This window comes from Rhodocaloribacter litoris (assembly GCF_011682235.2).
In the GTDB taxonomy this organism is placed as follows: Bacteria; Bacteroidota; Rhodothermia; order Rhodothermales; family ISCAR-4553; genus Rhodocaloribacter; species Rhodocaloribacter litoris.
The window spans coordinates 1,828,058-2,215,758 of record NZ_CP076718.1; the positions used below are offsets into that span (position 1 = coordinate 1,828,058).

Annotated in this window: 333 protein-coding genes, 2 tRNA genes, 11 pseudogenes and 2 riboswitches; of the genes and pseudogenes, 167 read left to right on the forward strand and 179 right to left on the reverse strand. The window is 68.0% G+C overall.

What is annotated here, in order from left to right:
* From GQ464_RS07530 to GQ464_RS07550, 5 genes are all read right to left on the reverse strand, one after another.
* Positions 1-1,570: efflux RND transporter permease subunit (locus GQ464_RS07530; RefSeq protein WP_228350703.1), on the reverse strand; the 1,570-nt coding region annotated here is incomplete at its 3' end.
* 496 nt (positions 1,571-2,066) lie between these two features.
* Positions 2,067-5,147, reverse strand: coding sequence for an efflux RND transporter permease subunit (locus GQ464_RS07535; protein WP_228350704.1), 3,081 nt, complete (start codon positions 5,145-5,147; stop codon positions 2,067-2,069).
* Positions 5,148-5,428: 281 nt separating this feature from the next.
* Complete coding sequence (locus GQ464_RS07540) at positions 5,429-6,835, reverse strand: IS4 family transposase (RefSeq protein WP_228350416.1); 1,407 nt, start codon at positions 6,833-6,835, stop codon at positions 5,429-5,431.
* Positions 6,836-7,079: 244 nt separating this feature from the next.
* Positions 7,080-8,360 carry an efflux RND transporter periplasmic adaptor subunit gene (locus GQ464_RS07545; protein WP_166981566.1) on the reverse strand — a complete coding sequence of 427 codons (1,281 nt, stop codon included), beginning with the start codon at positions 8,358-8,360 and terminating at the stop codon, positions 7,080-7,082.
* 96 nt (positions 8,361-8,456) lie between these two features.
* Positions 8,457-9,578 (reverse strand): 6-bladed beta-propeller, encoded by a 1,122-nt coding sequence (locus tag GQ464_RS07550; RefSeq protein ID WP_166981563.1) that lies wholly within the window; start codon positions 9,576-9,578, stop codon positions 8,457-8,459.
* 232 nt (positions 9,579-9,810) lie between these two features.
* Between GQ464_RS07550 and GQ464_RS07555 the strand changes: the two genes are divergently transcribed.
* Entirely contained in the window at positions 9,811-11,184 is a 1,374-nt protein-coding gene (locus GQ464_RS07555; protein ID WP_166981561.1) for a T9SS type A sorting domain-containing protein, read from the forward strand.
* Between the two features lie 224 nt (positions 11,185-11,408).
* On the opposite strand, the gene GQ464_RS07560 is transcribed toward GQ464_RS07555, so the two are convergent.
* The 3 genes from GQ464_RS07560 to GQ464_RS07570 all read right to left on the reverse strand — a co-directional run bounded on the left by GQ464_RS07560 (position 11,409) and on the right by GQ464_RS07570 (position 13,725).
* The gene (locus GQ464_RS07560; RefSeq protein WP_166981558.1) at positions 11,409-12,260 is read right to left on the reverse strand and encodes a DUF6615 family protein; all 852 of its coding nucleotides are present in this window, start codon (positions 12,258-12,260) and stop codon (positions 11,409-11,411) included.
* 11 nt (positions 12,261-12,271) lie between these two features.
* Positions 12,272-13,110, reverse strand: a protein-coding gene (locus GQ464_RS07565; protein ID WP_166981555.1) for an IS5 family transposase whose coding sequence is annotated in 2 segments (ribosomal slippage) — positions 12,272-12,810 and positions 12,810-13,110 — 840 coding nt in all. Because the reading frame shifts where the segments join, the coding sequence is not laid out codon by codon here.
* Positions 13,111-13,254: 144 nt separating this feature from the next.
* Entirely contained in the window at positions 13,255-13,725 is a 471-nt protein-coding gene (locus tag GQ464_RS07570; RefSeq protein WP_166981552.1) for a hypothetical protein, read from the reverse strand.
* A gap of 162 nt (positions 13,726-13,887) precedes the next feature.
* Here GQ464_RS07570 and GQ464_RS07575 point away from each other — a divergent pair.
* Positions 13,888-15,062, forward strand: a protein-coding gene (locus tag GQ464_RS07575) for an IS3 family transposase (protein ID WP_166982020.1) whose coding sequence is annotated in 2 segments (ribosomal slippage) — positions 13,888-14,137 and positions 14,137-15,062 — 1,176 coding nt in all. Because the reading frame shifts where the segments join, the coding sequence is not laid out codon by codon here.
* Here GQ464_RS07575 and GQ464_RS07580 read toward each other — a convergent pair.
* Positions 15,036-16,094 carry a serine/threonine protein kinase gene (locus GQ464_RS07580; RefSeq protein ID WP_166979903.1) on the reverse strand — a complete coding sequence of 353 codons (1,059 nt, stop codon included), beginning with the start codon at positions 16,092-16,094 and terminating at the stop codon, positions 15,036-15,038. The two genes, GQ464_RS07575 and GQ464_RS07580, sit on opposite strands and share 27 nt — an antisense overlap.
* 340 nt (positions 16,095-16,434) lie before the next feature.
* Between GQ464_RS07580 and GQ464_RS18710 the strand changes: the two genes are divergently transcribed.
* Positions 16,435-16,557, forward strand: a complete 123-nt coding sequence (locus tag GQ464_RS18710; RefSeq protein WP_262899689.1) for a hypothetical protein — start codon at positions 16,435-16,437, stop codon at positions 16,555-16,557.
* Positions 16,558-16,561: 4 nt separating this feature from the next.
* Here the strand turns inward: GQ464_RS18710 and GQ464_RS07585 are convergent, their stop codons facing one another.
* Positions 16,562-17,650, reverse strand: a complete 1,089-nt coding sequence (locus tag GQ464_RS07585) for a 6-bladed beta-propeller (protein ID WP_228350759.1) — start codon at positions 17,648-17,650, stop codon at positions 16,562-16,564.
* Between the two features lie 623 nt (positions 17,651-18,273).
* On the opposite strand from GQ464_RS07585, the gene metH reads away from it, so the two are divergent.
* Positions 18,274-21,990, forward strand: a complete 3,717-nt coding sequence (gene metH / locus GQ464_RS07590; RefSeq protein ID WP_166979907.1) for a methionine synthase — start codon at positions 18,274-18,276, stop codon at positions 21,988-21,990.
* Positions 21,991-22,088: 98 nt separating this feature from the next.
* On the opposite strand, the gene GQ464_RS07595 is transcribed toward metH, so the two are convergent.
* Positions 22,089-24,404 carry a carbohydrate binding family 9 domain-containing protein gene (locus GQ464_RS07595; protein ID WP_166979909.1) on the reverse strand — a complete coding sequence of 772 codons (2,316 nt, stop codon included), beginning with the start codon at positions 24,402-24,404 and terminating at the stop codon, positions 22,089-22,091.
* A gap of 384 nt (positions 24,405-24,788) precedes the next feature.
* Between GQ464_RS07595 and GQ464_RS07600 the strand changes: the two genes are divergently transcribed.
* Both GQ464_RS07600 and GQ464_RS07605 read left to right on the forward strand, forming a co-directional pair.
* The gene (locus tag GQ464_RS07600; RefSeq protein ID WP_166979911.1) at positions 24,789-25,787 is read left to right on the forward strand and encodes a DUF2157 domain-containing protein; all 999 of its coding nucleotides are present in this window, start codon (positions 24,789-24,791) and stop codon (positions 25,785-25,787) included.
* Entirely contained in the window at positions 25,784-27,370 is a 1,587-nt protein-coding gene (locus tag GQ464_RS07605) for a GDYXXLXY domain-containing protein (RefSeq protein WP_166979913.1), read from the forward strand. The genes GQ464_RS07600 and GQ464_RS07605 overlap by 4 nt, the downstream gene beginning before the upstream one ends.
* Before the next feature lie 25 nt (positions 27,371-27,395).
* On the opposite strand, the gene yihA is transcribed toward GQ464_RS07605, so the two are convergent.
* The 6 genes from yihA to GQ464_RS07635 all read right to left on the reverse strand — a co-directional run bounded on the left by yihA (position 27,396) and on the right by GQ464_RS07635 (position 31,770).
* Positions 27,396-27,983, reverse strand: a complete 588-nt coding sequence (gene yihA, locus GQ464_RS07610; RefSeq protein ID WP_166979915.1) for a ribosome biogenesis GTP-binding protein YihA/YsxC — start codon at positions 27,981-27,983, stop codon at positions 27,396-27,398.
* Positions 27,984-28,026: 43 nt separating this feature from the next.
* Positions 28,027-28,902: a succinate--CoA ligase subunit alpha gene (sucD, locus tag GQ464_RS07615; protein ID WP_166979917.1), complete on the reverse strand. Its 876-nt coding sequence runs from the start codon at positions 28,900-28,902 to the stop codon at positions 28,027-28,029.
* A gap of 94 nt (positions 28,903-28,996) precedes the next feature.
* Positions 28,997-30,550, reverse strand: a complete 1,554-nt coding sequence (locus GQ464_RS07620; RefSeq protein ID WP_166979919.1) for an amidase family protein — start codon at positions 30,548-30,550, stop codon at positions 28,997-28,999.
* Positions 30,551-30,590: 40 nt separating this feature from the next.
* Positions 30,591-30,854, reverse strand: a complete 264-nt coding sequence (tatA, locus tag GQ464_RS07625) for a twin-arginine translocase TatA/TatE family subunit (RefSeq protein ID WP_166979921.1) — start codon at positions 30,852-30,854, stop codon at positions 30,591-30,593.
* A 284-nt stretch (positions 30,855-31,138) separates the two neighbouring features.
* Complete coding sequence (locus tag GQ464_RS07630; RefSeq protein ID WP_166979923.1) at positions 31,139-31,546, reverse strand: type II toxin-antitoxin system death-on-curing family toxin; 408 nt, start codon at positions 31,544-31,546, stop codon at positions 31,139-31,141.
* Positions 31,543-31,770 (reverse strand): AbrB/MazE/SpoVT family DNA-binding domain-containing protein, encoded by a 228-nt coding sequence (locus GQ464_RS07635; RefSeq protein ID WP_166979925.1) that lies wholly within the window; start codon positions 31,768-31,770, stop codon positions 31,543-31,545. The genes GQ464_RS07630 and GQ464_RS07635 overlap by 4 nt, the downstream gene beginning before the upstream one ends.
* Positions 31,771-32,218: 448 nt before the next feature.
* Here GQ464_RS07635 and add point away from each other — a divergent pair, with 448 nt between their 5' ends.
* Together add and aroA are read left to right on the forward strand one after the other, a co-directional pair.
* Complete coding sequence (gene add / locus GQ464_RS07640) at positions 32,219-33,286, forward strand: adenosine deaminase (protein ID WP_166979927.1); 1,068 nt, start codon at positions 32,219-32,221, stop codon at positions 33,284-33,286.
* A gap of 122 nt (positions 33,287-33,408) precedes the next feature.
* Complete coding sequence (gene aroA / locus GQ464_RS07645; RefSeq protein WP_166979929.1) at positions 33,409-34,692, forward strand: 3-phosphoshikimate 1-carboxyvinyltransferase; 1,284 nt, start codon at positions 33,409-33,411, stop codon at positions 34,690-34,692.
* Between the two features lie 232 nt (positions 34,693-34,924).
* Here the strand turns inward: aroA and GQ464_RS07650 are convergent, their stop codons facing one another.
* On the reverse strand, positions 34,925-35,494 hold the full coding sequence (locus GQ464_RS07650) for a metallophosphoesterase family protein (protein WP_166979931.1): 570 nt from the start codon (positions 35,492-35,494) through the stop codon (positions 34,925-34,927).
* 139 nt (positions 35,495-35,633) lie between these two features.
* Between GQ464_RS07650 and recJ the strand changes: the two genes are divergently transcribed.
* Positions 35,634-37,391 (forward strand): single-stranded-DNA-specific exonuclease RecJ, encoded by a 1,758-nt coding sequence (recJ, locus tag GQ464_RS07655; RefSeq protein ID WP_166979933.1) that lies wholly within the window; start codon positions 35,634-35,636, stop codon positions 37,389-37,391.
* A gap of 38 nt (positions 37,392-37,429) precedes the next feature.
* On the opposite strand, the gene GQ464_RS07660 is transcribed toward recJ, so the two are convergent.
* Complete coding sequence (locus GQ464_RS07660; RefSeq protein ID WP_279308428.1) at positions 37,430-37,759, reverse strand: ArsR/SmtB family transcription factor; 330 nt, start codon at positions 37,757-37,759, stop codon at positions 37,430-37,432.
* Between the two features lie 294 nt (positions 37,760-38,053).
* Here GQ464_RS07660 and GQ464_RS07665 point away from each other — a divergent pair, with 294 nt between their 5' ends.
* The 6 genes from GQ464_RS07665 (at position 38,054) to GQ464_RS07690 (ending at position 43,954) form a co-directional block, all read left to right on the forward strand.
* Positions 38,054-38,614, forward strand: a complete 561-nt coding sequence (locus GQ464_RS07665; RefSeq protein WP_166979935.1) for a YeeE/YedE family protein — start codon at positions 38,054-38,056, stop codon at positions 38,612-38,614.
* A 13-nt stretch (positions 38,615-38,627) separates the two neighbouring features.
* Entirely contained in the window at positions 38,628-39,116 is a 489-nt protein-coding gene (locus tag GQ464_RS07670) for a DUF6691 family protein (RefSeq protein ID WP_166979937.1), read from the forward strand.
* Positions 39,117-39,158: 42 nt separating this feature from the next.
* Positions 39,159-40,613 carry an MBL fold metallo-hydrolase gene (locus GQ464_RS07675; protein ID WP_166979939.1) on the forward strand — a complete coding sequence of 485 codons (1,455 nt, stop codon included), beginning with the start codon at positions 39,159-39,161 and terminating at the stop codon, positions 40,611-40,613.
* A gap of 130 nt (positions 40,614-40,743) precedes the next feature.
* Positions 40,744-41,529 (forward strand): sulfite exporter TauE/SafE family protein, encoded by a 786-nt coding sequence (locus tag GQ464_RS07680; RefSeq protein ID WP_166979941.1) that lies wholly within the window; start codon positions 40,744-40,746, stop codon positions 41,527-41,529.
* 175 nt (positions 41,530-41,704) lie between these two features.
* Entirely contained in the window at positions 41,705-42,094 is a 390-nt protein-coding gene (locus tag GQ464_RS07685; protein WP_166979943.1) for a high-potential iron-sulfur protein, read from the forward strand.
* A 123-nt stretch (positions 42,095-42,217) separates the two neighbouring features.
* The gene (locus tag GQ464_RS07690) at positions 42,218-43,954 is read left to right on the forward strand and encodes a SulP family inorganic anion transporter (protein WP_166979945.1); all 1,737 of its coding nucleotides are present in this window, start codon (positions 42,218-42,220) and stop codon (positions 43,952-43,954) included.
* A 61-nt stretch (positions 43,955-44,015) separates the two neighbouring features.
* On the opposite strand, the gene rpmE is transcribed toward GQ464_RS07690, so the two are convergent.
* A complete protein-coding gene (gene rpmE / locus GQ464_RS07695; RefSeq protein WP_166979947.1) occupies positions 44,016-44,225 on the reverse strand; it encodes a 50S ribosomal protein L31 in 210 nt (69 codons plus the stop codon).
* A 354-nt stretch (positions 44,226-44,579) separates the two neighbouring features.
* On the reverse strand, positions 44,580-45,884 hold the full coding sequence (locus tag GQ464_RS07700) for a hypothetical protein (protein WP_166979949.1): 1,305 nt from the start codon (positions 45,882-45,884) through the stop codon (positions 44,580-44,582).
* 285 nt (positions 45,885-46,169) lie between these two features.
* Between GQ464_RS07700 and GQ464_RS07705 the strand changes: the two genes are divergently transcribed.
* Positions 46,170-46,829 carry an HAD-IA family hydrolase gene (locus GQ464_RS07705; protein WP_228350705.1) on the forward strand — a complete coding sequence of 220 codons (660 nt, stop codon included), beginning with the start codon at positions 46,170-46,172 and terminating at the stop codon, positions 46,827-46,829.
* Between the two features lie 170 nt (positions 46,830-46,999).
* Here GQ464_RS07705 and GQ464_RS07710 read toward each other — a convergent pair whose 3' ends face one another.
* Complete coding sequence (locus GQ464_RS07710; RefSeq protein WP_166979646.1) at positions 47,000-47,320, reverse strand: nucleotidyltransferase domain-containing protein; 321 nt, start codon at positions 47,318-47,320, stop codon at positions 47,000-47,002.
* Positions 47,321-47,538: 218 nt separating this feature from the next.
* On the opposite strand from GQ464_RS07710, the gene GQ464_RS07715 reads away from it, so the two are divergent.
* Both GQ464_RS07715 and GQ464_RS07720 read left to right on the forward strand, forming a co-directional pair.
* Complete coding sequence (locus GQ464_RS07715) at positions 47,539-48,210, forward strand: Dph6-related ATP pyrophosphatase (RefSeq protein ID WP_166979644.1); 672 nt, start codon at positions 47,539-47,541, stop codon at positions 48,208-48,210.
* A gap of 133 nt (positions 48,211-48,343) precedes the next feature.
* A complete protein-coding gene (locus GQ464_RS07720; protein WP_166979641.1) occupies positions 48,344-48,940 on the forward strand; it encodes a DJ-1/PfpI family protein in 597 nt (198 codons plus the stop codon).
* 82 nt (positions 48,941-49,022) lie between these two features.
* On the opposite strand, the gene GQ464_RS07725 is transcribed toward GQ464_RS07720, so the two are convergent.
* From GQ464_RS07725 to GQ464_RS07735, 3 genes are all read right to left on the reverse strand, one after another.
* Positions 49,023-51,044, reverse strand: coding sequence for a lytic transglycosylase (locus tag GQ464_RS07725; protein WP_228350706.1), 2,022 nt, complete (start codon positions 51,042-51,044; stop codon positions 49,023-49,025).
* Between the two features lie 452 nt (positions 51,045-51,496).
* Positions 51,497-53,050: an acyl-CoA carboxylase subunit beta gene (locus GQ464_RS07730; protein ID WP_166979637.1), complete on the reverse strand. Its 1,554-nt coding sequence runs from the start codon at positions 53,048-53,050 to the stop codon at positions 51,497-51,499.
* A gap of 103 nt (positions 53,051-53,153) precedes the next feature.
* Complete coding sequence (locus GQ464_RS07735) at positions 53,154-54,401, reverse strand: hypothetical protein (RefSeq protein ID WP_228350707.1); 1,248 nt, start codon at positions 54,399-54,401, stop codon at positions 53,154-53,156.
* 531 nt (positions 54,402-54,932) lie between these two features.
* Between GQ464_RS07735 and GQ464_RS07740 the strand changes: the two genes are divergently transcribed.
* The 12 genes from GQ464_RS07740 to GQ464_RS07795 all read left to right on the forward strand — a co-directional run bounded on the left by GQ464_RS07740 (position 54,933) and on the right by GQ464_RS07795 (position 68,472).
* Entirely contained in the window at positions 54,933-57,761 is a 2,829-nt protein-coding gene (locus GQ464_RS07740; protein WP_166979634.1) for an FAD-dependent oxidoreductase, read from the forward strand.
* A 92-nt stretch (positions 57,762-57,853) separates the two neighbouring features.
* A complete protein-coding gene (locus GQ464_RS07745) occupies positions 57,854-58,363 on the forward strand; it encodes a hypothetical protein (RefSeq protein ID WP_166979632.1) in 510 nt (169 codons plus the stop codon).
* Between the two features lie 23 nt (positions 58,364-58,386).
* Positions 58,387-59,070 carry a hypothetical protein gene (locus tag GQ464_RS07750; protein ID WP_166979630.1) on the forward strand — a complete coding sequence of 228 codons (684 nt, stop codon included), beginning with the start codon at positions 58,387-58,389 and terminating at the stop codon, positions 59,068-59,070.
* 32 nt (positions 59,071-59,102) lie between these two features.
* On the forward strand, positions 59,103-59,762 hold the full coding sequence (locus GQ464_RS07755; RefSeq protein ID WP_166979628.1) for a DUF4386 family protein: 660 nt from the start codon (positions 59,103-59,105) through the stop codon (positions 59,760-59,762).
* 42 nt (positions 59,763-59,804) lie between these two features.
* Positions 59,805-60,191, forward strand: a complete 387-nt coding sequence (locus GQ464_RS07760) for a DUF8058 family membrane protein (RefSeq protein ID WP_166979626.1) — start codon at positions 59,805-59,807, stop codon at positions 60,189-60,191.
* Complete coding sequence (locus GQ464_RS07765) at positions 60,188-60,583, forward strand: hypothetical protein (RefSeq protein ID WP_166979624.1); 396 nt, start codon at positions 60,188-60,190, stop codon at positions 60,581-60,583. Before GQ464_RS07760 ends, GQ464_RS07765 begins: the two co-directional genes overlap by 4 nt.
* 85 nt (positions 60,584-60,668) lie before the next feature.
* Entirely contained in the window at positions 60,669-61,097 is a 429-nt protein-coding gene (locus GQ464_RS07770) for a hypothetical protein (RefSeq protein ID WP_166979622.1), read from the forward strand.
* A gap of 19 nt (positions 61,098-61,116) precedes the next feature.
* Complete coding sequence (locus GQ464_RS07775) at positions 61,117-62,649, forward strand: metallophosphoesterase (RefSeq protein ID WP_166979620.1); 1,533 nt, start codon at positions 61,117-61,119, stop codon at positions 62,647-62,649.
* A 237-nt stretch (positions 62,650-62,886) separates the two neighbouring features.
* A complete protein-coding gene (locus GQ464_RS07780; RefSeq protein WP_166979618.1) occupies positions 62,887-64,482 on the forward strand; it encodes a DUF1800 domain-containing protein in 1,596 nt (531 codons plus the stop codon).
* Between the two features lie 17 nt (positions 64,483-64,499).
* Complete coding sequence (locus tag GQ464_RS07785) at positions 64,500-66,134, forward strand: DUF1501 domain-containing protein (protein WP_166979616.1); 1,635 nt, start codon at positions 64,500-64,502, stop codon at positions 66,132-66,134.
* 192 nt (positions 66,135-66,326) lie between these two features.
* Positions 66,327-67,397, forward strand: coding sequence for a WG repeat-containing protein (locus GQ464_RS07790; protein WP_166979614.1), 1,071 nt, complete (start codon positions 66,327-66,329; stop codon positions 67,395-67,397).
* A gap of 49 nt (positions 67,398-67,446) precedes the next feature.
* On the forward strand, positions 67,447-68,472 hold the full coding sequence (locus tag GQ464_RS07795) for a WG repeat-containing protein (protein ID WP_166979612.1): 1,026 nt from the start codon (positions 67,447-67,449) through the stop codon (positions 68,470-68,472).
* A gap of 168 nt (positions 68,473-68,640) precedes the next feature.
* Here GQ464_RS07795 and GQ464_RS07800 read toward each other — a convergent pair whose 3' ends face one another.
* Entirely contained in the window at positions 68,641-69,408 is a 768-nt protein-coding gene (locus GQ464_RS07800) for a TrmH family RNA methyltransferase (RefSeq protein ID WP_228350708.1), read from the reverse strand.
* Between the two features lie 178 nt (positions 69,409-69,586).
* On the opposite strand from GQ464_RS07800, the gene GQ464_RS07805 reads away from it, so the two are divergent.
* From GQ464_RS07805 to GQ464_RS07820, 4 genes are all read left to right on the forward strand, one after another.
* Entirely contained in the window at positions 69,587-70,432 is an 846-nt protein-coding gene (locus GQ464_RS07805) for a hypothetical protein (protein ID WP_166979610.1), read from the forward strand.
* A 105-nt stretch (positions 70,433-70,537) separates the two neighbouring features.
* Complete coding sequence (locus GQ464_RS07810; protein ID WP_166979608.1) at positions 70,538-71,257, forward strand: SDR family oxidoreductase; 720 nt, start codon at positions 70,538-70,540, stop codon at positions 71,255-71,257.
* 86 nt (positions 71,258-71,343) lie between these two features.
* Positions 71,344-72,462, forward strand: a complete 1,119-nt coding sequence (locus GQ464_RS07815) for a TRAP transporter substrate-binding protein (RefSeq protein WP_166979606.1) — start codon at positions 71,344-71,346, stop codon at positions 72,460-72,462.
* Position 72,463: 1 nt separating this feature from the next.
* Entirely contained in the window at positions 72,464-73,057 is a 594-nt protein-coding gene (locus GQ464_RS07820; protein WP_166979604.1) for an LOG family protein, read from the forward strand.
* Here the strand turns inward: GQ464_RS07820 and GQ464_RS07825 are convergent.
* Together GQ464_RS07825 and GQ464_RS07830 are read right to left on the reverse strand one after the other, a co-directional pair.
* Positions 73,038-74,348 (reverse strand): trans-sulfuration enzyme family protein, encoded by a 1,311-nt coding sequence (locus GQ464_RS07825; RefSeq protein WP_166979602.1) that lies wholly within the window; start codon positions 74,346-74,348, stop codon positions 73,038-73,040. The two genes, GQ464_RS07820 and GQ464_RS07825, sit on opposite strands and share 20 nt — an antisense overlap.
* Positions 74,349-74,403: 55 nt before the next feature.
* Entirely contained in the window at positions 74,404-74,880 is a 477-nt protein-coding gene (locus GQ464_RS07830) for an Lrp/AsnC family transcriptional regulator (RefSeq protein ID WP_166979600.1), read from the reverse strand.
* A 156-nt stretch (positions 74,881-75,036) separates the two neighbouring features.
* Between GQ464_RS07830 and GQ464_RS07835 the strand changes: the two genes are divergently transcribed.
* The 3 genes from GQ464_RS07835 to GQ464_RS07845 all read left to right on the forward strand — a co-directional run bounded on the left by GQ464_RS07835 (position 75,037) and on the right by GQ464_RS07845 (position 78,386).
* Positions 75,037-75,582, forward strand: coding sequence for a DinB family protein (locus tag GQ464_RS07835; protein WP_166979598.1), 546 nt, complete (start codon positions 75,037-75,039; stop codon positions 75,580-75,582).
* A gap of 10 nt (positions 75,583-75,592) precedes the next feature.
* Positions 75,593-76,231 (forward strand): alpha/beta hydrolase, encoded by a 639-nt coding sequence (locus tag GQ464_RS07840; RefSeq protein ID WP_166979596.1) that lies wholly within the window; start codon positions 75,593-75,595, stop codon positions 76,229-76,231.
* A 133-nt stretch (positions 76,232-76,364) separates the two neighbouring features.
* Entirely contained in the window at positions 76,365-78,386 is a 2,022-nt protein-coding gene (locus tag GQ464_RS07845; protein WP_166979594.1) for a TonB-dependent receptor, read from the forward strand.
* A gap of 309 nt (positions 78,387-78,695) precedes the next feature.
* Here the strand turns inward: GQ464_RS07845 and GQ464_RS07850 are convergent, their stop codons facing one another.
* Together GQ464_RS07850 and GQ464_RS07855 are read right to left on the reverse strand one after the other, a co-directional pair.
* Positions 78,696-80,015, reverse strand: coding sequence for a TRAP transporter large permease (locus GQ464_RS07850; protein ID WP_228350709.1), 1,320 nt, complete (start codon positions 80,013-80,015; stop codon positions 78,696-78,698).
* Positions 80,015-80,587, reverse strand: a complete 573-nt coding sequence (locus GQ464_RS07855; protein WP_166979589.1) for a TRAP transporter small permease subunit — start codon at positions 80,585-80,587, stop codon at positions 80,015-80,017. Before GQ464_RS07855 ends, GQ464_RS07850 begins: the two co-directional genes overlap by 1 nt.
* A 181-nt stretch (positions 80,588-80,768) precedes the next feature.
* Between GQ464_RS07855 and GQ464_RS07860 the strand changes: the two genes are divergently transcribed.
* Together GQ464_RS07860 and GQ464_RS07865 are read left to right on the forward strand one after the other, a co-directional pair.
* Positions 80,769-81,833: a DUF1028 domain-containing protein gene (locus GQ464_RS07860; RefSeq protein ID WP_166979587.1), complete on the forward strand. Its 1,065-nt coding sequence runs from the start codon at positions 80,769-80,771 to the stop codon at positions 81,831-81,833.
* A 102-nt stretch (positions 81,834-81,935) separates the two neighbouring features.
* Entirely contained in the window at positions 81,936-82,250 is a 315-nt protein-coding gene (locus tag GQ464_RS07865; protein ID WP_166979652.1) for a DUF493 domain-containing protein, read from the forward strand.
* A 54-nt stretch (positions 82,251-82,304) separates the two neighbouring features.
* Here GQ464_RS07865 and GQ464_RS07870 read toward each other — a convergent pair whose 3' ends face one another.
* Positions 82,305-83,063, reverse strand: coding sequence for a putative metalloprotease CJM1_0395 family protein (locus GQ464_RS07870; RefSeq protein WP_228350710.1), 759 nt, complete (start codon positions 83,061-83,063; stop codon positions 82,305-82,307).
* 317 nt (positions 83,064-83,380) lie between these two features.
* On the opposite strand from GQ464_RS07870, the gene GQ464_RS07875 reads away from it, so the two are divergent.
* Positions 83,381-85,399 carry a S9 family peptidase gene (locus GQ464_RS07875; RefSeq protein ID WP_228350711.1) on the forward strand — a complete coding sequence of 673 codons (2,019 nt, stop codon included), beginning with the start codon at positions 83,381-83,383 and terminating at the stop codon, positions 85,397-85,399.
* Between the two features lie 18 nt (positions 85,400-85,417).
* Here GQ464_RS07875 and GQ464_RS07880 read toward each other — a convergent pair whose 3' ends face one another.
* The 5 genes from GQ464_RS07880 to GQ464_RS07900 form a co-directional block, all read right to left on the reverse strand.
* Positions 85,418-86,968: an FG-GAP repeat protein gene (locus GQ464_RS07880; protein WP_166978726.1), complete on the reverse strand. Its 1,551-nt coding sequence runs from the start codon at positions 86,966-86,968 to the stop codon at positions 85,418-85,420.
* A 299-nt stretch (positions 86,969-87,267) separates the two neighbouring features.
* Positions 87,268-87,927, reverse strand: coding sequence for a potassium channel family protein (locus GQ464_RS07885; protein ID WP_166978725.1), 660 nt, complete (start codon positions 87,925-87,927; stop codon positions 87,268-87,270).
* A 14-nt stretch (positions 87,928-87,941) separates the two neighbouring features.
* Positions 87,942-89,387, reverse strand: a complete 1,446-nt coding sequence (locus tag GQ464_RS07890) for a TrkH family potassium uptake protein (protein WP_166978723.1) — start codon at positions 89,385-89,387, stop codon at positions 87,942-87,944.
* Positions 89,384-90,667, reverse strand: a complete 1,284-nt coding sequence (locus GQ464_RS07895; RefSeq protein WP_166978721.1) for a cysteine desulfurase-like protein — start codon at positions 90,665-90,667, stop codon at positions 89,384-89,386. Before GQ464_RS07895 ends, GQ464_RS07890 begins: the two co-directional genes overlap by 4 nt.
* A 117-nt stretch (positions 90,668-90,784) precedes the next feature.
* On the reverse strand, positions 90,785-91,354 hold the full coding sequence (locus GQ464_RS07900; RefSeq protein WP_166978719.1) for a hypothetical protein: 570 nt from the start codon (positions 91,352-91,354) through the stop codon (positions 90,785-90,787).
* A 226-nt stretch (positions 91,355-91,580) separates the two neighbouring features.
* Between GQ464_RS07900 and GQ464_RS07905 the strand changes: the two genes are divergently transcribed.
* Positions 91,581-92,834 (forward strand): metal-dependent hydrolase family protein, encoded by a 1,254-nt coding sequence (locus GQ464_RS07905; RefSeq protein ID WP_166978717.1) that lies wholly within the window; start codon positions 91,581-91,583, stop codon positions 92,832-92,834.
* Positions 92,835-92,842: 8 nt separating this feature from the next.
* Here the strand turns inward: GQ464_RS07905 and GQ464_RS07910 are convergent, their stop codons facing one another.
* Entirely contained in the window at positions 92,843-93,100 is a 258-nt protein-coding gene (locus GQ464_RS07910; RefSeq protein WP_166978715.1) for a hypothetical protein, read from the reverse strand.
* A gap of 303 nt (positions 93,101-93,403) precedes the next feature.
* On the opposite strand from GQ464_RS07910, the gene GQ464_RS07915 reads away from it, so the two are divergent.
* Together GQ464_RS07915 and GQ464_RS07920 are read left to right on the forward strand one after the other, a co-directional pair.
* A complete protein-coding gene (locus GQ464_RS07915) occupies positions 93,404-93,802 on the forward strand; it encodes a FlgD immunoglobulin-like domain containing protein (RefSeq protein WP_166978713.1) in 399 nt (132 codons plus the stop codon).
* A gap of 221 nt (positions 93,803-94,023) precedes the next feature.
* Positions 94,024-95,493, forward strand: coding sequence for a dihydrolipoyl dehydrogenase family protein (locus GQ464_RS07920; RefSeq protein ID WP_166978732.1), 1,470 nt, complete (start codon positions 94,024-94,026; stop codon positions 95,491-95,493).
* Between the two features lie 39 nt (positions 95,494-95,532).
* Here the strand turns inward: GQ464_RS07920 and GQ464_RS07925 are convergent, their stop codons facing one another.
* The gene (locus tag GQ464_RS07925) at positions 95,533-96,753 is read right to left on the reverse strand and encodes a carbohydrate porin (RefSeq protein WP_166978711.1); all 1,221 of its coding nucleotides are present in this window, start codon (positions 96,751-96,753) and stop codon (positions 95,533-95,535) included.
* A 244-nt stretch (positions 96,754-96,997) separates the two neighbouring features.
* Between GQ464_RS07925 and GQ464_RS07930 the strand changes: the two genes are divergently transcribed.
* From GQ464_RS07930 to GQ464_RS07950, 5 genes are all read left to right on the forward strand, one after another.
* Positions 96,998-97,456 (forward strand): Asp23/Gls24 family envelope stress response protein, encoded by a 459-nt coding sequence (locus GQ464_RS07930; RefSeq protein WP_166978709.1) that lies wholly within the window; start codon positions 96,998-97,000, stop codon positions 97,454-97,456.
* An 8-nt stretch (positions 97,457-97,464) separates the two neighbouring features.
* A complete protein-coding gene (locus tag GQ464_RS07935; protein WP_228350712.1) occupies positions 97,465-97,815 on the forward strand; it encodes a hypothetical protein in 351 nt (116 codons plus the stop codon).
* Positions 97,812-98,414 (forward strand): Asp23/Gls24 family envelope stress response protein, encoded by a 603-nt coding sequence (locus GQ464_RS07940; protein ID WP_166978705.1) that lies wholly within the window; start codon positions 97,812-97,814, stop codon positions 98,412-98,414. The genes GQ464_RS07935 and GQ464_RS07940 overlap by 4 nt, the downstream gene beginning before the upstream one ends.
* A gap of 46 nt (positions 98,415-98,460) precedes the next feature.
* Entirely contained in the window at positions 98,461-98,739 is a 279-nt protein-coding gene (locus GQ464_RS07945) for a hypothetical protein (RefSeq protein ID WP_166978703.1), read from the forward strand.
* 129 nt (positions 98,740-98,868) lie between these two features.
* A complete protein-coding gene (locus GQ464_RS07950) occupies positions 98,869-99,351 on the forward strand; it encodes an Asp23/Gls24 family envelope stress response protein (protein WP_166978701.1) in 483 nt (160 codons plus the stop codon).
* A gap of 85 nt (positions 99,352-99,436) precedes the next feature.
* Here the strand turns inward: GQ464_RS07950 and GQ464_RS07955 are convergent, their stop codons facing one another.
* Entirely contained in the window at positions 99,437-100,405 is a 969-nt protein-coding gene (locus GQ464_RS07955) for a response regulator transcription factor (RefSeq protein WP_228350713.1), read from the reverse strand.
* A 207-nt stretch (positions 100,406-100,612) separates the two neighbouring features.
* Here GQ464_RS07955 and GQ464_RS07960 point away from each other — a divergent pair, with 207 nt between their 5' ends.
* The 4 genes from GQ464_RS07960 (at position 100,613) to GQ464_RS07975 (ending at position 104,920) form a co-directional block, all read left to right on the forward strand.
* Positions 100,613-101,122, forward strand: a complete 510-nt coding sequence (locus GQ464_RS07960) for a hypothetical protein (RefSeq protein WP_166978699.1) — start codon at positions 100,613-100,615, stop codon at positions 101,120-101,122.
* 41 nt (positions 101,123-101,163) lie between these two features.
* Positions 101,164-103,494, forward strand: coding sequence for an outer membrane beta-barrel protein (locus GQ464_RS07965; RefSeq protein ID WP_166978697.1), 2,331 nt, complete (start codon positions 101,164-101,166; stop codon positions 103,492-103,494).
* An 84-nt stretch (positions 103,495-103,578) separates the two neighbouring features.
* Entirely contained in the window at positions 103,579-104,481 is a 903-nt protein-coding gene (locus GQ464_RS07970; RefSeq protein WP_228350714.1) for an OmpA family protein, read from the forward strand.
* A 145-nt stretch (positions 104,482-104,626) separates the two neighbouring features.
* A complete protein-coding gene (locus tag GQ464_RS07975; protein WP_166978694.1) occupies positions 104,627-104,920 on the forward strand; it encodes a DciA family protein in 294 nt (97 codons plus the stop codon).
* Positions 104,921-104,993: 73 nt separating this feature from the next.
* Here GQ464_RS07975 and fabF read toward each other — a convergent pair whose 3' ends face one another.
* The gene (fabF, locus tag GQ464_RS07980; RefSeq protein ID WP_166978692.1) at positions 104,994-106,253 is read right to left on the reverse strand and encodes a beta-ketoacyl-ACP synthase II; all 1,260 of its coding nucleotides are present in this window, start codon (positions 106,251-106,253) and stop codon (positions 104,994-104,996) included.
* A gap of 85 nt (positions 106,254-106,338) precedes the next feature.
* The gene (locus GQ464_RS07985; protein ID WP_166978689.1) at positions 106,339-106,578 is read right to left on the reverse strand and encodes an acyl carrier protein; all 240 of its coding nucleotides are present in this window, start codon (positions 106,576-106,578) and stop codon (positions 106,339-106,341) included.
* A gap of 363 nt (positions 106,579-106,941) precedes the next feature.
* Here GQ464_RS07985 and metK point away from each other — a divergent pair, with 363 nt between their 5' ends.
* The 5 genes from metK to GQ464_RS08010 all read left to right on the forward strand — a co-directional run bounded on the left by metK (position 106,942) and on the right by GQ464_RS08010 (position 116,783).
* Entirely contained in the window at positions 106,942-108,099 is a 1,158-nt protein-coding gene (gene metK / locus GQ464_RS07990) for a methionine adenosyltransferase (protein ID WP_166978687.1), read from the forward strand.
* 478 nt (positions 108,100-108,577) lie between these two features.
* Positions 108,578-110,032 (forward strand): T9SS type A sorting domain-containing protein, encoded by a 1,455-nt coding sequence (locus tag GQ464_RS07995; RefSeq protein ID WP_166978685.1) that lies wholly within the window; start codon positions 108,578-108,580, stop codon positions 110,030-110,032.
* Positions 110,033-110,220: 188 nt separating this feature from the next.
* Positions 110,221-114,447: a T9SS type A sorting domain-containing protein gene (locus GQ464_RS08000; RefSeq protein WP_166978683.1), complete on the forward strand. Its 4,227-nt coding sequence runs from the start codon at positions 110,221-110,223 to the stop codon at positions 114,445-114,447.
* A gap of 118 nt (positions 114,448-114,565) precedes the next feature.
* Positions 114,566-115,843 (forward strand): adenosylhomocysteinase, encoded by a 1,278-nt coding sequence (locus GQ464_RS08005; RefSeq protein WP_166978681.1) that lies wholly within the window; start codon positions 114,566-114,568, stop codon positions 115,841-115,843.
* Positions 115,844-116,072: 229 nt separating this feature from the next.
* A complete protein-coding gene (locus tag GQ464_RS08010) occupies positions 116,073-116,783 on the forward strand; it encodes a CAP domain-containing protein (RefSeq protein WP_166978679.1) in 711 nt (236 codons plus the stop codon).
* Positions 116,784-116,843: 60 nt separating this feature from the next.
* On the opposite strand, the gene fdxA is transcribed toward GQ464_RS08010, so the two are convergent.
* Positions 116,844-117,188 carry a ferredoxin FdxA gene (gene fdxA, locus GQ464_RS08015; protein WP_166978677.1) on the reverse strand — a complete coding sequence of 115 codons (345 nt, stop codon included), beginning with the start codon at positions 117,186-117,188 and terminating at the stop codon, positions 116,844-116,846.
* Positions 117,189-117,475: 287 nt separating this feature from the next.
* Here fdxA and GQ464_RS08020 point away from each other — a divergent pair, with 287 nt between their 5' ends.
* Entirely contained in the window at positions 117,476-118,177 is a 702-nt protein-coding gene (locus GQ464_RS08020) for a hypothetical protein (RefSeq protein ID WP_166978674.1), read from the forward strand.
* A gap of 143 nt (positions 118,178-118,320) precedes the next feature.
* On the forward strand, positions 118,321-118,716 hold the full coding sequence (locus GQ464_RS08025; protein ID WP_166978672.1) for a methylglyoxal synthase: 396 nt from the start codon (positions 118,321-118,323) through the stop codon (positions 118,714-118,716).
* Positions 118,717-118,725: 9 nt separating this feature from the next.
* Here the strand turns inward: GQ464_RS08025 and ruvB are convergent.
* The 3 pseudogenes from ruvB to GQ464_RS19185 form a co-directional block, all read right to left on the reverse strand.
* Positions 118,726-119,553: pseudogene (gene ruvB / locus GQ464_RS19175) on the reverse strand (Holliday junction branch migration DNA helicase RuvB); the annotation flags it as partial.
* Positions 119,554-119,556: 3 nt separating this feature from the next.
* Positions 119,557-121,074 (reverse strand): annotated as a pseudogene (locus GQ464_RS19180) (LAGLIDADG family homing endonuclease); the annotation flags it as partial.
* Positions 121,075-121,077: 3 nt separating this feature from the next.
* Positions 121,078-121,281: pseudogene (locus GQ464_RS19185) on the reverse strand (Holliday junction branch migration DNA helicase RuvB); the annotation flags it as partial.
* 243 nt (positions 121,282-121,524) lie between these two features.
* On the opposite strand from GQ464_RS19185, the gene GQ464_RS08035 reads away from it, so the two are divergent.
* The 5 genes from GQ464_RS08035 to GQ464_RS08055 all read left to right on the forward strand — a co-directional run bounded on the left by GQ464_RS08035 (position 121,525) and on the right by GQ464_RS08055 (position 127,543).
* On the forward strand, positions 121,525-122,118 hold the full coding sequence (locus GQ464_RS08035; protein ID WP_166978655.1) for a DUF3109 family protein: 594 nt from the start codon (positions 121,525-121,527) through the stop codon (positions 122,116-122,118).
* Between the two features lie 20 nt (positions 122,119-122,138).
* Positions 122,139-123,650, forward strand: coding sequence for an RNA polymerase factor sigma-54 (gene rpoN, locus GQ464_RS08040; RefSeq protein ID WP_166978651.1), 1,512 nt, complete (start codon positions 122,139-122,141; stop codon positions 123,648-123,650).
* A gap of 42 nt (positions 123,651-123,692) precedes the next feature.
* Positions 123,693-125,285 carry a sensor histidine kinase gene (locus GQ464_RS08045; RefSeq protein ID WP_166978649.1) on the forward strand — a complete coding sequence of 531 codons (1,593 nt, stop codon included), beginning with the start codon at positions 123,693-123,695 and terminating at the stop codon, positions 125,283-125,285.
* A 117-nt stretch (positions 125,286-125,402) separates the two neighbouring features.
* Positions 125,403-126,926 (forward strand): aminotransferase class V-fold PLP-dependent enzyme, encoded by a 1,524-nt coding sequence (locus GQ464_RS08050; protein ID WP_166978645.1) that lies wholly within the window; start codon positions 125,403-125,405, stop codon positions 126,924-126,926.
* Positions 126,927-127,285: 359 nt separating this feature from the next.
* A complete protein-coding gene (locus GQ464_RS08055) occupies positions 127,286-127,543 on the forward strand; it encodes a hypothetical protein (protein ID WP_228350715.1) in 258 nt (85 codons plus the stop codon).
* Between the two features lie 96 nt (positions 127,544-127,639).
* Here GQ464_RS08055 and GQ464_RS08060 read toward each other — a convergent pair whose 3' ends face one another.
* From GQ464_RS08060 to GQ464_RS08085, 6 genes are all read right to left on the reverse strand, one after another.
* Positions 127,640-129,046 carry an IS4 family transposase gene (locus GQ464_RS08060; RefSeq protein ID WP_228350716.1) on the reverse strand — a complete coding sequence of 469 codons (1,407 nt, stop codon included), beginning with the start codon at positions 129,044-129,046 and terminating at the stop codon, positions 127,640-127,642.
* Positions 129,047-129,735: 689 nt separating this feature from the next.
* Positions 129,736-130,638: a hypothetical protein gene (locus GQ464_RS08065; RefSeq protein WP_166981758.1), complete on the reverse strand. Its 903-nt coding sequence runs from the start codon at positions 130,636-130,638 to the stop codon at positions 129,736-129,738.
* Positions 130,639-130,649: 11 nt separating this feature from the next.
* The gene (locus GQ464_RS08070) at positions 130,650-132,659 is read right to left on the reverse strand and encodes a M1 family metallopeptidase (protein WP_166981761.1); all 2,010 of its coding nucleotides are present in this window, start codon (positions 132,657-132,659) and stop codon (positions 130,650-130,652) included.
* 190 nt (positions 132,660-132,849) lie between these two features.
* Positions 132,850-133,362: a TlpA family protein disulfide reductase gene (locus tag GQ464_RS08075; protein ID WP_166981764.1), complete on the reverse strand. Its 513-nt coding sequence runs from the start codon at positions 133,360-133,362 to the stop codon at positions 132,850-132,852.
* A gap of 370 nt (positions 133,363-133,732) precedes the next feature.
* Positions 133,733-133,876 carry a hypothetical protein gene (locus GQ464_RS08080; protein WP_166981767.1) on the reverse strand — a complete coding sequence of 48 codons (144 nt, stop codon included), beginning with the start codon at positions 133,874-133,876 and terminating at the stop codon, positions 133,733-133,735.
* Positions 133,877-133,887: 11 nt separating this feature from the next.
* The gene (locus tag GQ464_RS08085; RefSeq protein WP_228350717.1) at positions 133,888-135,018 is read right to left on the reverse strand and encodes a 6-bladed beta-propeller; all 1,131 of its coding nucleotides are present in this window, start codon (positions 135,016-135,018) and stop codon (positions 133,888-133,890) included.
* Between the two features lie 158 nt (positions 135,019-135,176).
* Here GQ464_RS08085 and GQ464_RS08090 point away from each other — a divergent pair.
* Positions 135,177-135,323, forward strand: a pseudogene (locus GQ464_RS08090) (transposase); the annotation flags it as partial.
* 1 nt (position 135,324) lies between these two features.
* Positions 135,325-135,447 (forward strand): annotated as a pseudogene (locus GQ464_RS08095) (IS630 family transposase); the annotation flags it as partial.
* Positions 135,448-135,555: 108 nt separating this feature from the next.
* Here GQ464_RS08095 and GQ464_RS08100 read toward each other — a convergent pair.
* Positions 135,556-136,236 carry a DsbA family protein gene (locus tag GQ464_RS08100; RefSeq protein ID WP_166981961.1) on the reverse strand — a complete coding sequence of 227 codons (681 nt, stop codon included), beginning with the start codon at positions 136,234-136,236 and terminating at the stop codon, positions 135,556-135,558.
* A gap of 8 nt (positions 136,237-136,244) precedes the next feature.
* Complete coding sequence (locus GQ464_RS08105; RefSeq protein ID WP_166981964.1) at positions 136,245-136,634, reverse strand: hypothetical protein; 390 nt, start codon at positions 136,632-136,634, stop codon at positions 136,245-136,247.
* 68 nt (positions 136,635-136,702) lie between these two features.
* On the opposite strand from GQ464_RS08105, the gene GQ464_RS08110 reads away from it, so the two are divergent.
* Positions 136,703-137,056 carry a helix-turn-helix domain-containing protein gene (locus GQ464_RS08110; RefSeq protein WP_166982032.1) on the forward strand — a complete coding sequence of 118 codons (354 nt, stop codon included), beginning with the start codon at positions 136,703-136,705 and terminating at the stop codon, positions 137,054-137,056.
* Between the two features lie 41 nt (positions 137,057-137,097).
* On the forward strand, positions 137,098-137,655 hold the full coding sequence (locus GQ464_RS08115; RefSeq protein WP_166982035.1) for a transposase: 558 nt from the start codon (positions 137,098-137,100) through the stop codon (positions 137,653-137,655).
* 6 nt (positions 137,656-137,661) lie between these two features.
* Here the strand turns inward: GQ464_RS08115 and GQ464_RS08120 are convergent, their stop codons facing one another.
* Positions 137,662-138,225 carry an NHL repeat-containing protein gene (locus GQ464_RS08120; protein WP_166981874.1) on the reverse strand — a complete coding sequence of 188 codons (564 nt, stop codon included), beginning with the start codon at positions 138,223-138,225 and terminating at the stop codon, positions 137,662-137,664.
* A 573-nt stretch (positions 138,226-138,798) separates the two neighbouring features.
* Positions 138,799-139,188 carry a helix-turn-helix transcriptional regulator gene (locus GQ464_RS08125; protein ID WP_166981877.1) on the reverse strand — a complete coding sequence of 130 codons (390 nt, stop codon included), beginning with the start codon at positions 139,186-139,188 and terminating at the stop codon, positions 138,799-138,801.
* Positions 139,189-139,356: 168 nt separating this feature from the next.
* Here GQ464_RS08125 and GQ464_RS19005 point away from each other — a divergent pair, with 168 nt between their 5' ends.
* Entirely contained in the window at positions 139,357-139,665 is a 309-nt protein-coding gene (locus GQ464_RS19005) for a beta/alpha barrel domain-containing protein (RefSeq protein WP_228350718.1), read from the forward strand.
* Here GQ464_RS19005 and GQ464_RS08135 read toward each other — a convergent pair.
* Positions 139,658-140,965: a M36 family metallopeptidase gene (locus GQ464_RS08135; RefSeq protein ID WP_166981880.1), complete on the reverse strand. Its 1,308-nt coding sequence runs from the start codon at positions 140,963-140,965 to the stop codon at positions 139,658-139,660. The genes GQ464_RS19005 and GQ464_RS08135 overlap by 8 nt on opposite strands.
* 265 nt (positions 140,966-141,230) lie before the next feature.
* Between GQ464_RS08135 and GQ464_RS08140 the strand changes: the two are divergent.
* Positions 141,231-141,941, forward strand: a pseudogene (locus tag GQ464_RS08140) (transposase).
* A gap of 91 nt (positions 141,942-142,032) precedes the next feature.
* Here GQ464_RS08140 and GQ464_RS08145 read toward each other — a convergent pair.
* Both GQ464_RS08145 and GQ464_RS08150 read right to left on the reverse strand, forming a co-directional pair.
* A complete protein-coding gene (locus GQ464_RS08145; protein WP_166981838.1) occupies positions 142,033-143,139 on the reverse strand; it encodes a TolB-like translocation protein in 1,107 nt (368 codons plus the stop codon).
* Positions 143,140-143,402: 263 nt separating this feature from the next.
* Positions 143,403-143,792: a helix-turn-helix transcriptional regulator gene (locus tag GQ464_RS08150; protein ID WP_166981841.1), complete on the reverse strand. Its 390-nt coding sequence runs from the start codon at positions 143,790-143,792 to the stop codon at positions 143,403-143,405.
* Between the two features lie 248 nt (positions 143,793-144,040).
* On the opposite strand from GQ464_RS08150, the gene GQ464_RS08155 reads away from it, so the two are divergent.
* Entirely contained in the window at positions 144,041-144,955 is a 915-nt protein-coding gene (locus GQ464_RS08155; RefSeq protein ID WP_166981844.1) for a hydroxymethylglutaryl-CoA lyase, read from the forward strand.
* A 4-nt stretch (positions 144,956-144,959) separates the two neighbouring features.
* Positions 144,960-145,808, forward strand: a complete 849-nt coding sequence (locus GQ464_RS08160; RefSeq protein ID WP_228350719.1) for an NAD-dependent epimerase/dehydratase family protein — start codon at positions 144,960-144,962, stop codon at positions 145,806-145,808.
* Between the two features lie 174 nt (positions 145,809-145,982).
* On the opposite strand, the gene gcvP is transcribed toward GQ464_RS08160, so the two are convergent.
* From gcvP to GQ464_RS08190, 6 genes are all read right to left on the reverse strand, one after another.
* On the reverse strand, positions 145,983-148,865 hold the full coding sequence (gene gcvP / locus GQ464_RS08165) for an aminomethyl-transferring glycine dehydrogenase (RefSeq protein ID WP_166980461.1): 2,883 nt from the start codon (positions 148,863-148,865) through the stop codon (positions 145,983-145,985).
* Positions 148,866-148,979: 114 nt separating this feature from the next.
* A complete protein-coding gene (rnc, locus tag GQ464_RS08170; protein WP_228350720.1) occupies positions 148,980-149,768 on the reverse strand; it encodes a ribonuclease III in 789 nt (262 codons plus the stop codon).
* A 50-nt stretch (positions 149,769-149,818) separates the two neighbouring features.
* A complete protein-coding gene (locus tag GQ464_RS08175) occupies positions 149,819-151,789 on the reverse strand; it encodes a tetratricopeptide repeat protein (RefSeq protein ID WP_166980459.1) in 1,971 nt (656 codons plus the stop codon).
* A 7-nt stretch (positions 151,790-151,796) separates the two neighbouring features.
* The gene (locus tag GQ464_RS08180; protein ID WP_166980457.1) at positions 151,797-153,155 is read right to left on the reverse strand and encodes an NAD(P)/FAD-dependent oxidoreductase; all 1,359 of its coding nucleotides are present in this window, start codon (positions 153,153-153,155) and stop codon (positions 151,797-151,799) included.
* A 99-nt stretch (positions 153,156-153,254) separates the two neighbouring features.
* Complete coding sequence (locus GQ464_RS08185) at positions 153,255-153,599, reverse strand: hypothetical protein (protein WP_166980455.1); 345 nt, start codon at positions 153,597-153,599, stop codon at positions 153,255-153,257.
* 104 nt (positions 153,600-153,703) lie between these two features.
* Entirely contained in the window at positions 153,704-154,912 is a 1,209-nt protein-coding gene (locus GQ464_RS08190) for an Nramp family divalent metal transporter (RefSeq protein WP_166980453.1), read from the reverse strand.
* Positions 154,913-155,129: 217 nt separating this feature from the next.
* Here GQ464_RS08190 and GQ464_RS08195 point away from each other — a divergent pair, with 217 nt between their 5' ends.
* The 5 genes from GQ464_RS08195 (at position 155,130) to GQ464_RS08215 (ending at position 158,475) form a co-directional block, all read left to right on the forward strand.
* Positions 155,130-156,053, forward strand: coding sequence for an alpha/beta fold hydrolase (locus GQ464_RS08195; protein WP_166980451.1), 924 nt, complete (start codon positions 155,130-155,132; stop codon positions 156,051-156,053).
* Between the two features lie 61 nt (positions 156,054-156,114).
* A complete protein-coding gene (locus GQ464_RS08200; RefSeq protein ID WP_166980449.1) occupies positions 156,115-156,264 on the forward strand; it encodes a glycine zipper domain-containing protein in 150 nt (49 codons plus the stop codon).
* A 12-nt stretch (positions 156,265-156,276) separates the two neighbouring features.
* A complete protein-coding gene (locus GQ464_RS08205) occupies positions 156,277-157,362 on the forward strand; it encodes a sensor histidine kinase (RefSeq protein ID WP_166980447.1) in 1,086 nt (361 codons plus the stop codon).
* Complete coding sequence (locus GQ464_RS08210; RefSeq protein ID WP_166980445.1) at positions 157,359-158,072, forward strand: LytR/AlgR family response regulator transcription factor; 714 nt, start codon at positions 157,359-157,361, stop codon at positions 158,070-158,072. The genes GQ464_RS08205 and GQ464_RS08210 overlap by 4 nt, the downstream gene beginning before the upstream one ends.
* Positions 158,073-158,172: 100 nt before the next feature.
* Complete coding sequence (locus GQ464_RS08215; RefSeq protein WP_166980443.1) at positions 158,173-158,475, forward strand: DNA-directed RNA polymerase subunit omega; 303 nt, start codon at positions 158,173-158,175, stop codon at positions 158,473-158,475.
* Positions 158,476-158,541: 66 nt separating this feature from the next.
* On the opposite strand, the gene GQ464_RS08220 is transcribed toward GQ464_RS08215, so the two are convergent.
* Together GQ464_RS08220 and GQ464_RS08225 are read right to left on the reverse strand one after the other, a co-directional pair.
* Positions 158,542-158,958: a hypothetical protein gene (locus GQ464_RS08220; RefSeq protein WP_166980441.1), complete on the reverse strand. Its 417-nt coding sequence runs from the start codon at positions 158,956-158,958 to the stop codon at positions 158,542-158,544.
* A gap of 52 nt (positions 158,959-159,010) precedes the next feature.
* Entirely contained in the window at positions 159,011-162,262 is a 3,252-nt protein-coding gene (locus tag GQ464_RS08225) for a T9SS type A sorting domain-containing protein (RefSeq protein WP_166980439.1), read from the reverse strand.
* Positions 162,263-162,430: 168 nt separating this feature from the next.
* Between GQ464_RS08225 and GQ464_RS08230 the strand changes: the two genes are divergently transcribed.
* Both GQ464_RS08230 and GQ464_RS08235 read left to right on the forward strand, forming a co-directional pair.
* Complete coding sequence (locus GQ464_RS08230) at positions 162,431-163,375, forward strand: L-lactate dehydrogenase (RefSeq protein WP_166980437.1); 945 nt, start codon at positions 162,431-162,433, stop codon at positions 163,373-163,375.
* 95 nt (positions 163,376-163,470) lie between these two features.
* Positions 163,471-165,999 carry a M14 family metallopeptidase gene (locus tag GQ464_RS08235; RefSeq protein WP_166980435.1) on the forward strand — a complete coding sequence of 843 codons (2,529 nt, stop codon included), beginning with the start codon at positions 163,471-163,473 and terminating at the stop codon, positions 165,997-165,999.
* Between the two features lie 30 nt (positions 166,000-166,029).
* Here the strand turns inward: GQ464_RS08235 and GQ464_RS08240 are convergent, their stop codons facing one another.
* The 4 genes and pseudogenes from GQ464_RS08240 to GQ464_RS08255 all read right to left on the reverse strand — a co-directional run bounded on the left by GQ464_RS08240 (position 166,030) and on the right by GQ464_RS08255 (position 169,450).
* Positions 166,030-166,359: a hypothetical protein gene (locus GQ464_RS08240; protein ID WP_166980433.1), complete on the reverse strand. Its 330-nt coding sequence runs from the start codon at positions 166,357-166,359 to the stop codon at positions 166,030-166,032.
* Positions 166,360-166,362: 3 nt separating this feature from the next.
* A complete protein-coding gene (locus GQ464_RS08245; protein ID WP_228350721.1) occupies positions 166,363-168,153 on the reverse strand; it encodes an ABC transporter ATP-binding protein in 1,791 nt (596 codons plus the stop codon).
* 80 nt (positions 168,154-168,233) lie between these two features.
* On the reverse strand, positions 168,234-169,235 hold the full coding sequence (locus tag GQ464_RS08250) for an MFS transporter (RefSeq protein ID WP_262899690.1): 1,002 nt from the start codon (positions 169,233-169,235) through the stop codon (positions 168,234-168,236).
* A 23-nt stretch (positions 169,236-169,258) separates the two neighbouring features.
* A pseudogene (locus GQ464_RS08255) lies at positions 169,259-169,450 on the reverse strand (hypothetical protein).
* Positions 169,451-169,657: 207 nt separating this feature from the next.
* On the opposite strand from GQ464_RS08255, the gene GQ464_RS08260 reads away from it, so the two are divergent.
* Together GQ464_RS08260 and GQ464_RS08265 are read left to right on the forward strand one after the other, a co-directional pair.
* Complete coding sequence (locus tag GQ464_RS08260) at positions 169,658-170,512, forward strand: UDP-2,3-diacylglucosamine diphosphatase (protein ID WP_166978868.1); 855 nt, start codon at positions 169,658-169,660, stop codon at positions 170,510-170,512.
* 31 nt (positions 170,513-170,543) lie between these two features.
* The gene (locus GQ464_RS08265) at positions 170,544-171,659 is read left to right on the forward strand and encodes a glycosyltransferase family protein (protein ID WP_166978871.1); all 1,116 of its coding nucleotides are present in this window, start codon (positions 170,544-170,546) and stop codon (positions 171,657-171,659) included.
* A gap of 23 nt (positions 171,660-171,682) precedes the next feature.
* Here the strand turns inward: GQ464_RS08265 and GQ464_RS08270 are convergent, their stop codons facing one another.
* The 8 genes from GQ464_RS08270 to queC form a co-directional block, all read right to left on the reverse strand.
* Entirely contained in the window at positions 171,683-172,921 is a 1,239-nt protein-coding gene (locus GQ464_RS08270; protein ID WP_228350722.1) for a sugar porter family MFS transporter, read from the reverse strand.
* The gene (locus GQ464_RS19010) at positions 172,906-173,070 is read right to left on the reverse strand and encodes a hypothetical protein (RefSeq protein ID WP_228350723.1); all 165 of its coding nucleotides are present in this window, start codon (positions 173,068-173,070) and stop codon (positions 172,906-172,908) included. Before GQ464_RS19010 ends, GQ464_RS08270 begins: the two co-directional genes overlap by 16 nt.
* A 39-nt stretch (positions 173,071-173,109) precedes the next feature.
* The gene (locus GQ464_RS18855; RefSeq protein ID WP_166978873.1) at positions 173,110-175,143 is read right to left on the reverse strand and encodes a glycoside hydrolase family 32 protein; all 2,034 of its coding nucleotides are present in this window, start codon (positions 175,141-175,143) and stop codon (positions 173,110-173,112) included.
* 109 nt (positions 175,144-175,252) lie between these two features.
* Positions 175,253-176,884 (reverse strand): SpoIIE family protein phosphatase, encoded by a 1,632-nt coding sequence (locus GQ464_RS08290; RefSeq protein ID WP_341481829.1) that lies wholly within the window; start codon positions 176,882-176,884, stop codon positions 175,253-175,255.
* Positions 176,776-178,956, reverse strand: coding sequence for a PAS domain S-box protein (locus GQ464_RS08295; RefSeq protein ID WP_228350724.1), 2,181 nt, complete (start codon positions 178,954-178,956; stop codon positions 176,776-176,778). Before GQ464_RS08295 ends, GQ464_RS08290 begins: the two co-directional genes overlap by 109 nt.
* A gap of 105 nt (positions 178,957-179,061) precedes the next feature.
* Positions 179,062-181,236, reverse strand: coding sequence for an amino acid permease (locus GQ464_RS08300; protein ID WP_262899691.1), 2,175 nt, complete (start codon positions 181,234-181,236; stop codon positions 179,062-179,064).
* A 336-nt stretch (positions 181,237-181,572) separates the two neighbouring features.
* Entirely contained in the window at positions 181,573-181,782 is a 210-nt protein-coding gene (locus tag GQ464_RS08305; protein ID WP_166978879.1) for a hypothetical protein, read from the reverse strand.
* A gap of 151 nt (positions 181,783-181,933) precedes the next feature.
* Entirely contained in the window at positions 181,934-182,617 is a 684-nt protein-coding gene (gene queC, locus GQ464_RS08310) for a 7-cyano-7-deazaguanine synthase QueC (protein ID WP_166978881.1), read from the reverse strand.
* A gap of 109 nt (positions 182,618-182,726) precedes the next feature.
* Between queC and queF the strand changes: the two genes are divergently transcribed.
* Positions 182,727-183,227, forward strand: a complete 501-nt coding sequence (queF, locus tag GQ464_RS08315; RefSeq protein WP_166978883.1) for a preQ(1) synthase — start codon at positions 182,727-182,729, stop codon at positions 183,225-183,227.
* Between the two features lie 33 nt (positions 183,228-183,260).
* On the opposite strand, the gene GQ464_RS08320 is transcribed toward queF, so the two are convergent.
* Both GQ464_RS08320 and GQ464_RS08325 read right to left on the reverse strand, forming a co-directional pair.
* Positions 183,261-184,550, reverse strand: a complete 1,290-nt coding sequence (locus GQ464_RS08320) for a serine hydrolase domain-containing protein (RefSeq protein ID WP_166978885.1) — start codon at positions 184,548-184,550, stop codon at positions 183,261-183,263.
* 70 nt (positions 184,551-184,620) lie between these two features.
* Positions 184,621-185,025: a hypothetical protein gene (locus tag GQ464_RS08325; protein WP_166978866.1), complete on the reverse strand. Its 405-nt coding sequence runs from the start codon at positions 185,023-185,025 to the stop codon at positions 184,621-184,623.
* 225 nt (positions 185,026-185,250) lie between these two features.
* Between GQ464_RS08325 and GQ464_RS08330 the strand changes: the two genes are divergently transcribed.
* From GQ464_RS08330 to GQ464_RS08365, 8 genes are all read left to right on the forward strand, one after another.
* Positions 185,251-187,848: a tetratricopeptide repeat protein gene (locus GQ464_RS08330; RefSeq protein WP_166978887.1), complete on the forward strand. Its 2,598-nt coding sequence runs from the start codon at positions 185,251-185,253 to the stop codon at positions 187,846-187,848.
* 54 nt (positions 187,849-187,902) lie between these two features.
* Positions 187,903-188,811: a DUF58 domain-containing protein gene (locus tag GQ464_RS08335; RefSeq protein WP_166978889.1), complete on the forward strand. Its 909-nt coding sequence runs from the start codon at positions 187,903-187,905 to the stop codon at positions 188,809-188,811.
* Between the two features lie 142 nt (positions 188,812-188,953).
* Positions 188,954-189,673, forward strand: coding sequence for a DUF4159 domain-containing protein (locus GQ464_RS08340; protein ID WP_166978890.1), 720 nt, complete (start codon positions 188,954-188,956; stop codon positions 189,671-189,673).
* Positions 189,674-189,714: 41 nt separating this feature from the next.
* Positions 189,715-190,773, forward strand: a complete 1,059-nt coding sequence (locus GQ464_RS08345) for an AAA family ATPase (RefSeq protein ID WP_228350725.1) — start codon at positions 189,715-189,717, stop codon at positions 190,771-190,773.
* A 77-nt stretch (positions 190,774-190,850) separates the two neighbouring features.
* Positions 190,851-192,920, forward strand: a complete 2,070-nt coding sequence (locus GQ464_RS08350; RefSeq protein ID WP_166978892.1) for a vWA domain-containing protein — start codon at positions 190,851-190,853, stop codon at positions 192,918-192,920.
* Between the two features lie 150 nt (positions 192,921-193,070).
* Entirely contained in the window at positions 193,071-196,391 is a 3,321-nt protein-coding gene (locus GQ464_RS08355) for a DUF4175 family protein (RefSeq protein ID WP_166978893.1), read from the forward strand.
* A 155-nt stretch (positions 196,392-196,546) separates the two neighbouring features.
* Positions 196,547-198,865: a glutamine amidotransferase gene (locus GQ464_RS08360; protein WP_166978894.1), complete on the forward strand. Its 2,319-nt coding sequence runs from the start codon at positions 196,547-196,549 to the stop codon at positions 198,863-198,865.
* A gap of 83 nt (positions 198,866-198,948) precedes the next feature.
* Positions 198,949-199,938, forward strand: a complete 990-nt coding sequence (locus GQ464_RS08365; RefSeq protein WP_166978895.1) for a hypothetical protein — start codon at positions 198,949-198,951, stop codon at positions 199,936-199,938.
* Between the two features lie 50 nt (positions 199,939-199,988).
* Here the strand turns inward: GQ464_RS08365 and GQ464_RS08370 are convergent, their stop codons facing one another.
* The 6 genes from GQ464_RS08370 to GQ464_RS08390 all read right to left on the reverse strand — a co-directional run bounded on the left by GQ464_RS08370 (position 199,989) and on the right by GQ464_RS08390 (position 204,684).
* Positions 199,989-200,918 carry a branched-chain amino acid transaminase gene (locus tag GQ464_RS08370; protein ID WP_166978896.1) on the reverse strand — a complete coding sequence of 310 codons (930 nt, stop codon included), beginning with the start codon at positions 200,916-200,918 and terminating at the stop codon, positions 199,989-199,991.
* A 109-nt stretch (positions 200,919-201,027) separates the two neighbouring features.
* Positions 201,028-201,771: a glycosyltransferase family 2 protein gene (locus GQ464_RS08375; RefSeq protein WP_272493458.1), complete on the reverse strand. Its 744-nt coding sequence runs from the start codon at positions 201,769-201,771 to the stop codon at positions 201,028-201,030.
* Between the two features lie 118 nt (positions 201,772-201,889).
* Positions 201,890-202,009: a WCX domain-containing protein gene (locus tag GQ464_RS19285; protein ID WP_480383400.1), complete on the reverse strand. Its 120-nt coding sequence runs from the start codon at positions 202,007-202,009 to the stop codon at positions 201,890-201,892.
* A complete protein-coding gene (locus GQ464_RS08380; protein ID WP_166978900.1) occupies positions 202,010-202,843 on the reverse strand; it encodes a helix-turn-helix transcriptional regulator in 834 nt (277 codons plus the stop codon).
* A gap of 58 nt (positions 202,844-202,901) precedes the next feature.
* A complete protein-coding gene (locus tag GQ464_RS08385; protein ID WP_166978902.1) occupies positions 202,902-203,732 on the reverse strand; it encodes an ion transporter in 831 nt (276 codons plus the stop codon).
* Positions 203,733-203,748: 16 nt separating this feature from the next.
* Positions 203,749-204,684, reverse strand: coding sequence for a universal stress protein (locus GQ464_RS08390; protein ID WP_166978904.1), 936 nt, complete (start codon positions 204,682-204,684; stop codon positions 203,749-203,751).
* Between the two features lie 190 nt (positions 204,685-204,874).
* On the opposite strand from GQ464_RS08390, the gene GQ464_RS08395 reads away from it, so the two are divergent.
* From GQ464_RS08395 to GQ464_RS08440, 10 genes and pseudogenes are all read left to right on the forward strand, one after another.
* On the forward strand, positions 204,875-206,152 hold the full coding sequence (locus tag GQ464_RS08395) for a citrate synthase (protein ID WP_166978906.1): 1,278 nt from the start codon (positions 204,875-204,877) through the stop codon (positions 206,150-206,152).
* A 6-nt stretch (positions 206,153-206,158) separates the two neighbouring features.
* Positions 206,159-207,661 (forward strand): PKD domain-containing protein, encoded by a 1,503-nt coding sequence (locus tag GQ464_RS08400; protein WP_166978908.1) that lies wholly within the window; start codon positions 206,159-206,161, stop codon positions 207,659-207,661.
* A gap of 445 nt (positions 207,662-208,106) precedes the next feature.
* Positions 208,107-210,038, forward strand: coding sequence for a putative nucleotidyltransferase substrate binding domain-containing protein (locus GQ464_RS08405; RefSeq protein ID WP_166978910.1), 1,932 nt, complete (start codon positions 208,107-208,109; stop codon positions 210,036-210,038).
* Between the two features lie 266 nt (positions 210,039-210,304).
* Complete coding sequence (gene hisG, locus GQ464_RS08410; RefSeq protein ID WP_166978912.1) at positions 210,305-211,165, forward strand: ATP phosphoribosyltransferase; 861 nt, start codon at positions 210,305-210,307, stop codon at positions 211,163-211,165.
* A gap of 111 nt (positions 211,166-211,276) precedes the next feature.
* A pseudogene (gene hisD, locus GQ464_RS08415) lies at positions 211,277-212,549 on the forward strand (histidinol dehydrogenase); the annotation flags it as partial.
* 21 nt (positions 212,550-212,570) lie between these two features.
* Positions 212,571-213,158 carry an imidazoleglycerol-phosphate dehydratase HisB gene (gene hisB / locus GQ464_RS19090; RefSeq protein ID WP_272493465.1) on the forward strand — a complete coding sequence of 196 codons (588 nt, stop codon included), beginning with the start codon at positions 212,571-212,573 and terminating at the stop codon, positions 213,156-213,158.
* Positions 213,159-213,322: 164 nt separating this feature from the next.
* Positions 213,323-213,910: an imidazole glycerol phosphate synthase subunit HisH gene (hisH, locus tag GQ464_RS08425; RefSeq protein ID WP_166981017.1), complete on the forward strand. Its 588-nt coding sequence runs from the start codon at positions 213,323-213,325 to the stop codon at positions 213,908-213,910.
* Positions 213,911-213,967: 57 nt separating this feature from the next.
* Positions 213,968-214,723 carry an imidazole glycerol phosphate synthase subunit HisF gene (gene hisF / locus GQ464_RS08430; RefSeq protein ID WP_166981019.1) on the forward strand — a complete coding sequence of 252 codons (756 nt, stop codon included), beginning with the start codon at positions 213,968-213,970 and terminating at the stop codon, positions 214,721-214,723.
* A gap of 129 nt (positions 214,724-214,852) precedes the next feature.
* Positions 214,853-215,491 carry a bifunctional phosphoribosyl-AMP cyclohydrolase/phosphoribosyl-ATP diphosphatase HisIE gene (gene hisIE / locus GQ464_RS08435; RefSeq protein ID WP_228350726.1) on the forward strand — a complete coding sequence of 213 codons (639 nt, stop codon included), beginning with the start codon at positions 214,853-214,855 and terminating at the stop codon, positions 215,489-215,491.
* A gap of 4 nt (positions 215,492-215,495) precedes the next feature.
* Complete coding sequence (locus tag GQ464_RS08440) at positions 215,496-215,717, forward strand: DUF2905 domain-containing protein (RefSeq protein ID WP_166981021.1); 222 nt, start codon at positions 215,496-215,498, stop codon at positions 215,715-215,717.
* 16 nt (positions 215,718-215,733) lie between these two features.
* On the opposite strand, the gene GQ464_RS08445 is transcribed toward GQ464_RS08440, so the two are convergent.
* The 4 genes from GQ464_RS08445 to GQ464_RS08460 all read right to left on the reverse strand — a co-directional run bounded on the left by GQ464_RS08445 (position 215,734) and on the right by GQ464_RS08460 (position 217,058).
* Positions 215,734-216,045 carry a hypothetical protein gene (locus tag GQ464_RS08445; protein ID WP_166981023.1) on the reverse strand — a complete coding sequence of 104 codons (312 nt, stop codon included), beginning with the start codon at positions 216,043-216,045 and terminating at the stop codon, positions 215,734-215,736.
* Positions 216,046-216,262: 217 nt separating this feature from the next.
* Entirely contained in the window at positions 216,263-216,472 is a 210-nt protein-coding gene (locus GQ464_RS08450) for a hypothetical protein (protein ID WP_166981025.1), read from the reverse strand.
* An 89-nt stretch (positions 216,473-216,561) separates the two neighbouring features.
* Positions 216,562-216,876 (reverse strand): type II toxin-antitoxin system RelE/ParE family toxin, encoded by a 315-nt coding sequence (locus GQ464_RS08455; protein ID WP_166981027.1) that lies wholly within the window; start codon positions 216,874-216,876, stop codon positions 216,562-216,564.
* Positions 216,864-217,058, reverse strand: coding sequence for a hypothetical protein (locus GQ464_RS08460; RefSeq protein WP_166981029.1), 195 nt, complete (start codon positions 217,056-217,058; stop codon positions 216,864-216,866). The genes GQ464_RS08455 and GQ464_RS08460 overlap by 13 nt, the downstream gene beginning before the upstream one ends.
* Before the next feature lie 50 nt (positions 217,059-217,108).
* Here GQ464_RS08460 and GQ464_RS08465 point away from each other — a divergent pair, with 50 nt between their 5' ends.
* Positions 217,109-217,222, forward strand: coding sequence for a DUF2905 family protein (locus GQ464_RS08465; protein WP_228350727.1), 114 nt, complete (start codon positions 217,109-217,111; stop codon positions 217,220-217,222).
* A gap of 16 nt (positions 217,223-217,238) precedes the next feature.
* Here the strand turns inward: GQ464_RS08465 and GQ464_RS08470 are convergent, their stop codons facing one another.
* From GQ464_RS08470 to GQ464_RS08495, 6 genes are all read right to left on the reverse strand, one after another.
* Complete coding sequence (locus GQ464_RS08470; RefSeq protein ID WP_166981033.1) at positions 217,239-217,550, reverse strand: hypothetical protein; 312 nt, start codon at positions 217,548-217,550, stop codon at positions 217,239-217,241.
* 88 nt (positions 217,551-217,638) lie between these two features.
* Entirely contained in the window at positions 217,639-218,175 is a 537-nt protein-coding gene (locus GQ464_RS08475) for a tetratricopeptide repeat protein (protein WP_228350764.1), read from the reverse strand.
* Positions 218,150-218,488 carry a tetratricopeptide repeat protein gene (locus tag GQ464_RS08480; protein ID WP_228350728.1) on the reverse strand — a complete coding sequence of 113 codons (339 nt, stop codon included), beginning with the start codon at positions 218,486-218,488 and terminating at the stop codon, positions 218,150-218,152. Before GQ464_RS08480 ends, GQ464_RS08475 begins: the two co-directional genes overlap by 26 nt.
* Positions 218,489-218,717: 229 nt before the next feature.
* Positions 218,718-219,842: an amidohydrolase family protein gene (locus tag GQ464_RS08485; RefSeq protein WP_166981037.1), complete on the reverse strand. Its 1,125-nt coding sequence runs from the start codon at positions 219,840-219,842 to the stop codon at positions 218,718-218,720.
* Between the two features lie 213 nt (positions 219,843-220,055).
* A complete protein-coding gene (locus GQ464_RS08490) occupies positions 220,056-221,660 on the reverse strand; it encodes a hypothetical protein (RefSeq protein WP_166981041.1) in 1,605 nt (534 codons plus the stop codon).
* Positions 221,661-221,760: 100 nt separating this feature from the next.
* Positions 221,761-222,576: an undecaprenyl-diphosphate phosphatase gene (locus GQ464_RS08495; protein WP_166981044.1), complete on the reverse strand. Its 816-nt coding sequence runs from the start codon at positions 222,574-222,576 to the stop codon at positions 221,761-221,763.
* Positions 222,577-222,732: 156 nt separating this feature from the next.
* On the opposite strand from GQ464_RS08495, the gene GQ464_RS08500 reads away from it, so the two are divergent.
* From GQ464_RS08500 to GQ464_RS08540, 9 genes are all read left to right on the forward strand, one after another.
* Positions 222,733-224,385, forward strand: coding sequence for a hypothetical protein (locus GQ464_RS08500; RefSeq protein ID WP_228350729.1), 1,653 nt, complete (start codon positions 222,733-222,735; stop codon positions 224,383-224,385).
* A 194-nt stretch (positions 224,386-224,579) separates the two neighbouring features.
* Positions 224,580-226,559, forward strand: a complete 1,980-nt coding sequence (locus GQ464_RS08505; protein ID WP_166981050.1) for a HAMP domain-containing methyl-accepting chemotaxis protein — start codon at positions 224,580-224,582, stop codon at positions 226,557-226,559.
* Positions 226,560-226,750: 191 nt separating this feature from the next.
* Positions 226,751-228,106 (forward strand): thymidine phosphorylase, encoded by a 1,356-nt coding sequence (locus tag GQ464_RS08510; protein ID WP_228350730.1) that lies wholly within the window; start codon positions 226,751-226,753, stop codon positions 228,104-228,106.
* A gap of 128 nt (positions 228,107-228,234) precedes the next feature.
* Complete coding sequence (locus GQ464_RS08515) at positions 228,235-229,002, forward strand: PspA/IM30 family protein (RefSeq protein WP_166978734.1); 768 nt, start codon at positions 228,235-228,237, stop codon at positions 229,000-229,002.
* 112 nt (positions 229,003-229,114) lie between these two features.
* Positions 229,115-229,654, forward strand: a complete 540-nt coding sequence (locus tag GQ464_RS08520) for a hypothetical protein (protein WP_166978736.1) — start codon at positions 229,115-229,117, stop codon at positions 229,652-229,654.
* Positions 229,655-229,728: 74 nt separating this feature from the next.
* Complete coding sequence (locus GQ464_RS08525; RefSeq protein WP_228350731.1) at positions 229,729-230,601, forward strand: hypothetical protein; 873 nt, start codon at positions 229,729-229,731, stop codon at positions 230,599-230,601.
* 93 nt (positions 230,602-230,694) lie between these two features.
* Positions 230,695-231,477: an enoyl-CoA hydratase/isomerase family protein gene (locus GQ464_RS08530; protein WP_166978738.1), complete on the forward strand. Its 783-nt coding sequence runs from the start codon at positions 230,695-230,697 to the stop codon at positions 231,475-231,477.
* A 171-nt stretch (positions 231,478-231,648) separates the two neighbouring features.
* Positions 231,649-232,923, forward strand: coding sequence for a hemolysin family protein (locus GQ464_RS08535; protein WP_166978740.1), 1,275 nt, complete (start codon positions 231,649-231,651; stop codon positions 232,921-232,923).
* Positions 232,924-233,309: 386 nt separating this feature from the next.
* Complete coding sequence (locus GQ464_RS08540; RefSeq protein ID WP_166978742.1) at positions 233,310-233,549, forward strand: TolB-like translocation protein; 240 nt, start codon at positions 233,310-233,312, stop codon at positions 233,547-233,549.
* 13 nt (positions 233,550-233,562) lie between these two features.
* On the opposite strand, the gene GQ464_RS08545 is transcribed toward GQ464_RS08540, so the two are convergent.
* Positions 233,563-234,654, reverse strand: coding sequence for an App1 family protein (locus tag GQ464_RS08545; RefSeq protein ID WP_166978744.1), 1,092 nt, complete (start codon positions 234,652-234,654; stop codon positions 233,563-233,565).
* A 548-nt stretch (positions 234,655-235,202) separates the two neighbouring features.
* On the opposite strand from GQ464_RS08545, the gene uvrA reads away from it, so the two are divergent.
* On the forward strand, positions 235,203-238,166 hold the full coding sequence (gene uvrA / locus GQ464_RS08550; RefSeq protein WP_166978746.1) for an excinuclease ABC subunit UvrA: 2,964 nt from the start codon (positions 235,203-235,205) through the stop codon (positions 238,164-238,166).
* 6 nt (positions 238,167-238,172) lie between these two features.
* On the opposite strand, the gene GQ464_RS08555 is transcribed toward uvrA, so the two are convergent.
* On the reverse strand, positions 238,173-238,433 hold the full coding sequence (locus GQ464_RS08555; RefSeq protein ID WP_166978748.1) for a DUF2442 domain-containing protein: 261 nt from the start codon (positions 238,431-238,433) through the stop codon (positions 238,173-238,175).
* Between the two features lie 221 nt (positions 238,434-238,654).
* On the opposite strand from GQ464_RS08555, the gene GQ464_RS08560 reads away from it, so the two are divergent.
* Entirely contained in the window at positions 238,655-239,215 is a 561-nt protein-coding gene (locus GQ464_RS08560; protein WP_166978750.1) for a Uma2 family endonuclease, read from the forward strand.
* Positions 239,216-239,254: 39 nt separating this feature from the next.
* On the opposite strand, the gene dtd is transcribed toward GQ464_RS08560, so the two are convergent.
* On the reverse strand, positions 239,255-239,710 hold the full coding sequence (gene dtd / locus GQ464_RS08565; protein ID WP_166978751.1) for a D-aminoacyl-tRNA deacylase: 456 nt from the start codon (positions 239,708-239,710) through the stop codon (positions 239,255-239,257).
* A gap of 21 nt (positions 239,711-239,731) precedes the next feature.
* Positions 239,732-240,331: an RdgB/HAM1 family non-canonical purine NTP pyrophosphatase gene (gene rdgB, locus GQ464_RS08570; RefSeq protein ID WP_166978753.1), complete on the reverse strand. Its 600-nt coding sequence runs from the start codon at positions 240,329-240,331 to the stop codon at positions 239,732-239,734.
* A 128-nt stretch (positions 240,332-240,459) separates the two neighbouring features.
* On the opposite strand from rdgB, the gene GQ464_RS08575 reads away from it, so the two are divergent.
* Positions 240,460-240,912, forward strand: a complete 453-nt coding sequence (locus GQ464_RS08575; RefSeq protein WP_166978755.1) for a hypothetical protein — start codon at positions 240,460-240,462, stop codon at positions 240,910-240,912.
* A gap of 146 nt (positions 240,913-241,058) precedes the next feature.
* Positions 241,059-241,250, forward strand: a complete 192-nt coding sequence (gene rpsU, locus GQ464_RS08580; protein ID WP_166978757.1) for a 30S ribosomal protein S21 — start codon at positions 241,059-241,061, stop codon at positions 241,248-241,250.
* A 66-nt stretch (positions 241,251-241,316) separates the two neighbouring features.
* Here rpsU and GQ464_RS08585 read toward each other — a convergent pair whose 3' ends face one another.
* Positions 241,317-242,471 (reverse strand): S1C family serine protease, encoded by a 1,155-nt coding sequence (locus GQ464_RS08585; protein ID WP_166978759.1) that lies wholly within the window; start codon positions 242,469-242,471, stop codon positions 241,317-241,319.
* Positions 242,472-242,525: 54 nt separating this feature from the next.
* Complete coding sequence (locus GQ464_RS08590) at positions 242,526-243,644, reverse strand: RNA-guided endonuclease InsQ/TnpB family protein (protein ID WP_166978761.1); 1,119 nt, start codon at positions 243,642-243,644, stop codon at positions 242,526-242,528.
* 312 nt (positions 243,645-243,956) lie between these two features.
* Between GQ464_RS08590 and GQ464_RS08595 the strand changes: the two genes are divergently transcribed.
* Positions 243,957-245,417, forward strand: a complete 1,461-nt coding sequence (locus tag GQ464_RS08595; protein ID WP_166978763.1) for a hypothetical protein — start codon at positions 243,957-243,959, stop codon at positions 245,415-245,417.
* A 128-nt stretch (positions 245,418-245,545) separates the two neighbouring features.
* Positions 245,546-246,853, forward strand: coding sequence for a dipeptidase (locus tag GQ464_RS08600; protein WP_166978765.1), 1,308 nt, complete (start codon positions 245,546-245,548; stop codon positions 246,851-246,853).
* A gap of 75 nt (positions 246,854-246,928) precedes the next feature.
* Here GQ464_RS08600 and GQ464_RS08605 read toward each other — a convergent pair whose 3' ends face one another.
* From GQ464_RS08605 to GQ464_RS08620, 4 genes are all read right to left on the reverse strand, one after another.
* Positions 246,929-247,534, reverse strand: coding sequence for an AAA family ATPase (locus GQ464_RS08605; RefSeq protein ID WP_166978767.1), 606 nt, complete (start codon positions 247,532-247,534; stop codon positions 246,929-246,931).
* Entirely contained in the window at positions 247,498-248,100 is a 603-nt protein-coding gene (gene pnuC, locus GQ464_RS08610) for a nicotinamide riboside transporter PnuC (protein WP_228350732.1), read from the reverse strand. Before pnuC ends, GQ464_RS08605 begins: the two co-directional genes overlap by 37 nt.
* 133 nt (positions 248,101-248,233) lie before the next feature.
* Complete coding sequence (typA, locus tag GQ464_RS08615) at positions 248,234-250,060, reverse strand: translational GTPase TypA (protein ID WP_166978771.1); 1,827 nt, start codon at positions 250,058-250,060, stop codon at positions 248,234-248,236.
* 163 nt (positions 250,061-250,223) lie between these two features.
* The gene (locus GQ464_RS08620; RefSeq protein WP_166978773.1) at positions 250,224-252,650 is read right to left on the reverse strand and encodes a S9 family peptidase; all 2,427 of its coding nucleotides are present in this window, start codon (positions 252,648-252,650) and stop codon (positions 250,224-250,226) included.
* Between the two features lie 212 nt (positions 252,651-252,862).
* Here GQ464_RS08620 and GQ464_RS08625 point away from each other — a divergent pair, with 212 nt between their 5' ends.
* On the forward strand, positions 252,863-254,110 hold the full coding sequence (locus tag GQ464_RS08625; RefSeq protein ID WP_262899692.1) for a CapA family protein: 1,248 nt from the start codon (positions 252,863-252,865) through the stop codon (positions 254,108-254,110).
* Between the two features lie 126 nt (positions 254,111-254,236).
* On the opposite strand, the gene GQ464_RS08630 is transcribed toward GQ464_RS08625, so the two are convergent.
* The 3 genes from GQ464_RS08630 to GQ464_RS08640 all read right to left on the reverse strand — a co-directional run bounded on the left by GQ464_RS08630 (position 254,237) and on the right by GQ464_RS08640 (position 259,514).
* Complete coding sequence (locus tag GQ464_RS08630) at positions 254,237-256,714, reverse strand: serine/threonine-protein kinase (RefSeq protein ID WP_166978775.1); 2,478 nt, start codon at positions 256,712-256,714, stop codon at positions 254,237-254,239.
* 4 nt (positions 256,715-256,718) lie between these two features.
* Positions 256,719-257,282 carry an ECF-type sigma factor gene (locus GQ464_RS08635; RefSeq protein ID WP_166978777.1) on the reverse strand — a complete coding sequence of 188 codons (564 nt, stop codon included), beginning with the start codon at positions 257,280-257,282 and terminating at the stop codon, positions 256,719-256,721.
* Positions 257,283-257,831: 549 nt separating this feature from the next.
* Positions 257,832-259,514, reverse strand: coding sequence for an AAA family ATPase (locus GQ464_RS08640; RefSeq protein ID WP_166978779.1), 1,683 nt, complete (start codon positions 259,512-259,514; stop codon positions 257,832-257,834).
* Positions 259,515-260,015: 501 nt separating this feature from the next.
* On the opposite strand from GQ464_RS08640, the pseudogene GQ464_RS19190 reads away from it, so the two are divergent.
* The 3 genes and pseudogenes from GQ464_RS19190 to GQ464_RS08650 all read left to right on the forward strand — a co-directional run.
* A pseudogene (locus GQ464_RS19190) lies at positions 260,016-261,509 on the forward strand (LAGLIDADG family homing endonuclease); the annotation flags it as partial.
* A 12-nt stretch (positions 261,510-261,521) separates the two neighbouring features.
* Positions 261,522-263,429 (forward strand): annotated as a pseudogene (uvrB, locus tag GQ464_RS19195) (excinuclease ABC subunit UvrB); the annotation flags it as partial.
* A 150-nt stretch (positions 263,430-263,579) separates the two neighbouring features.
* Positions 263,580-263,669 (forward strand) — tRNA-Ser (locus tag GQ464_RS08650).
* Positions 263,670-263,898: 229 nt separating this feature from the next.
* Here GQ464_RS08650 and GQ464_RS08655 read toward each other — a convergent pair.
* The 11 genes from GQ464_RS08655 to GQ464_RS08705 all read right to left on the reverse strand — a co-directional run bounded on the left by GQ464_RS08655 (position 263,899) and on the right by GQ464_RS08705 (position 270,655).
* Positions 263,899-264,135: a sigma factor-like helix-turn-helix DNA-binding protein gene (locus GQ464_RS08655; RefSeq protein WP_166978781.1), complete on the reverse strand. Its 237-nt coding sequence runs from the start codon at positions 264,133-264,135 to the stop codon at positions 263,899-263,901.
* A 56-nt stretch (positions 264,136-264,191) separates the two neighbouring features.
* Positions 264,192-264,452: a hypothetical protein gene (locus GQ464_RS08660; protein WP_166978783.1), complete on the reverse strand. Its 261-nt coding sequence runs from the start codon at positions 264,450-264,452 to the stop codon at positions 264,192-264,194.
* 57 nt (positions 264,453-264,509) lie between these two features.
* The gene (locus GQ464_RS08665; RefSeq protein WP_166978785.1) at positions 264,510-264,914 is read right to left on the reverse strand and encodes a hypothetical protein; all 405 of its coding nucleotides are present in this window, start codon (positions 264,912-264,914) and stop codon (positions 264,510-264,512) included.
* A 444-nt stretch (positions 264,915-265,358) separates the two neighbouring features.
* On the reverse strand, positions 265,359-265,634 hold the full coding sequence (locus tag GQ464_RS08670; protein WP_166978787.1) for a hypothetical protein: 276 nt from the start codon (positions 265,632-265,634) through the stop codon (positions 265,359-265,361).
* Between the two features lie 540 nt (positions 265,635-266,174).
* Complete coding sequence (locus tag GQ464_RS08675) at positions 266,175-266,480, reverse strand: hypothetical protein (RefSeq protein ID WP_166978789.1); 306 nt, start codon at positions 266,478-266,480, stop codon at positions 266,175-266,177.
* Between the two features lie 47 nt (positions 266,481-266,527).
* Positions 266,528-266,743 (reverse strand): hypothetical protein, encoded by a 216-nt coding sequence (locus GQ464_RS08680; protein ID WP_166978791.1) that lies wholly within the window; start codon positions 266,741-266,743, stop codon positions 266,528-266,530.
* Positions 266,736-267,272 (reverse strand): hypothetical protein, encoded by a 537-nt coding sequence (locus GQ464_RS08685; protein ID WP_166978793.1) that lies wholly within the window; start codon positions 267,270-267,272, stop codon positions 266,736-266,738. Before GQ464_RS08685 ends, GQ464_RS08680 begins: the two co-directional genes overlap by 8 nt.
* Before the next feature lie 134 nt (positions 267,273-267,406).
* Positions 267,407-269,641 carry a DUF3987 domain-containing protein gene (locus GQ464_RS08690; RefSeq protein ID WP_166978795.1) on the reverse strand — a complete coding sequence of 745 codons (2,235 nt, stop codon included), beginning with the start codon at positions 269,639-269,641 and terminating at the stop codon, positions 267,407-267,409.
* Positions 269,638-269,832 (reverse strand): hypothetical protein, encoded by a 195-nt coding sequence (locus GQ464_RS08695; RefSeq protein ID WP_166978797.1) that lies wholly within the window; start codon positions 269,830-269,832, stop codon positions 269,638-269,640. Before GQ464_RS08695 ends, GQ464_RS08690 begins: the two co-directional genes overlap by 4 nt.
* Positions 269,829-270,023: a helix-turn-helix domain-containing protein gene (locus GQ464_RS08700; protein WP_166978799.1), complete on the reverse strand. Its 195-nt coding sequence runs from the start codon at positions 270,021-270,023 to the stop codon at positions 269,829-269,831. The genes GQ464_RS08695 and GQ464_RS08700 overlap by 4 nt, the downstream gene beginning before the upstream one ends.
* Before the next feature lie 71 nt (positions 270,024-270,094).
* Positions 270,095-270,655 carry a hypothetical protein gene (locus GQ464_RS08705; RefSeq protein WP_166978801.1) on the reverse strand — a complete coding sequence of 187 codons (561 nt, stop codon included), beginning with the start codon at positions 270,653-270,655 and terminating at the stop codon, positions 270,095-270,097.
* 56 nt (positions 270,656-270,711) lie between these two features.
* On the opposite strand from GQ464_RS08705, the gene GQ464_RS08710 reads away from it, so the two are divergent.
* Positions 270,712-271,841 (forward strand): IS630 family transposase gene (locus GQ464_RS08710; RefSeq protein ID WP_228350172.1). Its coding sequence is split into 2 segments (ribosomal slippage): positions 270,712-271,144 and positions 271,144-271,841, totalling 1,131 coding nucleotides; the frame shifts between segments, so codons are not numbered across the junction.
* Between the two features lie 342 nt (positions 271,842-272,183).
* On the opposite strand, the gene GQ464_RS08715 is transcribed toward GQ464_RS08710, so the two are convergent.
* Positions 272,184-273,365 carry a tyrosine-type recombinase/integrase gene (locus GQ464_RS08715; RefSeq protein ID WP_166981581.1) on the reverse strand — a complete coding sequence of 394 codons (1,182 nt, stop codon included), beginning with the start codon at positions 273,363-273,365 and terminating at the stop codon, positions 272,184-272,186.
* Between the two features lie 732 nt (positions 273,366-274,097).
* Between GQ464_RS08715 and GQ464_RS08720 the strand changes: the two genes are divergently transcribed.
* Positions 274,098-275,264 (forward strand): hypothetical protein, encoded by a 1,167-nt coding sequence (locus GQ464_RS08720; protein WP_166981578.1) that lies wholly within the window; start codon positions 274,098-274,100, stop codon positions 275,262-275,264.
* Entirely contained in the window at positions 275,261-275,722 is a 462-nt protein-coding gene (locus GQ464_RS08725; protein ID WP_166981575.1) for a 6-pyruvoyl trahydropterin synthase family protein, read from the forward strand. The genes GQ464_RS08720 and GQ464_RS08725 overlap by 4 nt, the downstream gene beginning before the upstream one ends.
* Before the next feature lie 22 nt (positions 275,723-275,744).
* Here GQ464_RS08725 and GQ464_RS08730 read toward each other — a convergent pair whose 3' ends face one another.
* Together GQ464_RS08730 and GQ464_RS08735 are read right to left on the reverse strand one after the other, a co-directional pair.
* Positions 275,745-277,151 (reverse strand): Glu/Leu/Phe/Val family dehydrogenase, encoded by a 1,407-nt coding sequence (locus GQ464_RS08730; protein ID WP_166981572.1) that lies wholly within the window; start codon positions 277,149-277,151, stop codon positions 275,745-275,747.
* Between the two features lie 103 nt (positions 277,152-277,254).
* Positions 277,255-278,430: a threonine synthase gene (locus tag GQ464_RS08735; RefSeq protein ID WP_423816182.1), complete on the reverse strand. Its 1,176-nt coding sequence runs from the start codon at positions 278,428-278,430 to the stop codon at positions 277,255-277,257.
* 283 nt (positions 278,431-278,713) lie between these two features.
* On the opposite strand from GQ464_RS08735, the gene GQ464_RS08740 reads away from it, so the two are divergent.
* The 7 genes from GQ464_RS08740 to GQ464_RS08770 all read left to right on the forward strand — a co-directional run bounded on the left by GQ464_RS08740 (position 278,714) and on the right by GQ464_RS08770 (position 286,044).
* Positions 278,714-280,120 (forward strand): IS4 family transposase, encoded by a 1,407-nt coding sequence (locus GQ464_RS08740; RefSeq protein ID WP_228350416.1) that lies wholly within the window; start codon positions 278,714-278,716, stop codon positions 280,118-280,120.
* 160 nt (positions 280,121-280,280) lie between these two features.
* On the forward strand, positions 280,281-281,066 hold the full coding sequence (locus GQ464_RS08745; protein WP_166981829.1) for a transporter: 786 nt from the start codon (positions 280,281-280,283) through the stop codon (positions 281,064-281,066).
* Positions 281,067-281,084: 18 nt separating this feature from the next.
* A complete protein-coding gene (locus GQ464_RS08750) occupies positions 281,085-281,954 on the forward strand; it encodes a shikimate dehydrogenase (protein WP_279308430.1) in 870 nt (289 codons plus the stop codon).
* Positions 281,955-282,084: 130 nt separating this feature from the next.
* Complete coding sequence (locus GQ464_RS08755; protein ID WP_166981826.1) at positions 282,085-283,011, forward strand: HDOD domain-containing protein; 927 nt, start codon at positions 282,085-282,087, stop codon at positions 283,009-283,011.
* Between the two features lie 146 nt (positions 283,012-283,157).
* The gene (locus tag GQ464_RS08760) at positions 283,158-284,291 is read left to right on the forward strand and encodes an aromatic ring-hydroxylating oxygenase subunit alpha (RefSeq protein WP_166981823.1); all 1,134 of its coding nucleotides are present in this window, start codon (positions 283,158-283,160) and stop codon (positions 284,289-284,291) included.
* A complete protein-coding gene (gene pgeF, locus GQ464_RS08765; protein ID WP_228350734.1) occupies positions 284,288-285,034 on the forward strand; it encodes a peptidoglycan editing factor PgeF in 747 nt (248 codons plus the stop codon). Before GQ464_RS08760 ends, pgeF begins: the two co-directional genes overlap by 4 nt.
* 95 nt (positions 285,035-285,129) lie before the next feature.
* Positions 285,130-286,044 carry a transposase gene (locus GQ464_RS08770; protein WP_228350528.1) on the forward strand — a complete coding sequence of 305 codons (915 nt, stop codon included), beginning with the start codon at positions 285,130-285,132 and terminating at the stop codon, positions 286,042-286,044.
* Positions 286,045-286,053: 9 nt separating this feature from the next.
* Here the strand turns inward: GQ464_RS08770 and GQ464_RS08775 are convergent, their stop codons facing one another.
* Both GQ464_RS08775 and GQ464_RS08780 read right to left on the reverse strand, forming a co-directional pair.
* Positions 286,054-287,709, reverse strand: coding sequence for a T9SS type A sorting domain-containing protein (locus GQ464_RS08775; protein ID WP_228350735.1), 1,656 nt, complete (start codon positions 287,707-287,709; stop codon positions 286,054-286,056).
* Between the two features lie 229 nt (positions 287,710-287,938).
* Positions 287,939-288,403, reverse strand: coding sequence for a hypothetical protein (locus GQ464_RS08780; RefSeq protein WP_166981904.1), 465 nt, complete (start codon positions 288,401-288,403; stop codon positions 287,939-287,941).
* A 76-nt stretch (positions 288,404-288,479) separates the two neighbouring features.
* Here GQ464_RS08780 and GQ464_RS08785 point away from each other — a divergent pair, with 76 nt between their 5' ends.
* The gene (locus tag GQ464_RS08785; RefSeq protein WP_228350194.1) at positions 288,480-289,886 is read left to right on the forward strand and encodes an IS4 family transposase; all 1,407 of its coding nucleotides are present in this window, start codon (positions 288,480-288,482) and stop codon (positions 289,884-289,886) included.
* On the opposite strand, the gene GQ464_RS08790 is transcribed toward GQ464_RS08785, so the two are convergent.
* The 5 genes from GQ464_RS08790 to GQ464_RS08810 form a co-directional block, all read right to left on the reverse strand.
* Entirely contained in the window at positions 289,874-290,128 is a 255-nt protein-coding gene (locus GQ464_RS08790; RefSeq protein ID WP_228350736.1) for a hypothetical protein, read from the reverse strand. The two genes, GQ464_RS08785 and GQ464_RS08790, sit on opposite strands and share 13 nt — an antisense overlap.
* Positions 290,119-290,526 (reverse strand): nuclear transport factor 2 family protein, encoded by a 408-nt coding sequence (locus tag GQ464_RS08795; RefSeq protein ID WP_166976737.1) that lies wholly within the window; start codon positions 290,524-290,526, stop codon positions 290,119-290,121. The genes GQ464_RS08790 and GQ464_RS08795 overlap by 10 nt, the downstream gene beginning before the upstream one ends.
* A gap of 34 nt (positions 290,527-290,560) precedes the next feature.
* Positions 290,561-290,989 carry a DoxX family protein gene (locus tag GQ464_RS08800; protein WP_166976736.1) on the reverse strand — a complete coding sequence of 143 codons (429 nt, stop codon included), beginning with the start codon at positions 290,987-290,989 and terminating at the stop codon, positions 290,561-290,563.
* 74 nt (positions 290,990-291,063) lie between these two features.
* Positions 291,064-292,785, reverse strand: coding sequence for an NAD-dependent epimerase/dehydratase family protein (locus tag GQ464_RS19015; RefSeq protein WP_228350737.1), 1,722 nt, complete (start codon positions 292,783-292,785; stop codon positions 291,064-291,066).
* A 59-nt stretch (positions 292,786-292,844) separates the two neighbouring features.
* Positions 292,845-293,300 (reverse strand): MarR family winged helix-turn-helix transcriptional regulator, encoded by a 456-nt coding sequence (locus GQ464_RS08810; protein WP_166976735.1) that lies wholly within the window; start codon positions 293,298-293,300, stop codon positions 292,845-292,847.
* Positions 293,301-293,528: 228 nt separating this feature from the next.
* Between GQ464_RS08810 and GQ464_RS08815 the strand changes: the two genes are divergently transcribed.
* From GQ464_RS08815 to GQ464_RS08855, 9 genes are all read left to right on the forward strand, one after another.
* Entirely contained in the window at positions 293,529-295,013 is a 1,485-nt protein-coding gene (locus GQ464_RS08815; RefSeq protein ID WP_166976734.1) for a sigma-54-dependent transcriptional regulator, read from the forward strand.
* 63 nt (positions 295,014-295,076) lie between these two features.
* Positions 295,077-295,892, forward strand: coding sequence for an EcsC family protein (locus GQ464_RS08820; protein WP_166976733.1), 816 nt, complete (start codon positions 295,077-295,079; stop codon positions 295,890-295,892).
* 329 nt (positions 295,893-296,221) lie between these two features.
* Positions 296,222-297,526, forward strand: coding sequence for a ribosome biogenesis GTPase Der (gene der, locus GQ464_RS08825; RefSeq protein ID WP_166976732.1), 1,305 nt, complete (start codon positions 296,222-296,224; stop codon positions 297,524-297,526).
* A 274-nt stretch (positions 297,527-297,800) separates the two neighbouring features.
* Positions 297,801-298,454, forward strand: coding sequence for a NuoI/complex I 23 kDa subunit family protein (locus GQ464_RS08830; RefSeq protein ID WP_166976731.1), 654 nt, complete (start codon positions 297,801-297,803; stop codon positions 298,452-298,454).
* Positions 298,455-298,468: 14 nt separating this feature from the next.
* Positions 298,469-298,993 carry a DinB family protein gene (locus GQ464_RS08835; protein WP_166976730.1) on the forward strand — a complete coding sequence of 175 codons (525 nt, stop codon included), beginning with the start codon at positions 298,469-298,471 and terminating at the stop codon, positions 298,991-298,993.
* Between the two features lie 204 nt (positions 298,994-299,197).
* Positions 299,198-300,214, forward strand: a complete 1,017-nt coding sequence (holA, locus tag GQ464_RS08840) for a DNA polymerase III subunit delta (RefSeq protein WP_166976729.1) — start codon at positions 299,198-299,200, stop codon at positions 300,212-300,214.
* A 192-nt stretch (positions 300,215-300,406) separates the two neighbouring features.
* Positions 300,407-300,982, forward strand: coding sequence for an RNA polymerase sigma factor (locus tag GQ464_RS08845; RefSeq protein WP_166976743.1), 576 nt, complete (start codon positions 300,407-300,409; stop codon positions 300,980-300,982).
* A 147-nt stretch (positions 300,983-301,129) separates the two neighbouring features.
* Positions 301,130-301,798 carry an anti-sigma factor family protein gene (locus tag GQ464_RS08850; protein ID WP_166976728.1) on the forward strand — a complete coding sequence of 223 codons (669 nt, stop codon included), beginning with the start codon at positions 301,130-301,132 and terminating at the stop codon, positions 301,796-301,798.
* Between the two features lie 57 nt (positions 301,799-301,855).
* Positions 301,856-301,929: transfer RNA gene (locus tag GQ464_RS08855), tRNA-Val, on the forward strand.
* Between the two features lie 240 nt (positions 301,930-302,169).
* Here the strand turns inward: GQ464_RS08855 and GQ464_RS08860 are convergent.
* The 13 genes from GQ464_RS08860 to hrpB form a co-directional block, all read right to left on the reverse strand.
* Positions 302,170-302,406, reverse strand: a complete 237-nt coding sequence (locus GQ464_RS08860) for a helix-turn-helix domain-containing protein (protein WP_166976727.1) — start codon at positions 302,404-302,406, stop codon at positions 302,170-302,172.
* Between the two features lie 69 nt (positions 302,407-302,475).
* Positions 302,476-302,886, reverse strand: a complete 411-nt coding sequence (locus GQ464_RS08865) for a hypothetical protein (protein WP_166976726.1) — start codon at positions 302,884-302,886, stop codon at positions 302,476-302,478.
* Between the two features lie 306 nt (positions 302,887-303,192).
* Positions 303,193-303,438 carry a hypothetical protein gene (locus tag GQ464_RS08870; RefSeq protein WP_166976725.1) on the reverse strand — a complete coding sequence of 82 codons (246 nt, stop codon included), beginning with the start codon at positions 303,436-303,438 and terminating at the stop codon, positions 303,193-303,195.
* Positions 303,439-303,986: 548 nt separating this feature from the next.
* Complete coding sequence (locus GQ464_RS08875; protein ID WP_166976724.1) at positions 303,987-304,298, reverse strand: hypothetical protein; 312 nt, start codon at positions 304,296-304,298, stop codon at positions 303,987-303,989.
* A 129-nt stretch (positions 304,299-304,427) separates the two neighbouring features.
* Positions 304,428-304,976, reverse strand: a complete 549-nt coding sequence (locus GQ464_RS08880; RefSeq protein WP_166976723.1) for a hypothetical protein — start codon at positions 304,974-304,976, stop codon at positions 304,428-304,430.
* Positions 304,977-305,090: 114 nt separating this feature from the next.
* Entirely contained in the window at positions 305,091-307,061 is a 1,971-nt protein-coding gene (locus GQ464_RS08885) for an AAA family ATPase (protein WP_166976722.1), read from the reverse strand.
* Positions 307,058-307,234: a hypothetical protein gene (locus GQ464_RS08890; protein WP_166976721.1), complete on the reverse strand. Its 177-nt coding sequence runs from the start codon at positions 307,232-307,234 to the stop codon at positions 307,058-307,060. The genes GQ464_RS08885 and GQ464_RS08890 overlap by 4 nt, the downstream gene beginning before the upstream one ends.
* Positions 307,231-307,527: a helix-turn-helix domain-containing protein gene (locus GQ464_RS08895; RefSeq protein ID WP_166976720.1), complete on the reverse strand. Its 297-nt coding sequence runs from the start codon at positions 307,525-307,527 to the stop codon at positions 307,231-307,233. The genes GQ464_RS08890 and GQ464_RS08895 overlap by 4 nt, the downstream gene beginning before the upstream one ends.
* A gap of 103 nt (positions 307,528-307,630) precedes the next feature.
* A complete protein-coding gene (locus GQ464_RS08900; protein WP_166976719.1) occupies positions 307,631-308,650 on the reverse strand; it encodes a hypothetical protein in 1,020 nt (339 codons plus the stop codon).
* Positions 308,638-309,861 carry a site-specific integrase gene (locus tag GQ464_RS08905; RefSeq protein ID WP_166976718.1) on the reverse strand — a complete coding sequence of 408 codons (1,224 nt, stop codon included), beginning with the start codon at positions 309,859-309,861 and terminating at the stop codon, positions 308,638-308,640. The genes GQ464_RS08900 and GQ464_RS08905 overlap by 13 nt, the downstream gene beginning before the upstream one ends.
* A 365-nt stretch (positions 309,862-310,226) precedes the next feature.
* Complete coding sequence (locus GQ464_RS08910) at positions 310,227-310,424, reverse strand: dodecin family protein (protein WP_166976717.1); 198 nt, start codon at positions 310,422-310,424, stop codon at positions 310,227-310,229.
* Positions 310,425-310,443: 19 nt separating this feature from the next.
* Positions 310,444-310,851 carry a DUF4332 domain-containing protein gene (locus GQ464_RS08915; protein ID WP_166976716.1) on the reverse strand — a complete coding sequence of 136 codons (408 nt, stop codon included), beginning with the start codon at positions 310,849-310,851 and terminating at the stop codon, positions 310,444-310,446.
* Between the two features lie 219 nt (positions 310,852-311,070).
* Positions 311,071-313,584 carry an ATP-dependent helicase HrpB gene (gene hrpB / locus GQ464_RS08920; RefSeq protein WP_166976715.1) on the reverse strand — a complete coding sequence of 838 codons (2,514 nt, stop codon included), beginning with the start codon at positions 313,582-313,584 and terminating at the stop codon, positions 311,071-311,073.
* Positions 313,585-313,727: 143 nt separating this feature from the next.
* Here hrpB and GQ464_RS08925 point away from each other — a divergent pair, with 143 nt between their 5' ends.
* Positions 313,728-315,449 carry an amidohydrolase gene (locus GQ464_RS08925; protein WP_228350739.1) on the forward strand — a complete coding sequence of 574 codons (1,722 nt, stop codon included), beginning with the start codon at positions 313,728-313,730 and terminating at the stop codon, positions 315,447-315,449.
* A gap of 25 nt (positions 315,450-315,474) precedes the next feature.
* Here GQ464_RS08925 and GQ464_RS08930 read toward each other — a convergent pair whose 3' ends face one another.
* The 5 genes from GQ464_RS08930 to GQ464_RS08950 all read right to left on the reverse strand — a co-directional run bounded on the left by GQ464_RS08930 (position 315,475) and on the right by GQ464_RS08950 (position 319,764).
* Positions 315,475-316,326 (reverse strand): NAD-dependent protein deacetylase, encoded by an 852-nt coding sequence (locus GQ464_RS08930; protein ID WP_166976714.1) that lies wholly within the window; start codon positions 316,324-316,326, stop codon positions 315,475-315,477.
* A gap of 4 nt (positions 316,327-316,330) precedes the next feature.
* Complete coding sequence (locus GQ464_RS08935; RefSeq protein WP_166976713.1) at positions 316,331-317,083, reverse strand: queuosine precursor transporter; 753 nt, start codon at positions 317,081-317,083, stop codon at positions 316,331-316,333.
* Between the two features lie 29 nt (positions 317,084-317,112).
* A complete protein-coding gene (locus GQ464_RS08940) occupies positions 317,113-317,577 on the reverse strand; it encodes a MarR family winged helix-turn-helix transcriptional regulator (RefSeq protein WP_166976712.1) in 465 nt (154 codons plus the stop codon).
* A 283-nt stretch (positions 317,578-317,860) separates the two neighbouring features.
* Entirely contained in the window at positions 317,861-318,970 is a 1,110-nt protein-coding gene (locus tag GQ464_RS08945; protein ID WP_166976711.1) for a sensor histidine kinase, read from the reverse strand.
* An 83-nt stretch (positions 318,971-319,053) separates the two neighbouring features.
* A complete protein-coding gene (locus GQ464_RS08950; RefSeq protein WP_166976710.1) occupies positions 319,054-319,764 on the reverse strand; it encodes a response regulator transcription factor in 711 nt (236 codons plus the stop codon).
* Between the two features lie 257 nt (positions 319,765-320,021).
* On the opposite strand from GQ464_RS08950, the gene GQ464_RS08955 reads away from it, so the two are divergent.
* From GQ464_RS08955 to GQ464_RS08980, 6 genes are all read left to right on the forward strand, one after another.
* On the forward strand, positions 320,022-320,690 hold the full coding sequence (locus tag GQ464_RS08955) for a DUF4159 domain-containing protein (RefSeq protein ID WP_423816184.1): 669 nt from the start codon (positions 320,022-320,024) through the stop codon (positions 320,688-320,690).
* A 79-nt stretch (positions 320,691-320,769) separates the two neighbouring features.
* Complete coding sequence (glyA, locus tag GQ464_RS08960) at positions 320,770-322,077, forward strand: serine hydroxymethyltransferase (protein ID WP_166976708.1); 1,308 nt, start codon at positions 320,770-320,772, stop codon at positions 322,075-322,077.
* Between the two features lie 149 nt (positions 322,078-322,226).
* Positions 322,227-322,829, forward strand: coding sequence for an orotate phosphoribosyltransferase (locus GQ464_RS08965; RefSeq protein WP_166976707.1), 603 nt, complete (start codon positions 322,227-322,229; stop codon positions 322,827-322,829).
* Positions 322,830-322,861: 32 nt separating this feature from the next.
* On the forward strand, positions 322,862-323,734 hold the full coding sequence (tatC, locus tag GQ464_RS08970) for a twin-arginine translocase subunit TatC (RefSeq protein WP_166976706.1): 873 nt from the start codon (positions 322,862-322,864) through the stop codon (positions 323,732-323,734).
* Between the two features lie 19 nt (positions 323,735-323,753).
* Positions 323,754-325,487, forward strand: coding sequence for a S41 family peptidase (locus tag GQ464_RS08975; RefSeq protein WP_166976705.1), 1,734 nt, complete (start codon positions 323,754-323,756; stop codon positions 325,485-325,487).
* Complete coding sequence (locus GQ464_RS08980) at positions 325,484-326,317, forward strand: sulfite exporter TauE/SafE family protein (protein ID WP_166976704.1); 834 nt, start codon at positions 325,484-325,486, stop codon at positions 326,315-326,317. The genes GQ464_RS08975 and GQ464_RS08980 overlap by 4 nt, the downstream gene beginning before the upstream one ends.
* Positions 326,318-326,440: 123 nt before the next feature.
* Here GQ464_RS08980 and GQ464_RS08985 read toward each other — a convergent pair whose 3' ends face one another.
* The 6 genes from GQ464_RS08985 to GQ464_RS09010 all read right to left on the reverse strand — a co-directional run bounded on the left by GQ464_RS08985 (position 326,441) and on the right by GQ464_RS09010 (position 337,442).
* Positions 326,441-327,415, reverse strand: a complete 975-nt coding sequence (locus GQ464_RS08985) for a hypothetical protein (RefSeq protein WP_228350740.1) — start codon at positions 327,413-327,415, stop codon at positions 326,441-326,443.
* Between the two features lie 97 nt (positions 327,416-327,512).
* Positions 327,513-328,130 (reverse strand): MlaC/ttg2D family ABC transporter substrate-binding protein, encoded by a 618-nt coding sequence (locus GQ464_RS08990; protein ID WP_228350741.1) that lies wholly within the window; start codon positions 328,128-328,130, stop codon positions 327,513-327,515.
* A 70-nt stretch (positions 328,131-328,200) separates the two neighbouring features.
* On the reverse strand, positions 328,201-329,649 hold the full coding sequence (locus GQ464_RS08995; RefSeq protein WP_228350742.1) for a TolC family protein: 1,449 nt from the start codon (positions 329,647-329,649) through the stop codon (positions 328,201-328,203).
* 138 nt (positions 329,650-329,787) lie between these two features.
* A complete protein-coding gene (locus GQ464_RS09000) occupies positions 329,788-332,439 on the reverse strand; it encodes an AAA family ATPase (protein WP_166976703.1) in 2,652 nt (883 codons plus the stop codon).
* A gap of 22 nt (positions 332,440-332,461) precedes the next feature.
* Positions 332,462-335,317, reverse strand: coding sequence for a hypothetical protein (locus tag GQ464_RS09005; RefSeq protein ID WP_166976702.1), 2,856 nt, complete (start codon positions 335,315-335,317; stop codon positions 332,462-332,464).
* Positions 335,301-337,442 carry a hypothetical protein gene (locus GQ464_RS09010; protein ID WP_166976701.1) on the reverse strand — a complete coding sequence of 714 codons (2,142 nt, stop codon included), beginning with the start codon at positions 337,440-337,442 and terminating at the stop codon, positions 335,301-335,303. Before GQ464_RS09010 ends, GQ464_RS09005 begins: the two co-directional genes overlap by 17 nt.
* A 248-nt stretch (positions 337,443-337,690) precedes the next feature.
* Between GQ464_RS09010 and GQ464_RS09015 the strand changes: the two genes are divergently transcribed.
* From GQ464_RS09015 to GQ464_RS09040, 6 genes and pseudogenes are all read left to right on the forward strand, one after another.
* The gene (locus GQ464_RS09015) at positions 337,691-338,830 is read left to right on the forward strand and encodes a saccharopine dehydrogenase family protein (RefSeq protein WP_166976700.1); all 1,140 of its coding nucleotides are present in this window, start codon (positions 337,691-337,693) and stop codon (positions 338,828-338,830) included.
* Positions 338,831-338,967: 137 nt separating this feature from the next.
* Positions 338,968-339,504, forward strand: coding sequence for a DUF937 domain-containing protein (locus GQ464_RS09020; RefSeq protein ID WP_166976699.1), 537 nt, complete (start codon positions 338,968-338,970; stop codon positions 339,502-339,504).
* Between the two features lie 52 nt (positions 339,505-339,556).
* A complete protein-coding gene (gene lysM / locus GQ464_RS09025) occupies positions 339,557-339,979 on the forward strand; it encodes a peptidoglycan-binding protein LysM (protein WP_166976698.1) in 423 nt (140 codons plus the stop codon).
* A 24-nt stretch (positions 339,980-340,003) separates the two neighbouring features.
* Positions 340,004-341,317 (forward strand): annotated as a pseudogene (locus GQ464_RS09030) (aminotransferase class III-fold pyridoxal phosphate-dependent enzyme); the annotation flags it as partial.
* Between the two features lie 318 nt (positions 341,318-341,635).
* Entirely contained in the window at positions 341,636-342,679 is a 1,044-nt protein-coding gene (locus tag GQ464_RS09035) for an XRE family transcriptional regulator (protein WP_166976696.1), read from the forward strand.
* On the forward strand, positions 342,679-343,155 hold the full coding sequence (locus tag GQ464_RS09040; RefSeq protein WP_166976695.1) for a PIN domain-containing protein: 477 nt from the start codon (positions 342,679-342,681) through the stop codon (positions 343,153-343,155). The genes GQ464_RS09035 and GQ464_RS09040 overlap by 1 nt, the downstream gene beginning before the upstream one ends.
* 115 nt (positions 343,156-343,270) lie before the next feature.
* Here GQ464_RS09040 and GQ464_RS09045 read toward each other — a convergent pair whose 3' ends face one another.
* Positions 343,271-343,726: a hypothetical protein gene (locus tag GQ464_RS09045; RefSeq protein ID WP_166976694.1), complete on the reverse strand. Its 456-nt coding sequence runs from the start codon at positions 343,724-343,726 to the stop codon at positions 343,271-343,273.
* A 379-nt stretch (positions 343,727-344,105) separates the two neighbouring features.
* Between GQ464_RS09045 and GQ464_RS09050 the strand changes: the two genes are divergently transcribed.
* The 4 genes from GQ464_RS09050 to GQ464_RS09065 all read left to right on the forward strand — a co-directional run bounded on the left by GQ464_RS09050 (position 344,106) and on the right by GQ464_RS09065 (position 346,906).
* The gene (locus GQ464_RS09050) at positions 344,106-344,957 is read left to right on the forward strand and encodes a DUF2726 domain-containing protein (protein WP_166976693.1); all 852 of its coding nucleotides are present in this window, start codon (positions 344,106-344,108) and stop codon (positions 344,955-344,957) included.
* 74 nt (positions 344,958-345,031) lie between these two features.
* Complete coding sequence (locus GQ464_RS09055; protein ID WP_166976692.1) at positions 345,032-345,337, forward strand: DUF2752 domain-containing protein; 306 nt, start codon at positions 345,032-345,034, stop codon at positions 345,335-345,337.
* Positions 345,338-345,345: 8 nt separating this feature from the next.
* A complete protein-coding gene (locus GQ464_RS09060; RefSeq protein ID WP_166976691.1) occupies positions 345,346-345,726 on the forward strand; it encodes a TM2 domain-containing protein in 381 nt (126 codons plus the stop codon).
* A 52-nt stretch (positions 345,727-345,778) separates the two neighbouring features.
* Positions 345,779-346,906 (forward strand): PQQ-dependent sugar dehydrogenase, encoded by a 1,128-nt coding sequence (locus GQ464_RS09065; RefSeq protein WP_166976690.1) that lies wholly within the window; start codon positions 345,779-345,781, stop codon positions 346,904-346,906.
* Between the two features lie 243 nt (positions 346,907-347,149).
* Here the strand turns inward: GQ464_RS09065 and GQ464_RS09070 are convergent, their stop codons facing one another.
* A complete protein-coding gene (locus tag GQ464_RS09070; protein ID WP_166976689.1) occupies positions 347,150-348,163 on the reverse strand; it encodes an acetamidase/formamidase family protein in 1,014 nt (337 codons plus the stop codon).
* A 246-nt stretch (positions 348,164-348,409) separates the two neighbouring features.
* On the opposite strand from GQ464_RS09070, the gene GQ464_RS09075 reads away from it, so the two are divergent.
* The 5 genes from GQ464_RS09075 (at position 348,410) to GQ464_RS09095 (ending at position 357,086) form a co-directional block, all read left to right on the forward strand.
* Entirely contained in the window at positions 348,410-349,426 is a 1,017-nt protein-coding gene (locus GQ464_RS09075; RefSeq protein ID WP_166976688.1) for an NHL repeat-containing protein, read from the forward strand.
* Between the two features lie 495 nt (positions 349,427-349,921).
* Positions 349,922-350,156: riboswitch (cobalamin riboswitch) on the forward strand.
* A gap of 181 nt (positions 350,157-350,337) precedes the next feature.
* Positions 350,338-351,420, forward strand: a complete 1,083-nt coding sequence (locus GQ464_RS09080) for a ribonucleotide-diphosphate reductase subunit beta (RefSeq protein ID WP_166976687.1) — start codon at positions 350,338-350,340, stop codon at positions 351,418-351,420.
* A gap of 66 nt (positions 351,421-351,486) precedes the next feature.
* Positions 351,487-354,681, forward strand: a complete 3,195-nt coding sequence (locus GQ464_RS09085; RefSeq protein WP_166976686.1) for a ribonucleoside-diphosphate reductase subunit alpha — start codon at positions 351,487-351,489, stop codon at positions 354,679-354,681.
* Positions 354,682-355,000: 319 nt separating this feature from the next.
* Positions 355,001-355,408: an acyl-CoA thioesterase gene (locus tag GQ464_RS09090; RefSeq protein WP_166976739.1), complete on the forward strand. Its 408-nt coding sequence runs from the start codon at positions 355,001-355,003 to the stop codon at positions 355,406-355,408.
* A 124-nt stretch (positions 355,409-355,532) separates the two neighbouring features.
* Positions 355,533-357,086 (forward strand): MoxR family ATPase, encoded by a 1,554-nt coding sequence (locus GQ464_RS09095; RefSeq protein ID WP_166976685.1) that lies wholly within the window; start codon positions 355,533-355,535, stop codon positions 357,084-357,086.
* 107 nt (positions 357,087-357,193) lie between these two features.
* On the opposite strand, the gene infA is transcribed toward GQ464_RS09095, so the two are convergent.
* From infA to GQ464_RS09110, 3 genes are all read right to left on the reverse strand, one after another.
* Positions 357,194-357,415: a translation initiation factor IF-1 gene (infA, locus tag GQ464_RS09100; protein ID WP_166976684.1), complete on the reverse strand. Its 222-nt coding sequence runs from the start codon at positions 357,413-357,415 to the stop codon at positions 357,194-357,196.
* A 223-nt stretch (positions 357,416-357,638) separates the two neighbouring features.
* On the reverse strand, positions 357,639-357,992 hold the full coding sequence (locus GQ464_RS09105; RefSeq protein WP_166976683.1) for a DUF5615 family PIN-like protein: 354 nt from the start codon (positions 357,990-357,992) through the stop codon (positions 357,639-357,641).
* Positions 357,989-358,252, reverse strand: coding sequence for a DUF433 domain-containing protein (locus GQ464_RS09110; RefSeq protein WP_228350743.1), 264 nt, complete (start codon positions 358,250-358,252; stop codon positions 357,989-357,991). Before GQ464_RS09110 ends, GQ464_RS09105 begins: the two co-directional genes overlap by 4 nt.
* A gap of 178 nt (positions 358,253-358,430) precedes the next feature.
* Here GQ464_RS09110 and GQ464_RS09115 point away from each other — a divergent pair, with 178 nt between their 5' ends.
* On the forward strand, positions 358,431-359,057 hold the full coding sequence (locus GQ464_RS09115; protein WP_166976681.1) for a helix-turn-helix domain-containing protein: 627 nt from the start codon (positions 358,431-358,433) through the stop codon (positions 359,055-359,057).
* A 9-nt stretch (positions 359,058-359,066) separates the two neighbouring features.
* Positions 359,067-359,582 carry a GNAT family N-acetyltransferase gene (locus GQ464_RS09120; RefSeq protein ID WP_166976680.1) on the forward strand — a complete coding sequence of 172 codons (516 nt, stop codon included), beginning with the start codon at positions 359,067-359,069 and terminating at the stop codon, positions 359,580-359,582.
* Positions 359,583-359,592: 10 nt separating this feature from the next.
* Here the strand turns inward: GQ464_RS09120 and GQ464_RS09125 are convergent, their stop codons facing one another.
* Positions 359,593-359,829 (reverse strand): pneumococcal-type histidine triad protein, encoded by a 237-nt coding sequence (locus GQ464_RS09125; RefSeq protein WP_166976679.1) that lies wholly within the window; start codon positions 359,827-359,829, stop codon positions 359,593-359,595.
* 158 nt (positions 359,830-359,987) lie between these two features.
* On the opposite strand from GQ464_RS09125, the gene GQ464_RS09130 reads away from it, so the two are divergent.
* From GQ464_RS09130 to GQ464_RS09140, 3 genes are all read left to right on the forward strand, one after another.
* On the forward strand, positions 359,988-362,243 hold the full coding sequence (locus GQ464_RS09130) for a TonB-dependent receptor (RefSeq protein ID WP_166976678.1): 2,256 nt from the start codon (positions 359,988-359,990) through the stop codon (positions 362,241-362,243).
* Positions 362,240-363,097, forward strand: coding sequence for a DUF4249 family protein (locus tag GQ464_RS09135; protein ID WP_166976677.1), 858 nt, complete (start codon positions 362,240-362,242; stop codon positions 363,095-363,097). The genes GQ464_RS09130 and GQ464_RS09135 overlap by 4 nt, the downstream gene beginning before the upstream one ends.
* A 75-nt stretch (positions 363,098-363,172) precedes the next feature.
* Entirely contained in the window at positions 363,173-364,561 is a 1,389-nt protein-coding gene (locus tag GQ464_RS09140) for an AAA family ATPase (protein ID WP_166976676.1), read from the forward strand.
* A 6-nt stretch (positions 364,562-364,567) separates the two neighbouring features.
* On the opposite strand, the gene GQ464_RS09145 is transcribed toward GQ464_RS09140, so the two are convergent.
* From GQ464_RS09145 to GQ464_RS09235, 19 genes are all read right to left on the reverse strand, one after another.
* A complete protein-coding gene (locus GQ464_RS09145) occupies positions 364,568-364,864 on the reverse strand; it encodes a hypothetical protein (RefSeq protein ID WP_166976675.1) in 297 nt (98 codons plus the stop codon).
* Positions 364,865-364,984: 120 nt separating this feature from the next.
* The gene (locus GQ464_RS09150; protein WP_166976674.1) at positions 364,985-365,212 is read right to left on the reverse strand and encodes a (2Fe-2S)-binding protein; all 228 of its coding nucleotides are present in this window, start codon (positions 365,210-365,212) and stop codon (positions 364,985-364,987) included.
* The gene (locus GQ464_RS09155; RefSeq protein WP_166976673.1) at positions 365,212-366,591 is read right to left on the reverse strand and encodes a YncE family protein; all 1,380 of its coding nucleotides are present in this window, start codon (positions 366,589-366,591) and stop codon (positions 365,212-365,214) included. The genes GQ464_RS09150 and GQ464_RS09155 overlap by 1 nt, the downstream gene beginning before the upstream one ends.
* A 47-nt stretch (positions 366,592-366,638) precedes the next feature.
* The gene (locus GQ464_RS09160; protein WP_166976672.1) at positions 366,639-368,564 is read right to left on the reverse strand and encodes a TonB-dependent receptor plug domain-containing protein; all 1,926 of its coding nucleotides are present in this window, start codon (positions 368,562-368,564) and stop codon (positions 366,639-366,641) included.
* 120 nt (positions 368,565-368,684) lie between these two features.
* A riboswitch (cobalamin riboswitch) is annotated at positions 368,685-368,978 on the reverse strand.
* Between the two features lie 76 nt (positions 368,979-369,054).
* Complete coding sequence (locus GQ464_RS09165) at positions 369,055-370,155, reverse strand: peptidylprolyl isomerase (RefSeq protein WP_166976671.1); 1,101 nt, start codon at positions 370,153-370,155, stop codon at positions 369,055-369,057.
* A gap of 122 nt (positions 370,156-370,277) precedes the next feature.
* The gene (locus GQ464_RS09170; protein ID WP_166976670.1) at positions 370,278-371,675 is read right to left on the reverse strand and encodes an MBL fold metallo-hydrolase RNA specificity domain-containing protein; all 1,398 of its coding nucleotides are present in this window, start codon (positions 371,673-371,675) and stop codon (positions 370,278-370,280) included.
* 18 nt (positions 371,676-371,693) lie between these two features.
* Positions 371,694-372,656, reverse strand: a complete 963-nt coding sequence (locus GQ464_RS09175) for a serine hydrolase (RefSeq protein WP_166976669.1) — start codon at positions 372,654-372,656, stop codon at positions 371,694-371,696.
* A gap of 21 nt (positions 372,657-372,677) precedes the next feature.
* A complete protein-coding gene (locus tag GQ464_RS09180) occupies positions 372,678-373,130 on the reverse strand; it encodes a hypothetical protein (RefSeq protein ID WP_166976668.1) in 453 nt (150 codons plus the stop codon).
* 497 nt (positions 373,131-373,627) lie between these two features.
* On the reverse strand, positions 373,628-374,866 hold the full coding sequence (gene ftsZ / locus GQ464_RS09185; protein WP_166976667.1) for a cell division protein FtsZ: 1,239 nt from the start codon (positions 374,864-374,866) through the stop codon (positions 373,628-373,630).
* 110 nt (positions 374,867-374,976) lie between these two features.
* Positions 374,977-376,245, reverse strand: coding sequence for a cell division protein FtsA (ftsA, locus tag GQ464_RS09190; RefSeq protein ID WP_166976738.1), 1,269 nt, complete (start codon positions 376,243-376,245; stop codon positions 374,977-374,979).
* 72 nt (positions 376,246-376,317) lie between these two features.
* Positions 376,318-377,079 carry a cell division protein FtsQ/DivIB gene (locus tag GQ464_RS09195; RefSeq protein WP_166976666.1) on the reverse strand — a complete coding sequence of 254 codons (762 nt, stop codon included), beginning with the start codon at positions 377,077-377,079 and terminating at the stop codon, positions 376,318-376,320.
* Positions 377,080-377,127: 48 nt separating this feature from the next.
* A complete protein-coding gene (gene murC / locus GQ464_RS09200) occupies positions 377,128-378,492 on the reverse strand; it encodes a UDP-N-acetylmuramate--L-alanine ligase (protein WP_272493467.1) in 1,365 nt (454 codons plus the stop codon).
* A gap of 86 nt (positions 378,493-378,578) precedes the next feature.
* Positions 378,579-379,709 carry an undecaprenyldiphospho-muramoylpentapeptide beta-N-acetylglucosaminyltransferase gene (gene murG, locus GQ464_RS09205; RefSeq protein WP_166976664.1) on the reverse strand — a complete coding sequence of 377 codons (1,131 nt, stop codon included), beginning with the start codon at positions 379,707-379,709 and terminating at the stop codon, positions 378,579-378,581.
* A 100-nt stretch (positions 379,710-379,809) separates the two neighbouring features.
* Positions 379,810-380,937 (reverse strand): FtsW/RodA/SpoVE family cell cycle protein, encoded by a 1,128-nt coding sequence (locus GQ464_RS09210; protein ID WP_228350745.1) that lies wholly within the window; start codon positions 380,935-380,937, stop codon positions 379,810-379,812.
* 14 nt (positions 380,938-380,951) lie between these two features.
* Positions 380,952-382,316: a UDP-N-acetylmuramoyl-L-alanine--D-glutamate ligase gene (gene murD, locus GQ464_RS09215; RefSeq protein ID WP_166976662.1), complete on the reverse strand. Its 1,365-nt coding sequence runs from the start codon at positions 382,314-382,316 to the stop codon at positions 380,952-380,954.
* A 23-nt stretch (positions 382,317-382,339) separates the two neighbouring features.
* Positions 382,340-383,500, reverse strand: a complete 1,161-nt coding sequence (gene mraY, locus GQ464_RS09220; RefSeq protein ID WP_166976661.1) for a phospho-N-acetylmuramoyl-pentapeptide-transferase — start codon at positions 383,498-383,500, stop codon at positions 382,340-382,342.
* Between the two features lie 104 nt (positions 383,501-383,604).
* A complete protein-coding gene (locus GQ464_RS09225) occupies positions 383,605-385,116 on the reverse strand; it encodes a UDP-N-acetylmuramoyl-L-alanyl-D-glutamate--2,6-diaminopimelate ligase (protein WP_166976660.1) in 1,512 nt (503 codons plus the stop codon).
* Positions 385,117-385,153: 37 nt separating this feature from the next.
* Complete coding sequence (locus tag GQ464_RS09230) at positions 385,154-387,250, reverse strand: penicillin-binding protein (RefSeq protein WP_166976659.1); 2,097 nt, start codon at positions 387,248-387,250, stop codon at positions 385,154-385,156.
* 69 nt (positions 387,251-387,319) lie between these two features.
* Positions 387,320-387,701, reverse strand: a 382-nt coding sequence (locus GQ464_RS09235) for an FtsL-like putative cell division protein (RefSeq protein ID WP_228350746.1), incomplete at its 5' end; no start/stop codon positions are given.

Genomic DNA, 387,701 nt, shown 5'->3' on the forward strand with positions numbered 1-387,701 from the left:
GCCGGCGAGGGCGCGGCGGCGGCACCGGCAGGAACCGCCCGGCGACGGGCACGAGGAGCACCGAGGCCGCCAGCGAGGTGCCCAGCGTCAGGGCCACCAGCACGCCGAAGGGCAGGAAGAGGGCCTGCAGCTCGCCGCTCAGGTAGACCAGCGGCAGGGCCACCACCATCGTGGTGAGGGTGCCGCCGAGCAGAGGGAGCCAGACGGTGCGGAGCGCCTCGCGCGTGGCGGCGGCGTCGAGGGCCAGCCCGGCTAGCCCCTGCAGGCGCAGCCGCCGCCGTTGCACCAGCAGCTGCTCGACGACCACCACGCTGTTGTCCACCAGTAGCCCGGCCACCAGGGCCATGCCCGCCAGCGTGATCAGGTTGAGCGTCAGCCCGAGGGGGCGGAACAGCAGCAACGCTACGGCCACGGCAACCGCCACGCTGAACAGGACCACGGTGCAGGCCCGCACGCTCTGCAAGAGGGCCAGCAGCACGAGCACCAGCAGCGCCAGCCCCAGCCCGCCCCGCACCGCCAGGTCGCGCAGCTCCTTACGCACGTCTTCGCTGCGGTCCAGCACCACCAGCAGGCGCACGTCGCCGGGCAGGCGCGCCCGCAGGCGCTCGACCTCGCCGTGCACCGCCCCGGCGACGGTGAGCAGGTGGCTGCCGGGCTTGCGGTCGAGCGTGAGGGTGACCACGGGCTGGCCGTCCACCCGGCTGATGGAGCGTACGGGTGCGGGCCCCAGCGTCACCTCGGCCACGTCGGCCAGGCGCACCGGAGGGGCGTCGGGGGCCGCCTGCGCCAGCACCAGCTGCCGGATGGCCGCCACGTCGGTCAGCGGCGGCGTGAACAGGAGCAGCGCCCGGGTGCCGGTGTGGCGGCTGCCGTAGCTGTGGGCAGCCATCGCCCCCGCGAGGGTCCCGGCCACCTCGGCCGGAGCCAGGCCATAGGCTGCCAGCCGGGCGGGGTCCAGCACCACGCGCAACTCGCGCTGCCGCCCGCCCTCGACCCGCACCTCGGCCATCCCCGGCAGGCTCCGCAGGCGCGGCGCCACCTCCTCCTCGGCCAGCCGCCGCAGCGCCTCGGGCGCGAGCGACCCCACCAGCTGGAGCGTCATGAAGCCCTGCTGGTCGCGCAGCTGCTCCGGCACGGTGCGCGTCAACTGCGGGCGCACGCGGTCCGGCAGGACGGACCGCAGCCGGGCCAGCTCCTCGCGCACCTGCACCGTGTACGGCCCCGGCGCCGTCTCCCGGGCCAGCTGGAGGATGATGGTCGCCCGCCCCTCTTCGGACAGGCTCTCGACGTGGGCCGTGCCCGGCACCCGCTGCACCGCCCGCTCGATGGGGGCCGTCACGTACTGCTCCACCTGGCGGGGCGGCGCGCCGGGCCACACCGCCGTCACCCGCACTTCCGGCAGCTCTACGCGCGGCACCCACTCCACCGGCACCTTCCCTCCCACCCACAGGCCGGCCAGCAACAGGGCCGTCGCCCACGAGAGCACCGCCACGGGCCGGCCCAGCCAGCCCGCCCACCCGGCTCCGGGCCGGCGTCCCTCAGGTTGACCGGAAGAAGAAGGCGGTGTCATCGAAGGCTCTGGTTCGGGATGGTGCGGGAGACGGGGGACGTAGCCCTCTCATTCATTCATGCCTCCCCTCGAAGGCGCAATTCGGTTGCTGGCGACAAAGTGAGCCGTACATGCCACGTAGCCGCGGGCTTCAGCCCGGGCCAGCTGACGAGCAGCGGTGCGCACCCGTAAAGGGTGCGGCTACGTCGCTCTGCGCAACGACACGCCTCATTCATTCAGGTCTCCCCTCGAAGGCGCAATTCGGTTGCTGACGACAAGGTCGCCCTGGGTGAGAAAGAAAGAGAGTGCCCCGTACCGACCACGTAGCCGCGGGCTTCAGCCCAGGCCAGCCGGCGACCGGTGCGGCGCACCCATGAAGGGTGCGGCTACGTCGCTCTGCGCAATGACACGACACGCGAGCGTGCTGCCGTAAACAGCCCGGCCGCGTCCCCGTCCGTTGCGCCGGCCGGCCCGTCGACGCCGCCTGTCTGTCCCCTGATGAAAAACGCTTCATGGCCTACACCCTGCCTGTCCCGTGGTCTTTGCCTGCCACGAACGTGTAGAGCACCGGCACCACGACGAGCGTCAGGAGGGTGGCGCCGAGCAGCCCGCCGATGACGGCCAGCGCCAGCGGCTGCTGGAGCGCCCCGCCGGCGCCCAGGCCCAGCGCCAGCGGCAGCAGGCCCAGCACCGTGGTGAGGGTGGTCATGAGGATGGGGCGTACGCGGTCGCGCCCCGCCGCCTCGATGGCCGCGTGCAGCGCCATCCCCTCGGCCCGCCGCCGGTTGATGAAGTCCACCTTGATGATGGCGTCGTTGACCACAATGCCCACGAGCACCACCAGCCCGGTGAGGCTCATCAGGTTGACGGACTGCCCCGTCAGGGCGAGCGCCAGCGCCACGCCGGCGGCGGCCAGCGGCACGGCTGCCAGGATCACCAGGGGCTGCACGAGGCTCTCGAACTGGGCCGCCAGGATCAGGTAGACGAGGAAGAGGCTCAGCAGCAGGCTCCAGGCGGCAGCGCGAAGCCCCTCGCGGAAGGCGTCGGTGGCGCCGCCCACGGTGGCCCGCACGCCCGGCGGCAGGGTCCCGGCCACGGCGTCTTCGAGGGCCGCCCGGGCGGCCTGCAGGTCGGCGCCCGGCGCCACGTCGGCCAGCAGGCGCACCACCGGCGCCTGCTCTGCCCGGAGCAACGACGCCGGCAACGACACCGGCTCGGCTTCGACGAACAGGCCGAGCGGCATCAGGCCCTCGCCCGTGGGGATCTCCGTCTGCAGGAGGGCCTGGAGCGAGGTGGCCTCCGGCAGCCGCAGCCGGATGGGGATGTCTTCGCTGACCATCTGGAGCGCCGTCGCCTCGACGCCCCGGGCTGCCGCCGCCAGCAGCTCGGCCAGGCGGGAGGCCGGCAGGCCGAAGCGGGCCAGCTGGTCGCGGCGGAAGTGGAGGGCATAGGCGGGCACCTCACGGGCATAGGCACGCCGGACGTTCGCCAGCGCCGGGGCCTGCCGGAGGCGGGCCAGCACGGCGTCGGCGGCCTGCTCGGCCTCGTCGCGCCGGTCGGCGTGGAGGTCCAGCCACAGCTCCGCCTCGCCGGGGGCCAGCAGCGTCTCCAGCTGGGTGCGTTCCGGCCGCACCTCCACGGCCAGCGCCGGCGGCACGGGGGCCGCGGCCAGCGCCGCGCGCACCGCCTCCACCGGAACACCCTCCGCCGTCACCACCGTCAGGGTGCCCTCGTAGGGCGGGCGGGGGTCGAGGTCGAGGCGGGCCTCGTCGCGCTCGCCCAGGTCGGCCAGCACGTGGGCCACGCCGGGCGTCCGGCGGGCCGCCGCCTCGAGCGGGGCCACCCACTGGGCAAGCTGCGGCAGGTCCACCCCGGGCGGCGCGGCGACGTGCATCGTCAGGCGGCCCTGGTCCGAGCGGGGCACCACCTGGCGCGGCAGCCGCCAGGCGACGGCCGCGGCAACGACCAACAGCAGCGCGGCCAGCAGCACCACCCGCCCCCGCCGCCGCAGGCCCCACCGGAGCAGACGCTCGTAGGCCGCCAGCCAGCGCCCTCCGCCCGGCGGGCGCACTCGCCCCGGCCGCGCATCGCGCCCGGCCAGCACCGGCACCACCGCCAGCGCCACCACCAGCGACGCCAGCAGCGCGAAGACGACGGCCAGCGCCTGGTCCCGGAAGAGGCGGCCCGCCAGCCCCTCCACGAACGCCAGCGGCCCGAAGACGGCCAGCGTCGTCAGCGTGCTGGCGGTGATGGCGGCGGCCACCTCGGCCGTCCCCTCGCGGGCCGCCTCCAGCGCCGGCCGTCCCTGCTCCCGCAGCCGTGCGATGTTCTCCGTGACCACGATGGCGTTGTCCACCAGCATCCCCACGCCCAGGGCCAGCCCGCTCAGCGAGATCAGGTTGAACGAGAGGCCGGCCAGCTCGAAGCCCACCAGCGCCAGGGCCAGCGACAGGGGCACGGCCACCGCCACGGCCAGCAACACGCGGGGCCGCCGGAGGAACACCAGCAGCACGAGCAGGGCCAGCACCCCGCCCAGCAACACCGCCTGCCGCACCCCGGCGATGGCCTGCCGGATGAACCGGCTCTCGTCCACCACCACCTCCAGCCGGATGCCGGGCACCTCGGCTTCGAGGGAGGCCAGCGCCGCGCGCACCTCTTCGGCCGTCATCACCGTGTTGGCGTCGGCGGTACGCTCCACCACCAGCAGCAGCGCCTCGTCGCCCTGGAAGCGGACGAGGCCCCGCCGTTCGGCCACCCCGGGCCGCACCGTCGCCACGTCGGCCAGGCGGAGGGGGGTGAGGCCCGCACGCCCCACGATGGTCTGCATCACGTCCGCCTCGGTGGTGAAGGCGCCGCGCACTTCTACGGCGTAGCGGAACGGCCCGCGCCGGATCAGGCCCCCCGGCAACGTGACGTTGGCCGCCCGCAGGGCCTGCTCCACCTGCCCGACCGAGAGGCCGTAGCGGGCCAGCCGCTCGGCGTCGAGACGCACCTCCACCTCGGGGTCGAAGCCGCCGGTGACGCGCACGCGGGCCACGCCGCCGAGCTGTTCGAGCCGCCGGGCGACGACATCGCGGGCGAGCCGCTTGAGGGCCACCAGGTCCTGCCGGTCCTGGCGGGCCGGGTCGTCCACAGCCCGCACCGTGTCGGCCGGCGCGCGGCGGCGCAGGGCCAGGAGCATCACGGGGCGCTCGCTCGGGTCCAGGCGCAGCACCACGGGGCGCTCGGCCTCCTCGGGCAGCGCCTCGCCCAGCCGGTCGAGTTGCTCGCGCACGTTGAGCTGGGCCAGGTCCAGGTTGGTGTTCCACCCGAAGCGCAGCACCACCAGGCTGCCGCCGAGCAGGCTCCGCCCGGTGACCTCCTCCAGGCCTTCAACCCCGGCCACGGCGGCTTCCACCGGCTCGGTCACGGCCCGCTCCACCCGCTCCGGCGGCACGTCCGGGTAGGCCGTCCAGACCGCCAGCGCCGGGAAGCGCAGCTCCGGCAGCAGGGCCACCGGCAGCCGCACGTACGCGAGCACCGCCAGCCCCACCGCCAGCAGGCTCAACGCCGTCACGGCGACGGGACGATGCAGGCACCAGGTGATCAGGCCACGCATACCGGCGTTTGCACGTGTGGAGGTGTTGGGTTAGGGGTTACGCGGCTGGCGATGGAGTAACCCCGGCCATCCAGCCCTTCCCCTTGCGAAGGAAAGGTGTCGCGCAGCGACGGAGGGGTAGGATCTGGACGATGGAGGGGTAGAGGCGGAGTTGACCCCATCCCCCCTTCGGGGTACTTCCCCCTGCAGGGCTGCCGGGTGCGGCCAGGGGGAAGGGTCTGGCGTTGCGCAGTGCGTCGCACCAGATCCTCCCCATGCGAAGGCTTACCTTTACCCACAAATCAGGAGGGGTGAAAGACGAGCCAGGCGGAGGCGATATCGGTGAGACGTTGCCAGCCGCGCCAGAGCACAGTGACACCCGGAGGCCCATCGCTTTTGCGAGCCAGAAAGCCGCCCAGCCGGGCGATCCACAGGACCACCTGGCCCACCGTGGGCGGCCGGGCAGGCACCTGCTGCGTCTTGTGGTGGAAGGCATACAGAGCCCGCCACTCATGCTCGGCCAGCACCAGCGTGCAGGGCACATCAGGCGCATGACGGGCCACCAGGGTCATCCAGAAAAGACGCCAGGCTATGATGCTGAACAGGGCCAGATAGGGCATCAGACGCTCCACGCTGGCCAACTGGGCTTTTTCCACACGGCATCCCGATTTGAGCACCTTGTGATAGACCTCAATCTGCCAGCGCAGGCCGTACCACCGGATCCGCTCCACGGCGTCGGCAAAACGATGCACCGGCACCGTGCTCAAAAGAAGCCAGCACAAAGGCGGGTCCTCCGCGGGCGGGGCCTCCTCTTGCACCAGCACCGCATAGAGCGGCATATCGCCCATCTTTTTGCGCAGGTGCCGAGGGGCTTTCAAGCTCACAGGCGCAAAGCGCACCGTGACCGAGGCCTGGCGTTTCGGCTTCCCTTTGCGGGCGGGGACGAGCACCTGCAACTGCCCGCACGCCGCTTGCCGGCCCATCACCTCCCAGAGCCGCCCCACTTCGGGTGCACAGACGGAGCGGTTCTGGGCGGCTCGCACCAGCAGGTCGGTCTCCAGGGTGCGGGCCTGGTGAAAAAGCTCAAAAAGGTCGGACTCGCTGTCGCCGATGGTGATGAGCTGGGCCTCGGGGGGAACGACGGCCTGGGTCTGTTGCAGGGCCTGGAGCCACTTGGAACTTTCCTTCTCTTCGATGGGCAGCTTGCGTCGTTCGTCTGCGGTGCGCTGGTGCATCGTGGGGGGGCGCACCCAGATGGCCTGACCGGCCAATCCGAGCGGAAGGCCCTGCTCGGTCATGAGCAGGCTGGTGTGCATGACTATGCCGGACAGGTTCTGCTGCGCGGTGCCGATGGGTCCGAGCCCCTTTGTACTGGGATGATGGGTATAGTTCAGGTAGGTCGTATCCTGAATGGCAAAGAGCCGTTTGTGCCCCTGGGCCCGCTCCCGCGTACGGCGATAATGGGGCGCCCGGATCTTCTCGGCGGTCGTTTTGGCATTGTCGAAGAGCCGGTAGGCGGCCTTGGTGTCGGCCCAATCCGCACAGGCCTGATTGATCGACACCGAAGGCCTGGCCGCCAGTTTGGCGCCGGTGTCGAGCAGTCGCCGGTCCAGGCGCTTGTCGCCCAGCGCCATGTCGTGCAATTCATGCACAAGCCAGGTGGAGAGTTCATCGACCTCAGGGAGGTCTGGGATTGCTTCCGTATCCATCGGGGGGCTCCTCTTCAATGGCTTCGATGGGGTAAAAGGTTATTTGATCAGCATCCTTCTGCTAATCTCACGGCACTTGTGGGTAAAGGTAAGATGCGAAGGGGAGGTGTCGCGCAGCGACGGAGGGGTAGACCTGTCACAGCACGGGACTCAATCACGTAACCACCCATTTCGTCAAGATGATGACCGCGGGCCGTTGTTGATTGCATGCACGCTTCCCCGCTCCACGTCCACACCTCCACATTCACTCGCGAAAGGCCGGGTGGACGGCGGCCACCTCGACGGGCGCATCGTGCGCCAGGGCGTGATGCCCCGCCACCGCCACCGTATCCCCCGGCGCGACGCCTTCGACCAGCACCACGTAGTCGCCCGACTGCGGGCCGGGGGTCACGTACTGCCATTGTGCCCGCCCGCCCCGCACGACGAACACCAGGTCCCGCCCCTGCCGCACGAGCACGGCTTCGGCAGGCACCACCAGCCGGTCGGGAAGGCGCCGGGTTTCCAGGGCCACATAGGCGAAGAGCCCGCTGAGCAGGCGGCCGCCGGGGTTGGGCACGGCCACCGTCACCCGCCCCGCCCCCGTCTTCGTGTCGACGCGGGGGTTGATGGAATGGATGGTGCCGGTGACGACGGTGTCCGCCAGGGCGGGCAGGCGCACCTGCGCCGTGGCGCCGCGCCGCAGGTGGACGATGTCCGATTCCAGGGCGTCCACCTCCACCTTCATGCGCCGGTCGTCGAGCAGGGTGAGCAGGGCCTGGCCGGGGGCGACGTGCTGCCCCACCTCGGCCTGCAGGTCGGCCACGCGCCCGGCGAACGGCGCGGTGATGCGGGTCCGGCTCAGCTGGAGGCGGGCCTGCGCCACCCGCTGCTCGGCCTCGGCCAGGCCGGTCACGGCACGCTGCACGGCCTCGCGCATCGTCCCGCCCAGCAGCAGGGCCGCCTCATAGCGTCGCCGTGCGGCCTCCAGCTCGTCGTCCGAGAGGGCGCCCTCGGCGTGGGCGGCCTGTGCGGCCGTCCAGGCCCGGCGAGCCTCGGCCAGCCGCGTCGTGTCGACGGCGGGGACCCCGTCGCGGCTGAGCTGGACGGCGTACTCGCTCCGGGCCTTGAGCAGGGCCGCCTCGGCCTCCTCCAGCCGGAGGCGGGCCTCCCGGTCGTCCAGGCGAAGGAGTTCCTGGCCCGCCGTCACATAGTCCCCTTCCTCGACCTGCCGCGCCACCACCCGGCCGCTCGTCTCGGCGCTGAGCACCGCCTGCCGCCAGGGGGCCAGCCGGCCCGTGGCCTCGGCCCGCAACGGAAAGGTCACGGGCGAGACGACCACCGCCTCGACGGCCACGGGCGGCGCGGCGGCATGGGCGTCTTCGGGGCGCCCCGCCTCGTCCCCCTGCCCCGTCAACACCGGCCAGAAGGCGTACGCCAGCAGCCCGCCCACCGACAGCACCAGCAGCCCCGCGGCCACCTGCCAGCCCCGCACCCGCCGCCTCCGGGGCGCCTCCTCCCTCGACGCTACCGAAGAAACACGTTCCATGATGTGCCGCCTTTTTGAACCTTGCGAAATCCACCGGCACGGCTGGCCCACCCTTTCCCCCAGACACCCGGCCCCGGCGAAGGTTTCCCCACCGGCTCAGGCCGCCCCACGCAGTGCCTCGGGCAGCCGGTAGACGACGACCTGGGCCCGCGTGCGGTCGGCGCCCACGATGCGGTCCGCGCCGATGTCCTGGATCCAGACGTTCACGGGTAGCCGGACGGCGGCCCGCACCGCCCCCTCGGCGTTGAAGACGAGCCAGGGCACGGTTCCGGCGCCGTGCTCGGGCGTGAGCCGCACCCACACCGTACCGCCCGGCCCGAGCACGAAGGTGGAGAACGCCGGCTTGTACTCGGGCAGCGAAACACCGGTCGCGTTGAGCATGCGCACGAGGTCTTCGTCGCGCAGCAGCGAGTCCCGCTCGGCCCGGGAGACCGGTTGCGGCGGCAGGTCGTACGTGATGACGGTGCGGCGCGTGCCCGTGCGCCAGTCGATCCGTTCGAGCGCCAGCCGCTCCGTCCAGCCGTACCAGAGCGCACCGCCGGGCTCCGCCTGTATCCTTGCCCCCCGACCAAACGGCTTGGTCCGAACGTGGATACTGCCCCCCTCTCGGAGCACGATCCGCTCGATGTCCGGCGAGACCAGCAGCGTGTCCGGACGGCGCGTGCCGTCGTAGCCGATCAGGTGGACAAACGTTAGCGACTTACTCTGCTGATCGTCTCGTGGCGTGAAGACGTGCGCGTAACGAACCAGCAACCCCTCCGGAACGGCCCCCAGCAGATCACCGGGAACGGTCCGACCTTCTGCCTGTACGGTGATCGACCGCACGAAAGCACCCTCCGAATCGAAGACACTGATACGACGGAGCGCCCGGTCGTGCACATAGAGCGAGTCGTTCGGCCCCAGGGTCAGGCTGCTGATCATCTGGAACTCGCCCGGCCCTTCTCCCTTCTGCCCGATCTGCCCTGCCGGCCGGCCATCCGCCTCGAAGACGTGGATCGTGCCCGCGTCCCAGTCGGCCACGAGCAGCCGCCCCTGCCCGTCGAGGAGCGCGCCGGCGATATAGCCGAAGATCAGGTCATCCTCCTCCTCGCCCAGCCGGAAAAGCGGCTCCGGCACCAGCGTATCCGGCGGCGCCACATCCGGGGAACGGGTAGACGTTTCGGCGCGGCAGCCTGCCAGCAACAGCACCGACAACAGGGCGCTTCGTCCGATGGTCATCATGCCTCAAATCTCGAGGTGAGAACATGCCTTGCTCACCCAGTAGATAACGTTTCCTTTCTGGAAATTCGCACACATGAACTCTTTTTTTCGGCTTCGGATGAATGCCTCCAGCCGGACAGGTTCGTCGCTCGAAGCCGTGCCGGAACCGCTCAACTTCCTTTCCCGCCCGGCAACCTTCCGGCCCGTCCGTCGTCCTTTGCCCTTCCGACCGCCGCTAACCACTGCCTCGATGAAGCCCGTCCTCGTGCTAGCCCTGGCCGCCTGGGCCGTCCTGACGCCGGTCCTCACGGGCTCGCCGGACGTGCGTGCCCAGCCCGCGCCGGAGGGTCGTGCCGCCACCGCGCCCACCTGTATCTACCGGGCCGAACCCCGCGTGGCCGGCTATGCCCGCAAGGCCGCCCTGCCGGCAACCCGCCCACGCACGGCCACCTTCGACGTCCGCTTCATCGACGAAAACCCGTCCGATCCCTGGCCGGAGGAAGCCCGCGCCGCGCTGCTGTACGCGCTCGACCTCTGGGCCAGCTTCATCGTCTCCCCCGTCCCGATCACCATCGAGGCCACCTGGGCCGACCTGGGCAGTTGTACGGGAGGCGCCTTCACGCTGGCCCAGGCCGGGCCGACCACCCTCTGGCGCAACGTGCGGCAGGCGCCGTTCCCCGACACCTGGTACCCGGCCCCCCTGGCCGAGGCCCTGCACGGCGCGGACCTCAACAACGGCGAGCCCGACCTGGCCGCCGCCTTCAACCGGCGCTGCGGCCCCTCCGGGCAGAACCGCTGGCACTTCGACCCGAACCGTACACCGCTCCCGGACCGGCTCGACTTCGTCACCGTGGCGCTGCACGAGCTGGCCCACGGCCTCGGCTTCCTCGGCTCGGCCGCCGTGGACGACGGGCGCGACGGCAACGGAACCGAATGTGACGGCACCGGCGGCCACGGCTGCCTCGGCTTCGACGACGGCACCCCCGCCGTCTTCGACCGCTTCCCCGAGGACGGCTTCGGCACCCGCCTCGTGGCCCTCCCCAGCCCCTCGGCCACGCTCGGCGAGGCCCTCACCGGCCGGCGCGAAGGGCTGTTCTTCGGCGGCCCGCTGGCCGTCAGCGCCTACGGCGACCTCCCGCCGCCCCTCTACGCCCCCGCCCGCTTCGACGCCGGCAGCAGCTACGCCCACCTCGACGAGCAGACCTTCAACGACACGCCCGACGCCCTGATGACGCCCTCGCTTGCCCAGGCCGAGGTGCTGCACCATCCCGGCGAGGTCACGTGCGGCCTCATGGCCGACCTCGGCTGGACCGTCACGGCCGCCTGCAGCCCCCGGGCCGGCAAGCCGCCGCCGCCCGACCGCACCTTCACCCTCTCCGGCGTCTTCCCCAACCCGTTCACCGGCGCGGCCCGGCTGCTCCTCACCCCCGGCGACAGCGAACCCCTCACCGTCGACGTCTACGACGCACTGGGTCGCCACGTGGCCCGCCTGCACGAGGGCCCACTCACGCCGGGCCTGCCCCGCCTCTTCACCCTCGACGGCACCCGCCTGGCGGCCGGCGTCTACTTCATCCGCGTCTCCGGCCCGACGTTCACCGCCACCCGCACGGCCGTCCGCCGCTGAATCCGGCTCCGACCGTGCGCTTCACGAACCCATCATCGCGTGCAGGCGCGCCCGCGGCGCGTCAACCGGTAAGGGCACGAGTGCGCCTCCCTGCCCCTAGCGGCATGTAACAACTTGGCGTTCATCCAAGTAAATGAGGCCGCCAGAGTCACCGAGATAACCGAGTCTGATGCGCCACAGAATTCGATTGGGAAGCGCTGTGCCACATCAGCTGCAGCGCCTTATCAGGCAACAGCCTCTTGGCTTTCGCGGACGATGATGACTCCCCCGATGTCTTGATCGGGTGGCTCGGCAAGCTCACCCGAAAGAAGTTGTGAAACATGCATCGGCGGATCTTCCGCTAGGTCAAGGTTATTGTAGATCTCGCGAAGATCTGCGAGTTCATCAGAGTCGAGTTCTTCATCCTCAGATGCTTTCATGGAAATCTCGTTTCGCCGGATAACCTCGTGCCAGAAACTCCTCGCACGGCTCGGCAGATCGGTAACGCCGTAGCCTGAACAGCATACAAGACAATGCCAAGGGTAGAAGTGAGGCCTCACCGAACTCAAGTCAAGAACGTTGCCTTGGAGCCGAAGCTGGCGAACGTCAAAAGCTGACATTAGGCTGCAGCCAAAGAACTCCGGGGCAATACCAAAGGTCAGACAACAGAAAAGTTGAGAATGCAGATCCCCATTCCAATGTGAATAGAGACAGTAAAGGGGCACAAGCGGGACCTTACTGCGCAGAGCGTTCACGATAAGGCGGTCACTCTGGTACAACTTGCTCTTTGGGCTCTTGTAATGCAGATGCTCAAATTTGTTCGTGTTAAGATTTATGACCTTCGCCTGAACGCGAAACCCAAACCAGTGCCTGCTTGAGCCGGTAAGCCACCATTCCCAATCTGCGCCTGTTTTGCCCTCTTCCGGCTTTGAAAACGTCTGGGTTACGATTTGTAGGTGATGTCGCTTCTTCAATTCCAACACGTTGATATCGGTGATTGTCTCTTCCCCAGGTTGATACTGGACCAAACGAGCGGATGACAAGAGATTCCATGTCTTATATGCAAGGTAACGGAACGTATTGCAGACGGCATTCATAGGGTGTCACACTAGGCTGTGTCTGAAAAATGGAGTTTGAAGATACGCCGTATGCAGGCGAGTTTGACCATCGTCAGATAATGTCGCGCCAGCTTCTCATAGCGCGAAGCCAACCGACGGCACTCCTTCAAATGACCGATCAGGCGCTCGATGACGTTGCGGCGCCGGTAGCGCACCGGGCAGGCCGGCTCTGGCTCCGGCACCGCCTTGCTCCGACGCTTCGGAATCACCGGCTCAATGCCCTGCCCGCTCAAGTACGAGCGGATCGCCGCACGATCATAGCCGCGGTCGGCCACGAGCACCTTCGGTCGCGCCGGCACCGTGACCGCTTCGAAGGTCGGGGCGAACTGCGGGCTGTCGTGGCATTTTCCCGCACTCAGGTGCACCGACAACGGCGTGCCGCACCCGTCGCAAACCAGGTGCACCTTCGTCGTCAAACCGCCCCGACTGCGCCCGAGGGCCTGCTCGGCGGCGTTGGTCCTGGCATCAGTGCCCGCCTTTTTTTTCGCCCCGGCGGCGGCCCGTTGGGCGCGCACCGTGGTCGAATCAGCAACCAGGTTTCTAAGTCCAGCGTGCCGTCGTCGAGCAGTTGCAGTTGAAGCGACTCCAGGACGCGGTCAATCGTACCATCTCGGCTCCATCGCCGGTACCGGTCGTAGACGGTCTGCCAGGGGCCGAAGCGCTCGGGCAGATCGCGCCAGGCGGCGCCGGAGCCGAGCACCCAGAAGATGCTGTTTAGGATCGTGCGGTCATCGCGCCGGGGCCGTCGTCGGCGGGTGGTCTTCGCTTGTGAAAGAACGTCTTTGATCAGCGCGAACTGGTGATCGGAAAGCTCGTAGCGTCGGGCCATTGTCGTGCTTCTTGGTGCTGGCCCAAACTACGAAACCCTATTTTTCAGACAAAACCTAGCATTCTGCGGCTAACGCTCCGGTTCAGCGGCGGCCGGCAGCCCGTCCGCTGCAACCGGTTGTTATGCCGCGCTGTACGCGGCACGTCACGAGTGCCAACCTTCCTGTGACCAATACGCCGACCACCATGCACGAAGCGATCCATCCTGGCGCAACACCTCGATAGCTCGTTGGTCGAGTTCGATTCCTTTCTGCGACCAGTACTCACGGAGTGTGCTGAAAACAACTGAAACGAGTTTGTTCATCGGAACACGGTATGTTTCGAGTAGCGCTTGTTCACATATACTGGCTGCCACCGCTTCGCGAAGGTTCGTGAATGCTTCATGGGCAAACTCGAAGACGACCTCCTCCGTTGTGATGCCGAGTGCTTGGCCATCAACGCCGTACACTTCTTCGACCAAGCCCCTAATAGAACAACTGGCCATCAGCAAACGGTCGAGCGTCTCGCGAGCTAGGGCAACGACGCGGGCAGCATCAGGGGGATTACCGCGGCGGCGTAATAACCGCTGGAGCGTCCTCGCTACAATAAGCCATCTCGAAGCGGAACGATCGTCCATTTCTGTGGCAAGCTTTGCAAGCTGTTCTTCTAGTGTCGCTACGGACTCATCAAGCTGGTCCCCCCCCATTCGGGCCATCTCCGCGGCTGCCCACGAGCTATGGGATGGAGTTAACCCGGTTTGGTGGACTATCTTCCACTTACGAACAACGAAGAGGTCCCCATGCCACGAACACGTCCCGCGTATCCTACCGAGTTCCGCCAGCGACTCGTCGAACTGGCTCAGGCCGGTCGTAGCCCGCGTGAACTCGCTGAAGAATTTGAACCCTCCGAACAAACCATCCGCACCTGGATCAAACAAGCTGAGCGCGACGAGGGTACCCGCACCGACGGGCTCACCTCGAGAGAGCGCGAGGAGCTGCGCCAACTCCGCAAGGAGAACCGTCGTCTCCAGCAGGAGCGCGACATCCTGGCAAAGGCCGCGGCCTGGTTTGCTCAGGAGACGAACGTGATACCGAAGCGATCTTCACGTTCATAGACGCCCACCAGGCCGAATTCCCCATCCGCGTCATGTGTGCAGTCCTGGCGGTCTCCACCAGCGGCTACTACGCCTGGCGCAACCGAGTCCCTTCCCAGCGAGCCCGAGACGACGCGATGCTGACCGAGCAGATCCATGCCATCCACGCGTGGTCCCGCGGCACCTATGGCGCCCCCCGTATCCATGCCGAACTCAAGGATCAAGGCGTGCATGTGGGGTGCAAGCGTGTAGCTCGTTTGATGCGAGCAGCCGGCTTGCACGGCATTAGCCGCCGCAAAGGACCCACCACGACGCGGCGGAGGGAGGGAGCTAGACCCGCGCCGGATCTCGTCGAGCGGGATTTCACCGCGACCGAGCCGAACCAGTTGTGGGTGGCCGACATCACCTACGTGCCGACGGCGGCCGGCTTCCTGTACCTGGCTGTTGTGCTCGACGCGTTCAGTCGCCGTATCGTGGGCTGGTCGATGGCCAATCACTTGAGGACGGAGCTGGTGGTCGCCGCGTTGGAGATGGCGCTTGAGCAGCGGAAGCCGGAGGCGGTCATCCATCACTCCGACCAGGGGTCGCAGTACACCTCGATTGCCTTCGGGGTGCACTGTCGGGAAGCGGGTGTGGAGCCGTCAATGGGCTCGGTCGGTGACTGCTACGATAACGCCATGTGCGAGAGCTTCTTCGCTACGCTTGAATGCGAACTCATCGACCGTGAGGCCTTCGCGACGCGGGCCGAGGCGCGGATGGCGATCTTCGACTACATTGAAGGGTGGTACAACCCGCATCGGCGGCACTCGGCCCTGGAGTATCAGTCGCCGGTGAGCTACGAAAGAAGACACCAATCACAGGTCGCAGCCGAAAGCTGCTGACTGTCCACTAAAGCGGGGTAACTCCAGGGATGTAATTCCCCACTTACGGGCTTGGTCGTCTTGCACAGCTAGCTGCGACGCTAGGTTCAGGCCGTACTCTTGTTGGAGGATGTCACAGAGGGCTGACTGGAAGTTAGATGCAGAAGGCCTAGCTGACGGATCTGGAGCTAGCGCTCTATAAACGAGATCTCGCAGGCTCGCCGGTTGGAATTCGAGGTCCCTAGGTCCTGAGGTTGCCCATGTTTCCCACTTCCTAGCGCTCCACTTCTTTGCGAGGACTTCCGTAACATCACCCGCCGGATGTTTTCCAGACAAGAGCTCGCTAGCGATGACACCTACGGCGAAAATATCGCTCGCTTCCGGCACCACAGTATTGCGGAACCGCTCTGGGGCCAAATATGGGCGCCACGCGTGGTACGTCCCCCCACCCTGGGTCCAGATATCGGCCCAGCCCAGATCAGCGATGCGCGCTTGCCAGTAGTGAGCCTTGCTTGGAAAGCCTTTTCCATCAGGCAAAACGAAGCGCGCACGAAGATCGCTGAGCAGAATGTTATCTGGCTTCAGGTCGCCATGTCCCTGGAGGCCATGTTCGTAAAGCCACCGGAGACCGGAGCATATTTGTGCAAGGGCGATGAGGCGTTCCAGTAGCGACATCTTGATCTCACCCTTGACGCACGCCGAAAGGTTGCCCTCGCAAAACGGCATGCGTACCAGTGGCAGGACTTCGAACTCACCCGCGAGATCCCTAGGTGCGGGAGCGAACTCCAGTCCAAGAGCCGGCAAGACATGGTAGTGAAAGGGGATATTGAGCCAGAGCCTCATCTCGCGCTCAAACAGGTGCTTTAGGTCGCGGCCCCCAGGTTTCAGTTTCGCAGGGTTCAGAGTCTTGACGCAAACCCTCTGCGGAGAAACGTTGCTCTTCTTGGCTTCAAGGACGAACACGAGGCCATACGTCCCCTGCATGTGCCTCGTGGGTTCATAATAGTCTGGCCAACGCTTGCGGAGCCAGGACTCAAGGACCTCAACGATCATATGATACTCTCTCCGTTCCGGCGGCATAACATAGCATTATCCAACACGACGCATCTTATCCTACAATCTTTCTTTAAAAATTACAACGGGCTGCCTGCCTACAAGAACACTGCTGCCCCGTTTTTCTGGATCAGGGTGTCGGATAGCCGCCTCGTTCACGGCGCGTACTATCCAACAACACCGGTTGGCGGTGCGGCCGGTTCCAACCGCTTCGCGACTGCACAGATCAGATCTTCTGCTCCGCCCGGCCCCTTCCAGCCCCTCCCGACGCGAACCCTTCCCCGACTCGTTCGTTGTGTAAGGTTCCATCCGACCCGCCACACGAACCCCGGCCCCGGACATGCCCGCCTCGTTCGACACCCTCGCCGATCTCCTCCGCCGGCGCATCCTCGTGCTCGACGACGCCATGGGCACCATGATCCGGCCGCGTGCACTTCACGAACCCGCATTCGGCAGGCAGTAGCGCATCACGGCAGGCTCGGAGAACCAAGCAACACCGTCCCCACACCCGGCCTCCCGAGGCGACGCCACTTGTGAACATAGCCGTCACACGAGACGAAAAAGAGGGTGTCTGTGAGAAGCAAGGGCTTGCATGGCAAGTCATAGCGGATCGAATACTGGTACATACCATCCGCACTATCGTATACATCGATAAACACATCCATATTCGAATCATCCCATCTGGTGCATACGATGTATATATCTTCCGGCGAAACAGTCGCGATTACCTGAGATATTCTATTCCCTCCCTTCCTGTCTATGGTATAAGCATCCTCCTCAAACTTGACAACCGGAGGAAAGGGTGTTCCATCGATCGTTTCCACATAGAATCGCAACATTCCCTCAGGTGAGAAACTTGCAATTCTACCTCCATACAACCCCGCATATACAAAATAATCTCCATCCGGCGATGCATCGATGGTTCCTGCCAGTGCAATGGAACTAAAAAATTGATTTTCCACCAGTGTACCGAATTTTTGAACCTCGACAATTTCGTCGCCGTTCGCAGGGAGATCATAGAGTTTGAACAGCGTTGAATCGGGAAAGGAGAGCGAGGCCACGCGCCCTCGTCCAGTCATGGCAATCGCCCGGGGTTCGTCCTCGAAGAAATAGGTTTCGGATAGGGATCCATCGGCACGAAATCGTACCAGTTTTCTGTCCCCGGTATCAGCAACCCACACGGCTCCCAGAGAATCGACCATGAAATGAACAGGCTTGATAAATTCACCCGGCCCTCTTCCTTTTCCATTTCCATAACTCCGAATCAACTTCCCCTCAGCGGAAAATTCCTTGATTTTATGATCTCCGGCATCCAGAACAAATATACCTCCATCCGGATTTAGAGATAACGCCTGCGCATTGTAAACCTGATTCGTGTCGGCCACGATGCCGACATACTCATACAAATCCTTCAGCGTGCCGAGGATCTTCCTTTCTCGAACAGGCTGCTGTGACGGCTGCTGAACTTCAACCAGACCTCGGGCGGCATCTGAACAACCTGACAAGATGACCAGAGATAGCCAACACGCGATATAAAATGCACGAAGCGATACCATCACCCTATAAGCGATATTTGTTTCCACTTACTTATAATTAACCACATGTCCCTCCACAATAACCCTCATCACCATAACAAACTTCTCTCGTATCAGTCACCCTACAATTTATGATCCACCTACCTCCACAGACCACATTTCCAGAACCATCTATAATTGGTGGGCAATAGCGTGTATACGTCTCCCCACAAACACGCCCCAAAATTGCACCTAGACATCCACTACCACCCCCACCACCTCCACAGTCCGGCTCGCCCTCATTACAGGCAGCCCATACTGAATCCAAAAAGAGATTTTTGAATTCATATTCCACCGGGATTGGGCCTGATACAAGCAAACACAGAAACACAACCGTGCATACAACCCATTTGTGTTTCATGATGACGCACCTCCCGTTTTTCATTCACACCCGAACACGTGTCCCCGGCCGGCAGGGGTGTGGGCCGCGCAGCCAGTTGCACGGCAACTTTATTACACACACACATACACAGCTTGTCAAGAAACATATCCGTCTTCACCCCTTCTTAACAACACGGCACGCCCCCTCCCGGCGCGAACCCTTCCCCGACTTGTTCGTTGTGTAAGGTTCCATCCGACCCGCCACACGAACCCCGGCTCCGGACATGCCCGCCTCGTTCGACACCCTCGCCGATCTCCTTCGCCGGCGCATCCTCGTGCTCGACGGCGCCATGGGCACGATGATCCAGCGCCACTACCTCACCGAGGACGACTTCCGCGGCGCGCGCTTTGCCGACCACGGGCAGCCGCTGCGGGGCAACAACGACCTGCTCTCACTCACCCGACCCGACGTCATCCGCGACATCCACCGCGCCTACCTCGACGCCGGGGCCGACCTCATCGAGACGAACACGTTCAACGCCACCGCCATCTCGCAGGCCGACTACGGCACGGAGGCGCTGGCCTATGAACTGAACGTGGCCGCCGCCCGCCTGGCCCGCGAGGCCGCCGACGAATACACCCGCCGCACCCCCGAGAAGCCGCGCTTCGTGGCCGGCGCCATCGGGCCGCTCAACAAGGCTCTCTCCCTCTCGCCCGACGTCGAGAACCCCGGCTTCCGCGCCGTCACCTTCGACGAAGTCCGGGCCGCCTACGCCGAGCAGGTCGCCGGCCTCGTCGACGGCGGGGTGGACGTGCTCCTGGTCGAGACCGTCTTCGACACGCTCAACGCCAAAGCCGCCCTCTTCGCCATCCAGGAGCATTTCCGGCGCACGGGGCGCGTCCTGCCCGTGATGGTCTCCGGCACCATCGTCGACCAGAGCGGGCGGACGCTCTCGGGGCAGACGCCCGAGGCCTTCTGGATCTCCATCGCGCACGCGCCGAACCTGCTCTCGGTGGGGCTCAACTGCGCCCTCGGCTCGGCCCAGATGCGGCCCTTCCTCGAAGAACTCGCCGGCGTGGCGACGGTCTTCACCAGCCTCTACCCGAACGCCGGCCTGCCGAACGAATTCGGCGGCTACGACGAGACGCCGGACTTCATGGCCGCGCAGATCGACGCCTACGCCCGCGACGGCTTCCTCAACCTCGTCGGCGGCTGCTGCGGCACCACGCCCGAGCACATCCGCGCCCTGGCCGAGGTGGCCGCCCGGCACGCGCCGCGCCGCGTCCCCGAGCGTCCCCGCACCCTCCGCCTCGCCGGCCTCGAACCGCTCGTCTTCCGCCCCGGCCTCAACTTCGTCAACATCGGCGAGCGCACGAACGTCACCGGCTCGCGGCGCTTCGCCCGCCTCATCCGCGAGGAAAACTACGACGAGGCCGTCTCGGTGGCCCGCCAGCAGGTCGAGAACGGCGCGCAGATGATCGACGTGAACATGGACGAGGCCATGCTCGACGGCGCCGCCGCCATGACCCGCTTCCTCAACCTGATCGCCGCCGAGCCCGACATCGCCCGCGTGCCCGTGGTCCTCGACTCGTCGAAGTGGGAGGTCCTCGAAGCCGGGCTGAAGTGCGTGCAGGGCAAGGCCGTGGTCAACTCCATCAGCCTCAAGGAAGGCGAAGACGTGTTCCTCGAACAGGCCCGGAAGGCGCGGATGTACGGCGCCGCCGTCATCGTGATGGCTTTCGACGAACAGGGGCAGGCGGACACCTTCGCGCGCCGCATCGCCGTGTGCGAACGCGCCTACCGCCTCCTCACCGAACAGGCCGGCTTCCCGCCCGAGGACATCATCTTCGACCCCAACATCTTCGCCGTCGCCACCGGCATCCCGGAGCACAACCGGTACGCGCTCGACTTCCTCGAAGCCACCCGGTGGATCAAGGCGAACCTGCCGCACGCCCGCGTCTCCGGCGGCGTCTCGAACCTGTCGTTCTCGTTCCGCGGCAACGACCGCGTGCGCGAGGCCATGCACACGTGCTTCCTCTACCACGCCATCCAGGCGGGCATGGACATGGGCATCGTCAACGCCGGGCAGATCGCCGTGTACGAGGAGATCGAGCCCGAGCTGCGCGAGCGCATCGAGGACGTGCTCTTCGACCGGCGGCCCGACGCCACCGAGCGCCTGGTGGACTATGCCGAGCGGCTCAAAGAGAAGGGCGGGGCGACGGCCGAGCGCGACGAGGCCTGGCGGCAGGCGCCCGTCGAGGAGCGCCTCCGGCACGCGCTCGTCAAGGGCATCACCGACTACATCGAGGCGGACGTGGAGGAGGCACGGCAGGCGTACCCGTCGCCGCTCGACGTTATCGAGGGGCCGCTGATGGACGGGATGAACGTCGTCGGTGACCTCTTCGGGGCGGGCAAGATGTTCCTCCCGCAGGTGGTCAAGAGCGCCCGCGTGATGAAGAAGGCCGTGGCGTACCTGACCCCGTACATCGAGGCCGAGAAGGCCCGCCGGGCCGACGACCGCCCGCGCGCCAAAGTGCTCCTGGCCACCGTCAAGGGCGACGTGCACGACATCGGCAAGAACATCGTCGGCGTGGTGCTCGGGTGCAACAACTACGAGGTGATCGACCTGGGCGTGATGGTGCCGGCGGACCGCATCCTGGCCGAGGCCCGGCGGCACGGCGCCGACCTGATCGGGCTGAGCGGGCTCATCACGCCGTCGCTCGACGAGATGGTGCACGTGGCGAAAGAGATGACGCGCGAGGGCTTCACGGTGCCGCTGCTCATCGGCGGCGCGACGACCTCGAAGGTGCACACGGCCGTGAAGATCGCGCCGCACTATGCCGGGCCGGTCGTCCACGTGCTCGACGCCTCGCGGGCCGTCGCGGTGGTGAGCCGCCTCACCTCGGACGACGCCCGCGACGCCTTCGTGGCCGAGGTGGTCGCCGACTACGAGGCCGTGCGCCAGGCCCATGCCCGCCGCACCGACCGGACGGCCTACCTGTCGCTCTCCGAGGCCCGCGCCAACGCCTTCACCTCCGACTGGGAGGCCGTGCCCATCACCACGCCCCACCGCCTCGGCGTCACCGTCCTCCGCAACTTCCCCCTGGAAAAGCTCCGCCGGTACATCGACTGGACGCCCTTCTTCCAGGCCTGGGAGCTGCGCGGCAAGTACCCGGCCCTCCTCGAAGACCCCGAGAAAGGCCCGGTGGCCCGCAAGCTCTTCGAGGACGCCAACGCCCTGCTCGACGAGCTCATCGCCGGCGGGCTCCTGACGGCGCACGGCGTCTTCGGCCTCTTCCCCGCCCACGCCACCGGGGACGACATCGAGGTCTACACCGGCGAGGATCGCACCGAGGTGGCCGCCGTGCTCCACACGCTCCGCCAGCAGGCCGCCAAGACGCCGGGCCGTCCCAACCGCGCCCTGGCCGACTACGTGGCCCCGAAGGCGAGCGGCGTGCCCGATTACGTGGGCGCCTTCGCCGTCACCGCCGGCCACGGCGTCGACGCCCTGGTGGCCCGGTATGAGGCCGAGCACGACGACTACCGCGCCATCCTCATCAAGGCCCTGGCCGACCGGCTGGCCGAGGCCTTCGCCGAGCACCTGCACGAGCGCGTCCGCAAGGTGTACTGGGGCTACGCGCCGGACGAGGCCTTCACGAACGAGGACCTGATCGCCGAGCGCTACCGGGGCATCCGCCCCGCCCCCGGCTACCCCGCCCAGCCGGACCACACCGAGAAGCGCATCCTGTGGGACCTGCTCGACGCCGAGGCGAACACCGGCATCACCCTCACCGAAAGCCTGGCGATGCTGCCGGCCGCCTCCGTCTGCGGCCTCTACTTCGCCCATCCCGAGGCGGCCTACTTCAACGTCGGCCAGCTCGGCCGCGACCAGATCGAAGACTACGCCCGCCGCAAGGGGATGCCCGTCGAGGAGGTGGAACGCTGGCTGACCCCCCGCCTCAACTATACGCCCGAGCACGAACGAGAGACGGCCGGGTGAGGAGAAGGAGTCGCCGCCGGCCCGGGCTGAAGCCCGTGGCTACCGTACCTCCAGGGGAGCCGGGCCCCTTCACGGGCGCGCCCGGGCCGCCCGACGTCTCAAACCCGGAACAGGTACTGCAACTTGAAAAAGATCTGCCGCCCGGTCGGATAGTATCCGGCAAAAAACCCCCTCGCCTCCTCCCGGAAATCCCGGAAATCGTGCGTCGAACCCAGGTACAGGGCCGTGAACGGATTGACCTTGTACGTCAGGAGCGGATCCACCTCCAGCGTCCGGGCGAAGTCGTTGTACTGCGTGACCAGACGGAGGAAGAGGCGTCTGGTGAACTGGTAGCTGGTGCGGACCCGGAGGATATAGCCCGAAAACACCTCGTCGCCGGTATCCCTATCCGTCAGGCGGGCAAATGTGAAGTTGGGCTGTAGAGACAGCCGTGTGCCCGGTTTGACCGCTCCCCAGAGCTCCAGGTTGAGCACGCGCCCCATCGTCGGCTCCGCCAGGTTGCGGGCAATGGCCGTCCCCACACTCACGAAGCCTCCGAGACGCACCGGATCGCTGAAATTCGATTCGACGACGGCATCCATCCGGCGCAGGCCCCGGAAGTCCTTTCCGGCGAAGCGCTCGTTGCTGAAGACCAGCACCCGCACACGCGCATAGGTCTGCCCCTTCATCTGCGCCTGCACACCCAGCCGGAGAAACTCGTCTTTTCGCTGCTTCTCAAAGTTCCAGAAATAGCCGGCCAGCAGTTCCGGCGAGAGGCGTTGCAGAAAGCCCTTCTCCAGGTAGAACGTGTACCGGGTGAAGAACATGGCCTGGTGGATGTTGTTCTGCGTCACAAACCCGTTGGCGGCGCGGAAGGTGGGGCTCCGGCCCGTATACCAGAGATCGAAGTTCCAGTGGCGGGCATTCCGCCGGAAAGCCGTATAGGCGGCCCAGCCGTTGTAGGTCTCCCCGTCGAAGGCCGCCGTGCGGGTACCGTCGAACGTGCGTTCGCCGGCCTGCTCCGAGAGCCCGGCATCGGTGCCCTCGGCGGTGCGGCTGCCTACAAGCTGGGCCTGCAGGGAATAAACCCGTGAGAGGCGCAGGCTGGCATCCAGCGAGACCGTCGAGCCGGCCATACCGGTGCCCGTGAAGCGCCGGTCCGTCACCATCGCCCCGACGAACGAGCTCGACCCGAACGTATGCTTGACGCGCAGCAGGTTGCTCACGCTCTCGCCCGCCTGCACGAACCGGCTCTCCTCCTCGAACGGCAGGATGACGGGGCTGTCCTGGTCCACGCCCCCCACATACGAGAAGCTGGTCCGGTCGAAGCGTCCCGTCAGCTTGGCCACGGCGAACGGGTTGTTGATCGAGCGGGTATAGACCGTCTGGATTTCCTGCGCGAACAGTTCCGAACCTTCCTGAAAGAAAGGCCGGCGTTCGGGGAAGAAGAGCGCGAACGTCGTGTTCACATCCACCTGGGCGGCATCCGACTCGATCTGGCTGAAGTCCGGATTGACGGCCACGTCGGCGATAAGGTTGGAGGAGAACGCGTATTTGGCGCTGAAGGAGGGATCCACGGTGAGGCGTCCCTGGGCCAGGCCGTCGGCGGGACGCGCTTCGGAGGCGAGCGTGCCGGCCTGCGAACCGGTGATGGCCGGCAGCAGCTCGAGCCGGCCGGCCGGCGCGGCTCCTTCGATGCCTTCGATGCGGCCCAGCTGGCAGAGCCAGCACGGATCGTCCCGGTCGATGGCGGCCCACGAATACGTGTTGCGGCTCTCGCGCGGGCGGGTGATCCAGAAGTTGATGTTCCAGCTTTGCACGGGCCGGGCCGGGAAACGCAGGCTGCGGAACGGGATGGCCATCTCCACCTGATAGCCCGTCCCGGTAACCTGCCCGTCCGAGTGGAAGATGATGTCGAAGCCGTCGTCCTCGTCGCCTCCGTTGATGATGCGCGTGTCCCCCTGGATGCCGATGGGGTTCGAGGCAATGAAGTAGGCCCAGGCGTTCGTGCCGTAGGTGTCCAGGATGACCCCGACGTAATCGTCCTGCCAGATACGGTCGCGGTCGCTCATGTTCACCCGAACGGCCTTCGGGTCGTCCTGGATGAGAAAGGCGACGTAGAGGTTCTCGGCGTCGTAGGTCGTCCACACTTCGATGCCGATGGGGGGGCGGGTCTGGTCGCCGGGAAACGTCTCGGAGAAGTTGGTTGCCCGGACGGCCTCCTGCCAGCCCGCATCGTCGAGCACGCCGTCGATACGGATGGGCGCCGGGGCGGGGCGGGGCGCAAGCACCGGCCGCACGTTCGGCGTGAACGTGCCGGAATCAGCCAGCTGGTGCGGCACCGGCGACCGGGTGGTCTGTGCAAGAGACGGCAAGAAGGAAGCCACGGCCAGCACCAGGCAGGCCGCAAGGCGACGGTAGCACAGCGACGTCATCGCAAATGACCGAGAAGTGTGATGGAGACCGGAAACGAAGTGGATGGGGGATGAACCGAAGCGCGCCTTCGATGAGGGAGACCGCCCTTACGGGGAAACGATGCGCCGGTTACGGAGGTGTTAATTTTTTACCCCTGGCGTGCCGTGCCCCTTCCGCCTATATTGCGGCCCGGTGGGCTCGGAGGGACCTGCGTTGCACGCTGACATAGCGGTGGTCGATCACCTCGCGGGGACCGCACCGGATCTCGCATACGGCCCCTTCGAGCCATCCCGGTTCTCGAGCGGCCGTCCCGGCAACACGGGGCGGGCTTCAGAAAAACGTGGGGCCTCCCGCACGCCCCGACCCACCCCGAACAGCCCGTAGCTGCGGAAACGCTCCGGACGATGTCTTCCTCGCCTCTCGACCAACCTGCAACACGGGCGCACCTGGAGCACCTGGCCCGGACCGGGCACCTGTCCCCGGCGGCGCTGGAACGGGCCCTGCACCTGGCCGGGCACCGTCCCGATCCCGCAACATGGCGGCGGTTTGCCGACCGTATGCTGCTACTCCTTGGACTGGCCCTGCTTCTGGCGGGTATCATCTTCTTTTTCGCCTACAACTGGGCCGCCATGAGCCGCTTCGTGAAGTTTGCCCTGATCGAGGCAGCGCTCGCGGGTGCCGTGGGGGCGGCGTGGTTTCGGGGCGTGCACCGGCTCGGCGGGCAGGCCGCGCTCACCGGCGCCGTCGTGCTGGTGGGGGCTTTCCTTGCCGTCTTCGGGCAGGTCTACCCCACCGGTGCAGACGCCTACGAACTGTTTGGCCTCTGGAGCCTGCTCATATTGCCCTGGGTAACCATGAGCCGCTTTCCGGCCCTGTGGGTGCTGTGGCTCGCCCTGCTCGACGCGACGTGGCTGGCCTACCGGGCCCAGGTGACCGACCCGACCGGTGCCGCCTGGCCGGCAACGGTGCTGCCGCCGGCTGTCCTCCACCTGGCCGCGCTGGCGGCATGGGAGACGGGCGCGGCACGCGGGGTGGCCTGGCTACGGAAGCGATGGGCACCCGCCCTCCTGGCGGCCGTGGCCCTGGCGGCCCTTTCGGCCCCCGTCGTCGATGCGTTCTTCGCTGCGCGCGGCTTCGGTCTTCACCTCGGCGGGACACACGGCCTCGCGGTGGCACTCTACACCGCCGTTCTCGTCACCGGCCTGTGGTTCTACCGCAGCCGCCGCGACGTGCTCATGCTGGCGCTGTGGCTCCTGAGTGCCATCGTCGTCGTAACGGCCGGGCTCATCAAAACCATCGACGTCGAGGGGTGGGGCGCCCTGTTCATCGGGCTGCTCGTGGTCGCGCAGTCGGCGGCGGCGGCTGCGTGGCTGCGCACAGTGGCACGGGAGGGGGGCTCATGACGCCGCCCCGGCTCCGCGACGTGCTCGCACGGCTCCGGGCCGAGGGGCTGTACCGCGATGCCCCCGACCGCCCCCTGCCGGCGACCTTCGACGCCGAACCCGTCGACGACCCGTGGTACATACGGGCGCTCATCGCGGCCGGCGCATGGATCGCCGCGTTGCTCTTCATCCTCTTTCTCGTGGCCACGACAGCCCTGCGCAGTGAAGCGGCCACGCTCGGCACGGGTGCCGCCCTGCTGGCCGGCGCACTCGGGCTGCGCCATGCGGCACGGGGGTTGTTCCTCCACCAGCTCGCTTTCGCCCTGAGCCTGGCCGGGCAGGTGCTCCTCACCGGCGGGCTGGGCCGGATGCTGGACTGGGATGCCGCCGTCTGGGGCGCGGCCCTCGCCCTCGAGGTCCTCCTCATCGTCGCCTATCCGGATCCCCTGCACCGGTTCGTCTCCACCCTGCTGGCCGTGACGGCGGGCGCGGTGCTCCTCCACGCGCTCGAAGCCCTCCCCTTCGTTCACGTGCTCGTGCTCGGCGCAGCGGCGGGTGCTACGGGCCTGTGGGAGCGCGAAACGGCGCTCGTGCAAAGCCGGGCGGCCTCGCTCGTCCGGCCCGTCGCCTACGGGCTGGCGGGTGGCCTCCTCGGCCTGCTCACCCTCCCGGCGACCGGCGACGGGGCCTTCGCCGGCCTCCCCTGGTGGCCCTCGACGCTCGGCCTGGCGGTGGTGCTCGGGGTCCTCCTCTATCGCCTCCTGCACGAGACCGCCGCCTCCCTCGCCACCCGGGCGCGTCTCCTCACCGCCGTCGCCCTCCTGGTCCCGCTGACCTCCGACGCCCCCGGTCTCCCGGCCGCCCTCCTGGTACTCGTCCTCGGCTTCCGGCACGGCCGCCGCCTGCTCATGGGCCTCGCCCTGACGTTCCTGGCCCTCTTTCTCACCCTTTTCTATTACAACCTGAACCTCACGCTGCTGGCCAAATCCTTCCTCCTGATGGGCACCGGCCTCGCCCTCCTGGCCGTGCGCGCCTTCGGGTTGAAGGGCGCGGCCCGCCATCCGGAAGCTCCGAAGGAGGAGGCGGCGAACCGCCCGCCCCGCAGCCCCGCCGGTGCCAGTCGGATGGTGATCCTGGCGACCGGGCTGCTCGTGCTCGCCACGCTCAACCTGTTCGTGCTGCAGAAAGAGCGGCTTCGTACCACCGGCCGCACGCTGTTCGTCGAGCTGAGCGTACGCGATCCCCGTGCGCTGCTCCAGGGCGACTACATGGTGCTCCGCTATGCGCTTCCGGACACGCTCACGGCCCTGCTGGCCGGCACGGACCGCCGGAGCGGGCGGCTGGTGGTCCGCGTCGATGCGCGGGGCGTGGCCACCCCCCTGCGCCCGTACACACCGGGCGAGCCCCTGGCCCCGGACGAACACCTGCTCCGCTACCACCGTCGCGACGGCGCGCTCCTCCTCGGCCCCTCGGCCTTCTTCTTCCAGGAAGGCCACGCCGAACGCTACGCCGATGCCCGGTATGCCGAACTGCGCGTCGCCGGCGACGGCGAGGCCCTGCTCGTCGGCCTCCGCGACGCCGGCCTCCGGCCCCTCGGCCCCTGACTCCCCTCACCGGACGCTTCCGGTGCTATGCGACCAGGTCGTCGATCCACCGGAGCACCTCGTCCCGCCCGCGCCCGTCCTCGGCCGAGGTCAGGAGAACCGGCGCCTCACGCCCGGCCGCCTGCAACGCCCGCTGCACCGCCGCCACGGCCTTCTGGCGACCGTTGCCCGAAAGCTTGTCCGTCTTCGTCAGCAGGACGATGTAGGGGGCCTCGCTCTCCCGGGTGAGCAGCATCACCTCGCGGTCGAGGGCCGTGGGCGGGTGGCGGCTGTCGATGAGATGAAAAACCAGCCGCAGCGTCTCGCGCTCGGTCAGGTAGCGCCCGATGAGCCGCTGCCACCGCACGCGCTCGGTCCGCGCGACCTTCGCATAGCCGAAGCCGGGCAGGTCGACCAGGTAGAAGCGGTCGTCGACGCGGTAGAAGTTCAGCTCGCGCGTCTTGCCCGGCGTGCCGCTCGTGCGGGCCAGCGCCCGGCGCCCGGTGATCAGGTTGATGAGGGAGCTCTTGCCCACATTCGAGCGGCCGATGAAGGCCACCTCGGGCAGGCCGTCGTCGGGGAGGCCGGACCAGGCGGCCACGCCCCGGACGAACCGCACGTCACGCATCTTCATGGGTCTACCGCCCGTGGCGGGCTCGCGCCCCGGCGAACCGGGATCAGGCCGGCGCCAGGTGCTCCTTCACCGTCGCGCCGATGAGGGCGGGGTTCTTCACGACGACGGCCCCGGCGGCCTCGAGCGCGGCGAACTTGTCCTCGGCCGTTCCCTTGCCGCCCGAGATGATGGCGCCGGCGTGGCCCATGCGGCGCCCCGGCGGCGCGGTGCTCCCGGCGATGAAGGCAAAGACGGGCTTGGTCATGTGGGCGTTGATGTAGGCGGCGGCCTCCTCCTCGGCCGTCCCGCCGATCTCGCCGATGAGCACGACGGCCTCGGTCTGGTCGTCCGCCTGGAAGCGTTCGAGCACGTCGACGAAGCGGGTGCCGATGACGGGGTCGCCGCCGATGCCGACGGCCGTGCTCTGCCCGAAGCCCTGCCGGGTGAGCTGGTCGACGGCCTCGTAGGTAAGCGTCCCCGAGCGCGAGACGACGCCCACCGAGCCCGGCGTGAAGATCATCGCGGGCATGATGCCGACTTTGGCCTCACCCGGCGTGATGACGCCCGGGCAGTTCGGCCCGATGAGACTCGCCCCCTTCCGCTTCACGTAGTGATACACGGGGATCATGTCGCGGGCCGGGATGCCCTCGGTGATGCAGATGATGACCCCGATGCCGGCATCGGCGGCCTCCAGGATGGCGTCGGCGGCAAAGGCCGGGGGCACGAAGATGATGGACGTGTTCGCCCCCTCTTGCTCCACGGCCTCCGAGACCGTGTTGAAGACCGGCCGCCCCAGGTGCTTCTGCCCGCCCTTGCCCGGCGTGACGCCGGCCACCACCGGCGTGCCGTATTCGATCATCTGCTCGGCGTGGAAGGTACCCTCCTTCCCGGTGAAGCCCTGCACCACCAGGCGCGTGTGCTTGTCGACGAAGATGCTCATGTCGGAAGTATGGGTCGATGGTCCGGAGTGGAATTTGCCAAGTTAGGGGGTGCCGGGGAAAAGCAGAACCCGTTCCCTTGAAATTTTGGCCGAATCAGGCCGTCGTCGCCTGGTGTGCCACGGCCGCGCCGGCACGCAGCAGCCGTGCCTCCTCGAAGTGCGGGCCGAGCAGTTGCACCCCGACGGGAAAGCCCTCCGGATGCCGGCCGCCGGGCACCACGAGCCCGGGGATGCCGGCCAGGTTGGCCGTGACGGTGTAGACGTCGTTCAGGTACATCGAAAGGGGGTCGTCGAGCTTTTCGCCCAGGCGGAAGGGGGGTGTCGGCGTGGCGGGGGTCAGCAGCACGTCCACCGTCTCGAAGGCCCGCTCGAAATCACGGCGGATGAGGGTGCGCACGCGCTGCGCCCGGGCATAGTAGGCGTCGTAGTAGCCGGAGGAGAGGACGTAGGTGCCCAGCATGATCCGGCGCTTGACCTCGCTGCCGAAGCCCTCGGTGCGGGTCTGGGCGTAGAGCCGGTCGAGGAGCGACTCCTGGGCGTCGAGGCGAGCCCGGGCCTCGGCGGCGGCCGCGTCGTCGCCGGCCTCCTCGGCGGCCCGGAGCGCGGCCTCCAGCGCCTCCCGCTCGGCCTTCATCGCGCGGCGCACGGCCTGCTCGTCGGCGCGGTAGCCGTAACGTACCCCGTCGTACCGCGCCAGGTTGCTCGACGCCTCGGCCGTGGTCAGGATGTAATAGGTGGCGATGCCGTACGGGGTGTGGGGCAACGAGACGTCGCGCACGGTGGCGCCGGCGGTCTCCAGGCGCGCCACCTGCTGCTCGATGGCCGCGCGGATGCCCTCGTCCAGCCCCTCGCCGAAGTACTCTTTCGGGAGGCCGATGCGCAGGCCCGCCACGCCGCCGTCGAGGGCGGCGCGGTAGTCCGGCACGGGCACGGGGGCGCTGGTGGCGTCGTTGGGGTCCTGCCCGGCCATCACGGCCAGCACGGCGGCCAGATCGTCCACGTCCCGGGCGAAGGGGCCGATGCAGTCGAACGAGGAGGCATAGGCCACCAGGCCGTAGCGGCTGACGCGCCCGTAGGTGGGCTTGAGGCCCATCACCCCGCAGAAGGCCGCGGGCTGGCGGATGGAACCGCCGGTGTCCGAGCCCAGGGCCACGTGGCACATCCCCGCCGCCACGGCCGCCGCCGAGCCGCCCGACGACCCGCCGGGCACGTAGTCCGGATCGAGCGGGTTACGCACCGGGCCGAAGTGCGAGTTCTCGTTCGACGAGCCCATGGCGAACTCGTCGCAGTTCGTCTTGCCGATGAAGAGGACGCCGGCCGCACGCAGCCGCTCGATGACGGTGGCGTCGTAGAGCGAGGTGAAGTTTTCGAGCATGCGCGAGGCACACGTCACACGCTGCCCCCGGATGCAGATGACATCCTTGACGGCCACCACCATCCCGGCCAGCGGCAGGTCTTCGCCCCGGGCGCGGCGGGCGTCCAGCGCCCGGGCCTGCGCCCGCGCCCCCTCGGCGTCGACCGAGATGAAGACGTTCAGGCGGTCGTTCTCGGCCTCGATTTTTTCCAAAAAAGACGAGACCAGCGCCTCGCAACTGGTCTCGCCCCGTGCCAGCGCCTCGCGGGCGGCACCGTACGTGAGATACGTCATCCGTCGAACGTTGGACGTTGCACGTTATACGTTGCCCCTGTCAGGAAGCGGACGCCGTGCCGGACGAACCGGTCTCCTGCTTCGCCTCGGTGCGCGGCGTCGGCGTCTGTGCCGGCGGGCGCGGGGCCTGGATCTGCGGCGAATCCTCGACGGTCAGCTCGCGCTGGATGTCGCGCGTGGCGTCCTTGAACTCGCGGATCCCCTTACCCAGCCCCCGGGCGATCTCGGGAATGCGCTTCGCCCCGAAGATGAGCAGAATCGCCAGGAAAATGAGAATCAGTTCCGGCATGCCAATGCTACCCATGGCCATCACCTCGATGTCGTGTGGAAAAACGCGGCGGCACGGCCCCGGCGGGCGGCCGCCTCGACAGCGGCCCGGAAATCCGGCCGGCCGGCAAGATAACAGAGATTCCGGCCGCGGGGCGCGGAAATATAGCGAATTTCCGGGCCGTTTCCGTGCCCCTGCTTGGGTCTAATGCACGAGACGCGCCGGGGTTCTTCGACCCCGGAACAGGCCGCCCGCCGGATGAACTTTTCGTCATCTCCCCGCGGGCACCGGCTTTGGCCTTGCCCGCCCTGCCCGGGCCTTTACGCCATGCGTGTCGATGAGGCTTCGATCCAGGAGGCCAGTTCGTCTTCCTTGACACGTCCGGCAGCCAGACCTTCCATCATGCTCACCGTCGCCGCTTCGTCGGGAAGAAAACGATAGCCGTTCCGGAAGAGAAAGGCACGAATGGACAGGAGCGCCGTCCGCTTGTTGCCGTCCACGAAGGGGTGGTTGCGGGCAATCCCGGAAGCATAGGCGGCGGCCAGGGCGAACAGCGACACGGCCTCACCATAGGTCCAGCGATGCCGGGGCCGGGCCAGGGCACTGCGAAGCAACCCCTCGTCGCGCACCCCGGGTGCTCCACCGAAAAGCCGCACCGTCTCGGCATGGAGCATCCTGACCTGACCCGGCGTGAGCCACCGGGGCTCGTCCCGGCCGCCCTCGCTCATCGGGCCAGTTCGCGGAAAGCGTTCCGGTGAGAATGCATGAAGGCCCGTGCATCCTCCATCATCCCGGCGACGTCCGGATCACACGGGATCAGCAGGATGCCCTCGGGCGTGACGGATAGCTCGAACGCATCGCCCTCCTGCATCCTCATCGCCTCGGCGACCGACGCCGGGATGATGAACCCGAGGTCTTCCCCGAAACGGCGCACTTTCGTCTTTTCCGGCATATCGTTTCCGCGGATGATCTGCCATCATTCTGCCCGCGTTGTACCTGTTCCCGTTTGGCTTTGTTGCCATGAACGACCGGCCCCGTAACTGATGTTACGCAGTTAAGACCTGTGCGGTGGACGGCCTACCCCTCCGTCGCTTCGCGACACCTCCTTCGCAAGGGGAGAGGCTTTTCAGACCGCGTCGTGCCGAAACAAGCCCTTCCCCCTGGCCGCAGGCCGCACAGGGGGAAGTACCCCGAAGGGGGGATGGGGGTCGTTCTCTCCCGGTTCAGGGGGCCCGCTACGAAGCGAAAGGTGCGAAACGTGGAGGCCTGGTCGCCTGCAACGTAACATCAGTCCGTAACTGAAAACGCGCCGGATGAACTTTTCGTCATCTCCCCGCGGGCACCGGCTTCGGCCTTGCCCGCCCTGCCCGGACCTGCTATCTTTCCTCCGAAAAAAGTCTATGACCGCACCGCACCTCACGCGCGAAGACATCCTGGCCTGGCCCAAGGCCGAGCTGCACTGCCACCTCGACGGCTCGCTGCGCCTGAAGACGGTCCTGGACCTGGCGCGGCAACAGGGCAAGATGCACCTGCTCCCGGCCGATAGCGAGGAGGCGCTCGAGAAGATCCTCCGCCAGATCGACGACTCGCCCACGCTGGAGGCCTACCTGGCCTGGTTCCGGTACACCATTCCGCTGATGCAGACGCCGGAGGCGCTCCGCCGGGTGGCCTACGAGCTGGCCGAGGACAACGCCCGCGAGAACGTCCGCTACCTGGAGGTCCGCTACGGCCCCATCCTGCACACGGAGGAAGGGCTCACGCTCGACGAGGTCAACGACGCGGTGCTCGACGGGCTGAAGGCGGCCGAGCGCGACTTCGGCATCCGCACGGCGCTGATCGTCTGCGGCCTGCGCGACCGGTACGAGAGCGCGTCGCTGCAGCAGGCCGAGTTGGCCGTCCGCGCCCGCAAGAAAGGCGTCGTGGCCTTCGACCTGGCCGGCGGCGAGGCGGGCAACCCGCCCAAGCACCACCTCCATGCCTTCTACTACGCCCGCAACCACCTGCTCAACCTGACCTGCCACGCGGGCGAGTCGTGGGGGCCGGAGTCGATCCACCAGGCCCTCTTCTACTGCGGCGCCCATCGCATCGGCCACGGCATCACGCTCCATCGCGATCCCGAGCTGATGCAGTACGTCATCGACCACCAGGTCCCGCTCGAGATCTGCCCCACCAGCAACGTGCAGACCCACGTGGTCGACGGCTACGAGACGCACCCCATCCGCCTGTTCGTGGAACGGAGCGTCCCGGTGACGGTCAACACGGACAACCGCCTCTTCAGCCGCACCACGGTGACCGACGAGCTGTGGCGCGTTCACCGCTACTGCGGAATCCAGGCCGGGCAGCTCCGTGAGATCGCCCTCAACGGCTTCCGGTATGCCTTCCTCCACTGGGAAGAGAAGCAGGATCTCCTGCGCAGCGTCCTCGACGCCTTCCCGCTGCCGCCCTCGCCCGAAAGCCCCGTGTGGTGAGGGCGTTGTGCGTTGAACGTTGAGCGTTGTGCGTTGAACGCTGGGCGTTGCGCGTGAACGTTGGGCGTGCACGGCAAGCATCTTCCATCCTCAATTTGCAATCTTCCAACCCTCCCCCTTCCATGAACCAGACCGTCTATCCGGCCGCGTCGGTGCTGGGTGTGGTGGAGCTGCCGGCGGACAAGTCGGTGGCGCACCGCGCGGCGCTGCTGGCGGCCCTGGCCGACGGCACGTCGCAGATCGTCAACTACCCGGCCTCGGCCGATCCGCAGTCCACGCTGGCGTGCCTGCGCCGGCTCGGCGTGCGCATCGAGGAGGATGCGGAGGGGATCCTCCACGTGGAAGGCGTGGGGCTGGAAGGGCTGCGCCCGCCGGAGGGCCCGCTCGACTGCGGCAACTCGGGCACCACCATGCGGCTGCTGGCGGGTATCCTGGCCGGGCAGCCGTTCGAGTCCACCCTCACGGGCGACGCCTCCCTCAGCCGCCGCCCCATGGACCGCATCGCCGCCCCGCTCCGGCAGATGGGCGCCACGGTGGAGCTGACGGACGGCCACGCCCCCGTGCGCCTGCGCGGCGGGCGCCTCCGGGGCATCGAATACGTGCTACCCGTCCCCTCGGCGCAGGTCAAGTCGTGCGTGCTGCTGGCGGGCCTCTTCGCCGAAGGGACGACCACGGTGATCGAGACGCTCCCCTCCCGCGATCATACCGAGCGGATGCTGGGACTCGACGTGTTCGAGGACGGGACGGGCCGGCGGCATATCAGCATCCACGGTGGCCGGCGCATCGCCCCGCGCCTGTGGGCCGTCCCGCGCGACTTCTCGGCGGCTGCCTTCTTCCTCGTCGCCGGCAGCATCGCCTCGTCGGGCGAGCTGCGCCTGCCCGCCGTCGGGCTCAACCCCTCGCGCACCGCCTTCCTCGACGTCCTCCGCGCCATGGGGGCCGACGTCACGGTGGAAAACGAGCGCACACACGGCGGCGAGCCGCTGGGCGACCTGGTCGTCCGGCCCGCCCCGCTCCACGGCGTCACCGTAGGCGACCCGCTCATCCCCAACCTGATCGACGAGATCCCCGCGCTGGCCGTGGCCGCCGCCTGTGCCGAAGGCCGCACCGTCATCCGCGACGCCGCCGAGCTGCGGGTCAAGGAAACCGACCGGCTGGCGGCCCTGGCCACGAACCTCCGTGCCCTCGGTGCCGCCGTCGAGGAGCAGCCGGACGGCCTCGTCATCGAAGGCGGGCGGCCCCTCCGCGGCGCCACCGTCGAGAGCTTCGACGACCACCGCATCGCCATGGCGATGGGCGTGGCCGCCCTCCGCGCCACCGGCCCCGTCACCATCACCGGCGCCGCATGCGCCCGCGTCTCGTTCCCCGGCTTCTGGGACCTGCTCCGAAGCGTGACCGGGCGCTGACCGTCCGCCCACGGGTCGAAAAGTTCCTTTTTCCGGCCGGAAACGGCACTATTCCCGGGATCGCATTTTTTTTTGACGCACCATGACCCTTTTTGCCCCGGAAAAACGCTATATAGGAGTAGACACATCTCCTAACGCAGCTCCAGCGACGGCGGGAGGGCGGGCGCTCGGGTGGGGAGCGCACGCCCTCCCGCTTCGCCAACCGGCACGTCCGGTGCCCGCGGGCGGCCGTTCACACCACCCCTTGCGACACGGCCCGGCAGCTCGCCGCACCCGTTTCCACCGTCCACCGCTCGACGCTGCCGGTCTCCGTGTCGTATACGGCAAAGGTGGGGGGCACGGGCACGGGACGCCCCCGGTCGAACCGGACGCCCATGATCGGGCCCGGGTTCAGCAACAGCACCCGGCGGTCGCCGGCAACCTCCCGGCTCACCTCCCACACATGATTGTGCCCGAAGCACACGACGTCGAACCGGCCGGAGGCAGCCAGATCGCGGGCGACGTCGTCGAAGTGGTGCACGGCGAGGAGCCGGCCGCCGCGCTCCAGACGGGCGAACTCGCCGTGGAGCCGCACCCGCTCGCCGTAGGACTGGGCGATCCGGGTGATCCGGAAGGTGTCGGCGTCATTGTTGCCGAAGACCACGTGGATCTCGCCGGCAAACCCGTCGGCGAGGCGCTTCATGACAAAGGGGGAACACAGATCCCCGCAGCAGATCAACACCTCCACCTCTTCGAGCACCTCCAGGGCGGCGTCGAGGTGCCAGAGGTGGTCGTGCACGTCGGAGAGGACGGCGAGCCTCATGCGCTTCGGAAGGGATCGAGGGATTGAGGAGGACCTTCAAAAATACGGCGCCGCGATCCGGAAACAACCGGGCGTTTCTTTTGCGCGTATCGTGTATCTTCTACCCGTGAACGTTTCGTCTTTTCCCGAATGCAGGTTCATGAAATATCGATGGGCGCTGCGCCCGGTGGAGAACCCGGACGCCGTGGCGCGACTGCAACGTGAACTCAACAACCTGCCGGAAGCGCTCGCGCGGGCGCTCGTGCTGCGGGGCATCGAAACCTTCGAGGCGGCCCGGCACTTCTTTCGTCCCTCGCGTGAAGACCTGCACGATCCTTTTCTGATGCAGGACATGGAGGCTGCGGCCGACCGGGTGGCGACGGCCCTCACCCGCGGCGAGCGCATCCTGGTCTACGGCGACTACGACGTCGACGGCACCACCTCCACGGCCCTGCTGATGCATTTCCTCCGCAGCCGGGGGGCTTCCGCGCAGTTCTTCATTCCCAACCGCTTTCGGGACGGCTACGGCCTCGGCCCGGCCGGCATCGAGGCCGCCGCCGGCTTTGGCGCCTCGCTCATCATCGCGCTCGACTGCGGCGTCACGGCCGTCGAGGAGGCCGCCGCCATACGGGCCCGCGGCATGGACCTGATCATCTGCGACCACCACACAACGAAGGACAGGCTGCCCGAGGCCGTTGCCGTGCTCGACCCCAAGCGGCCGGACTGCCCCTATCCCTTCAAAGAGCTGTGTGGATGCGGCGTCACCTTCAAGCTGGTGCAGGCCGTGCTGGCCCGGCTCGGCGAGGCGCCCGAAGCCGCACTGGCCTACCTCGACCTCGTGGCCGTCGCCACGGCGAGCGACATCGTGCCGGTGGGCGGGGAGAACCGCATCCTGCTGAGCGAGGGACTGGCCCGCCTCCGCACCGCCCCGCGCCCCGGCCTGCACGCCCTGGCCGAAGCCGCCGGCCTCGACCTGCATACCTGCTCAACGAGCAAGATCGTCTTCGGCCTGGGGCCCCGCATCAACGCCGCCGGCCGTCTCAGCGACGCCGCCCTGGCCGTGGAGTTGCTGCTCTGCGAAGACCCGGCCCGCGCGCTCGAATACGCCCACCGGCTCGACGCCCTCAACCAGCAGCGGCGCAGCCTCGACGCCGAGACCGTACGCGAGGCCGCCCACATGGCCGAACGCCAGCTCAGCGCCCGCACCCGCCATACCCTCGTGCTGCACCATCCCGGATGGCACCTGGGCGTCATCGGCATCGTGGCCAGCCGCATCGTCGAGCGGTTCTACCGGCCCACCATCATGCTCAGCACCGTCGACGGCCTGGTCAAAGGCTCCGCCCGCTCGATCGAAGGCGTCAACGTCTTCGAAGCCCTCACCGCCTGCGCAGACCTCCTCGCAACGTACGGCGGGCACGACTATGCCGCCGGGCTCGCCCTGGAAGAGGCCAACCTGCCGGCCTTCCGCGAGCGTTTCGACGAGGCCGTCCGCGCCGTCGTCACCCCGGAGATGCTGCTGCCCACCCTCGCCCTCGACGCCCCCCTGAGCCTGGCCGACATCGACGCCCGCTTCTGGGCCGTCCTCAAGCAGTTCGCCCCCTTTGGACCGGGCAACGACACCCCCGTCTTCCACGCGCGCGACCTCGCCGTCGCCGGTCACCCACGGACCGTAGGCGCCGACAGCACCCATCTCAAGTTCGCCGTCCGGCAACGCACCGGCGGTGACGGGAGCCACCCCGTCATGCCCGTGATCGGCTTCAAACTGCACCGCCACCTGCCCACCGTCGAACGGAGCCTCCGCGAAGGCCTTCCCCTCGAACTGGCCTTCTCCATAGAGGAAAACCGGTGGAACGGCCGCACCACCCTTCAACTCCGCGCCCGGGACCTCCGCCTCGGCGAGCGACCGGCAACGGACTGACCCCGTTCCGGCGGCCGGCACACCCCGACCGGACGACCCTACCCTTCCCCGGCCGCCTCGAAGGCCTCCTGCCGGAGTTGCCCGCAGACGAGCGTGCACAGGGCCGAAAGGGTCGGGTCGGCAATGCTGTAATAGACGTTCAGCCCTTCCTTACGCCGGGTGAGCAGGCCCTCCTTCGCCATCAGGCCCAGGTGCTTGCTCACGTTGGCCTGTTTCTGCCCCGTCGCCTCCATCAGGGCCTGCACCGTCATCTCGCCGTGCTGCTGGAGCAGGTTCAACAGCTGGAGCCGCACCGGCTCGCCCAGCAGCTTGAACCGGCGAGCGGCCCGCTCCAGTAACGACTCCGGCACCATTGCTTTCCTCATCATTTTCCGGGATATAGGTAAGCAGAAGGATCTACCCCTGTTGCTTCGCACATAGAACAACCGGATAGTAATATTCTAAAATACCCACGAAGATCCCGAAAAGCCGCAATCGAATAACCCGGCCGTTCACCCCATCCTAAAAACGACATCAATCTATCATCAGAAACCTCCGCATGAAGTTTTGAACAAGAAAAATCCGGTGCTTTTCAGCCGGGAACCATATTACCAAACAGGAATTAACAGAACTTCGACAACACCCTGTCATTACAGGGAAATACAACCTGATGAGGCAGTGCCATGCTGGAAACACTCTCGCAACCCTGGCCCTGGTACGTGGCCGGCCCGCTGATCGGGCTGATCGTGCCGGCCCTGCTGCTGCTCGGCGGCAAGCAGTTCGGCATCTCGGCCAACCTGCGGCACCTCTGCGCCGCCACGCTGCCCGGCAAGCTCGACTTCTTCCGGTACGACTGGAAGCGGTCCGGGCTCTGGAACCTGACCTTCGCCGCCGGGATCGTGCTGGGCGGCTTTCTCGCCCACACGCTGCTCTACCACCCGGACCCCATCGCCATCTCGGAGGCGACGCGGGCGGACCTGGCCGCACTCGGCATCCGGGACTTCTCCGGGCTGGTGCCGTCGCAGGTCTTCAGCTGGTCCGGCCTGTTGACGGTGCCGGGCTTCATCCTGATCGTCGTCGGCGGCTTCCTGGTCGGCTTCGGTGCACGCTACGCCGGCGGGTGCACGTCGGGCCATGCCATCAGCGGGCTGGCCGACCTGCAGCTGCCCTCCCTGATCGCCGTCATCGGCTTCTTCATCGGCGGGCTCATCGCCACCCACCTGCTGCTGCCCCTCATCCTGTAAACCCGACCGAGCCATGAACTACACCGTCGAAGAAACCACCATCATCCCGGAAGGCGCGGCCGGTGAGGAGACGCCGAAGCGCCGCGTGGGGCTGCTCTGGTACCTGCTCCTCGGCGTCTACTTCGGGGTGGTGCTGACCAAGAGCGAAGTCATCTCGTGGTTCCGCATCCAGGAGATGTTCCGCTTCCAGAGCTTCCACATGTACGGCATCATCGGGGCCGCCGTCGTGGTGGCGGCGATCTCGGTGGCCCTGATCAAGAAGTACCGGATCCGGAGCCTCGAAGGCGAGGACATCTACATCCCGCCGAAAGAGCTGGGCAAGGGTTACCGGTACGGGATCGGCGGCATCCTCTTTGGCCTGGGCTGGGCCCTGACGGGCGCCTGCCCCGGGCCCCTCTTCGCGCTGGTGGGCAACGGCGTGCTGGTGATGACCGTGGCCATCCTCAGCGCCGTGCTGGGCACCTGGGCCTACGCCGCCCTGCGCCCCCGCCTGCCCCACTGACCTTTCGAAAAACGCAACCAATCGTCAACAAGAGGTCCGGCCATGTTATTCCGACAGATTTTCGACGAGAAGCTGGCTCAGTACGCCTACCTGATCGGCTGCCAGAAGACCGGGGAAGCCATCGTCATCGACCCCGAACGGGACATCGACCAGTACATCGCGCTGGCCGAGCAGGAGGGGCTCGAGATCGTGGCCGCCGCCGACACCCACATCCACGCGGACTACCTCTCGGGCCTGCGCGAGTTTGCCGAGCGCGGGGTGAAGGTCTACGCCTCGGACGAGGGCGACGCCGACTGGAAGTACGAGTGGCTCATCCACAGCGACAAATACGACTACCAGCTGCTCAGAGACGGCGACACGTTCCGCGTGGGCAACATCGAGCTGAAGGCCGTCCACACGCCGGGGCACACGCCCGAGCACCTGAGCTTCCTCGTCACCGACCTGGGCGGCGGGGCGGACGCGCCCATGGGCATCGTCACCGGCGACTTCGTGTTCGTGGGCGATCTGGGCCGCCCCGACCTGCTCGAGTCCGCCGCCGGCATCCAGGGGGCGATGGAGCCCTCGGCCCGCACGCTCTACCGCTCGGTGCAGCGCTTCCTGGAGCTGGACGACTACCTGCAGGTGTGGCCGGCCCACGGCGCCGGGAGCGCCTGCGGCAAGGCCCTGGGCGCCGTCCCCGAAACGACCGTCGGCTACGAGCGCCGCTTCAACGCCGCCATCCGCGCCGCGAAGGATGGTGAGCAGCCGTTCGTCGACTTCATCCTCGAAGGGCAGCCCGAACCCCCGATGTACTTCGCCCGGATGAAGCGCGACAACAAGCTCGGGCCGAAGGTGCTGGGCTCGCTCCCCAACCCGCGCCTGCTCACCCTGGGCGAGCTGCGGCGGCTGGCTGGTAACACCGACGTGGCCGTCCTCGACACGCGCATCGACCGCTCCGCCTTCATGAAGGGCCACCTCCCGGGCAGCCTCTACACGCCGTTCAACAAGACGTTCAACACCGTCGCCGGCTCGTACGTGGAGGAAGACATGCCGATCTACCTGATCATCGAAGAGGAGCATGTGGAGCAGGCCGTCCGCGACCTCGTCCGCATCGGGCTGGACCACATTGCCGGCTACGCGCCGCCGGCACTGCTGGCGACCTACGCCGAGCAGGGGGGCGAGCTGGCCTCCATCGAAGAGGTTTCCTTCGACGCCCTCGACGCGCTGAGGAAGCGGGACGACGTGGCGATCCTGGACGTGCGCGGACAGGCCGAGTTCCAGGCGGCGCACGTGCCCGACGCCTACAACATCGCGCACACGCGCCTGTGGGTGCGCCGCGATGAGGTGCCGGCGGGCAAGACGCTGGCCGTGCACTGCAAGACCGGCGGGCGCTCGGCCGTGGCCGCGGCGCTGCTGGCCCGCCTCGGGCACGACGTGATCTACGTCAACGGCAAGTTCGACGACTGGGCCGCCCGGCACGACGTTGCCGAGGGCGGCGAAATCCACGCCGTCGCCTGAGCCTTCCGGGGCGCCGGCGGGCCGGTCGGCCGGCGCTGTCCCCGTTTCCCTGAACCTCAATGCGGCGCGGGAGCCGCGGCCGGATCGCCACGCTGGCGGCCGGTGTGGGCTTTCCGTGTGCCTAGAAAATATGTGGATTGCCATCATCGGCGCCGTGCTGATCGGGTTGTCGCTGGGCCTGCTGGGCTCGGGCGGCAGCATCCTGACGGTGCCCGTCCTCATCTACCTCGTCGGCGAGCCGGACAAGGTCGCCATCGCCGAGAGCCTGGGCATCGTGGCGGCCATCGCGGCCGCGGGCGCCCTGCCCTACGCCCGGCAGCGTGCGGTCGACTGGCGTAGCGTCCTCTTCTTCGGCGTGCCGGGCATCGCCGGCACGTACGGTGGGGCGTGGCTCTCGCAGTACGTCTCCGGGGCCGTGCAGCTCGTCCTCTTCGCCGCGGTGATGCTGCTGGCCGCCGTGCTGATGTACCGGCACAGCCGGCCCACGGCGGCCCCGCCCCTGGCCGCGGCAGGCATCCAGGCCACGCACGCCGCCTGGAAGATCATGCTCGAAGGCATCGGTGTGGGCATCCTGACCGGCCTCGTCGGCGTCGGCGGCGGCTTCCTGATCGTCCCGGCGCTCGTGCTGCTGGGCGGGCTCGACATGCGTCGGGCCGTGGGGACCAGCCTGGTCATCATCGCCCTCAAGAGCGTGGCCGGCTACCTGAAATACCTGGACGTGCTGGCGGCTTCCGGCCTGTCGGTCAACTGGGAGGTCGTCGGCCTCTTCGCCGCCGTCGGCATCGCCGGCTCGTTCGCCGGCAACTGGCTCGGCACCCGTATCCCGCAGAACCGGCTCCAGCGCGGCTTCGCCGTCTTCCTCGTCGGGATGGGACTCTGGATCCTGTACCAGAACATCGGACAGCTGACCGGTTGAACGAAAAGTGCCCGGATCACGGCCCCGCCGGTACACGGCAGCGGGCCGCAAAATTGGCCGGTCCGGCCGTGCAGGGAGCAGAAAAAGTGCGCGGGGATAATTATACTTCCTCCGGGTGCCTTTCCCACGCAGGCACCCGGAAGCATGTTCTTCCCACCAAACACGCGGTACGACAATGTCTGAAAAATCCCTGAACCGGCGCGACTTTCTGCTGCGCCTCTCGGCGCTGGGCGCTCTCACGGCCGGCTCCGGCAGCCTGCTGGCGGCCTGTGGCGGCGGGCAGCAACAGCCCGGTGGCGAAACCGGAGCCGCCGAAACGCCCGCCACGGCCACAGCCGGCTGCAACGACCTCTCCGGCCTCTCGGAAGCAGACCGGGCGCAGAGCCAGCAGATGCGCCAGAGCCTGCAGTACGTGGACGAATCGCCCGTCGAAGGCAAGGTGTGCTCGAACTGCGCGCTCTGGATCGAGCCGGAGCCCGGCGCGGCCTGTGGCGGCTGTACCCTCATCAAGGGTCCCATCTCGCCGAACGGCTACTGTACCTCCTGGGCCCCCAGGCAGGCATGACCCGTATCCGGTGACGGGGGTGCCGGGTCCGCCGCGATCCGGTACCCCCGTTCCCCCGCTCCGCGACGGGCCGGGTTGTTCCGGGAAGCGCCGTTCCGACGGGATGCGCCCGGCCGAAGCGACATGTCGTCTCTGAACCTGAAGAAGTATCTCTTCTGCCTCACATGGCTTCCCGGATACGGGCGGGAGGACCTCCGGGGTGATCTGGTGGCCGGTTTGACGGTCGGGGTGATGCTGGTTCCACAGGGGATGGCCTACGCCCTGCTGGCCGGCCTGCCGCCGATCTACGGTCTCTATGCCTCTTTCGTCCCGCTGCTCATCTATCCGATCTTCGGCACGTCCCGGCACCTGGCCTTTGGTCCCATCGCCATCGACATGCTGATCGTGGCGGCGGGGCTGGGCCTGATCGTCGCGCCCGGCTCACCGCGCTACGTCGAGCTGGCGATCCTGCTGGCGGCGATGGTGGGCACCTTGCAGCTCCTGATGGGGATCGCCCGGCTGGGCTTCCTCGTGAACCTGCTTTCCCGGCCCGTCATCACCGGCTTCACCGCAGCGGCGGCCCTCATCATCGCCTGCAGCCAGCTCGGCAACCTGCTCGGGGTGTCCCTGCCGTCGTCCCAGCACCTCCACACGCTGCTCTGGGCTGCCCTCCGGCACCTGGCCGACTGGCATATGCCCACGCTGGGCCTGGGTGCCGGTGCCGTCCTGGTGATCGTCTTGCTCCAGCGGCGGCTGCCGGCCGTCCCCGGACCGCTCGTGGCCGTGGTCCTCGGCACGCTGCTCGCCTGGGGCCTCCGTCTCGACCGGAACGGCGTCGAGGTGGTCGGCGCCATCCCCACGGGCCTGCCCGGCTTTCAGGTCCCCTCCTTCGACCTGACCGCCGCCCGGCTGCTGCTGCCGACGGCCGTCACGCTGGCGCTGGTGCAATTCATGAACGTCGTCTCGCTGGGCAAGGTCTTCGCCGCGAAACACCGCTACACGATCCGGCCCAACCGGGAACTGGTCGCGCTCGGGCTGGCCAACCTGGGCGGGAGCTTCTTCCGGAGCCCGCCGGTCTCAGGCAGTTTCTCACGCACCGCCGTGGGGGCCCACGCCGGGACCCGGACGGCCCTGGCGAACGCCGTGGCCGCGCTCGTCATCGCCCTCACCCTCCTCTTCCTGACCCCGCTCTTCTTCTACCTCCCCATCCCCATCTTCGCCGCCATCATCATGGTGGCCGCCCTCGGCTTGATCGACGTGAACGAGCTGCGCTTTCTCTTCCGCGCCAAACGCATCGACGGCTACATCGCCGTGCTGACGTTCCTGGCCACCCTGTTCATCGGCATCCAGGAAGGCGTGCTCATCGGGGTGGGGGCCTCGGTGGCCGCCGTCATGTACCGCATCAGCCGCCCCAACGTGGCCGAACTCGGACACCTGCCCGGCACCCGCTCCTTCCGCGACCTCCAGCGGCATCCCGACGCCCGGCCCATCGCGGGCATCCTCCTCCTGCGCATCGACGCCTCCTTCTCCTTCGCCAACGCCGAATACCTGCGCGACCTGATCCTCGCACGCAGCGAGAAAGACGAACGCATCCGGGCCATCGTCCTCGACGCCAGCAGCGTCAACGACCTCGACCTGACCGCCGCGTCCGTGCTGCGCTCGGTGGCGGAAACCCTGCAGGCACGCGGCCTCGAACTCTACCTGGCCGGCGTCAAAGGCCCGGTGATGGACGTCATCACCCGCACCGGCCTGGACGTGCTCATCGGCCGGGATCACTTCTTCCTCAGCCCGCACCGGGCCGTGAAGCACCTGCTTACCCGGTGGGGCACCTCGGCCGGCTACCTCGAGGCAGTGCCGGGAGAACAGACCCCTTCCGAATAGACATGCAAAAAGGGCGACCCGCCGCAGCGCATCGCCCTCGCTGAAACCGTTTCGGAGCGCGTCACGACTTTTTGCCGTAGCGCCGCATGAACTTCTCGACGCGACCCGCCGTGTCCACGTACTGCCGGCGGCCGGTGTAGAACGGGTGGTTCGTCGAATCCACCTCGGAGACGTAGGTGTCCGTCTTCAACGTCGAGCGGGTCTGGAACGTGGTGCCGTCGGCCAGGCGCACGGTGATCAGCTTGTATTCGGGATGCAGGTCCTTTTTCATGGTCCCCTTCGGCGTTTATCGTCAGGCGTGGTTCTTCCGGAAAAAGTGTCGAAGCATAAGCTACGCCGTTGAAAACCTCAAGTTTCCCCCGCGTCGTTTCGCGGAGGTTTCACGCGCGCCCCCCGCGGCTCCCTTCACGGGTGCGCCCCAACCACCGACGGCACGCCCGGGCCGAAGCCCGCGGCTACAGGCTACAACCCGGTAGCCGCACCCTTCACGGGTGCGCCTCAACCATCGCCGGTACGCCCGGGCTAAAGCCCGCGGCTACAGGCTACAACCCGGTAGCCGCATCCTTCACGGGTGCGCCACTACCACCGCCGGCACGCCCGGGGTAAAGCCCGCGGCTCCCGCGCCTCACCCTTCGGGAGCGGTCAGATCCGAGGGCAGGCGGGGCGAAGACAGCAGCTCGGCGAAGACGGCCCACCGGCGGTCCGGGTCGCCGCCGGCGCGGGCCTCCACGTAGGCGCGGACGAGGTCCTGCCCCAGGTTGTAGTTGATGACGTAGCTCCGGTACGTGTCGATGAAGCGGACGCGCTGGCGGGCCCGCTCGGGGGTCATGAGGGCGTAGGTCGTCAGGAAGCGGGCGGCCGCGTCGGCGTCGATCTCGCCGTTGAGGTAGCGGCGGGCGGCCTCGTTGCCGGCGTAGCTGAGCCGGGCCACGCGTTCCTGCACGGCGGCATAGTCGGCGGCCCGGGACGGGTCGAGGCCGGCCAGCGGGTAGAGCACGTCGCGCTCGAAGGCCAGCCGCTCCTCACCCGGGAAGGCCACGTCGATGCCGTAGTTGGCGCTCCCCTCGGCGATGAGCGACTGCGGGCTGAAGAGTGGGTAGACGGAGAACTCCATCCACCCCCGCTCGCGGACGAGGTGCTGCTCGAGCAGGGCGTTGTAGACGTGGTGCCCCGGGTAGCCCTCGTGCGCCGCCAGGTCGATGGCGCGGTCGATGTAGATGGGCAGGTCGGTGTTGATCTGGATGAGGCTGTGGGCGTCGCCCTGGTACCAGTTGTACCCGCTCCAGGGCTTGTCCGTCACGTACTCGAGCACGAAGCGCTCCTGCGGGGGCAGGGCGATGTGGGCCTTCGTGCGGCGCCGCGCCTCGGCGATGGCCGTGGTGAAGACCGTGTCCAGCCGTTCGGGCGGGATGATGAAGGCCGCGCGGAAGCGGGCGTAGCGCTCGGTGAGCGGGCCGTCGCCGGGGAGGAGGCCGTCGAGCTCGTCGAGGATGGCCTGGAAGTGGCTTTCGGGGTAGGTGGGGGGCGCGGCGTCGTAGAGGGCCTTCGCCTCCTCGTCGAACGTGAACGTCCGGCCGCGCAGCATGTCCACGCGGGCGGCGACGGCCCGGAGCTGGGTGGTCAGGTAGCGGTGGCGCAGGCGGAGCATCTCGTCGGCCCCCTCCACGTCGACGGCCCCCAGGCGGGCCTGCAGGGCCTCGGCCTCGGCTGCCAGCGCGTCGAGCGGGCGGACGGCGGCCTCGGCCTCCTCGCGCCAGGCGGCGGGGCCATAGTACGCATCCACATAGGCGTCGTCGTGCTGCCCCACGGCCAGCACCAGCTTCACGTAGGCTTCGGCGATCTCGTTCATGGCGTCGTTCGGGTCGGCGGGCGGGCGGCAGGCGGGCACCATCAGGACCAGCAGGCACAGCCTGCAGAGGGCGCGGTACATCGGCTCGGGCGGTTGGTTTCGGAAAAAGGGAAGGTACGAGATGTTTCGGCTCCGGGGTAGGCCCGGCGGGTGCCATCCGCAAGAAGGCGGCCTGAGCAACTTCTCCCACGCCCGGCGGCGAGGACGTTGCATCCTCCCCACGTCCACACATCCATCCAACCACACATCCACCCAACCATACATCCACACATCCATACATCCACACATCCACCCAATCACCCCCCGGCACCTTTTCCCCGCCGCCGGGTACGAACGACGTCCGTCCCCCCCTGCCCGTTGTTGCCCATGCCCGCCTGGACCTGTGACGCCCTCCTGTTCGACCTCGACGGGGTGCTGGTGGATTCGCACGCGGTCATCGAGCGGCACTGGCGGCGGTGGGCCGCCCGGCACGGGGTCGATGAGGAGGCGCTCCTGCGCGACTTCCACGGCCGGCGCATGGTGGACCTCATCCGGCGGCACGCCCCCCACCTGAACGCCGAAGTCGAGGCGGCGCGGCTCGCCCGCGAGGAGGGGCTGGACACCGACGGCGTGCGGGCCTTCGCGGGCGCGGCGGAGCTGCTCCGCGCCCTCCCCGCAGGCGCCTGGGCCGTGGTCACCTCGGGCAACCGCCTCACGGCCACCACGCGCCTGCGCCACACGGGCCTGCCCTGGCCCCGGGTGCTGGTGACAGCGGACGACGTGCGGCGCGGCAAGCCCGACCCGGAGCCCTACCTCCGCGCCGCCGAAGCCCTCGGCGTGGCCCCCGGCCGCTGCCTCGTCCTCGAAGACGCCCCCGCCGGCATCGACGCCGCGAAGGCCGCCGGCATGACCGCGCTCGCCCTCACCACCACCCATCCGCCCGGCGCCTTTCCCCATGCCGACGCCGTGGCCCGCCGCCTGGCCGACCTCCGGGTGCACCCCGACGACGCCGGCCGCCTGCGCGTCACGCTCGATGCCCCCGTGTGAACGCCGGGATCACCCGCTTCCTCACCGGCCGAAACCATCGGGCAGGATGGAACCTCTTCGTGCCTCTGTGCCTTCGTGGCCCATAATCCTCCGTCCCCGATCCGTATGCCTCCGTCTGCCACGATAAACCGGCATCACGCCCTGACAAAGCGCCCTGTGATGCCGCTCCGTCATAGCTCAATGCCCTCTTGCCGGACGGCCTGCATCAGGGGGTGCCCCGGATCCTCAAAGGCAGCTACGTCGAACGGCTGGATCGAGACATCCTCGCCGTACCGGGTGAGCAGCCGCACCTGCAGGGGAGCCAACCGCTTGAGTTCACGCACCGGCTCCACCGCTCCGCGAAGCACGGCCAGCAGATCCACGTCGCTGGCGGGGTGAGCCTCGCCCCGGGCCTGCGAACCGTATAAAATGACATGAACCAGCCGATCCCCGTACAGGTCCACCAGCGCCTGACGGGCCTCTTCGAGGGCGGCACGAAGCGTCGGTCTCATGGCCACGCAAGAATGAATGGGGGCGGCTCTTTTCACGTCGTCCTCCGGCCCGTGTTTCTCCCCCAAACGGACGCGTCACGCTCGATGCCCTCGTGTGAACGCCAGAATCACTCGCTTCCTCACCGGCCGAAACCATCGGGCAGACCGGAACCTCTTCGTGCCTCTGTGCCTTCGTGGCCCATAATCCACCGTCCGCGATCCGTACGCCTCCGTCTGCCATGACCCCGAAGAACACCCTGTTGTGGTGGAGCAGCGGTAAGGACAGCGCGTGGGCGTTGCACGTGCTCCGCCGCCGGCCCGACGTGACCGTCTCCGGGCTCGTCACCACCGTGAACCGCGCCTTCGACCGCGTGGCGATGCACGGCGTCCGCCGCGAGCTCGTCGAGGCGCAGGCGCGCGCCGCCGGGCTGCCGCTCCACATCGTCCCGATCCCCCACCCCTGCACCAACGCCGACTACGAGGCCGCCGTCCGCGCCTTCGTCGAGCACATCCGTCCCCTCGGCGTCACCCACATGGCCTTCGGCGACCTGTTCCTCGAGGACGTGCGGGCCTACCGCGAAGCCCTCTTCGACGGCACCGGCCTGGACCTCCTCTTCCCCCTCTGGGGCGAGCCCACCGACCGCCTCGCCCGCACCATGGTGGACGCGGGCCTGCGGGCCGTGCTCACCTGCGTCGACCCCCGCGCCCTCGACCCCGCCTTCGCCGGCCGCCGGTACGACCACGCCCTCCTCGATGCCCTCCCCGCCACCGTGGACCCCTGCGGCGAGCGGGGCGAGTTCCACACCTTCGCCTGCGAAGGCCCCATGTTCGCCGCCCCGATTCCCGTCCGCACGGGAACCACCGTCACCCGCGAAGGATTCGTTTTTACGGATGTGGTGTGTGCCTCATAGTGCGTATTTCGTAGTGCGTATTTCGTAGTGCGTAGAACAGAATCTTTACGCACTACGCACTACGCATTACGCACTACGCACTACACACTCGTCACCCTTTCACGCTCACCCAAACCAACAGGGAGGTACTGCCATGGCCAAAAAGATTCTCATGCTCGTGGGCGACTTCGTAGAGGATTACGAAGTGATGGTGCCGTTCCAGGCGCTGCAGATGGTGGGCCACACGGTGCACGCGGTCTGCCCCGGGAAGAAGGCCGGTGAGACGGTGAAGACGGCCGTGCACGACTTCGAGGGCGACCAGACGTACACCGAGAAGCGGGGCCACAACTTCACGCTCAATGCCACCTTCGACGAGATCGACGAGCGGGCGTATGACGCGCTCGTGATCCCCGGCGGGCGGGCGCCCGAGTACATCCGCCTGAACGACCGGGTGCTGGAGATCGTCCGCCACTTCGACCGGGCGGGCAAGCCCATCGCGGCCATCTGCCACGGCGCGCAGGTGCTGGCCGCCGCCGGCGTGCTCCAGGGCAAGCGCTGCTCGGCCTACCCCGCCGTCGGCCCGGACGTGACGCGCGCCGGCGGCACCTACGCCGACATCCCCGTCGATCAGGCCGTGACCGACGGCCACCTGGTGACGGCTCCGGCCTGGCCCGCCCATCCCGCCTGGCTGGCGCAGTTCCTCAAGGTGCTCGGCACCCGGATCGAGCACGAAGAGGCCGTCGCCGCCTGAACGGCCCGGTCCTTTTCCCGCAAAAAGGAAAGCCTGCCTTCCGCGTGGGTGGCAGGCTTTCCTGTATTGGCAAGCGCTGCGTTCAGCGCTGCACGGTCAGTTCCTGGCCGGGATAGATGGTGCTGCCGCGCAGGTTGTTCCACTGCTTCAGGTCGCTGATGGAGACGCCGTAGCGGCGGGCGATCTCGTCGAGCGTGTCGCCGCGCTGGACGCGGTGGGTCACCGGGCCGGAGCCGCCGGGGTAGATGGTCAGGCGCTGGCCGGTGCGAATGCGGGTGCCGCGCAGGTCGTTCCATTGCTGGAGCTGGCGTATCGAGACGCCATACCGGGCGGCGATTTCGCTCAGGGTGTCGCCGCTGCGCACGCGGTAGGTGATCTTCTCCGGCCTGTCGGGCTCGGGCTCGTCCGCCGGCGGGTTGGCCGTGTAGATCGACAGCCGCTGGCCGACGCGGATGGTGTTGCCGCGCAGGTTGTTCCACCGCTTCAGGTCGGCCACCCAGACGTTGTACCGGTCCGCGATTTCGATGAGGGTGTCCCCCCGGCGCACGGTGTAGACGATGCGCGTCGGGCCAGCGGGTTTCTCCTCGACGCTTTTTTCGCGTGCGGGTGCAGGGGCCGGTGCGCTGGTCTTCACGATGGGCGTGGTCTGCACCGGCCGGGAGGTCGTTGCCCGGGCGAGGGTTCCGCTGGCGGTTGTGAGGGGGCGAAGCGCATACGTGCCGTAGTCGACCGTCACGACGTCCGCCTCGGCCAGTTCCGGCCGGGGCAGGTCGCTCTGGTACTGCGGCACCGGCACCACCAGGCGTTGCCCGATGTGGATGCGCGTGGTCTTCAGGCCATTGTCCGCCATGAGCTGGCGCACGCTCGTGCCATACTGGGCGGCGATCTTGCCGAGCGTGTCGCCGCGGCGGACCACGTATTCCCCGGCCGTCAGGAAGGCATCCTCCGGCAGGTTTTTGTAGCCTTCGGCGAAGCGCTCGTACGTGCCGAGGGGAAGGCGGAGGTAGTAGGGCTCGGTCGAGGGGGGCAGGCTGTTGCGGCGCAGTTCCGGGTTGAGGGCCCGCAGCAGGTTGACGTCGGTGCCGGCCAGCTCGGCCAGGGTACTCAGGCGGATGGCGCCCTGCACCGGCACGTAGTGATAGGCATAGCGCGGGCCCGGTTGTGCCGGTTTCAGCCCGAACGCATCCGGGTTGGAGGCCATGAGGGCCGTCGCGATGAACATCGGCACGTAGTTGCGCGTCTCGCGAGGCAGGTAGGGGTACATGTCCCAGAAGGTGGGTTTTCGCCCGGTCCGTTCCTCGGCCTGCCGCATGGCCCGTCTGATGCAGCGCGGGCTACAGTTGTAGGCGGCCAGCGCAATGTGCCAGTCGCCGTACTCCCGGTAGAGGTCGCGCAGGTGGCGGGCGGCGGCCCGGGTGGCCTTCTCCGGGTCCATCCGCTCATCCACCCAGGCATCGACGTGGAGGCCGTAGGCGCGCCCGGTGGCCGCGATGAACTGCCACATGCCCACGGCCTGCGCCCAGCTCCGCGCCCGCGGGTTGAGCCCGCTCTCGATCATCGCCAGGTATTTCAACTCGTCGGGCACGCCTTCTTCGGCCAGGATCTGTTCGATCATCGGGAAATACGTCTCGGCCCGGCTGAGCCACTGGTGGATGTGCCGGTCCGGCTCCCGGCGCAGGTAGGCGATGGAGGATTCGACGAGCCGGTTCATCGTCATCGGAATGACGGCCTCGATCGGGCGCAGGTTCGGGATGACAACGTCTTCCAGGAGCGGCTCGTCCAGCTCGTTGAGCAGGGCGAACACCTCGGCACGGAGCTCGAAGATGCTGCCGTAGGGCAGGGTCAGCGTGTCCGTGGGACCGTAGTACCGCTCATACTCGGCCACGAGCGTGCGGTAGAGCTCCTGAAAGCGCGGGCGTTCCAGAATGCCGGGATGCCGCAACAGCGCGGCCAGTTCGGTCATGGCCGTCGAGAGCAGCGACTCGGTCCGCTCGAGGTCGCCTTCGGCCTGGGCCCGCAGCAGATCCGACTGGTACCCGTAGATCCGTGCGAGCCGGTGCAAGATCTGGGCCTCGGACAGGGTGTCCGAAAGCGCGAAGAGCATCGGATGGGAGATGAAGGAAGAGGCGACGGGATCGGGGGGCAACACGCTGGCCCGCTGATCGGAGCCAGGGGCAACCTGAGACGTCGGCTGGCCCGATGCCGGCACAAACAGGGCACTGGACAAGCCTACCAGCAAGACGAGAAGCAGCAGTCGGCGCACAGGATCTCTCTCTCGGGTGAATGAACGGAAACGGACGACAATAGGTGCTGAGGTCAGTTAAAGCGATACCTTACCTGCACGGGGCTTTCGGGCTCCACGATAGTAACTTTGATCCTCATTTACAAGACCATGTCCCGGCCTTGCCTTCCGGTTCGGGGCCCGGACCGGTCCGAAGAGGGTATCGGGCCGGATCCGCACCGGTTAAGCAGGCCCCGCGAAAGTGTGGAAGATCCTGAAAAATTCGCAGTTCGCAGCTCCGGCCCGGCCGTCTTCCATCTTGCCCCGGCCGGCCGTCACAGCGGGATGTTGCCATGCTTCTTCCGGGGGTTGTGGACGACCTTGTTTCTGAGCATCCCCAGTCCCCGGATGAGCCGCTGCCGCGTCGTGCGCGGCTCGATCACGTCGTCGATGTAGCCGTATTCGGCCGCCACGTACGGGTTGGCAAACTTTTCCCGGTACTCCGCGATGAACCGCTCGGCGGCGGCGTCCGGGTCGTCGGCGGTTTCGATCTGCCGGCGATAGATGATCTCGACGGCCCCTTTGGGTCCCATCACGGCGATCTCGGCCGTGGGCCAGGCGAAGTTCAGGTCGCCGCGGATGTGCTTCGAGTTCATCACGTCGTAGGCCCCGCCGTAGGCTTTCCGCGTGATGACGGTGATCTTCGGGACGGTGGCCTCGCAGAAGGCGTAGAGCAGCTTGGCCCCGTGCCGGATGATGCCGCGCCACTCCTGGTCGGTGCCGGGCAGGAAGCCGGGCACGTCTTCGAAGACGATGAGCGGGATGTTGAACGCGTCGCAGAAGCGCACAAAGCGGGCGCCCTTGATGGAGGTGTTCAGGTCCAGCACGCCGGCCAGCACGGCCGGGTTGTTGGCCACGATGCCGACCGAGCGACCGCCCAGGTGGGCGAAGCCGACGATCAGGTTGGGGGCATAGTCGGCGTGGATCTCGAAGAAGCGGCCGTCGTCGACGATGCGGGTGATGACCTCGCGCATGTCGTACGGCTTGTTCGGGTTCTCCGGGACGATCGTGTCCAGCTCCGGGTCGGCGCGGCCGGCGGGGTCGCCGGTGGGCACGAACGGGGGCGTGTCCTCACAGTTCGAGGGGATGTAGTGCATGAGCTCCCGGATTTTCAGGAGGCAATCCACGTCGTTGGCGCAGGCCATGTGGGCCACGCCGCTCTTGGAGGCGTGCGTGTCCGCCCCGCCGAGTTCCTCGAACGTCACGTCTTCCTGCGTCACCGTCTTGACCACGTTGGGGCCGGTGACGAACATGTAGCTGGTGTTCTTGACCATGAAGACGAAATCCGTGATGGCGGGGCTGTAGACGGCCCCGCCCGCACACGGCCCCATGATGGCGGAGATCTGCGGGACGAGCCCCGAGGCGAGCGTGTTGAGCAGGAAGATGTCCGCATAGCCGCCGAGGGAGACGACGCCCTCCTGGATGCGGGCGCCGCCGGAGTCGTTCAGCCCGATGATCGGCGCGCCGTTCTCCATGGCCAGCTTCATGATCTTGACGATCTTGGAGGCGTGCGCCTGCCCGAGCGAGCCGCCGAAGACGGTGAAGTCCTGGCTGAAGACGTAGACGAGGCGGCCGTGGATGGTACCGTAGCCGGTGACGACCCCGTCGCCGTAGGGCCGGTTCTGGTCCAGGTCGAAGTCGCGGCACTGGTGGCGCACGAACATGCCCAGTTCCTGGAACGAGCCTTCGTCGAGGAGCACGTCGAGGCGCTCGCGGGCCGTGAGCTTGCCTTTTTCGTGCTGCCGGGCGATGCGTTTTTCGCCGCCGCCCTGGAGGGCCTCGGCCCGGCGACGTTCGAGGTCGGCGAGGAGCGGATTCGTCGGCTTCATGAAGGCATGCGGGATCGGTGCGAAGAACGGCGAACCGGGCCGCCGGAGCGGCTGCCGGGCGGGAGCAATCTAACGCCCGCGGCGGACAAACAGAAGGGCGGCCTCAATCGCGCTCACCGCCCCGGTAGCGGGCTTCCACGGCATTGGTGAAGGCGATGGCGGGGGGGCTGTAGATGTTGACCTGATGGGCCTTGAACACGTCCCGGGCGATGATCTGCGAGGCCTGCGTCCAGGTCGGCGCGGCATAGAGGCGCCGCAGCACCTGCTCGTACGCCTCTGCCGAGCCGGAGAAGAGATGGTTGATGAAACGTTCCCGTTCCAGGTGGGCGTCTTCGCCGAGGATGGCCTTCTCGATGGCCGTCAGGTCGGCTCCGCCGGCGTCGAGGTTGGTGCGAAAGCGCATCCACAGCGGGACGGCCTCCGGGTCGGGCGTCCCGGGGGGCGGGCCGGCGCCGGGGGCCGGCGTGCCTTCCGGGGCCGGCATGAACCTTTTCCACAGCGGCACGACCTCTTCGTCGCCCGGGGCCGGCTCCTTTGCCCCGGCCGTCCCGGCAGGTCCGGGAGCCGGGGGAGGCTCCGGCCCGGCCGCCTTCTGCTTCGCCTCCGACGCAATGAGGCGGTGCAGCGTCGCCTCGTCGACGTGCTCGACGCCCTCCCGGACCAGCGCCTCCAGCCGTGCGGCGATGGCGGCGGCGCCCTTCTCCTCGAAGAAGGGCTGTAACACTTCCACCGGCACCTCCAGCCCGTCCGGCGTCCGGCGGCCCGTCATGCGCAGGAGCGGCTCGAGCAGCGTCAGCCACTGGTCCGCGTTGTAATCCGAGGTCATCTGCTGGTCGACCCGGTGGAGCAGTTCGGCAAAGCGGGTGCGTGTGATGTCCACCGCCCCCTTGCGTTCGAAGTAAGCCTCCACGGCGGCGCGCAGGTAGGGGTAGGCGGCAAAATAGCCGAGGCGCCGGTAGACGATGTGAGCGGGCAGGGGCCCTTCTTCGTCATTGAAGACGAACGCAATGAGGGTGCCGGTCGGATGCACGAGGTAGGAGGTCACCCGGTGCACGGCCTGCCGCAGCGTGCGCTCCCACTCCGCCTGCGGGATCCGGGCGTGTTCCCGTAACGCTTCCGCCAGCCTGCCATAGGCCTCCTGCACGGCCGGATGGTCGTAATCGAACCAGGGCGACCGCACCGTGCGGAGCTGTTCCATCTCGAGTTCGAAACGCCGCTGTAACGTCTGCACCAGGAAATGGGCTACGAGCGTCGGCATCGGCGCACGTTCGAAATCCACCCGGGCATAGGCCCGTTCGGGCGGAAACGCACGGAGCAACTGCTGAAAGAGGGCTTCGGCAAAACGGTGCATCGACATACCCGGAGGATGGCGCGCGTCCCGGACGCGCTTGCGATTCGGGGTTGACGTCTTGAGCGACGGGAACGGCCACCGGACCCGCAACGGGGTCTTCGAGGCCGGCTGTGGAAGTATGTCAAAACGCGAAAGCCCGGCCTTGCGTTTCCCGGCACGGCCGTGTGCCCCGCCGGAACGTCCCCGACCGGCCACGAAAGTTTTCCCCGGAGCAGGTTTTACCTTTTGTTAAATTATTGATTACCTTGGCTGCGAATCGTGCCGACCGGTCAAGGCCTTCGGGTACTATTCGAGAAGGAAATCGTCGTTCCGCCGTTCTCTTGCGCCGTAGGCCCCGTTGCTTTTCCCGGGGTGCCGCCCGCCCGGCCTGCGTTTTTCGCGGCTCGTTTCTTTGTTCGCCGTCCGGCCCGTTGCCGGTCGAACGGGGGGTGAAACCGAAACTTTCACGACGCCGTGCCGCACGCCCGGCGTGCCCTGTGCCGCTTCGCACCGGTCCCGGGCCGGTGAGATCCATCGACGGGGGTCCTCTCCATGTCTTCCATCGCCCCAGAGAAGCTGCTGCGCGGCGTGCTCCGCCTGCTGGCCGTGGCCTATTTCGTGAGTGCCCTCGCCACGCTCGCCGGCCCGCTGATCGTACCGCTCCGGCCGTTTTTCGGCGCCTTGCCTTTCGTGGCGAACGCGGTGGCGCTGGACGTGTCGCTGATGGCGCTGTGTCTCTACGCCGCCGCCAACCTGCCGGTGCGGGCGGCGCTGGTCCGGCTCGTCGCCGGCGCACAGGGCCTGGCCGTGGTGGTGACCGCCGCGTTTCTCCTCCTGGCCGACCCGGCCAAGCGGGTGCTGTGGTTGCTGCTGATCGGCGCGCACGCGGGCGCGGGCCTGCTCGTGCTGGTGGCGTACCTGCGCTATCGCCGGAGCGCCCCGCCCGCACCGGCCGCTGCCCTACCGGGCAACCTGACCCTGGCCGAGCGTCGCATGCGGGGCCTGCTCATCGCCACCGGACTGCTGCTCGGGGTGGCCGCGGTCTACTACGCCGCCGGCCCGTTCCTGGGCTATGCCGAACGGTTCTTCCGGCGGCTGCCGTTCGTAGCCGCTTCGGCGGTGAAGGCCGGCACGCTGGCGGTGCTGTGTTTCCACATCGCCCGCGACCTGCGCCGGAACCTGTCCCTCACCGGCATTCTGATTGCCGCCTACATCGCCTCGGCCCTGGCCCTTCTCCTCTACGCCGCCTTCGCCGACACGGGCGGCACCCTGCCCTACGCCGGGTGGAGCTTCGAGGTGGAAGCCCTCGTGTGGGGCTCTTTCCTGCTGTCCACCGGCTTCGTGGTCCTCGTGTTCATCCTCTACCTGGCCGCCTACACGGCCCGCTACCGCCTCGCCTTCTTCCGCCCGATGGAATACCGCACGTTGCAGGCCCTGGCCGACGTGGTGGTGCACGGCGAAGACGAGGCCATCCCGCCCGAAGACGTGGCCCGCAACGTGGAGCGCTACATTCGCAACATCAACGCCCGGCGGCGGTGGGTGCACCGGATCGTCCTCTTCTCCCTCCACCTCCATCCCCTCCTCTACTTCAAACCTCCTTTTCCCGAACTCTCCTCCGAGGAACGCCTGCGCCACCTGAAGCGGCATTTCTACCGCGACGTGCTGTTCAAGGCCATGCCCGACGTCTACCGGCAGCTCGTGCAGGCCATGATCCGCGTGGCGAAGCAGCTCACCTACGTCGGCTACTACAACGACCCGCGGGTGCATCCGGGCATCGGCTACCGGCGCTTCTCCGAACGAGAACGGTACGGGACGCTGCCGATTCCGCCGAAGCGGGAACACCCGCTCGACGTGGACACGCCGGACCGGGTACGGAAGGACGTGCTCGAAACCGACGTGTGCATCGTCGGGAGCGGGGCCGCCGGCGCCGTGCTCGCCTACCGCCTGGCCGAACAGGGCCGCTCGGTGCTCGTCGTCGAGCGGGGCCGGTACGTCCAGCCGAAGGACTTCACCGAGGACGAGGTGGACATGATCGGCAAGCTGTACGCCGACGGCGTCTTCCAGCAGACGCGCGACTTCCGCTTCACGGTGCTGCAGGGAAGCTGCGTGGGCGGCACCACCGTGGTCAACAACGCCGTCTGCTTCGACCCGCCCGAGCACGTGGTCGACCACTGGAACGGCGCCTGGCAGGCCGGCCTCGACAAGAACGCCCTTTACGACGCCGCCCGCCTCGTCCGGGACTGGCTGCCCATCCGTCCCATGCGGGCGGACCGCGTCCGGCTCAACCCCTCCTTCCCCCTCTACCTCGACGGCCTTGCCAGATCGGGCCTGGGCTATGCGGCCGACGTCGTCGACGCCAACATCCTGGTGAGCGATCCGGAGGCGGGCGTCGCGGGATGCTTCGGTTGCGGCTACTGCAACATCGGTTGCGCCTTCGGCAAGAAGCTCTCGATGCTGGACACGGTGCTGCCCTGGGCCCAGCGCGACTTTCCCGGCCGGGTGCGGATTCTCTCCGAATGCGAGGTGGTTCGCCTGCGGGCACGCAGCGGCACGCCGAAGCAGGTCGTCGACCTGCGGGCCCGGTATCCGGACGGGCGGAAACTGACCATCCGGGCGAAAACGTACGTGCTGGCGGCCGGCGCGGTGGCCTCGCCGTTCCTGCTGCTGCGCAGCGGCATCGCCCGCGACCTGCCCGTCGGGCGTCACGCCAGCTTCAACATGGGCGCCCCCCTCACGGCCGAGTTCGACCGCACGCTCAACGCCTACGACGGCCTGCAGATCTCCCACTACGGCCTGCCGCCCGGCCTCCAGCAGGCCGGCTTTGTGTACGAGACGTGGTGGAATCCGGCCGTCTCGCAGGCGATCAACATGCCGGGGTGGTTCGAGGACCATTACGAGAACATGCGCCGCTACGGGCAGATGATGGCCGTGGGCGTGCTCGTCGGGACGAAGTCGAACGCGCGTGTGGTGCCGGCCCTCACCGGCGGCGCGGACATCTCCTACACGCCCGATCCCGAAGACATGCACCGGCTGGCCACAGGCCTCAAAAACCTCGGCCTGCTGCTCTTTGCCGCCGGCGCCCGGCGCGTGCTGGTCAACACCTGGCGCTACCACGCCTACACGGACGCGGACCGCTTCGCCCGCGAGATCCTGGACGTGGCCGGCGACGCCCGGATGATGACGCTCGGCACCGGGCACCCCCAGGGGGGCAACGCCCTCAGCGCCGACCCCCGGCGGGGCGTCGTCGGCCCGGACTTCCGCGTCCACGGCTTCGACAACCTGTATCTCTGCGACGCCAGCGTCTTCCCGACCAGCCTCACCGTCAATCCCCAGCTGACGGTGATGGCCCTGGCCCAGTATGCCGCCGGGCGCATCGGGTGAGCGGCCGGCGTCCGCCTGTTTCTTTGAACGGCGCACGGAGGCCGCAGCCGTGCCGGTCCGTGTGTGCCCCGGTACATCACTCCCCCTGTCCCATGCCCGACTACACCGTCACACCGCTGCGCGTCTTTGGCCTGCTCGTCTTCTATGCGGCGCTCTTCGTGGTCATCCGCCTGCACAAGCGGCGCATCGAGCCGGCCGAGCGCAAGACGTTCTTCGTCATCGGCGGCACGTGGGCCGTCTCGGTTTTCATCGCCAACTATCTGCTCTACCTGGCCGGGTTCATGAGCTTCCTGCCGTGGATCAACAACTTCATGCACACCTTTCTCTGGATCGGTCTCTGCCTGACGTTCCTTTACCTGGGCATCCGGGAGGACCACCCCATGGCGGTGCAGTTCATCGTGTTTGCCACGTTCAGCCTCATCGTGAAGTATGCCGAGCAGTTGCTCTTCGGCACGTGGGATCACGACCATTTCTTCCACCTTTTCCGGGGTAATTTCGCCTATGTGCTCGGCTGGTCGCTGGCCGACGGGCTCTATCCTCCGATCACGTTTTACGGCCTGCGGCTGCTCTCGCGGTTCGTGCCGGGTCTCATTGCATCTTGATCTCAACATTGATGCTTCACACGATGCCTTCTTCTCGCAACGCGGCGCTGGTACGGATCGGCGGGTGGTTCGCGCTGATCGTGGCGGCGATGCAGGTCGCCGGCAACGGGCTGCACCCGCCCATCCCGGCGGATACGGACGCGGCCCTCACCCTGATCGCCGGCACCGGGCGCTGGCCCGTCATCCACGTGATCATCACCGTGTCGTACTTCGCCTTCATCCCGTTCGTCCTCGGCGTGGCGGCTTCGTTCCCTGCGCCGGGCTGGCCGGTACGGATCGGCACGGTGTTCGTCATCGCCGGGGCGGCCATCGGGGCGGTGCAGATCCTCACCCACCTGACCCTGTTCCGCTTCGTCGCCGAGGTGTACGTGAGCGGGGAGGCGGCACTGCGCAGCGAGGCGGTCCTTCTCTATGAAACGTTCTGGCCCTACAGCACGGGTCTGGAGGTGGCGCACCTGGTGCTCATCTTCGTGGCCGTGGGGCTGTTCGGCGTGGCGATGCTGCGGACCCCGCGCTACCGGCGCTGGATCGCCCTCCTCGGCCTCTTCGCCGGCGGCGTGGCGACGGCAGGGGTGCTCGTGGGCAAGTTTGTCGTCCACGGGGCGACGGGCGGGCTGATCTTCGGCTTGAGCCTGCTGCCGCTGATCGTGTGGATCGTGGCCGTCGGCATCGTGCTGATCCGCGCGCGACCTGCGCCGGCCTTCTGAACCCGCTTTTCCTCATCCTTCCGGAACAAGCCATGGCAGACAGAACCCTGATCAAGATCGGCGGGTGGAGCGCGCTGGTGGTGGCGCTGATGCAGGTCGCCGGCAACGGGCTGCACCCGCCCATCCCGGGGGACACGCGGGCGGCACTCGAGCTCATCGCCCGCACCGACCTCTGGGGCGTCGTCCACCTGATCGTGACCGTCTCGTACTTCGTCTTCATCCCGTTCGTCCTCGGCGTGGCGGCTTCGTTCCCCGAGCGAGGCTGGCTGGTACGGATCGGCACGGTGTTCGTCATCGTCGGGGCAGCCATCGGGGCAGTGCAGATCCTCACCCACCCGACCGTCTTCAAACACCTGGCGGATACGTACGTGGTGGCCGACGCCGCGCTGCAGGAGCGGGTGGTCTTCCTCTACGACGCCTACTGGCCCTACAGCGTGATGCTGGAGGTGGCGCACCTGGTGCTCATCTTCGTGGCCGCCGTGCTGTTCGGCGTGGCGATGCTGCGGACCCCGCGCTACCGGCGCTGGATCGCCCTCCTCGGCCTCTTCGCCGGCGGCGTGGCGACGGCGGGCATCCTCGTCAGCAAGTTTGTCATCGTCTCACAGACGGGTGACCTGATCTTCGGCTTGAGCCTGCTGCCGTTGATCGTGTGGATCGTGGCCGTCGGCATCGTACTGATCCGCGCGAAATAGCGCCGGGTGTTCCTTCTCCCCTCACCTGCCTTCCTCAAAACGATGAGCAAACGACTACGCATCGCCGTCTACGTGCTGTGGGGCCTGCTGGGCCTGCTGGCGCTCGGCTGGATTTACGGTGTCGCCACGGGCTGGGACGAGATCGTCTCGCGGCCGGTGCGGCTGGCCTACATCATCTGCGACGCCGGGCTGGTCATTCCGCTGGGGGTGGTGGCAGGACTGGGGCTGCGCCGCGGCAGAACCTGGGCACCGGCCCTCTTCGCGCTGGCGCTGGGCGCCCTGCTGTTCGACGTGGCGCACGGCGTGTTCTACCTGATCTGGGACAACTATTTCGGCATCCCGCTGTGGCTCGGCTTCGTGCTGCTGGCCGTGCTCGCCGGGTATGTGGTCTTCGCGCTCAAGGCGCTGTGGACGGAGCCGGCCCCATGACGACGCCGGCCCGGACCCCACGCTGGCCGGACCGGGTGGCGCTGGCCCTCGCCGCCGTGACGATCCTCAGCGGCGCCGGGCAGATCGTCGCGGCCCGCCCGGTGCTGTCGATGCTGGCCGTGGAGCCCACCACGGCCACCGTCTACCTGTTCGTGACGGTGAGCCTGCTGACGCTCCTCTTCGGCGGAGCGCTGCTGCATGCCGTCCTCGCCCGGCGCCCACAGCCGGTGGCCGTCCTGTGGACGGGCCTGCAAAAGGTGTGCGGAGCCGCCCTCGGCGGCGCGGCCCTCACCCAGGGCCTGCTCGCCGGTGCGGCCTGGGCTGCCGTCGCCTTCGACGGCGTCGCCGGGCTGTTCGTCCTCTGGTACTGGACGCGCGTCCGGAAACGCTGACCGGTTCCGGCTCACAGGCACAGCGACCTGAAACCCGAAGCACGGAACGTGGAACCCATCCCGCCATTTTCCAACCTCTGCCCCCATGCTGACAGGCAATCGAACGGTTCTCAACGTCCTGCTCTACGGCTTCGTCGTGCTCGACCTGGTCTATGCGGTGACGTGTTTCTTCTTTCCGGAGGTGTGGTTCCAGACGCTTCACGGGGCGGACTACGTGGACCCGCAGGGACTGCTTCGCCGGACGGGTGCCCTCTGGGCGGCGTTTGCCCTCTTCCAGCTCGTGGCGGCCCTGCGCTGGTCGTCGGCGCCGTACTGGCTGGCCGTCGTGGCCGGGATGCGCCTGAGCGAGCTCTTCGCCGACTGGACGTACCTCTATTTCGCCGGCAGCGTCACCGGCCTCGGGCGGCTGGGCCTGCTCCTCTCGACGCCCTTCAACCTGCTCGTCTGCCTCTACCTGCTCGGCAGCTACCTGAAGCTCCGCCCACCGGCCGCCGGTACCCCGAACCCGCCCTGAAACGAACCCCTCCCGGGCCATGACCCTGCCCCTCTCCGATCCGAAAATCGCCGACCTCCTGCTGCACTGCGAGGCGCGCGGACCGGCGCCGGCCTATGACGAAGCCGGCACCGTGGCCCGCTCGCTCGAAGGCGGGGACCTCGTCGTCGTGAGCGACCTGCACCTGGCCGAGGGCCTCGAACACGACGGGCGCTACCCCGGCACGGAAAACTTCTTCGCCGACGATGCCTTCCACCGCTTCCTCGAAGACACCCGCACCCGCCTCCGGCACACCCCGGCGTGGCTCGTCCTCAACGGCGACGTGGTCGACTTCATGCGCATCACCGTCATCCCGCACACCGACGACGACTTCGGCCGGTGGGCAGAACGCCTCCGGCAGATCGGGCTCGACTACGACACGGACACGCTCCGCGCCGCCCTCATCAGGAAAGAGCGTACCTTCGGGCTTCGGACGAACGACTTCAAGTCCGTCTGGAAACTGGACCTGTCGCTGCGCGGGCACCCGCTGTTTCTGGCGGCCCTGGCCGAATGGATGCTGGCCGGGCACCGCCTCGTGATCGTGCGCGGCAACCACGACCTGGAGTGGTACTGGCTTGCCGTGCGCAACCTGCTGCGCCTGGCCCTGGCCGAACACCTCGCCGCGCGGACGGGCACCGACCTCGAAACCGTCCTGCGCACCACCGTCCTGCCACACCTCCACTTCATCCATGACCGGCTCCTCTTCGACCGCGAGATGCTCATCGAGCACGGGCACGTCTTCGACCGCTTCACCGCCGTCGTCGGCGGGCCCGTCATCGGCGACGGTACCGAGTTGAACATCCCCTTCGGCTCGTTCTTCAACCGCTACCTCATCAACCGCATCGAGCTGGACTACCCCTACATCGACAACGTGCGGCCGCGCGAGCAGCTGCTGCCGCTGCTCGTGCGCGAACGCTTCCCGCTGGCGCTGAAGCTGCTCTTCTTCCACATCCCGTTCGCCCTGCGCGTCATCCCGAAGAAGTACTACCGGTACGTCTTCGGGCGGGCGCTGGTGATGCTGCTGGCCGTCGGGGTGCCGCTCGGGCTGATGGGGTGGCACCTGTGGCAGGTGCTGTCTCCCGCCGCCGAGCCGGTGCAGGCCGCCCTGGCCACCGACAGCTTCATCCTCCGCCGGGTCACCGGGGCGTTGCAGACGCTGCTCTGGCCCATCCTCTCGTACTTCCTCGCACGCATCGTCGCCTACCTGCAACTCGAAGAACCGCCGAGCCTGAACGCGTTCGCCCGCGAGCGCTTCGATACGTTGCCGGACTGCCGCCTCATCACCTTCGGCCACACCCACAACCCGGACCAGTTCGAGCACGCGGGGCGATGGTTCTACAACACCGGTACATGGGTGCCCGTCATCGAACAGTCGAGCGCCGAGGTCCGCTTCGACCGCACCTTCACGTTCCTGCATCTCCAGCATGCACACGGCCGGCTCCAGCCCGGCCGGCTCCAGCGATGGGACGACGCCGCCGGCCGCCCCGCTCCCATGATCATCGTCAAAAAGAAGGGGGAGCACGAGGAGGGTTGACGCCCCGGAACCCGGCCCCGCGCCCCAGGGGAGCGGAAAAAAACCGGCACCTCGCTTTTAAGTTGGTCCCCTCCCTGAACCGATCCCTGTGACAGGGAGAAGCCCACGACGCAGGCCCACATCGTCAAGATAATGACATCTTTTCTTGACGAAATCGGCGGACATGGCAGCCGTGCCGGTTCGACCTTGGTGGGAGGGATTGGGCCGAAGGCACGAGGACCAACGCAGAGAGGAACGATGCACCGGCGAAGCTTTCTTCGCATCCCCGACCGGCCCGTCTCCGCCAACCCGCGCCGCAGGGCCGGCCTGGAGCCCTACGCCGGTCCCTGGACGCGTCGCCAGGCCCGTCACCTGGTCCGCCGAACCGGTTTCGGCGCCATCAAACGCGAGGTCGACGGCGTCCTGGCCGACGGTAATGCCGCCACCGCCGTGGACCGGCTCGTGGCTGCCGCCCAGGCCGATCCCCTGCCCGAAGCACCGGCCTGGTACGGCCGTTCGAACACCTCCGGCATCAGCGAGATCTATGAGCTCCAGCGGGCGTGGTTCGAGGCCATGCGCACGAAAGGGCTCATCGAAAAGATGACCCTGTTCTGGCACAACCACTTCGTCACCCAGTACACGGGCATCCGCTCCAAGACCTCCCTCTCGGCGGCCCATCTCGTCTACGACTACTACACCCTGCTGCGCCGGCATGCGCTGGGCAACTTCCGCACGCTCGTCCGGAAGATCGGGCTGAACCCGGCCATGCTCGTCTACCTGGACGGGTTCGTCAACGAGCGGGGCAAGGCCAACGAGAACTACGCCCGGGAGCTGCTGGAACTGTTCACCATGGGACAGACCGGCCCGGACGGGTCGCTCAACTACACCGAGACCGACATCAAGGAAATCGCGCGGGCGCTGACCGGCTGGGTCGTCACCGGCGACCGCAGGGCGTCCTTCGACCCGGCCCGGCACGACGGCGGCCTCAAGCAGGTCTGGGGCGAGACCGGCGCCTTCGACTATGACGACGTCGTTGACCTCCTCTTCGAGAAACGCGCCCGGCAGACGGCCCACTACGTCTGCCGCAAGCTCTACACCTACTTCGTGCAGGCGGTGCCGGACGAGGCCATCGTGGCCGGACTGGCGGAGACGTTCCTGGCACACGACTTCGAGATCGCCCCGGTAGTGAAGCAACTGCTCAAGAGCGCGCATTTCTACGAGGACGCCTTCATCGGGGCCCGCATCAAGAGCCCCGTCGAGTTCGTCATCGGCCTGTTGCGGGAAACCGAGGTGGTGCCCACGCAGGCCCTGCTCGAGAACGTCCGGGAGGTGCTGGCGCCGCTGTCGCTGGGCCAGGAGCTGTTCAACCCGCCCAACGTGGCGGGGTGGCCCGGGCTCAACCCGCCCGACGCCGGCGGCCTGCCGGGGCATTACGCCTGGCTCACCAACACCACCCTGCCCGAGCGATGGGCCTTCGCCGCCGACCTGATCTACGGCAACCTCGGGGCAGCCTACGACCCCGTCGAGCTGGCGATGAAGCTCTCGGATCCGTCCGATCCCTTCGCCCTGGCCGTGGACCTGGCCGAGACGATGATCCCCGTACCGCTGGAGCAGACCGGCATCCGCGAGGTGAGCGAGGACTTCGCCGGGATGGAGGCCCACCCGCTCCCACCGGAGGCGCAGCAGGCCCCGGCCTACGTCCTCAACCTGACCAAGCTGCTCCTGGACGGCCTGCCCCACTACGGCTGGCCCGTCCTCACCGATCCCGGGGCGCCGCAGGCCACCGACGCCCGGACGCTGCTACGGGCCTACCTGGCCTACCTCGTCCAGCTCCCTGCCTACCAGCTTACCTGACGGAACCCGTTTCGCCCATGCACGACGCCTGCTTCCATCACACCGACCGGCCGCGCCACGGTGCCTGCCTGGAGCACGGCCCGGCCCACCGGGAGGACCACGCCCGCTGGACCCGCCGGGACTTCCTCGTGCGGATGGGCCTGGCCTCCGCCGGGGTGGCCTTCTCGGTCGCCGGGCGGCCCGCCCACGCCTTCGGGCGCATGCCCCTGCTCGACCTCCTCCGCCGCCAGGAAACCGACCGCATCCTCGTGCTCATCCAGCTCAGCGGTGGCAACGACGGCCTCAACACCGTCATCCCCGTCAACAACGACGTCTATTACCAGCAGCGGCCCACCATCGCCATCCCGAAGAGCCAGGCCCTTCGCCTCGACGACGAGTCCGGCCTGCACCCGGCCATGCAGGCGCTGCAACCCCTGTGGGACGACGGGCGCATGGCCGTCGTGCACAACACCGGTTACGCGAACCAGACCCGCTCCCACTTCGAGGGCACCGTCAACTGGGCCACGGCCCGAGACCAGGGGGACAGCGAGAGCACCGGATGGCTCGGCCGTTACCTCACCGAGACCTTCTTCGAAGACGGGTTCACGCCGCTGGAATACCCGCTGGCGGTGCGCATCGGCGGGCCGGCCACCCTCTTCCAGAGCCCCTTCGGCGGGCTGAGCGTCACCTTCGGCGACGCCGCCCAGTTCCAGCGCTTCCTCGAACAGGGCGGCTTCTACGACACGGCCGGCGTGCCGGCCACGGCCTACGGCACCGCCCTGGCCTTCGTGCGCGACGTCACGAACGCCTCCTTCCGCTACGTGGCCGCCGTGCAGGACGCCGCCGCCGCCGGGTCCAACCTGGCCGGCTACCCCAACGCCGGCCTCGCCGCCAACCTGGCCGTGGTGGCACGCATGCTGCGCGGGGGCCTGCCCACGCCGCTCTACACCGTCTCCCTCGGCGGCTTCGACACCCACTCCGGGCAGGGAGGAACCACCGGCCCGCATGCCGCCCGCCTGGGCGACCTGGCCGGCGCCGTGGCCGCCTTCTTCGAAGACCTGGCCGCCGACGGACTCGACCGCCGCGTCGTCGTGATGACCTTCTCCGAGTTCGGGCGAACCCTGCGGGAGAACGGCTCCGGCGGCACCGACCACGGCGCCGGTGCCCCCATGCTCCTCTTCGGCCGAGGCCTCGACGGCGGCCTCTACGGCACCCCCTCCGACCTGCAGGACCTCTACGGGGGCGACCCCCGCTTCACCACCGACTACCGCGCCGTCTACGCCACCCTCCTCGAAGACTGGTTCGGCCTTCCCCCCGCCGAGGTCGATGCCGTGCTCGGTCGCTCCTTCGACCGCCTCGCCTTCGTTGGGGACAAGACCGCCGTCGCCACGCCTCCCCCCGAAGCGCCCGCCGGCTTCACGCTCGAACCGAACTATCCGAACCCGTTCAGGCAGACCACCGAGATCGCGTTCTCGCTACGCACCGCCGGCCCGGTCCGGCTCCAGGTATTCGACGCACAGGGCCGCCACCTCCGCACCCTGGCGGCGGACGTCCGGCCCGCCGGCCGCCACCGCCTCACGTTCGACGCCGCCGGTCTGGCCTCCGGCACCTACCTCTATCGCCTCGAAACGCCGGACGGCACCCGCACCCGCCGGATGACCCTGATTCGCTAAAGACGGAGTGATCATGCCATCCAGACAAAAATAGCTCGCCGCCGAAGGGGGGCCGGGGGTGTCGGTAAGCACATCTCTCAACAGGCCCGATGCGGCACCTACCGCGCCTCCCTTCGGCGGCGAGCCTTTTGTCGCCACACCTGCCAGATTGGACGGAAGCCTTATCTCGTTTCAGCTTATCGACCTGCAACCATGATTCGTACCCGTTTGCCGTTCCGGATGAAGTCGCAGATCCCGCACCGCAGGTCGGGGTGGCTGCCGGCCGGCTGGATGATGGTCCTGCTCGCAACCCTGGCAGCCGGCTGTGACCTTTTCGAAGGGGACGACACCACGGCCCCGGCCGACCGCCGTTACCCCGTCCGCCTGGACGAAGCCTGGGGCTATATCAGCGCCACCGGGCGCATGGCCATCGTGCCCCGGTATGAAGCGGCCATGCCCTTTGCGGAAGGGCTGGGCGCCGTGCAGCTTGGCGGCCTCTGGGGCTACGTCGATGCCGCCGGCACGCTGAAGATCCCCCCGGTCTACCGCGTGGCGACCCCCTTCGCCGAAGGCCTGGCCGCCGTGCGCGGCGACGCCGGCTACGGCTTCATCGACCGGAACGGAGACGTCGTGATCGACCCCCAGTTCGAACTCGCCCGCCCCTTCGCCGAAGGCCGCGCCGCCGTGCGCCTCGGCGGCCTCTGGGGCTACGTCGATGCCGCCGGCACCCTGGTGATCGAGCCCCGCTTCAGCGACGCCCGCCCCTTCGCCGAAGGCCTGGCCGCCGTCGAGAGCACCGACGGCTGGATCTACATCGACCGAGACGGAGGCATCGCCATCGACCCGCCCTTCACCATCGAGGCGGCCGGCGACTTTGCCGGCGGCCTGGCCCCCTTCGCCACGAGCGACGGCTGGGGCTACCTCGACCGCCGGGGCAACCCGGTGATCGCCCCCCGCTTCGAAGCCGCCGGCCCGTTCGCCGAGGGCCTGGCCCCGGTGGCCCAGAACGGGCGATACGGCTACATCGACCGCACCGGCCGGCTGGTTGTGCCACCCCAGTTCCGGGACGCCCGGCCGTTCGCCGAGGGCCTGGCTGCCGTGCGCCTGAACAACCGCTGGACGTTCCTGAGCAAAACCAGCCTCCGGATCGCCATGGAACGTCACTTCATGCTGGCCGAGCCTTTCCGCGACGGCCTGGCCCGCGTTTTCACCGGACGCGAAGACGACCCGGAGATCGGCTACATCGACCGGCAGGGCGCGTACGTCTGGTATCCCACACGCTGAGACCCGCCTCCCCCTCAAAAGCGAATATCCGAAACGCACCGTTCGAGGCATGAAACGACTGGTACCCTATGGCCTGGCTCTCCTCCTGCTCCCGGCCGCGGCCGGCTGCGACTTTCTCAACGGCAAGGACGAATCCCTGACCGACGGGCTGTTCCCCGTCCTGCTCGACGGGGAATGGGGCTACATCGACGCGACGGGACGCATGGTCATCGAGCCTACGTTCCGCCAGGCCGAACCGTTCGCCGAAGACGTGGCCCTGGTGCGCACCTACAGCGGCTTCGGCTTCATCGACCGCGGAGGCACCTTCGTGATCGAGCCGCGCTTCGAAGAGGCCCGCAGCTTCTCCGACGGGCGGGCCGCCGTGCGCATGGACGGCCGCTGGGGCTACATCGACCACCGCGGGGCCTTCGTCATCAACCCGCAGTTCACCGCCGCCCATCCGTTCGCCGAAGGCCGGGCCTTCGTCCGTACCCTCGACTACGACTGGGCCTACATCGACCGGGACGGGCAGGTCGTCCGTCACGAGACCACGCCCGACCTGGACGAGGTCGAGACGCCCGGCTTTTCCAACGGCCTGGCCCTCGTCCGCGACGACGGCGCCTACGGCTACATCGACCGGTCCGGGCGGCTCGTCATCCCGCTGCAGTATGCCGCCGCCCACCCCTTCTCCGACGGGCGGGCCGCCGTCAAGATCAGCGATCGCTGGGGCTACATCGACACGAAACAGGGCACGGCCATCAGCCCGCAGTTCATCAGCGCCGCCGGCTTCGCCGACGACCGGGCCCCGGTGCGCAAGGACGGCAACCAGTGGGGGTACATCGACGCCCGCGGCACCCTCGTCATCCCCGCCCAGTTCGACGAGGCCCGCCCCTTCTCGGAGGGCCGGGCCGCCGTCATGGTCGACGACCGGTGGGGCTTCATCGACCCGGCGGGTAACTTCATCGTCGAGCCCCGGTTCGACGAGGTGTGGCCCTTCCGGGGCGGTGCCGCCCGCGTCCGCCTCGACACCGGCGAGCGCCGGAAATACGGCTATATCGACCGCCAGGGTAACTACCTCTGGTATCCGACGGACTGACCGGTACCGGAGCGCGGTGGTCCGCGACGAAGGGGACGCGACGGGGGGAACGACCGCCGCGCTCGCCGGGCCGGTCACGCTGAAGGGCCTGCAGGCGGTAGAGCTTCATGGCGTGCGGGTAGTCTCGATTGACGCCCGTACGTGCGTCCCCGCCCGGGGCTCCCTTTTTCACGGCCCCGGGTTGCCGGCCAGGGCCTGCCGCAGCAGCGCGCGGGCGTGGCGCACGGAGCGGGCATAGAACCGGGCACGGAGGCGAGCCCGTTCTTCCGCCGTGAGGTCGCCATGGTAGCCCTGCCGCGCCAGGCGATCGCGGTAGGCGTGGTAGAGGCTGACAGCGGCCGCCACCGAGATGTTGAAGCTCTCGACGAAGCCCGGCGTGGGGATGATGCACCGGCGGTCCGCCAGCGCCAGCAGTTCTTCCGAGACGCCGTCGCGCTCGTTGCCGAAGACGAGCGCCGTCCGCTGCGTGAAGTCGAAGGCGTCGATGGGCAGGGCGGTGTCGTCCAGGTGGGTGGCCACGACGGCGTAACCGGCGGCCTTCAGGTAGGCGACGGCGTCGGCGGGCGTGCGCCAGGTGTGCACGTCCAGCCACTTGTCGGCCCCCTGCGTGGTGCGCTTCGACGTCTTGAACCGCTCCGGCCCGGTAATGATGTGGAACGCCTGGTAGCCGAGGGCCTCGGCGCTGCGCATGACGGCGCTCACGTTGCCCGTATCCACGAGGCCCTCCACGACCGGCACCACCGTGTAGGTGCGCCCGTCGAGGACGGCCTCGATGCGGGCGGCCCGTTCATCGGTCAGATAGGGCCGCAGGATCGCCACCACCGCCTCGGGGGCGAGGCGCCGCCCGTCGATCACCAGCGGGTCCGTCCGCGGCAGGCCCTTTGCCAGCAACGCGGCCATCTCACGGGCCGCCTCCTGCTCCTGTCGTGTTGCCATTCGATCACGTTTTGCCGCTCTGTCGTCGTCGCGTCCAGTATATGCCCGGGCCGCCCTTGACACAAACCCTGCCAGGCCCGATCATGCCTTCGGCGCCCACGGTATCCTTGTCGTTCAGTGCTCGTCTCCGCCTGCGGCGCCTGTCGCCATTTTTCTCGCACGTCAACCCCTATGTGCCATGTTTTCCTGCTTGCTTCATCGCCGCCTCCTCGCGCTGTTGTCCCTTTGCCTGTTCGCGGGTGCCGCCCGCGCCCAGTCCGCCGATGACATCCTCCGGCAGATGGTCGAAGCCTACGAGGCCCGTATGGCCGGCATCGACGACTACACGGTCGTCACCGAACAGTTCACCACCTACTACAAAAAAGTCGAGCGCGACGGCCGGCGCTCCTACGACGCCTACACCGAGTTCAACGTCGAAGGCCTGCCCGCGATGGGTGCGCTGAACGAGGACGATCCCATGATGAACGACCCGCGCGTGTTCCTGGCGAACATGGCAGGCTACGGCGAACACGTGGGGCAGGCGGCGATCGACGGGCGCCCCGTGCATCACCTGCGCTTCGAGGAGTTCCCGCCGGATGCCCTGCACGCCGACCCCGCCACCACCCCCAAACGCCTCGACCTGTACGTGGATGCCGAACATCTGGTGCCGGTGAAGATGCACATGTGGATGGAACACCGGCAGGACGGAGCCCCGCGCGAGGTGGAAGCCGAAATGCGCTTCGAGGACTACCGGGAAACGAAAGGCCTGCTCCACCCCTTCCGCACGACCATGCGCCTCTCGGGCCTGCAGGCCGACATCTCCGAGAAAGAGCTGGCCGAGGCCCGGAAGGGCATGGCGGAACTGGAAAAACAGCTGGCCGGGATGCCCGAAGCCCAGGCCGACAGGATGCGGAAGATGCTCGAACCCCAGCTGAAAAAGCTCGAGGAGATCCTCGAAAGCGGCACCCTGACGATGACGTTCGTCGTCCGGGAGTTGAAGGTGAACACCGGCGTGCCCGGGCAACACTTCCAAAAACGGAACTGAGCGCGAACCATTGTCCGTCTCGGCCATACAGAGAGGCGTCTTTCCGGGCCACCGGCTTTCCGGGAAGGCGCCTTATCGTTTCGTTCAACCCTGTGCCTGAACCCTATGAACCTTCAAGACAAAGTGGCTGTCGTCACCGGTGCCAGCAGCGGGCTGGGCCGGGTTTTCTCGCAGATGCTCGTCGAACGGGGCGCCCGCGTCTTCGGGCTGGCCCGCCGGCAGGAACGCCTGGAGGCCGTGCGCGAGGCCCTGGGCGAGCGGTTTCACCCCGTCGTGTGCGACGTGACCGACGAGGCGGCCGTCGCCCGGGCCTTCGAGACGATCCGGCGCGAGGGCGGCCGCCTGGACGTGCTCATCAACAACGCCGGCCTGGGCAAGTTCGGCCCCGTCGACCGGCTCTCGGTCGAGGACTGGGACGTGCAGGTGGCCACGAACCTGCGCGGCGTCTTCCTCTGCACCCGCGCCGCCGTGCCGGTGATGAAGCAGCAGAACGCCGAGACCGGCTTCGGCGGGCATATCGTCAACATCGCCTCGATCGCCGGGCTGATCGGCAACCCGAACATCAGCGCCTATAACGCCACCAAGTTCGGCCTGCGGGGCTTCTCGGAGGCCCTCATGAAGGAATTGCGCGACGACGGCATCAAGGTCTCGTGCGTCTACCCCGGCTCCATCGCGACGGAGTTTTTCCAGACCTCGGGCAGCAATCCCGCCCCCAACGCCATGACGGCCGAGGACGTGGGCCGCACCGTGATGCACCTGCTCGAGACGCCGGACAATTACCTCATCTCGGAGGTCGTCATGCGGCCGTTGCGACCGCGCGGCTGACCGGAAGGCGGCGTGTTGCACCTCCAGCCGGCAGCCTGTATACTGCCGCCCCGGTACCTGCCCTCCTCAGAAAAAACCCTACCAGGATGAAACGGCGTGACTTTGTCCTCAAGGCCGCCGCCGGTGCCGCCGCGACGGGCCTGCTGGCCGGATGCGGCAACCGGACCGCCGGAGAAGGCGGGACGGCGGCGGTGCAAACCCGGCCCCGCGTGACGTGGCGGCTCGTCTCCAGCTTCCCCCGTTCGCTCGACACCATCTTCGGCGCCGCCGAAGTGCTGGCCGAGCGCGTGCGCGCCCTCACCGAAGACCGCTTCCGTATCCGCGTCTACCCGGCCGGCGAGATCGTCCCGTTCGACCAGGTGCTCGAATCGGTGCAGAAGGGTACGGTTCAGATGGGCCATGCCGCCAGCTACTACTTTATCGGCAAGAACCCCGCGCTGGCCTTCGACTGCACCGTCCCCTTCGGCCTGACGGCCCGCCAGTACAATGCCTGGCTCTACCACGGCGACGGGCTCTCCCTCACGCGCGCCCTCTTCGCCGACTTCAACGTGCTCAACTTCCCCGGTGGCAACACGGGCGTGCAGATGGGGGGCTGGTTCCGCCGCGAGATCAACAGCCTGCGCGACCTGCGGGGCCTGAAGATGCGCATCCCCGGCCTGGGCGGGCGGGTCATGGACCGGCTCGGCGTCACGGTGCAGGTGCTCGCCGGCGGCGACATCTACCCGGCCCTCGAACGCGGTGCCATCGACGCCACGGAATGGGTCGGCCCCTACGACGACGAAAAGCTCGGCTTCCACGAGGTCGCCCGCTACTACTACTATCCGGGCTGGTGGGAGCCCGGCCCGGCCCTGACCTTCTACGTCAACCGGCAGGCCTGGGAAGGCCTGCCCGGGGACTACCGCCACGCCCTCGAAGCCGCCGCCGCCGAGGCCAACGTGAACATGCTCGCCAGCTACGACGCCAAGAACCCGCCGGCGCTGCGCCGCCTCCTCGAACAGGGCGTCCAGCTCCGCCGCTTCCCCGACGACGTCATGCAGGCCGCCTACCGGGAGGCGGTCGACCTGATGGAGGAGCAGGCCGCCGCGGATGCGACCTACCGCAAGGTGTACGAATCGTACAAGGCCTGGCGGGCCGACGCCTACCGGTGGTTCGACACCGCCGAGCAGGCCTATGCCGCGTTCGCCTTTCGCCAGCCCTTCACCTGATATGCTGCACCACGTCGGCGTCTACTGCGCTTCGAGCAACCGCATCGATGCCCGCTATGTTGCCGTGGCCGAGGAGATGGGCCGCCTGCTGGCTGAACGCGGGCTTGAACTCGTCTACGGAGGCGGGCAGGTGGGCCTGATGGGGGCCGTCGCCCGGGCCGCCCACGCGCACGGCGGGCGCGTCTACGGCGTCATCCCCGAAGCCCTCAAAACCCGCGAAGGCGTCGCCTACGACGTGGCCGACGAGCTCGTCGTCACCGGCACGATGCAGGAGCGCAAGCGCCTCATCTTCACCCGCGCCGACGGCTTCGTCGTGCTCCCCGGCGGCTTCGGCACCCTCGAAGAGCTGATGGAGGTCCTCACCCTCCGCCAGCTCGGCTACCACGACAAGCCCATCGCGCTCGTCAACACGGACGACTTCTTTCGCCCGCTCCTCGACCTGTTCGAACACCTCTACCGGACCGGGTTCGCCCGCCCCGAATACCGGGTGCTCTACCACGTCGCACCGGACCCTGCCGGCGCGCTGGACCACCTGGCCGCCTACCGCCCGGCGACCCGGGCACGCGGGATGCCGGTCAGGAGGCCGCCCCGGTAGCCACCTGCGCCGCTTCGAGGGCTGCCTCCAGGTCGCGCACCAGGTCGTCGACGGCTTCGAGGCCCACCGACAGGCGGATGCCGCTCGGGCGAATGCCCATGGCGATCTGCTCCTCGAGCGGGATCGGCGCGTGCGTCATGCTGGAGGGATGTTCGACGAGCGTCCGCACGTTGCCCAGGCTGACGGCCAGCGTGACGGTGTAGGCATGGCGCGCCAGGTGGTTGATGAACCGGATGCCGGCCTCCTGCTGCCGCTCCGGCGTGGCGCCCCTGAGTTCGAAGAACACCATACTGCCCGGCGCAAAGTTGCCCTCGTAGTCGATCATCTGACGACGGGCCACCGCATACCCCGCGAACGACGGCAGCCCCGGATAGCTCACCGACGCCACGGCCGGGTGGTTGGCCAGGAAACGGACGAGCTCGCGGGCCGTGGCCTGCTGCTGCCGCATCCGCACGGCCAGGCTGGGCAGGCCGTAGACCAGGATGCTCCATGCGGCCCGGGGCGAGAGCACCCCGCCGAAGTCCTTCCGGTAGAGCAGGAGGCGATCACGGAAGGTGCGCGGGCCGATGACCACGCCCCCCATGTCCGTGCCGTAGCCGCTGATGCCCTTCGTCAGGCTGTGCACCACGAAGTCGGCCCCGTGCTCGAGCGGGCGCTGGCAGAACGGCGTGGCGAAGGTGTTGTCCACCACCACATAGACCCGTTCCTCCGGGGCACGGGCCGCATTGGCCGCCGCCACTTCGGCCACCACCGCCGCGATGTCCACGATCTCCAGCGTCGGATTGGCCGGCGTCTCCAGGTAGACCACCCGTGTGGCGGGGCGCAGGTGCTCGCGAAGCGCTTCCGGTGTCGTCAAATCAACCGGTGTGTGGGTGATCCCGAAGCGCGGCAGCCAGTTGTTCAGCAGCGAATGGGTACATCCATAGAGCGTGTGATGCGCCACCAGATGCTCACCGGCCCGGAGCAGCACCCCCAGCACGGCCGAGATGGCCCCCATGCCCGAGGCAAACGTGACGGCCATTTCACCGCCCTCGGCCATGGCCAGGTTTTCCTCGAGCAGGTCCTTGTTCGGCTCGCGGAGGCGGTCATAGATGTAGATCGGCTGCCCGCTTTCCTCCTCGTGCCCGTAGGTGCGAAAGCCCTGTGCCCCCCGCACCTGCGAGTCCAGGCGGAATGTCGTCGAGGTGGAGATGGGCGGCACGACGTGGTGGCTGTACTCCCAGGCCGCCGAATGCATCCGCCCGTGAATCAGGCGGGTGGTGGGTTGATAGTCGTCGCCTTGCCGGGTCATGACCTACCTTCGATCAACATACAAAAAAGCCGTGTGTAGACACCGGGCCATCCCCTCAGTCCGGCATCTGAACCGGGATCTTCGTCGCGTGCTTGACGGTCGAGAGCACGAACGAGGTGTGAATCTTTCCGATGTTGGGGATGGACGCCAGCTTGTGCAGGAGAAAGTCTTCATACTGCTGGATGTTCGGGGCCACCACCTTGAGCAGATAGTCACTCTCCCCGCTGATGTGGTAGCATTCGAGGACCTCGGGCAGGGTCTGTACCTGCTCGCGGAACGCCTGCACGAAGTCGGCCCCGTGCGCGTTCAGGGTCACCTGCACGAAGGCGATGGTGCCCTGATTCACCTTGGACGGATCGACCAGGGCGACGTAGCCGCGGATGACGCCGCGCTGCCTGAGCTTCTTGACCCGGTCGAGGGTGGTGGCCGGCGCCAGCCCGACCCGCCGCGCCAGCTCCACGTTGGTAATGCCCCCGTCTTCCTGGAGGATGTCCAGGATCTGACGGTCGATGTGATCCAGGGATTCCAGCATGCCTGAGCCCGTAAAACGCCCGTGTACCCGCCGGGAAAATACTGCTACCGTACCTTTTTACAAAGCCGCACCGGCCTGCATGCGCCCGGCCGTGCCCCTTGCCTTTCCGGCGCCCGTGCAGCATCTTGCGGGGACCCTGAAACAGACGCCGTCATCATGCTCGAGATCGACGTACACGAAGAATATCGCCGCCTCGGCACACTGTACGAGGCGTTTGATGCCGTGCTCGCCTGGCCGGACGCGCAACTCTTCCTCCGCCGCGAGGACGTTTCGGCCTGGTCGGTGGCGCAGCACCTTTATCACATCCTGCTGGCCAACAGCCGCATGCTCAAGGCCATCGAGGCGATCGTGGCGGGGCATCCCTCGGTCCAGGCCGGCGAGCCCAACCGGGCCGGCTGGTATGTCCTGCGCCGGGAAGACATGATGCGGGGCCGCGGGCAGGCACCGGCGGACGTGCACCCGCCGGCGGCGCCCACCCGCACCGATCTGGCGACCACGCGAGACCGAAGCCGGCACAAATACGAGGCGGCGGCCGCCCTGCTGCCGGATCTTCCCGGGCGGCCCGGCGGCCTTCCGCACCCGTTTCTGGGCACGCTGAGCGCCGCGCAGTGGCTCCGGCTCGCGCGCATCCACTCCGCCCATCACCTGGCGATCATCCACGACGTGGCCCGCCTGCCCCTCCCGCACGAACCCGCCGGTTGAACGCCTGGCCATGGCCGCGACACACGTTCTCACCGTCCCCCGCACGGCACGGTACGTCACGCTGGGCCCGCCGCAGGCCGGCGACGTGTGGTTCGTCCTCCACGGCTACGGCCAGCTCGCCGCCGACTTCATCGCGGCCTTCGCGCCGGTCGACGACGGCACGCGGCTGATCGTGGCGCCCGAGGGCCTCTCCCGCTTCTACGTCCGCCGGAACCCCGACCGGGTGGGTGCCTCGTGGATGACCCGCGAGGACCGCACGCACGAGATTGCCGATTACGTGCGCTACCTGGACGCCGTCTACGACGCCGTCTTTGCCGGACGCCCGCCCGGTACCGTGCACCTGCTCGGCTTCTCTCAGGGTGCGGCCACCGCCTCGCGCTGGTTCACGATGGGCCGCGCCCGCCTCGACCGGCTCATCCTCTGGGCCGGCCCCGCCGCCCACGATCTCGACCTGCACACCCTCCGCGCCCGGCTCGGCGAGGCCCCCCTCCTGCTCGTCGTGGGAACCCGGGACGAATACGTTGACGCCGAACGCCTGGCCTCCGAGGAAAATCGCCTGCGCAGCCACAACATTCCCTATCGCCTCCTGACCTTCGACGGTCCCCACCGAATCGACCGGACCACCCTGCTCCGCCTGGCAAGCGGTTGAGGGCCGGGCATCATTCTTGCCCCTCGGTTTCGGTTCTGATCTTTGCGCCCCTGCCGGGCGCACCCGTCCCCGCCTGTACAGGCTTCTCTACAGCGATCGTACACTCCCCACAACACCCGCTCCCCTGCGTGTCATGAGAAAGACCGCTGCGCCCATGATGCTCCTGCTGCTGGTGGTGGTTCCGCTCCATGCCCAGGACCCGCCCGAGGCCGACTCGCTGCTGCTGCGGTACGATCTGCAGGAAATCGTGGTACAGGGCGAGACGCCGGTCGAAGAACGCATCACGACGGTCCAGCGCCTTACGGTGGCCGACCTGGCCCCGCTGGAAGCCCTCTCCACGGACCAGCTCACCCGCTACCTGCCCTCGGCGCACGTGCAGACGAACTCGCGCGGCGAGACGCTGCTCTTCCTGCGCAATGCCGGCGAACGGCAGACCGCCATCTTCCTCGACGGGGCCCTGCTGAACATCCCCTGGGACAACCGCCTCGACCTGGGCCTGATCCCCGCCGGCCTCATCAGCCGGATGACGGTGACCAAGGGGGCCCCGGCCATCGAATACGGCACGAACGTCATCGGCGGCGCGGTAAACCTGGTCTCGCCGTCCTTCGAATACGAGGGGCGCCTTACCGAACTCGGCCTCTCCTACGGCACGGCCGACGCCGCCCGCGCCCATCTGGTCCACCGGGGGCGTGCCGGCGCCTTCAGCTACACGGCGGCGGCCGGCCACGCACGCCGGGACGGCCTGCCGCTCCCGAACGGAACCCGCCTGGCCTACAACCAGCCCGGCACCGGCCTGCGTACCAACACCGACCGCCGGATCACCAATGCCTTTGCGCGGGGCCTGTACACGTTCGGGGACGGCACCCGGCTGAGCCTGTCGGTCCTCCACATCGACGCCGAACAGGGCGTGGCGCCCGAAGGCCATCTCCCCCCCGAAGACGCCCGCCTCTGGCGCTACCCCCTCTGGCGCTACACCGTCGGCATCCTCAGCGGCGAGGGCTACCTCACGCCGCAGACCCACTGGAAAGCCACTGCCTGGACCGGCGACTTCAGCCAGCACATCAATGCCTACGGCTCCCTCGCCTTCGACCGGCCCCGGGAACGCCAGGAGGACGACGACCTCACCTTCGGCACGCGCCTGGCACTGGCGCAGGCCCTCGGCCCCGGCACAGTCCGCCTGGCCATCAACGGCTTCGTCTCCACCCACCGGCAACGGGACCTCGTACTGGGAGACGACGGGCGCCCCCTTCCCGGCGAAACGTTTCCGCGCCTGACCTACCGGCAGGAAACCTTCAGCCTCGGCCTCGCCTACGAATGGCCCGTGACCGATCGCCTCCAGACCACCGCCAGCGCCGGCTACGACGTCATGCGCATGCCCCGCACGGGCGACAAGCCGGCCTGGGATCCGTTCTCCGACTACAGCTTCTCCGCCGGGGCCCGCTACGACTTCGAAGGCGGCTTCTTCGCCCGCGGCGCCGTCGGCCGCAAAACCCGCTTCCCGACGATGCGCGAGCTCTTCGGGGAAGCCCTCAACCGCTTCCTCCTCAACCCCGACCTCCGGCCCGAGTCGGCCCTGCTGGCCGAAGTGGGCCTGGGCCTCGAACGGCCCGGCCTGCGCCTCGAGGTGATCCCGTTCCTGAACCGCACCTCGGACACCATCGACCGCATCAACGTAACGGTGGACGGGGAGCGCAAACGGCAGCGCATCAACCTGCGGGGCAGCCGCGTGCTGGGCGTCGAAATGACGGCACAGGCCCGCCTCCACCGCTACGTGCAGGGCACCGCCTCGCTGACGCTCACGGACGTAAAGCGCCTGAAGGACAACCCCGGCGAGTCCGAACGCCTGGCCGAGAAGCCGGACGCCGTGGGCACCGCCCTGCTCCGCTATGCCGGCCCGCAGGGCCTCTCCCTGCAGCTCGACGCCACCTACACCGGCCGCGCCTACTCGCTCGACGAAGACAACACGTTCGTCCCCCTGCCCCGCGCCCTCAGCCTCAACGCCCGCATCGGCTACCGCCTCGACGACGTGGTGCCCGGCTTCACCGCGGAACTCTTCGCCCGGGGCGACAACCTGACCGATGAACTGGTCGTGACCCAGCTCGGCCTCCCGGGGGCCGGGCGCATGATGCAGGCCGGCATCGAGATGAGTTTCTGATACCGGTCCTGCGAAAGGGCCCTGCATACTTCTTGAACCCGACCGTAGCGTCCGTGAACCGTGCACCGGGATTTCGGGGAGCGGCCATGAGCCCCCGTCCTGAAGGGACCTGTAGCCGCACCCTTCACAGGTGCGCCCGGCCACCGGGCCCGGGCTGAAGCCTGCACCGGCGCGGCTGATCCTGGCCGTGCCATGCCATCGACAACCCGGCCCGAGCCGGCATCGCCTCAACAACACGGACCTTCGCCCTGGCCGGTCTGATCGAGCCCGTACGCCGGAAAGAACCGGGGGGGTTTTCGGCCGGGCGCATCAATCGAGCAGCCAGGTCACCAGTTCGGGAAAAAGGATGACGAGCAGCAGTCCCAGGGCCTGGATGAGGATGAACGGGATGGCTCCCCGGTAGATTTGCGCCGTGGTTACCTCGGGCGGTGCCACCCCGCGCAGGTAGAACAGGGCGAAACCGAAAGGAGGTGTGAGGAAGGACATCTGCAGGTTCATCCCGATCATCACCCCGAACCACACCAGATCGATCCCCAGCAACAGGGCCACCGGCGCCAGCAACGGGATGATGATGAAGGCGATCTCGAAGAAGTCGATGAAGAAGCCGAGCAGGAAGATCGCCAGGTTGGCCACCAGGAGCATGCCGGCGGCACCGCCCGGCAGGTTGGTCAGCAGGTCCTCGATCCAGAGGTCACCGCCGAGCCCCCGGAAGACGAGGGCGAAAGCCGTCGAACCGATGAGCAGGAACATGACCATGGCCGTGAGGCGGGTCGTTTCGGCCATGGTCTCGCGGAGGGCCTGCAGCGTCAGTCGCCGGCCTGCGAGCGCCAGCAGCAGGGCCCCCAGGGCGCCCAGGGCGCCGGCCTCCGTCGGCGTGGCGATGCCGGCAAAGATGGAGCCGAGCACGAGCAGGATGAGCACGAGCGGCGGCAACATCACCAGCAGCACCCGGCGCAGGAGCACCTTCGGGGGCAGGTTCCGCGCTTCGGGCGGCAGGGCCGGCGCCCGTTTCGGCCGGAAGACGGCCACCCCCACCGCATACAGCGCGTAGAGGCCCGCCAGCATCAGTCCCGGCACCAGGGCCCCCAGGAACAGATCCCCTACCGACACGCCGAGCTGGTCCGCCAGCACCACCAGCACCACACTCGGCGGGATGATCTGCCCCAGCGTTCCGGAAGCCGTGATGATACCCGTCGAAAGCTCCCGCGAATAGCCGTAGCGCAGCATCACCGGCAACGAGATCATGCCCATGGCCACCACCGACGCCCCGACGACCCCCGTGGCTGCCGCCAGGAGCGCCCCGACGAAGACCACGGCCAGCGCCAGCCCGCCCCGCAACGGCCCGAAGAGCTGCCCGATGGTCGTGAGCAAGTCCTCGGCCAGGCGCGACTTCTCCAGCATCGTGCCCATGAAAATGAAGAACGGCACCGCCAGCAACACATAGTTCGACATCACGCCGAACGTGCGGTCCGGCAGGGCCAGGAGCAGGTGCCAGTCGAGCAGCCCGGCCTCCACCCCGATGAAGGCAAACAGGAGCGCCGTGCCGCCGAGCGCAAACGCCACCGGGTAGCCCGAAAAGATGAGCACGAGCGCCCCGATGAACATGAGTGGGCCGAGCCAGTCTTCCATCACACGTGCCCTCCCCCGTGTATCTCCTCCGGACCGGCCTCCTCCTCCGGCAACGACGTCCCCCGCAGCACCGCCACCTGCCGGATCAGCATGGCCACCCCCTGCACCACGATCAGGACGAAAGCAACCGGGATGGCCGTCTTGATCGGGTAGCGTGGCAACCCGCCCGGATCCGGCGACATCTCACGCACCGCCCACGAGTTGACCACCGACGGCCACGACACCCACAGCATCAGCCCGCAGAAGGGCAAAAGGAAGAGCAGGGTCCCGACCAGGTTGATCCATGCCTTGCCCCTCGGCGAGAGGCGCCCGTAGAACACATCGACGCGGACGTGGGCGTCGTGCTTGAGCGTATAGGCCGCCCCCAGCAGGAAAACCAGGCTGAAAAGATACCATTGCAGCTCGATGTAGACGTTCGAGCTGAGCCCCAGCCCCGTGTAGCGGTCAAGGTAGCGCACGACGGCATTGTAGGCCCCGATGAGGACCATCACGAGCGTCAACCAGTAGAGCACCCGGCCCGTGCGCTCGCTGAACCGGTCGATGCCGCGCGCCAGGCGAAGCCAGAACGACATAGACAGAACATGCAGGATGGACGAGGGAGCGTGGATCGGGCGGGGCTGGAAGATAACGCCCGTCCCCGGAAGATGCCATTTCTGCCCGCCATGTGCGGTTGAGAGTTTCGGGCCGATTGCGTATCTCGTATTCCGCCTCCCCCCTGCGGAATAGGCAACCCGAAACCACCACCCGACCGCCATGAAACGAAGCCTCCTGCTGGCCGCGCTGGCCCTGTCACTCTCGGCCGCCTGCGTCGTGTACCGCATGACGCGCCCGGACCCGCTCGTGTCCACGTTCTCCATCGTCGCCTTCGACCCCGAGACGGGGGACCTGGGCGTGGCCGTGCAGTCCAAGTTTCCCAATGTGCGGCCCATCGTGCCCTGGGCGAAGGCGGGCGTCGGGGCCGTAGCCACGCAGAGCTTCGCCGAGCTGGACTACGGCATCAAGGGGCTGGAGTTGATGGAGAACGGTGCCACGGCCGAGGAGGCCCTGAGCATCCTCCTGCGGGGCGACGCGGACCGGCAGCAGCGGCAGGTCGGGATGGTCGACGCCCGCGGCAACGCGGCCATGTGGACCGGCACCGAGACGTTCGCCTGGGCGGGCGGGCGCGTCGGCCGGCAGGACGGCCCGCCGCTGGCCGGCGGCCCCGAGCAGGGCAACAATGGCACCGTCCTGACCGGCTACGGCTACACCGCACAGGGCAACATCCTCGTCTCGAAGGAAACCGTCGAGGCCATGGCCGAGACGTTCGAACGCACCGGGGGCAGCCTGGCCGACCGGCTCGTGGCCGCCCTCGTGGCCGGGGGGAAGGCGGGCGGCGACCAGCGCGGCGAGCAGAGCGCCGCCCTCCTCGTCGTCCGCCAGGGCGCCGGCTACGACGGCATGGACAACTTCATCGACATCTCCGTCTACGACCACCCCACCCCCATCGCCGAACTCGAACGGCTCTACCGGCTCAACAACCTGTACTTCACCGGATCGAAGCCCGAAAACATGATCCCCGTCACGGAGGAGATCGCCCGGGAACTCCAGCAAATCTGGCAGGCACGCGGCTTCTACGACGGCCCCCTCGACGGCATCGTGGACGAGGAATTCCAGCGGATCCTGGTCGACTACATGGGGTGGGAGAACTACGACCTGCGCATCCCGCCCGTGAGGAACGTGGACCTGGCCGCCGGCGACACGCTCAAGATCGACCGCGAGGTGCTCGAAGACATCCGCGCGGTGTTCCGCGAAGGCCGCTGGAAACCACGCCTCCGGTGAAACCCGCCGAACGGGAAACGGAGCCCCGGCGCTGCGCGTATGGTGTGTTCTGCGGGGTCGCCTGCCGCGGCCCGGCTCAGGCTAAAGGATGTGGAGTACGACATGCACCGGCGACCGAAAAGGAAACTCTCTCTTCTTCAATCCGAACCTGCACAGGGTGAAGCGTGGTGGGACCGCTTCCGCACCCTGCTCGACGAAGACAACGACTGGCCCAGCGAATACCTCTTCAAGTTCATCGTCCCGAAAGCCCGCCTCGAAGACGTGAAGGCCGTCTTCGGAGACCACCCCGTCGAGGTACGGGCCTCGACGCGGGGCAACTACATGAGCGTCACGGCCCGGATGACGGTTTCTTCGAGCGACGAGGTCGTCGCCATCTACGCAGCCGCCGGCAAGGTCGAAGGGATCATCTCACTCTGAAAACGCGCCGGCACAGCACCCGCTACAGGCGCGCCGGGGCCGGCCCGGCCCCGGTTATGCATAGCGATCGATGCGGCGAACCGGTCGGACCTCCAGGGTGGCTTCGCGGGCCATGGTACCGGCATACGCCCCCGCATAGCCTTGCGGCCCACCCACCTGCCCCTCGCTCCGGCTGCCGGTATCGGCATAGGGCACGGTGGCGACCGGGGTGAAAATGTGCGGGCCGTCCGGCGTTGCCTCCGGCACGGCGCCTTCTTCCTGCCGCATCCTGGCGCGCCGCTCCTCGCGTTGCCGGAGTTCCAGTTCCTGCCGCGCCTTCATCTCCATGCGGCCGGCTTCGTGCGCGATGCGCCGGTCGGCCGGCGACGGGTCCTTCGGAGCCAGCGCCGCACGGCGGATCACCTGGGCCTTGCGGATGGTTGCCTCCGGATCACCGGGCACGGGGCGCGTGTCGATCTTGACAGACCCACCGATGGCATAACGCTTGCCATCCGGGCCGACCTGGTAGGTATACCGGGGAGGTCCCTGGGCATAAGGGCCGGCCGCCAGCAGGTGGGCCTGCTCGTGCTGGCGGACCTCCGCATCCCGCTTCTTCAGACGCCGGAGTTGCTCCTCCTCGGCGGGTGTCAGCTCCTTTCCCGCCCCCACGGCCCCCACACGGCCGGCATGCGGCCGCTCCGTACCCTCCGGCTCTACCGGACCGGCCGCCGGATTCCGGTCCGCCGCCGCCTCATCCTGGCGCGCACGCGCGGGCATGCCATGCAGCGCGAGCACGGCCACCGAAGCCGCAGTCGATGTCGTCGACGTAATCATCTGGCCCGTTCAAACCCGTAGATCGACGTGAAGGCATGGCATACATAGCACAGGTCGGTATCGGCCAAAAAAGCACGTTCTTAAACGCTATGGCGGCTTCCGGCCGTCCGCCGGCCCCGCGTCCCCGTCCCGACTAGTACTACAGCCGCATCTTCGGCATCGACGTGCAGGATCATGCCCTCGGGCACCTCGCCCCAGTCCTCATTACGCGTGATCCGCTCGGAGGCAATGACCGAGGTTTCACACCACGTGGCCCGAAAAGGCCCGCTTTTCCTATATTGTCCCGTGTCCTTTCCCCCATCTCACCCGAGGTCACCATGAACACCCTCGCCCGTGCCCTCTCCCTCGTGCTCTGCCTCGTCCTGCTCGTCCCCGCCCGTGCCCAGGAGGCCCCCGAGGGCTGGACACCCGAGCTGAGCATGCGCTTCCGGTCGATCCCCGACGTGGCCCTCTCGCCCGACGGGCGGCTCGTGGCCTACGTGGTGCGCGAGGCCGTCATGGAAGGGGAACAGTCCGAGTACCGGAGTCACGTCTGGATTGTCTCGGCCGACGGCAGCCTGAACGTCCAGTACACGCGGGGCGACAAGTCGTGCACGGACCCGGCGTTCTCGCCGGACGGGCAGTACCTGGCCTTCACGTCCGACCGCTCGGGGAAAAACCAGGTGTGGGTGATGCGCGTCGACGGCGGCGAGGCCGAACAGGTGACCGACGCCGAGACGGGCGTGGCGGCCTACCGCTGGTCGCCCGACGGCACCCGGATCGCCTACACGGCCCGCGACCCGGAAACGGAGGAGGAGAAAACGGCGAAGAAGGAGAAACGCTACGTGGAAGTGGTGGACCGGGACTTCAAGTACAACCACCTCTACGTGATCCCGCTGGCGAAGGACGCCGACGGCGAGCGCCCGGCCCGCCGCCTGACCGCCGGAGCCTTTCACGTCACGTCCTTCGACTGGTCACCGGACGGCCGCACGCTCGTCTTCGCCCACCAGCCTGACCCCACGATCAACACCGGTTTTCTCGAACGGGACCTCTCCACGGTCCCGGCCGACAGCGGGGCGGTCACGCCGCTGGTGTCGTGGGCCGGCGTGGACGACACGCCCCGGTTCTCGCCGGACGGCGCCTGGGTCGCCTTCGTCTCGGACGGCGGCCGGCCCGAGCGCGTGGGGCTGGGCGACCTGTACGTGGTGCCCGCCGCCGGCGGGGAGCCGCGGCGCCTGGCCGACACGCCGGACCGCAACGCCACCCTCCTCGGCTGGTCCGCCGACGGCACCGAGCTCTTCGCCGCCGAGGCCGTCCGCACCACGCGCCAGGTGCTGGCCGTCCCCGTCGACGGCAGCCCCACGCGCCAGCTGACCACGTTCGACGGCGTCGTCGGCAGCGTCGCCTTCGACCGGGCCACCGCCTGGATGGCCTACACATTCGAGGACCTGGACACACCCGAAGAGGTGTACCTCGGCCCCGTCGGGGGTGTCGAGCGGACGCGCCTTACGTCGGTCAACGCCGACCTTCCGCGCCCCCCGATGGGCCGCACCGAGCTGCTCACATGGACCGCCCCCGACGGGCTGAAGATCGACGGGCTGCTGACCTACCCGGTCGGCTACGAGCCGGGGCGCGCCTACCCGCTCATCCTCCAGATCCACGGCGGCCCGGCCGGCGTCTTCTCGCAGCGCTTCACCGGGGCCCCCGGCATCTACATGACCCAGGTGTTCGCCCAGGCGGGCTACGCCGTGCTCCGCCCCAACCCGCGCGGGTCGACCGGCTACGGCCGGGACTTCCGCTACGCCAACGTCCGCGACTGGGGCTTCGGCGACTACGAGGACCTCATGGCCGGCGTCGACACGGTGCTCGCGATGGGCGTGGCCCACCCGGACAGCCTGGCCGTCATGGGCTGGAGCTACGGCGGCTACATGACCTCCTACGTCGTCACCCGCACCGACCGCTTCAAGGCCGCCTCGATGGGCGCGGGCCTGCCCAACCTCATCTCGATGGTCACCACCACGGACATCCCGGACTACCTGGCCGCCCACATGGGCGCCGAGTTCTGGGAGGATTACGCCACGTACGAGAAGCACTCGGCCATCTACCACATCGCCAACGTGACGACGCCCACCCAGGTGCTCCACGGCGCCGAGGACCGGCGCGTGCCCACCGCGCAGGGGCAGGAGTTCTACGTGGCCCTGAAGCGACGCGGCGTGCCGACGGAGTTCGTCCTCTACCCCCGCACGCCGCACGGCCCGCGCGAGCCGAAGCTGCTCATGGACGTCACGCCCCGCATCCTGGCCTGGTTCGACCGGCACCTCGGGCGCCACGACGCGGCGGAGGCGGGCACGCGATGAAGACGGGAGGATGGCCGCTCAGTGCAGGCGGACCATCCGCCGGGCCTGTACCGACGAACCCCCCTCAAGGCGGTAGACGTATACCCCACCGGGCACCGGCACGCCGGCCTCGCTGCGGCCGTCCCACGTCACGGCGTGCGTCCCTGCCGGATACCGGCCCGCCGCCGGCCGGGCCACGGCACGGCCCAGCACGTCGTAGACCGTCAGGCGCACCATCGCCGCCTCCGGCAACGTAAAGACGATGCGGGTTTGCAGGCGGAACGGGTTGGGATAGTTCTGCTCCAGCACATACGCCTCCGGCAGCGGCAGCGTCTCGCGTCCGACCGACGTCTCTCGCTCGAAGATATACGCCGAGCCGCCATCCTCCCTACCGCTGGCTTCTCGGTTCGCCCCGACGATGGCGCGGCCCCCGCTGATCGAAACCGAGACGCCGAACTGATCCTCCGGCTGCGTATCGCTGGCGATCAGCTTGGCCTCCTGGCTCCAGGTGCCCGTGGCGTCCCGCACGAACACATAGGCCGCACCGTGATCCATTCCGGCGAGGTCTTCCTGCCAGGCCCCGACGATGGCACGATCCCCGCTGACCGCAACCGAATAACCGAATTCAGCGTTGCTATCCACGTCTCCGGCCAGCAGGCGGGCCACCTCCACCCAGGCCCCCGTGCCGTCCCGCTCGAATACATACGCCGCACCGGCATTCTGGTCGAACTCCACATCTTGGTCTATGGCTCCGACGATGGCACGATCCCCGCTGATCGAAACGGAGAAGCCAAACTCGTCGTTCGCTTCCGTATCGCCGGCCGTCAGCTTCGCCACCTCCACCCAGGCCCCCGTGCCGTCCCGCTCGAATACATACGCCGCGCCGGCTCGTCTACCACCGGTACCTTCCCAGTTTGCCCCGACGATGGCACGATCCCCGCTGATCGAAACGGAGAAGCCAAAGTGGTCTTCCGCTTCTGCATCGCCGGCGGTCAACTTCGCCACCTCCACCCAGGCCCCCGTGCCGTCTCGCTCGTACACATACGCCGCGCCGGCTAAAGACCCACCGGTGTCTTCTCCAGGCGCCCCGACGATGACCCGGTCCCCGCTGATCGAAACCGAGACGCCAAACTCGTCGTGTGCTTCTGCATCGCCGGCGGTCAACTTCGCCACCTCCACCCAGGCCCCCGTGCCGTCCCGCTCGTACACATATGCCGCGCCGGCTTGTGCACCACCGGTGTCTTCTCCAGGCGCCCCGACGACGACCCGGTCCCCGCTGATCGAAACCGAGACGCCGAAATTGTCAAGCCCTTCCGCATCGCCGGCCGTCAGCTTCGCCACCTCCACCCAGGCCCCCGTGCCGTCTCGCTCGTACACGAACGCCGCACCGGCCGAGGGAGCGGCGGTGTCTTCTCCAGGCGCCCCGACGATGGCCCGGTCCCCGCTGATCGAAACCGAGACGCCGAAATCGTCGTTTTCTTCCGCCTCGGCGTTCATCAGCAGGGCCGCCTGATTCCAGGGCTGGGCCGTCAGGGGCCAGGCACACCATCCCAGCAACAGCATCAACAGACCGCATCGCACGTGCTTCATCAGAATACCTCCGTATCGGCTTGTGGTGCGTATTCGACGGAGACGACGACCACGCGCCCGGCACAGCTCCCGGGCCGCGGAAAAGCCCGGCGCGTGGCCGTCGTCCACGGGGAGACTTCGAGACGATGAACCGTCCCCTTTTCCCCTTTCACACCAAAAAGCCCACGGAGGGACCACCCCCCTTCAGATTTTTTTCCGTATCGTCGAAGGTGCGTAGCGAACCGGAAGGGCAGCCTTCTACCGGTTCTGCGAAATGGCTGCCCCGGACCGTAGCGTCGACCGGCGGGTCGATGCCACGCTCACTTCAGCCGGGCCGTCCGCTTCAGCGCCTCTTCCTTCCCGGCGATCACCAGCGTGTCGGAATCCTTGAGCACCGCGTCCGGATCCGGCGGAACGTTCATCGTGCCCGTGAGCACGTCGTGCACGCCGACGACCGTCACGCCATACTGCACGCGCAGGTCCAGTTCGCGCAGCGTCTTGCCCTCCCAGGCGTTCGGTACCACCATCTCCTGCAGGCCGAAGCCGCCGCCCAGATCGACGTACTTCAGCAGCGATTCGCTCTCCGAGAGGCGGGCGGCCAGGTTCAGCGCCGACTCGTGCTCGGGAAAGATGACCTCGGCCGCGCCCATGCGGCGCATCACCCGGGCGTGATCGAACGAGATGACCTTGACGTAGACCTCCTTCACGCCCACGTCACGCAGGGCCAGGGTCGAGAGGACGCTGGCCGTGATGTCGTCGCCCGTGCTGACGATGCCGACGTCGGCCGCGCCGGCCCCGGCGTGCTCCAGCACCTCCGTCTCGCGCCCGTCGCCGAAGGCGGCCCGTGAGACGTGCGGGGCGATCCGGTCCACCTTGTCCTGGTCGAGGTCCAGCGCGATCACCTCGTGCCTGCGCTCGTAGAGGGCCCGAGCCACACTCGCCCCGAAGTTGCCCAGCCCGACCACCACAAACCGTTTCATCGTGCGATCCTCCGTTAACCAATGATCACGTCTTCATGGGCATAGCGGAACGCCCGCAGGCGCCGGCGGCGGGCCAGCGCGGCTGCAAACGTCATGGGGCCGACGCGCCCGATGAACATCAGCAGGATGATGACCCCCTTGCCGAAGCCGGTCAGTTCGGGCGTGCCGCCCATCGTCAGCCCGACGGTGTTGAAGGCGCTGACGACCTCGAACATGTAGACGAGGAAGCGCCCGCTCACCTGCGCGTGTGCGGCCAGTTCGACGTGCGTGGTCACCATGACGAAGACGGCGGCCGTCATCACCCCGAAGACGAGCACGAACAGGCCGACGGCCCGGCGGATCGTTTCGTCGGGGACGGTCCGGCCCGCGAGGTGCACGCCGGAGGCCCCGCGCAGGTTGGCCAGCGCCAGCAGCCCGATCAGCGCGATGGTGGTCGTCTTGAAGCCGCCCGCCGTCGAGCCCGGCGAGCCGCCGACGGCCATCAGCAGGATGGTGAGGAAGTTGCCGCTGTCCGAGACGCCGGCATAATCGACCGTGTTGAAGCCGGCCGTGCGGGGCGTCACGCTCATGAACAGGCCGTTGACGATCCGCGCCCAGGGCGGCAGGTCGGCCAGGCTCACGCCCCATTCGAACACCGTGAAGAGCACCCACCCGGCGACGATGAGCACGGCCGTCGTGCCCAGCACCAGGCGGGTATGCACGGAGACGCGCCGGGGCATCACCCCGCGCCGCTTCTGGCGGTGGTGGTAGACCAGCTCTTCCATCACCAGGAAACCCAACCCGCCGAGGACGATGAGCGCCATAATCACCAGTAACACGAGCGGATGCTCGCGCTCCCCCACGAGCGAGTCGGAGAACGTGGAGAAGCCCGCATTGCAGAAGGCGCTGACGGCATGGAAGACGGCGGGCCAGGCGGCGCCCGTCCAGCCCCGGTCCGGCAGCCAGAGCAGGTACAGGAGCAGGGCGCCGGTGGCTTCGATGAGCAGCGTGTACACCACCACGATGCGCGTCAGCCGGGCCGGCCCCACGTCGATGCCCAGGCGGGGCGAGCCGGCCATGAGGGCCTCCTGCCGGAGCGAGGCCCGCTGCCCGAGTGAGAGGATGATGAGCGTGGCCAGCGTGATCATGCCGAGCCCGCCGAGCTGGATCAGCAGCAGGAGGAACGCCTGCCCCGCCGTGGTGAAGTACGTGGCCGTGTCCACCACGATCAGGCCCGTCACACAGACGGCGCTCGTGGCCGTGAACAGGGCATCGAGCCAGTCCAGCGGCGCTCCGGTGTACAGGCCGGGCAGGGTCTTGAGGCCGAGCGTGCCCAGCCCCACCAGCAGCAGGAACGAGTAGACGAAGAGCTCGGAGGGCGACCGCGCACGCCACCAGGCGTAAGCGGCGCGAACCGCTCCGCGTAGCCGGCGCCAGGGGGCGCGCCACCCCGCTCGTCCGGTGCCCGCCCCGTCCCTCATGGCCGCGCCCTGCCTTCACCCAGCGCCGCCACCGCTGCCACGAGCCGGTCGATCTCCTCGACCGTGTTGTAGTGGCACGGCCCCACGCGCACCAGGCCGCCGCGTGTGTGGAGGCCCAGGTGCCGGACGACCTCGCAGGCATAGTAGTCGCCATCCCACACGAAGATATTCGCCCCGGCGAGTCGCCGGGCCACGTCGCGGGGGTGATGGCCGTCGAGGGTGAACGAGACCGTGGGCACGCGCTCGCCGAAGCAGGCAGGGTCGGTGATGCCGTGGATGGTCAGGCCGGGGATGGCCTGCAGACCGGCGATGAGCCGCTCGCTGAGCGTGCGCTCGTAGGCGGCGATGGCCCGCATGGCAGCGTGGACGTGGCGGCGGCGCTCGGGGAAGTGCCGGTACGCATCGTGGTACTCGGCAGCCATCGTCGCGCCCACCCAGGCCAGGTACTCGACGGCGCCGAGCGTGCCGGCCATCCCCTCGTGCGAGAGCGTGCCCGTCTCGAACTTGAACGGCAGCGCGTCGGAGGCCGGCCGCACCTTGTAGGCGGGGAGCCGTTCGAGCAGCGCCTCCCGGCCCCACAGGATGCCCTGGTGCGGGCCGAAGAACTTGTAGGCCGAGCACACGAGGAAGTCGCACCCGAGGGCCTGCACGTCCGTCGGGCCGTGGGGCACGTACTGCACGGCATCGACGTAGACGAGGCCGCCGGCGGCGTGCACCTTCTCGCAGATGGCCCGCACGTCGTTGATGGTGCCCAGCGCATTGCTGGCATAGTTGACCGCCGCCAGCCGGGTGCGCTCGGAGAGCAGGCCGTCGAGCGCGTCGAGGTCGTACCGGTACGTGGTCGTGTCAAACGGGAGCCACTTCACCGTGAGGCCGAGGTCTTCGGCGAGCAGGAGCCAGGGGGCCACGTTGGCGTCGTGGTCCATCCGCGTCAGGATGAGTTCGTCGCCCGGCTTCAGCGTGCGCCCGAGCGAGCGGGAAAAAGCGAACGTGAGCGTGGTCATGTTCTGCCCGAAGACGACCTCCCGCCACGAGGCCGCGTTCAGCAGATCGGCCACGGCGCGATGGGCTTCTTCGAGGAGGGCGTCGGTGGCTTCGGAGGTGCGGAAGACGCCGCCGGCGTTGGCATTCATGTGCACGAGGTAGTCGTGCGTGCGGTCGAGCACGCGGCGGGGCACCTGCGTGCCGGCGGGGTTGTCCAGATAGACGCGCGGCTGCCCGTCGTCTTCGAGGGCAAGGGCGGGGAATTGCTCGCGGATGCGATCGGGGTCGAGCGGCATGGGGCGGCGGAAACGTGAAACGACGACGCCAAGCTACGGCGTTCCCGGGTCAAAGTCAGGCCTCGGCGGACGCGGCCGGCGGCATCCTCTCCCGGAGCACCGTGCGTCGTTCCTCCCTCATCCCTGCCCGTTGGACAGCCGCCGCCGCTCGTCGGCCCGGCGCAGGGCCTCGGCCAGAATCTCGGGCGGGAACCCGCTCAGGAGCCGGCTCAACATCGTCACGGCCTGCTCCTCATCGTTGAACGCCACCTCGCCCGTCTCCAGCGCTCGTCGCAGGACCGGGTCGTATTCGTCCACCAGGCGCACCAGCCCCGTCAGGCACCGCGCGAACTGGGCCAGCGTCAGCGGCGCATCTTCCAGCGGGAACTCCACGACGGGCCGCACCTCCCCGTCGCGGGCGTCATACTCGTACTGGATGAGCTTCGTGCGCCATTGCACCATGGCACAGGCCTGGAGGAACGGGCCGGCCTCATCGACCGGAACCGTGTAGGCCGCCGGGGCAAAGATCGATAGATAGCGCCCCTGTTCGGAGAGCTGGATGACCACCCGAAGGTGCGGGTTGCCTTCGTCGTCCCGGTAGTGTTCCAGTCCGCCAAAGGCGGCCAGCAGGGTGTTGTCATCTCCCCGGAAATACCTCAATCCGTAATGCTCGAGCATCTGTGCGATCTCATCGAGGGTCGTAGCCATAAATCGTGCATCGAGTCTGAAAAGGAAAAGCGGAGCGGGAAGACCGGGCATACCCACACCCCCGGCCTTCCTCTTTTCGAAAAGGTAGGGTTTGCTTTCCATCGAAACAACGCGAAAAGGCATCTTTCGCCGCGACGGGACGGAGGGTATCCTCGCCATGACTTTCACGGGTCCATTGCCTAATTTGGCACTATCTTACTGTTTTCCCGAACCATCTCCTCCACCCATGCGCCGCCTGTTTGCCCTCGTCCTCACCCTGTGCCTGGCCTGTCCGGCCCCGGCCCAGTACGTGCTCCGCCCCGAACGCGTCTTCGACGGCGAGGCGATGCACGCGGGCTGGGTGGTCGTCGTCGAGGGGGACCGCATCGCGGCGGCGGGACCGCCCGGTGCGGTGACCGTCCCGGCCGGCGCCGAGGTGCTCGACCTGCGCGGGATGACGCTCCTGCCCGGCCTCATCGAGGGGCACGCGCACCTGCTGTTGCACCCGTACGACGAGACGCCGTGGAATGACCAGGTGCTGCGCGAGTCGCGGGCCGAGCGGGTCGTCCGCGCCGTCAACCATGCCCGCGCCACGCTGATGGCGGGCTTCACCACCGTGCGCGACCTGGGGACCGAGGGCGCCGGCTATGCCGACGTGGGCCTCCGGACGGCCATCGAGAAAGGGCTGGCCCCCGGCCCCCGCCTGCTGGTGGCCGGGCGCGCGCTCGTCGCCACGGGCAGCTACGGGCCGAAGGGCTTCGCGCCCGAGTGGGACGTGCCGCCGGGGGCCGAGCCCGCCGACGGCCCCGACCTCGCCCGCGCCGTGCGCGACCAGATCGGCCATGGCATCGACGTGGTGAAGGTGTATGCAGACTACCGCTGGGGGCCGCAGGGCGAGGCCCGCCCCACCTTCTCGCTCGACGAGCTGCGCCTGATCGTGGAGACGGCCCGGAGCAGCGGGCGGCCCGTGGTGGCCCATGCGAGCACCCCCGAGGGGATGCGCCGCGCCACGCTGGCGGGCGTCGAGACCATCGAGCACGGCGACGGCGGCACGCCCGAGGTGTTCCGCCTGATGGCCGAGCACGGCGTGGCCCTCTGTCCCACCCTGGCCGCCGGCGACGCCATCCTCCAGTACGGCGGCTGGCACAAGGGCACCGACCCCGAGCCCGAGCGCATCCGCCGGAAACGCGCCTCCTTCCGCGCCGCCCTCGACGCCGGCGTGACGATCTGCGCCGGCAGCGACGCCGGCGTCTTCTCCCACGGCGACAACGCCCGCGAGCTCGAGATGATGGCCGCCTACGGCATGGCCCCCCTCGACGTGCTCCGCGCGGCCACCGCCGTCAACGCCCGCCTGTTCCACCTCGACGACCGCCTCGGCCGCATCCGCCCCGGCCTGCTGGCCGACCTCATCGCCGTCGAAGGCGATCCCAGCACCGGCCTCGCGGCCCTCCATGCCGTGCGCCTCGTCATGAAAGGCGGGGTCCTCTACCGGCGTCCCTGAACTACCGCTCAGAGCGGCTTGAAGAGCTTCACGTCTACGTAGGACACCGTTCCCCCGGACGGCAGATCCACCTGGGAAACCTCGATCTCGACCTTGAGCTTCTGGCTCTGCGCCCGAACGAGCAGTTGATTCAGTTCCTCGATCTTGTGCTTGATCTCCTTGGCCAGGAGAAAATCCTGGTCGCGCAGCAGTTGCTCGACCAGTTCGTCGACGGATTTGCTGAGGGGCAGGGTTTCCACGATGACGATCAGGCTGAATACAGGCAAGACGCGCCAAAGATAAGCATCGCGGCACGAAACGGCACGTCCCGGGCGCATCTTTTTCCTGCACCGGTGCCCCATGGCGGAGCGTTCGCTTTTCCATACAGCCCGTCTCCGCCCGCCATCCGGCCCGCCTGCGCATAAACACTCAAAATGAATGAACTTGTGCCCAAATCTTCACATCCCCTGCACGATGGCATACGTATTGATGCAGTGAACCTGTGAGAAGACCGCGAAACCGGCCGCCCCGCTGCAACACCTCTCCGGGCGGGCAGTACCATGGCCAGACGAACTCCGATCAGTCGACCTATGATGCGACGCGTTGCTACGATCCTGCTTGCCTTTCTCTTTGCGCTCCCGGGGCCGTCAGCCGCCCGCGCCGCCGGGGTGGCGGAGCGTCCCGAGCCCGTCGTGCGGACGGCACCACCGGAAACGTTCGTCCTCTACCAGAACTATCCGAACCCGTTCAACGGGGAAACCCTGATCCGCTACGAATTGCGACGGGCGGCTCGCGTCCGGCTCACCGTCTACGACATGCTCGGGCGCAAGGTGGCCGAACTGGTGCGTGCGGAACAGCCGCCCGGGTTCTACGAAGCCCGCTGGGACGGCAGCGCCGAAAGTGGCCACGCCGTGCCGAACGGGATGTACCTCTACCGCCTGCAGGTAGGCCAGGAAAGCGCCGTCCGCACGATGCTGCTCCTGCGCTGAGGCCCGTCAGCGGCCCGCCTTCGGGCTGAAACGAAACGCCGCTTCGCCCGACAAAGCCCGCTGACTTCGCCCGTATGCGGAAGATTCCGCACGGGGAAGCGTCACGCCGTCGACCGGGGTGACGCGCTTTTTTGTCATCAGGGTATCGTCGCGGGCATGATCGCCGGCGGCGTATATTCGACCTTCAAAAAATTTGCCGTCCGGTGAAGGGAGCCTGCGCGATGGCCTATGACTACGACCTGATCGTGATCGGCGGCGGGGCAGCCGGGCTGACGGCTTCCGGCCTCGGTGCCATCCTGGGCGCCCGCACGCTCATGATCGAGCGCGACCGCCTCGGCGGCGACTGCACCTGGTACGGCTGCGTGCCCAGCAAGACGCTCCTGAAGACGGCGCAGGTGGCCCACCACATCCGCTGTGCCGGACGCTACGGGCTCACCGGCCAGCCCCCGGAGATCGACTTCGCCCGCGTGATGACCCGCCTGCGGGCGATCCGGCAGGAGATCTACGAAGACGCCGACGCGCCGGAGCGCTACGAGCGCCTGGGAGTGGAGGTGCGCCGCGGCGCCGCCCGTTTTGTGGATGCGCATACCGTCGAGATCGCCGGTGAGGGCGGGCCGGATCGTGCCTCCGGACGCTACGTCGTCATCGCGGCGGGAGCCGGTGCCTTCGTGCCGCCCATTCCCGGCCTGGACGAGGTACCGTACCTGACGAACGAAACCCTCTTCGAACTCGACACCCTGCCCCGGCACCTGGTCGTCGTCGGCGGGGGCCCCATCGGCACCGAGATGGCCCAGGCCTTCCGTCGCCTCGGCAGCGAGGTGACCGTGATCGACCTGCTCCCGCGCCTCCTGTCCAACGACGACGAAGAGCTCGCCGGCCTGCTTTGCGAGGTGCTGGAGCAAGAAGGCGTCCGTTTCCTTCTGGGAGCCGAGGTGCAGCAGGTTCGGCACCGGGACCGCGCGTTCCTCGTCACCGTCGCGCAGCAGGGCAGCCGCCGGGAGATCCGCGCCGACGCGCTGCTCGTGGCCACCGGGCGCCGCCCCAACCTCGACGGCCTCGGCCTGGACGCGGCGGGCATCGCCTACACGAAAACGGGCATCACCGTGGACGACCGCTGCCGCACCAACCTGCCGCACGTCTACGCCGCCGGCGACGTGACGGGTCGCTATCAGTTCACCCACATGAGCGAGCACATGGCGAAGGTGGCCGTCACGAATGCCCTGCTCAAGTTCCCGATGAAGCTGGACGCGCGGCATGTGCCCCGGGTGACGTACACCGATCCGGAACTCGCGCACGTGGGCGCCACCGAGGCCCGGTTGAAGGACCAGGGCACCCGGTACGAGGTCTTCCGCTTCCCCTATCGCCGGATCGACCGGGCCATCACCGACCGGGAGACCACCGGATGGATCAAGGTGTTTGCAAAGAAGCGCGGCAAGATCCTCGGGGTGAGTATCCTGGGCGCCCGTGCCGGCGAGCTCATCGGCGAGTTCGCCCTGGCCATGCGCAACGGCATCAGCCTCCGCCGCATTGCCGATACGATCCATCCCTACCCCACGTACGGCCTTGGCGTGCGCCGCGCCGCCGACCAGTGGTACGTCCGCCGCCAGATGCCGGGGCTGCTGCGGCTCGTGCAGCGATTCTTCGGCTATCGCGGCACCGTGCACGCGTTCGAACCCGGCGAGATCGTTTAGGAAAAGCACCGGCGCCCCCCACGCCGGAAGCGCAAGCCCTCAAAGGGTGGCCATGAAGCGCAGGCCGAGGACGAGGGCGTTCCCCCGGGCCGGGTTCGTGTCCGGGTTGACGACGTACTGGAGGTCGGCCTGGAGAGCCAGGCGGGCCGAGAAGAGGGCCAGGTAGGTCAGTTCGAACGTCGTCTCGGCCCGTTCGACGGGTTGCCCGGCCTGCCGCTGGGCCCGGCGGTAGGGGGTGCCGTTGTACGCCGAGGCCAGGGCCAGCCCCAGGCGGTCGTCGTCGCGTCCCCGGAAGGGACCGGTGTAGACGATCCCGGCTCCCAGATAGGCTCCGAAGCGGTTGACCCGGGCATGGGCCGCGCCCAGCCGCACGAAGACGGCGAGCCCGCCCGTGCCGCCGGGTTCGCGATACGGCTGCCATTCGCCCAGCAGGTAGGCGCCCCGGCTCCGCGCCTGCTCCCCGGGCCGGCCCAGCACGTCGAACGCGGCCGTGTACATCCAGGCCCCGAGGCCCAGCCGGGCCCGGTACACCGGCTCGCCGAGCCGCGAGACCCGCCGTCGCGGAACGGGCGCCGTGCCTTCCCTCATCCCATCGAAGAACAGGCCTGTTTCGGCCGCCAGCAGAAGCCCGTCCTCCCGGCCGAAACGGATCCGGGTGCCGTGCGGCCGGGCCGGATCCCCGGGCACGCCGTCCAGCGCGACGGCCTGCACGTACAGGGCATCGACCGGCAACCACTTGACCCGTGCCCCCACCGACGTGTGCGGAAAGATGGAAGGCCCGTTCTTCCCGCTCTGCGAAAAGTCGGGCCCGATGCCGTGCGAGCTGTTGATGAACAGCGCGGCGGTGCGGATGAGGTCGAACTCCGTGTTCAGGTCGTAGAGCCCGAGCAGCACCGAGAGGCGACCGTCGTCGCGCAAGTGCTGAAGCCAGGCTTCGTAGAGCTGCCAGGCGGTCGGCGCCTCGATGTTGTTGACGCCCTGGGCGTCGCCGGCCAGCCGCGAAGGATGCCCTCCCTGGTTGCCCAGACCGTAGAGAAACAGGTGCGTCCGCGACCAGCCCAGCAGATGCTCCAGATCGAGGGCAAGGGTCACGTCGAAGTTGTCCAGGTATACCACGTCCCGGCGCAGCCCACCGGCCAGGTTACCGAAGACATCGCCCGTGTAGCTTGCCTCGACGTGAAAGGCCGGCGCGGGCTGGGCCGGGGCCGGATCGGCAAGGAGCAAAAGACAGGAAAACCCCAGGAATACCCTGTGCTTCATGGCTTCGGTTTTCATGCGGTCTCGTGGGTCCCCCTCGTTTCTGACCCGTTGCCCTCCAAGCTCACACCGGGGTGCGAGACAAGGTTTAAACACGCATTAAAATAACGCCTTGAACGGACCGGCGACAGCCCACCCGGAGGCGACAAACAATCGTGTTTTAATCCCGCTTTAATGCTTTCCGCACCCTTTTGCCCGATGTTGGGTCGTCGAAAGAGACCCGTAGCTGAAGAGCCGGTGACAACGTATGACGTTGACGACCCGCCTGCCCGAGGGGCGCTTGCGCATATCGGAGGCCGTGCTGGACAAGATGGTGATCGCCGAGGCGCAGCAGGTGCCGGGCGTGGTGGACGTGCACGGCTGGCTCCTGGGCGCCGCGCTGGGCAGCGTGGCAGGCAGTGTGGTGGGGTTCGTCGAAGGAGGACCGATCGGGGCCGTCGTCGGCGGCACGATGGGATCCGCCCTCGGCGCCACGGCCGGTCATCTGATCGAACAGCACCGGGACCAGCGTCGCCTCTTCGAGGTGGGGAAAGCCCGGCCGAGCATCCGGCTGCGCCTGACCGGCGCCTACGGGGCCGACCTGCGTGCCGTGGCCGCCTCGGTGCGCCAACGGGTACGCGAGACGGTGACCACCCTCACCGGGCTGGACGTGGCCCGGGTGGATGTGGAGTTCGTGGAGATCGCCCCGCCGGCCCGCTCCCTATGACGAGATCCGTGAAACCCGATCCCTGGCTGGCGGCCGCCCGGCACCTGGCCGAGGTGGCCCGGTCCCATCCCGGGGTGGCCGGCCTGGCCGAAAGCGGCCCGGTCGAGACGCGGGGACGCGGCGCCCCGGTGCGGGGCATAGCCCTGCGGGCCGGGGAAGAACGAGCCGTTGCCACCGTGGCCGTGACGCTCCACACCGGCGCCGTGACCGAAGCCGGAGGCCTCACCCCACTCGTGCGCTCCCTGCGGCACGCCCTCCTGGACGGCTGGCGCCGGCTCGACACCGGCCTGCCCCTGGACCTGCACGTGCAGGTACTCGACCTCGTTCCTCCCGGACCCGCCCCCGCTTCCTCATCATGAACCACGAAAACGCCCTCGAACTGCTCCGACGCCTGCTCGTGGCGCTGCTGGGCGGGCTGTGGCTCGCTGCCGGTGTGCTGGTGTTCCTCCATGCCATGGAGATGACCGGGCCGGTCGTATGGGTCCGGGGCGGCTTCACCCTCGTGCTGAACCTGGCCGAACAGCCTTTCGGGACGGTGCTCACGTGGGCAGCACTCGCCGTCTGGGCCATCCTCGCCGGCCTGCTGCTCCTGGCCCTGGCCCTGATGCGCGTCGCGGACGAAGGGCGCCGCATCGTGTTGCGCGGCACAGCGCCCAACGGCTTCTATGGCGGCGGCCAGCTCACCGTGGCCCAGCGAAGCCTCGAAGCCCTGGCCGCCTACACGGCCGAACGCGTCGACGGTGTGCGCGAGGCCCGCCCGCGGCTGCGCCTCCGTCGCAAGGGGTGGCACATCGCGTGCCGCGTCACGCTGGCCCCGGACGCCGCCCTGCCCGACGTGTCAACCCGGCTGAAGACGGCCCTGCACGACGCCATCGAGCACCACACCGGCCTGCCCGTCGCACGCGTCGACATCGATGCCCAGCTGCACGCCATCGACGCCCACCGGCGCGTGCGATGAGCCTGCCCGCCCGCATCCCTCCACCCCGTTCAACCCTCACGTGATTATGGGACCTGGCGATCCCTTTACCGCAACCCGGCCCGATCTCGATGCAGACGAACGCCCGGTGCCGGAAGCCAGCCGGGGACTCCCCCGCTTGCACCTGTTGATCGGCCTGGTGACGGGGCTGGTCTTCGGCGTGCTGGTGCTGCTCGGCCTCCTCCTCGAAGGGCTCTTCGTGCTCCTGTGCGGCCTCCTGGGTGCCGGCATCGCGTGGGTGCTGCACGGTACCCTCACCGGCCGGCTGGACTTCGGAGCCGCCTGGCGGGCCCTCCGCCGGCAATGACCTTTAAGCGGCTTTTAATCCCGCTTTTATGTTCGACCGACCCGAACCGCACGATTTTTCTTTCCCCGGGCCCCGGAAATGCTCCGGGGACCCCACACCCGACATCAGCAGCAACCCGGAGGACGATCCATGGCAACGGCAACGAAAAACAAGGAAACCGACGTGGCCCCGGCGAAAAAAACGTCCGTAAACGCCATCGAAGGGGCCTCCGTCACGCAGGACGAGTCCGGTCAGACGATCATCCGCAACCAGGTGGTCGCCAAGATCGCGAGCCTGGCCGTGCGCGAGATCGAAGGCGTCCACAGGCTCGTACCCTTCGGTGCCACGCAGTCCGTCGTCTCGCTGGCCAAGACGGTCACGGGGGGGACGATGCGGGACCTGGGCGTGCAGGTGGAAGTCGGCACGCGCGAGGCGGCCATCGACGTGCGCATCGTCGTCGACTACGGCGTCAGCATTCCGGCCATTGCCGAGGCCATCCGCCGCAACGTGGCCGAACGCGTCGAGGAAATGACGGGGCTGAAGGTGGTGGAGATCAACATCGACGTGGTGGACCTGTATTTCGGCGAGGAAGAAGAAGAGGTGGAAGAAGCCGCCGAGCCCCGCGTGCACTGAAGCCGTTTCGGGCGGGCATGGGGTGCCGTCGGCGGAACCCGGCACCCCGGTGTGGCGCCGTACCCGGCTCGTTCGGGTACGGCGTTCACGTCGCGTGCCGGCTCACCTGGAGCCGGTAGCCCCGGCCCCGCACCGTCTGGATGACGCCTTTGAGCCCCTGCTCGGCCAGCTTGCGCCGCACGAAGTGCATGTAGACGTCGACCATGTTCGTGCCGGTGTCGAAGTTGAGCCCCCAGACCGCATCCAGGATCTGATCGCGCGAGCAGACCTCCCCGGGATGCTGCATCAGATAGTGCAGCAGGTCGAACTCCTTGGGCGTCAGTTCCACCTCGCGCTCGTGGATGAAGAAACGGAAGCCGTCCACGTCGAGGCGCAGGGGACCGCACACGAGCACCGACGGGTTACCGGATTCGGGCGGCACCGGCGCCAGCGCGTCCTCGATCTCACGCGCCACGGCCCCGACGATCTCGCGGGCGTGCTCCGGCGGAGGCGGTTCGGGGGGTGAGGCGGGCTTCCGGTCGGGGGGAGAAGACGGCCTGCCGCCCGTGCGTCCGGACGCAGGCAGCAGCGTCTCCGGGGCGGTCGCGGCCTGCTCCTCGAGCCGCTGGAGCCGTTTTCTGATCCGCCGTGCCGTGGCCCGGCGCACGGACCGGATGAGCCGCCGGTAGGCCGCGGCACGGGCCTGGAGCAACGGCAGGTAGAGCGGAAAGGAGGCCACATCGTCGACGCCCGAGGCCAGCGCGGCGATCATCTCGTCCTGCCCGCCCCCGGCGCACAGGGCCAGCAACGGCACCGGCGCCGCCCGGCGGATGTGATGGCAGAGGGCCTGGAGCCGCGCCGCGCGCATCGCCTCCCAGTGTACCAGCACCACATCCACCTTGCGAAGCCCCGCCACCAGCTCGCGCCCGCGCTCCGAGAGCTGCTGCCGCTCGTCCAGCAAGGCGTCCGGCGCAAACACCCGCACCTCGTGCGGCGGCGGGCAGGCCAGGCGCACCGCCTGCTCCACCTGCGCCTCCTCCGTGACGAGACAGACCAGAAGGGGATGATCATACATGAAAGACTCGCTGGATCGCCGGGAATCCGGAAAGGGAAAGATTAAAGGAATCGATGCATTCCGACAAATCGCCCCGGACTTTAACGACAGTTTAATTTCCGTTTAAGGTTCACAGCGCAAAGAACGTCCAAATTACTTCCATCTCAGGTTTTCGAGCCCCTCCGGGGTCCTGAGGACGGTTCCGCCCACACCATGACACCGAAGATTATGAACGACCTACGTGCTCTCGGAAGCCGGTTGGCGCTTCCCGGCGTGTTGCTTTTGCTGTTGACCCTCTCGGCCTGCGACAGCAGCGACACCGTGGATTTCGACGCCGTTGCGGGCGAGTACGTTTTTACACGCTTCGAGTTCAACCCGGCCTCCAGCCTGCTCCAGCCGCTCGACGTGCTCGACACGCTGGTGACCTCCAACACACGGCTCCAGCTGTTCTCGAGCGGTCGTTTCACGCTCATGTACCAGTTCGTCGGCGGCCCGGCCGAGTTCATCGGCGGCGACTACACGGCCACCAGCGCCCGCGTCCGCCTCAAAGGCAACGCCGACGAGAAACGGTTCTACGAGGCGCTGCTGCTCAGCAACGAGTTCACGCTGAACCGTGAAGGCGACAACGTGCTCACGGCCGACATCGAACGGGAGGTCAACCTGGAGCAGTTCTCCCGCCGCTACGAAGGCCTCACGGCCGTCAAAGGTACGCTCTCGCTGCGACTGCAGCGGCAGTAGCCTCGCCGCCCCCTGCCCAAACCGCGATCGAGCATATGACCATGTCACGAACATACATCCCCCTGCTCCTCCTGGCCGGACTGTTTGGCCTGGAGACGGTCAGCCCGGTTGCCGTCCGGGCCCAGGTCTCCGGCATCAGCTACACGCTGACGCCTTCCATGGAACACATCGAGTTCGACAGGGAAACCGGCCTGGACAACGCGCAGCTCTTCGGCGGGCGCGTGGGGTTTGCCTTCGGTGAATACGTCGAGCTCAGCGGGCTCTACCTCTACACGCCGGACGGCCGCACACGCCTGAGCCGGCTTTCCGTGCTGCAGGACCGGGATCCCGGCCTGGACCTGGCGCTCCTGGCCCGGGACGTGACGCTGCGTCGTTACGGCGGCCAGTTGAAGTTTAACCTGGGCACCGGCCCGCTCCACCCCTACCTGGTCGGCGGAACCGGCATCTTCCGCTTCGAGCCGGACAACCTCGAACGGAGCGAAACCATCTACCTGAGCGGCGGGGCCGGGCTCCAGTATGCCCTCGACCGCCGCTATACCTTCCTGCTGCAGGTCGAGGCCCTGACGTACCGGCACAACACGGCAACCCTGCTCTCCGAGGCCGACCTCTCCGACCTGGGCCTCACGCGCGACGACTTTGCCCTCGAGCGCAAGACCAACATCGGGGTGCGCGCCGGCTTCCAGCTCTACCTCGGAGGCCGGCGACCCGGCGAGCTGACGGAACTGGACCGGGCCCTCGAACGGCAGTTCTCGGGCGGGTTGCGCAACCTGCGCCTGCAGATCGAACCCTTCTGGGGGCAGGTCGACTTCGACGCCAGCCTCGGCTTCCAGGAGCAGCAGCGCATGGCCGGCGTCTTTGCCGGGCTCGACTTCGGGCCCTACGTCGGCGTGCGCGGTTTCTACTGGCGCGGCGTGCAAGACGGCGAAATCGCCAGGTTCGTGGACCTGCAAGCCTACGGCGGCGAGATGAAACTGGCCTTTGCCACCTCAAGCCAGAGCCTGACACCCTACCTGACCCTCGGCGGCGGGGTGATGGATGTCTTCGGCGACTACCGGGGCAACGCCGTCGTCGTTCCCGAGGACCAGACCTTTGCCATGGCCGGCGTGGGGGCTTCCCTGCCGCTGGGTGAAACGATCCGCCTGCACGGCAGCGTCCGCTCGCTGCTGATGAGCACGCTCGATGCCGAAGAGGTCAGCGACCCCAACCAGATTCAGGCCAGCTTCATGTACAGTGCCGGCCTGAGCTTCAGCCTGGGGCGCAGGGGGCCGGGGGCGGGTGAACTGATCGGCGAAGAGCTCGGTCGTACCCGGCGTGAAGCCCTGACCGCACAGGAACGCCTGGCCGCCGAACTGGAAGCACGGGAGCAGGCCATCCGGCGCGCCGAGGCCCGCATCGACTCGCTGGCGATGCTGCTGGCCGAGGCCCAGCAGGGGAACGCGGCCGCCATGGAGCGGCTGCGGGCCGAGTTGCGCCGCGACTCGCTCCGGGCCGCCGGCCAACCGGCGACCGAACCCCGCCCGGCCACCGCCTCTCCCGCCCCCGCCACGGCCGCCCGCTCCGAAGGCCGGGAGTGGGTGACCCTGCCGGTCCCCACGGAAGGCGAGCTGTACGTGCGGTACGGGCGTCCCGGCGGGGTCAGCGTCGAATCCCTCACCGGCGATGCCCTCCTGATCGACCCGCTCACGGGCGCCGTCGTCTCGGGCATGACCCTCCCGGACAGCCTGCAGGCCCTGCCCGCCGGCTCCGGCCTGACGCCGGAACAGCTCCAGGTCCTCGTGCGGCAGGCCGTGCAGGCCGAGCTGGCCCGGACCGGCGTTGAGGGCGCGCCCGCCCCCCTGGACGCCGCCGCGATCGACCAGCTCGCCCGGCGCTTCGAAAACCGCCTGGCCGAGGTGGAGCAGCGCCTCCAACGCCGCATGGAAACGCTCGAAGCACGGCAGCAACAACCTCCGGTCGTCATCCCGGAAACGCAGGAAGTCACCGGCACGGAGTTGCACGCGATCTATCCCATGACCGGCTTCAACCTGAACAACCCCCAGCAGGTGCTGCTCGGCGTGCGCGTCGACTTCCGCCGGGGGACCACCGGCGCCCTCCGCTTCCTGCCCGAGCTGGTGTTCGGGTTCGGGGAGAACGACTCCCAGGCGATCAACTTCAACGTGGCCTATCCGCTGCGGCTCGATCTCTTCGGCACGTTCGAACCGTATGCGGGGGCCGGCCTCGGGTTCATCTCCGCAGACCGGTTCGAGGCCGCCCTCAACCTGCTCGTGGGCGTCGAGCGCCCCTTCAACTTCGGGACGCTCTTCGGAGAATACCTGACCGTGGACTTCTTCGACCAGAACCGCCTGCTCTTCGGCTACCGCTTCCGCTTCTGAGCCCGGTTTTTTCGCCGGCACGCGGGGGCGGCCTCCCCACCGGCCGTCCCCGCGCCGCCTGCGCTTCCCAACCCCCTGGCAGCCATGAGACACCCGCTGCGCCTTTTCCTGCTGATAGGCCTGACGCTGACCGCCGCCGGGAGCGTACCGGCCCATGCCCGGATACAGGCGCAGGGCACCGACACCACGACGGCGGGCCTCCCGGCCACGGCACGACAACCGGTGCAGATCCGGATCGCGCCGGAGGGCGGGGTGCGGATCCGCTCCCGAAACATTTCGCGCCCGCGCCTCCTGCTCGTGCGCACGCCGCGGACCGCCCCGGTCCGGGTAATCACCGTCCCGGTTCCGGCGGGCGAAGCGGGGCTGACGGCCCGGGACCTGCAGCAGCTGGAGAACCGGCTGCTCCGGCACCTCGACGCACGCCTGGCCCAGTGGATGGCGCTGCAGAACCGGGAAACCGCCGGCGTCTCGCCGCCTCCGGCGGGTGAAGCACCGCCGGTCTCCGGGGAAACCCCGCCCGGGCCGCCGGCCGTGCCCCGGCCCCCGGTCAGCCCGCCCCCGAGGCCGGAGACCCCGATCGACCCGGCCGCCTTGCCGCGGGCGCAGGTCACCGTCGAGCAAATCAGCCGGGCCCTGCTGGACGAGGGCCTCTTCCGGGCCCTCTCGATCCACTTCGAAGTAAACCAGAGCACCCTGCTGCCCGCCTCGCACCAGACGCTCGACGCCCTGGGCACGGTGCTCACCCGCCACCCCGGGTTGCGCCTGGAGATTGCCGGGCATACCGACAGCACCGGCCCCGACGACTACAACCTGCGCCTCTCACAGCAACGCGCCGAGGCCGTTCGAACCTACCTGATCGAACGCTTCGGTATCGCACCGGAACGCCTGCTCGCACGCGGCTACGGCGAAACCCGGCCGCTGGCCGACAACGACACCCCCACCGGCCGCACCCTCAACCGGCGGGTCGAATTCCGCGTCGTCGAATGAACCGGCCGGGTACGCCGCCCGGCCACGCACCCCAAACGGGCGACCGCCACCGGCCCCCGCCATACCGTGGCATGCTGGAAAATGCGGCCCGGATATCCTACCTTGGCCGGGTCCGCTGCATCCCTGAACCACCGTACCCGGTCCCATGGCTTTTCACGACGCGCCGCAGCGACTCGGCACCCTGCTTCAGGGACTGATCTCCGACCTGGGCATCCAGCGCCAGCTCGACGAGGCCCGCACCATCGAGGGATGGGCCGCCATCGCCGGACCGCAGATCAACGCCATGACCGAGAAAGCCTGGATCCGGGGAGACCGGCTCTTCGTGAAGCTGAGTTCGGCCGCCTGGCGACACGAGCTGCACCTGACCCGCGGTGCCTGGCGCGACCGCCTCAACGAGCACCTCGGCGCCCCCCTCGTCCGCGAAATCATCTTCCGCTGAAGACGCTCGCACCGCCACAAAAAAGCCCGGCCATCATGACCGGGCTTCGTTCGTTCCGGAAAAGCCGGAAAGGTCAATCCACGAACTTGCGCACGACCAGGCACGTGTTGTGCCCGCCAAAGCCGAACGCATTGCTGAGCGCCACGTTCACCGTCCGCTGCTGGGGCTCATTGAACGTGTAGTTCAGGTCGCAGTCCGCATCCGGGTGTTCGAAATTGATGGTGGGCGGAACCGTGTCGTGCACGGTGGCCAGGATGGCGGCAATGGCCTCGACGGCGCCGGCGGCCCCGAGCAGGTGGCCGGTCATGCTTTTCGTCGAGGAGACGTTCATCCGGTAGGCGTGCTCGCCGAAGACGGCCTTGATGGCTTTGGTCTCGGCCACGTCGCCCAGGGGGGTCGAGGTCCCGTGCATGTTCAGGTAGTCGACGTCCTCCGGGCGGATGCCGGCGTCGCGGAGGGCGGCCGTCATGGCCAGGCAGGCCCCCCGGCCCTCGGGATCCGGCGCAGTGATGTGGTGCGCGTCGGCGCTCATGCCGACGCCGATCACCTCGGCGTAGATCCGTGCCCCGCGGGCCCGGGCGTGTTCCAGGGCCTCGAGAACGAGCGCACCGGCCCCCTCACCCAGGACGAAGCCGTCGCGCGTGGCGTCGAAGGGGCGGCTGGCCCGGGCCGGGTCGTCGTTGCGCGTCGAGAGCGCCTTCATGGCGTTGAAGCCGCCGATGCCCAGCTCCGAGACGGCCGACTCGCTCCCGCCACACACGATCGCGTCGGCGTGGCCGTGCTGGATCAGCATCATCGCGTCGCCGATGTTGTTGTTGCCGGTGGCACAGGCCGACACGACGCAGTAGTTCGGCCCCCGGAAACCGTACTTGATCGAGATATGGCCCGATGCAATGTCCGGGATGAGCATCGGGATGAAAAACGGGGAAAGGAAGCGCGGCCCGTTCTGGATGTAGTTGGCCGTCTGTTCGTGGAAGACCTGGATGCCTCCGATGCCGCTGCCGAAGATCACCCCGATGCGGTCTTTCTGCTCGGACGTCAGCGTTCCGGCGTCGAGGCCGGCATCGGCGATGGCCTGGTCCGCCGCGACGATGGCGTACTGGCTGAACGGGTCGAGCCGGCGGGCCTCCCTGCGATCGAGGTAGTCGAGCGGGTCGAACCCCTTCAGCTCGCAGGCGAACTTCGTGGCAAAGGGTTCCGGGTCGAAATAGGTGATGGGCGCAGCCCCGCTCTCGCCCCGCATCATGGCGTCCCAGAACGCCTCGACGCTCAGGCCGATGGGCGTCAGGGCACCCATCCCGGTAACGACAACCCGGCGTTTTTCGTTGGGCATCGGCTCTTCGAGAGGTTGGGCATAAAAAACACAACCCGGCGGCGGCCGGCACGGGCCATGAGGCGGGCCACCGGCCGGGGTCGCTTCAGGCCGTCTTGGCTTTCAGGTACGCGATCGCGTCACCGACGGTGGCGATCTTCTCGGCCTCCTCGTCGGGGATGGTCAGGTCAAACTCCTTCTCGAACTCCATGATCAGCTCGACGGTATCGAGCGAGTCGGCGCCGAGGTCGTTCGTGAACGACGATTCCGGCTTGATCTCGTCCTCGTCCACGCCGAGCTTCTCCACGATGATGGCTTTGACTTTGGCTTCGATATCGTTCGCCATGATGCTGGCCTCCTTACGGTGGTACGTTGACAGCGGGCCGGGGAGGCGGGCCCATCCCCGGCGAGGCGGGGGGACAAGCCCCACACGCCCGGACCTAAAAGCATTCGAAATTAAGGCAGTCGCCGGGTAGAAGCAATTTGCGGCCGGTGCTTGATACAGACTTCGCAAACACCCGTCGCGGGCGGCAACGCGCTTCAACAGGCCCTGCGAAGGGACGTTCCCCCGCGCTTTTCCGGACACCGGCCGAGACGACCGGACTTCATGGAAAATGTACGGGTCTCTTTTGAATCCCTCAGGCACCGCCCGCGTTATTGTGTATCTTTCGGAATCACCCGGTCCTTTCTCGTCCAATTCGCTGCACTCATGGCTTACCTGTTCACGTCGGAGTCGGTGTCGGAAGGTCATCCCGACAAGGTTGCCGATCAGATCTCGGATGCGATCCTGGATGCCATGCTGGCCCAGGATCCCCACAGCCGCGTGGCCGTCGAGACGCTGGTGACGACGGGGCTGGTGATTCTCTCGGGCGAGGTGACGACGAAGGCCTACGTGGACGTGCAGGAGGTCGCCCGGCAGGTCATCCGCGACATCGGCTATACGGATCCGCTGCTCCGCTTCGACGCCGACTCGTGCGGCGTGCTCAGCAGCATCCACGAACAGAGCCCCGACATTGCCCGGGGGGTGGACGGCCGCCAGGATCAGGGCGCCGGCGACCAGGGGCTCATGTTCGGCTATGCCTGCCGCGAGACGCCCGAGCTGATGCCCATGCCCATCAGCTTCGCCCACGCCCTCGTGCGCGAGCTGGCCCACATTCGCAAGCATACCAGCCTGATGCCGTACCTGCGGCCGGACGCCAAGAGCCAGGTCACGATCGAATACGAAGACGACCGTAAAACCCCGCGCCGCGTGCACACGGTGGTCGTCTCCACCCAGCACAGCGACAACGTCACCCGCGACCGGATCGAGGAGGACATCCGCGAGATCCTGCTGCCGCGCGTCCTCCCGGGCGAACTCGTCGACGACAACCTCATCCTCCACGTCAACCCCACGGGCCGCTTCGTCATCGGCGGGCCGCACGGGGACACGGGGCTGACCGGCCGCAAGATCATCGTGGACACCTACGGCGGCAAGGGCGCCCACGGCGGGGGCGCCTTCAGCGGCAAGGACCCCTCGAAGGTGGACCGCAGCGGCGCCTACGCCGCCCGGCACGTGGCCAAGAACCTGGTCGCCGCCGGGCTGGCCGACGAGGTGGAAGTCCAGATCGCCTACGCCATCGGCGTCGCCGAGCCGGTCTCCATCGACGTGAACACCTTCGGCACCGGGCTGCTGCCGGATGCCCTGCTCGTGCGCATCGTGCGCGAAACGTTCGACCTGCGCCCCTCGGCGATCATCCAGCGCCTGAACCTGCTGCGCCCCCAGTACCGCACCACGGCCGTCTACGGCCACTTCGGACGCGCCGGGTTCTCCTGGGAGGCTCTCGACCACGTCGATCAACTCAAAGAAGCCGCTCGCACCCTGGCCTGAAAACCGGCACCTCGGGCACGCACAGGTGGGCCACCTCGAAACGGCGGGGTGGCCTTCTTTCGTTCAGGGAGGATGCCGGACTCTCCCGGCACCGCCGTCTCCTCGCGTCAACCGGACGGGGGCGTCTGAATCCGCAATACAAAATTCGCCTGACCCCTCGCCCGGCATTCCCGTGTGATTATCGTTGAAAGGGGAGCGCCGGCATGACGCGGCATCGTGAAGCCTCAAAAAGGCGGGATTGAAAGCCATGGACGCCGGTTGCAATTGGCCGAAGGCGATCCTAACTTCACGGCAAGAGAATGGTTAGGTTTAAAGTTTTTACGGTCGCACGCCAGCAGAAAGCAGATCGTGCTGCCGCGTCGGTTTCGGACCTCTCTCTGGATTACCTCATCGCCGCCCCGGCACCTGCCTTTCTCTTCGTTTCGTCCCTTCGCACATCGAAGGTCTTGCCCCAAACAACGTAGCAGGAGGAGCTGCCATGAAACACGTGTACAAGTTGATGATGGTCGCCGTACTGGGTGGTCTGTTCGTAGCGGCGACGGCCGCCGCGCAGGTACCGCAGGTTCGGATGGACGGCCCAGTGCTCAAGCTGAGCCGTCACCTGGCGGCGCACGCCCGGACGCAGGCCGTAGCCCCCTTCTTGCTCACCGCCTACACGGTCGAGGTCTACGAAGAGGGTACCTGGACCGAGTTCGAGAGCGGCGAGCGTATTTATGACAACCAGGGGCGCCTCGTCGAAGAACAGATCACGGGCCTGGATCTCTTTTCCTTCCCACCTGCACAGGCGCAGTGGCGGGTGAGCTACACTTACGACGGCAACGGCCTGCTCACCGAGGTGCTGGTAGAGAAGGAAGACCAGGGGAGCTTCATGCCCCTCACCCGCAGCATCTATGCCTACGACGGCACCACGCTGCGGAGCATCACGCGGGAGAGCCATGACGACGTTTCCGGGACGTTCGTCCCGTCGAGCCGCACCACCTACGTCGCCTACCAGGGTAACATCGCCGTGGAAACGGTCGAGGAGACCCACGACGGGTCGAACTGGGTCAACGACACCCGGGAGACGATCGTCGAGGAGGGCGGCAACGTGGTGTTTACGGAACAGACCTGGGGCGGCAGTGCGTGGGTCAACGACAGCCGAACCATCCTGGAGGATATCACGCTGGCCGATCTCGACGCCACGGTTCTCGACGCCGCGTTCCTTACGCAAGGGGAACTGGGTCAGGGGTTCTTTTTCTCAACGCTGGCGCTCCTGTATGCCCGCTTCGACCCCAATGTATGGTACCGCGGCCTCACCACGGGGCTCGAGCAGACCTGGGACGGCAGCGCGTGGGTGGACGACAGCCGCACCACGATCACGCGCGACGCGCAGGACCGGGTGGTGGAGTTGCTGGATGAAACGTGGGACGGCACGGCCTGGGTCAACGAGAGCAGGCTAACGTTCTCCTACGATGCCGCGGGGCGTGTGGCGACCTGGGATACGGAAACCTGGGATGGTACGGCCTGGGCCCTCGACCTGCACCAGACGCACACCTACGACAGCGACGACAACGTAACGATGATCCTGCAGGAGGTGCCGGGCGAGGGCGAGAGCGCGCTCGACCCCGCGACGCGCATCAGCTATACCTGGACCGATCTGGCCGTAAACACGGAGACCGGGCCGGAGCCGGTGGCTTTCGGCTTCTCACTGGACGGCCCGAACCCCTTCGCGGACCAGACGGCCCTGCGCTTCACGCTGGAGGCGCCGGCCCACGCCGACGTCCGGGTCTACGACCTGCTGGGCCGTGAGGTCACGGCGCTGGTGCAGGGACCGCTGCCGGCCGGCACCCACCGGGTCGCGGTGGACGGCACCGGCCTGCCCGCCGGGCTGTACCTGGTACGCCTGCAGATCGAGGGCCGCAGCGCCACGCGCCTGATCACCCGGCTTCGCTGATCCGGCCGTAACCCTTTCCATCCCGGCCAGCCCTGCCCCGTCGATGTGCGGGGCAGGGCTCGTCGTTTAACCCCCCGCCCGGCACCGTCCGTCACCAGAGGGCCCCCGGCGGAAACCCCGTTCGGCCGGGGGCGTGCTATGGCCGGTATTCCGGTCGAATGCGTTTTTCCTTCCGTCTCCGAGCCGCCGTGCGTCCCCTGTTTTCGGTACCTCCCGGGCCTGATCCGGTCCCCGGCCGTGCGTACGCGCGGCGCACCCCGCCCCGGTGGTGGGCCGTGGCCCTGGCCCTGGCGATGCTCTTCGGCCCTTTCGACGGGGCAACGGCCCGGCAGCGCCCGGACGCGGTGACGCTCCTCAGCCCGGCCGCCCGCGCCCGGCTCGTCCCGGACGACACGACGCTCGCCTTCCGCACGCGCCGCGTGCCCGGCGGCCGCATCGACACCGAGACCGGCATCTTCCGCGCCGTCTATCGCCTCGACGGCGTCCCGGCACCGGCCGCCTCGCCGGAAGCGGCGGCCCGGGCCTACCTGCGTCGAACCGCCGGCGCCCTGGGCCTCCGGCCCGACCTGGCCGACCTCGTCCTCGAGCAGATCACGGCCTCCGGCAACAGCCGGCACGTCGTCTTCCGCCAGACGCTCGGCGGGGTGCCCGTCTACGGCCGCCGCCTGAAAGTGAACCTCGACCGGGCCGGCCGCCCCGCGATGGTGCTCAACGCCTACGCCCCCCACCTGAAGGCGGTGCGCGACTTCGACCCCCGCCCCTCCCGCTCCGCCCCGTTCGCCGCCGCCCGCGCCCTCGACGAAGTGGCCGGCGGGCGAGGCCGCACCAGCACACCCGAACTGGTCGTCTTCCCCTCCGACCCGCCCCGCCTGGCCTGGCACCTGCTCGTCTGGCCCGAGACGGCCCCCGCCGAATGGAGCGTATTCATCGACGCCCATACCGGCACCCTGCTGTACCTCTTCGACCAGGCCGTGCGGGATCGCTTCGGCGGTCCGGCTCCCACACCCGTCCCCTCCTTCTCCCCGTACCGGACTGGCCCGCCGCCGCTTCCCGAACACACCGCCGTGCATACGGAAGCGGCTTTCCAGCCGGCCCGGCGCATCGACGGCTCCGGCTTCGTGTTCGACCCCGACCCCCTTTCGACCTCGGGACAGACCTACGCGCCCCCCTACGTGGACAACAACGACGCCGACAACGCAGCCCTCAGCGCCGAGCGCATCCTCGTCGACCTCCGCGACATCACCCAGGGCACCGACGGCCTCTTCCGCCTCCAGGGCCCCCACGTCCGCATCGAGGGCTCCGCAACGACCGGCTTCACCCCGCCGGCCGAGCTCGACCCGCACGCCTTCCGCTACACCCGCAGCCAGCCCGGCTTCGAGGCCGTGATGGCCTACTACCACATCGACAAAAGCCAGCGACACATCCAGCGCCTGGGCTTCTTCAACATCCAGAACGGCCCGATTCCCGTGCAACCCCGGGCCCGCACCGACGACAACTCCTTCTACTATCCGGTAGCCAACCGCATCGAGTTCGGCCTCGGCGGGGTGGACGATGCCGAGGACGCGTTCGTCATCTGGCACGAATACGGGCACGCCGTGCTCGAGGCCGCCGCCCCGGGCCTGCTGAACACGGCCGAGGGACAGGCCCTGCACGAGGGCTGGAGCGACTACTGGGCCGCCTCCTACGTGCGCAGCCTCATCGAACAGGGCCTGAGCAAACGACAGGACTGGGAACAGCTGTTCAAGTGGGACAGCGGCGACGGCGCACCCGAACTCTGGGGGGGACGCCGGCTCGATCATCCCGGCCACTACCCGGAGGATACCCCGTGCGCCCGGAGCGCCTCCTCCTGCGACATCTGGCAGGACGGAACGCTCTGGGCCACCACGCTCATGGAGATCTACGACGTCATCGGACGCGACGCCCTCGACGCGCTCAACCTCTATGCCTTCCGCTACCTGAGCGCACCCGTCACCATGGCCGACGCGGCCGAAGCCATCATCCAGGCCGACCTCGACCACTTCGGCGGCGCCCACTTCGGGGTGCTGCTCGACGTCTTCGGTGCCCGCGGCTTCGTGGATCCCGCCGCCTTCGGCCCCGTCGTCGCCCACGAGGCCCTGCCTTCCACCGAGCAACTCGGCGGCACGGTGCCGCTCGACGTCGAGGCGAGCAGCCACGCAAGCTCCGTCGACACGGTGTACGTCTACTTCGGCCACGACGCGGAGCCGGCCACGCGCCTCGTCCTGGCCCCGGCCGGCAACGACCGGTTCACCGGCGAGCTCCCCCTGCCGGAGACGGCCGCCACGGTGCGCTATTTCGTCGAGGCCGTGGACGCGCTCGGCCGCCGCACCCGCCTCCCCACGACGGCCCCGGCCGAGACGTTCCGCTTCACCGCGGGCCCCGACCACGAGCCGCCCTCGGTGACGCACACCCCCATCACGCAGGCCTCGCTGGCTACCTGGCCTGCCGAAGTCGTGGCCTCGGTCGAAGACAACCTGGGGGTGGATTCGGCCCGGGTCACGTTCACCCTGCTCGCGCCGGAGGGCGAGCCCGTGACGGAGGGTGCCTTCGGCCTCACCCGCACGAACGGGCTGTACCGGGGCGTCTTCCCGGTGCCGGTCCACATGGTCCAGCACGGCAGCCAGGTACGCTACCGGCTCCACGCCCGCGACCGCGCCGCCGCCGCCAACGAGACGGCCCTGCCCGGCACCGGCACGTTCGACTTTACCATCACCGCCCGGGGCGTACTCCGCGTTTTCGACTTCGAGGCCGGCCCGCAGGAGGTGACGGCCACCGGCGCGTGGGCCCACGGCCGGCCGGCCTTCGGGGTCCAGGTGGCTCACTCGGGGCAGTTCGTCTGGGCCACGACGCCCGGCGGGCCGTACCCCGACACCGCGGGCCGCTCTTCCCTGGAACTGCCGCCGCTCAACCTGAAAGGCCTCGACCAGGCCTACCTCGTCTTCTGGCACTGGTACGACCTGGAGCACAACGGCCTGGTCGAACCCGGCCACCGGCGGCACGGCCGCATCCTGTGGGACGGCGCCAACGTCAAGGTCTCCACCGACGGCGGCACGACGTGGACCGTCGTCGAACCCGAGGGGGGCTACAACGGCACCGTCTTCGACACCCCGGACAACCCCCTCCGCGGGCAGCCCGCCTTCGGCGGCTACAGCTTCGGCTGGCGCCAGGAGACGATCCCCCTCCCCGCCGCCGACGACGTGCGCATCCGCTTCGACCTGGGCACCGATACCGGCAACACCGACGTCGCCGTCCAGTTCGCCGGATGGTACCTGGACGACGTGCTCATCACCACCGACCGCCCGGTCGACGCGCAGCGCCCCACCCTCCCCCTGCCCCCTCCGCCCCTGGTCGTGCGCTCCGTGCAGGAAAGCCCGCTCTCGCTCTCGTTCCAGATCAACGACGACACCGGCGTGGCCGAGGCGATCGTCGTCTACGAAGTCACCACGGCCCTGGGCAGCCAGGCGGACAGCCTCCGTCTGGCCATGCGCCCCAATGCCCTCGACACGTACGAAGGCACGATCCCCCTCGGCCGGGCACCCCGCCCCGGCGACCTCGTCCGGTATCGCCTCCACGTGCGCGACTTTGCCGGCAACGAGACCCGGCTGCCCGCCGGCGACGACCGCTATCACATCGAATACCGGCTCGTCGAAAGCACCAGCCTGCTCGGCGCGGTGCGGGCCTCCGGCCTCTGGCAGGCCGCCGGGGCCACGTGGATCACCGGCAGCGGCTCCGAAACCCGCTCCAGCCTCGTCCTCGAACCCCTCGATCTGCCGGCCAACGCCGCCGACCTGACCTTCACCCTCGAACACCGGTACAGCCTCGGCAACGGCCTCGGCGGCAATGTCAAAATCTCCGCCGATGACGGCCACACGTGGCAGATCCTCACCCCCGAGGGAGGCTATGATGCCACGCTTCCGGCAGGCAGCGCCCACCCGATGCAGGGGGAAGCCGTCTTCACCGGCGCGAGCGAGGGCCCCCTCCGGTCCGTGTTCGACCTCGCCCGCTTCGCCGGGGCCCAGGTACGCCTGCGCATCGACTTCGGCGCCGGACGTTCGCTCCGCAGCGGCGAATTCTGGCAGGTGCAGGCCGCCACGTTCGGGCAGTCCACCCGGGAGAACGCGTTCGAGGTCCCGCGCACGCTCCGCCTGCTGGGCAACTTCCCCGATCCCTTTGCCACGACCACCACGATCAGCTATACGCTGCCCGAACGCCTGCCGGTCACGCTGGAAGTGTACGACGCACTCGGGCGGCGGGTGGCCCGGCTCGTGCAGGCCACCCAGGAGGCCGGTACGTACACGCTCACGTTCGACGCCGGCCACCTCGCCGCCGGGGTTTACCTGCTCCGTCTCCTGGCCGGCGACGCACAGCGGATCGAACGCATGGTCGTGGCCCGATGAGCCCGGCGGGCGAGGCGCGGCACGTTGAATTTTCGCCAAGGGGCAACCTTCGGCACCGGCTACCCGTTTTCAGCTTTCCTCACCGAAACAACCCATCCCAAGAAGATCACGAGCGAACATGGACTACAAGGAAGGGGCATACAAGGTTCGCGACCTGCGCCTGGCCGGGGCCGGCCGGAAACGCATCGAATGGGCCGAGAGCCGGATGCCCGTGTTGATGCGCCTGCGCGAGCAGTATGCGAAGGAACAGCCGTTCAAAGGCTACAAGATCGCCGGCTGCCTGCACGTCACGAAAGAGACGGCCGTGCTCGTCGAGACGTTCGCCGCCTGCGGGGCCGAGGTGGCCTGGAGCGGCTGCAACCCCCTCTCGACGAACGATGAGGTAGCCGCCGCGCTGGCTGAGGCCGGCATCGAGATCTATGCCTGGCACGGCCAGAACGTCGAAGAGTTCTACTGGAGCATCGAGCGCACCCTCGACCGGCCGCCGCACCTGACGCTCGACGACGGCGCCGACCTCATCTTCACCGTCCACCACCGGCATCCGCACCTGGCCGAGCACATCATCGGCGGCAGCGAGGAGACGACCACCGGCGTGCACCGCCTCCGGGCCATGGCCGAGGACGGCAAACTGCTCTACCCCGTCTACGCCGTCAACGACGCCGAGACGAAGTGGGACTTCGACAACGTCTACGGCACCGGCCAGTCCACGATCGACGGCATCCTCCGCGCCTCGTCGGTGCTGCTGGCGGGCAAAAACTTCGTCGTGGCCGGCTACGGGCACTGCGGGCGCGGCGTGGCGATGCGGGCCAAAGGGATGGGCGCCAACGTCATCGTCACCGAGGTCAAGCCCACGGCCGCGCTGAAAGCCACGCTCGACGGCATGCGCGTCATGACGATGGACGAGGCCGCCGCGATCGGCGACATCTTCGTCACGGCCACGGGCATGAAGGACGTCATCCGGGGCCGCCACTTCGTCAAGATGAAAGACGGCGCCATCGTCTGCAATACCGGCCACTACGACGTGGAACTCAACCTCAAGGAACTGGCCGGGCTCTCGACCGACACCCGCGTCGTCCGCCCCAACAACCGCGAATACACGCTGGAGAACGGCAAGCGGATCTATGTGCTGGCCGAGGGCCGGCTGGTCAACCTGGCCGCCGCCGAAGGGCACCCCTCGGAAGTGATGGACATGAGCTTCGCCAACCAGTTCATGGCCCATCTGCACCTCGTACGCAAACACGAGGCCGGCGAAACGCTCGCCCCGCAGGTAATCGACCTGCCCGAGGAACTCGACCAGGAGATCGCCCGCATCAAGCTCGAGACGATGGGCATCCGGATCGACACCCTCTCCGAAGAACAGCGCGCCTACGCCACCGACTATTCGGCCGGCACCTGACACCTACCTGCAACCAATCGACAACCCTTCCGGAACGAAGAAGGCCGCGCCGGGCCATACCGGTGCGGCCTTCTCTTTTCTTCCCCGGCAGATTTAACACGGATCGGCCGAACCCGTGATTTAATGATTTGTTAAAATTTACCTCTTGACCCGTCTGATCCGATATCCTTCATGAACGGGAAGGTGGGCCGGCGCCGGAGGCCACACAACAAGCAGGGAGGGCCGGACGATGCGTACACGTCAACTTTTCGGGGTTGTGCTGGCGATCCTGCTCGGTGGCTGTGCTACGTTGCAGGGGCCCCGGGTCATCCCCGCCGGTCACGAGACGGCGTCCTTCGCTCCGGAGGGGCCGGGCATGCCCGCGGATCTCGTACCCGGCAACCCGCTCGCCCTGTTGCTGGCCCCGCCGGCCTGGCCGCCCGAAGCCGTCGCGACGGCCCCGCCCTTCGACGCGGCGGCGCTGGAGCGGCGCATCCACGAGCGGGTGAACGAAGTGCGCGCCCGGCACGGGCTGGCGCGGCTGGACTGGTCGGCGTCGCTGCTGCCGGTGGCGCGGGCACACAGCGAGGACATGGCCCGCCGCGGCTACTTTGCCCACGTGAACCCGGAGGGAGAAGACGCCGGGGACCGGGCCCGGCGCGCCGGGGTGTCGCTCGTCCACACCGCCGCCTCGTATGCCACCCTGGGCATCGGGGAAAACCTCAGCCTGATGCACCGCTACGCCGAATACCGCATCTACGACGAAGGGACCCGCCGGCGCTACGTGTTCTCCTGGCGCAGCCCCGACGAGATCGCCCGGCAGGTGGTGGCAAGCTGGCTCCAGAGCCCCGGCCACCGGGCCAACCTGCTCAGCCCCATCTATGCCGCCGAGGCCATCGGCGTGTTCCGGGCCGAGAACGAAGCCCTCTTCATCACCCAGAACCTCCTCACGGCCCGCTAAAACAAGAGGCCGCACGGGCTGTCCACCGGTGCGGCCTCCTCACAACGTCGGACCGGGCGTTCACGTCTCCCACGTCAGGATGTCCTTTTCGGACTTCTCCGCCGTGGCCCAGTATTCGGCATCCGGAAGGGGATCCTTCTTCTCGGTGATGTTATAGCCCATCTCGCGCCACTGCTCGGCCAGATACCGGTTCCACTCCGCATAGTGCGCCCACTTCTCCGGCAACTCGTCGTCGGCGTAGATCGCCTCGACGGGACAGACGGGCACACAGGCGTTGCAATCGATACACTCGTCCGGGTGGATCGCCAGAAAGTTGGGGCCTTCGTAGAAGCAGTCGACCGGGCAGACTTCGACGCAGTCGGTATGCTTGCAGTTGATGCAGGGTTCGGCAACGACGTAAGGCATAAGCGTCTCCTTTCGATCAGCGTGTTGCGGCGGGCGCCGTGGACCGGAAAATAACGCATCCGTACGGGGGAAAACAACCCTGCCCTCCCCCGCCGCACGGCCGGCCATAATACACCGGAAGAACGCATCCCGAAGCGCAGGGTTGCCTTCTTTGCCGGACACGGTGGCGCTTCCACTGGACGCCGGGACCGCGCCGGGACCGTCGCCGGGCCGGACGGGATCGATGGCGCGGACTTTGTCCCACGAGAACCGAAGCGGCTCCCTTTCAACCTTCCTCCCGGTATCTCATGCCCGATCAGACACCATGTTTCGGCCGGGCCGGCCTGCCGGTGCTGGTGTTGCTGCTCACGCTGGCCGGTTGCCGGAGCACCGGCGACCTTCACCGGCACGACCTCACGGGCCGCACCGTGGCGGCCGTGGCCGCCGTGCCGCCGGCCACCCTCCAGAGCCTGGGCGACGCCGTCATCGTCGATCGCGACCGGCCGGCCGGCACCCTCGTCCGCGTCGGGGCGGCCCTGGCGAAGGAACGCGCGCTGCGACGGGCCGAGGCCCGGCTGGACAGCGCCCTCCGGCACGTCGATGTGGCGGACCGCCTGGCGCGGGAAACGCTGCTCCGCGGGGCCCGGCACCTCCGCTATCGCCCCACCAGCGCCCTCGAAACCGCCGACTTCGTGCTCGACCTCCACATCAGCCGCTACGGCCTCCAGGCCCGCTCGTGGGACGTGGCCGTGGATTTCATCCTGGAAGGCGAAATCAGGCTCCTCGAAACCCGCACCCGCCGAACGATCTGGCACAAGGAGATCCACCAGCACGAACCGGTCTCCGCTTCGATCCTCGGCTTCGACCCCGTGGCCGGAGACGTCTTCACAGCGGCGGTGCTCGCCGGCCTCTCCGTCGAGGAGATGACGCGGGCCCTCGAGCGACTCACCGACCACGCCGCCTACCGCCTGGCCGAAGCGCTGCGCCGCGATTACTATGACCGGCGATAACCCGGTAGCGCGAGAAGCGATTTCGTGCTGTGCGAAGCGTTTTTCTTCTTCGAACGTTAACCGACGCGGTGCCGGCGTTGTAGAACCCTTCCGTATACGGCGGGTAAGCCCCCTGATTTTTCTCAACCTACCCGTGCGAACCTATGCGTCGTACGCTCGCCCTCATCGCGCACGACGGCAAGAAGGCCGATATGGTGGCCTTTGCCATGCGTAACCGCAAACACCTGGCTCAGTTCGACCTCGTCGCCACGGGAACCACGGGCAAGATGCTCCAGGACGAGGTGGGCCTGCCGGTGGAGCGGGTGCTTTCCGGCCCGCTCGGCGGGGATGCGCAGATCGCGGCCCGTGTGGCCGTCGGAGAAGTGTTCGCCGTCTTTTTCTTCGTCGACCCGCTCGACAAGCACCCGCACGACCCGGACATTCAGATGCTGATGCGCGTCTGCAACGTGCACAACGTGCCGCTGGCCACCAACACGGCAACGGCACGCCTCATCCTGGCGAGCCATTCCCTGGTCGGCGACGCCACCTCGGCGACCTAGGCGGCTTGCTCACACGCCGGAGAAAAGGTCGCCCGTGCGGCGAGGCGGGGCGAGGCCGAAGTGCTCGTAGGCGCGGGGGGTTGCCACCCGGCCCAGGCGGGTCCGCTCCATGAATCCTTCCTGGATGAGGTACGGTTCATAGACCTCCTCGATGGTGCCGGCATCCTCGCCCACCGAGACCGACAGGTTCGCCAGGCCGGTGGGGCCGCCCCCGAACTTGTCGATGAGGGTCAGCAGGATGCGCTTGTCCATCTCGTCGAGGCCGGCTTCGTCCACGTTGAGCGCGTGCAGGGCCCGGTCGGCGATGGCGAAGGTGATGCGCCCGTCCCCTTCCACTTCGGCGAAGTCGCGGGTGCGGCGCAGCAGCCGGTTGGCGATGCGGGGCGTGCCCCGGCTGCGCCGGGCGATCTCGTAGGCGCCGTCGTCGGTGATGGCGACGCCGAGGATCCGTGCCGAGCGCAGCACGATCTCGCGGAGCAGGTCGGCGGTGTAATAGTCGTACCGGAAGTCGATGCCGAAGCGGGCCCGCAGCGGCGCCGTGAGCAGCCCCTTGCGCGTGGTCGCCCCGATGAGGGTGAACGGCGGCAGGCTGATCTTGATGCTGCGGGCGTTGGGGCCGCTGTCGATGAGGATGTCGATGCGGTAGTCCTCCATCGCCGAGTAGAGGTATTCCTCGACGACCGGGGGCAGGCGGTGGATCTCGTCGATGAAGAGCACGTCGCCCTCGTTCAGGTTCGTCAGCAGCCCGGCGATGCTGGCGGGCTTGTCGAGCACCGGCCCGCTGGTGGTCTTGATCGCCGCGCCCATCTCCTCGGCGATGATGTGGGCGAGCGTGGTGTTATGACAGAAGAACCCGTTGGCGACAAACGAATGCGTTCCCGGCACCACGAAGTCATAGGCATCCGCTTCCGAGGGCTCGACCTCGGCCACGCGATCCCAGCACAGCCGGGGGTTCATCAGGGCCACCAGCCGGTCGTATTCAGGCTCCTTCCGAACGTCGGGTGGCAGAAGCCCGAGCAGCTGCCCGATCCGCTGCCGGGTCATCGCCCGTTTTTCCCGTTTCACCCGCTCGAAAGCCCGGTGTACCGGCCGGGGCTGAGGACGGGATTTTTCAAGCAGGGAACGGAGCAGGGCGGGCGCGCCGGGCACGAGATCCGTCTTGCTCCACCCCCGGCGTGCCGGCATGCACGAAGCCCGGGCCTGCTTCTGGGGTAACCTGAACCCGACGGTGCGGTAAAAACGCACGGCGTCCTTGCCCCCGATGAACAGACTCCAGAAGGGCCTACCGGCCCGGTGTTTCCGGTGACGGTAGGCGATGATGCCCAGCCCCGCAAGCAGGATCTGCACCTGCTTCGACAGTTGTTCCGAGCGCGTGCCCAGTTCGATGCCGTCTTTTCGTGCGTGGCCGTCTGCATCGAAAAGACCCTGCAGGAAGCCGATCATCACTTCGGGCGGGCTGCTGAGCACGGCATGGGGGACGACCTTGTCCGCTGCGCTGGCGGCCCGGAGACCGAACGCCGCACAAACACGGCCCACGTTTTTGCTGAATCGCAGGGAAGCGGTGCGGTTCCGGTAGCGGTGTACGACCGGTTTACAACCGAAGTGCGTTTCGCTGATGCGCCGCAGCTCGGCCTGCAAAACGGGATCGTTGCAGGTGATGGTGAAGGCCGGGTAAGCCGCTCCTTTTTCGATATGCCCGTCCCCGATCACGACGCCCAGCAAATAGGCCAGGTCGGCGTCGAGCGTGATGCGTTGCTGCCAGCGAGGGGGTAGACCCCCCACCGGATCCTGTGGAGCGTGTCGGCCTGTCAGGCGTCGCCCATCCGCAAGCGGCAGGCCCAGCCGATGGGCCGCCTGCACGGGCGTCGGTGTGTTGTGGGCACCGCTGAGGGCGGCGTAGGCGTTGCGCAGTTCGATGCCGGTCGGGGAGCGGTGAAACCGGAGGCTCAGGTGCTCATGCAACCGCCGGATCGTGATATCCATGCGACGCCGCCGGTCCCGGGGCGCGTCCGGTAGCCAGGTCGCGTAGTGGAAACGACCCGGGACCTTCAGGCCACACCCGATGGCCACGAAGTCCTCCCGTGTGAGTTGGTCGAGGCGTTTCCATTGTGGTCCTTCTGAGGTGGCCACAAGAACGGGATGGTGCGGCGTTCCTTCCAGTTCGAAGCCGGCCCGGGTCCGGACCCGGAGGGTGGGCACCCGCCCGCTGTAGTAGACGAGGGTGGCCGGTTCCAGGCCATTCAGGCCGTACACGGTCGCATCAGCCGGACGATGATCGTCGGGTTCCATGTCGTCGGGCAGGAGCGACCGAAATTCGACCCATCCATCTTCTGTGAGGACAAGGCTGTCCGGGGTGATGCATTTACCTAACCCCGGCGGCCCCGAGAGCAGGACGTGGTCGAGCGTCTCGCCGCGCTGGAGCGCCGCCGTCATGAAAACCCGCAGGTTGTCCTTGATCTGCTGCTGGCCCACGAACTCGTCGAGGCGGGTGGGCCGGAGGGCTTTCTCGAGGTCCTCCTCGCCGCGAAACGGGCGGGGGGCGAGGGCATCCGAACGGGACGACATACGGTCTGGCATCTGAGCTTCAGGAAACCCCGGCACGGCCCGCGCCCCCGTTGCCGGAGGCGTCGCGCCGGGTAGTCGAGGGGACAAGATACGAACCGGCACTGACAGGCCCCTGTCAGCCCCGGTGAGGCCGGGGCAACGCTTTTGATACGCCCGTCGGAGCCGATAATTCCCCCGGAAATAACCGCCTTTTATCGCGAGCCGGTTGACAAACCGCGCCGGGTATTCTACGTTTGAGGCATCATGTTTGCTGTAGACCACATCCTCATTTCCGACGACCTGCTCGACGCGCCGTTCTCCTGCCTGCTCGGCGCGTGCCGGGGCGGGTGTTGCGTGCACGGCGAGTCCGGGGCCCCGCTCGAACCCGGGGAACGGGCTCTCCTCGAAGCCGCCCTGCCCCGGGTGCGCAAGTATCTTACGCCCGAAGCCCTGGCCGTCATCGAACGCGACGGCGTGTGGGAAGAGGTGGAACCGGGTGCCTACGCCACCACCTGCGTCGACGGCGCCGCCTGCGTCTTCGTCACCTACGACGGCCCCGTCGCCAAATGCGCCCTGCAGAAAGCCTACCTCGCCGGCCGCATCGACTTTCCCAAGCCGATCTCCTGCCACCTCTTCCCGGTACGGGTGCAGACCTACGGCGACATCGAGGTGCTCAACTACGAACAGGTGCCGCTCTGCGAAGCCGCCCGCAAACATGGCCGCCGTCACAACGTTCAACTGGTAGATTTCCTGCGCGAACCGCTCGTGCGCAAATATGGAATGGACTGGTATGAAAAATTCCGGCTGGCCTGGACGCAACGCCGCGACGCCCTCGCGCCGGCCTCGCGACCGGGCTAGCCGACGCCCGTGAGATCGTCATGCTCAACCTCCAGCAAAAACAGACGCTTCAGCAGAAGCTCTCTCCCCAGCAGATTCAATATATCAAGCTGCTGCAACTGCCCACGCTTGCGCTCGAACAGCGGATCAAGGCCGAACTGGAGGCCAACCCGCTGCTGGAAGAGGGAGAGGAAGACGAGGAACTCCAGGAGCTGGAAGACAACCTGGAGAGCGAGGAGCCCCAGGAGGCCGCAGACACCGCCGGCGAGGAGGAGACGGCGGAAGAACCCGAGATCGACAAGGAGGAAGAATACGACTGGGACGAATACCTCAACAGCGCAGACGACCTCTACGGCTACAAGGCCCGCGTCGACCAGCCGGACGAGGAGGACCGGCGCGAGTTGCCCATGCCCGCCCGCGTCAGCATGACCGAGCACCTCATGGACCAGCTCCTCTTTCTCGATCTGGACGAAACCGACACCCTCATCGCCGAACAGATCATCGGCTCCATCGACGAGGACGGGTACCTCCGCCGCCCCCTCGAATCCATCATCGACGACATTGCCTTCAACCACGGCGTCCTGCCCACGGAGGACGACGTCGAGCGCGTGCTCCGGCGCATCCAGCGGCTCGATCCCCCCGGCATCGCCGCACGCGACCTGCGCGAATGCCTCCTCGTGCAGCTCGAACTGATGGACGAAGACACCCCCGGCCGCGACGTCGCCCGCCGCATGCTGCAAGAGGCGTACAAAGCCTTCACCATGAAGCACTTCGACGCCATCATGAAGAAGCTCGGCGTCTCGGGCGAAGAGCTCAAGGAAGCCTACGACCTCATCCAGCGGCTCAACCCCAAACCCGGCGAAGGCGAGTTCACCCCCACGCAGAACTACATCACACCCGACTTCACCGTCCGCTACATCGACGGGGAATTCATCATCTCGCTCAACAGCGGCAACGCCCCGCAGCTGCGCATCTCCCGGCAATACCGCCAGATGCTCGAAAAGCTCTCCGCCGCCCAGAAAAAGGGGCACCGCGAAAACGGTATCGACGCCGAGACGAAAGCCTTCCTCAAAAGCAAACTCGAATCCGCCCGCTGGTTCATCAACTCCATCAACCAGCGGCGCCAGACGATGCTCAAGGTGATGCACGCCATCGTGCAACTGCAGGAAGACTTCTTCAAGTTCGGGGAAGGGTACCTCAAGCCGATGATCCTCAAGGACGTCGCCGAGTTGATCGACATGGACATCTCGACCGTCAGCCGCGTCGTCAACGGCAAATACGTGCAGTGCGACTTCGGGGTCTATGAACTCAAGTACTTCTTCTCCGAGGGCCTGACGACCGAGAGCGGCGAGGAGGTGTCGAACAAGGAGGTCAAGGCGATCATCGAGAGCATCATCGCCGGCGAAGACAAGAAGAAACCCCTTTCGGACCAGAAGATCGCCAAGATGCTGGAGAAGCGGGGCTTCAAGATTGCCCGCCGGACGGTGACGAAATACCGCGAGCAACTGGGCATTCCCGTGGCACGGCTTCGCAAAGAGATCGTGCTGCAGTAAGAAGGCGCCACGGGCATTCTTTTCACCGGCGTTGTCCGACGCATGACCTTTTCGCTTCCGGCACGAAGTGCTGCGGCGCTGGCGCTGGTCTACTTTCTGCTGGCGCTTCTGTCGATCACGCTGGCGACGCGTGCCGGGTATGTGGCGTTCATCTGGCCGCCCGTGGCCGTCCTGCTGGGGGTGTTGCTGCGGAGCACACCGGCCCGGTGGCCGCTGTTCCTGGGAGCCTGTTTCGTCGCCGACGTGGCCGCCAACCTGCTCCTGGGCGGGACCCTGCCCGCGACGCTGGGGCTGGCCGCGGGCAGCCTGGCGGAGGTGTTGCCGGGTGCCTGGCTGCTGCAGCGGCACTTCGGGCGGCCCTTCCGCCTGACGACCCTGCCCGCGGCGCTGGGCTTCCTGCTGGTGGCCTGCCTGACGCCCCTGCCGGGCGCCCTCCTCGGTGCGACGGTCCTCCACGCGGCCCTGGGAGCCCCCTGGCTGGAGGCCCTGCGCATCTGGTGGGCCTCGACGGCGCTGGCGATGATCATCGTGGCACCGGTCCTGCTGACCTGGACGCCCGCGGCCGGGGCCGTCTTCCGCCGGCGCCACGCCGCGCTCGAAGCGGCGGGCCTCGTCCTGCTCCTCCTGGCGACGACGACCTTCGTCTTCACTCGCCCCTTCACCCCCCTGCTGTTCCTGCTGCTGCCGCTGCTGATCTGGGGTGCGCTGCGCTTCGGACCGGCCGGCCACAGCCTGACCGCGCTGCTCCTCACCACCGCTGCGCTGGCATGGACGTATGCCGGTCACGGCCCCATCGCCGCGACCGGCGCCGCACCGGCCCTGCAGGCGCACCTCCTGCAACTTTTCCTCACCTCCATCGCCGCGCCGTCGCTCCTCGTCGCCGTGATCGTCACGGCCCTGCGCCGGAGCGCGGTGGAACGGGAACGGCTCATCCACACCCTGGAAAGCCAGAAAGCCGAGCTGGAGCGCTTCGCCTACACCATCTCGCACGAGCTGAAGACGCCGCTCGTCACGATCACCGGCTTTGCCGGGCTGATCCGCGACGACCTGGCCCGTGCCGACACCGTGCGGGCCGAAGACGACCTCTCGATCATCGAACAGGCCGCCCGGACGATGCAGCAGTCCCTCGATCACCTGCTCGAGCTGACCCGCCTGGGGCGACCCATAGGCGCCCCCCGGCGCGTCCGCCTGCGCGACCTCGTCGACGACGCCCTGGCGACCGTCGCCGCACGCATCGAACAGAAGGGCGCCACCATCCTCGTGGCCGACGACCTGCCCACCGTCCGGGGCGATCCCCAGCGCCTGCGCGAGGTGCTGACCATTCTGCTCGACAATGCCCTCAAGTTCACCAAACCCTCGGAAGCGCCCCGGATCGAGATCGGCGCCCGGCCGGCCAACCCGCACCCCGTTTGCTTCGTGAAAGACAACGGCACCGGCATCGAACCCGTCTATCACGAGCGGGTCTTCGATCTGTTCGAGCGGCTGGAGGCCACCCACGAGGGAGCCGGGGCGGGCCTGGCCCTGGCCCGGCGCATCGTCGAGGCCCACGGCGGCCGCATCTGGATCGAGTCGGCGGGACGGGGACGGGGCACGACGGTCTGCTTCAGCCTGCCCCTCGAATCTTCCGGGAAATAGGGGGAAGCGCGGCGCCGGCACGTTGGGATTGCCCGGCCGGCACCGTACCTTGACGCATGGAAGCGCTTCGGTCCGCTTCCGAAATGCCCGTCAAACCACGCTCCGGGAGGTGACCCGATGGACCTGCTGCACGCCCCGCGCCTGCAACCCTTCGGCCCGCGCTCGCAGCGGGAAGCCCTGCTCGAACGGCTCCGGCCCGAATTCTACGGGCTCGACACCGAGTACGAACTGGCCGACGGCCGGCGCGCCCGCCGCATCTACCTGGACAGCGCCGCCTCCAACCTGCGCCTGAAGGTCGCCGACGCCATCGTGCACCGGGCGCTGGCCCACTACGCCAACACGCACTCGCAGCTCCACTTCGGCGCCCGCATCATGACGGCGCTCTACCACCAGGCCCACCGGATCGTGCTCGACTTCGTGGGGGCCGACGACGCCTACACCGCCGTCTTCCACGGCAACGGGGTCACGGGCTGCATCAACCGGATGGCACGGGTGCTGGCGCACAAACGACCCGAGCGCGACGTGGTCATCACCACGCTGATGGAGCACCACGCCAACGACCTGCCCCACCGCAAGCACGCCGGGAAGGTGGTGCACGTGCCGCTCGAGCACGACCCCGACGGTGAGGCGGGGCGCGTCGACCTGGAAGCCCTGGCCGAAGCCATCGAGGCCCACGCCGACCGGCTCAACTACGTGGCCATCACCTGCGCCTCGAACGTGACGGGCATCATCAACCCGGTGCACGAGATCGCCCGCATGGCCCACGCGGCCGGGGCTCTGGTGCTCGTCGACGCCGCCCAGTCGGCCGCCCACCTGCCCCTCTCGGTGGTGGCCGAAGACCCCGCCGAAAACCTCGACGTGCTCGTGATGAGCGGGCACAAGATCTACGCGCCCGGCAGCCCCGGCGTCATCGTGGCCCGGAAAGACCTGTTCCTGGGGCTGGAGCCGGAGGAGATCGGCGGCGGCGTGGTCACCTTCGTCGACGCCAGGCGCTATACCATCACCGACCGGCTGCCCGACCGTGAGGAGACCGGCACGCCGAACATCCCCGGCGCGCTGGCGCTGGCCGCCACGCTCTACCTGATGGGCCGCATCGGTATGGATGTGATCGAGGCGGACGAACGGCAGCTGACGCAGTACGCTCTGGACCGCTTCGAAGCCATCCCGGGCCTGCACCTCTACGGCTCGCACCGGCTCGAAGTGGCCGACCGCATCGGCGTCATCACGTTCAACATCGAGGGGCTGCCCCACGGCTTCGTCACGGCCGTGCTGAACGACTACTTCGGCATCGCCGTGCGGAACGAGTGCTTCTGCGCCCAACCCTTCGTGCGCCAGCTCCTGGGCATCGCCGACGAGCACGGCGTGGCACCGGACGCCTGCATGACCCGCGTGCACGACGCCACCGAGAAGCCCGGCATGGTGCGTGTCTCCTTCGGCCTCTACAACACGCGCGCGGACGTGGACGCCGCCGCCGAGGCCCTCCGCCACATCGCCGGGCACGCCGAAGACTACGCCCCGCACTACGTCCCCGTCCCCGACGGCAGCGGCGACTTCCGGCACGTCTCCTTCCGCTTCCGCCCCCACGACGCCTTCGACCTCGAACGCGAGGTGGATGCCTGGCTCCGGGACAACCTCGTCTGACGGGCCCTCCACGGAGTGGACACGGCTGTCCCCTCGCCTGCACACCGCCCGCACCGGCCGCCCGCTCCCGGCACGGGGAAAGTTCTGCCACCGGCGGTGCCGGATGTGCACTTTTCTCGGCATGCCCGCCGTCTTGCCCTGCGCCCTCCACACGGGCCGCTCCATCTCCCGCAGAAACAGCGTGATACTTCACCCGCCTTTCCAGCCTGTTTCAGGGGTTTTTTCGAAGGAGGAAGACCCGTACCGCCGGCTGCCCGCTTTTTCATCCGGCGCAGCGGGCTCCCGGCGCCGGAGTTGGTCTGGATTTTGTGAAAGTACGACAAAGAAATGGTTGTCCCCAATGCCTGCCCCGGTTTCCCATGGAAACGATGTCCCCCCCGAATGCTGCCTCGTCATCGGCTCTTCCGCTGTTGCTGGCCCGCTACGTGCGCGGTCAGATCGCGGAACCGGCCTGGCACAACCTGATGCACGTCTTTGACGCCGAAGACCTCACCGTGCCGGAACGCCTGGCCCTGGCCAAATTCGTGAACGATTTGCTCGTGGAACAGGGCCGGATCTTCCAGATGCCTCGCCCCGAAGAGATCCGGGACCTGCTGGCGGAGACGCGGACGGGTTGAGCGGCCGAGCGCGGATTCTCCGTGCACCACCCCGCTCCCCGGCTGCCCGTCCACACATTGAGCCTCCCCCGTCTTTAGCTTACCTTTACCCACAAATCAGGAGGGGTGAAAGACGAGCCAGGCGGAGGCGATATCGGTGAGACGTTGCCAGCCGCGCCAGAGCACAGTGACACCCGGAGGCCCATCGCTTTTGCGAGCCAGAAAGCCGCCCAGCCGGGCGATCCACAGGACCACCTGGCCCACCGTGGGCGGCCGGGCAGGCACCTGCTGCGTCTTGTGGTGGAAGGCATACAGAGCCCGCCACTCATGCTCGGCCAGCACCAGCGTGCAGGGCGCATCAGGCGCATGACGGGCCACCAGGGTCATCCAGAAAAGACGCCAGGCTATGATGCTGAACAGGGCCAGATAGGGCATCAGACGCTCCACGCTGGCCAACTGGGCTTTTTCCACACGGCATCCCGATTTGAGCACCTTGTGATAGACCTCAATCTGCCAGCGCAGGCCGTACCACCGGATCCGCTCCACGGCGTCGGCAAAACGATGCACCGGCACCGTGCTCAAAAGAAGCCAGCACAAAGGCGGGTCCTCCGCGGGCGGGGCCTCCTCTTGCACCAGCACCGCATAGAGCGGCATATCGCCCATCTTTTTGCGCAGGTGCCGAGGGGCTTTCAAGCTCACAGGCGCAAAGCGCACCGTGACCGAGGCCTGGCGTTTCGGCTTCCCTTTGCGGGCGGGGACGAGCACCTGCAACTGCCCGCACGCCGCTTGCCGGCCCATCACCTCCCAGAGCCGCCCCACTTCGGGTGCACAGACGGAGCGGTTCTGGGCGGCTCGCACCAGCAGGTCGGTCTCCAGGGTGCGGGCCTGGTGAAAAAGCTCAAAAAGGTCGGACTCGCTGTCGCCGATGGTGATGAGCTGGGCCTCGGGGGGAACGACGGCCTGGGTCTGTTGCAGGGCCTGGAGCCACTTGGAACTTTCCTTCTCTTCGATGGGCAGCTTGCGTCGTTCGTCTGCGGTGCGCTGGTGCATCGTGGGGGGGCGCACCCAGATGGCCTGACCGGCCAATCCGAGCGGAAGGCCCTGCTCGGTCATGAGCAGGCTGGTGTGCATGACTATGCCGGACAGGTTCTGCTGCGCGGTGCCGATGGGTCCGAGCCCCTTTGTACTGGGATGATGGGTATAGTTCAGGTAGGTCGTATCCTGAATGGCAAAGAGCCGTTTGTGCCCCTGGGCCCGCTCCCGCGTACGGCGATAATGGGGCGCCCGGATCTTCTCGGCGGTCGTTTTGGCATTGTCGAAGAGCCGGTAGGCGGCCTTGGTGTCGGCCCAATCCGCACAGGCCTGATTGATCGACACCGAAGGCCTGGCCGCCAGTTTGGCGCCGGTGTCGAGCAGTCGCCGGTCCAGGCGCTTGTCGCCCAGCGCCATGTCGTGCAATTCATGCACAAGCCAGGTGGAGAGTTCATCGACCTCAGGGAGGTCTGGGATTGCTTCCGTATCCATCGGGGGGCTCCTCTTCAATGGCTTCGATGGGGTAAAAGGTTATTTGATCAGCATCCTTCTGCTAATCTCACGGCACTTGTGGGTAAAGGTAAGCGTCTTTAGACGGGAGATTCCTGCTTCATCGACCGACGCCATGCAACCGGCGATATAGCATCGCCTGAACAGCTGCTCTGGTCTTACTCAGGTCTCCACAGGCTTTGCCGAACGATCGTTCGGCTACGGTCGCTCCGACCGCCAGGATGTTTTTAGCCGCTGTTCCTGTAGCAGTTCCCATTGCGGCGCGTACACGCCGCTTTGCTCGTATGTGAACACGCAAGCTGGGACTGGAGGGGTCCAGGGGCGATGGGACATCGCCTTATGCACCCTGCTGAAGCAGGGAGTCCTATCGCCCCTTCAGACCACCCCTTTTCTATAGCCCGGACCACCCAAACGTTATCAGGACGACACCGCCCCTTTCTTCCCGCAACAGGCACCTGCTACCTCCTGTCTGTTGCGGCCTCCTTCCCGTGCACCAGGCCGATACGAGAAGGAGCGTCTTCCGATGAGGCCATGCAGGCCGGACGAACCGCGCACGTCCGGCCTGTATTTTTTCCCGGATACCTCGGCGAAAAGGGCGGGCCGCCTCCTCCGAACACCCGGGCGTGGATGACCCGCCCCCGTGCGAGTCGCTCCCTGCCGGGGAACGGGCGTCAGCCGCTCCGGCCGGAGGCCACCTCACCGGAAGCGAAAGGTACGGGGGCGTCCGTCCCGGCCAGGAGCGGCGTCTCCTGCTGCCGGACCGCCTCATACAGGGCCACTTCGCTGCCGTACCAGGCCACCGTCACGGCCGCGCGGGCGACGAGGAAGAGTTGTTGCAGCAGGAACACGCCCCAGACGCCCCCCAGGTTGAACTCGACCAGGGTGGGGAGCAGGAGGAGCAGCGCCGCCGGAAGGAGCCAGAGCGCGTACAAAGCCGGCGCGGCCGCGTGCCGGAGCGGCCACCGGATACCCGCCAGCAACGCCGCCCACACGCGGCGTTCGTCGGTCACCACGGCGATCAGGGCATAGTCGTGCATCAGGTCGAGGACGGCCAGGCCCAGCGCGGCCAGCGCCGGTCCGACGACGAAGCCGCCCCAGAAGGCGCCCACCTCGCCGCCCCAGCCCAGCACGATGCCCGCGGTCACCAGCGCCGAGAAGCCGGCCCAGACGAGCCCCAGCACGCCGTAGATCGCCGAGACCAGGAGGCCACGCCCGCCGTAGCGGCCCACGCCCGTCCAGAACGGGCGGGCGGCGCCGTCGCGCAGCGCGTGGAACAGCCCGACGCTGAGCAGCACCTTCCAGACCACATAGAGCGGGATCATCCACAGGAGCTGTGACCAGAGGGCGCCCAGCAGCGGTCCGGCTTTCTCCAGGATGTCGGCCCAGAGAACGATGTCGAACCGGTGCACGAGGTCGTCGCCGAAGCCGGTCGGGCCGACGACGTCGGCCAGGACGACGTAGACGGGCACGGCCAGGATGAAGGCCAGGGCGAGGTTGACGCCGTAGGTCAGGGCGACGAGCCCCGGGCGTCGCTGCACGGCCACGAGACCGGCAACCATGCTCTTGCGTACCATGATCGTTCGGGTTAGAAGAGGGCGGCAGCGAGGTAGAGGAGCTGTTGCAGCCGCGTGGTGAAGCGCAGCTGCTCCCTGCGGGCGAGGGTATGGTCGGGCCGGCTCACGCGGCGGTTGTCGAGCCGGTTGACGTCGAGGCGCACGTGGTCCTCGGGGTCGAGGAAGGCTTCGACGAGGCGGGCCGGGCGGTTGAAGGTGAAGCGTTCCCAGGCCGCCGTGCCGTCCCAGGAGACGGTTTCCTCGGTGCCGTCGGAGAAGCGAACGTAGAGCGTCTGCGGGAAGGTGCCGTCGCGCCGTCGTTCCAGGGTGACCTCATTCCGGTACCACGTCTCCGCCGTGTCCGCCGCGCCGCCGGGCGGGTCGGTACGGCGGCTGCCGATCGAGGCGACGGCATAGTCCACCACGGCCGTGCCGTAGACGTACGGCTCGAAGAACCAGTCCATGTCCTCCCCGGCGACTTCTTCCACGACGGCGATGAAGTCGCGCGTGGTGGGGTGGCGGAAGCGCCAGCGGGCATAGTACGTGCGCAGGACCTCCTGCATGCGCTCCCACCCCAGGTAGTTCTCCAGCGTGAACAGAACCGTGGCCGGCTTGGCATACGACGCCTTGCTGTAGTCACCCGGGAAAGCATATTCCCACGAGCGGGTGTAGATGGCGCCGCGCCCGGGCGCGTTCTTCGTGTACATGAGCCGCTGCATGCCCGCATCGCTCACCTTGAGGAAGGGCAGGTCGATGACGGCGCCGGGGCCGTATGCCTCGTCCATGATGCGGGCCTCCATGTACGAGTTGATCCCCTCGTCCAGCCAGGCCTCCTCGGCCTCGTTGCTGGCCAGCATCCCGTAGAAGTACTGGTGGCCGAACTCGTGCACGGTGACCACCTCCACCAGACGCAGCCACGAAGGGAGCATGTACGTGGTGCCGCAGGTGATGAGCGTCGGGTACTCCATGCCGTTGCTCCCGCCGATGCCGTCGACCAGGGTGAGGGTCGTGTATGGGTATTCGCCCACCCAGGCGTCGAAGCGTTCGAGGGCGGCCTTCGCGGCATCGAAGTGGCGCTGGACCTGGCCGGCGTGGTGGGGCTGGATGAGCAGGCGTAGCTGCACGTGCCGCCACGTGTCCGTGAATTCGAGGAAGTCGGGCGAGGCGGTCCAGGCGAAGTCGTGCACGTCTTCGGCGCGATAGGTGAGCCTCGTCTGGCCGCCGGCGGTCTCCTCGGCCACCTGCACGCCCGTGGCGCCGACGACGTAGCCCTCGGGCACGGTCATCGTCACGTCGTACGTCCCGAAGTCGGCGTAGAACTCGCTGTTGGCGTGGAACTGGTGGGTGTTCCACCGGCCGCGGGGGGCGTCCGCCGGCACGTACCGCTGGCCCGGCACCTCGTAGACGCCGAGCTTGGGGAACCACTGGGCGACCATGAAGAAGAGGTTGCCCTGCTCCGTCTCGGCCCAGCCCGTGCGGGCGAAGATGCGGGGCAGCTTCGCCGTGAAGTCGATGTCCAGGGCGATGGTCTCGCCGGGGGCCACGGGGCGGGGCAGCTTCACCGCGATGACCGTCTCGTCGTCCGGGTTGCCGTCGTCCGGGCGGATGAAGGTAATGGCACCGGTGAGGTCGGTCTGGGGCGCCGTGTAGAGCGGCTGCGGCAGCACGTCCGAGGCCGGGGCGAGGGCCATGCGGTCCACGGTGATGCCGCCCCAGGCGTCGTCGCCCCCGGCCGAGAAGCCCCGGTGCCGCCCGCCGCTCTCGCGCATGAACGTTGAGCGCTCGTTCTTGAAGGCGTTCAGGTAGAGGTGGAACTGCAGCTCGTCGACGGGCACGCGGTCCGGGTTGCGCCAGGTGACGCGCTCGGTGCCGCGCACGGTGCGGGCCTCGGGGTCGAGCGTGACGTCCATCGTGTAGCTGACGCGGCGCTCGCTCAGCGGCCCGTCGGCGATGGTCGGCCGGGGCGCCGGCGCCACCTGCTGCGCCGCCACCGGGGCCACCGACCCGAGCCACACCAGGCCGGCGATAAGCAGGGCTCTCATGGATCTGCAGGGTGGGTTACGCGGAAAGGCACGGACCGGACGCCCGAGCGGCGTGCCGGCCCGTCGCCTCTACGGGACGGGGGAAGATACGGTTTCTTCCGCCCGATGCCCACCACCCGAGGAAACGGCCCGCCACCCCTGCGTGCGACGGGCCGTTGAAAAGGAACTGTTTCCCCGGTCCAGATACCTTCTACTCAGGTAAACGTGCTCTGTAACGCCTGTCCCGGGTTTCAGATTGTCCGAGGAGGGTATGGAGCGCCCGGGCGTAACGTAATTGTGCCAGCGCATTGGCATACGTGGTACGTGCCACATGCCACACACGCCCTGACGGATCAACGAAGACTTTTACCGGCGTCAAGCCCGTGTTCCTGAGTTGTAAAAAATCGAGCATACGACCCTCCGGATCCACAGCAACCGGAATGTTGATTTTTCGCCTTTTCAGGAATGCTGTGCTCTTTTCCGCCGGGTGGCCCGACACAATGCCCACGACGTTGACCCGATCTCCGAACGTAGCCTGCAGCCGCTCCCAGAAAGGGATTTCGCTGAAGCAGACCGAGCAGTCCTCCGGGGTAAATACGATCAAAAGGTGGGGCTTTTCGCCGAGTTGTTCCGTGGAGAATGCACCCTCCCCGCTCGTGAAAGGAAATCGGAAGGCGGGCAAGGTCGAGTCCGGTAGTGCGGGCAGGGCCGGGTCCTGGTACACGGGGTTTTCCAGTTGAGCCTCCCCCGTCTAAAGACGGGAGATTCCTGCTTCTGGACGCGGAACGCGTCCAAATAGACCGACGCCATGCAACCGGCGATATAGCATCGCCTGAACAGCTGATCTGGTCTTACTCAGGTCTCCACAGGCTTTGCCGAACGATCGTTCGGCTACGGTCGCTCCGACCGCCAGGATGTTTTTAGCCACTGTTCCTGTAGCAGTTCCCATTGCGGCGCGTACACGCCGCTTTGCTCGTATGTGAACACGCAAGCTGGGACTGGAGGGGTCCAGGAGCGATGTATCGCGGCGTAGGACGCGTGACGCGTCCATACACGCCGCATCGCCTTATCCACCCTGCTGAACTATCGCCCCTTCAGACCACCCCTTTTCTATAGGCTTCGTACTGGTCCACGGAGGCCTGAAGCATTGCGCTTCGGGAACGAAGCTCATAGACGTTCCAGGCGAGCAGGCCCACCATCAGCAGGTAGGCACCATGCAAGAGCAGATCCTTTGTCATCGCTTTTCCTCTCAAGGCAGGCGCAGCGTGTATTCGCGGATCTCGTACCGCCCGAAGTCATACGCCTCGTCCTGGGTGACGATGTAGAACCGATCCCCGGCCCCCTGCGTGATCCCCCGCTCGTGCTCGATCCCGTGGTAGAGCAGCCGCCCCTCGCGGTCGAACACGTTGATCACCACACGCGGCCCGTCTCCCGGAAAGTTGGCCCGCCAGAAGTCGATCACCACGTAGTCCCCCACCGGGTAGATATTCCGGACCAGGGTATACTTCATCTTATCGGATTGCCTCGCGCTCTTTACAGGATCACGCGGGAGCGCGGCCATGTCGAGCGGGACCACGTCGGGGGAGGGCTTCAGGTCGATGACCCGCTCCAGCCGGCCCGCCGCGTCGTAGACCGCCACCCGGTCCCCCCTCCGATGCGCCAGGTACATCCGCCCCGAGGCATCCCGCCCCGCGATGAAGGGCAGCCCCCTGAAGTCTGGCTGGATCTCGCGTTCGGGGGCGTAGCGGCGCAGCACCTCCCCCTCCAGGTCCTGCTCCTGCACCGTGCAGAACCCCTGCTCCCGCCGCTCCTCGTCGCAGTAGATGTGCGTCACCGTGACGAAGCGCACCGCCCCGGCCTCTTCCACGAGGAAGGACTGCGTCAGCGGGCCGAAGGTGTAGAGCGGGAACGTGTCGAGGTACTGCCCGGCCGCATCGAAGAACTGCACCCGGAAGTTGGGCGTGTTCTCCCGGACGAAGATGCGTCCCTGGCGGTCGAGGCCCACCCAGTCCGGTTCGGTGAACTCGCCGGGTCCCTGGCCGTTGCGTCCCCAGGCGTCGACGAAGGTGCCGTCGCGCCGGAAGCGCAGCACGCGGTGGTTCTGCGGGTCGGGGATGACGAAGTGGTCTTCGGAGACGGCGAAGTGGCCCATGTCGAAGAGGGGTTCTTCGGCGGAGCCTTCGAGCACGGTGGTTCGCTGCAGGGCAAAAACCTCGTCGAACGTAGCCGGTTCGGGATCGCGGGGCAGAGCCGTCGTTTCCGTTCTGTTGCCGGCCCGGGTATCCTCGGCCTGTCCCGCGCATCCGGGGACGGCAACCAGCAGGATAAGGGCCAGGATGAGCAGGGTTCGCGTTTCCCTATCAGGAAGGCATTGTTTCATAAGCATGAATGGTCTATGCGTCTGGAAGCAGGAAGTTTTCCTGCTTCCAGACGCACGGGTTAGGTGGTATGGACAAATGAAGAGTTCACAAATGGCGGCACCGGCGGGCAGGTCCGGGCGTTTGGCTTCGCTTTCAAAGTCAACCCTCATAGCCTCCTATGTACCGTTACGCCATCTCCGACCGAGACTACGAACGCATCAAAGACCTGCTGCCCGGGCAGCCCGGCAAGCCTGGGCGCAATGCCAGGGACAACCGCCTCTTCATTGACGCCGTGCTCTACGTGGCCCGAACGGACATCCCCTGGGAGGAGTTGCCCGAGCGCGTGGGCACGAGTCCGCACGGCGAAGCAGCGTGGCGTAGACTGGCAGTTCACGACGGCCGATGCGCGGGTGAAGCTGAAGCGCCTCTACCCGTCAGACATACTGTGAAGCTGCACTAGTTTGCGCCTGCTTCACCATCTTCTGTACATCTGCCACAGTTGCCCGATATGCAATAGAGGTAGGGAAAACGTTCATTTGCAACCGCTTTTGTACAACCTACCTGTGCCCTTGCCGGTTCATTACCTCCAGGATCTGACGCTCCAGCTCTTGCGCCGGCCGCATGCCCTGCAGGATACGATCGCTGATGACGAGGGTGGGAACCGAGCGAATACCGAGCGAATCAGCCTGCATGACGTGCCGGTCGATGCGAGCTGCCGGAAGTTCCCGTTCCATACAATCTCGAAAGGCCTCAAGGTTCGGCAACCTTGCCTCTATAGCTAGGCTGTCCCAGTACCCGGGGTGAAGTCGACTTTGGTGCTCGAACAACAGGTTGTGGTACGCTTCGAAACGAGCTTGCCTGGCCGCACACTCAGCCGCTAGGGCAGCCTGCCGTGCCAGTGGATGGATGGACATCAGCGGCACGTGTTTGAAGGTGATCGCAACTCGATCTGCGAAGCGGGCGCGTATATCCTGCAGGATGGTATGCTGTTGCCGACAAAAGGGACACTGATAGTCGGAGTACACGACGATACGCACAGGAGCATCTGCCAAGCCTACCCGTTCACCATCCTGACTGAGATGGTGCCAGTTTGCGATAGTGCGCGGAGGGGCACCCGTCGCAGCATTTGCAAGCAGGTCACTCAACTCGCGCCGTAATACTAATGCTGTAATGACGAGGGCACAGGTAACGAGGATCCCCGTGAAGACCAGCGAGAGGCGTTCGGTGCTTACGGTCATGGTTTGGTTTATGAAGCTTGTCTGTTCAGGTCGTAGAGAAGTAGTGCACCGCTAATACTGTCGTAGACCAGCATCCTGCCATCACTGGTAACGGCTATGCTCATCAGTATCGTTCTATTGCCATCTTTCAAGGGATAAAGCCACCTTTCGGTCACCAAGTTACCTTCAAGATACTTGAGAACAAGGATGTAGTCTCCCGACTCATTCTTCGGACCTGGACACACAAGATATATCCGGTCATTAGATACATATATATCTCTGTATAATGAACTATAATTGTTAAATTTTCCACTCATGTAATATTCATTATTTTTCTCCCTAACCTTCGCATAAATATCTTTCATTATATTCAATCCAGATAGATTCACCTCCTTAATTATAGCGCTACGCAGTAACATGGTCCGCAACAATTGTGGTTGCTTCAAGTTATTAGTAGCTCGTCTCCGCTCCGCTTGCTCCAGTGCTCATGAAAGCCCTCTCCCCTGATCTCAGAGAACGTATCGTGAAGGCCTACCTCAACGGGGAAGGCTCACAAAAACACATCGCCCAGCGCTTTTCCGTCTCTCAACGCACCGTCAGACGTCTGGTCAAACTCTACCGAAGCACCGGTTCGCTCTTACCCCGTACGCGCTTCAATGGCCGTAGCCCCATCCTCGGCCCACAAGACCGACAATGGCTGCTGCAACTGTTCAAGGAAAACCCGGATCTGACGCAGGAGCAACTGGCCCATCGCCTCACCGAAGCCGGACGTCCGGTCAGCCAACAGACCGTCAGCCGGGCCCTTAAGCGCCTGGGGATCACACGAAAAAAAAGACCTTGAGACCTTCCCAACAAGATCGTCCAGCGGTTCAAGCCGAGCGCATGGCTTTCAGGCAGCGTCTGTCCGAGATCGCCCCTGAGCGGATCAAGGTGGTCGATGAGAGCCGGGTGGAGGTGGGCATGCGGCTCCCCTACGGCTACAGTGTTCGCGGTGCGCGCTGCCATGAGCGCGCGCCGCTGCGCAGTCCGATTCGGCGTAGCTTGATCGGCTGGATGGGATTCGATGGGTCGGGGGTCGTGGCCACGCACGCAGGCACGGTGCGTGGGTGGACCTTTCGCGGGTTTGTGCGCCGGCACCTGGTCCCGTATCTGAGGCAGGGAGACGTCGTCATCTGGGACAATGCCACGATTCATGGTGTCGAGGGGATCAAGGACCTGATCGAGGCGGCCGGGGCGGAGGTATTGCCGCTGCCGCGTTATAGTCCGGATCTGAGCCCGATCGAGTTGGCCTGGAACAAAATCAAGCATGTGGTCAAACGCGCGCGTGCAGAGACGGCGCAGGCGTTGGAGGCGTCCGTGGAGCAGGGGGTGGCCGCGGTTAGGCCCTCCGATGCCGTGGGGTGGTTCAAACACTGTGGTTATTTGGGTCAAAGTCCCTGAGTAGCGCTATAATTGACCTTGAGGAGAATAGATTTCTATGATCGGTTCAGTCATGATTACAGAAACTAGGGTCTCACTAATCAACGGTTTTACAAAACGAGAATTCAACACCCTGTAATAACCCTCTTTGTCAGAATGTCTCCATTCCCCAAAACCGAAAATTACCTCCCCATTCAATCCGATTTTAGAAATGGGGTTTCTCTCACTTTTTGTTCCTGCATAAACATAATTCTCCATTACCCCAAATACCTCATCATACATTGGCATATTAAACGAACGAATATATTTGCCCAATAATGTATAAACTTCTATTATCCTACCATCAGCCACGTACAGTGAGTCAAAATGAGAAATTATATGTGCGGGATAAGACAATTCACCAGGGCCTTCCCCAGGCTTTCCAATGATATTTACTGGCTTCAAATCGTCGCCCAAATGTAATATTTTTCTTTCTCCTAACATGCTGACAAAGAACCCCTTACCGGGCACATGATGCATCCCAATCACAACATCGAAATACAAAGAATCTCCAATCGATTCTACAGCCAAAATCTGAGAGATCGTATCCACAGGAATCTTAGTTCGTTCGATTTGGAACACAGTATTCGTATTGGCATCATCCTGCGAGCTGCAACCAACACAGATACTGCACACCAATATTGCTATCAATATCAAATAATATTTTACATTGTCATACATATAACTTAGAAGTACTCACGGCCAACGCATCTATTTTACCTATTCAGAAAATAAATGCGTTGGCCGTTTGGACATCATCTGGTTAGGTAATTCGCCATTAGCATGCGTATGCTACCTCACCACCTTGCTCGCAGATACCCCGCCCCCCGGATTCGTAGCACGATGCTCCGTTTCCAGATGCGCTACACGTCGCTGTCGAACCGTTGGAGCACCTCACGGTTATCGAGCATTCAACAGGTTTCGCCTTCGCCTCATATGGCGTTGTCGTCAGATAGAGCCCGCCGAGCAGAATTACAACCAAGGCTATGGCGTTAATCAATTGGCGCTTCATAATGTACCTCTCTTGTTGGTTTGGAAAGGGTATCACCGGGCCGATCTACGGCTAGAACTATTATACCCCCTTTCTTTTAATCGCGCTACGCATTTCTTCTGTTCGTTCTTCTTTCATTTCTTCTGCGCCTGCCGGTAGGCCGCCGGGGTCAGGCCGGTCGCGCGGCGGAAGACGCGGTGAAAGGTCGAAAGGCTGGCATATCCCACCGCCAGGGCGATCTCCGTGACAGCGGCCGGGGTCTGCCGTAGCAGCACCTGCGCCGCCTCCACCCGCCGCCGGTTCACGTAGGCCCGTATCCCGCAGCCGAGGCACGCCGCGAACAGGCTCGTCACGTTGTGGTCCCGGAGGCCGAGGGCCTGCCGCGCGGTGGCGGCCCGCAGCGCCGGGTCGAAGAGATGCCGGTGCAGGTAGGCCACGAGGGCACGCACCTCGGGCGGCCAGGCGGGATCGGGCGGTGGCAGGCTCCGGCGAAAGGTCCTCAGGTGTTCATCGAGGGTGGGCATGGTCGGCCGGGGCGGGTTCGTCTACTCTAGGAGTACGAAGAAAAACGGGAAATTTGCGCCGGGAGGGCCGGGTAGTTTTCCCTCCCCGGCTCACGTGCCCTGGCCGGAGAACCCGGGGCGGCGTCGGGCCGTAAGGCACGGAGCCCGTTCATCCAACCGCAACGTCCTATGCCCTACCCTGCTTTCGTCGAACTGTGCGAGGTGGGCCCGCGGGATGGTTTCCAGTTCGAGGAGAAGCCCATCCCCACGGACCTGAAGGTGGCGATCATCGAGGGGCTGGTGGCGGCGGGGCTGCGCCGTATCCAGGTGACCTCGTTCGTGCACCCGAAGTGGGTACCGCAGATGGCCGACGCCGAGGAGGTGGTGACGAGCCCTGTGCTAATGGTCTGGGGAGCAGCGGAACCGACCAGGGCAAAAAAAGGGAGCACCCCACAGGGTGCCCCCTTCATGATGGGGTTTGGGGTGGATCTTACTTGAGCAGGACGAGGCGGCCGGTGGCAACGAAACCATTTGCCTCCAGCCGGTACAGGTAGACTCCGCTGGGCATTCCTTCCGCCTGCCACCGCGCGATGTGGTAGCCTGCAGCCTGTCGCTCCTCCACCAGACGAGAAACCTCACGACCCATCATGTCAAAGATCACAAGGCGCACTTGCGCCTCCTCTGGTAAGCCATAGCGAATTTCTGTTACGTGGTTGAAAGGGTTGGGGTAGTTGCCAAATATTTGGTAGGCCTCTGGCACCCCTGGCTTATGAACTTTCGTATCAAACAAAGTAATGTCTGTCTCTGATTCCTGATTGCAAAGAATCTCGCTGCACCCGTCTGGATTGACATAGACGTACATAGTGCTCGTGGCTATTTGACCACCACTGGTGGCTTGAATACGGAGGTAAACTGGATCCCAGAAGCTCGTTGTAACGTTCTGGGAAGTGCCGAGGCTGTACCACGTTGAGGAGCCTTCGGGCTGATAGTCCCACTGATAGGTAACCGTACCGCTGGCACAGGATGTCACCGCCGTCCAGGTGTTTGTTTCACCCGGGTTGACGACACCCGGACCATTGATGTAGGCTGTAAAACCCGGTGTGCCGATTCCCCGACTGGCAAAAACGTTCTTGATGGTACAGACATGCGTTCCCCCGTAGACGGCCTGGTCTTCCGCGATCATGGCGCTGCGGTACTCGGCAAACGTTGGATTGCCGTCCACGCGAGCGATTGAAGCATAAACGAGGTGGTCTGCCTGCGCTGTGCTGATGCCAGGGTCGTTGCGCAGATCCCACAGGACTGCCGACCAGAACTCTCCCCCATCGTGAGGTCCAGGGTTTCTGTTTAAGTAGTCGGTATAGGTGGCGATGATCGGATTGGACATGTCTCTCCTAACATCGTTATCATCTCCATCGGGATCAGCATAACTTGGATAGGCTCTAATGTACCAATCGCCAATGAGGCTTCGCCCTGTTTTTGCACCGGCAAAATAGTCTGCATTTCCTTCGCTGATGGCACCTTCCTCATCGAAAGAACTGGTTATTCCGCCGTTGAGATAGTAGGTAACCCCGTGGTTGAATTCGTGATAGATGATCTTGTCGGAGAGTGCAAGCGCGGGCCAGAAAATAATACGCTCTCGATCGGGGTCCCAAGCAGCATTGGGAATCTGACCAAAGTAAAAGTCAGTATAAGCCTCCATGTCATAGTCGCTGCCGATCTTTCGATTAAAGCCCAGGTCGGCCAGATAGCCCGCCCGATAGGTGTCTACGTGATAATGCGAATTAAGAGTTGACTCCATGGTGTCCCGAGCGTTTAGAAGGAGATGACCCCTCACCTCCAACCAAACGCCCGAGAACCCCATGGACTGGCAATATACGCTCATTCATCTGTTCCTCCACGTCTGTGAGCAGTATCAGCGCCGCCTCTGCGTCGTTGCCCAGCGCCTGAGCAACAACCACGCGCCGGCCTTCTCCGATGAAGAAGTCCTCACCGTCTACCTCTTCGGGCTCATGCAGCAGCGCCGCACGCTGACCGACATCTACGCCTACACCCGCGACCACCTGATGGCCTTCTTCCCCARACTGCCCTCCTACGTCGCCTTCGTGCAGCGCCTCAACCGGCTGGCYGATGCCTTCCCCCTGCTGGTCGARGCRGCSCTGSAGGCATGYCCGCGCCAGTCCTCTGGTGAGCGACCTGNNGNGNNNNCTGGTGAACCAACCGATTACATCATCGACTCTTTTCCGGTCGTGATGGCCCAGCAGAAGCGCTCGGCCTGGGCCAGGGTCGCTCCGCACATCGCCGGCAAAGGCTTCTGCGCCTCGAAGAACCTGTATTTCTACGGCGTGAAGGTACATGTCGTCGCACGGCGGCGTCCCGGCACGATGCCGCTGCCGCTCTACATCGGACTGGCTCCCGGCCCGGCCAATGACCTGACCGTGGCCCGACAGATCCTACCGTGCCTGCACCAGGGGCGCCTGTTTGCCGACAAGATCTACGCGGATCGTGAGCCAGGCGAGCGCCTGGCTGCCGAGCAAAACCTGCACCTGTGCACGCCGGTGAAGAAGGGCAAGGGGCAGGCTGATATACGGCTGACCGACAAAGTGTACTCGCGGCGGGTCAGTCAGCGCCGGCAGCCGATCGAGTCGCTGTTCAATTGGATCGAACAGAAGACCGGGATCGAGGCCGCCTCTAAAGTGCGGTCGTTCGAGGGCTTGTTGGTGCACGTCTTTGGGCGCCTGGCCGCTGCGATGTGGATCCTCGCGTTCTACCCTTAATTCGCATTGTTAGCCGTCTGAGGAGGGTCACGCCAACAAGGGGCACCCGATCTGGTTTTCATGGCTTGAAATGAATTGGTACCCCGCACGATCACGGGGTGGTTGGCCGCAGCCGGGCCACGAGGAGTTCCGACCGATCGTTCCTCAGCCGCGACAAGAGCACGCTGTCGTTGGAGAGAAATCCTATCAGCCCGACCTCCTTCAGCGGCAGTTCGTAGCGCTCCGTGCCGTCTACCGAAACAATGAAGACGCGTTCAATATCGGGATATTCCCATCCGTCCTTGTACACAAATCGGTATGTGAGTAAATACTGCTCGTTAGGACTCAAATCCCAGGTGGCTTCAAATTCATCTCGCTCGAGGTATTGTAACGTACCTGTCTCTACGTCGAGCCAGGCAGTTCCTCCGGGTCCAGGCCCCCCGGCACCGACGAGCAGATGCCGGCCGTCCTGTGTGATGTCTATTAGCGTTGCAGCTTCCTGTAAAATCGTGTGTACGGAGTCCGTTTCGAGGTTCACCCGGACTAATGATTGCCCGGGAATTCCCTCATTGGCATAGACGGCTTTGCTGTCCGGCGTGAAGCGTGCTGATGGGTAGAGCGCCCGCCCGCCGCCGAGCGGCTTCCCCGCACGCTGCTCCTGCGTCAGATCCCACACCCGAAGCTGCGCACCCACACCAAAGCCCATCCACTCCGTACCCAGCAGGTAGCGATTGTCCGGCGACATGGCGTAAGGCGCTTCGAGACGATCCAGGCGTCCCAGCCGCCGCTGCGTGCCCGTCTCGAGGTCCACCACCATGATGTCCGTGAGCGGCAGGTTCTCCTCATTCACCCCGCCGGTGGCGAAACTGTAGAAGGCATAGCGTCCGTCGGGGGAGAGCCCGGCGTGACTGTAGGCCCCGAAGTCGGCCGTGAGCCGCCGCAGCACCCCCCGGCCGTCGGTGGCAATCAGCACCACGTGCTCGAAGTCCGTCCCGAAGTTCTCGATGGCGGTCACGAACTGCCCGTCGGGTGAGATGGACCAGGGAAAAAAGACGAAGAGTTGGCCCTTGGGGTCGAGTGTGTCGTCGGCGCGGAAGACAACCTCGACGTCGAAGGGGCCGTCCTGGGCATCCTGGTCGAGGAGGCTGCACCCCCCGCCCGAGAGCAGGGCCAGCGCCAGCAGCCCGGCGGCCGTGAACGATACGATGCGTCGTCTCATGGGGCAGAGCGGTTTGATAGCAGGAACATCGCAGGGAGAGCACCCCTCCGTTACCATAACGGATTGTATTTCTATATGCTACGCATTTATTCTTTCATTTCTTCTGCGCCTGCCGGTATAGCGTGGGTCAATGGCATTGAGGCACCGATGGCAGGCGCGATGTAGCCGCACCCTTCACGGGTGCGGCTCTTGGCCCGCAGGAGAGCCCGGGCTAAAGCCCGCGGCTACGCGATGGGTTCGATTCGCTAAGGGCAGCCATGCCCTCAATAACAATGACCTCCGCTATAGGCCGCCGGGGTCAGGCCGGTCTCGCGGCGGAAGACGCGGTGAAAGGTCGAAAGGCTGGCATATCCCACCGCCAGGGCGATCTCCGTGACAGCGGCCGGGGTCTGCCGTAGCAGCACCTGCGCCGCCTCCACCCGCCGCCGGTTCACGTAGGCCCGTATCCCGCAGCCGAGGCACGCCGCGAACAGGCTCGTCACGTTGTGGTCCCGGAGGCCGAGGGCCTGCCGCGCGGTGGCGGCCCGCAGCGCCGGGTCGAAGAGGTGATGGTGCAGGTAGGTCACGAGGGCACGCACCTCGGGCGGCCAGGCGGGATCGGGCGGTGGCAGGCTATGGCGGAACGATGCCAGCAGTTCGTCGGAGGGAGGCATCTATTCTTGTGTACAGGGTCGGGGGTGACTATATGACCTCTCATTGCAGGACTTTATTCCCCACGCATATATAACACGCAGCAATTTTACATTTTTTCGCCCACAATATGATGTTCTCCTTCGAAAGACGTAGATGCACCCAGAGGGGTCGCCCCGGGGACCGCGTACGCCCGTGTGCCCTGGCCGGAGAACCCGGGGCGGCGTCGGGCCGTAAGGCACGGAGCCCGTTCATCCAACCGCAACATCCTATGCCCTACCCTGCTTTCGTCGAACTGTGCGAGGTGGGCCCGCGGGATGGTTTCCAGTTCGAGGAGAAGCCCATCCCCACGGACCTGAAGGTGGCGATCATCGAGGGGCTGGTGGCGGCGGGGCTGCGCCGTATCCAGGTGACCTCGTTCGTGCATCCGAAGTGGGTGCCGCAGATGGCCGACGCCGAGGAGGTGGTGGCCCGGCTGCCCGCCCGCGAGGGGATCGTCTACACGGGGCTGGCGCTCAACCTGCGGGGCCTCGAACGCGCCCACGCCGCCGGCCTCACGCACGTCGACCTGTCCATCGCCACCAACGAGACGCACAGCCGCGACAACGCCAACATGACGGTGGCCGAGGGCGTGCGCCAGGCCGAGGAGATGATCCGCCGCGCCCACGCCTACGGGATGCAGCCGCAGCTGGGCCTGCAGACGGTCTTCGGCTATGCCGCCCCCGGCGACACGCCGCTGCCCTTCGTGGTGGACCTGTGCGCCCGCTTCGCCGCCCTCGGCGTCGAGTCGATCTCGCTGGCCGACTCGACCGGCATGGCCAACCCGGTGATGATCCGCGAGCGTGTGACGGCCGTGCAGGAAGTCATCGGCGACACGCCGCTGGTGCTGCACCTGCACGACACGCGCGGGCTGGGGCTGGCCAACGTGGTGGCGGCGCTCGCATGCGGCGTCGCCCGGTTCGACACCTCCCTTGGCGGGATGGGCGGCTGCCCCTTCATCCCCGGCGCCACGGGCAACATCGCCACGGAGGACACGGTGTACCTGCTCGACGCCCTGGGCGTGCCGACGGGCGTGGACCTGGCGAAGGTGGCGGCGTGCACCCGGCGGCTGGAGGCGTTCCTGGGCAAACGCCTCCCCGGCAAGATGCACCGGCTCGTCGCCCCGGCCGAGGCGCCCGCCTCCTGACGCCATGGCCGCGACGTACCTCATCCTCGGGGCGGGCTACACCGGCGCCCGCGTGGCCCGGCGGCTTGCGGCGCGCGGCGAGGCTGTCCTGGCGACGACGCGCCACCCCGGCCGCCTAGAATCGCTCGCCGAGGCCGGGGTCACCGTGGTGCCCCTCGACCTGGCCGACGCGCAGGCCCGGGCGGCACTGCGGGCGCGCCTGCCCGCCGGCGTGCGTGTGCTCCACAGCATCCCCACCCTCCGCCGCGACGGCCGGCCCTTCGACCCGACGCCCTGGGTCCTCGACGCCCTGGGCGACCGCCCGGCCCGGCTCGTCTACCTCTCCACCACCGGCGTCTACGGCACGCAGGGACACATAGACGAGACTACGCCGCCGCGCCCGGCCACCGAACGGCAGCGCCTCCGCCTGGCCGCCGAACGGCAGCTCCGCGCAGGCCCCTGGTCCACGCTCATCCTGCGCCCGGCGGCCATCTACGGGCCGGGGCGCGGCCTGCATGTGGCCCTCCGCGAAGGGCGCTACCGCCTCCCGGGCGACGGCGCCGCCTACAGCGGCTCGGTGCACGTGGACGACCTGGCGGCCCTGGCCGTGGCCGCCCTCGACGCCGACCTCACCGGCGCCTACCCCGTGGCCGACGCCGGCCCCGCCACCCGCCGCGAGCGGGCCGCCTTCGCCGCCGACCTGCTCGGCCTCCCCCTGCCCCCCTCCGTCCCGCTCGACGACGTGCACGAGACGCAACGCCAGAACCGGTTCATCGACGCCCGCGCCGTCTGGGAAAAGCTGGGGGTGACGATGCGCTATCCCACCTTCCGCGAGGGCATCCCGGCGTGCCTGGCCGAAGAGGCCGGCGGGTGAAGGGATGACGGGTTCCACGTTGCAGGTTCCACGTTGCAGGTTCCACGTTGCAGGTTCCACGTTGCACGTTGAAGATGGGGGACCGGCCCTCCTTCGTGTCTTCGTGCCTTCGTGGCCAAAATCCGCCCCCGATCCGTGCTCATCCGTGTGCCATGATCGGAGGGTACACACGTCTCAGCCCACCGTGGCGTAGGCCTCCATCGGCGGGCAGGCGCAGACCAGGTTGCGGTCCCCGTAGGCGTCGTTGACGCGGCGGACGCTCGGCCAGAACTTGTGTGTGCGCGTCCAGGGGGCGGGGAAGGCGGCCTGCTCGCGCCCGTAGGGCAGCGTCCACGTGTCGGCGGCGACCAGGGCGGCCGTGTGCGGGGCGTTCTTGAGGACGTTCTGCTCGGGGTCCGCCGCCCCCGTCTCCACCGCCCGGATCTCCTCGCGGATGGCGATCATGGCGTCGCAGAACCGGTCCAGCTCCTCCTTCGACTCGCTCTCGGTGGGCTCGACCATCATCGTCCCGACGACGGGCCACGACATGGTGGGGGCGTGGAAGCCGTAGTCCATCAGCCGCTTGGCCACGTCCACCTCGGTCAGCGGGGTGCGCTGGCGCAGGTGGCGCAGGTCGAGGATGAACTCGTGGGCCACGCGGCCGTTGCGCCCGGTGTAGAGGATGTCGTAGGCGCCGCGCAGGCGGTGGGCCATGTAGTTGGCGTTGAGGATGGCCACCTGCGAGGCCCGCGTGAGCCCCTCGGCGCCGAGCAGGGCGATGTAGGCCCAGGAGATGACCAGGATGCTGGCACTGCCGTAGGGCGCCGCCGCCACCGGCCCGATGGCCCGTTCGCCGCCCGTCTCGGCCAGCGGGTGGCCCGGCAGGAACGGCTTCAGGTGCTCGGCGCAGCAGATCGGCCCCACGCCCGGCCCGCCGCCGCCGTGCGGGATGGCGAACGTCTTGTGCAGGTTGAGGTGGCACACGTCCGCGCCGAACTCGGCGGGGCGGCACAGGCCCACCTGCGCGTTCATGTTCGCCCCGTCCATGTACACCTGCCCGCCGTGCTCGTGGATGATCCGGCAGATGTCCCGCATGCCCGTCTCGAAGACGCCGTGCGTGGACGGGTAGGTGATCATCAGCGCGGCCAGGCGGTCGGCGTGCCGTTCGGCCTTGGCCCGCAGGTCGTCCAGGTCGATGTTGCCGTGGTCGTCGCACTGCACGACGACGACCTCCATGCCGGCCATGACGGCGCTGGCGGGGTTGGTGCCGTGGGCCGACGACGGGATCAGGCACACGTTGCGATGTCCCTCGCCCCGGCTGGCGTGGTAGGCACGGATGACGAGCAGCCCCGCGTACTCGCCCGAGGCACCCGAGTTGGGCTGGAGCGAGACACCCGGGAAGCCGGTGATCTCGCCGAGCCACGTCGCCAGTTGCTCGACGATGAGGCGGTAGCCTTCGGCCTGCTCCGGCGGAACAAACGGATGGATCCGGCTGAAAGCCTCCCAGGAGACCGGCGCCAGCTCGGCGACGGCGTTGAGCTTCATGGTGCATGAGCCGAGCGGGATCATGCTCGTCGTGAGCGAGAGGTCGCGCCCGGCCAGGTGGTGCAGGTAGCGCATCATCTCCGTCTCCGAGTGATAGCGGTTGAAGACGGGATGCGTCAGGTAGGGCGTGGTGCGGGCCAGCGGGCCGTCGTAGCCGGATTCCATGCGACCCGCCAGCTCGGCGGCGGTGAAGTCGAAGTCGCGGTCCCCGGCGAAGACGGCGAAGAGGTCGTCGAGGTCTTCGGCGCGGGTGGTCTCGTTGAGCGCGATGCCGACGGAGCCGTCGTCGTAGTAGCGCAGGTTGATCCGCCGGGCGGCGGCTCGTTCACGAAGGCGCCCGGCGGTCAGGCCGGGGGCCAGGTCCACGCGCAGGGTGTCGAAGAAGTGGTCGTGGCGAATCGTGTGGCCCAGGTGCTCGAGGCCGCGGGCCAGCACGCGCGTCAGGTTGTGCAGGCGGGTGGCGATGCGGCGCAGCCCGTCCGGGCCGTGGTAGACGGCGTACATGCCGGCCATGACGGCCAGCAGCACCTGGGCCGTGCAGATGTTGGAGGTGGCCCTTTCCCGGCGGATGTGCTGCTCGCGGGTCTGGAGCGCCATGCGCAGCGCCGGGTTGCCGTCGGCGTCCACCGAGACGCCGATGATGCGGCCGGGCACCTGCCGCTTGAAGGCCTCGTGCGTGGCGAAGTAGGCGGCATGGGGCCCGCCGTAGCCGAGCGGCACGCCGAAGCGCTGCGTGCTGCCCACGGCGGCGTCCGCGCCGAAGGCGGCCGGCGGCTTCAGCAGCACCAGGCTCATCGGGTCGGCGGCCACCACCACGTAGGCGCCCGCCGCGTGCGCCGCCGCGCAGAAGTCCTCGTAGTCGTAGATCGCCCCGTCGGTGGCCGGGTACTGTACCAGCGCCCCGAAGACCCGCTCCGTGAACGTGAAGGCGCGGTGGTCGCCCACCACCACCTCGATGCCCAGCGGCTCGGCCCGCGTCTGCACCACGGCGATGGTCTGCGGGTGGCAGGCCTCCGAGACGAAGAACACGTTGCGCTCCCGGCCGCGGGCCGACCGGTGGAACATCATCATGGCCTCGGCCGCCGCCGTGCCCTCATCCAGGAGCGAGGCGTTGGCGATCTCGAACCCCGTCAGGTCGATGACCATCGTCTGGAAGTTGAGCAGCGCTTCGAGCCGGCCCTGCGAGATCTCGGCCTGATAGGGGGTGTACTGGGTATACCACGACGGATTCTCGAGCACATGACGCCGGATGACCGGCGGCGTGACGGTGTCGTGGTAGCCCAGGCCGATGAACGAGCGCCAGACCTGGTTCTTCGCCGCGATCCGGCGCAGGTCGTCGAGCAGTTCGTGCTCGGTGCGGGCCGGCGGCAGGTCGAGCGGCCGGCGCGTGCGGACCGGCTCCGGTACGGCCTCCTGCACGAGGGCGTCCAGTGAGGGCAGCCCGAGCGCGTCGAGCATCTGGCGGATTTCTTCGTCGGAAGGGCCGAGGTGACGGTGGAGGAAGCGATCGGTGAAGTTCAGGTCGATGGCCATGTTCGCGGTTAAACGGTCAGGCGAGCCGGGCTCGCGGTCGCGGGTTTTTCGAGCGCGGGCTTGAACCGCCCGAAAGCGGTTCCAGTTCTGAAGGCGGGGGGGTGCAAGGGAAATTCACGTGCCGGCGCGTTCCTCGGCGCGCAGGCGTTCGAGGGCCATGCCGGCGGCCTCCTGCTCGGCTTTCTTCTTGCTGCCGGCCGTGCCGTAGCCGTAGGGCCGGTCACCCAGGAGCACCTCGACGGTAAAGATGCGTTCGTGGCTGGGTCCCTCCTCGTCGGTGACCCGGTAGCGCGGCTGGGGCCAGCCGTGGGCCTGCACGTATTCGAGCAGCAGGCTCTTGAAATTGTCCCGCTGCCGGGCCAGCGCGTCGAGGTCCACCTGGTCGAGCATGACGCGGTGGATGAAGGCACGCGCCGCCGCCGGCCCCAGGTCCAGATAGAGCGCGCCGATGAGGGCTTCGAAGGCATCGGCCAGGATGCTCGGGTTGTTGCGGCCCCCGCCCTGCGCCATGTTGTCGCTCATGCGGATCACCGATCCCAGGTCGATCTGCCGGGCCAGGCGGGCCAGCGACTGGCCGTTGACGAGCTTGGCCCGCAGGCGCGTCAGGAAGCCTTCGTCCCGGTCGGGGAAATGGTGATAGAGGTGTTCGGCCGTGACGAACCCCAGCACGGCATCCCCGAGAAATTCAAGGCGTTCGTTCGAGTAGAGATGACTGTCCGGGCGGCCGCGCGAGACGGAGCGGTGCGTGAGCGCCCGTTCGTAGAGCGCCGGGTCCTGCACCGCCGTGCCGACGATCCGCTCGATCACCGCCCGGCGGTCGGACGGCGGCGCGGGCGTGGGCGCACGCCGGAACATCCGCCGGAGTACCCTGCGAAGGGCTTGAACCATGTAGAGGGGCAACATGGTGGCTGTTTAACGGATGGCGTCTGGATACGCGCCCGGGCACACCGGCCTCATGGCGAATCGAGCAGGCGCAGGAACCGGTGGTAATCGGCATTGCGCGGATCGAGCTCGATCAGGCGTTGCACGTACGGCCGTGCTTCCGCCTTCCGTCCCAGGTTGTAGTAGAGTGAGGCCAGGTTCGCCAGCGGCATCACGGCGTCGGGGTCGAGGGCGAGGGCGGCCTTGAAGTCGGCCTCGGCACCGGTGGCGTCGCCCTGAAGCACCCGGGTGAACCCCCGGTTGTTGTAGGCCTCCTCGAACTTCGGGTTGGCCCGCAGGACGGCGTCGAACGTGGCGAGGGCCTCGCTGAGCCGGCCCGCCTGGCTGTAGGCGACGCCGAGCTTGTTGAGAAAGCGCAGGTGCTCGGGGGCCCGGTCCACGGCCCGCTCGAAGTAGGTCACCGCGGCGTCCGGCTGCCCGGTGGAGAGGAAAGCCTCCCCGATGCGGTACCACGTCCAGGCATCGTCCACGTCGCCGGGCCGGAGCGTCGGCCCGAGGCGCTTGATCTCGTCGAACCTTTTCTGCCAGAACCACGCCCGGATCAGCGGACCGGCCAGCTCGCGGGGCGATTTCGTGCGCAATGCCTTCTCCAGATAGGCCGCCGCCGAGTCCGGAAAGCCGGGGTGGTTCGTGATCTCCTCATAATAGGTCAGAAACCCCTCGGCCACCTCTTCCGGCGGCGGTGCGGGGTCGATGAGGCCCGCCATCCGGACGAGCCGCCGCCGGTCGAGGTCTTCTTCCGCTGAGAGGATCTCGACCTCGTCCTGCCGCACCGCACGGATGAAGTGGTCCGTGATCCGCACGTGCGGGATGTCGATGGAGCCCGAGACGGGCATGTGGCAGCCGGCGCAGTTGTCGGCGGCCCGGGCCCGCACGGCCGCGTCCTCGGAGCAGGTGGCCGCCTTCGGAGCCGTGTGGCACGACTGGCACACCTGGTTGTAGTGGTCGGCCTCCATCGTCTCGATGGGCACGTGCGGGTCGTGGCAGGTGATGCACGTCAGGCTGCCGCGGTCGGGATCGGGCTGGCGTTGCGTCTGGATGAAGCATTCGCTCATCTTGAGCCGGTCCGGGTGGGAGGCCATGATGAACTGGTGCGTGCTGTCGGCGAAGCGGGGCCAGAAGACGTTCTCGAAGTCGGCCAGGCGCATGCCGGGACGGAAGGCCATCGGCGACTGCTTCCAGACGGCGGCGCCCTGCATGTGGCAGCGCTGGCACACGTCGAACTGCCGCTCGACGGGCAGCTTGGCCGGGTTGACGATGGTGCGGTCGATCTCCCGCGTCACGTCGACGGCCCGGCCGGCCCGCATGGCCTCCACATGCACCGAACCCGGGCCGTGGCACCGCTCACAGTCGATCCCGTCGGGCACGTGCGAGAACCGGTTCTCGGAGCCCTCCACGAAGCCGGGCATGGCGTTGTGGCACGTCATGCACTGTACGGGGATCGGGCGGGAGAAGCGGGCGTTGTTCCCCCCGGCGAACTTGGGCGGCAGGTCCCACTTGCCGTCCTGCGCGTACCACGTCAGCGGCATCTGGTAGAGGTAGCCATTGACCTCCATGATATGGGAGTTCGTGTGCTGCCCGGACCCGATGATGTAGTCGATCTTTTCGATGCGCTTGTGGACCGTGTCCCGCCCGGCCAGCCGGTACTCCATGATGTAGAGCGAGTCCCCCCGGTGGAAGGGCCGGTAGTAGAGGTCGTTGTGGGGATCGTAGACCGGGCGGGCGTTCTCGAAGTCGGCGGCGCTGTTCTGGAGCGTGGCCGGCTTGAAGGAACGGCCCATCTGGGAGCGGACGAACGTCTCGTACTTGTCCGGGTGGCACGTGCCGCAGACTTCCTTGCCCACATAGGCGGCCTCGGGCGCGTGGTTGAGAAAGGCGGGTACGGCGGAGGAGGAAGCCGGGGAACGCTCGCCCGGGGACGTGCCACAGGCGACCAGCAGACACAGCAGCGGCAGGCACGAAAAAGGCGAGACGCGTTTCATGACCGGGTCAGACACGGCGGGCGGACAAGTCGGTTTCGGAAACGGTCTTGCCGGTGAGAAGATCCGGTCCCGGTGCCGCGTCGTGGCGGGCGACGGCTTCACGGGAAACCGGCAGGTCCAGGATGAGGCGGGCGCTGCGATCGTAGGTGAGGTAGTTCCACGCCCAGTTGACGAGCACGTTGAGCCGGTTGCGGAAGCCGATGAGCATGACCAGGTGGAGGAAAAGCCACATCACCCAGGCCAGGAAACCGCGTGTGCGCAGGCCGAAGCCGAGCTCGGCCACGGCGGCATTACGGCCGATGGTGGCCATGATGCCCTTGTCGCGGTAGCGGAACGGCTCGCCCGGGACTCCGGCCAGGCGTCGCCGGATCTGCCGGGCGACGTGCCGGGCACCCTGCAGGGCCACCGGGGCCAGCTGCGGGTGCAGGTTGCCGTCTTCGTCCCGGCTCCCGGCCAGGTCGCCGAGGACAAACACCTCCGGATGACCGGGCACGCTCAGGTCGGGTTCGACAACCAGGCGACCACCGCCGGTCTGCTCGAGGCCGAGCCGGTCGGCCAGCGGACTGGCCCGGACGCCGGCCGCCCAGATGAGCGTGCGCGTCGGGATCACGTCGCCGCTGCGCAGGTGCACGGCCTCCGCCGTCACACGGACGACCGGGTCCCCCGTGCGGACCTCCACGCCCCGCCGTTCGAGCGTCCGCCGTGCATGCGCCTGCGAGTCGGGATGGAAGCCGCCGAGCAGGTGGTCCGTCGCCTCGACGAGCACCACCCGGGCCTTCTCCACCGGGAGGTGGGGATAGTCCTTCGAAAAGACCAGCTCGAACAGCTCCACCAGCGCCCCCGCCGTCTCGACGCCCGTCGGGCCGCCGCCGACGACGACGAACGTCAACCCCCCCGCGTCGATCAGCGCGGGGTCGCGGTCGGCGGCCTCGAACTGCCGGATGATGTGACACCGGAGGGCGACGGCGTCGGGCAGGCTCTTGAGCGGGAAGGCGTGTGTTTCGGCGCCCTCGGTGCCGAAGTAGTTGGTCGAGGCCCCGGCGGCCAGCACCAGGTAGTCGTACCCGATCGCGGTGCCGTCGGCCAGGCGGACGCGGCGGGCCGCCAGATCCACCCCGGTCACCGTGCCCAGCAGAAAGTGGAAGTTGTGCTGTCGCTGGAAGATGCCGCGCACGGCATGGGCGATCTCCTCGGGTTCGAGCCCGGCGGTGGCCACCTGATAGAGGAGCGGCTGGAAGGTATGGTAGTTGTGCCGGTCGATGAGCAGGAGCTCCACCGGGGCCTTCCGCAGGCGCCGGGCCAGCGTCAGCCCGCCGAAGCCCGCCCCGACGATCACGACGCGCGGCCTGGGATCGGTACGGTTCATGGAACGGTCAGGCAAGGCTTGAAAAGGACAGGGATACCCTCCGGACAGGAGCCTCCAGAAGGACGAAACACCTGCCGCCGATGTGACCGGAACGAACCCTCAGACCCGGAGCCGGCGAGCCATCTGCTCCACCCTGTCGGCATCGGATTCCTCGTCCGGAAGATGCAGTTCGGCCCGGGCGGCCGCCAGCGCCCGCTCTTTCTCCGGCCCGGACAACGACCCGTCGTGCAGCACATCCCAGAGCTGGCTGGTGACGATGGCTTCCAGGTTACGGAGGCGGCGTTCGGCGGCGGCAAGCTGCGTTTCCAGCGATGCGACGGACGCCTCCAGTTCACCGGTGGACGCCCCGAGCTGCTGCTGTTTGGCTTTGAACTTGAGCCATTCGCTGAAGCCTCCCAGCAAGAGCACGGCCAGGGGGATGAGAACCCAGATCCAGGCAGCCATGGTTCAGTCGTTTCAAGTGCATAAAAGGACCATGCGGTGCGCGAAAGATACGCCACGGGGCGGAAAGCTGTTGCATCCGGGCCTCGGGGCCGCGAAGTCTTCCGTCAGAGGTGGGTCCATACCCAGGCCAGGGTGCGGGCGCCGAGCACGGCACAGACGAGCATGACGATGCCGCCGGCGGCCAGATACCACCGGGGCAGGGCAAGGGTACGCTGGCGAAAGGCAAGGTAGAGCACGAACGCGGCGATGAGGGGCAACAGCAACCCGTTGGCCGCCTGGGCCGCGACGATGATCGTCAGCGGTGAGAGGCCGGCCAGACCGAAGACGAGCCCCGTCAGCACCACCGAAGCCCACACCAGCCGGAAGCCCGGCGCATCGCCCCGACCCCCGCTGTCGGGGTCGCGCCAGCCGAAGAGCTCGCGGATGCCGGAGGCCGCCGCCAGCGGTGCCGTCACGGCCGAGGTGATGCCGGCCGCGAAGAGCCCGAGGCCGAAGAGATAGCGGGCCGCCGGACCCGCCACCGGTTCGAGCAGCACGGCAAAGGCCGGTACCGTCGCCGGCTCGGCCCCCTGCCCGTGCAACGTGGCTCCCGCCGCCAGGATGGCGAAGGAGATCAACCCGCCGACCGGAAGAAAGACGGCCATCCCCACCAGCTCGCGCCGCCATGCACGCACCGGCACCTCGTCCCTCCAGTAAGCCTTCGTGGCCGAGGCATGAAGAAACAGGTTGTACGTGACGATGGTGGTGCCGATGAGCGCAACGACCGTGACCAGGCTCCCTTCCGGCACACGGGGTGTGAGAAGCCCGTCCAGCACCGCGGGCCAGTCCACCGGCGCGATGAACAGGGTGGCCACGAAGAGGAAACCCATCAGGGCCACCAGAGCCGTCAGGATCCGGGTGAGTGCCTGGAGCCGGAGCGTCAGCAACAGCGCCGCCACCCCGGCCATCCCCGCCACCACCCACCGATGCTCCACACCGGACCCCAGGACCGTCTGCACACCTGCGGCCGCTCCCGCCAGGTTGCCCGCCTCGAAGGCCGCACACCCGGCCCAGAGGCCGAGCACAACCAGGCCGAAGAGCACCCCCCGTCGCCATGGTGTCACGGCCACTTCCCGAAGCGCCTCCCCCAGCCCCTTCCGTGCCAGGATGCCCGTCCCTGCCGTGAGCGATTGCAGCACAAAGACCGAGGCGACCGAGAACAGCAACACCCACCCGAGCGCGTAGCCGAAACGAAGCCCTGCCGACGCGCACGTGAGCACGGTCCCCGGCCCCACGAAGGCCGCCACCACGAGCGAGGAAGTGCCGAGTCGCATGCAGCAAAGGGTTGAAGCGCCGGTCCGCGGCATGGATGCCGCCCTGCGCCCCAAAATAGGACACGCCGGGGGCATTGTACACCGGTGCCCGCCCCCGGCGCCAACCGCCGCGACCGCCCATCAAGCCGGGAAACCGCTCATCAAAAAAAGGTGGCACGCCGGCGCCTCCGCGCGTAGGCTCGGAGTCGAACACCCGTCGTACCAAACCGCTTTTCTCATGCAACGCATGCTTCCCTTTTCGTCGATGAACGCCTGCCGGATGCTTCCGGCGCTCCTTCTGGCGATCGCCGGACCGGTCTCCCTGGCGGCCCAGCCCGCCGACCCACCGGCCAACGGGCTCTTCGAAGTCACCGTGACGGGGGAGGGCCCGCCCCTGATCTTCCTCCCCGGCCTTGCCAGCGGCGGCGACGTCTGGGACAGCACGGTGGCCCACTATCGCAACCGGTATCGCTGTCATGTGCTCACCCTGGCTGGCTTTGCCGGGGTGTCCCCCGTCGACCGGACCCCTTTCCTGCCGGCCGTCCGGGATGCCCTGATCGAATACATACGCCGCAACCACCTCGAGAAGCCGGTGCTGGTAGGCCACAGCCTGGGAGGTTTTCTGGCGCTCTGGGTGGCCGCCACCGAGCCGGACCTTGCCGGGGCACTTATCATCCTGGACGCCCTGCCCTTCCTGGCCGCGACCCGGCAGCCGGACGCCACCCCGGAGACGGTCCGGCCCCTGGCCGAGCAGATGCGGGCCATGCTCGCCGCCCAGACCCCGGAACAGTTCCGGGCCTACCAGGCCCAGGTCCTCCCGACGATGATCACCGCCCCCGACAACGTGGCCGAGGTGCTCGAGTCCGTCGCCCGCTCGGACCCGAAGACCGTGGCACAGGCCTTCTATGAACTGTACACGACGGACCTGCGCGAAGACCTTGCCCGCATCACCGCGCCGGTGCTCGTCATCGGCACGTGGACCGGCTACCGTCCCTACCTCACCCGAGAACAGGTGCAAGAACGCTTCCGGGCGCAATATGCCCGACTTCCGAACGGCCGGATCGTCCTGTCGGAAACAGCCCGCCACTTCGTCATGTACGACGACCCCGACGGCATGCTCGCCGAGATGGATGCCTTCCTCTCGAACCTCGCCTCCCCCTGACATGCGCGAACCTGAAACGCAGCACAACGAGCAAAGGCCCCGGTCCGCTTCAGGCTGGACGATGACGGCACGGATTTCCGTCGGGGCCGGGGTGGGGACCGCCCTGGGGGTGGCCGCGGGGGAGCTGGAGGCCGGCCTGGCGCTCGGCCTGGCCTTCGGGCTGGCGTGGGGCCTCTTCGACCGGTACGTGCGCCGCAAACGGTCCCCCTAGACCGCGGAGGAGATGGTCCCGAAAGAAGCGTTTCCCACGCCCGCTCGTCGCCGAGCCTACTGGAGCTGCCAGGTGGGCGGGTGGAGTTGCTACACGGCCGTCAACATCGTGGTCGCCGGGCTGTTTCAACCCCCGACGCCGGCAATCGTCCTGTCGAACGTGTTACTGGGGACGCTGGGGCTCGGCCTGACACACGCCTATCGCAGTTTTATACGCCGGCGCAGATGGCTGCAGCGGCCGCTGCCCCAGGTGGTCCCGCGCGTGCTCCTGGCCAGCCTCGCACTCGCCGCCGTGCTGACGGCCACGATGGGAGGGATCGCCGCCCTCGCCTCCGGCCCCGCAACGCCGGCGGGCTTCCGAACGGGGATCGCCTTCGTCATGCTCTTCAACCTGAGCGCGACGATGCTACTCTGGTCGCTCGTCTACATCGGGCTCCACTACTTCTGGAGCTACCGGGAGGCCGAGGTGGCGCGGTGGCGCCTGGCCGCCGTGTTGAAGGAGCTCGAGCTGGAGACGCTCAGGACGCAACTCAACCCGCACTTCCTGTTCAACAGCCTCAACAGCGTGCGGGCGCTCATTGCCGAGGACCCGGTCCGGGCGCAGGAGGTCGTCACGCGGCTGGCGGGGCTGCTCCGCTACACCCTGCAGGCCGGTGCCCGGACCACCGTGTCGCTCGAAGAGGAGCTGCACGTCGTCCGCTCGTACCTGGCGCTCGAGGCGGTCCGCCTGGAAGCGCGTCTGCGCTACACCATCGAGGTCGAGGCGGCGGCATGGCCCGTGCCGGTACCTCCCCTGCTCGTGCAGACCCTCGTCGAGAACGGGATCAAGCACGGCGTGGCCCGGCGGCCCGGCGGCGGTTGCCTGCGCATCACCGCCCGGCGCGACGGCGAACGGCTGTCCCTGCGGGTAGAGAACACCGGCCACCTCGATGCCGGGGCCACCGCGGGCGTCGGGCTGCGCAACACCCGCGAGCGGCTGCGCCTGCTCTACGGTGAGGCAGCCACGCTCCGGCTCGCTCCCGGCGGCCCCGAGGTCGTCGTCGCGGAGGTCGCGCTCCCGGCCACCATCCCCGCAACCCAACCCGCAGCCGGCCCATGAACGCCCTGATCATCGACGATGAACGGCTGGCCCGGAACGAACTGCGGCGGCTGCTCCGGGCGCACCCGGACGTCGACGTCGTGGGCGAGGCCGCCGAGGCCGACGCCGCCGAGGCCGCGGTTGCACGGCTCCGTCCGGACCTGCTCTTCCTCGACGTGCAGATGCCCGGCCGCTCCGGTTTCGACCTGCTCGAAGCACTCGACCCCGTGCCGGCGGTCATCTTCACAACGGCCTACGACCGGTATGCCCTGCGCGCCTTCGAGGTCAGCGCCCTGGACTACCTCCTCAAACCCGTCGAGCCGGAGCGGCTGGCCACCGCCCTGGAAAAGGTCCGCACGCGCCTGCCGGTGCCGGGCACCGCCCCGGCCGATCACCTCACCGCCGCCGATCGCGTCTTCGTCAAAGAGGGAGACCACTGCTGGTTCGTCCGCCTGGGCGACGTGCGCCTGTTCGAATCCGAAGGCAACTACACACGCCTCTACTTCGGAAACGAACGCCCCCTCATCCACCGCTCCCTCAACGCGCTCGAGGCCCGCCTCGACCCGAAGACGTTCTTCCGGGCCAGCCGCCGGCACATCCTGAACCTGACCCATGTCGTCACCCTCACCCCGTGGTTCAACGGCGGCCTGCTGGTGCGGCTCGACGACGGGCACGAGGTCGAAATGTCCCGCCGGCGTGCCCGAACCTTTCGCGAAATCATGGAACTTTGACGCGGGCGACCGCCCCACGCCGGGGAACCCGCCCGCCTCCTGTGCATAGGATGCGCCGGAACCCGACACCCCGCCCTTACGAGCAAAGTCACGGCATACCATGGCACTGAAAACCCTGGACGTGGATCTGCTGGCCCAGCAGACGGGCAACCTGTACGAAACGGTCGCCATTCTGGCGAAGCGCTCGCGGCAGATCGCTTCGAACATCAAGCAGGAGCTGGACGAGAAACTTGCCTACTTCGAGGGCTTCGGGGAGGAGACGGAAGATCCGCGCTTTCAGGAAGAGCAGGCCCGCATCTCGCTCGAATACGAGATGATGCCCGAGCCGACCGAGCTGGCCATCAATGAAATGCTCAACGGCGAGATCTACTTCCGCGATCCGCTGGCCGAGCTGGAAGAATGACCTTCACCCGCCCGGGTGATTGAGGATAGGCCCCGTGCAGGGTCTATCCTTTTTCTTTTTCCACGCCTACCCGTCGGGCGCTCCGCCGAGCGGCTGCCGGGCCCCGGTGCGGACGTCGAGGCGATAGCCGGCCGGGGGAGCATCGGCCTGCACGGTGCCCGGCGTCAGACGGACGTCGAGGTGGCGGGCATCGGCCCAGGCCACGTCGCCCTGTACCTCGGCCTCGTAGACCACCGTTCCGGCCTGCAGGTCGTAGACGAAGAAGCGGGTCTTCGGAAGCGGGGCGGCCGCGTCGAAGGCCGCCCGGCTGCGGACAAGCACGTAGGTCTCGTCCTCGTTCATGAGGATCTCGGCGGCCTCGCCGTACTTTTCGGCGGCCAGCGTTTCGTAGGCGAGGGGGGGCGGCACGGCGTCCTCGGTGCGTTGCGTGGCACAGGCGAAGAGCCCGAGCACGCAGCATCCCGTCATCAGGCGTCGGATCATGGCAGCGGTTTTCATGGCGTGCGGGCCCCGGTGGTTTGGACGACCCGGGCGCTCAACGAACCAGCGTCAGCTTGCGGCTCTGCACGAAGTCGCCCGCTTCGAGGCGGACGAGATAGACGCCGCTGGCGAGGGCACGCGCGTCCCAGGTCACTTCATGGAAGCCCGGCGGGAAGTCGCCGTCGGCGAGGGTGGCCACCCGCCGGCCGGCCAGGTCGTAGACGGCCAGGCGCACCGTCGCGTGCCGGGGCAGCGCAAAGGGGATGGTCGTCTCCGGCCCGAAGGGGTTCGGATAGTTCGCTCCAAGCGTGAATGCGGCCGGCAGCACGGCGCCGGCGACGGGCTCCACGCCGGTCGGGACGGCGGCCAGGTCCACCGTCCAGATCCCGCGCCCGTGTGTGGCCAGGACGATCTCGTCGTCGACCACGCGCATCTGCCAGATGGAGACCGCCGGGAAGCTGTCCTCGAACGTCCAGGTAGCCCCGTCGTCGAACGAGACGAACAGGCCGATCTCGGTGCCGGCCCAGAGCACCCGCGGCTCATGCGGCAGCACGAGCAGGTCGTAGACGGCCACGTCGGGGAAGCCGTTGGTGCTCTGCCCGCCCGGGGATCCCTCGAAGCCGGAGAGATCCTCCCAGGTCTGCCCCAGGTCGGTCGTCCGGTAGATCTTGGGCAGGCCGAACTGTGAGAAGAGCACGTAGGCCGTGTGGGGTTCACGGGGATGGGTGGCGAGGCCGGAGAAGCGCCCGCTCACGCCCGCCGGGTTTTTGACCGCCGAGAACGTCCGTCCCCGGTCCGTGGAGACCTGCAGGCGGCCCGTGGCGTCCATCCGGTATCCGGCCCAGACGACGTTCGGGTCGGCCAGGGAGATGCGGACCTTGCCCGAGCCGCTGGCGCCCCACTTGTCCGTCTCGATGGTGGCCGCCTGCCAGGACGCGGCAAAGTCGGTGGAGCGCCAGACGCCGCGCTGCCCGATGGTGAAGAGCAGGTCGGGGTCGGCACGGGTCCGGGCGATGCTGGTGATGAACTGCCCGCCGCCGGAGGCCCCGGTATCGCCCAGCCCCGTCGTCGCCGAAGCCCAGGTGAGGCCGCCGTTGATGGTGCGGACGATGCCGTTGAACTGGTAGGAGGCGACGATCTTCTCCCCGTCTACCGGATGCCAGACCACGTCGAAGCCGTCCCCGCCCACGGCAAAGCTCCAGGGCGCGGCGGCGTTCGGATCGTTGAAGGAGCGCCAGGTGCCGTTGTCCTGCATCCCTCCGATGTAGACATCGGCGCCCGGCTTCTTGTCGGCACCGTAGAACTGGGTGGTGTTGTACCCGTTGCGCGTGTGCTGCCAGCTCCGGCCGCCGTCCTCGGAGTAGTACACGCCGCCGTCGTTGCCGTTGAGGATCATGAAGGCACCGGTTCCGGCATCGATTGGAATCAGTTGCAGGACGTGGTGATCGACGTGCGGCCCGCCGTTGAGGTCGGTCCGCGCGGAGGTGCGGAGATGGGCCTCGAACGACTCGAACCGGATGCGAAGCGTGGCGGGCGGCAGGGCCTCCGGATTCCAGGCGGCCCCGCTCTGGAGGAAAGGCCACATGAAGTAGAGCATCCGGTAGGTGAGCCCGCCGTTCTGGGCGATCTGTGGCGCCGGTGCGTCGGCGGTATACGGGAGGGCGTGGACGAAGAAGTACTCCCGGCTCTGGGTGTCGCGCGGGCCCGAGGTGTTGTTCCCGATGAGGTCGAAGACGCCGTTGTCCGCCTGGTCGCGGAAGGAGAGCATGAGCTGGCGGCCGTTGGTGATGTCCCACACCTCGAACGGAACCTCCACGTAACCGCCATACCGGTACTGGCTGAAGGGGATGCCCGCGCCGCCGTCGCCGTTGGTGCCGGCCGTGGGGGAGACGGTAAAGCGGTGGGCCCGCTGGCTGCGGCCCGGCCCGAAGCGTAGCTCGACCGAGACGAAGTCGGCCCGGGAGACGCCCGTGGCCCCGACATCGGGCCCGGTGGCCAGCCGCCCGCCGAACTGGGTGCCGCTGCTGAAGCGGACGAACGACATGAAGGCCGTGGTGCCCTCTTCGTCGAGACCGGTGAAGTCTTCCATCTGACGGGTGCCCGGGGCAAGGGACATCTTCCAGAGGTTGATCCCGCCGACGAACAGGGTGTCGGGAGAGAAGGGATGCACCGCAAGGGCGTTGTCGTACCAGCCCTGCGCGCCGAGCCAGTCCGGCTCCCCGGCCGGGTCGGCTTCGATGACGGGCCGCCACTGCCCGCCGGCATCGTCGGAAAGGAAAAGCATCGACGTGCTCCCTTCCAGGGCTGCATAGAGGCGGGACGGCTTCGAGGGTGCAATCGCCAGCTCGATCCGCCCCACACCGTCGGGCAGGCCCTGCGAGGACAACGCCCAGGTACGGCCGCCGTCGGTGGACTTGAGCACGCCGACGCCGTTCTCCGTGGCATACTGCACGGCGAAGTTGCCGGGCGTGGCGACGATCTGCTGGAGACGACCGCCCGAGCCGCCCGTGGCCTGCCCGCGCCGGTAGACGGTCGCCCATGTGATTCCGCCGTCTTCCGTCCGGAAGATGCCTTCATTCGTGGCCGCGAGCACCACGTCTTCACGGGCCGGATCGATGATGAGGCGGTTGACCCACCGGAAGTCGGGGTCCGTGGCGGTGGCGGGCAGTTGCACCCACGTCTGCCCCCGATCCGTCGTCTTGAAGATGCCGGCACCGCTGACGGCGTCGACGTTGAAGAAACCCTCGCCGGTGCCGGCATAGAGGACGTCCGGGTTGGAGGGCGCCTGCACGAGCGCGCTGATGGCCAGGTTGGGCATGTCGGTGCCGAGCGCCTGCCAGGTCTGCCCGGCATCGGTCGTCTTCCAGAGGCCGCCGCCCACGCTGCCCGCGATCCAGGTGCGGTGCGTCGGGTCCTCCGGGTCGACGGCGAGGGCACGGGTGCGGCCGCTCACGTTGCCGGGGCCCCGTTCCCGCCAGGGCAGTGCCCGTCGCGCCCGCCCTTTGGCCGCCGCCCGCGCCTTCCACAGCGCCTCCTGCCGGTAGTTGGGCGGGTAAGTCGTCCCGTCCGGGCGCGTGCGGATGCCGGCGTGGTACGCGGCGAAGTAATCGGGGTAGCCCATGGCGTCCCCGGCCATGCGCCGCGACTTCTCCGAACGCCGTTCCCCGTCGTCCACAGCCGGCAGATCCCGGGGCGTGTCATAGGCGGGAGCGGGCGCAGGAGAGGGAGATCGGAACGGGAGGAAGACGAGGAGACACGCGACGGCCGCTCCCGCGAGCAGCGCCGTGAACCGCAAGAGCGTACGCATGCAAAAGCTCGGCTTGAAGAAAAAATAAGACAGGGGCCCTGGCAGTATATCCCGTCCGATCTATATTCTCAACACCCATACCAGCACCCCGGTTGCGTTCGCCGGCGGGAACGACTCCGGGCACCGGAGGCAACGGAGCCGTTCCGAAGAACGAAGGCCCATGGAAGCATGAAGATCGGAATCATCGGAGCCGGATACGTGGGCGCCACGGCGGCCTACGCGTTCATCCTGCGCGGGATCGGCCGGGAGATCGTCCTCGTCGACCTCAACGAGCAGCGGGCCGTGGCCGAGGCCGAGGACCTCTCGCACGCGGCGCCCTTCGCCCACCCGCTGATCGTGCGGGCCGGCCGGTATGCCGACCTGGCCGGGGCGCGGGTCGTGGTCATCGCGGCGGGCGTGGCCCAGCGACCGGGGGAGACGCGCCTGCAACTGCTCTCGCGCAACGCAGAGGTCTTCCGCGGCATCGTGCCGCAGGTGCTGGCGCACGCGCCCGAGGCCGTCATCGTGGTGGCCACCAACCCGGTCGACATCATGACCCACCTGACGGCCCACTTCGCCGCCGAGCACGGGGTGCCGACGCACCGCGTCCTCGGCTCCGGCACGACGCTGGACACGGCGCGCTTCCGCACGCTGCTGGCCCGCCACCTGGGGGTCGACCCGCACCACGTGCACGCCTACGTGCTGGGCGAGCACGGCGACACCGAGGTGCTCGCCTGGTCCGTGACGAACATCGGCGCAATCCCGCTGGACGACTTCTGCCGGATGCGTGGCCACGTGCTCGACGAAGCGACACGCCGCCGCATCGACGAGGGCGTGCGGAACGCCGCCTACCGGATCATCGAGGGCAAGGGGGCGACGTACTACGGCATCGGCGCGGCACTTGCCCGCATCGTGCAGGCCATCCGGGACGACCAGCGGGCCATCCTGACCGTCTGCGCCCCCACCGGGGCCGTCGGCTCCGTGGAGCGGGTGACGCTGGCGCTGCCCCGCGTCGTGGGCGGCAGCGGCCTGCTCGACACGCTCCCGCTGACGCTCTCCCCGGACGAGCAGGCGGCCCTGGAGCACAGCGCCCGCACCCTGCGTGCGGCCATCGACGCGCTGGGCATCGGCTGAGCGGGCGCGTTGCGGAAGGCATGGCGCGTCTGTACCTTTCCGGCGGCCGCCGGGCGCGGCGGCCCGTGCCCCGCCTTCATTGACCCGTCCGTGCCATGCCGCTGCGACGCCTTTCCGCCCTTGCCTTCCTGTGTCTGCTGGTCCTGCCCGCCCCCGGCCAGGACCGCCTCCTCTCGCCGGCCGACTTTCTCGGCTACGAGCCCGGCACGCGCTTCACGCCGCACCACCGCGTGGTCGCCTACTTCGAGCACGTGGCCGCCGCCTCGCCGAACGTCCGCCTCGAATACTACGGCGAGACGTACGAGGGGCGGCCGCTGCTGGTGGCCTACGTGGCCCGCCCCGACTACCTGGCCCGGCTCGACGCGATCCGCACGAACAACCTCCGCCTGGCCGGGCTGGCCGAAGGCGCGGTGGACGGCCCGACGGCCGCCCTCGTCTGGCTCAGCTACAACGTGCACGGCAACGAGGCCGTCAGCACCGAGGCGGCCCTGCTGACCCTCTACGACCTGGCCAACCCGGACGACGCCCGCACCCAGGCCTGGCTCGACAGCACCGTCGTCATCATCGACCCGTGCATCAACCCCGACGGGCGGGACCGCTATGTCCACTGGTACAACCAGACCGTCGGCCGCTTCCCCGACCCGAACCCGGACGCCCGCGAGCATCACGAACCCTGGCCCGGCGGGCGCACCAACCACTATTATTTCGACCTGAACCGCGACTGGGCCTGGGCCACGCAGCAGGAGACGCGCCACCGCCTGCCCCTCTACCAGCGCTGGCTGCCCCACGTCCACGTCGACTTCCACGAGCAGGGCGTCGACGAGCCCTACTACTTCGCCCCGGCAGCCGAGCCGTTCCACGACGCCATCACGCCCTGGCAACGCGAGCTGCAGACGATCATCGGGCAGAACCACGCCCGCTACTTCGACGAGCGCGGCTGGCTCTACTTCACCCGGCAGGTCTTCGACCTCTTCTACCCCGGCTATGGCGACACCTGGCCGACGTTCAACGGCGCCGTCGGGATGACGTACGAGCAGGGCGGCAGCGGCCGCGCCGGCCTGGCCATCCGCACCGCCGAGGGGGACACGCTCACGCTGGCCGAGCGCATCGCCCACCACCACACCACCGGCCTCTCGACCGTCGAGGCCACGGCCCGGCACCGGACGCGCGTGCTGGCGGCGTTCCGCGACTACTACGTGCAGGCCCGTACCCGCCCGCAGGGACCGTATGCCGCCTACGTCGTCCGCCCCGGTGACGCCCCGGACCGGCTGGCCGCGCTGGCCGCGCACCTCGACGCGCAGGGCATCGCCTACGGCTACGCCACGCGCGAGCACCGGCGGCGGGGCTTCAACTACGCCACCGGCCAGACCGGCCCCGTGACCGTCCGGCCGGGCGACCTCGTCGTGAGCGCCTACCAGCCCCGCGGCGTGCTGGCCCGCGTGCTGCTGGAGCCGCGCCCCGCGCTGGCCGACTCGCTCACGTACGACGTGACGGCCTGGGCCCTCCCCTACGCCTACGGCCTCCCCGCCTTCGCCCTCACCGAACGCCTCGAACCCGACACGGCCACGCCGCCCGCGCCGCCGCCGGCGCCCGCCGCCCTCGAACGCCCCTACGCCTACCTCCTGCCGTGGAAGAGCTTCGCCGACGCGCAGTTCCTGGCCGAGGTGCTCCGGGCCGGCGTCCGCGCCCGCTATGCCATGCGGCCCTTCGAGATTGACGGCCGCGCCTACGACCCCGGCACCCTCATCCTGACCCGGCGCGGCAACGAGGCCCTGGGCGACCGCTTCGACGACACCGTCCGGGAGGCGGCCCGGACGCACGGGCGGGTGCTCCACCCCGTCGCCACCGGCTTCGTCGCCCGCGGCCCCGACTTCGGCTCGGAGGACGTGGCCTACCTCGAGCCGCCCCGCGTGGCCGTCCTCGCCGGCGCGGGCCTCTCCCCCGGCGCCGTCGGCGAAGTATGGCACTTCTTCGACCGGCAACTCGGCTACCCCGTCACCCTGATCGACCCGGACGACTTCGCCGGCATCGACCTGGACGACTACGACGTGCTCATCCTGCCGTCCGGTACCTACACCGAAGTGCTTCCCGAAAGCCGCCTGGCCGACCTGCGGGCCTGGATCCGCCGGGGCGGGCGGCTCATCGCGCTCGAACGGGCGGCCGCCTTCTTCGCCGGCAAGGACAGCTTCACCCTCCGGCAGAAAAAGCGGGAGGAGGGCGAGAACACCGAGCCGGCCGACACGACCCGGCGCCGCTTTGCCGACCGGGAGCGCGCGGCCCTCTCGGACGACGTGCCCGGCGCCATCTTCCGCGTCACGCTCGATCCCACCCATCCCCTCGCCTTCGGCTATGACACGACGTATTACAGCCTCAAGCGGGGCGCCGAGGCCTATACCCTCTTCAAGCAGGGAGACGGCTGGAACGTCGGTCGCCTGGAGGCGGACGCCCATGTGACGGGCTTCGCCGGGTACCGCGCCCGCCGTCGCCTCCGGGACACGCTCGTCTTCGGGGTGCAGCCCCTGGGACGCGGGCAGGTCGTCTACCTGATCGACGATCCCCTCTTCCGCGCCTTCTGGTATGGCGGCAAGCTGCTCTTCGCCAATGCCGTCTTCATGGTACGCTGACAGCCCTGCTGCAGCAGGCAGGGCCAGCCTTCAACGCGACACGAGGACATAGGCCACCACCAGAAGGTTCAGGAGCACCAGGCCAAAGAGGAAGACGACCTCCAGCACGTTGAAATGATGCCGGGGCTCGTGGGCGCGGCGCAGGTGCTTCGAGCGCGAGAACCCGCCGGCATCGTTGACGACGAGCGCCCACACGATCAGCCCGCAGAGACCGAGTGAGACGACGGCCATCGGCTTGCCCAGCACCAGCACGCCGCCGAGCCCGGCCGTGCCCAGCGCGGCCAGTGCGGCGAAGACCACCGTCACCGGCAGGCGCCTCCATCCCCGGCGCCACGGCCGTTTGTTCGAAGAGCCAGGCATGCATCACTCGAGCGTTACGACCTCGCGGAACTGCATGGCGGCCAGGCGGCGATAGAGCCCGTCCCGGGCGATCAGCTCCTCGTGCGTACCGGTCTCCACGATGCGCCCCTGGTCCAGCACCAGGATGCAATCGGCGTGCTGGACGGTGGCGAGCCGGTGCGCGATGATGAACGTCGTGCGCCCCTTCATGAGCCGTTCGAGGGCTTCCTGCACGAGGGCCTCCGAGGCCGAGTCGAGCGACGAGGTGGCCTCGTCCAGCAGCAGGATGCGGGCGTCTTTGAGCAGGGCCCGGGCAATGGCGATGCGCTGGCGCTGGCCGCCGCTGAGCTTGATCCCGCGCTCCCCTACCGGGGTTTCGTACCCCTGCGGCAGTCCCTCGATGAACACGTGGGCGTTGGCGGCCCGTGCCGCCGCCTCCACCTCGGCGTCGGAGGCTTCCAGCCGCCCGTAGCGGATGTTCTGCCGGATGGTCGTGTTGAACAGGTGCACCTCCTGCGGCACCACGGCGATCTGTTCCCGGAGCGATCGCAGGCGTACGGTGCGCAGGTCGTACCCGTCGAGGTAGATATGCCCTTCGGAAGGATCGTAGAAGCGCGGGATGAGGTTGAGCAGGGTTGTCTTGCCGGCCCCGCTCGGCCCCACCAGCGCGACGGTCCGGCCCGGCTCGATGGCGAAGTCGATGTCGTGGAGGACGAACGGGCCGTCGTCGTAGCGGAAGCGGACGCGGGCGAAGCGTACGGCGCCCCGGACGGGCGGCAGCGGCCGGGCCTTCGGATCGTCGAGCGGCTCGGGGGTCTGGTCGAGGAGCTGAAAGAGCCGTTCCGTGGCCCCGGCGGCGCTGTTGAAGACGCCGTAGAGGCGCGTCATGCCCCCGACGCTCCGCGCGATGTTGAAGGCATAGAAAATGAACGCCACCAGGTCGCCCGCGGTGAGCCGGCCGGCCAGCACCTCGGTGCCGCCGTACCAGAAGATGCCCACCAGCGCCGACAGAAAGAGGATGCCGGCGAGGGTGCCGAAGAGCGCGGTGATCCACACGCGATGCCGGCTGGAGGCGAAGAGGTCTTCGACGGCTTCGTTGTAGCGCCGCGTCTCATACGGCTCCCGCACGAACGCCTTGACGACGCGAATCGCCAGCAGGGACTCTTCCGCGAGCGCCGTCGTCTCGGCGAGGCGATCCTGCACGTCCCGTGCAATCGCCCGGATCCTCCGCCCGAAGTAGCGGGCCAGCACCGTCACGGCAGGCACCACCAGAAAGACGACGGCCGTCAGCCGCCAGTTGAGCACCGCCATCAGCACCACCGAGCCGACGAGGGAAAGCGACTGGGTCAGCAGGTCGACCAGCGTATACGTGACGGCGTCCTTGAGGGTACCGACGTCGTTGGTCAGGCGGGAGGTCAGGTCGCCCGTGCGCTGGTTGGCGAAGAACCGGAGGCCGAGGCGGTTGAGGTGTTCGAAGACGAGTCGGCGCAGGTCCGCCACCACCCGCTCGCCCGTCCATCCGAGCAGGTAGTTGCCGGCGAAAGAGAAGAAGCCCTGAACGAGAAAGAGCCCCAGCAGCCCCAGCGCCAGCAGGTTCAGCATGTGCCGGTCGGCTTCCTGAAAGACGGCGTCGAGCAGTTGCCGCAGGCCCAGCGGCACGACGAGCCACACGAGCGAGCCCAGCACCGTCAGCAGGACGGCCGCCAGCAGGCGGGCACGATACGGGCGGGCCAGCCGCAGCATACGCCGCAGCGCCTTCCACAACGCCACCGGCGGGCGACGGATCTCCTCCGGCTCTCGGACGGGTGTACGCAACGGGCTCACACGGAATGGATGGGACGGCCGGTCCTCCGTTCAGGTCGCAACGGCGGGATTTGTTTCCGGCACCGGGACCTTCAGACCGGCGGCGTCGAGGTCGTCGTCTCTGCCCGGGGCTCCGGCAGGAAGCGCTGCACCAGCACGGCCATCAACCCGATCGCCACGGCCGCAATGAAGGTGTTGCTGGCATAACCGAAGCGCGTATACGCGACGCCGGCCACGGCCCCGCCGAGACCGATGCCGACCTGCCCGATGGCCACGGCCAGGCTCATCAGCACCCCGCGCCGGTTCCCGCCAACGAGCGCCGTCAGGAGCGACTGCAACGGGCTGATCCGCATGGCCACCATCACCATCGCCAGGGCGAACAGGACGTAGGCCACCCACATGCTCGTGACGAGGTACGTCGTCGCCACCATGACCACCCCCAGCCCGGCGCAGGAGGTGACAATCAGCGGCTTGCGCCCGAGCAGGTCCGAGAGCCAACCGGCCAGGGGACCGGTCAGCACGTTGGCGATGCCACCGACGAGGAAGAGGGACGCAATGGCCGTCCCCGGCACGTTCAGCGCCCGTTCGAGCCACGTCGGCAGGTAGATGACGTAGAGCCCGATGCTGAAAAACATCAGGAAGTAGACGGCCGAGACCGCCACCACCACGGGCCGGCGCAGCAGGTCCCGGTAGTTGGCCAGGGCCCGCCGGATCGAAAGCGGCCCGAGATCGCGCGCCACGTCGGGCTGCGGCACGAAGCGCCAGATCAGGAACGTGGCCAGCGTCATGGTGAAGGCAAACATCAGAAAGGCCCAGCGGAAACCGAACAGGTCGGCCAGCAGGGTCCCGATGGGGATGCCGATGATCTGCCCGAAGGCAATGCCGCTCATGACCCAGCCGTTGGCCCAGCCCCGCCGTTCATAGGGAAAGTAGTCCCCCACGTAGGCGACGGCCGCACCGCTGAGCATGCCCCCGGCGGCACCGGCCACGGCCCGCACGGTCACCAGCGCGGCGAAGCTGTCCGCAATGCCGTGCAAAAACAGCGCCCCGGCCATCGAACCGCACCCCACCAGCAGGATACGCCGCCGCCCCACCTTGTCCGAGATCGGCCCCGTGATCAGCGCWWWKWYWYCRAGCAGAAGACGGCATACGAGRTGATCAACCAGCCCTGCAACACCTCCGGGATCCCGAGCGCCTCACCGATACGGGGCAAGATGGGTGAGACGATGATCACCTGGCTGCTGGCCGAAAAGACCATCAGCCAGAGGGCGAAGAGGATCAGATACGGATTCGAGGAACGCGACGGCACAAGGCAACACGCCTCAAAGAGGACGGAGCGGTTTCAAAGGCTGTTGGAACAGCGGCTTTCGGGAAAAGGTTTCGGGCGCCGCCCGGCCTGAAACGTTCCGGCATGGCCGGACACGCATCCCCAATGATCCCTTAACCCCTCCGTAATGCCTCCCTAACACCCGGCTCCTAGCTTGCATCGTCTTTTGAAGGGCACACGTGTGTTGTCATGGAAAGCCCCTACCGGTACCGCACCATCTGGCTCTCCGACTTCCACCTGGGCACCCGGGAATGCAAGGCCGAGTTCCTGCTCGACTTCCTGCGCCGGACCGAGTCGGACTACCTCTTCCTCGTCGGCGACATTTTCGACGGCTGGGCCCTGCGCCGCTCCTGGTACTGGCCTCAGCTGCACAACGACGTCGTGCAAAAGCTGTTGCGAAAAGCCCGCAAAGGCACCCAGGTCACCTACATCCCGGGCAACCACGACGAGTTCGCCCGCCACTTCCTGCACCTGAAGTTCGGGGACATCGTGGTGAAGCCCCGGGCCGTGCACACCACCGCCGACGGGCGGCAATTGCTGGTGCTCCACGGGGACGAGTTCGACGGCGTCATCCGGCATGCGCGCTGGCTCTCGCTGCTGGGCGCCTGGGCCTATCTCGTGATCCTCAAGCTGAACCGCTGGTTCAACCACGCACGCCGCCGGCTGAACCTGCCCTACTGGTCGCTCGCGGCCTACCTGAAGCTGAAAGCCAAACGGGCCGTCCAGTTCGTGGCCCGCTTCGAACGGGTCGTGGCCGAGGAGGCCGCCCGCTGGGACGTCGACGGCGTCGTCTGCGGGCACATCCACCACGCCGAACAGCGACGCATCGGCCCGGTGCTCTACGCCAACTGCGGCGACTGGGTCGAGAGTTGCACGGCGCTGGTCGAACACCTGGACGGGCGCCTGGAGATCATCCCCTGGGCCCTCGTCGGGTATCCGCCCCGCCGGAGGCCCCCCGGCGGCGACGGCTTCGTCGAGGACGAAAGTCACCTCACGCTGCACCCGCACCCGAACCCGGCGGAACCGCGCCCCCATCCTGCGTAACACCGTCCGTCTGATCCCCACACAAGCCGGCATGGATTCCCTCAACTGTCTTTTCGTCGTACAGGGCGAAGGGCGGGGACACCTGACGCAGGCGCTGGCCCTGCGCGCCCTGCTCCGCAAGGCCGGGCACACCGTCGGCGGCGTCCTCGTCGGGCGCAACGCCCAGCGCACCCTGCCCCGGTTCTTCCTGGACAAGATCGACGCACCGGTCTCCTGCTTCGACAGCCCCAACTTCGCCTTCGATGCACACCGACGCGGCATCCGAACGGGGGCAACCGTGTGGCAGAACCTGTGCCGCCTGCCGGGCTTTCGCGCCGGCCTGGAGCACATCCACCGTACGGTGCAACGGCTTCGCCCCGACGTGATCCTCAACTTCTTCGAGCCGCTCGTCGCCCTCTACACCCGGCTGTATCGCCCGGGCGTGCCGGTGGTGTGCATCGGGCACCAGTACATGTTCCATCACCCCGCCTACCCGTTCCCGCCGGGGCGGGCGGTGCAACGGTCCCTGGCCCGGCACTATACGGACCTGACCGCCGCCGGGGCGGCCCGCCGGCTGGCCCTCTCCTTCTATCCCGCCGAAGACCTGCCGGCCCGGCGCCTGAAAGTCATGCCGCCGCTGCTACGACCCGAACTCTTCCGGCAACCCGACGGCCTCGAAGAACCCTTTTTCCTGATCTACGTCCTCAACAGCGGCTACGCCGAGGCCATCGTCCGCTGGCACGAACGGCGCAAGGACGTGCGACTGCACTGCTTCTGGGACCGGCCGGACGCGGACGAGGTGCTGCATTACGACGACACCCTCACCTTCCACCGGCTCGACGACGAAAAATTCCTCGCCCTGATGGCCCGGTGCCGGGGACTGGTCTGTACCGCCGGGTTCGAATCCGTCTGCGAGGCGATGTACCTGGGCAAGCCGGTGCTCATGGTTCCCGTCGAAGGACACTTCGAACAGTACTGCAACGCACGCGACGCCGAGGCGGCGGGAGCCGGCCGCTACAGCCCCCACTTCGACCTGGACCGGCTCCTCGACTTCCTCCCGCACTACCGGCGCGTCGCCCCGCACTTCCGCCCCTGGGTGGCCGAGGCCGAAGCCCGTTTCCTCGAAGAGATCGAAGCCGTGGCCGGGAAGGTGGCCGTGCCCGCCTAGCCGCCCCCTCTGCGGGGTGCTCGCTACGGGCGTGCCCGCGTATCGTGCAACTGCCGTTCCAGCGCCTCCAGTTCGGCCGTGCCGGCCCCCAGCCGGACCTCCAGCGCCTCGAGCGAGAGCCCTTTCGTCTCCGGCATCACCTTCCAGGCAAAGAAGAACTGCAACACCATCATCGCGCTGAAGAAGGCGAAGGCCAGGGCGCCGGAGGCCTCGGCCACCACCGGGAACGTCCACGACACCGCCGCGGCCATGAACCAGTGGGTGAAACTCCCCAGCGACTGCCCCTTCGAGCGCACCCGGTTCGGAAAAACCTCCGAGATGTAGACCCAGATGACCGCCCCCTGGGAAAAAGCGAAAAAGGCGATGAAGCCGAGCAGCCCGGCCAGGACCGGCGTGCCCATGGCGCCGCCGGTATGAAAAGCCCAGGCCACCAGGGCCAGGCAGGCCGCCGTGCCCACCGAGCCGGCGAGCATCAGCGGCCGCCGGCCGAACCGGTCGATGATGAACAGGGCCACGATGGTGAAGAGCAGGTTCGTCCCCCCCACGGCCACGGCCTGCAGCAGTGCATCGTCGGCCGCCGCCCCGGCCATCCGAAAGATGCGAGGCGCGTAGTACATGAGCGCGTTGATGCCCGAGAGCTGGTTGAACATGGCAATGGCCCAGGCCAGAAAGATCGGGAAGGCATAGCGGCGCTGGAAGAGCCGGGCCTCCTGCCGGCCGGTCTCCTCCTTGAGCGAGGTCACGATCTCGGCCATCTCGCGCTCGACGTCCGGCTCGCCCAGTCGCTCCAGCACGGCCCGGGCCTCGTCCACCCGCCCCTGCCGGACCAGCCAGCGCGGGCTGAACGGGATGAAGAAGAGCAGGACGAAGAAGAAAGCCGCCGGAAAGGCCTCCACGCCGAGCATCCATCGCCACGCCACACCGGGGTCGAGGAGCTGCGCGATGACGTAGTTGGAGAAGAAAGCCAGCAGGATCCCCGTGACCACGTTGAGCTGGTTGACGGCCACGAGCCGCCCCCGCAGGTGCGCCGGGGCGATCTCGGCGATGTACATCGGGGCAACGACCGAGGACCCGCCGACGGCCAGCCCCCCCAGGAAGCGATAGAAGAGGAATGTGAACCAGGTCTGCGCCAGCGCGCTGCCGACGGCCGAGACGAAGTAGAGGGCCGCCAGCACGAAAAGCACCCGCCGGCGGCCGAAGCGGTCGGCCGGCCGGCCGGCGGCGAAAGCCCCGACGATGGTGCCGATCAGGGCCACCGCCACGGTGAAGCCGAGCCAGAACCCGTCGAGGTCGAAGACCCGTTCGAGCGCGCCTCGGTGGTGCCGGAGATGACGGCGGTGTCGAAGCCGAAGAGCAGCCCGCCCAGGGCCGCCACGATGGTGCTGAAGAAGACCGTCCGGCGCGATGGCATGGTTCCCTCCGGTTAAAGAAAGCGAAAGCGGGCGGCGCGTCACGGGCTGCCGGGCGTCTCCGGCCCGGCCTCTTCCCAGATCGAGGCCAGCGGCCACACCTCCAGCGACACCAGATGCGCCGGTCCCCCCGATGCATACAGGGCCACCCCCGTACTCTCCGGAGACGGGAAAATCCGCTCCGTCAGCACCGTCTCCCCTTCGCCGGCCAACACTTCGACCGACGACCAGTCCACGAAGATGTGCAGCCGGAGGTGCCCTTCCCGCAACGGCAGCGGTCCTGCATGACGCGCGGCAAAGCCCGGATGAAAGTCATCCTGCCCCGAACGCCGCCGGTCCACGAACACTTCGGCCGCGGCCACGTCATAGCCGATGCGTGTTTCCTCGTCCTCGCCCACGCGCACCAGCAGTCCGACTTCGCGGGCCTGCCCGGGATCGAAGGTGGCGAGGAGCTCGAGCGTGGCGCCGGCGATGCCGTGGGCGTCGAGCGGGGTGCGTCCCGGGGGCAGGGAGCGATCCGTGAGGTGGCGGCGCGGCCCGCGCAGGCGGGCGAGTTCGGCCACGGGTTCCTGCACGAGCCGGATTGCACCGTCGAGGGTACGCAGGCCGAGCCGGCGGGGCAGAGACAGGGCCCCGCGCCAGGGTTCCGTCGGGAGGTTCTGGGCATAATGCCAGTTGTTCATCCACCCGACCCAGATGCGCCGCCCGTCGTGCTCGGGCAGGCCGGCCCAGGTGATGGCGGCGTAGAAATCCGCGCCGTAGTCGACCCATCGGACCGGTCCGGGCCAGGCCGTCACCGGCGTATCGCTGCGCTCGACGTGATCGATGAGGATGCGCCCGCCGGGCCCGGCGGGCCGGTCGACGAGGCGGAGGCGGGCGGTGCGGCCCCTGAGGTCGCGCACGTCCCAGCAGACCCAGTCGGGGGTCTCGCTTCCGGTGCCCCGGGCCGTCCGCACGACCCGGTCGTCGACGAGCAGTTCGACGCGGGTTTCATCATGGCGATGGCCGCCGGCGAGCAGGAAGTTCAGGTAGGCATGGGTGAGTTCGAACGGGGGCGAGACGAGGGTGCCCGTCATGCCTTCCCGGCCGGAGACCGTGCCGGCGACGTGGCGATCCAGGAAGCCGAAGACCACGTTACGGGAGGCGAGCCCGCCCTCCCCGGCGGCCCACTCCGGAGGGAGGCGGTCCTCGAAGCCGGGGGGCAGCGGCCCGGCCGGGTCGCCGGTTTCCACGGTGAAGGTGGTCCCGTCGAAGTGCCCGACGAAATACTGGGCGCCGGAGCCCTGAGCCACGCCCCCGTCTCCCACATCCACCTGCAACACCCAGCGGGTGTCGTTCGGGTCTCCATCGACCGGCAGTTCGAAAAGGTCCGGGCATTCCCAGAAGCCGCCGACGGCACCGGCGGGCCCGAAGGCGCTCAGGAACGTCCACCGCTTCAGGTCCGGCGAGGCGTAAAAGTGCACCTTGCGCTCCAGCGAGAGCGCCACCACCATCACCCACTTCTTTTCCGGCGCATACCAGAACACCTTCGGATCCCGGAAATGGGCCGTGCCGATGTCGAGGATCGGATTGTCCTCGTAGGGAACCCAGGTGCGGCCCCGGTCGGTGCTGTAGGCCAGGTGCTGGGCCTGTCGTTCGGCGGCGGGGTCCGGCGCCGGATGGTGTCCCGTGTAGATGGCCACCAGCGGCGGCTTGCCGTCGCGGCCGAAGCCGCTGGTGTTCTCCCGGTCGACGACGGCGCTGCCCGAGAAGGCCATCACGCCGTCGGCTTCGGGGATGGCCACGGGCAGGTGGTGCCAGTGCACCAGGTCCGGGCTGACGGCGTGGCCCCAGCTCAGGTGCCCCCACTGGAGGCCGAAAGGATTGTACTGGTAGAAAAGGTGGTACTCGCCGTCGTAGTAGACGAGGCCGTTGGGATCGTTCATCCAGTTCGTGGCCGGGGAGAAATGGAACTGGGGCCGGTAGCGTTCCCGGTAGGTCGGTGCCGCGAGCGAACCGGCGTTCGCCCGTGCCAGCCCCAGCAACGAGACCACGGCCCCTCCCACCCGGAGGAGATCGATCAATCCAGACTCCATCGATACGGTTCTTCTGCAGGCCACATGCCGGGCGGCATGATAGCCCCTGGCCGTCTCTTTTCCAAGCTCGGGGGGGGAAGGGGGATGCCGGGAAACGGCATGGTGCGGTTCAGGCGGAACAACGCCGCAGGGCCAGCAACGTCAGGTCGTCGGCGAGGGGTGCCCGCCCGGCGAACGCGTGGACGGCCCGTTCGATCTGGTCGAGCAGACCGGCGGCGGCCGGAGCCGGCGGGAGGAGCAGCGCCAGCAGGCGCTCTTCCGTGAAGAAGTCCCGGGCCTCGTTGCGGGCCTCCGTAACCCCGTCCGTATAGGCCAGGACGGACTCGCCGGCGGCCAGGATCGTGCCCTCCACGTTGAACGGGGCGCCGCCGATCAGGCCCAGCGCCGGGCCGGTCGGCGCCAGGCGCCGGAGGCCCCCGTCGGCCCCGAGCACCACGGGCGGCTCGTGCCCGGCATTGACGTACTGCAACACACCGGAAACGGAGTCAAGCACCCCGAAGAAGACCGAGGCGAACATGTGGGCTTTCTTGTGGACACGGGTGATGTAACCGTTGGTGGAGGTAAACACCTCGGTCAGGACGGCCTCGTCGGACCGGGCGGCGTCCCCGGCTCGTTCGGCGGCCGCCCGGAGCAGGCTCTGGAAAAGGGCCATGAAAAGCGCCGCGCCCACGCCCTTGCCGGAGACGTCCGCGATGAGGAACGCGAGGTGGCCGTTTGGCAGCTCGAAGGCGTCGTAAAAATCGCCGGCCACGCGCCAGACGGGATGGAAGCGAACGGCGAGTTCCCAGCCCGGCGGCTGCGGCAAGTCGGCCGGTAGCAGGCTCCGCTGGATCCGGCGCCCGAACTCGAGCTCGCGCTCCAGGCTCCGGGCATAGTGGCTGGCCCGGACCCGCGCCTGCTCGGCCTCCTGCCGGGCCTGCTCCAGTTCCTCGGCATGCCGCTTCTGTTCGGTCACGTCGCGGAAGAACCAGATGCGCCCGTAGTGGTCGCCCTCGCTGCTGACGACGGGGGCCGTGTAGCGGTCGAAGACCCGCCCGTCACGCAGGAGGATCTCGTCCCGGGCTTTTTCCCCGGGGTGCCGGTACAGGTGTTCGACCCGGGCCCGGAACGTCTCCGGATCCTGGAGTTGATCCAGCACGGCCGCAATCGCCGCTTCGTCCGAGCGGGTGGTCATAACGTCCGGCGACAGCCCCCACATCTCGACGAAGCGCTGGTTGTACGAGAGGATCCGTCCCTGGTCGGAAACCACCAGGATGCCGTCGATGGAAGCCTCGCCCTGCGCTTCGAGCAGCGTCTTCTGCAGGCGCAGCGTGGCCTCGGCCCGCTTGCGCTCGGTGACGTCCCGGGAGTTGACGACCATCCCCTCGCCGGGCGCGTCCGCCAAGAGCGCCGTACCGACGGATTCGATGATGCGCCAGGAGCCGTCCTGGTGCCGGAACCGAAATTCAGCGGTGACCGGTACCCCCGGCCGTGTGAGCACCTGCTGGAAAAGGGTCCGGGTGGCGGGCTCTTCGTCCGGGGAGAGGTAGTCGAAGACATTCTGGCCGATCATCTCTTCCGGGAGATACCCCAGCATCCGGGTGACGGCCGGACTCTGATAGCGGACGACGCCCCCGGCATCCAGGATGGAGATCAGGTCCGAGGCATTCTCGATGAGCCGCCGGAAGTGCTCTTCGCTGCGCCGCAGCGCGGCTTCGGCCTCCACCCGATCCGAGATGTCGCGGGCGACGGCGATGACCACGTCCTGGCCGAAGTAGGTCGAGCGCTGGAGCACCACCTCTTTCGGGAAGCAACTGCCGTTTTCGGGAAGCAACTGCCGTCCTTGCGGCGTCCCCACCAGTCGAAGCGCTGGGGCTCACCCGCGACGGCCAGGCGGAAGCATCGCATCGTCTCCTCGACGTCCACGCGATCGGAAGCGGCCAGGAGGGCAGGCGTCTGGCCGATGATCTCGTCGCGTCGATACCCGTAGGCCTGCACGACGGCTTCGTTCACGTTCAGGAAGCGACCGTCGAGGTCCTGAACGTAGACGAGTTCGGTCAGGTTGTCGAAGAGGCTACGGTAGCTCGCCTCACTGGCACGCAGGGCGGCCTCGGCCTGTTTGCGTTCGGTGATGTCGATGAGCGCGGTCGCCACCGTCGGGGCGCCGTCGAAGACGAGGCGCTGCGCCGAGAGGGAAACCCAGCAGGGGGAGCCGTCGGCCCGCCTGATGCACAGTTCCAGGTCGCGCACGTACCCCTGCCGGCGCACGGTCTCGAGCACGCGCGGGCGGTCGGCCGGGTCGGTGTAGAAGTCCGGTGTCTTCTTGCCCACCAGACTGCCGGGTTCCGCCCCGATGAGCGTTTCGAGCCGGTCGTTGGCATAGAGGATGACCCCGTCGTCGAGCCGGCTCAGCAGCAGCGGCGTGGGACTGGCCTCGACGATGGCACGGAAGCGCTGCTCGGCCTGTTCCAGGGCTGCCGTTCGCTCGGCCAGCTCGGCGGTGCGGGCCGCGACGCGTTGTTCGAGTTCCTCGTAGGCCCGTTTCAGCGCCGCCTCGGCCTGCTTGCGCTCGTCGATGTTGCGAACGCTGGCCAGGATCCGGTCTTCGCCCCGGATGCGCACCCGGTGCAGGCTCACCTCCACCCAGAAGCGTTCGTCCGTCTTGCGCCGGACGAGCCACTCGAAGCGCTGCGGCTCGCCCCCGGCGGCACGCCGGATGCGGTCCCAGGCATGCCCGGCATCGAAGGGCGGGCGGCCGTCGCTGATCCCGCCGACGCCGAGCGCCTTCAATTCGTCGAGGGTACAGCCGTGCAACTCACAGGCCTTGCGGTTGGCGTCAAGGATCGCCCCGGTTTCCAGGTCGTGGACGAAGATGGCGTCGCTGGCCAGCTCAAAGATCGTGCGGTAGCTCTCCTCGCTGGCCCGCAGGGCCGCCTCGGCCGCCGTCAGGTCGGTCACGTCCTGTCCCGTGCCGATCATCTGGTGGGGGCGACCGTCGGGGCCGTGGACCACCGCCCCGCGGGCATGCAGCACCCGGACCGTCCCGTCCGGGCGGACGATCCGGTGCAGGAAGTCGTAGGGCTTGCCGCCGCGCCGTGCTTCCTCGATCCGGGCGAGCACCCGGGCCCGGTCTTCCGGATGCAGGTGAGCAATGAACACCGAGAAGGCGATCCGCCCTTTGTTCGGCGGCAAGCCGTAGATGCGAAAGAGCTCGTCCGACCAGATGACGTGGTCGCTGCCGATAGTCCAGCGCCAGCTACCGAGGCGTGCCAGGCGTTCGGCTTCGCTGAGCTGCCGCTCGCGTTCGCGCAGCGCCTCCATGGCCTCCTGCCGTGACTCCGCCAGGCGCATGTTCACGAGCGCGGTGGCCGCCAGCGAAGCAAGCACCTCCACCACCCCCACGTCCGCGTCCGTGTACCGGTCGGGGGTGAAGCTGTGAACGGCGAGGACGCCCAGTACTTCGTCCCCGGCCAGAACCGGCGTGTGGATGGCCGAACCGAACGGGTAACCGATGCCGGAGAGCGGGCCGTCCGGCGCTCCGGCATCGTCCGTCCGGTGCACCAGCACGGACCGGCGCTCGTGCACCACGCGTTCCCCCGGTGTACCGGCTGCCGGCGTCGCATCGCGGCCGGCAAAATCCTGAAAGGTGTGCGTGGCGGCGTCGTAGCCCAGGAGCATGAACGCGTCGGACGGAAGCACCTGGCGGCAGGCCTCCTCCAGCACGGACCGCAGGGCCTCCCGCGAGCGGGCACCGATCACACCGGCCGCCGCTGCGGAGACGACCCGCAGGCGGTCCGCCACCGACCGCGACGCATCCTGTAACTGCTCCGACATGGTTCGTTCGGGTTCAGGGACTGGAAACGCAGCACCGCGACACCGCTAAATCCTTTGACCTTACAACATAATAGCGTTCTTTGCGGCCGGAATCCATCATCCCGGTCAGGCCAGCGCACTTTCGCGGCCCGAATCGCGCACGAACAGGCAGGAGCTGCGCGTGCGGAACACGACCGTCTTCAGAAAGGCGGGATCGACCTCGCGCGGCAGCCCGAGGAGTTGTACATCGGCGCGGGGTGCTTCGGCCAGCCGTTCCAGAAACCGGCCGGTGTACACCCGGCATACGGCCCCCGGCGGCAGGCGGGCATCCTCGACGAGCCGCCGCAGATAGGCCCGGGCATTCGGCACCTCCTGCGGGTCCTCGCAGACGGTGAGCAGGCGCAACTCGCGCCCCCGCCAGTTTCGGAAGATCTGATAGGCCAGCAGCACCGTCAGATCTAGGTTGGCCAGCCGTAACCCGAGCTGCCAGGTCGGGCTCTGGTCCCGCACCCAGACGTTGAGGCGGTGCTCGTAGCCCAGGCCGGCCTCCGGGTGCAGGTAGAGCAGGGCCACGCCCATCTGGTGCGCCGCCGCCGTGTCGACGAAGTGCTGCAACGTCGGGGGGGCGTAGAGGTGGGCCAGTCCAAAAAGCACGTTGGGACGGAAGTAGCTGCCCCGCAGGACGGCCGCGCTCATCTGCACCCCTTTGGCCAGCGACGGGGCTTCGATCACCGTTGCCGTCGCATAGACCCCCTCCTGTTGAAACATCCGGGCCACCTCGGGCAGCGTATCGAGATCGTCCGGCCGGGTGGTTCCGGCGGGCGTGCCCGGGGAGCTTTCCGGCGTCCGGGCGGCAGGCAACGTTTCGGGTGCCTCCTCCAGGCAGCGGACGCCCACGATCTTGAGCGAGCCCTTGGGCTCGGTGAGCACACGCAGGAAGCGGAAGGTACCGTCGAGCTGGCTGCGCGAGGTCACCGGCACCAGCAGGTCCGGCTTCCAGGAACGCTCGTTGGCCTCTTCGGGCGTGCGGGCGATGCGCTTGGCCGCCCAGTCCGCCAGCGAGACGAAGATGCTGCTCCGGACGGTCTGCCACGGCGTCTGGAGCTTCCGGTTGGTCAGGTAGACGTAGATGCCGGCCACCAGGGTGAGGGCGATGAGGGCAAACGCGGGACTGATGACGAAGATGGCCAGCAGGCAGGCGGCGATCCCGAGCATCGGCACCCAGAGCGGGATGCGAAACAGGGGCCGGAACGAGATCATGCCGAGCCCCTGCTCGACGAGGATGACCAGATCGATCGTCAGATAGGTCAGCAGGTAGAACATCGTGATCAAGACCGCAATCCGGTCCAGGCTGCCGAGCAGCAGCGCCAGGCCGACGAGCCCCCCCGTCACGAGCGCGGCGTTGCGCGGCTCGCCGCCGGGGGTCAGCCGGCCGAAGAAATCCCGCCGGGGGATGATCCCCTGTTCGCCCAGCGCGTGCAGGACGCGGGGCGCCGCCACGAGCGAACTGAGCGTCGCGGTGAAGGTGGACGCCAGGATCCCCGCCAGCACGAGCTCCCCCCGGGCCGCCCGCTCGACGACGACCAGGTAGTTGCTCCGGAGCTCCTCGGGCGTCGCGACCAGGCTGTACCAGAGGGCCATGAACAGGTAAACCACGAGCGCCGTGCCCACGGCGGCCAGGGTCCCGCGCGGAATGCTTCGCCGCGGATCGGCCAGCGCCCCCGACATGCTGGCCCCCACCTTGATGCCGGTTCCGGCCGGAAAGAAGATCGCAAAGAGCACCCAGAACCCCCCGGCATCGAAAGGACCCCAGAGCTGCGGGTTGTGCAGGGGCTCCTGCCGCCCGATACCTGTCAGCCCCAGGACGATGGAGCCGAGCGAAACCAGGATGACGAACATCACCAGCCCCTGCAGCCGGAAGGCCAGCCGTGTCGAGATGAGGGTCGCCGTGAAAACCACCGCAAAGACGCCATAGGCCACCAGCAACTGCGGGTGATCGGGAAAAAGGTACAGCCAGGCCTCGCTGAAGCCGTAAATGTAGAGCGCCGCCGAGAGGGCCTGGCCGAGATAGAGCGGAATGCCGATGCTGCCCCCCGGCTCGAGCCCGAGCGACTGGCTGATGATGTAGAAAACCCCGCCGGCCCCCATGCGGATGTTGGTCGTGATGGACGAGAGCGAAAGAGCCGCCGTACCGGTGATGAGAAACGTCAGCAGAATGATCAGCACGGCTCCCCCCAGACCGGCCTGCCCGACGACCCACCCCTCGCGTAGATACATGATCACGCCGAGGATCGTCAGCACCGTGGGCCGGAAAACCCCCTGAAACGTCCCGAGCCCCCGCTGCTCCGAAGCCCTGCCGGCACGGAAGCGGGAAGCGAGACGACGCGCCCGGGAAACACGGCGTTCCGGCCCGGCGGCATCGGACGTGTCCCCTTCGCCGGACACCCGGGATATACCGGTCTCACCGGCCCGTGGGGACCGGGCGTCGGGGTGATGCTCGTCCATCGGAAGCGCGGGAAGGAGAAGAAAAGTGGGGGATTAACGTACGCCGGGCAGGAAGGATTCATGCGGCAAGGCCTGCCCGCGCCCCCCTGCCCGCCGCACCCCCGAACGACCTGCCGGAAAAGCCGCCCTGCTTCACACCACGATGTCGATATGCTTCGGGCCGGGCAACGCGGGAGACAACCGGCCGCCGGGACGATAGGTGACGGGCTCCGGCGTCTCCTTCGGAACCCGCCGGCGCCTGCGGGGCTCGCGACGCGGCGGACGCTCGCGCTGCCGGCGGTCGGGCTCGGCCGGCACCCACGTGACCCCGGTGGTCGATGCTATCTTATCAGGTGACGCCATAACTTTTTCAAAATCAGGCGGCTTTATGGAAAATATCGACCCCCGGCGACGCCGCTTAAACGACCGCATGGCACGATACCCCCCTCCCGCGCACGCCCCCCCGCAAGGTGCACCCGGCGAGCGCGGTCCGGCGGTAGCTGCACGCACCCCGTCAGATCCACCCCTTCGCCTTCGCTTCTTCGTAGCCCTTTGCACGGAGGATGGAGGCCGGGTTGTCGAGGCGTCCGTAGCCCCATTCGTTGTAGGTGGTCCGGTCGCCGTGGTAGTCCGTATGCGAGAGGTCGCGGACGATGTCGAGCACGCCCAGGTCGGCGGCCAGCTTCCACGTCTCCGCCTTCGTCAGATACATCAGCGGGGTATGGATGCGCAGGTCGACGTCGAGGGCGCGGGCGAGGGCCGTCTCCATGGCGTCGATGAAGGCGCGGCGGCAATCCGGATAGCCGGCGTAGTCGGTCTGGCACATGCCGCCGACGAGGTCGCGGATACCCCGGTTGTAGGCGTGTGCGGCGGCGACGGAGAGGAAGACGGCGTTGCGCCCGGGTACGAAAGAGGCCGGCAGGTCCGGGTTGCGCTCGTGCCGGGCCGAGACGTCTTTCTCGTGTTCGGTCAGCGCCGAGCCGTGAAGCATGCCCCGCAGGTCGACCACCGTGAACGGCACCCCCGCCCGTTCGGCGATGAGGCGGGCCTGCTCCAGCTCGACGCGGTGCCGTTGCCCGTAGTCGAACCCCAGGGTTTCGACGCGGGCAAAATGCTTTTGGGCCCAGAACAGGCAGGTGGTCGAGTCCTGGCCGCCGGAGAACAGCACCAGGGCCGGGCGTTTCAGGGTTTCGGACATAACGAGAATCGGCAGGAGAAGAAACCGGCCATCGCGGCACCCCCGAACTTCGGGGACCGGGACGGGTTAGAGGCCCGGTTTGTACCGACCATCGCAGGCCAAAAGATCCATGGGCACGACGGACCACGCGCTGCAGGAAGCCCTCGAAGCGCTCCAGGCGCAGGCGCTCGAATACACGCGCCGCTCGCTCGAACACATGGCACGCCACGGCATCCGCCCCGAAGGCCGCTTCGGGCTGTTTCTGCCGCCCGAGACGCGCCGGCAGGAGATCCACCGCCTGCCCTACGAGCACACCGCCCGGCAGGTGGTCGTCTACGAGACGGCACCCGGCGAGTTCTCCGCCCTTTGCCCCTTCTCCGGCCTGCCGGACTACGGCACCGTCCGCATCGAATACGTGCCGGGAAGCTGGATCCTGGAGCTGAAAAGCCTGAAATACTACCTTATCTCCTGGCGTAACATCGGGGCGGCCCAGGAGGACATCACGGCAATCATGTACGAGGACCTGATGCGCCACCTCGAGGATCCCGCCTACCTGGTGCTCACGACCGACTACAACGTGCGCGGCGGCATCCACACCGTCTGCACCATCGACAGCCGCACGCAGCGCTGAACCTCGCGGCGGTGGGCGCCCTGCCCGGCCGGGTCACTCCACGGGCGGCGGGACGAGGGCCTGGTAGACGGCGGCCTTGAACGCCTCGCGGAGGCCGCTCCCGTAGTAGGGGACCACCTGGATCATCAACACCAGCACCAGCCGTTCCTTCGGGTCGACCTCGTAAGCGGATCCATACGCCCCGCTCCAGCCGAACGTCCCCACCGAGCTGAAGCCGTTCGCCCCGAGCCGGTCCGTCGTCTGGAACCCGAGGCCGAAGCCCAGCCCGTCCTCGCTGTAGCGGGTGCCGACCTGGTTGGACGTCATGACCGCGACGGTATGCGGGGCCAGGATACGCACGCCGTCCAGGATGCCGCCGTTGCGGATCATCTCCAGGAAACGGGCATAGTCGCGCGCCGTCGAGAGGAGGCCGGCGCCCCCGGAGAAGCTGCGGCGCGGCCCGTCGACGTAATCGCCCTGGCCGCGCGGGCCGTCCGGCGCCCGCACCACCCGCCCGTCGTCGCCCGGTGTGTACACGGCCGCCAGGCGATCCCGTTGCGCGGGGGGGAGGTAGAAATACGTGTCGGTCATGCCCAGCGGTCCGGTCAGGCGTTCCCGGAAGAAGGCATCGAGGGGGCGGCCGCTGACGCGCTCGACGACGCACCCCAGGATGTCGGTGGCGTAGCCGTAGACCCAGCGGACCCCCGGCTGTTCGACGAACGGCAGCGTGCCGAGCCGGTCCATCGTCTCACAGATGGGTTCGTCCAGGTGGGCCGTGTACCAGCCGTAGGCTTCTCCGTAGCCCAGGCCCTGCGCCCGGTAGCGCGCCGCCACCCACGGCTCGCCGCCGTAGGAGATGCCGGCCGTGTGGGTGAGCAGGTCCCGGATGGTGATGGCCCGGCGCGCCGGCTCCAGCACCAGGCCCGTATCCGAGCGGACGGCGACCATCGTCCGCTCGAACGTCGGCATCCAGCGGCTCACCGGATCCTCGAGGTTGATCCGGCCTTCCTCCACCAGCATCAGGATGGCCGTACTGGTGAGGGCCTTGGTCTGCGAGGCGATGCGGAAGATGGTGTCCGTCGTCATCGGACGCCCCGCCTCACGGTCGGCCCAGCCCACGGCCCGCTCGTAGACGACCTCGCCGTCGTGCAGCACCAGCCCCACCGCCCCGGCCACCCGGCCCTCACGCACGTACCGCTCGAGCACCGAATCGACCCGGACCAGGCGCTCCGGGTCGATGACGTTCCCGGTGACCGGCACCGCCAGATCCTGCGCAAGCGCAGCCGCGGCGACGCCCATGCACAGAAGCATGAAAACCGGCAGAGACCGTAAGGCGAGGCGCATGATGACGCCGAATCGATGAAGACAGGGGGACAAAAGACGGTCGAAACGCGAGGAAGCCACCGGCGCGGCCTCACCGGCCGTGCTCCTCGTCGGGCATCGCGGTGGAGCCGGTCCACCCCGGCGGATCACTTGCGGGAAACGACTCTTCACCGGCCTCGTCGACCGGATCGATCGGGGCCGGCGTCTCGTCGTCCGAAGGCCGGCGCGACGAGCGGACACCGGACGGCCAGGGAGGGGCATCGCTGGCCGGAAAAGAGCCTTCTCCCGCCGTCTGAACCGGATCGGCGGTGCTTTCCGGAGCGGGTACGGTCGGCGCCGCGCCGGCGGGTACCGGATCCTCGGACCCGGTGGTCCACGCCGGCGGATCGCTCGCGGGAAACGACTCCGCGCAGGCTTCCTCCACGGGATCCCGGGTGAGCGGGTCCTGCGCTCCCCCGTTCCCCTCATCGACGGGTCTCTTCCGATCGTTCGTCATGGCGTCTGCTCCCTGGGATCAGTGCTTTTTCAGAAGGGTTCCCTCTTGAAACGGACGAAGCCGTACTCCGTTCTGATAGGGTCAGGGGAAAACCTTCCGGCGGCGTCCTGCGCCCTCGCCGGGAAAGGATCCCCGCAACTCCCGGCGTTTACGTTCGTTAGCCGGAGAACGCCGCCGGTTCCGTGCCCGGCCGCCACGGCCTTCGCTCACCCTGCCCGGTCTCCCATGAGAAGGTGTCGCCTGCTCGTTCTTGCCGCCTGCCTGATGCTCGTCGTGGTCCCCGCCCCGGCCCAGGAACCGGACCCGGCCGGTGCGGCGCTGCAGGCCGGTGACTACGCGGCGGCACGCACCCTGCTCGCCCGTCACCTCGACGACGGCGCCACCGAACACGCCCCCGCCTTCGCCGAGACGTTCCTCAAGACGGGGGCCTACGAGGAAGGCCTCCGGGCCGTCGAGGCCTATCTCCAGCGACGGGAGCGCGACCCCTACCTGCTGCACGCCAGGGGACGGCTGCTGGCCATGCTCGGTCGCTACGACGAGGCCGAGCAAGCCTTCCGCGAGGCACTCGGGCGCAGGCCCGACTTCTGGCGGAACACGGTCGAGCTGGGGCTCCTGCTCGAGCGCACCGGGCGCCGCCGGGAAGCCCTGCGGCTGTATGCGGCCGTCTACCGCCGCTTTGAAGAGAACGCCCTGCACACGGCCGATGACCTGGCCCAGGCCGGCCGGGCCGCCGCCCGCCTCGGTGCCTTCCGCGACGCCAACGAAGCCTTCCGTACCGCCTACCGCATCGACCCGAAGCACGCCGCCCTCCTGGGCTGGTGGGCCGATCTCTTCCGGGAAAAATACAACCCGGCCGACGCCCGGCGGACGTACGAGGAAGCGCTGGCCCTCCGCCCGCAGGACGCCGACCTGCTCACCGGCTATGCCCGCACCTTCGACGCCTTCGACCGGCAGGAGGCCCTCGCCCGGAAGGCGCTCGCCGCGAACCCGCGCCACGTGGAGGCCCTGAGCCTGCTTGCCGGCCTGCACCTGCTCGACGGCGACGACGACGCGGCCGCCGCCCGGGCCCGTGAGGCGCTCGCCGTCAACCCCCACGACCTGACGGCCCTCGGCCACCTGGCCGCCACGTACTACCTCCGGGGCGACTCGGCGGCCTTCGCGGCCACAGCGGCACGGGTCACCCATCCGGCTCCTGCTCCCTTCTACCTGACCCTCGCCCGCGACGCCGAGCTCCGCTTCCGCTACGACGATGCCGCCGCCTTCGCCCGCCGGGCCGTGACGGTGGCACCGGACGACGCGGCGACCCACGCCATGCTCGGCACCGCGCTCCTGCGCACCGGCTCCTTCCACGAAGCCCGTCGCCACCTCGAGATCGCCTACGAACGCGACCCGTTCAACCTGTTCGTCGCCAACACGCTGACGATGCTCGACATGGTGGACGAGCACTTCACGCGCCTCGAAAGCCCCCACTTCACCCTGCTCCTCCACCGAAACGATGCCGGGGTCCTCGGCCCGCTGGTGCTCGAACAGGCCGAGGCCGCCTTCGCCGACCTGGTCGCCCGCTACCCCTACCGCCCGCCGGGCAAGATCGTCCTCGAACTCTACGACGAGCACAGCGACTTTGCCGTGCGCGTGGCCGGGCTGCCGCACGCCGGGCTGCTCGGGGTCAGCTTCGGCGACATCGTGGCGATGGACTCGCCCCGTGCCCGAGCCGGGGAAGCCTACAACTGGGCCCGGACGCTCCGGCACGAGCTCGCCCACACCTTCTCCATCGGCGCCTCGAAGCACCGCGTGCCGCGCTGGTTCACCGAAGGCCTGTCGGTCTACGAGGAACAGCGCTTCCGCCCGGCCTGGGGCCGCGACATGGACCTCGAACTGCTGGCCGCCTTCGACCGGGGGCAGCTCCTGTCGCTACACGAGATCGACCGGGGGTTCACCCGTCCCACCTTCCCGGGGCAGGTCATGCTCAGCTACTACCATGCCGGGCAGGTCGTCGGCTTCCTCGTCGAGCACCACGGCTTCGAAGCCGTGGCCGCCATCCTGCAGGACCTGGGAGCGGGGCGGTCCATGGACGAGGCCGTCCGGGCCGCCACCGGGCAGCCGCTCGACGCCCTCGACGCCGCCTTCCGTGCGCACCTGCGCCGGGAGCGGTCCCGCCTGGCGGCCCTGCTCGAGACCCTGCCCGGCGATGCGACGGCCCCCGACTTTGCCGGCGCGCCGGACAACCCCTTCTTCCGGGCCCTCCGGGCCGGCCACGACGCCCTGCGAACCGGGCGCCTCGACGAGGCCGAAACCCGCTTCCGGCAGGCCCTGACCCTCTACCCGGACTACGCCCGCGACGCCAGCCCCTACCACGGACTCGCCGCCGTCTACCGCGCCCGGGCCGACACCGCCGCCCTCGTCGACATCCTCACCCGCTTCCTCGACGTGAGCGACGCCGGCGCGGCCGAAGCCCGCGAACTGGCTGCCCTCCACCGCGCCGCCGGCCGCACGGAGGCCGCCCGCCGCTACCTCGAGCGCACCCTCGACGTCGAACCCCTCGACGCCCCCACACACGCGGCGCTGGCCGAGCTCTACACCGAAGCCGGCGACCTGGAACGCGCCGTCCGCGCCCGGCGCGCCGTCGTCGCCCTCGACCCCGTGGACCGGGCCCGGGCCCTCTACCTGTTGGCCGAAGCCCTCTACCGGAACCGCGAACACGATGCCGCCCGCCGTACCGTCCTCCAGGCCCTCGAACTCGCCCCCGGCTTCCGCGACGCACAGCGGCTGCTGCTCCAATGCGTCGAAGCCGGCGAAAAAACCGGCACCGAGAAACGGGAATAGGCGGCCGGCAGGCGGATCCCCATTCCCGGCCCTCCCCCGCAATCCGAAATCCCGATGCGTCGTCCCACCCAGAACGCGCCCCGTTTTCTCCGGCCCGAGGTGCTCGCACGCATCGCCGGGCTGGAACTGCTGGCGCGCGGGGTGGTCGAGGGCTTCGTGGCCGGGCTGCACCGGAGCCCGTACCGCGGCTTCTCGGTCGAGTTCATGGAATACCGGCCCTACATCCCCGGCGACGACCCGTTGCGGATCGACTGGAAGCTCTTTGCCCGCTCGGACCGGTACTACGTGAAGGAGTTCGAAGACGAGACGAACACACGGCTGCACCTGGCCGTCGATGTGAGCGCGTCGATGGACTACGCCTCCGGGGCGGTGCGCAAGCGCGACTACGCCTTCATGCTGGCCGCCTCGCTGGCCTATTTCGTCATCCGGCAGCGCGACGCCGTGGGGCTGACGCTGTTCGACGAACGGGTCGTCGGCGGCCTGGCGCCGCGCAGCACCACGAGCCATCTGCGGGCCCTGCTCCGTCACCTCGAGCAGGCCGGCCCCGGCGCCCGGAGCGCCTTCGGCAAGCCCCTGCACGAACTCGCCGAGCGATGGCGCCGGCGCGGCTTCGTGGTGCTCGTCTCCGACCTGCTCGACGCCCCGGAGACGATCCTCGACGGCCTCCGCCACTTCCGGTTCAACGGGCACGAGGTCATCGTCTTCCACGTCCTCGACCCGCGCGAGGTCGATTTCGCCTTCGGAGACCTGGTCGAGTTCGAAGACCTGGAGACGGGCGAGCGACGCCTGGTGCAGGCGGACGCAGCGAGAACCGACTACCTCGCCCGCCTGCACGCCTACCTCGACCGGCTCCGGCACGGCTGCGCGCGCCTCGGCGTCGACTACACGCTGCTGACGACCGATCAGCCGCTCGACTACGCCCTGTTCAACTACCTGGCCGCCCGCCGGCGCTCCCTGCGATAAGCGAAGCCCGGTCGCCATGAAGACACGACGACGTTCAAAAGCGACGGATGGAAACGCGGCGTGCACACGCCGACCGGATGGGCCAGGCACCCGTGACGATCATAAACCCGAACCTGCAACCTCCCCCTGCTCAACCCGAACCGTGAAACCAGAACTCCATCCCGCGTGGCGGCTTCTGGCCGTGTTGCTGCTGCTCGGACCGAACGTGGCGGCGGCCCAGGGAGACCACGGCTTCCGGTTCGTCCGCATCCGGTACGAGGACGTGCGCGGCGAGGGACGGCGCTTCGGCGGGGCCGCCTGGGCCCACGACTACCCGACGGCCGAGCTCAACTTCTACGAAGCCCTCAACCGCACCACCCGGATCTACCTCGAAGGCCCGCCGCTCGTGCTCACCCTCGACGACCCCCGCCTCTTCGAGTATCCGGTGCTCTACCTGTGCGAACCCGGCTACTGGGAGATGACGGACGAACAGGCCGCCCGCCTGCGCCAGTACCTCGACCGGGGCGGCTTCATCCTCTTCGACGACTTCCGGGGCGAGTACGAATGGATCAACCTGGTCCGGCAGATGAAGCGCGTCTACCCCGACCGCGACTTCATCGAGCTCCCGCCCGAACACCCCGTCTGGCGGATCTACTTCGACATCGACCCCGTCGAGGCCCCCTCGCTCGTCAGCGGCGGCTTCTCGAAGTACGAAGACCGCTACCTGGCCCTCTTCGACGACGAGGGGCGCATGGTGGCCCTGGCCAACCGCAACCAGGACATCGGCGACGGCTGGGAATGGCCGGAGCAGAACTTCGACCAGGCCTCGACGATCAGCTTCCAGATGGGGATCAACTTCGTCATGTATGCCCTGACCCATTGACCGCACCGGGACCGTTTTTTCCACCCGCAAACCGCAAGCCCGTGACCGGAAAACCCACGCCCACCCGTACGCCGGCGTCCTCCGGGGCCGCCGGCACCCACCCTGAAGAAGCCCTGCTGGCCCGCCTGCAGGAAGGCCGGGCCGAGATCGAGCGCGAGCTGCGCCGCCGCATCGTCGGGCAGGACGACGTGATCGAGCTGGTGCTCGTGGCCCTGTTCGCCGGCGGGCACGTCCTGCTCACCGGCGTGCCGGGCCTGGCCAAGACGCTGCTCATCCGCTCCCTCGGCGAGATCCTCGACCTGTCCTACCGGCGCATCCAGTTCACGCCGGACCTGATGCCCGCCGACATCACCGGCATCGATATCCTCGAAGAGGACCGTGCCACGGGACGACGCACGCTTCAGTTCGTCAAAGGCCCCATCTTCGCCAACATCCTGCTGGCCGACGAGATCAACCGCACCCCGCCCAAGACGCAGGCCGCCCTGCTCGAGGCCATGCAGGAATACCAGGTGACCGCCGGCGGCGATCGCTATGCCCTCGAGAAGCCGTTCTTCGTCCTGGCCACCCAGAACCCGATCGAGCTGGAGGGCACCTACCCCTTGCCCGAGGCCCAGCTCGACCGGTTCATGTTCAACATCGTCCTGGACTACCTGTCGGCCGAGGACGAGCTGGCGGTGGCCCTGACGACGACCGAGCGCACCGACGAACCGCTCCGGAAGATCCTGAGCGGGGAAGACATCCTCACCTTCCAGCAGCTCGTGCGGCAGGTCTATGTGCCCCGCAACGTGGGCGAGTATGCCGTGCGGCTCGTGCGCAGCACCCGTCCCGCCGGGCCGGAGGCCCCCGACTTCGTCCGGCAATGGGTGAGCTGGGGCGCGGGCCTGCGGGCCATCCAGTACCTGCTGCTCGGGGGCAAGGTGCGGGCCGTCTTCCACGGGCGGTACAACGTCGCCGTCGAGGACATCCGGGCGCTGGCCCGGCCCGTCCTCCGCCACCGCGTGCTGACCAACTTTTTCGCCGAGTCCGAAAACGTCGACGCCGACGCCGTCATCGACCGCCTGCTCGAGACCGTACCGGAGCCGTCGTCCGGGCTGGCCTAGGGGGCGATGGTCCGTCGCCCGCAGCGTTGCAGGTTGCGGCGGCCTCCTCGATCCGAAACGCGCCATCCAAAGGAGCCATGTCCTTCCTGAACCCCCTGTTCCTGCTGGGCCTGGGTGCCGTGCTGGTGCCCGTGCTGGTGCACCTGGTGCGGCGGGTGCAGGTGCGGCGGGTACCGTTCAGCACCCTCATGTTCCTCCGGGCCACCCCGGTGGAGCGGGTCCGGCGCCGGCGGTTTCAGGACGTGTTGCTGATGGCGATACGGGCAAGCCTGCTGGTGCTGCTGGCGCTGGCCTTTGCCCGGCCGTTCATCCCGGAGGAGGCCCTGCCGTTCCTGCCCGCCCGCACCGATGCCTCCGTGGTGCTGTTGATCGACCGGTCGTACAGCATGCGCTACGGGGACCGGTTCGAGCGGGCGAAGGCCGAAGCGCTCCGCCGCCTCGACGCCGCCGGGCCGGACGACGAGCTGGCCGTCATGGCCTTTGCGGACGACGTGCAGGTGCTCGCCCCGCTCACCACCGACCGGGCCCTCGTCCGCAACGTCATCGAACGCCTGGCGCCGTCCTACCGGCCGACCGACTTCTACGAGCCGCTGCGCCGGGCCGGCGAGCTGCTCCGCGACGCCCGCCACGAGACGCGGCGGATCGTCCTGATTTCGGACTACCAGCAGAACGGCTGGGGGGCGGCCTTCGACAACTGGTCGCTCGACCCCGGCCTTGCCTTCGAGACGCTGTCCGTGGCCGAAGGCGAGGTCGACCACGTCTATCTCGAGGCCGTCCGCCTGACCGGCCGCCGCACCGGCGAGGTGGTGGACGTGCACCTGGCCGCCCGCGTGGCCGCCCGGGGGACCCGCGCCGGGGCGGACCTCACCGCCACCCTCTCGCTCGACGGCGCCGAGACCTACCGGCAGCGCCTGTCCCTGCCGGCCGGCGGGCAGCTCGCCTTCCGCCATCGCTTCACCCGGCCCGGCACCTACCAGGGCACGCTCGCCCTCGACGCCGCCGACCCCCTGCCCGTCGACGACCGTTACTTCTTCACCCACGCAGTAACCGAACGGCCCACCCTGCTCCTCATCGACGAGGCGCCGCGCGGCACGCGCCGGGACGCTTTCTTCCTCGAAGCCGCGCTGGCCCCCGGCGACGAGGCCCCGTACCGCCTCCGCACCGGCCCGCGGGGACGGCTCACCCGCACGGAGCTGAACCCGGCCACCGCCGGCGCCGTCCTCCTCCTGAACGTGCCGGCCCTTTCCCCCGACCAGATCAACGCGCTCCGGGCCTTCGTCCAAGGCGGCGGCGGGCTGATCGTCTCCTTCGGGGAGGCCACCGACCCGGAAGCCTTCGTCCCGGCCCTCCAGGCGCTCGGCATCGGCACCCCGGCCGGACGGATACGGGCGCGGTCCGTGCAGGCCCAGGATGCCCTCCTTGCCGAAGTCGACCTGCGTCACCCGATCTTCAACCTGTTCGCCGGAGACACCGGCGTCATCTTCCGCCCTGTCTTCCGCACCTACCTGCGGGTCGTGCCGGACACCGGCGCCGTCGTCCTGGCCCGGTACGACACCGGCGACCCGGCGCTCCTCGAGCGGCGGCTCGGGCGCGGGGTGGTGCTCGCCTACACGTCCACCTTCAACACGGACTGGACCGACTTCCCCGTGCACGAGCTGTACGTGCCGTTCGTCCATGAACTCGTGCGGTACGCCGTGCGGGAGGAAGCGGCGCGCCACACCTTCACGGTCGGGGAGCCGGTGCCGCTCGAAGGTCGCCCGGGCGACGTGTGGGAGGTCCGCACGCCGGACGGCCGCCTCCTGCGCACCGACCCGGTCGGGGATACCGGGCGCACGTTCTTCCGTGAGACGGAGGTGCCGGGCCACTACAGGGCTGCCCTCGGGCGAACGACGTACCGGTTCTCCGTGAACGTGAACCCGGTGGAGTCCGACCTGACGGCACGCGATCCCGAGGAAGCCTATGCCGCCGTCGTGGCGCCGGCCACGGCCCCCGGAGCCGCTGCCGCCTCCCCCGCCTCCCGATCCCCGGTCGATGCCGAGCGCAGGCAGAAGCTCTGGCGCGTGTTGCTGCTGCTGGTGCTGGCCCTCCTCGCCACCGAGACCTACCTGGCCCACCGGCGCAGGCCGTCGCGGCGCGTCGAGCGCTGAAGGCGCCACGATGAAGCCCCGGGAGGCTGCACGGCAGAGCGAGGCGTCCCCGGGGAAAAACCCGTCGCCCCGGCCGGGATCCAGAACAATCCAAACGTTTGACGTTCAATATTTCAAGGCGAATGCTCCACGCACGAAAACGCGACAGCCATGCCCCCTTCTTCCACCTACCGGATCCAGACCCTGGTCGATGACGTGCGCCGGCGCTGGCGGCGGCGGGCACTCCTGCAGGGCGGCGCCGTGGCCGTGCTCGTCCTGCTCTTCTTCGCCACCGCGTTGCTGCTGCTCCACACCCGGCTCGGCGCGCCGCCCGGGGTGCTGGCCGTCGTCGCGTTGCTCGGGCTGGTCGCGCTGGTGGCGGTCGTGGTGCGGCTCGTGGTGCGCCCCGGCCTGCAGCGGCTCTCCGACCGGCAGATCGCCCTCTTCATCGAGGAGAAGATGCCCGACCTGCAGGACCGGCTCAACAGCGCCATCGAGGTGAACGCGGACGGTACGCTGCGCCGGACCCATCCCGCGTTGCTGGACCGCCTGGTCGACGACGCCGCACAACAGGTCAGGGCCATTGCGCCCGCCACCCTCATCGACCGGCAGCGGGCACGCCTGCTGGCCTTCGCGGCGGCCGGTGCCGCCACCCTTTTCCTCCTCCTGGGCTACACCGCCCTCGACGACCTCCGCCTCGCCTTCCTCGGCGCGGGCCGCTCCGTCTTCGCCGCCGACGTGCCCTTCATGACCGTCTCGCCCGGCAACGCCGAGGTGGAGCAGGGCGGGACGCAGGAGGTCATCGTCGCCTTTCGGAGCGAGACCGGCCGCGAGCCCGTGCTCCACTTCCGCGAGGGCGACGGCCCCTGGCAAGAGGCCACCATGACGCGCGGCGCCGATGCCACCCGCTTCCTCCACGCCTTCCTGGACATCCAGGCGTCCATCCGGTACTTCGTCACCCACGGCGACCTCCGCTCGGAGACCTACACCCTGGCCCTCTATGAATTCCCCGCCGTACGCCGCATCGACCTCCGGTACGACTACCCCGCCTACACGGGCCTGCCCGCCCGGCTCGAGGAAGACACGGGCGACATCGAGGCCCTGCGCGGCACCACCGTCACGCTCACCGTGCACACGAGCGGCACCGTCGAGACGGCCGAGGTGGTCCGGGCCGGCGGCGACCGGCTGCCCCTGACCCCCCTCGGCGACGGGCGCTACCAGGGCCGCCTCACCGTCGACGCCCCGGACACCTACCTCATCAGCCTCACCGACCGGCAGGGCAAGCAGAACAAGTTTCCCGAAGAATACCGGATCGAGCCGCTCGACGACGAGAAACCCCTCATCACCATCACCGACCCGCAACGCGACGTGCGGGCCAACGCCGTCGACGAGGTGCGCGTGGCCGTGACGGTGACGGACGACTACGGTGTGCAGGCCGTGCGGCTCCGCTACCACGTCAACGGCGGCGAGGAACAGGTGGTAACGCTCGCCGAACCCGGACGACGGCAGGCCACAGGGCCGCGTGACGCGGCCAGGGTGCAGGCCGAGCACCTGTTCTTCCTCGAAGACTTCTCGCTCGAACCCGGCGACGTGATCGCCTACCACGTGGAAGCCACCGACGGCCGCCCGGGCGGCGAAGCCGAGGTGACGGACCTGTACTTCATCGAGATCATTCCCTTCGACCAGCAGTTCCGGCAGGCAGCCAACGCAGGCGGCATGCCGGGACCGCCGCAGAGCGGCATCGTGCTGAGCCAGCAGCAGATCATCGCCGCCACGTGGAACCTCCAGCGCCGCCGCGGCACCATGACGGATGAGGCCTTCGCCGAGGCCGCCCGCGGGCTCGTGCAGGCCCAGCGCACCCTCCAGACCAGCATCGAGGAGCGCATCGGCAACACCGCCTTCTCGCTCGAACTACGGGCCAGCGAGCGGGGACGCCAGATCGTCGAGCACCTGCGCGCGGCCGTGACGGCGATGAAGGAAGCCGTGACGTTCCTGGAAAAACCCGACCCGGCGGGCGCGCTGCCGCCCGAACAGCGGGCCCTCAACCACCTGCTGAAGGCCGATGCCCTGAACGAAGAACGCCAGGTGGCCCTGAACCGCAACGGCCAGGCCGGCGGCGCGGCCACCGAGGAACGCATGACGGAGCTGATGGACCTCGAACTCGACATCGACAAGGACAAGTATGAGCTGCGCCAGGAAAACCCCTCCGGGGGCGGCAACCCGGCCCTCGACGAAACGCTCCGCAAGGTGCAGGAGCTGGCCCGGCGACAGGAACGGCTGATGAACCAGACGCAGGCACCGCAGGCCGAGACGGACCGGCGGCGCGAGGTCGAGCGGCTGCGGCGCGAGCAGGACGAACTACAGCAGCAGACCCGGCAACTCGCCGCCCGCCTGCAGCAACAGCAACGCAACGGAACACCGGGCGCGGGCGCCGCCCGGGAAAGCCTCGAACGGGCCCTCGAACGCATGGACGAGGCCGACGACGCCCTCCGCCGGGGCGACGTGCAGCAGGCCATGGCCCGCCAGCAACAGGCCCTCAACGAACTCGACCGCCTCCGCGACCACCTCCGGCAGGAAGGCAACGAAAACCTCCGCGAACGGCTCCAGCGCCTCGCCCGCGGCCTGGAAGACCTCCGGCAGCAGGAACGCACCCTGGGCCGCCGCCTCGACGAGACCCGCGCCCGCCTGCAGGCCGGCGCCGGCATCACCGACGCCGACCTCGACCCGCTCCGCGAACAGCGGCAAACCCTCCGTGAGACCCTCGGCCGCCTCGAACGCGAAGCCGAAGACCTCGAACGCCAGAGCCGCAACCGGCACCGTGACCTCGCCACGGCCCTGCGCAACCTCACCAGCCAGGCCCGCCGCGACGGCCTCGACCGCCTCCTCATGAACTCACAGCAGGCCCTCGAACAGGGCTGGCTCGACTACGCCGACCGCCTCCAGGACGAGATCGAGCAGGCCCTCGACCGCCTCGACACCCGCCGCCTGGCAGACCACCTGCCGGTCACCGACGAAGAACGCCTCGCCCGCTCCCTCGACGACGTGCGCCGCCTGCGCGAACGCCTCGACGCCCTCCGCCCGAACGGCCAGGACAACCCGCAGGCCGGGCAAAACCCGGACGGCAACGGCCGGCCGGGACGCGCCGACGCCGCCCGCATCCGGCGCCACCTCGAACAGGCCCGCGAAACACTCCAGCGCCTCGGACGCAACCTCGACGGCAACCCCGGCCTCGAACGACCGCTCCGCGAACTCCAGACCACCCTCGCGGACCTCTCCCACACCGGCATCCGCCTCGAAGGCGACGCCGCCCGCGCCTTCTTCGACGAAAAGGTCTTCGCCCCACTCTCCCGCCTCGAACAGGCGCTCGAACGCGAGCTCGACGCCCTCGACCTCGACCGCAAACTCTTCGGCGCCCGCAAGGACGACGTCCCGCCCCGGTACCGCAGCCTGGTCGAGAAGTACTACGAAACCCTCGCCAAAACGAAGAACTGACGGGCAGAGACACACCGGGCCGGTTGCTCCCAGCACCGCCTGGCGCGTAGCCCGCCCGGCATACGCCGCGAAAAAACCGAAACGCCAGCCCCGCAACCCGCCCGCTCCACGCCTGCAACCCGAAAGAACCCGAACCCCGAAACCTTCCCCCACCCATGTTCGACGAGCTTTTCAAGTTCAGCCGCGTGCAGTTTGCGGAAGGGGAGGTCGGCTTTCAGGTCGGAGCGGGGGGGTACGTCGTCGGGGTGTTGCTGCTGCTGGCGCTCGCGGGGCTGGCGGTGCTCTATGCACGCACGCGGGGTTATCCTTCGAAGCGGGCGAAGCTCGTCTCCGGCACCCTCCGGGGCGCCGCCGTCCTCGTCCTGTTCCTCCCGCTCTTCGAGCCCGTGCTCGTCATCCCCGACGTGGTGCCGGACGAAAACTTCGTCGCGGTGATCGTGGATGCTTCCGAAAGCATGAACATCCCCGACGGGGTGCTCGGCGAGACCCGTTTCGACGATGCCCGGCAGTTGCTCTTCGACCCGGAGGAAGGGCTCGTCCCGGCCCTCGAGACGGTTTTCAAGCTCCGCTACTATACCTTCGGCCGCGCCGCCGCCCGCGTCGACAGCCTGCCGCCGCGCCCCGGCGACGACCGTACCGACCTCTCGGCCGCCCTGGATCGCGTGCTGGCCGACTTCCGGGGGGTGCCGCTGGCCGGTGTCGTCCTGCTCACCGACGGCGGCGACAACAGCACCGGCGTCCCGCTGAACCGGGCCGAGGCGCTGCGCGCGCGCGACGTCCCGCTGCACGTCATCGGCCTGGGCCGCGAGGCGTTCGACGTCGAGCGCGAGTTGCTGGAGGCGACGGTGAGCAAGAGCGTCGAACAGGGCACCGGCGCCGAAATCGAGGTGAAGGTACGGAGCTGGGGTCCCGAACCCGAACCGGTCACGTTCAGCCTCTACCGGGACCAGACGCGCGTCCTCTCGGAGAGGCGCCCGCTCAAGGGAGCAGGGCGGATCGACCAGTTCGCCCTCTTCTACGAACCCGATGCCCCGGGGGCAGCCGTCTACACGCTTCAGGTGGAACCGGCGCGGGGGGAACCCAACGGAGAGAACAACGCCCTCGACGTGCTCATCGACCCGCGCACCGACACCCTGCGCGTGCTCCATTTCGACAACCTCCGGCGGGATTTCAAGTTCATCAAGCGGGCCCTCGAAGGGGATCAGGTCGTCGCCTTCACGTCCGTCGTGCGCACGGGTACGGGCAAGCTTTACCGGCAGGGCCTGCGGTCGCCGGAGGAGCTGGCCGGCGGCTTCCCCGCCACGCAGGCCGAGCTGAACACCTACGACGTGGTGCTCGTGGGCGACGTCGAGGCGTCCTTCTTCACCCCGGAGGCCTTACGTATGCTGGAGCGGTTCGTCCGCGTGCGCGGCGGCGGCTTCCTCATGCTGGGCGGGCGCAACAGCTTCACCGAAGGCGACTATGACCTCACCCCCGTGGCCGACCTGCTGCCCGTCGAACTCGACCCGGAGCGTCGCCAGGTCGTCCCCACGGCCTTCTTCGACCCCGAGCGGCCCGTCTTCGACCCCGCCCACCCGGAACAGCGGCAGGGCTTCGCGTTCGTCCCCACCGCGACGGGCTACGAAAGCCCCATCCTGAAACTCGCGCCGGACCCCGCCACGAACCGGGCCCGCTGGGCCACCATGCCGCCGATGACGAGCCTCAACCTGCTCGGTCCCGTCAAGCCCGGCGCGACGGTGCTGGCGGAAAAGCCCGGGGACGACTTCGGCCCGCGCGAGCCGCTGCTGGTGGTACAGCGCTACGGCAAAGGACGCACCGCCGCCCTGCCCACGGCCAGCACCTGGCGCTGGCAGATGCTCCTCGACGCCGCCGACACCCGCCACGAGCGCTTCTGGCGCCAGCTCGTACGCTGGCTGGCCGCCTCCGCCGCCGGGCGCGTCGCCCTCGACCCCGGCGGCGACCGTTTCGTCCCCGGCGACCCCCTGTCGCTGGCGGTCACCGTCGTCGATGCGGACTACGAGCCGGTCCCGGAAGCCACCGTCACCGCGCAGGTTACCGGCCCGGCAGGCGCGGACCTCCCGCTCGCGTTCCGCCCCGCCCTGGGCGAGCCCGGCACCTACACGGCCACCTTCGTCCCCGAAACGAGCGGCGTCTACGAGGTCGAGGTCTCAGCCCGGCAAGACACGACCCTGCTCGGCACGGACACCCGGAGCCTCCTCGTGGCCCCCTCCCGGCGCGAGTACTACGACGCCACACTCAAACGCGGCTTCCTGGAAAGCCTGGCCGGGGTCGCCGGCGGGGCCTACTACACCCCCGCCGACGTGCGCGACCTGCCCGACCGGCTCCGCAACCGCCGCACGAGCACGTCCATCTTCCACACCGAGTACCTGTGGGATATGCCCCTGGTGTTCCTCCTGGCCCTGGCCCTGCTCTCGGCCGAATGGTTCTATCGCCGCCGCAAAGGCTTGCCCTGACGTCGATGCTCTCTCGCCGCTTTCCGAAATGCTTTCACGCCTTCGTGCCTTCGCGGCACCGGCCGCCGCGGACGTGCCTGGCAATGCTCCTGCTTGCGCTCGCGGGCCTGTGCCCGGTGGAGGAAGTGGGCGCACAGCCCGGCGCGCGGTACGCCGTGCTCATCGGCGGGCTGGGCGGAAGCGCGGAGCACACCGAGACGTTCAAAGGCTACCTGGCCGCCGCCCACGCCGCCCTCACCGGTCCCCTGGGCTTCCCGGAGGACCACGTCGTTACGCTGGCCGAGCCGGCCGCGGCGGACCTGCCCTTCGTCGATGGCGTCTCGCAGGCCGAGGAGATCCGGGCCCGCTTCGCCGCCCTCGCCGCCACGGTGACGCCGGACGACCACGTCTACGTCTTCCTCTTCGGCCACGGCAGCTTCGACGGCACGCGGGCCCGGCTGAACATCCCCCGCCGCGACCTCGACGACGCGGACTACGCCGCCCTGCTCCGGGCCCTGCCCGCCGGGCGCCTCGTCTTCGTCAACACCGCCCCGGCCAGCGGGCCGTTCACGCACACCCTGGCCGGCCCCGGCCGCATCATCGTCACCGCCACGCGCACGGGCACCCAGCGCAACGAGACCCGCTTCCCCGCCTTCTTCGTCGAAGCCCTGACCGACCCCGCCGCCGACCTCGACCGCGACGGCAGCCTCTCCGTGCGGGAGGCGTTCGTCTACGCCGCCGAACGGACGGCCCGCTGGTATGAAGAAGGCGGCCACCTGGCCACCGAACACGCCCTGCTCGAAGACGACGGCGACGGCGAGGGCACCCGCGTGGAAGACCTCGACGCCGGCCCCGACGGGCGCCTGGCCGCCGTCACCTACCTCCGTCGCCCGGCCCCCCTCGCCGCCGGCGGGACCACGCTCCCCGGCGCCACGCCCGAACGCCTCCGCACGAAAGCGGACCTCGAACGCGCCATCGCCGACCTCATCCGGGAGAAAGCCAGCCTGCCCGAAGCCGCGTACTACGCCCGCCTGGAGTCGCTCTTCGTCCGCCTGGCCCGGCTCAACGACGTGCTCGAAGGCGAGCGAAACTGATGCCCGTCGTCAGCGCCGGAGGCCCGCCCGCGCCCGTCGCCTACCGGCCGTCACGCCACGTTCTCCGCTACCGGGACCGGCGTGAGCCAGCCGTAGGGGTCGTTGCCCCTGTGCACGATGTCGAAGAAGGCCTCCTGCAGCGCCTTCGTGACCGGGCCGCGCCGGCCTTCGCCGATGGTGTAGTGGTCCACCGAGCGGATCGGCGTGATCTCGGCGGCCGTGCCGGTGAAGAACAGCTCATCGGCGATGTAGAGCGCCTCGCGCGGGATCAACTTCTCCTCCACCGTATAGCCCAGGTCGCGGGCCAGCGTGACGACCGCGTCGCGCGTGATGCCGGGCAGAATCGCGAGCCCCACCGGCGCCGTGTAGAGCGTGCCGTCACGGACGAGGAACAGGTTCTCCCCGCTGCCCTCGGCGATGAAGCCGTCGACGCTGAGCATGATCCCCTCGGTGTAGCCGCCGAGCACGGCGTCCATCTTGGCCAGGGCCGCGTTGAGGTAGTTGCCGCCCGCCTTGGCCAGCGACGGGAAGGTGTTGGGCGCCATGCGGTTCCAGGACGAGACCTTCACGTCGACGCCCTGCTCCAGCGCCTCGGCGCCCAGGTATGCCCCCCATGCCCACACGGCGATCACCGTCTCGACGCGGTTCTTCAGCGGGTTGACGCCCAGGCTGCCCATCCCGCGGAAGACCAGCGGGCGGATGTAGCATGCCTCCAGCCCGCTCCGCGCGATCGTCTCCATCGTGGCAGCCTCCAGCTCTTCGAGCGAGTACGGGATCTCCATCCGGTAGATCTTCGCCGAGTCGATCAGGCGGCGCAGGTGCTCACGCAGGCGAAAGACGGCCGAACCTTTCTGCTCGGTCTTGTAACAGCGGATGCCCTCGAACACCGACGAGCCGTAGTGCAGGGCATGAGAGAGGACGTGCACCGTCGCTTCCTCATAGGGGACGAGCTTGCCGTTGAACCAGATGGGGTGCTCCATGGATCTCCGAGGTTGATGTCGTGCAAAAAAGACGGAAGGCGGAAGCCGGGGAAAACGGGGTAGAAACGGGATCGGGGGAAAAAGGTTCGGGCCGGATCGTCAAGCCGTTTCAAAGACCGGAAGCGCTTTTCTCGAACACCGGCCGGCGCACACGGCGCGCCTTGATCCCATACTTCGCAATCGTCCACAGAATCTTCGCCGACGCCTTGACCGTGCCCGAGACGGTGCCGGTGATCTTCGAGACGCCGACCCGCCGCCGGTAGGAGACGGGCACCTCGGTGTAGCGCAGGCCGGCCAGCACGGCCTTGATCTGCATCTCGATCGTCCAGCCGAAGGTTTCGTCCTCCATGCCGAGGGCCAGCAGGTCGGCGAAGCGGATGGCCCGGAAGGGGCCGAGGTCGGTGTAGCGGGCCCCCCAGAGGAGCCGCATCAGGAAGCAGGCCAGGCGGTTGCCCAGGAGCGCCTGTGGCAGCATGGCCCCCGGCTCGCGCCGCCCTCGCATCCGGGAGCCGACGACGAAGTCGGCCTCGCCCCGCAGGATCGGCGCCACGAGGTCCGTCATCTCCTCCGGGTGGTCGCTGTAGTCGCCGTCGAGGAAGACGACGAGGTCCGGGTTCTTCTCGCGGGCGTAGGCGATGCCGCGCAGGCAGGCCCGGCCGTAGCCGCGCCGGGGCTCGCGCAGCACGGTGGCCCCGGCGGCCCGGGCATTGGCCTCCGTCTCGTCCGTCGAGGCATTGTTGACCACCACCACCTCCTCGACGAGCGCGGCCGGGATGTCGCCGATGACCTGCCCGATGGAGCGGGCCTCGTTGAAGGCGGGGATGATGACCAGGATGCGCGGTGCCGTGGACACGATCGGGCAAGGGTTGAAGGCACGGGCAGGTAGCAACGTGCCGGCACGCGGCCGGGTTTCTTCTGCCTCTGTGGTGCACCGGCTCCTCCCGGCGTTACGCCGCCGGCACGGCGGCCCTTCAGAGCAGCCGGGGGAGGTCGTCGCCATAGCGGGCGGCGATCCGCTCCGCCTCGCGGGCCAGGCGGCGACGCAGCGACGGCGGGGACAGCACGCAGGCGGAGGCCCCCCAGGAGAGCAGCTAGGGCAACACGTCCACCGCGCGCCGCACCCGCAACGTGACGTAGAGCCCGTCGGGACGCCGCTCGGTGTCTTCCACGAAGAAGCCGGGCACCTCCTGCACCCGGTCGGCCACCGGCGGGTCGAAGCGGACGAGGACCTCCACCGTGCGCGGGGTCTCTCCGTCATAGCCGGAGCGGTAGGCTCCGGGACGGGTGTACGCCTCGTCCGTCACCTCCAGGTTCTGCACCCGGGCCAGGCGGTAGGATCGTACCTGCCCGGTGGCGCGATCCCGCCCGACGAGCGTCCAGCCGTCCTCGCGGTCGAGGAGGCCGTAGGGCTCGACGTGGCAGGCGACGGCCGCGTCGTCTGCCCGCGCCCGGTAGTCGAACCGGACGGTGCGGCCCGCCGGGAGCGCGCGGCGTAGCCCGCTCAGCGCGGCGCGCTCGGCCGGATCGTCGAACGCATTGACCGGCACGAAACGGATGCCCTCCCGCAGGGTTTTCGTCGTTTCGCGCAGCGTCCCGGGCAGCGCCGTTTCGATCTTCACCGCGGCGGAACGGGCTGCGGTCCGGTAGTGCACTTCGAAGTGATCCGCCAGAAAGTCGGCCCCCAGCCACAGCATCACGGCCTCGTCGTGCGAGAAGATCAGCGGGGGCAGGAAATAGCCCTCGTCGAGGCTGTAGCCCTTCCCCGGGACGGCCTGTAGCGGGACCCCGGCTTCGCCCAGGACCTGCATGTCCCGGTAGATGGTGCGGGTGCTCACCCCGAACAGGTCGGCCAGGTCGGCGGCCCGGTGCCAGCGCGAGGCTTTCAGCTCGTGCAGGATGGCCAGCAGGCGGTCGGTACGGTCCATGGTCGTCCGGATGGTTCAACGACGCCGGTTGCGTCCGGCGCCTTCCGGCCCCGCCCCGTCAGAGGTGGGTGCCGCAGTACTTGCAGAAGACAGCGTCGGCGTCGTGGCCGTCGGCCCCGCAGGCCGGGCAGGCGCGGGTGGAGACGGTGTGGGTCGCCCGCGAGAGTTCGACGGTCACGATGCCGGTGGGCACGGCGATGACCCCGTAGCCGAGGATCATGATCATCGCCGCCAGTGCCTGTCCCAGGTTCGTCTGCGGGGCGATGTCGCCATAACCGACGGTCGTGAGGGTGACGATGGCCCAGTAGATGCTGCGCGGGATGCTCGTGAAACCGTGCGCCGGCCCTTCGATCAGGTACATGAGCGAGCCGAAGATGACCACCAGGGTCAACACGGCAAAGAGGAACACCGTGATCTTGCGCCGGCTGGCCTGCAGCGCCTTCGCCAGCAGATGCGCCTCGCTCAGGTATTGCACCAGCTTCAGGACGCGAAAGACGCGCAGGATGCGCAGGAGACGCAGCACCAGGAGGTACTGCGTGCCCGGCAGCAGCACACTCAGGTACGTCGGGAGGACGGCAAGCAGGTCGATGATGCCGAAGAAGCTCGTCGCGTAGCGCCACGGGCGGCCCACACACCACAGCCGGAGGACGTACTCGATTGTGAACAGGATCGTGAACCCCCACTCCAGCGCATAGAGGAACGCCCCGTGGCGTGCCCGGACGACGGCCACGCTTTCGAGCATCACCACGATGACGCTGGCCAGGATGGCCCCGATCAGGCCCACATCGAACGCCCGCCCGGCGGGTGTCTCGGCCTCGAAGATGATCTCGTGGCCCCGGCGCCGCCAGCCGGTGAGGACCGGCTCCTGTCGTCCGTTGTTCTGCTCCATGGCCGTGCGAAGGGGTTCAGTCCACCAGCCACCGGCCGGAAGGGTTGAGCGTGAGCACGGTGTGCGGGGCCGCCCGCACCACGTGCTCGGCGACGCTGCCCAGGTGAAAGCCACGGCCGCCCCCCGCGCCGTGTGTGCTGAGTACGATCAGATCGGCGTCTTCCTCCCGCGCGCACGCCAGAATCTCGCGCGCCGGATGACCGTGCCGCACCCGGCAGGTTACCGGCACCGGGGGCCCGGGGGTCGTCTCGAAAAGCTGTTGCAGCGCCGCTTCCGACTGGCGCACCACCTCCGGCGGCAGCCGCAGGGTGATGAAAACGGGCAGGCCGGTATCACTGAACGACGGCACGACCCGCTCTTCGGCGACGAACAGCAGGGTGAGCGACGCCTCGTACAGCCCGGCGAGGGCCCGCGCATGCCGGAGGGCCACGACGGCCGGCTCTGAAAAGTCCACGGGCACCAGCACCCGTTTCAGGGGATGCGGTGCCGGGGGCGCCTCCTCCGGCGCGTGCACCGCCAGCACCGGGCAGCCTGCCTGCCGGACGACCTCGCCGGTGACGCCGCCCAGCGCCGGGTGCCGCAGGCTCCGGTGCCCGTGCGTGCCCATGACGATCAGGTCGACGTCGTTCGTCGCGGCGTATTGCAGGATCACCCGGGCAACGTCCTCGCCCTGCTGCCGCACCTCCTCCACCTCGACGTCGTGCAGGTTGCGGGCGGCCGTCCGGGCCTGCACCTGCTCGTGGACCCTGCGCTGAAACGCTTCCGCCAGGCCCACCTCCTCCAGGAGCCGGTGCAGCATGCCGCGCCACGTTCCCCTTCCCGGCTCCTCCTCGACGTGGAGCACCCGTACCCGCGCCCCGCACCGGCGCGCCAGCTCCACCCCCTGGGCCACCGCCGCCTCGGCACACGGTGAAAAGTCTGTGGGAATCAGTATTCGCTGGATCCTAAGCATGCCAAAGACTCTATCAGGAAAGGGCCTCGACCAAGCACACAGCGAGGAAGGTACGACTTCGGACGGTCCGGATCACCTGCCGCAGCCGGGGAACGGGAGCGGGGACTGTCGCTGCGCAGCGGAAGCCGGGAAGTCGTATCTTCCGGCGTCGAGGGGCCTTCCCTTTCTCACCCATCAAATCCGCACGGGCATGCAGAAAGCAACACTTTCCCTGAACGGTCAGACCCATGAGCTTCCTCTCGTCGTCGGCACCGAGGGGGAAGTAGGCATCGACATCCGCAAGCTGCGCGCCACCACAGGTGCCATCACGCTCGACCCCGGCTACGGCAACACCGGCTCGTGCGAGAGTGCCATCACCTTCATCAACGGCGAGGAAGGCATCCTGCGCTACCGGGGCTACGGCATCGAGGAATTGACGGAAAAGTCGTCCTTCCTCGAAGTGGCCTACCTGCTCATCGAGGGTGAGCTCCCCACGAAGGCCCAGCTCGACCGCTTCCGGCACCGGCTGACCTACCACAGCCTGCTCCACGAAGACATGAAAAAGTTCTTCGAGGGCTTTCCGCCGAGTGCCCACCCGATGAGTGTCCTCTCGACCATCATTGCCTCGCTCTCGGCCTATTATCCAGAAAACAACGACCCGGCCGACGTAGAGCTGAACATCATCCGGCTCATCGCCAAGATCAAAACCATCGCGGCCTTCGCCTACAAGAAGTCGATCGGGCAGCCGTACATCTACCCGCGCAACGACCTCAGCTACACGGGCGACTTCCTCCACATGATGTTCGCCGTGCCCTCCGAGACGTACGAGGTCGATCCGCTCGTCGAAAACACGCTGGACAAGCTGCTGATCCTGCATGCAGACCATGAGCAGAACTGCTCCACGTCCACCGTGCGTATGGTGGGCAGCAGCGGGGCCAGCCTCTTCGCCGCCATCTCGGCGGGGGTGAGCGCCCTCTCCGGCCCCCTCCACGGCGGGGCCAACCAGGCCGTCATCAACATGCTCGAACGCATCCGGCAGGACGGCGCCAACTACCGGAAATACGTCGAGATGGCCAAGGACAAGGAATCGGGTTTCCGGTTGATGGGCTTCGGCCACCGCGTCTACAAAAACTTCGACCCCCGGGCCCGCGTCATCAAGGCCGCCGCCGATCAGGTGCTCGAACGCCTCGGCGTCGACGACCCCCTGCTCGACATCGCCAAACAGCTCGAACGTGTGGCCCTCGAAGACGACTACTTCATCGAGCGCAAGCTCTACCCGAACGTCGACTTCTACAGCGGCATCCTCTACCGGGCCATGGGGATCCCCACGAACATGTTCACCGTCATGTTCGCCATGGGGCGCCTGCCGGGCTGGATCGCCCAGTGGAAAGAGATGCACAATGACCCCAACACCCGCATCTACCGCCCCCGCCAGATTTACGTAGGCCCCAACGCCCGTCCCTACGTACCCATCGAGGCCCGGGAATAAACCGTCATGCGACGCCGGACAGGCCTGAGCTTCCTGCTTTCCGTGCTGTTCCTCGTCGCCGGCGGCGAGGCACGGGCCCAGCCGGCACGGATGGACGAGACGCTCTTCATCCGGCCGCGCCTGGGGCTTTCCGCGTACGCCGGCGACAACGCCACGTCGCTCCTCAGCCTCGACGGCGTCCCCTACAGCCTGGGCCTCGAACTGGGCTACCAGCGCAGTCCCCGTCTCAGCCTGGGCCTGGGCCTCCAGCTGGCCGGCTATCCGGGCATCCATCCCACCGCCGGGCGAAACGACGGCGCGGTCTCCACGACCCGCACGTCGGTGCACGTGCTCGCCCGCCACCTGCTCGCCCCGGGCAACGTGGCGCCCTACGTCCACGCCGGCGCCCACGTGACCTTCGGCCGGGTGCTCCTGCCGGAGACGGACCTCCCGGACACTCCCTTCCGGGAAAAGGGCCGGGTGGCCCTGGGCCCGCTGATCGGGCTGGGGCTGGACGTGCGGTTGAACCAGAACGTCTCCCTCTTCTTCGAGGTGACGGACCACCTCACCTTCCCGGACGAGGGCGCCGACGGCCGCCGGGGCGGGGGCCCGTTCGATCACCTGCTCAACACGATCGGAGCCGGTCTGAAGATCAACTTCAAGCGCCCGTTCGTGCCGGCGGTCGTCGGCGCGGTCCGCTGCCCGCCGGGCGAGGTGCAGACGGGCCAGTTGCTCCCCTTCTCCGCCTGGATCAACCCCGACGCCACCCGGCCGGTGTCCATGACCTGGGACTTCGGAGACGGCGCCATGGCCACGGGGCTGGCGGCCGCCCACACCTACCGGCACGCCGGCATCTATACCGTCACCGTCGTCGCCGACAACGGGCGCCGCGCCGACACGGCCACCTGCACCGTGGTGGTGGTCCCCGCCTGCCTTCCCGCCGAGATCACCGCGATGACGGCTTCGAACCGGCAGCCGGACACCCGCACGGCCGTCCACTTCGCGGCCACCGTGCCGGGATCGCGGCCGGTCGCCTACCACTGGGACTTCGGGGACGGGCACCGTTCGACCGAGGCCGCCCCCACCCATACCTTCGCCGAGGCCGGCACGTACACCGTCACCCTGGAAGTGACCAACTGCGGCGGCACGGTCCGGCGCACCATGCAGGTCACCGTGGCGCCCTGGAAGAACCCGCTCTGCGCGGTGACGGCGATGAACCCCGTCTTCTTCGAACGCAACGCGAGCATCCTCACCGAGGCGGCGCGCCGGCAGCTCCGGGAAAACCTCACCATCCTGCACACCTGCCCGGATCTCCGGGCCCGCATCGAGGGCTTCGCCGCCCCGGACGAGCGGAACCCGGACCAGCTCGCCGAGGACCGTGCCCGCGTCGTCGAGCAGTTCTATGTGGACAACGGCATCGCCTTCACCCGCCTGACCGCCACCGGCCGGGGGGCCTTTCCGGGCGCCACGGCACAGCCGGAGAGCGCCAACCCGGCCCGCCGCGTCCATACCATCCCGGTACGCAACTGACCCGCCGCCGGCGCTCTCGCTTTCTTTTGCCACAACCATCTCCGATCTTGGAGCACCGGTGCAAGGCCCGGATCCGGCCGCCGGGAACGTTGTTCGTTATACCAGCTCTCCGGAAGTCCCGCCCGCGGTGCACGGGCGGTAGCGTCGAGCGGCGGGGCCACAAAGCACGCCCGGCCATCTCGCAGAACCGGTATGAGCGTGCATCCACCTACCCGGGCAAGCCTGCGTTCGATGGTCCTCCCGACCTCGAACGGAGGCGCCATGCCGGTATCGATACACGACAAGATTCCGGGTTCTCACAGGGGATCCTCCGCATCGAGGGAATCATGGGAAACAGACCACAGCGGACGGATGCCCCCCGACCGGCGCGCGCGCCGCGCTTCCATCAACCACGTTGACCGCTGATACAACCTCGCCGTCGTCTGCCACGATCTCACTCATGTCCATGTCCACTTCGGCGATCCTGAACCGCATCAAGCACCTGCTCGATACGACCCCGCCCTTCGACCGCCTCACGGAAGAAGAGCGAGGGAGCCTGTTGCCCGACGTCACCCTCGAATTCTTCGAGCCGGGCGAGGTGATCCTCGCCCAGGGCAGTCCACCGCCGAAGGGCCTCTACATCGTCGAATCCGGGCTGGTCCGGCTCATGGACATCGACGCCCAGCGCCTGATCGACAAGTGCGGCGAGGGGGACACCTTCGGCGCGTTCGGGTTGATCAAGGGCGGGGCGCTCATCTACGAGGCCAAGGCCGTCGAGCCGACCGTGTGTGCCCTCCTCAAAGGGGAACGCTTCCGGTCGCTGTACGAAACCAACCGCGAATTCGCAGCCTTCTTCGACAGCGACCTGAACTATTACGCCCGTCGCCTGGGTACGGAGGTCGACGTCTCCGGCGCCTACCGGCTCACGATGCGCCTGGCCGCGCTGCCGCATCGCCGCCCGGTCACCGGCCCCCCTTCGACGACGGCCCAGGAGGCCGCCCGGCGCATGGCCGCCGCCCGCGTCGGCGCCTTTCTCGTGGTGGAGGACCACACGATACGCGGCATCCTGACCGACCGCGACCTGCGGAACCGGCTCGTGGCCCAGGGCCTCCCCCCCCGAACCCCCGTGCGCGAGCTGATGTCTTCGCCCGTACTGACCGTCCCGGCCGAAACCCCGCTCTTCGAGACGATGATGACCCTGATCGACCGGGACGTGCACCGCCTCGTCGTGCTCGACGAAAACGGCAGGCCGTGCGGCATCCTGACCGACCGCGACCTGGCCCACTTCCGGGGACAGGACCCCGTGGCCACCGTCGACCGCATCGAGACGGCCTCGTCCCTGCCCGAGCTGTCGAACATCCGGGCCGAGACGAGCGAACTGCTGCTGCGCTTCTACCGGCAGGACGTGCGTCCCGAGCAGCTGATGCGCATCCTCTCGATCATCTATGACCGGATCGCCGTGCGGGTGCTCGAGCTGGTCGAAGCGGAACTGGCCGGCGAAGACCCGGAGGCCGCCGTCTCCCTCCCCTGGGTATGGCTGCGCCTGGGCAGCGGAGGGCGGCGGGAGATGACGCTGGCCTCGCGCCAGCACAACGCGCTGCTCTATGCCGACCCCGCCACGCCCGACGAAGCGGCCCGGGCCGAAACCTGGTTCGCCCGCCTGGCCGAACGGGCCAATGCCGCCCTCGAGCGCTGTGGTTTCCTCAACAGCGAGACCGTGGCCCGCACCCCCGCCTGCCGCCTGCCCCTGCGCACCTTCAAAAAGACGTTCCGGACCTGGATCTTCGAAGCCGGTGCCGGCGAGCTGACCGGCGCACCGATCCTGTTTTTCGACCTGCGCGGCATCTACGGCGCAATGTCGCTGGTGGACGCGCTCAAACAGGACATCGAAGACGCCCTGAACATGCAGGCCATGGACCCGGACCGCGCCTTCATCCAGATGATGGCCGCCGGCGCCCTCAAACAGGCCCCGCCGCTGTCCTTCTTCCGCCGGTTCGTGCTGGAACGCTCCGGCGAGCACCGCAACGCCTTCGACATCCGCACGCGCGGCATCCTCCCCGTCGTCGACGCGGCGCGCGTGCTGGCGCTGGAAGCCCGCTTCCTCGAAAGCACCAACACCTTCGACCGCCTGCGCCACGCCGCCGACGCCTTTCCCGACCTCCGGGGCGTGATCGAGACCACGCTGGAAGCCTACCAGTTCCTGTTCGACTTCCGCCTAGAGCATCACCTGCGGGCGGTCGAGGGCGGCGAAGCACCGGACAACCACATCATCCCGGCTCAACTCTCGCCCATCCAGCGCAACCTGCTGCGCAAAGCCTTCGGCACCGTCGCCGAACTGCAGGCCGCCCTCACCCGGCGGTACGACCTCGGCCGGGGCTGGCTCTCCCCCCGGAATTGAACGCCGCCGGCGCGGGGTTTGCAAAGGCTTGGGGAATTGCCGCCTTCCGGCCCCGGCAGCGCTTCCGGCTCCGAACCCCTCCGTCCATGCCGCGTTAGGAGGGAGGCGCCGGCCCCCGTGGCGGCCGCCCGCCTTCACCATCCCTGCCGTGACGACGCCGGCGGAAGCGGTCCGCCCACCGGCACACGCGCCCGAATCGCCGTCCCACCCCCTGACGTGACACCCCCCGGCGCGGTCTTCCCGGCTCCCAACCCTGACCTTTGATTATGGAAACCCTGCTGCGTCTTGCGCTCCAGAAGTCGGGGCGCCTGAGCGAAGCTTCCGTCCAGTTGATCGAAGCCTGCGGCATCCATTTCAACCGGGCCAACCATCGCCTTCGTTGCCAGGCCGACAACTTCCCCCTCGAAATCCTCTATCTGCGGGACGACGACATCCCCGGCTACGTGGCCGACGGCGTGGCCGACGTGGGCGTCGTCGGCGAGAACGTCGTGGCCGAGAAGCGACGCCCCGTCGAGGTGCTCGAACGCCTGGGCTTCGCCCGCTGCCGCCTCGCCATCGCCGTCCCCCGCAGCACCCCCTACGACGGCCTCGCCGACCTCGAAGGGCTGCACATCGCCACCTCCTACCCGAACCTGCTCTCGGACTTCCTCCGCGAGAACGGCATCGAGGCGAGCATCCACGAGATCAGCGGCTCGGTCGAGATCGCCCCGAGCATCGGCCTGGCCGACGCCGTCTGCGACCTGGTCAGCTCCGGCAGCACGCTGCTGAGCAACGGCCTCAAGGAGGTCGAAACGGTGATGCGCTCCGAGGCGGTGCTCATCGGCCGCCCCGACCTGCCCCCCGAGAAGGCCGCCCTCCTCGACGCCCTCCGCTTCCGCATCCAGGCCGTCCTGAAGGCCCAGAACTTCAAGTACATCCTGCTCAACGCCCCCAACGAGGCCATCGACCGGATCGTCGAACTGCTGCCGGGCATGAAGAGCCCGACGGTGCTGCCGCTGGCCGAATCCGGCTGGAGCTCGGTCCACTCCGTCGTCAACGAGAACGACTTCTGGGAGGTGATCGAGAACCTCCGGGCCGCCGGCGCCCAGGGCATCCTCGTCGTGCCCATCGAGAAGATGATCGTCTGACCTGATGCGTTTCACGTTTCAGGTTCTACGTTCCACGTTTTCGTACCCACGCTGAACGTGAAACGTAGAACGTTTAACGTCAAACGTGAACCCCAACCCGCAACCAGCCTGATGCGCGTCTACGTCAACCCCGAGCGTGCCCGGTGGGCCGAACTGGTGCTCCGTCCCGTGCAGGAGACGGCGGCGCTGGAGGCCCGCGTGCGCCCCATCCTGGAGGCCGTCCGCACCGGCGGCGACGCGGCCGTGCGCGACTTCACGCAGCGCTTCGACGGCGTGGCGNCKCGGCGACCTGGCCGTGCCGCCCGAGGCGCTGGCGGCCGCCCGCGTGCCGGACGACCTGGCCGCCGCCATCCGCCTGGCCCGCCGTCACATCGAGGCGTTCCATGCGGCGCAGCGCACGGCGACGGCCCGCATCGAGACGGCCCCCGGCGTGACGTGCTGGCGGCGCGCGGTGCCCATCGAGCGGGTGGGGCTGTACGTCCCCGGCGGCACCGCCCCCCTCTTCTCGACGGTGCTCATGCTCGGCGTCCCCGCCCGGCTGGCCGGCTGCCGCGAGGTGGTCCTGTGCACGCCCCCCGGCCCGGACGGCACCCTCCCGCCCGCCATCGCCTTCACCGCCCACCTGCTCGGCATCGACCGCGTCTTCCGCATCGGCGGGGCGCAGGCCATCGCCGCCCTCGCCTACGGCACCGAGAGCGTCCCCCGCGTCGACAAGATCTTCGGACCGGGCAACCAGTACGTCACCGTCGCCAAGCAGCTCGTCCAGCGCGAGGGCGTCGCCATCGACCTGCCCGCCGGCCCCACCGAGGTGGCCGTCGTGGCCGACGAGACGGCCCGCCCCGCCTTCGTCGCCGCCGACCTGCTCTCGCAGGCCGAGCACGGGCCGGACAGCCAGGTGATCCTGATATCCACATGTTCAAACATTGTGGATAACGTCCTCGCCGAGGTCGAACGGCAACTCGAGGACCTCCCCCGCAAAGACATTGCGAAACAGGCGCTTGCCCACAGCAAAGCCGTCGTGTTCGACGACAAAGCGACGGCGATGGCGTTTGTGAATGAGTACGCGGCCGAACACCTGATCCTGGCCGTGGAGAACCCCGAGGCGCTGGCCGAGCAGGTGGTGAACGCCGGCTCGGTGTTCCTCGGCCACCTGACGCCCGAGTCCGCCGGCGACTATGCCTCGGGCACGAACCACACGCTCCCGACCAACGGCTACGCCCGCGCCTACTCCGGCGTGTCGCTCGATGCATTCGTGAAGCAGATCACGTTCCAGGCGCTGACCGAGGAGGGGCTCCGGACGATCGGCCCGGCGGTGGCGACGATGGCCCGCGCCGAGGCGCTCGAAGGCCACGCCCGCGCCGTCACGCGCCGCCTCGACGCCCTGGCCGACGCCCCGCCCCCCGCCCTGCCGCCGCGCACCGGCCGCGTCCACCGGCAGACGAAGGAGACGGACATCCACGTCACCCTCACGCTCGACGGGCACGGCCACGCCGACGTCCACACCGGCCTGGGCTTCTTCGACCACATGCTCGAACAGATCGCCCGCCACGGCGGCTTCGACCTCACGGTCCACGTCGACGGCGACCTGCACGTGGACGAACACCACACCATCGAGGACACCGCCCTGGCCCTCGGCGCGGCCCTTCTCGACGCCCTCGGCGACAAGCGCGGCATCGAACGCTACGGCTTCCTCCTGCCCATGGACGACGCCCTGGCCCAGGTGGCGCTCGACCTCTCGGGGCGAAGCTGGCTCGTGTGGGACGTACCCTTCACGCGCGACCGCGTCGGCGACGTGCCCACCGAGATGTTCGCCCACTTCTTCAAGTCGTTCGCCGACGCGGCGAAGTGCAACCTGAACATCAAGGCCGAGGGAGAGAACGACCACCACAAGATCGAAGCCGTGTTCAAGGCCTTCGCCCGCGCCCTCCGGCAGGCCGTCCGCCGCGACCCCGCCCGGATGGACGTGCTGCCGAGCACGAAAGGGACGCTGTGAGCGCCGCGCCGGGCGTTGCGCGTTACGGGTTCAACGTTAAACGTTATACGAACAACGCTGAACGTTATCCATGAAACCATGCGCGTGCACTCCGGGCCGTACAAACCGTCTGAAAACAGAGGGGCCCGGCGCCCCAACGTTCCAACGTCCAACGTGAAACCGAGATGACCGTCGCCATCGTTCGCTACAACGCGGGCAACATCCTGTCCGTCATCAACGCCGTGAAGCGGCTGGGCGTGGAGCCGGTGCTGACCGACGACGCGGCGACGCTCCGCCGGGCCGACCGGGTGATCTTCCCCGGCCAGGGGGAGGCCCGCTCGGCCATGCGCTACCTCCGCGAACGCGGCCTCGACGCCGTGCTCCGCAGCCTCACGCAACCCGTCCTCGGCATCTGCATCGGGTTGCAGCTCCTGTGCCGCCACACGGAGGAGAACGATACCGAGGGGCTGGGCGTCTTCGCCGAGCGGGTGCGGCGCTTCCCCGCCACCGGCAAGGTGCCGCACGTGGGCTGGAACACCCTCGACGGCACCACCGGCCCCCTCTTCGACGGGCTGCCCGAGACGCCGTACGTGTATTACCTCCACAGCTATTACGCCGAGACCGGCCCCGACACCCTCGCCACCACCGAGTACCTGGTCCCCTTCAGCGCCGCCCTTCACCGGGACAATTTCTTCGCCGTCCAGTTTCACCCGGAGAAGAGCGGCCCCGTGGGCGAGACGATCCTCCGCAACTTCCTGAACCTGTTCCGTTGAACGTTGAACGTTGCACGTTGAACGTTCAAACGCGAAACCTTCAAACGCCCCACCCCCATGCTCACCAAACGCATCATCCCCTGCCTCGACGTCAAAGACGGGCGTACCGTCAAGGGGGTCAACTTTGTGAACCTGATCGACGCGGGGGACGCGGTCGAGCTGGCGAAGGCGTACGTCGAACAGGGGGCGGACGAGCTCGTCTTCCTCGACATCACGGCGACGCTGGAGAAGCGGGCCACGCTGGTGGCGCTCGTACGCCGCATCGCCCGGGAGATCAACATCCCGTTCACCGTCGGCGGCGGCATCGGGTCGGTGGACGACGTGCGGGCGCTGCTGGAGGCCGGCGCCGACAAGGTGTCCGTCAACTCGGCGGCCCTGCGCGACCCCGCCCTCATCGACCGCATCGCCGACGCCTTCGGCAGCCAGTGCCTGGTGCTGGCCATCGACGCCAAGCGGGTCGGGGACGTGTGGCGCGTCTTCACCCACGGCGGCACCCGCCCCACCGACCGCGAGGCCGTGGCCTGGGCCGTGGAGGGCGAGCGGCGCGGCGCCGGCGAGATCCTCCTCACGTCGATGGACCACGACGGCACGAAGGGCGGCTTCGCCCTCGACCTGACGCGCCGCATCGCCGGGGCCGTCTCGATCCCCGTCATCGCCTCCGGCGGCGCGGGCGCCCGGGAGCACTTCACCGAGGTCTTCCGCGACGGCCGGGCCGACGCCGCCCTCGCCGCCAGCATCTTCCACTTCGGCGAAATCCCGATTCCCGACCTGAAAGCCTACCTCCGGGACGCGGGCGTGCCGGTGCGGCTGTGAGGCCTTCGGCGTTGCGCGTTGAACGCTCGACGTTGCATGGTGCGGGCATGATGCGTCTGCCGAGGGCATGCCCCTGAACGCCAGAAGCAGAACCCCTATCTTTCCACGGACAACCCCAGGAAACCAACCGTGCAACGTTCAACACACCACGTGGAACGCTCTATCGACCCCGATACGCTCGACTTTGAGAAGGGCGGCGGCCTGGTGCCCGCCGTTGTGCAGGATGCCCGCACGGGGCGGGTGCTGATGCTCGGCTACATGAACCGCGCGGCGCTCGAGCGCACGCTCGAGACGGGCCGTGTTACCTTCTTCAGCCGCTCCCGGCAGGCGCTGTGGACCAAGGGCGAGACGTCCGGGCACGTCCTCACCGTCGAGGAGATCCGGGCCGACTGCGACCGGGACACGCTGCTCGTGCGCGCCGTGCCCGCCGGGCCGGTCTGCCACACCGGCGCCGACACGTGCTTCGACGAGGCCAACGTGCCGGACGGGCTGGCCTTCCTCCGCCACCTCGAAGGCGTCATCCGCGACCGGCACGCGCACCCGGCCGAGGGGTCGTACACGAGCAAGCTCTTCGCGCGGGGGATCAACAAGATCGCCCAGAAGGTAGGGGAGGAAGCCGTGGAGCTGGTCATCGAGGCCAAGGACGACGACGACGCCCTCTTCCGCGCCGAGGCCGCCGACCTGCTCTACCACCTGCTCGTGCTCTTCGAGGCGAAGGGCATCCCGCTCGACGACGTGCTCGCCACCCTCCGCGAACGCCACCGCTGACGCCATGCACCGCTCGACCGGCCTCATCCTGATCCTGATCGGCCTGGGCCTCGCCCTGGTGGGGCTGCTCGTGTGGACGGGCGCCTTCTCGTGGTTCGGACGCCTCCCCGGCGACCTCCGCATCGAGCGCCCCAACGTGCGGGTCTACGTCCCCATCACCTCGATGCTCCTCCTCTCTCTTCTCCTGAGCGCCCTCCTCTACCTCATCCGCCGGTTCTGGCCGTGATGCGCACCGCCCGGCGCTACTCCACCCGCGCCGCCCGCACCGTCCCGTCCGCCTCCAGCTCGACGACGCACCGGTAGCGGCCGAGCGTCAGCGGGCTATCCGCCACGATGCGCCGGCCGGCGGGGCCGTCCTCGGTGCGGTAGCGCAGGAAATGGCCCGTGTCGAGTTGCCGCCGCACGCTCGCCTCCGGGACGCCCGGCCCGAAGTTGCCGCAGAGGAACACCACCTCCTTGCGCGCCTCGTTCCAGTACACCGCTCCCACCACAACGGCGACCCCGAGGGCCACGGCGGCGATGATTTTGACGAGGCGCTTCCGGGGGCAGGGCATGAAGGATGGGGGTATGGGTATGCGAGGGAATACAGGGGATGTGCGGCGAGCCTCCCTTATGAGGAAAATCAAAACGTTTCAAATGGCTCCGTAGCCGCACCCTTCACGGGTGCGCTCGACCGGCCGCCGGGATACCCGGGCTGAAGCCCGCGGCTACGACGTTTTTCCCGTTGCGGTGCCCGAGGTGCCACTATACGTCACATGCGGAAGACGACCTTCACGCCCGCCCCTCCAGGAGATCGAAAATACGTTCACGGCTCACCTCCTCGGTCGCTTCGCCCTCACGCATCGCCTCCCCCAGCACGAGGTCTTCGAGCACCTCGGCCACGAGGGCACGCAGGAGGTCCTGCTGCTCCGAGAGGGTTTCGACCAGCGCCTCTTTCAGCGCCTGCTCGAGCGCTTCTTTGGAAATGGGTGTTTCAGACATGACACGCACGCGTGGACGGAGTGTTTTTCCATAACGTGTGCGCCACAGGGGAGTTTCGTCCGTGTTGATGCGCGTGTTATGCAGCATCTTCAGCTACGCCGGGACAGCTTCTTCACCAGGTCTTGCCTGCTATGCGCTATCGCTAACACCTCTACCTCCGTCTCTTCCTCTTGTCCTGTTACCAGGTACACGATTCGGTAGTCCTCCACGATGACCTCCCGGAACGCATCGTTCTCGATTTCGGGCACTTCGCGCCCTATGCGCGGAAACAGTTCCAGGTTCGTAACCGCACCGAAGAGCTTGCTGATGACGGTACGCGCATAGCCGGGCGAACTGCTCTCGTAGTAATCCCGGATGGCGGCCAGATCCTGCCTGGCTGCCCATGACCACCTTACGAGAGCCATTTCTCAAACTCCTTGCGCACCTCCTCGTGCGAGACGGTTCGTCCTTCCTTGACGTCCTCTAACCCGCGCTCAACCTTCTGAAGAAAATAGAGCTCATAGATGATGTCCTCGAACGTGACATCCTCATCGAGGCGCTCAATCAGGCGCAGCGAGGCCTGTTTAGCTGAAAGCGTGGGAGGCATAACTGTTCAAGCAGGGTCCGTTTTTCAGCTTTTTACGCCTGAGCGGCAGATTGTTCTACATCGAGCGCCCCAGCGTGCGGGTCTACGTCCCCATCACCTCGATGCTCCTGCTCTCCCTTCTGCTGAGCGCCCTCCTCTACCTCGTCCGCCGGTTCTGGCCCTGACGTGCGCCGCCCGGCGCTACTCCACCCGCGCCGCCCGCACCGTCCCGTCCGCCTCCAGGTCGACGACGCACCGGTAGAGGCCGAGCGTCAGCGGGCTGTCCGCCACGATGCGCCGGCCTTCGGGGCCGTCCTCGGTGCGGTAGCGCAGGAAATGGCCCGTGTCGAGTTGCCGCCGCACGCTCGCCTCCGCGACGCCCGGCCCGAAGTTGCCGCACAGGAACACCACTTCCTTGCGCGCCTCGTTCCAGTACACCGCTCCCACCACGACGGCGACCCCGAGGGCTACGGCGGCGATGATTTTAGCGAGGCGCTTTCGGTGGCGGGACATGGGGGGTGGGAGAAGTACGGATAACGCTCAGGTTCAGCGATGGGCCGCGCAGCGGACCGACTGCTGCAACCGATAGGTAGCCGCATCATCATTCGATTGCGCGGATAGCCGCTGCACGCTTGTAGAGCGGCTCGGCCCTGGCATGGTCACCCTGCTTTGTATAGAGCCCAGCCAGCATGGTCAGACTCGCGGCCACCTTGGGATGGTCGGGGCCCAGCGCCTTCTCCCTGATCGCCAGCGAGCGCTTTAAGAGCGGCTCGGCCTTGACGTAGTCGCCCTGCTCTGCATAGAGAAAGGCCAGGATGTCCAGGCTCGTAGCTACATAGGGATGGTCAGGGCCCAGCGCCTTCTCCCTGATCGCCAGCGAGCGCTTTAAGAGCGGCTCGGCCTTGACGTAGTCGCCCTGCTCTGCATAGTAGTCGCCCTGCTCTGCATAGAGATCAGCCAGCATACTCGCGACCACATCGGAATGGTCAGGGCCCTGCGCCTTCTCCCAGATCGCCAGCGCACGCTTTAAGAGCGGCTCCGCCTTGGCGTAGTCGCCTTGCTTTGTATAGAGCCTAGCCAGCATGGTCAGGCTCGCGAATACGTTAGGATGGTCAGAGCCCTGCGCTTTCTCCCAGATCGCCCGCGAGCGCTTGTAGAGCGGCTCGGCCTTGACGTAGTCGCCCCCCCCCTACATAGAAAAAGGCCAGGTTGTGTAGGGTCGCGGCCACATCGGGATGGTCGAGACCGAAGTTTTGCTCGGCAACCTCCAGGGCCTTCTGGGCAACCGCCACCGCGCGGTCATAATTGCCCGCCGCATATAGGTCCATGGCTTCCCGGTTCAGTATCCACCACTCTATCGCGTCCTGAGCATGCACAACCGGTGGTGCTGCCATGCATAAGCAGAGAACGAGAATGGAAAATCTCATGCAGCCCAGGTTGTTCGCTTTCATGATTTCACCTTGCATATGGCTAAAATATTTTTTATTCGACACATCGCCTCTTATCCTACATCCTTCTCGCACAAATTGCAACAAGCAGTGCCTCGATAAAATCAATGGCACGTCTCTTTTCGCATGATCGTGTTGGATAGCGTTTTCCAGCAGGATGTGCGCTATTCCACCCCACCCCGCCTGCTATGCCGACACAGAGATCGCGCTGCATAGATGAATCGTCGGCTCCTCACTCCGGAAAGAGCGAGGCGTCGAGGCCGGGGATGATGCGGAGGGCGTTGCGGTAGTAGACGTGGCGGAGCACGTCGTCGGGCAGGTCGAGGCCGTACATCTTCCAGTGCGCGTGGCGCTTGCGGTAGTAGTCGAAGAACTCGTCGGCCGTCTCGAAGGTGCGGAAGTAGACGTGGTACTCCTCGGGGCCCCAGGCGTCCTTGCCCATGAGCACGCGGTCCTTGTACCGGATGAGCCAGGCGCGGGCGGTGCGGGGCTGGCGGCCCAGCTCGGCCAGCACGGCGCCCAGCTCGGTGTACACGTTGGGCAGCGCGTCGAGCAGGCGGCCGAGGCGGGCCAGGTCGTGGCCCAGCCAGCCCAGGTGCGCGTTGATGAACGTCGTCTGCGGGTGGCGGCGGAAGACGCGGTGCTGCTCGGCGATGAGGGTGTCCCACGGCGGGATCTCGGGGTTCTCGGCGTAGTAGCGGCGGGGGCGCTGCCGGAGCTCGAGGTAGCGCTCGTTGAAGCGGTCCTTCTTCTGCCAGAACGGCGCGGGGTCGGCGGTGTGGATGAGCACGGGGATGCCCAGCTCGCCGCACTTCGCCCAGATCGGGTCGAGGCGCGGGTCGTCGGTGGGGACGCGCCGGCCCTGGCTGTCTTTGAGGAAGAGGCCCAGGTTCTTGAAGATCTTCAGCCCCTGGGCGCCGTTGCGCACGTCCTCCTCCAGCCGGGCCACGGCCCGCTCGGTCCACCCCGGCTCGCCGATGCCGTCGAAGTCGATGTTGGCGAAGACGACGAAGCGGTTCGGGTAGCGCCCCTTCATGCGGTCGACGGTGGCCTTCAGGCGCTCGCCGGTGCCGCCGCTGAGGTTGACCATCACGGCCATGTTGAGGCGGTCCATGGCGGCGACGAGGCTGTCCAGCTCGGCGTCGGTCATCTCGGCGGCGCGCCACTGGTGCGCGTGCACGTCCACGAACGGGTACTTCGCACGGGTGACGGGGTGGGCGGGCACCACCAGCGTGGAGCGCGGCTCGTAGACCTCGATGTCCATCACCTCGTCGGGCGGGATCTCGGGGGGCGTCTCCTGGGCCAGGAGGGGCGTTGTGAGGAGGCCGGCCAGCAGCAGGGCGAGGGCGTGTTTCATGGGGCGGGCGTGCTGAGGGAAAGGGGACGCAGAAAGGTAGGGGACGGGGCGGGCCGGGGCAAGGGGCGAACGGCGGGTCTCACCGCGCGGCGATCCGCTCGCGGAGGGCCAGGAAGGCTTCTCGTCGTACGCGGGCCGTCCGGATCGGGCGAAACGCCAGCTCTTCTCCCGGCAGCCGGAGGAGAGGTCTGGCCCGGATCCGGTCTCCGGGTATCAGAGGGTGAGGGCGCCGAGGAGGAGGTGCCGGAAGAATTCGAGCCAGGGGCCGAAGAGCAGGGGCAGAAGCACGACGGCCGGAAGGCCGAGCACGAACAGGGGGTTAGCCAGGCCCACGGCCACGATGTGGCCCGGTGCGCTGCGGGTGACGTGCGCGAAGTCGAGCAGGGTGCGGAGAAGGGCCAGGAGGGTGAGGCCGAGCCAGGCGACGACGAGCAGAGGCGCGGCGGCCCGCACGTCGTCCGGCGGGTTGCCGGCGAGCACCATGGCGGCGAGCATCAGCAGGAGGAACGTCCAGCGGGGCCAGGCGACCATCATGAAGGTCTGGCCGGGGGTAAGGGCGCGGCGCCGGCGGGCCATGAGGGCGAGCAGCGCGGCCCAGAGGCTCAGCGCCAGGACGTAGAGGCTGCCCGCCAGCAGCACCACCAGCCAGGGCTGGGCCAGCAGGCCGGCCACGACCTCCCGCAACGCCGGCGGCAGCCAGTACAGCCAGGCGATCACGGCCGCGTGCTCCCGGTACGCCTCGAGCACGACGGCCGCCGTCATGCCCACGCTGGCGGCGACGGCCAGCAACAGCAGGCCGCTGGCCAGCGGCAGCACGTCGCGCCCCTCCCGGATGGCCTCACAGTAGAAAGTATGGGCCAGGAAATACCGGGGAATCATGAACCGAAAGCGGGGCGAGGCGGCATAGTGCAGGCCGATCAGCGTCAGCACGGTCCAGCCCAGCAGCCGGAGCCAGGGTACTTCGGGCCGTGCCGGCCGGCCCAGCGGAAGGGCGAAGACCCGCTGCCGGCCCGTATAGAGGCCCGCCACGACGTCGAAGGCCAGGCGGGCGCGGCCGCCGGCGTCGTGCAGCCCGTAGCGTCGCCGGTAGGGATCCGGCGGTTCCGGGCCGCCCTCGCCGGGCCCGGCGTCGCGCCAGCGATGGACGAAGACGGCTACCGGCGCAGGGCGGGCATCGAGCAGGGTGGCCAGGTGGTTTTCGAGGAAGCGGGCCTGGGCTTCGGGGGTGTGCGGGTTGCGCAGGCCCGGGGGCGCCCCGGCCTCGACCCGGGCGCCGAGCGTCGCCAGCCCGGCCCGCGGGCCCAGAGGCAGGGGCGGCAGCCGGTCGAGCGCGTCGAAGAGGACGAAGTCGACGGCATCGCGGCAGCGGTCCCGGTCTGGAAAGGCGCTCACGTAGTAGAGGTGCACGCCGGCGGTGTCCGGCAAGGCCGTAGCCAGGCTCCGGAAGAAAGCGCAGGCGGCCGGGTGGCTCGTGTCGCTGCGGCGGGCCAGGCCGAAGTGCCGGGCCGAAGGGTGCTCCCGGCTCCGGCGCCAGGCCGCCTGGAGCGTGCGGCGGGCATAGGCCAGCGTGTCGGCCAGAAGCCGGGCGGGGAGATAGTCGAGGGGGAGCTCCTGGAAGAGTTGCAGGCCCAGGGTGTCGGCCAGGGCCAGCAGGCGCTCCTCCCGGATCAGGCCGGTCCGTACCGCCTCCACCCCGGCCCGGTGCATCCGGATCAGGTCTTCCTCGGCCTGTTCCAGCGAAGCCGGCACCGCCCAGACGACGCCCTTCAACGGCTGCGCCCCCGCCGGGGGCATGAGCAGGGCCAGCAGGAACGCCATCCCGGCGAACCTCGCGGGACGACCGTGGCGCAACGCGTTGTGCGAGGAGAGGAGCACGGCAAGGGAGCAAAGGCCGAAGCACAGGAGCCGGGAAGCCGTCTCAGATCAGAACCAGTCCCAGCGTGCCGGCAAAAAAGCAGTAGATAGCGAAATAGGCCAGGTTGCCCCGCCGGATGACATCGAGCAGGAGCTTGATGGCGGCCACGCCGGAACCGTAGGCCACCAGCGTGCCCACGACCAGCGGTATCCACCCCATGGCCAGACCGGTTTCGAACAACTCGATGCCCTTGATCAACGTGGCGCCGAGGACCACCGGCAACAGCATCAGGAAGGAAAAGTCGGCGGCCTTCCGGGGCGTCACGTTCAGGTAGAGGGCCGTGCAGATCGTCGCGCCCGAGCGCGAGATGCCCGGCGTCATCGCCGCCGACTGCGCCAGGCCGATCAGCAGTGCCTTCCAGGGCGTGACCGGACCGTCGGGGTGCCGGCGCAGCAGCGTCAGCAACAGCAACAAACCGGTGACGAGCAGCATACCACACACGAAGCGCGGGTCGCTGAACCGGGCCTCCAGAAAGTCTCCGAAGAACAGGTAGACGATCCCCGTCGGAAGCAGTGTCAACAGGATGAAGGCTACCATGCGGACTTCCTCGTGGGTACGGTAGTGCTCGGGCAGGCGATGCGGGGCCGCCGCGGCCAGCAGCGTCTTGCCGATCAACCCGCGCACCTCCTGCCCGTAGACGGTCAGGATGCTGAGCACCGTGCCGAAATGGACGAACACCTCGAAGGTGACATTGTCCGCTCCCGCGGCCTCGACGCCCAGCACATACTTCGCCAGCACCAGATGACCCGAGGACGAGATCGGTAAGAACTCCGTCAACCCCTGCACCAGTCCCAGCAACGCGGCTTCCCACCAGTTCATAGACCCCCTTCTGTCCGGGTTGGGTGTTTCATGAACGCGGCGGAAAGGTACGATGTCGCAGGGGGAACCGAAACGCCCTCACCGCAAATTCGCCCCGGATCGTATCTTTCGAACAGGCGCCCCGCCGGCGCCTCACCCATGACGGACCGTAGCACCATGCGCGTCGCCTGCCTGCTCCTCCTCGTTCCCGCGGTCGTTGCCGCCGTGGTGGGCCCGTTCCGCGCCCCCGGGCCCACCGCCCCCGCCCCTCCCGACGACGTGGTGCGCGAGATGCGCGCCGAAGTCGTGAAGTCCTCTACCGACCCGGCCGGGCGACCGCTGCCGGTGGCCGCGCACTGGGCCCGGGGGTTCGGCCTGCAAAACTTTTCCAGCGACTACCAGATCGAACTGCTGGCCAGGGGCCATCACGTGATGCCCACGTTGCCGATTCCGTCTCCCGGGGGAACCTCCTATCCGGGCCTGGCGGCGGTGACCCGGCTGGCCGAATGGGGGGCCCCGTTCTCGCTCCGCGTCGACCAGTGGGAAAACCTGCTGCTGAGCAAAGATCACCCGCGCGACGAGCCCGGCCGGTGGCGCAACCTGCCGCCCGAGCAAAGTCCCCTGACCCTCGCCCCGAACGGGCAGCTCGTCCGGATCCTCTCGCCCCTGGGGGCCGTCGAGCCCTGGTACGAGGTGGGCAAATACTACACGGCCTCGCCCGCTTTCGGCCAGCTCGAGGCCGCCTACCCGGATCCGCCGCTGGTCATCATGCTGTCGAACAACGAAGCCCGCCGCCTCGAACCCAAGCAGGACATCGAGACGCACAGCCGGCGCTATCTGGACCGCTACGGCACCGGGCGGTCCGACACCTTCAAGCGCCGGGTGATGGCCGAGGGCTACATCGAACGGTACCGCGCCCTGTTCCGGGGCCTGCGCGACGGCATGCGCACCGAGGCCTGGCGAGCGCGGACGCGGATGGTCGGCTACACGGCCTTCGGCCCGCCGCACTTCGGGCGCTGGCCCCGATGGACGGATTACAGCTTCGCCACCGACGAAGAAATCGACCCGTCGCCGCACATGTGGGACGGCGGCTCCGTGGCCTACTATACCCACAACTGGAATGCCTCGTCGGACTATCGCGTCTTCTCCCCCCAGGTCGAGGCGATGAACTGGGTTTTCATGCTCGAAGAAGCCTATCGCATCAACCCCGACTTCTGGTTCGAGCTGTCCGTCTGGGACGGCAACAGCGGGGGGAACGACGCCCGGCGCAAGGACAAGGCCGAGGTGTACCGGAAGGCCGGCCAGCACTGGACACCCGAACGGTACGGCGGGTTCGTGCAGTACGGCATGTGGCTGCTCACGCCCCGCGTCGTCCGGGAATTCCGGGGGCACGGCGTGCCGCGAACCCGCTTCGCCGCCGAGTTCGACGCCCTCGTCGCCGCCGTCGACCGTGTCTGGACCAACCCGACGCTGAAACGGTTCTGGCGCAAAGGCGAGCTCGTGCCGAACCGGACCCGGCAGCACCCCTACCAGTCCCGCATCCCCGACAAGTGGAAGCACGTCGACCGCTGGTTCATGCTGAACACCAGCCTCGATCCACCCGCGCCCTGGCAGCTGGAGACCGAGCTTCCGGTGTTCACCTTGGCCCGTGTGCTCGGTGAGGAAGGGACGCGCGAATGGCTCCTCTATACGTATGCGCCGGTGCAATCCTACCACGGCGTGGTCGTCGAGGTGCCCGGCTTCGGCCCGGCGACGGTGGACGCCACCCCGGCCGGCAACTTCTATCTCCTGCGCGAAACGGACCGCCAGGTCCTCCCGGTCGATCCCTGAGCGGCGGGCCGGCCCGCTCCGGCCCGTTTAAGCATCTCGGACCATGTGCCGATCTCAGGAAAGCCGTCCCCGCAAGGTTTCCGGGCCTCACCGGGCCGTGCGCTTTCCCGGACGGGCAGGCGGGTGCGCTCTGACGGGACGCACGGGCCGGCGCAACCGCCCTGGAACCTTCCCACGACAACGCGCCGACTGCTATGAGTATGAGGTGGTTCAACAATTTAAGCATCGCCAAAAAGCTGATTGCCGGCTTCATGGCCGTGGCTTCGCTCACGTTCGTCGTCGGCGGCTTCGGTATCCGAACCGCGGGCCAGATCAACGACCGCCTGGAAGCCATGTACGAGCGTGAGTTGCAGGGCATCAGTTACGTCAAGGAGATCAACATTCAGCTCATCAACTACGAGCGAGCCCTGCGCAACTTCTTGCTGTCCGACAACGACGAGGATCGTGCCACGTATGCGGCGGCCATGCAATCCCACCGGGCCTCGCTGGAAGAGCACCTGGAGAAGCTACGTTCCCTGCTCGAGGCGGGGGAGGCCGGCACGCTCCTGGAACAGTTCGGGGAAGCCTGGACGCGCTACCTGGCGCTGAACGAACGGGTGGTGGAACTGGGAGGCACCACGTCCACCGTGCGGGAGGCCCTCCAGATCGTGCGGACGGACGTACGGGCGCTCGGAAACGAGCTCAAGACGTTGCTGGGCCGCCTGACGGAGATCCAGCAGCGTGCGGCGGAGGCGGCGCATCAGGCCGGCGCGGAGCAATATGTCTTCGTCTGGAAGGTGTCGGTCTTCCTGGTCCTTTTCGCCGTGGGTTTTGCCGCCGGGCTCGGGTTCTTCTTCTCCCGTAACCTGGGCCGGCCCATCGTCACGCTCAACCACGCCGCCGAACGCGTGGCCCGGGGCGAGCTGGATGCGGAGGTCGACCTCGTCTCGAGCGATGAGATCGGCACGCTGGCGCAGGCGTTCAACCAGATGGTGCGGCAACTCCGGGCCCTGCTCGAAGAGGCGAAAGAGAAGGAGCGAGCCGCCACGGAAGCCGCCGAAGCCGCCAACCAGGCCCGGCAGAACATCGAGGCGCAGCAGGCCTATCTGGCGCGCAGCGTCGAGCAGATGCTGGCCGAGATCGATCACTTCGCCGAAGGCGACCTGACGGTGCAGCTCCATGCCGAGCACGACGACGAGATCGGCCGGCTCTTTGGCGGCTTCAACCAGGCGGTGGCCAACGTCCGGCGTCTCTTCGAGCAGGTGCGCCACGCCGTCGAGTCGTCCGTGACGACGGCCGCGCAGATCTCGAGCGCCACCGACCAGCTCGCCGCCGGTGCGCAGGAGCAGTCCGCCCAGGCCATGGAAGTTGCCGCGGCCGTCGAGGAGATGGCCCGCACGGTGATCGAGAACGCCCAGAACGCCACGCGGACGCTGGAGGTGGCCCGCGAAAACGGCCAGCGTGCGCAGCAGGGGGGAGACGTCGTCCAGCAGATGGTGAAGAAGATCGGACAGATCGCCGCCGTGGTGGGCACCTCGGCCGAGACGATCGAGCGCCTGGGAACCTCCAGCGAGCAGATCGGCGAAATCATCTCGACCATCAACGAGATCGCGGATCAGACGAACCTGCTGGCCCTCAACGCGGCCATCGAGGCGGCCCGGGCCGGCGAGCAGGGCCGGGGCTTCGCCGTCGTGGCCGACGAGGTCCGCAAGCTGGCCGAACGCACCACCCAGGCCACGCAGCGCATTGCCGAGATGATTCAGGCGATCCAGGACGAGACCGCCGAAGCCGTGCGTTCCATGCGGCAGGGGACGGACGAGGTACAGGCGGGGCTGGCCCTGGCCGAAGAGGCCGGCCGGGCGCTCAGCCGCATCGTGGAGGGCGCGCAGCAGACGCAGGACCTGATCAACCAGATCGCCGCCGCCAGCGAGGAACAGTCGACGACCGGCGAGCAGATCTCCCGCAGCGTGGAATCCATCTCGTCGGTCACCAACGAGGCGGCCCGGGGCATCGCCGAGATCGCCCGTTCGACGGACGACCTGCAACGGATGATGGACGAGCTGCGGGGTCTGGTCGCCCGCTTCAAGGTGACCCGGGCCGAATCCGTCCCGTCCCGGCGACCCGCAGACCGCCCCCCCGCCCCGGCACGCTCCCGGGCGAAGGACAGTGGAGAGCCGACCGCCTCCGCCACCTGAGCACGGGGCTGATTGCTCGAACACCGTGCGGCGGGCAGGCCGGGCCTCGGTGCCCGAGGGCCTGCCCGCCGCTTTTCGTCCGGGATGCATCTCGCCGCCCCTCGCTGCGTAAGGCGCTCGCACGAGCGTTTGCGATTGCCCGCTGAAGGCAGCATATTTCCCCGTTTCGTACCACCTCCCCTTTCCAGCTCATGCCCGACGTCAACCCGGTCGACCTGATCCTCATCAAGCGGGACGGCGGCACCCTGACGTCCGAACAGATCGCCTGGCTCGTCGACGCCTACACCCGGGGCGACGTGCCGGACTACCAGATGAGTGCCTTCCTCATGGCGGCCCTCCTGCGCGGCATGAACGACGAGGAAGCCTTCGCCCTGACGCACGCCATGCTTCACTCGGGCGTCGTGCTCGACCTCTCGGACATCCCCGGCACAAAGGTGGACAAGCATTCGACCGGCGGCGTGGGCGACAAGGTCTCGCTCATCCTGGCGCCGCTGGTGGCCGCCTGCGGCGTGCCCGTCCCCATGATCTCCGGGCGCGGCCTGGGCCACAGCGGCGGCACGCTCGACAAGCTGGAGGCCATCCCCGGCTTCCGCACCGACCTCCCCATCGACGCCTACCGCCGGCAGCTGGCCCGCCTGGGCGTCGTCATGATCGGACAGACCGACGAGATCGCCCCGGCCGACCGCAAGCTCTATGCCCTGCGTGACGTCACCGGCACGGTCGAGTTCATCCCCTTCATCGCGGCCTCGATCATGAGCAAGAAGCTGGCCGAGGGCATCGACGCGCTGGTGCTCGACGTCAAGTGCGGGCGGGGGGCGTTCATGAAGACCGAGGCCGACGCCCGCCGCCTGGCCGAGACGCTCGTCGGCCTGGGCGAGCGCTTCGGCAAACGCACCGTGGCCCGCCTGACCGACATGAACACCCCGCTCGGGCGCGCCATCGGCAACTGGCCCGAGACGGCCGAGGCCATCCGCTGCCTGCACGGCGAAGAGGTGCCCGACGTGATGGAGGTCACGTACGCGCTGGCGGGCGAGATGCTGTGCCTGGGCGGTGCGGCCCCCACCCCCGAAGACGGCGAAGCGCAGGCCCGCCGGGCCCTGGCCTCCGGCCGGGCGCTCGACGTGTTCATCGCCCTCGTCGAGGCGCAGGGCGGCGACGTCTCCGYCGTGCGCGACCCCGGCCGCCGCGCCGGCGCCGACCCCGTGGCCGAGGTCCGTGCCGGCGACGACGCCCGCGGCTTCGTCGCCGGCCTCGACGCCCTGCGCCTGGGCTGGACGGCCGTGGCCCTGGGCGCGGGCCGGCGACGCAAAGAGGACCCCGTCGACCCCACCGCCGGCATCACCCTGGCGAAGAAACCCGGCGAACCCGTCCGCCCCGGCGACGTGCTGGCCTACCTCCACACCCGCCGGCACGACGCCCTCCCGGACTTCCAGGCCGCCGTGGCCGCCGCCTTCACCTTCGCCGACACACCACCCCCACCGGCCTCCCGGCTCCTCGACCGCTACGCCGAAGGCCGGTGGGCGAACCCGGACCGCTCCGGCTCGTAATACCTTGCAACCCCCGAAAAAAGCAAAACATCGCAGGACGGCGTCTCCCAAACCGCGACAGGATCGTTATATTGATCCTGGACCCTGCTTTTCCTCCCTCATACCGCGAACCCAAACCCCTACGGACCATGTCTATCTGGGCACGTTTCAAACGCTGGATCAAGTCCATCTTTGGCGGGGCCATCTCCGCCCTGGAAGATCCCCGGCTGATTCTGGAACAGAACATCCGGGAGCTGAACGACCAGGTTCCGAAGATGAACGAGAACATTGCCACGGTCAAGGCCAATGTGATGCTGTTGCAGAAAGAAGTGCGGCGGTATGAGGCCGAGATGAACGACCTGACGGCGAAGATCAAGGCCGGTATCCAGGCCGGACGGGACGACATCGCCGAGCAGTACGCGCTGCGCCTGGAGAACGTCCGCGAAGCCCTCACCCGCACGCGGGAACAGCTCAAGTATGCCTCGGCGGCCTACGACAAGGCCCTGCAGGTGAAGAAGGCCTTCATGCGCGAGAAGGAGCGCAAGATCCAGGAGGCCAAAGACGCCCTGCGCGCCCACGAGCGCGCCAAGTGGCAGGCCAAGATCGCCGACACGCTCGAACAGTTCGAGGTGGCCGGCGTCGACGCCACGCACGACGAGATGATCACCCGCATCAACGAGGAGACGGCCCGGCAGGAGGCCCGTATGGAACTGGCCCTCGATTCCATCGACACCGAGGCGATGCGCATCGAGGAGGACGCCCAGAAGATCCGGGCCCAGGAACTGGTCAAACAGTTCAAGCTGGAGATGGGGGTCGGCGAGCCGGCGGCACCACAGGAGGAACCCCGCCTCGAAGTGCCGGAAGAACAGGTCGAACAGGGCAAAACCATCGGCAAACAACGCTCCCAGACGGAGTGAAGGCCGGAGACGGACCGGCCCGGGAACACCCGCCCGGGTGCCACGAAGGACGTGGACAAGCCCGGGGTTTTCCCGTCAACCCTGCCCGTTTCACCCCTCAACCCGAAAGGCCATGACGCCCGAAGAATACCAGCGGATCAAGGAGGCGGAGAAGGAGCACCTCCGGAAGCTCCGGGAGTTGAAACGCAAGGTCCGGGAGCTGGAACGGCTCAAGAAAGTGAACCAGGCCCTTTCGGACGTGACCGGCGGAGCCGCTTCGGTGCTCGATACCCACCGTGAGATGATCGAAAAGCTGGCCATGGAGACGGCGCTGAGCGAGGCGCGCCTGGAACTGGCCCTCGAGGCGGAGCAGGAGGCTGCGCCGGCTTCCGCCGAAGATCCCGCTTCGAACGAGACGCTCGAAGAAGCGTTGCAGAAAGCCCGGGCGCAGGAACTGATTCGCCAGATGAAGCTGGAGGTGACGTCCTCCGCCGATGAAACCCCTGCCCGCCCGCCGGCGGGCAAGACGATCGGGGCCATGGATCCCGGCACCGGGCAACGGGCGCCCGGCGCCGAAACGACGACTCCGCCCGCGGCTCCGGAAAAGCCGGCGGACCCGCCCGCCGGGCCGGATCCCCTGCCGGACAAAACCATCGGCCGGATGAAACCCTGAGGCCGTGGCCCGTCGTATCGCGGGGTGGACCGGAGCCGCCGACCCACCCCCCTCAAGCCGTTGCCGAGGAGCGCATGAACGAAGTCGACATCAACTATACCAAGGAAGCCTTCCTGCATCCCTGGAATCTGACGTTCCTCATCGCCGCAATGCTGATCGCCTTCACGGTCAGCCTCTTCAGCGCGGCGCCGTCGTGGCTTTTCGAGACCATCCTCCTCTTCGCCACGGCCGGGGAGCTGCTCTACCTGGGCACCATGCCCCGCCAGGAACGTTTTCGCCGGGCCATCCGGGCCCGGCAGGCGGCCGAACACGCCAAACCCCCCTCGCAGAAAGAAATCTTCCAGCTCCTCTCGAAGCAGAGCCAGCGCCGCTACGTGCGGCTCCGCAAGCTCCAGAAAGACATCGCGGCCAACTACCGCAAGCTCAGCTACGCCTCGCAGGGCATGCTGGACAGTCACCTCAAAAAGATCGACGGCCTGCTCGACTCCTACCTGAAGTTGCTCTACCAGAAAGAACGGTACGAGTTTGCCATCCGGAGCAACACCGAGAGCGAGGTCATCCGGGCCATCGAGGCCCTGCGCGAAGACATGGCCGACGACACGCCGCGCGTCCGCGCCATCAAGCAGCGGCGCATGCGCATCCTCGAACAGCGGCTCGAACGATTCAAAAAAGGCCAGGAAAACCTCGAGATCATCGCGGCACAACTCGAAACCATCGAGGATGTGATCAAATACATCCACGAGCAGTCGCTGACGCTGCGCAACCCCGAGGAGATCACCTTCCAGCTCGACACGCTCCTCTCCGAGGTGGAAGAGACCGAAGCCTCGGTCGAGGCCCTGGAGGAGGTCTTCGCCCGCCCCGCCGACCTGCTCGGCGACCTGGACACGTTCGAGGACCCCACCGCCGAAGGCGCTCCCGACCCGGAAAAGACCCGCCTGCGAAGCTGAGTTGTTCCAGCGTGCGGGATACGTAAAGGTCGAGCCCCGCGCCATACGCCCCGTGCCCTGCCAGTCCCCACCATCCCTTTCGCTTCTTTCCCCATGACCTTCGAGACGCTGCTCTACGAGGTGGATGCCGACGGGATCGCCCTGGTGACGATCAACCGGCCCGACAAGCTGAACGCGCTGAACGAGACCGTCATCGACGAGCTGGACCGGTGCTTCGCGGCCGTGGAGGCGGACGACGCGGTGCGCGGTGTGGTGCTCACGGGGGCGGGGCCGAAGAGCTTCGTCGCCGGAGCGGACATCTCGCGCTTCCCCGCGCTCGACGCCGTGAGCGGGCGGCGCTTCGCCCTGCGCGGGCAGGCCGTCTTCAACCGGATCGAGGCCCTGCCGAAGCCCGTCGTGGCGGCCGTCAACGGCTTCGCCCTGGGCGGCGGGTGCGAGCTGGCGATGGCGTGCCACCTGCGCGTGGCCGCCGAGCACGCGCGCTTCGGGCAGCCGGAGGTCAACCTGGGCCTGATCCCGGGCTACGGCGGCACGCAGCGCCTGCCCCGGCTCGTCGGGCGCGGCCGCGCCACGGAGCTGATCCTCACGGGCGAGGCCATCGACGCCCGGCGGGCCCATGAGATCGGCCTCGTCAACCGGATCGTCCCGGCCGCCGAACTGCTCGAGACGGCGAAGGAACTCGTCCGCACCATTGCCGCGAAGGCGCCCGTGGCCGTGGCCCTGGCCCTCGAAGCCGTCCGGGCCAGCGACCTGGACCTGCCGCAGGGCCTCGCCCTCGAGGCCACCCTCTTCGGTCAGGCCTGTGCCACCGAGGACTTCCGCGAAGGCGTGGCCGCCTTCCTCGAACGACGCCAGGCCACCTTCAAGGGACGATGAGAGGTGTGGTGCATAGTGCGTAGTGCATAGTGCGTAGTGCATAGTGCGTAGTGCATAGTGCGTAGTGCGTAAAGGCGTAATTCAGCCCAACACGCACTACGAAATACGCAATACGAAATACGAAATACGAACCACGAACCACGCACTGCGAAATACAGAATACCCCGGCCCATGGAGCTGCTACTGATCCTGCTGATGCTGGTCCTGAGCGCGTTCTTCTCCGGCTCAGAGATCGCGTTCGTGACGGCCAACCGGCTGCGCGTGGAGGTGTCGGCGCGGCGCGGCGGGCGGCTGGGCACCCTCGTGCAAACGTTCATCCAGAACCCGGCGGACCTGCTGACCACCACGCTGGTGGGCAACAACCTGGCGCTGGTGATCTACTCCACGTTGATGGCCTTCTACCTGGAGCCGCCCCTGCATCGCCTCTATGCCGAGATGGCCGGCTTCAGCGAGGCCACGACCGAGGTGGCCGTCCTCGCCACGCAGACGGTCATCGCCTCCATGATCGTGCTTTTCTTCGGGGAGATCCTGCCGAAAACCGTGCTGCGGGAGGTGGCCAACCGGGCCGTCTTCGTGCTGGCCGTGCCGCTGCGGCTGACCTACGTGCTGCTGCTCCCCCTGATCAAGGTGGCCGGCTGGGCCGCCGCGGGCCTCATCCGCCTCTTCGGCACCGACGCCGACACCTTCTCCCAGTTCATGCGGCGCGACTTCGAACTGATGATCGAGGAGAGCAAGAAGAGCGGCGAACTGGACCTGGACGAGGAGGAGAGCACCCTGCTGGCGAACGTCTTCGCCCTGAGCACCATCCGCGTCAAGGAGTCGATGGTGCCACGGACCGAGATCGTGGCCGTGGAGGAGAACACCACGCTGGAGGCGCTCCGGCAGAAGTTCATCGAGTCCGGCCACTCGAAGCTGCCCGTCTACCGCGAGAACATCGACAACATCGTGGGCATCGCCTTTGCGTACGACCTGTTCCACGATCCCGAATCGCTGGCCGCCATGATGCGCCCGGCGTACTTCGTCCCGGAGACGAAGCTCTCGAAGGACCTGCTCCGCGAGTTCCTGGCCACGAACACCTCCATCGCCATCGTCATCGACGAGTACGGCGGCACGGCGGGACTGGTCACCATCGAGGACCTGCTCGAAGAGCTCTTCGGCGACATCCAGGACGAGTTCGACACCGACGAGGAGGTGCTGCGCCAGCTCGGCGAAGACACGTACCTCGTCAGCGGCCGCGTGGATATCGACGAGCTGGCCGAGCGCTTCGGCATCGAGCTCTCCGAGGGCGACTACGAGACGCTGGCCGGCTACCTGCTCGAACACATCGGCGCGATCCCCAAGCCGAACGAGGAGTACGAGTTCGACGGCTACCGCTTCACCATCGTGCAGGCCACGGCCAACCGCATCGACCTGGTGCGCATCACCCGGCTGCCCGCCGGCGCGTGAAGGCGGCCCGGTACGGCCATCCAGAGCCTCCCCTTGCCAAGGGGAGGTGGCGCGAAGCGACGGAGGAATAGAACCCGGGGCGATGGTGGTGTTGCGGCGGCAGAAGACCCCCATCCCCCCTTCGGGGTACTTCCCCCTCTGCGGCCGCCGGGTGCGGCCAGGGGGAAGGGCTTGGGTTTACGCGATGCAGCCTTCCAGATCCTCCCCATGCGAAAGAGAGGTGGCGCGAAGCGACGGAGGGGTAGATGTTGGGGCACAGACGGATGGCGGTGGCAGACGGTTTATGAGGCGCCACCGGCACGGTACAGGTGCACAGGAAGCCCGGCGGCGAACCCGGTGGCGCAGAGCCGCTTCGTGGAGAATGCCCGGCCGTTGTTCCTGATGTGATGCGGAGTGACGACACGGAGGTTCGACAGATCACCCGTCTCGGAGGCGATATTCCGCGCTGGAGCTACGACGGGCAGCAGATCCTCTACCGACGGGACGTGCACAAGGGAGAGGGGGCGCGCTACGTGCCTTTCGTCTACGACGTGGCGACCGGGCAGCGTGCGCCGCTGTGGCCGGCGCTGCCCGACTCCCTGCCGCCGTTCCCGCCGCTCGCCACGCAGAAGCGGGTTCTCCCGTAACCGAAACGCTCGCTCACCCCGGCCCCGAGGCCGCTGTCCGCACCTGATCAACTGCGCCAGAGGCGACGAAGCCCGCCCCGGCGGCGTGCGCGGCCATCACGGCGGTGTTCGGCGCGAGGATGAGATCGATGCCTTGCCGGTTGACCTCCCTGGCCAGGGCCTGTACGGCCGCATCGCGCTCGGCACCGCTCACATCGCGGATGTAGACGGCACGGATGCGGCCGGGAAAGTCGTGCACCACGTCCCGGTAGATCTCGTGGTCCTTCTGCCCGCTGTCGCCGATGAGCAGGAACGGCAGTTGGGGGTAGGTGTGCAGGATCCGGCGAATCCAGGCGAGCTTGTGCGTTTCGTGGCGGCCCGCGCCCACCTGCGTCCGGCTGAGCCCCAGGTCTCGTAGGAACAGCGGCCCGTCCGGGAGGCCGTGGTGCCGCAGGAAGTCGGCGAGGAAGTCGTAGAGGTTCCACGGGCTGCTGGAGACGTAGAAGAGCGGGTTGGCCTCCCCGCCGCTCGTCCCGTCGTGCAGGGCCCGGTAGAAGGCCACCACACCGTCGAAGGGCCGCCGGGTGCGGGCGTTGCCGAAGAGCGTCCGGCGCACCATGGTGCGGAAGCGCGTCGCCCCGGTTTGCAGCACCGTGTCGTCGAGATCGCTGATGACGCCGAAGCGGGCCGAGGGAGGCGGCACAAGCACCCGGCCCGTCGTGGGCGCACCGCCGCCGACCGGCTCCAGCGTCGCCTCGTGCCAGCTCCGGTCACCGGGCAACGGCTCGGGCAGGGCGAGGCGGGCCCGGACGTAGCCCTCGTCGTCCGCCACAACCTCGACGGACTGGCCCTGGAGGCTCACCCGCACGGCGGCCCCCGGCACCTCGTCGCTCTCGAACCGCCGCAACATGGCCCAGGCGTTGTGCCAGACGGCATCGTCGTCCTGCGGCGGGGGTAGCAGCTGGTTCCGCAGCACCCGAGCAAGCACATGCACCTCCACGGATGTCCCGTATCCGCGATACGCGTGAATCCATACCTGTCGCCGGTCCCACCGGCTCCGGAGGCGGTACCGGATCGCGTCGGCCCGATGTTCCAGGCGTTCCAGCCAGGACAGTAAGCGCTTCATAGGCGGTTGTGAAGATGCGGTCGGCAACCAGCGAAGCCGGACGGTCAACATCCACGGCCCCGCTTGCATGATAGTGCTTGACCCTCCCTCTCGCAAACCGAATATTCCCGGCTCTCTCCTTCCACATGACCTCAACAGTCCATCCTTTTCGGCAGCATCGAAGCCAGCAGGGCGAAGCCTGTCTGCACCCTCGGTACCGGCCCGGACGACCTCTGCGTGTTCACGTCGTTCCCGACGACCACGCCCGGGGAAACCCTGGAGCGGGCCATTTCCTTCTATTGGCACCAGGATCCGCCCCTGGACCCCGTCGGCATCAGACGCGGCGCATGGTTTTGACGAAGGAGGGCAAGCCGTCTACCATTTCGCAAACCCGGATCTATTTCGCACGAAAGGGCCGCCGGGTCGCCCTCCCGCCGGGGCGTCCCTTTCTTCATCCGGAAACGCGCCGTCGTGCCGAAACGAATCCAGGGCTCCGGGGTAGTATCCCCTTCGCATGTGCCAGGCATGTGCATCTCTCTCCGGTGGCGACGAACGGACCAACCTCCCGCATGGACGAACGCATCATCATCCGCGGCGCGCGCGAGCACAACCTCAAGAACATCGACCTGGACATTCCCAGGAACCGGCTCGTCGTCATCACGGGGCTGAGCGGGTCGGGCAAGAGCAGCCTGGCCTTCGACACCATCTACGCCGAGGGGCAGCGGCGCTACATGGAGAGCCTCTCCGCCTACGCGCGCCAGTTCCTGGGCATGATGGAGCGCCCGGATGTGGACTTCATCGACGGCCTCAGCCCCGTCATCGCCATCGAGCAGAAGACCGTCAGCCGCAACCCGCGCTCCACCGTCGGCACCGTCACCGAGATCTACGACTTCCTGCGCCTGCTCTTCGCCCGCGCCGGCACGGCCTACTCGTACCTGACAGGCAACCCCATGCGGAAGCAGTCGGACGACGAGATCATCGACGGCATCCTGGGCCTGCCCGAGGGGACGCGCGTGGTGCTGCTGGCGCCCGTGGTGAAGGGCCGCAAGGGACACTACCGCGAGCTCTTCGAGCAGATCGCCCGGCAGGGCTTCGAGCGCGTCCGCATCGACGGCGAGCTGCGCGAGATCACGCCGGGGATGAAGATCGACCGCTACAAGACGCACGACATCGAGGTGGTGGTGGACCGGCTCGTGATCCGGGAGGGGCTGCGGCCGCGCGTGAGCCAGTCCGTCGAGACGGCGCTGGGGATGGGCGGCGGCACGCTGATTGCCGCCGTGCTGGGCGCCGACGGCACGCTGACCGACCACGTCTTCAGCCGCCACCTGTTCGACCCCGAGAGCGGCCTCTCCTACGACGAGCCCTCCCCGAACACCTTCTCCTTCAACTCGCCCTACGGCGCCTGCCCGGAGTGCAACGGGCTGGGCACGCGCCGCGAGATCGACCCGGCGCTGGTCCTCCCGGACCCCTCGAAAAGCATCGCCGAGGGGGGGCTGGCGCCGCTGGGCAAGCCCCGCGACACGTGGTTCTTCAGCCAGCTCCGCGCCGTCGCCGAGACGCTGGGCTTCGACTTCGACACGCCCCTGGAGCGGCTGGACCCGGCCCATCTCGAGGTCGTCCTCGAAGGCGCGGGCGACCGGCAGTTCGACATCGTCTACCGGTACAAGGGGCGTGAGGTGAAGTACCAGCACCGGTTCGGGGGCGTCTACGGGCACCTGCGGCACGCCTACGAGCAGAGCACGGGGCCGGGGCAGCGCAAGTGGGCCGAGGCGTACATGCGCCTGCTGCCCTGCCGCGCCTGCGGCGGCGCCCGCCTCAAGCCCGAGGCGCTGGCCTACCGCATCGGCGGGAAGAACATCGCCGAGCTGGTGCAGATGGACCTCGTCTCGCTCCGCCGCTTCTTCGACGAGGTCGCCTTCACCGACCGGCAGGCCCTCATCGCCCGGCCCATCGTCAAAGAGATCCGCGAGCGGCTCGACTTCATGCTGAACGTGGGCGTGGGCTACCTCAACCTGGACCGTCCGGCGCGGACCCTCTCCGGCGGCGAGAGCCAGCGCATCCGCCTGGCCACCCAGATCGGCACCCAGCTCACGGGCGTCCTCTACGTGCTCGACGAGCCCTCCATCGGCCTGCACCCGCGCGACAACCGCCGCCTCATCGAGGCGCTGATGCAGCTGCGCGACCTGGGCAACTCGGTCCTGGTCGTCGAGCACGACCGCGAGATGATCGAGGCGGCGGACTTCGTGGTGGACCTGGGCCCGGGCGCCGGCGAGCACGGCGGCCATGTGCTCGGCGCCGCCCCGCCGGAGCGCCTCCCCGCCGGGACGGACGGCCGCCGGAGCCTCACCACGGCCTACCTCCGGGGCGAGAAGCACATCCCCGTCCCGAAGACGCGGCGCACAGGCAACGGGAAGACGCTCACGCTCCACGGCGCCACCGGCCACAACCTCAAGGGCGACCCGCTCGTGCTCCCGCTGGGCACCTTCATCTGCGTCACCGGCGTCTCCGGCTCGGGCAAGTCCAGCCTGATCAACCAGACGCTCTACCCCGCCCTGGCCAACCACTTCCACAACGCCCGCCACGTGCCGCTGCCCTTCGAGCGGATCGAGGGGCTGGAGCACATCGACAAGGTCATCGACATCGACCAGAGCCCCATCGGCCGCACGCCCCGCTCGAACCCCGCCACGTACACCGGCCTCTTCACCCACATCCGCGACCTCTTCGCCCAGCTCCCCGAGGCGAAGATCCGGGGCTACAAGCCCGGCCGCTTCTCGTTCAACGTGAAGGGCGGGCGGTGCGAGACGTGCCAGGGCGCGGGCATCGTCAAGCTGGAGATGAACTTCCTGCCGGATGTGTACGTGGCGTGCGAGACGTGCCGGGGCCGCCGCTACAACGCCGAGACGCTGGAGGTGCACTACAAGGGCAAGAGCATCGCCGACGTGCTGGAGATGACCGTAGAGGAGGCGCTGGCGTTCTTCGAGAGCGTGCCGCGCATCGCCCGGAAGCTGCGCACGCTCGACTCGGTGGGCCTCGGCTACATCCGCCTGGGGCAGCAGGCCACCACCCTCTCGGGCGGCGAGGCGCAGCGCGTCAAGCTGGCCCGCGAGCTCTCCCGCCCCGGCACTGGCGCGACGCTCTACATCCTCGACGAGCCCACCACCGGCCTCCACTTCGAAGACATCCGCCACCTGCTGCACGTCCTGCAGGCCCTCGTCAAGAAGGGCAACACGGTGCTGGTCATCGAACACAACATGGACGTCGTCAAGGTGGCCGACCACGTCATCGACCTCGGTCCCGAGGGCGGCGACGCCGGCGGTCGGATCCTCTTCGCCGGCACGCCCGAGGCGCTGGCCGCCACCGACACGCACACCGGCCGCCACCTCCGCGACGAGCTGGCCCGCGACGCCCGCCTCACCGACGACGAGGACGAGGACGACGTGGACCTGGACGCCCTCGCCGGAGACGACGACGAACCCGACACCGACGAGGTGATCGAGGACGAGGAGGAAGCGGCGGGCGAGACGGTGGGGTGACGGGGGTCAGGTAACCTCGGCCGGCAACGGCGTCGACTTCTGGTAGAGCATGTCATACGCGAGGTCACGCTCGCCGGGCCACTGAAGCGAACCGTAGACGACGGCCACCTTTCGAAACAATTCGAGATCCCGCAACGCGCGAAAAACCTCAGACTGGAGGTACGGCTTCAGATCAAACAGACGGCGTTCTCCGTTGGCAAAAGTCAACGTCAAGGTGTAGTCGTCATGCGGCCGGACGGCGACAATTTTCGGGGTCTCCGGATGCATCCTTCCCTCAATCAATGCGCGTGATCGGGTTGCCTTGTACGGCTTTGTCTTTCGGAGATGTTCGGCATGGTGAAATCGGCCCATTGGCGAGATTGCTTTGAAGATAACCTATACCGCCCTGAAATCTGAAGTAGGGCTTGAAGAGGACGAGACGGTGGGGTGACGCCGCGAAACATCGCTGCGGCCCCGTGCGTGTGTGAGGAAAAAGCCCGTACCGAGCCATGATCACCGAGCGCCCGCCCGTCCGGTTCACCTACGAAGACTACCTCCTCATCCCCGAGGACGGGAAGCGCCATGAACTCATCGACGGAGAAGAACACGTGGCGCCTGCCCCCTCCACCCGGCATCAACGCATCGTCGTCCGGCTCTCAGCCGCCCTTTTCAACCATCTCGAAGCCCACGATCTCGGCGAGGTCTTCGTCGCCCCCATCGACGTGATCCTCTCCGACTACGACGTCGTGCAGCCGGACGTGCTCTTCGTGGCGAAGGCGCATGCGGATCGCATCGGCGAGCGCGGCATCACGGGGCCGCCGGACCTGATCGTCGAGGTGCTCTCCGAAGGCAACCGACGGCACGACGAGGTGCGCAAGCGCAAGCTCTACGAGCGCTTCGGGGTGGGTGAATACTGGGTGGTGGACCCGGAGCTGGAGACGGTGAAGGTGTACCGGATGACGGAGCGGGGCTACGTGCGGGTGGCCGAGTGGAGCCGCGAGAACGGCGACACGCTCACGACACCGCTGCTGACCGGCTTCACCCTTCCCCTCGACGCGCTCTTCGCGTGAGGCGCGCCGGATATCGGTCCCTGCGCGGCCGGTGCCTGCTCACGGGCTATCCGCTCTTTTCTCGACCCAGAGGGTCACGGGGCCTTCGTTGACCAGGTATACGTTCATCATCGCCCCGAAGACGCCGGTGGGCACCGGCCGGCCGAGATGCCCGCTCAGGAGGGCAGCGAAGTGCTCGTAGAGCGGTTCGGCCTGCTCTGGCAGCGCCGACGCGACGAATGAAGGCCGGTTGCCCTTGCGGGCGTCGCCGTAGAGGGTGAACTGGGAAACGACGAGCGCTTCGCCGCCCACGTCCCGTACCGACCGGTTCATGCGGCCTTCCTCGTCCGGGAAGATGCGCAGGTTGGCACATTTCTTCGCCAGCCAGGCCGCCTCTGCCTCCGTGTCGGTCGTGTGTACCCCCAGCAGAATCAGCAGTCCCCGCCCGATGCGGGCGACGATCTGCTCGTCCACTTCGACGGACGCTTCCCGGACCCGTTGTACCAGGGCAACCATCTTGCTCTCGCTCGTTCCGGTTTACGTTTCGGTCTGTCGTTGCAAAAAGGCCAGCCAGGCACGCAGGGCTTTGCCGCGATGGCTGAGGGCGTTTTTCTCGGCCGGGCTGAGTTCGGCAAAGGTGCGGGTTTCGCCTTCGGGCACGAAGAGCGGATCATAGCCGAAGCCGCCCCTTCCCCTTTCTTTCTCAAGGATGTACCCCCGGCATATGCCCTCGAAGCAAAGCACCCCGTCGTCCGTGGCGAAGGCGAGGACGGTGCGGAAACGGGCGGTGCGGTCCGGCACGCCGTGCAGTTCCTGCAGGAGCCGGGCGCGGTTTTCGGCGTCGCCGGCGCCGGGTCCTGCGAAGCGGGCGGAGTGGACGCCCGGCCGCCCGCCCAGGGCGTCGACTTCGAGGCCGGTGTCGTCGGCGAGGGCGGGTAAGCCGGTGTGGCGATGAAGGGCCAGCGCTTTCTTGCGGGCATTGCCTTCGAGCGTGGACGCGTCCTCTTCCACCTCGGGCGCGCCGGGAAAGTCGGCGGCCGTGCGAAGGACCACCGGCCATCCGGCCAGGAGCGCACGCAACTCCCGCACCTTGCCGGGGTTTCGCGTGGCCAGCACGATCTCGAGGGGCTGTTTCATCGGTACTTCCCTGCCTGTAGACCGGGCCCCAAAAAAGCGCCCGGGCGTAACTTTTGCGCCGGCCCGCCCGTAGTCGGGTGTGAATTTTGGGTACAATTCACACACCACAACCCTGAGGGAGGGTCACCATGTACACGCAATCCCGCGTGCTCCGGCACGCGGCCGGGGGCTTTTTTGCCCTGGCCGTTTTCATCAGCTTCTCCGCCCCTTCGGCCTCTGCACAGCGCGCCTTCGACCACAAGGATGCCCTGTGGTGGGGTAACCTGGAAGCCCAGCTGACCACCTCGCTCGACAGCCCCGTCGAGCAGGTACGGGACACGGCGCTCCGGCACGTCATCTTCTTCGCTACCTACTACGGCGACCGTGTTGATTTCACGGTGGCGGCGGGCAAGATCCTCGACGTGTACGAGCACGAACGCCACGAGGGCCGGCGTATGATGGCCCTTTCGGCCCTGCATGCCATCGGCAGCCGCCCGGCCATGGAGCGCCTGCACGAGCTCGTCCGGCAAGAACCACGGGGACGACTGCATCAGCTCACCCTGGCCGTCCTGGCCGATTATTTCGCCCGGCAGACGAGCTGAGCGGGCACCGGCGTGCCGGGCGCCTCCACCCGCCCGAAACAACGAAACCTCCACAGAAGGCACATTGTATCAATGCAGTGTGCCTTCTTATATTGAAAGGCTTTCTCAAAACCGTAACAACCGTTCTCAGCCAGGAGGGATCTGCCTTGCCGGTAGGAATCAAAGTTCGCGACAACGAATCGATCGACCGTGCCCTGCGGCGTTTCAAGCGTGCCGTCAACCGCAGCCGTGTGCTGCGCATCTACCGCGCCAACATGGCCTATACGAAGCCGTCCGAGGAACGGCGCATCGCGCGCGAGAAGGCGGCCCGCAACGCCCGGAAGCGTTCGCGCTACTGAGTTCCGGAACAGACGACACCCGTTCGGAACCGAGGCGGAGGGAGAACTCCGCCTCGTCTGTTTTGGCTAGCCGGTCTGACGGCCGATCTGCATCTCCAGCTCCAGCGGATTCCCCTCCCGGATCACCCGTACGTGAACGACGTCGCCCGGGCGAAAGTCGTAGATGCGGGCGACGAAGTCGTTCCGGTTATGGACGGGCTCACCTGCGACGGCAACGATGACGTCGTAGGGCAGGAAACCGGCCCGCTCGGCCGGAGAGCCGGGGTCGATGTCCCGGACGAAGACGCCCCGGGCTTCCGGCAGGCCGAGGCCGCGGGCAATGCGCTCGTTCACATCCAGACCCACCAGCCCCGTGTAGTAGGAGCGGTCCACATAGCCTTTCTCTTTCAGCTCCTGCACCACGCGCCGCACCCGCTCGGCCGGGACGGCGAAGCCGATGCCGACGGACCCGCCCGTCTGGCTGTAGATGGCCGTGTTGACCCCGATGACCTCGCCGAGGGCGTTGACGAGCGGCCCCCCCGAGTTGCCGCGGTTGATGGCGGCGTCGGTCTGGATCATGTCCCGGTAGAGCCGTCCGTCCTGTGGCTGCAGGTTCCGCCCGACGGCGCTGACGACCCCGACAGTGACGGTCGGCTCGGCCGCCTCGAACAGGCCGAAGGGGTTACCCAGGGCGATGACCCATTCGCCCACCAGAGGCCGGTCTTCCGCGAACGTCAGGTAGGGCAACGGAGCGGGTGGGTCCACCTTCAGCAGAGCGATGTCGGTGGCCGGGTCCGAACCCACCAGCCGGGCCTCCAGCGTGGTGCCGTCCGGAAAGGCAACCGTGATCTGCGACGCCTGCCCGGCCACATGGTCGTTCGTGACGATGTAGCCGTCGGGTGAGATGACGAACCCCGAGCCCAGGCTCTGGACCTGCCGCTGCAGAACGCGGGGCGGCCGCCGGCCGAAGAAAAACTCGTAGAAGGGGTCGGCGAACGGATCCCGGTAGCGGAGTTGCTGCACCGCCGTCACGTTCACGCTGACCACCGCCGGCGTGACGACCTCGACGGCCCGGGTGATGGCCGTGCGACGGGTGCGCAGGATGTCGTCCTGCACCTCCCGGGACGGCGCCGTGGTCTCGACGCGCTGCGGCGGCGGCGCTTCCGTCTCCTGTGAACGCGCCGGCTGGCGGCACCCCAGCAGCACCCCGGCAAACACCAACCCCAGCACGAGACGGTTCATAGGATCCGAGGCTTCTGTCATGAACCCACGGCTCTGGGCACGTGGGCTTGTTTCTCAGGCTGCAAGCTTGCCCCGACCTACTCCCGTAGAAGCATGATCGGACCTGGAAACCATAGGACGCATGACGGCGCCCCTCGCCGCAATGTTCTTCGCGGCATTTACGTCTGCGTTCATCGTGTGGCCACACGCCTGGCACGCAAAGCGTGCCTGGCTCTTGCGGTTGGCCTTCTCGCAGTGTCCGCACTGGCTGCACGTCCGGCTCGTGTAGGCGGGGTCTACGAGGATGATGGGAATACCAGCCAACTTCGCCTTGTACTCGATGAACTGCCGAAGCTGGTAAAAACTCCAGCTATGGTGCCTTGCTCGCTGGCTCTTCCGAACCGTGGTCCGCTTGCGGATGCCCGTCAGGTCCTCCAGGGCAATCGCTCGCTTCGTGTCTTTGGCCTTGCGGACAAGGTGCTTGCTGATCTGGTGATTCACGTCGGCACGAAACCGGCGCTCACGTCCGGAGAGTTGCCGGAGCCGACGCCTGGCCGACCTGGTGCCGACCGCTTGGAGGGTGCCCCGGCGCTCGGCGTACCACTTCCGCTTCGACTCGACCTGCTCGCCGCTGAACGAATCGCCGTCGGAGTCGGTGGCGATCTGCGCGATGCCGAGGTCCACACCAAGCACACCGTCTACGGCTTCCTCGTCCTCCTCCGGCACGTCACAGGTGGCCAGAAGGTAGAAACGTCCCTTCCGGTAGATCAGGTCGCTCTCGCCCTGCTGGTAGGCGAGAAGCCGGGCGTGGTGCTCGCCCACGGTGTAGGGGATGCGCTCCCGTCCGGTCATCGTCCAGATGCTCACTTCCCGCCGCTCGGTGTAGTAGCGGAGGATGCGGCTGTCGTAGACGATGCCGCCGCGTTTGCGGAACGTCCGCTTCGTGTCCTTGTCGAGTTTGTAGGCGTCGGCCACCTTACCGAGACACCGAACGACGACCTGCGCCGAGAGCTTGAATTGACGCTTGATGTCGTGGTAGAGGGCCTTCTGCAACGCGTACTTCAAGAAGGTCCTGGTCGCCCAGGCGTGCTCGCTGATCGCGTTACAGGCGGCGTTGGCCGTCTCCATGGTGCGGAGCAGCACGTCGGCCTGTTCGGGCGAGGGGTCGAGCCGGATCTGAGCAGTCAGCTTCATACCACCTTGCACGGTGCCAGTCTCAGGGAGTTTCAACCAGATGAGGGGCGCACTCCTCCCACATGGGTTATCTCATGAGATAGCCCTGAACGGGATGGGCTTCCTGCGCTCGCCATCCTGCACCCTTTCTCGTGAAAGGATGAATCCGGATATCCGGCAGCCCGACCGTCATACGTGAGCCTCCGGGCGGGGTTTCTGGCCGGGCAGACCTCCTCATTTTCGTTCCCCCTCTTGCTAAAGGAGCCTTCCCCCACGTCGATACATGCCGTACCCGCCTGCTTTCCCCGACAGAATCATCTCGAATGCAAGGTCATGAAATATTTTTTCTTACGCCTCCTTCCCGTCGTGCTGCTGGTCGGCTTTTTCGCGGGCTGTGACGCCTTCAACAACGATTCCGGCGGTATCGTAACGCTGAGCGGCCAGGTGCTCGATGCCGAAACGAACAACCCGGTCTCCGGTGCCTTCGTAACGATCAAGCCGCAGAACCTGCTCGTCGAAACCGATTCGCTGGGGCGCTATGCGGTCGAGATCGAGATCGACAGTACGATGAGCCTGCAGGTCGTTGCCGCCAAGAACGGGTTCAACCAGGCGAGTGTGACGGTGCAGGTGCTTCCGGATCGGCTCGTGGAGGTTCCGACGCTTCGCATTACCCGGATCGTCGATGAAGAGCCGGTCTCCGGGCTGGCGTCCAACATCCTCTTGCTGGCACAATCCACCACCAGCATCGGCGTGAAGGAGAGCGGTTCGGAGGAGGTGGCCAAGATCACCTTCCAGGTGGCCGACTCGCTGGGCCGACCCGTGATTCTGGACAAGCAGGCCCGGGTTCGTTTCACCCTGGGCGTCCGGCCCGGCGGCGGCGAGTTCATCTTTCCCGAGTCCGCCCCGACGGACAACAACGGCCAGGTGACGGTGAACCTGTCCAGCGGCACGAAGGCCGGCGTCGTGCAGATCGTCGCCGAGACGGAGGTCGAGGGCCGGACGATCCGCTCGCTGCCCGTTTCGGTCTCCATCCACGGCGGCCTGCCCGACCAGACGCACTTCAGCATCGGTCCCGCCCGGTTCAACTTCCCCGGCCTGAACACCTTCGGCCTGACAAACGCGATCAGCGTCATCGTTGGCGACAAGTACGGCAACCCGGTCAAGCCCGGCACGGCCGTCTACTTTTCGACGACGCACGGCATCATCGAGGGGTCGACGCAGACCGACGCCCAGGGACGCGGCAGTGTCAGCCTGATCTCGGCCAACCCGCTGCCGGCCGACGGCGTCGCCGTCATCACGGCCACCACGGCCGACGAGAACCAGAACGAGGTCATCGGGCAGACACCCGTCGTCTTCTCGGGGATACCCGTGGTCATCGTCCACCCGGATACGGCCGCACTGAATCAGGAGTACAGCCTGACGGTTACCGATCAGAACGGTAACCCCCTCGCACAGGGAACGGTCATCAGCGTGCGCGTCGAAGGCACCAAGGTCAAGGGCGTCGGCCACACGGGCGTCACGCTCGACGACACGAAGTTCATCGGGGGCATGGCCTACGAAAACATCCTGCGCGGCCCCGGCATCACCGAATTCACGTTCCGGGCCGTCGAGGACCGGACGCTGGATGAGGACGGCACGCCGACGGTGGAGGCCATCACGATCCGGGTCTCCGGGCCGAACGGGGCCCTGGAGATCGTCCTGACCGCTTCGGGCGAAGCCCAGACCCGCACCGAAGGCGCCACCGTCGAGCGCCTGGGGGCCGACGTGGTCCGCGTCCGGGCCGGGAACCCGTGAGACCACCATCCTCCCGCACGAAGGGCCGGTGCGACGCTCCCACGCACCGGCCCTTTATTTTTGGCCCATCCCGCACGTATACTCCGCCGGTATGGCTCCTTGCCGCCCGCTCACCCGCTCCGTTCGCCATGATCCGCCTCCTGCTCGTGATGTCGCTGAGCGTCCTGCCCGTGACGGCCTGCCGGAGCCAGCAACCGGAGGCCGATCCGTCCACGAGCACCACTCCGCCGCCGGCCACAGACACGACCGGCGCCACGGACGGCGGCGCGATCGCCCTGCCTGCCTGGCGGCAGCACCTGCTCCTGCGCGAGGATGAGCGCTGGGCGGAGGCCCTGCGCATCCACTTCAACGCGCTCGTCGTCGACGGGCATGTGGATACGCCCATGCACCTGCTCGACGGGTACGAGCTGGGCCGGCGGCACCGGGCCTTCGAGGCGCACATCGACCTGCCGCGCCTGTTCGAGGGCGGGCTCGACGCCGCCTTTTTTTCGATCTACGTGCCGGCGGCGCTGGGAGAAGGTGCGGCGGCCGTGCGCCGGGCCCGGGCAATGATCGCCGAGGTCCGGCGGCAGGTCGCCGCCCTTGCGGACAGCGTCGAGATGGCCTTTTCGGCCGCCGACGTGCGGCGCATCACGCGGGCCGGCAAGAAGGCGGTGCTGCTCGGGCTGGAAGGCGGGCATGCCCTGGCTGCCTCGCCGGACACGCTCGCCGCCCTTTATGCCGCCGGCATCCGCTACGTCACGCTCACCCACGTCAACACGAACGCCTGGGCCGACGCCTCCCAGACGCCGCCCCGCCACGGCGGCCTCAACGAGCTGGGACGCACCATGATCCGCACGATGAACCGCCTCGGCGTGCTCGTGGACCTCTCCCACACCGCCGATGCCACCTTCTACGATGCCCTGGCCGTGAGCGAGGCCCCGGTGATCCTGTCGCACTCCTCGACGCGCGCCCTCACCGACGTCGTCCGCAACGCCTCCGACGACATGCTCCGCGCCCTGGCCACGCACGGCGGCGTCATCCTGATCAACTTTCACGAGCCGTCGGTCAACCGCCACCTGACGCCGGAAGTGATGGACGAGGTGTACCGCCGGCTGGGCGGGCGCACGGGCGACCTGCGCGGCCTCTGGAACACCATCGCCGAGGTGCGGCGCGAGCGGGGCCTGCCCCGGGCCACCCTCGACGACGTCCTCGCCCACATCGACCACGCCGTGCGCGTGGCCGGCATCGACCACGTCGGCCTCGGCTCCGACTTCGACGGGGCACCCATGCCTGCCGGCCTCGACGACGTCACCCGCCTGCCCTGGATCACCTACGGCCTGCTCCGGCGCGGCTACACCGAAACCGACCTCTACAAACTCCTTGGCGGCAACGTGCTGCGCGTGCTCGAAGCTGCCGAAACGACCGCCCGCCGTATGGCCGCCTCGCCCGAATGAACCGCACGGCGGGCGAAGCCGTGTGGAGGCTCGAGGGCGGTCCCGGCCCGGTCGTGGCACGGTGCGCCAGGCGGGCTACAGGCTCCCCGGCGGCAACGTGCTGCGCGTGCCCGAAGCCGCCGAAACGACCGCCGGGCCCAGCAACCGGTCCACAGCGGCCACGGCGGTGCGGAAGCGCACTTCGGGCGGGCCGGCCACGCGGACGAACGGCACGCCGCGCCGCAGCAGCTCAGCCTCGAACTGCCGCTGGAAGAACACCCGGGCTTCGGGGCCGTCGCGCTGCCCGGGGTCGGGCACCCACGGGATGTCGTCGGCCAGGAGCAGGTACAGGTCGCCCTGGTGTTCGTACGAGGCGGCGCGGACCCACGCCGGGCAGGTGCCGAAGAAGTGGGTCTGGTAGAGGACGGTCGAGATCAGGTCCGTGTCGAGGAAGAGGACGCGGCGCGCGCGGGGCCGCAGGGCCGCCACGGAGGCCAGGTGCCCCCGGGCGATGGCGTCCACGTCGTGCGCCTCGGGCAGTGCTCCCTTCTCGTCGACGAACCGCCGGAGGTACTCGGGCACCCAGACGGTGCCGTAGTGGCCAGCCAGCCGGCGGGCCAGCGTCGTCTTGCCGGTGGATTCGGCCCCGGTGAGCACGACCCGCTTCAGGCCGGCTCCGGCGCGGGCATCGTCCTTTTCCATGCGAAGTAGCCCGTCGTGGCGAGGACCAGGTAGAGGGCAAAGAGCACCGAGGTCAGGTACAGCCCCTTGTACACGTAGATGAACACATAGAGCGTGTCCACAGCGATCCAGAGGAGCCAGTTCTCCAGGATCTTGCGGGCCGTCATCCAGGTGGCAACGAGGCTGAAGACGGTGGTGGCCGAGTCCCAGTAGGGCAGGTCGGCGTCGGTGAAGCGGGCCAGGAGGTAGCCCATCAGGGCGGTGCCGGCAAGGCCGAGCAGGGCCGCGACGGCCGCCTGCCGTCTGGCGAGGCGCACCACCGGGGCCTCGCCGTCGTCCCGGCCGCCGTGAAGCCAGTAGTACCAGCCGTAGAGCGAGAGGCCGATGTAGAAGACCTGCAGGCCCATGTCCGCATAGAGCCGTACCTCCCAGAAGACGATGAGGTACGCCGTCACGCTGACGAGGCCGGCGGGCCAGCACCAGACGTTCTGCCGGATGTTGAGGAGAACGTAGAGCAGGCCGGCCGTGAAGCCGACCACCTCCAGCAGGTTGAACCCCTTGATGAACAGCTCCTGAAACAGCTCCACGGCGGCCCGGTGGCTTTGAAAGCAGGCAGGTGCGGAAATTAAGCCTGCAGGATACGAGCGTTCCCCTTTACCCTTCATGCCACGAAGGCACGAAGACACAAAGAGGCGGGCTTTTCTCCTGCCTGTTGACGCCCTACGCCTCCGCCTTCCGGCTCAGGGCGTGTTTCTTGCGCTCGTGCGGGTCGAGGTGGCGCTTGCGCAGGCGGATCGACCGGGGCGTCACCTCGATCAGCTCGTCCTCGCGGATGAACTCGATGGCCTCTTCGAGCGAGAGGCGGCGCGGGGGCACCAGCTTCTCGAAGGCGTCGGCCGAGGCGGCCCGCATGTTGGTCAGCTTCTTCTCCTTCGTGACGTTCACCTCCAGGTCCACGTCGCGGCTGTTCTCGCCCACGATCATGCCGGCGTAGACGTCGTCGCCGGGGGCGACGAACAGCTCGCCGCGCTCCTGCAGGCCGAGCACGGCATAGGCCGTCACCTTGCCGGGGCGGTCGGCCACGAGGGCGCCGGTGGTGCGGTGCACGATCTCGCCGGCCACCGGGCGGAAGCGGTCGAAAAGGTGGGTCAGGATGCCGGTGCCCTTGGTGTCGGTCAGGAACTCGGTGCGGTAGCCGATGAGGCCGCGGCTCGGGATCTCGAATTCCAGGCGCACGCGCCCGCTGCCGTGGTTGACCATCTTCGTCATGATGCCCTTGCGCAGGCCCATCTTCTGCACCACCACCCCCATGAATTCCTCGGCCACGTCGATCAGGGCGATCTCGAAGGGCTCATGCTTCTTGCCGTCGATCTCCTTGATGATGACCTGGGGCATGCCGACGGTGAACTCATAGCCCTCGCGGCGCATCTGTTCGATGAGGATGGCCATCTGCAGCTCGCCCCGCCCGTAGACGAGGAAGCGGTCCGGCGAGTCGGTTTCCTCGATGCGCATGGCCAGGTTGTTTTCGGCCTCTTTGAGGAGCCGGTCCCGCAGGTTGCGCGAGGTGACGTACTGGCCTTCGCGCCCGCTGAAGGGGCCGTCGTTGATGCGGAACTCCATCGACATCGTCGGTTCGTCGACGTGGAGGGGGGGCAGCGGCTGCGGGGTTTCAGCGTCGGCCAGGCTCTCGCCCAGCCCGATGCCGGTCATGCCGGCGACGGCCACGATCTCGCCCGGCCCGGCGGCTTCCACCTCCACGCGCTGGAGGCCTTCGTAGACGTAGAGGGCCGTCACCTCGGCGCGGGTGATGTGGCCGTCGCGGTGGCAGAGGCTCACGCGCCGGCGGTTGCGGAGGGTGCCCTGCATGACGCGCCCGATGGCCAGCGGCCCCCGGTAGGGATCCGGCTGCACGTTGGTGACGAGCACCTGGAGCGGGGCCGCCGGATCGCCCGCAGGGGGCGGGATGTGCCGGAGGATGGCGTCGAAGAGCGGGCGCAGGTCGGTCAGCGGGGCGTCCAGTTCCGCCGTGCACTGCCCGTCGCGGGCGACGGCAAAGAGGACGGGGAACTCGATCTGATGCTCGTCGGCGTCGAGGTCGATGAACAGGTCGTAGACCTCGTCGAGCACCTCGCGGGGGCGGGCGTCCTGGCGGTCGATCTTGTTGATGACCACGATGGCGGGCAGCCCCAGCGCCAGCGCCTTCGAGAGGACGAAGCGGGTCTGCGGCAGCGGCCCCTCGGCGGCGTCGACGAGCAACATGATACCGTCGACCATGCGGAGCGTGCGCTCGACCTCGCCGCCGAAGTCGGCATGCCCCGGTGTGTCGACGATGTTGATCTTGACGCCCTCGTACGTGACGGCCGTGTTCTTGGCCATGATGGTGATGCCCTTCTCGCGCTCGAGGTCCATCGAGTCCATCACGCGCTCCTGCACCTCCTGATTGGCGCGGAAGGTGCCGCTCTGCCAGAGCATGGCATCGACGAGGGTGGTCTTGCCGTGATCGACGTGGGCGACGATGGCGATGTTGCGCAGGCGGGTCGGGTTCATAGCCGGTTCGTGTAAAAAACGGACGGCCCGCGCCGGCGAGCCGCCCGGAGGGAAAGCGGGGAAGAAGGGGGAAGGCGGGCGTTTCTTTCGCGCAGCGGGCGTGCAGGTTCCACCCCGCCGTGCGAAATCTCGGTGAGCAGGGCTCCCGGCCGGCGGGGATGGCTCACTCGCCCGCCGGGACGGGCACGCCGCTTCGGGGACCCACCGTCGCTTCGATGTACTTGAGGATGCGGCGGTACTCGTCGGTCCAGCTCGCCGGTTCGGTGAAGCCGTGGTTCTCGACCGGGTAGACGGCCATCTCCCAGCCTTCCTTGCCGAGCTCGATGAGCCGCTGGGCCAGGCGAACGACGTCCTGGAACTGCACGTTGGTGTCCACCATGCCGTGCGCGATCAGGAGCGGGTCCTCGAGCCCTTCGGCGAAGTAGATGGGCGAGGAGCGGGCGTAGGCGAGCGAGTCCTCGACGGGCGTGTTCAGGATGTTGGACGTATAGGTGTGGTTGTAGTGGGCCCAGTCGGTGACGGCGCGGAGGGCGGCCCCGCCGCCGAAGTGCTCGGGCTCGGTGAAGAGGGCCATCAGCGTGATGAAGCCGCCGTAGGAGCCGCCGTAGATGAAGATGCGCTCGGGGGGGATGCCGTAGGCCTGCCCGAGGTAGCGAGCGGCGTCGACGTAGTCCTGCAGGTCGCGCCCGCCCATGTGGCGGTAGATGGCCGTGCGCCAGTCGCGCCCGTAGCCGGCCGAGGCGCGGTAGTCCACGTTCATCACGTAATAGCCGCGCTCGACGAGCAGGTTGTGGAACATGTACTCGCGGAAGTAGCTGCTCCAGCCTTTATGGACGTTCTGCAGGTAGCCCGCGCCGTGGACGAACAGGACGGCCCCGCCGTTGGGCGCCTCGGGAACGAAGAGCTGGGCGGGGACGGCGGCGCCGTCGGAGGCCTCGAAGCGGATGATCTCGCCCGTGCGCCAGGGGTAGGCGGCCCACGCCTCCGTCGGTGAATGGGTCAGGCGCCGGGGCGCGTCTCCGGGCGTCTGGAAGAACAGGTCGGGCGGGCGGTTGGTGAACGAGTAGCGGTTGGCCATCCGCCGCTCGTCCGGTGCGAGGGCGACCTCGTTGAAGCCCTCCATCGTGGTCAGCCGGGTGCGCGGCCCGCCGTCGACCGGCATCCGGTAGAAGTGTCGCTCGAAGGGCGAGCCCTCGCTGCTGGTGAAGAACCAGGTGCGGCCGTCGCGGGAGAGCATCGGGTCGAACACCTCGAACGGCCCGTCGGTGAGCTGGCGGACCTCGCCCGTGGCGACGTCGACGGTGTAGAGGTGGCTGTAGCCGGTGCGCTCGCTCTGGAAGAAGAAGCGGCGGTTGTCCGGGAGCCAGCCCAGGGTGCTGCGGCCGCCGAACCACGAGATGCCCGGCCCGGCGATCCAGGCCTCGTCCGTCTGCCGGTCGAGCACCGCCAGCGTGGCCGTTTCGGGGTCGAGGCGGGCAATCCAGCGGTCCTTGTTGTCGCGCGTGCGCACTTCCACGACGGCATAGCGACCGTCGCCGCTCCAGTACGGGCCGTAGGCGTAGAGCAGCCGCTCCTTCTTCGACGAGTCGGGCTGCACGCCTTCGTCGCGCCGGTGGGCGGGGACGACGTCGTAGGCGCCGGGAAGCCGGTAGAGGTCCACGGCGTAGGTGGTGTCGCGCGCGAGGTCCTGCACGTACAACTCGGCGCGGGCGCCGGGCACGCCCACCTTGGCGCGGGCCGTCAGGTCCTCGGCATAGCCGCTCTCGGTGACGTAGTTCTGCACGAGCGTGGGCTTGCGCGGGGCCTCGTCGGAGAGGACGAACGTGACGAAGCGGCCGGTGGGGTCGAGCCGGAGCTGGCTCAGGTTCCGGTCGCCCAGGTAGAAGGTGGGCGGCGGGTCGTCGGCGCGGCGGTCGCGCTCCCGGGCCTTTTCGCGGGCCTCGCGCTCCTCCTTCTGCTTGCGAAGGTAGTCGAACAGGTGGAGCTGCTGCGCGCGGAGGAAGGCATCCTGTGCATCCGGGTCGGCGTCTTTCGGGGCCTTGCCCTTGCGCAGGTCGGTCAGCTGCCGGAGCGCGCCGGTGGCCAGGTCGAGAAGGAACAGGTTGTCGTCGCGGACGAAGACGACGCCGGTGCCGTCCGGGGTGAAGCGGGGGTCGCTTTCCTGCTCGCGGGTGTCGGTCAGCCGGGTGCGGGTGCGGCGCTGGCGGTCGTAGAGGAAGAGGTCGCCATCGTGTTCGTAGACCTTGCGCCGGAAGGCCGCGTCGTAGACGTGCTCGCCGTGATGCCACCCGTCGAAGCGCGGGTCACGCAGCACCCGGCGGCGCTCGTCGGGAGGCACTTGCTCCGGCGTGTTGCCCTCGCGGGTGACCCGGTAGAGCGAGTCGGCGGGGAACCGGCCCTGCGGGTTCCACCAGAAGTAGAGCGTCGTGCCGTCCTCGGACCACCAGGGGCTTGAGGGGCTGTCGCCGACCCACGAGGCGGGGTCCTGCATGATCTGCTCGACGGTGAGCGGCACGGGCTGGGCCGTCGCCTGTATAACGCAAACAAGGGCCGGTAGCAAAAAGGCGAGAAGGATGACAGGGAAACGCATGGGCGGGCAGGGCCTGGTGTAGGGAAAATAGAGACGGGGAATAAAGATACGGGATCGCCGGGCTATGGGCTACCGGCCGGCCGACTGCCACAACCCGGCCTCGGCCCTTCGGGACTCCTGTCATTGTTCGTATCATGGGTTTCGCAGGATGTGTTTTGTTGTGCGCCCGCTGGATCGCGCGCAGATTTGCGGGATGAACAGGGTGGCCCGGGATGCATGCTTTGACACGGCGAACCTTTCTGATGCGGAGCAGCGTGGCGTGCCTGGGGCTTGCGCTTTCGGCTCCGGAGAACATGGTGCGTGGAGAAAGCGCGGCCGTCTTCGACAGCCATGCGGGTACGTCCTCCCGGGACCGGCCGCTCACGCTTTTTCTGGCCGGGGACGTCATGACGGGACGGGGGGTCGATCAGATCCTACCGCACCCGGTGGATCCCCGGCTGCACGAGGCGTACGTGAAGCGGGCGGACACGTACGTGCGGCTGGCCGAGGCGAAGCACGGGCGGATCCCCACCCCGGTGCCGTACCCCTACGTCTGGGGGGAAGCCCTCGACGAACTGGCACGGGTCCGTCCGGATGCCCGGATCGTCAACCTGGAGACGGCCGTCACCACGAGCAACGACTGGTGGCGCGGCAAGGGCATCCACTACCGGATGCACCCTGCCAACGTCCCCGTTCTCACGGCTGCCGACCTCGACGTCTGCGTGCTGGGCAACAACCACGTCATGGACTGGGGCCACACCGGGCTCCGGGAAACGCTGGCCGTGCTGCGTGCGGCGGGCCTGCGCACGGCCGGTGCAGGCCTCGACCGGGAGGAGGCGGCTGCACCGGCGGTGCTCGAGACCCGGACCGGGCGGGTGCTGGTCTTCTCCTACGGTACCCCGGACGCGGGCGTGCCACCGGCATGGGCAGCCGGGACGAATCGGCCCGGTGTCAACCTGCTCCCGGCGCTCGACGCCCGGGGTGCCCGGCAGGTCATCGACGCGGTCCGGACCCACCGGCACACGGGGGATCGGGTCGTCGTCTCCCTCCACTGGGGTGCCAACTGGGGCTATGCCATCCCACCGGCACAGCGGGACTTCGCCCACCGGCTCGTGGACGCGGGCGCCGCCGATGTCATCCACGGGCATTCCTCACACCATCCGAAAGGCATCGAGGTCTACCGGCGCCGGCCCATCCTCTATGGTGCCGGCGACCTGATCAACGACTACGAGGGGATCGAAGGTTACGAGGCATTCCGGAGCAACCTGAGGCTTCTGTATTTCCCGGCGCTGGACGAGAACGGGGCACTCCTCTCACTCGAGATGGTGCCGGTGCAGATACGTCGTTTCCGGCTGGAGCGTGCTCCGGAGGCGGCGGTCCACTGGCTGGCGGAGGTGCTGGATCGGGAAAGCCGCCGGTTTGGCACCCGGGTCGAGGTGACGCCTCGAGGCCGCCTGGCGCTGCGCTGGAACACCCCGTGAGCCCACAATTAACGTCCGAAGTACCTGCGGCATCAACGTCTTTGACGAACGCTATAGCAGTCCGGCGAACGTGGATGGCCGCGGCCGGACGATGGCGTTCACCGCTCCAAGCTTCTTGTGCTGCAGTCAGTACCCGGTTTTCCGCAAGGCCAGCAGGGTCGCCCGCCGCGCCCGGGCCGTCCGGGTCAGCGGATCGTCCGGCCCCCGCAAGGCCAGCAGGCGCTCGTAGCCCGTCGTCAGGAGCGTGTCGGCCTCGGCGAAGCGCCCGAGGGCGGCCAGGCAGGCGCCCAGCGACACCCGCGTGTCGGCCACGCGCCAGTGGTCCGGCCCCAGCAGGCGCTCGCGCTGGGCCAGGCCCTCGCGAAGGAACGGTTCGGCCTCGGCGGGCTGCCCCGCCTCCAGCAGGGCCAGTCCCAGCCCCACCAGGGCGCGGGCCTGCTGCAGATGCGGCGCCGGCAGCACGTCCCGCTGTATCGCCAGGGCCCGGCGATACAGCCCCGCCGCCTCGTCGTATGCGCCCTTCTTCATCACCGCGGCGGCGACGTTCATGAGGCTCACGGCCACGGCGGGATGCCGGGCGCCGAGGCGCGCCTCGCGGAGAGCGAGGGCCTGCCGGTGCAGGGCTTCGGCCCGGTCCCGGTTCCCCGTCTCCAGCGCCAGAAAACCGAGGTGGTGAAGCGTGGTCGCCTCATCGAGCGGCGACGCGTCCGGATGGGCCCGGTGCAGGGCGAGCGCCGCTTCGAGGTACGCCCGCGCCTCGTCCGTCCGGTCCTGATCGCGCAGCACGGCCCCCAGGTTTTGCAGTACCCGGGCCATCCCCGCACCTCCGGGGTCCACGCGCTGCCAGATGCGCAGGGCCGCCCGGTAGTGTGCCTCCGCTCCGGCGAGCTGCCCCTGGTCGTGCAGCACGATGGCCAGGTTGTTCAGCGTGCGGGCCACGTCGAGGTGTTGGGCATGGAGATGCCGGCGGCGCAGGGCGAGGGCCTCTTCGAGCAGCGTGCGGGCCTCTGCATAGTGGCCCAGCCGCCAGGCCAGCACCCCCCGCGTGTTGAGCGTGCCGGCCAGATCGAGCGGGGCCACGTCGCCGGTGTTCCGTTGCAGCGCCAGGGCCGTATCCAGCAGCCGGCGGGCCTCCCGGAGCTGCCCCCGGTCCATGTAGATGCCGCCGAGGGTGCTCATGAGCACGGCCCGCGTGGCCGGCTGGTCGTGCAGCGTCGATGCGATGCGCTGTGTCCCGCGCCGCAGCAGCGTGGAGACGGAGAGGGTATCCTGCCCGGGCCGGGTCGGGTCGGCGGCCCGGAAGAGGTCCTGCAGGAAGGCGGAGACCTCCTCGGCCCGGTCGCGCTCGTGCGCCAGCCGGCGGGCCTGCTCCCGGCTGGTGAAGGCGAAGCGCAGCGCGAGCACCACCAGGCTGACCATCAGCGCCAGCACCAGGGCCGTCGACGCGATGCCGGTGGGATGGCGCCGGACGAAGCAGGCCGCCCGGTAGGCCGGCGTGTCCGGGCGGGCGGTGACGGGCCTCCGCCGGAGGTACCGTTCCAGGTCGGCTGCCAGCAGGCCGGCCGTGTCGTAGCGCCGGGCGGGGTCAGGGTGGAGGGCCCGGGCCACGATGGCGCCGAGGTCGCCCGCCAGCAGGCGCCGCAGGCCGGCCCGGGTCCGCCCGCGGACGCGCGCCGCCGCCTCGGGGTCGTAGCCCTCCCCGGACCGGCACGTCGCCTCCCACTGTTCCAGCAGCACCGCCCTTCCATCCCGTGCGGGCGCCTCCGGCGCCACGGGGCCGCGAGGCCGGCATCCGACCAGCAGCTCGTGGAGCACCACCCCCAGCGCGTACACGTCGCCGGCCGGCGTGACGACCGCGCCCTGCCGTTGCTCCGGGGCCGCGTACGCCGGCGTCATGAACGACGCGCCGCTGGCCTCCCCCGCATCCTGCCCACCGGGCGACCACAGCTTCGCGATGCCGAAGTCCAGCAGGCGCACCTGCCCGTCGTTCCGGACCAGGATGTGGGCGGGCTTCAGGTCCTGATGCACGATCAGGTTGCGATGCGCATGCTGCACGGCCGCACAGACCTCCAGGAAGAGCCGGAGCCGGGCCCGCACGTCCAGCCGTTGCGCGTCGCAGTAGACGTCGATGGGCCGGCCCTCGACGTATTCCATGGCGTAATAGGGGCGGCCGTCCCGGGTCACCCCGCCGTCATAGAGCCGGGCGATGCCGGGGTGTTCCAGCCGGGCCAGCAGGTGCCGCTCCACCAGGAAGCGACGGTGGACCTCCGGCAGTGTCTTCTCCCGGGGCAGGAGTTTCAGGGCGACCCTTTTCTCGAAGTGCCCGTCGGCCCGTTCGGCCAGGTAGACCGCGCCCATGCCCCCGCGTCCCAGCAGCCGCACCAGGCGGTAGGCGCCCACCTGCCCCCCCTCACACGCCGTCTCCGCACGCCGGGCCAGCGCGTGAACCCCGATGCGGGAGGCCAGGTCCTGAAAGTAGCGTTCCGCCGTGTCGGAGCCGCCCGTGCCCGCCCCTTCGCCCTGCCCGCGCGGCTCCGGCGCCCGTTCCCGCCGCAACCAGCGCCGGAGGTGCCCGAACAGCCCGTCCTTCCTGCCGGCACCCATGGTATCACCTCTGTTCCTTGCGTCCCTCCTCGTTCAGGAGCCGGTACAGCCAGGTGGTTGCCTGGCGCCAGTCGCGCTTGACGGTGCTGGGCGAGACATCCAGGGCGGCGGCCGTCTCCTCCACGGAAAGACCGAGGAAAAAACGGCTTTCGAAGACCCGGCATTGTCGCTCGCTCCGCCGCTCCAGGTGCCCGAGCGCATCGTCGAGCGCCAGGAGCTCTTCCATGGCGTCCTCCGCCACCAGCGCCTCGGCGTCGGGGTGTACCCGCACCTGGCCGCCGCCACGACGAAGGGCCTTCTTCTTCCGGGCCTCGTTCACCAGCACCTGCCGCATGACCCGCGCCGCCAGCGCAAAAAAGTGAGCCCGGTCCTTCCACGACACGTTCCGGTCCCGCGCGAGCTTCAGGTAGGCTTCATGCACGAGCGCCGTCGTGTTGAGGGTATGGTGGCCGCACCACTGGTAGCGCTGTTGCCGGGCCAGCCGGTGCAGCTCGTCATAAATCCAGGAAAAAAGCCGGTCCAGGGCTTCCTGGTTTCCCGCTCTGGCCGCCGCGACGCAGAGCAGCATATCCTGTTGTTCCTCCATGATACCCGGCACACCCTGACGTACTGACTGCCTTCTCTATCCAGCCTCACAAGATTTTGCGCATCACGGCAGCTTCCATAAATACCGAATAGACGGGATCAAATCAAAAAAAATGATGGCTGCATGGTGCGTGCCGGGTCGTTTCGGTGTGCATACGAGTGAACCCGGCTGCGTGCCGGAAACCGCCGTATGGTCCGTGCTCCGTTCATCCTTTTCCGTCGCACCATGCCCCCCGTATTCCTGTCGGGCGGATGCGGCCGGCTGCCGCATCCCGGTTTGCCACGCACCTCCTTCTGTTTTTCCTGACGGTCCTGCTCGTTCCGTTCAGGTTCGCGACCGCCCAGGCCCTCACAATGACGCCCACCGGGGCGACGACCCCGGCGAAATGGGCGACAACCTCCCGCCCATCGACCTGGGATCCACCGTGCTCCCCGTGGAGCTGACCTGCTTCGAAGCCCTCCTCGACGGGAGCACGGTGACGCTACACCACGGAGCCGCCGGCGCGCTTGCCTTTCCGTGCCGGCCATGCACTCATACCCAGAATGAGGTATAGCCTTCTTCGAGCAGGCGGGCGGTCATCAGGCAGAGACGGGCGGCGGTGCGCGGGAAGCGAGCGCCCGGAAGGGCGTTCGGGCTGCCGGCGGCTTCCCAGTCGTCGAGCACGGCACGGGCGTCGTCCTCGGTGAAGGCGTCGCCGGTGACGGCCCAGCCGAGCAGCCCGAAGAGGGCACGGCGGAGCGGGTGGCTGCCCCCGAGCAGGCGCGGCAGCACCTTCATGTGAAGGGCCAGGTCGAGCGGGTCGACGGGCGTGCCTTCGCGGGTGCGGAAGGCGCCGGCCACCTCGGCGGCGTGGAGCACGAACAGGGCCACCTCGTCGCGCGTGCGGTAGGCCACCTGGAGCTGAGCCGGGGCGAGGTGTTCATTGGCCCCGGCCAGGACCTGCATCACCGTGGTGAGGCGCTTGCGTGTGGCCGGGTCCGGCTCGTCCAGGCCGGCGAGGCGGAGGGCCCGGGGATACCAGGCCGAGACGGGCCAGCAGGCCGGTTCGGGCACCTGTGCGGTCCCCGGTGTCCAGGCGGTCAGATCCACGTCCGAGAGTTCGAGCGTGAAGGCGCGGTCGAGCACCTTGCGGCTGAAGCCGTGGGCGCTCTCGTCCATGTTCACGGTACCCACCAGGGCGAAGTTGGGCGACAGGCGGACACCGGCCGACACGCCGGCCGCCTCCTGCAGGCCGGGCGCCAGCAGGGGCGGGCTCTCGAAGCCGCCGTGCGGGGCCGGGTGCCGGTCCTCGATCCGGCTGAGCACCTCGGCGAAGTAGTGCTCCACCCGCGCCAGGTTCATCTCGTCCACGATGCACGTCAGGTGCCGTGTGGGATGCTGCATGGCTTCCCGGGCGGCATGGAGCACCGCGCCGGGCCGAAACCGCCCCTGCAAGTCCACGTAGCCCAGCACATCGGCGCTGTCGGTCCAGTCCGGGCGGACGGGCACGAGGCGGGCGGTCCCGCCGGTACCCTCCTCGACGAGCGCCGGCAGGCGCGACTTGCCCGTGCCGGTGACGCCGGCCAGAATGACGAACGGCTTCGTGCGCAGCGCCGTCACATAGGCCGCCACCTCCCACGGCGCATAGACAAACCCCGTCGCCTCGATGTAATCGATCAATGCTTCGACCGCCGCGGCCCGGTCGAACGGCCCGGCGGCATACGGCGCGGCCGCCTCGCCCACCGCCGGTGCCGCCTCCTGCGCCTGCCGTGCCACCCGGTAGGCCTCGTACGCCTCGAACATCTTCTCCAGGTCCGTGGCCTCACGGGCCCGCACGAGGAACTCGAGCACCTTGGCATCGACGGTCGGCAGGGGGTGCACGACCTGTTGGACCACGGCCCGGAAGTCGCCCGCGTAGTCGCGCACTACGTCGAGCTTGTCGTGAAACGCCTCGAACGAGACCCAGGCTTCTTCCGAAAGCGCCACCAGGGGCCGCACCCGGAGGCGATGGGGAAAGGCGGCCCCGGGCGCCAGCGGTGTGGTGTCCTCGAAGGGCCGGCCCAGGGCCTCGAACATCCCGGCGACGACCTTGAGACCGGAAAGGTAGGCAAAGATGCGGTCGCCGGGGCGGATCTGCGCCAGCCGGGGCCGCCCCACCCGGCGCAGCGCGAACGTGCCGGTCTTCAGAAAAACCGGATAGTGCTCGGGGGAAACGGACCAGATCCAGCTCGGCATGGGCTGTGGGGCTCCGGATCGGGCGACGACGGGAAATGAGGGGTCGCGGCACGCCCGCCGACCCGCCCGCCAATATACGCTGCGCCGAAGCCGCCTGCCATCCCGCCGGCTGACACGGGGCTGTCGCAACACGGGGCTACCTTGCCGTGTTCAAGCCCCTGCCTCAACAAGCCACCGGCCCCCATGCCCCGACCCGAACCCGAACAGCGCTTCCACCTCGTCGCCGACTTCGAACCCACGGGCGACCAGCCCCGGGCCATCGCCGAGCTGACCGAGGGCCTCCGGCGCGGCGACCGGTACCAGACGCTCCTGGGGGCGACGGGCACGGGGAAGAGCGTCGGCTACGACGACCCGGTGTTCATCGTCGAGCGCCGGGGCGACACCTGGGTCCCCCGGGTCACCGCCATCGGCCCGCTGGTCGATGCGCACGTCGAACAACAGCGGCGTGAAGCCGCCGGCGAGACGGTCGTGGTGGAGGCCCCGGGCTGTTACACGCTGGCGATGGACCCGGCCACCGGCCAGACCGGCCTGTTTCCCGTGTCCGCGTTCACCCGCCACGCAGCCCCCGAGGGCATGTACCGCCTCCAGACGGCCTGTGGCCGCTGCGTAACCCTCACCGGCGACCACAACCTGTGGGTGCTGCGGGACGGTGAGCTGCGCCTCATCGAAACGGCGGAGGCGCGCCCGACCGACTACCTGCCGCTGCCCGACCAGCTTCCGACCCCGGCGGAACCCCTTACCCATCTCGACACGCTGGACGTACTGCAGAGCGAGCGGCTGTTCGTGCATGCGGCCGATGCCGTGCTGTCCTTCGTGGACGTGCAGGGGACGGGCGCCATCGCGCAGCCCATGCAAGCCGCCGGCATTCGTCACCCCTACAGCAAGCTATATGAACTGCGGGATCCCAAGCATCCCCACCGGGGCGGCATTCGCGTACATGCCTTTCGGGCCCTGCTGCAACAGACCGAGAACCTGGGCGGCGCATGGCAGCCCGACCTCGCTACGGTAGGCAGCCATCGACCGGCCAATCGGCTCCCGGCCCGCCTCGCCCTGGATCAGTCCCTGCTGCGCTTCATCGGACTGTACCTGGCTGAAGGCAACAGCCAGCGCAGGTACGTCATCCTGGCCAATCAGGACCCGACCATCCGCACCGAGATCGAGGCGACGCTGCGGCAACTCGGGCTCCCCTTCGGTATTCGCTTCGGCTCCGACTTCCAGATCTCATCGACCGCACTGACGCGGCTTCTCGGCACGCTCTGCGGCAAGACCGCCGGCCACAAGCGCCTCCCGCCCTTCTGGCCGGCGCTTTCCGATGCGCAACTCGGGGCCTTGCTACAGGCCTACTTCGATGGCGGCGGCACCGTGGGGCGTGCCCGGGAGGTATCCGTCACGACGGCCAGCGCCCGGCTCGCCTCGGACCTGCTCTATGCCTTGCTGCGCTTTGGCATCCGGGCACGCATGCGGCGGAAACGGAAGCGAGCGACCAACACCGATCACGCGGGCGCATGGTACTACCAGGTGTCGATCTCCGGTCAGGACAACCTGCGCCGCTTTCGGGACCACATCGGCTTTTCCATAGACCGAAAGCAGCAGGCCCTCGCACGGCAGATCGGCGGCCCGGGCAACTCGAACGTGGACGTGATCCCCATCCGGGGCATGGACCTTCGCCGCCTCCGGAACCAGCTCCACATGCCGGCCCGCATCCTGGGCCGGCGCGTCGGGGTCTCCCGCAGCGCCGTCCAGGCCTATGAGCGCGAGCAACGCCGTCCCACCCGCCCCGTCCTGCGCCGGATGCTGGCCGCCCTCGCCGAGGAAGCACGACACAGAGAGGATCTTCCGGACGCCTGGCATCAGACCTGGCACCGGCTCCACCGGCTCACCCATGTGCGCTGGACCCCCGTAGCCAGGGTGGAACGGGTGCGCTACCCGCATCCCTACGTCTACGACTTCACCGTACCCGGCCCCGAGACGTTCCTGGCCGGGCACGGTGGCCTGTTCGTGCACAACACCTTCACCATCGCTAACGTCATCGCCAACGTGAACCGCCCCACGCTGGTGATGAGCCACAACAAGACGCTGGCGGCCCAGCTCTACGGCGAGTTCAAACAGCTCTTCCCCGACAACGCCGTCGAGTTCTTCATCTCCTACTACGACTATTACCAGCCCGAGGCCTACATCGTCCACTCGGACACCTACATCGAGAAGGACATGGCCATCAACGACCGGATCGACCGGCTGCGGCTGCGGGCCACGAGTGCGCTCGTCTCGGGCCGGCGGGACGTGATCGTGGTGGCCTCCGTCTCGTGCATCTACGGCCTGGGCTCGCCCGACGAATACCGGGCGCAGATCGTGCAGCTCCAGCCCGGCCAGGAGATCGAGCGCAACGCGCTGCTGCACCGCCTCGTGCAGATCTATTACAACCGCAACGACGTGGCCTTCGAGCCCGGCACCTTCCGCGTGCGCGGCGACGTGGTGGACGTCTTCCCCGCCTACCTGGACGACCTGGCCTACCGCATCGCCTTCTGGGGCGACGAGATCGAGGCCCTCACCGTCTTCGACCCGCTCACCGGCGAGACGCTCCGCGAGGAGGCGTTCCTGACGATCTACCCGGCCAAGATCTTCGTCACGCCGGAAGACCAGATGGCGCGGGCCATCGCCTCGATCGAGGAGGAGCTGCGCTGGCGCCTGGCCGTGCTGCGCGAGGAGGGGCGCGTGGTGGAGGCCCAGCGCCTCGAACAGCGCACCCTGTTCGACATCGAGATGATGAAAGAGGTGGGCTACTGCGCCGGCATCGAGAACTACTCGCGCCACCTCTCCGGGCGCAGGCCGGGCGAGCGTCCCTACTGCCTCTTCGACTACTTCCCCGATGACTTCCTGCTCGTCGTCGACGAGAGCCACGTCACCATCCCGCAGGTGCGGGCCATGTACAACGGCGACCGCGCCCGCAAGCTGACGCTCGTCGAGCACGGCTTCCGCCTGCCCTCGGCCCTCGACAACCGCCCCATGACGTTCGAAGAGTTCGAGGCGGCCCACCACCAGGTCATCTTCGTCAGCGCCACCCCGGGCGATTACGAACTGGAAAAGAGCGGCGGCGTCTTCGTCGAGCAGGTCATCCGCCCCACCGGCATCCCGGACCCCGAGGTAGAGGTACGCCCCACCGAACACCAGATCGACGACCTCCTCGACGAGATCCGCGCCGTCGTCGAGCACAACCAGCGGGTGCTGGTGACCACACTCACCAAGCGCATGGCCGAAGACCTGACCGACTACCTGGACTCCTTCGGCGTGCGCGTCCGCTACCTGCACGCCGACATCGACGCCCTCGAACGGGTCGAGATCCTGCGCGACCTGCGCCTGGGCAACTTCGACGTGCTTGTGGGCGTCAACCTCCTGCGCGAAGGGCTCGACCTGCCCGAGGTGGCGCTGGTGGCCATCCTCGACGCCGACAAGGAGGGCTTCCTCCGCAGCGACCGCTCCCTCATCCAGACGGCCGGCCGCGCCGCCCGCAATGCGGCCTCGAAGGTCATCCTCTATGCCGACACCGTCACCGGCTCGATGCAGCGGATGATCGACGAGACGAACCGCCGCCGCGCCCTCCAGCTCGCCTACAACGCCGAGCACGGCATCACCCCGAAGACGGTCTACAAGAGCCGCGAGCAGATCCTGCGGGGCACCGTCATCGCCGAGGCCAAGTACGACGACGAGGGCGGTCCGTCCTCCCGCTACTATGCCGAGCCCGAGACCCCGGCCCTCGTGGCCGACCCCGTGGCCCGCTACCTGACCGACGACCAGAAACGCGACCTGATCGAACAGCTCCGGCGCGAGATGCTCGAGGCCGCCGAGAACCTGGAGTTCGAACGCGCCGCCGAGCTGCGCGACAGCATCGCCCAGCTCGAGGCCCAGCTGGAGTCGTAGCCCCGCCGCAACGCTTTGCGCATTTTTGTCGAAAAGGCCCCTTGTCCGGGCACGGGCCCGTCCTGCCGCCCGGCGACGATGCCATGCCCCGGTTGCGTGCCGGAACAAGACGCCCTATATTTGCCGTTCCACGAGCGAAATGCTCTCTTCGGAGAGGTGGGTGAGTGGCTGAAACCACCGGTTTGCTAAACCGGCGTACGTCGAACAGACGTACCGAGGGTTCGAATCCCTCCCTCTCCGCAACCCTTTATCCAAAAGCCTTGCAAAAACAGGCATTTACGACAATCGACAAAACCGCCTCCGCAAGGTATCCGCAAGGTTTTTACCTGCAAAACGGCCGCTCCGGCACCAGCCAGGGCGGCCGTTTTTGCGTCTCTGCGGGCATACCCCCACCCCCCCTTGATGTGGATGCGTGTACGTAGTGCCCCCGCGCCGGTCCCCACGGCCAGGTCGCAGAGATTTTACCCCCCTACCGGTACACCAGCCAGCGCGGGCCCTCACACCGCCAGCCGGCCAGCGCCACGATGCGGCATTGCAGAGCCACGTACCGCCCGCCCGCGTTACGCAGGGCCTGGCTCACGGCCCCCTGCGTAACACCCAGGCGCTCGGCCGCCTCTCGTTGCGTCAGTCCGGTACGCTCAAAGGCTTCGCGGGCCAGCGCGTGCAGGCCGGCCTCGTCAAGGATGGTAGGCTTCTTCTTGGGCATCGTCGTTACGGGTTAAGGTGAAGGGGCGGCCGGGAGGACCGGCCGCCCCGCTGTCGTCAGGCATCTTCCCCGGCCGCACGGGCCTTCGTCTCCAGGCAACGCGTCTCGATCAGCTTCAGCAGGTCGATTGCGGCCCAGATGCGCAGGTGAACCGGATCGGTCTCGGCCTCCTCCGGCTTCATCTTCCCCCCGAACGTCAGATTCTGAAACAGGACGTCCTCAGCATCGTGCAGGATGACCCGGACCTTCTTCACGTCGAGCAGCAACTCTCCGATGGCGTCTTGCATGAGCAGCTTAAGCCGTTCAGCGTCTTTCATGGCATACCTCACGGGTTAAGGTGAAGGGGCGGCCGGGAGACCGGCCGCCCCGTGTCGTTAAAACAACTGGTGCGCCTCGATGCGGGCTTCCTCCCACGTCAGCGGCTCCACGTGCTCGATGCGCGGCGTGCGCGGGTTGCGCGGCATCGGAGCCCGGTAGGACGCGTTCCGCGTCCAGTTGCGCGGGCGCGGGCGCGTAGGCCGTTTTACACGGCCCTTCATAACCCGGATGCTCTCGACGCCGTCCAGGTTGACGAAGCGGCGCCCGCCCTTCTCCACGTCCCAGACCGGGCAGAGCCCGCGGGCGGCCGGGTTGAAGCGAAACCGCTCACGCTCGGCGGCCTCCGGGTTGAAGATGCACACCATACGGCGATGCGTGCCGTCGGTGCGCTTGGTGAAGTGGACGACCAGTAACTCGCCCGCGTGGCGGCGGATCGTCTGAAGGACCTCGGTGCGTGTCATGGCAAACCTCCTTGTTTTGGGTTGAGGATCGGGCGGCGGCCACCGCCCCGTTGACTGATGGTAATATAAGCAATTGATATACTCTTGTCAATAGCAAGTGATAATTTTTTTCCATCAGCAAGCAATTAAAAAACGGGCACCTCCGACACAAGCGAAGGTGCCCGATCCTCAACCCATGCCCCGCCTACGGGTGGCCGCCCGGTCCCGGTAGGGACACGGCAGGGCAGGAGGGAACACAATATACGCAGACGCCCCGTCCGCGTCACCGTGTCCGCACCCGGGCCCGCAGGCCCCGGCGCACCTCGTCGGGCGTCAGTCCCTCACCCGGCATCTCACGGGCCTTTTAGCGTGGCATGTGTGGCATTTCAGCAGGTCCACGGCTCCCAATGTTTGCGTGCAAACAGTCACCGCCAGCCGCTCCGGCACCAGCCAGGGCGGCCCGTTTTACTTCTGTGCCGGGTCGTCCGCCACCGGCGTCGCCCGCAGCAGCTCGATAGCCTCCCCGGCCACCTCGCCGGCGGCAGACCCACCACCGATGCGCCGCGTCTCCATCACCGAGACGTTGCCATGCTTGTCCTGGTAGAGGCGCCGGGTGGTGTCACTGGAACAATGTTCCAGTGAGGACCTCAACCGAATGACGGTGGAGTGACTCACCCTGCACCTCCGTGCGATCTCCCGGTCACTCCACCGGCACCACTCCTCGTCCTGGAGCAACTTCATCACGGCGCGGCGCTTGTCGGCGCCCGTGCGGCGCCTCCTGGAGGCATGGAACGGGATTGGACAAGAGGGTTTTTTTGACGTCGCACCTCACGGGCCATTTTAGCGTGGCATGTGTGGCATGTTAGCGGGTATGCGTGCAAACAGTCACCACCCACGGGCGGCTCCTCCGGCGGATCACCTCCACGGGCGGCGGCGTCTCCGTGTGGCCCTCCGGCGGGTCCGGCCACCGGCAACGGCCACCGCCGGGACGGTGCGGCCAGTCGTGGGCCGCACAGCGGCACACGGGCACCGTCACGAAGTCGTAGCGGGTGAAGGGTCGGTGCTTGCCGCGTGTGTGCCCCCCGTGGCCGGCGCATAGCTGCTCCGGGTGCCCCCACATGGCCCAGGCGCGGCATTGCTCCCCGGCCCGCGGGTGGCCCTCCGGGTACACGTGGCGGCAACGTCGCAGGTTTTGTGCTCGTCGTGAGTAGGCCATTTTTGCGCTCCCGCTGGCTCCATTAATCCCAGAAATCCCGGCCACGCTGTGTGAAATTAGTCGCGTTATCCGCTCCCGACCCACGCCTTGAAGTCGGCCAGTCGCATTACCACCAGGTCCTCGTCGTGCCGTCGCCCCCGCTCGTGCAGGACGGCGACGGGTAGTTGATCCTCCCGTGCGGCGGCCTCGGCCTGGCGCATGGCATCCTCGATCCAGGCGGGCAGGCGGCTCCGGTGCTTGATCTCGATACTCAGCCAGGCGTGCGCCACGTCGGGCGCGTCGCCACGGGCGCGGCCGGTGACGGGCACGCGGCGGCCATTCAGGCGGGCGGCCACGGCGCGTTCGGTGCGTTTCCACGATTTTTCAGGCATTTCGAGTTGCTCCGGCCTAAGTGTAACAACTTGCACCAACTTGCGCGTCAGTTTCTCGACAGTCCCCCCTCCAGGGTGATGTCCGGGTCACAGCGGCAGCGCCCGCCCCGCAGGGCAGGGCAGCCGTGGTCATGGCGGACCACCACGTCCCAGAGTCCCGGGCCAACGAGCAGTTCGCCGCGCCGGATCATCTCGAGCATCTTGCGGACGTAGGGCGGCACAGGGCCACCCCGCTTGTGCTTCGAGCGGTGTCGCTCAAACATCGGACTCCTCCGTTTGCAGGTAGCGGCGGCTCAGGGCCTCCATCGTCTCCCGGCCGTAAGCCCGGTGCAGCTCGCGCACCAGGTCGAAGGCCACGTCCAGACTCTGCCCACGGTCGGCCTCCCGCAGGACCTCCGCGATGCTGTGGTAAAACTCGACGGGCTCCTCGACACGCCCCCAGCCCTCCAGGTCGAACGGCCGGCGCGGCAGGTAGACGCTGGCGTACCAGAACCAGGCGCACAGGAAGCCCTCCTCCAGGTTGCCGCCGAAGGCGTCGTCGAAGTAGGAGAGCGGCTCGATGCAGGCCCGCCAGCGCTCGGGGTCCGCACCCTCCGGCACGGCGTCCGCCATGAAGGTCAGGATGCGGTCCAGCAGCAGGCGGTCCCGGAGCAGGTCGCGGTGTCGTCGCAGGGCCGCCAGCACGTCGGGCGGCAGGCGGTCGGCCGGGTCGTAGTAGACGCGGCCGCCCGGCGTGGCCCAGAGCCGCACGCCCCGCCGTCGAGCCTCGTCAAGGGCCTGTGTCAGTTCCATGTCACACCTCCCGATCAGGGTTAGGACACCGTGTCCGCAATGTCCTTAATGTCCTTAATGTCCTTAACGCACATATCTTGCACATACAATGTAAACGTTTACGGACGTTACGGACATTACGGACACGGCGGACATCACAGCGCGGCGGGCCGCTCGTGGCGCTCGTAGACGCCCCGGCGTGGCGAGTGCAGGAGCCCCTCGGCCTCCAGGCGCTCCAGCCACCGGCGGGCCGTCCGGTCGGTGACACCGGCGGCCACGGCGGCAGCCTCGTAGTCGCTCGTCTCGAACGTCTCGGGCAGCGTCTCCAGCACGGCCAGGGCCCGGCGGACTACGTCGTCCGCCTCCAGCGTCTCACGCAGGGCGCGGCTCGCCAGCGCCAGCGTCTGGCGGGCGTAGCTCAGCCCCAGCGTCAGGGCCGCCTCGAACGCCTCCGGCGCCGCCTCGATGCGGTCGGCCCGGTCCAGGCGGACGCCCCGCGCCGGCGCCTCGATGCAGGTCAGCACGGCGGCGATCCGTACCGTGCTCAGGGCGGCGCGTTTGACGACGGCGGCCAGCGCGTCGGGAGCCTGTCCGCGGGCGGCGGCCTCGACGACGCGGCCGTGCAGGTCCTCGAAGGCGTCGTCCAGCTTGTCCCACATATCCGGCGTCAGGTCGAGCCGGAGCGGCATGTCCCGCGTCCTCAGGGCCTCCCATACCTCGGTGAGACACCCCCGCAGGGCCTCCAGGGCGGCCCGCAGGCGCTCGTCGCCCGGCCGCGGACGCTGCGACACCCAGCGCGGCGGATCGTGGATCGTGGCGATCAGGAAACGGGAGTACAGGCCGTTCTCGACGCCCCCCTCGATCAGGCGATCCAGCTGTGCGGGCGTGCCGGCCAGGGCCAGGCTCAGCACCACGCGCTCGCAGACGATCAGGCCACCGGATCGCGTCTCCCGGCGGTGCGGCTCGTGGTGGAACCCTTTGCGGAGCAGGTGCGAGAACGCCCCCCACTCCTGGCGCAGGGCGGCCGTCAGGGAGTCGGCCTCGCTGGAGAAGAGCAGCACCCCGTCCGGGTTGTCGGCCAGGGCCCGCGTCAGGGCGGCCTCGCTCGTGCTCTCGCTGGCGACGACGTACTGCATGGGCGGCTCGGGCGGCGGGTCTTCGCCCGTCTCCGACGCCTCCCGGCGGCGGCGCTCCCAGTCGGCGCGGGCCTCCTCGCTCGCCCGGCGCAGGCGCTCGTCGATGTCGTCGAGCAGGCGGGCGGCCAGCGTGGCACCGCCCTTGCCCGCCCCGGCCGGGCCGACGACCAGGGTCATCAGGGCGGGCGTATGCTCCCGCCCTCCGTAGAGGATCGAGACGCGGCCCAGGGCGGCCGATGCGACGGCCAGGGCGGCCGTCAGGAAGGCGGCTCGCTCGCCCTCGGTCCGCAGGTCGTCCAGGGCGGCCCGCAGCGGCGGCGGCAGCAGGTGCCGCACGTCGGGCAGGACCTCGGGAGATCGCGGCTCCTGCGGGCGCTCAGGCGGCTCAGGCGGCGTCTCGGGCGGCAGGCAGGCGGCCACGTCGTCAGGGCGCGGCAGGTTTTTGACGACCTCGGCCAGGATCGCGGAGACGGTCGTCTCAGGCTCGTAGCGGACCACAGAGCGGGCGATACGGATCACCTCCTCCTCGTCGAGCGGCGGGCGGCAGGCGCGGGCGTTGATCCCCAGCAGGGCGGCCTCGATGGCCTCCTGCCCCAGCCCCTGGCGTCGCAGGGCGCCCGCGTGCGCGGCCAATGTGGCGTTACGCCGCCCCGCCGGGATCGTCTCGTCCTCGCTCCCGGCCGCGGGCGTCGTACGCTCGGGCCGGCGGCGGGCGGCTCCCAGGCGCTCCAGCAGCGCCGGCGGGCAGGCGGGCGGCGGCTCACCGGGACGCGGGCGGACGATCCACCGGTATGCTCCCTGCTCGGTCCGGCTCGGCGCGGCCACGACGTAGGCCCTCCCCATACCTCGCAGGTCGAGCCCCGGCAGGGCCCCGGCGCGGGTCGGCAGGTGCAGGTCCTCCGGGACGCTGGCGACGATGTGGCAGCCGCCCCGCGGCGTCTGCTGGCGCGGTGCGTGGCGCAGGGCCGGGTACTCACCCAGTAGCTCGGTGGCCAGGCGCGGCTCGTCGAGATCGAGCACCAGGATGCCCGGCGGCGGCAGCACGGCCACGTTGGCGTTCGGGCGATCCTGCCACCACCGCCGGATCGTCTCCGGGTCGGTCGTGGCGTCTCGCAGCCCGTGCGGCACCAGCGGCCCCAGGGGCGCTTTGCCGCCCGGCTCGCAGGGCAGGACGGGCCAGCCCAGGCGCTCCGCGTAGGCCAGGGCGGCGCGGCCCAGGGCGGGCACGGCGCCGTTGGTGTGCGTCGTGCTCATGCCGGCACCCTCCCCGCCGTCAGCCGGCGGCGCTTGATCTCACGGGCGAGGATGCGGGCCACGTAGGCGCGGGCGCGGGCCAGGTCCTCGGCCGTCAGCGGCTCAAACCGGCATCTGGACGCGTCACGCGTCCATCGGCGGCGCTCCGGCGGCAGCATGGGCGGCACCGCCGGGTAGATGCGGGCGCTCATCGCTCCACCTCCGCGCCGTGCTCGATCAGGCGCTCGATGTCGCTGGCGCGGAAGCGCACGGCGCGGCCGATGTGGACGGCCTCGATCACGCCCCGGCGGCGCAGCTGGTGGAGCGTCGTCCTCCCGATGCGGAGGATGTCGAGGACCTCACGGACCGTGAGGAGCCGGTCCGAAGCGTTGGGCTTTTTCATCGCAGCAGCGGTTTGGTTCGCGGTTTCGCGTCAAAAACCGCTGCTGGGCATCTCCGTTTTTCTGAAAAACGTTATCCGGATTTTTGGGAGAAGCAGCGCTCCACTTCACGGAGCAGGTCTTCAGACAGAGTCCGGCGTGAGTAGTAGGCACCGATGCGGCGGAAGATTTCGGACAGGCGCGACTCCAGCCCGCTTCTCGACAGCGCCAGCGCCTCGGCCGCTGTAGTCAGGGCCCCTTCCATCCCCGTCTCATTTCCAGCCCCCGCTATGGCCTCACGTACGGCCCGCAACGTCTTGATCACCTCTTCCTCAGACAGCGAGGGGCGCCCCGGGCGCAGCATCTCAATGGGCGGCTGTCCGCTGGGCCAGACCAGTTCCCTAACGGCGCGGTTCGCCTTCACATAGTAGCGGACGGTAAAGCCGGCAAAACCTGCCATTAAAAGGGTTCTCCGGATCGGCCCCACCAACTCCTCGGGTATGGCACCATCGCACGAAAACGGAAGGGGAGTCCCTATATCCAGATCCAACGACAACACCGCCCGAGCCGTCGGCAGCGTGTCATACTTTCCGCAAGCGAGTTTTAGGTGTAGGTCCTTAAAGATTTCAAAAGCTAGTGCTGCGTCAAGGATCATCTGCCGGGTAGGATAGTAGCTTCAACAGTCGCTCACTCCTGAAGCCACTTCCTGCCATGGCCAAAAAATACTGCGTCACGCTCAATGACAGTGAACGCCAGCACCTCGATGACCTCATTGAGCGGCGTTCAAAAGGTGTCCCGCCGGTCAAACGAGCCTTCATGCTGCTCAAAGCAGACCAGAGCCAGGGCGCACCGGCCTGGACCGATGAACGCATCGCCGAAAGCTACAACGTCAGTGTCCGAACCGTCGAGCGCTTACGTCGGCGCTTCGTCGAAGAAGGCTTCGAGGTGGCTCTCTACGGCAAAAAACGCGAACCGGTTAAAGAGAAGATCTTCGACGGGCAGGTCGAGGCTCATCTGGTGGCCCTGCGCTGTTCAGAGCCGCCGGAAGGCTTTGCCCGGTGGTCGCTCCGCCTTCTGGCTGACCGTATGATCGAACTCGGTTACGTCGAATCGATCTCGCATGAGAGCGTGCGGCAGTTGCTTAAAAAAACGAACTCAAGCCCTGGCGCGTTAAGTCGTGGGTAATTCCTCAGGCCGATGCCGCCTTCGTCTGCCAGATGGAGCAAGTGCTCGATGTCTACGCCCGGCCCTACGACCCGCTCCGACCGGTTGTGTGCCTCGACGAAGCGCGCAAGCAACTCATCAGCGAGGTGCGACAGCCCTTCACGCGTGCCGACGGGGTGCGGCACGTGGATTACGAGTACAAACGCGAAGGGACCCGCACGCTCTATATGCTCTGCGAGCCCCTGGGCGGCTTCCGGAAGGTGCTCGTCAAGGAGCGTCAGGACCGTTTGACCTGGGCTCGTGTGGTGGCCCACCTCGTCGAAGACCTCTATCCAGACGCCGAGACGATCACGCTGGTTCAGGACAACCTCTCCGCGCACACCGCCTCGGCGCTCTACGAGGTCTTCGACGCCGAGCGCGCCCGGCGCATCGTGCGCAAGTTGGAGATAGTCTCGACGCCGGTGCATGGTTCGTGGTTGAACATGGCCGAGATCGAGCTTTCGGTGCTGGTTCGTCAGGGTCTCTGTCGCCGCATCGGCAATGCATCGCAGTTAGAGGGCGAGATCGCCGCCTGGTACGAGGCGCGCAACGCAAAGCAGCGGGGTGTAGACTGGCAGTTCACGACGGCGGATGCGCGGGTGAAGTTGAAGCGGCTATACCCGTCAATTATAACTTGACACAGCACTAGTTCTAGCTGAAAGACCACTTGTTCCTCCAATTGTCGAACCAGTTCCGAGACTGAGGCAAGACCGGCGCGGGCCTGTTGCTGCACAACCTCGTCCATTTGGCCGTAGCCGTCGAGTTCTACCGTCGCTCCCCAGCGGAAGGGCTCTTGCATGATGATATGCGCTTCCCCTCGGTTTATGTGCACCCCCCAGAGGAAGGGTGCTTCTCCCCGCTGCCCCACAGTTCCTTCGGGCGAGTCCGGGCCAAGCCACAGCACGCCCTCGCGCAGAGACAGAAAGCTCAGTATGCGGCATTCCGCCACCGCTAAAGAAAAAGGAAGTGCATCCATAATCTCACATCCCCCTGAAAGCCGCCTCGATGCGGCGGCGGCGGGCGTCGTCCCAACTCCCGACGTAGCGTTGCAGCGTGTCCAGGTCGGCGTGCGTCAATCCCAGCAGGGCCCCGGTGCCGGCCTCGTGAACCACCGTGGTGATGAAGCTTCTCCGGCCGCTGTGCAGACTCAGCACCTGCCACTTCGGCCGCGTCTCGCCGCCGGGCAGGCGGACGGGCGCCTCGATCCCGGCAAGGCGGGCCACCTCCTTCAGGTACCGGTTGGCCCGCTGCTCACTGATGCGCGGCACGGGCGTGCGGGCGCCCGCCTCCCGGCGCTCCCGTAGCATCCGCCGGGCGGGCGACACCAGCGGCCAGCGGTGAAAGACGTTGGTTTTGTGCTCCCGCAGCAGCCAGACGCCTTCCTCCAGGTCGATCGTCCCCCACGCCGGAGGCTTCATGCCCTCCTTCAGGTCTGAGACGCGAAGGCCGGTGTAGCAGGCCAGCAGCAGCAGGAAGCGGGCCCGCTCGTAACCCTCGGGCAGGTCCGACAGGTCGGCGCCCTCGATCGCCTTGATCTCGTGCGGCGTCAGGAACACAGCGTCGCGGCGGCTCTCCGGCAGCGGCGCAACCTCCGGGACCTCCGGGATCAGCCCGCGCCCGTGCAGCCACTTGAGGAAGTTTTTCGTGTAACTCACGTGGCGGTTGGCCGTCGCGTGCGACAGGCCCGCGTGCTGTGCGAGAAAGGCTTGATAGCGTTCGAGGAAGGCGCGATCCACCACGGCCACGGTGGCCCCACGCGGCAGGAACGCCTCCAGGTGAAGGCGGATGCGCCGCAGCACCTCCAGGCTCGACGGGCGGACGCGGACGGCCTTCACCTCCAGCCACTCCTCGAACAGCCCCATCAGGTCGTGCGTCGCCCCTTGAAGGCCCAGGTCCTCCCGGATCGCGCCGGCCACGTCGTCGAGCGGCAGGCCGTCGAGCAGCAGGGCCTCGGCCCGGTGCTGGATGCGTTCGAGCCGGGCGTTGACCTCGACGGCACCGGGAGCCGATGCGCGAAGGCGCCCCCGGCGCTTGTTCCAGTCCCGCGGCGCCACACGCAAGGGCAGGTTGATCCACTTCTGCTGTCGCCCCCGCAGCAGGGCCAGACGTACGGTGCAGCGGCCGTCAGGGCCGGGCCGGTCCAGGTAGTATTTCGCAGCCATCGCAAGGCCTCCGCAAGTATTCCGCAAGGTTTTTCCAGACTTTGACGCACAACGACGCACAGGGTTGCACAAAGAAATCGGCTCTAACGCCCTCAAAAACTGTGTTTTGTCGTCCGTCGTTGTTTGCCCTTGTTTGCCGGGTTCGAGAGCCTCCCTCTCCGCATACAGAGCCGGGCCTTCGGTCCGGCTTTTTTGTTTTGAGACGATTTCTCGATGTTCCGTCTCGCCGGGACGAACATCCGGATCGACCCGAACGTGGCGAGCCTCCGCCACGCGGCGGTGCACAGCATCCTCTGGCTGCTCGACCGGCTCGTGGAAGAAGCTGTCATCCCGCCTGCAAGGGCGGCCGGCGGCGATCCGGGCATGACACAGCGTCGTCACGCCACAGGCCGATCTTTCTCTCACTGGTACCGGTCCCCCGCCGGCGAATCCTGGCGAGGTGCGCATCGTAGGAGATCCAGTTCAGGAAGTCATACGAAAAGCACGTTTCATACCGTTTCAAGATGAGGCCGCGTGTCCGGCCGCATCGTGCGGACCGCGCGGTAAGGTTTCGTCCGATCGTGTGCCTGGCTGGTGGCGTTAGGGCTTTACCGCGCCCCACAGGGCCCCGGGCGAACGGAACCGGTATGAAGGACTCGTGGGGCTGTCGTTTCGCGCGAGCGGGTGCCCGGCGACGTCCTGCGCCCCGCGCGCAGGACCTTTCTCGGCACATTTCAGGGAGAGAAACCCACCATGCGAAACCTCTGGCGTGAATACGGGCTGATCGTGGCCCTCATCGTGGTCGCCATGGCAGCCTACCTCGTCTACAACCAGCACCGCGAGCGGCTGTTGGCCTCCTCGCTGGATCTGATCGGCTCCCGGCTGGTGGCGATGGTCGAGGGAAGTGAAAACCACCGGGGCACGGTCGCCCGCCTGTTCGACCAGTTCAAGAAGCAGGTCCTGCAACGGGAGGTGACCCCGGTGCAGGTCGAATACGTGGCGGCCAACGTGCTCAACCTCAGCAGCAGCGGCGCGAAGCTGACACCGGAAGAAGTGCGGCTCGTGCTGGAGCCGGCCCTGGCCTCCGTGCCCGATGCCGTGCCGGCCACACCGCCGGCAGCCCCCGCCCCCTCGACACCGTCGCCCGCCCCCTCCATGGCCGACGTGGGCCGCCGCATCGGGGAGGTGCTGGCTTTCGAGACGCGGCTGCGCAGCCTGCTCTCGGAGGACCCGGCGCTGCACGAGAAGCTGGCCGGGCATATCCAGTTCCACTTCGACGGGGGCCTGCGGGTCGTCATCGATGAGGACGTGCCGGCCAGGCTCACCCGGGCCGAGCGGGAACGCTTCCTGGCCGCCGTGCGTGCGCTCGAAGAAGGCAGGCGGGTGCGATGGGAGAAACACCTCGCCGACGCCCTACAGGCACAGCGGGCACGCACCGAGGCGGAGCGCCTGGTCATGGAAGGCCTGCACAAGAAGCTGATGCACCGCGCCGGGCCGTCCCCCGGAACATCCGCGGCCGTAGCAACACCGGGCGGCGTGCAACCCCACGCTACCGCATCCCCCCAGACCGCCCGGCACGGTGAAGTACGACTCCGCAACGCCTCGATGACCGGCACGCTCGCCCTCATGACCACCCTGAAACGCCTGGAAGCCCTGGGCTACCTTCCTCCCGCGCAGCGCGACTCGGTCCACCAGGCCGTGCAACAAGCCCTCCAGCCGGTGTTGGCCTTCGCGGACAGCCTCGCAACCGGACTGGCACACGGGCAGGATCCGGCCCGGCTCGAGGAAACGCTCCGGAACTATGAAGACCACCTCGAACGGTACTTCGAAGCCTACGAAGCGAAGATGAACGCCCACCAGCGGCTCGATTCCCTGCCCCCCCGCCCCCCGGAACCACCGCCCCTTCCCCAGCAGCCATGAAAGTCGCCAAGCAGTTTCGCTGGGAAGGCGCCCACCGCCTGCCCTGGCACGAAGGACTTTGCCGGAACCTCCACGGCCACTCCTACCGCCTGACCGTCGAACTCGACGGCGAACCGGACACCCGCGGCATGCTGGTCGACTTCCAGGCGCTCAAGCAGATGATGGCCCCCCTCATCGACGCGTGGGACCACGCCATCCTGGTGGCCGAAACGGACGACGAGCTCCACGACGTGGTGCGCCGTACGGGCTGGAAACATGCCCTGCTGCCCTTCGACACGACCGCCGAGAACCTGTGCCGCTACGTGGCCGATCACCTCTGCACGGCCCACGGCCCGTACCTGAGGGAACGCGGCGTGCACACCGTGCGCGTTCGCCTGGCCGAGACCGAGACGTGCTATGCCGAGGCGGAGCGACACGTCCCGGTCGTGGTACCGCAACCCCGGATCACCCACGTCTGAGCTGCCGAAAGCGGTTCCGATCTCAAGGGAAAATACCCATCTCCAGGTACGAGACGGCCACCTTGTTGATGGCGTTGATGAACGCGGCCGTGCGCAGGTCCACGTCGTGCCGTCGAGCGATCTCGCGGATCTCGTTGTAGGCCTCGATCATCGTCTCCTCCAGCCCCGAATTGACCAGGTCCTCTTCGGAGGCCCCGTGGGCGATCCGGGCAACGGTCTCCGGCGAGAACTTCTTCCCCGTCGCCTCCTCGACGGCCCGCAAGAGCTGCTGGTGCATGCTCTCCTCGAAGCGGCGGCTCATCCGCCCGAAGCGCACGTGCGAGAGGTTGCGCAGCCACTCGAAATAAGACACCGTCACGCCGCCGGCGTTCAGGTACACATCGGGGATGATGAAGACGCCGCGTTCGAGCAGGATCGTGTCGGCATCGGCGGTGACCGGACCGTTGGCCGCCTCCGCAATGATCTTCGCCTGGATGTTCCGGGCGTTCTCGCGGGTGATCTGCCCTTCGAGAGCGGCCGGGATCAGGATGTCGCACGGCAGTTCGAGGGCATCGGCGCTGCGCGGGAGATTTTCCGCGCCGGGATAGTCGAGGATCGAGCCGGTTTCCCTGCGGTGGGCCATCACGGCGTCGACGTCGAGGCCGCCGGGGTTGTAGATGGCTCCCTCGTACTCGGCCAGGCCGACGAGGACGGCGCCCCCTTCCTGCACGAATTTGGCCGCGTGATACCCCACATTGCCCAGCCCCTGCACCACGATCTTCTTGCCTTCGAGGCCGGGTTCGAGGCCCAGCGCCTCCATGTCCCCGGCGAAGCGGCACGCCTCGCGGATGCCGAAGAAGACCCCCCGCCCGGTGGCCTCGGTGCGTCCCCGGATGCCGCCCTGCCCGACGGGCTTGCCCGTCACGCAGGCCAGCGCGTCGAGTTTGTCGTTGGCGATGGTGTTGTACGTGTCCAGGATCCAGGCCATCTCGCGCGGTCCCGTGCCATAATCCGGCGCCGGCACGTCCACGCCCGGACCGATGAAGTTCTTCCGGATCAGCTCGTAGGTGTAACGGCGCGTCACCCGCTCGATCTCGGCCTCAGAGTACTGGCGCCGGTCGATCATGACACCGCCTTTCGCCCCCCCGAACGGCACGTTGACGATCGCGCATTTGTAGGTCATCAGCGCCGCCAGCGCCATCACCTCGTCTTCGTTGACCGAAGGCGCATACCGGATCCCGCCCTTGACCGGCAGCTTGTGGTGGCTGTGCTCGGCACGATACGCCTGGATCGTCTCGATCGAGCCGTCGTCCCGCTTCAACGGAAAGGTCATGTGGTAGACGCTGTTGCAGACTTTGATCTGCTTCAACAGGCCGGGCGGATGCGGGGTGTGGGCCGCCGCCTTGTCGAACATCCGGTCTACCTGTTCCAGAAAACTCTCGTGGACCATGGGGATGCTCCTCCGGGATAATTCAAGGACATCGGTGTGCGCCGGGGCACGTGCCGGAGCGAAGAATACATACCGCCTGCCTCCTTTACAAGCACGGGCAACGTCAGGACGCCATCGCCTGCACCTCCGGCCGGTACTTGTCGAGCGAGGCCGTGTTGAAGACGACGACCCGGTTGCCGGGCCCGATGACGCCCTCCGCAACCAGGGGTTCGAGAGCCGCCAGGCACGCGGCGCCTTCCGGGCAGATGCGCCATCCTTTCGCCCGCACCACCGTGCGCAGGGCAGCCAGCAGGTCCTCCTCGGCCACGGCGACGGCCGCGCCGCCGCTCTGCCGGAGGATCTCGAGCACGCGGAAGTGCCCCACGCTGCCGGCCACGTTGAGCCCCGTGGCGACGGTCCGGCCCGGCTCCACCGGGGTCACGTCGGCCGCGCCGGCCCGAAAGGCCGCCACGACGGGCGCGGTACCGGCACTCTGCACCGCCACGATGCGGGGCCGCCGCGCGTCGATCAGCCCCAGCGCTTCCAGCTCGTCGAACGCCTTCCACATGCCCAGGATGCCCGTGCCGCCGCCCGTGGGGTAGACGATCACGTCCGGCAGCGACCACGTCGTCTCGCCCGGCGGCGGCTCGGCCAGTTCGAGCCCCATCGTCTTCTTCCCCTCGATGCGCCAGCCCGGCTCCCGGAACGTGGCGACGTTGAAGAACCCCCGGGGCAGGTATTGCTCCTGCACGCGTACCCCGGCCTCCCGGATGGTGCCCGGCACCGTCTCGAGGTGCACGTTCGGGTGCCGCCGGGCCAGGGCGGCGACCCGTTCCCGGATCGGCGGGTCGGTGTCCCCGGGCAGCACGACGGCCACCTCCAGCCCTGCCGCCACGCCGTAGGCGGCCAGCGCATCGCCGGCGTTGCCCTGCGTGGGCACCACGAGCTTCCGTAATCTCAGCCGCCGGGCCATCGAGACGACCATCGCCATGCCGCGGTCCTTGAAGCTGCGGGTCGGGTTGTGGCCCGGGGCGCCCTCGTCCTTGACCTGCAGCCGGAAGCCCACCTGCCGGGCCAGCGGGTGGTCGTCCCAGTCATAGACCGGCGTGCCGCCCTCCCCGAGGGCGACGATGTGCCGGGCGTCGTCCGGGTCCGCCACGTCGAGGGGAAGCAGCGCCCCGAAGCGCCACAGGTCGCGCCGCTCCGGCCGCAGCCATGCCGTGCCGGGCTGCTCGGCCCGCAGCCGCTCCAGGTCGAGCACGACCTCGACGGGCCGCCCGTCCTCCGGGCAGAGGTTCATGATCGTATCCGGGGGATAGGTCCGGCCCGAGCCCAGGCCGCGCAAACAGCGCACGTAGCCCATGCGAGGTCCCTGTCGTGTGACGAAAAAGCGCGGCCATGTTACGCCGGGGCCGCCCCGCATGCAAGGCCGGCGTGTCTTGAACAGCGTAGGACTTTTTTGGCCTTCAAAGCCCCTCCCCATGCGAAGGCTTACCTTTACCCACAAGTGCCGTGAGATTAGCAGAAGGATGCTGATCAAATAACCTTTTACCCCATCGAAGCCATTGAAGAGGAGCCCCCCGATGGATACGGAAGCAATCCCAGACCTCCCTGAGGTCGATGAACTCTCCACCTGGCTTGTGCATGAATTGCACGACATGGCGCTGGGCGACAAGCGCCTGGACCGGCGACTGCTCGACACCGGCGCCAAACTGGCGGCCAGGCCTTCGGTGTCGATCAATCAGGCCTGTGCGGATTGGGCCGACACCAAGGCCGCCTACCGGCTCTTCGACAATGCCAAAACGACCGCCGAGAAGATCCGGGCGCCCCATTATCGCCGTACGCGGGAGCGGGCCCAGGGGCACAAACGGCTCTTTGCCATTCAGGATACGACCTACCTGAACTATACCCATCATCCCAGTACAAAGGGGCTCGGACCCATCGGCACCGCGCAGCAGAACCTGTCCGGCATAGTCATGCACACCAGCCTGCTCATGACCGAGCAGGGCCTTCCGCTCGGATTGGCCGGTCAGGCCATCTGGGTGCGCCCCCCCACGATGCACCAGCGCACCGCAGACGAACGACGCAAGCTGCCCATCGAAGAGAAGGAAAGTTCCAAGTGGCTCCAGGCCCTGCAACAGACCCAGGCCGTCGTTCCCCCCGAGGCCCAGCTCATCACCATCGGCGACAGCGAGTCCGACCTTTTTGAGCTTTTTCACCAGGCCCGCACCCTGGAGACCGACCTGCTGGTGCGAGCCGCCCAGAACCGCTCCGTCTGTGCACCCGAAGTGGGGCGGCTCTGGGAGGTGATGGGCCGGCAAGCGGCGTGCGGGCAGTTGCAGGTGCTCGTCCCCGCCCGCAAAGGGAAGCCGAAACGCCAGGCCTCGGTCACGGTGCGCTTTGCGCCTGTGAGCTTGAAAGCCCCTCGGCACCTGCGCAAAAAGATGGGCGATATGCCGCTCTATGCGGTGCTGGTGCAAGAGGAGGCCCCGCCCGCGGAGGACCCGCCTTTGTGCTGGCTTCTTTTGAGCACGGTGCCGGTGCATCGTTTTGCCGACGCCGTGGAGCGGATCCGGTGGTACGGCCTGCGCTGGCAGATTGAGGTCTATCACAAGGTGCTCAAATCGGGATGCCGTGTGGAAAAAGCCCAGTTGGCCAGCGTGGAGCGTCTGATGCCCTATCTGGCCCTGTTCAGCATCATAGCCTGGCGTCTTTTCTGGATGACCCTGGTGGCCCGTCATGCGCCTGATGTGCCCTGCACGCTGGTGCTGGCCGAGCATGAGTGGCGGGCTCTGTATGCCTTCCACCACAAGACGCAGCAGGTGCCTGCCCGGCCGCCCACGGTGGGCCAGGTGGTCCTGTGGATCGCCCGGCTGGGCGGCTTTCTGGCTCGCAAAAGCGATGGGCCTCCGGGTGTCACTGTGCTCTGGCGCGGCTGGCAACGTCTCACCGATATCGCCTCCGCCTGGCTCGTCTTTCACCCCTCCTGATTTGTGGGTAAAGGTAAGATGCGAAGGGGAGGTGTCGCGAAGCGACGGCGGGGTAGTCCCGCCACCGCACGGATCTCACCTGAGTACGTCCTATTGAAAACCAGACCGTGCAAGCGTATTCTTTCCGCCGTCCTGCCCCACTCACGCTCCACGCCGCCGCATGTCACATCGCTCGCTCCGGTTCGCGTTGTTCCTGCCGGCCTTCATGCTCCCGGCCCTGTCTTCGTTTGCCCAGGAGGCCCCGCTCTCGACCGACCGCCCTGGCTTCGGCGACGGCTCGGCGGTGATGGCGCCGGGCCGCATCCAGATCGAGGGCGGGTACGGCTACTCGGAAGACGGCCCGGTCGTTTTCCATGCCCTCGGGCAGGCGCTCGTGCGCATCGGCGTGCTGCCGCGTGTCGAGCTGCGCCTGGGCCTCAACTCGTTCCTGATCTGGGACGCGGCCGACCGGTCGCGCTCGGGCTTCGAGGACAGCATGATCGGGGCAAAGGTGGGCCTGCTCGAAGGCGACGGCGTGCCGCTGGGCCGACCGAGCCTGACGCTGATCGTGCTGACGAGCCTTCCCACGGGCGACGACCGCCTGAGCGCCGATGCCCTCCAGCCCGAGGCCAAGCTCGCCGCCGACTGGCCGCTGACGGACGTGCTCGGCCTCTCCGCCAACGCCGGCGTCGCCAGCGTTGCCAACGGCGCGGACAGCCGCGAGGCCCAGTACACCCTGACGCTCCCGCTCGGCGCCGGCCTGCCCTCCGTACCCGGCCTGGGCGTCTACGCCGGCTACCGCCTGCAGGCCCTCCCCGGCCTGGACACGAGCCGGCACGACCTGGAGGGCGGCGCCACCTACCTCCTCGACCCGAACACCCAGCTCGACGTCAACTTCGGTGCGGGCGTGCACCCTGCCGGCAACGACACCTTCTTCGTGGGCCTGGGCGTGGCCCGTCGTCTCTGAAGGGTAGTACGCTCCCACATGATGCCGGACGCTCACACCCGCCTCGTCTTCCTGCTCGGCGATCCCGTCGAGCATTCCCTCTCGCCCCGGATGCACAACGCGGCGTTCCGTCACCAGGGATTGAACTGGGTGTACCTGGCCGCCCGCGTGCCGGCCGACGCCCTGCCGGAGGCCGTGCGGGGCCTGCGGGCGCTGGGCGCGGCCGGGGCCAACGTGACGCTGCCCCACAAGCAGGCCGTCGTGCCCCTGATGGACACGCTCTCGCCCGCAGCCGAGGCCGTCGGCGCCGTCAACACCATCGTCGTCCGCCCCGGCGACGACGGCCGCCCCCGGCTCCACGGCGACAACACCGACGTGGCGGGCTTCCTGGCCCCCCTCGAGCCACGGGCAGCCGACCTGTCGGGACAGCCCATGACCGTCCTCGGAGCCGGCGGAGCTGCCCGCGCCGTCGTCTATGCCCTGCTGCGGGCGTTCCGCCCCGCCCGGCTGACCGTCGTGGCCCGCTCCCCCGAACGCGCCCGGCCCTGGCTCGACGCCTTCGCCCGCCACGACCCGGACGCCTCCCTCACCCTGGCGTCCCCGCAGGCGGCCCGCGACGCCGTGCGCGCGAGCCGGCTGGTCGTCAATGCCACCCCGGCCGGCATGCACCCGCACGTCGACCAGACCCCCTGGCCCTACCCTGACGACTTCACCGAGCAACACCTCGTCTACGATCTCATCTACACCCCGGAGCGGACGCGCCTGCTCCGCGAGGCCGCCGCCCGCGGCGCCGCCACCCTGGGCGGGCTCGACATGCTCATCGGCCAGGCCGCCGCCGCCTACCGGCAATGGACCGGCCAGCCGATGCCGCTCGACGTGGTGCGGGCCGCACTCCGAACCGGAAGCTGAACCGTCACCGCACCGGGCACTTCAGTTTACCCCCTTTCCGGCCGATACCTTTTCCCACCCCGGGCGCCGTCCGGCCTTCCGGAATGGATACGACCTGATGATCACGGTTTAACACAGGACCACCTGCCCCATGGAAGTCGCCGCAAGAACCTCATCGCCCCAGTCACTGGGTTCGCTGGAGCTGCAATGCCCCCCGTTGCCCCACACACTGCTCGAAGCCCTGGAGTTGATGCACCAGCCGGAAGGCCTGCAGATGGACCGGGTGATCCGGATGGTGGAAAATGATCCGGGCGTGACGACGCGCGTGCTGAAGGTGGTCAACTCGGCCTATTACGGGCAACGCGGCCAGATCACCAGCGCCCGGCGGGCCGTGCTGGTCCTCGGCTCGGTGTCCGTCACGGGCCTCGTCATGAGCATGGGGCTGCACGAGATGCGTCACGACCTCGACGCCAGCACAGCCGGGCCGTTCCTGCACCTCGTGCGACACAGCATCGCCACCGCCTTCCTGGCCCGGCACATGCTCGCCCACGAGGAAGGACCGGACGTCTCGCTCAAAGACCGGCCCGGCGACGCCTACACGGCCGGCCTCCTGCACGACTTCGGCAAGCTGATCCTCCTCTACAACCACCCCGCCGAGGCGGCCCATCTGTACCTCGAAGCCCAGAAGGGAAAAATCTGCGCGTCGAACGTCCTCGCAAAGGAACGTGAGCGCTTTGGGTACGACCACGTGGAAACGGGGGTTTACCTGACCCGCCGGATGAAATTCCCCGCGGTGTTGACGGCGGCCATCGCCTGGCATCACAGCGACGAGGTCGCCGGCGACCTCGACCCGGAGACGCGGCACCTGGTCTACCTCGTGCAGGCCGCCAACCGGGCCGCCGCGGCGCTCGGCTTCTCCAGCAACTGCCCGGTCCCCTGCGAGCAATGTGCCGCCGACCCGATCTGGTCCCGCCTGGTCGAGGAGCGCGTCGTGGCCCACCCCGACGTGGAGACGCTCCAGGCCGACCTGCAGGCCGTCCAGCCCGCCCTGACGGAGTACATCGACCTGATCACCTGAGGCGGGATGCGTCGTGCCTCGTGGCAACGCGCCACCGGCACGACGATTCCAGCGGCTAACCCCCGCTCCTTCGACGGAACAGACTCGGACCGGCGCTTCTTCGTATCTTGGCGCCATCGTCCTCCCCCAGCCTGTTCCGTCCGCCGATGACCGTCTCCGTTCCGCCTGGCCTGACGGCCCGCGACCTGCACGTCGAGCCGCTCGAACGCGCCGAGACCATCCCGGCCCGCTGGTACACCGCCCCGGCCTTCCACGCCTTCGACCGCGAGGCCGTTCTGGCCCGGCGCTGGCAGTATGCCGGGCACGTGAGCCGCCTGCCCGATCCCGGCACCTACCTCTGCGCCGACGTAGCGGGGCGGCCGGTCGTCATCGTCCGCGACCGCGAGGGCACGCTCCGCGCCTTCTACAACGTGTGCCGCCACCGGGGCGGCCCGCTGGCCATGGACGCCTGCGGGCACCTCCACAAGGGCGTCCTCCAGTGCCAGTACCACGGCTGGACCTACCGCCTCGACGGCTCCCTCCGCGGCGTCCCCCGCTTCGACCGCACCGACCTGTTCGACAAACGCGACTACGGCCTCGTGCCCGTTGCCCTGGCCGAATGGGACGGCCTCCTCTTCGTCCATCTTGCCGCTGATCCGCAACCGCCCATCGAGGAGGTCATCGCCGGGATCGGCGCGCGCATCGCCCCGCAACGCCTGGCGACGAAGACGTTCTACCGCCGCGACGTCTACGACGTCGCCTGCAACTGGAAGGTGTACGTGGACAACTACCTGGAGGGGTATCACATCCCGCTCGTCCACCCCGAACTGTGCCAGGTGCTCGACTACCGGGCCTACGTCACCGAGACGGCCCGGTACCATTCGCTCCAGTACAGCCCCATCCGCGACGGCGAACAGCAGTATGGCGCCGCCGAGGGCGACGCCTACTACTATTTCCTCTTCCCTAACATGATGCTCAACATCCTGCCGGGCCGGCTGCAGGTGAACCTCGTCGAGCCGCTGGCCCCCGACCGCTGCCGGGTAATCTTCGACTATTACTACGACGACGTCGCCTCGCCCGAAGCCCGGCGGGCTATCGAGCGCGACCTGGCCTTCAGCGACCGGGTGCAGCAGGAGGACATCGCCATCTGCGAGCACGTGCAGCGCGGGCTGGCGTCCGGCGCCTACGACCGGGGCCGTTTCTCCGCCGAATGTGAGGAAGGGGTCTACCACTTCCAGACGCTCCTGAAGGAAGCGTACGCGGAGGCCCTGGCGAACACGCCGGCGGAGGCGGGCCCATGACGGCGCCGGTGCTCCTTCGCCCCGCCCTCTTCGACGGCGTGCCCGGCCTGGCAGCCGCCTTCACCACGCGCCACGGCGGCGTGAGCGCCCCGCCCTACGCCTCGCTCAACCTGGGCCTGAGCACCGACGACGACCCGGCGCACGTGCACGAGAACCGCCGGCGGGTAGCCGCGGCGCTGGGGTTCGCCCCGGAGGCCCTCGCCCTGGCCGGGCAGGTACACGGCGCGGCGGTGCGCGTGGTGACGACGCCGGGCCTCTACCCCGGCTTCGACGGGCTGGTGACGGCCACGCCGGGGCTGCTGCTGGGCATCACCGCCGCCGACTGCGCGGCCGTCCTCCTGGCCGACCCCGACGCGGGCGTGGTGGGGGCCTGCCATGCCGGCTGGCGCGGCGCCGTGGCCGGGGTGGTGCCGGCCACACTCGACGCCCTGCGCACCCTCGGCGCCCGCCCCGAACGCATCCGGGCCTACATCGGCCCCTGCATCTCCGCACGGCACTTCGAGGTGGGCCCCGAGGTGGCCGCCCGGTTCGACGCGGCGTTCGTCCTCCGCACGCCGGGGCAAAAGCCGCACGTGGATCTGAAAGCGGCGGTGGAAGCGCAGCTCCGGCAGGGCGGCGTCCCCGCGCAGGCCATCGAGGTGTCGCCGCGCTGCACCTATGCCGAAACGCACACCTTCTTTTCCCACCGGGCCGAGCGTGGCCGTACCGGCCGGATGATGGGCCTGATCGGACTCCGGGCGTGAGAACCTGTCAATGCGAATTAAGAGTTGACACCATGGTGTCCTGAGCGTTTAGAAGGAGATGACCCCTCACCTCCAACCAAACGCCCGAGGACCCCATGGACTGGCAATATACGCTCATTCATCTGTTCCTCCACGTCTGTGAGCAGTATCAGCGCCGCCTCTGCGTCGTTGCCCAGCGCCTGAGCAACAACCACGCGCCGGCCTTCTCCGATGAAGAAGTCCTCACCGTCTACCTCTTCGGGCTCATGCAGCAGCGCCGCACGCTGACCGACATCTACGCCTACACCCGCGACCACCTGATGGCCTTCTTCCCCAAACTGCCCTCCTACGTCGCCTTCGTGCAGCGCCTCAACCGGCTGGCCGATGCCTTCCCCCTGCTGGTCGAAGCAGCCCTGGAGGCATGTCCGCGCCAGTCCTCTGGTGAGCGACCTGCAGAGCGCTCTGGTGAACCAACCGATTACATCATCGACTCTTTTCCGGTCGTGATGGCCCAGCAGAAGCGCTCGGCCTGGGCCAGGGTCGCTCCGCACATCGCCGGCAAAGGCTTCTGCGCCTCGAAGAACCTGTATTTCTACGGCGTCAAGGTACATGTCGTCGCACGGCGGCGTCCCGGCACGATGCCGCTGCCGCTCTACATCGGACTGGCTCCCGGCCCGGCCAATGACCTGACCGTGGCCCGACAGATCCTACCGCGCCTGCACGAGGGGCGTCTCTTTGCCGATAAGATCTACGCCGACCGTGAGCTAGGCGAGCGCCTGGCAGCCGAGCAGAACCTGCACCTGTGCACGCCGGTGAAGAAGCGCAAGGGGCAGACCGATGTGCTGCTGACCGAGAAGGTGTACTCGCGGCGGGTCAGTCAGCGCCGGCAGCCGATCGAGTCGCTGTTCAATTGGATCGAGCAGAAGACGGGCATCGAGGTGGCCTCGAAGGTGCGTTCGTTCGAGGGCCTCTTGGTGCACGTCTTCGGGCGGCTAGCCGCGGCGATGTGGATCCTCGCGTTCTACCCTTAATTCGCATTGTCACCTGACCAGCATCATCGTGCGCGTCTGTACCTCGCGCCCGGCTTCGAGGCGGTAGACGTAGAGCCCGCCGGGTAGCCCGCCGGCGGCAAAGGTGACGGTCCGGCGGCCGGCCGGCTGCAGGCCGTCGACGAGGAGGGCCACCTGGCGGCCCAGCACGTCGTAGACGGCCAGCCGCACGGGACGGGCCTCGGCTAGCGTGAAGACGATCTGCGTGGACGGGTTGAAAGGATTCGGGTAGTTGCCTTCGAGCCGGATCGCCGAGGGCACGTCCGCCGGTTCGTCCTCCGTGGCGACGGCCACCTTCTCCGTCGCGTCGGCGCCTTCCTCGAAGGCCCCGGCATCGCAGGCGCCGTCCCACCGGGTGTAGCCGCGCTGGTCGACGGCGAGCGTGTCGCCGGAGGCCAGGAGGCAGGTGCCGGCATCGAGGGCGGGGCTGCCCGCAAGGAGGGCGTGCACGGGCGTGGGACCGCCGTGATCGGCCAGCGGGCCGAGGACGGCCGTGAAGACCGAGGCGGGATCGACGAGCGTGTCGGTCGCGCCGGCCGGGCAGCCGGTGCCTTCGGCGAAGACGTTGAAGCCGTCCGAGGCGGCGAGGCCATCGCAGTCGGCCGTCGCGTCGTTATCCACGGCGGTGTTGCCGGCCACGAGGCTGCCGCGCACGCGGGTGCTCGCCGAGCGGGTGGCGGCCAGCCCGCCGCTCCGGGCCGCGGGGCCGTCCCAGGCCGCCCGCACGGTGTTCCCGGCCAGCGTGGTTGCCTCGACAAGCGCCTCGCCTGCGTTGAAGAGGCCGCCGCCGGCACCGCCCTCGAAGCAGGCCAGCGCATTGCCGCTGAGGGTGCTGTTGCGCACGATGAGCGTACCCGCGTTGTAGAGGCCTGCCCCGTAGCAGGCATCCTGCACGTCCGAAGCCGTGTTGGCGGCCACCGTGCTGCGCTCGAGCACGAGCATGCCCTCGTTCCAGATGCCGCCGCCGCGCCCCCCTTCGATGAGGAAGCCCGCCGCCGCGTTGCGCTCGACCAGGCTCTCGACCAGGTGCAGCGTCCCGCCGTTCCAGATGCCGCCGCCCCGGGGCTCGGCCTCGTAGTCGGAGGCGACGGACGCTACGTTGTCGCGGACGATGACGCGCGCCAGCGTGAGCGTGCCCGCGTTCCAGACGCCGCCGCCCTGCCGGTTGTCCGTGAACAGGTCGCCGCCGTCCTGCAGGGTCATGTCTTCCACCCGGGCCGTGACCCCGGCCTCGACGCGGAGGACGTGCGCGTGGGGGCTGCCGGCATGCTTGTAGGCCACCCGCACCCCGGCCCGCAGCAGCGCCACCGCCGGCGGGATGCGCTCGATGCGCGTCTCGGAAGGCCCGTCCGAGGCGTCGGCGTCGAGGACCGTCACGTCCGCCCCGGCCCCGCGCAGCGTCACGTCGGTGCGGATCGTCAGATCGCCCTCGTAGAACGTCCCGGCGCCGACCTCGATCACGTCCCCGGCTTCGGCCACGGCCAGCGCCCGGCCCACGCTCGCACACGGCGCCGCCGCATCGAGACATGCGTTGCCGGCATCGTCGCCCCCGAGCGCCACATGGCGGGTCTGCTGTCCCAGGACCTGCTGGCCGGTCCCGCACATCATCATGCACCCCAGAAAAAGTATCAGATGCCGGCGCTTCATCCTGCCGCCTCTCCTTTGGTCGTGGCCTTTCCCTGCCGGGTCGTTCCCGGAACCCGCTATCCTCGCCGTCTCAGTTTCGAACCATGCCGGCTCCCAGAGAGGACGGCGGGTCCCGGAACGATACGCCGGGCAGCGGCCGGGGACGTTTTTCCCCGGGCCCGCCCGTGAGACAACGACCGTGCCGATCCGGAAGGCGCGGGCCCGTATTCGGACGGAGACGACCGCCGTTTCAGGAGATCCGCCGGGACCGGGGCCTCCGGTGGGCGTCGGCCCAGTAGGCCCAGCCCACGAAGAGCCACTGGAGATGACCGGCCCAGGCGATGGCCTCGACCTGCTCGGGCGGCGGGCCAAACAGGTTGGCTGCGTGGATGAGCAGCAGCGCGGCGATCAGGGCCGGGGCGGCATAGCGCCCGGTGCGATCTGCCGGGGCGGTGCGGGTCAGGTAGAGCCAGGCCCCGGCCCCGAAGAGCGCCAGTTCCAGCGGGATTGCCAGAGCCGGCACGTTCCACCCTCCGAACCCCACCAGCGGGCCACCGGGCCAGAGCGGCAGATCGGGGCGGTGCACCAGCAGGTCGAGCACCCAGTGGCTCACCACCGCCAGCGCAAGGACGAGCGCCCCCCGCCGGTCCTTCCGTATCCACAGGTAGACACCGCCCAGGAGCACCCCCCAGCCGAGCCTTACCTTTACCCACAAGTGCCGTGAGATTAGCAGAAGGATGCTGATCAAATAACCTTTTACCCCATCGAAGCCATTGAAGAGGAGCCCCCCGATGGATACGGAAGCAATCCCAGACCTCCCTGAGGTCGATGAACTCTCCACCTGGCTTGTGCATGAATTGCACGACATGGCGCTGGGCGACAAGCGCCTGGACCGGCGACTGCTCGACACCGGCGCCAAACTGGCGGCCAGGCCTTCGGTGTCGATCAATCAGGCCTGTGCGGATTGGGCCGACACCAAGGCCGCCTACCGGCTCTTCGACAATGCCAAAACGACCGCCGAGAAGATCCGGGCGCCCCATTATCGCCGTACGCGGGAGCGGGCCCAGGGGCACAAACGGCTCTTTGCCATTCAGGATACGACCTACCTGAACTATACCCATCATCCCAGTACAAAGGGGCTCGGACCCATCGGCACCGCGCAGCAGAACCTGTCCGGCATAGTCATGCACACCAGCCTGCTCATGACCGAGCAGGGCCTTCCGCTCGGATTGGCCGGTCAGGCCATCTGGGTGCGCCCCCCCACGATGCACCAGCGCACCGCAGACGAACGACGCAAGCTGCCCATCGAAGAGAAGGAAAGTTCCAAGTGGCTCCAGGCCCTGCAACAGACCCAGGCCGTCGTTCCCCCCGAGGCCCAGCTCATCACCATCGGCGACAGCGAGTCCGACCTTTTTGAGCTTTTTCACCAGGCCCGCACCCTGGAGACCGACCTGCTGGTGCGAGCCGCCCAGAACCGCTCCGTCTGTGCACCCGAAGTGGGGCGGCTCTGGGAGGTGATGGGCCGGCAAGCGGCGTGCGGGCAGTTGCAGGTGCTCGTCCCCGCCCGCAAAGGGAAGCCGAAACGCCAGGCCTCGGTCACGGTGCGCTTTGCGCCTGTGAGCTTGAAAGCCCCTCGGCACCTGCGCAAAAAGATGGGCGATATGCCGCTCTATGCGGTGCTGGTGCAAGAGGAGGCCCCGCCCGCGGAGGACCCGCCTTTGTGCTGGCTTCTTTTGAGCACGGTGCCGGTGCATCGTTTTGCCGACGCCGTGGAGCGGATCCGGTGGTACGGCCTGCGCTGGCAGATTGAGGTCTATCACAAGGTGCTCAAATCGGGATGCCGTGTGGAAAAAGCCCCGTTGGCCGGCGTGGAGCGTCTGATGCCCTATCTGGCCCTGTTCAGCATCATAGCCTGGCGTCTTTTCTGGATGACCCTGGTGGCCCGTCATGCGCCTGATGTGCCCTGCACGCTGGTGCTGGCCGAGCATGAGTGGCGGGCTCTGTATGCCTTCCACCACAAGACGCAGCAGGTGCCTGCCCGGCCGCCCACGGTGGGCCAGGTGGTCCTGTGGATCGCCCGGCTGGGCGGCTTTCTGGCTCGCAAAAGCGATGGGCCTCCGGGTGTCACTGTGCTCTGGCGCGGCTGGCAACGTCTCACCGATATCGCCTCCGCCTGGCTCGTCTTTCACCCCTCCTGATTTGTGGGTAAAGGTAAGCAGCCGAGCACGGCGAGCAGGCTGTGCGTGTACGGATACGCCACGAAGTCGAGCGGCGTCATCCGGGTGATGCCGGGCGCGATCTCCACGCGCTCCAGCCCCAGCAACAGCAACGTGGGCCAGAGGAGATCGATGAACTGCGCCGCCAGAAACAGCGTGCCCAGGGAAGGGCGCGGCGCGGCGGCCTTCGCCCCCATCCCCACGCCGAAATGACCTACGAACATGCGTCCACGGGTTTAGATACAGCAGGAGACGTCTCGTGGCGGTGCCACCACTCGCGGAAGGTCCGGCATTGCCCGGCCTCGTTCATCTCCACCGCCAGGATACCGTCGAGCTGCACACGCGCGTTGCCGGGTACGCGGAGGAAGGAAGCCTGCCAGTGCGCCAGGCCCCGTGCCCCCGAGACGCCCAGAACAAGGTATGAAAAGTTGATCTCTCGCTGGGTCCGAACCGCCTCCTCCCAGTACGCCCGGATCGCTTCCCGCCCCTGCACCGGCGTGGCGAACGGGGTTTCGTAGTAGCATGCATCCGGGGAGAAAAGGGCTGCGGCGGCGTCCGGATCGCGGGCTTCCCAGGCGAGCCCGTAGGCCCGGCACCAGCGGCTGAAGCTCTCTCTCGTCATGGTCCGGCCTCGTACGATCGTTGCGGGAAATCGACTACGAACGCGGAGACGGCTGCAAGAGCGCGCTCCCTTCGGCCTTTCCGGCGCCATACGCCGGTTCGTCCTCCAGCGAAACCTTGAGCAACCCGCCCATAATGGCCAGATTTTTCAACACCTGGATCAACTGCATCTCCCCCTGAACGGGATCGTTCAGCCCGCTCACGTGAAAGAGCAGCGTGGCCGGCACCAGGAAGAGGATCAGCCCCAGCGCGGCCCAGCGCGCTTTTACGGCAAAGAGCAGGCAGGCACCCCCCACGATCTCCGTGGTGATGGCCCCCAGCGCCAGCAACCCGGGAAAAGGCAATCCCATTCCCGCGAGCGTGGCGACCGTGCTGCCGAAACCGAAAAGCTTCATGGTCCCGGTCACCAGGAAAATCAGTGCCAGCAACAGGCGAGCCAGCGTGTTGATCCGTTCCTTGTTCATGGTTCTCATGTCCCTCCTGATGATGTTCGAAGATGATCGGATTCTCCGGCCGCGGGCGCCGGGAGAGCGTCGTCTCAGGGGCGCGGGGCCGCTTCGGCCGCCGGATAGCGGCCGCGGCCGGCCTCCAGATAGCGCTCGGCCGAACGCCGGACCGCCGCAGTTGCGCCGGTGCGCACGTCGTCTCCCGTCCAGGCCCCGTAGATCCGGTCGAAACGCAGCGGTGCGACCGCCTCGACGATGGCCCGGACCTCCGCCGGCCCGAGGGGAACGTGGTTGGGAAAGCTGTACATGAAGCTGACGTACCGCCGGTCCGCCGCCACCTTGATCGAGTCGCCGGTGAGCAGGGCCCCGCGCCCGGCGGCTCCCCGCGGCCAGTACAGCACGGCCGAACCGGGAAAGTGCCCGCCGACGCGTACGAGGCGCAGACCCCCCGGCAGATCGAGCGTGTCGCCCTCCCAGAAGCGAAGCACGGGGTCCGGGTGCATCACCCAGGACCGGTCGGCCGTATGCAGGTACACCGGCACGTCCCCGAAGGCGTGACTCCAGGCCGCCACCGCCGAGTAATAGTGGGGATGGGACACGGCGATGGCCGCCAGCCCGCCGCGGGCCTCCACCGCCCGGACCGTCTCTTCGTCGAGCAGGGTGATGGCGTCCCACAGCACGTTGCCCTCCGGCGTCTCGACGAGCAGGGCCCGCTGGCCGATGCCGAAGGACGGTTCCGTGAAGATCTCCGTCAGCCCCGGCTCGACGGCGCGGACGACGTTGCGGTGCGTCCGGCGCAGGGCCGGCATGGTCGTCCACGCCTGCCCGCCCTTCCCGACATACTGCCGCGCATCCTCACAGATCGGGCAGCGGGGCGGCGGGCCGTCGCTCGGGGCGAACTGCGTGCCGCAGGTGGTGCAGATGAAGGCCTGCGCTTCCTGCCAGGTGTAGGAACCGTGCCGCAGGTCGTCGAGGACGCCGGAGTGGGTCGGCGCCCAGCCGAACAACCGCTGTGCCGCGGTGCTCACGATGTGCTGGTCGAGCGCCAGCGCGTCGGCGAAGGCCCCCAGCTCGGCGCGCGCCTCGGACAGGGGCCAGGCTGCCACGCCGGCCGTGCTTCCGGCCGCCCGGGCCGCCTCGGCGGCTACCTCCCACGCGGCCACCGCCGGCTCGCCCACCCCGTGCAGGATCGTCCCCGCCGGCGCATCCAGAGCGCGCACGTACAGTTCGGCCAGGTCCGCCACGTGGACGAAGGGCCAGCGCTGCCGCCCGTCCCCCGGGAGACGAACCGGCTTTCCCTCCCGGGCCGCCTCCACGAACATCGCCGGGATACCTCCGCCGTGCCCGTAAACGAGCGCCGGACGGATCACCACCCCGCGGACCGGGGCCTCCTGCACCATCCGCTCGACGCGGGACCGCCAGGCCACCAGCTCCACCGGCGCCGGCGGGGTCGCCTCGTCGGCGGCCTTCGGCCCCGTCGCCCCGAGCACCCAGACGCCGCTCGTGTAAAGGAACGGCTTGTCCGTGCCCGCCAGGGCGTCGAGCAGGACCTGCACCGCCGCCGTATCCACCCCGGCGACGTCCCCCTCGCGCACCAGCCCCAGGTGCACGACGCCGTCGGCCTGCCGGGCCCCTTCGGCCAGCACCGCCGCCTGCGTCAGGTCGCCCCGCAAGACGTCGTAGCCCCGGGCCGCCAGGTCCCGGGCGGCGCGCTCCGAATGGGCCAGCGCGAGCAGGTCGTACCCCCGCCGAAAGAGCGCTTCGGCCACCGCTCGGCCGATGTAACCGGTGGCCCCCGTCATGAAGATTCGCATGGCCTACCTCCTGTGTTGTGAATGAAATGTGTTTTAAACACGCTTATGGGCAAAAAACCTCACCGGATCGTCCCGCAGATCCGGATGAGCGCCTTGAGGTCGTCCTCCGGCAGGTGGCCGAGGGCTTCCACACGGACGTTGCGGATCGGGGTTTCCATCGCCGCCAGCAGATCGAGCCCCTTCCGGGTAATGCGGGCCAGGGACAGGCGGCGGTCCTCGGAGGAGCGGTAGCGCTCGACGAGCCCGGCCCGCTCCAGGCGATCCAGCAGCCGGGTCACGTCCGGGGCCCGTTCGATGAGGCGGCCGGCGACCTCGTAGCGCGGGTGCCCCTCCGGATAGACGCCGCGCAGGATCCGCAGCACGTTGTACTGGTCGTGCGTGATCCCGTAGGCGGCACACACCTCGTGCAGCCGCTGCCGGAGCCGGCCGGACGCCACCAGCAGCCCGATGAAGGCCTCCTGCACCGGATCCTCGAACCGTTCCTGCTTCACCTGCTCCCGAACCGTGTGGGCCATGGATACTCGGTGTTTTAGACAAAATTTGTTTACAACACGTAATTTAAACCATCCGGTTGCCCGGCGCAAGCGGCTTCATCATTTCTTCGCACGAGACGGGGCCGGCGGCGCACCTTAAGGTTTCTCGCCGGACGGCCGATCCCATTTTGAGACCTTTCGCGCCCGGTTCCGTTCGGGGTTCCGAACGACCTGCGGGGTCTTTCTCTCTCACCAGAAATCCCCACCCTTATGCCATACCGGATTTTCGTCGTCGACGACGACCGGCACTATGCCCGGATGATGAGCTACCGGCTGGACAAGAACCCGGACTACCGGGTCAAGGTGTTCCACCATGGCGAAGAGGTGCTGGCACAGCTGGAGGAGGAACAGCCGGACCTCATCCTGCTGGACATCATGATGCCCGGCCTGGACGGAATCGAGGTGCTCCGGCGTGTCATGGCCCGGTATCCGGACATGCTCGTCGTCATGGTCTCCGCCCAGGGCGTCATCGACACGGCCGTCGAGGCGATGAAGCTCGGCGCCTACGACTACATCACCAAGGGCCAGGACGATCTCCTCAAGCTCGACAAGGTGGTCCAGAACGCCCTGGAGAAGGTGAACATGCGGCGCGAGCTGGAAACGCTCCGCGGTGAGGTGACCCGTCGTTACGGCCCGGACGGGCTGATCGGGGAGAGCCCGCCCATGCAGCGCGTCTACCGGCTGATCCAGAAGGCCCTCCGGGGCGACATTCCCGTGGCCATTCAGGGGGAAAGCGGCACCGGTAAGGAGCTCGTGGCCAAAGCCATCCACTACGGCTCCTCGCGAAAGCACGGGCCGTTCGTCGTGGTCAACTGTGCCGCCATCCCGCGCGAGCTGATGGAGAGCGAGTTCTTCGGGCACGAGAAGGGCTCCTTCACCGGGGCCCACAGCCGCAAGATCGGCAAGTTCGAGCAGGCGGACGGCGGCACCATCTTTCTCGACGAGATCGGCGAACTCGACCTGGACCTGCAGGCCAAGTTGCTGCGGGCGCTTCAGGAGGGTGAGATCCAGCGCGTCGGCGGCAACGAGACGATCGCCTTCGATGCCCGCGTCATCTCGGCCACGAACCGGAACGTCGTCGAGATGATCCGGGCCGGTAAGTTCCGCGAGGATCTCTACTACCGGCTCTTCCAGTTCCCCATCCCGCTGCCGCCGTTGCGCGAGCGCGGGCAGGATATCTTGTTGCTGGCAAATTACTTTCTCAGGGAATATACTAAGGCGCATCCCGAGTTTAAGGGGAAACGGCTTTCGCTGGAGGCCCGGCGGGCCATCCTCGAATACGCCTGGCCCGGCAACGTGCGCGAGCTCAAAAGTGCCGTGGAGCGGGCCATCCTGCTCTCGGACGAGGACGAGATCCGGGTCGAGGACCTGATGCTCGCGGGGGAGCGGGTCATCGCGCCGTGGAACGAGCGCATGACGCTGGCCGAGGCCGCCGAGCACAACTTCGCGCAGGTGCAACCTCGTGCTCCCTCCGAGGGTACACCCGGTGGCGACGGAGAGGCCCACCCCATGGTTTCCGGCATTGCACTCGGCCACGACGAGGAAGAGATCGTTTCGCTCGAAGAGTTGAAGCGGCGTGCCGTGGAACGGGCCTACCGCCTGTGCGACGGCAACGTGGACCGGGCCGCCGTGGAGCTGGGCATTGGCCGGGCCACGATGTACCGCCTGCTCAAGAAGTACGAAATCACGACCTAGGCTGCGGCGCCGGAAGGCCCGGCACGGTGCTTCGCGGGTGCTCGCAGCCGGAACCGAGCCTTTATGCGCCTGACCCCCTACGAGCGCGACGTACAGCGCGAAATCGAAAAGTGGCAGCACGACGACGGGTCCTTCGTGATGCAGGCCGTCAACTGGGCGATGCAGCCGGTGGACTGGGTCGTGCGCCAGTTCGTCTCCCCGGAGCTGGAGGACCAGGTCGGAGCCGTCGTAGAGAACCTGCTTTCGCTGCTCAACGACGCCTCCGAGTGGACGTATGACGCCGGCGACCTGCTCGCCGCAGCGCGGAAGCAGGGCCTGGACGTGCAGCGCATCGAGGACCTGCGCAACGAGCCGCTGGAGCAGCTCGACCCGCTGGCGCGGAGCCTGTTTACCCAGCATGCCATCCTGGCCGCCATCGAAGGCGGGGGAACCGGGCTGGGCGGGGCCGTCCTCATCGCTGCCGACATCCCGCTGCTCTTCACCATCAACCTGCGGCTCATCCAGCAGATCGGCGCGGCCTACGGGTTCCCCATGCGCGGTCCGGACTACCGGCCGCTGGTGCTCTCCATCTTCAACGTGGCCGCTTCGGGCGGGCGCGAGGCCAAGAACGCCGCCCTCCGCGAGGTGAGCGTGGCCGCGGCAGCCCTGGCCAACGAGCTGACTTACAAGGGCCGCGTCAGCGGCATCTTCCGCGAGCAGAGCCGGCAGCTTCCGCGCGAGATCGCTAAAAACCTGCTCGGCCGTAAGCTGGCGCAGACGATCCCGCTGGCCGGGGCGGCCGTCGGGGCCGGCATCAACTACTGGTTCACCACGGAAACCGCCCGGGCGGCCTACATGCTCTTTCGCGCCCTCTACATCGAGCGCAAAGAACGACTCTGAAGGCCTGCTTTCCGTTGAGACCTGTGCCGTGGCAGGTCTACCCCTCCGTCACGGAGTTTATCCCGGCGGATCTCGACCCTGTCGGGACGCGTCGGGGTGACCCCTCTCCTTCGCAAGGGGCTTTTAAGGCCGAAAAAAGCCATATGAGCTCTTCTTCCTGTCAGGGAGAAGGGAGTCATACGGCTCCATCGCCAACCGCGTAACGCCTATGGATTTTCGTTCAGGCGGCCTGCAGCCCGGATCAAACCCGGCTTTCCGGCGTGCATGCGCGGCTTGCCCTGCGAGGCATTTTCGGATCGTATGGACAACCCGCTATTCCTGCATCGGCCATGTCGCTCGTTGCCATCGTGGGCCGGCCCAACGTCGGTAAATCCACCTTCTTCAACCGGCTCACCGAGTCGCGCCAGGCCATCGTGCACGACGAGCCGGGGGTGACGCGGGACCGCATCTACGGCCAGGCCTTCTGGAACGGCCGCACGTTCGACGTGGTGGATACCGGCGGCTTCGTCCCCCGGTCACCGGACCGGTTCGCCGCCGCCATCCGGGAACAGGTGCACATCGCCCTCGACGAGGCGGACCTCCTGCTGTTCCTCGTCGACGTGACCACCGGCATCACCGACCTGGACGAAGAGCTGGCGGCCCTCCTGCGCAGAACCGACAAGCCCGTGCTGATCGTCGCCAACAAGGCCGACAACGAGCAGCGCCGCTGGGAGGCCGGCGTCTTTTACCAGCTGGGCCTCGGGGAGGTCTATCCGGTCAGCTCCCTCAGCGGTTCCGGCACGGGCGACCTGCTCGACGCCGTGGTGGCGGCCCTGCCCCCCGAACCATCCCGGCCCGAGGACGACGCGCGCGTCCGGATTGCCGTCATCGGGCGACCGAACGTCGGCAAGTCCTCCCTCACCAATGCATTGCTGGGCCAGGAACGCTCCATCGTCACCGAGGTCAGCGGCACCACCCGCGACGCCGTCGATGCCGCCTTCCGGTACCACGGCCAGGAGATCGTGCTGGTGGACACGGCCGGGCTCCGCAAGCGGGCCCGCCTCCGCGAAAACGTCGAGTTCTATGCCCAGTTGCGGACCGAGCGGGCCATCCAGGGCTGCGACGTGGCTGTGCTCCTGCTGGATGCCACCCAGGGCCTGGAGGCCCAGGACATCCGCGTGCTCAAGGAGGCCGAACAGATGAAGAAGGGGCTCGTCATCGCTGTCAACAAGTGGGATCTCATCGAGAAGGACACCCACACGGCGCGGCGGTACGAGCAGGCCGTGCGCGAACGCCTCAAGACGCTCGACTATGTGCCCGTGATTACCGTCTCGGCCGCCACCGGCCAGCGTATCCACCGGTTGCTGGACCTTGCCCTGACCGTCGCCCGCGAGCGGCAGCGGCGCATCCCCACCAGCACCCTGAACGAGGTGGTCCAGGCCGCCGTCGCCCGCACCCACCCGCCGACGTACCGGAACCAGCACGTCAAGATCAAATACGCCGCCCAGGTGCGGGTGGCCCCCCCGGTCTTCAGCTTCTTTTGCAACCACCCCCGGGGGATTCGAGAACCTTACCGGCGCTATCTGGAGAACCAGCTGCGGGAGGCCTTCGGCTTCCAGGGGGTACCGTTAACGCTCGTTTTCAAGCGCAAGTAGCCCGCCAACGCCCGTTGACAGCCGGGCCCGGGCCGGCCGTCCGGCCACCCCGGAAACGGCACGTCACGGGCGGCACCGGGCGTTTTCAAGAATTTTTAAACCCCCGCCGCGTTTTTCAACAGGTCTTGTTCTCCGGCCTGCACGGATTCAGCAGAAGAAATCTTATTTTAGCGTGACCCCGCTCTGCAGCGTACAAGCTGCCCTCCGGGGCGGCTTGTACGGGCGGGGCGGCACCGCCTTCGCGCGGTCTTCCTGCCATCCAGCACGTGTGATCATGCCCGGCATTCCCGCAAATACCGGTAAACCCAACGAGCGGAAGCTCAACTTCTGGGAGCGGCTCTACCTGCCCGAGATCTTCAAGGGACTCGGCTATTCCTTCCGGAAGATGGTCAAGGAACCGCTCTACACGTTCCAGTATCCGGAAGAGCAGTGGTATCCGCCGGACAGCTACCGGGGCCGGCCGGTGCTCGTGGAGGAAGCGGGGCGCCCGCGTTGCGTCTCCTGCAACCTCTGCGCCCGGGCCTGCCCGCCGATGGCCATCTCGATGGAGTCGCGTGAAATCGAGGGGCCGAAGGAGCGGGAACCGGCCTGGTTCGAGATCAACATGCTGCGGTGCATCTACTGTGGCTACTGCGAGGAGGTGTGTCCTGAGGAAGCCATCGTGATGTCGAAAGAGTATGACCTGACGTTCCAGAGCCGCGACGAGGCCATCTTCGGCCTGGACCGCCTGCTTGTGCCCGTGGAGCGGCTGAAGGACCGGCTGGACTACCTGGAAGCCCAGCGCAACCGGCCGTTCGGGCAGACCTGGTCGTTCCAGCGGGCCAACAACATCCACAGCCTGCGGGACCGTGCGTTCCTGCAGTGGCTGGCCGGGCAAGACGTGGAAGCCCTCGAAGCGGAAGCCGCCTCGTCGCCGGCCGGTGCCTGACCCGACGTTGGCCGATGACCGGTGTGCCCTCCGTTCCCCTGCAGCGCATGCTGCTGGACCAGCTGGCCTACCTGATCGAGGAGCTGGAGGCGCAAAAGCCGCTGCTCGAGCGCCTGCCCCCCTGGGTGCTGGAGGGTCGCCCCTTCGAGGAGGCCTGGTCCGTCAAGGAATACTACGGAGTGCTGGCCGCCGCCGACGCCGAGATCCACCTGCCGGCCGTCCGGCAGCTGGCGACGGCCCCCGCCCCGGCCCTCGCCCCCCCCGAGCGGGAGGCCCTGCGCACCCGGGAAGACTGGAACGCGCTGGAGATCACCACCCTCCTCGAACGCATACAGACCGGCCGCCGGGCCCTGGTGGACTTCCTGAGCCACCTGCCCCCCCGGGCCTGGCAGCGCACCGGTCGCATCGGCGAGGCGGAGCGGGATCTCCAGACCTACGTACACGAGATCATCCTGCACGACACGGAATGCCTGCGCGCCATCGGGTACCGCCTGCACGAGAGCCATCTGACAACACGGCCGCACGACCTGCCCAAGTAATCCGCCGGCCCAACCGGTAACGTCTTCCCCCCTGCTCCGACCAAGCCATCCCGCCCCTTCTTTGAACCCGCTTCATACTATCGCGCCGCCCCGCGCGTTTGCGAAAAAAGGATGGTGATGCCACACAGATGACACCCTTTTGCCGTAACTTACGCTTTACTATCACTTAAACGCCTTCCTTGCCGGGACGATTACGCTACCTAGATGGCACAGGCCGGACTGACATACGAAACGCTGGAGACCGCCTTCCGGCACGGCAACTTCAAACCGCTGTACTTCTTCTTTGGCGAGGAACGATTTCTGATCGATTCGCTTCAGGCGCTTTTGATCGAGAAGGCCCTGGCACCGCACGAGCGTGACTTCAACCTGGACATCATCTACGGCGCCGAAGCGAACGCGGTGGACGTGCTGGCCCGGTGTGCGGGGTATCCGGTGATGGCCCCGCGCCGCGTGGTGATCGTACGGGACTTCGAAAAGCTCCCGGACAACCTGCGCTTCAAAGCGTATGCGGAGCACCCCAACCCCACGGCGGTGGTGCTGCTGATCTGCGGCAACAAACCGAACCTCGCAGCCCATCCCTACCGCGCCCTGCGCGAGCACGCCGCCTGGGCCGAGTTCAAACCGCTCTACGAGCGTCAGATGCCCGGCTGGATCGAGCAGCGGGTTCGAGAAAAGGGTTACCGCATCGACGCGAAGGCCGCCGAGCGGCTGGCCGCGTATGTGGGCACCGACCTGCGCAGCGCCGACGCTGAAATCGACAAACTGATCACCTACGCGGGCGGGCGCGAGACGCTCACGGCAGACGACGTCGTGGCCGCCGGCGGGCAGACACGGGAATATAACGTCTTCGAACTGCAGCGGGCCGTCGGCGCCGGGCACTACCCCGAGGCCCTGGCGATTACGGAACGATTGTTGCAACAAGCATCTAATGCGCGAGGGGAAGGCCTCATGATCGTGTCCGTGCTGACGGGCTACTTCATGAAGCTCTGGAAACTGACAGATTGCCAGGCCCGGGGAATGACGGACCGGGCTATGGCGTCTAGAATAGGGGTTTCCCCTTACTTCATAAAAGAGTACCTTATGAGCCTGAGGCGCTATCCCCCCGCCGCCCTCGAGGCAGCCTTCGCCACCCTGCTGGCGGCGGACTACGAGCTCAAGGGAGGCGGCAGCCGCAACGAGCACCTGGTGCTGGACCTGATGCTCCGGCGGCTCGTCCACTGACCGGCTCCTCGGGCCAACACGACGAACCGAACAAAAAAGGGTGCCTGCACCCTTTGCATCAAACGCAGGATCATTATGACCAACACGCTCAAACCGAAGCTCAGCAAGAAGACCTTGACCCTCAAGGCACCGGCAACGGGGCTGGCGGGGACAAGCAATCCGAACAACCGGCACTACGAGGCGCTCTCGCAGATGAGCGACGAGGACCTCATGTCGCAGTTCCAGGCGGGGACGGTCGAGGCCTTCGACATCCTCGTGAGCCGGTACAAGGATCCGCTGACGAACTATATCTACCGCTTCCTGGGCGACATGAAGGAGTGTGAAGACCTGCTGCAGGAAACCTTCCTCCGGGTCTATCGCAACCGCCACTCGTATCGCCGGATCGCCAAATATTCGACCTGGCTCTATACGATCGCCGGTAACCTGGCACGCTCGGAGTACCGCAAGCGCAAGCGTCGCCGGCTCTACTCGCTGCAGTCGGTCAACCGCGACGACGAAGAGTATGAGGTCGAGATCCCGGACGAGACGTTCTCGCCGGATCGCCACACGGAAAGCACCATCCAGGATCATTACATCCAGGAGGCGCTCAAGCAGATTCCGGAGGAGTTCCGCGAGGTCGTCGTCCTGCGCGACGTACAGCAGCTGGCCTATGAGGAGATCGCCGAGATCACCGGCCTGCCGATGGGTACGGTCAAGAGCCGTATCAACCGCGGTCGTACCAAGCTGCAGGCGTTGCTCAAGGACATCTACGCTCCGGCCGAGGAATAACCCGGGCCGGCTCACCGGCCCCCGTCCCTTCCGAAAGACCGGTAACGCCCCCGTTACCGGTCTTTTTTGTTGTCACCGGGATCCTGGCTCGCCTCCGGGCATATGTGGAAGCAGCCCGTCTCCATGTGACCCAGTCCCTGCTCGCTTATGTCGGAAGGATACGATGCCGGAAAAGAGGATGCCTCTTATTCCTGGCTGGACGAGTTTCTGTGCGAGTATGTAGACGGCACCATGGATCCCGGCGTACGCGCCGCGTTTGAGGAGTACCTGCGTGCCAACCCGGTTCTGCTCGAACACGTTCAGCGCCTGCGCCGCACGCGACAGCTCCTGTGCCGGTATGGTGCCTGCCATGCCCCGCGTGGCTTCCAGGCCCGGCTGCAGCGGCGGCTGGCCTGCGAGCTCATGGCGACCCAGCATCCGCTCTGGCCCGGGATCGTCAGCCGGCTCGGTACCTATGCCACGTGGGCTTCCGTCATGATCGTGGTGTTCATCGTGGGGATGCTGGCCGGCACCACCTTCCTCCGGGAGCCCCCCGGCCGGTCCGGCTCCTCGGTCACCTCCCGCCCGGATGCCCCCCTGCCGTCCGCGCTTCCCTCCACCATGCAACCGCTCTGGTGGACCCGAACAACGCCCATCGAACTGGCCCTCTCCGGGCCTGCGACCCCGCTACCCGCCTCCTCCCACCAGGATCACCCCGCCGGCCTCTCTGCGCACCAGCCGGACACCGTCTGGTCGATCGCTTCCCCGTCACCCGCTTCGGCTTCCCCGGAACCGCCCTCCCCCGACCACGACCGTGCTTTTTCAAAACACGATTAAGTTGCAACGTCACGGAACTTCTTCGCCCGTACGTGCTTTCATCTTCCCGTTCTTTCCGGGCCCGTAGCTCAGTGGTTTAGAGCGCTCGCCTCACACGCGAGAGGTCACAGGTTCGAATCCCGTCGGGCCCACAACGATTGTCCGTAAGTGCCTGCAGGACAAGCACTTACGGACACACGGGTACAACATAGGTACAACAAAGTCCCGATTTTACTCCCAGATCGGGCCGTTTTACCGAGCATAGTAAGGGCCGCTCCGGCACCAGCCAGGGCGGCCTTTTTGCTTACCCCCCACCCCCCCTTGATTTGCACGCGTGTGCGTAGTGCCCCCGCGCCGGCCCCCGGGCACGGGTCGCAGAGATTTAGCCCCCCCTACCGGTACACCAGCCAGCGCGGGCCCTCACACCGCCAGCCGGCAAGCTCGACGATGCGGCATTGCAGGGCCACGTACCGGCCGCCCGCGTTACGCAGGGCCTGGCTCACGGCCCCCTGCGTCACCCCCAGGCGCTCGGCCGCCTCTCGTTGCGTCAGGCCGCTGCGCTCGAACGCTTCGCGGGCCAGCGTGTGCAGGCCAGCCTCGTCGAGGATTTCAGGCTTCTTCTTCGGCATAGTCGTTTCGGGTTGAAGGTGAAGGGGCGGCCGGTCTTGCCGGCCGCCCCGGTGTTGGACGCGTCCCTATCAGAACAACTGGTGCGCCTCGATGCGGGCCTCTGCCCACGTGCGGGGGCGGGGACCCGGCGGCATCGGAGCACGGTAGGACGCGTTGGCCGTGTAGGGCCGCAAGGGCCGTGTAACACGGCCAACGCGGCCGGACGGCCCTTGCGTCCAGTTGCGCGGGCGGCCCTTCATAACCTGGATGCTCTCGACGCCGTCCAGGTTGACGAAGCGGCGCCCGCCCTTCTCCACGTCCCAGACCGGGACAAGGCCACGGGCGGCAGGGTTGAAGCGGAACGCCTCCCGCTCGGCCGCCTCCGGGTTGAAGATGCACACCATACGGCGGTGCGTGCCGTCGGTGCGCTTCGTGAAGTGGACGACCAGTAACTCGCCCGCGTGGCGGCGGATCGTCTGAAGTGCCTCGGTGCGTGTCATGGCAAACCTCCATGTTTTGGGTTGAGGATCGGGCGGCGGCCACCGTCCCGTTGACTGATGGTAATATAAGCAATTGCTATGCTCTTGTCAATAGCAAGTGATAATTTTTTATCATCGACAAGCAATAAAAAAACGGGCACCTCCGGCATAAGCGAAGGTGCCCGATCCTCAACCCAACCTCTGCCTACGGGTGGCCGCCCGGTCCCGGCAGGGACACGGCAGAGGATGGAGGCAGGCCAATATACAACGGCTCGGCATCAGGTGCGCTCGGTGGTGTCACTGGAACAATGTTCCAGTGAGCTCGGCCTACAGGCGGCTCACCCGGGCCCGTAGCCGGCGGCGCACCTCGTCGGGCGTCAGGCCCTCGGCCAGCATCTCACGGGCCAGGCGGCGGCGCACGCGGGCGCGTAGCTTGTGCGGAGCCTGCAGGTAGATCCGGCCGCCTCCGACGGCCTCGATGAGCTCCAGTGTCGCCTCACGGCCCAGCACGTCCCACACCAGGCGGCCGTCCTCGTTCAGGTCCTCGTAACGGATGTGCTCCAGCGGGTCCACGTCCCCCCCCCGATGTTTGCGCGCAAACAGTCACAGCCCCCACGGGCGGCATCTGGACGCGTGACGCGTCCACCGGCGGATGACCACCACGGGCGGGGGCGGCTCCGTGTGGCCCTCCGGCGGGTCCGGCCACCGGCAACGGCCACCGCCGGGCCGGTGCGGCCAGTCGTAGGCCGCACAGCGGCACACGGGCACCGTCTCCCGGTCGTAGCGGGTGAAGGGTCGGTGCTTGCCGCGTGTGTGGCCCCCGTGGCCGGCGCACAGCTGCTCCGGGTGGCCCCACATGGCCCAGGCGCGGCACCGCTCACCTGCCCTCGGGTGGCCCTCCGGGTAGACGTGGCGGCAACGTCGCAGGGCTTGTGCTCGTGATGAGTAGGCCATTTTTTACCCCCTCGCTCAGTTTATTAACTCTAGAAATCGCCGCCGGCGCGGACTGAAAAACTGGCGACCGGACGCAAGGGCCGTCCGGCCGCGTTGGCCGTGTTACACGGCCCTTGCGGCCCTACACGGCCAACGCGTCCAAATGCCCCGGTTCTGCGTCAACCATGTCAACCTCCGGCGCTCCCGAGCCACGCCTCGAAGTCCGCCAGCCGCAGCACCACCAGGTCCTTACCATGGTCGCGCCCTTTCTGGTGGAGGATGGCGACGGGTAGTTGATCCTCCCGTGCGGCGGCCTCGGCCTGCCGCAGGGCGTCCTCGATCCAGGCGGGCAGCCGGGTGCGGTGCTTGATCTCGATGGCGAGCCAGTCGTGATCTACGTCGGGCGCGTCGCCACGGCTCCGGCCGGTGACGGGCACGCGGCGGCCATTCAGGCGGGCGGCCACGGCGCGTTCGACGGCTTTCCAGGTCTTTTCAGGCATTTCGAGTTGCTCCGGCCCTTAGTGTAACAACTTGCACCAACTCCCTGCGCGGACGGCCCTTGCAGCCAGACGCCCCCGTGGTTAACAAACGCCCCCGGCCCGCGGCGTTCGTCCTTCACGAATACGCCCTCACGGCCCGGGAACGCCCTCATCGGTTAACAGATAGCGGCGGCTCAGGGCCTCCATCGTCTCCCGGCCGAAGGCGCGGTAAAGCTCGCGCACCAGGTCGAAGGCGACGCTCAGCGACGGGCCACGGTCGGCGCTCCGCAGGACCTCGGCGATGCTGTGGTAAAACTCGTGCGGCTCCCCCACCGCCCCCCAGCCGGGCAACTCAAACGGTGCACGCGGCAACAGGATGGAGCTGTACCAGAACCAGCAGCACAGGTAGCCTTCTTCCAGGTCGCCGAAGGCCTCGTCGAAGTAGGAGAGCGGCTCGATGCAGGCACGCCACCGCTCCGGGTCCGCGCCCGGCGGCACGGCGTCGCGCATGGTATCGAGGACCTCGGAGAGCAGGAGCCGGTCCAGGATCAGGCGGCGGTGCCGGATCAGGGCCCGGGCCAGGTCGGGCGTGATCTCACGGCGCGGCTCGACCAGCAGGCGATCCCCCGCTCCCGAGCGGGCCCGCCACATACGCAGGCGGCGCCGCTGCACCTCGTCAAGGGTCTGTGTCAGGGTCATGTCACCCCTCCTCCAGACGGTTACACATATGTGATATGTGCAAGATGGCCACTTTTTTTGGGCGTCCCAGGTGGCCATCTGGTGGCCATCTGGCAAAATCGGCGTTTTTGGTGCCTAGAAGGGCACTTCGTCGTCTGCGCCGTCTCCCAGATGGCCACTTTTGTAAAACTGGCCATCTGGGGCCTCCGGGACGTCGAACACATTGTCCGAACATATGTGTGACGCGCCGGCTCCCGGCAGGCTCCAGTACCACGTCCCGCCCGGCCTCGGCGGCACCTGCTCGACGACGACGCCCAGGCCCTTCTTTGCCCGGCGCAGCGTCTTCTCGCTGATGCCCCGGGCCTCGGCCTCGGCAAACAGGTCACGGGCCGGCACCGGGTCGGCGGCCGATGCCAGGCGCTCCCGGAGCCAGTCGGCGGCCTCGTCACGCGGGCGCTCGGCCTTCGGGCGGGCCAGCAGGTCGCGGGCCGTGAGCGGCGTCGTCCCCCCCCAGCGGATCACGCCCGTGTCCGGGTCGTGCTCGCTGCTCTCCAGGCGCAGCACCAGCGACGGGCGCCACGCGCCAACGTTGGCCTTTGTCGTGGCCAGCACGCGCACGCCGTCGGCCGTCTCGTGCTCCGGATGCGACGCGAGCAGGAGCCCGAGACGGGCCTGCCCGATGATGCCGATGGAGCCACCGCCACGATAGAGCGGGTCCCCGCCGGTCATCTTGTTGAGATGGCGGACGACCAGGGCGGCGCAGCCGCAGCGCTCGCAGAGCAGGGCGAGCGGCGTCAGGGCGCGGCGGACGTCGGCGTCCCGGTGGGCGTTGATCCGGTCGCCCAGGTGCGCCATGATCGGATCGACGACGAGCAGGGCGGCGCCCGTCTCCTGGACGACGGCCTCGATGGCGTCGATGTGATCGGGCAGGCGCGGCACGGTCAGGTCCTCGCCCTCCCGGACGGCCTGGATGACGTGGACGCGGCTCAGGTCGGCCCCGGCCTCCTCCAGGCGCGGGCGGATCGTGTCGGCGATGCCGTCCTCGCAGGTGACGATGACGACGGCGGCCGGCTCACCGGGCGGTGCGTCGGGTGCGTCGGGCCACGGCCGGCCCGTCGTGATGCGGGCGGCCAGGTCGCAATAGAGCGTCGACTTGCCCAGGCCGGGATCGCCGTCGAGGATGGTGAGTTTGCCCAGGGCCAGGCGGCCGGGCCAGAGCCAGCGGATGGCCTCTCGCTCGACGTCAGCGACGCGCACGGCCAGAGCCCGGGTATCGTGGGATCGCGCCTCCTGCGGACGCTCAGGCGGCTCAGGCGGCGTCTCGGGCGGCGCCTCCAGCGGCGGCGTCTCGCGGATGACGCGGCGCAGGTCCGCCGGTCGGTGGCCGGCATCGAGCCAGTCGGAGACGTCGCCCCTCTCGGGCAGGCCAGGTAGCTCGACGACGCGGACGGAGCGGGCCACGCCCCACACGGCCCGGGCCACCTCGGCGGCGTGCCGGCGGCCGGGCTCGTCGTTGTCCGGCAGGATGACGACGTGGGCGCCTCGCAGGGCCTCGCTGTACTCATCTCGCCACTTCCCCGCCCCGCCCGGGCACGTCGTGGCCGTGAAGCCCAGGGCGGCCAGGCGGTCGGCATCCTTCTCACCCTCGACGACGCAGACGACGCGGCCGGCGCGGGCGGCCTCGATGACCTCGGGCAGGCGGTAGAGCACGCGGCGGGTGTTCCCCAGGCCCGGCACCCAGCGGTCGCCCTCCCGGCGGTACTGGACGAAGCGCTTGGGCTGGTACCGGCGCACCTCGTAGAGCGGGCGGCCCTCCTCGTCGCGGTAGGTGTAGCGGGCCGTCTCGATGGGCGGCGGTGCGGGCTCCCGGCCACGGCGGCCGTCACCGGACGCGGCCGGCATCAGGTCGGCCAGGGTCAGGCCCAGAGCCTCCACGACGGCCTCGGTGGAGCAGCCGGCATGGCAGTAGAGGAGCACGCGGCCGCCCTCGCCCTCCGAGACTGACAGCGACGGCTCTCGGTCCTCGTGCGCCGGGCAGCGGGCCGCGTAGCCGCTCCCGGACGGGCGGACGCCGTGGAGACGGCGCAGCAGGTCCTCGAGCCTCATCGGGCGGCCCTCCCCGCCGTCAGCCGGCGGCGTCTCGTCTCACGGGCGCGGATGCGCTCCAGGTAGGCGCGGGCGCGGGCCAGGTCCTCCGGCGTCAGCGGCTCGAAGCGGCACGCACGGCGGCGCTCCGGCGGCAGGGCGGGCGGCACCAGCGGATAGATGCGCGGGATCATCGCTCGGCCCTCCGGGCGGGCACGGCGCCCTCCTCCACGTAGCGCAGCACGTCCTCGGTGCGAAACAGCACCCGGTTCCCGCGCTTGATGTAGGGCAGCTTCCGCCGCGAAGTCAGGTAGCGGATCGTCCGCTCGCTGACGCCTAGCCACTCCCGGACCTCCTCGGTCGTCAAGTAGGGCTTTGTTGTGGCCGCCCGCACGGCCCTCGGCAGGGCCTCGGTCAGGGCTCGCTGGACCTCCTCGGCGACGATCTCGCGCAGGTCCTCGGTCGATGTCAGGATGTGCTGTGCCATAGGACGCATAGGCTAGTGAGTATGTGCGTCCTATGGTAGGCCGCTGCACGCAGCACAGCCCAGGAAAAGCTTTCACTAAATGCGGTGAAAGCCTTTCACAAAATCACCCCGGGCGCTTTTTTCGCCAGTTGTGGAAGCTGCGCACCAGGCTGTCTTTCGCGTCTTCCTCGTCCGTCTCCTCTTTTCGCGGCGCGTAAAACTCCGGCGGTCCGCCGATCTCATCGAGCAGCCGATCCAGGGCAGCCCGCTGGCTCAGCTTCTCGTGAAGGTGCAGGCGTTCCAGTTCCGAGAAGAAGACGTCCCGGTCCTTCCTCAGGTCCTTCAGGCGTTCCCGGCGCCTCATCTCCGCCTCGAACAGGTCGGCCACCTCCTGCTCGGTCAGCGGCGGCACGACGCCGTACGTCTCATATTCCCAGATCGCGGCATCGAGCACAGAGAGACGAAATTGCAGCAGGTGCAGGCGTGACGCCGCTTCTTCGGCAGGATTGTCCTTCAGGGCCGCCTCCGGCAGGGCAAGGGCCTCCCGCCAGGTCAGGCGCCCCGGTAGCGGCCCGTAGGCCAGGCACTCCCCGAGCGGAAGCACCGGGAAGGTTGGGCCCAGGCGCTCGCTCCTCACAACTGCCGGCGGGATCGTCAGCGTGTACTCCGGCCCTTCACGGTCTGCGACAGGGCCGGCCACTGCCCAGTAAAAGCCTTGCTCGGGCGTGTAGGGCGGGCGCCGGCCCAGCGAGCCGGCCAGCGTCGCCTCGTCTCCGTACCGGCTCATGTGGTCCTTCAACAAGCGCAGGGTGTAGTGCAGCGTGCTTTGAGTCCGCCTCCAGGCGTAATAATTCTCCCGTGTCTGTGTCACCTGCTCGTCGAGCCGCCGGCGCAGGTGCAGCACGTCGCCGTAGCGGCCCCGGTTCAGGTCCTCGGCCACTTGATCCCACAGCCGCCTTATCATCTCGCCCACGAAGGGGTGAATCGTCAGGCGGCGCTCCCCCGGCATCCGCTCCTGAACCGCGACGAAGGGCAGCCGGATGGCCGGGCGGCCCTCGACCGGAACCTGCTCCTGCAGCCACTCCCTCAGCTTGAGCAGGGCCGCCTCACGCCCGGCCCGACCGTCGTCGTTCACTCGCTCCATAACTCCCTCGCCAGGTTATCGACGGCCTGCTCGTCAAAGCTCTTGAGATAGGCCTGCGTCACTTGCAGGCTGGAGTGCCCCAGGGCCCGGCTCACGGCGTACAGGTCGCCCGTACGGCTCCGGGCGTAGTCGGCAAAGCTATGCCGGGCCGTGTGCATCGAGATCGTCTCCGGGCGCTCCAGGCCCGCCACACGGGCCGCCTCCTTGATGCCCCGGTTGAGCATCACGTTTACCGCTCCGATGGCCCGGCGCAGGCGCACGCCGTCCCCGGTGTCCCGGTCACGCAAAAGGGGCATCACGTAGGCATCGGGATCAGGACGCGTCACGCGTCCATCGTCGTCCAGGTAGTGCTCGACGATCCGGCGGGCCGGCGGCGGCAGCGGCATCGAGACGGGATTGCCGGTCTTGAGCTGGCGGTAACGGATGCGGAGCGTATCGCCGTCGCGCTCGACGTGGCGGCGTCGCAGGTTGCACACGTCCGAGACGCGCATGCCGCCGGCGTAAAAGGCGAGCAGGTAGGCGTCCCGGGCCAGGGCCGCCCAACTACCGGGCTCCAGGTCGGCCGCCTCCAGCGCCCGCACCTCCTCCAGCGCCAGCTTGCGCCGTACGGGCCGCTCGCCTTTGGGCAGGTCAAAGTATGCCAGCGCGTCCCGCTCGGGCGGTATTACCCCGTCCTTGACGGCCTGGCGGACGACGCGGCGCAACCGGACAAACTCCTTGCGCCGGGTGTTGGGCCGGTTGCCCACCCGGTCGCGCAGGTAGACCTCGAAGCGGCGCAGGGCCTCCCGGTCCAGGTCGGCAAAGTCGATCTCGTCGCCCAGGCACGCCCGCAGCTTGCGGAGCGTCGTCAGGTACTTTTTGCGCTCCCAGTACTGGCCGGCCTGCTCCAGGCCCTCGATGAAGCGCTCAAAGTAGCGGGTCAGGCTCCCGGCGCGTCCCTGGAGTGCGTCCTTGACGGCCTCCGGCGCGTCGGCCTCCAGGGCGGCCCGCTCGGCCTCCAGGCGCAGGTCCGCAAGGCGGGCGTTGTAGGCATCCGAGAGCGGGTGCGAGCGGCGGACCTCCTGGCGGGCCTCGTTGAAGTGGCGCGGCTCGACGTAGATGCCCGTCGAGACGTAGCGGCTCCGGCGGCGGGCCGTGATGCGGACGTAGAGCGGGGCGGTCCCGTCGGCCCGGCTCTTGTCCTTACGCTGGATGATGCGTACACTTGCCATCAGCACCTCGTGTGTTGCGGGTGGCGTCTCTCTCTCCAGGCCAAACGGACAGGGACGCCACCCGGTGTTTTTTACCGCACGGGCGGCAACAGGTACAACAACAGGTAAAACATTTTAGGGATTTGCCTGCATCCAGTCAATGCAACGGATACCTTATTTTTGCGCCGTACGGGCCTAATTTGGCATTTTTGGGTGCAACGGCCAGCAACACAAAACGGGCTGTTGAGTCCCGTCGGGCCCACAGGTGCAGGCCCCGGCTTCTTCGGAAGACGGGGCTTTTTTCGTGCCCGAACGGCACGAACCCACCCTGGCCCCCCTTCAAAGCAGGAAAAGGCGCGACACCGCCCGACGAAACCTCCCGCGCCCTAGTCTACGACAAACGTAACCTTCGCATTGACACGGTACTTGACCACCTGGTGATCCTCCACCAGGGCCTGAAAATCCTTCACGTACACACTCCGGATGTTGCGTACGGTTTTGCCGGCCTCGGCAACCCCGTTGCGGATCGCATCCTCGATGCTTTCGCCCTCTGCGATGATCTCAATGACTTTGGCAACAGACATACGTAACCTCCTCAACCGGTTATCCGTGGGTGACGACTTTGGGCATCTCCTTCGCCTGAGCAATCCAGGCCTCGACCTGCGCGAGCACCGGCACCTGCCGCACGAGCTTTTTCTGCTCGTTGACTTCGACCATCTTTGCATGCAGGTTGGCCGCATTGCGCCGGGCCAGTTCGGCAACCGTATCGACACCGGCAGCCTCCAGTAATTCGGCATACTCTCCGCCGACGCCCTTCAGGCGCATCAGGTCCGCGTGGTTCACAAACCGGAGGATCCGCGAGGCGTCGATGCCGGTCGCCTCCGCCAGTTCCTTCCGGCCCTTCGCCGTACTTCCTTTCTCCAGCAGCTTTTCGACCGAACCCACACCGGCCTGCTTGAACTTCTCGGCCAGTGCCTCCCCGATCCCTTCGATGGTGGTCAGTGTAGCCATGATTGAATCTCCTTTTCAGATTTAACATGTTTCTAGAAGATAAGGAAGCGATATAAACCCTGGTTTTCAAGAACGATCGAGGAGAAAAGCCGTCGGGACGAACGCGTACCGCCCACACACCACAACGCCAAAGATCTGTTTTCCAGATGCTTAAAGAGACCAACCGCCGTGCCCGTCATTCTCGTGCTGCAGCGGAAGGCCGGTGTTTGAGCCGGCCCCTCACCGCCGGGGGCGGGTATGGCGCGTGGGGGTGGCGGTCGTGGGGTCCTCGGGCCAGTGGTGTTTGGGATAGCGTCCCCGCAGGTCCTTGCGCACCTCGAAGTAGGTGGTACGCCAGAAGCCGGCCAGGTCTTGCGTCACCTGCACGGGACGATGCGCGGGCGAGAGCAGGTGCAGGGTCACGGGAACGGCCCCGCCGGCGATGCGCGGGGTTTCGGTGAGGCCGAAGACCTCCTGGAGGCGGACGGCGAGCACGGGCTGCCGGGGATCGCTGTAGTCGAGGGCGATGCGGGAGCCGCTGGGCACCTCGAGGCGATCCGGGGCCAGGCGGTCGAGGGCCCGGTGCTGCCGCCCGTCGAGCAGGCCGGCGAGCACGGCGGCGAGGTCCACCCGGCGCAGGTCGTCCAGGCGGCGGAGACCCTGCACGTACGGCCCGAGCCAGACGGGCAGGGTGGCCAGAAGGTGCTCGTCGGAAACGTCGGGCCAGTCGCCGGGCCGGTGGTAATGGAGGAAGCGGATGCGTTGCCGGAGGCGGGTGGCCTCGCGTGTCCATGGCAGGACGTGCAGCCCGATCTCCGCGATGCGGTCGAGCAGGACGCGCGCGACGGCTTCGGGCGGCGGGTCCGGCAACGGGGCCTCGGAGAGCACCACCGCGCCGAGGTGCCGCACGCGCCGGGCCCGGACCGCCTCCCGTTCCCGATCCCAGTCCACCACCTCCGTTTCCTCGATCCGCCCGGCCAGCACCGCCTCGATGTCCTCGCGCGTGAGGGCGGCGGCCCGGTGGATGCGGGCCCGGCCGGCCGGTCCGTCCACGACCGCTGCGACGAGATAGTCCTGATGCGCGAGCGGGTCGGCCTCGGAGAGGGTGGCGCGACGCCCGTCGGCCAGGCGGAAGCGACCGGGCGCGCCATCAAGGCGGGCCAGGCGGTCCGGGTAGGCCAGGGCGAGGACCCGTCCGGCGAGTGCCGTGTCCGCGGGCGGGGCGTTTCGGCGCCAGCGTTCCGCCACCTTGCGCACGCGGTGGAGGGTACCCGTCTCCACCGGATGCCCGTGCCACCATCGCCTCACCTTCCGTTCGGCCCGCAGCGTACGGAGCAGTTCGAGCCGGAGGCCGAGGTCGACCGGTGGCGGGCCCTCCTCTCCCCGCAACACATCCTGCTCTTCGAGGAGCGCTGCCAGGTCGGCCGCCAGGGCGTGCAGGCCGAGGTTGCGTGCCTGCAGGAGCATGTGGGCCAGGCGCGGGTGGAGCGGCAGGGCCGCCATGCGCCGGCCTTCGTCCGTGAGTCGTCCCGAGGCGTCGAGGGCGCCGAGCCGGCGGAGAAGATCGCGGGCCTGCTCGAAGGCCGGCGGCGGCGGGGGATCGAGCCAGGCGATGGCGGCGGGGTCGTACACGCCCCAGGCGGCCAGGTCGAGCACGAGCGGGGCCAGGTCGGCCTCCAGGATCTCGGGCGTGCGGTGCGGCACGAGCGGCTCGTGCCGGGGCCAGAGGCGGTAGCAGACGCCCGGCGCCGTGCGCCCGGCCCGCCCGCGCCGCTGGTCGGCGGCGTCCCGGGTCACGCGGACCGTCACCAGCCGGGTCATGCCCGTGGCGGGGTCGAAGCGCGGCACCCGCATCAGCCCGCCGTCCACGACCACCCGCACCCCCTCGACGGTCAGGCTCGTCTCGGCGATGGAGGTGGCCAGCACCACCTTGCGGCGCCCTTCGGGGGCGGGTGCCAGCGCCCGCTCCTGGGCCGCATACGGCAGGTTGCCGAAGAGGGGATACACGTCCACCGCCGGCCCGACCGCCGCTTCGAGACGGGCCGCCGCCTGCCGGATCTCGGCCGCACCGGGGAGGAAGACGAGCACGTCGCCCGGGTGCCGGGCCAGCGCATGGTGGACAGCCCGCGCCACCCGCACCGGCAGCGGTCGCTCGACCCGCTCCGGCACCAGGTAGTGCGTCTCGACGGGGTACGTCCGGCCCGCGCTCTCGACGACCGGCGCCCCGCCCAGGAAATCCGCCACCGGACGGGCCGCCAGCGTGGCCGACATCGCCAGCAGGCGCAGGTCCGGGCGCAGCACCTGCTGCACCTCGCGGCAGAGGGCCAGCCCCACGTCGGCGTGCAGGCTCCGCTCGTGAAACTCGTCGAAGATGATCAGCCCCACGCCGCTCAGCCCCGGGTCGTCGATGAGCAGGCGGGTCAGCACCCCTTCGGTGATCACTTCGATCCGCGTGCGCGGGCCGGTACGGCTATCCATCCGCATGCGATAGCCCACCGTCTCCCCGACGCGCTCGCCCAGGAGGGCGGCCATGTAGTGGGCCGCCGCCCGGGCCGCCAGCCGCCGGGGCTCCAGCAACAGGAGGCGCTGTCCCTCGAGCCACGCCTCGCCGAGCAGGGCCAGCGGCACCCGCGTCGTCTTGCCCGCCCCCGGCGGGGCCTGCAGCACGGCGCACGGGCCCTCCGCCAGCACCGCCTTCAACGACGGCAAAACGGTCTCCACGGGCAGCACGGCAGAGGACGAACGGGCACGCATGTCGCTTTCGGGTTTCAGGCTTCAGGTCCCGGGGCAGCCAGAGATCCTGCAATCCGCAACCGGCAACGTGAAACAGATCTTGACATTGTCGGCCCCACGCGCCATACTCGTTTTCCCTCTTCAACCATCAACCCGGTGACGCCGTGCCTGCTGCTCGCTCCCGCCTGTGCCTGCCGCTCCTGACGGCCCTGCTGTTGTGGACCGGCTGTAACCCCGCTCCCGGAGACGCTCCGGCCGATCTCATCATCCGCAATGCGAAGATCGTCACGATGGACGAGGCCCGGCCCGAGGCCGAGGCCCTGGCCGTGCGGGGCGAGACCATCGTGGCCGTGGGCACCAACGCGGAGGTGGACGCCCTGACCGGCCCCGACACCGAGGTGCTCGACGTCGAGGGACGGCTCGTCCTGCCGGGTTTCATCGAAGGGCACGGGCACTTCATGAGCCTGGGACGGGCCCAGATGATCCTCGATCTGACGCAGGCGAAAAGCTGGGACGAGATCGTGGCGATGGTCGAAGAAGCCGCGCGGGCGGCGGAACCCGGGGCCTGGATCCAGGGACGCGGGTGGCACCAGGAGAAGTGGGAGCGGGTTCCCGAGGGCGCCGTCGAAGGCGTGCCGACGCACCATGCCTTGAGCGCCGTCTCGCCCGGCAACCCCGTCTTCCTGACACACGCGAGCGGGCATGCCGCCTTTGCCAACGCCGAAGCGTTGCGGCAGGGTGGGATCAGCGCCGAGACCCCCGATCCGCCCGGCGGCGAGATCGTCCGCGACGCCCGGGGCGAGCCGACGGGCCTGCTGCGGGAGACCGCCCAGCAGCTCGTGGCCCGCGCGCTCGAGCAGGCCCGTACCGCCATGACCCCCGAAGAACGGGAGGCCGAGATGCGCCGCATGGCCGAACTGGCGGCGCAGGAAGCCCTGGCGCACGGCATCACCTCGTTCCATGATGCCGGCGTCTCCTTCGAGACGGTCGATTTCTACAAGAAGCTGGCCGACGAGGGCCGCCTGCCCGTTCGCCTCTACGTCATGATCCGTGCCGCCACGGAAGAGCTGGCCGAAAAGATGGCGGCCTACCGGCTCGTCGGCTACGGCGGCAACCGGCTTACGGTGCGGGCCCTCAAACGCTCGCTCGACGGCGCGCTCGGCTCACACGGGGCCTGGCTGCTCGAACCCTACGCGGACATGCCCACCAGCCTCGGCCTCCAGACCGACGACCTGGACGACCTCGCCCGTGTGGCCGAACTGGCCGTCGAACACGACTACCAGCTCTGCATCCACGCCATCGGCGACCGCGCCAACCGCGAGGTGCTCGACCTCTATGAACACACCTTCACCGCCCACCCCGAGGCGCAGGACCTCCGCTGGCGTATCGAGCACGCCCAGCACCTCCATCCGAGCGACATCCCTCGCTTCGCACAACTTGGCGTCATCGCCTCCATGCAGGGCATCCATTGCACCTCCGACGCACCGTGGGTCATCAAACGCCTGGGAGAAAAGCGGGCCCGCGAAGGGGCATACATGTGGCAGTCGCTCTGGCAGACGGGCGCCGTGGTCACCAACGGCACCGACGCCCCCGTCGAACCCATCGATCCGATCGCCAGCTTCTATGCCACCGTCACGCGGCGGCTGGCCGACGGCTCCGTCTTCTTCCCGGAAGAGCGTCTCACCCGCGAGCAGGCCCTGAAGTCGTACACCTGGAACAACGCCTACGCCGCGTTCGAGGAGGAGGTCAAAGGCTCGCTCACTCCGGGGAAGCTGGCCGACATCGTGGTGCTTTCGCAGGACCTGCTCACCATTCCCGAAGAGGAGATCCTGAACACCCGGATACTCTACACCATCGTCGGCGGGAAGGTGCTGTTCCGGCGTTGAGCAGGCGCGGTTCAGGCCCGCCCTACTACGCGCTGCATCCCCCTTCCAGGGCCGCCGCCAGGCGCGGCAGCACTTCACCGAGGCGTCCCGCTACCCGGACCGCCGCCAGGGCATCGCCCCGGGTGGGGCCCAGGTTGATGAGCGCAACGGGGCGTCCTTCCCTGGCGGCCCGCAGGACGAAACGATAGCCCGAATAGACCGCCAGCGACGAACCGACCACCAGCAGCACCTCGGCCTCCTCGAACAGCTGCCAGGCGGCCTCCACCCGCTCGCGCGGCACGCTCTCGCCGAAGAAGACGACGTCCGGCCGGAGCACCCCGCCGCAGGCGGCGCAACCGGGCACCACGAAGGAGCGGACGGCCGCCTCGTCCACCTCGGCGTCGCCGTCCGGCGCCACCCGGACGTGCTCGGGCCGCCAGGCCGGGTTCCGGGCCAGCAACCGTTGCTGGAAGGCCGCGCGGGCTTCGGTGGTGCCGCAATCGAGGCAGCGCACCCGGGCCAGCGTCCCGTGCAACTCCACCACGCGGCGGCTCCCGGCCGCTGTGTGCAGGCCGTCCACATTCTGCGTGATGACGCCGCACACGTGCCCCCCGTGCTCCATGCGGGCCAGGGCCCGGTGGGCCGCATTCGGCCGGGCCAGGGCCACCCGTTGCCAGCCGGCGGCACTGCGGGCCCAGTACCGCCGGCGGGCCTCGGGGTCGCCGGCAAAGGCCTGAAACGGCATCGGACGGCGGGCGCGACGCCGCGTCTCCGGCCCCCGGTAGTCGGGAATGCCGGATTCCGTGCTGCACCCGGCTCCGCTGAGCACGACCGTACGCCGTCCGTGCAGCAACCCGACGAGCGCCCGAAACGCTCCCTTGTCGCAGGGCAGATCCATCCGTTCAGCCTGTCGAAGGTATTTCCTGTGCCCCCTCGGCCCGGTGAATGAGGGCCTCGGCCGTCTCATGGCCCAGGTAGCGATCCATCAGCCAGTGCGCCGCGTAGATGAGCGGCGTGATGCCGGCGGCGATGACGAATTTGTAGGCATAGTTGAACAGCGTGACGGCCAGGATCTCCTGCACCGAGAGCTGCCCGGCAAAGGCAATCGTCAGCACCACCAGCGTGTCGATGAACTGCGAGCCGAAGGTGGAGCCGGTGGCGCGGAGCCAGAGGTGCCTTCCCCGGGTGAGCCTGCGCAGCCAGTGAAAGAGCGTGATGTCCGCCAGCTGTCCCAGCAGGTAGGCCGTGATGCTCCCGACGATGACCCGTCCCGTGGCTCCGAAGACCGTATCGAACGCCTCCGCCGGCACCGGCGAGATGTCGGCCGTCGGCACGGCCATGGCCAGTTGCAGAAGGCCGAATTCGAAGACGATCATCACCATGCCCACGTACGTCACAAACCGGATCCCCGGCTTGCCGTAGTACTCGTTGAGCAGATCGGTGATGATGAAGGTGATGGGAAAAGCGAGCACCCCGGCGGTCATGATGACCTGCTCGAAGGTCTGCCCGAAGATCGAGACGGTGAAGGGCAGGTCGAAGGCGACGAAGAACTTGCCGGCGGTGGCCTCGGCGATGACGAGCGCCGTGATGAAGATGGCCGCACAGACGACGTAGAGCTTTTGCGGGCGGCTCAGGGTATACGCGGTGCGAAGCATACGGGCGGCGGCGCCGGTGATGAAGGCAGTCAGACCGTCTGATCGGTGCGCAGGCGTTCGAGCAGGTCGCACAGCAGCCGGTGCTCCTCGGCGCTCAGGTGGCGGGTGATGTGGTTCATGGCCTCGTGCACGACATCGTGCATCTCGTCGAGCAGGGCCAGGCCTTTCTGCGTAATGCCCACCTCCACGACGCGGCGGTCATGCCGGGCCCGCGCCCGGTGGATGAGGTCCCGGCGTTCGAGCCGGTTGAGCAACCGCGTCACGTCCGGGGTGCGGTCGAGCAGGCGGGCGCCCAGATCGCTGCACGTCAGCTTGCGGGGATGGCTGCCGCGCAGGATGCGGAGCACGTTGTACTGCGCCGGGGTCAGGCCGAACGGGGCCATGACGGCGGCCATCTCCCCGAGCAACCACGAACTCGTCACGATCACATTGAACATCGCCTCCTGCCCGGTCGAGGCAAATCGTTCCTGCCGGATGAGCTCCGAAAGTTTCATCGTAGCGCGGGGGTCATCATCGTGGGAGGGAGCCCGTGGGAACCGCTCTGAACGCTTCCATCCATCGCTTTGACCGCTGCAACCGAGCCGAAAGGATGTACCGCCGATGCGGTCCGGCGATCCGGGGCCGGGACGGAAGAGAGGGGAAGGAGAACAAACCTCACCGGCGGCGGAACCCGGCGCTGTTCGCCTCCCTGCCTCCGGGCATCATGGCGAGAACGCACCGGCCGGGCCAGGTGCTCGTTTCAACGGGCATGAACCATCCAGAAACGTTTCCGTTCCGTTACGGGCCCCGCCGCCCGCCGGCCGGCGACCGCCTGGCGGCCGGTTGCGTGACCGCCAGCGGCAGGGTAAAGCTGAACGTGGACCCGCGCCCCGGCATGCTTTCGATCAGCAGCGTACGCCCGTGGGCCCCCAGGATGTGCTTGACGATGGCCAGGCCGAGCCCCGTGCCGCCCTGCGCCCGCGACCGGCTCTTGTCCACCCGGTAGAAGCGCTCCGTCACCCGGGGAATGTGCTGCGGTGCGATGCCGATGCCGTTGTCGATCACGGCGATGCGCACCTCGTCCGGACCGGAAGGCTCCGCCACAAGCTCGACGTAGCCGCCCGGATTGTTGTACTTGATCGCATTCTCGACCAGGTTGATCAGCACCTGCCGGATGTGGTTACCGTCCCCCAGCACCGGGGCCAGGCGCTCGGGCAGGCGGCTGCGCAGGGTCACCGGCTTCTCCACCGCGATGGGTTCGAGCAGCTCGAGCACGTCGCGGACCACCCGGTGGAGGTCGAACGGCTCCACCGTCATCTTCAACTCTCCGGTCTCGATGCGTGAGATCTCGGCCAGGTCGCTGGCCAGATTGCTCAGCCGGTTGGCGTTGCGCAGGATCTTCTCGACGAACGTCCGGCGTACCGCCTCATTTTCGAGGGCGCCTTCGAGCAACGTCTCGGCAAAGCCCCGGATCGAAAAGATCGGGGTTTTGAGCTCGTGCGAGACGTTGCCCAGGAACTCGCGCCGGTAGTTCTCCACCTTTTTGAACTCGCGGAAGTCTTTCTCGAGCGCCTCTCCGGTGCGATAGACTTCCCAGAGGAGACCGCCCAGTTCATCCCCTTTCGGCAGGTGGGCCGCTTCCAGGTTGTCGAACTCGTGCCGGCGGATCTGCCGGAGGGTGGTGTGGGCCAGTTCGAGCCGGGCCGCCAGCAGCCGGTGCGCCACCCCGTAGAGCGCCAGCCCCGTCAGCCCGCTCAGGAGCAATCCGGTCGCGAACGACGGCAGGGGGAAAAACAGGCCGAGGCCTCCCCAGAGCCCCGCCGTGACCGCCGCTCCAGCGAGCGCCAGCTTCAACGAGAGACGGTGCAGGCGAAAAGCCCGCCGCGGTACGTCAGACGATTCAGGCATGGGGAAAAGACGCGGAGCGGGGGGCGTCTTGCGCGGGGCGTAGTGAAGCCCTTTACGCACTACGCAACCGGCCCCACAAAAACCTACTCCTTGAACCGGTAGCCGACTCCCTTGACCGTCTCGATATACTCGTTGCCGATTTTTTCCCGGATCTTTCGCACGTGCACATCCACGGTGCGGTCGACCACGTAGACGTCGCGCCCCCAGACCTCGTCGAGCAGGGCCTGGCGCGTGAAGACCTTGCCCGGATGCGCGGCCAGGAAGCGCAACAGCTCGAACTCTTTGCGGGGAAAGCGCAGCTCTTCCTGCCGGCCGTCCCGTTCGCGATAGACCAGATAGCGATCGCGGTCGATGGACAGATCGTGGATGCGGAGCAGGTCCGGCGGGGTTTCGTAGCGCCGTACGCCGCGCAGGAGCGCCTTCGTCTGGCTGAGCAAGACCGGGATGGAGATGGGCTTGGTGAGGTAGATGTCCGCGCCGACGTCGAGGCCCCGGACGTGGTCTTCCTCCTCGCTGCGCGCCGTCAGCATCAGGATCGGGATGTGGCGCAGGTGGGCGTCCTGGCGCAGCCGCCGGCACACCTCGATGCCGTCCATCCGCGGCATCATGATGTCGAGAATGACCAGGTCCGGCGGATTCTTTCCCGCCTTCTCCAGCGCCTCCACGCCGTCGTGGGCGAGCGTCGTCTCAAAACCCTCCCGTGCGAGGTTGTATTGCAAGAGATCCAGGATGTCCTCCTCGTCGTCGACGATCAGGATCGTGGGGTGGTCCGGAAAGGATGGGGCAACGGTCATCGTTTGCCGTGGGCAGGTGATACATCGGGAACGAACCGGCTGAAATTACGCCGGGGAGCGAAGCGCGATGTTACCGCAACGTTAAAACCCGTCTCCCGGAAGGCCGTAACACGCCGGGTTCGCTGCATTTGAGCGGGGCTTCACGGGCGGGATTCCGGACCGGGAGGCCACGGGGTGGAACCTGGAGGGTCGCCTTGGCTTTCCCTGAGGGTCGGTCATACACGACGTTGTACGTCTTACCGGAGAAAAAGATGACGATGCGCACCGGCTGGCTGCTCCTGGTGCTGGGCTGGACGACCGGGCTGCTTGCACCGGCGGCGGCGCAGCAGGGTTCGGCCATCGAGATCGCCGCGCTCAAATACGGGGGCGGGGGCGACTGGTACCAGGCGCAGACGCCGCTTCCCACGTTCATCGCCTTCGTGCGCGAACAGACGATGCTCGAGGTGGCACCCCGGCCCGCCGTCGTCGAGCCGTCGAGCGACAAGCTGTTCAACTATCCCTTTCTGGTCCTCTCCGGGCATGGCAACGTGTCCTTCACCGACGACGAGGCCCGGCGTCTGCGGCGCTACCTGACCGGCGGCGGCTTTCTCTACATCGACGACGACTACGGGCTCGACCCCTTCATCCGGCGCGAGATGAAAAAAGTGTTCCCCGAGCTGGAATTCGTCGAGTTGCCCTTCAGCCATCCGATCTACCACACCCACTTCGAATTCAGCCACGGCCTGCCCAAGATCCACGAGCACGACGGCAAGCCGCCCCAGGGTTTCGGGCTGATCTACGAGGGACGGCTGGTAGCCTTCTACACGTATGAGACGAACCTGAGCGACGGCTGGGAGCCGCCCGAGGTGCACAACGACCCCCCCGAAAAACGCCTCGACGCCCTCCGCATGGGAACGAACATCCTCGTCTATGCCATGATGCACTGAAAATTGTCAGGCTCGAAAGCGTGACGCGCTTTACCTTGAATCCCGACACCCGAATCCCGCAATCCGAAACCGCATCCCGATGACCGACCTTGAACGGAACGACCCCGACGTTTTTCGCGCCATCGAGCAGGAGGTGGAGCGCCAGAACAACGGCCTGGAGCTGATCGCCTCGGAAAACTTCGTCTCGAAGGCGGTGCTGCAGGCCATGGGCTCGGCGCTGACGAACAAGTATGCCGAGGGACTGCCGGGCAAGCGCTACTACGGGGGGTGCCAGTTCGTCGACGTGGTCGAGAACCTGGCGCGCGAGCGGGCGAAGGCGCTCTTCGGGGCCGCGTGGGTGAACGTGCAGCCCCACTCCGGCGCCCAGGCCAACGCCGCCGTCTACCTGACGCTGCTCGAGCCCGGGGACACGTTCCTCGGCCTGGACCTGGCCCATGGCGGCCACCTGACGCACGGCAGCCCCGTCAACTTCTCCGGCATCCTCTACCGGGCCGCGTACTACGGCGTCGAGAAGGACGGCCCGCTGGCCGGCCGCATCGACATGAACAAGGTGCGGGAGAAGGCGAAGGCCGTCCGGCCGAAGATGATCTCCATCGGCGCCAGCGCCTACCCGCGCGACTTCGACTACGCGGCCTTCCGCGAGATCGCGGACGAGGTGGGGGCCTTTCTGTGGATGGACATGGCCCACCCGGCCGGCCTCATCGCCGCCGGCGTGCTCAACGATCCGCTGCCCCACGCGCACATCGTCTCGACGACCACGCACAAGACGCTGCGCGGCCCGCGGGGCGGCATGCTGCTCATCGGCAAGGACTATGAGAACCCGTTCGGCAAGGTGGCGCCCAAAAGCGGGCGTGTCCGGATGATGAGCGAGTTGTTCGACAGCGCCGTCTTTCCCGGAACCCAGGGCGGCCCGCTCATGCACGTCATCGCGGCCAAGGCGGTGGCCTTCGGCGAGGCGCTGCAGCCCTCGTTCCGGCAATACGCCCGGCAGGTGGTTAACAACGCCCGGGCCATGGCCGATGCTTTCCTCGAACGCGGCTATGACCTCGTCTCCGGCGGCACCGACAACCACCTGATCCTGATCGACCTGCGCAACAAGGGCCTCACCGGCAAAGCCGCCGAAGAGGCCCTGCAGGCCGCCGAGATCACGGTGAACAAGAACATGGTGCCCTACGACGACCAGAGCCCCTTCGTGACCAGCGGCATCCGCCTCGGGACCCCGGCCATGACCACGCGCGGCTTCACCGAGGCGGAATTCCGGCACGTGGTCGAACTCATCGACCGTGTGCTCTCGGCCCCCGGCGACGAAGCCGTGCTCCGGGCCGTCCGGGCCGAGGTGCACGAGCTCTGCCGCCGCTTCCCCCTGTACGATTTTGTGGTGGCCTGAGCCGCGGGCCGTGGAACGGATCGGGACGACGGAGGTTCACGCTACGCAGGCGATCGGGCGCACCGCCCGGGTGGCACCGCCGTCCGACGCCCGACCACGGGAAGGGCCCGGCACGAGGTCGGACTCCCGCGCTTGACCTGTTACGAGTTATGGCGAACGACACGTTGAGCCCATCGAGTTATGCCGATCTCGTCGAGCTGGGCCGTCGCCTGTACGAGCGCGCCCTGGTGCGACGCGAGCAGGAACTGATCACCGATCCGCGCGGGCAACCCATCGGCTGGCTGCTGGACACGCGCATCCCGATGCTCGACGGCGCCCTCTTCCGTGAGGTGGGCGAGGTGCTGGCGGCGCGGCTCCGGGCCCGCGGCCTCCATCAGGTGGCCGGCTTCGGCTTCGGCGCCTACGCCCTGGTCTGCTCGGTGCTCGCCGCCCCCGGCACCCCGCGCTTCACGGGCGGCTTCATCCGGGAGAAGCGCAAACCGCATGGCCGGCGCCGCCTCGTCGAAGGCCCGCTCGACCGCACCCGCCCCGTCGTCCTCCTCGACGACATCCTCAACAGCGGGCGCAGCGCCACACGGGCCCTCGCCCTCCTGCGCGGCGACGGCTTCGAGGTCTGCGGCCTCATGACGCTCTTCAACTTCACCTGGAGCGGCGGCCGCGCCCGCCTGGAGGCCCAGGGCCTCTGGGTCGATACCCTGCTCGACCTCAACCTGCGCGAAAGCAGTCGCAGCAGCTCCGACTCTCCGTACTGACCATGCCTGGCTGCCTCGCAGCCCCGTAAACGATGAAACGCTTCGGGTCACGCACGGCCGAAAAGAAACTCCCGCCGGGCATGCAGGGAGACGGTGCGGCCCGGCCCGTCGATGCCCCCGGCACCGCCGACATGGCCGAGATGTCCTTCCTCGAACATCTCGAAGAACTCCGGTGGGCGCTCATCCGGGGACTCGGCGGCATCCTCGTCGCCACCCTCGTGGCCGTGTTCTTCCGCGAGTGGATTATCGAAAACATCCTCCTCGGGCCCAAAAAACCCGACTTTTTCATGTACAAGCTCTTTGGCATCGAGGCCAAGGAGTTCGTCCTGCAAAACCGCACCATCACCGGGCAGTTCTTCGCCGACATCGGGACGATCGTCGCCGTCGGGGCCGTCCTCGGCTCCCCCCTCTTCGTCTACAGCCTCTGGAAGTTCATCGAACCGGGGCTGTACCCGCACGAGAAAGAGGGCATGCGTTTCGCCTCCGTCTTCGCGACGGTCTTCTTCATGCTCGGCATCGCCTTCGGCTATCTGGTCATCACCCCGCTGGCCCTCCAGTTCTTCGCCGGATACCAGATCTCCCCCGAGATCGAGAACGAGTTCGACATCAACAAGTATTTCAGCATGGTCACGTTCTGGTCGCTCGGCGTGGGGATCCTGTTCGAACTGCCGGTGGTGATCTATTTCCTGGCGAAGCTCGGCATCGCCACCCCGGCCGTGCTGCGCCGCATCCGCAAATACGCGATCATCGTGACGCTCGTGCTGGCGGCCTTCTTCACCCCGCCGGATCCGATCTCTCAGATTCTCGTGGCCCTCCCGCTGATGCTGCTCTACGAGCTCTCGATCTACCTGGCCGCCGTGGTGGAACGACAACGAGCCCGTGCCCTGAAGAAAGCGCTCGAATGAGGCGCGGAGGTGCAGGTTGATGAAAAGCAAGACCTTCTTCGGACGCGTGCACGTCCGGCTGCTTGCCGGCCTCTTCGTGGCACTCGCGCTCGGCTTCGCCGTGGGCTTCTGGGTGCCGCGGGACGACGACTTCTTCGCCCTGCGCAAGAACTACCAGATCTTCGGCGCGCTCTACGAGGAACTCGTCGCCGGCTACGTGGACCGGCTCGACCCGGAGAAGCTCATGCGCCGGGGCATCGACGCGATGCTGCGCGACCTCGACCCGTACACGGTCTTCTATGACCAGGCCGACCATGCCGACATCGACATCATGATGCGGGGCCGGTACGGCGGCGTCGGGCTGAACGCGGCGTTCTTCGACGGCAAGCTGACGGTGACCGCGCCGGTGGAAGGGACCAGCAGCTACCGCCAGGGGGTGCGCGCCGGCGACGTCATCACCCACATCGCCGGCCAGCCGACCGAGGGCCTGACACTCGACGACGTGCAAAACCTGCTGCGCGGCGAACCGGGCACGACGGTCGAGATCACGGTCGAGCGCGCGGGCGAACCGGCCCCGCTTCACTTCCTGCTCATGCGCGAGCAGGTGCGCCTCAAGAACCTGTCCTTCCACGGCTTCGTGGACGACGACACCGCCGCCGGCATCGGGTACATCAAGCTCGATCGCTTCGCCGAGGGGGCCGCAGCCGACGTCCGGCAGGCCCTGCAGGACCTGCAGCGGACGGGCCGGCTGCGCGGGCTGATTCTCGACCTGCGGGACAATCCCGGCGGCCTGCTCGAAGCCGCCGTCGAGATCGCCGGCCTGTTCGTCCCCCGCCACACGGCCCTCGTCTCGACGCGTGGCCGGCAGCCGGAGAGCGAGCGGGTCTACCGGACCCCTCAGGCCCCGCTGGCACCGGAGCTGCCCCTGGCCGTGCTGGTGAACGGGCTGAGCGCCTCGGCCAGCGAGATCGTCGCCGGGGCCCTGCAGGACCTCGACCGCGCCGTCATCGTCGGGGAACGCTCCTTCGGAAAGGGGCTCGTGCAGATCGTCCGCCCGCTGCCCTACAACACCTCGCTGAAGCTGACCACGGCCCGCTACTACATCCCCAGCGGGCGCAGCATCCAAGCGCTCGACTACGGCCGCCACGACGGCACCGCCACCACCACACCCGACTCGCTCCGCCACGCGTTCACCACCGCCGGCGGGCGCACCGTCTTCGACGGGCGCGGCGTCGAGCCGGACGTCGAGGCCGCCCCCGAGGCACCGGGGGCCCTGGAACAGGCCCTCGACCGCCGGGCCGCCTTCCTCTTCTTCGCCAGCCACTTCGCCGCCACCCATCCGCTCCCCGAAGGGGACGGCAGCGCCAGTGACCGCTTCGCCCGGACCTTCGGGGTCGCCCCGGCCGACTTCGAGGTGAGCGACACCGTGCTGGACGCCTTCCGGTCGTGGCTCGACACCCAGCACTTCACCTACCAGACCCCCGCCGAGCATACCCTGGCAACCCTCACGGAGCGGCTCGAAGAAAGCGGCTACATGGCGGAGACCGGCGACGAGGTAGCCGCCCTCCGCGCCGAGATCGAGCGCCAGAAAGCGGCCGACTTCGAACGCCACCGGGCGCGGCTGAAAGAGCGGCTCCGCACCGAGCTCCTGGCCCGCTACCTGAGCGAGGAAGCCCGGATCCGGGCCTCGATGACCCACGACCAGACGGTGCGCGCCGCCTTCCGGCTCCTGCAGGATTCGGCGGCCTACGCCGCCATCCTGCGCCCCCGGTGAGTACGGCACTGCTGCTCTTCCTCGCCGGCCTGGCTGCCGGCTTCCTCGGCGGGCTCGTGGGCGTCGGGGGGGGGATCATCTTCGCCCCGGTGCTGCTCTTCTACTACCGGAGCGCAGGCGTTCCACCGGAAGTGCTGGCCCCGCTGACCATCGGCACCAGCCTGCTCTGCACCTTCGTCGTGGCCGTGGCGAGTGCGTGGTTTCAACACCGGCGCCGGGCCGTGGAACCCCGCGTGGCCCTCTTTGCCGGCCTCTCGAGTGCGGCGGCCGTCTTCGCGATGACGCGCTTCGTGACGACGCAGCCGTGGTATGACGCCACCGTGTTTCAGATCGTCTTCAGCCTGCTGCTGCTGGCCACCGTGGTGCAGATGATCCGGCCGCCGCGTCATGGAAGGGTTCCGCCTGAAGCCGAGGGGACCCCTTCCCGCGACCGGGTACCCTGGCCCGCACTCTTCGGTGTCGGCGCCGCAGCAGGGGCCGTGGCTTCCGCAGTGGGCGTCGGCGGCGGCGTGGTCCTCGTACCGGCCTACCATCACCTGCTGCGCCTGCCCATCCACCGGGCCGTGGGGACGTCCAGCGCCACGATTCCTCTCATCGCGCTGCTCGGCGTGGTCGGCTATGCCATTGCCGGTTCCGATGCGACCGTGCCGGGTACCGCCCTCGGCTACGTCGATGCCGGGCGGGCGCTGCTGCTTGCACTGCCCGCCCTCTTCTCCGCACGCCTGGGCGTGTGGACGGCCCACCGCATCGACACGCGGGCGCTGCGCCTCAGCTTCGCCGTAGTCGCCGTCTTCGTGGCGCTGCGCCTGCTCTACGGCGCCCTCGGTTGAGGCGACATACGAACCCGGTAGCCGCGACCGGGCACGGCGCACCTGCGGCTTCCCCCGGATTGCATCGAGGCCGCCGGCATTTCGAAACACCCCACCGCGCCCTGGAAGAGGTCGTACCCGGTATCAGGCCTCCTCACCGACGGCAACGGGGCGCTGTGTCAGCTGCGCCCAGGTCCGCTCGGCAAAGTCGTAGAAGGGCTGTTTCTGATGAATCCAGCCGAAGTGCAGCGCAAAAGGTGTCACGTCCATATAGTCCCCGCGACCGGGGATGCGCGTGCATACGGCCATCAACAGATCGCGCAGCCGGACGTTGGGCATGAAACGCAGGCTGTGGACGAAGCGATCGCTGTAGTAGCGACAGACGACCTGCTCGAAATCCGGATCGCAGGCAACGAAGTCTCCGACGAAGTCGAGCTGGGGGCTGTTGTAGCCCTGGTGCCAGAGAAAGACGGGCAGGTGCAGGCGGCTCATCGCCATGGCCATGCTCCATTCGCAGGATTCTTCGCTGCGTCCTTCGTCGAGGCGGCTGCGGAAGTGGGTTTCGGCGCGCCGGGCGAGGAAATCCCGGGCCGTCTCACACACACGGGCCGTCAGCTCCGGATCCCGGCTGTAGATCATCCCGGCCTGCACCCGGGGCAAGTGGGTGAGGCCGAAGCGGCGCAGCGTCCGATCCCGCCGGTTGAGGAGAAAGTCGACGATGACGCCGAGTCCCTTGGGCCCGCCGAAGTAGAAGTCGGCCCGGGGCAGGCCGGTGGCGGTGAACGGGAAGGCTGCGAGTTGTTGCCAGAGGGGGTCGGGGTTGCGGCACCAGACCATGTCGGCATCGACGAAGAGCGTCCGTTCGAAAGGCATGAAGCGCTCGAGGTGGTGCTTGAAGCCAACGATGGAACGATGGGCCTCGGGCAGATCGCCGAGGTGGGCGAAAAGGGTGTCGAGGCCGTGTCGTACCAGCAGGTCCCGGTGCTCCGGCGTGCAGTAGAGCGCCACGGGCCGCGTCGTATCGTGGCGCCGCAACGTCACCACCGAAGCGACCACATGGCGCAGGTACCGCGCGGCGCCATACGAGTGCAGGACGTATCCTTCGGCGGGCGTCGGCATGTTCTGGCTGCTCACGGGGCCGTATAAGCGCTTGCAAACTGTACCGGTACGCCGCCCCCGGCGCGAGGTTCTTTGAAAAAGACGTTGACCGGCCGGGTCAGGTGGTCCCGCTTTCGGCCAGGGCCTTGTCGCGGCGTTCGCGCAGGCGTTCCATGAGCACCTCGAAGCCCCGCTTTCGAATCAGCGACTGAAACGAGCGGGCATAGCCTTCGGCCGTACTCACGTCGTCGAGGATGATGTCGTGGACCCACCATTGCCCGTCGTGGTAGCCGAGTTCGTATTCGATCTTCATTTCCACCTCGTTGTAGGTGGTCGTCGTGACGACGTGGGCCCGGTTCCCCTCGACGGTGATCTCGTCGTAGGTCACCTTGCTGCGATAGGCGTCGAGGTTGGAGAGGGAGTGGGCCCGCACGATGTCGCTGAAGACCTCGACGAACTCCGCCCGCTGTGCGGGGGTCAATTCGTCCCAGTACTTGCCGAGGGCGGCGCGCCCCATGGCCGCGAAGTCGATGTTGGCGTTGATGACGTCCTTGAGTTGCTCGCGCTGGCGGTCGGTGAACGTCTCCTTATCGCCGAGGAGCGCTTTGATCTCGCGGTCGCGCTGTTCGAGCAGGGCCCGCACCTCCCGGGCGCGATCCTGGGCAAGGGCGTGCCGTACGGGAAGCCAAAAGGCGCCCACGATCAGCAAAAGGAGCAGGCCGGATCTGTTCAACATAGCATACATGGCGTTTCGTCGAGGCCGGGTTGACGGGCCGTGCAGTGCCCGCCCCGGGATGGTGACGGTGTCAGTCAACAAGCGTGCCGTTTCCGGCATCGCCCGGCAGGAGGCCGGCGGCGCGTTGCAGCCGCAGCACGGCGACGTTGTAGGCCCGGATGGCTTCGTAAACCGCCGCCTGCAGTTCCAGGTTCGCCTGCACGGCCTTGATGAGGTTGTCGGTGTCGCCGATGTCGAGGTCGAAGTTGATCTGTTCGGTGCGCAGCCACTCCTTGCTGAGACGCAGGGCTTCCTCCCGGGCGGCCAGGGCCTCCCGGGCGATGGAGACGTTGCGATAGGCCTCTTCCACCTCGAACAGGATGAGCTGCCGGGCCGCCTCCGCCTGAAAGCGCACCTCTTCGTAGGCGGCCCGGGCCTGCTCGACGCGGGCACGGGTCTGGGCAAAGTTGAGCTTTTGCCGGAGGCCCAGCCCCACCTGTACCCCGCGGGACAGGAAGGGGTCGCCCACATACGGGTTACGCTGGCGGTGACGGCCGGCGATGGCCGAGAAGGTGGCCGAGGCTCCGAGAAACAGCTTGGGGTAATAGTCCGACCGGGCCACGTCGATGAGGGCTTCGCGGGCGGCGAGACCGGCCTCGGCCTGGGCCAGCTCGGGGCGGCGGGCCAGCGCCCGGGCCGTGTAGGCCTCGAGAGGCTCCAGCGTGAAGGCTACGGGTTCGAGGGTGGCGTCCACGGGCACCACGACCGTCCCCTCGGGCAGGAAAAGCTGGCGGGCCAGCGCCGCCTGCGCCGTGAGGTATTTCTGCTCGACCTCCGCGGCACGGCGCCGGAGTTCCTGTTCCGTGATCAGCACCTGAAACCGGTCGGCCTCGTCGACGTCCTCGGCGCCTTCGTCCAGGAGTTTCTCGATCTCGGCTTTGGCGCGGGCCACGGCGTCGCCGGCCTCGCCGGCCACACGGCGAAGGGCGCCGGCGAGGAGCAGGTTGTAGTACAGCTCGCCGGTGCGGAGGGCTACCTCGGCCTCCTTCGCCTGCACCGCCGCCGATTCCACCGCCACCCCGTGCTGCGCTGCCCGGATGTTTCCCCCCAGCTCGCCCCAGGTATAGAGGGGCTGGAGCATCTCCACCTCGACGCGGGTGAACGGGCGCAGGTCGTCCCAGTCATTGCGCACGTCGGGGTTCAGGTAAAGGGCGTCGACCGGGGTGTCGCCGACGTTTTTCAGGCCGGGACCGGGCGCATGGGCCGAGGTGAAGTTGAACTCGGTCAGGAACCGGCTGGCGCGGGCCAGCCCGGCGCGGGCCTCGGCAAAGTCGCGTTCCGCCGCCACGGCCCCCACCTCGGGGCTCACGGCGAGCGCCCGGCCGATGGCTTCGGCCAGGCCGAGGTGCACGGTGTCGGCCGGCACGGGCTGGGCGAGCGCGGAACACCCGCCGGGGACGAGAAGGAGGCAGGCAAACAGACGCAGGGCAGCGGCACGGGTCATCATGATCGAGGCATCCGGCGAGAAGGGGTTCGGCACGGGACGACGCGGCTACGCAGCCGCTCCGGCGCGCGCCAAGGTAACGCAGCGCCCGCCCGAAGGTTTGCCGCACGGAACGCGTGGCGCGTCCAAAGCGCCGGGCGTATCCCGCCCCTGATGCGTCCCTGCCCGCCGGCCCTATGCGGCCGCCAGCAACGTACGCACCTCCTCGCCGGGGATCTCCTGCCGCTGCACCAGGGCATCTGCCAGGGCCTCCAGGGCCCCGGCCCGCGCCCGCAGCTTGCCCAGGACCGTGGCATAGGCCTCGTTCAGGATGCGCCCGGCTTCCTCGCGCTCGGCCCGCCCGGGTGTCTCGGACCAGATAAGCCGCCGTTCGGGACCCAGGCCGTACCGGGTCGTCAGCAGCAGGGCAAAGTGGCTCGCCACCTTGAGGTCGTGCTGCGCGCCCCCCGTGACCCCCTCCGGGCCGAAAACGATCTCCTCGGCCGCGCGACCGGCCAGCAGCACCTCGATCTCCTCCAGGTATTCTTTCCGGGTCAGCAGCGCCCGCTCGGAGGGCATGCTGGCCACGAAGCCCAGGCGCCCGTCGGCACGGGGCACGACGGACACGAACGTCAGATCCGCGGCGCGGGTCTGGCTCAGGAAGGAGGCCACGGCGTGCCCGGCTTCATGTACGGCCACGCGGCGCAGTTCAGTGGGCGTCAGCCGGGGCGAGGTGCCGGGATCGCGCGGCTTGCTCGTGATCTCGTCGATCAGGTCGGCCTGGCAGAGCGCCCGTCTCTGCTTGCGCGCCCGCCGGACGGCCCCCCGGACGAACAGCTCCACGTCCGCCCCGGTCTTGCCGAACGCCAGCGCCCCGAGGGCCCGGACGTCGACGTCCGGGGCCACCTCCGCCGCGTACTCGTCCAGGTAATGCCGGAAGATCCGCGCCAGGGCCTCGACGTTGGGGTGTGGGATCTCGATGACACGGTCGAGCCGGCCGGCCCGTTTCAGGGCCGGGTCGATCCGGTCCAGGTGGTTCGTGGCGGCGATGACGACGACCGGGGCCTCGGGATCCATGCCCTGTAACTGTTCCAGCAGGGCATTGACGACCTGGGTGCCATACTGGGCGTTGTGCCCGGCGAAGGCCTCCCGGTTGCCGATGCTGTCGATCTCGTCGATGAAGAGGATGGCGGGAGCGAAGCGGCGGGCAAGGGCGAAGTCGGCCCGCAGGGCCCGGATGTGGTCGTTCAGATAGCCGGCGGCCTGCCAGCTCGAAGCGCTGGCGCTGACGAAGCGGATGCCGCAGTCCCGGGCGATGGCCCGGGCCAGGGTCGTCTTGCCGGTGCCGGGGGCGCCGACGAGCAGAACACCCCGGTCCACATGCTGCCAGGCAAGCCGCCCGGCGATGGCGTCGTGGATGTCGGCGATCAGATCCTCGGCGAAGATGCGGGCCTCGCCCAGCCCGTGCAGGTCTTTGAGGCCCAGCCCGTCGACGGGTTCAACGTCACGGAGGCGTTCGCGGGCCCGATCGCGGATGTAGGCCAGGGCTTCCCCGGGCGGTAGCCCGAGCCCCTGCGGGTGCTGGAAGTCGGCGTGGTGGACGTGGGTGACCCAGTGCGTGTCTTCGTCCTGCCAGTCCTCCGGCAGTGCGGTTCGCATGATGCGAAGGAACAGGTGACGGAACAGGTCCGGGTCGAGGCGGGGCAACCGGAGGGTCAGGTCGACCACCCGGCGGAGGCTCTCGGGCAGGTCGCCTGCCCGCTCACAGCCGATCAGGCAGGCGACGTCCCGGGCGGCGATCTCGTGGGCGACCCGCTCCACGTCGATGAGGCTCCGGTAGGAATGAAACGGCAGGAGCAGGACGCCCTTGCCGCTCTCCGGCACACGAACGTGCAGGCGCGTGTCGTCGCCGGTGTCCACTTCGGGCCGTACCCAGGCCAGTTGCTGGCCGGATGCCAGGCGTTCCTGCACGATGTGCGCCACCGTCTCTTCGACGAAGGGCAGGGTGCTCTCGATCGCCACCACCGGCGCGGCCACCGCCACCAGCTGGGCGAACCGGTCGAGCGCCGTGCGGCCCCGGAGCCGGGCATTGAAATGGGTGAGCAGCTGCGACGCCTCCTGCCGGTGCAACGCCTGTTCGAGCAAGAGCTCGACGAAAGCCCGCAGGATGGCTGCCCCGGTGAGGCCGGTGTAGGCCACCCCCTGCAGGCGCGCCAGCAGCACACCGGGCGCGTAGAGCTCGGGCAGGACCGGGACGAGCGCCCCCGGAACGTTCCTCACCAGCAGCAGGTCATCGACCATCTCGACGCGCCGGTCCGCACCGACGGCAAAGAGGCAGGCAAAGAGATCGCCGCCGTAATGAACGGGAACCCGCAGGAGAAAACGGCCGCGGCCGTCCCGTCCTTCATGTTTGAGCGGCGCGACCATCCCCGCGACGGCCGCAGCCTGCCCATCGCCTTCGGGCGGCTCGGACGCCAGCGCCTCGAGCAGGACGAACGGTCCCGCCTCGCCGCGCACGGCAAAGCAAAAGAGGCGCAGGTAGTCGGCGACGTTCTCCGCCGTCAGCGCCCCTTCCGTGGCATTCAGCGGCTGAAACGGCTCGCTGGTGCCGTCGAGCACCACGACCCGTTCGTCGCCCGCCAGGGCGAACACGTCCAGCGGCTCGCCGCCGTCCGCCCGGAGGGTCAGGTGATACAGGTCGACGCCCGCATAGCACGCGAGGTCGGCCACCCGCCCTTCCACCCCGGCGAGCCCGGGCACACCGGCCCGTTCGTCCCCGAAGATGCGCACCGCCAGCCGCCCGGCCTCCGGGACGGAAAGGGGCTCCCATTTCCATTGATCCAGCATCGAAGCAATCTCCGTCTGTTTCCTACGTTTGCCGGCCCCGGACCACCCGTGCGGCGAGCCAGATCAGGAAGAGGGGCCAGGCGATCCAGTGGTAGAGGGTGAGCCACAGGGCATAGCGTTCGGCGGTCAGGCCCAGCACGGGCAGCCTGCCCCCGCCGGCCTCCCACCACGTATGGGTCACGGCCGGGATGATCGGGACCTGATAGCGCAACGTCATGGCCAGCCCGTCGTGCCAGGTCCAGTCCACGCCGAGATCCCGGGGAGACGCTTCGAGCCCCGGCGCCCCGCCCGGCCCTTGCGGCCGCCCCTCCGCCCCGAGCACTTCGAGCAGCGAGGTCGAGGCACGGACGTACGCCGGCTGTGAAAAAAGGGAGAGCGAGACCGGAAAGAGCAGCAGGGCTCCGATCATCGGCCACCAGGCCACGGTGCCGAAGCCGAGGATCATGCCGTAGAACCCTTGCCGGTCGTAGACCGCCCAGCCGCCCAGCACGAGAAATGCCGCACCGGCCAGGAACTGCGCCAGGTCAGGCCGTCTCCAGGCCAGCACGACCAGCACCGGCACGAGCCCCACCGGCACCCACCACGACCACCGGCGATGGGCCCGCCGCGCTTTCCACTCCTGCCGGGCCTTCCAGCGCATCTGGCGATAGATCCGGTTCGCCTCGCCGTCCTCTCCCTGGTTACGGAGCGTCGTCTCGACGTCGACCCACACGGCCCGGTCGAAAGGGTCCATCCGGATGAGCACCTCCTTGTAGTCTTCCGCGGACGGGACCTGCCGGTCTCCGAAGACCCAGCGGTCCACGCTGATCTTGGAGAGGTTCAAGGGGCCGGGGGTCGGCTCCACGATCTCCAGGCGCCCGAAACGGCCCCGTTCGAGGCTCACGTCCTTTGCCGGATCCGGCACGTTGTCACCGGAGAGCACGACGTGGCTGGCCTCGAGCGCGGTCAGATCCAGCCGCCCCTCGATCCGGGCATAGCCCGGCCGGGCCGGTTCCGTGGCCGCGGGCGGCTCGCCGGCGGCGGATCTTTCCGGGCCGTGCAACAGCCGGACCTCCCCCTGGACGCGGGCTCCCCGGGCCAGCAGATCGCCCTGCGCCCGCAACCCCGTCAGGTCGACGTCGCCGTGGCAGGTCAGCTTCTCCGCATCGACGCGCCGGCATCGCGTTTCGAAGCGTTCGAAGGCGGGATCGCCGGCGCCCATGTCCAGATCGCGGCCGACGGTGGTATCGTTGAGCAGGATGTCGCCCTCCACGCGCACCTGGCGCAGGTCCAGGGCCCCGCCGATCTCGTTCGCCTGCAACACGAGGTTTCCCCAGACGCCGGCGGCCACGTCCCAGCCGACCGGGACGACCTGCCAGGGAACATCGTCCCGGTCGGCAAAGCGTCGCTCCAGCAGCAGCCGTGGATTCTCCGGGAAGAAGCGCAGGTCTTGCCCGATGTGGGACTGTGTCAGGGTGAACCCGGCGCCCTCCTGCTCCATGCGCAGGCGTTCCCGCTCGTGTTCGTCCCGGTCCGCCGGCAGGGCCACCTCCAGCCCCGACACGTCCATCGTTTCCTCGACCTCGATGGCGGTCATGTACACCGCCTGGGTCCGGCAGGGCTTCGGCCGCAGCCGCGGGGTCCCGTCGCCGTCGTCCGGGACGGCCTCCACGCCCAGGCTCAGAAACAGCCTTCGAAAGGTGCCGGTGATGACCTCGATCTTGCCCCGGATCGTGGCGCCGCGCAGTTCCATGGCCCGCACGTCGGCGCCGGAGAGGTTCAGCGTGCCACCGACGGTCAGCCCGCGCCCGCGTCCGAAGGCCGTCAGATAGCCCTGCACGGTGGCGAAGGTCAGCGTAAGGTCCCCCTGCACGTCCAGGCCCTGCAGGTCCAGGTTCATGCCGACGCGGGCCAGGTAGAGGGAGACGTCCTCCCCGACCGCCGCCCGGTCCAGCGCCAGATCGCCTTCGATCCCGGCGGCATACAGGGAAAGGCTCCGGGAGGTGTGCAACGCGGTGAGGTCGACCCGCCCCCCGGCCGAGAGCCGGTCCAGCACGACCTCTCCCTCGATCCGGGCCTGCTGCAAGTCGAGCCCCCTGACGATGGTGTCTTCCTGAAGGGTGAGGTAGCCGCTGACGTGACACTGCGGCCCCTCCACATAGGGTTCGGCTTCCGGGCTGAACAGCGCCAGGCTGCCCAGCTGCCCGCGCGTGAGGTCGACGTAGCCGTGGCAGCGCGTGCCGAAGAGCCCGGCCTGCCCGCCGACGTGGAGGCGACGCCCGCGCACCGAGCCGAAGAGCCGGGACGCGACGGCTTTGCCGGCTGCCGGCCCGGCCAGGCGCAGGGCGTCGGCGGCGCGCTGTTGCCGGTGTGCGGGCAGATCGGCCGAGAGTTCCAGGTCGCCGCCGATCCGGGCGTCATCCAGGACGACGGCCGGCATCGCCCCGAACGTCCGGATGCCGTCGCCCGCCCCCTGTCGCCAGGCCTCGCCCAGCCGCTCCCGTCCCTCGCCGAGTTGCCGGAGGTGCAGGAGGGCCGGGAGGCCTTTCAGCACAGGCGTCACCACGCAGCCCCGCACCCGCACGTCGCGTTCGGCCCGGAGACCGGGTGCGAAAAGCACCCCCTCCAGGCGACAGCCGAACAGGGCCAGTTCCTGCCCCATGCGGGCATCCTTCAGGTCCAGCGCGATGGGCGCTTCCCGGCCTTCCAGGGCCCGCAGCGTGCAGTCCTCCAGCCGCAACGAGCGCCCCACCTCGGCCTCCCGGGCACACAGCCCTTTCTCGAAGATGCAGTTGCGAAAGACGAGGGACGGCCCCCCCGCCAGATCGGCCAGCCGGACCTCCTCCCGGAAACGACAGTTCTGGATCGTCACTTCCGCCCGCTCACCCGGCGTTCTCATCGGTCGTACCCGTTTCAGGAATGGTCCTCGATCCATCGGTGGCCGAGCTGAAAACGAGCGGCCCGTTCACCTCCCTGCCCGCTGCCGTTCCCGCCGCCTCCAGCTCACGCAGAAACGCCTCCGGGGAAACCCCGTGCAGCACGGCATGCAGGAGGTGCAGGGCATCCTTCAACGCCCCCTGCTCCTCGGCGGCGAGGCCCGACACCAGATCAGCCCGCTGCACCGGGGACAGCCGGTCCAGCGCCGAGCGCAGCGCCTGCGCCATCTCCGGGAAACTTTCCGATCGCGCCTCCGGCACCACGGCCCCCAGGAGACGCCAGACCTCCCCGGGATCCGCCGCCGCAAGCGCCTCCTGCTGCGCCGGGGACAGCCGCGCAAACCGCTGCTTTTGCTCTTCGGGAGAAAGCCGGAACCAGTTCAGGCGGACCAGCAGGCCACCCGTTTTTTCGATCAAATGCAGGTAGTCCCTCAGGGAAGCAATCTGGTCCGGGGACAGCAGCGGCAGCAGCTTTCCGAGCACGACCGCGAAATCCCGCATTGCCGGGACGAGATCGGGCCGCTCGTGCAGAACCTGTACGACCTCTTTCAGGGCGTTCGCATGGTGCGGGGACTTCTTGAGCAGGTTCTCCCGGGTTTTGCGAAAAAGGCTTTCGACGTCCTGGTCTTGGGGCGTCTCTGCCGTCTCCTGTGCCGTTTCCCGCAGGCGAAACAGGTCCCCTTCGTCGAAGCGCTCGCTGTCGACCGGGAGTTCTCCGAGTTCCTCCTGCCTCGCATCCTCCACCATCTCGACCTCACCGCCGGCTTTGAGCTGAAACCAGGCCTTGAAGACCATCGCTCCGTACAGGAGGTGGGCCCGGCGCCGGACGACGGACGCCTCGAAGGGCGGATGGGCGTGCACCCCGAAACGGACGTCATGCAGGAGGTCGCGTTGAGCCCGGGAAGGAGCCGCCCGGAGCGGCAGTTCACGCAGAGAGGCCGGAAGATAAAACGGGCCTTCATCGCCATGCACGGCCCAGCAGAAGAAGCGCAGGTACTCGTCGGCGGTTTCCTCGTTGAGCAGGAGCTCGTCCGGCTCGTCGTTGGTCTCGTGGATGACGGCCGAGGAGCCGTTCAACGGGCGGAGTTCGGGGCCGTCCCGGCGCATCCGGGCCAGGGCGTAGCTGCGCCGGTAGCCATCCGGCCGGCGCTCGAGCACTTCGAGCAGGCAGAACGTCCGGTAGAAGGCAAGGTCGGCGACGCGGAGGAGGACGGGGTGCCGGGACGCCCCCTCCTCCCCGAGGCCGTACCGCTCGCGGAGGAGGGTATGCCAGGCCCCGGGGGTATCGCCCAGCCTGCGTTGCAGCGCTTCCGGAAGGTCCTCTTCCCCGGGCCGGTACCACCGCCGCACGGCCATCGCGGTGCGGGTGCGCAGGGGACCGAAGACGCGCGGTCCCGGCCACGCCGGCCTCAGGCGGCCGGAGCGCAGGGCATCCCGGCGCACCGCCAGAACCCCGTCGGGCTCGACTTTCGCCAGGACCTGTACCAGCTCCCACGCCGCATCCTCGTGGTACAGCACGGCGGTGGCAGCCACATGAAAGGCATCGCCCCGGGGCACGCCGGCGGGGGCCCCCGCCTCCCATGCCGGGACCATCCGAACCACCGGGTTCGCCACCGGCACGCCGGCCCGGGCCGCCTCCGCACGCCCTTCGACCGGCAGCGCTGCAAGGTCATTGACCACCCCGGCCCGCCGCCAGGCCGCCCCTGCCCCCAGGTGATGCGGCAGTTCGAGCCGCACCCGCAACAGCGTATAGTCCAGCACGGTCCGGAACGTGAGGTTGAGCGGCCCGAGCCGGTTCAACCGCTCGATGGCACGACCGGCCCCGTCGAGGGGACGAAAGTCGCCCGGCGCGTAGAAACCATAGACCTCCCGGTCGCCACCGGCCGGCGCCAGCCGCACCAGCCGGTAGTCTTCGTAAAAGGCGACCTCCTTCGTCCACGTCTCCCCGGGAACGGGCCGGAAAGGCAACTCGGGACAATACCGCCGGGCCTCCCATCCGATGACTTCCGCCTCGGCTTCTCCGGAACGTACCCAGGGAAAAAGCTCATCGACATCGGGGCTTCGGGGATCCGTCCAGGGGGCAGACATCACGTTTCCGGGCTTGCACCACCGGACCGTCGCGGCCGAAGACCGGCCCGTGGCATGGAATATGAGCCCCCCACATCCTCAACCCGAGGTGCTCCGAATCGACCACAGGCCAATGTAGACGCTGTCCGCCTGAACGGCAAGGGAGGCGGCCAACAACCCTGAAATTTACCCCGTGGCCGACCGGCGTTCCGGCCCGTTTTCACCGCACCGTGCGTATCTTGGGCTTTTCCGAAACCGGACACGCATCTATGGCCAACCTCGTCGTGCTGGGGGCCGGGATGGTGGGCCGCGCCATCGCCCGCGACCTGGCCCGCACCCACACCGTCACCGCCGTCGACGTGCGCGCGGAGGCGCTCGAACGCCTCGCCGGCGACCGGCGCATCCGCACCCGCCGCGCCGACCTCGCCGACCCCGCCGTCGTGCGGAACGTGCTCGACGGCGCCGACCTCGTCGTGTGCGCCGTGCCCGGCTTCATGGGCTTTGCCACACTCCGCGCCGTCATCGAGGCCGGGCACCACGTCGTCGACATCTCCTTCTTCCCCGAAAACGCCCTCGACCTCGACGCGCCGGCGCGGGAACGCGGCGTCACGGCCCTGGTCGACATGGGCGTGGCGCCGGGGATGGACCACCTCATCCTGGGCCACCACGACGCCCGCATGACGGTCCACGCCTTCGAGTGCCTGGTGGGCGGCCTCCCGAAGCGGCGCGTGTGGCCCTTCGAGTACAAAGCCCCCTTCTCTCCGGTCGACGTCATCGAGGAGTATACGCGCCCGGCCCGGTATGTGGAGCACGGCCAGGTGGTCGTCCGCCCGGCCCTCTCGGACCCCGAACTCGTCACCTTCGACGAGGTGGGCACGCTCGAAGCTTTCAACACCGACGGGCTGCGGTCGCTGCTCTTCACCATGCGCCACATCCCGAACATGAAGGAGAAGACGCTCCGCTACCCCGGCCACATCCGCCTCATCGAGGCGCTGCGCACGGCGGGCTTCTTCGACGAGACCCCCCTGCGCGTGGGCGAGGCCACGGTCACGCCCCGGGAGGTCACCTCCCGCATCCTGTTCGATGCCTGGCGCCTGGACGACGACGAGGACGAGTTCACCGTCATGCGCGTGACCGTCCGTGGCGAGGAGGACGGCCACCCGGTGACGCACGTCTACCACCTCTACGACGAGCGCGACCCCGTCACCGGCCTCTCGTCGATGGCACGCACGACGGGCTTCACGGCGACGGCCGCCGTTCACCTCCTCCTCGAAGGGCGCTTCACCGAGCGCGGCGTCTTCCCGCCCGAGCTCGTCGGCCGCACCGACGGCTGCTTCGACTTCGTCCGCGCCTACCTGGCCGAGCGCGAGGTGCACTACCGCCACGAGGTACACTGCCCCGGGGCATAGAACCCCGGCCGCCGGCGCGTTTCTTCACGGCCGCTTTTTTCTTCCGAGCCCCGTACGTCGTATCATGAGGCAGATGAAATGCACGTTCGTGTGGTTTGTCGACGAAAAATATTGCTGACCAATCCGGAAGAAAACAGATGGAAGCGTTGAAGAATCAGATCCTGTCCGCGCTGGGCGGGCAGGTGACCGAGATACTGGGCCGGCAGTTCGGCCTGCCGCAGGAGAAGGCCGCGCAGGTGCTGCCGGCGGTGACGCCGCCGGTGCTGACCTCACTGCAGGAGGCGTTGCAGAATCCGCAGGAACACCTGGGGCTGCTGCAGGCGCTGGCCTCCCAGTTCCTGAATGACCGCGAGGATGTACCGTCCCAGGGACTGGCGGGGCTGGCCGGGCAGGTGCTCGGCGACCGGTTCGGCGGCGTGGCGTCGGCGTTGAGCCGGCACCTGGGCCTCGATGCCAGCAAGGCACAGGGTATCCTGGAGACCGTCGTCCCGATGGTGCTCAATTTCATCGGGACGCGCGCGCATCAGGCGGAGGGCAACGATCTGGAAGCCCTCGCCAGGATGCTGGGCGTCTCCGGCGGCGGGCTGCTGGGCTCGCTGACGAAAGGCTCCGACGCGGGCTCCCTCCTGGGCGGTGCCGGCTCGCTGCTCGGCGGGCTCTTCGGAAAGAAATGAGTGCTTTCCCACCTTTTACCCTTTTCAACCTCATCCCCGACAGAGAAGAACCATGGGCATTTTCGAGTTCATCAAAAACATTGGTAAGGCCGTCGGTATCGGCAACGAGGCCGAGGAGATTCAGGCCGAGATCCAGCAGAAGCTGGCCGGTCAGGTCGAAGAGCTGACGGTCACGTACGCGGAGGGGACGGTGATCCTGACCGGCACCGTGGCCGATCAGGCCGCCCGCGAGAAGGCCGTGCTGCTGGCCGGCAACGTGCAGGGCGTCGAGAAGGTGGACGACCGGCTGACAATCCGCGCACCGGAGCCCGTCTTTTACACGATTCAGAAGGGGGACACCCTCTCGAAGATCGCGCGGGAGCACTACGGCGACGCCTCGAAGTGGAAGGCCCTGTTCGAGGCCAACCGCGAGGTGATCGAGGACCCCGATCTCATCTACCCGGGCCAGCGTATCCGCATCCCGCAGGACCTCTGAGCCTCAGCGGAGCACGGTGAGCGTCCGGTATTCGTCTCCATGAACCGCTCGAAAGACGATCTGCTGCGCCTGCGGGCGCATCTGCTCGGTCCCTCGCTCAGCCTCTCGTACCGCACCCCGCTCAAGATCGTGCGGGGCGAAGGCACGTACCTCTTCGACGAGACGGGCCGGGCCTACCTGGACTGCGTCAACAACGTGTGCCACGTGGGACATTGCCACCCGCGTGTGGTGGAGGCGGCCTGCCGGCAGATGGCCGTGCTGAACACAAACACCCGCTACCTCCACGACGCGATCATCGACTATGCGGAGCGGCTGACGGCCACGCTTCCCGAGCCGCTCCGGGTGTGCTTCTTCGTCAACAGTGGGAGCGAGGCCAACGACCTGGCACTGCGCCTGGCCCGCGCCTACACGGGCGGCACCGACGTCGTGGTGCTCGACGGCGCCTACCACGGCAACCTGTCGTCGCTCATCGACCTCAGCCCGTACAAGTTCGACGGCCCCGGCGGGGCGGGCGCGCCGCCGCACACGCACGTCGTGCCCATGCCCGACCCGTACCGCGGCCCGTATCGCCGGGATGATCCGGACGCCGGCACGAAGTACGCCGCACACGTGGCCGAGGCGGTGGAGGAGATTGCCGCCGCCGGGCGGGGCCTGGCCGCCTTCTTCGCCGAGCCCATCCTGAGCTGCGGCGGGCAGGTGGTGCCGCCCGAGGGCTTCTTCCGTGCGGCGTACGAGCACGTGCGGGCCGCCGGCGGCGTGTGCGTGGCCGACGAGGTGCAGGTGGGCTTCGGGCGCGTCGGCTCGCACTTCTGGGCCTTCGAGACGCACGGCGTCGTGCCGGACATCGTCACCATGGGCAAACCCATCGGCAACGGTCACCCGCTGGGGGCCGTCGTCACCACGCCCGCCATCGCCGCCGCCTTCGCCAACGGGATGGAGTACTTCAACACGTTCGGCGGCAACCCCGTCTCGTGCACCGTGGGCCTGACCGTGCTCGACGTGATCGCGAAGGAAAACCTGCAGGCGAACGCCCGCCGTGTGGGCACCTACCTGGCCGGCCGCCTCCGGGGCCTGATGGCCCGCCACGCCCTCATCGGCGACGTGCGGGGGCGCGGCCTCTTCCTGGGCGTCGAGCTCGTGCGCGACCGCGCCACGCTCGAACCCGCCGCCGAAGAAGCCGCCGAGGTCGTCGAGCGGGCGAAGGAGCGGGGCGTGCTCCTGAGCACCGACGGGCCGCTCCACAACGTGCTCAAGATCAAGCCGCCCCTCGTCTTCTCCGAGGCCGACGCCGACCGCCTCGCCGGGACGCTCGACGCGGTGCTGGCCGAGGTGGGATGATTGCAACCGGTTGGAACCATCGCGGAGATGTCCAGACCGGTTACCCTCAAGACGTTCCACCCCATGATTAAACGGAGCTGCTTCACCTACCGCAAGAGCGAGGACGGCTTTCTGTATGACCTTCCCTAAGCGATAGAAGCACTCGGCTTCGGTGCCCGGGTGCTCTCGGAGAGGCAGCGTATATCTCGAAGAGCACGGAGTACGAGAGGAGGGACAGGATCTTTTTTATGCTCCTTAGTGTTTACAAACGTCGAACATTGTTCGATTTTGTTAACTCCCTGTTTATGCGCTAAGCTCCCCTCCCTCCCAAGGTACACCATGTCGATCCCAGCCCGTATCAAGCAGGCCCGACGGCGCCGCGGGCTGAGCCTCCGGGCCGTAGCCGAGCGCGCCGGCATCAGCCACGTAGCCGTCAGCAAGTACGAGAAGGGAGAGCTGACTCCCGACTCCCAGATGCTCATCCGGCTGGCCCAAGCTCTGGAGGTCAAGCCTTCGTACCTACTGCGGCCCACCATCGTCGGCGAGATAGAACCTGCCTTTCGCAAGCGAGTCGCCCTGGGCAAGAAGGCGCAGCGCAAGATCATCGAAGAGGTGCGCGACTGGCTCGAGCGTTACCTGACCCTCTTGAGTATCGCCGAAGAAGAGCCGCTGCAGTTTCGCTACCCCAGGGGATTCCCCCGCACCGTAGCTTCGGGGGAGGACGTCGAAGAGGCCGCCCAGGCCCTCCGGGAGGCCTGGGGCGCGGGTACCGACCCCATCGAGAACCTGACCGACCTCATCGAGCAGCATCACATCCTGGTCGGCACCGTAGACGCTCCCGAAGAGTTCGATGCGCTGACCTTCAGGGTACATACCAACGGGGAAGTGCCCGTCATCGTCACCCGCAAAGACATCACCGGTGACCGGCAGCGCTACAACCTGGCCCATGAGCTGGGCCACCTGATGCTACGCGTTCAGGATCTCGATGAAGAGAAGGCCTGTCACCGCTTCGCCGGCGCCTTCCTGGCCCCGAGGGAAGCGCTGCTCCGTGACCTGGGCCACCGGCGCCATAGCCTTTCCTTGCGTGAGCTACACCTGCTCAAACACCGCTATGGAATCAGCATGCAGGCGCTGATCCGGCGGGCCCTCGAGCTGGACATCATTACCAATAGCCTCTACACTAGCCTGGTCAAGCAGTTCAGCCGGAACGGCTGGCGGCAACTCGAGCCCGGGGACCAGGTACAGCCGGAGATTCCTCTGCACTTCGAGCTCCTGGCCCTGCGGTGCCTGGGTGAAGGACTCATAACTCCCGAACGCGCCAAAGAACTCTTGGGCCACGAACAGCGCAACCTCCAGCATCTGGAGCCCACCCAAGACGACTGATGCAATGCATTGCCGACACGAACATACTTATTGATCTAGACAACGGCGGGCTACTCGAAGAAGCACTGAGCAGGGTAGGGGAGTGGTACGTCCCCGACCTCATCCTCGCTGAGATCAACACCATCGAGCCCGCCCGGCTCAGGTATCTCGGTCTGCAGGTACGCCACCTGACAGCATCACAGCTGATCCGCATCACGGAGCTGGCAGCCCGTCACCGCGCTCCCTCGATCCGCGACCTAGCCGCGCTCCTGCTGGCCCTCGACGAAGGGATGCTCCTGCTGACCGGTGACAACGCGCTGCGAAAGCTCGCCCAGAGCCTGGGAATCGAAGTACACGGGGTGCTCTGGGTACTGGACCAGCTCTACGATGACGGCTTCTCGCCCCGACGCCTGGAGAAAGGACTCAAGCAGATCCTCTCGGCCGGCGCCTACCTGCCCCAGGAGGAAGTTATCCGGCGTTTCAATACATGGTTGTAGAAACGCGATTGTAATGCAAGCCCCCCCTCGTCTTCTCCGAGGCCGACGCCGACCGCCTCACCGGCACGCTCGACGCGGTGCTGGCCGAGGAGAGGGCGGCGGCACGCCCGCCGGCTCAATAGATCGCCCGCTTCTCGGTCCAGGTGCGGACCTGCGTCTCCAGGCGATGGCGCAGGGCTTCGACGAGACCGGCGAAACACCGGGTGGTGGCTTCGGCGCGGCGGCGACGGGCCTCCTCGGACTCGTCCACGGGCGACGGGAAGGTGCAGCGGCTCAGCACGTTTCCCTCTTCCGTCAGGAAGATGAGTTCATATTCATCGCCGGGCTGAACGCGCATCGTCATGCGGGGCTCGACGCCGTCGTCGAGGCGGAGCAGCAGCATGAAGTCGTAGTAGGTCTGCCGCTCGGGCAGCACCATGATACCCAGCACGAGCTGCTTCTTGTCGCAGCCCAGGAAGGCGAGCAGGGCCGCATAGAGCCGGTGTGCCAGCATCGCGACGGTCTCGCGCTCGGCCTTGTCGGCCGCCTTGGCCCGGGCCTGCGTCTGCAGGAGCATGGTGAACGGCGTCATGCCGTCCGTACCGGCACGCACGGCCGGGGCCAGCGGAGAAGCTCCGGGACCAACGTCGGGATCCGGCGATGCGGGTGGAACAACCCCAACCGCTTCCGATCCCCGATCAACGGGAACAGGAAGGTCGCGGTGCTGATAAAGCGAGGTGTGTTTCATGAGAACAACGGGCATGTGAGCGTGGCGCCATGCCGGACACGGCATCCCTAGCATCGAACAAAGCCCGCCCCGTTTAAAGTGGCGCACGCGAAAAAGTCCGGTCGTGGCTGCGGGCGGGTCGGGCCTGCACGATATGACCGGGGCCTCCTGCCCCCATCCTCCATCCGCAGCCCGGGCACAAGCCCCCGCAAGCTGCCGGAGCAAGCGCTACCCGACGGAGTCGTTGAAAACCGAATCGAACCTGCCGCCTGATCCCGAGGCGATCTACCGCCTCATCTACGAGCGCCGGTGGCCGGAGGTGCTGGAGGTGGCCCACCGGCACGCCCCCGCGCTCCGCGACGACCCGCTGCTGGCCCGGGCGATGCAGACATTCGTGACGGCCTTCTTCACAGACCGGGAGGCCGGAACAGCGACGGACGAACTGCTCGAGAAGCTGTTGTTGCTACACCGGGGCGGCTTTCTCTCCCTCCCGGACGCTCACCTCGACGCCCTGGTGGTACACCTGGTGCAGCGGCATGCCGGCAACCCGGCCCGGGCACTCGACTACGCCCGCTTCCGCCCGGAACATCCCGTCTGTGCGGCCTTCCTCCGCGCACATGGTCCCCCGGAGATCGAGACCGTCGGGCATGCCCGCGAAGACGTCCTGGAAATCACCCACACCCGCCCGTTCGCGGAGGCGGACGCCACCCGCAGCCTGTTCCGGTCACAACAGGAGGCGGACTTCTTCCTGGCCGTGCGAGAGGTGTTCGCCACCTACTTCGTCTATCCGAACGTGGCCCTCAGCAGCGTCCTCGACTACGAGCGCCTCCGGGACCGGCTCTCGGGTGCGGAACGCCGCTACTTCTTCCGGGCGCTGATCGACTGCGTCGTCTTCGACCAGCACGCCGGCTATCGCCCGCGCTATTTCTTCGAACTGGACAGCCCGCACCACGACGACGACGCCCGCCGTGAGAAGGATCGTCTCAAGGAACGCATGCTGGCGCTGGCCGGGCAGCGGCTCTACCGCATCCGGCCGCGTGCCGCCCCTCCCGGGCGGGAAACCTTCGTGGCGCTGCTGAAAGCCATCCCGCTGTGAGGGGACTTGCCTTTTGCCCGCCGCTGCCGCACCTTTAGAGCGTTTTTCCTCACACCTCATCCGCCGTGCCGTCGATGCGCTCCGTGCTGCAACGGATTCCGGTAGAAGCCCTGGTCTGGGCGGCCGGCCTGGCAGCCCTCGCCTGCCTGGACCCGAACGCCCGGCACCTGTTCAGCCTGTGCCCGCTCAGGAACCTCGGCTTTACGTTCTGCCCCGGCTGCGGCCTCGGGCACGCCGTGGCCCATCTGTTTCGCGGCGACCTGGTCGCCTCGTGGCAGGCACACCCGCTGGGCCTGCCGGCGGTCCTGGTGCTCGCCGGACGCATCGTGGCCCTCGTGCGACAGGCCCGGCACACCCCGAACGTATCGCACACCGGTTGAACACGCTTATGTCCAAAGTCATCCGCTACCTGCCCGAGCTCGAAGGCGACGAGCAGGTCTACGTGGCCACCCTGCTGAAAAACATGACCGACGAGCAGGCGGAGCAGTTCGCCCACGTCTACCGGAGCCGCCGCCGGGACGCCAACACGGCCCTGATCCTGGCCCTGCTGGGCTTCGTCGTCATGGCCGGCATCCACCGCTTCTACCTGGGCCAGATCGGCATGGGGCTGCTCTACCTGTTCACCGCCGGCCTCTGCTTCATCGGCACCATCGTGGACCTGTTCAACATCAAAAAGCTCACCTTCGAACACAACCGGAAACAGGCCGATGAGGTGATGCATCTCATCCAGGGTGCTTTCCCCGCTCCTCCCGGCCAGCTCACGGAATGAGGAACCCGGTGGTTGCACCCTTGCCGCGAAGCCATCCGACATCCGCAATCCGATGCCCCGACTGATCCTGCTCCTGACCGCGGGCCTGCTGGCCTGCTCGTTCCACGGCAACCCGCGCGACGTCGACCTCGACAAGATCAAGCTGCCGCCGGGCTTCGAGATCAGCATCTTCGCCGAGGACGTGCCCAACGCCCGGTCGCTCCGCCTGACGCCGGGCGGGACGCTCTTCGTGAGCACCCGGCGCGAAGGAAAGGTCTATGCCGTGCGAGACACCGACGGCGACTACGTGGCCGACGAGGTCTACACCCTCGCCGAGGGGCTCAACATGCCCAACGGCATCGCCTTCCGGGACGGCGCCCTCTACGTGGCCGAGGTCAACCGCATCCTCCGCTACGACGACATCGAACGCCGCCTGGCCGACCCGCCCGAGCCGGTGGTGGTCTACGACGACCTGCCCTCGGACCGCCACCACGGGTGGAAGTACATCGACTTCGGGCCGGACGGCAAGCTCTACGTGCCCGTGGGCGCGCCCTGCAACATCTGTGACGAGGGCGATCCCTACGCGGCCATCCTCCGCATGAACCCGGACGGCTCGGACGTGGAGGTCTTCGCCCGCGGCGTGCGCAACACGGTCGGCTTCACGTGGGACCCCCTCACCGGCGAGATGTGGTTTACCGACAACGGCCGCGACAACATCGGCGGGCAGAACCAGGACATCACGGACAACAGCCCGCCGTGCGAGCTCAACCACGCCCCCCGCGCCGGGATGCACTTCGGCTACCCGTACGTCCACGGCCGCGCCATCCTCGACCCCGAGTTCGGCGCGGGGCACGACCCGGCCGACTACACGCCGCCCGCCCGGGAGCTCGGCCCCCACGTGGCCCCGCTCGGCCTCGAGTTCTACACCGGCGAGATGTTTCCCGGGGAATACCGCAACCAGATCTTCATCGCCGAGCACGGCTCGTGGAACCGCCGCCAGAAGATCGGCTACCGCGTCACGCTCGTCCGCCTCGACGAGAACCGGCGCCCCACGAGCTACGAGCCGTTTGCCGAGGGCTGGCTGGAGGGCAACGACAACTGGGGCCGCCCCGTCGACCTCGAACTCATGCCCGACGGCTCGATGCTCCTCTCCGACGACCAGAACGGCGTCGTCTACCGGATCACGTACACCGGGCGTTGAAACGTTGAACGTTCCGCGTTCCAACGTTCCAACGTGCCAACTGGGACGTCCCCGTAGCCGCGGGCTTCAGCCCGGGACGGCCGACGGGTCCAAGGGCCCACCCGTGAAGGGTGCGGCTACACCGCCGGGCACGATGCCACACCGCCTCACCCCACACGGGCGAACGGTAAGCGCTGGCATGTTCCACGTTGAACGTTCAAACGTGCCACGTTCCAACGTGCCAACGCACGAACGTGCAACGCTTCAACGTCCGAGGACGGCCTTCGGCAGGTGCATCGACACGAGCACGTGGGGCACGTCCACCACCTCGGCGATCTTCAGGTCGCCCGCCAGCGAGGCCAGCACGTAGGCGTCCTCGCGCGTGAGGCCGTGCTCGGCGACCAGGTAGTCGATCATGTACCGGGTGGCCTTCCTGGCGGCCTCGTCGAGCGTCTCGGCAAAGGCGGTGACGGCGTAGAAGTCGTCCGACTCGTACTGCGGCTCGGGGATCGGCCGCCCGCCTTTGAGGACGTTGACCTCGTAGACGATCCGCATGGGCGCCTCGATGGCCGTGCCGCAGACCTCGCCGTGGCCCTGCGCGGCGTGCGTGTCGCCGATGGAGAAGAGCGCGCCCTCGACGAAGACGGGGAAGTAGACCGTCACCCCCTCGGTGAGGTTCGGGTCGTCCATGTTGCCGCCGTTGGCGCGGGGCGGGATCGTCGAGAGCATCTCATCGGTGGCCGGGGCCACGCCCATCACGCCGGGGAACGGCTTCAGGGGGATGGTGATGTCGTCGTTGAAGCGGGCCACGGTGGCGCCGTCTTCGAGGGTGAAGAGCTTGAGGTACGACTCGGTGAATTCGTCGGCGAGGAAGCCGAAGCCGGGCACGATGGCGGACCAGCCGTAGTCGCCCATTTCGATCTCATGGAGCGTCACGGCCAGCACATCGCCCGGCTCGGCGCCTTCCACGTAGACCGGCCCCGTGAGCGGGTGGATCGGGTCGAAGTCGAGCGTCGCCACGTCCTCGACCGTCGATTCGGGCGTGAGCTGCCCGTCGGAGGCTTCCTCGGTGTGCACTTCGATGACGGCGCCCGAGGGCACGCGCAGCACCGGGGGGATGGCAGCGCTGAACCGGTTGTGAGTCTGGTCCTTCGTCAGGGTGTACTGCGGCTCGGGGACGGTCCGGGTAGCCGGGGCGTCGGAGGGGGCGGGCGGTGTTTCGACGGTGCAGGCGGCCAGCAAGAAGCCGGCCAGCCAGGGAAACAGACGGGTCGACATGGCACGGGGGAAATGGTTGAAATGGTCGTTTCGACGTCGGGGATGCCTGAAGACAGGCCAAACCACCCGTAAGATCCGGCAACCGTGCCGTTTCTGCAAAGCGGCGGGGAATTCCGGCGGCCGGCCGCGCCCGGGCGAAACCCCACGCCGGTGCATGGATTAGGAGACCTGCTTGCTCCCGACCCATCGCCCTCTGTGATGTCTTCATGCAATAAAGCTCCTCTGCCGTGCCGGTGGACGGCAGCCGTGCTGGCATCCCTGATGCTGGGGCTGACGGGCTGCCTGCCCCACGCCTGCAACCGGATCGAGTCGCGGGCGTTGCTGCCGGCGGACTCGCTCTCGCGGGCGCTGGCGGCCACGCTGCCCGTGGACACGCTCCGCCTGCAATGGCAGGTCACCGCCTCGGACGACGTGCCGATGGCCCACCCGCGCACCGTCCGCTTCGGGCCGGACGGGCGGATCTATGTGGCCGACACCGAGCGCCACCACGTGCTCGCCTTCACCGGCGACGGCGCCCTCGCGGCCAACCTGACGGGCCCGGACTTCGAGTACCCGTACCTGGCCGGCTGGCGGGGCGACACCCTGGTCGTGTTCCACCCGATGAAACGCCGGGCCGACTTCCTGGTGGAAGGCGCCGTGGTGCGCGCCGTCACCACGCCCGGCGACCTCCCGAAGCGCGGCACCCTTCAGTACCTGGCCACCACCGGCCGGGGGCTGTACCTGAAGGTGCTCGGCGAAGACTTCGCGGGCTACCTGGCCCGCCTCGACGACCGGGGCCGCATCGCCGAGCGGTACCCGCTGCCCGGCCCCGCCTGGCGCCATGCCGGCCTGCTCCGCATCCGGGGCGACACGGTCCTGAGCCTGGCCGGCTTCACCCCCGCCATCGACGTGCTCACCCCGGACGGGCGGCTCGACTCGCTCGCCCTCACCGGCTTCGACTCGCCCATGCTCCCGCGCCGCCGTCTCTTCCTCCTGGGCGAGACGCACGAGCCGCCCCTGCTGACCGCCTCGGCCGACGCGGCCGGCGACTATCTATTCGTCCTCAACATGCGCCCCGGCTGGCTCCGCGTCGACGTCTACGACGCCGCGGGGCGTATCCGCCATATCCTCACGCAGGAAAACCCGGCCTTCAACCAGGAATACTATCCGGCCGATCTGGCCGTACGCCGGGTGGCGGACGGGGCTTACGAGCTGGCCGTCATCGCTGTCAAGCCCGACGCGGTCCTGTCGCTCTACCGGTGGCGGCCCGGCGCGGCAATCTGATGAAATTTCCTCAGGAGTTACGCAGTTGAGACCTGTGCGGAGGGAGGGCTACCCCTCAGTCGCTCCCCTTCGCAAGGGAGGGGCCTGAAAAGCTGAAAAAACGCCCTACGAGCCCTTCCTCCTGGCCGCACCTGCGGCCGAACAGGGGGAAGTACCCCGAAGGGGGGATGGGGGTCGCCCTGAAACGTGGCGGCTTCGTCGCCTACTGCATAACTCCTGTTCCTGTCGATGCACCGAAGGCGCGTGTAATCAAGGCGTTCGAGCCTAGAAGGTAATCACCTGTATAACGAGCGCATCAAGCGCATCAACGCGGTCGCAGGGGCGCTCGGCGTTTTCCGTGGCCGGCATTGCTGTCGCGCCGGCTGGTTGCTATGCTGAACGAACCTGCCCGTAGGCCCCGCGCTGGTTATGCGCAAGCCGTTATGCCAGGGGTCGGCGTGGATCGTTTGTTGATAAGCCCGCTTGCCGAGGTCTGCCGCGACACGTAAATTGATCTCTGTCCATAGGGCGAGGAGTCCCGGCCGGATAGGCCGGGCGTAAGAGGGAACACCGGTGCCCCTGAGAAGGGAAAGCCGGGGCTGTGCCCGCAACTGTAAGCGACGCAGGGCTACCCGCAGCGAACGCGCGTTCACTGGCCTGTCCGGCTGGGAAGGACGCGCGGGAGCGGGGATGCCGGCTGGGGATCCAGCACGTCGCGAGCCAGGAGACCTGCTCGTCGCCCGTTGCTTTCCACCTCCGGGATCAGAGGTTCGGAGCACTACCGTGACGGGGTCTGCCGTGGGCAGGTGCCGGATCTGTATGTCGCCCGAACCCATGCCGGGGTTCGGGTTTTTTGATGCCCGTACCGCCGGCATGGGGGCACCCGGTCGGGTGCCTTGCTGCATCCCGGTCCCAGCCGTTCCGGACCGTCTATGCAGACCCGCTACACCCTCGGCAACCGCACCTTCGTGCTCGATGCGGCCCGGGCCGAGGCCGCACTTGCTGCCAAACGCGTCATCAACGGTCGCGAAACCCTGGCCTTCAACCTCCTGCCGTTGCGGTACACCTGGGCCTACGATCTCTACCGCACGATGAAGGCCAACCACTGGGAACCGGAGGACATTCCCATGCACCGGGACGTGGCCCAGTGGCGCAGCGATACCCTCACGGATATCGACCGCTGGATCGTCCGCATGGCCGTCGGCTACTTCTCGGCCGCCGAAGGCATCGTCGGAGACAACATCCTCCATGTGGTCCGCGAGCTCGTAACGGCCAGCGAACTCAAGCTCGTGCTCGGCCGCCATGCGCACGAGGAAAACATCCACGCGGATTCGCTCCTCTACATGATCTCCTCGCTTGGCATCAACCCGCACGAGTGCGAAGCCATGTTCGAGGACATCCCCACCATACGTAACAAGAACGCCTTCGTCACCCGCATCTCGCACGCCCTCCGGCGGGACCTGGACCTGACCCGCACGGAGAACAAACAACTGCTGGCACGCAACCTCTTCGTCTTCGGCCAGTGCATGGAGGGCACCCAGTTCTACGGCCTCTTCGGTATGGTGCTCAGCCTCTACCGGCAGGGCAAGTTCCCGGGTATCGGGCAGATGTTCCGGTACACCCTCCGGGACGAATCCAACCACATCGAGTTGTTTCGCCGGCTCCTGCTCGAACTGGTGGCCGAGAATCCGGAGGTGTGGACGGAAACCTTCCGCAACGAACTGCGGGCGCTGATGGCCGAAGCCGTGGCACTGGAGGAAGCCTTCATCCGTGACTGCCTTCCGTTGCCTTCCGTCGGGCTGCACCCCGACGAGTTCGTCGCCTACATCCATTTCATCGCCAACCGTCGCCTCGAAGGACTCGGGCTGGAGCCGCTTTTTCCCGCGCAGGCGAACCCGCTGCCCTGGCTGGCCGAGCTGATGGACATCCGCAAGGAGCAGAACTTCTTCGAGGGGCGCGTGACCGAATACCGCAAGGCGTCGGCACTCATTCCGGCCGACGACGACGAGTTGTAGGGCTACCCCCGTCACGCGCCGGCTCTGCCGGGCCCCGTAGTCCCATTCCTGCAAGCACTGACGACCATGTGGACCCCGACAACCGACATTGTCCGTGATCTCGAACTCAAGCGGGCTGCCCAGCTGTCGCCGGCCGACCGTCCGGCCTTCGACGCGGCGGCGCTGGTAGCCGGTCTGGAACCCGGGCGGCTTCTGTTTCTCCACGAAGAAGCGGGCCACGACGTCCGCTTCGAGCCGGCGGCGCTGGCCGCCCTCGTCGCCGAGGCCTGGATCACGGCTCGTCTGGCCGCCGGGCACCCGGCCGACGCCGAGACGGGGGGAGCGTTCGTGCGGCGGGTGGTCCGGGAGGTACTCGCGCACCTGGACACCTTCCCGTCCGAGGCCCGTCCTACTTTCGCCGACGTCGTGGCCCTGACCGAACGTACCCTTCTCGAAGCCGGTGCGCTCGACGTGGCCCGGGCACTCGTGATCCACCGCGCCGCCGCCGTGCCGGCCGGTCCCGCCGTGCCAGGCACGATGCCCCGGCTCATCCGGCGCAACGGGCAGGTGGTCACCTGGAATCCCGCGAAGATCGAACGAGCCGTGCGCAAGGCGTTCCTCTCGTGCCGGCTCGACTCGTCTCCCGCCGCCGACATCGCCCTGCGCGTGACGGAGCGCGCCGGCAAGCTCGGGCTTACCTACGTGCCTATCGAGACCGTGCAGGACCTCGTCCAGGAAGAGCTCCTGCTGGCCGGACACGCGCGCGTCGCGGAGGCCTATATCACCTATCGCGCCGAGCGGGCCGTGCTCCGGGCCATGCAAGCCGCCCGGACCGCGGAGGTACAGGAGACGCTTATCGAGGTGGTCGAGACGGATGGTACCTCGACGCTGTGGGACGGAGAGGAGCTGCGTGCGCGGATCCGGCTGGCCACGGCCGGGCTCGACCTGTGCCTGGGCGAGGCAGAGATTGAACGGCACCTGCGCCGCAGTATTGCCCACGGCATCAGCCGTACCGATCTGAAGACGACGATCTTGCTGAATGCAAAGGCCCTCCTGGAACGCGATGCCGACTTTGCCCGCTTTGCCGGGCGCATCCTGCTCGGTTATATCTATGAAGAAACGATCGGCTGGAGCCTGGAACGTGATGGACTCGCCGGGCTAAAGGCGTGCCACGAACGCGCCTTCGAAGGCTACCTCCGGCACGGCGTCGAGATCGAGCGCCTCGATCCCGCCCTGCTCGACTACGACCTGGAGCGCCTGGCCACCGCCCTGGATCCCATGGCCGATCTCGACTTCGATTATCTGGGCCTTCAGACACTCTACGACCGCTACCTGCTCGTCGACAAGACCACCGGCACGCCTCGCCGGATCGAAGCGCCTCAGTTTTTCTGGATGCGGGTGGCTATGGGACTCTTCCTGAACGAAGACGGAGATCGCGAGGCAAGGGTGCTGGACCTCTACCGGCTCTACCGGGAGCGCCGCTTCTGCTCTTCTACCCCGACCCTGTTCAACAGCGGCACACGACATCCGCAGCTTTCCTCCTGTTACCTCTACAAGGTGGACGATTCCCTGGAGTCGATCATGATCCGGGGCATCGCCGAGAACGCCTTCCTCTCGAAGTGGGCCGGCGGCCTCGGCGGCTCGTGGACGGCCGTGCGCGGTACCGGCAGCCACATCCGTGGCACCAACGGGGAGAGCCAGGGGGTTATCCCCTTCCTCAAGCTGCATAACGACCAGCTTGTGGCCGTCAACCAGGGCGGCAAGCGGGCCGGCTCCGGCTGTGCCTACCTCGAGGTCTGGCACAACGACATCTTTGATTTCCTCGAACTGCGCCGCAACACGGGCGACGAACGCCGCCGCACCCATGACCTGAACACAGCCTGCTGGATCCCGGATCTGTTCATGCAGCGCGTGGAGGCCCGGCAACACTGGACCCTTTTCCGGTCCAGCGATGTGCCTGACCTGCACGAGTGCTACGGCCGGGCCTTTCGCACACGCTACGAGCACTACGAGCAGCTCGTGGATGAAGGCAAGCTCTGGGGCCGCCGCATCGAAGCCCTCGAACTGTGGAAAGAGATGCTGCGGATGCTCTTCGAGACGGGACACCCCTGGATGACGTTCAAAGACCCGTGCAACGTGCGTAGTCCCCAGGATCACGCCGGGGTGGTGCATTCGAGTAACCTGTGCACCGAGATCACGCTGAACACCAGCGCCGACGAGACCGCCGTGTGCAACCTCGGCTCCGTCGTGCTCGACCGCCACCTGCTGCCCGACGGCACACTCGACCATGAGCGGCTCCGCGAGACGATCCGCATCGCCGTCCGGGCCCTCGATAACGTCATCGACCTCAACTTCTACCCGACCGAGGCGGCGCGCCGGTCGAACCTGCGACACCGGCCCATCGGGCTCGGTGTGATGGGCCTTCAGTACGCACTCTATGCCCGGGGTCATGCCTTCGGTTCGCCGGAAGCCGTCGCCTTCTCGGACGAGATGATGGAGGCCGTCGCCTACTATGCCTACGAGGCGTCAAGCGACCTCGCGGCCGAACGGGGGACCTATCCGAGCTATCAGGGCTCCAAGTGGGACCGCGGCCTCCTGCCCCAGGACACGCTCGATCTGCTGGAAGCCGAGCGGGGCGAACCCATCAACGTACCTCGCGGCGGCCGGCTCGACTGGACACCCCTCCGCGAGAAGATCGCGCGCCAGGGGATGCGCAACTCGAACGTGCTGGCCATCGCCCCCACGGCCACCATCTCAAACATCATGGGGACCTCGCCCTGCATCGAACCGCTCTACAAGAACCTCTACGTCAAAAGCAATCTTTCGGGGGATTTTGTCGTGCTCAACCCGTATCTGGTCCGCGACCTGAAAGCCCACGGGTTGTGGTCGGAGGAAATGGTCGACCAGTTGAAATACTTCGATGGAGATCTGAGCCAGGTCGATGGCATCCCCGAAGAGCTCCGAGACCGCTATCGAACAGCCTTCCAGATCGATCCGCACGCCCTCATCGACGCGGCAGCACGTCGACAGAAGTGGATTGACCAGAGCCAGTCGCTCAACCTGTTCCTGGCTGAGCCCGACATGAAAACGCTCAGCCATATGTACCGTCACGCCTGGCACGCCGGGCTCAAAACCACCTACTATCTGCGCACGCTGGGAGCCTCGCATATCGAGAAAGCGACGGTGGAACGGGTGGCCGCTGCCGCCACGGATCGGGACGACCCGAACGCTTGTAGCCTGGATGTGCTGCTGAACGGGGGTACCTGCGAGGCCTGCCAGTAGCCCCGCCCGGTTCGGACCGTGTGCCGTTTTTCTCGCAGGCGCACGCCGAGTGCGCCGTCTCCCCGGAACGCCCCCTGTCTTTCTCGCGGGGGGACGGCTGACGGAACGTGGGATCCGTGCCCCCGGCTTACCTCATTCATCGGAGCACGTGTTCGATGGTGGCGGTGAAGGGAAGATGCCTGAACCACGTGCACCGGGGTACATTCTTCGGAATCCAGGGAGCAAGGACGTGTTATCTGGATCTTCTTCGAACGATACGCGACGTTGAATGATGGACCATACATCAGACTCCGCCAGCCGTTGCACCGCGGAGACACGGATGGCGTTTACGGTCTTTCCCGGCAACACCAACCATTACGATACCCTCTTCGGCGGGACGGCGATGGCGTGGATGGATCAGGCCGCGTTCATTTGCGCGACCCGCTGGTGCCGCCGGAAGGTCGTTACGGTGCACATTGGCGAGATCGATTTCCGTCACGCCGTGCCGGAGGGGTCGATCGTCGAACTCGTGGCCCGCGTGGTCAAGACCGGTCGGAGCTCGATGACGATCCGTGTCGAGATGTTCGTCGAGCCGATGGACCGGGAGGACCGGCTGCTGGCAACATCGGGCGAGTTCGTAATGGTCGCGCTCGACAGCCTCGGCCAGCCCGCTGCCGTGACTCCGCTCGAAGCTCCCGGGATTAATGCTCCGGACAGTTCCAGGGAGGCTGGTGCCAATCAAACATAGGCCGTAGTTCTGCCGGCCGCCTTGCCGGCCCGGCCCCCTGAGCCCCTGCCCGGAAGGCCGCCAACCGGTGGAACCGTGCCCTCGGCCCCGCGTGCTAACCCTCCGCAAAAAGAGAGGCGACGGCATGAGCACGCAGCAGCACACGCAATCCCTGACGAGCATTCGCACCCTGGGCGAGTTGAAGGCGTCCGGCTACCGGGTCCTTTCGGTCAAGGACGAACTGCGCAAAAACCTGATTGCCCGGCTGCAGTGCGGTGAGGAGGTCTTCCCCGGTATCCTCGGCTTCGACCGCACCGTCATCCCGCAGATCCAGAACGCCATCCTGGGGCGACACGACTTCATCCTGCTGGGCCTGCGGGGCCAGGCCAAAAGCCGCATCATCCGGATGATCCCCTCGCTCCTGGACGAGTACATCCCCGTCGTCGCGGGCAGCGAGCTCAACGACAACCCGTTCGCCCCCATCTCCAAGTACGCCCGCGACCTGGTGGCCGAGCGGGGCGACGAAACCCCCATCGCCTGGCTGCACCGCTCCAAGCGCTACGGCGAGAAGCTGGCCACGCCGGACACCACCATCGCCGACCTCATCGGCGACATCGACCCGATCAAGGCCGCCCACCACCGCCTCACCTATGCCGACGAGGAAGTCATCCACTTCGGCATCATCCCCCGCACCAACCGCGGTATCTTCGCCATCAACGAGCTGCCCGACCTCCAGCCCCGCATCCAGGTGGGCCTGCTCAACATCATGGAGGAGCAGGACATCCAGATCCGCGGCTTCAACGTCCGCTTCCCGCTCGACGTGCTGATGATCTTCACGGCCAACCCGGAGGACTACACCAACCGGGGCAACATCATCACGCCGCTCAAGGACCGCATCGACAGCCAGATCATCACCCACTACCCGAAGGACCTCGAGACGGGCATCGCCATCACCCGGCAGGAGGCCTGGGAGGCACGGGACGGCCTCGCCCCCCGGGTGCACGTGCCGCACTATTTCCGCGAAATCATCGAACAGATCGCCTTCGAGGCGCGGCAGAGCGAGTACGTGGACCAGAAGTCGGGCGTGTCGGTGCGCATGACGCGGGCGGCGCTGGAGGACCTGATCTCCGCCGCCGAGCGCCGTGCCCTGCTCGCCGGCGAGGCCGAGACGACGGCCCGCATCAGCGACCTGATCCACGTCGAGCCCGCCGTCACGGGCAAGATCGAGCTGGTCTACGAAGGCGAGCAGGAGGGGGCGCAGAACGTGGCGCGGCTGCTCATCGGGCGGGCCGTCAAGGCCATCTTCCCCCGCTACTTTCCCGACCCGTCGGACAAGCGGACCGGCCGCGCGCCCTATGAGAAGGTGCTGGCCTGGTTCGCCGGCGGGCGGCACGTCACCCTTCGTCCGGACATGCCGTTCGCCGACTACGCGAAGGCGCTCGACGCCGTCGACGGGCTGCGCGAGGTGGTCCGCCGTTTCACCGATCCGAAAACGCCCGCCGAGACGGCCTCCGCCATGGAGTTCGTCCTCGAAGCCCTGCACCAGAACTCGCTCATCGGGAAAGACCTGCTGGAGAGCGAGCAGACCTACAGCGACATCATGGGCTCGATGCTCTCCTCCCTGGGCAACCTGGACGACGACGACGAGGACGACGACGGCTTCGACGACGAGGACGACTTCTACCGGCGATACCGGTGAGCACACGCCGGGCAGCCCCCGGAGGCACGACGCCGGAGAAACGGGCAAAAAAGAAGGAGGCCGCACGCCGCAGCGTGGCCTCCTTGCCCAGGGAACCGGAGCGGGGGTCAGCCCTTGTACCGGTACACGATGCGTCCTTTCGTCAGGTCGTACGGGGACATCTCGACGTCCACGCGGTCGCCCGGGAGGATGCGGATGAAGTACTTGCGCATCTTGCCCGAGAGAAAACCCAGGATGGTGTGCCCGTTGTCGAGTTCGACGCGGAACTGGGCGTTGGGCAGGGCCTCGGTGACGAATCCTTCTTGCTTGATGGGTGCTTGCTTGGCCATGAAACAGGGTGCCTCCGCTCGTTGATGAATCTTCCGTCTTCGCCGCACCCTCCCGTCTCTTACAACGAAAAAATGCGCACGTGGAGGAGGTGTACGGGCGGGGCGGGGTAAAAGGTCCCCCGGTCGTAGGTCAGGGACCGGCATGGCGCAGGTCTGCCGGCTCAGCAAACGCTTTGGCAGCTTCTGTGAGCATCGAAAAGCATCCGGATGAATCCTATGAACTTCAAAAGTGGAAACGAATGGCTTCGCGGTCGATCTCGATGAACACATGATCGGCAAAGCCGGTAATCAGCGTTTCGAGGTTCCGGAGAAATAGCCGCTCCAACTCAGCATTCGGGATGTTACCTGTGGCGACGAGCAACAGCTTGTGGGGTACACCTTTCACGATCAGGGAGTCGACGAAGTCGGTGTCTTTCGTAATCAGGACACGTTCCTCACGCATCGAAAGCCGATTGAGTTCTGCATCCGGGGTGCGGTTACCGAGCGGCAGGTCCAGCGTATGCACCGCGTCGTGCCCCAGGGCACGGAGCTGAAGGCTGAGTCGGTGAGGAAGCTGGGCATCGACCAGAAATTTCATGCCGCTACCGCCTGCACGCGTTTGATCTGGCTGAGCCGCGCCGCATAGGCCAGCACGGCCAGAATATCTTCATATTCGAGATCTTCGTAGTCGGCCAGAATTTCCTGGGGCGTCATACCGGAGCTAAGCAATTCGAGAATGGTCTCGACGGGATAGCGCAAACCCCGTACACAGGGTTTGCCGTGACAGATCGCAGGATCTATGGTGATGCGCTCAAGGGCCATTGTTTTAGAAACTTGGTATACAGTGACTGGCGTCATAATGACGCCTCGTCACGGGCAGAGATCCCCCCGGGTGGTTGCCGGTCTTCAGATGCCGAAACCGGAGCAGCACGACGCCGCCATTGTCCGGCAGAAATTCAACGGGGCGGGGCGACGCGGAACCGGGGCGATGCCTATCTTTGGATAGTTTTGTAGAATGTCAACCCTGTGCAAAACCATGCCTGCCTCCTCTTCTCCCGGTGATCCGCTCCTGACGCTGAAGCAGGCGGCCGCGCGGCTGAGCGTCCACCCGACGACGCTGCGCCGCTGGGCGGACCAGGGGGCCATCCCGGTGGTCGTCACGCCGGGCGGGCACCGGCGTTTCCCGCGCTCGGCCGTCGAGCAGCTGCGCATCCAGCGGCGGGGCGACACGGGCGAGCCGGTGGGCAAGGCCCTGGCCGAGCGGGCCCTGACGCACACCCGCGCCGAGATCGCCGGGCACCGCGACGAGCGCTGGCTGGCCGAACTCGACGAGCACGACCGGGAGGAGAAACGCCTCCTCGGCCAGCGCGTGATGGGCCTGATGATGCAGTACATCTCGCTCGAAGGCGACGACGGCGCCGACCTGCTCGCAGAGGCGCGCGCGCTGGGCCACGTCTACGCCGAGAGCGCCCGGCATTCGGGCCTGAGCCTGACAGAGGCCATCCAGGCCACCCTGTTCTTCCGGGATCAGATCGTGGAGTCGGCCATCATGTTGCCGGAGACCACCCGAGGTCGCACCACCACGAACCGCCGCCTGCTTCGCCGGATCAACACCTTCCTCAACACCATCCAGCTCGCCATCACCGAAGCGTACGAGCGCTGACAGCACCTCATGCCCGCTTTTCGCCTGCGCCCCGCCACGCCGGACGACGCCGGCACCCTGGTCGACCTGATCCGGGGGCTGGCCGAATACGAACGCCTCTCGCACGAGGCACGACCCGACGCCGGCGCCCTCCGCCGCCAGCTTGCACCGGAGGCCACGCCCCCCCTCGAAGCCTTCATCGCCGAGGACGAGGAGGGCAGGGCCCTCGGTTTTGCCCTGTATTTCTACCACTACTCGACGTTCTTGACCGCCTGGGGGCTGTACCTGGAGGACCTCTACGTCGTGCCTGAAGCCCGGGGACAGGGCATCGGCTTCGCCCTGTTGAAACGCCTGGCCGAGGTCGCCGTCGAACGGGGGTGCCCCCGCCTCGAATGGAGCGTGCTGGACTGGAACGAGACGGCGATCCGCTTCTACGAAAAGCTGGGCGCCCGCCCAATGGACGACTGGACGACGATGCGCCTGACGGGCCCGGCGCTCGAACACCTGGGCCGGCCTGCGGAGCCGCGCGCAACCCCGGCCGGCTGACGTCAGCCGCTCATTCCGGCACGATCTGCCCCTGGCAGTTGATCCGCTCACCCGGCCCCGGCGGCCGCGTCGGGGCATCACCCGGGCTCAGCGGCGGGTCACAGTCCTTTGGCACATAGTGGGTATGATTGCCGTGGGGGACCTCGAAGTAGGGCCGGTCGTCGAAGACCCCCATCGAGTCGGCCAGCACCAGGCCAAAGAAGGCCAGAACGACGGCGAGAAGCGCCCAGCGAAGCGGTTTACGCATCCGAGAACGTGGACCTGATGTTCGTATTCCGGCGCACGGAACATCCGGCTGCACCGGCGGCTTATGGTTTCGTATCCGCCCACGGCGCCTGCGGTTCCGGCGGAAAAAACTGTTTATCGCGAAGTCCTGCGGCCTGAAGCATGGGAGGTGTTGATATCATGCCGGACGATGCCGGGCGACGGTGGCGGGGCTTCCCGGTCCTGCTGGTCGTCCTGCTGGGCCTGCCCGTGCCGGCCTACGGCCAGTGGGGTCGCCTTTCCGGCCGGGTCAGCGACGGGCGCGACGACCGGCCGCTGGCCGGGGTCCACGTCTTCGTCGAAGACGCCGCCGGCGCCCGCAACGGCACCACCACCGACGCCGGAGGCTTCTTCCGGCTCGCCGGCCTCCGGCCCGGCCGCTACGTCTTCACCGCCTCGTTCATCGGCTACGACAGCTACACCGACACGCTCACGTTCACGTTCGGCCAGGAACGGCACCTGGCGGTGCGCCTGATGCCGGCGACGACGGAACTGGAAGAGATCGTCGTCGAGACGGAGCAGCGGCCGGATCGCCGGCAGGCCGGGCTGACGACGATCCCCCCGTCGGCCCTGGCCCGGGTGCCCCTGCCGGACGTGACGTACGACCTGGCCGGCTACCTGCTGACGTTGCCCGGCTTCGTCGCCCCCGGCGACCGGGGCGGGCAGCTCTTCGTGCGCGGTGGAACCCCCACGCAGAACCTCGTTCTGCTCGACGGGATGACGATCTACCAGCCGTTTCACATCGTCGGCTTCTACAGCGCCTTTCCGGCCGACATCGTGGCCTACGCCGACGTGTACGCCGGCGGCTTCGGGGCGCGCTACGGCAATCGTATCTCGTCGGTGATCGACGTCGGCACCCGCAACGGCAACAAACAGCGCATCACCGGGGCCGTCTCCCTGGCGCCTTTCCTGAGCACCCTCCGCCTGGAACTCCCGCTGGTGCGCAACCGGGTCTCGGTGCTGGCCTCCGTCCGGGAATCGGTCATCGAGCGGATCTCCCCGGAACTGCTCGGCCGGGAACTGCCGTTCCGCTTCGGCGACCGTTTCCTCAAGTTCCACGCCTTTCTGAACCAGACCAGCAGCTTCTCCGCCACGCTCCTGCAAACCTTCGACGAGGGGAACATTGCCGGTGCCGCCGATACCGGGCAACGCTTTTCGGTCTGGCGCAACCGGGCCTATGGCGCCCGCTACCTGTACCTGCCCGCCGAGTCCGCCGTCATGACGCAGGCGGCCGTCTACGGCTCCCGCCTGCAAAGCCGGTACCGCCTCACCTCCGACGACGAACGCCACGCCGACGTGGAGCACTTCAACGCGGAGATCCTCTTTGCCTACCTGCTCGGCAGCACCCAGCTGCATTTCGGCCTCTTCGGCGGCTCCACCCGGTTCGACTTCGACCTCGGCGGCGGGGTCCCGGCCCGCCGGGAAAACGTCACCTCGGGCGGTGCTTTCCTGGAGGCGCGGCTCGAGCCGAGCCGGCGGCTTCGGCTCGAGCCCGGCCTGCGCCTGGAAGCCTTCTCCTCGGGCACCGATCCCACACTCGGCCCCCGCCTGCGCCTGCGCTGGCTGCCCCGCGGCAGCGCCAGCCGGCAACAGTTCAACCTGGCCTGGGGCCTCTACCACCAGCAAACCGTGGGCTTCACCAACGAACAGGACGTGACGGACGTCTTCACCGCCTGGACCGCCACCCCCGCCCGCAACGGCATCCCCCGGGCCATGCACGTCATCGCCGGCTGGCAGCGACGGCTGGCGCCCTGGCTCGAGCTCTCGCTCGAAGCGTACGTCAAGGACCTGAAAAACCTGTCTTTCCCCCGCTTCTCGACCACCCTGAACGAGCTGGAAGGCTTCACCCGGGTGGACGGCCTCGCCCGCGGGCTGGACGTGCGGCTGGAACTGGCCCGGCCCGCCCTCTATGCCATGCTCGCCTACGGCCTGGCCGCCGTCACCTACGAGGGACCGCTCCGCGACCCGGCCACCGAGCGCTTCGCCCCCCCGCATGACCGGCGTCACCAGATCCACGCGCTCGTGGAGGTGACCCGGGGCGCGTACCGCCTCACCCTCCTCTGGCAGTTCGGCTCGGGCCTGCCCTTCACCCAGATCGACGGCTACTACGAACGGCTGCCGATCACCGACCCGGACGACCGCACCGCCCTGACCCGCCGCGGCACGACGTTCGTCGCACGCGGCGAGCCGTACCGCGCCCGCCTGCCCGCCTACCACCGCCTCGACGTCGCCCTCCGGCGCACGTTCACGTTCGCCCGCGCCGCGGCCACGCTCCAGCTCGGCCTCGTCAATGCCTACGACCGGGCCAACATCTTCCAGTACAACACCTTCTCCGGAGAACGGGTCGACCAGCTCCCGCTCATCCCGTCGCTGGGCCTGAAGGTGGAACTGCCATGAGATGCCCCCGCCTCATCGTGCCGTTTGCGCTCGCGCTCGCCGTCCTCGCAGCGGCCTGCGAGAACGAGATCGCCCCCCTGCGCGACGACCCGAGCACGTTCTTTGCCGTGCACGGCTTTCTCGACACCGGTGCGGACACGCAGTTCGTGCGGGTCGATGCGCTGCGGGCCACGGTCCGTCCCGACCCGGGCCCGGCCCTGGACGCCGACGTTGCCAGCACCCATCTGCAAACCGGCCTGACGACACCGTGGCGCGACTCGCTCGTTGCCCTCGTCGACGGCGGCCTCGCCCACCTCTTCCACGCCCGCTTCCGCCCCGTACCGGGAGGCACCTACCGCCTGGCGGTCACCCGTTCCGACGGCGCCCGCACCGAGGCCCGGGTCACCGTCCCGCCCGTACCCGACGTTCTCGCCGAAACGATCGAGACCGGCACCGGCTCCCTCACCCAGCAGGTCACCCTGCTGGACGTCTCCTGCCCCGTTGAAAACGTCCGCCTGACCTACCGCCTGGCCTCGGCCCGCACCGGCGCCGTCCAGCCCCTGACGATCGAATACGGAGACGCGGGCCACCCCCACGACCAGGGATGGCAGCTCCAGATCCTGCTCAGCCGCGACCGCGACCTCCTGCTGCGCCGCTTCCAGCGCATCGACGACGCCGACACCACGATCCTGTTTCTCGGCCTGCAGATGGACTTTTCCCTGCCCAGCCCGGAATGGGCGAACCCGGACGAGAGCCCCAACATCACCGGCGGGTACGGTTTCTTCGGTGCGGTCGGCCGGTACGCCGTCGCCTGGCCGCTGGAGGCCGCCACCGTCGAAGCGCTCGGCTTCATCGACCGCCAGACCACCCCCTGACCGCCGCACGCCGAACCCGTGCACGGCCTCCGGGCGTTCAACGTGCACCGTTCAACGCACACCCCACGGAGCCCCATGCCCGACCTGTTCGAGCACGCCGCCGAAGCCCGCCGGGCCGCCCGGGCCCCCCTGGCCGACCGCATGCGCCCCCGCACCCTCGACGAGTTCGTCGGGCAGGAACACCTCCTCGGCAAGGGGCGGCTGCTGCGCCGGGCCATCGAGGCGGACCGCGTCGCCTCGCTCATCTTCTACGGCCCGCCGGGCACGGGCAAAACGACCCTGGCCCGCATCATCGCCAACACGACGCAGGCACACTTCACCACGCTCAATGCCGTGCTCGCCGGCGTTCGCGACATCCGCGAGGCCATCGACGCGGCCCGCACCCGCCTCGCGCACCACGGGCAACGCACCATCCTCTTCATCGACGAGGTACACCGCTTCAACAAAGCCCAGCAAGACGCCCTGCTGCCCCACGTCGAGAACGGCACCGTCGTCTTCATCGGCGCCACGACGGAGAACCCCTACTTCGAGGTCATCCGTGCGCTGGTGAGCCGCTCCCGCATCTTTGCACTGAAGCCGCTCACGCCGGAGGACCTGCGCACCCTCGCCCGGCAGGCCCTCGACGACCCGGAGCGCGGCTACGGCACCCGCCCCGTCCGGATCGACGAGGATGCCCTCGAACATCTCGTCTCCACGGCCAACGGCGACGCCCGCTCGCTCCTGAACGCCCTCGAACTCGCCGTCGAAACCACCGACCCCGGCCCGGAAGGCCACATCCACATCGACCTGGCCGTGGCCGAGGACAGCATCCAGCAACGGGCCGTCCTCTACGACAAGGAGGGCGACGCCCACTTCGACGCCGCCAGCGCCTTCATCAAAAGCCTGCGGGGCTCCGATCCCGATGCCGCCCTCTACTGGATGGCCCGGATGCTCTACGCGGGCGAGGACCCCCGCTTCATCCTGCGCCGTATGCTCATCTTCGCGGCCGAAGACGTGGGCCTGGCCGACCCCCGCGCCCTCTCGGTCGCCGCGGCCGCCGCCCAGGGCTTCGAATACGTGGGAATGCCCGAAGGACGCTTCCTCCTGGCCGAATGCTGCCTCTACCTCGCCACCGCCCCCAAAAGCAACACCACCTACGCCTTCTTCGACGCCCTCCGATACGTGGAAAAGGAACAGACGGACGACGTGCCGAACCACCTCAAAGACGCCAGCCGCGACCGGAAAGGCCTGGGTCACGGCGAGGGCTACCTCTACCCCCATGCCTACCGCAACCACTACGTGCCCCAGCAATACCTGCCCGAAAACATGCAGGGCACGTACTTCTACGAACCATCCGGTATCGGGTACGAGAAGACCATCGCCGAGCGGCTGGCCTACTGGCGCACCCGCGATGCAGAAGCGGACCTGCCGCGGCGCCTGCGTCGCTATGCGGAGAACCGGGACGCACCCCGCAACGACGGCTGAAAAGCCTCAGGCCGCCCGGGCCTCCCCGGTCTCCCGGCGGACCTGCTCCGGCGGCACGGCCGGGCGGTCGACACGGGCCGCCACACCGGGCCGCACGGCGGCCTCCAGCACGCCGTTCATCCAGTAGGGCACCTCCTCCCCGGAGGAGAGGTTGGCGATCTCCCGGCAGAGCAACAGGATCTCCCAGTCGATGGCCAGGCGCCGGTTCCAGCTGTGACGCGCCCGCGGCAACCGGTAGGACTCCGCCAGCAACACCTCGATGCGGTCGAGCAGCTCCTGCTTTCTTCGCTCTTTATCGAACATAAGGGTATGCGATTGCTGAGGGGGTTTTCGCAGGTATCGGTCCGATCCCCGGCGGCTTAACGCCACCGACGCGCAAAATCGCAGTCCCCCGCTTCGACGAGCCGGCACAGGCCGTGCCCCTCACCGGCCGGTGTCCCCCCCGGGTTCGTCGGCCTCGGTGACGATCTCGCGGAAGACCGTCTCGCCGGTGCGGAGCATGCGCCGGACGTACGGGTGACAGAGGCGGCAGTTATGGCCGAAGGCGACGTGCTCCTGGAGCGCCGCAATGCTCTCCGCGCCGGTTGCCCCGGCCACGGCCTTCAGCTCGGCAAACGTCGTGCGGAAGCACAGGCAGCGGTCGATCTGCATCACCGGATCAGGGTCAGAGGATACGTCCGGACGGTCGTGCCCACCTGCAGCCGGACCAGGTACAGCCCGGCCGGCCGTCCCGCCGCGTGCCAGACGACCTCGTGCCGTCCGGCCGGGCGCATGCCCTCGACGAGCCGGGCCACCTCGCGCCCGAGCCCGTCGAAGACCTGGAGCGTGACGCGCCCGGGCCGGGTCAGCGCGAAGGGGATCGTCGTCGAGGTGCTGAACGGGTTGGGATAGTTCGGGGCCAGGGTGAAGCCGGCCGGCGCCGGAGCCTCTTCGACGGCCACATCGAGGCCCGGCTGGTAGAGTGCCACGGCCGCCGGGGCCACCCCGGCCTCGAAGCGCCCGACCTCGGCGCCGGTGTCGTCGTGGATCGTCACGAACCCGTTCTCGACGAAGCCCGGCACGCGGCCCACGTAGAAGCGACGGGCCGCCCCGTCGTAGGCCAGCCCGCCCGCCGGCACGTCGCCCGCGAGGGGGATGGAGCCGGCCGCCGCGTTCGCCCGCGTATCGAACACGAGGACGGTGGTGCCGGCCAGGGCAAAGACGCGGTCCGTGATCGGGTCGTAGTGGACGTCTTGCCCGAGCGAGCCCCCGCCGATCTGCACCTCGAGCGGGAAGCGGGCCACCTCCCCGCCCGAGGCCCCGTCATAGACCACCACCTCGCCGTTCGTCTGTTCGATGATCTGGGTAAAATCGTCGTTGTAGACCGTCTTGCCGGTGCAGAAAACCCACACCTCCTCCTCCTGGTCGACGACGACGAAGCGCGGGCCGTCGCACCCCACGTCGCGCGTCTCGACGACCGTGTCGGTGCCCGTGTCGAGGATGCTGACGGTGGTGGAGGCGCCGAAGCCCGAGTTGGCTACGTAGGCCCGGTCGCCGAGCACGGCCAGCCCTTCCGGGCTGTCCCCGACCGTGATGGTGCCGGTGACGGTGTGCGTCGCCAGGTCGAGCACGGTGACCGTCCCGGGCCCGCCGAAGACCAGGTTGGTCACATACGCTTTCCCCGCCGCCACGACGGCCATGTAGCGGGGCGACGTGACCCCCGTGATCTGGGCGGTGCGCTCGAGCGTCGCCAGGTCGAACACGTCGATGCGGTCCGAGGTGTTCGCCATCACGTAGCCCCGCCCCTCGTGGAGGGTAAGGCTCTGCACGAGCGTGTTCAGCCCCGGCACCGCGTCGACGGTGGTCGTGCCCGTGGCCGGGTCGAAGACGGTGACGGTGCCGTTGGCGTCGCTGAAGTTACCCTGGTTGCCGACGAACACCTTCTGGGCCGGTGCCTGCGCCCGGCCGGCGCCGGCTACGACGAGGCCGGCCAGCAACAGCGTCCCGAGGCGGGAGAGGAGGCTTTTCGAAAGGAACGTAACGACAGGCATGGTGGATTCGGGTCTGGGGTTGGTGAAAAGAAAGCCGGAACCGCCGCTCACGCCCCGCCGCCCAGCTCCAGGAGCAGGCGGAGGCGGAAGGTGCGGGGTGGCATGGGATAGCCCTTGATGCCCTCGTAGGTGCGATCGAAGACGTTTTCGAGGACGAGGGCGAGCGTCAGCCGGGCCGGGGGAAGGCCACCGAAGAGCCGAAGCTGGGCATCTGTCACCCAGTACGGGTCGAGGGCCTGCCGGCCGTCGGCCGTGACGAAGCGCCGGCCAACGTAACGGGCCGTGACGTCGAGTTGCAGCGGGGCCCGGCCGAAGCCGGCGTAGAGCTTCAGCTGGTGCCGGGGCACATAGCGAAGCGGCCGGTCGAAGGAGGCCGTGCCGGGGTCGGAGCGATCGCGTGCGTCGGTGTGGGCGTAGAAGAGCCCGGCTTCGAGCAGGTTGCGCCGGCCGGGCCGGAGGCGTGCTTCGGCAGAGACCTCCAGTCCCCGCGTACGAACCCGGCTGAAGTTGGCCGGTGCGTAGTAGCCGCCGGCGACGGGCCGCCAGATGATCTGGTCGCGCAGGCGGTGAAGAAAGGCCGAGACCTCGGCCCGGAGGTCGGCGCCGGGCGTGCGGTGGTGCAGGAGCAGGCCCGCGTCGAACGTCCAGCCGTGCTCGGGTCGCAGGGTGGGGTTACCGCCGGGCTGCCAGAAGCGGTCGTTGAAGGTGGGCGTGCGAAAGGCCCGGCCGGCCGACGCCTTCAGGCGCAGCCCGTCCCGGTCCAGCGGGCGGAGGTTGAGCCCGAGGCGGGGGCTGAGCGCGGCGGTACGGGCGCCTTCCGGGAGGGCATAGACGTCGAGGCGGAGGGCGGGATAGAGCCGGGCGGGGCCGCAGGCCAGGTCGGCGTGGGCGAAGGCACCGAAACGTTGCTCCGAGGCGTCGTCGCGCAGGCCGGGGTGGCGGGCCTTTCCGTAGCCGGCGGTGAGGCCGCCGCCGAGGAGACTGCGGGCTCCCAGGGCCAGCGTGGCCTCGGCCTCCAGCGAAGCCAGCGTGGTGCGGCCGGTCTGGTCGAGGCGAAGCTGCGGGTTGAGATAGCGGAGGGTTCCGCGCTGCACCATGGCTCCGAGGCGGAGCGTCCCCCGGGCCAGGCGCATCGCGTCGCGGGCCCAGAGGCGCAGGTGCTCGTCCCATTGCCGCTCCCCGCGGGGAACGGTCGTGCTCGGACCGGGCAGGCCGCGCTCGGCCTGCGCGTACCAGGCGCCGGCCCGGAGCCGGTGCCGGCCGCCCGTGTAGCCGAGCGTGGAAAAGAGCGACAGGTGCGTGCCGTCGGCCCCTTCACGGCGCACCTTGCGCGGGGGAAAGAGCGACGTGTTGACGTACGGAAAGTCCCCGTCGGTCGTCCGGTATTCGACGGCGGCGAGGGCCGCCACGGCGCCCCGCCGGCCGGAGAGCGTCAGGCTGCCGGTGCGCTCGCCGTAGGCACCGGCCCCGGCAACGAGCCGTACCGGCGCAGCCGCACCGGGCCGTAGCGGCTGCAGGCTCACCACCCCGCCGACGGCGTCTGTGCCGTAGAGCGCCGACCCGGCCCCGTAGAACACCTCGGCCGACTCGAGCACGCCGGCAGGCAGCAGCGAGAGGTCCAGCTGGCCGAGCTGGGGATCGGTGAGGCGGAAGCCGTCGAACAGGATGAGCGTCTGGGAGGCGGCCGTGCCCCGGAGCGTGAGCGAGGCCAGCCCGGCCGGACCGTAGCGGCGCATGAAAGCGCCCGTGCGGGCCTCGAGCAGATCCGCCACCGAACGCGGCGCGACGGCCGCCAGCGCCCGGGCATCGAGCAACGTCACGCGGGCCGGCGCCGCCGCCGTGGTCGTGGCCGAGCGCGTGGCCGTCACGGTCACGCCGGGCAGGGCCACCACGGTGTCGCGCGGGACCTGGGCCCCGGCCGCGACCGGCTCCAGCGCCACCCAGCAAACGATCAGGAGAAAACGTACCGACATGAAAAAGCCCCAACCTCAATGACGAGGTCCGGGCTTGCCGCACGAGCAGGGCGGCCCGCGGCAGGGACCCACCGAACGCTGCTCCGAAAGGCTTGCACGAACCTCAGTTCCCGGAGGTTTTCGGCATCAACACGCCTGGCAGGTCTCCTGGCTTACCACGTTCGCCCCGGCGCTTTTTGGGGGGCGGGCCCCGAAGGCTCCGCGCCCGGCCTTCCCACACGACGATGGGTGCAGTGACCGGACGCTTCCTCACCTTCGCGGGCACACGCGGCTCACAGTTGCGGGTACAGCCCCGGATTCTCCACAGACCCGACGGACGGACACACCGCCCGTCACGCTGCGAACCACCGGGTTCCCTCTCTCCTCCGCTCCGGACAAACCCGGAAAGGCGGAACCAGACGTGTGTCTGCGAAAGAACGTCGTCTCAAGCTAAATACGGACACCGGACAAACGCAAGCACCGTGCGCGCTCCTCCGCCGCCTGGCGGCCCTCACTCCACCGCATTGCGCCGGATGACGTGGTAGCCGAACGGCGTCTCGACCGGCTCCGGCGCGATCTGGCCGACCTGGAGCCGGGCCAGGGCTTCGTCGAAGGCAGGAATCATCTGCCCCTTGAACCACCGGCCGAGATCACCACCGGCCGCCGCGGTGGGGCCGTCGGAGTACTGCGCGGCCATCGCAGCAAAACGGGAAGGATCCTGCTCGAGCCGGGCAATGAGCTCCTTCGCCCGCGCATAGGCTTCCTCCTTCGACCGGGTCACTTCCGGTCCGGCCCGCTCGGCCCCCTGGTATGCGATCAGGATGTGGGAACCGGCATACTGTTCGAGCGCGACACGCCGGACGAAGGCGTAACCGATCGCGGGGAACAGAACCGGCCCCCCGACCTCCCCGTAGTCGAGCCCCTGGAGCGTTTCCAGCAGCCCCTCCGGCAGCGGGTCGCTCTCTTTCAAGCCTCCGAGAAAGATGGCCGCGTCGCCAAAGTCATTGTATTCTTCGGCGTAGGCGTCGAACGTCTCGGCGTTCACGTCCGGCTGCAGGGCACGCGCCAGCGAGTCGGCCGCCTCCTGCGTGCGCGTCACCGAGGGCGGCACGTGCGGGGAGCCCTGGAAGCCGATGAAGAACGCCTCGGCCCCGTAATGGGGCGCGCGCAGGTCGTCCCGCCGGATGACGTGGTAGCCGAAGGGCGTCTCGACGGGAACGGGGGTGATGGCCCCGACGGCCAGGCTGTCCACGGCGGCTTCGAAGGCCGGGGCCATCTGCCCGCGCTGCCAGGTGCCCAGGCGACCGCCCTGCGGCCCGGAGGGCCCGTCGGACGCCTCCCGGGCCAGTTGCTCGAACCGGGACGGATCGTCCCTGAGTTGCTCGATCAACGACAGCGCCCGCGCCCGGGCCTCCTCCTTGGTGCGCGTCACGTGCGGTGCGGCCCGCAGCGCCCCCTGATAGGCGATCAGGATGTGCGAAGCGGCATAGTCCCCCTCGGCGACGAACATCTGACCGGGGGCGCCGTCCGTCGCCGGTGCCTCCGCTGCATTACCGCCACAACCGGCCAGGACCAGCACGAGCGCCACGAGAAAAAAAGAAGTCGTTTTCATCTTGATGAGTCTGGGGAAAAAAGGAAACAAGGCAGGGGTGAACGAGCAACCGTGCCGGTGGTTTCGAAACGCGATCGGTCAGGCCGGTAACGTGAACGGATGCAGCCCGGTACCATCCTCCATCAGAGCTCGAACGATTCCCGGTATTCGGGAATGACCACGTCGCGGTAGCCCCGGGCTTCGAGCGCCTGTTTGAAGGCCTCCTGCCGCTCGGGAGCCCCGTGGACGAGGAAGATGCGGCGGAGCCGGTCGCGGTCGAGCCGGCCGATGAAGTCGAGCAGGCCCGGTTCGTCGGCATGGGCGGAAAGGCTGTTCATCACGACGACCTCGGCGCGGAGCGCGTGTGGCTCCCCGAAGATGCGCACCTCGGGCCGCCGCTCGACGATGCGCTTGCCGAGCGTGTGGTCGGCGCAGTAGCCGACGATCATCACCGTGTTGCGGGGATCTTCGATGTTGTGGCGGAGGTGGTGGAGGATGCGCCCGGCCTCACACATGCCGGAGGCCGAGATGATGACCATGGGCACCTGCTGCCCGTTGAGGGCCTTGGACTTTTCCACGTCGCGGACGTAGGTCAGCCGTTCGAAGCCGAAGGGGTCGTCGTCTTCGAGCAGGTACTGGCGCAGGTCACGGTCGTAGCACTCGGGGTGGGCGGCGTAGATGCCGGTCGCGTTGACGGCCAGCGGGCTGTCCACGTACACCGGGATGGGCGGCAGGCGTCCTTCGTTCCACAGCTGGTCGAGCGCGTAGACGATCTCCTGCGTGCGCCCGACGGCGAAGGCCGGGATGATGACCTTGCCGCCACGGCCGCTGGTGCGCGTGATCACCTCGGCCAGGCGCTCCTTCGTCCGCGCCCCCGGCTCGTGCACTTCCCCGCCGTAGGTCGACTCGGAGATGAGGACGTCGCAGTCCGCCATGGGCTGGGGATCGCGGAGGATGGGCCGGCCCGGGTTGCCCACGTCGCCGGTGAAGCCGAGGCGCACGGTACGGCCGTTCTCCCGGATCGTGAGCACCATCGTGGCCGAGCCGAGGATGTGCCCGGCATCCCGGTATTCGACTTCCACGCCCGGCACCGGGACGAAGGGGCTCCGGTAGGAGACGCCGGTGAAGTGCTCGAGCACGGCCTCGGCCTCTTCCACCCGGTAGAGGGGCTCCACCGGCGGCTTGCCTTTCTTCCGGTGCAGTTTGTTGACGAAGGCCGCGTCCTTCTCCTGGATGTAGGCGCTGTCGAGCAGCATCAGCGAGCACAGGCTGTAGGTGGCGTGCGTGGCATAGATGCGCCCGCGGAACCCCTCTTTCCAGAGCTTCGGCAACAGCCCGGCGTGGTCGATGTGGGCGTGCGAGAGGAGCACGGCGTCGAGCGCGGCCGGGTCGAAGGGAAAATGGCGGTTGAGGTGGTCGGCCTCGGCCCGGCGCCCCTGAAACAGGCCGCAGTCGAGCAGGAGCCGGTGGCCGCCGTCGAGTTCGACGAGGTGTTTCGATCCGGTGACGGTGCGGGCGGCGCCGTAGAAGGTAAGCTTCATGGGAGGGAACCGGTCACGTCAGTGCTGATGGTCTGCTTCGACAGGAACGCCTCCGCGCAGCCGTGTGTGCACGGCCCGGGCGATGTCCGCCCCGAGCGTCGCCGCCACGTGCGGGTCTTCGATCCCTTCGATGAGGATCACGAGCACGTACGGCGCGTCCCCGGCCGGATAGACGATGGCGGCGTCGTGATGGATACCGGTGATCCAGCCCGTTTTGTGCGCCACGCGCGTCCCCGCCGGCAGCCCGGCCGGGATCATCTCGTTGAAGCGCTGTTCGAGCAGGATGCCGATCATCTCACGGTCGGCCTCCGGCGAGACGGCCCGCCCTGCGGCGAGGGCTTCGAGCAGGGCCGCCAGGGCCGGCGCCGTCGTCACATTGTTGAGGCCCTGCCGGTACGCCGCGAGGTCCTCGACGCCCCGCAGTACCCGCATCCCGTGCCCGCCCAGGCGCTCGACCGTCGCCTGCACCGAATCCGCCGAGACGACGTCGATGAGCAGGTTCGTGGCCAGGTTCGAGGAGACGGTGATCATGCGATCGACGAGGTCGCGGAGGGCCATACGCGTGCCGAGGCGCTCATAGAGGGCGTCGTCCGAGTCGTCCTCGATCCGGTACGGCGAACCGTCGACGATGGAGCGGAAGGCGTTGCGGACCGTGAGCGAGTCGGAGAGGCGGAAGCGGCCGAGGGCGGCCTGCCGGTAGACCTCGATCATGACCGGCACCTTCATGGTGCTGGCCGCATGGAAGGGCCGGTCGGGCAGGCGGTCGAGGCGGGTGCCGGTGGCGGCGTCGCGCACACTGACGGCGACGACGGCCTCCGGCTGCCGGGCGACGATCTCGTCGAGGACGGCTTCGAGCGGTTTCACGGGTGCCGGGTCGCTGCAGGTGCCGAAGAAGAGGAGGAGCAGGAGCGCCGGGAGCCGGCCGCGGCTTCGTCTCCGGGTGCCCGGTGAACGGGCGGGCAACGCATCGGTTCGTCTCATGGGCTCGTCGGCGGTTTCGGGTCAATGCCGCCGGTAATCCAGTTTGCGCGGGGCCGGTTCGATCCGCCGCCACACCTCCTCCAGCCGGAAGCCCGTGGGGAAGACGCCGGTGTGATACCACAGCGAATCGCCCACCACCCGGGCCTGGAAGCGGATGTCGAGTCCCACGAGGGCACCGCTGCTGTGGTATTCGATGTGCTCGATGTAGACGCTGTCCCCCAAGAGGGTGTAGCGCCCGCCGCCGGCCTGTATGTCCTCACCGTCTTCCGTCTGGTATCCCCAGGCGAAATGCGTCGAGTTGAGGATCTTGGTCGACGGCGGCACCTGCCGGGTCACCAGCACGGTATCCGGATAGACCTGGCGCTGGGAAACGAGCCGCCAGCTTCCCTCCAGCATGTTGGCCGGCGCCTGGGCCTGCCCTTCGAAGGCCGGGAGGATCAGCAGCACCGCAAAGCATGTAGCCGTCGTTTTCATAGGGGACCTCCTTGCGTCGGATGAGCGGGTGTTCCGCTTCACCTTAAGCGGTTCTGCGGGCATAATCAAGCGCCCCGGGGCGGCGGAACGACAAAAGACGCCGGTGCCGCGCCTCCGGGTGGAGACGCGGCACCGGGCCGTACCGAACCACAACCGCCCGGATGCGCCGGGGCGACGCACCGGGCTAGCGAGGGCCTTGCTCAAGGGCCGCAACGGGGCTGGAGGTCCCGCGTTGTCTCGCCGGAGGCACGTGCGGTGGGTTCGTTTTCGAGATCGTCGCGGCGGGCGGGCATACCCGGGCCCCTCCGACCGGCGGAGCCGGGCGCGCGCGGAGCCACCGGACGATCAGCCACACGGCCGCGCCGAACTCGACCAGCAGGATCAGTCCCAGGATCGACAGGGCGATATGATGAAGCCAGGCGTCCATGTGCCGGTACCGGCCCGCCCCGGGGCGAGGCGGCCGGACCGCGGCCGGGAGGAGCACACCCGGACCCCGCTCAGTCCATCATCTTGCGCAGGAACGCCGGGATCTCGGTGTCGTCTTTGCGGATACGGTCGGAACGCTCCTTGACCCCCTCCATCTGGAGGCGATGCACCCTGCGGCCCTCGTCTTCGTCGGCCGGTACGGAGACCGGAGCCCGGCGAACGTAGGCGGGCACATCGAGCTGCTTCAGGTTCTCCTCGCCCTTGTAGGGAGCGACGGCCCCCTCGGGCTGCAGCGGGACCGTCCGGCGCATACCCTGCCCTTTCTGAGATTTGTCTTTGTCGAAGCCGGTGGCAATGACGGTGATGCGCAGGTCGTCGCCCATCGACTCGTCGATGACCGTACCGAAGATGACCTCCACGTCGTCGCCGGCCTCGCGCTGGATGATGCTCGTGGCCTGCGTGGCTTCCCGGATGCCGAGCGAGCGCCCCGCGGTGATGTTGACCAGCACGTTGCGGGCCCCGGCGATCTCGACGCCTTCGAGCAGCGGGCTGGAGATGGCCTCGATGGCCGCCTTCTCGGCGCGGTTCTCGCCCGAGGCGGTGGCCGAGCCCATGAGCGCGGTGCCGCCGTCCTTCATGGTCGTCTTCACGTCGGCGAAGTCGAGGTTGATCAGGCCGTGCACGGTGATCAGGTCGCTGATGCCGCGCGTGGCGTTGTAGAGCACCTCGTCCGCCTTCTTGAAGGCCTCAATGAGCGTGGCCTCCGGGACGAGGTCGAGCAGGCGCTCGTTCGAGATGGTGATGAGGGTATCGACGTTGTCGCGCAGCAGGGCGATGCCGGCTTCGGCGGCCTGCATCCGGCGCCGGCCTTCGGCCAGGAACGGCTTGGTGACGATGGCGACGGAGAGGATGCCGAGCCGGCGGGCGATGGCGGCCACGACGGGCGCCCCGCCGGTCCCGGTGCCCCCTCCCATGCCGGCCGTGATGAAGGCCATGTCGAAGCCGCGCAGGAGGGTTTCGATCTCCTCCCGGCTCTCCTCGACGGCTTCGGCGCCGACGCTCGGGCGGGCGCCCGCGCCGAGGCCCTTCGTCAGGCCGCGCCCGGCCTGGATCTTGTGCGGCGCCCGGTTGGCCTCCAGCGCCTGCGCATCGGTGTTGATGGCGATAAACTCGACGCCCTGAATGCCCTGCTCCATCATGTTGTTGATGGCGTTGCCGCCCCCTCCACCGACGCCGATGACGCAGATCTTCGCGTCTTCACGCTCGCTGGAAAGGTCGTCGAAGGCAAAGCTGTTGCTGAACGTTTCCATAGGTTCCTCCAGTTGTCGTTCGGTTCTGGCCGTGTGGCCCGCGGCTGATCGCTTGTGGTCTATGCGGCCGGAGCCGGCCGCGAGGCCCGGGTGAGCGGCCCGGGTATCGTTCAGAGTTCGTCGAACCAGGTCTTCATGCGCCCTGCGATTTTGGCGACGAGACCCTGGCCCGGGATCGATTCGGTCTCGATGAGGCTGCCCATCTCGCCCCGGAAGGGCGTCCCGCCGAGCAGTTCGGGGCGCAGGCCATAGAGCACCAGGCCGACGGCGGTGGCGAACTTCGGGTCGGACACTTCCTCGACCAGGCCGCCGGAGACGCCCATGGGCCGGCCCAGGCGTGTCTCCATGCCCAGGATTTCGGTGGCCAGCTCGGCCGTTCCGGGGATGAGCGACCCGCCGCCGGTGAGCACTGCGCCGGCGGCCAGATGCCGCATGTAGCCGCTCCGTTTGATCTCGATGGCCGCGATCTCGAGGATCTCCTCCATGCGCGGCTGGATGATCTGCGCCAGCGTGCTGCGGCCGATGCTCTTGTCCGGCCGGCCGCCGATGCCCGGGATGCCGATCCGCTCGTCCTCGTCGACCATGTCCACGATGGCGGTGCCGAAGTCGCACTTGAGGCGCTCGGCCTGGTCCCGCATCACCCCGAGGACCTTGCGGATGTCGTCGGTGACCTGGTTGCCGGCGATGGCGATGACGGCGGTGTGGCGGATGGTGTTGTCCTCGAAGACGGCGATATCGGTGGTGCCGCCGCCGATATCGATCAGGGCCACGCCGACCTCCTTCTCGTCGGGATGGAGCACGGCGAAAGAAGAGCCGAGCGGTTCGAGGACCAGGTCGGCCACCTGATAGCCTGCCTTCTCGACGCACCGGTAGATGTTCTTGGCGGCGGAGACGAGCCCGGTGATGATGTGCACGTTGGCTTCCAGACGCACCCCGCTCATGCCGACGGGGTCGGCCACGCCGTCCTGCCCGTCGACGATGAAGTCCTGCGGGATGACGTGCAGGATCTCGCGGTCGGCGGGCATGGCCAGGTGCGTGGTGTCCTCGAGCAGGCGCTGCACGTCGGCCTCGGTGATCTCGCCGTCACGGTTCGAGATGGTGATGACCCCCCGGCTCTGGAGGCTCTGCACGTGGTCCCCGGCGATGCCGACGATGACGCTCCGCACGCGCACGCCGGCCATGCGCTCGGCTTCGGAGACGGCCTCGCGCACGGCGGCCACCGTCCGGTCGATGTTGACCACCACACCCCGGTTGAGCCCGTCGGAGGGGGCCAGCCCCATCCCGAGCACGTTGATGCGGCCCAGCTCGTCCACCGACGCGACGACCGCGCAGACCTTCGTCGTCCCGATGTCGAGCCCCACGACGATACGTTCGTTCATCATAAGCGCCTCTTCCCTTTTTTAATCTTGTTGAATCCGGACCGGTCACGGTGACGCCCCGGCCCGGCGTTGCTATTGCTCTTCGGTAACGATCTGGCTGTCAAAACGGAGGTCGATCAGGCGGAAGTGCTTCTCCGGGCGGGGCAGGACGGCCTGGTGCCAGAAGGCATGCAGCCGGGTCAGCTTGTCCGAGAAGCCCATGCGGCCGAGCCGCACGGGCACGGCCTCCCGGGCCGGGCCGGGGGTGGTGTAGGCCCACAGCTCGCCGCCCCGCACCTCCACCTCGGAGACGAGGGCCTCGACCTCGGGCGGCACGGCGGCCAGCGCGGCCAGAAACGCCCGCACGGCCTCCTCCTGGACGGGCTGCACCGGGTGGTAGGGCTGGCGCAGCCCGCGCACGAGCGGCACATCGTAGGCGGCGCCCGGCACCAGCGGCATCTGCGCCCCGGTGGCGTCCAGGTAGTGCGACGGCGCCCCGTCGGCCCCGACGACGAGGGCCACCGGCCGCCGCTCCTCGACGTCGATCGCGAGCGTCCCGGTGGGCAGGCGCGTCACCTCGGCGTGTGCCACCCAGGGATGCCGCACGAGGCGGTCCGCCACCAGCGCCGGATCGAGGTCGAAGAGCACCATGCCGGTATCGACGCGGGCCAGGTCGAGCAGGGCCGCCCGCTCCGCGTGGTGCGCCCCCTCGATCACGATCTGGCGGCACGGCAGCGTGGCAAGCCACCGCCACCCCAGCAGCCCGGTGACGGCCGTCGCCAGCAAGGCGGGCAGCAGGATCCACCGGTGCGGCAGCCGGTAGCGGCCCCTTCGACTGCGTTTCGATTCGCTCATGTTTTGCCTCCCGAAGCTTCGCGGCCGGCAGCGGCCGCAGGGGCCGCCCTACGCGGCCCGTTCACGTTGCCTGAGCAGCCCGAGCAGCTCGCGGGCGAGCCGCCAGATGTCGCCGGCGCCCAGGGTGAGCACGACGTCGCCGGGCCGGGCCAGTGCGGCCACGTAGGCGGGCATGTCCGCCTTCTCCGGCACCTCGTGCACGTCGCGGTGACCGAAGCGGCGCGCCAGCCCGGCGATGAGACGGCCCGAAACCCCCTCGATCGGCGCCTCGCGTGCCCCGTAGACGTCGAGCACCACCAGCACGTCGGCATCGAAGAAGGCGCGGGCGAAGTCCTCCGCAAAGTCCCGCGTACGGGAATAGAGATGCGGCTGAAAGACGGCCACGATGCGACGCCCCGGGAAGGCCCGGGCGGCCGCTCCGAGCGTGGCCCGCACCTCCGTCGGGTGGTGCGCGTAGTCGTCGATGACCAGGACGCCGGCGGCCTCGCCGAGCCGCTCGAAGCGGCGCTGCACGCCGGAGTACTTCGCCAGCGCCGACCGGATCTTTTCGAACGGGATCTCGAGCTCGAGCCCCACGGCGACGGCCGCCAGCGCGTTCCGCACATTGAAAAGGCCCGGCACCTGCAGGGTGACCTCGCCGAGCGAGGTGGTGCCGGTCGTCACCTCGAAACGCATCGTGAGGCCGTCCTGCTCGACGTGCTCGGCCCGCACGTCGGCTTGGCGGCTCAGCCCGTAGGTGACCACGCGCCGGTCGATGCGTCCGACGATAGACTGCACGTTGGGATCATCCAGGCAGAGGATGGCGGCCCCGAAGAAGGGGACGCTGTTGGCATACTGGATGAAGGCCTCCTTGAGATCGTCCAGGCCGTCGTAGATGTCGAGGTGCTCCGCCTCGATGTTCGTCACGACGGCGATCGAGGGCGTCAGGCGAAGGAACGTCCGGTCGTACTCGTCGGCTTCGAGCACGATGATGTCCCCCTCGCCTGCGACGGCGCTCGCGTCGAAGAAGGCCACCTTGCCGCCGACGATGATCGTGGGGTCGAAGCCGCCTTCACTCACGACGAGGCCCGTCATGGAGGTGGTCGTCGTCTTGCCGTGCGTGCCGGCGATGCCGATGCCGAACTTCATCCGCATCAACTCGCCGAGCATCTCGGCCCGCCGGATGAGCGGGATGCCGCGCCGCTCGGCTTCGAGCGTCTCGGGGTTGCGCTTCGGATCGACGGCGGACGAGTGCACGACGACGCCGGCCTCGCCCACGTGCCCGGCGGCGTGCCCCTCGTAGACGACCGCCCCGAGGGCTTCGAGCCGATCGGTGACCTCGCTTTTCTTCAGGTCGGAGCCCGTCACCCGGTAGCCCCGGCTGAGCAGCACCTCGGCGATGGAGCTCATGCCGACGCCCCCGATGCCGACCATGTGCACATGCCGGATCCGCCCCAGGAAGGGCTGGCGTCGACGCGGCGCAGGGGCACCGCCGGTATGTTCGGACGGTCGGGTCATGGTCATACGGTCGTTGCGAGCCGGTATCCGGCACGGGCGAGGACGGCGTGGGCGATGCGCTCGGCTGCATCCGGGCGGGCCTGCGCGCGCGCGGCGGCGGCCATGGCGGCCCGGCGTTCGGGATCCTGCAAGAGCCCCCGCACCGCCTCGACGAGGTCCGCCTCCAGACGGGCTTCGGGCAGGAGCACGGCGGCGCCGGCCCGCTCCATACTGCGTGCGTTTACGGTCTGGTGGTCCTCCGCCACATTGGGGGAGGGCACGAGGACGGCGGGCGTCCCGGTCACCATCAGTTCGCTGCACGTGATGGCCCCGGCCCGGCACAGCGCCACATCGGCCGCGGCGTAGGCCAGGTCCATCCGGTCGATGTACGGCACCAGGCGCAGGCGCGGGTGCGCGGGCACGCGAGCCTGCAACCGCTCGAAATAGCGGCTCCCCGTCTGCCAGATCACGAACACGTCCCCGGCATCGAGCAGGGCGGCCAGATGACGCTCCATCGCCGCGTTGAGCGCCTGGCTGCCGAGCGACCCGCCGAAGACGAGCAGCACCGGCGCCCCGGCACCACCGGCCCCTTCCGGCAGCTCGAAATGGCGCCGGGCCTCGTGCGGGTCGGCCGTGCGTAACGCCGCCCGCGTCGGGTTGCCGCTGAGCACACATTTCCCGGGCGGGAACGCCTGTTGCGCCTCCGGGAACGCAATGTGGACCTCGGCCGCCCACCGGGCCAGCAGGCGGTTGGTCATCCCCGGATAGGCGTTTTGCTCCTGCAGCACGAGCGGCCGCCCGTGCAGGTGCGCCGCCAGCAGCACCGGCCCGGCCACGAAGCCGCCCGTCCCGACGACCACGTCCGGGTCGAACGCCTCGATGAGCCGCCGGCTCTGCACCAGCCCGCGCACCAGTTTGAAGGGAAAGACCAGGTTGGCCGGAGTGAGCCGGCGTTGTAGCCCGACCACCGTGATCGGATGGATCGGGTAACCGGCCCGCGGCACCGCGTCCCACTCCATGCGCGTCTCCGTCCCGGCAAAGGCGATCGCGGCCTCGGGCACCAGCCGCCGCACGGCGTCGGCAACGGCGATGGCCGGGTACACGTGCCCCCCGGTTCCCCCCCCTGCAAACAATATCCTCGGCGCACGCTCCATCGATGGTGGATCAGGGATTGCGGGTGAAAGATGGAAGATTGTGGATTCGAAGCCGGGTCGACACAACACGCACCGCCCTGCCGGGCTTTCCGCGGAACGTTCAGGGCGCTCCCGGGCCGGTTGCCTGGCGGGAGATGTTCAGCAGGATGCCCACCATCACCCCGTTGGCCACCATCGAGGTGCCACCGTAGGAGACGAACGGCATCGGCAGGCCGGTCACGGGCAACAGGCCCGCCGCCACGCCGGCATGGATGAACCCGTAGAGCGCGAGCATGGTGACCAGCCCGGTGCCGAGCAACAGCCCCAGCGGATCGGGGGCATGCCGGGCGATGCGCAGGAAACCGCGAAACAGCAGGAGCACGAACACCGCCAGCAGCGCCAGGGCCCCCAGAATCCCGTATTCCTCGGCGATGATGGCGAAGATGAAGTCGTTGTAGGGCGCCGGCAGGAAGTCACGCTGGATGCTCTTGCCCGGCCCCACGCCGGTGAGCCCGCCCATGGCGAAGGCGATGCGTGCCTGCCGGGCCTGGTACCCTTCGTCCTGGCTGGAGAAGACCGCCTCCGCGTCCGTGTGCGGAAAGAGTTTCACGCCCACGTAGGCTTCCAGGCGCTCGGCCCGCTCCGGCGAGGCCAGCAGCAGCAGGTACGCCGCCACGACGCCCAGGGCCACCACGCCGCTCAGGTGCAGCACCCGCACCCGCCCGACGAAACACATCAGCATCACCGAGACGAGCACTACCGCCGCCGTCGAGAGATCTTCGAGCCCGATCAACCCGACGACGGCGCCGGTCCAGAGGCAAAGCGGCACGAAGGCCCGTTTGAAGTCGCCGATGTAGCCCTGCTTCTTCGCCAGCAGGAAGGCCACGTGCAGCAGGAGCGCCACGCGGGCCAGGTCGGAGGGTTGAAAGCCGAAGACCCAGCGCGAGGCGCCCCCGGAAGCATCCCCGACCACGAGCACGGCCAGCAGCAGCGCCAGGGCCGCCACCACCCCGATCCGGGCCTTGCGGGCCAGTTGCCGGTAGTCGACCAGGCTGAACAGCCCCACCATCCCGAGTGCCAGCGCCAGCCGCCCCACGTGCCGCAACAGAAACCGTTCGGTGTCCCCGCCGGCTTTGGTCTCGGCCAGGAAGGAGACGGCGCTGTAGACGGCCACCACCCCCACGGCACCGAGCGCCAGCACGGCCCAGACGACGTACTTGTCCGCCGGCGCCCGGCTCAGGAGTTTCATTTGCTTGAGCATGTTCACAGGCTGGCTACCAGGCGTTTGAACGTGTCGCCCCGGTCTTCATAGTTCTGAAACATGTCGAACGAGGCACAGGCAGGGCTCAGCAGCACGATGTCGCCGGGCTGGGCGAAGACGCGGGCACACCGGATGGCATCCTCCATCGAGCGGGCCGCCATGCTGTGCGCAACGCACGGCCCCAGCTCGTGCAGCACCTTGTCGGCGCTCTCGCCGATGGCGATCAGGGCCCGCACTTTCTGCCGGACCAGCGGCTTCAGCGGGGTGTAGTCGTTGCCCTTGTCCCGTCCCCCGGCAATCAGCACGATCGGTTCGTCGAAGCTCTCGAGGGCATACCAGACGGAGTTCACGTTGGTGGCCTTGGAGTCGTTGACGTAGCGCACCCCGTCCACCTCGCGGACGAACTCGAGCCGGTGAGGAACGCCCTCGAAACTGGCCAGGCTCTCGCGCACCACCTCGTTGCGGACCTCCATCACCCGTGCGGCCACGGCCGCCGCCAGCGAGTTGTACAGGTTGTGTCGACCCCGAAGGGCCAGTTGTTCGGCTTGCATGAGGACCTCCTCGTGTGATGATATCCGAAGCACGAGCGCGCCGTCGCGGACGAACGCCCCGGCCTCGACTTCTTTCTCCAGGCTGAAGGCCAGCGCACGAAACGCCCGTTTCCTGCGCTCCAGGCCCACATAATCGCGGATCACCTCGTCGTCGTCGTTGTAGACGAGCACGTCGTCCCCGCGCTGGTTGGAAAAAATGCGGCACTTGCTGTAGGCATAGGCGCTGAAGTCGTTGCCATACCGGTCCAGGTGATCCGGGGTGATGTTCAGCAGCACGCTGACGCGGGGCCGGAACGTGGCCACGTGGTCGAGCTGGAAGCTGGAGACCTCCAGCACCACCACGTCGCGGGGCGTCGTGTCGAGCACGTAGTCCGAGAACGGGAAGCCGATGTTGCCGGCCACGATCGTACGCCGCCCGGCTGTGCGAAAGACGTGGCCGAGCAGGCTGGTGGTGGTCGTCTTCCCGTTCGAACCGGTGATGGCCACGATCGGCGCCCGGCAGAACCAGGAGGCCACCTCGATCTCGGAGAAGACCGGCAACCCGCCTCGCAGCGCCTGCTGCACCAGGTTGATCGTCGAAGGCACCCCCGGGCTGATGACGATGAAGTCGGCCGCGAGCGCACGCGTCGTGTGCCCCCCGAATTCGTACGTCGCGCCGATGGCTTCCAGCGCCGCCTGCAACCCGGCCGGCGCCTCCCCCTGCTCGGTCAAAAAGACCCGCGCACCGGCTTTCACCAGCAACCGTGACACGGCCAGGCCGCTGCGGCCCCCGCCGATCACCGTCACCGCCTTCCCCTGAATTTCTTCCGGACGCATTGCCTGCAGGCCCCCCGGGCCGGTTAACGAATCCGCAGCACCAGCAACGTGGCGATGACCGTGACGATGGTGATGATCCAGAACCGCACCACGATCTTCGCCTCGTGCGTACCCTTTACCTCAAAATGATGGTGAAGCGGGGCCATGCGAAAGACGCGCCGGCCCACGCCGTACCGGCGTTTCGTGTACTTGAAGTAGCCCGTCTGCACGATCACCGAGATCGCCTCCAGGAAGAAGATGGCGCACAGCAACGGCAGCAGCAGCTCCTTCTTGATCATGAGCGTCAACGTGCCGACGGCCGCCCCGAGCGCCAGCGACCCGGTGTCGCCCATGAAGACCGTAGCCGGATAGCTGTTGAACCAGAGAAAGCCGAGGCAGGCCGCCGCCAGCGCCGCCCCGAAGACGGTCAGCTCGCCGGCCCCGGGCAGGAACATCTCGTTGAGAAAATCTGCAAAGACGGCGTTGCCGGCGATATAGCAGAGCACCGTCAGCCCGAGTGCCACGATGGCCGTCACACCGGCTGCCAGCCCGTCGAGCCCGTCGGTCAGGTTGACCGCGTTCGAGAGGGCCGTGATGATGAAGACGACCACGGGGATGTAGACGAGCCAGCCCAGATCCAGCCCGCCGTCGAAGAACCGCGCGAGGAAGTTGTAGTCGAGCGCCTCTTCCTTGACGAAGGGCAGGTAGGTGATGGTGTTGAAGCCGGCAAACTGCGGGTGGAAGTAGAGCACGGCGCCCACGAGCAGCCCCAGGCTCACCTGCCCGGTGAGCTTGATGCGAGCCGGCAACCCGCTCTTGTTTTGCCGGACAACCTTGATGTAATCGTCGGCAAAGCCGAAGGCCCCCATCCAGGCCGTCGCCGCCACGATGAGCCATACGTACACCTCGGCGAGGGCGCCCCAGAGCAGGGTGGCCCCCAGCACGGCCAGCAGGATGATGACGCCGCCCATCGTGGGGGTACCGCGCTTGTGCGAATGGTCGATGGCGCCGGCCTGCGGGCCCTCACGCACCCGTTCCCCCACCTGCTTCCGGCTCAGCCAGTTGATGATGCTTCGCCCCGCGAAAAGCGCAATGACGAGCGCCGTGATGGCGGCCAGCGCTGCCCGCACCGTGATGAACTGGAAGACCTGAAAGCCGGGTGGCTCGTAGGTGCGCTCCAGATATGTCAGCAGGTAATACAGCATCTAGAATGGTTGACAATGACCGACTTGCTCATTTGGAAACTTCAAACGCCGGCACCCTCCTCCCCCCACACCCATACACCCACACACCCACACACCATGTACCGCTATCCTCCTTCCCGGAGTCCCCGGTCGGCGAAGCTGCGCCGGGCCTCCTCGCGGTCGTCGAACGGAAGCTTTTCCGTTCCGATGATCTGGTACGTCTCATGCCCCTTGCCGGCGATGAGCACCACGTCGCCGGGGGCGGCGCGAGCGGCCGCCTGGCGGATGGCCTCACGCCGGTCCACGATCCACAGCGCCTCGGTGGGCCGGTCCATCCCCCGGCGGATGTCGTTCAGGATCTTCTCCGGGTCCTCGGTGCGCGGGTTGTCGCTCGTGACGATGACACGGTCGGCATACCGTTCGGCGATGGCCCCCATGAGACGGCGCTTGTCCGGGTCGCGGTCGCCCCCGCAACCGAAGACGCACCACAGCGTGGCCGCAGGTGACTTCGTGACGCGGATCGTCTTGAGCACGTTCTCGAGGGCGTCCGGTGTGTGGGCATAGTCGACGATGACGGTGGTACCGTCGGCGAAGCGGAGCTGCTCGAAGCGGCCGGGCACCGGCGGGGCCGTCGCCAGCGCGTCGAGCACCGCCGCGGGCGGCAGGCCCAGGGCACGCCCGGCCCCGTAGGCCGCCGCCAGGTTGTAGGCGTTGAACAGCCCGACCAGGCGAAACCGGCGCTCCTGGCCGTCGATGCGCAGGTGCAGCCCGCCGATGCGGTTCGCCAGCACTTCGAGGCGGAGGTCGGCCTCCGGCGACTGGCCGTAGGAGAGGACCTGCGCCGCCGTGCCGGCGACGATCCGCGCACCGGCCGGATCGTCCCGGTTGTAGAGCGCCGTCGCGTGGGCTCCGAGGCGGTCGAACAGTTTCTTCTTCGCGGCGAAATAGGCCTCAAAGGTGCGATGGTAGTCCAGATGATCCCGCGTGAGGTTGGTGAAGATCGCCACGTCGTAGTCGATGGCCCGGACGCGCTCCTGGTCGAGGGCGTGCGACGAGACCTCCATGACGCAGGCCGCGCAGCCGGCATCGACCATCCGGCGCAGCATCCGCTGCAGTTCGAGGGCGTCCGGGGTCGTGTGGGTGGCTTCCTGCCGGGTCCCCCCGAGGTCATAGGTCACGGTGCCGATCAGACCGGCCCGCAGGCCCTGCGCCGCCAGCACGTGGTGCACCAGGTAGGCGGTGGTCGTCTTGCCGTTGGTGCCGGTGATCCCGGTCATCTTCAGCGCCCGCGAGGGGTCGCCGAAGAAGGCGGCGGCCAGTTCGGCCAGGGCGGCCCGGCTGTCGTGCACCTGTAGCCAGGCGATGCCGGCGGCGCGTTGTTCACGGCGCGCATACGCCGCCACGTCCGCCGGCATCGCCTCGCATACGATGGCGATCGCTCCGTTTTGAACAGCCTTGTCAATGAACAGGTGACCGTCGGCCTTCTCCCCGCGCACGGCGACGAAGAGGCCTCCCGGCCCGACCTTGCGGCTGTCGTGGGCCAGGTGGTCAATGCGAATATTTTCCAGGCCTCCCCTTTTCTTCCGGAGCAGGCCGGCCTCGACGAGCCGCTCGTACAGTTTTCTCAGGGCGATCATCCTGTCTCCTTCCCCGGTGGTTCGGAAGCGCGGCGGGTCAGCGCCGGGCGGGCCGGCAGTGGAGCACGGCCCGTTTCGGCAGAGGGGCACCCGGACGCGGCGCCTGCCCGGCGACGAGGCCGTTCCCTTCGAGGCGGACTTCCACCCCGCGTGCGGTGAGCCAGAAGGTGGCCGCCCGGGCGCTGAGTCCCGTCAGGTCCGGCATGACGAGGGCCGTGTCCGGTGCCGCCAGGTCCAGCCGGACGCGGGCGTGCAGGGGGGCCGGCTCGCCCGGTGCAGGCCGCTGCCGCGCAACGGTCGCCCCGGCCGTTTCGGGCCGGTCCACCCGGTAGCCGTGCGCCTGCAACAGCCCCGCGGCCACGGCGGCGGGGCGGCCCGTCACGTCCGGCACGGGCCGTTCCGGGCGTTCCTCCGGATCGCCGGGTGATGCCGGCTGTGCCAGGGCCGCCAGCTTCGGGAACGTCCCCAGCCAGCGCCGGGCGATCCGCTGGAACACCGGAGCCGCCACCGACCCGCCGTAGATGCTCGTCTTCGGCTCGTCGAGCACGACGATCATGGCCACCGCCGGGTCCTCGGCCGGGAAGAAGCCGACGAATGAGGCGCGGTAGGCCCCGCGTTCGTACCCGCCGTCGCGGGCCTTGAGGGCCGTGCCCGTCTTGCCGGCGACGCGCAGCCCGGCCAGGCGCGCCTTCTCCCCCGTGCCATACTCGACGACGGCCTCGAAGGCCGGCAGCAGCTTGCGTGCCGTCGCCTGCCGGAAGGCCCTGCGGACCGAGTCCTGCCGGGCCACCCAGACGGTGCGCCCGGTCACGTCCCGCCGCTCGGCCACGACGTAGGGGCGAACGAGCAGCCCGCCGTTGGCCAGGGCGCTGTAGGCCGCCAGCACCTGCAGCGGCGTCGCATCGACCTCGTAGCCCCGGCTCATCGAGGTCAGCGTGGTACCGCTCCACGTGGCGGGCTTCTTCAGCAGGCCCGGCACTTCACCGGGCAGGTCGATCCACGTGTTCTGGCCGAAACCCAGGTTCCGCGCATACTGGTAGAAGACACCGGGATCGAGCCGCATCGCCACCTTGGCCATCCCCACGTTGCTCGAATGGGCGATCACACCGGCAAAGGTGAGGGTGCCAAAGGCGTGGGTATCTTTCAGCGTGCGCCCGTGGATGACCATCCAGCCGTCCCCCGTCTCGATAGAGTCTTCGAGGGCGACGACCCCCTGCTCGACGGCCGCGACGGCCGTGACGAGTTTGAAGGTCGAGCCCGGCTCCATGCGGTCGGTGATGGCCCGGTTGCGCTCGGCCTCCGCCGGTGCCGCGCCGCGCCGGTTCGGGTTGAACGACGGCACGTTGGCCATGGCCAGGATGGCGCCCGTATGGGGGTCCATCGCAATGGCCGTGCCCCACCGGGCACCATGCTCGGCCACGGCCCGGGCCAGTTCCTCTTCGAGGATCGTCTGCCGGACCAGGTCGATCGTGAGCACGAGCGTCTGGCCGTGCTGCGGCTCGACGAGGACGCCGTCCGGGACGGCCTTGAGCACCCCCCGGCGGTCCCGCCGCACGGCCCGCCGGCCGGGGGTTCCCCGGAGCTGGTCGTCGTACTGCAACTCGAGCCCGGCAAGGCCCCGCAGGTCCGGGTCGACGTAGCCGAGCACATGGGCGGCCGTCTCGCCGTACGTATACCGGCGCCCGAAGCGGGGATGGAGGATGAGCCCCGGCACCTCCCAGGTCTCGACCTCCTCTTTTTGCGTCTCCGAGAGGCCCCGGGCGAGCAGCACGTACTGCGGGCTGGTGCGCCGGCGCACCTGGCGACGCAGCGCCGCCTCGGGACGCCCCGTCAGCCTGGACAGTTTCTCAAAGAACAGGTCGGCGGCCCGGTCGAAGCCGGGCACCGTGGGGTCGAGTGCCAGGTCATAGCGTGCCGTATTGACGGCGAGCGTGCGCCCGGCACGGTCGAGGATGGCACCGCGCATGGCCGGGATCGTCACGAACGAGTCGGCCTGTCGCTTGCCCAGCGCCCGCAGCGCCTCGCCCTCGGCCAGGTAGATCCGGAGCACCTGTCCGGCCACGAGCAGCGGCAGCAGGCTGAGCAGCGTCAGCACCACGTACATCCGCACCAGTATTTGATCCCTCGGCTGCATGCGTCGTCTCCGGCCGGGCCGCCGTGCCCTGCCTGCGGGCCCGGGCCGCCTGCGGGTGGCGGTGGCACGTCATCGTTCGATGGTGATGGTTCCTCCGTACGTCACATCTTCGACCAGCCCCAGCCCGCGGGCTCGCTCGTAGATGCGCGCCGGGGAGGTCATCTGGTCGTATTCCCCCTTGAGGCGGTTGTATTTCAGATGAAGGTCCAGATTCTCGCGGCGGAGCCGCTGCACTTCGGTGAGCACCTCCTGCGAGGCGTGGACATGGCCCACATACAGCGTGACGGCCAGCGCCAGCACCAGGAGGAAAAGGGCAAAGCGCAGGGTCGAGACCGAGTCGAAGGCTGGCCGGCGCCCGGCCGCGGCCGCGGGCCCGTTGCCGCCGGCGAGGTCGTCCCAGGTGGGCAGCTTCAGGCGACGCGGTGTGCGCCGGGGCCCGGCCGGAGCGGCC

Bases quoted from the DNA above. Each gene is read 5' to 3' on its own strand.
- GQ464_RS08185 (WP_166980455.1), bottom strand. From the start codon at position 153,599: ATGGCTGCCTGGATCTGGGTTCTCATCCCCCTGGCCGTGCTCTTGCTG.
- GQ464_RS07945 (WP_166978703.1), top strand. From the start codon at position 98,461: ATGGGACCTGGCGATCCCTTTACCGCAACCCGGCCCGATCTCGATGCA.
- GQ464_RS08590 (WP_166978761.1), bottom strand. From the start codon at position 243,644: ATGAAGCTGACTGCTCAGATCCGGCTCGACCCCTCGCCCGAACAGGCC.
- GQ464_RS09055 (WP_166976692.1), top strand. From the start codon at position 345,032: ATGCGCTCCGTGCTGCAACGGATTCCGGTAGAAGCCCTGGTCTGGGCG.
- GQ464_RS08820 (WP_166976733.1), top strand. From the start codon at position 295,077: ATGCGCCTGACCCCCTACGAGCGCGACGTACAGCGCGAAATCGAAAAG.
- gcvP (WP_166980461.1), bottom strand. From the start codon at position 148,865: ATGGCCATCGACCTGAACTTCACCGATCGCTTCCTCCACCGTCACCTC.
- GQ464_RS07785 (WP_166979616.1), top strand. From the start codon at position 64,500: ATGCACGACGCCTGCTTCCATCACACCGACCGGCCGCGCCACGGTGCC.
- GQ464_RS08195 (WP_166980451.1), top strand. From the start codon at position 155,130: ATGCAACGCATGCTTCCCTTTTCGTCGATGAACGCCTGCCGGATGCTT.
- GQ464_RS08935 (WP_166976713.1), bottom strand. From the start codon at position 317,083: ATGCTTCGCACCGCGTATACCCTGAGCCGCCCGCAAAAGCTCTACGTC.
- GQ464_RS08365 (WP_166978895.1), top strand. From the start codon at position 198,949: ATGCTCCTGCTTGCGCTCGCGGGCCTGTGCCCGGTGGAGGAAGTGGGC.
- GQ464_RS08800 (WP_166976736.1), bottom strand. From the start codon at position 290,989: ATGAACAAGGAACGGATCAACACGCTGGCTCGCCTGTTGCTGGCACTG.
- GQ464_RS08875 (WP_166976724.1), bottom strand. From the start codon at position 304,298: ATGCCTGAAAAGACCTGGAAAGCCGTCGAACGCGCCGTGGCCGCCCGC.
- GQ464_RS07580 (WP_166979903.1), bottom strand. From the start codon at position 16,094: ATGATCGTTGAGGTCCTTGAGTCCTGGCTCCGCAAGCGTTGGCCAGAC.
- GQ464_RS08950 (WP_166976710.1), bottom strand. From the start codon at position 319,764: ATGACCGTTGCCCCATCCTTTCCGGACCACCCCACGATCCTGATCGTC.
- GQ464_RS07545 (WP_166981566.1), bottom strand. From the start codon at position 8,360: ATGGAACGTGTTTCTTCGGTAGCGTCGAGGGAGGAGGCGCCCCGGAGG.
- GQ464_RS07540 (WP_228350416.1), bottom strand. From the start codon at position 6,835: ATGGATACGGAAGCAATCCCAGACCTCCCTGAGGTCGATGAACTCTCC.
- GQ464_RS19015 (WP_228350737.1), bottom strand. From the start codon at position 292,785: ATGCGAATCTTCATGACGGGGGCCACCGGTTACATCGGCCGAGCGGTG.
- GQ464_RS07700 (WP_166979949.1), bottom strand. From the start codon at position 45,884: ATGTACCGCGCCCTCTGCAGGCTGTGCCTGCTGGTCCTGATGGTGCCC.
- GQ464_RS07845 (WP_166979594.1), top strand. From the start codon at position 76,365: ATGAGAAAGACCGCTGCGCCCATGATGCTCCTGCTGCTGGTGGTGGTT.
- GQ464_RS08900 (WP_166976719.1), bottom strand. From the start codon at position 308,650: ATGGAGCGAGTGAACGACGACGGTCGGGCCGGGCGTGAGGCGGCCCTG.
- GQ464_RS07995 (WP_166978685.1), top strand. From the start codon at position 108,578: ATGAAACACGTGTACAAGTTGATGATGGTCGCCGTACTGGGTGGTCTG.
- GQ464_RS08210 (WP_166980445.1), top strand. From the start codon at position 157,359: ATGAACGCCCTGATCATCGACGATGAACGGCTGGCCCGGAACGAACTG.
- GQ464_RS08835 (WP_166976730.1), top strand. From the start codon at position 298,469: ATGACCGGTGTGCCCTCCGTTCCCCTGCAGCGCATGCTGCTGGACCAG.
- GQ464_RS08680 (WP_166978791.1), bottom strand. From the start codon at position 266,743: ATGTTTGAGCGACACCGCTCGAAGCACAAGCGGGGTGGCCCTGTGCCG.
- GQ464_RS08220 (WP_166980441.1), bottom strand. From the start codon at position 158,958: ATGATCCGACGCCTGATGACGGGATGCTGCGTGCTCGGGCTCTTCGCC.
- GQ464_RS07635 (WP_166979925.1), bottom strand. From the start codon at position 31,770: ATGCCGGAAAAGACGAAAGTGCGCCGTTTCGGGGAAGACCTCGGGTTC.
- GQ464_RS07585 (WP_228350759.1), bottom strand. From the start codon at position 17,650: ATGGTATCGCTTCGTGCATTTTATATCGCGTGTTGGCTATCTCTGGTC.
- GQ464_RS08065 (WP_166981758.1), bottom strand. From the start codon at position 130,638: ATGGTACGCAAGAGCATGGTTGCCGGTCTCGTGGCCGTGCAGCGACGC.
- GQ464_RS09130 (WP_166976678.1), top strand. From the start codon at position 359,988: ATGCCGGACGATGCCGGGCGACGGTGGCGGGGCTTCCCGGTCCTGCTG.
- glyA (WP_166976708.1), top strand. From the start codon at position 320,770: ATGACCGACCTTGAACGGAACGACCCCGACGTTTTTCGCGCCATCGAG.
- GQ464_RS08850 (WP_166976728.1), top strand. From the start codon at position 301,130: ATGTCGGAAGGATACGATGCCGGAAAAGAGGATGCCTCTTATTCCTGG.
- GQ464_RS07850 (WP_228350709.1), bottom strand. From the start codon at position 80,015: ATGGAAGACTGGCTCGGCCCACTCATGTTCATCGGGGCGCTCGTGCTC.
- GQ464_RS08180 (WP_166980457.1), bottom strand. From the start codon at position 153,155: ATGAACCGTACCGATCCCAGGCCGCGCGTCGTGATCGTCGGGGCGGGC.
- GQ464_RS08350 (WP_166978892.1), top strand. From the start codon at position 190,851: ATGTCCTTCCTGAACCCCCTGTTCCTGCTGGGCCTGGGTGCCGTGCTG.
- GQ464_RS08360 (WP_166978894.1), top strand. From the start codon at position 196,547: ATGTTCGACGAGCTTTTCAAGTTCAGCCGCGTGCAGTTTGCGGAAGGG.
- GQ464_RS07600 (WP_166979911.1), top strand. From the start codon at position 24,789: ATGTCTTCCTCGCCTCTCGACCAACCTGCAACACGGGCGCACCTGGAG.
- GQ464_RS08585 (WP_166978759.1), bottom strand. From the start codon at position 242,471: ATGAACCGTCTCGTGCTGGGGTTGGTGTTTGCCGGGGTGCTGCTGGGG.
- queC (WP_166978881.1), bottom strand. From the start codon at position 182,617: ATGTCCGAAACCCTGAAACGCCCGGCCCTGGTGCTGTTCTCCGGCGGC.
- GQ464_RS09175 (WP_166976669.1), bottom strand. From the start codon at position 372,656: ATGAGACGAACCGATGCGTTGCCCGCCCGTTCACCGGGCACCCGGAGA.
- GQ464_RS08885 (WP_166976722.1), bottom strand. From the start codon at position 307,061: ATGAGGCTCGAGGACCTGCTGCGCCGTCTCCACGGCGTCCGCCCGTCC.
- GQ464_RS08675 (WP_166978789.1), bottom strand. From the start codon at position 266,480: ATGCCTGAAAAATCGTGGAAACGCACCGAACGCGCCGTGGCCGCCCGC.
- GQ464_RS07680 (WP_166979941.1), top strand. From the start codon at position 40,744: ATGTGGATTGCCATCATCGGCGCCGTGCTGATCGGGTTGTCGCTGGGC.
- GQ464_RS07620 (WP_166979919.1), bottom strand. From the start codon at position 30,550: ATGACGTATCTCACGTACGGTGCCGCCCGCGAGGCGCTGGCACGGGGC.
- GQ464_RS08830 (WP_166976731.1), top strand. From the start codon at position 297,801: ATGCCCGGCATTCCCGCAAATACCGGTAAACCCAACGAGCGGAAGCTC.
- GQ464_RS08890 (WP_166976721.1), bottom strand. From the start codon at position 307,234: ATGATCCCGCGCATCTATCCGCTGGTGCCGCCCGCCCTGCCGCCGGAG.
- GQ464_RS07750 (WP_166979630.1), top strand. From the start codon at position 58,387: ATGCCTTCTTCTCGCAACGCGGCGCTGGTACGGATCGGCGGGTGGTTC.
- GQ464_RS07775 (WP_166979620.1), top strand. From the start codon at position 61,117: ATGACCCTGCCCCTCTCCGATCCGAAAATCGCCGACCTCCTGCTGCAC.
- GQ464_RS07730 (WP_166979637.1), bottom strand. From the start codon at position 53,050: ATGAAGCCGACGAATCCGCTCCTCGCCGACCTCGAACGTCGCCGGGCC.
- GQ464_RS09000 (WP_166976703.1), bottom strand. From the start codon at position 332,439: ATGCTGGATCAATGGAAATGGGAGCCCCTTTCCGTCCCGGAGGCCGGG.
- GQ464_RS08050 (WP_166978645.1), top strand. From the start codon at position 125,403: ATGGACCTGCTGCACGCCCCGCGCCTGCAACCCTTCGGCCCGCGCTCG.
- GQ464_RS08880 (WP_166976723.1), bottom strand. From the start codon at position 304,976: ATGACCCTGACACAGACCCTTGACGAGGTGCAGCGGCGCCGCCTGCGT.
- GQ464_RS07930 (WP_166978709.1), top strand. From the start codon at position 96,998: ATGACGTTGACGACCCGCCTGCCCGAGGGGCGCTTGCGCATATCGGAG.
- GQ464_RS08260 (WP_166978868.1), top strand. From the start codon at position 169,658: ATGGAAAGCCCCTACCGGTACCGCACCATCTGGCTCTCCGACTTCCAC.
- GQ464_RS08555 (WP_166978748.1), bottom strand. From the start codon at position 238,433: ATGCATCCGGAGACCCCGAAAATTGTCGCCGTCCGGCCGCATGACGAC.
- GQ464_RS08020 (WP_166978674.1), top strand. From the start codon at position 117,476: ATGCCCGATCAGACACCATGTTTCGGCCGGGCCGGCCTGCCGGTGCTG.
- GQ464_RS09010 (WP_166976701.1), bottom strand. From the start codon at position 337,442: ATGTCTGCCCCCTGGACGGATCCCCGAAGCCCCGATGTCGATGAGCTT.
- GQ464_RS07965 (WP_166978697.1), top strand. From the start codon at position 101,164: ATGTCACGAACATACATCCCCCTGCTCCTCCTGGCCGGACTGTTTGGC.
- GQ464_RS08225 (WP_166980439.1), bottom strand. From the start codon at position 162,262: ATGCGTACGCTCTTGCGGTTCACGGCGCTGCTCGCGGGAGCGGCCGTC.
- murC (WP_272493467.1), bottom strand. From the start codon at position 378,492: ATGGTCGGCATCGGGGGCGTCGGCATGAGCTCCATCGCCGAGGTGCTG.
- GQ464_RS09160 (WP_166976672.1), bottom strand. From the start codon at position 368,564: ATGTCGGTACGTTTTCTCCTGATCGTTTGCTGGGTGGCGCTGGAGCCG.
- GQ464_RS08790 (WP_228350736.1), bottom strand. From the start codon at position 290,128: ATGTTCGTAGGTCATTTCGGCGTGGGGATGGGGGCGAAGGCCGCCGCG.
- GQ464_RS08735 (WP_423816182.1), bottom strand. From the start codon at position 278,430: ATGAACCTCTGCCCGGAGGACGGGCGGCCCGTCGAGGTCGTGCTCGAC.
- rpoN (WP_166978651.1), top strand. From the start codon at position 122,139: ATGCTCAACCTCCAGCAAAAACAGACGCTTCAGCAGAAGCTCTCTCCC.
- GQ464_RS08685 (WP_166978793.1), bottom strand. From the start codon at position 267,272: ATGGAACTGACACAGGCCCTTGACGAGGCTCGACGGCGGGGCGTGCGG.
- mraY (WP_166976661.1), bottom strand. From the start codon at position 383,500: ATGCTGTATTACCTGCTGACATATCTGGAGCGCACCTACGAGCCACCC.
- GQ464_RS07670 (WP_166979937.1), top strand. From the start codon at position 38,628: ATGAACTACACCGTCGAAGAAACCACCATCATCCCGGAAGGCGCGGCC.
- GQ464_RS07790 (WP_166979614.1), top strand. From the start codon at position 66,327: ATGATTCGTACCCGTTTGCCGTTCCGGATGAAGTCGCAGATCCCGCAC.
- GQ464_RS08125 (WP_166981877.1), bottom strand. From the start codon at position 139,188: ATGCCCACCCTCGATGAACACCTGAGGACCTTTCGCCGGAGCCTGCCA.
- GQ464_RS09115 (WP_166976681.1), top strand. From the start codon at position 358,431: ATGCCTGCCTCCTCTTCTCCCGGTGATCCGCTCCTGACGCTGAAGCAG.
- GQ464_RS08150 (WP_166981841.1), bottom strand. From the start codon at position 143,792: ATGCCTCCCTCCGACGAACTGCTGGCATCGTTCCGCCATAGCCTGCCA.
- GQ464_RS07985 (WP_166978689.1), bottom strand. From the start codon at position 106,578: ATGGCGAACGATATCGAAGCCAAAGTCAAAGCCATCATCGTGGAGAAG.
- GQ464_RS08070 (WP_166981761.1), bottom strand. From the start codon at position 132,659: ATGAGAGCCCTGCTTATCGCCGGCCTGGTGTGGCTCGGGTCGGTGGCC.
- GQ464_RS08530 (WP_166978738.1), top strand. From the start codon at position 230,695: ATGACCTTCGAGACGCTGCTCTACGAGGTGGATGCCGACGGGATCGCC.
- GQ464_RS07940 (WP_166978705.1), top strand. From the start codon at position 97,812: ATGAACCACGAAAACGCCCTCGAACTGCTCCGACGCCTGCTCGTGGCG.
- typA (WP_166978771.1), bottom strand. From the start codon at position 250,060: ATGAACCCGACCCGCCTGCGCAACATCGCCATCGTCGCCCACGTCGAT.
- fabF (WP_166978692.1), bottom strand. From the start codon at position 106,253: ATGCCCAACGAAAAACGCCGGGTTGTCGTTACCGGGATGGGTGCCCTG.
- GQ464_RS07950 (WP_166978701.1), top strand. From the start codon at position 98,869: ATGGCAACGGCAACGAAAAACAAGGAAACCGACGTGGCCCCGGCGAAA.
- GQ464_RS07975 (WP_166978694.1), top strand. From the start codon at position 104,627: ATGGCTTTTCACGACGCGCCGCAGCGACTCGGCACCCTGCTTCAGGGA.
- GQ464_RS08045 (WP_166978649.1), top strand. From the start codon at position 123,693: ATGACCTTTTCGCTTCCGGCACGAAGTGCTGCGGCGCTGGCGCTGGTC.
- GQ464_RS18710 (WP_262899689.1), top strand. From the start codon at position 16,435: ATGCCCGCCTCGTTCGACACCCTCGCCGATCTCCTCCGCCGGCGCATC.
- GQ464_RS07805 (WP_166979610.1), top strand. From the start codon at position 69,587: ATGTTTTCCTGCTTGCTTCATCGCCGCCTCCTCGCGCTGTTGTCCCTT.
- recJ (WP_166979933.1), top strand. From the start codon at position 35,634: ATGAAATATCGATGGGCGCTGCGCCCGGTGGAGAACCCGGACGCCGTG.
- GQ464_RS09170 (WP_166976670.1), bottom strand. From the start codon at position 371,675: ATGAAGCTTACCTTCTACGGCGCCGCCCGCACCGTCACCGGATCGAAA.
- GQ464_RS07710 (WP_166979646.1), bottom strand. From the start codon at position 47,320: ATGAGACCGACGCTTCGTGCCGCCCTCGAAGAGGCCCGTCAGGCGCTG.
- GQ464_RS07875 (WP_228350711.1), top strand. From the start codon at position 83,381: ATGAACACCCTCGCCCGTGCCCTCTCCCTCGTGCTCTGCCTCGTCCTG.
- GQ464_RS07960 (WP_166978699.1), top strand. From the start codon at position 100,613: ATGAACGACCTACGTGCTCTCGGAAGCCGGTTGGCGCTTCCCGGCGTG.
- GQ464_RS09195 (WP_166976666.1), bottom strand. From the start codon at position 377,079: ATGAGCGAATCGAAACGCAGTCGAAGGGGCCGCTACCGGCTGCCGCAC.
- pgeF (WP_228350734.1), top strand. From the start codon at position 284,288: ATGACGGCGCCGGTGCTCCTTCGCCCCGCCCTCTTCGACGGCGTGCCC.
- GQ464_RS08265 (WP_166978871.1), top strand. From the start codon at position 170,544: ATGGATTCCCTCAACTGTCTTTTCGTCGTACAGGGCGAAGGGCGGGGA.
- GQ464_RS08485 (WP_166981037.1), bottom strand. From the start codon at position 219,842: ATGAAACACGCCCTCGCCCTGCTGCTGGCCGGCCTCCTCACAACGCCC.
- GQ464_RS07825 (WP_166979602.1), bottom strand. From the start codon at position 74,348: ATGACCCGGCAAGGCGACGACTATCAACCCACCACCCGCCTGATTCAC.
- GQ464_RS08695 (WP_166978797.1), bottom strand. From the start codon at position 269,832: ATGAGCGCCCGCATCTACCCGGCGGTGCCGCCCATGCTGCCGCCGGAG.
- sucD (WP_166979917.1), bottom strand. From the start codon at position 28,902: ATGAGCATCTTCGTCGACAAGCACACGCGCCTGGTGGTGCAGGGCTTC.
- rdgB (WP_166978753.1), bottom strand. From the start codon at position 240,331: ATGAAACAGCCCCTCGAGATCGTGCTGGCCACGCGAAACCCCGGCAAG.
- GQ464_RS08325 (WP_166978866.1), bottom strand. From the start codon at position 185,025: ATGACGAACGATCGGAAGAGACCCGTCGATGAGGGGAACGGGGGAGCG.
- GQ464_RS07745 (WP_166979632.1), top strand. From the start codon at position 57,854: ATGCCCGACTACACCGTCACACCGCTGCGCGTCTTTGGCCTGCTCGTC.
- GQ464_RS09085 (WP_166976686.1), top strand. From the start codon at position 351,487: ATGTGGACCCCGACAACCGACATTGTCCGTGATCTCGAACTCAAGCGG.
- GQ464_RS08915 (WP_166976716.1), bottom strand. From the start codon at position 310,851: ATGGCTACACTGACCACCATCGAAGGGATCGGGGAGGCACTGGCCGAG.
- GQ464_RS07815 (WP_166979606.1), top strand. From the start codon at position 71,344: ATGAAACGGCGTGACTTTGTCCTCAAGGCCGCCGCCGGTGCCGCCGCG.
- GQ464_RS07890 (WP_166978723.1), bottom strand. From the start codon at position 89,387: ATGAGGGACGGGGCGGGCACCGGACGAGCGGGGTGGCGCGCCCCCTGG.
- GQ464_RS08100 (WP_166981961.1), bottom strand. From the start codon at position 136,236: ATGACCGTAAGCACCGAACGCCTCTCGCTGGTCTTCACGGGGATCCTC.
- metK (WP_166978687.1), top strand. From the start codon at position 106,942: ATGGCTTACCTGTTCACGTCGGAGTCGGTGTCGGAAGGTCATCCCGAC.
- GQ464_RS07905 (WP_166978717.1), top strand. From the start codon at position 91,581: ATGCGCCGCCTGTTTGCCCTCGTCCTCACCCTGTGCCTGGCCTGTCCG.
- GQ464_RS08520 (WP_166978736.1), top strand. From the start codon at position 229,115: ATGACGCCCGAAGAATACCAGCGGATCAAGGAGGCGGAGAAGGAGCAC.
- GQ464_RS08380 (WP_166978900.1), bottom strand. From the start codon at position 202,843: ATGGACCGTACCGACCGCCTGCTGGCCATCCTGCACGAGCTGAAAGCC.
- GQ464_RS09105 (WP_166976683.1), bottom strand. From the start codon at position 357,992: ATGAAATTTCTGGTCGATGCCCAGCTTCCTCACCGACTCAGCCTTCAG.
- GQ464_RS08895 (WP_166976720.1), bottom strand. From the start codon at position 307,527: ATGGCACAGCACATCCTGACATCGACCGAGGACCTGCGCGAGATCGTC.
- GQ464_RS07755 (WP_166979628.1), top strand. From the start codon at position 59,103: ATGGCAGACAGAACCCTGATCAAGATCGGCGGGTGGAGCGCGCTGGTG.
- GQ464_RS08865 (WP_166976726.1), bottom strand. From the start codon at position 302,886: ATGACACGCACCGAGGCACTTCAGACGATCCGCCGCCACGCGGGCGAG.
- GQ464_RS08760 (WP_166981823.1), top strand. From the start codon at position 283,158: ATGACCGTCTCCGTTCCGCCTGGCCTGACGGCCCGCGACCTGCACGTC.
- GQ464_RS08815 (WP_166976734.1), top strand. From the start codon at position 293,529: ATGCCATACCGGATTTTCGTCGTCGACGACGACCGGCACTATGCCCGG.
- GQ464_RS09225 (WP_166976660.1), bottom strand. From the start codon at position 385,116: ATGATCGCCCTGAGAAAACTGTACGAGCGGCTCGTCGAGGCCGGCCTG.
- GQ464_RS08620 (WP_166978773.1), bottom strand. From the start codon at position 252,650: ATGCGTTTCCCTGTCATCCTTCTCGCCTTTTTGCTACCGGCCCTTGTT.
- GQ464_RS07900 (WP_166978719.1), bottom strand. From the start codon at position 91,354: ATGGCTACGACCCTCGATGAGATCGCACAGATGCTCGAGCATTACGGA.
- GQ464_RS08240 (WP_166980433.1), bottom strand. From the start codon at position 166,359: ATGCCTGGCTCTTCGAACAAACGGCCGTGGCGCCGGGGATGGAGGCGC.
- GQ464_RS08515 (WP_166978734.1), top strand. From the start codon at position 228,235: ATGTCTATCTGGGCACGTTTCAAACGCTGGATCAAGTCCATCTTTGGC.
- GQ464_RS08755 (WP_166981826.1), top strand. From the start codon at position 282,085: ATGGAAGTCGCCGCAAGAACCTCATCGCCCCAGTCACTGGGTTCGCTG.
- GQ464_RS18855 (WP_166978873.1), bottom strand. From the start codon at position 175,143: ATGGAGTCTGGATTGATCGATCTCCTCCGGGTGGGAGGGGCCGTGGTC.
- GQ464_RS08175 (WP_166980459.1), bottom strand. From the start codon at position 151,789: ATGAAACGCGTCTCGCCTTTTTCGTGCCTGCCGCTGCTGTGTCTGCTG.
- GQ464_RS08085 (WP_228350717.1), bottom strand. From the start codon at position 135,018: ATGAAACAATGCCTTCCTGATAGGGAAACGCGAACCCTGCTCATCCTG.
- GQ464_RS07800 (WP_228350708.1), bottom strand. From the start codon at position 69,408: ATGGCAACACGACAGGAGCAGGAGGCGGCCCGTGAGATGGCCGCGTTG.
- GQ464_RS08115 (WP_166982035.1), top strand. From the start codon at position 137,098: ATGGCTTTCAGGCAGCGTCTGTCCGAGATCGCCCCTGAGCGGATCAAG.
- GQ464_RS08990 (WP_228350741.1), bottom strand. From the start codon at position 328,130: ATGTTGAACAGATCCGGCCTGCTCCTTTTGCTGATCGTGGGCGCCTTT.
- GQ464_RS07895 (WP_166978721.1), bottom strand. From the start codon at position 90,667: ATGCCGCTCGACCCCGATCGCATCCGCGAGCAATTCCCCGCCCTTGCC.
- GQ464_RS08535 (WP_166978740.1), top strand. From the start codon at position 231,649: ATGGAGCTGCTACTGATCCTGCTGATGCTGGTCCTGAGCGCGTTCTTC.
- ftsA (WP_166976738.1), bottom strand. From the start codon at position 376,245: ATGAACGAACGTATCGTCGTGGGGCTCGACATCGGGACGACGAAGGTC.
- GQ464_RS08440 (WP_166981021.1), top strand. From the start codon at position 215,496: ATGCACCGCTCGACCGGCCTCATCCTGATCCTGATCGGCCTGGGCCTC.
- GQ464_RS08105 (WP_166981964.1), bottom strand. From the start codon at position 136,634: ATGTTACTGCGTAGCGCTATAATTAAGGAGGTGAATCTATCTGGATTG.
- GQ464_RS09210 (WP_228350745.1), bottom strand. From the start codon at position 380,937: ATGAAACTCCTGAGCCGGGCGCCGGCGGACAAGTACGTCGTCTGGGCC.
- GQ464_RS07835 (WP_166979598.1), top strand. From the start codon at position 75,037: ATGCTCGAGATCGACGTACACGAAGAATATCGCCGCCTCGGCACACTG.
- GQ464_RS07715 (WP_166979644.1), top strand. From the start codon at position 47,539: ATGACCCCGAAGAACACCCTGTTGTGGTGGAGCAGCGGTAAGGACAGC.
- GQ464_RS08320 (WP_166978885.1), bottom strand. From the start codon at position 184,550: ATGCGCCTCGCCTTACGGTCTCTGCCGGTTTTCATGCTTCTGTGCATG.
- GQ464_RS09090 (WP_166976739.1), top strand. From the start codon at position 355,001: ATGGCGTTTACGGTCTTTCCCGGCAACACCAACCATTACGATACCCTC.
- GQ464_RS08490 (WP_166981041.1), bottom strand. From the start codon at position 221,660: ATGGCGTTCCTGCTGGCCCTGCTCATGCCCCCGGCGGGGGCGCAGCCG.
- tatC (WP_166976706.1), top strand. From the start codon at position 322,862: ATGAAACGCTTCGGGTCACGCACGGCCGAAAAGAAACTCCCGCCGGGC.
- rnc (WP_228350720.1), bottom strand. From the start codon at position 149,768: ATGTTGCCCCTCTACATGGTTCAAGCCCTTCGCAGGGTACTCCGGCGG.
- metH (WP_166979907.1), top strand. From the start codon at position 18,274: ATGCCCGCCTCGTTCGACACCCTCGCCGATCTCCTTCGCCGGCGCATC.
- GQ464_RS08460 (WP_166981029.1), bottom strand. From the start codon at position 217,058: ATGCCTCCCACGCTTTCAGCTAAACAGGCCTCGCTGCGCCTGATTGAG.
- GQ464_RS08720 (WP_166981578.1), top strand. From the start codon at position 274,098: ATGCGAAACCTCTGGCGTGAATACGGGCTGATCGTGGCCCTCATCGTG.
- add (WP_166979927.1), top strand. From the start codon at position 32,219: ATGACCGCACCGCACCTCACGCGCGAAGACATCCTGGCCTGGCCCAAG.
- GQ464_RS07605 (WP_166979913.1), top strand. From the start codon at position 25,784: ATGACGCCGCCCCGGCTCCGCGACGTGCTCGCACGGCTCCGGGCCGAG.
- GQ464_RS08470 (WP_166981033.1), bottom strand. From the start codon at position 217,550: ATGTCCCGCCACCGAAAGCGCCTCGCTAAAATCATCGCCGCCGTAGCC.
- GQ464_RS07865 (WP_166979652.1), top strand. From the start codon at position 81,936: ATGCACCGGCGACCGAAAAGGAAACTCTCTCTTCTTCAATCCGAACCT.
- GQ464_RS07880 (WP_166978726.1), bottom strand. From the start codon at position 86,968: ATGAAGCACGTGCGATGCGGTCTGTTGATGCTGTTGCTGGGATGGTGT.
- GQ464_RS08910 (WP_166976717.1), bottom strand. From the start codon at position 310,424: ATGTCTGTTGCCAAAGTCATTGAGATCATCGCAGAGGGCGAAAGCATC.
- GQ464_RS08670 (WP_166978787.1), bottom strand. From the start codon at position 265,634: ATGAAGTTGCTCCAGGACGAGGAGTGGTGCCGGTGGAGTGACCGGGAG.
- GQ464_RS08705 (WP_166978801.1), bottom strand. From the start codon at position 270,655: ATGATCCTTGACGCAGCACTAGCTTTTGAAATCTTTAAGGACCTACAC.
- GQ464_RS08810 (WP_166976735.1), bottom strand. From the start codon at position 293,300: ATGGCCCACACGGTTCGGGAGCAGGTGAAGCAGGAACGGTTCGAGGAT.
- GQ464_RS09080 (WP_166976687.1), top strand. From the start codon at position 350,338: ATGCAGACCCGCTACACCCTCGGCAACCGCACCTTCGTGCTCGATGCG.
- GQ464_RS08770 (WP_228350528.1), top strand. From the start codon at position 285,130: ATGGACTGGCAATATACGCTCATTCATCTGTTCCTCCACGTCTGTGAG.
- GQ464_RS08200 (WP_166980449.1), top strand. From the start codon at position 156,115: ATGACGGCACGGATTTCCGTCGGGGCCGGGGTGGGGACCGCCCTGGGG.
- GQ464_RS08905 (WP_166976718.1), bottom strand. From the start codon at position 309,861: ATGGCAAGTGTACGCATCATCCAGCGTAAGGACAAGAGCCGGGCCGAC.
- GQ464_RS07725 (WP_228350706.1), bottom strand. From the start codon at position 51,044: ATGCTCTTCGCGCTTTCGGACACCCTGTCCGAGGCCCAGATCTTGCAC.
- GQ464_RS08025 (WP_166978672.1), top strand. From the start codon at position 118,321: ATGCGTCGTACGCTCGCCCTCATCGCGCACGACGGCAAGAAGGCCGAT.
- GQ464_RS19010 (WP_228350723.1), bottom strand. From the start codon at position 173,070: ATGCCATCGCGCCGGACGGTCTTCTTCAGCACCATCGTGGCGGCCCTG.
- GQ464_RS08390 (WP_166978904.1), bottom strand. From the start codon at position 204,684: ATGCTTAGGATCCAGCGAATACTGATTCCCACAGACTTTTCACCGTGT.
- GQ464_RS08385 (WP_166978902.1), bottom strand. From the start codon at position 203,732: ATGGAGCAGAACAACGGACGACAGGAGCCGGTCCTCACCGGCTGGCGG.
- GQ464_RS08445 (WP_166981023.1), bottom strand. From the start codon at position 216,045: ATGCCCTGCCCCCGGAAGCGCCTCGTCAAAATCATCGCCGCCGTGGCC.
- GQ464_RS07955 (WP_228350713.1), bottom strand. From the start codon at position 100,405: ATGTATGATCATCCCCTTCTGGTCTGTCTCGTCACGGAGGAGGCGCAG.
- GQ464_RS08690 (WP_166978795.1), bottom strand. From the start codon at position 269,641: ATGAGCACGACGCACACCAACGGCGCCGTGCCCGCCCTGGGCCGCGCC.
- dtd (WP_166978751.1), bottom strand. From the start codon at position 239,710: ATGGTTGCCCTGGTACAACGGGTCCGGGAAGCGTCCGTCGAAGTGGAC.
- GQ464_RS08450 (WP_166981025.1), bottom strand. From the start codon at position 216,472: ATGTCTGAAACACCCATTTCCAAAGAAGCGCTCGAGCAGGCGCTGAAA.
- GQ464_RS07690 (WP_166979945.1), top strand. From the start codon at position 42,218: ATGTCGTCTCTGAACCTGAAGAAGTATCTCTTCTGCCTCACATGGCTT.
- GQ464_RS08500 (WP_228350729.1), top strand. From the start codon at position 222,733: ATGCGCGTCGCCTGCCTGCTCCTCCTCGTTCCCGCGGTCGTTGCCGCC.
- GQ464_RS09070 (WP_166976689.1), bottom strand. From the start codon at position 348,163: ATGTCGACCCGTCTGTTTCCCTGGCTGGCCGGCTTCTTGCTGGCCGCC.
- GQ464_RS08505 (WP_166981050.1), top strand. From the start codon at position 224,580: ATGAGTATGAGGTGGTTCAACAATTTAAGCATCGCCAAAAAGCTGATT.
- GQ464_RS08785 (WP_228350194.1), top strand. From the start codon at position 288,480: ATGGATACGGAAGCAATCCCAGACCTCCCTGAGGTCGATGAACTCTCC.
- GQ464_RS07675 (WP_166979939.1), top strand. From the start codon at position 39,159: ATGTTATTCCGACAGATTTTCGACGAGAAGCTGGCTCAGTACGCCTAC.
- GQ464_RS08370 (WP_166978896.1), bottom strand. From the start codon at position 200,918: ATGGAGCACCCCATCTGGTTCAACGGCAAGCTCGTCCCCTATGAGGAA.
- GQ464_RS08110 (WP_166982032.1), top strand. From the start codon at position 136,703: ATGAAAGCCCTCTCCCCTGATCTCAGAGAACGTATCGTGAAGGCCTAC.
- GQ464_RS09120 (WP_166976680.1), top strand. From the start codon at position 359,067: ATGCCCGCTTTTCGCCTGCGCCCCGCCACGCCGGACGACGCCGGCACC.
- GQ464_RS08575 (WP_166978755.1), top strand. From the start codon at position 240,460: ATGTACACGCAATCCCGCGTGCTCCGGCACGCGGCCGGGGGCTTTTTT.
- GQ464_RS08230 (WP_166980437.1), top strand. From the start codon at position 162,431: ATGAAGATCGGAATCATCGGAGCCGGATACGTGGGCGCCACGGCGGCC.
- GQ464_RS07760 (WP_166979626.1), top strand. From the start codon at position 59,805: ATGAGCAAACGACTACGCATCGCCGTCTACGTGCTGTGGGGCCTGCTG.
- GQ464_RS08060 (WP_228350716.1), bottom strand. From the start codon at position 129,046: ATGGATACGGAAGCAATCCCAGACCTCCCTGAGGTCGATGAACTCTCC.
- GQ464_RS07705 (WP_228350705.1), top strand. From the start codon at position 46,170: ATGCCCGCCTGGACCTGTGACGCCCTCCTGTTCGACCTCGACGGGGTG.
- GQ464_RS07915 (WP_166978713.1), top strand. From the start codon at position 93,404: ATGATGCGACGCGTTGCTACGATCCTGCTTGCCTTTCTCTTTGCGCTC.
- GQ464_RS07555 (WP_166981561.1), top strand. From the start codon at position 9,811: ATGAAGCCCGTCCTCGTGCTAGCCCTGGCCGCCTGGGCCGTCCTGACG.
- GQ464_RS09155 (WP_166976673.1), bottom strand. From the start codon at position 366,591: ATGCCTGTCGTTACGTTCCTTTCGAAAAGCCTCCTCTCCCGCCTCGGG.
- tatA (WP_166979921.1), bottom strand. From the start codon at position 30,854: ATGGGTAGCATTGGCATGCCGGAACTGATTCTCATTTTCCTGGCGATT.
- hisH (WP_166981017.1), top strand. From the start codon at position 213,323: ATGACCGTCGCCATCGTTCGCTACAACGCGGGCAACATCCTGTCCGTC.
- GQ464_RS08700 (WP_166978799.1), bottom strand. From the start codon at position 270,023: ATGAAAAAGCCCAACGCTTCGGACCGGCTCCTCACGGTCCGTGAGGTC.
- GQ464_RS08930 (WP_166976714.1), bottom strand. From the start codon at position 316,326: ATGGATCTGCCCTGCGACAAGGGAGCGTTTCGGGCGCTCGTCGGGTTG.
- GQ464_RS08215 (WP_166980443.1), top strand. From the start codon at position 158,173: ATGGCACTGAAAACCCTGGACGTGGATCTGCTGGCCCAGCAGACGGGC.
- GQ464_RS08600 (WP_166978765.1), top strand. From the start codon at position 245,546: ATGATCCGCCTCCTGCTCGTGATGTCGCTGAGCGTCCTGCCCGTGACG.
- GQ464_RS09060 (WP_166976691.1), top strand. From the start codon at position 345,346: ATGTCCAAAGTCATCCGCTACCTGCCCGAGCTCGAAGGCGACGAGCAG.
- GQ464_RS08975 (WP_166976705.1), top strand. From the start codon at position 323,754: ATGAAAAGCAAGACCTTCTTCGGACGCGTGCACGTCCGGCTGCTTGCC.
- GQ464_RS08740 (WP_228350416.1), top strand. From the start codon at position 278,714: ATGGATACGGAAGCAATCCCAGACCTCCCTGAGGTCGATGAACTCTCC.
- GQ464_RS07770 (WP_166979622.1), top strand. From the start codon at position 60,669: ATGCTGACAGGCAATCGAACGGTTCTCAACGTCCTGCTCTACGGCTTC.
- hisF (WP_166981019.1), top strand. From the start codon at position 213,968: ATGCTCACCAAACGCATCATCCCCTGCCTCGACGTCAAAGACGGGCGT.
- fdxA (WP_166978677.1), bottom strand. From the start codon at position 117,188: ATGCCTTACGTCGTTGCCGAACCCTGCATCAACTGCAAGCATACCGAC.
- murG (WP_166976664.1), bottom strand. From the start codon at position 379,709: ATGGAGCGTGCGCCGAGGATATTGTTTGCAGGGGGGGGAACCGGGGGG.
- GQ464_RS08330 (WP_166978887.1), top strand. From the start codon at position 185,251: ATGAGAAGGTGTCGCCTGCTCGTTCTTGCCGCCTGCCTGATGCTCGTC.
- GQ464_RS09045 (WP_166976694.1), bottom strand. From the start codon at position 343,726: ATGACGCCGTTCACCATGCTCCTGCAGACGCAGGCCCGGGCCAAGGCG.
- GQ464_RS08160 (WP_228350719.1), top strand. From the start codon at position 144,960: ATGGCCGCGACGTACCTCATCCTCGGGGCGGGCTACACCGGCGCCCGC.
- GQ464_RS07855 (WP_166979589.1), bottom strand. From the start codon at position 80,587: ATGTCGTTCTGGCTTCGCCTGGCGCGCGGCATCGACCGGTTCAGCGAG.
- GQ464_RS08335 (WP_166978889.1), top strand. From the start codon at position 187,903: ATGCGTCGTCCCACCCAGAACGCGCCCCGTTTTCTCCGGCCCGAGGTG.
- GQ464_RS08010 (WP_166978679.1), top strand. From the start codon at position 116,073: ATGCGTACACGTCAACTTTTCGGGGTTGTGCTGGCGATCCTGCTCGGT.
- GQ464_RS07685 (WP_166979943.1), top strand. From the start codon at position 41,705: ATGTCTGAAAAATCCCTGAACCGGCGCGACTTTCTGCTGCGCCTCTCG.
- GQ464_RS07795 (WP_166979612.1), top strand. From the start codon at position 67,447: ATGAAACGACTGGTACCCTATGGCCTGGCTCTCCTCCTGCTCCCGGCC.
- GQ464_RS08985 (WP_228350740.1), bottom strand. From the start codon at position 327,415: ATGCCGACGCCCGCCGAAGGATACGTCCTGCACTCGTATGGCGCCGCG.
- GQ464_RS07630 (WP_166979923.1), bottom strand. From the start codon at position 31,546: ATGAGCGAGGGCGGCCGGGACGAGCCCCGGTGGCTCACGCCGGGTCAG.
- GQ464_RS07535 (WP_228350704.1), bottom strand. From the start codon at position 5,147: ATGCGTGGCCTGATCACCTGGTGCCTGCATCGTCCCGTCGCCGTGACG.
- GQ464_RS07925 (WP_166978711.1), bottom strand. From the start codon at position 96,753: ATGAAGCACAGGGTATTCCTGGGGTTTTCCTGTCTTTTGCTCCTTGCC.
- GQ464_RS08055 (WP_228350715.1), top strand. From the start codon at position 127,286: ATGGAAACGATGTCCCCCCCGAATGCTGCCTCGTCATCGGCTCTTCCG.
- GQ464_RS08630 (WP_166978775.1), bottom strand. From the start codon at position 256,714: ATGGGTGCCGGCAGGAAGGACGGGCTGTTCGGGCACCTCCGGCGCTGG.
- GQ464_RS07550 (WP_166981563.1), bottom strand. From the start codon at position 9,578: ATGACCATCGGACGAAGCGCCCTGTTGTCGGTGCTGTTGCTGGCAGGC.
- GQ464_RS08725 (WP_166981575.1), top strand. From the start codon at position 275,261: ATGAAAGTCGCCAAGCAGTTTCGCTGGGAAGGCGCCCACCGCCTGCCC.
- GQ464_RS08750 (WP_279308430.1), top strand. From the start codon at position 281,085: ATGATGCCGGACGCTCACACCCGCCTCGTCTTCCTGCTCGGCGATCCC.
- GQ464_RS08595 (WP_166978763.1), top strand. From the start codon at position 243,957: ATGAAATATTTTTTCTTACGCCTCCTTCCCGTCGTGCTGCTGGTCGGC.
- GQ464_RS07810 (WP_166979608.1), top strand. From the start codon at position 70,538: ATGAACCTTCAAGACAAAGTGGCTGTCGTCACCGGTGCCAGCAGCGGG.
- GQ464_RS07740 (WP_166979634.1), top strand. From the start codon at position 54,933: ATGTCTTCCATCGCCCCAGAGAAGCTGCTGCGCGGCGTGCTCCGCCTG.
- GQ464_RS08395 (WP_166978906.1), top strand. From the start codon at position 204,875: ATGCAGAAAGCAACACTTTCCCTGAACGGTCAGACCCATGAGCTTCCT.
- GQ464_RS09035 (WP_166976696.1), top strand. From the start codon at position 341,636: ATGTCGATCCCAGCCCGTATCAAGCAGGCCCGACGGCGCCGCGGGCTG.
- GQ464_RS08640 (WP_166978779.1), bottom strand. From the start codon at position 259,514: ATGCCGAGCTGGATCTGGTCCGTTTCCCCCGAGCACTATCCGGTTTTT.
- GQ464_RS08775 (WP_228350735.1), bottom strand. From the start codon at position 287,709: ATGAAGCGCCGGCATCTGATACTTTTTCTGGGGTGCATGATGATGTGC.
- GQ464_RS08605 (WP_166978767.1), bottom strand. From the start codon at position 247,534: ATGGAAAAGGACGATGCCCGCGCCGGAGCCGGCCTGAAGCGGGTCGTG.
- GQ464_RS07650 (WP_166979931.1), bottom strand. From the start codon at position 35,494: ATGAGGCTCGCCGTCCTCTCCGACGTGCACGACCACCTCTGGCACCTC.
- GQ464_RS07860 (WP_166979587.1), top strand. From the start codon at position 80,769: ATGAAACGAAGCCTCCTGCTGGCCGCGCTGGCCCTGTCACTCTCGGCC.
- GQ464_RS09095 (WP_166976685.1), top strand. From the start codon at position 355,533: ATGAGCACGCAGCAGCACACGCAATCCCTGACGAGCATTCGCACCCTG.
- GQ464_RS08635 (WP_166978777.1), bottom strand. From the start codon at position 257,282: ATGCTGCTCTGCGTCGCGGCGGCCAGAGCGGGAAACCAGGAAGCCCTG.
- GQ464_RS08235 (WP_166980435.1), top strand. From the start codon at position 163,471: ATGCCGCTGCGACGCCTTTCCGCCCTTGCCTTCCTGTGTCTGCTGGTC.
- GQ464_RS08545 (WP_166978744.1), bottom strand. From the start codon at position 234,654: ATGAAGCGCTTACTGTCCTGGCTGGAACGCCTGGAACATCGGGCCGAC.
- GQ464_RS08955 (WP_423816184.1), top strand. From the start codon at position 320,022: ATGCGCACCGGCTGGCTGCTCCTGGTGCTGGGCTGGACGACCGGGCTG.
- GQ464_RS09005 (WP_166976702.1), bottom strand. From the start codon at position 335,317: ATGAGAACGCCGGGTGAGCGGGCGGAAGTGACGATCCAGAACTGTCGT.
- uvrA (WP_166978746.1), top strand. From the start codon at position 235,203: ATGGACGAACGCATCATCATCCGCGGCGCGCGCGAGCACAACCTCAAG.
- GQ464_RS08860 (WP_166976727.1), bottom strand. From the start codon at position 302,406: ATGCCGAAGAAGAAGCCTGAAATCCTCGACGAGGCTGGCCTGCACACG.
- GQ464_RS09125 (WP_166976679.1), bottom strand. From the start codon at position 359,829: ATGCGTAAACCGCTTCGCTGGGCGCTTCTCGCCGTCGTTCTGGCCTTC.
- GQ464_RS07595 (WP_166979909.1), bottom strand. From the start codon at position 24,404: ATGACGTCGCTGTGCTACCGTCGCCTTGCGGCCTGCCTGGTGCTGGCC.
- GQ464_RS07840 (WP_166979596.1), top strand. From the start codon at position 75,593: ATGGCCGCGACACACGTTCTCACCGTCCCCCGCACGGCACGGTACGTC.
- GQ464_RS08205 (WP_166980447.1), top strand. From the start codon at position 156,277: ATGGTCCCGAAAGAAGCGTTTCCCACGCCCGCTCGTCGCCGAGCCTAC.
- GQ464_RS08655 (WP_166978781.1), bottom strand. From the start codon at position 264,135: ATGCCCAAGAAGAAGCCTACCATCCTTGACGAGGCCGGCCTGCACGCG.
- GQ464_RS07735 (WP_228350707.1), bottom strand. From the start codon at position 54,401: ATGCACCGTTTTGCCGAAGCCCTCTTTCAGCAGTTGCTCCGTGCGTTT.
- GQ464_RS08795 (WP_166976737.1), bottom strand. From the start codon at position 290,526: ATGACGAGAGAGAGCTTCAGCCGCTGGTGCCGGGCCTACGGGCTCGCC.
- GQ464_RS07820 (WP_166979604.1), top strand. From the start codon at position 72,464: ATGCTGCACCACGTCGGCGTCTACTGCGCTTCGAGCAACCGCATCGAT.
- GQ464_RS09020 (WP_166976699.1), top strand. From the start codon at position 338,968: ATGGAAGCGTTGAAGAATCAGATCCTGTCCGCGCTGGGCGGGCAGGTG.
- GQ464_RS08135 (WP_166981880.1), bottom strand. From the start codon at position 140,965: ATGGAGTCAACTCTTAATTCGCATTATCACGTAGACACCTATCGGGCG.
- GQ464_RS08155 (WP_166981844.1), top strand. From the start codon at position 144,041: ATGCCCTACCCTGCTTTCGTCGAACTGTGCGAGGTGGGCCCGCGGGAT.
- GQ464_RS09165 (WP_166976671.1), bottom strand. From the start codon at position 370,155: ATGAAAACGACTTCTTTTTTTCTCGTGGCGCTCGTGCTGGTCCTGGCC.
- GQ464_RS08400 (WP_166978908.1), top strand. From the start codon at position 206,159: ATGCGACGCCGGACAGGCCTGAGCTTCCTGCTTTCCGTGCTGTTCCTC.
- GQ464_RS09230 (WP_166976659.1), bottom strand. From the start codon at position 387,250: ATGCAGCCGAGGGATCAAATACTGGTGCGGATGTACGTGGTGCTGACG.
- GQ464_RS08355 (WP_166978893.1), top strand. From the start codon at position 193,071: ATGCCCCCTTCTTCCACCTACCGGATCCAGACCCTGGTCGATGACGTG.
- GQ464_RS09110 (WP_228350743.1), bottom strand. From the start codon at position 358,252: ATGACGCCAGTCACTGTATACCAAGTTTCTAAAACAATGGCCCTTGAG.
- GQ464_RS08845 (WP_166976743.1), top strand. From the start codon at position 300,407: ATGAGCGACGAGGACCTCATGTCGCAGTTCCAGGCGGGGACGGTCGAG.
- GQ464_RS08625 (WP_262899692.1), top strand. From the start codon at position 252,863: ATGCATGCTTTGACACGGCGAACCTTTCTGATGCGGAGCAGCGTGGCG.
- GQ464_RS07660 (WP_279308428.1), bottom strand. From the start codon at position 37,759: ATGATGAGGAAAGCAATGGTGCCGGAGTCGTTACTGGAGCGGGCCGCT.
- GQ464_RS09140 (WP_166976676.1), top strand. From the start codon at position 363,173: ATGCCCGACCTGTTCGAGCACGCCGCCGAAGCCCGCCGGGCCGCCCGG.
- murD (WP_166976662.1), bottom strand. From the start codon at position 382,316: ATGCGTCCGGAAGAAATTCAGGGGAAGGCGGTGACGGTGATCGGCGGG.
- GQ464_RS08480 (WP_228350728.1), bottom strand. From the start codon at position 218,488: ATGAAAGCGAACAACCTGGGCTGCATGAGATTTTCCATTCTCGTTCTC.
- GQ464_RS07720 (WP_166979641.1), top strand. From the start codon at position 48,344: ATGGCCAAAAAGATTCTCATGCTCGTGGGCGACTTCGTAGAGGATTAC.
- GQ464_RS08455 (WP_166981027.1), bottom strand. From the start codon at position 216,876: ATGGCTCTCGTAAGGTGGTCATGGGCAGCCAGGCAGGATCTGGCCGCC.
- GQ464_RS09135 (WP_166976677.1), top strand. From the start codon at position 362,240: ATGAGATGCCCCCGCCTCATCGTGCCGTTTGCGCTCGCGCTCGCCGTC.
- GQ464_RS08190 (WP_166980453.1), bottom strand. From the start codon at position 154,912: ATGCGACTCGGCACTTCCTCGCTCGTGGTGGCGGCCTTCGTGGGGCCG.
- GQ464_RS07560 (WP_166981558.1), bottom strand. From the start codon at position 12,260: ATGAATGCCGTCTGCAATACGTTCCGTTACCTTGCATATAAGACATGG.
- GQ464_RS09040 (WP_166976695.1), top strand. From the start codon at position 342,679: ATGCAATGCATTGCCGACACGAACATACTTATTGATCTAGACAACGGC.
- GQ464_RS08660 (WP_166978783.1), bottom strand. From the start codon at position 264,452: ATGAAAGACGCTGAACGGCTTAAGCTGCTCATGCAAGACGCCATCGGA.
- GQ464_RS08005 (WP_166978681.1), top strand. From the start codon at position 114,566: ATGGACTACAAGGAAGGGGCATACAAGGTTCGCGACCTGCGCCTGGCC.
- GQ464_RS08940 (WP_166976712.1), bottom strand. From the start codon at position 317,577: ATGAAACTTTCGGAGCTCATCCGGCAGGAACGATTTGCCTCGACCGGG.
- queF (WP_166978883.1), top strand. From the start codon at position 182,727: ATGGGCACGACGGACCACGCGCTGCAGGAAGCCCTCGAAGCGCTCCAG.
- GQ464_RS07765 (WP_166979624.1), top strand. From the start codon at position 60,188: ATGACGACGCCGGCCCGGACCCCACGCTGGCCGGACCGGGTGGCGCTG.
- yihA (WP_166979915.1), bottom strand. From the start codon at position 27,983: ATGAAGATGCGTGACGTGCGGTTCGTCCGGGGCGTGGCCGCCTGGTCC.
- GQ464_RS07920 (WP_166978732.1), top strand. From the start codon at position 94,024: ATGGCCTATGACTACGACCTGATCGTGATCGGCGGCGGGGCAGCCGGG.
- GQ464_RS08665 (WP_166978785.1), bottom strand. From the start codon at position 264,914: ATGACACGCACCGAGGTCCTTCAGACGATCCGCCGCCACGCGGGCGAG.
- GQ464_RS08965 (WP_166976707.1), top strand. From the start codon at position 322,227: ATGGCGAACGACACGTTGAGCCCATCGAGTTATGCCGATCTCGTCGAG.
- GQ464_RS07665 (WP_166979935.1), top strand. From the start codon at position 38,054: ATGCTGGAAACACTCTCGCAACCCTGGCCCTGGTACGTGGCCGGCCCG.
- GQ464_RS08035 (WP_166978655.1), top strand. From the start codon at position 121,525: ATGTTTGCTGTAGACCACATCCTCATTTCCGACGACCTGCTCGACGCG.
- GQ464_RS07885 (WP_166978725.1), bottom strand. From the start codon at position 87,927: ATGAAACGGTTTGTGGTGGTCGGGCTGGGCAACTTCGGGGCGAGTGTG.
- GQ464_RS08945 (WP_166976711.1), bottom strand. From the start codon at position 318,970: ATGCCTGAATCGTCTGACGTACCGCGGCGGGCTTTTCGCCTGCACCGT.
- GQ464_RS08295 (WP_228350724.1), bottom strand. From the start codon at position 178,956: ATGTCGGAGCAGTTACAGGATGCGTCGCGGTCGGTGGCGGACCGCCTG.
- GQ464_RS08745 (WP_166981829.1), top strand. From the start codon at position 280,281: ATGTCACATCGCTCGCTCCGGTTCGCGTTGTTCCTGCCGGCCTTCATG.
- GQ464_RS09065 (WP_166976690.1), top strand. From the start codon at position 345,779: ATGCCCCGACTGATCCTGCTCCTGACCGCGGGCCTGCTGGCCTGCTCG.
- GQ464_RS08540 (WP_166978742.1), top strand. From the start codon at position 233,310: ATGCGGAGTGACGACACGGAGGTTCGACAGATCACCCGTCTCGGAGGC.
- GQ464_RS08405 (WP_166978910.1), top strand. From the start codon at position 208,107: ATGTCCACTTCGGCGATCCTGAACCGCATCAAGCACCTGCTCGATACG.
- rpmE (WP_166979947.1), bottom strand. From the start codon at position 44,225: ATGAAAAAGGACCTGCATCCCGAATACAAGCTGATCACCGTGCGCCTG.
- ftsZ (WP_166976667.1), bottom strand. From the start codon at position 374,866: ATGGAAACGTTCAGCAACAGCTTTGCCTTCGACGACCTTTCCAGCGAG.
- hisG (WP_166978912.1), top strand. From the start codon at position 210,305: ATGGAAACCCTGCTGCGTCTTGCGCTCCAGAAGTCGGGGCGCCTGAGC.
- GQ464_RS08305 (WP_166978879.1), bottom strand. From the start codon at position 181,782: ATGGCGTCACCTGATAAGATAGCATCGACCACCGGGGTCACGTGGGTG.
- GQ464_RS07970 (WP_228350714.1), top strand. From the start codon at position 103,579: ATGAGACACCCGCTGCGCCTTTTCCTGCTGATAGGCCTGACGCTGACC.
- hrpB (WP_166976715.1), bottom strand. From the start codon at position 313,584: ATGCGTGCCCGTTCGTCCTCTGCCGTGCTGCCCGTGGAGACCGTTTTG.
- GQ464_RS07570 (WP_166981552.1), bottom strand. From the start codon at position 13,725: ATGGACGATCGTTCCGCTTCGAGATGGCTTATTGTAGCGAGGACGCTC.
- GQ464_RS08145 (WP_166981838.1), bottom strand. From the start codon at position 143,139: ATGAGACGACGCATCGTATCGTTCACGGCCGCCGGGCTGCTGGCGCTG.
- GQ464_RS08715 (WP_166981581.1), bottom strand. From the start codon at position 273,365: ATGGCTGCGAAATACTACCTGGACCGGCCCGGCCCTGACGGCCGCTGC.
- infA (WP_166976684.1), bottom strand. From the start codon at position 357,415: ATGGCCAAGCAAGCACCCATCAAGCAAGAAGGATTCGTCACCGAGGCC.
- GQ464_RS08495 (WP_166981044.1), bottom strand. From the start codon at position 222,576: ATGAACTGGTGGGAAGCCGCGTTGCTGGGACTGGTGCAGGGGTTGACG.
- GQ464_RS09150 (WP_166976674.1), bottom strand. From the start codon at position 365,212: ATGCAGATCGACCGCTGCCTGTGCTTCCGCACGACGTTTGCCGAGCTG.
- GQ464_RS08080 (WP_166981767.1), bottom strand. From the start codon at position 133,876: ATGACAAAGGATCTGCTCTTGCATGGTGCCTACCTGCTGATGGTGGGC.
- lysM (WP_166976698.1), top strand. From the start codon at position 339,557: ATGGGCATTTTCGAGTTCATCAAAAACATTGGTAAGGCCGTCGGTATC.
- GQ464_RS09015 (WP_166976700.1), top strand. From the start codon at position 337,691: ATGGCCAACCTCGTCGTGCTGGGGGCCGGGATGGTGGGCCGCGCCATC.
- GQ464_RS09180 (WP_166976668.1), bottom strand. From the start codon at position 373,130: ATGAAAACGACGGCTACATGCTTTGCGGTGCTGCTGATCCTCCCGGCC.
- GQ464_RS07780 (WP_166979618.1), top strand. From the start codon at position 62,887: ATGCACCGGCGAAGCTTTCTTCGCATCCCCGACCGGCCCGTCTCCGCC.
- GQ464_RS09145 (WP_166976675.1), bottom strand. From the start codon at position 364,864: ATGTTCGATAAAGAGCGAAGAAAGCAGGAGCTGCTCGACCGCATCGAG.
- GQ464_RS19005 (WP_228350718.1), top strand. From the start codon at position 139,357: ATGCCCTACCCTGCTTTCGTCGAACTGTGCGAGGTGGGCCCGCGGGAT.
- GQ464_RS08525 (WP_228350731.1), top strand. From the start codon at position 229,729: ATGAACGAAGTCGACATCAACTATACCAAGGAAGCCTTCCTGCATCCC.
- GQ464_RS08560 (WP_166978750.1), top strand. From the start codon at position 238,655: ATGATCACCGAGCGCCCGCCCGTCCGGTTCACCTACGAAGACTACCTC.
- aroA (WP_166979929.1), top strand. From the start codon at position 33,409: ATGAACCAGACCGTCTATCCGGCCGCGTCGGTGCTGGGTGTGGTGGAG.
- GQ464_RS07870 (WP_228350710.1), bottom strand. From the start codon at position 83,063: ATGATTACGTCGACGACATCGACTGCGGCTTCGGTGGCCGTGCTCGCG.
- der (WP_166976732.1), top strand. From the start codon at position 296,222: ATGTCGCTCGTTGCCATCGTGGGCCGGCCCAACGTCGGTAAATCCACC.
- holA (WP_166976729.1), top strand. From the start codon at position 299,198: ATGGCACAGGCCGGACTGACATACGAAACGCTGGAGACCGCCTTCCGG.
- GQ464_RS08730 (WP_166981572.1), bottom strand. From the start codon at position 277,151: ATGGTCCACGAGAGTTTTCTGGAACAGGTAGACCGGATGTTCGACAAG.
- GQ464_RS07830 (WP_166979600.1), bottom strand. From the start codon at position 74,880: ATGCTGGAATCCCTGGATCACATCGACCGTCAGATCCTGGACATCCTC.